Raw genomic sequence first — 453179 nt, forward strand, 5'->3', positions numbered from 1 at the left:
CCTGCGGTCCCAGCTGCCCGACCTCGCCGGCCAGTTCGCTGCCAGCACGCCCAGCGTCCGACGCAACACCGGCTTCGGCCTGTTCACCGAGACCGTCGTCGACCGCAATCGGCCGGCTCCCGTCTCCGGCCCCACCGGCGAGTTCGGCGCTGTCCACGCCATGGTCGGCAAGCTGCACGATCCGATCGCCTTCAAGGTCCGTGTCCGCAACGGCGTCCTGCTCGGCCTCAACGGCGACAGCTACGGCCAGGACACCCGCTCCATCGATTTCGCCACCGTCTCCTTCGACCAGGTCTTCACCGTCGACGAGAACGGCGCTTCTATCCCGTTCGACGACGAACCCATCAGGGCCGAAGCCCCCGCGCCGCGCTATACGCCGCGCCCTGCGCCGGCAGCGCCGTCGTCCAGGCCCGCGCTTCCATCCAGCAAGCCGGCGCCCGTCCGCTCCAGCCCGCCGCCTGCGAAAGCCGACGCGCGCCCGCCAAAGGACGACCTCGGCGCCACCGGCCCGCTGGTCGATCTGATCCGGGCCGGTCAGTCGCCCGCCGCGCGTGAGGCGGTGATCGACGTCTTCAATCCAGACGGCGCCGCGCCTCTCCCCGACATGACGGCCGACGAGAAGAAGTCCCTGATCTTCGGCCTGTGGATCGCCATGTTCGCCGCGGTCGTCATCGCTGTGCTCGCCTTCGAGGCCCCGCTGACGGTCAGCGTCATCCTCGCCGCCGTGGTCGGTCGCTGGCTCCAGCGCCCCGAGGGCCTGGCGCTCATCCGCCGCGGTCTGAAGGCCTGGAAAACCGTCCGCGCAGCCTCGGCGGGTTGACCCAATTCACCGCAGGTTGACTGCGACAACTGATCGCTGATCATCGACCCAATGCGGGTCACCGAACGCTGGTCGCGCGAGCTTGCACCCCCTAGCACCGCCTCCGTACATTTCTGGAAACCGCTTACATGCTTGAGAGCCGCCTGCACGCCCTCACCGTTGACCTCGTCGCCATGGAAGCCGTCGTCCGCGCCCTCGCCCATGCCCAGGCCCGCAAGTCGCGCACCGCGCTGACCGATCTGCTCGAGTGCATTTCCGAAGAGGGCGACCGCCTCGGCGCCGGCGCCGCGCCGAACGATCCCGACGTCGCCAACGTCCGCGCCGCGCTCGACACCTGGGTCGACGACATCCGCGCCGCCGCCGCCGTGGTCGAGCCGGTCGAGAACGCCGCCTAACTCACGTCATACCGGTTGATCCGCGCCGAGGCGCTGGTCAGCTCCTGGATCAGCTGCCGCGAGAACTCCAGGTTCCGGTTGCGGGTGATCACGCCCGTGCTCGTCCGCACGCCCCGCGCCTCCCGCGTCAGCCTCCCGGCCGACACCAGCGCATCGATCCGCCGCCGCACCGTCTCGCGCGGCAGGCCCGTCGACTGCGCCACCGCCCGTCCGCTGATCGGCTTGTGCAGGTGATCCGGCACCGGTCCCCCGTCCATCGAGGCCAGGATCGCGGGGTCCCTCAGATGACTGCCCGAACTGGCCGCCGCCACGGTCAGCAGCACCAGGATGGTCTCCAGGTCGTCGTCGGGAAAGCAGTCGACCGCCAGCCGCATGATCCGCAGCAGCACCTCCAGCGCCGCGACGGCCTTGGCCCGCTCACCGGGAAGGACCCTCTGCGCCTCAGTCGTCATCTGAGCCTCCAGTCCCCCACGCTCAGGCTGCCTTCTTTCCGGTTTGAAAACCAGAGCTTCCCGAAGCGATGCTGAACCGCGCCGCCGGCAGCATCGGAAACGTCACCAGCGACACCTCCCACAGCTCCACCTCGACCAGCACCCGCAGCGCGCCCTCGCGCCTCGCCCGCGCCGCCCGGAAGCCGATCGACAGCCCGTCCATCGCCCCGGCCCTCGCCAGCGCCTGGGCGAACCGCGCCTCGGGCGACCAGTCCAGAATCCGGCCGCGCACGAACAGCCCGCGCTCGTCCTCGACCATCTCGTCCCACACGCCCGCGACCGACCGGCCTTCGTGCTGATGCAGCATCCGCACCCCGCCCGGCCCGCTCTTCGCCAGACTGGCCGCGAACGCCCCCTTCGCCACCACGTCCCGGTTCAGATCCGCCACGCCCCACAGCGAGGCGTAGCCTTCGATGACCAGTGGGGCCGGCTCCACGATCCGCCCCGTCATCCCGCCTCCAGCCGTCGCTCGATCCGGTCCACGGCGGCCCGCGTCGCCTCGCCCTGGGCCTCCAGCCGCGCCAGCCGCTCGGCCACCAGCCGCTGCTCGCCGACCCGCTCCTCCAGCGTCCCGATCCGCGCCGCCGCCCCGCCGGCCCACACCAGGCCGCCGACCGTCTGCACCAGCAGCGCGACGATCAGCGCCACGGGCGCCTTCCGCATCGTCTCCATCGTCATTCTCCCACGCCCGCCATCCGCCGACGCTCCTCGTCGGTCAGGAAGCTCGCCGCATTCAGCCGCGCCCACAGCGCCTCGCGCTCGGGCTGCAGCGCCGGCGACGCGTCCAGATCCGCCTCCACCCGCACGCCCGGGAACCGCCCGCCCAGCCAGCCGGTCAGCGCCGCCGCCGTCTTGCGTACGAGGGGCGCCACCGTCCCCCGCCAGAAGGCCGCATTGGCCTCGCGATAGTTGGCGTAGGTCGCGTCCCCCGGAATCCCCAGCAGCTGGGGCGGCACGCCGAACGCCAGCGCGATCTCCCGCGCCGCCGCATGCTTGCCGGCGATGAAGTCCATGTCCGCCGGCGTCCAGCTCATCGGCTTCCAGTCCATCCCGCCTTCCAGCACCAGCGGCCGTCCGGCGTTGGTCGCTCCCGTGTGCGCCTCGTCGATCTGCGCCTTCAGGGCCGCGAACTGGTCTCCGGTCAGCCGCTCGCCGTCCCCGCCCGCGAACACCAGCGCCCCCGATGGACGCGCGGAGTTATCCAACAGCGCCTTGTTCCAGGCGCCCGAGGCGTTGTGCACGTCGATCGCGAACGCCGCCGCCTCCAGCGGCGAGAAGCCGTAGTGGTCGTCGGTCGGATGAAACAGTTTCAGGTGCAGCACCGGCATCCAGCCGTCGGCCGCCCGCCCGATCCGGATCGATCGTCCGTCCACCGAGTACTCGTACGCCTCCGGCCAGCCGCTCCGCCCCGGAACCACCTTCATCCGGTCCGGCCGCAGCGACCACAGCTCGTCCGGCGCATCCTCGCCCGCCGCCTCGACATAGGCGTTCCCCGCCGTCTGCAGCGCGCCGTACAGCCCCTCCAGCCACTCCGCGCCCGACTGCTCCGGATTGGGTCGCGCCAGCAATCGCGCCAGCGGATGATCGTCCGTCCGCACGCCGTCCGCGAACACCTGCAACGGCGTCGCCGCCGCCGCCTCGGCGATCATCCGCACGCAGCGATAGACCACCGCATTCTTGGCGAAGCCCTCGCTCGCCAGGCTCGCATAGTCCCGCGGCGTCCACCGCGCCCGGCCACCACTCGCAAACGCGATCAGCGGCCCGCTCCGGCTCTCCTTGATCTCGGGCGCAACAACGCGCCGCCGGGTCCCGAAGGCCCGTCGCCAATCCAGCATGATGATCTCCTGTTTCCGTCAGTCCTCCGAAGCCGTGCAGCGGCGAAGGAGGATCAAAGCACCCGCACGCTCGGCGACCGCGTCGTATTCAGCAGCAGATGGCTCACCGCCCACACCAGGGCGTCCGCCCGGTCCGGACTGCGCCGCCCAAGCCCCAGCCCCAGACCTTCCAGCTCTTCCTCCAGCGGCCCGAAGGCCCGCGTGTGGATCACCCGGTTCTGGTCGTACAGCATCGCCACCGGCTCGGCCCGCGCCCGCTTGGAGGTCTTCGCGAACACCGGCTTCACCACCGCGCCGCATTTCGCCAGCTTCAGCATCTCCACGACCATGTCGCCGCCCTGGTTGACCTCGGCCACCACCCGGTCAGCCTCGTGCCGCGCCACCACATCGGCCACATGCGCCGCCCATTTCGCCGGGCTCATCCCCGCCACGCTCTCGTCGGCCAGCACATAGGCGACGCCGTGCGCGCGCCCGACCACCACGACCCCGCAGGCGTCCCCGCCCGCGGTCGCCGGCGGATCCAGCCCGACCACCACCAGGTCGAACCGCTCCGGCGCCCGACCGCGACAGCGGTCCAGCATGTCCCGCGTCCACAGCGCCTCGCCTTCCTCAAGGATCAGCCCTTCCAGCTCCTGCGCCGCCAGTCGGGTCCCGCCGTACAGTTCGCCCAGACCGCGCAGGAAGCCGCTCGCCAGGTTGCGGGCGTTGGCCCGCGTCGGCGCATGCGTCGTCTTCGTCGTCGGCTCCTCCGCCAGCGCCTTCAGCGCCGCGATCGGCCGGGGCGTCGTCGTGATCGCCAGCCGTGGATCATCCCCCAGTCGCAACCCCATCCGAAGCATCGGCAGCACGTCGCCCGGCCGCTTCCAGGCGCAGAACTCGTCGGCCCAGGCCGCGTGAAACTGCGGTCCCCGCAGACGCTCCGGCTCGGCCGCCGAAAAGGCGAACGCCTCCGCCCCGTTCGGCCACACCAGCCGTCGCCGCGCCGGCTCGTACGCCGGTCGCCGATATTTCGGCGCGATCGCCCGCAGCCCCGACGGCCCCTCGATCATCACCTCGCGCACGTCGTGCAGCGTCGGCCCGATCAGCGCCAGGCGTGCCCCGGGGACCGCCTGATCGGTCAGCCACTCGGCCCCCGCCCGCGTCTTGCCTGCCCCGCGTCCGCCCAGGAACAGCCAGGTCGCCCAGTCGCCGTCCGGCGGCATCTGCGCCTCGTGCCCCCAGCCCCGCCAGTCGCGCTCAATCAGGCGCAGTTCGTTCTCCGGCAGCTTCTGCATCAGCCTCGCCAGCAGCGATCTCGGCTGCGAGAGCATCCAGTCGACGCAAGAGTTCATCACGCAATCTCTGCTCCCCCGCCGCATCCAGCCGCTCGTCTTCCGGGCCCTCGAACGCGTCCAGTTCCCGCTTGGCCCGCGCGGCTTTCAACATGTGCGTCGCCGCCTGCGCCCTCAGGCTCAGCTCCTTCGGGTCCTCGCCCTCCGTCATCGCCATGATGGCGCGCACTTCTCCAGCCAGCGGCGCTTCCGCCGCCGGCTCGTTCCGATCCCTTTTTCCGGTCATGGCAAGAGTATGAGGCGCCAGCGCCCTATGGTGGGAGTACGCCGATTGTTTTTTACAACCGGCTGCTTTTCCTGACTCTTTTTTCGTCTACGCAGCGAGGTATCCGGATTTGGCCACCCTATCGGCCGCGTTCCTCACGCCACTCGGGGGCCTCGAAGTCCAGCGCGTCCTCGGCGTCTTTCAGCGCCAGTTCCGACACCGTCTGCCCGCGCACCGACACGCCCGCCTCGTGCACCGTCTCGCGGCTCCCCGACACCAGATGGTGCCAGCTCGCCAACGGCCGGCCCTCGTGGATCCGGCGATAGGCGCAGGACTTCGGCATCCACTCCAGCGCCTCGATATTCCAGGGCGTCAGCTTGATGCAGTCCGGCACATGCTCCTTGCGGTTCGCGTAGTCGGAGCAGGCGCATTTGACCGGATCGAACAGCTTGCAGTGCACCCGCGTCGGGATCACCTCGCCGGTGTCCTCATCCTCGAACCGCACCAGACAGCACAGGCCGCACCCGTCGCACAGGCTCTCCCACTCATCGCGGGTCATCTGCGACAGGGTCTTGTTTTCCCAGAAGGGTTTGTCGGGGGCGGCGTTCACGCGCTTCCCATAAGGCGCCCGGGCCTGGAAAGCACCTATTCGACGGACGCCGTCTGCAGCGCCGCCCGGATTCTCGAACATTCGTTCGCCGCCGCAGCCCCCGCCTCATCGCAAGCCTGCAGCCACGCTTCGCGTCCCACGCGGATTCCGATTTCTTCGCCGAGCGCAACCGAGCGGGCCTCAACCACCGGCTGGCGGGCCGGCGCGACAGCCAGGTCGTTCTCAAGCTCGGTCTGGGTGAAAGTCATGGCGAACGCCCGCGCGAGTTCGACCCTCAGGCGCGGTCTGATCCCGTCGGTGAAGCGGTTGAACGAGGCCTTGAAGCTGTCCCGCATGTGATCGGGAAGCTCGTCCGCCTGCTTCAGCAGCGTGCTTCGCATCCCGGCCTGCATGCCCCCGATCGCCTCGTCGATGAACCTCGCATAGCGCGCGTTCACGATATCCAGTTCGGCCTGCGTCACCACGCTCGGATCGACCGCCTGGGCCGCCGACGGAGTCGCCGCCGCCAGGACGCAGACCAAAGCCGCCGTCGCCAGGCCTGAGCCCGCCATTCTCCGCATCAGTTTCATCATGGTCTCGCCCCAGGCTCCGCGCCCACGTCTATTGGCGCACTACCCCCGCCCGGTCTATAGCCCCCGCCTCATGGCCGCCCGTCCCCCTCTCGTCGCCCTCAAGGATGTCCGTCTGCAGGACGGTCCCCGCCCGCTGTTCGACGGTGTCGATCTGGCCATCGAACCGCGCACCCGCGCGGCCCTCGTCGGCCGCAACGGGGCCGGCAAGTCGACCCTGATGAAGCTGGTTATGGGCCTGATCGAGCCCGACGCCGGCGACCGCTCCGTCCAGGCCGGCACACGCTTCGCCTATGTCCCGCAGGAACCGGTCATCACCGGCGAGACCCTGCTCGACTACGCCATTTCCGGCGACGCCCAGCCGTGGACCGCCGAAGCCTGGCTGACCACCTTCGGCCTCGACCCGTCCAAGCCCGCGGTGAACCTGTCCGGCGGCGAGACCCGCCGCGCCGCCCTGGCCAAGGCCTTCGCCGAAGAGCCTGACCTGCTCCTGCTCGACGAACCGACCAACCACCTCGACATCCTCGCCATCGAACTGCTCGAGAACGAGCTGCTGTCGGCGCGCTTCTCGGTTCTCGTCGTCAGCCACGACCGCGCCTTCCTTAACCGCACCACCCAGGCGGTCCACTGGCTCGAGGGGCGTCGCGTCCGCACCCTCAACAAGGGCTTCGCGGCCTTCGACGAATGGGCCGACAAGGTCATGGAGGAAGAGGTCGAGTCCCTCCGCCGTCTGACCAAGAAGATCGAGGCCGAGACCTACACCTTCTACCGCTCCATCACGGCCCAGCGCACCCGTAACGAGGGCCGCGCCCGTGCGCTGCAGGCGATGCGCGCCGATCGCGCCGAGCGGGTCCGCGACCTGCCGCGCGAACTGAACCTGGGCGTCGATTCCGGCGCTCTCTCGGGCAAGCTTGTCGCCGAGCTGAAGGGCGTCACCAAATCCTTCGGCGACCGCACCGTCATCAAGCCCTTCACCACCCGCGTCATCCGCGGCGACTGTCTCGCCATCGTCGGCCCGAACGGGGCCGGCAAGACCACCCTGGTCAAGATCCTGCTCGGCGAACTGGCCCCCGACGCCGGCACGGTCCGCCTCGGCGCCAATCTCGAACCGGTCTACCTCGACCAGTCCCGCGAAGGCCTGAAGTCCGACATGACCCTGTGGGACGCGCTGACCCCGGGCGGCGGCGACAGCATCCTTGTGCGCGGCGTGCCCAAGCACGTCGCCGCCTACGCCAAGGACTTCCTCTTCCAGGAAGGCCAACTGCGCCAGCCGATCTCCACCCTGTCGGGCGGCGAGCGTAACCGCCTGCTGCTGGCCCGCGCCCTCGCCAAGCCGGCCAATATGCTGGTCCTCGACGAACCGACCAACGACCTCGACATGGACACGCTCGACAAGCTCGAAGAGCTTCTGGAGCAGTACGACGGCACCCTGATCCTGGTCAGCCACGACCGCGGCTTCGTCGACCGCCTCGCCACCTCGACCATCGCCATGAACGGCCTCGGCGACATCGTCGAGACGCCCGGCGGCTGGACCGACTTCATCCGCCAGAACCCCGGCTTCCTGCGACCCGGCGCCAATCCGCGCCCGCAGGACAAGGAAGCCGCCCGCCGCTCCGAGGCTGAGCCCGCTCCGGCCTCCGTAGCGCCCGCCGCCCCGAAGAAGCCGGCCAAGCTCACCTTCAAGGACCAGCACCGCCTGAAGGAACTGGAAGCGCTTCTCGAAGCCCTGCCCGACCAGATCGCCAAACAGGACGCCATCCTCGCCGACACCGGCCTCTACGCTCGCGACCCGGCCGCCTTCGACCGCGCCATGAAGGCCGCCGACAAGGCCCGCACCGAGCTTGAATCCGCCGAGCTGGAATGGCTGGAGCTGGAAGAGAAGAAGGCCGCCCTCGGCGTCTGAACGTCGCATGGCCGCGACTCGCGACACGGCCTAGCTTGATCGCATGCCTGCCGATGTGCGCCGCCTTGAACTGAGGCCATCCGAACGCCGCACCGCCGAACGGATCAACGCGGCCCTCGCCGTCATGCCTCGCCTCAAGACCGACGGCTGGCGGGTCCAGGCGGGGCAATGGGCCATGTCCACCGTGGGCGTCGCCGCCCAGACCGTCACGGCCGGCTGGCTCCGCACCCGCGGCGTCCGCGTCGAGACCCTGCGCATTCCCTCACCCGACGGCGGCGTGCCCGTCCGCATCCTCCTCCCGCCCGGACCGCCTCGCGGCGCCGTCCTCGACATGCACGGCGGCGGCTGGGTCGTCGGCAGCGCCGGGCTCAACGACCATCTCAACGCCGACCTCGCCGCCGACGCCGGTCTCGCGGTCGTTTCCGTCGACTACCGCCTGCTCAGCGAAACCCGCGGCGTCCTCCTCCCGCACGCCATCGCCGACTGCCAGGCCGCCGCCCGCTGGTTCGCCGACAACGCCCTTGAACACTTCGAAACCGACCGCCTCTTCCTCGGCGGCCAGTCGGCGGGCGCCCACCTCGCCGCCCTCTCGGCCATGACCCTGCGCGACGAAGATCGCCTGGGCCGGTTCATCGGCTGCCTCTTCGTCTACGGCGTCTTCGACCTCTCCGGCACGCCCTCGGTCCGCGCCGCCGGCCCGGACACCCTCATCCTCAACGGCCCGACCCTCGCCGCCGATCTCTGCCGCCTGACCCCCGACCTCGACGAGGCCGGCCGCCGCCTCCCCGACGTCTCCCCCCTCCACGCACCCATGCACGACCTGCCGCCCGCCCTCTTCATCGCCGGCGACCTCGACCCCTTGCGCGACGACAGCCTTCATATGGCCGACGCCTGGTCCGCCGCCGCGACGTCCAACCTCATCGAAGTCCCCCTCGCCCCGCACGGCTTCATCCATTTCGGCGGCCCCCTGGCGGCCCGCGCCATGTCCGAAATCCGCCAATGGATCGAATTCCGACTGGAATCCGCCTCCCCGGACGCGCCCGTCCACAGCCCCGCTTCAGGGCGTTAAGATCTTCATTTCCGGAAGGACTTTGCAATTTGGGGACAGCGATCCCCAAATGCAGGCAATTTTATCCACAAATCAGCCCACAGACGAGTGATTCGGAGCGCTTGCAGCCTGGGCGGTTCTGTCGGAACGTCATCAGGCCGAGGGACACGGCGGCGCGGAAAACCGGGGAGACCCGGGGCTCAAGGCGAACCGGCCCGGCTCTCTGACCCGATGCACAGGGGGGTTTTCGGACCTTACCGGCGGGGGGCAGGATCAAGGCCCAAAGGGCTCTCGAAGGCTTCGGCCGGAGAAGAACCCCGAGGGAACCGGATCGGGATCGAAGGACGGCGCGGGCCAGACCCGCGGAACGCCGGAGACCAGGAGTGCGACAGGATACAGCCGATTATCATCGGGGTTCGCCCCGCTGATGCTGAGGCCAGGGTCCGAACCTCAATGGCCAAGTCCAACCCGGACTTGGCGAGGGGACGAGGAGAACCGGCTTGCCGGGGACCTTCGTCCCCTCGCTCAATTCCGGCGTCAGGTTTCCCGGACGCCCCACCGGGGGTTCTCCCTCACTTCCCTTCCACACGCCTGAGCCGTACACCAAGGCCATGAGCCGTCGAGGGATTCGCCGCCTGTCGCCTGACCGCCGCACCCTGCTTGCAGGCGCCGGCGCCATGGCCGCCGTGACGGCGCTTTCCGCCTGCGGACGCTCCGAGGTCGAGCCCGACGCCGACGGCCGCATTCGCCTGCGTTTCGCCACCGACTGGCGCGCCCAGGCCGAGCACGGCGGCTTCTACCAGGCCCTCGCCTCCGGCGCCTACGAGAAGCGCGGCCTGAACGTGCAGATCATGCAGGGCGGGCCGAACGTCAACGTGCCCCAGCTTCTGGCCTCCGGCGCCGTCGAACTCGGCATGGGCTCCAACAGCTTCATCCCGATGAACCTGGTCGCCGAGGGCGCCCCGGTGAAGGCCGTCGCCGCCTTCTTCCAGAAGGATCCGCAGGTCCTCATCGCCCATCCGGACCCGGCCCTGCGCTCCATCGCCGACCTGCAGGGCCGCCCCTTCCTGCTCGCCGACGCCTCGATCAACGCCTTCTGGGTCTGGCTGAAGGCCAAGTACGGCTTCACCGACGACCAGGTCCGCAAATACACCTTCAACCTCGCGCCCTTCCTCGCCGACGAGCAGGCGGTGCAGCAGGGTTATCTGACCAGCGAGCCGTTCACGATCGAACGCGAAGCCGGCTTCACGCCCCGGGTCTTCCTGCTGGCCGACGAGGGCTACCCCTCCTACGCCACCATGGTTCTGGCCCCGAACGCCTTCGCCCGAGACAACGCCGAGGCCCTGCGCAACTTCATCGCCGCGTCGGCTGAAGGCTGGCGCGACTACATCCAGGGCGACGGCAAGGCCGCCGACGCCCTGATCCGCAAGGCCAATCCGGACATGACCCAGGACATCCTGGATCAGGCCCGGGCCAAGCTGAAGGAAAACGGCATGGTCGACGGGGGCGACGCCGCCCTCTACGGCCTCGGCACGATGACCGCCGACCGCTGGCGCGACTTCTTCGAGGTGACGTCCCAGGCGGGCGTCTATCCGACCAACCTCGACTGGCGTCAGGCCTTCACCACCCAGTATCTGCCCGGGCGCGGCCGTGGCTGACGCCGCTGCGGCGCTGGCCGGCGCCGTCGTCCGGTATCCCGGCCGCCCTCCCATCGGGCCGATCGACCTGACCGTCGCCCACGGCGAGATCGTCGCCCTCGTCGGCCCCTCCGGCGCCGGCAAGTCCACCATCCTGCGCCTCCTCGCCGGCCTCGAACGCCCGTCTGAAGGCGAAGTGCGGCGCGCGACGACCGGCGCCACCGGCTTCGTCTTCCAGGCCCCCACCCTGCTGCCGTGGGCAGACGCCCTCATCAACGTCGCCCTGCCGCTCGAACTCGCCGGCCTCGCCCCCGCCGCCGCCCGTGAACGTGCCGCCGCGGCGCTCGCCGCCGTCGGCCTGGGCGATCGCCTCGACGCCCGTCCGCGCCAGCTCTCCGGCGGCATGGCCATGCGGGTCTCGCTGGCGCGCGCCCTGGTCACCGAACCCGACCTTCTCCTGCTCGACGAGCCTTTCGCCGCCCTCGACAGCGTCACCCGGCGCCGCCTGATCGAGGACCTGCACCGCCTCTGGTCCGGTCGCGCGCCCCGCCCTGCCATCGTCTTCGTCACCCATGACGTCGAGGAGGCCGTTTACCTCGCCGGCCGCGCCATCGTTCTGGACGCCGCCACAGGCGCCGTGTCCGCGAGCCTCGCCTCGCCCGGAGCCCTGCCCCGCCCCCTCGACTGGCGCGCCGACGCCGCCTACCGCCACGCAGTCGAGGAACTCGCCGCCGCTCTCTCGCGCGCCATGCCGGCGGATCAGGCCGCATGAGCCGCCTCCTGCCGCCGCTCCTGCTGACCATCCTCCTCCTACTGACGTGGGAGGCCGCCTGCCGGCTAATGCACGTCCCCGCCTACTTCCTGCCGCCGCCCAGCGCCGTCGCCATCGCCCTGGTCGAGCGCGCGCCGCTACTTGCCGGATCGGCGCTCCAGACCTTCCTCATGGCGCTCCAGGCCCTGCTGGTCGCCGGTCTGATCGGCGGCGGCCTGGCCCTGGCCGTCTCGCTCAACCGCAGCGCCGAGCATGTCGTCCGCCCGCTGGCCGTGGCGCTGCAGGTCACGCCCGTCGTCGCTATCGCCCCGTTGGTGCTGATCTGGGCCGGCCTGGATCACGCCGACCGCGCAGTCATCGCCCTCGCCGCCGCCGTGGCCTTCTTCCCCCTGTTCTCTGGCATCCTCACCGGCCTCAAATCAGCCGATCCCGACCTCGAGCGCCTGTTCGACCTCTACGGCGCCAACGCCCTGCAGCGCCTCTGGCGACTCCGCCTGCCCGCCGCCCTGCCCTTCGCGCTCGAGGGTCTCCGCGTCGCCTCGGGCCTCGCCGTCATCGGCGCCGTGGTCGCCGAATTCGTTTCCGGCTCCGGCGCCACCCAGGGCCTCGCCTGGCGCCTGCTTGAGGCCGGCAATCGCCTGCGCACCGCCGACATGCTGGCGGCCCTCGTCTGCCTGATGGCCATGGGCCTGGCGCTGAACGCCCTCGTCGGACTTGTGGAAAGGCGTGCAAGAGCGCGTCTTTCCTGATCTCCGCGTTAGCAGCGGATTAAGCCCGCTGCCCTTAGCGTGAGGCTCCAACGCCCCTGCGTCCGGAGCTTTTCTTGCGCCGCGCCCCTCGTCTGAACCCCGGCCTTGCGACCGTCGCCCTTGTCGGCGCGATGACTCTCGCCGGCGCCGCCACGGCCCAGACCGCGGCGCCCGTGCCGACACAGAACCAGGGCGCGCACTATCTGTCATGGCCCGGCCGCACCGTACCGCCGGGCGCCGAAGCGACCGCCGCGTCGCCCCGCCGCTCCAACCGCGTCATCCCGCATGGCGGCGCCGCCGCGCAGCCGCCGGCGCCCGCCCCGGCCCGCCGCACCCTGACCCCGGCCAGCGCCTGGCTCCAGCCCGCCGCCCCGCAGCCTCCCGCACCCGTCGCTGCGCCGCCGCCCGCTCCGGCTCCGGTCGCCGCGCGTCCGCTCGTTCCTGAATACCTGCCCGAACAGGGTGGACGCGGTCAGCCGGCTCCGGCGGAAGCCGCCTATCCCGCAGCGCCTACCCAGCCGTCGGACGATCCGATGGCCCCGCGCCGCGACGCGCCAATCTTCCGCATGCAGCAGTCGGCCCCGCCGCCCACACCCGAGACCGTACCTCCCGCTCAGGCCCCGACGCCGGCCCCGCAGGCCGCGCCGCCGGCTCAGCGTCAGGTCGCGACGGTGACCGCCAACCTCGCGGACCGACCGCCCCAGCAGGGCGCCCGCTACTATTCGGTCCATCGCCAGAACGGCCAGACGCCCGACGCCCTGGCCATTCCCGAACCGACCTATGTCGATGCTCTCGCCGTCACCATGACCGAGACCCCGGCATCCCAGGATCTGGCCCAGCCGGACCAGGGCCCGACGCTGATCCGCGACTCGCAGGGTCGCATGCGCGCCCAGCCGGCCGCGCCTGAAGGTGACTACCAGTGAGTACAGCGACCCTCTCGCGCCTGCCCGACCTGATCGCCCTCGCGGAAGAGGGGTCGAGCGAAAAGCGCCGCGCCCTGCTTCGCGAACTGACCGAGCATTTCTTCGGCAGCCCGGCGCGCACCGAGACTGAAGACAAACTCTACGGCGCCGTCCTCGCCAAACTGGCCGACGATATGGAGACGGCGGTCCGCGCCGAACTCTCCGCCCGCTTCGCCACCACCGCCGACGCGCCGCACAGCCTGATCCGCCGCCTGGCCAACGACGAGGCCTCGGTGGCCGGCGCCGTTCTGTCCCAGTCTCCCGTCCTCACCGACGAGGACCTTCTGGGCGTCGTCCGTAGTCACGGCCAGGACCACCTGCGCGCTGTCTCGGCCCGCCCCTCGGTTTCTGAAGCCGTGTCCGAAGTCATCGTCGAGCGCGGTGACGACGAGACCCTCGGAACCCTGCTGCGCAACGACGGTGCCAGGCTGTCCCGCAAGGCCTCCGAGGCCGCGGTCGAACGCGCCAAGGTCAATCCGGCCCTGCACGAAGCCACCGTGTCGCGCGCGACGCTTCCGCCCGACCTGCTCAACGACATGTATTTCGTCGTCGAGGCCCGGCTGCGGAATCAGATCCTCGAACAGAACGCGCGCATGGACCCGGCGCTGCTGGACAGCGCGCTGGCCGCCGGCCGCGCCCGGATCGCCACCGACGACGGCGCCCTGCCCGCCGACTATTCGGAGTGCCTCGCCTACGTCGAGGAGCTGAAGGCCGCCGGTCAGCTGACGCCGCAGATGCTGGCGCGCTTCCTGCGCTCGGGCGGCCGCACGGCCTTCCTGATCGCCCTCGCCCAGCTGTCGGACATCGACTTCCACACCGCCCGACAGATCGTCGAACGGCGGGAACTCGACGCACTCGCCGTGGTCTGCAAGGCCGCTGATCTCGATCGGGCGTTGTTCCTGACCTATGCGGTCGTGCTGCTCAACGACGACGGCGACGCCATGGCCAAGGCGCACTCCTACGCCCGCATGTACGCCGACCTCAGCCGCGAGGCTGCGCTGCGCACCCTGCGCTTCTGGCGCATGCGCCGGGGCGCCCAGGCGGCCTGATCCGCACAGCAAAACGCCCGCCTCCAGATGAAGGCGGGCGTTTCGTACTCAATATTTACAGCGATTACTTCTTGGCGCGGGTCGCACGGGCCGGCTTACGGCCGCCCTGGCCCAGACCCATCTGCTTGGCCAGATCCGAACGCGCCTTGGCGTAGTTCGGGGCGACCATCGGATAGTCCTTCGGAAGACCCCACTTGGCGCGGTATTCCTCGGGGCTCATGTTGTATTTCGTGCGCAGGTGCCGCTTCAGTGACTTGAACTTGCGGCCGTCCTCCAGACAGATCAGGTAGTCCGGGGTGATCGACTTGCGAACCGGAACCGCCGGTTCCTTGGGCTCGGGCTCGGGCTCGACCGTGCCGGTCGAAACCTGCGACAGAGCGGCGTGGATGCTCGAAATCAGGCCCGGAACTTCCGAGGCCTGGACACTGTTGTTGCCGACATAGGCCGACACAATGTCCGCAGTCATTTCAAGCAGTTGGGAGTTGTCTTCCATACGTGCCGCCTCATCTCGAAAAAGCGATGTTTTTGCCTGGACGTGCTGAATAGATTTGTTTCGAATAGAAAGCAATGGCGTCATTTGCATGACCGCGCATACCAAAGACTGATTACTGGTTGTGCGTTGCAGCACATTCTCAGCGACCGAAGTTTTCCGCCAGCGCCAGCATCGCTGCTCGCTCGGGCGCCGAATAGTCGTCCAGCGCTTCTTCCTCGCCCTCGCGGATCGCTCTCAGCAGAGCGGGCGTCAGGGCCGAGGATAGCGACCAGTTCCAGTACCGCAAAACAGTCTGCGCCCGATCGACCGCCAGCATTTCATAGGTGATCTGCACCCGCTCCCAGGCAGGATCGACTGAACCGTCCTCCTGGGCTTCGGGCCGGCGCATCGATCTCCACAACAGTTGAAGGTCTCCGCGGGTCAGGCCGGTCGCCTTGCAAAGTATCGCCAGCGACTCGCCGCCCGGGTCCCCCAGTATCTTGGCGCCGGTGATCGGTTTAACGCCCGACAGATAGGCGATCTCGGTCGCGATCTCTCGCGTCATCCCGTCGCCTGCCGCCTCGACCGCCTGCTCCAGCCCGCCGTACGGGCTCTTGGCGATGGCGGCCCGGTTGCGTTGCCGGCGCTCGATGAACTGCAGCGCCTTGCGCGAGACCGGATCCTGCCAGCCTTCCTCGGCGGCCATCGGGAACACGTCCTCGGCCACTTCCTGCATCACCTCACGCGACACGGCGAAGCGCTGCAGGATCGTGCGACGGTCTTCCGGCCCGCACCACCAGAACATGACATAGGCGCCCGACGGGCGAAGCTCGGGCCGCTTCAGCAGATGCGGGCACAGGCCGCGATCGGTCCGGCTCAGGCTGACCACGCCCTCCACCGCCACCTGGCTCAGGCGCGCGGTGTTGTTGCGCAGAACCGCCTCGATGACTTCGCTCTCGCCGAAGCTCAGCAGCGTCTCGCTGACCACCTCGGACAGGCCGCGCCGGTTGGCCATCAGGAAGCGGTGCTCGGTCGACGCATCGCGCGCGCACGCGACCAGATCTGCGTCCGACAGAGAAGCGCACTGTTCGATCAGCAGCCCTGCGATATCCGGCTCGTCGCGCAGCAGCATCCGCGCCAGCGCATTGGGCAGTTCGGTCAGCGGGGCCAACCGCGCCGCCACCCGCCGCCGGTCTTCCGCCGACGCCAGGCGCAGCATCTCCACCAGCAGATCGCCGGTCACGGCGCGCTCAAAGGCGTTGATCCGGCTCGCCGGCAGCGACACCACATCCGCCAGTCGCTTCAGCAGCGCGTGGCGTGCACGGAAGCCGGCGGCGGGTGCGGCTTCCTCGGGCATGTGGGCGGGATCGGACATAGCTGGCCCAGACTACCGCCCGCGCGGTTAACCGGCTGTGACGTTCAGTCGAACTCCGCCCACGCCGCGCGACTATCTTCGACCAAATCAAAATCCGCCGTTACCTGACCAGCATCGCGGAAGGTCAGGGTCATCGAAATCTTGCCGTTGACCGCCTTCGCCGGATCATAACCGATCAGCATCAGATGCAGGTCGCTGCCCGGACGGACCTCCAGAACACCCCCGGGCGGAACCTCCCAGGATGCTTCCGAGTCCATGCTCACGTCGCCCTCACTGCGACGGATCTGATGGAACTCCACCCGCGACGCGCAGTCGCAACGCGCGCCGGTCAGTTCGTCTGCGACCGGCGAACCGTTGCGGATCAGCAGATAGCCCGCGACGGCCTCGCCCGGCTGATCCACGCCCCTGACGATCCGGCGGCTCACATCCAGCGGCCCGGCCGACGCCGGCGCCTCGCGCGCGCCCTGTGCCCGCACCGGCATCACCACCGTGGCCGAAGAATCCTCGCGATAGTCGAACCCGCCCGCCTCGACCCAGGCGCCGTTCCGCTCGACGCTGGCCCGCACCCGGTACACGCCGTCCTCTCCCATCGTTCCGCTCGACCGCAGCGCCTCAAGGTTCTCCACCCCGTGCACCGCCTCCTCGATCGCGAACACGCCCGGCGCCGAGGCGCGGATCGTTCCCGTCGTGTGGAAGCCGCCGCTGGTGAAGTAGTGGAAGATGTATTCGCCGCTGTCCTTGTCGCGGAAGATCAGCGTCTCGCCGCCATAGACGCCGCCGTTCACCGCATGGGTCACCCGGATGGCGTGGCCGCCGACGGCCCACTCCCAGCGCTGGATATCCTCGGGCCGCTCAGGCCCCGTGCCGATCCCCCGCCAGGTCTTGCCCAGCATCGGCGCGAACGGCGCATAGATTTCATCGCCCGCCGACGGCAGGTCCGCAGGCTGCGCCGCCGCCAGTCCGGGCAGCGCCAGCGTCACGACCGCGGCCAGAACCGCAAACATTCGTCGCATCATCACCGCCTCCTCAGGCCATCGCCGGCCGCTGCGCGGCGCGCGCGAGCAGCATGTCGAAATGATCCCGCAGCGCCGCCACGCCGCGATCGAAATAGGCCACGTCGCGATGGGTCCGGGCCTGCATCACCCCGCCCTCCATCGTCGTCAGCACGAACTCGGCCAGCGCCTGTTTGTCGACGTCGACCGGCAGCCGCTCGCCCGCCTCATCCAGGCACCTCCGGATCGCCCCGACCCAGCCCGTGAAGTTCACCGCCAGCAGATCGCGCACCACCGGATCCGCCTCATGCAACTCCAGCGCCAGGCTCCCGATCGGGCAGCCGTAGGTGCAATCCGTCTCGACGATCAGCCAGCGGTACCGGGCCAGCAGGGCGAATATCCGCTCCACGGGATCGTCCACCCCCTCCCACGCCGGATCGACCAGGTTCTCGTACAGCCCGTCCCGATAGGCCTCCAGCACGGCGATCAGCACGTCCTGCTTGCCCGGAAACACGTGGTACAGGCTGCCCGCGTTCAGCTGCGTACGGCTCAGGATGTCGGCGATCGAGGTCGAGTTGAAACCCTTGGTCCAGAACAGGTCCATCGCCGCCATCACGATCTTCGTCCGGGTGTCGATGGCAGGGCTCATGACCGTTCCCAGGCCTGCCGCAGCCAGCTCTCGACCTCCGCGTCGATCTCGTCGGCCGAGCCGATCCGAACCCGGTGGCTGACCATGGCGTTCCACGATCCGGCCGCCTCCAGTCGTCCCGACGGCTCCACGCCCTTCAGCGACAGACCAAGGTCCAGTCGATCCTTCGTCGACGGCTGGGCCAGACCGAACTGCTTGTTGCGGCGGAAGCTGACGTAGCCCTTCTTCGGCGCGAACTCCGCACCCTCCAGGCCCTCGACGATGGCCGCCACGCGATCGTAGGCCGGCCGCATCGCCGCCTTCGGCCCTGCGAACATGGCTTCCATCAGGTCGGCGTCCTCGCTTGAACCGGCATCGGAGCCGAACGTCTTGTGCGCCACCAGATTGGCATAGCCGTGGCCCAGCCCGTGCTCGGCCTTCAGCCAGTCGATCAGGCCCTTGTGCTTCGCCTGCCCGCTGCCCCTGGCCGCCGCGATCCACTCGTCCAGCGATTTGCCGGTCTTGTCCTTCAGATTGGCGATCATGTTCGCCAGCACGACCTGCGGATCCGCCATGGCCGTCCTCCCATCGTTCGAGCGAATTGAACGCTCGTTCAAGAACGGGAGTCAACGAATATTTGAACGATCACTCAACTGATCGTCAGTCACCCAGAATCGCCAACAGGTCCGCCTCTGGCAGGTTAGGATCAGCCAGCGGATTGGCGCTCACCTGCCCGTACCAGTCCGCCGAAACCTTCGGTCGCGGCCGCGAGAACCGCACCCAGTCGGCCTCCAGGATCATGTCGGTCCGCGCCTCGCGGTTGACCTCGCGGTTGATCACCTCGGGGTGCTCCGGCCCCGGCTGTACGTCGTCGCTGGTGGTGTAGGCGATCAGCCCGACCTGCATCACCGGATTGTTCTCCATCCGGTAGAAGCGATCGCGCACCCGCCACTCAGTCTCGCCTTCCACCCGCGCCAGGGCGATCAGCACCATCCCGACCCGCACCAGCCTCAGCTCGACCCAACCGGTCGGGAATGGCCGCAGCTTCAGCGACGAGTAGCTGTTGTAGGTCCCCTTGGTCTCCGTCATCTGCTCGCCGGCGACGTGACCGACGCCGGTGGTGATGAAGTGCCAGTTCTCGGCCCGCGGCGCCCACTGCCCGGCGCTCAGCCGGTTCGGCACGCGCGCCATCAGCCCGCCCAGCGACCAGGTCCCGCCGGGAATGTCGCTCTCGTGCCCGCGCACCCGCACCCGCGCCCGCACGTCGAAATCGCCCCGCACCTCGCGGAACAGGAAGGGCGCGTTCAGATCGCGCACCCAGGCCGAATGATAGGGCTCCAGATGCAGCGCCCCCGGCGTGCTCTCGCCGACATCCAGCGCCCGGATCTTGTCCGGCCAACCGTACGCCTCGTCGAAGCGGGTCCAGCCCGTCAGCGCCGTCCCGTCGAACTCGTCCGACAGCGCGGTCAGGTCGTCCTGGGCAAGAGCGGGCGTGGCGGCGAGCAGGCTCAGACAGGCGATAAGGGCGCGCATAACGGCTCCGTCGGTTTCGGATACCGCCAATCGGCCGCGCGCGGGCCGTCCTGTAAAGTTAAGCTTCAGTCAGGTGACGCCCGGCTTCCGCCGCAGCGCTGAAACCCGCCTGCAACAAACCTACAGACCCTCGAACAGCGCCGTCGACAGATAGCGCTCGGCGAAGCTCGGGATGATCGCCACGATCGTCTTGCCGGCGTTCTCATCCAGGCTGGCCAGCCGGAACGCCGCCGTCAGCGCCGCGCCCGAGCTGATCCCGACCGGAATGCCTTCGACCTTCGCCGCCTTGCGGGCCATGTCGAAGGCGTCCTCGTTCGACACCTGCTCGACGCCGTCGATCACCGAACGGTCGACGTTGGCCGGAATGAAGCCCGCGCCGATGCCCTGAATCTTGTGCGGACCCGGCTCGCCGCCCGACAGCACCGGCGATGCGGTCGGCTCGACCGCGATCATCCGCACCGACGGCTTGCGCGCCTTCAGCACCTGACCGACGCCGGTGATGGTGCCGCCGGTGCCCACGCCCGCGACGACAATGTCCACCTCGCCCGCGGTATCGGCCCAGATCTCCTCGGCCGTCGTCACGCGGTGGATGATCGGGTTGGCCGGGTTGTCGAACTGCGACGGGTTCACGGCGCCGGGCGTCCGCTCCAGCAGCTCATTGGCCATGGCGATGGCGCCCTTCATCCCCTTCTCGGCCGGGGTCAGCACCAGTTCGGCGCCCAGCAGCGCCAGCATCTTCCGGCGCTCCAGCGACATGCTCTCCGGCATGACGAGGATCAGCTTGTAGCCCTTGGCCGCCGCCACGAAGGCCAGGGCGATCCCGGTGTTGCCGCTGGTCGGCTCGATCAGGGTCGAACCGGGCTGGATTTTCCCGGCCTGCTCCAGCGCCTCGATCATCGCCACGCCGATGCGGTCCTTCACCGATCCGATCGGATTGAAGAACTCCAGCTTGGCCAGCACGGTCGCCTTCGGCTGATACTCCGCCGAAAGGCGCGGCAGCCCTACGATCGGCGTGTCGCCGATGGTCTCGATGATCGACTCATAGACCTTGCCGCGCCCGGCTTTGGCGTGGCGGCTGGCGTCGTAGACGGCGTCGGACATGAACGAGATCTCCGGAAATGGCGTCGGAAAACATACTGCCGATCGTGCAGAACGTGCACTTTCCAGGGAGACGGAACGAAGCCTCACCGGATCCGGTCACCGCCATTTAGGCGCGACCGGCGGCGTCGCCAACCCTCGGTCCGATCCCGGACGCAAAACTATCGTCCAGCCAGCCGGCGGCGCGCAGCCGCGCGACGCTGGCGCGCGACACCGGCGCCTCGATCCCGCCCCTCAGACGAAGCCGCAGGTTGCGGCCGTCCGTGACTGCCGACTCGACCGCATCGCGCGCGACCCACCACGACCGATGAACCTGGAGCCCGTCCAGACCGCCCAGTTCTTCGAGCGCCTGACTCAGCGGCATCAGGACAAGCGCCGACCCTTCGATCGTATGCAGGCGAACGTAATGGTCCTCCATCGACAGGCACAGCAAGTCCTGCCCGAGGCGCGGCGGCAGACGGCGCAGGATGCGCGGCCCGGCCGGATCCGCGGACGCAGCGGCTTCGACGGGCGCCCGCGCCCCTCGCCGGAAGGCGCCGTGCAGCATCAGGTGAAGCGCCACATAGACAAGGCACACCACCACCGTCTGGCCGTACCAGTCGACCAGGCTCACGGCCTGGCGGATCGCCGGCCAGATGGCGGCGGCGATCAGGCGCGTCACGAGCGTCAGCGGCAGGCCCATCGCCAGCACCATCACCGGCAGCCACGCCCATCCCGGCACGCGGGCTTTCCGCGCCCACGGCGCCAACGCCCGTATCGCCAGCCCGAGCACCAGGCCGCACACGACGAACACGGCGGACCAGTAGGCGACACGCACGATCAGGACGTCGTTGAAGAAGCTGCCGAAGGGACCGGTCACGCCCAGCAGGACGCCGATCCCCAGACAGGCCGCCAGGTCCGTCGCCCAGGCGCGGGCCGTATTGGGCGTCTCGATCATCTCTCCCCCATGGCGACGACTATAATCGCACCGGGCGCTCCGCTGAACCATCCGCCGAACGGCGAACCCGTTCGCCCATTCGCGAAGTCCCGCTGGCGGCGGAACCGGCGAGGTCCGATCAGGACCACGTTGCCCGCCACAAGGATCGTCGCATGTCCCGTCTTCGTCGCTTCGTCTCCCCCATCTTCGCCCTCGCCGTCGGCATTTCGGCGCTAACCGCTCCCGCCCTGGCGCAGGATCAGACCTTCCGCATCGCTGACCCGGAGGGCGGCGAGATCGAGGCCGGCGTCTGGTTGCCCGAAACAAGCGACGGCGCTGCCCGTCCCCTGGTCGTGATCTCGCACGGCAACGGCGGCTGGTATCGCGGCCATCACGACGCGGCCGAGGCGCTGGCCCGCGCCGGTTTCGTGGTCGCCGCCCTGACCCACCCGGGCGACAACTGGCGCGACGACAGCCGCTCGACCCAGTTGTCGGACCGGCCGCGCCACCTGAGCTTGCTGATCGACCACATGACCGGCGAATGGTCCGGCCCTGTCGCGATCGACGACGGGCGCATCGGCGCTTTCGGCTTTTCGGCGGGCGCGTTCACCGTCACCTCGATCATCGGCGGCGACAGCGATCCGGCGCTGATCGCCCGCCACTGCGAGGAAGAGCCCGAGGTCTTCGTCTGCGGCCTGCTGGCGCAACAGCCCATCGACACGGCGGCCTGGAGACCCCGCAACCACGACCCGCGCGTGAAGGCCGCCGTCATCGCCGGCCCGGCGCTGGGCATGGCGTTCACCGGCGAAAGCCTGGCGGCGGTGCGCATCCCGATCCAGCTGTGGCAGGCGGCCGACGACGAAATCCTGCCCTCGCCCTTCAACGCAGAGCCGATCCGCGACCGCCTCGGCCGCGCGCCGGAATACCACCTGGTCGCGGACGCCGGGCATTTCGACTTCCTGCCGCCCTGCGCGCCGGAAATGGCCGCGCAAATCCCGGCGCTGTGCCGCTCGAAACCCGGCTTCGACCGCGCCGCCTTCCACGAGACCTTCAATCGGGAAGTCGTCCGCTTCTTCAGCGAGACGATCTAGGGCCGACGACGCCGATCAGAACAGGCCGCTGCCCGACATCTCGGCGATGATGCCGTCGACGATCAGCTTCGCGCGGTTTTCGGCGTCTTCGTCATGGCTGGCCCAGATCGTTCGCACACCCGACGACGTCGTCCGCCAGACGGTGCGTCCCGTATCCACATCGATCAGCATCCAGTTGATCTGGTACGTCTGGGTAGTGGCCTGGGTGAAGGCGACCGGGAAGATGACGAGACGATACCTGGCGTTCAGGGCGGATTCGGCGCTCTTGTTGCTGGCGACCACGTCGCCGACCGGAAGGCGGGCCGTGGCGTCGCTCAGGATGAACTCCATCGCGGGCTCGCTCTCCTTGAAGCGCAGGAGCTCGGATTTGACGCCCTTGGCCGCGAGTTGGTCCTGAAGCATGCGGTCGAAGGTCGTCAGCATGGTCGGGCCGAAATACTGCTCCCGGACGTCCAGGAACGAGTAGATGTAAATTGGCGAGCCCCGGACGCTCTGGAAGCCGGGCGTAGTGCGGGTGTCGCTGAACTCGTTGGTCGCGCACGCAGACAGGGCGAGCGCGAAAAGCGCGGACGCGATCAGGCCGATGAGCTTCATGTATTCCCCCTGAGGCGAGGCACGACCCCGCGCGCGCCCCGGTATTGAAACCTGCGGACGATTTCAACAGTCCGGACCGCCCTTCACCTCCGGTTAACCACGATGGCGCATTCGTTAACGGCTGTCCGGGGTCCACTGTTTGCGCAATCTTGCCGCCGCTGTTGAAGCGATCGATCCGCTCGTCGTGACCGGCAAGGTCGCGGGCGTGAACGGTCTGCTGATCGAATCGCGCGGTGGTCTGTCGCGCCTCGCCGTCGGCGCGCGGGCCGAGATCGAGCGCGGTCGCGGCCAGGTCCCCCTGCCCGCCGAGGTCGTCGGCTTCCGCGACGCCAAGGCTCTGCTGATGCCGTTCGGCCCGGTCGAGGGCGTCGCCCCCGGCGCCGACATCCGCATCATCGACACCGCCGCGGCCGTGCGCCCCACCACCGCCTGGCTGGGCCGGATCATCGACGCCTTCGGCCAGCCCATCGATGGTCTCGGCCCGCTGCCCCAGGGGCCGGCCGCATACCCGCTCCGCGCCCCGCCCCCGCCCGCCCACTCGCGCGGCCGCGTCGGCGAGCGCCTCGACCTCGGCGTCCGCTCCATGGACGTCTTCACCACCACCTGCCGCGGCCAGCGCCTCGGCATCTTCGCCGGCTCGGGCGTCGGCAAGTCGGTCCTGCTGTCGATGCTGGCCCGCCAGGCCACCTGCGACGTGGTCGTCGTCGGCCTGATCGGCGAACGGGGCCGCGAAGTCCGCGAGTTCATCGAGGAAACCCTCGGCGAGGAAGGCCTGCGCCGCGCCATCGTCGTCGTCGCCACCTCAGACGAGCCGGCCCTCAAGCGCCGCCAGGCCGCCTACATGACCATGGCGATCAGCGAATATCTGCGCGACCAGGACCTCGAGGTCCTGTGCCTGATGGACTCGGTCACCCGCTTCGCCATGGCCCAGCGCGAGATCGGCCTCGCCGCGGGCGAGCCGCCGACGACCAAGGGCTATACGCCGACCGTCTTCACCGAACTGCCCAAGCTGCTGGAACGCGCGGGGCCCGGCCCGGTCCGGCCCGACGGCACTACGGCCGGCCCGATCACCGCCCTGTTCACCGTCCTTGTCGACGGCGGCGATCATGACGAACCCATCGCCGACGCCGTGCGCGGTATTCTTGACGGCCACATCGTCATGGACCGGAAAATCGCCGAGCGTGGCCGTTTCCCGGCCATCGACGTGCTGAAGTCCGTCAGCCGGACCTTGCCCGGCTGCCAGACGCCACCGGAGCGCGAGCTTAACCGCCGCGCCCGCCAGTGCCTGTCGGCCTATGCAAACATGGAAGAGTTGATCAAGATCGGCGCGTACCGTTCCGGCGCAGACCCCATTGTGGACCGCGCTATCGCCCTGAATCCCGCGTTGGAGGGGTTTCTGGGCCAGGACAAGGACGACGCCACACGTCTTTCCGATTCGTTTACCCGACTGGAAGCAATCCTCAATCAGGGGATGATCAGCTCATGACCGGAGACACTGAATGACCGCCTGGGCCCAATCGCTGATCCGTATTTCGAACTACGAGGTCGAGACGCTGCAGAAGCGCCTCGCCGAGATCACCGCCCGACGCGCGTCGGCGGAAATGCGCGTCGCCGTTCTGGAAGCCGAGGTCGAGGTCGAGCTGGAGCGCGCCCGCACCGACCGCGAGGCCGCCACCATGATGCAGGCCTACATGACGGGCTGGCTGCTGCGGAAGAAGAACGCCGACGGCGACATCGCCGCGATCGAGTCCGAAGAGGTCGGCGCTCGCGACGCCCTGACCAGCGCCTTCGAGGAGCTGAAGAAGTTCGAGCACGTCGCCGAAACGACCCGCCTGAACGCCCTCATCGCCGCCGGCAAGCGCGAAACCGCCGCCTTCGACGAAATGGGCCTGAGGCGGCGTGCGGGTTGATCCGACCCGTCTGAACCGCCGCGCCCTTCTCGCCGCACCCATTGCGCTGGTCGCCTGCGACCGGCTGGCGGTGGCCGAGCCTGCGCCCGTTCCGCTGGCGCCGCCGCTGAAGGCCATAGCGCCCTGCCCGTTCGGCGCCACGGGCATGACCTGGCAACTCGACCAGCCCGACTGGATCGCCCAGATCCTGCGCCACTGCTCCCAGCTGACGCCCGAATGGGAGCAGAAGATGGAACGGACCCTCGGGCCCGGCTTCGTCCATGACTTCTCGGCCTCCGACCGCGTCGTCGCCTTCGCCCGCGACAACGGCCTGCGCGTCCACGGCCACACCCTGATCTGGTATTCGCAAGGCGGCGATGTCTTCAATGACAGCGTCCCGCCCGCCCGCTTCGCCGCCGAATACGATCGCTACATCACCGACTTCGTCAGCCGCTATCGCGGCCAGATGGCCGGCTGGGACGTCGTCAACGAGCCGGTGGCCGAGGACGGAAACGGCCTGCGCGACAGCCACTGGAGCCGCGCCCTGGGCGCCGAGGGCTATATGGTCCGCGCCTTCCAGCAGGCGCACGCCGCCGACCCCAACGCGGTCCTCTTCCTCAACGAGTACAATCTCGAAAACATCCCGGCCAAGGGCGCGACCTTCCTCAAACTGGTCGAGCGTCTGCTGAAACTCGGCGCGCCCATCGGCGGCATCGGCACGCAATCACACCTGGATATCGAGATCCCGGCCAGCCAGATCCGCGCCTTCTTCCGCGACGCCGCCTCGCTCGGCCTGCCGATCCACGTCTCGGAACTCGACTTCCCGCTGAAGCGCGACGGCGGCCGCATGCCCGACCTGCGCCCGACCTCCGAGCGCCGCGTCCAGCAGGCCGCCCGCGTCGGCGAACTGGCCGAGGCCTTCATGGCCCTGCCCGAGCGCCAGCGATACGCCTTCACCACCTGGGGCCTGCGCGACACCGACAGCTGGCTGCTGCGCGAGGACCGCGCGAAGAGCGGCGACAGCCCGCTCTTGCTGGACGCCGAAGGCCGCCCGAACCCGGCGTATCAGGCGCTCGTCGACGCGTTCAGCCGTACCCCCTGATCCGCTCATCCCCGCGAAAGCGGGGACCCAGTGATTTCGGAGGAGCGCCGGCGCTTCAGGACTGCTGACTGACTTCCCCCGGTCGACACCGATCACCCAAAGGACTGGGTCCCCGCTTTCGCGGGGATGAGCGGCTAATGAGGGCCGCTAGACCCTCGCCGCCGTGATCCCCGCCGCGGCGAGCTCGCCCAGCAGCGCCTCGACCGCGGCCTCCACCGCCGCCTCGTCCCGCCCGCGCACTACCAGGTTCGTCCCGATCTCGCCGTCCGATCCGTGCCCGAAAGGATAGCTGCCGAAGCTGATCTCGCGGCTCGCCTGCGCCGCCGCCGTCAGGATGTCGGCGATCGCGCCCTCGCCCACGCCGCTTACCCGCACCGTCCGCGAATGCACCACCGCGCCGGTCCGCAGACGCGGAGCCACGTCCTCCAGCATCGCCGTCATGATCTTCGGCACCCCTGCCATCACGAACACATTGCCGATCTGGAAACCCGGCGCATCGGTCACTGGGTTGGAGATCAGCGAACCGCCCTCCGGTATCCGCGCCATCCGCCGCCGCGCCGCGTTGAACTCACCCGGCCCATAGCGCCGCTCGAGGATCGCCAGCGCGTCCGGATGCTCCGGCAACGCCACCCCGAACGCCGTCGCCACCGCATCGGCGGTGATGTCGTCATGCGTCGGCCCGATGCCGCCAGTGGTGAAGACATAGTCGTGGTTGCCGCGCAGGGCGTTCAGATTGTCGACGATCTGCGCCTTGCGATCCCCGACCGTCCGCGCCTCCAGCAGGTCGATCCCCAGCGCCGTCAGGAACCGCGCGATGGTGTTCAGATTGGTGTCCTGCGTCCGCCCGGACAGCACTTCGTCTCCGATGATCAGGACGGCGGCGGTGGGGGATGCGTCGGTCATGCCGACAAGCTAGAGGCTGCGCGATGCGCTTCAAGTCGCCTCTCGAACGCGGAACCCTCATCCGCCGCTACAAGCGGTTCCTCGCCGACGTCGTCCTGGCCGACGGAACGGAGACCACCGTCCACGTCCCCAACCCCGGCGCCATGCTCGGCCTGACCGCGCCCGGCCTGCCCATCTGGCTGTCCCGCTCCCCCGATCCGAAGCGCAAACTGCCTCTGACGCTGGAGATGGTCGACCTGCCCGACGCCGGCCTCGTCGGCGTCAACACCATGAACCCCAACCGCATCGCCGAGGCGGCCATTCCGCGCGGCGACGTCCCCGAACTCGCCGGCTATCCGATCCTGCGGCGCGAGGTGCGCTACGACGAGAACAGTCGCATCGACATCCTGCTGCAGTCCGACGTCGACGCCCTCCAGCGCCCGTCCTGCTGGGTCGAGATCAAGAACTGCCACTTCAGCCGCACGCCCGGCCTGGCCGAGTTTCCGGACTGCAACACCGTCCGCGGCGTGAAACACCTGAAGGCGCTGGAGCGGGTCGTCGACGCCGGCGGCCGCGCCGTCATGCTGTTCGTGATCCAGCGCATGGACTGCGACGCCTTCGCCACAGCCGACGACATCGACCGCGCCTACGGCCCCGCCCTGCGGCAGGCCGCCTCCCACGGGGTTGAGGTTCTGTGCTACAGTTGCCACCTGAGCCCGGACGCGATCCGGCTGGATCGCCCTCTCCCCTGGCGACTTTAGGCGCCGAAAGAAGACCCGATGTACGAGACCCCCGAACTGGACAGCGACACCTTTGTCCGGACCCACATGATCCGCGTCCACGAGCCCGAAGCCTTCGAAGGCATGCGCGCGGCCGGCCGCCTGGTGGCCCAGGCGCTCGACATGATCACGGAATACGTCCAGCCGGGCATCACCACCGGCGAGATCGACGACCGCATCCGCGAGTTCACCCTCGACCACGGCGCCCTGCCCGCCTGCCTCGGCTACAAGGGCTATGAGAAGACGGTCTGCACCTCGATCAACCACGTCGTCTGCCACGGCATCCCGGGCGACAAGGTTCTGAAGGACGGCGACATCGTCAACATCGACCACACCGTCATCGTCGACGGCTGGCACGGCGACTCCAGCCGCATGTACCCGGTCGGAAACATCAACGCCCGGGCGAAGAAGCTGATCGACGTCACCTACGACGGCCTCGAGGCCGGTCTGGCCGTGATCAAGCCCGGCGCGACGTTCGGCGACATCGGCTACGCCATCCAGCAGGTGGTCGAGGCCAACCGCATGTCGGTGGTCCGCGACTTCTGCGGCCACGGCATCGGCCGCCTGTTCCACGACAGCCCGAACGTCCTGCACTACGGCCGCCGCGGCGAGGGCGCGACGCTCAAGCCCGGCATGTTCTTCACCGTCGAGCCGATGGTGAACCTCGGCAAGCCGCACGTGAAGGTGCTGTCCGACGGCTGGACCGCCGTGACCCGCGACAAATCCCTGTCCTCGCAGTGCGAGCACACGGTCGGCGTCACCGAGGACGGCGTCGAGATTTTCAGCGCCAGCCCCGCCGGGCTGTTCCGTCCGAAATTCTAGGATAGGCTGCACCTTCCCGAGGGGAGGCGCATGCTCGACAAGCCGCCGGACAATCCGAAGTCGCATGGCCGCAACGCCGGTCATCGCGACCGTCTGCGCGAGCGCGCGGCCATCGGCGGCGTCGACGCCCTGCCCGACTACGAACTGCTGGAACTGCTGCTGTTCCGCAGCGTCCCCTACAAGGACACCAAGCCGCTGGCGAAGGACCTGCTGGCCCGCTTCGGCGGCTTCGAGGGCATCGGCGCCGCCAGCCATGAAGCCATCGAGGACGCGGTCGCCCGTTCGCTCGGCTACAGACCCGGCAAGGCCACCCGCGCCATCGCCCTGGACCTCCAGCTGATCTTCGATGTCACCCGCCGCGCGGCGAAGGAGCCGGCCTCGAAGCGCCCGGTCATCTCGTCCTGGACCGCCCTGCTCAACTACGTCCGCGTCGCCCTCCAGCATGAGCCGCGCGAGCAGTTCCGGGTCCTCTACCTCGACAACCGCAACCAGCTCCTTCTCGACGAGGTCCAGAACCGCGGCACCGTCGATCACGCCCCCGTCTATCCGCGCGAGGTCGTCCGCCGCGCGCTGGAGCTGTCGGCCAAGTCGATGATCATCGTCCACAATCACCCGTCCGGAGACCCGACCCCATCGCGCCCGGATATCGACATGACGCGGCAGGTGATCGAGGCGGCACGAGCCCTGGACATCAGCGTCCACGACCATCTGATCGTCGGCCGCGATGGCGTGGCCAGCTTCAAACAGTTGGGGTTGATGTAGCGCCCCTCAGTCCATGTTCATCGACCAGGCGTGGCCGAACTGGAGGTAGAAGATGAACTCCTCCGGGCCCATGGCGAAGTCCATGCCGACATCGAGGCCCAGCTTGCGGGCCAGGCGATAGCGGAAGCCGAAGCCGCCGGCCCAGATGTCGCCGGAGTCCTGGTAGGCCCGACGCTCGCCGCTCTCGGCGGTTCCGTATCCCGCAAAGGCCAACACCGACCAACGCCGGTCGAGTTGCCAGGTCGCCTCGACCTCGGAGCTGATGACGTTCACGCCCTGGTACTGGGCCGCCTGCACGCCGCGCAGGTTGATCGCCGGGGCGTAGAAGAACGGGAAGTCGCCCCGGATGCCGTCGTAGTTGACCTTCCAGCCCACCCGCACCTCCGGCGTGAGCGGTTGGAAGACGAACAGATCGGCCGTGTACTGCTCATAGTCGCGGTCGCTGCCGAAGGCCTCGCGGTTGAACTTGGCCTCGGCGAGGGCGTTGACGCCCTTCGTCGGCGTCAGCGGATTGTCCCGACTGTCGAAATGGAAGCCCGCACCCAGCGCCCCGGTCCGGAGGGTCACGCCGACGTCCCGGTCCAGATCGTCCGGCAGGAAGGCGGCGTCGATCCGGGTGCTCAGCTTGCGGAAGTCGAACAGCGGCCCGACCGAGAAGCGCTCGTCCGGCAGCCGCCAGAGCGCCGATCCGATGACGCCGTAGTCGTACTCGCTGGTGTATTCGACGCCGCCGGGCGCGAAGGCCGGAAAGGTCTCCAGCGTCACCTCGCCGTGGCCGATCCCGAACCGGTAGTTCAGGCGGCCGTCGAAGGCGTAGCCGCTCTGGAAATAGCCGACCCCCTCCGAGCCGTTTCCGGTCCGGAAGACCGCCGCGACATGGCGAGTGACCTGCCGGGGATGCTGCCAATTGGTCGACAGGAAGGCCGCCGCCACCCCGCCTCCGCCGCCGAGGGCGGGCTCGGTGATGATGATGGGCACCGGAATGAAGCCGCCCCGGGCGAGGAAGTTTGAAACGTCGAACTGTCCGTCCTCATCGTCGAAGAACCATGAGCGGATCCGGGACTCCGCCTGGGCCTCGGGCGGGGACGACGGGGGGGATTGGACTACGGGATCCTGCGCCGCGAGGTAGGGAATCGGTTCGGCGGCCGCCGCGGTCGCCGACGTACCCACCAGAGCGACCGCAGCCGCCCCAACGACGGCGAGGTTGAGCGCCAGGTCGATCTGCGGCGTCGTCGTCATGGGATACTCCGGTCACTGAAGGGCGACTGTCCCGCGACGCGATGAGGCGACCTATCGGGCCGCCAGCCCATGCGGCTCCGGGAAACACCTGACAGAGCGGCTTCCGTGGCGGATCCGTCGACGGTGCAGTATCGGTTGGCTGACGCGGTTCGGTGACCGAGGGGGCAAGCCATGAGAACAACGCGACGCGCAGTGTTGGCCGGGATGTCTGCAGCTTCTTCAGCCGCCCTCGCCTCCACCGTTACCGCCCGGCCCGCCGCCCCCGCCGTCATGGTCTCGACCTGGGACTTCGGGGCGCGGGCCAACGCCGACGGGATCGCAGCGCGCAACAACGGCGGCTTGGCGCTGGACATGGTCGAGGCCGGGGCGCGCAATGCGGAAGGGGACCCGAACAATACGTCGGTCGGCCTCGGCGGCCTGCCCGACCGCGACGGCCGCGTCACCCTCGACGCCTGCGTCATGACCTGGGCGGGCGACATCGGCGCCGTCTGCGCGCTGGAGGACGTCGTCCACGCGGTCTCGGTCGCCCGCGCGGTGATGGAGAAGACTCCCCACACCATGCTGGTCGGCCCGGGCGCCCGCGCCTTCGCCGTCGATCAGGGCTTCCCGACGCAGAACCTGCTGACCGCGAACGCCGAGGCCGCGTGGCGGGACTGGCTGAAAACCGCCGACTACGCGCCGGGCATCAACAGCGAGAACACCGACTGGCGCGGCACGCCGGGTGGCCCGGGCAATCACGACACCATCGGCCTGCTGGCGATCGGCGCCGACAACCGCATGGCCGGCGCCTGCTCGACCTCGGGCATGGCCTTCAAGATGCGCGGACGGGTCGGCGACAGCCCGATCGTCGGCGCGGGTCTCTATGTCGACGACGAGGTCGGCGGGGCGACGGCCACGGGCGTAGGCGAGGACGTAGTCCGCGTCGCCGGCTCCCATGCCGTGGTGGAGGCCATGCGGGCAGGACTCGACCCCACCGCCGCCTGCCGCCGGGTGATCGAACGGCTGGCGCGTCTGCGCGGGGCGAAGGTGGCGAACTCGCAGGTCGCCCTCCTGGCGCTGGACAAGGCGGGTCGCGCGGGTGCATTCGCCCTGCAGCCCGGCTTCACCTACGCCGTCACCGACGCGGCGGGCGTGACCCGGATCGAGCGCGCCGGAGCCCTGTTCGCATGACCACCACCCTGATCACCGAACGCCTCACCCTCGCCCCCGTCGAGCTCAAGGATTACGACGACCTCGTTGCGCTGTGGGGCGATCCCGTATTCGCCACCGCGATCTTCCCGGCGGCCCTGTCGTCCGAAGACGTCTGGTTCCGACTGCTGCGCGACATCGGCCACTGGGAGGCGCTCGGCTACGGCAACTGGGCGATCCGCGAGACGGCCACCGGCGACTATGTCGGCAGCGTCGGCGTGCTCGACTACCGCCGCATCATCGAACCCGCCATGGACGCGCCGGAACTGGGCTGGGGCGTCGCACCCCGTTTCCAGGGCAAGGGCATCGCCTACGAGGCCGTATCGGCGGCCCTCACCTGGTGCGACGACGCCCTCAACGCCTCGCGCACCGTCTGCATGATTTCGCCCGACAACGCGCCGTCTCACGCCCTTGCCAAACGGGTCGGCTACACGCCCTATGTCGAGACGATCTACAAGGGCTCGCCGGTGGTGCTGCTGGAGAGGTCGACCGCGTAAACTGTTGGCTGGCCGATGACCCAACCCGACTACGACGCCTGGTTCCGAAGCTACGCTGAAGCCTACACCCGGGCCCTCGCCGGGCCGGTGGAGATCGAGCTGATCCGCAGCTTCTACGCCGAGACCGTCCTCGCGCTCGGCGTCGACAGCGCCTTCAGCGTGGCCAACGCCACGGACACGGCCATGAACGCCGTCATGGAATACCTGTTCGGGTTCTACGCCTCCATCGGCATGCACCGCATGGACATCGACCACGTCGAGGTCTCGCCGCTCCACGAAAACCACGACCGCATCAAGGTCTTCTACGTCGGCCGCTACACCGGGCCGGACGGCAGCCCCGTGACCATCCCCAACGAGGTCGTCTACCTCGTCCAGCGCCGCGCCGCCGGCCCGCGCATCTTCGCCTTCATCGCCGGCGACGAAACCATCCTCTTCAAGCAGCACGGGCTCATCGACGAGGATGGCGAACCGATCCCGCGCGTAGCCGGACATTAAGGTTTACGAGGCATTCTGCCGCCGAATCCTGGAGTGCGTCCCGCCCATGCCCATGCCCGCCGAAACGCTGCACGCCTATCTGGCCGAGGCCTTTCCCGACGCCGAGATCGCCATCGACGATCTGGCGGGCGACGGCGACCACTATCGCGCCCGCATCGTCTCCAGCGCCTTCGCCGGTCTGTCGCGCGTGAAGCAGCACCAACTCGTCTATGCCGCCCTGAAGGGCCAGATGGGCGGCGAGTTGCACGCCCTGGCGCTCGAAACCTCCGCGCCCGAGGCCTGATCCATGCGCTACCGTCCCTTCGGCAACGGCGGCCAGGCCGTCTCGGCCCTGACGATGAGCCTCGGCGCCCGCGACATCGCCGGCGGCCCCGAGGCCGGGCGTGAACTGATCTATTCGGCGCTGGAAGCCGGCATCAACTGCTACCGCCTGCAGTCTGCTGATCCCGTCCTGGCCGAGGTGCTGGGCGAGGCCCTGCGCCACGTCGACCGCAAACTGATCCAGGTCGCCCTGACCCTCGGCGCCGGCGACGGCCGCCGCGGCTCGGACCGCGACTTCTCGGCCGACGGCATGACCTCGGCCATCGACCGCTGCCTGCAGGCCTCGGGCCTCGGCTGGTTCGACCTCGCCATCCTCGACGAGCCGCTGGATCACGAACTGCCCCAGTCGTCGCTGAACGCCCTCAAGGCCCTGCGCGCCACCCAGCGCATCCGGCTGCTGGGCATCTCGGGCGACGGCGAGGTCATGGACACCTACGTCTCCACCGGCGCCTTCGACGTGCTGCTGACGCCGTACCATGTGAACTCGCAATGGCAGATCCGTTCCCGCCTGCGTGACGCGCGCGAGCGGGACATGGCCATCTTCGTTTACGGCTACTTCCCGGAAAGCCTCGACACGGTGAAGAAGGCCACCACCGTGCACGAGGAGAAGAAGGGCTTCTTCGGCTTCGGCAAGACAGGCGGTCGCTCCAGGAACGACCCCCTCGCCGGCGCCGGCACCTTCGCCTTCCTGCACCAGACCAACGCCTGGACCGCCGAGGCCATTTGCCTGGCCTACGCCCTGACCGATCCCGCGATCACCAGCGTGCTCATCGACGCGCCCGAGCTCGAACGGCTGAACACCCTGGCCCAGGTGCCGGACCGCGACATGCCGCCGGGCCTCGCCGCCCAGATCGAAATGGCCCGCGTCGCCGGGGCCAAGGCCGCCTGATCTATTTCTGGCGGGGGCTTTCCAGCCCTTCGTACGTCTTCACCAGTTCGCCGGACCGGCGCGCGACGATAGCACGCGCCAGTTCCTGCGCCGCGATCTTCACCTCGCCCTGGATGTCCGTGTCCTTGTCCAGCGCGTCATGACTAGTGGCGTAGGGCTCCCAGTAGCCGATGTAGCGATCGATCTCGGCGTCCGGCCCCGCCGGCGTCATCTTCATGAACTTCAGCCAATCCGAGACCGAGCGCCGCACGTTTTCCGCCCCTTCGACGTCGCCGTGCACCACGACCGAGAACACCCGTCCTTCCAGGTGCCGCGGATAGGACCAGCCCTTCAGCTCTTCCGCCTTGGCCTTCTTCGCATCCTTGCCGTGGGTCAGGGTCGGGTCCGGGTTGCCGCCGTCGGCGCACACCATCCGGTCCATCATCAGCTTCATCGGCGACGACACCTGGTACCAGTTCACCGGCGTCACCAGGAACACTCCGTGGGCCTCGACCCACATGGGATAGATGTCGTTCATCCAGTCGTGCACCTGCCCCAGCGAATAGTTCGGGTAGCAACTGCACGGCCAGTGACACAGCGCCGCCGCGGTCGAGAAGCAAGCCTTGCACGGATGGATCTCCCGCCCGAACTCCGACGCCAGCCGCGACAGGTCCAGCAGGGTCGTCTCCACCCCGGCCTTCTTCAGAGTCTTCTCGGCGATCTGCGCCAGCCGGTAGCTCTTCGACATTTCCCCCGGACAGGTGTGCTCGGATCTTGAGGAGCCGTTGATGATCAGCGCCCGCGGCGGTCCGTCGGCGTCGTTGAACCGCGCCTTGGCCTCGTCGATCATCGCCTTCGCGGCGATCCAGTCGACCGATAGCTCGTAGTCGGGGTCGGCGTAGCCCCGTCCCGCCTTGCGGGTCACCGGCGACTTCCGTCCCTCGCTGTAGGCGTCCCAGGCCACCGCCGTGATCAGGTCCAGTTCGGCCTGGAGCGGCTTGAACGCCGGATCGACGAACCGGCTCAGGTAGCGCGCCGTGAAATCCTCCCGGTTCAGCTCCGGCGAGGGCATCCCCTTGCGGGGCTCTGGCGTCTTCATGGCGGTCTCCGGCGGGCTCGATACCCGTCCGGAAACGCCACGCTTCCTGGGGTGTTCCGGTCCCGGCGCGACGACGGGCGCCCTTGACCCCTGCCCCTTCGAACCCTAGCTGACGGCCTTCACTGAAAGGCCCTTCCTGTGACCGATCAAGCAGTCGCCGACCCCCTCCACGCCTTCATCGCCGACACCGTCGCGCAGCACGACGTCGTGCTGTTCATGAAGGGCACTCCGGACGCGCCGCGTTGCGGCTTCTCCTCGCTGGCGGTGCAGATTCTCGATCACATCGGCGCGTCGTTCGTCGGCGTCGACGTGCTGCAGGACGAAGCCCTGCGCGAAGGCATCAAGGCCTACACGGACTGGCCGACCATCCCGCAGCTGTATGTGAAGGGCGAGTTCGTCGGCGGCTCCGACATCGTCCGCGAGATGTTCAACGCCGGCGAACTGCAGACCCTGATGGCCGACAAGGGCGTGCCGCTCGGCGAAGTCGAGGCCTGATGGCCCGGGCGCAGCTCCAGCCGCGCGAGGACCGCGAGATCTACGAGGTGCCCCTCGAGGTCCGTCCCGAGCACATCGACGACAACGGCCACGTCAACAACGTGGTCTATGTCGGCTGGCTGCAGGACGCGGGCACCGCCCACTGGAACGCCCGCTTCGACACCGACACCCGCTCGAAATGGTCCTGGGTCGGCGTCCGGCACGAGATCGACTATTTCCGCCCCCTCATGCCCGACGCGACGGGCGTGAAGGCCCGCACCTGGGTGGGCGAGCCCCAGGGCCCGCGGTTCAACCGCTACGTCCGCATCGAGGACGCCGAGGGCCGCCTGTGCGCCCAGGGCGTGACCGAATGGGTGCTGGTCGACGCCGCGACCATGCGCCCCCATCGCATCCCCGCCACCATGCTGCCTGTGTTTGAGGCCCCTCAGGGTAATCCCTGATCCTTTCGGCGCTGCAGTAGTGCTAAGGCTACGTCTGTCGTAACGGTGAATTTCGTGTGGTCCTCAGGAGGGGTCACGTGGTTTCCAGTGACGCATGGACCGCCGTTGCAGCCTGGGTGGCTTGCATCTTTACGGCCACGGTAGCCGGTCCGGATCTGATCGACCGGATGCAGGGCTCGCGGATCGACGTCACCCACCCGCGCCAGTTCCTCGCCTACCGGGACGGCGAGGGCGAAAACTCGATCATGCTGATCGCGTTCGATCCGACCATCCTGAACCAGTCGCGGTTTCCCGACACCACCACCAGCATCCTCCTGCGCATCGGCGGTCCCCAGGCCGGTCGCGAGGCGGCCTTCCGCGCCGAGTCCGTCATCCAGCCGATCTTCTGGACCGCGGACGACGAGGCCGTGGAGTGTCCGCCCATGACCCGGTGCATCAAGAAGCGGCAAATGACCATCGGCGAGGAGCGCGCCGATGTCGTCAACGTCTCCGCCGGAACGGCGCGTTCGCTCTACATCAGCTTCCCGCTGACAGCCGACAACTGCCAGGGCCCCGACGAAGTCTGCACCAGGTTTCGCGATTTCGACGGCGCGGTGGAGGTGCTCGCAGCCAATCCGGCGATCGCCTTCACCATCGACCTGACCATGGCTGACGACGGTCTGAAATCCGTGTCCTGCGTCCTTTCGGCGGAGGCGAAACGCGGATGGTCCCAACTTCTGGACAGAGTAGGAGAAAAAGGATGGGCAATCGGAAACTGCGCGTAGGCACGAGCTACACGCTCGTCGCCGCCCTCGCAGCAATCACACTCGGATCGTTCGTCGCCTCGTGCGGCGAGCGTGGCAGGGACCTGCCGGTCTGCCCGGGCGACCCCCGGTGCGAGACCAAGAAGCGCTGACAGAACGTCAGGCGCATGATCGGGGCAGGCCGGCGCAGACGCGCGACCTGCCTCCGCCATTCTACAGTTTCAGCGGATTCATCAGCCGCGCCTGAGCGCCCGACTCCAGCCCGAGATCGGACAGGGTCCAGCTGACCTCGACGCCCTCCGCGACGATCGCCCGGCACATGTCGACGTCGGTGCGGCGCAGCGCGACCTCGGTCACGCCGTCCGAAGCCGGCGTCACATCGACCGCGAAATCCGTCACGTCGGTGCACCCGTTTGATTCCACGCGCACGACCAGGCGATCGCCCTCGATCCGGGCCGACCGCACGGTCTCCAGCGTCGGCGCGGCGGCCGTGTCGCTGACGCGGACGATGACGTCCTTCTCGCCGCCGTCATCCGCATAGATGACGCATCCGGCGAGCAGCGGCGCGGCGAGCGCCGCGACGATCAGCGCCCGGATCATTCGCCCGCCTCTGCCGGCGCCTGATGGATGACGCGCGTGGTCGGCTTGTCGGTGGCGATGATGATGCAGCCGCTCAGCAGCGGGGCGACGACGGCGATGACGATGGCGAGACGCAGCATGGGGGGACGCTCCTGGGGGGTCGAATTGCTCGCTTCGTTATTCGAAGCTTGGCCTTATCTGCCGTCTGCACGACTGAATGGCACGTGAACAATCGGACAGCCTGGCGAGGCCTCAGGTCTGCGGCATCTGGTAGGGGTTCTCGACCGAGACCCGCGCGCCGGATTCGAGACCCAGCTCCTGGAACGACCAGCGCATCTCGACCCCCTCGGGCCGCACGTCGCTGCAGCGGTCTTCCTTGATCCGGCGCAGGGTGATCACCGACGCATCGCCGGCGCGGCGCACGACCGGCGTCAGATCCGCCTTTTCCGTGCAGCCGTTCGAGCTGACCCAGAACACGGCCTGGTCCTGACCGATGGCGGCGGCGTGGATCGGCTCCAGCAGCCCGGGCATGTCGCTCGCGGCGGCGACCTCCGGTTGCGGATTGAACTGGTCCAGCATCGCGCACGCCGACACCAGCGGCGTAAGGGTCAGCACGGCGGCGACCACGACAAACGATTTCATCCCGGCCTCCCGCGCCTGGAATCCTGAACCCGAAGAGTGTGCGCCTGTTCGCTCATGAAAGGAACCGGCGTTCGCCCGCGTGGAAAGCAAAAGGGCCCCCGATTTCGCGGAGGCCCTTTCACATTCTGTATCGCGAAGGTGTCGATTACGACGAGTAGTATTCGACGACCAGGTTCGGTTCCATCTTCACCGGGAACGGCACGTCGGCCAGTTCCGGGACGCGGACGTAGCGAACCGAGAAACCGCGATCACCCAGTTCCAGGTAATCCGGCACGTCACGCTCCGACGACTGCTGGGCTTCGAGCACCAGCGCCATGTTGCGCGACTTTTCCTTGACCTCGATGACCTGGCCCGGCTTCACGCGGTACGAACCGATGTCGACCTTCTTGCCGTCGACGGTCACGTGGCCGTGGCTGACGAACTGGCGAGCGGCCCAGACGGTCGGGACGAACTTGGCGCGGTAGACGATCGCGTCCAGGCGCGATTCCAGCAGACCGATCAGGTTTTCCGAGCTGTTGCCCTTGCGACGCGAGGCTTCGTCGTAGGTGGCGGCGAATTGCTTCTCGGTGATGTTGCCGTAGTAGCCCTTCAGCTTCTGCTTGGCCTTCAGCTGCAGGCCGAAGTCCGAGACTTTCGACTTGCGGCGCTGACCGTGCTGGCCGGGGCCGTACGAACGCTTGTTCACCGGGGACTTCGAACGGCCCCACAGGTTTTCACCCATGACCCGATCGAGTTTGTACTTGGCGCTATGGCGCTTGGACATAAGTCACTCTCTATGCTGATGCGGCCCGGTCCCTCCCCAACTGGAGAGACGATCCCAACGGCGGTCCACGCATCGTCCGTCATAAATCAGGCGCCGGACCGGGGTCGGGCGCATGAAGGCGCGGCTTATGAGGGCCGAAGCCTCCTGAGTCAAGGCTGGGCGGGCGTTTCGGGAACCCAGATGAAGCCGTCGTCCCGGCGCTGGAACCGGCCGAGGCCCGGGAAGGGGAAGTGCACGCCGTAGATCAGCAGATTCCGCGACGCCCCGCGCTCCAGCAGCGCCTGTCGTGTCGCGACGGCCGCGGCGTTGTCGTCGTCCCAGACGTTTGTCCAGTCGGGCCGCTGAACCGAGATGATCGAGCTGTGCAGCGCATCGCCGATGTACAGCAGCCTGGCGTCGCCGGAGGTGATCTCATAGCCGGTGTGCCCCGGCGTGTGCCCGTCCAGCGAAACCGCCCGGATGCTGGGCGTCACCTGCGCGCCCGGGGCGAACGGCCGGACTCTCGGCGTGAGGGCGCGCACCATGTCCGCCTGCGGGGCGTAGGCCTGCATGGCGGTCCATTCCGGAATGCTGACGTGGATCACGGCGTTGGGGAAGGCCAGCGCCCCGTTCGCCATCAGCCCACCGACATGGTCGCCGTGCGCATGCGAAATCAGGATGTCCGTCACCTGCGCAGGATCGACGCCCGCGGTCCGCAGCGACGCCTGCAGCTTGTTCTGCGTCCCCATCTGCCCGCCCGCGCCGGTGTCGATCAGCACCACGCGATCGCCATCCCGCACCAGCAGGGGCTGAACCGACAGATGAATCTTGCCGTCGGCCGCGTCCACCGCTCCGGCCAAGGCCGCGACCTCTTCCGTGTTGCTCCACGGGCTGGCTTTTCCGTCGTTCGGCATAACGATGTCCCCGTCCTTCAGCGCCACGGCCTCAAGCTGGCCAATGCGGAAGGCATGGACATCCGGATTGGCCGCCACGGCGGGCGCCGGCGCAGGCGCAGACGTTTCCGCCTTCTGCGCCGGCTCGGAACAGCCGGCCAGGACGGCGGCCAGCATCAGGCCGGCGGCGGCGAGGCGGGGATACAGGGTCATACGGCGCTTCCCTCGAACGATATGGTCAAGCTCATCTGGGGCGCGCCGGGCGGCCGCGCCAGACCGCCGGACAGGAACGCCCGGCGGTCACGGTTCGGCTCAGGTGGCGGCGGCGAACAGTTCGTTGGCCTTGTTCCAGTTCACCACCGACCAGAAGGCCTTCAGATAGTCGGCCCGGCGGTTCTGGTACTTCAGATAATAGGCGTGCTCCCACACGTCGGCGCCCAGCACGACCGCGCCCTTCTCGTCCGCGACATCCATCAGCGGATTGTCCTGGTTCGGCGTCGAGGTGATCTTCAGCTTGCCGTCCTGCACGATCAGCCAGGCCCAGCCCGAGCCGAACTGCCCGGCGCCGGCGGCGTTGAAGTCATCCTTGAACTTGTCCAGCCCACCCAGGTCGCGGTCGATCGCAGCGGCCAGCCCGGCCGACGGCTCGCCCGTCTGACCGGCGGGCGCCATCAGCTCCCAGAACAGGCTGTGGTTCCAGTGACCGCCGCCGTTGTTGCGCACCGCCTTCGGCAGCTTCGACATGCCCTTGAACATCTCCTCCAGCGACTTGCCCTGCAGGCTGCTGTCGCCGTCCACGGCCTTGTTCAGGTTGTCGACGTAGGTCTGGTGATGCTTGTCGTGGTGGAAGGTCATCGTCTCCTTGTCGATGGCCGGCTCCAGCGCGTCATAGGCGTACGGGAGGGGCGGAAGCGTGAAGGCCATGGGGAGGTTCCTTTCGACGGGTTGAGACTGGTCCGCATGTAGGCGCCCGAGGGCTGCGCCCAAGCTTTCGGCGCCGGAATTCGTCAGTCAGGTTCGAACGCTTGTCCCCCGTCGAAGGCTGCATACGATCAAACCGCAAAGCTTCGCGGAGGGGCGAATGGCGGACTGGAGAAAACTCGGCGCGATCCTGTGCGCCGGCGCGACCCTGGGCGGCTGCACCAGCGACCCGGCCTTCTGGGACAACGTCGCCTACGGCATGGACGTCCTGTCGGAGGAGCTGGCCAACCAGCCGGTATGCAACTGGTACACCGACGCCTACGGCGTCGTCCGCCAGCATTGCGAGCCGGCCTACATGGCCAACCAGCCCGTCTATGTGGATCCCGGCCACCACTACCGCGACGACGACCGCCGCCGCGACCGGCGCGAAGACCGCCGTCGGGATCGTGACCGCGACCGGGACGGCCGCAAGGATCGCAAGAACTAGGGCGTCAGCCCGCTCAGCCAGTGCATGACGTTCAGGCCGAACCGGGCGTTGCCGGGCGCGGCGTTCATGCCGAAGCGGCGATCCGCCTGTCCGCTCTCCGGCGGGAAGCGGATCAACTGGGCCGACAGCATCCCCGCCTCGCCCAGCACCACCACCCGCCCCTCGCCGTATTCGAACGCCAGGCCCTGCGCCGGCAGGGCGCTCGCGGACAGCTCCGCCAACACCACATCGGCCGCCTCGCCCGCCTCCAGCCGGTCGTTGATCTGCTGCAGCACCTGAACATTCAGCGCCTCACGGGCGCCCGCAGCGATCGGCAGCAACACGGTCGCCCCCGCCGGTCCTGACAGCGACTGTCCCGTGAACGCCGTCACGGCCTCCCCCCGCTCGTCCGGCGTGCGCCCCGTCACGATCGGATGGGCCGGCATGACGCCCGCCGGGTAGGTCAGGGTGGTCGTCAGATCGACGGCGTTGGTCAGGATGAAGGCGTAGCCCTTGCCCATCCCCACGCCGAACCGCGCCGCCAGCGGCTCGGCCGCCGCCCCGAACGGCGCATGGTCCGCAATCAGCAGCAGCCGGCCGCCGTTGCGCACCCACGCCTCGACCGCCGCCGTCTCCGCCTCGGTGAAGATCGGGCCGCCGGCCTCGTCAGGATGCACCGCCCCCGCATTGGCGATGACCAGCACGTCCACGCCGTCCAGCCCGCCCGCGTCGAACTTCAGCGCTCCGCCCCGCACCTGATAGCCGTCGGCCCGCAACAGGGCTGCGAAAGGCGAATACTGGCCGTCGACGGTGTGGAAGTTGTGGTGCGCCTGATCGATGACCACCACCGGCCCATCAGCCGCGTACGCCGGTCGCTCCACGCGCGGCTGGAAGTCCGGATCGACCATCTGCTGCTGGGCGACCGCCGGAGCGGTCACGACCAGGACGAGGCTCAGGGCCAGGGCGAACAGTCTCATCGGCGGACCTCCTGCGAGGCTCCACCATACCGCCGCAGTCCGGCGGCGCCACGTCGGCGTCAGGTCGTCGGCTGGTTGGCCTTCAGGCTGTCCCGCACGGCCCGGCGGAGGTCGCCGGTGGCGGAGGCGAAATCGACGCCCTCCGCCTCAAAGGCCGCCCGCGTCGCCGCGTCCAGACCGTTCGGCAAGGCCGCGATCACCTTCGCCTCGCCTTTCGGGTGCAGGCAGAAGCCCACCTCCTTGCACAGGGCGGCGAACATCGGGGCGTAATCGGGCTGGGGGGTGCTCATGCGCTCACGCCATAGGCCTTCTCGCGCCGAAGGTCACCCGCTTCAGGCCTCAGCCCGGACAAGCCGCCGCCGCCTCGTCCGCGATCTGGTCGGCGATCGCCTCGTCCAGCGGCCCCAGCAGCGTCTCGGTCCCCAGGCTGTGTCCCCGGTCAGGATGCGAGATGAACCGCACCTGCGTCGCGGGCAGCACGCCCTCGGCCGCCGCCCGCTGGCGATCCTCGCGCACCTGCGAGTCCAGGCTGCCGTAGTGCAGGATCATCGGCGAACTCCAGCGCGCGTACCGCGCGGCCAGCGGCTCATCATCGGTCAGCCACGACTTCCACCAGCTCCAGCTGAACGCCGGCGCCGCCGCGTTCGGATAGGGGGCTTCGTCGGCCATCGTCATGGCGACGGTCTTCTGCTGCTCGAACAGCGCCGTCTGGTTGGCGCGCAGCAGCTCCAGGTCGGCCACGGTCCATGCGCCCGTCGGATGCAGGAACGGATCCAGCCGCTCGAACACCGCCGAGGGCGTCTTCGTCCAGTTGGCCCTGATCTCCTCATTGGTGATCACGCCGTCGCCGTCGGCGTCCATCATCGCCAGCGAGTCCGCGTCGCGCCCCGTGCCCTGCCAGCGCAGCACCGAGACCTTGCTCTCCAGCACCGCCCCCATGCCGATCACCAGCGCCGGCTCGGGCGCCCCGGCAGCCGCGACGCCCGCCACATGGGCCGATCCTTCCGAATGGGCGAAGAACACCACGCAGCGCGCACCGAGACCGGTCGACGACCGCGTCCAGTCATAGATCGCGCCCACGTCGCGGCTCAGGTTCTCTGCGGTCACCGTCGGGGCGGCCGCGGCGTCGATGATCTCTGCCGGCGGCACGCCATGCCGCACGCCGCGCCGGTCGAACCGCACCGCCGTCAGCCCCCGCGCATTAAGCCGCTGCGCCAGATCGGCGAACAGCTTGTCGCGCGCCGTGCCGCTGCGGCCGAAACTGGCGTCCCGGTCGAACGCGCCGGTCCCGGCGACCAGGATCACCGCGCCCCGCGACGGTCCCTCGGGAAGATCGGCCTCGCCCGTCAGGACGTAACCGTCGGCCGACGGGATCGCGAACGGCTGCGGATCCGGCGAAACAGCCAGGGCCAGAGAAGCGGCGAGTACGAGCATGGCGTGAATCCCCCTGCCCTCAACCTCGCCTTCCGGTAGCGCGGACGTCAACCCCGCGGGGCGGTCAGGCCTTCAGCCGGGCCGCGTGGAACGCCACGTGATCGTCGATGAAGCTGGCCATGAAGAAATACGAGTGATCGTACCCCGGCTGCATCCGCAGGGTGATCTTCTGCCCGCTGGTCTTCGCCGCCTCGGTCAGCAGCTCCGGCTTCAACTGCTCGATCAGGAACGGATCGGCATCGCCCTGGTCGACCAGGATGTCGTCGAAGCAGCCCGCCCCGACGCCGCCTTCCAGCAGGCGCGCCGCATCGTGCGCATCCCATTCGGCGCGATCGTCGCCGAGATAGGCGGTGAACGCCTTCTCGCCCCACGGGCAGCGCGTAGGCGAACCGATCGGCGCGAAGGCCGACACGCTGCGGAACAGGTGCGGATGCCGCAGCGCCAGCGTCAGCGCCCCGTGCCCGCCCATGGAATGACCCGAGATCGAGCGCGCGCCGGTGGTCGGGTATTCCGCGTCGATCAGGCCGATCAACTCGCCGACGACATAGCTCTCCATCCGGAAGTGCGGCGTCCACGGCGCCTGGGTCGCGTCCAGATAGAACCCCGCCCCCTGCCCCAGATCATAGGCCGGATCGTCCGCCACCCCCTCGCCGCGCGGCGAGGTGTCGGGCGCGACGATGATCACCCCGTGCTCCGCCGCCGCCCGGTAGGCGCCAGCCTTGGTGGTGAAATTGTCCTCCGTGCAGGTCAGGCCCGACAACCAGATCAGCACCGGGAACGGCCCCTCCCCCGGAGGAACGAAGACCGACAGGGTCATCGGCGTGCCGGTCGTCGCGCTGTCGTGGCGCAGGTACCGCAGCGTGCCGCCGTGAACGATGTGGGTCTTCAGGGTTTCCATCACTTCGGCCGGTGCATGGCGCAGATCTTGTTGCCCGAGGGGTCGCGCAGATAGGCGAGGTACAGCTTGCCGAACGCGCCGTTGCGCTCGCCGGGCGGGTCCTCGATCGCCGCGCCGCCGGCCTCAACGCCCGCCTTGTGGAACGCTTCCACCGCTTCAGAGTCACGCGCGCCGAAGCCGATCGTGCCGCCGTTGGCGTGGCTGGCCGGCTCGCCGTCGATGGGCTTGCCGACGGCGAAGGCGCCGCGGTCCGTTCGCCACCAGTAACGCCCTTTGGGGTCCGGCCCGCTGGCCGGCTCTACGCCCAGCGCGCCCAGCGCCGCGTCATAGAATCTGCGCGACGCCTCGACGTCGTCCGCGCCCACCGTGATGTGTGTGAACATGCTGTTCCCCCTTAGAAAACTACGACGCTACGGATGCTCTTGCCCTCGTGCATCAGATCGAAGGCCTCGTTGATGCGCTCCAGCGGCAGCGTATGCGTGATCATCGGGTCGATCTCGATCTTCCCGTCCATGTACCAGTCGACGATCTTGGGTGTGTCGGTGCGTCCGCGGGCTCCGCCGAAGGCCGAGCCGCGCCAGACCCGGCCGGTGACCAGCTGGAACGGGCGCGTCGCGATCTCCTTGCCCGCCTCTGCCACGCCGATGACGATGCTCTCGCCCCAGCCGCGGTGGCAGGCTTCCAGCGCCTGACGCATCACCACCGTGTTGCCGGTGCAGTCGAAGGTGTAGTCGGCGCCGCCGCCGGTCAGCTCGACCAGATGGGCGACCACGTCCGACACGTTCTTCGGATTGACGAAATGGGTCATGCCGAAGCGGCGGCCCCACTCCTCCTTGTCGCCGTTGATGTCGACGCCGACGATCATGTCGGCCCCGACCATCTTCAGCCCCTGGATGACGTTCAGGCCGATGCCGCCCAGGCCGAAGACGACGCAGTTGGCGCCCGGCTCGACCTTGGCCGTGTTGACCACCGCACCGACGCCCGTGGTCACGCCGCAGCCGACGTAGCAGGCCTTGTCGAACGGCGCGTCCTTGCGGATCTTCGCCAGCGCGATCTCCGGCAGCACCGTGAAGTTCGAGAAGGTCGAGCAGCCCATGTAGTGGGCGATGGCCTGGCCCTTGTACGAGAAGCGCGAGCTGCCGTCGGGCATCAGCCCCTTGCCCTGGGTCGCCCGGATGGCGGTGCACAGGTTGGTCTTGCGGCTCAGGCAGCTTTTACATTGCCGGCACTCGGGCGTGTACAGCGGGATCACATGGTCGCCGACCTCCACCGAGGTCACGCCCGGCCCGACCTCGACCACCACGCCCGCGCCCTCGTGGCCCAGGATCGACGGGAAGATGCCTTCCGAATCCAGCCCGTCCAGGGTGTAGGCGTCGGTGTGGCAGATGCCGGTGGCCTTGATCTCGACCAGCACCTCGCCGGCGCGCGGCCCTTCCAGATCGACCTCGACGATCTCCAGCGGACGTTTGGCCTCGAAGGCGACGGCGGCGCGGGTTTTCATGACGAGGGCTCCTTGATCATAGTCCCCTCTCCCCTTGCGGGAGAGGGTGTCGGACCGGCGCAGCCGGGACGACGGGTGAGGGGTCGCACCGGCGGCGACGCCTTTCAACCCCTCATCCGGCCCTTCGGGCCACCTTCTCCCGCAAGGGGAGAACGGCGCACGTGTCGCCGCTCCAGCCGCTCCACGTCGTTGACCCCCATCAGGGCCATCGTCAGCTCGAACTCGCTCCGCAACAGCGTCAGGGCCCGGTCGACCCCCGCCTCGCCGCCCGCCGCCAGGCCGTAGAGATACGGCCGCCCGATCGAGCATCCGTCCGCCCCCAGCGCCAGCGCCTTGACCACGTCCGAGCCCCGCCGCACGCCGCCGTCGCAGATGATCTCGACCGAGTCGCCCAGCGCATCACGGACGCCGGCGATCTGGTCCACCGGCGCCGGCGCGGTGTCGAGCTGTCGTCCACCATGGTTGGACAGCATCACGCCGCTCGCCCCGCTGGCCACCGCCCGGCGCGCATCCTCGGGCGTCATCACGCCCTTGATCGACAGCGGCCCGCCCCATTCGGCGGCCAGCCATTCCACGTCCTTCCAGGTCACCGACCGATCGAACTGCGCGCCGATATAGTCGAACAGGCTCATCGACTGGCCGGCCAGGACGTCGACGCGGTGGCTGACGTTGGCCAGATCGAACTTGCTGCCTGTGAGAGCCGGCAGGGACCACCCGGGATGCAGGGCGAAACTCATCAGGCTTGAGAGCGTCAGACGCGGCGGCAGCGACAGCCCGTTGCGACGGTCCCGCTCCCGGTTGCCCGCCACGGGCGTATCGACCGTCAGGGCCAGCCCATGCACGCCGGCCGCCTTGCAGCGCTGCACGAACTCGGTCGTCAGGCCGCGGTCCTTGAACACATAGATCTGGAACACCCGCGGCCCGGCGAAATTCCGCGCCCAGTCCTCGATCCGCGTCGTGCCCATGGTCGACAGCGCATAGGGCAAGCCGTGCCGCGCCGCCGCCCGCGCCACGGCCGCCTCCGCGTCCGGGTGGAACATGCGCGTCAGCCCGGTCGGCGCCAGCACCAGCGGCCATGCCGCCGGCTGCCCGAACAGCCGCGTCTCCGTCCGGATCGCAGAGACATCGACCAGGGTATCCGGCAATATCTCATAGCGGCCGAAGGCGCCGGCGTTGTTGGCCAGCGCCACCTCGTCGTCCGCGCCGCCGTCGATGTAGTCGAAGATCGGCCGCGGCAGCCGACGCCCGGCCATGCGCCTCAGATCGGCGATGTTCACGGCGCGGTCGAGACGAGGCATCGATGATCCTGTGATGTCTGTGGCCTTGCCTTTCCCGGCCGGAAGGAAGGACGATCGACGCATGTCCTATCACAGCCTCGTCATCCTCACCGGCGCCGGCATCTCGGCCGAATCCGGCGTGCCAACCTTCCGTGCCGATGACGGCCTCTGGATGGGCCATCGCATCGAGGATGTGGCCACACCCGAAGCCTTCGCGCGCAATCCGGCCCTGGTGCATGACTTCTACAACCAGCGCCGCCGCCAGTTGCCGACCGTCCACCCGAACCTCGCCCACCACGCCCTGGCCGAGCTCGCGGCCCGGTGGGAGGGCGACTTCCTGCTGGTCACCCAAAATGTCGACGACCTTCACGACCGCGCCCACGCCCTGACGCCGCCCGGCCCCGGCTTCGAACTGATCCACATGCACGGCGAACTGCTCAAGGCGCACTGCACCCGCACCGGAGAGGTTTGCGACTGGCCCGGCGACCTCGCCGTCCAAGAGCCGTCGCCGCACCACCCGCAGGGCCGCTTGCGCCCGCATATCGTCTGGTTCGGCGAGATGCCCCTGCGCATGGAGCGGATCGAGGCCGCCCTGGCCGAATGCGACCTGTTCGTCTCGATCGGCACGTCGGGAGCGGTCTATCCGGCCGCCGGCTTCGTCGAGCTGGCCAATATGGCCGGCGCGCGCACGGTGGAGATCAACGTCGAACCCAGCCTCGGCCGCCGCCTGTTCGACGAGGGGCTGTACGGCCCCGCCACGCAGCAGGTGCCGGCCTTCGTCGACAGCCTGCTGGCTACTGCGAGCGGATGATACGCCCGAACTGGCGCCGCGGATGGTCCGCCGGGATCAGGGCCCGCGTGTCGCCGACCCGAATGTCCTCCCGTACGGGAACCGGCTCCAGCCCCGCAAAGCTCCGGTAGAACAGCAGGCCCAGGGCCGTCGGCAGGGCGATCATCACGCCCAGCATCAGCAGCGCCCCGAGCGAAACCAGCGCCAGGACGACAGGCGCCAGCAGGCCGATCGCGAAATAGGCCCAATGGGCGTGGGTCTTGAGGCCCCGCGCGATGAAATGCCCGACCAGGATGCTGAGGGTCACGGGAATGACCGCGATCAGGATCATGAAGGCCGCCTGCAGGCCGACGCCCAGGCTCATCTCCGCCGTATGATCGATGACCGACGCATTGCTGCGATCCGTCAGCAGGCTGGCCTCATAGCCGAGCATCAGCACGGCCTGCACGCCGGCCGCGATCCCGGCCGACAGCGTCGCGGCCAGCAGCATCAGCGGCAGCGAGGTCCGGACCTGCAACGGCCCGGTGAAATATTCGGTCTCCCCGGCGCGAACCACGGCGGCCTCCGAAGCCCCCTCCGTCCCTTCAGGCGGGGTCTGCAGCGCCTCGACCAGGGCCTCCGGGCTGTCGTCGCCGATCTCCCACCCCGCCTTGAAGGCGTACAGGAAACCCATGCCCGCCCCGACCAGCGTCGGCAGAATGAAGAAGTAGGCGATCATGCCCTGGGCGGCGATGGCCGCGAGATCGACGGCCCGCATCTGGGTCGCATAGGCCAGGGCCAGGGCCAGTCCGCCCAGCCCGGCGTAGAGCGCGCGGTTGCCCAGCTTCGCCCGCCTCAGGAACAGATGCCCGACCACGAACGCGCCGCCGAACGCCAGCCCGCCCCGCAGGCAGGAGAACAGCAGGGCATCCATGTGCAGACGCATCCCCTCGATCGTCATCATCGCTGGCACGGTGCACAGGAAGATGAAGACCGAAGCCCCGGCCACAAGCATGCCGAATCCGGCGCGGTCGGTGCGAATGGGCGGCATCGGGGTACTCCTCTGGAGAACACACCTCACGCCTCGCCGCTTAAGGGGTGATGGACCGGCTTGGTTAAGCCCCGTCGTCAGCCTGCTCGTCGGCCTTCTTCGCCGCCGCCATCTTCGCCAGCAGTCGCCCACGCCCCTTGGCCAGGGCGTGGATCACGCCGCGGAAGGTCGCCACCTCCTGCTCGCTGAAGGCCGAGCGCCCCAGCATCACCCGCAGGTTCTGGCTCATCGAGCGCTTCTTCTCGGGCGGATAGAAGAAGCCGCCGGCTTCCAGCTCCGTCTCCAGATGCTCGTACATGCCGACCAGCAGTTCGTTCGATGCCGGCGGGTCCGACTCGCGGAAGCGCGGCGGCGGCGCGTCGAGGATCAGGGTGCGCCACTCATAGGCGTTGATCGCCACCGCCTGCGCCAGGTTCAGCGAATGGTGCTTCGGATCGATCGGGATGGTGGTGATCCCGGCCGTCAGGGCGATGTCGGTGGTTTCCAGCCCCGCGCGTTCGCCGCCGAACAGGATGCCGGTCCGCAGGCCCGAGGCGGTGTCGTCGTACAGGATCCGCGCCGACTCCCGTGGCGTCCGCACCGGCATCCGCGTCTCGCGCGGCCGGGCGGTGGTAGAGAAGACGGTGTTCAGGTCCGCGACCGCTTCGGCCACGCTGTCGAACACCTTTACCCCCTCCAGCACCCAGTCGGCGCCCGAGGCCGTGGCCCAGGCCCGGTCCTGCGGCCAGCCGTCGCGCGGGCTGACCAGACGCAGCTCCGTCAGGCCGAAATTGGCCATCACCCGCGCCACGGCGCCGATGTTCTCCGCCATTTGGGACTTGTCGAGGATGATGACGGGAGGGGTCAGGTCGGACATGCGCCGTCCCTACCCCTGCCGCCCTCCGAGCGAAAGCGCCGCGATCAGTCCTCGCCGTACATGGCCAGCCACGGATCGGCCGTCCCGGCCTCGACCTCGGCCACCTTCACCGCCGGCCAGCCGATCGAGGCGTCCGCAGAGGCGCGCCAGGCGAGGATGTACAGATCGCGCAGTTCCGACGCGCCCGCCGCCAGACGGGCGTTCACGAACGCCCCGCCGCGCGGGTCCGTGTCACGGAAGCCGCCGGCCTTCTCCAGCACGTAGAACGGGCGCACCTCGGCCAGCGTGGTCTTCAGATAGGCCGGAACCCGCGCCTTCAGGTCGAAGCCGTCCAGTTGCGGCGCGGTCATCGCCGCCTCGACCGCGTCCAGGCGTGCCACCCGCGACGTGAAGTCGCCCTCGAACGCGCCGTGCGTCTGGCGCGAGGTCGTGAAGCCGTCCGGATTGGCCACGTCGCGCGACCAGCCGTTGAAGTGGATCGTCGTGTGGTGCGGCTGCGCGCCGTCGCCCACGTAGTGGGCGAGCACGCCCATGTCGCGGCGGATCAGGGCCTCGCGGCGTTCGCGGTCGGTGCGGTACCAGGCCCGCTTGCCCGGATCCAGTTCGCGCGCCTCGGCGGCGTTCAGCACCCGCCAGGTGGCGAAGTCGCGCACCAGCTGCTGGTACCCGTCCATGATGGCGTAGGGCAGATAGCCGGCGTCGTTGACGTCCAGCCCGGCGGCGACCAGGGCAGCGTCATATTCCGACTTCAGGTTCGGCAGGGCGTCGATCGACAGGCCGTTGGCGTTGATGACATGGGCGTTGTCGTCCAGGTCGATGAAGTGCGCCGTGTCGCGCTCGCGGTCGTGCGGCTGACCGCCCCCCTTCCAGCGATCCGGCTCGCGCGCCAGTTCGCCGATGTCGGCCACCGCGCCGGGCGTGCGCAGGAAGGCGGGCATTTCCTCAGGCAGGGCCCGCGTCGCCGCCACGCCGATCAGGCGGTGGCCCGTATTGCCCCAGGCGACGGCCTGCATCGCCACGCCGCCGGCGGCGACAAGGGCGAGGGCGGCGATGATGGTGCGCTTCATGGACGGCTCCGGAAATCTGGTCCCGACCGCTTAGCCGATCCCGAAGGCGTCCTCCACCCGTCCGATCCAGCGAACCACGGCCGGATAGCGCTCCAGCTCGAAACCGCCCTCCGGCGCCAGCCGCGTGTAGGCCACCAGCGCCAGGTCCGCGAGCGTCGGCCCGTCCCCCACCAGCCAGTCGTGCTCGGTGAGCGCCCCCTCCATCCGGGCCAGGGCCGCATGACCCCGTTCCACCAGCCGCGGCTCGATCTCGTCCGCCCGCTTCCCCGCCATCGCCCGCTGGAACCGGACCACGGCGATATAGGGCTCGTGGCTGTACTGCTCCCAGAACAGCCACTCGAACATCCGCGCCCGGTCGTACGCGTCCGCGGGGATCAGGTCCGTCCCTTCGCCCAGATGCACCAGGATGGCGTTCGACTGCGCCAGCGCCCGACCGTCCTCCAGAACCACCGTCGGCGTCTGTCCGGCGGGGTTGATGGCCAGAAACTCCGGGCTGCGGGTCACGCCTGACATGACGTCGGTTTCGACCCAGCGATAATCACGCCGCAGCCGATCGAGCATCCACTTGACCTTCAAACAGTTGCCCGAACGAATATCTCCATAAACAGTAAGCATCGCGCCTCAGCAAAGTGTTCTTGATCTGCGAATACAGCTCATCATCTTGTCAGATTTCGGCAAACGCGATTCGGTTTAACCATCCGTCGGCCTGACTTATCCACCGAACTGCTGACAGGTGGTCGCACCCTGGCGCCATTGCCCGCCTTTTGACACAATTTGAAACGAAAAGCTCACCGCCGGCGAGTTCGGGGCCGGTGATTCCGTGAGTTTGTATATGCTCGGCACTGCCGCTGCGCTCGCCCTCCTGTGGGCGATGGCCTTCCCCGCCCAAACGGCGGTAACCGGTGAACCGGTCTCCTATGAATCCGTGGTCGCTGCCGACCAGCTTCAGGAGACGGGACCCGCACGCGACGGCGTCAGCAGCGACGAGAGCACGCTCTCTGCCGAACAACAGGCCCTGATGCAGGAAGACGCCGACTGGAATGCGCGCGCCAACCTGTACCATGCAGGCGGTGGCGGCGCGACGGGCAACGACAGCCTGGGCTGCCGTCCGATCGCCATGCGCACCGTGGCCACCGACCCCCGCTACATCCCGCGTCGCACCCGCCTGTTCATCCGCGAAACGGTCGGCATGCGCATGCCCGACGGCACCGTGCACGACGGCTACTGGTACGCCTCTGACACCGGCGGCGCGATCAAGGGTCAGAAGATCGACCTCTACACCGGCAACGGCCGCGGCTCGATGCAGCCGGCCATGCGCTTCAACCAGCAGCGCCTGACCATCGTCGACGCCGGCCGCTTCGAAGGCTGCCCGCCGTCGTGGGACAGCACCCCGGCTCGCGGCCCGCTGATGGCCTCGGCCTCGGAAAACATCGGCGCGTCGCAGTAACGACCGCCCTGGATCGGGAACGCGGAGCCTAGAAGCGCCGCTTCCCGCTCACCGTCTCGAAGAACATCCGCCAGTCGCCCATCAGGCTCCACAGCGGGTATTTGAACGTCGCCGGCCTGTTCTTCTCGAAGAAGAAATGCCCGACCCAGGCGAAGCCGTAGCCCACCACCGGCATGGCCAGCAGCCACAGCGGGTTCAGGGTCACCAGCGCCACCGCCAGCACGACCAGCACCAGGGCCGATCCCACAATGTGGATCCGTCGGCACGTCCGGTTGGAGTGCTCGTGGATGTAATACGGATAGAACTGGCTGAACGACTGATAACGTTCGCCGGGCGCGGGCTGGCTGCTCATGGCGCCAGCGTGCCTCCCGTTTCCCGGAACGGTCAAGCGGGCCGTTCACCATCCCTGTCAGCGTTCGGGTAAGCGCGGACGGCCACACTGCTTCCGATCCACGGGGAGCTTCCCATGCAGGCCTTCGCTATCGCCGCCGCCGGCGTATCCGCCGCCACAGACCGGTTCGCCGCCAGCGCCGCCCGCACGGCGCGTGACCCGCTGGCCGACCTCGCCGGCGAAACCGTCGAACGGATGTCGGCCGAAACCGCCGTGAAGGCCAATGTCGCGGTGCTCAAATCCGCCGACGAGATGTACGGCAGCATGCTCGACATCCTCGCCTGAGGTCAGGCTTCCGTCGCGGGCTCCGGTCCCAGCAGGCGGCGGATCATCGGCCAGATGTTGGCCAGGGCCGAGGCGAAGCCCACCACGCTCGACACCCACTGGAACGCGGTCCAGGCCCAGCCGAACAGATCGCCCTGCCCGAACGCCTGGCTCAGCGGGAACAGCACCTGCGCCACGCCGATCTGGAAGGTCGCATAGGCCTCGGAATATTCGATCGAACGGTCGGCGAAGAAGGCGATGCCGACCGCCGCCGACACCGGCGCCCACAGCAGCGGCAGGATCAGCAGCACCGACAGCCCCAGCAGCGCCAGTTTGGTGCCCAGGGTCTCGTTCGACAGCAGGCTGACCACCAGCCCCGCGCCCATGCCCAGCGTGACCGCCAGCAGCATCACCGGCAGCACCAGATCCGCCACCGCGATCAGATCGGTGAAGATCATGCCGACCAGTATGGCGGCCCCGGCCAGCAGGAATGATCCCATCCAGAGGGCCGCATACTGGCCCAGACGACGCTTCAGGTGACCCAGGCTGATCATGGCGGCGATCCCGAATGGTTAACGCGAGGATGCCGATTCACCGAACGCGAGTCTACGGAAAAACCCCGACAATTCGCGTCACAGGACGCACGCCTCTTGGGCGAAGCCCCCGGGCCCCCTCCGGGTAATCCCTGATGCTGCGCCTGACATGCCCCACGTAACGTCTCGTCCACGGACCAATGCCGCTGGAGGCGACGATGCGCATCTCATTGCCCGTTCTGATCCTGGCGGGCCTCGCAGCGACGACGGCGACGGCCCAGACGCGGACCGCCCAGTTCGCCGTTCGGGCCCAGGTCGTGGCGGACTGCCAGATCACAGCCCAGGACCTGAATTTCGGCACCTATAGTTCGACCACCGCGGCGACCGCCTCGACCCCGCTGAATCTCCGCTGCACGCCCGGGTCATCGGCCACGATCAGTCTTGACGGCGGATCATCCGGAAACCCGCAGGCCCGAACCATGCAGGGCCAGGGCGCCAGTCTCGGCTACCAGCTATACCGCGACGCGGCCCTGCAGAATCCCATCAACACGGCGGGCATGGCCTGGCAGCTGCAAGGCTCCCAGAACACCGGCCAGACCGTCGTCTACACCATCTTCGGTCAGGTGCCGGCGAACCAGCTCGTGCCGGCCGGCAACTATGTCGACACCATCCGCGTGACCGTCAACTACTGACCGGGAGGCCCGCATGCCGAAGATTGGCGCATTCGCCGCAGTGATCGCCGCCGCCGTGCTGGTCGCCTTCCCGGTCGCCGCGGGATCGCTGGAGATCGGGCCCATCCGGGTGCAGATGATCGGACCGGAACGGACCGCCACCCTCACCATCCGCAATGTCGATTCCGCCGCGACGAACGTCCAGATCCGCACCGTCGACTGGAGCCAGCCGAACGGCATCGATGATTATTCGCCCTCCGCCGTCCTCCTCGCCAGCCCGCCGCTGGTCACGCTCGGTCCCGGCGAGTCGCAGGTCATCCGGCTGGTCGTGGAGCATATGCCCGACTCGCCCCGGGAGCGGGCCTTCCGGCTGATCCTCGACGAAATCCCGCCCCAGCAGGAAGCCTCGGCCACCGGCGTCCAGACCGCGATCCGGGCGTTGGTGCCGGTCTTCGTCACCCCTTCCACCGCCTCGCGCCCCAGCCTGCGCTGGACTGCGGTGCGATCCGGCGACGGAGTGGTGCTGACCGCCATCAACGACGGCGACACGCGCGAACGGCTGATCGACCTCCAGGTCACCGTCAACGGCCAGCCCGTCGTCGATGCGCCGCTGGAAGGCTATGTGCTCAGCGGCGGCAGCCGCGCCTGGACCCTGACATCCGGGGCCGCCCAGGCGGCGTCCCTGGCGGTCAGCGCGGAAGGTGAATACGGGACGGTCCAGGCCAATGTCCCGGTTACGCCATGATCGGAGCCAAGCGCGCGTCCTTTCCTGCGCCGTGGTGGTTCTGAGCTTCCTTTCAGCTCTGCCTTCCGGGGTTCGGGCGCAGGATCCGCCCCCTCTCCCCGTGACCGGAACGACCCTGTTTCTCGACGTCAGGGTGAACGACTGGCCGCTCAAACTGGTGGCCCGCTTCCGGGATACGGACGGTCGCCTGTCCCTTCCGGCCGACCAGTTCGAAGGCCTCGGCTTCCTTCTCGACGAGGCCTTCGTCACGACAGAGGATGGCGAGCGCCGCGTCTATCTGGACCAGGTTCCCGGTCTTGAGTGGCGCATCGACCAGCGCGCCCAGACCATCGACATCACCGCGCCCTTCGACCGCCTGAAACCCAACCTGATCAGCGTCTCCCCGGGCGTACCGAGGATTCCCAGCCGCGCCGACTGGGGCGCCATGCTGTCATACGATCTGTTCGGGGAGTGGTCGGAGAAGCCTGACGATCCCGACCTGGCGCGGACGGTCTCGATCAATCTCGACGCCCGCCTGTTCTCACCGTGGTTCAGCGCCTTCAGCACCGGCTACTACACCACGACCGAAGGCGGGGAAGACGAGTTCGTCCGCCTGGAATCGTGGGTCGATTTCGACTCGACTGAAAGCGCCTGGCGTCTGCGTCTCGGCGACTCCTACACCGCGGGCCCGATCTGGGTGCGCCCGTTCCGCTTCGGCGGAATCCAGTGGATGACCGATTTCAGTCTGCGGCCTGACGTCGTGACCACCCCGATGCCTGAGCTGAACCAGGACATCGCCGTGCCCTCCTCAGTCGATCTGTTTATCAACGGCGTGCAGCGTTACTCACGTGCGGTAGAGCCCGGCGCCCTGCGCCTGACCGACCTCCCGATCGTTTCAGGCGCAAATTCGATCAGTGTCGTCGTGACGGACCAGGCCGGTCGGCGGACGCAGATGATCCTGCCGCTCTATTCCTCCACTCTCCTGCTGGCGCAGGGCATGAGCACTTTCAACGTGGAGGCGGGCCTGGCCCGCCAGAACTTTTCCCTGCAGAGCAACGACTATGAAGGAACCTTCGCCTCCGGGAATTTCCGCTACGGCGTCAACGACGACCTGACCGTGACCGGCTACGCCGCCGTCGCGAAGGACTATGTCACGGGCGCGGGCGGCGCCGCTTTCGCCGTTGGCGACCTGTTCGTCGCCGAGGCGACCGCGCTCGTCAGCGACGCGCCGACCGGCACCGGCTGGGCCTGGTTTCTGGGCGTCGAGCGCGTCGCCTCCCGGTTCAACTTCACCGGTCGCTACATCGAGAACCACGGCTACCACGACCTGGCCGACCTGTTCGGATACACGACCTACAAGAGGAAGGCGTTGGCGTCGATTGGCGTGAATATGGATCGCGCCGGCCAGCTCAACCTCACCTACGCCAGCCAGGAGGAACTGGACGGCGGGCGCAGCACGGTCGCCTCCGGAACATGGGGCATCGACCTCTTCCGCAATCAGATCCACGTTTCGACCAGCGCGTTCGCCGAACTGGAGGATGACAGTTGGGGCGTCGTCCTGGCGGCGTCCTTCCCGCTGGGCGGCGGCGTTCAGGCCTACGCCCAGGAGACCTGGCGCGACAATGATCAACGCGCGACCTTCGCCCAGGTGCGGGGCGAAGCGTTCAACCAACGCCTGACGTGGCAGATCGAGGGTACAGAAGGGGACTTCGAGCGCTTCGACGCCCAGGCCGACTGGGAAGGCCGGTTCGCCAATCTTCACCTCGCCGCCACCGAGATCGAGGGCTCCGCCGGCTATCAGGCCGGCGTCGTGCAGTCGTTCGTGTTCATGGATGGCCAGGCCTACGTCGCCGGGCGCCTGGACGACGCCTTCGCCGTGGTGGAGGTCGAGAACTCCCCCGGCGTCCGGGTGGCGCTCGAGAACCGCACCATCGGGCGGACCAACGACCGCGGCCGCCTGTTCCTTCCCGGGCTTCAGTCCTATGCGCCGAACGCCATCTCCATCGAGCCCCTGGACCTCCCGCCGGACGCAAGCATTCGGGATTCGGCGACGCTGGTTTCGCCGCGAGGAGGCGCCGGCCTCGTCACCCGCTTTGCCGTCGATCATGCCCGGTCCGCCATCGTGACCGTTCGCATGCCGGACGGCTCTGCCCCGCCCGTCGGCGCCCGCGTCAGGATCGCAGGAGTCGAGGACCCGGCCGTCAGCGGCTTCGACGGCGAGATCTACGTGCGCGGCCTGCAGAATGGCGAAAACCGCCTCGAGCTTTCATGGCGCGAAGGCGCCTGCTCGGTGACCTTCACCGCCGAGGTCGTCGAGGGCAGCCTGCCCCGCCTGGGACCCTTCACATGCGCGCCCTGATCACCCTTTCCCTGTTGTTCGCCTCGTCGGCCGCGGCGGCCCAGACTCCACCGCCTGCGGCGACCTGCAACATCCGTTCGCCGGGCCTGAACTTCGGCATCTACAGCGCGCTCGACCAGGCCCCGGGCACGGCGCTGGGCCGCATAGATCTGTCATGCCTGCCTCTCGTCGCCACGGCGGGCGTCCGGGTCAGCCTGTCGTCGGGAAGCTCGGCCCAGCCCCTGGACCGCGCCATGACCAACGGCGATGCAACCCTGCGCTACAACCTCTTCGCCGATCCCGGCCACCACCTCGTGCTGGGGGACGGCTCCAACGGCACCGTTGAGCCAGTGCAGCTTACACGGGGCCTTGGCCGGGCCAGTTTCCGGGTCTATGGCGTGATCTGGCCCAGACAGGCGGTGCCGGCCGGCGACTACTCGGACACGGTGCGCATAGACGTCGAGTTCTGAGCCTGGAGACGCCGGTGATCCTTCTTCCCTTGCTTCTGCTCACCGCCACGCCCGCCGCCGGCCAGACGTCGACGGCGGTGATGATGGTCCGGGCCCAGGTGATCCAGACCTGCGTCCTCTCGAACCGCACCGGGGCGCGCTGCCATGGCGCGCGGGATCGCCCCGTAGCGCGCCGGATCATCCGCAGCGGCGCCGTCACCATTTTCGAGTTCTAGATTTCGCGCACGAAAAAGGGCCCGGCGTCGACGCCGGGCCCTCGTGTCGTCTCGCGGGATCAGCTGTCCAGGAAGGACCGCAGCTTCCGCGACCGGCTCGGGTGCTTCAGCTTGCGCAGCGCCTTGGCCTCGATCTGACGGATCCGTTCGCGGGTGACCGAGAACTGCTGGCCGACTTCTTCCAGCGTGTGGTCCGTGTTCATGCCGATGCCGAAGCGCATCCGCAGGACCCGCTCCTCGCGCGGCGTCAGCGACGCCAGCACGCGGGTGGTGGTCTCGCGCAGGTTCGACTGGATGGCGGCGTCGATCGGCAGGACGGCGTTCTTGTCCTCGATGAAGTCGCCCAGGTGCGAGTCTTCCTCGTCGCCGATCGGGGTTTCGAGCGAGATCGGCTCCTTGGCGATCTTCAGGACCTTGCGCACCTTCTCCAGCGGCATGGCCAGCTTTTCGGCCAGCTCTTCCGGGGTCGGCTCGCGGCCGATCTCGTGCAGCATCTGGCGGCTGGTGCGGACGATCTTGTTGATCGTCTCGATCATGTGCACCGGGATGCGGATGGTCCGCGCCTGGTCGGCGATCGAGCGGGTGATCGCCTGACGGATCCACCAGGTGGCGTAGGTCGAGAACTTGTAGCCGCGGCGGTACTCGAACTTGTCGACCGCCTTCATCAGACCGATGTTGCCTTCCTGGATCAGGTCCAGGAACTGCAGACCGCGGTTGGTGTATTTCTTGGCGATGGAGATCACGAGGCGCAGGTTGGCCTCGACCATTTCCTTCTTGGCCTGACGGGCCTCGCGCTCACCCTTCTGGACGGTCTGGACGATGCGGCGATAGTCGTCGATCGGCAGGCCGGCCTCGGTGGCCACGGCGGCCACGTCGCCGCGAATCTGGGCGATCTGCGCGGCTTCGTTGTCGCTGAACTTGGTCCAGCGCACGCCCATCTGTTTGACGTTCTCGGCCCAGTTCGGATCCAGCTCCTTGCCGAAATACGACTTCAGGAACTCGGGACGCGAGATGCCGTAGCTGTCGGCCAGGCGCAGCAGCCGGCCTTCCAGACCCATCAGACGCTTGTTGATCGCGTAGAGCTGCTCAACCAGCGCCTCGATGCGGTTGTTGTTCAGCTTCATCGTCTTCAGACGGCCCGAGATGGTCGTCGTCAGGGTGTCGTAGGCCTTCTGGTCCTTGGCGTTCAGGGTCTCGCCCTTCAGGCGCGACTCGACCAGCTTGTCCTGGAGCTTGCGGAAGCCGCCGAAGTCGGCCGCGATCGCGTCCAGCACTTCCATGACGCCGTCGCGCAGCTCGGCTTCCAGCGCCGAGATCGACATGCCGCCGCCGTCGTCGAAGTCCTCGTCTTCCTCGTCGTCGGTTTCCGGCTTGGGCTCGGCGCCCTCTTCCGGCTCTTCCTCGACCACTTCACCGGCCGGGGGCTGGTTGTGCGGCAGGGACGACGGGTTCAGCACGCCGTAGGTCGCGTCCAGGTCGATGACCTCACGCAGCAGGATGCGATTGTTCGCCAGTTCGTCGCGCCACACCATGATGGCCTCGAAGGTCAGCGCGCTTTCGCACAGACCCGAGATCATGGCGTCGCGGCCGGCCTCGATGCGCTTGGCGATGGCGATTTCGCCCTCGCGGCTCAGCAGCTCGACCGAACCCATCTCGCGCAGGTACATGCGCACCGGGTCATCGGTGCGGTCATAGGCGGCCTTGGCCGGGGTCTCGGCGACCGAAGTCTCGGCGCGTTCCGCGACTTCGCCGCCCTCGCCTTCCTTCTGCTCCGCGTCTTCCTCGGCCTCGACGACGTTGACGCCCATCTCGCTCAGCATGGCCAGGGTGTCCTCGATCGCGTCGGGGGTCACCTCTTCGGACGGCAGGACCTTGTTCAGCTCCTCCATCGTCACATAGCCACGGGCTTTCGCCTGCTTGATGAACTTCTTGACGCCAGCGTCGGTAAGGTCGAGCAGCGGGCCGTCTGACTGGACTTCGGCTTCCTGCGTCTCGGTCTGGGCGCTCATTCAGTCTTCTCTCCGGGCGGGGGCTGATCAGGCCCTCCGCCGATACAACGTGTGGCGGGGTCGTTAGTTACGAGCCCGTGCTGTCTTCCCAAATCTCTCCGGTTTTGATCGCACGACGCAAAGCGTCCCGCTCGGCCTTCAGCCGGCGGAATGCCTCGTCCTGCCCCGGCACACTGCGTGCCGACGACAGGGCGTCTTCCAGCGCTGCGACACGGGTAAGCGCGTCGAACGCCTGCGACCATCGGATCCTCGTCTCGCCGAGGGGCTTGTCTGCAGCCAGGAAAGGCGCGCCGGACTTTGCCGCCGCCTTCTCGACCTCACGCATTAAGACGTCATGACCCGATTGCGCCAGATGGCGACGGAGCGCAGCAGAGTCAAGGTCCTGCCCGATGTCAATGCACCGCGCCGCTAGCGTTTTCCGACCATAGAGCTCCGCTCGCGAGGTAGCGGGCGAGAGCGTCTCGCTCTGCCTTCAGGTTGGAAAACACCGGGAAATCGAACGCGTCTTCTGTCTTCATCACATCCAACGCGCGGTTGAGGGTGAGTATCTTCACCAACATCTCCAAGGCAGAAATCAACTGATCACGCGCCGCGTCGTCGGGGTCATCACGAAGGAACGGCGCTGACGCCTTGGCTGCGGTCTTGGCCAAGAGATCAAGCGTCTGACTATGTCCCAAGGCGTTGAGCCTATTGCGCAAAAGGCCCTCGTCTGCGCCCGGAATATCGAAGCTCACTTTGATCATATCTTTAGCGAATGCCATGAGCTCGTCGTCACCGAGTCCTTGGGCGCTGAGCGTTTCCATCTTCTCTTGGACGACTTCCGGATTACGGAGAAGGCCCTCTGCTACTGCCGCAACGAGCGGCTTGGGTGCAGCCATAAGCAGGCCGTGCGCGCGCCTGCCTTCTTCGCTAGCTCCTTCGAGTCTGCGGGCTTTAGTCCATCTATGACGCGCCAAATCTCGGCCTGCGTCACTGGGCGTGTACTGAGCACCGCTCTTGGGCCACAGAGCGTCATATCTTTCGAAGAAGTGCTGACGGTACGCCGCACTCAGATCCGCGTCCGCAATGGCAGCGGCGGCCTTGCGGAGGCGAAGCTTCAAACCTGCCTTACGTTCAGGCGTATCCAAGGGGGCCGCGGCCTGTTTTTCGATCTCGAACAGCGCATCTACTAGCGGCGTGCGAACCGACATCTGCTGACGAAGGATTCCAGCCCCCTGCTCCCGCAGAATGTCGTCAGGGTCCTTTCCTCCCGACAAAGACGCAAACGCGAACGATTTGTCAGGCTTCAATAGTGGCAAGGCCCTCTCAATCGCTCGAGCAGCAGCTCGCTGACCGGCTGCGTCACCGTCAAAGCAGAGCACGGGTTCGGCCGACACACGCCATAGTCGCCCCATCTGCTCTTCCGTTAGCGCCGTCCCCATTGCAGCGACGGCCGGTATGCCTGCCCGCTGGCAGGCGATCACGTCCATGTACCCCTCGACCACTACGATCGACTGGTCGGACTTGGATTCTGCACCGAGAATGCGCCGTGCTTCTGGTAGCCCGTACAGGGTGGCACCCTTGTGAAAGAGCGGGCTCTCTGGACCGTTCAAGTATTTTGCTCGGTCGTCCGGATTCATCGCCCGGCCTCCGAAGCTGACGATCCGCCCTCGCGCATCCAGGATCGGGAACATCAGCCGGTCGCGAAACCGATCGTATGGCTGACCTCCGCTCTCCGGCGCGATCAGCAACCCGGCCTCGACCAACTCACCAGGCTTGGCTCCTCGCTGAACCAACGCCTGTTTCAGACCTTCGCGATCATTAGGCGCATAGCCCAGACCGAAGCGCTCCCATTGATCCTCGGGCAGACCGCGCTTGGCCAAGTATTCGCGCACAGCCTTTCCGGAGGTTCGGCGCAGGTTCGCCGCGAACCATTTTTGGGCCAAGTCCATCCAATCTGAGAGACCCTGCCGCCGCTGTTCTCGCTGTGCTTCCTGCGGATCATCGGCCGGCAGAGCCATGCCCGCCTCACCCGCCAGCCTTTGCACCGCCTCTACAAAGCTTAGTCGCTCGGTCTCCTGCAGGAAGCTGATGACATCGCCATGCTTTCCCGAACTGAAATCATGGAAAAATCCCTTGTCGTCATTGACGAAGAAGGAAGGAGATTTTTCCTTCGAGAACGGGCTGAGGCCGACGTACTCGCGTCCTTGCCGCTTGAGCTTGACCGTTCGTCCGATCACATCGGACGGTCGAAGCCGCGCTTTGAGCTCGTCAATGAACTGATCGGAGAATTTCACGGTTCGATAGACGGATTCGGCAGGCCTCTTTGAACCGATTTTCCGGCCATCCGATCCATCGTCCCCACTTCCAACACCTCCTGTGGGCAGATTCGGGGACTATTGCAGCGCGGCACGTCAAAAGCGGTCGTGGGTGGCAAGCCGTCGTCATTGAAAACCGCACGGCATTGTCATTTACCTTTGATTAACCAACAAGGCAAAACATCGGCATTAAGCGACTGAATTACCGCGCAATTTGTTGGAACAATCCACAGGGCTGTGGATTCAATCTGTGTCCGTTCGAGAAAAGGAACGGCGTCTGACCGGTCAAGGGCGAAGCCCGGACGACCCGGTCGAGAGTGAAAAACCGCATGTTCATCGCTATCGCCCGCCCGGCGGTCGAGCCGACGGGACCCGACGCCGTCGCCGTGCCCGGCTCCCCCGCCATCGCCGCAATGTCCCCCCGCGCGCTCCACGCCCGCCTGCTCGAGAACGCGGCGCTGCGGCGCATGCGCGGCGTCGAGCGCCGGCGCTGCAATCGTCACGAGGACGCCCGCTACTGGCTCCATGCGGCGCCCGTCGCGGTGCAGCGCGCCAGCGCCCTGCGCGAGCACACCAGCTTCGCGCCCCTGCCCTAGAGGTAGCCCAGCCACCAGTCGCGGCGGCGCTGCTTCACGCCCTCGAACCAGCGCGACAGCGGCCACAGCAGCGCCAGCGTCACCAGCCAGGCAAGATAGACCTCCGGCAGCCCGAAGCCCCAGCCCGCCGCAATCAGCCGGCTCGGGTCACCCAGCATGTTGAAGAAGGCCGACGCCGGCACGCCCATGGCCACCCCGACCGCCAGGGCCAGCAGGTGCGCGACGTAGACGTGCAGCACATAGGTGAACAGCGGCGTCCGCCCGAACGTCAGAAGCACCGTAGCCGGCGGCCCCTTCAGCCGATCCAGCAACGGCAGCAGCGCCAGCGACACGCCCAGCGTCACCAGCACATAGTCCAGCGAGGGCGGATATTTGCTGACGTCGATGAACGACAGGAAGGTCCACAGCGGCTCAGCCTGCACGGTCCAAGCCCGCGGGTCGCCGTACTGGTTCAGGGCCCGCACGACGACGAACAGCAACAGCATGCCTCCCGCCAGCAACAGGACCGCCCGCGTCCGCTCCCTGCCCGGAAGCTGGAACAGACCGCCCAGGCCATAGCCCAGCAGCATCACCCCCAGCCACGGCGCGAACGGATAGGCGACGAAGCCGCCCAGCCCCGGCCCGAACTCGAAGCTCGCGTTCCAGGCGGGGGCCATCACGCCAAGGTCCGGCGGGTCGATCGGCGCCAGCAGCTGATGCCCGGCCACCAGAGCCACGCCCAACGCCAGCAGCGCCGCCCGCGGCAGCCAGATCAGCGCCGCCATCGCCAGCATCGACGCGCCGATCGCCCAGATCACCTGGAGGAACACGCCGGTTCCGAAGTTGAATCCCCACGCGACAACGGTCAGCTCCAGCACGATCAGCCACACGCCCCGGGTCAGCAGGAACCGCGTCAGCTCGGGCCGGCTCTTGCCGTTGGCGCGCTGCAGCCAGACCGACACCCCTGCCAGAAACACGAAGGTCGGCGCGCACAGGTGGGTCACCCACCGGGTCATGAACAGCGCCGGGTCCCCTGAATCCAGCGCCAGCGGGTCGGCGGTGAAGGCGGTGCGATGGAAAAAATCCCGCACGTGATCCAGCACCATCAGCACGATCACCAGGCCGCGCAGCATGTCGATGCTGTCGATCCGCGCCGCGCCCGCCCGCGTCACGCCGCCCGCGGCGGCTGCGGGCTGGGCCATCGAGGCCTCACCTCTGAAGACGGACTGTGCAGTCATCGGCCTTCCCTCGCTCCCGTCCCCATACTGCACCGCTGCGCGACCGGACGCCACGGCGGCGCGAGCAGGGTTGTCGCCCGACGCCGACCCGTGGTTTCTTGCGGCCAAGCTTTGGGGGATCCAGTCATGAAAACCGTCGTCGCGGCCGCCGCCGCCCTGCTTCTGGCCGCCTCTCCGGCCGCCGCCCAGGACATCGCCGGGCCGATAGCCGCAGCCGTCGACCAATTCGGTCAGAGCATGGCCGAGTCCGTCGCCGGCGGACCGGGCGTCTTCGTCACCGCCCAGGGCCGCGAGCCCATGCCGGCGGTCAGCAGCGCCATGATCATCAACATCAAGGGCGAGGGCAAAACCGCCGCCGAGGCCGTCGCCCACCGCAACGCCCAGCTGGAGCGCGTCCGCTCCGTCGCCAACAATTTCGACGTCTCCATCGAGGTCGGCGCCACCAACTACGCCATCTCGGAAGAGATGGACTGGGCCATGACGGAGGCCTCCTTCAATCCGCTGGACGCCGCCGCCGCAGCCGCCATGGAAGCGGTCGCCAGCATCGAAGACGACGGTTCCACGGCCCCGTCCGTCAGCGCAGAGGCTTCCATGGCCCGCACCGTCACGGCCACGGTTCAGGTCACGATCGAGCGCCCGAACGAAACCCGCCTGCCCGCCTTCGTCGACGCCCTGGTCGAAGCCGGCGTCACCGATCTGGACGACAGCCTCAACGGCCTGAACCTCGGCCAGCTGCAGCCCTTCCTCAGCCTGATGGGCCTCGACACCACCAACGATCCGGGCGAGCGCGTCTGGAACGCCGCCACCGCGGACGGCGTCGCCCGCGCCCGCGCCCAGGCCGAGTCCATCGCCGCCGCCTCGGGCCGCCAGTTGGGACCGGTGCGCTACGTCTCCGTCCTGATGCGCTCGCACGACGGCAAGGACGCCCTCGTCAGCGTCGCGGTCCGCTTCGGATTCGCCGACTGACCGGCAGCGGCCAATCGTCCCGGCGCCTTCTGACGGCCTTCCTGTCGTCATGTCCGGGTGCGAAGGGCTCGCTCCCGCATCTGATCCGAAGGTTCGAATGACCCGGAAGGCCATCCTCGTCACCGGCGGCGCCGGCTACATCGGCAGTCACGCCTGCAAGGCGCTGTCGCTGGCCGGCTACCTGCCCGTGACCCTCGACGACCTCTCCACCGGCAACGAGGCCTTCGTCCGTTGGGGGCCGCTGGTCCTGGGCGACATCCACGACGTCGAACGCGTCCGCGCGACCCTGGTCGAGCACGACGTGGCCGCCGTGATGCATTTCGCGGCCTCGTCCATCGTCGGCGAATCCGCCACCAACCCGCTGCTCTATTTCCACAACAACCTCGGCGGCACCCTGGCCCTGCTCGAAGGCATGCGGCAGGCCGGCTGCGACAACCTGGTCTTCTCCAGCACCTGCGCGGTGTACGGCGACGCCCCCGGCGGCCGGCCGATGTCCGAGGACACGCCCCGCAACCCGGTCAACACCTACGGCCGCGCCAAGCTGATGTGCGAGGAGGTGATCGCCGAGGTCGCCTCGAAGCAGTCGCTGAACCCGGTCATGCTCCGCTATTTCAACGCCTGCGGCGCCGACCCCGACGGCGAGATCGGCGAGTTCCGGCAGACCGAGACCCATCTCATCCCGCGCGCCATGATGGCCATCCAGGGCCACATCGACGACTTCCAGGTCTTCGGCGAGGATTTCGACACCCCCGACGGCACGGCGATCCGCGACTACATCCACGTCAGCGACCTGGCCCGCGCCCACGTCCAGGCGCTCGAACGTCTGATCGGCGGCGCGAAGGGCCGCCAGGCCTTCAACCTCGGCACCGGCGACGGCTATTCGGTTCGCGAGGTCCTGCAGACCATTTCAGAGGTGTCCGGCCACAGCCTGCCCGCGCCCGCCGGCGCCCGCCGCCCCGGCGACCCGCCGCGCCTGGTCGCGGACCCGCACCACGCCCGCCAGGAGCTGGGCTTCGCGCCTGCGCATTCTGATCTGCAAACGATCGTTTCGACGGCCTGGAGCTGGCACCGTCACGCCCATCCGCGCGGCGCCCCGGCGAGCTGCCTCAGCGCAGTTCCGGCAAACGACGTCCTGTCGAAGCCGACAGCTTCGCCAGCAGCCGGTCCAGTCCTTGGGGTCCGGTCCTGACGCGATCCGGCGTCGCCGTCGCCCAGCGCTCTCTTACCGCCTGAACCAGGTTTTCGTGCCGGTCGTACTGGTGCACCACCGGACTGAACCCGCCGTCCGGATTGACGATCACGCCGTCCACGACGCCCACGCCTTCCAGGCTCAGGCCGACCGTGGCGACCCGCCTGTAGTTGTCCTGGATGTCCGCCGGGATCAGGCCGTATCCGACCGCCGCCGCCAGCGACGCCTGGTCGATGCCGAACCCGCCGCCGATCGCCGACTTGGGGATCGCGCCCAGCACCAGGATCAGCCGGCACAGCCGTGCCGCCTCATCCGCCGGCCCCACGATCGTCCCGGCGCAGATGCAGCGGTGATCCTTCAGCTGGTCCGCCAGATCCCTCCCGACACCCGCCCGCAGATGCTTCATCTGGAAGCTGTGGTCGGCCAGCACATTGCGTTCGTACTCGACGAAGACCTCCAGGCCCTTCGCCCGCGGTTCGAACGGCGCGCCCTGGAAGACGACGTCGCGCACGTCGGTCAGCAGTACGTCCCGCACGCCCGGCCGCTCAGCCAGCACCCGCGCATAGTCGGCGAACCGCGCCACCACCGGCTGCGGTGTCCATTCGTCCGACGGCATGGGGCGCAGCGCCTCGACGTCATGGTCGGCGAGGAAGGCGGCGACCGCCGGATCGTCGCTCACGAACAGCGCCGCCGGACCCGAATAAACCGCCCGCAACGAGCGCACAAAGGCCTCGATGAAGTCGACGCCATAGCCAGTCGCATAGCCCAGCACGAGGTCGGCGCCGGCGCTGTCAGAGACTGACGACGACGCCGCAGCGGGCCGCATGACCCGCCCCAGCCAGTTCAGATACGTCGAGCGGGTTATTGCGCACCCCCGCGACCGTCCATCAGATCGCTGAAGCGCTGGAACAGGTACAGGCTGTCCGTCGGCCCCGGCGAGGCTTCCGGGTGGTGCTGGACGCTGAACACCGGCTTGTCCTTCAGGGCGATGCCGCAGTTGGTGCCGTCGAACAGGCTGACGTGGGTCTCGACCACCGCGTCGGGCAGGCTGGCGCTATCCACGGTGAAGCCGTGGTTCATCGACACGATCTCGACCTTGCCGGTCGTCAGGTCCTTCACCGGATGGTTCGCGCCGTGGTGGCCCTGATCCATCTTCACGGTCTTCGCGCCGAGCGCCAGGGCCAGCATCTGGTGCCCCAGGCAGATGCCGAACAGCGGCTTGCCGCTCTCGACCAGCTTTTTGATCTCCGGCACGGCGTATTCGCCGGTCGCCGCCGGATCGCCCGGACCGTTCGACAGCACGACGCCGTCGGGATTGCGGGCCAGAATCTCCTCGGCCGTCGTCGTCGCCGGCACCACGGTGATCTTCGCGCCGGTCGAGGCCAGGGCGCGCAGGATGTTCCGCTTCACGCCATAGTCGACCACGACCACGGTCTTGCCCGTCGCGTTCACGCGCGGATGGCCTTCCGGCCAGTCCCACAGGCCTTCGTCCCAGTCGAACGACTGCAGCGTCGACGCCGGCTTGGCCAGGTCCAGACCGACCAGGCCCGTCCACGCCTTCGCTTCGGCGACCAGGGCGTCGAGATCGAAATTGCCGTCCGGATCGTGGGCGATCACCGCGTGCGGCGCGCCGCCGTCACGGATACGGGCGGTCAGGGCCCGGGTGTCGATCCCGGCCAGGCCGACGACGCCGCGGCGCTTCATCCAGCCGTCGAAATCGCTTTCTGAGCGGTAGTTGGCCGGATCGGTCGGCACGTCGCGGAAGATCGCGCCGCGCGCCGAAGTGTCCGAGCCGCCGCCGATCTGCTCCACGTCCTCGACGTTCACGCCGACATTGCCGACGTGCGGGAAGGTGAAGGCCAGGATCTGGCTCATGTACGACGGGTCGGTCAGGATTTCCTGATAGCCGGTCATGGCGGTGTTGAAGACAACCTCGCCCAACGCCGTGCCGGTCGCGCCGCAACCGATGCCCTGGAAGACGGTGCCGTCCGCCAGCGCCAGAACGCCTGTGACTCCGGGAAGAAGGGTCTGGGTCATGGCGCGCTCCGTAGTGCCGGAATCCGGCGGACAAACGGCGGGGTGGTTAGGCCCCTGCGTGGGTGGGGTCAACGCGCGATGACGACTTTCTCAGGAATGCGACCCACGCGACCGTCGTGACCACGAAGAATCCGGCCGTCGGCAGGATGTATCCGGGCGCCGCGGCGACCACCGCGGCGATGGTGAACAGCAGGCCCAGCGCGGCGATGAAGCGCGCCCGCGTCCACCGCGCCATCCGGAACAGCGAGGCCGAGCAAAGGCCGTAGACCACCAGGCTCAGCACGGAGGTCACGCCGATCAGCATCCCGAACTGGCCGCCCAGCGTCGACTGGCCCGAGATGACCGTGACCACGCTCATGATCGCCCCGCCCAGCAGCGGATTGGCGATCGGCGTGTGATTCCCCTGGCCGAAGCCCGACGGCAGATAGCCGTGACGCGCCGCCGCCCGCGCGGTCTCTCCGCCCAACATGACCCAGCCGCCCAGCGTCCCGACCGCCTTGATGATGGCGCAGACCGCCACCGCCCCGCCGATCGAGGCCCCGAACACCCGCGCCGTCAGGTCGGCATAGGGGCTGGTCGATTGCGCCAGCACATTGGCCGGGATCACGCCGAACACCGCCACGCTGGCGGCGATATAGACCGCCGACGCCAGCAGCACGCCCGCGATCGAGGCCCGACCGACGTCCCGGGCCGGGTTGCGCACTCGCGCCGACAGCACCGCCGCGCTCTCGACGCCCAGGAAGGCCCAGAAAATGATCGCCAGCGACGCCGGCACGCTCTGGTGCAGGGGCGCGCCGCTGGGGCTCCACGACGCCCTGAAGACGTCGGGATCGAACGCGATCGCGCCCGCCGCCACGGCGACGGCCAGCGGGGCCAGACCGATGGCCAGGGCGATGGCCGCAAATCCCGACGCCGCCCGCGCACCCATGATGTAGGCCCCGGTCGCCAGCCAGATGAGGCCCAGATTGCAGAATGTCGCCGCCACCGGCTCCTTCAGGATCGGGAAGAAATAGGCGAGGTATCCGGTCGCCGCGACGGCGATGGCCACGTTGCCGACCAGACAGGCCGTCCAGAACGCCAGCGAGGTCTGGAAGCCGAAGAACCGCCCCAGGCCACGCTCCGCGAAGCCCGCCAGGCCGTCCGCGTCCGGCTGCAACCGCCCCAGCGCCGCGAACACCAGCGCCAGGGTCACGGCGCCGATCCCGGCGGCGATCCAGCCGATCACGCTCGAACTGCCGACCGGGGCGAGGGTGGCGGGCAGCAGATAGACGCCCGAACCGATCATGTTCCCGGCGACCACCAGCGCGGCCAGCGCCCACCCCAGCTTGTGCTTGTCCGCCAGAATGTCTTCGGGCAGCGGCTGGTGGCTATCGGTCATGCATGCACCTTGGCGAGACGGGTCTGGAACCAGGCGAGGGCCGGTTCGTGGCGCGGGCTCAGGACCCCGCGGTCATAGGCTCCGGCGGACAGATTGGCCTGCACCGCCTCGCAGATGGCGGCGTCCTCGGCCGTCAGCCGGTCCGATGCGGCCAGCGCATCGCCCAACGCGCCCTCTCCGCCGTCGTTCAAAAACAGATAGTCCAGCCGCGTCCGGCCCGGCCCGATCGGCGTCATCCGCTCGATCATCGCTCCGTCGCGATAGACGTTGATCCCGAGATTCGGCCACAGCCAGCCCCAGACCCCCGCCTGCGGCCCGTCGTTCACGCCGACCGCCTCCTGGATCACCAGCTCGCCCTCGACCCGGACGCGGTACTCGGCCGAGCCCAGCTCGTCGGCCAGCACCGGATGCACCGCGCCGATGTGATACCCTTCGAGGTAATTCTCGACGTAGACCTTCCAGTCGCAGGCCAGCGCGTGCGCCCGCCGCAGGGCCGGCTTCGCCACCGTCAGACCGCGCTCGGACAGCAGCGCCTCCAGCGGCGCGACATGGTCATCCAGCGACGGCGCGTCCGCGGCCAGGTTGGCGAACACCAGCCCGCGCCAGATCTCCGTCCGCACCGGGAACAGCCCGTACTCCCGCGGGTCGAATCCATCCGCCGCGCCGAACCCCGTCGCCGCCCGCAGACGCCCGTCCAGCGCATAGCGCCAGCCGTGGTAGGCGCAGACCAGTTCGCCCTCGCAATGGCCGCGCTCGCCCTGCACCAGCGGCCCGGCGCGGTGGCGGCAGACGTTGTGGAACGCGCGCAGCACGCCGTCCTTGCCGCGCACCATCATCAGCCGATGCCCGGCGATGTCCGTCGCGACCCAGTCGCCGGTCTCCGCCGCCTCGGCCTCATGGCCCAGGAACAGCCAGGCGCGCCCGAACACCTCCGGCCGTTCCCGCGCCCAGGCGTCGGGACAACCGTACAGGCGGGCGGGAAGGGTTTGCTGCATGGAGCGCAACAGGCCCCCGCAACGCCCCCGGCGTCAACCGCCGATCAGACCGTGATCGTGTCCATGCCCGCGAACACCGCATGGGTCGCCCCCGCGGAATGCGCCGCCACCCCACGGTCGGGCCGCAGGTTCAGCAGCATCACCTGCGGGCACGCTCCGCGCGCCGCGCTGATCAGCTCCGCCGCCGCCTCCCATTCCCGTGCGGTCTCGTGCGCGACCCCGGCGAAATCGATCGCCAGGCACCAGGCCCGCGCGCCGGTCAGCCTTCTGGCCGCTCCGACATCCGGCGCGATATGCAGAACCACCCCCTGCGCCGAGCGCTCGAAATGGCGGACTGCGTCGGCGATCGCATCCGGCGCCGCGTGTTCCAGCCCGCCCATGACCTCGATCAGCAGCGCCCCGTTCGTGGCTTCCCGCTGCATCTCGCCCTGCAGCAGCGCGAAACGGCCCCGGCTGGACGCGATGGTCCGCCAGAACAACGGCAGCACGCCGCTGTCGTTATGACCCAGACGCAGCATGTCGATCCCCTGTCGCAGCGTCTGCAGATCGATGCGTTGCAGATCGACCGGCTCCAGCGTCCGCTTGCCCATCCCGATCAGGGCCCGTTCCCCGCCCTGACGGCGGATCGTGCGGCGGATGCGGCGGCTGACCGGTTCGGACTGCGCCAGATCGAAAACCGGCTGTGCGGCGAGCGTGATCGTCAGCTCGTGGCGAGCCCGTGTGACCATGGTGAAGGTCAGACTCTCGTAGGGCGTCGAATAGGCCCTGCGCCCCAGCGGTGTGACGACGCTGGACGACTGGGTGGACGGCGCATAGCTGCGACGTTCTTCGGGTATGCCAGGCGGGAGGTCCTTATCACCCCCAACCAACGGCCGGAGCGACGGCTGTCGCTCCCAAGGACTTCCCATGACCGACTCCTGATGGACGGCCCCCCGGGAATATTCGAACGCCCGACTGTCGCCCGACATCGCAAACAAATCCCTGACAAAAGTGGTCAAGCTGGCGTTGACCACGATTTCGGCCCGTCAGGCGGGGCTTCGCGCCTTGCGAAGCGCGACGGCCGAAGGCAAGGACCGGCCATGAGCATCACCACGGTCGGCCTCGATGCCGACGACACCCTCTGGCACAACGAGACCATCTTCCGGCTGACCCACGATCGCTTCGTGGCCCTGCTGGCCGATCACGGCGACCGCGACACCATCGAGGCCCGCCTCGCCGGCACCGAGCAGCGCAACCTCCGCCTCTACGGCTACGGGGTGAAGGGCTTCACCCTGTCGATGATCGAGACGGCCATGGAGCTGACCGGCGGCGAGGCCCCGCCGTCCGTCGTCCGTGAAATCCTCGCCGCCGGCCGTGAGATGCTGGCGCATCCGGTCGAGACCCTGCCCGGCGTCGACGAGGCGCTCGCCGCCCTGTCCGAGCGCTATCGCCTCGTGCTGGTCACCAAGGGCGACCTGCTGGACCAGGAGCGCAAGCTGGCCGCTTCGGGCCTCGGCGACCTGTTCGCCGCCATCGAGATCGTGTCCGAGAAGGAGCGCGGCACCTACGACCGCGTCTTCACCCGCCACGGCACGGGTCCGGACGAGGCCGTCATGGCCGGCAACTCGATGAAGTCCGACGTCCTGCCCGCGCTGGCGGCCGGCGCCTTCGCCGTCCACATCCCCTACGCCATCACCTGGGCGCACGAACTCGCCGACGCCCCGGAAAACCACCCGCGCTTCGGCGCGCTGGACAGTATCGCCGACCTGCCGGCCTGGATCGACGAACGCGCATAGGAAAGGGGCGGCGTCCGCAAACGCCGCCCCTGGCCTGCTCGCTTACCCCGCCCCTAGAGGGTCAGGTTCATGCCCAGATAGAAGAACCGGCCCAGCGGTCCGACCGGATAGTCGGTCAGCCCGCGATCCGGCTGCTGATCGCCGATGTTGTTGATGCCGCCGTAGACCGCGATCCGTTCGTCGTAGGTGTACCGCACCTGCATGTCGTGTGTGGAGCGGGCCGAGTAGTTCACATATTTCGGATCGATGTAGTCGGCGGGCCGCCCCTCGAAGCGGCGGGTCTCGTCGAACCAGTTGTAGCCGTAGTTGACCATCCAGTCCTTGTATTCCCAGACGATATCCAGAGTGGCCTGCCACTCCGGCACGAACGCCTCGCCGACCGTCTCGTCGACGCTGAGCGGATCGCTCGGGTCCTCGGTGAAGGTCAGGTCCTCCAGCTTGTTGGCTGACAGGGAGAAGCCGAACGTCCCGATATCCCGCTGCATCCCCCAATCGGCGGGATCCAGGAAGTAGCGGATCGTCATGTCGTAGCCCGAGGTGGTGTACGAGGCGACGTTGACGCCGAACTGCTCGAAGCCATTGATGAACTGCGTATTCGGATCACGGCTGATCAGATCGCAGAACTGGTTCGGCTGGGGCAGGTCGTAGCACTTGTCGACGATGCTCTGGGCCGTGAAGAACTGGATCGCGTCCTCCAGCTCGATGTCATAGTAGTCCAGCGTCATCGAGAAGCCGTCGAGGAAGCTGGGCCGGAACACGAAGCCGACCGTGAACGTGTCCGCCTTCTCCGTTTCGAGGTTCGGATTGCCCCCGATCAGGCCCTCCACGGACGAGGAGGTAGTGTTCTCGAAGTCGTACGGATCCGTCGGCCCGAGCCCCAGCAGCGCGCGGCAGTTGGCCTCCCGGGTCGCCGGATTGTCGCCGGCCTGGAAGTTGTCGGCGTCGCAGGGATCGTCAAGAACGGCGAAGGTCTGCGACACTGGCAGGAACAGCTCCGAGATGTTCGGCGCCCGCACGGCCCGCGCGACCGCGCCGCGAAGACCGAACGAGTCGTTGATGTCCCAGCGCACGCCCACGTTCCACGCGTCCGTCCCGCCCGCGGTCGAATAGTCCGAGTAGCGGTAGGCCGCGTTGACCGTCAGATTCTGCGCCCAGGCCATGTCCTTCAGGATGGGGATCAAGACCTCGCCGAAGATCTCCTTCACGTGGAAGTCGCCCTTCAGCGGCAGCGCCTCGCCCAGCCAGCTGATGTCCGCCCCGGCGTTGGCGCCCTGGATTTCGATGAAGGACGGCATCGAGTTCGCCGACTCTTCCCGATACTCGACGCCCAGGGCGAACGAGACCGGTCCGCCGGGCAGTTCGAACCAGGCGCCCGAGTCGCCGCTGATGAAGGCGTTGAAGACGAACTGCTCGACCGTATTGCGGGTCGTCGAATCCGTCAGCACCCAGTCCAGCGACGCCTGCGACGGCGAGCCCTCGCCGAAGATGTTCATCGGCACGCAGCCCGAGTTCGGCCCCGGCGTGAAGGTCGTGCCCCAGGTGTCCTGGTCGAACGGGTCGCTGCCGAAACCGGGGAAATTGCCCTGCGGAATGGCGTCCGGATCGAGATTGGATCGGCAGACGATGTTGCCGTTCGCGACCCCGGTCAGGAACTCACCCTCGTCCACCGAGTCGACTGCCGCAAAGAACCGCTCGTTGATGCGGTTGTTGCCTTCGGTGTTCGTCTCGTCGGTACGGCCGTAGTTCAGCGACACCTCGTACTGCAGCGTGTCGGTCAAATCCCCGCGCAGTCCCAGCACCCCGCGGAAGGTGTCGCGATTGACGTCCCGCGTAATGAAGCCGAGGTCGAAATTGTCCCGGGCCACCAGCACGCCGCCCAGCGCCGTGGCGATGCCTCCCGGACCTTCGGCCACGTCGACGACGTTTTGCGGGATGAACGGATTGTCGATCGGAACGAAGATCGAATAGTCGAACGAGGGCTGCGACAGGAATTCCGTCTGCGTGTTCACGTATTTGAACTCGCCGAAGAACGTCATCTTCGAGTTCAGTTCAGCGTTGAAGGTGGCGTTCAGCGACGCCCGCTCCAGCGCGGGGATCAGATCGGTCTGGAAGGCCGCCAGCTGGCTGCCGTCCCCGCCGATCATGACGAAGTCCTGCGAATGGACGCCGTCCACGAACGGCGTGCCGTCCCCGTTGAAGTCCACCCCTGACAGCGTCCCGCTGGGTTCGCCGAACAGCGTCCCGAAGATCAGGTCCGCATAGATCGAGCCGCCCGGCGAGGTGTCGATGTATCGGGCGTTGCGGAAGAAGGCCTGCTCGTATTCGCCCGGCTGGCCGAAGTTCGGGTTGCCGGTCAGGGTTTCCGCCGTGGCGATGGCCGAGAAATCCCGGTCCTCGCGTTCCAGCGCGTCAGTCTTGGAATATTCCCCTGCGATGGTGAAGTTGACCGTCCCGTCGAGGATGTTCTTTCCGTACAGCACGCTGAAGAAGGTGTTGTCCCCGCCTCCGCCGTCGGACCACCCGCTCTGGGCGCGAACATCCCAGCCGTCGAAGTCGTCCCGCAGGATGAAGTTGACCACGCCGGACACGCCGTCGGCGCCGTAGATGGCCGAGGTGCCGCCCGTCAGGATATCGACCCGCTCGATCAGCCCCACGGGGATCGTATTGACGTCGACCGCCTGGCTGCCCGGCTGGGCCGCCACGTGCCGGCGTCCGTTCACGAGGGTCAGCGTCCGCTGGGTGCCCAGGTTGCGCAGGTTCAGCAGGTTCAGCCCGACCGAGCCACGATCCCCGGCGTTGGCGTTGTCCTGCAGCGTCGTCGAACTGACCAGCGCCGGCTGGTCTGTCAGGAAGTCGGTGACGTTGGTCACCCCGGCGCTCAGCAGCGCCTCGCTGCTCACCGACGAGACCGGCGCGGAGCCTTCATAGTCGGGCACGCGGATGCGCGTACCGGTGACCACGACCTCGCTCAGTTCGCTGGGCTGGTCCTCCCCCTCGGCTGCTTCTCTTTCTTCAGTGGTTTGCGGCGTCGGCTCCGTGTCCTGCGCAAAGGTCGGCGCAGCAAACATGAGAGCAAGCAGGACGCCGCCAGCCAGGGTAGAAGAGTCACGCAGACGATTACGGAAGGACATGAGGTTCACCTCAAGCTTTGCCATTCCAGCAACACATCGCGGCCCGACAACCACCGCAGAAATGCCCCTGGAAGCCAATTCAGCCCCCGTTTGGCCAGTAAGATGCCGGATTCAGGCGAGACTTTGTTCAAGGAGCGCCGGTTCATTAACGTCGCTTAACCTTGGCGATTTCCTCTTTCCGACCGCGACCAATCGGCCACACCCACATGAAGGGGCCGCCAGCGTGCATTTCACCTTGTCCCGCGCCGTTCGCGTCTTTAGACGGGCCGCTTAACCGACAACCCGACCGGAACCGCGCTGGCGCCAGCCTGCGTCGGGACCGCGCGCGCAAGGAGCCCCCCGCCCGTGTCCGCCCCCGACGTCAGCCACGAAGAACGCGACGCCATGGTGCGCGCGGCCCTGGCGGCCCAGGGCGACAGCGGCGTCACGCCCCGGCACACGCTGTTCTATTTCTACGGCGAGGGCGACCACGACGACCTGAACGAGGTGGCCCGGCGCGCCGGTTTCGTCACCCGTGGTCAGGACGATTCCACCATTCTTGAAACGACCATGGCCGTCGACGCGAGTTCCTTCGCGCCGGTGTCCTCCATGATGCAATCCTGGGCCGCGGCCTTCCAGCTCGACTATGACGGCTGGGAGTGCGCGGTCGTGACGAACTGAGTAGCCGATGCCCAAGCGCACAGACATCTCGTCCATCCTGATCATCGGCGCCGGCCCGATCGTCATCGGCCAGGCGTGCGAGTTCGATTATTCGGGCGTTCAGGCGTGCAAGGCGCTGAAGGCCGAGGGTTACCGGGTCATCCTGGTCAACTCGAACCCAGCCACGATCATGACCGACCCGGAGGTGGCCGACGCCACCTACATCGAGCCGATCACGCCCGAGTTCGTCGAGAAGATCATCGCGAAAGAGAAGCCGGACGCCCTGCTGCCCACCATGGGCGGCCAGACCGCGCTGAACACCGCCCTGGCGCTCGAAGCCTCCGGCGCACTGAAGCGGCATGGGGTCGAGATGATCGGCGCCAACGCCGAGGTCATCGACAAGGCCGAGGACCGTCAGAAATTCCGCGACGCCATGGACAAGCTGGGTCTGGAAAGCCCCCGCTCCAAGGCCGTCCACCACATCGATGAGGCCGAGGACGCCCTGGCCTTCGTCGGCCTGCCGGCGATCATCCGCCCGTCCTTCACCCTCGCCGGCACCGGCGGCGGCATCGCCTACAACGTCGAGGAGTTCCGCGAGATCGTCGAGCGCGGCCTCGACCTTTCGCCCACCACCGAAGTCCTCATCGAGGAAAGCGTGCTGGGCTGGAAGGAGTACGAGATGGAGGTCGTCCGCGACAAGGCGGACAACTGCATCATCATCTGCTCCATCGAGAACATCGACCCGATGGGCGTCCACACCGGCGACTCCATCACCGTCGCCCCCGCCCTGACGCTGACCGACAAAGAGTACCAGCGCATGCGCACGGGCTCGATCAACGTCCTGCGCGAGATCGGCGTCGAGACCGGCGGCTCCAACGTCCAGTGGGCGATCAACCCGGCCGACGGCCGCATGGTCGTCATCGAGATGAACCCGCGCGTGTCGCGCTCGTCGGCCCTGGCCTCCAAGGCCACCGGCTTCCCGATCGCCAAGGTCGCCGCCCGCCTGGCCGTCGGCTACACCCTCGACGAACTGACCAACGACATCACCAAGGTCACGCCGGCCTCGTTCGAGCCGTCGATCGACTATGTCGTCACCAAGATCCCGCGCTTCGCCTTCGAGAAATACCCCGGCGCCGAAGCCAGCCTGTCGACCTCGATGAAGTCGGTCGGCGAGGTCATGGCCATCGGCCGGACCTTCCAGGAAAGCATGCAGAAGGCCCTGCGCGGCCTCGAAACCGGCCTGACCGGCTTCAACGAGATCGAGATCGACGGCGTCGCAGACGTTGAGGACGACGCCTCGGCCCGCGCCGCCGTCATCCGCGCCCTCGGCCAGCCGACCCCGGACCGCATCCGCGTCATCGCCCAGGCCTTCCGCCACGGCCTGACGGTGGAGGAGGTCAACGCCGCCTGCTCCTACGAGCCCTGGTTCCTGCGCCAGATCGCCGACATCGTCCGCACCGAAGGCCACATCCGCGTCCAGGGTCTGCCGACCACGCCCCAGGACTTCCGCAAGCTGAAGGCCAAGGGCTTCTCCGACGCCCGCATCGCCGAGCTGACCGGCTCGACCGAAGCCGCCGTCCGCGCCGCCCGGCGCGCGCAGAACGTCCGCCCGGTGTTCAAGCGCATCGACACCTGCGCCGCCGAGTTCGCCTCGGCCACCGCCTATATGTACTCGACCTATGAGACCGGCGTCCTGGGCCAGATCCCGCAGTGCGAGGCCGAACCGTCGGACCGCAAGAAGGCGATCATCCTCGGCGGCGGTCCCAACCGGATCGGGCAAGGCATCGAGTTCGATTACTGCTGCTGCCACGCGGCCTTCGCCTTCGACGACATCGGCGTCGAGAGCATCATGGTCAACTGCAACCCCGAGACCGTCTCGACCGACTACGACACCTCCGACCGCCTGTATTTCGAGCCGCTGACGGCCGAGGACGTGCTGGAGCTGATCGACGTCGAGCGCTCGAAGGGCGACCTGATCGGCGTCGTCGTCCAGTTCGGCGGCCAGACCCCGCTGAAGCTGGCCCATGCCCTGCAGGAGGACGGCGTGCCGATCCTCGGCACCAGTGTCGACTCCATCGACCTGGCCGAGGACCGCGAGCGCTTCCAGCGCATGCTCAACGACATCGGCCTGATGCAGCCGCCGAACGGCCTGGCCCGCTCGGCCGAGGAAGCCGCGCAGAAGGCGGAAGAAGTCGGCTATCCCGTCGTCCTGCGTCCGTCCTACGTGCTGGGCGGCCGCGGCATGATGATCGTCCACGACCGCGAGCAGCTGGACCGCTACGTCCACGAGGCCATGCGCGTCTCGGGCAGCGATCCGGTCCTGATCGACCACTATCTGAACCGCGCCACCGAGGTGGACGTCGACGCCCTGTGCGACGACGAGACCGTCTTCGTCGCCGGCGTGCTGGAGCATATCGAGGAAGCCGGCGTGCACTCGGGCGACAGCGCCTGTTCGATGCCCCCCTACTCGCTCTCGGCCGCCACCATCGCCGAGCTGAAGCGCCAGACCGAAGCCATGGCCCGCGCGCTGAAGGTCCGCGGCCTGATGAACGTCCAGTTCGCCATCGAGGAGCCGCACTCCGCCGAGCCGCGCATCTTCGTGCTGGAAGTGAACCCGCGCGCCTCGCGCACCGCCCCGTTCGTGGCCAAGACCATCGGCCAGCCGATCGCCGCCATCGCCGCCAAGGTCATGGCCGGCGTGCCGCTGAAGTCCTTCGGCCTTGCCGACAAGCCGTACGACCATATCGCGGTCAAGGAAGCCGTCTTCCCGTTCGCCCGCTTCGCCGGCGTCGACACCATCCTCGGCCCGGAAATGCGGTCGACCGGCGAGGTCATGGGCCTGGACTGGAAGCGCGACGGCGAGGCCGACATGGGCCCCGCCTTCGCCCGCGCCTTCGCCAAGTCGCAGATCGGCGGCGGCACCACCCTGCCGACGGGCGGCTGCGCCTTCATCTCGGTCAAGGACTCCGACAAGCCGTTCGTGCTCGAGACCGCGAAGGCCCTGCTGGCCGAGGGCTTCACCGTCATCGCCACCGGCGGCACTCACGAGTACCTCAGCGGCCAGGGCATTGAGGTCGGGCATGTGAAGAAGGTGCTGGAAGGCCGTCCGCACATCGTCGACGCGATGAAGAACGGCGAGGTCCAGCTGGTCATCAACACCACCGAGGGCAAGCAGTCGCTGCAGGACAGCTTCTCGCTGCGCCGCACGGCCCTGATGATGAAGATCCCCTACTACACGACCAGCTCCGCCGCCCTCGCCGCCGCCCAGGCCATCGCCGCCGTCAACGCCGGCGAACTGGATGTGCGGCCGGTGCAGAGCTACGCCTAGACTTTCGGGTTCGGGGGAGATCATCATGAAGACGTTCCTGGCGCCGCTGGCGCTCTGCATGGCCCTGCACGCCGGCTCGGCCGCCGCGCAGCAGGACTCAACGCCGCCGATGTCGCCGCAGGCGGTCGCGGAGATGACCCCGCTCGCTGACGCCTTCTTCCGGTCGCTGCAGTCGGGCGACTCCAGCAAGGCCTTTCGCGAGCTGTTCGCCGGGACGCTGATGGAGGGGAAGCAGGATGAACTGCAGACCCTGATCACCCAGACCAACGTTTATCTGGACGCCTACGGGACGCTGACCAGCTGGAGCATGATCCGTTCGGACTGCCTGTCGCCGACCTATTGCCGGGCGATCTTTCAGGTGGAGAACAAGAACGGGCCGATGTTCTACACCCTGACGGTGCATCGCCGCGCGGGCGTCTGGATGACGTCGTCGATCTTCCTGACCGACCGCGGGCAGGCCTTCTTCGACCTGCCCAACTGATCTGACCGGCAGATGTCCCGTCGAGCCAGGACACGGGATGACAAGCGGCCAGGCTGCGTCCAAGGTCCCTGCGTCAGGACAAGGGGATTGACCATGAAGCGCGTGATGACGATGGCGGCCGCGGCCGCTCTGCTGGCGGTGAGCGCCGCGCCGGCCTTCGCCGAGGACGCCGCCCTGCGGGCCGCGGTGCAGGCGGATTACGAAGCCAACCTGGGCGCCCTGTTCGATCATTTCCACCGCAATCCCGAACTGTCGGGCATGGAGGTGCAGACCTCCGCCCGCATGGCCGAGGAGCTGCGCGCGCTGGGCTATGACGTCACCACCGGCGTCGGCGGAACCGGCGTGGTCGCGGTCCTGCGCAACGGCGACGGCCCCACCGTGATGATCCGCGCCGATATGGACGGCCTGCCGCTGCGCGAACAGTCGGGCCTGGCCAACGCCTCTACCGTCGACCAGGTCGACGCGGACGGCGTCACCAAGCCGGTCATGCACGCCTGCGGCCACGACGTGCACATCACCGCCCTGGTCGGCACCGCCCGCCAGATGGCGGCGCGCAAGGCCAACTGGTCCGGCACCCTGGTGCTGATCGCCCAGCCGGCCGAGGAGCGCATCTTCGGCGCCCGCGCCATGGTCGAGGACGGCCTGTACGACCGCTTCCCCAAGCCGGACTACGCCCTCGCCTTCCACGTCTCGGCCGACATGCCGACCGGCCGGATCGCCGCGCCGCTGGGCATCACCTCCTCCAGCTCGGACGCCGTCGACATCACCGTGCATGGCGTCGGCACCCACGGGGCCTATCCGCACATGGGCGTCGATCCGATCTATGTCGCCTCGCAGATCGTGGTCTCGCTCCAGTCGCTGCGCAGCCGCGAGACCAATCCGCTGGAAGGAGCGGTGGTCACGGTCGGCGCCTTCCACGGCGGCATCAAGCACAACATCATCTCCGACCGCGTCGACCTGCAGCTGACCGTCCGCGCCGACAGCCCGGAAATGCGCACCCAGCTGCTGGACGGCATCGACCGCATCGTTCGCAACACGGCCCTGGCCCTGGGCGTGCCCGAGGACAAGCTGCCGACCGTCACCCGCTCGACGCTCGAGACCACCCCGCCGACCATCAATGACGAGGCGACCGCCGCCCGCGTGCGCGCCGCCCTCGTCGCCGGCCTCGGCGAAGACGTGCTGCTGGACGAACCGCGCACCGGCATGGGCGCCGAGGACTTCGCCTATTTCGTCACCCCCGAAAGCGGCGTGAAGGGCGTCTACTTCAGCGTCGGCGGCACCGCGGCCGAGGACGTCGCCGAAGCGCCGGGCCACCACTCGCCCCTGTTCAGGATCGAGCCCCGCCCGTCGGTCATCACCGGCGTCGAAGGTTCGGTCCTCGCCGCCGAGGCGCTGATGCCGCGTGGCGGCTGACCTTCCGATCGGCCTGCTGGCGGCCCTCGCGGTCGCCGGCGCAGTCGCCTTCAGCCTGTTCGCGATCGACAAGCAGCGCGCCCGCGAGGACGGCCGCCGCATCCCCGAACGCGTCCTCCTGCTCGCCGCCCTGTTCGGCGGCGCCGGCGCCTGGCTGGGCCAGCAACTGCTGCGTCACAAGACCCGCAAACAGCCGTTCCGGACCCTGCTGGGCGCGGTGCTCCTGCTGCACATCCTGGGGGTGGCGGTGCTGCTGTGGACGCTATCCCGGTAGACCGGACTATTCATCCAGACGAGACCCCGGAAAATCACTTGCGTGTCGGAGGCCGCCGCTTCGCCCTTGCAGGCACGGGAGGGTCCACCGGCAGCCGCCCGACCAGCCTGAGGAAATCCCTGTTCTCGCGCAGCCCGGACAGGTCGTCCTCATAGGCTTCGGGATCCGATATCGACCACAACAGCTCGCGGTATTCGCCATCCAGCGCCACCGCGCGCCGCGCGCAATCGAGCGCATTGTCGCGCGCCGAGTCCCGCTCCGCATCCGTTTCTGCCGCGTTCAGCTTCTGCCCGAAGGCCGCGGCGAGATAATACCAGTAGTCCGGATCGTTCACCGCGCTGGTCTGGGAAAGGCTGCCTCCCAAGCGGATCACCGCATCGGGATCTTCCTTGTAGAGAAGGTCGAACATGAGCTTCAGGGCGTCGCGGGTCGTCGGCTTCGACTTGCTACCGATATTGCGTGCGATAAAGCCGCCGGCGCCGCCCGTTCCCGTTTCCCGGTTGACCTGAGCCCGAGCCTCGGCAGGCAGGACCTCGCCCGGTTCAGACTGAAGAATGTCCTCAACCGACTTGAACAGCCGGATCAGAACCAGTCGGGTGTTGAGGTACATATAGAGAAAGCCGCAGGCGAGGCCGAAGATCAGGATGACCGGCCCGATGACCGGGATCAGTCCGGCATTGGCCACGCCGCCGACCGGGTGAAACACCGTCGCCTCGGACTGCAGGAACAGGCGGAACCGGTAGAGGGCGTCATCCACGGCATGAAGCTGAACGAGACCCGCGCCGACCAGCAGGGTCGTCAGCCAGTCGGAAATCTTCTCGAGGTTGGTATTGGACTGCAAAAGCCGCTTCTTTGTCCGCGTCGTCGTCGTCGGTGCGCCGCCGGTGGCGGACGACGATGGCACGGCGGCCTGGGCGGCCAGAATGGCGCTGACGTCTGGCGCTGGCTCCGCGGCGGTTCGGGGGACTCCGAAGATGAAGCCGAGCAGCGAACCCGAGGCGAATGAGCCCAGGAAAATCAGGACGCAGACACCGACAGCGCCCCAGGCGCCGTCGCGGGTAGCGAGCCACATGGCGCCGACAGAAATGCCGATGCCCCAGAGCAGGAAGCCCGCGAGTTCTCCCAGACCAGCCCGCGCCTGATCGTGACCGTCGCCCATCAGCCCATCCTCAACAGATGGGCGAACAATGATCTTCAAAATGCAACTGTCAATACGCCCCGGCGGACTAGTTCATCCGCACAGGTTGCGCCTAGATCCCCGACGCCGCCTCCGGGTCCGCCGTCGCGTCCCGGCCCTCGACGATCCGCACGGCCGCCAGATCGGCGGTGACGTTGCCGACGGTGCGGAAGATGTCCGGCACCACCTCCACCGCCAGCAGCAGCGGCAGCACCTCCAGCGGCAGGCCCATGGCCAGGGCGATGGGGGCGATTGAGGCGAAGAACGAAACCTGGCCCGGCAGCCCCACCGTGCCCACGCTGATGGCCAGCGCCGCCACCGCGCCGGCGAACAGTACGCCCGGCGTCAGCGCGATGCCGTACAGGTGCGCGACGTAGATGCAGACGGCCAGGTTGGCGACTGTCGAGGTGATGCGGAAGATCGCCACCGCCAGCGGCAGGACCAGGCCGGCGGTGGCCGGCGAAACGCCGAGGCGGTCGATGGCCCGCTCCACCATCACCGGCAGGCAGGCCAGCGACGACTGGGTCGAGAACGCCACCACCTGGGCCGGCGCCGCCGCGCGGGCGAAGCGGCGCAGCGTGACCCGGCCGAACACGACGGCCACCACATAGGTCAGCAGGATCAGCCCGATCAGCGCCAGGCTGACGATGGCGACGTAGTGGCCCAGCACCCCCGCCGCGCCCAGCCCGGCCCTCAGGCCCACGCCCAGCGACAGGGCGAAGACGCCCAGCGGCGCGGCCCGCAGCACCCAGTGGACGATGACGATCATCGTCTCGGACACGGCCTCGAAGAAAACGGTCAGCGGCTGGCGCAGGCGCGCGCTCAGGCGCGTGGTGGCGAAGCCGAAGACGATGGCGAAGACCACAATGCCGAGGATGGCGTCGTCCGCCGCCGCCCGGATCGGATTGGCCGGCGCCAGGCTGGTCAGGAAGGCCGCCAGACCGCCCCCGCCGACGTTCTCGCGCACCGCCGCGTCGCCCGCCGCCCCGGCCAGCAGCAGCCGCCCGCCCTCCGGATCGATCGGCCAGATGGCGTGCAGCCCCATCGAGGCGACGATGCCGTAGATCGTGGCCCCGACCAGCAGCAGGGCGAACACGATCACCGCCTTCAGCGCCAGCCGCCCGGTCGCGGCCGCGTCGGCGATCGAGGCGATGCCGGTGACCAGCAGGCTGAACACCAGCGGAATGATCGTCATGCGCAGCGCGTTCAGCCACAGCTGGCCGACGCCCTCGACCAGGGCCACGGTTCCGGCCCCGCCGGGAATGCCCCAGGCCTGGGCCGCCGCGCCGGCGGCGAGGCCCGCAATCAGCGCGGCCAGCACCTGGAGGCTCAGCGAGGACATGACGGCGGCGGTGCGTGAACGGCTCATGGCGAAATAGCTATGCTGCGCCGCGCCCGCCGTCGAGGGCGGCCTCGATCTGCGCCGCGGCCTGGTCCAGCGTCGCCGCGTCGCCCCCGGTCAGCGTCACCTCGCCGAGCACGGGCCGATCCCGCGCGGCGGTCATGCGCCGCCACGCCGGGTCGTAATGGGTCGCCATCAGCTCCGCCGCCAACTCTGCGATCTCGCCCCGCGCCGCCATCGCCCGCCACTCCGTGATCGCCGCCTTCGCGTGATGGCGCGGCAACCGGGTCAGGGCCTCGTCCAGCGCCTCGGGATCGGCGGCGATGCCGGCGTAGTCCGTCACGATCCGCGCCACCCGCACCTCCGCCGGCGCGTCGACCTCGATCACGTCAGCCTGCCCCATCGCCGCCCACAGCGCCGGGGGCAGCGCCCGGGCGCCGACCTTGCTGCTCTCGGCCTCGACCACCACCGGCCGGGCGGGGTCCAGCCGCGACAGGGCGTCGTACAGGCGCGTCTCGAACATCTTCTGGGAGGGCTGCCCGTCCGGCATGGCGCCGAACAGCGAGCCCCGATGCCCGGCCATCGCCTCCAGGTCCAGGGTCTGCACCCCGCGCCGGCTCAGCGCCGCCAGCAGCGCCGTCTTGCCCGCCCCCGTCGGCCCGTCCAGCAGCACCAGCCGCTGCGCCGGCGGCGGCCCGTACAGCACGCGCGCGACCTCCCGCCGCCAGGTCTGGTAGCCGCCGTCCAGCACCGTCACCGGCCAGCCGACCTGGTCCATCACCGTGACCATGGCCCCCGACCGCTGCCCGCCGCGCCAGCAGTAGACCAACGGCCGGAAGCTCCCGTCCCGGTCGCCCAGCGCCTCTTCCAGATGCCGGGCGATATTCCGCGCCACCAGCGCCGCGCCGGTCCGCCGGGCGAGGAATTTCGAGCCCTGCACATACTCGGTCCCGACCGCCGTCCGCTCGGCGTCATTCAGCACCGGCAGATTGATCGCGCCCGGAACGTGGTCCCCGGCGAACTCGGACGGGCTACGCACGTCGATCAGGGCGCCAAAACCGTCGCGCGCCGTGGGCGACAGATCGACTGTGCGCCGGATCAAGCGACGCTCACCCGGGCCGGCCCCTCGGCTACACGGCCGACGACCGCCGCCTGCCCGAACCCTTCATCGCGAACCAGCGCCAGCAGCGCCTCCGCCTGATCTTCGGCCACGGCCACCAGCAACCCGCCCGAGGTCTGCGGATCGGTCAGCAGGTCGCGGCGCCAGCCCGACAGTTCCGACGGCAGATCGATGTCGGTCCCGTAGCTGGCCCAATTCCGGCCCGACGCCCCGGTCCGCACTCCGGCCGATGCGAGCGCCTCCACGCCCTCCAGCAAGGGCGGCGAGGCCGTCAGCTCCACCATCAGCCCCGACCCGCGCGCCATCCCCAGCGCATGGCCCAGCAGCCCGAAGCCGGTCACGTCGGTGACCGCGTGCACGCCCTCGCGTCCCGCCAGCTTCGCGCCGACGGTGTTCAGCTTCGTCGTCGAGGCGACCATCGCCGCATAGCCCGCCGCGTCCAGCCGGCCCTGCTTGAACGCCGCGCTCAGCACGCCCACGCCCAGCGGCTTGGTCAGGATCAGGACGTCGCCCGCCTTCGCCCCGCGATTGGTCAGCACCTGGTCCGGATCGACCAGGCCCAGCGCCACCAGGCCGTAGATCGGCTCGACGCTGTCGATCGAATGGCCGCCCGCCACCGGAATGCCCGCCGCGGCGCACACCTCGGCCCCGCCCTGCAGGATGCGGCCGATGGTGCGGGGCGACAGGGTGTTGATCGGCATGCCCACGATGGCCAGGGCCAGGATCGGCGTCGCCCCCATCGCATAGATGTCCGACAGGGCGTTGGTCGCCGCGATCCGGCCGAAGTCGAACGGGTCGTCCACCACCGGCATGAAGAAGTCGGTCGTCGCCACCAGCGCCTGGCGGTCGTTCAGACGCCAGACGGCGGCGTCGTCGCTGGTCTCTGTCCCGACCATGAGGTTCGCGAACGGCCCCGCCTGCGGCATGTCCTTCAGGATGTCCTGCAGCACCGCCGGCGCGATCTTGCAGCCGCAGCCTCCGCCGTGGGCCAGCGAGGTCAGGCGGGGTTCTTCAGGCGTCGTCATGGTCCAGGTTTGGGCGAAACGGCTCGTGAACTCAACCGCGCTCCCGGCATGATAGCGTCGCCGCCATGCGCGCCCCCCACGCCCTCGCCGCCGCCCTCGCCCTGCTGGCCTTCGCCGCCCCGGCCGTTGCCCAGGATGACGCCCGCCCCCGCACCTGGGCCAATCCGGTCGACGTCGACTACAAATACAATTTCGAGCAGACCCACCGGGGGATCAGCTACCGCACCGGCGCCGATCCGGTGATCGTGCTGCACCGGGACCGCTACTTCCTGTTCCAGACCCTGGCCGACGGCTACTGGACCAGCCCGAACCTGCTGGACTGGACCTATGTCCAGCCGAACAAATGGCCGTTCGAGTCCAACGTCGCCCCGGCCGCCGTCTCGGACGGCGAGCGCCTGTATCTGATGCAGTCGGCCTTCGAGCCGCGCCCCCTGCTGGTCAGCGAGCATCCCGAGACCGGCCAGTGGGAGTGGCACACCCGCATCCTGCCCCCCGTCCCCGGCGCCGTCAGCCGCAACGAGGAGGGCAGCTACGGCGAGGGCGGCCTGCCCGAGGGCAAGCTCCCGCCCGGCCCGTGGGACCCCGGCCTGTTCATCGATGATGACGGCAAATGGTACCTCTACTGGGGCTCGTCCAACGTCTATCCGATGTACGCCTCGGAGATCGATCCGGCGCCGCCCATGCGCTTCATCGGCGAGCCGCTGAAGCTCCACACCCTGCATCCCGAGGTCCACGGCTGGGAGCGGTTCGGCCAGGACCACTCCGGCGGCCTGCCCGACGGCACGCCCATCAATCCGTATATGGAGGGGGCCTGGATGACGAAGCACGACGGCCGCTACTACCTCCAGTACGGAGCGCCCGGCACGGAGTTCAACGCCTACGCCAATGGCGTCTACGTCAGCGACCAGCCGCTCGGCCCGTTCGAATACGCCCCGTACAATCCGGTCAGCTACAAGCCCGGCGGCTTCGTCGAGGGCGCCGGCCACGGCTCGACCTTCCAGGACCGCTACGGCAACTGGTGGAACACCGGCACCCCGTGGATCGGCCACAACTGGACCTTCGAGCGGCGCATCGCGATGTTCCCGGGCGGCTTCACGCCGGACGGCCAGATGCATTTCTCCAGCCGCTTCGGCGACTACCCCCAGCGCCTGCCGACGGAGCGCGTCGCCGACCCCGACAGCCTGTTCACCGGCTGGTTCCCGCTGTCCTACAAGGTCGAGGCCTCCGCCTCCTCGACGCGCGGCGAATTCAGCCCCGACCGCGCCGTCGACGAGAACCCGCGCACCTTCTGGGTCGCCGACCGCAATGAGGCCGGCCAGACCCTGACGCTGGATCTCGGGGCCACGAAGCGCGTTCATGCCGTTCAGGTGAATTTCGCCGACTATGAGTCAGGCGTCTTCGCCGAGCGCCCCGCCATCCGCACCCGTTTCCGCATCCTCGCCTCGAAGGACGGCGCGGACTGGCAGGTCTTCGCCGACCTGTCGGATTCCGACCGCGACCGCCCCAACGCCTATGTCGAGGGCGAACGGCCCGTCGACGCCCGCTTCATCCGCTACGAGCACGACGAGGTCGCCGCCGCCAATCTGGCCATCTCGGACCTGCGCGTCTTCGGAACCGGCGACGGCTCCCCGCCCGCCGCGCCGGAGCTGCGCGTCATCCGCGGCGAGGACCAGCGCAACGCCCTGGTCCGCATCACCCCCGTCTCGAACGCCCTGGGCTACAACATCCGCTGGGGCGTCGCCCCGGACCGCCTGTACCTGACCTACCAGGTCTATTTCGACGACCTGCGCGACATGGGCGACCAGCTGGAGATCCGCGCCCTGAACACCGGCGTCGACTACTGGTTCGCGGTCGAGGCCTTCTCGCCGGACGGGGTGTCGGAGCTCAGCGAGGTGGTCCGGGTTCCGGCGCGCTGAAACCGAACTCCCACCCGCTCATCCCCGCGAAAGCGGGGACCCAGTCCTTTGGGTGATCGGTGGCGGCAGGGTGTGCTCAGCGGCCGTCCTGAAGCGCCGGCGTTCCTCCGAAAGAACTGGGTCCCCGCTTTCGCGGGGATGAGCGGAACAGTAGAACAGTCACGCTCGTCGGAGGCCGCGCCATGATCATCGTCCACCACCTGAACGACTCCCGCTCACAGCGCGTGCTGTGGCTGCTTGAGGAGCTGGGCGCGGAATACCAGGTCAAACGCTACGAGCGCGATCCGAAGACCCGGCTGGCGCCGAAGGAACTCCGCGCCATCCATCCGCTGGGCAAGTCGCCGGTGATCCAGCACGGCGACATCATCGTCGCCGAGACCGGCGCCATTCTGGAATACCTGCTCGACATTCATTCCCACTCGGGCCTGAGACCCGAGCCCGGCACGCCCGAGGCGCGGCGCTTCACCTACTGGATGCACTACGCCGAGGGATCGGCCATGACGCCGCTGCTGCTGAAGCTGATCTTCGGCGAGATTCCCAAGCGCACGCCCTTCTTCGCCCGTCCGATCGCCAGGAGCATCGCCAACAAGGTCAACGCGGCCATGATCGCCCCCCAGATCGCCAACCACACCGCGTGGTGGGAGTCCGAGCTGGCGAAGGACGGCTGGTTCGCCGGCGATCGCTTCACCGCCGCCGACGTGATGATGAGCTTCCCGCTGGAGGCCGCCGGCTCGCGCATCGGCTTCGGCAAGGACAAGCCCGCCTGCGCCGCCTTCCTGAAGCGAATTCGTGAGCGCCCGGCCTACCGTCGCGCCCTCGAACGCGGCGGACCCTACGCCTACGCCTGAAGGCCACATCGGCCAGCGAAACGGGAATCGAAGGGCAACCGGTACGTGTCGGGCCGCGTTAACGACCCCATGCGCCTGAAAACAGTACAGATCATCGCGGCTCTCGCTGCCGCCGTCGCCTTCCTGTTGGCCTTTATGGCCGCCGGCGTGCTGCTGGTGTCCACCCTGTTCATGGCCGCCGGCCTCGCGGCCGTGGCCTGGCTGGCCTGGAGCCTGATCCGGCAGGTCCATGCCCGCACCCGAAAAAAGGCGAGCGCCACCCGCCCTTGAACCTTTGGACCGGGCGCCCTACCCTCTTGGGCCGGTCGCGCGCGCCCAGCGATCTCTGTGCCGAGTCAGTCTTTCAGTCGGGCGAAGACAAGAAATTCACGACATATGGAAAAAGTGCCGATGACGGCCGAGGGCTACCGTGTCCTCGACGATCAGCTGAAGCAATTGAAGTCGGTGGAACGACCGAGCGTCATCGCGGCCATTTCAGAGGCCCGCGAGCACGGCGACCTGTCCGAAAACGCCGAGTATCACGCGGCCAAGGAACGGCAGGGCTGGATCGAAGGCTCTATCGCCGACATCGAGGACAAGCTGTCGCGCGCCCAGGTGATCGACGTATCCAAGCTGTCCGGCGACCAGGTGAAATTCGGCGCCACGGTCACCGTGGTTGACGAGGACACCGAGGAAGAGGGCCGCTACCAGATCGTCGGCGAGCACGAAGCCGACGTGAAGGCGGGCAAGATCTCCGTCGCCTCGCCGATCGCGCGCGCCATGATCTCGAAAGAGGTCGGCGACGTGGTCGAGGTCAACACCCCCGGCGGCGTGAAGGCCTACGAGATCCTCAAGGTCGAGTGGAAATAGTCCGATGACCACGCCTTCCGGAACGCGCCCGCCTCTGGTGTCGCACGTTTCGGTCGGCGTATCCGACGTCGCCCGCGCCGGCGCGTTCTTCGACGCCGTCATGGCTCCGCTCGGGGCCCGACGGATCATGGAACACGCCGTGGGCATCGGCTACGGCCGCAGCTTCCCCGAGTTCTGGGCCGCCCGTCCGCACGACGGCGGCCCTTCCGCATGTGGCAACGGGACCCACATCTGCTTCAACGCCGACGGCCCTGACGCGGTCGCCGCCTTCCATGCCGCTGGCCTGGCCGCGGGCGGGACCGACGACGGCGCGCCTGGCCCCCGGCCGGAATACGCCCCCGGCTACTACGCCGCCTTCCTGCGCGACCCCGACGGCAACAAGGTCGAGGCCATGTGCTGGATCGCGCCTTCCGCCGCTTCGTGACGCGTCCCCTCTCCATCCAGGTCGTCTCCGACGGCCGGATCGGCATGGAGAACCAGGCCCTCGGCCTGGCCGAGGCCGTCCAGCGCCTGACTCCCGCCGACATCACCGTCAAACGCATCCGCTGGAAGCCCGCCTTCGACAAGCTGCCGTCGGCGCTCAAGGCCCCGTGGATGCTGGATGCGTCCTCCGACGCCCCCTTCCCCGCGCCCGGCGAGCCCTGGCCCGACCTTTGGATCGCCACCGGCCGCGCGACCCTGCCGCTCTCGCTGATGGCCAAACGCCGCTCGGGCGGCCGGACTTTCGTCGTCCAGACCCAGGATCCGCGCTGGCGCACGGGCGACTTCGACCTGGTGGTCGCGCCCCGACATGACGGGATCGAAGGGCCGAACGTCCTGTCCATCACCGGCTCGCCGCATCGGGTGACGCCGGAGCGGGTGGCCGAGGGCGCCAAGGCTTTCGCCGAGCGGCTGGAAGCCCTCCCCCGTCCCCGGGTAGCGGTCCTGGTCGGCGGCAAGTCGCGCACGCACGACCTGCCTGCCGGACACGCTGCGAGCCTCGCTTTCAGCGTCGGAGACGCCATAGACGACGCCAAGGGCTCGATGATGGTGACCTACTCCCGCCGGACACCCGAAGTGGCGAAAGATGTCTTCACGTTCGAGATGAACGCTCCGGGACATCTACCGGGCCTCATCTGGGACGGGACCGGTCCCAACCCCTATTTCGCCTTCCTGCACTATGCCGACCACATCCTGGTCACCGAGGACAGCGCCAACATGGCCGCCGAGGCCGCCTCCACCGGCAAGCCGGTGCACATCCTGCCGATGGTCGCGACGAAGCCCGCGGACAAGTTCGCCCGCCTCCACGCCGACCTCCGCGACCGCGGCGCGGCGCGGCCATTCGACGGAACCCTGGACGGCTGGACCTACGACCCGCTCGCCGAAACCGACCGCGCGGCCCGGGAGGTGCTCAAGCGGATGGGGCGGGACTAGCCTTCTCCCTCCCCGTCCCGGGGAGGGTGGCCGCGCAGCGGCCGGGTGGGGGCGGCCGCCTCAAGCCGCGCCACGATGCCCGCCAGAACCCCGTCCAGGTTGTCCCGGACAGAAGCGTTGTCGTAACGCAGCGTCGTGAACCCTTCTCGGGCGAAGGCCGCATCGCGTCGCCGGTCATGCTCCGCGCGAAAGTCGTGGCTGGCGCCATCGACCTCGACGATCAGCTGCCGGTCCAGACAGACGAAGTCGGGAAAGTAGCCGAGCATCGGGTGTTGCCGGCGGAAATGAAACCCCCGAGCGCGCAGTCGGCGCAGGGCGACCCACATGCGGTCCTCCGGCGGGCTCATCTGCTTGCGCATGGCGCGGGCCCTGGTGACGCTTCCCATCGACGCCTCCGCAATTGCGCGGACAGGTTGCATGAGTCAGGTAGAAAGGGAAGCCGCCCCCACCCGGTCGCTGCTGCGCAGCGACCACCCTCCCCGGGACGGGGAGGGAGAATTCAGCGCCACCCACTTAGTCGCCGCCGCCACCACCACCGCCGCCGTCTCCGCCGCCTCCATCGGAACTGCCGTCGCCGCTGTCACCGTACGGGCCCCCGCCATCCTTGCCGTCCTTCTTCTTCGCCGTGGCCGCGCCCATCATCGCCACGCCGAGGCCCGAGCCGATGGCCACACCCAGGCTGATGCCGAGCGCCAGATTGTCAAGCGCCGTACCCAGGGCCACGCCGATGGCGATCCCGGCCCCGATCCCGATCGGCAAGAACGCCGCGCTATTGGTCTTCTTCATCCCCGACTCCCTTCGCGCAGGCCCACCCTGGCCATCGCGCTGGACGGAATCAGCGCCTAAATAGGCGCCATGAGCAATCCCCGTACCGTCCGCGTCGCCATCATCGGTTCCGGCCCCGCCGGCTGGACCGCCGCCATCTACGCCGCGCGCGCGCTGCTGAGCCCCGTCGTCATCGCCGGCCTGCAGCCGGGCGGCCAGCTGACCATCACCACCGACGTCGAGAACTATCCCGGCTTCGCCGACGTCATCCAGGGCCCCTGGCTGATGGAGCAGATGCAGAAGCAGGCCGAGCACGTCGGCACCGAGGTCATCCACGACATCGTGGTCAAGGCCGACCTGTCGCAGCGCCCGTTCCGCCTGACGCTGGACTCCGGGACCGAGATGCTCGCCGAGACCGTCATCATCTCCACCGGCGCCCAGGCCAAATGGCTGGGCATCGAGAGCGAGGCCAAATACCAGGGCTTCGGCGTCTCGGCCTGCGCCACCTGCGACGGCTTCTTCTACCGCGGCAAGGACGTGATCGTGGTCGGCGGCGGCAACACCGCCGTGGAAGAGGCCCTGTTCCTCACCAACTTCGCCTCCAAGGTCACGGTCGTGCACCGCCGCGACGAGTTCCGCGCCGAGCGCATCCTGCAGGACCGCCTGTTCTCGAACCCCAAGGTCGAGGTCATCTGGGACAACGCCATCGATGAGATCCTCGGCGCCTCCTACGACGGCGGCGTCAACGTCACCGGCGCGCGCCTGAAGAACGTCAAGACCGGCGAAACCCGCGAGATCGCCGCCGACGGCGTCTTCATCGCCATCGGCCACGCCCCGTCATCGGAGCTGTTCGCCGGCCAGCTGGAGACCAAGCAGGGCGGCTATCTGGTCGTGAAGCCGGGCACCTCGGCCACCGCCATCGAGGGCGTCTGGGCCGCCGGCGACGTCACCGACGACATCTACCGTCAGGCCGTCACCGCCGCCGGCATGGGCTGTATGGCGGCTCTGGAAGCGGTGCGCTTCCTCGCCGAGCAGGATCACAAGGCCGAAGGCCACCCGATCTCGCACAAGGAAGCCGAGAAGATCGGCGTCTGGTAGGCCGCCTCAGCCGAACAGCTGCAGCCCCGGCGGGGCGTATTCGATCGTACGGCCCTCGCGGCGGCGCAGGGCGTAGTCGACGGCCGTCTGCATGGAATGCTCGTCGGTGGGCTTGGACAGCACGCCCAGCGTGCCCTCGACGCCGTCACGGACCATCCCCGGGTTGGCGGTCATGTACAGCACCGTCACGCCCATATGGGTGGCCAGTTCGCGGCCCAGATCGACGCCGGTCGGGCCGTCGGACAGATGGATGTCCACCAGCGCCAGATCGACGTCGTTCTCCTTGACCAGGTCCAGCGCCGACTTCGCGTCCGCCGCCGTGCCGACCACCTCGTGCCCCAGATCTTCCAGCACGAAGCGCATCTCCATCGCCACCAGCGCTTCGTCTTCAATGATCAGGATACGGGCAGTCATAAGCAGATACGGTTTGTGGTCTCAGGTCAGTTTCAATTGCGGACGCTGCGATGAACGCCCCGGACAGTTGCAGGTTTCGCGCCAGTTCCGGATTTACGGGACATTGCGCGCCGCGAGTCTCCTGGAAAGCGCAGTCGCCGGCAGATCCGCGACCACGCACAGGCCCCCGGCGTCCCAGTTCCGCTCCAGCCGCCCGCCCAGCTGTCCCTCGACCGACAGGGTGGCGAGGGCCGAGCCGAAACCGGTGCGCTCCGGGACGCCCGCGACCGGCGGCCCGCCCTGCTCGCGCCAGGTCAGGATGAAGCGATCGCCGGCCTTGCGCGTCTCCAGATCGACGAACCCGGCCTCGGTCGACAGCGCGCCGTACTTGGCCGCATTGGTCGCCAGCTCGTGGAACAGCAGCGCCACCGACGTCGCCGCCTGATCGTCGAACACGGCGTCGTCTCCCGTCAGACGCACCCGGTCCGTCCCGTCCGCCATGGCGTAGGCCTTGAACAGATCGGACAGGAAGGCGTGCAGCGTCATCGTCCCGACGGTCGGCCGCGAAGTCTCCGTATGCGGCCGCACGAACTCATGCGCCCGGGCCAGGGCGTTGATCCGTGTCCGCACCGAGCCGGCGAACTCCTTCGCCTCCGGATGCCGCCGCGCCGACAGGGCGATCAGGGCCGAGATCACCGCGAAGATGTTCTTGATCCGGTGGCTGAGCTCCTGGCTGAGCAGTTCCTTGGACTGCTCCATCCGCTTCAGCTCGTCGATATCCGTGCAGGTGCCGAACCAGCGCACGATCTCGCCCTGCTCGTTCCGGATCGGCATCGCGCGTCCCAGCGTCCAGCGATACACGCCCGACCGGTGCCGCAGGCGGTATTCGATCTCATAGGGCTCGCCGGTCGTCAGCGAGTGCCGCCAGCGGGTCCAGGCGCGCCCCTGGTCGTCCGGATGGAACATGTCGTTCCAGCCCTCGCCGTCGGTCGACCCGTCGGGCACGCCGGTGAATTCGTACCAACGGGCGTTGTAGTAGTCGTGGAACCCGTCCGGCAGGGTCGACCACACCATCTGCGGCATGGAGTCGGCGATGGCGCGGAACTGGGCCTCGGACTGGTCCCGCATCCTCAGTGACCGGCGCAGCTCCAGCTGCATCATCACCTGGGCGGCCAGCACCCGCAGCGTCTCCATCTGGATCGGGGTCGCGCCGTCCGGGCGGGCCCGGGTGTCCAGCACGCACAGCGTCCCGATCGGCAGCCCCTCTTCCGACTTCAGCAGTTCGCCGGCGTAGAACCTCAGGCCGGACTCGCCGGTCACCAGCGGATTGCAGGCGAAGCGGTCGTCGGTCCTGGCGTCCGGCACCACCAGCCGGTCCTGCTGCAGGATCGCGTGGGCGCAGAACGAGGTCTCCAGCGGCGTCTCGCGCACGCCCAGCCCGACCTCAGCCTTGAACCACTGCCGGCCCTCGTCGATCAGGTTCACCACGGCGATGGGCGCGTCGAACACGCGGGCGATCAGCTTGACGATGTCGTCGAACGCCGCCTCCGGCTCGGTGTCCAGAATTCCATAGGCGCGCAGGGCGGATAGCCGCTGCCGTTCCCGATACGAATTCATGATCGCAGACGCGGAGTCGGGCACGCACAAACCTTCAAACGGCGCGCCGCGCCCGGGATTGGACGGACTCTAATGCGGATGCGGCCGGTGCGTTGCAACACATGTCGCGCGGCGGGCGTCAGGAGGCGGGCCGTCCGACTTCCTCCACCGCCATCGGGGTCACCCCGGGCGCTTCGACCACCGGCGCGGGCGCGGGCGTCTCATAGGCCGCCATCCGCTGGTTGATCGCCGCGATGTCTTCCGGCGTGGCCTGGCGCCGTCCGCCCAGCGACAGGACGCCGACGACGCGGGTCTGGCCGTCGATCTCCACCGTCCGCACCGCGCCCTGGCCGTTGGCGGCGGCTTCGGCCAGCGCCAGCTCGGCCTCTTCCGGCGTCACCGGCAGCTGGATCCGCGGCCGGGCGAACCGCGCCTCGTCGATCAGGGGCTCGCGGCCCGAATAGGGTTGCCGGAAGGCCGACGGCTCCCCGTACACGCCCTTCCAGCGATAGAAGATGTGCGCGCCGATCTGGGTCAGCTTGTTCAGCGTCGGCGCCCACCACGGATGCACATAGTCGGCGTGATAGTGGGTCGCCGTGCCCACCCGCGTGGCCACATAGCCGGCCAGCGCCCGCTCGGCGACGCGCTTCGCCCGCTCCCAGGCCCAGCCCACGGGAGCCTGGCCCAGCGAGCCGTCGCAGGTGAAGCTGAACTGGCAGCCGGTGATCCGTTCGGCGCCCTGGAACACCACCCCGCACACGCTGTTGGCGTAGTTCGGATCGCGCACGCGATTCAGCACCACCTGGGCCACGCCCTCCTGGCCCTCGGTCGGCTCCAGCGCCGCCTCGTAATAGATCGCCTGGGTCAGGCAGCGCAGGGCGCGACGCCGGTCCTCGGCGGTCTTCGGCCGGAAAGCAAACGGCTGCGCCGCGCGCAGCTGGCCCGACACCGTCGGAATGGTCGAATTCAGCTTGATGGCGTCCAGACCGGTCGCGCCGAAGTCCAGCGTCGGCTTGCCCGCCAGGGTCAGGCTCTCCCACCCCGGCGTCAGGCCGTACAGGGCGGCGGCGCGCAGGTTCGGATCGTTGCGCAGGGCGATCGCCCGTTCCGAGGCGCTCATCCGCCCGGCGATGGCCTCAAGCCCCTTGTTGGACAGATCGCCCTTCGTCAGCTGGCGCACGGCCTCCGCCCGGCGATCGATATCGGGGCGCGGGGTCGACGACGCAGCCATGGCGACGCCGAACACGGCCAACGCAACAGGCGCGGCGGCCGCAAGCCGTCGCGCCTCCTTGCGCACCCATGTCCAGTTCGTGACGTCCAGTGTCCTGCTCCCGGGCCCTCGCAATCCGTGCGGGGGCCAGCGTATGCCTTTCAAGCCAGGCGCTTTTCTGGCCGAAAAGCACCGTTTGGTCGTCTCACCGGCGCACTAATGGGCCATTTCCGCCCCCGAAGGAACGGTTATCGCCCGCCAAGGGTGGAGCGCAGCATCCAGGCGAACTTCTCGTGCGCCGCCAGCCGTTGGGTCATCAGATCGGCCGACGCCTCGTCCCCGGCCTCGTCCGCGGCCTCGAACGCCTTGCGGGTCGTGGCGATCAGGGTCTCGTGGTCCTTCAGCAGTTCCTTGAGCATCGGACCGGCTTCCTTTTCGGGATCGCCGTCCTTGATCGAGGTCAGATTGCCGAAACCCGAGAAGCTCTGCGGGGCCAGCACGCCCAGGGCGCGGATGCGCTCGGCGATGTCGTCCAGCGCCGCCCAGATGTCGCGGTACTGCTGCTCAAGCAGGTTGTGATAGCCGAAGAACTCCGGCCCGCGGACGTTCCAGTGATAGCCGTGCGTCTTCAGATAGACGGCGAAGCTGTCGGCCAGGACCTTGGTCAGTTCCTGCGCCACATCCGTGCGCTCCGTCTTGCTGAGGCCGGTGTCGATGGTCACGGTCATGCGGAATCCTGCGGGTCAGAGAAAATGGATGGGGTTCGACCAATCAGTTAGGTCGGACGCAGCGTGACGCAACCCCGCCGTGTTGCGGCGAAGCTGATTGTCATGCGTGGCGGAACGCAACCAAAGCCAATACGTTGCCTGTTGTTCGCGCTCGCGCGAGTGGGGGGTTATGGGCGTACATTCGGTCCTTGGAAGAATCCTGGACATCGACGCCGGCGTGACGCGCCTGGCGCGGGTGCGTCAGCGATCGTGGTGGGTCTCCGCCCTCATCGGGCTGGGCTGCGCGGTCGCGATGCTGCTGGTCCGCAAGGTCCTGTCCGCCTTCTACGGCGACCTCACCGGCTTCATGATCCTGCTCCCGGCGGTGATCGTCGCCGCCCTGGCCGCCGGGCGCGTCGCCGGCGTCACCGCCCTGTTCGCCTGCCTGTTCGGCGGCTGGCTCGTCGTCGGACACGATACGCTGGGCGTCGGGATCGGGACGCCGCTGGGTCGGGTCGCGACCGTCAATTTCGTCGTCGTCGGCCTGTTCACGGCCATGGTGGCGGCCGCCCTCCGCAAGACCCTCGGCCGTCTCGACGCCTCCATCGACGCCCTGGGCCATACGACAGCCCGCGTCAGCGATACCGAAAGCCGGCTGCATGTGATCAGCGAACAGGCCCCGGTCATGCTCTGGATGAGCGATGAACACGGGCGCTGCGTCCACCTGAACCAGGAGCTGCGCCAGTTCTGGGGCGTCACCGGGACGGAGAAAGGCTTCGACTTCGCCGCCTATCTGCATCCCGACGATCTGGAACGCGCCGCCACTGTCACCATCGACGCCAACAAGCGGACCGCGCCCTTCCAGATCGACGCCCGCTTCCGGCGCGCCGACGGCGCATGGCGCGTCCTGCATACCGAGGCGCGTCCCCGGTTCGGCCCTGGCGGCGAGTATCGCGGCATGATCGGCGTCAACACCGACGTCACCGAAGCCCGCGCCGCCGACGCCGCCCTGCGCGAGCGCGAAGCCCAGCTCCAGGCCATGGTCGACCAGGCCTCCGCCGGCATCGCCCGGGTCGGCCTCGACGGCTCGATCCTCAGCGCCAACGCCCGTTTCGCCGAAATCCTCGGCGTGCGCCCCGACGACGTCATCGGCCGGACCACCGCGATGGTCAGCCATCCCGACGACGTCGAGCCGACCCGCGCGGCCCTGCAGGAGGCCCTCAGCCAGGGCGGCGCCCAGCTCGAGAAGCGCTACGTGCGGCCGGACGGATCGACCGTCTGGACCGTCCTCAGCCTGCGCGCCCTGATCGGCGCCGGCGGAACGGTCGAGGGCTATATCGCCGTCGTCGTCGACATCTCGGGCGCCAAGGCCGCCGAGGCCGCACTGCGCGAGAGCGAGACCCGCTTCCGCCTGATGGCCGACACCGCGCCCTCCCCGGTCTGGCTGACCAACTCGGACGGCGAGGTCGAATTCGTCAACGAGGCCCTCGTCCAGTTCTACGGCCAGTCGGCGGACGAGATCCTCGGCCACGCCTGGCGTCAGGCCGTCCATCCTGACGATCTGGCCCTGGTCAGCGAGGCCCAGCAGGTCGCCCGCCCCCGCCACCTTCCCTACGGCTTCGAGGCCCGGTTCCGCCGCGTCGACGGCGCCTGGCGCTGGATGCGGATCGCGGTCAACCCGCGCTTCGACCCCGAGGGCGGCTTCATGGGCTACGTCGGCATGTCGTTCGACGTCACCGACACGCGCGAGGCCATGGACGCCGTCGCCCGGCAGGAGCGTCGCCAGTCCTTCCTGCTGCGGCTCACCGACTCCCTGCGCGACATCGGCTCTCCCGAAGAGATCATGGAAGAGGTCGAACGCGCCCTCGGGGCCGAGCTCGGCGCCGACCGCGTCGGCTATGGCGAGGTCGATCAGGAGCGCGGCCAGGTCGAGATGAGCCGCGACTGGACCGCCGGCGTCGTCAGCGCCCAGGGTCAGTTTTCGCTGGAGGACCTGGGCGCAAAACTCATCGACGACCTCGCCGCGGGCCGCACCATCCGCATTCCGGACGTCCGCGAGGACCCGCGCACGCGCGACGCGCTCGATGTGTTTGACCGGCTCCAAACCCGCGCCCTCATGCGCACGCCGCTGATCCGCGGCGGCCGCCTGCGGGCCTTCCTCTACGTCCACGCCTCCGGGGTCCGCGACTGGACCGACGCCGAGGCGGAGCTGCTTCAGGAGGTCGCCGGCCGCACCTGGACCGAGATCGAGCGCACCCGCGCCGAGGCCGAGGTCCGCGAGAGCGAGGAGCGCTTCCGCGCCATCGCCGACACCGCCCCGGTGCTGATCTGGGTGACGCAGCAGGACCGCACCCGCGCCTTCGTCAACCAGGCCTATGTCGCCTACAATGGCGGATCGTACGAAGAGGCTCGCCTCGCCGACTGGCGCGACGTCATCCACCCGGACGACCACGAACGCATCATCGAGGACTCCCTCGCCGGCGAGGCCACCGCCCAGCCTTTCTCGATGGAGGCCCGCTACAAGCGCCACGACGGCGAGTTCCGCTGGCTGAAATCCTTCTCGCGCCCCCGCTTCGGCGCCGACGGCGAGGTCATCGGCTTCGTCGGCGTGGCCTTCGACGTCACCGACATCCGCGAGTCCCAGGCCCGGCTGATGGAGTCCGAGACCCGGTTCCGCACCGTCGCCGACAGCGCGCCCGTGCAGATCTGGATGACCGACATCGACGGCGACGTCGCCTTCGCCAACCGGCGCTACAAATCCTTCTTCGGCATCGGCGACGGCGATCTGAAGACCGGCTGGCGCACGACTGTGACCTCCTTCCATCTGGAGGAGTCGCACGAGGACTTCGTCCGCGCGGTCGAACAGCGTGACCGCTACGAACGCGTCATGCAGCTGGATCACCCGACGCTGGGGCCGCGCTGGCTGCGCTGCGAAGGCATCCCCCGCTTCGACGGGGCCGGTCAGTTCCAGGGCTATGTCGGGGCCAATGTCGACGTCACCGAGGCCAAGAAGGCCGAGGAGGACCTCAAGCGCATCAACGAACTGCTGGAGGAACGCGTCGGCGACGCCCTCGCCGAAAAGGCCAAGGCCGAGGCCGACCTCATGCACGCCCAGCGCATGGAGGCCGTCGGCCGCCTCACCGGCGGCGTCGCGCACGACTTCAACAACCTTCTGACGGTCGTCATCGGCGCGTTGGACATGATGCTGCGCTCGCCCGGCGACATGGCCCGTCAGCGCAAACTGGGCGAGGCCGCCCTGGCCGCCGCCCGCCGCGGCGAGGGCCTGACCCACCAGCTGCTCGCCTTCTCGCGCCGCCAGGCCCTGCGGCCCGAGCCCACTGACCTGAACTCCCTGATCCGCGAAAGCGAACCCCTGCTGCGCCGCGCCGTCGGCGAGGCGGTCGAGTTCAAGCTGAAGCTGCGCCGTGGCGGGGCTCGTGTCAGCGTCGACCCGGCCCAGTTCGAGGCCGCCCTGCTCAATCTGGTCGTCAACGCCCGCGACGCCGTCGGCGACCACGGCCTGATCAGCATCCAGACCGCGGCCTGCACTGTGCGCACCGGCGAGGTGCCGGAGCTGGCGGCGGGCGACTACGTCTGCGTCAGCGTCACCGACGACGGCGCCGGCATGGCCCCCGAGGTCGTCGGCCGCGTCTTCGAGCCCTTCTTCACCACCAAGGCCATCGGCAAGGGCACGGGCCTGGGCCTCAGCCAGGTCTACGGCTTCGCCCGCCAGAGCGGCGGCGGCGTGCGCGTCGCCTCCACCCAGGGCAAGGGCACGGAGATCCGCCTCTACCTGCCGCCGATCGACCGCAGCGTGGATCTGGCCATCGATCCGGCGCGGATGAAGCTCGACGCCAGCGTCGCCGGCCGTCGCCTGCTGCTGGTCGAGGACGACCCCTGGGTCGCCGCCGTGGCGCTGGAGCTGCTGGAGTCGATGGGTATGGAGGTCAGCCTGGTCGACACGGCCCGCCAGGCCCTTGAGGTGCTCGCCATCGAGGCATTCGACGTGATGCTGAGCGACGTGGTCATGCCCGGCGGCATGACGGGGATCGAACTGGCGCGCGAAAGCGCCCGCCAGTGGCCCGACATGCGCATCGTGCTCACGTCAGGCTATGCGGGCGAGGATGTCGACGAGGCGCTGTCGAAGGCACCCTGGCCGTTCCTGCGCAAACCGTACTCGCGCGAGCAACTGGCCGAGGCCCTGGGCGAGACGCCGGCAGACGCCGGGGACTGACCGCCCCCGGCCCGGCGTCAGGCGATCAGCGCTGGCGCGCCTTGCGGGCGGCGTAGCGGGCGTCGCGCGCGGCCTTCTGCTCTTCCTTGGACAGAGCCTTGCGCTCCTTGCGGGCGGCGCGCTTCTCGGCGTCCACCTCGTCCTGTGCGGCCTGCTGGGCAGCCAGCTTGGCGGCTTCCTTCTCGGCCTTCTCGCGGCGCTGCTCGGCCTTGGCCAGCTCGTGCTGCTGGCGCAGGGCTTCCTTGTCAGCGGCGCGCTTGGCGGCCAGCTTTTCGAATTCCGGGTCTGGGGCGGCCGCCTTCGGCTTGAACTTGGCCAGCAGGGCCTTCTTGGCGTCCTGCTGGGCGGAAAGGCGATCGGTGAAGCCGGTTTGTTTCAGATCTCTCATGCGAGGAGTCGTCGTATCCCTGGATCGAATGTGGGTTAGATAAAGCGTAGCGGCGGAGGGCGCGATCGGCGCTCAGGCCCCGGGCGGGTCGGCTAACCCCATTTAGGCGCGAAAAGCAAGATTGCGAGGGCGCGACGGCTGCCGCGCCCTCACGAGTGTGTCACTTCAGTTCGGTTTTTCGGCGTGGCCGACAGCGGCGCCGGCGGCCCCGCCGACGGCGGCTCCGACCGGTCCGCCCACGACGGCGCCGGCGACGGCGCCCGTGGCGGCCTTCTGTTCGATGGTGTGGCCGCAGGCGGCGGCGCCCAGGGCGAGGGTGGTGACGGCGAGAGCGACGGTGAAGCTTTTCATTTTCTTACCTCCTGTAGAGGCGCTGAAACGTCACCATGGCCGACCCGGTTCCGGTCAGCGCGGCAAAGTGTCCAGTCGCCCCGCCTCCCTTGCGAAGACTACAACGCCGCACCACCTCAGTCGCACTCCGCATGAAATTGCGGCCGGTTCGGATCAGATTTCGATATCAGGACAGTACTTCCGTCATCGACTGATCCGATCCTTTCTAACCAACCCTGTGAAATCACAGACATACACGAGCGTTAACCTTTGATGCTCGAATGAGCCCGATTCTTGCGAATCGACCACATTGGCGCCATAAACCGCTGGCTTAAGGCCGCCAACGACAGCTCGGCCATATCCGCCGGGCGTTGAGACTGCCGCCGCTGGTCCGCTTCCTGCAGAGATCACGGCGTGACTACCCGGGGGCGGCATTGCGCCCTGCCGAACAGGACAGAGCCTTTGTCGAACCCCTCGCAGTCGCGTGCGACCCATTCTGCCGACCGCGGTGCGCCTTTCCGGCCCGTGACGGCGGCGGCGGTGTTCGGCGCACTGGTGGGACTGGCGGTCGGCGGCGCCTATCTGGGCGGCGCTGCGGCCAGGGCTTCGACGGTTCGCACCCAGGCTGAGCGCATCGAGGGCGCGACGGCGGCGGGATTCACTGAGGAAGCGCTGGCGGCCGCCGCGGGCGGGCTCGACGAGAGCGCCCTGGCCATCGCCCGTCGCCACGACCCCTACACCGTCGCCGGCTCGGCCCAGCGCGACCGTCAGTCCGAGATGCTGACGGCCCGCCTCGAGCAGCTGCGCGGCGCCGATATGAACCAGGGAGGTCTGCGCCAGGTCAACCTGACCACGCCGGCGGCCCAGCCCTTCCGTCTGGGCGGCGCGCTCGACGCGTCGCGCGACCTCGATTGCCTGACCCAGGCCGCCTATTACGAAGCCCGCGGCGAAGGCCGCGACGGCATGCGCGCAGTGGCCCAGGTGGTGCTGAACCGCGTCCGCCACCCGGCCTTCCCCAAGAGCGTCTGCAGCGTCGTCTTCCAGGGCGCCGGTCGCCGCACCGGTTGCCAGTTCAGCTTCACCTGCGACGGCTCCATGCGCGGCCGCGTCAATCGCGCCGCCTGGGATCGCGCCCGCGAAGTCGCCTCGGCGGCCCTGTCGGGCAATGTCTACGCCGGTGTCGGCAACGCCACCCACTTCCACACCACCGGCGTCTCGCCGCAGTGGCGTTCCTCGCTGATCCGCGTCAGCCAGGTCGGCGATCATGTGTTCTACCGCTTCGGCGGCCGTTCGGGCTCGCGCGGCGCTTTCTCCTACGCCGCCCGCCCGTCGGTCGACGCCGATGCGCCGCGCCTGATCCAGGCCAGCCTCGATCCGACCGGCCCGGTGCGCGAGGCCGGGGCCGTCGCCTACAATCTGCTGCTGGCGCAAGAAGGCCGCGCCGCGCCCGCCGACCAGCCGTCGGCGCCGCCCGCTCCGGCCATCACGCCGGCCCAGGCGGATGTCGCGCCCGCAGCCGAACCGGCCGCCGCGCCCGCCGCCTGATCGTCAGCGGTCCTGCACCTTCCAGTGGGTGGTCAGGTTCTGTCTCAGATTTCCGAACCGTCCCTGGGTGTCCAGATTGACGTCGGCGTCGCCCGGCTGCCCTGACTGGGCGCCGGTCGCCAGGTCGCGGCGATCGGTGGCCACCGCCTCGTCGATCGGCTTGCGGCCGCGGTCGGCGTAGCTGCGCTGTTCCTTCGGAATGCGGGGCGCGTGGGTCATCGGGGTCTCCTTCAGTGCCCGAAGAAAACCGATCCGCGCCGGGGTCGTTCCGTAGTTTCGTTCGCCGACCCCGCCTCAGCGGGCGTCCAGGCCGATATCCAGCGACGGCGCCGAGTGCGTCAGCGCGCCCACGGAAATCACGTCCACGCCGGTCTCCGCGATGCCGCGCACCGTCTCCAGATTGACCCCGCCCGAGGCCTCCAGCGTCACCCGCCCCGCCGTCCGGGCCACGGCCTCGCGCAGCATATCCAGTGTGAAATTATCCAGCATGATCACGTCCGGCGCCTCGGCCAGGGCCTCGTCCAGCTGATCCAGCCCGTCGACCTCGACCTCGACCTTCATCAGGTGGCCGGCCGCCGCCTTCGCGCGTCGCACGGCCTCGCCCACGCCGCCGCAGACGGCCACGTGGTTGTCCTTGATCAGGATCGCGTCATCCAGGCCGAAGCGATGGTTCATCCCGCCGCCGCACAGCACCGCGTGCTTCTCCAGCGCCCGCAGGCCCGGCGTCGTCTTGCGGGTGTCGGCGATCCGCGCCTTCGTCCCGGCCACGGCGTCCACATAGGCCCGCGTCAGCGTCGCGATCCCGCACAGCCGGCCCAGCAGGTTCAGCGCCGTCCGCTCGGCGGCCAGGAAGGCCCGCGCGTCGGCCTCCACCTCGGCCAGCACGGCCCCGGCCTCGAAGGCGTCGCCGTCTCGCAGCTTCAGCTCCACCTTCGCCGCCGGATCCATCGCCAGCACGGCCAGCCGTACGCAGTCGATCCCGGCCAGCACCCCGGCCTTACGCGCCGCGAACACCGCCCGCATCCGCGCGCCCTCGGGAATGCAGGCCTGGGCCGTCACATCGCCCGTCCGGCCCAGATCCTCGGTCAGGGCCAGGCGAACGACCGGCTCGATCAGCAGGTCGGGAAGTCGTCGGATCATTTGCATCACCAGTTCCTCCCCCGTCGGGGGAGGGGGACCACGCGCAGCGTGGTGGAGGGGGCCAGGCCCGGACAGGCTCCGGCGGATTGCACGACGTGACCGACCAAACGGCGGAGGGCTCCCCCTCCACCGCTTCGCGGTCCCCCTCCCCCGATGGGGGAGGATCGCAACGCCCGATTCATTCCGCCGCCAGGATCGCCGCCGGCAGGTCCGGACGGCGGAAGCGGGTGTGGCGGGCGCTTGCTTCGGTTTCGGGCCAGTCGGCGCGGTAGTGGCCGCCGCGGCTCTCGCGCCGCTCCAGCGCCGCCGCCGTGATCAGCCGCGCCGCGACCAGCGGAAGGGCGCCGGGCGCCTCGCGCTCCAGCCGGTCGATCGTCGCCAGCGCGCGGGTCAGGCCCACGGCGTCGCGCGTGACGCCGACATCGTCGCTCATCGTCATCCGCAGGGTGCGCAGCGCTTCGGGGGCCAGGTCTGGCGCGATACGCGGCGTGGTCACAGCGCGCTCGCCGCCCCGCTCCGCAGCCGCCGCCCGTCCCGTCCGCCGCCCGAAGGCCGCGGCCTCCAGCAGCGAATTCGAGGCCAGCCGGTTGGCGCCGTGCACGCCCGTCGCGGCGCATTCGCCGACCGCGAACAGGCCCGCCAGGCTGGTCCGCCCATCGGCGTCCGCGGCGATCCCGCCCATGTGATAGTGCGCGCCCGGCGCAACCGGGATCGGCGTCTCGCGCGGGTCCAGCCCGGCCCGCATGCAGGCGGCGAACACCGCCGGAAACTCTTCGGGGAAATGCGCCCCCACCGCCGCCCGCGCGTCCAGATAGGCGCCGCGCCCATCGGCCCGCGCCTGATGCACCGCCCGCGCCACCACGTCCCGCGCCTGAAGATCGGCGTCCTTCGCCGGGCCCAGCAGCAGGTTGCCGGCGCTGTCGATCAGCCGCGCGCCCTCGCCCCGCAGGGCTTCGGTCGCCAGCGGCATCGGATCGAGGCCGACGTCGATCGCGGTCGGATGGAACTGCACGAACTCGGGATCCAGGATCTCCGCCCCGGCCTGGTAGGCCAGCGCCATCCCTTCGCCCAGCAGGCTGGCCGGCGTCGTCGTCCGGGCGAACAGACCGCCCGCGCCGCCGGTGGCCAGCACCACGGCGGGCGCCAGCACCTCGACCATCCGCCCGTCGCGCTCGATCAGCGCGCCGCGCACCCGGCCGATCTTGTCCTGCAGCAGGCCGCGCAGCCGCGCGTCTTCCCACACCTCGATATGCGGCGCGGCCCGCACCGATGCGACCAGGGCCGACAGGATCGCCCGCCCCGCGCCGTCGCCGCCGACCCGCGCCACCCGGGCCCGCGAGTGCGCCGCTTCCAGGCTCACGGCGAAGCCGCCGTCGGCGTCGCGGTCGAACGGCGCGCCCAGCGACGCCAGCCACTCCACCGTCTCGCGCCCGTCGGCGGTCAGCGCCCGCGTGACATCGGTTTCGACCAGACCTGCGCCCGCCGCCGCCGTATCCGCGGCGTGCAGTTCGGCGCCGTCGTCGGCCGACAAGGCCGCCGCCACCCCGCCCTGCGCCCAGGCGGACGAACAGGCCTGCAGCAGCGGCGCCGGCGTCACCACCAGCGTCGGTTTCGGCGCGGCCTCCAGCGCGGCCGACAGGCCCGCCAGCCCGCCGCCGATGATCAGCGGCCCGTCATGGTGGATGCGTGTCACCGCCCGAACTCAAAGAAGCGGAGCCCGCCCGCGAGCGCGTTTTCCAGCGATCCGGCGCCGGGCATGATTCCGAGCAACAGCACGCCGGCGCAGGCGATCGCCGTCAGGACGAACAGGCCCGTCGATTTGCCGGCCTCGCCCCAGGTCAGCTGACGGCCCTCCGGACGCCACGCGCCGCGACGCAGGTGCCCGATCAGGGCGATCGTGAGGAAGCCGGCGAACAGCAGGCTGCCGTTGGAAAAGCCCCAGACGACCACCAACGCGCCGATCAGCAGCAGCGCCGCCTTCTCGACCATCGGGTGGATACGCGCCAGCACGGGGCCCAGCGCCTTCGAGCCGTCCAGCGGGGGCGCCGGCGCCAGGTTGACCAGGTTCAACAGGCCCACGGCCAGCACGCCCTGCAGCCAGCCGCGGTCCCCGTCCCACAGGAACAGGGCCAGGAACGGAATCGCCGCCAGCAGGCCGAACGCGGGCCCCGCCAGCGACACCAGCACGCCATGCCACTCGCTGGCCGGCATGCGCTGGCCCTTGGCCAGGCCGCCCAGGAACGGGATGATGTAGATGCGCGCGGGCCCCATCCCCAGACGGTTCATCGCCAGCACGTGCCCGTACTCGTGCACGAAAAGGCCGAACAGCACGGCGATCACCATCACCAGGCTGCCGGTGAACCAGTACAGCATGCCGCCCAGCAGCAGGGTCGAGATGATCGCCCACAGCGGGCTCTGCCCTTTGTCCAGCGGCGGCTCCGCGACGCGCGCGGGCTCCGCCGGCGCGGGCGCTGCGGGTTCCGCAGGCTGGATGTCCCAGGGACCGGGACGGCGGGGGGTGTCGGTTTCGCTCATGCCTTCGACGTGGCCTTTTCGGTTCGCAGCCACAAGGCCAGTACGGCGAGAAGCCGCAGGGTCTTCTTGTCTACGGTGGCGACGGCGCGGACGGGCGCGACGTAATGCATGGATCTCAGTCCAGGTTGTACGCGCGGGCCTCTGCCGGATTGGCCCGAACAAGGGCCGCGCGCGTCAGGTTCTTCGGCACGCCCTTGCGCGCCAAAGTCTCGTAGATCCGTCTCAGGTCGGTGGCGGGCTTGTAGGCCACCCACCGCGTCCGGGCGCGCCAGATCAGGATCAGATAGCCGAAGGGAACGCGCCAAACCCGAACCACTCAGATCAACTCCACATCCACATGATGGCGCGCCTTGAACAGGTCATAGCGCGCGGGGACCGCCGGGGGCGGAAGCTCCACCATACGTTGGACCGCGAGTCGGCCGCGTTCCGCCACATCTTCGGGCACAGTCACCTCGTATTGCATGTGGACCAGGCAGTCGCGGATGTTCTGCAGCGTGATCCGCTTCATGTGCGGGCACAGGTTGCACGGGCCGATGAACTGCACGCCCGGCACGTCGCCGGCCACGTTCGAGGCCATCGAGCATTCGGTGATCATCACCACCTGCTTCGGCTTGCGGGCCGTCACATGGTCGATCATCGCCGCGGTCGAACCGGCGAAGTCCGAGGCCGCCAGCACGTCTTCCGGGCATTCCGGGTGGGCCAGGATTTCCGCGCCGGGATAGGCCGCGCGCATGTCGGCGATGTCGTCGGCCGTGAAGCGTTCGTGCACCTCGCAGCGGCCCTTCCAGGCGATGATGCCGACATTGGTCTGCGCCGCCACGTTGCGCGCCAGGAACTCGTCGGGGATCAGGATGACGCGGTCGACGCCCCATTCCTTCGCCGCCCATTCCACCACCTGCACGGCGTTGGCGCTGGTGCAGCAGATGTCGGTCTCGGCCTTCACGTCGGCCGTGGTGTTCACATAGGTCACCACCGGCAGGCCGGGATAGCGCTGCTTGATCAGGCGCACGTCCGCGCCCGTGATCGACGCGGCCAGCGAGCAGCCGGCGCGCAGGTCGGGGATCAGCACCGTCTTCTCGGGGCTCAGGATCTTCGAGGTCTCGGCCATGAAGTGCACGCCCGCCTGGACGATCACCTTCGCCTTCGACCGCGCCGCTTCCTTGGCCAGGCCCAGGCTGTCGCCGACATAGTCGCCGACGCCGTGGAAGATCTCGGGCGTCATATAATTGTGGGCCAGGATCACCGCGTCGCGCTCGCGCTTCAGCTGGTTGATCTCGTGGATCAGGGCGGCCTGCGCGGGCCATTCCATCGGCGTGACGTGGTCGCGGACCTTGGCCCACACCGACGCGGTCTCCCGCTCCAGTTCCTTCGTCAACCCAAACGCGCCGTCAGCCATCTCACTCCCCTTTTGCTCGAAATGAGCAAATCAGAGACCCGAAGAACGGCGACCCGGATCACTGTCCCGCCGCCGACTTATGCTCACTTTCAGCATAAGCAGGAACAATCTAGTCCCATGGCGGAGGAATGCAAGAGGTTAGGCGACCGCGACCCCCTCATGCCGCAACAGCCAGCGCTTGCGCTCCAGCCCGCCGGCATAGCCCGTCAGCGTCCCGTTCGCCCCGATCACGCGGTGGCAGGGCACGATCACCGCGATCGGATTCTGGCCGTTGGCGAGCCCCGCCGCCCGCACCGCCTTCGGCGATCCGATGGCCGCCGCCAGCTGGCCGTAGCTGCGCGTCTCGCCCGCCGGGATGGCCCGCAGCGCGGCCCAGACCGAGCGTTGGAAATCCGTCCCGCCGGTCTTCACCGCCACGCCGTCCAGCGCCCGCACGTCGCCGCCGAAATAGGCCTCGACCGCCGTGCGCACGTCCTCCGGCGCCCGCCCCTCGACCAGCGCCGCCTTCGGGGCATGCCGGTCCAGCAACCGCGTCATCCGCGCCTCGTAGTCGACGAAATCCAGCGCCCGCACCGCGCCCGCGGCGTCGGTGACCAGCAGCACCTCGCCCACCGGCGTCGCCACCCGGTCCAGGGTCAGGGTCTCAGGCTGCGCGTTTCGCATCGTTGCTCTCCATCAGTTCGGCGCCTGTGATCCCGGCCATCGCCAGGTGCAGCGCCCCATACGCCCGCCACGGCCGCCATCCTTCGGCGCGCGCGGTCAGGCTCTCGTCCTCAAGTCTGTCGTTCGGCGCATCCGCGCCCTCGTCGATCCAGTCGCCAGGCAGCCGCAGCCCCGGCCGCGCCGTCACCAGCGGCTCCAGCACCGCATCCGCCGCCAGATCGCGCCCGATCGCCTCCGGGTCCGCCGACAGGTCGAACACCCGCCGCACCCGCGCCAGCACGCCCGGCAGCGCCCTCAGATCGTCCGCCTCGACGCACACCGACGCCCGGCCCTCGCCGATCAGCTCGACCGACACCGAGCCCTCGGCCCCGTCGATCGCCCTGGTCAGCGCCCGCGACCACTTCCCGTCGACCACCGCATCGCCCCGCGCCGCCAGCGCCGACAGCATCGCCTCGCGGTCATAGGGCGGCCGGTACGGCAGGCTCAGCACCACCCCGCCCTCGTGCGGCCGCTCGCCCCGCCGTCTGAGCGCCGAGGGCGGCCGCTCGTACAGGGCCTGAAACGTCTCATTGAAGCGCCGCACGCTGCCGAAGCCCGAGGCCAGCGCCACCTGCGCCATGCCCAGGTCCGTCTGGTGGATCAGCGCCTTGGCCAGCAGCACGCGCCGGGTCTGCGCCACGCTCACCGGCGCCGCGCTCAGATGCTGGCGGAACAGCCGCCGCAGGTGCCGCTCGCCGACGCCCAGCCGCCCGGCCAGGCCGTCGACGTCGCCCTCGTCGAGCGCGCCCGCCTCGATCAGCGCCAGCGCCCGGCTGACCGTGTTCGAGGTCCCGCGCCACGCGCCCATGTCCGGCGCCGTCTCGGGCCGGCAGCGCAGACAGGCCCGGAAGCCCGCCTCCTCCGCGGCCGCCGCCGTGGGCACGAAGAACATGTTCTCCCGCTTCGGCGTCCGCGCCGGACAGACCGGGCGGCAATAGATCCCGGTCGTCTTCACGCAGCCGAAGAACCGCCCGTCGAACCGCGCGTCGCGCGTCAGCACGGCGCGGTAGCAGGCCTCCTGATCGAGTTCCGTCGCGTTTTCCATGGCCGCAACATGAGCGTCGCGGCCATGGAAGTCTCGCGGTTTTCGGACATCCAGGCCGCGTCGGGTCGAGAAGGCGGAGCCTTCTGACCGCGGCCCACTAAAAATGACGGGCTAGGGGCGGACCAGCCGCCACGCCGCCCCGAAGATCTTGAACACCAGGCTGATCGCCGAGATCGCCAGCACCCACACCATCACCACCGACAGGGTGCTCGCCACCCCGACCAGGTCGCGCGTCCCGTCGCCCAGCGTCCGCAGGGTGTCGAAGCTCAGCATCACCCAGTCGCCGGCGATCCGAGCGCTGTCGTCGCCGACCGTCAGGGTGAACCAGTGCCCGGCCTGGAAGATCACATACGTCAGCCACAGGCCGCCGATGGCGACGCCGATCTCGGCCAGCGCCCGCAGCCGCGCGCCCTGCGGCCGGAACACGCCGTCGAGGTGGATCGACATCTGGATCAGGGCGTAGATCAGGATCGGAAAGAACAGGGTCGCCCAGATCGGCGCCGCCGTGATCACCGCATCCTCGCCGCGCAGACCGATGCGCACCAGGCCGGGGAAGTGCAGCACGCCCACCCACCACAGGGCGAAGATGCCGATCGCGATGAACGAAAACGCGTGATCCGCCCCCGGCCAGCTCTTGCGCGCCGGCTTCCAGGCGGCGGCCGGCGGCTTCGGCGCCGTGCTCGCGCTCGCCCCCATCGCCGCGCCCCAGGTCGAGGGATCCGACAGGCCGAACGCCCCCAGATCCCGCACCCGCCACTGCGTCATCCATTTCGGCCGCACGCCGTAGTGTTCGAAGATCGCCGCCGCCAGGGTCGCCGCCCCGATCAGCGTCAGGCCCGACCAGAAGAAGCCGTGGAAGGCGTGGGCGATCGACTGTCCGGCGTCCGACGGCCCGGCCACCAGATTCAGGAACAGGCCGATCGCCTGCACCACCAGCAGCACCAGCAGCCCCGCCTTCACCCCGAACAGCCAGTAGGGAAACAGCTCCGGCCCGACCAGCGAGTCCGGCCCCTTGCGATAGCGCGCGGCCACGACCAGCGGGTGGCCGATCTCGCGCAGGATCGCCTCCTGTTCGTCCTCGGTCAGGGCCCGGCCCAACTCCTCTTCCTTCGCCTCGAACCGGCTCAGGATCAGGTCGCGCAGTTCGGCGGTGATGTCCGCCCGCTCGTCCTGCGGCAACTGCGCGGCGACGGCGGCGAGATAACGATCGATCATATCCATGGGTCTGTCCCCTTCCCCCGGGTGTCAGAGAATCTTGTCGAGCGAGGCGTTGATGCCCCGCCATTCGTCGGTCAGGGCGGCCAGCATCGAGACGCCCGCGGGCGACAGCCGGTAGAAGCGCTTCTTCCGCTTCTCCTCCTCCCGCCATTCGCTATCCAGCAGCCCCTGGCTCTCCAGCCGCCGCAGCAGCGGGTAGAGGGTGGATTCCTCCATCTCCAGCCCGTCGGCCGCCAGCGCCTGACGCAGCGTGTAGCCGTAGCGCTCGGTCCTGAGGCAGGCGAGCACCGCCAGCACCAGCGACCCGCGCCGCAGCTCCAGCCGCATGCTTTCGAATAGGTCCGGATCGAAGCTCATGGCCCCACCTGTCCGCCACATAGTGTGTGACGCACAGTGTATGCCGCATACTGTGTGAGGGAGTCAAGGTGGACCCTGTTTTCGTCATTCCGGGCAAAGGCGGACGCAGCGCGCCGCAGACCCGGAACCCGGCGGCGCCGTAGCGCAGCGCAGGCGAAATCTCACCGCGAGGCGTGTGCGTGACAGGTTCGCGCTCTCGCGCGCCGCCGGGTTCCGGGTCTCCGCTGCGCTTCGCCCGGAATGACGAAAGCGGGTCTACGCCGCCTTCCCCTTCTTCGCCGCCGGCTTCTTGGCCGCGGTCTTCTTCGCCGGCTCGGCCTTCTTGGCCGCCGGCTTCCGCCGCTCGCCCGAGGCCGAGCCCTTCAAACTGTTCCGCAGCGCTTCCATCAGGTCGATGACATTGGTGTCGTCGGGCTCGGGCGCCTCGACCAGACCCTTGCCGCCCTTCTGCTTGGCCTTGATCAGCTCGCGCAGCGCCTCGTCATAGCGATCCCTGAACTCGGTCGGGTCGAACTCCGCCTCCTTCTGGGCGATGATCCGCTCGGCGATCTCGACCATGCCCGCGTCGGCCTTCACCGAGGGGATGTCGTCGAAATAGTCGTCGGCGTTCCGCACCTCGTTGTGCGGACGCAGGGTGTAGGCGACCAGCCCCTTGCCGCGCACCTCCAACGCCAGCTGCCGCTCCCGGCCGCGCAGCACCAGCTGACCGATGGCGATCTTTCCGGCCGCCTTCATCGCCTCGCGGATCACCGCGAACGCCTCGGCCCCGACGCCCTTCTCGGGCACGACATAGAAGGGGTCGTCCCAGTACAGCCGGTCGATGTCGTCCTCGTCGACGAACTCGTCGATCGAGATGGTGCGCGTGCTTTCCAGCTTCACCTTCTCGAAGTCCTCGTCGTCCATCAGGACGTATTCGTCCTTGTCGACCTCGAACCCCTTCACCAGCTCCGACCGCTCGATCGGCCCGGTGTCCGGATCGGTCGGCACCATGCGGATGCGGTTGTTGGTTTCCGGGTTGATCAGGTGAAAGCTGACGTGGCTGGCGCTCGACGTCGCCGTGTACAGCGCGACCGGACAGGTCACGAGCGAGAGCTTCAGATGCCCCTGCCAGGTGGGTCGTGCAGCCATGACGCGCCTCCTCGGTCGACGCGACTCAACGCGGAGACGGGGCGACTCGTTCAGCCGGCCCCTCTCCCGATGGGAGAGGGCTTGAGCGCACGGCGGCGATAGCCGTCGTTCTTGCGCGAAAGGGTGAGGGTCGCCTGTCGGCCAGTCGGCACGAGCCGACCCTCATCCGACCGGGCTCCGCCCGGCCACCTTCTCCCAGCGGGAGAAGGAATCAACGTCAGCTATTCCCGGATTCTTTTCGCCAACCCACTGACTTCCCACAATTAAATTTCCTCTACGCAGCGAGGTATCCGCCCGCCGCATAATCTCTCCCATCCCGTCGATGGGGAGGGCGTCGGATCCACGCTTCTCGACGACGACGGGCTGTGGTCGAGCGATGAAGCCGGGGTGGAGGACAGCCCCGGGGTCCTCGTCGGACGTCGATGGATGACGTCCGCTTGCTCGCCGCGCGCTGAAGGTGGGACCGCTGGCGAAGCCGATGTCCCACCCCCGTCGAGACCAGCAATGGTCCTGGCGGCTGAGCCGGCTAGGCCCGAACAGGGCAGCCAAGCGGCGAGCGCGTGGAAAACGACTGCGCGGGGCGTCAGGCTTCGTCGAAACGGTAAAACTATCAAAGCACCGGGCGAGGCCCGGACGCCCCGCGCCTTCCCCAACCGCTCCGTCCGGAAGCGGCGATGACGCATGCCTTCTCCCTCCCCGGCACGGGGAGGGTCGGCGACGCGAAGCGACGGCGGGGTGGGGAGGGCCCCATCCTCCATCCGCCCCCACCCCCGTCCCGGGGAGGGAGAAAGCGCACACTGGACAGACCCGCGTTCCGGGTGTGTCCTGACGAGTCCGGCGCAACAAAAACAACAGCCCGGAACCGAGTGAGGAAACATGTCGAACCGACCGAGCCACATCCGGCTCAACTCCCACCCCGGCGCGGGAACCGCCTCCCGCTTCCCCATCCACTGGGGCGCCCCGACCGCCCGCGAGCGCGGTCCCGTCATCGGCACGGTCAACGCCGGGCCCGACCGCAACGCCATCGGCGCCCACGGCGGCGCCTATTCGGTCTACCGGGCCCTGGCCGTCTCGTCGGGCGCCATGAGCGCCAACAACCGCCCCGACCTGACCAACACCTCGCCCACCACCCCCATGGGCCCGTTCCCGCAGTGGACCGACGGCGGCAAGATCGTCTCGCTGGACCCCTGGGGCGCACGCGTGGCCGAGGACTTCGCCGACGAGATCCAGGACGGCCTCGACGTCCGCCCGACCATCGCCGTCACGAAGGCCCGCCTTCAGCTGGGCGAGATCAACGAGGCCATCGCCGCGGGCCGGCTGAAGGCCGACGGCCAGATCGTCCACGACAGCGGCGACGTCGCCGTCACCAAGGCCGCCATCGATCCGGTCTGGTACCTGCCGGGCATCGCCGAGCGCTTCGGCGTCACCGAGACCCAGCTGCGCCGCACCCTGTTCGAGCAGACCGGCGGCATGTACGCCGACCTCGTCACCCGGCCGGACATCAAGGTCTTCCTGCCCCCCATCGGCGGCATCACCCTGTACATTTTCGGCGATCCGGCCGCGATCTCCGACCCGGCGCGCCGCCTGACCTGCCGCGTCCATGACGAGTGCAACGGCTCCGACGTCTTCGGCTCCGACATCTGCACCTGCCGCCCCTATCTGACCCACGGCATCGAGGAATGCGTCCGCGGAGCCCAGGAGGGCGGCGCCGGCCTGATCGTCTACAATCGCAAGGAAGGCCGGGCGCTCGGCGAGGTGACCAAATTCCTCGTCTACAACGCCCGCAAGCGTCAGCCCGGCGGCGACCAGGCGGCCACCTATTTCGAGCGCACCGAATGCGTCGCCGGGGTCCAGGACGCCCGCTTCCAGCAGCTGATGCCCGATGTCCTGCACTGGCTCGGCGTCACCCGCATCGACCGCTTCGTCTCCATGTCCAACATGAAGCACGACGCCCTGACCGGCTCGGGCATCGAGATCGGCGAGCGCGTGCCGATCCCCGACGACCTGATCCCGCCCGACGCCTCTGTGGAAATGGAAGCCAAGAAGGCCGCCGGCTACTTCACCCCCGAAGGCGCGAAATCCGCCGACGAACTGACCCGCGTGGTGGGCCGCGACCTTGAGCAGTTCTGAGACCGCGCAGGCGCACGGCCTGCTGCACGCCGCCGCCGTCCGCGACCGGGCCCACGAGATGCTGGAGATCGGGGTCGCCGGCGGCCTCGATCACTGGCGGGTCGACCTCGACCGCCTGCCGGAAACCGCGCGCTACGTGGCGTCCGTCATCCGCGACCAGTACCCGACGCTCGAAGTCCCGTTCCACGCTCGCTGGCGGCATTTCACCGTCGACGGCGTCGACCTGTGGGGCCCTCTCGCCGACAACATCGACTGGCCCGACGATGCGGCCCGGGCGCGGACGGAGTTCGATCTCGCCATCGTCTCGGTCCTGCTCGACGCCGGCTCCGGCCCCGGCTGGCGCTATCATGACGCCGGTCCGGACAAGACGCTGACCCGCTCCGAGGGGCTGGCCATCGCCTCCCTGCGCATGTTCGAGGCGGGCGCCTTCTCCTCCACGCCGGACGATCCCCTGCGCGTCGACGCCGTCGCCCTGACCCTGCTGTCGGCCGACGATCTGGCGAAGGGCTTCCAGGTCTCGGACGCCAATCCGCTGGTCGGGCTGGAGGGTCGCGCCGCCCTGCTGCGCCGCCTCGGCCGCCAGTGCCTCGCCCGGCCCGACCTGTTCGAGCTCGAGGACACGCCCCGCCCGGGCGGTCTCGCCGATGTCCTGTTCGCGCAAACGGACGCGCACCACCGTCTGCCGGCCCCCGCCATCCTGCGCCTGCTGCTCGAGGCCTTAGGACCGGTCTGGCAGGACCGCCTGACCCTCGGGGACGTCGACCTCGGCGATTGCTGGCGACACCCGGCGATGAAGCGCGACGATGCCACCGACGGCCTCGTCCCGATCCACAAACTGTCCCAGTGGCTCAGCTATTCGCTGGTCGAACCGCTGCAGACCGCGGGCGTCGACGTCGTCGATCTGGACGGCCTCACCGGCCTGGCCGAATACCGCAACGGCGGCCTGTTCATGGACCTCGGCGTCCTGTCGCTGAAGGATCCTGCCGACGCCGACAAACCCTGGCCGGTCTCCGATCCGCTGGTCGTCGGCTGGCGCGCCATGACCGTCGCCCTGCTCGACCGCATCGCCCCGCTGGTTCGCGCCGAGCTGGGCGTCACCGCCGAAGCCATGCCGCTGGCCAGCGTGCTGGAGGGCGGCACCTGGGCGGCCGGCCGCCGCGCCGCCGCCGAACGCAGACAGGGCGGCGGACCGCCCTTGACCATCCTCTCCGACGGGACCGTCTTCTGATGTCGAAGCCTTTCACCATGTCCGGCGTAACCGTCGTCGATCATCCGCTGGTCGCCCACAAGCTGTCGATCATGCGGTCGAAGGACACCTCGACCGCCCGCTTCCGCCAGCTGCTGCGCGAGATCTCGACTCTGCTCTGCTACGAGGTCACCCGCGATCTGCCGCTCGAGGACTATCCGGTCGAGACCCCGGTCGGCCCCACCACCGGCCAGAAGATCGAGGGCAAGAAACTGGTCTTCGTGCCCATCCTCCGCGCCGGCCTCGGCCTCGTCGAGGGCATGCTCGATCTCGTCCCCTCGGCCCGCGTCGGCCACGTCGGCCTGTACCGCGAGCCCGCCACCCTGGACGCCGTCGAATACTATTTCCGTGCGCCCGAGGACGTCGCCGACCGTCTGTGCATCGTCATCGACCCGATGCTCGCCACCGCCAACACCGCCGTCGCCGCCATCGAGCGGCTGAAGGAGCGCGGCGTCACCAACCTGCGCTTCGTCTGCCTCGTCGCCTCGCCCGAGGGCCTGGAGCGCCTGCGCGGCTGGCACCCGGACGTGCCCGTCTGGGTTGCCGCCGTCGACGAGCGCCTCAACGACCACGGCTACATCGTCCCCGGCCTCGGCGACGCGGGCGACCGGCTGTTCGGAACGCGCTAGAATAGGGCCATGGCCTTCGACGCGATCCGCCTCGACCGGCGCTTCCGCGGTCCGCCGACCAGCGGCAACGGCGGCTATGTCGCCGGCCTGCTGGCCACGACCCTGGGCGGCTCGGACGTGGTCGTCACCCTGCGCAAGCCGCCGCCGCTGGACGCCGACCTGCAGGTCGAAATGGGCGCCGACGCCGCCGCGCTGTATTTCGACGACGGCGTCCTCATCGCCACCGCCGTCCGCGAAGCGATCGAACTGACCGTCCCGCCGCCCCCGCCGATCGAGGCCGTGCGCGAGGCCGAAACCCGCTTCACCGGCTTCTGCAACCACATCTTCCCCGGCTGTTTCGTCTGCGGTCCTGAGCGCGAGCCCGGCGACGGCCTGCGCCTCTTCACCGGCCCCCTGAACGACGGCTCCGACCGCGTCGCGGCCTGCTTCATCCCGCACGCCAGCCTCGCCGACGACGACGGCCTGCTGCGACCCGAGTTCCTGTGGAGCGCCCTGGACTGTCCGGGCTATTTCGCCGTCTCGGCGACCGCCGGCCTGGCCGTTCTCGGCCGCCTCGGCTGCACGCTGCACAGCCGGCCGCCGGTCGGCCGCGCCCTCATCGTCACCGGCTGGCCGATCGCCTCCGACGGCCGCAAGCACACCGTCGGCACCGCCCTGCACGATACCGGCGGCGAACTGATCGCCGCCGGCCTCGCCACCTGGGTCTCACTTCAGCAGGAGGTCAGTCCAGCTTCCTGAGATTGTCGTCCGAGTTGCGGTCGATCCACTTGTTGTACGGATCGACCCCGGCAAACGCCGGCTTCCGGGTCGTGATGAAGCGAAGGGTCTGCACCCCCGACCGGATCGGCCGGCGCTCCATCAGGATCACGTCATTCTCGCCGAAACGGCCCTTGCCCGGCTCGGCGCTGAACAGACCGACATCGAAGGTCTCGTTCAGCGGCGCGACGGTCTCCTCGCCCTCGCCGTCCGCGTAAAGCTTGCGGGCGTCGACGGTGACGACCACGTCCCAGCGTCCGTCGGCGCGTTTCGTCGCCGTCGCCGCGGTGGTCTTCACGTCATAGAGGGTGATCTTCTCGAACAGGTCCGTGATCAGCGCCTGCTTGTCCGCCGGCGCCTCGGCCCTCAGGGCCGCGACCAGATCCAGCGAGCGCGGATAGGGCGCGGACTTGAAGGCGTACTGCGCCAGCAGCCGGCGCAGGGCGCGGTTCACCGCCTCCTCGCCGATCTCCTCGCGGAGCAGGTACATCACCAGTCCGCCCTTCTGGTAGTGGATGTACTGCTGGTTCTCGTTCCGCATCAGCGGCAGCTCTTCCAGCCGCTCGGTGCCGCGGGCGCGGAGGTAGCGGTCCAGTTCGAACTTCAGGAAGCGCCGGATCTGGTCGCGTCCATAGGTCTTCTCCATCACCATCAGCGCCGAGTACTGCGCCAGGGTCTCCGACAACGAGGTCATGCCCTGCTGGTTGGAGCCGATGATCTGGTGCGCCCACCACTGGTGCCCGAACTCGTGCGCCGCGACGTAAGTGACGTAGTCGACCTTGGTCGGATCGCTCAGGTCGGCGATGAAGCCGAGCCCTTCCGACCAGGCGAAGGTGTTCGGGAACGACTGGGCGTAGCTGGCGTAGTCCGGGAACTCGACGATGCGGGCCTGCCGGAACTGGTACGGGCTGAAGTTGGCCTGGAAGTAGTCGAGCGACGAGGCCAGCGCGTCCAGCATCCGCGGCACGTTCCGGGTGTGGGCCGGGTCGTGGAAGACGACCAGCTCCACGCCGTTGTGCATGCGACGGCTCTGGGCGTACCGGGCCGACTGGACCGAGAAGAAGTTCAGCACCGGCGACTCGGTGACGAACCGCGCGGTCCGCCGGCCGTCGGCCACCTGGTCCGAGACCTTCAGGCCTGGGGCCACCACGGTCTGGTCGGCGTCGGTCGTGACGGTGATGTCCGCCGTCACCCAATCCGCGCCGAGGTAGTTGGCGGATTGGGCCGAAGCATCCTCCAGCTTCGCCGGACGCAACTCGGCGGGCAGGCCATGCTTGCGGCGTTGGCCGCGGTCGGTCAGCAGCCCCTCGCGGCCCATGCCGATGGTCGGCGTGAACTCGCGGTTGGTGATGAAGGTGCCGTTGTCGACGACGCGTGTGGTGTTGCCGCTGACCTTGAAGCCCTTCTGCTCGAACACCGTGCGGAAGTTGACGGTCCGTCGCTCGCCCGGCTGCATCGGAGTGGCGAAGCGATAGATGCGGTAGTCGAATTCCTTCCACTCCCGCGCCTGGGTCGCGCCCTGGACGGTCAGCTCTTCCATCTCGATATCTTCCGGCCAGCGGAAGTGGATCTCGTTGAGCGGAGCGCCGGTCTTGTTCTCGATCACATACTGACCGCGCGTCACCAGGCGCGGGGCGTGCGGTTCGAGGTCGAGTTGCAGCTTGAGGTCCACCACCGACGGCTGGGGCTGGTCCTCATAGTGGAGCAGCGTCTTCTCGTAGTTGGCCTGGAGCAGCCTGCCTGCGTCCTGACTGCGGTAGGTGTTCCAGACGTTCGTATTGACGAAGATGAACGAGCCGAGCCCGATGAAGGCGACCAGGGCCAGGGCCGCGATCACGCCCGCCGGTCCCTTGAGCCGCCGCGGGAAGCGCTTCAGGCGCGGCATCAAGCGCGTTTCAGTTCCCCGACGCCACAGGCCGTAGGAAATGATCAGCAGAATGACCGCGAACGCCGTCCAATAGGCGTCCGTCCACGCCGCGAAGCCGGCGAAATCGCCCCGGCCGTTCATGTCCGACAGAGGCACGCCGATGCCGGAGCCGTAGCGGTACAGGATGTGGTCCAACCCGATCTGCCGCAGGACGATGTTCGAGATCATGTAGACGACCATGATCGCCCACCCGACGAACTTGTTGGGCGACAGCGACTGGACGACGATCGCCAGGACCGCCAGCAGGGCGAAGTTCACGGCCTGCGGCGCAACATACCAGGCGAGGTATTTGCCCAGCTCGTAGTCGGTCACGCCCCGGAAAGTCTGGACAATCACGCCGGCGATCACGCCGATCAGAAGCGTCGAGACCAGGACGAGCACGAGGGCCAGAATTTTCGGGAACAGGAAGGTCCAGTCCGGCGTCGAGGTCGCATCGACGATCTCGTGCATGCGCCGGTCGCGATCCCGCCAGACCAGTTCGCCCGAATAATAGATGGCGATGATGACCGAGACCAGGGCGAACCCGCTGCTCAGGGCTGCGATCGCTATGCGGGTCACGAGGACCAGCGGGGTTCCGTACAGCTCGCCGGTAAGGGCGATGACCATGATGGAGAACCCCAGTGCGAGCGTGACCAGCACCAGATAGGCCACGCTCTTGAACACCAGGCTCATCTCGAACCGGGTCAGGGAAACCAGCTGGGTCCAGGCGGCGGCGAAACCATACGTCGGTCGGGCCAGCGGTCCGATGGAGGCCACAGCGACCGGGGCTTCGACGAGGGTGCGGATTCGCTCCTTCTTGCTGGCCTTGGCGCCCCGCGAACTGCGTTCGAACAAGGCGTAGGCGAGACCGAGGAACCCGACCCCGATGGCGATCCAGAGTACGCGGCCCCACAGGAGCACCCCTTCAAGCGAAGGATTGCCCGCGTTTCGTTCGGCCGTCGTCCAGTATTTCGTCGCAAGCTGGTAGGCGCTGAGGCCGGTGGGCTCGACCCAGGCCGTGAGCGTCTCAAACTCGGGCCTCATGCCGAGGATCGTGGTTGCGACGAGGTAGAGAATGAAGACCGCGACCACGGCGACGTACGTCATCATCATGGAGCGCGTGATCGTCGCCAGGGCGAAGAACAGGGCGCTGAGGAAGAACAACCCCGGCACGCCCATCACCAAAAACGCCCAGACGTAGCTGGCGAGGTTGAAGGCGCCGACCGTTTCAGGATCGACCATCGAGGGCGGCATGAAGGTGCCGATGATGTGGCCGAACTGGGCGAAGATCAGCGTCAGGAGCATCGCCCCGAACGCACCGATGAATCGACCGAACAGATAGGACGATTTGGAGATCGGGGTGCTGAAGATCAGCGGACCGTAGCCGGTGGTGAAGTCGCGTACGATCACGTTGGCGACAATGGCCGCCGCCGCCAGCATGTAGAGCTGGTTGAGCCCGCCCTGCAGGACTGAGATCGTGAAGGGCGAGTTGACGTGGACAGCCCCTCCGCCGCCCACGCTGATGTTGCTGCTGAGCGCCACGGCGCCGAAGCTGATCAGGGTGAAGAGGATGGTGATGACCCAGAACGCCGGCTGGCGCAGCTGGTAGCGGAATTCGAAACTCGCGACCTTGCCAAGCATGTCGGACCTCAGGCTGCGGCGCGGCGCGAGGCGCCGACAGCGGCGAGGTAGACGTCCTCGAGCCCATTCCCGGCCGGTTCGAAGCCGGCGCCCGGGTTTTCGTCCGACAGAATGTGGATCAGGGTGCGACCGCCCAGCAGGCGGCTCGACAGCACATTGTACCGCTTCTGGAAGTCGGCCAGTTCGGCCTTCTCGATCGTCCGGCGCCACACGCGACCATCCAGTCGATGCATGAGTTCGGTCGGCGCGCCCTCCAGCTGGATCTTGCCGCCTGCCAGCACCGCCATCTGCGGGCAAAGGTCGGTGACGTCCTCAACGATGTGGGTCGACAGGATGACGACGACGTTCTCGCCAACTTCGGACAGGAGATTCAGGAAGCGGTTGCGCTCTTCGGGGTCCAGGCCGGCGGTCGGCTCATCGACGATGATCAGTTCAGGATTGCCGATCAGGGCCTGGGCGATGCCGAAACGCTGGCGCATCCCGCCGGAGAAGCCGGCCAGGGCCTTGCCCCGCACGGGCCACAGATTGACCTGCTGCAGCAGCGCTTCGACCGTCGCCTTACGCTCGCGGCCGTTAGCGATGCCCTTCAGCACAGCCATGTGGTTGAGCATGTCGTAGGCGGACACGCGCGGATAGACGCCGAAATCCTGCGGCAGATAGCCGAGCACGCGACGCAGCTTCTCGGGCTCGCGCACCACGTCGATATCGCCGAACTGGATCGAGCCTGACGTCGGGGTCTGCAGGGTGGCGATCGAGCGCATCAGCGTGGACTTGCCGGCGCCGTTCGGGCCCAGCAGGCCGAACATCCCTTTCGGAATGGTCAGCGTGACGCCGTCCAGGGCCCGCGTCCCGTTGCCGTAAACGTGGGTCAGGTTCTCGATCTTCAGCATGGGGCCCCCTCAGCTCAACGGCCGCACCCTGTCGTGCACAACCGATGGCGGCAAGTTAAAGATGGGTCACAGAGTGTGGCGCCGCGATTGCAGGTCAGCCTTCGTCGATGACAGCGTTCTCACACCCACTATGTGTATTTCCATCCACACGTTAGACTAGGCGCCATCGATCGCAGGAGTCCCTCGCCCCCGTGCTGAAAAACCTGCTTCCCAGCAAACCGGGGACCGAGCCCCTGGCTGAGGCGCTGAGAGCCTGCAAGTCCCACTTCCTGTGGGCGGCGATCTTCTCCGCACTCGTCAATCTGCTCTACCTCACACCCACCCTCTACATGATGCAGGTCTACGACCGCGTCGTGCCGACGGGGGGGCTGATGACCCTTGTCCTTGTCACCGTGGTGGCCGTATTCGCGCTCGGCGCCCTTGCCGGGCTCGACTGGCTGCGTGGACGACTGATGCTGCGGGCCGGCCTGCGGCTGGACCGGATGCTGGCCGGCAAGGTTCTGGCGCGCGTCGTCGATCTGCAGGCCAAGGCGCCGAGCACCCAGGCGCTGCGCGAGTTCGACAATGTGCGGGGAGCCATCGGCGGCCAGGGCATGTTGGCCCTGTTCGACGCGCCCTGGACCCCGATCTATCTCGGCTGCTGCTTCCTGCTGCACCCCATGCTGGGTCTGCTGACCCTTGTCGGCGGCGGCATTCTGTTCACCCTCGCCTGGCTGAACGAGCGCGATACCCGCCCGCGTCTGAGCAAGGCCATCAGCTCGCAGAACCAGGCCTATTCGGCCCAGGAAGGCATCGCCGGACAGGCCGAGGTCGTTCGGGCTCTGGGCATGCGCCAATCCTCGATCGCCCGTCAGGTCGAACAGCGTCGTCAGGCGACAGCAGCCCAGGCCGACGCCCAACTGGCCGGCGGCCGTTATTCGGGCGCCATCAAATTCCTGCGCCTCACGCTGCAGTCGGCCTCGCTGGGCCTTGCCGCCTATCTGGCCGTGAAGGGCGAGATCTCGCCCGGTTCGATCATCGCCGCATCGGTGCTGCTGAGCCGCGCCGTCGCGCCGATCGAGCAGCTCGTGGGCGCATGGCCCAGCCTGGTGCAGGCGATGGCCAGCTGGAAGACGCTGACCGAACTGTTCGCCGGCACCGCATCGGTCGAACGCGAACGCACCAACCTGCCCGACCCGAAGGGCCGGCTGCAGGTCGAGGGCGTGACGGTGAAATTTCCCGACACCGAAGCCCCGCAGTTGCGAGGCGTGGCCTTCGCGCTGAAGCCGGGCGAGACGCTGGGCGTCGTCGGCGCCAGCGGGTCGGGCAAGACGACCCTGGCGCGGGTGATCGCGGGCGCCCTGCGACCGCAGGCCGGCGCGGTGCGTCTGGACGGCGCCGAGTTCGAGGCCCGCGAGGGCGACGAACTGGCCCGCTGGATCGGCTACCTGCCGCAGGTGCCGAGCCTGTTCGCGGGTTCGATCAAGGACAATATCTCGCGCTTCGCCACCTCGGTCGGCGTGGATCAGGAAACCGCCGACCGCGGCGCGGTCGCGGCGGCCCAGGCGGCCGGCGCGCATGAGCTGATCCTGCGTCTGCCGAACGGCTACGACTCCATGCTGGGGCCGTTCGGACAGGGCCTGTCGGCCGGTCAGGCGCAACGCGTGGCCCTGGCGCGGGCGCTGTACAACGACCCGGTTCTGCTGGTGCTGGACGAGCCGAACTCGAACCTGGACCAGGAGGGCGAGGCCGCCCTGATGCAGGCGATCCTCGGCGCCGCCGCCCGCGGCGCGGCCGTGGTGGTGATCGCCCACCGCGCCGGCGTGCTGGCGAGGGTCGACCGCCTGCTGATGATGCGCGACGGGATGATCCAGCTTGAAGGTCCCCGCGAGGAGGTGCTTGAGAAGATGCGCGCCACCACGCCCCGCCCGGCGGGCCAACCTGGCCAGCCCGTGCATGCCGCCCCGGCGGGAGGGCACGCCCCGGCTGCGCAGCCGGGCATGGCGCCGATGGCCGGCGCGACCCAACCTCCGCGGCGGGCCCAATGACCGACGTCGCCACGCCGCCCCCCGAGACCACGATCAAGCCGGAAGACGAGCTGGTCATTCCGCCGTCGGGTCCGACCGAGCCTCCGCCGCCTCCGCCGCTGGTGCCGGATAATCCGCGTCACGAGCTGATGGTCGGCGGCGCGATCATCGTCGCCTTCTTCGTCATCTTCCTCGGCTGGGCGGCGATCGCGCCGCTGGACGCCGGGGCCTACGGTCAGGGCCAGATCGCCATTTCGGGCAACCGCCAGTCGGTGCAGCACCGCGAGGGCGGCGTCGTCAGCGAGCTGCACGTGGCCGAGGGCGACACCGTCCAGCGCGGCCAGATCCTGATGCGGCTGGCCAGCGGCGAGCTGCGGGCGACCGAGCGCGGCGTGTCCAGCCAGGTGTTCGCCCTGATCGCCCAACGCGCCCGCCTGGTGGCGGAACGCGACGGCCTGCGCGCCATTCCGACACCGCCGGAGTTCGCCAACCTTCCGGCCGACGACGCCGAGCTGGCCAATGAATCGCTGCACATCCAGCGCCTGCAATTCGGGGCCCGGCGGACGGGCCGGTCGACCGAGACGGGCGTGCTGAGCCAGCGGGTGGCGCAGCTGAACGAGCAGATTTCCGGCTACGAGCGCCAGATCGCCGCCAATGTGGAGCAGCAGCGGCTGATCCAGGAGGAGCTGGTCGGCATGCGCAGCCTGGCGGAGCAGGGCTACGCACCGCTGACGCGGGTGCGGGCGCTGGAGCGCAACGCGGCCCAGCTGGAGGGCGAACTCGGCTCGCTGCGGGCGCAGATCGCACGGTCGCGGGAAGCGGTCGGCGAGACCCGGCTGCAGATGTCCGGCGTGCGCACCAAGCTGGGCGAGGACGTGGCCGACCAGCTGCGCCTGATCGATGTGCAGCTGAACGAGCTGCGCCCCCGGATGATCGAGCTGCGGGCGCAGATCGCGCGCAACGAGGTCCGGTCGCCGGCGTCCGGCCAGGTCGTCGGCCTGACCATCTTCACCCAGGGCGGGGTGATCCAGCCCGGCCAGACCCTGATGGACGTCGTCCCGCGCGACGCCTCCCAGGTGATCGTGGCCCAGATCAGCCCGACCGACGTCGACAACCTGCGCATCGGCCAGACGACCGAGGTGCGGTTCCCCGGCCTGCGGGAACGCAATCCGCCGACGATTCACGGCCAGGTGCGACGCATCTCGGCGGACAGCTTTACGGTCGAGGCGACCGGCGCGACCTATTTCCGCGTCGAGATCGTGGTGCCCGCGGCCGAGATGGCGAAGCTGGGCCGGTCGGCCGCGAGCCTGCGTCCGGGCGCGCCGGTCGAGGTCATTATCCTGCTGCGCAAGCGGACGGCGCTGGCCTATCTGACCGAGCCGCTGGTCAACAATCTGTGGCGGTCGGGCAGCGAGCAGTGAGGGTCGAGGGGTGAGGGTCGAGGGTCGAGGGTCACGCCACGATCCGCCCTCAGCCCTTCCCTCGCCCCTGGACCCTCGTCCCTAACCCCTGGCTTTCGCCTCCTTCCTGAAACGGTGGAGCAGCGGCTCGGTGTAGCCGTTGGGCTGGTCGACGCCTTCGAAGACGAGGGCGCGGGCGGCCTGGAAGGCGAGGCTGTTCGCCGGGGCGGGGGCCATGGGCCGGTAGAGGGGATCGCCGGCGTTCTGGGCGTCGACCTTCGCGGCCATTCGCAACAGGGCGGCCTCGACCTGGTCGGCGGTGCAGACGCCGTGGAGCAGCCAGTTGGCCATGTGCTGGGAGGAGATGCGCAGGGTGGCGCGGTCCTCCATCAGGCCGACGTCATGGATGTCGGGCACCTTGGAACAGCCGACGCCCTGGTCGATCCAGCGCACGACGTAGCCGAGCAGGCCCTGGGCGTTGTTGTCGAGCTCTTCGGCGACCTCTTCGGCCGACCAGTTGCGGCCGGCGGCAAGCGGAGCGGTCAGCAGGGCGTCGAGCCCCGGGACCGGCCGGGCGGCGATGGCGTCGCGCAGGGCGAAGACGTCGGTGCGGTGATAGTGCAGCGCGTGCAGGGTCGCGGCGGTGGGCGACGGCACCCAGGCGGTGTTGGCGCCGGTGAGCGGATGGGCGCCCTTCTGGGCCAGCATGTCGGCCATGCGATCGGGCGCCGCCCACATGCCCTTGCCGATCTGGGCCCGGCCGTTGAGACCGCATTTCAGACCGATGGCGACGTTGCGCGCCTCATAGGCGGCGATCCAGGCGGATGACTTCATGTCCGCCTTGCGGACCACGGGACCCGCCCGCATGGCGGTGTGTATCTCGTCGCCGGTGCGGTCGAGGAAGCCGGTGTTGATGAACACCAGCCGGTGGGCGACCCGGTCGATGCAGGCGGCGAGATTGGCCGAGGTGCGGCGCTCTTCGTCCATGACGCCGACCTTGAGGGTGAAGCGGTCCAGCCCGAGGATATCCTCGACGCGTTCGAACAGGTCGTTGGTGAAGGCGACCTCGTCCGGTCCGTGCATCTTGGGTTTGACGATGTAGATCGAGCCCTGGCCCGAGGCCGGGCGGCTGTTGCGGAAGCGACCGAGCCCCCGGAGGTCGTGGGCTCCGATGGCGGCGGTGACGAGGGCGTCGAGCACGCCCTCGAAGACCTCGGAGCCGTCGGCGAGACGTATCGCCGGGGTGGTCATCAGGTGACCGACGTTGCGGACGAACAGCAGCGACCGGCCCGACAGGGTCAGGGTCGAGCCGTCGGGCGCGGCGTAGTTGCGGTCCGGCGCGAGGGTGCGGGTCAGGCTGCGCCCGTCCTTGACGAAGGTCTCGCTGAGGTCGCCGCGCATGAGGCCCAGCCAGTTGCGGTAGGCCACGAGCTTGTCGGCGGCGTCGACGGCGGCGATCGAGTCCTCCAGATCGACGATGGTCGACAGGGCGGCCTCGAGGACGACGTCCGAAAGTCCCGCCGGATCAACGGCGCCGATGGCGCCGGCGCGGTCGATGACCAGTTCGAGGTGCAGGCCGTTGTTGCGCAGGAGAATGGCCGAGGGCGCGGACGCCTCGCCGCGCCAGCCGGCGAATTGGGACGGGTCGTTCAGGGCCGGCGACAGGCGGCCGTCGACGACGGCCCAGGCGGCGACGTCGGCGTGCGAGCCCGCGGCCAGGGGCGCGGTTTCGTCGAGGAAGGCCTTCGCGCGGGCGACGACGCGGGCGCCCCGTGCGGCGTCGTAGGGACCGGGGGGCGGCAGGTCGCCGAGGGCGTCGGTTCCGTAGAGCGCGTCGTAGAGACTGCCCCAGCGGGCGTTGGCGGCATTGAGGACGAAGCGGGCGTTGAGCGCCGGGACGACCAGCTGCGGCCCGGCCATGACCGCGACCTCGGGGTCGACGTTGTCGGTCCAGATGCGGACGCCGTCCGGTTCCGGAACCAGGTAGCCGATGCTGCGCAGGAAGGCGGCGGTGTCGACCGGGTCCTGCGGCCGGGCGTCCCGGAAGCGATACCAGGCGTCGATGCGGGCCTGGAGCTCGTCGCGGACATCCAGCAGACCGCGGCAGCGGACGGCGGCGTCCTCGAACAGGCGGGCGGTTTCAGCCCAGAAGCGATCGAGGTCCAGGCCGAGGCCGGGCAGCACCTCGGTCTCGATGAAGGCGGCCAGTTCCGTATCGACCTGAAGACCGGCGCGCGGCGTCATCGGCATGGGCGGCTCCGTGGGATGAGGCTGAAACATTCCGTGATGACGCCGGGTAAGTCGAGCGGGTTTTTTGCGCCGCAGCATTCCGGTTGGGCCGCGGTCGTCGGCCCTTCGGGACTTCCCGACCCGACGGGCCTGGCGCTTTGCGCGGATGACAGCCGAAGGCCGGAAGTGTGCGGCCTTCCCCCATTTCGGGGGAAGGTGGCCCGGAGGGCCGGATGGGGGCTGTCGAAGGAGTTTGCCAGGTCGGCGGTCTTTGCGTGGACAGAGCCCCCATCCGAGCTGCTCCGCAGCCCACCTTCCCCCGAAATGGGGGAAGGACGTGTTTGATCATCCTCCGGCGGGAGCCGCCGGAAGGGAGGGGAAGGCGCGGGGCGTCCGGGCCTCGCCCGGTGCTTTGATAGTTTTACCGTTTCGACGAGACAGGCCGCCCCGCGCAGTCGTTTTCCACGCGCTCGCCGCTTGGCTGCCCTGTTCGGGCCTAGCCGGCTCAGCCGCCAGGGCCATTGCTGGCCTCGACGGGGGTGGGACATCGGCTTCGCCAGCGGTCCCACCTTCAGCGCGCGGCGAGCAAGCGGACGTCATCCATCGACGTCCGACGAGGACCCCGGGGCTGTCCTCCACCCCGGCTTCATCGCTCGACCACAGCCCGCCGTCGTCGAGGCGTTGGATCCGACGCCTTCCCCATCGACGGGATGCCGGCATTATCGCCGCGGCGGATACCTCGCTGCGTAGAGGAAAATTAGGTGGGGGATGTCAGTGGGTTGGAGAAAAGAATCCGGGAATAGCCAGCAGATTCACCTCCCCATCGCCCCCGAGGCGATGGGGAGGACAGACCGCGTAAGCGGTCAGGAGGGGGCGACGCCGGCGGGTGTTGTTGGAGCTCTGATCACATGCGCCGGCGACGCCCCCTCCACCATTCCGGCTAAGTCGCCGGAATGGTCCCCCTCCCCATCTGCGATGGGGAGGTGAGTGGGAGCGTCGTCCTGCCCACCTTGGGATTGCGTACGGCGGAGGAAGGGTCCCTCATGCCCCCATGAAATGGCTTCGCCTGCACTGGCCGCTGGTGGCCCTGTTGTTGATTGCGGCGTCGAGCGTGGCGTGGCCGGTCGGGGGCGGGTGGCTGACGCGGATGGCGCTGGCGTGGGCGGTGGGCGTGGCGTTGTTCCTGGTCGAATGCGCCGTGAAGGTGGCGCGCGCCCGGTCGGTCGACGACATCCGGAAGCGGTCGGCGGCGCTGGACGAGGCCGGACCGGCGGTGCTGCCGCTGGCGCTGCTGGCGGCCCTGGCCAGCGTGGGCGTGGTGATCGGCGAGGCGGCGCAAGGGTCAGGCGAGCTGGCGATCCTGGCGATGGTCACCGTCGTGCTGTCGTGGCTGTTCGTGCACGTGATGTTCGCCTTTCACTACGCCCACGAGTTCTATTCGCGGGGAGCGAAGGGGAAGGACAAGGGCGGGCTGATGTTTCCGGGCGGCGAGGACCCGGACTACTGGGACTTCCTGCATTTCGCGCTGATCATCGGCGTGGCGGCGCAGACAGCCGACATCCAGATCACGGACAAGAGGCTGCGCCGGATCTCGACCCTGCACAGCCTGACCGCCTTCGTCTTCAACACGATCGTGCTGGCCCTGACCGTCAATATGGCCGTGAGCCTGCTGGCGCAGTGAGGCTCAGGCGCGGGCGAGGACCCATTCGCCGGTGCGCCGCCAGAGGTCGGCGGGGATGTCCCGTTCGAGGGAGTCGCGCAGGTCGGAGAGGCGGACCGAGCGGAGACTGTCGCGCCAGGCCTTGTCGGCCTGCCACATGACCCGGGCGATGGCGCACGGGCCGCGGTCGCAGTCGTCGATGTCCGCGCGGGTGGCGCACGGATTGTTGTCGCGAATGCCGGTGCAGACGAAGGTCGAGGCCGATCCCTCGACCGCCTCGACCACGTCCAGGAAGGTGATGTCCGACGTCGGCCGCGCCAGGCGATAGCCGCCTGACGGACCGAGCGTGCCGGTGATCAGGCCCGCGTTGGAGAGGGCCTGGAGGGCCTTGGACAGATACTCCTTGGGCACGCCATGAAGCTCGGCCAGGGCCCGGGTCGCCAGGTAGCCTTCCGGCGGGAGGCCGGCGAGGATCGAGCAGCAGTGAAGCGCCCATTCGACCTGGCTTTTGAGTTGCATCAGCTGAGGCCTGACTTCGTCAATCCGTAGGCCGCGTCCTTCGAGCCCGGCACGCTTCCAAAGCCGATACTGATGCGATTCCAGGCGTTGATGGCCATGATCTCGAAGGTCAGGTCGGCCAGGTCGACATCGGACAGATGCTCGCGCACGCGGTCGCGGAGTTCATCGGAGACGCCGTGGCCGGTCAGGGCGGTCAGGGCCTCGGTCCATTCCAGGGCGGCGCGTTCGCGGGCGTCGAACAGGGTGGATTCACGCCAGATGGCGATGTGGTGGAGGCGCAAGGGGCGCTCGCCGTGAATGGTCGCCTCCTTGATGTGCATGTCCACGCAGAAGGCGCAGCCGTTCATCTGGGAGGCGCGGATGTGGACGATGTCGCGCAGGCCGCGCTCGAGCGGGCCCTTGGACAGGCCGAGGCTGAAGCCGAGGAAGGCCTTGAAGGCGTCGGGGGCGAGGGTTTCGTAGGCGGGGAGGTCGGTCATGGGGGAGGCTCCTTTGCTCTAATACGGATATCCACTATCCTTATGGATGCCTAATGTCCATAATAAAGTTTGCGCTTCCGTACCAAGGGGCGCCATCGGCCCGATTCCTGACTTTCAGGGAGGCGGACCGCGGACCGATCCCGCCGGAGCCCTGACGGCTACGCCTTGACGGCGCCGCAATCGGGCGTCATTGGGTGTTGCATCGCAGCAATTGCGATTTCCGGCGTCTCCAGCGCGTGTGGGTCTTCCTCCCCGAAGATCTGTCTGTAGAAGCCGCCGGCCCATCAAGATTTCATTCGCTGCCCGGACACGCGGGGCGGCGCCCGATCCACCCCGACGGTCTCACCTCGAGACTTTATCGGGACTGGCGGCGCCAGCCTTTACGGCCTTGAGCCATGCTGTGCGTCGCCGCATGCGAAAGAAAAACGCTCCGTGAGCAACAAGACTTTTGACTCCTTCGGCCTGAACCCGGCCCTCCTGCAGGCGCTCGCGTCTGAAGGCTACACCACCCCGACCCCGATCCAGGCGCAGGCGATCCCTGACGTCATGGCGGGCAAGGATCTGCTGGGCATCGCCCAGACCGGCACCGGCAAGACCGCGGCCTTCGCGCTGCCGATCCTGCACCGTCTGGCCGCCAACCGCGTGGCTCCCCTGCCCCGCACCACGCGCTGCCTCGTGCTGTCGCCGACCCGCGAACTGGCGACCCAGATCGCCGAAAGCTTCAAGACCTACGGCAAGCACCTGGGCTTCCGCGTCGCCGTGATCTTCGGCGGCGTGAAGTACGGCGGGCAGGAACGCTCGCTGAACCAGGGCCTCGACATCCTGGTGGCCGCGCCCGGCCGTCTGCTGGATCACCTGCAGCAGAAGAACCTCGACCTGTCGTCGACCGAGATCTTCGTCCTCGACGAGGCCGACCAGATGCTGGACCTCGGCTTCATCAAGCCGATCCGCCAGATCGTGTCGCGCATCCCGGCCAAGCGCCAGAACCTGTTCTTCTCGGCCACCATGCCGTCGGAGATCGGCAAGCTGGCCGGCGAGCTGCTGAAGGACCCGGTCAAGGTTCAGGTGACGCCGCAGTCGACGACGGTGCAGCGCATCAACCAGTCGGTCATCCACGTCGAACAGGGCCGCAAGCGCGCCCTGCTGACCGAGATGTTCAGCGATCCCGAGTACACGCGCTGCCTGGTCTTCACCAAGACCAAGCACGGCGCCGACAAGGTCGCGGCCTATCTGGAAGCGGGCGGCGTCGAAGCCGGCGCCATCCACGGCAACAAGAGCCAGCCGCAGCGTGAACGCACCCTGGCCGCCTTCAAGGCCGGCAAGCTGCGCGTGTTGGTCGCCACCGACATCGCCGCGCGCGGCATCGATGTGGACGGCGTCTCGCACGTCGTGAATTTCGAACTGCCCTTCGTGCCGGAAGCCTATGTGCACCGCATCGGCCGTACGGCCCGCGCGGGCGCCGACGGCTCGGCCATCAGCTTCGTCGCCGGCGACGAGATGAAGCTGCTGAAGGACATCGAGAAGGTCACGCGCCAGAAGATCCCCTCGATCGACCGCCGCAACGACAAGCAGCTGGGCATGCTGGACGCCTCGATCATGGCGTCGGGCGTGAAGAACAAGGCCTCGATGCCGGACGACGGCCGCGGCGACCGCCAGCAGCAGCAGCGCGGTCCGCGCAACCCGCGCCGCGACGGCGTCAAGCTGGAGGGCGGCGGTCAGCCGCACCGCGTCCGCAAGGCGGGTCCGGGCCGCGAGGCTCGTCCGACCCCGGAACGCGCCTTCGATCCGCTGGCCCGCGAGCGGCCGCGCAACAACAGCCACAACGACCCGCGCCACTCCAGCGCGCCGGCCGTGGTGGCCAAGGAAGGCGAGATCAAGCGCCGTCCGCGTCGCCGTCGTCCGTCGAACGGCGGCCAGGGCTACGCCGCCAAGGGCTGAGCCCCGGCGACAGGCTGAATTGAAGACGGCGGGCCCCGCGAGGGACCCGCCGTTTTTCTTGCGCGCTGCGTGGGGGTCAGAAGGCCCAGCGCACGGCGGCAGAGGCCACCACGCCATAACCGCTGACATCGCCGCGCAGGTGGGTGGTCGTGGCGGCGGGGGTGCCGGAATAGAAGGTCCGGTCGCTGTGGATGTCGGCGTCCTGGAAGGCGACGTAGGTCAGGCCGGTGTCGATGGTCATCCGCTCGGACGCCTTGACCGAGGCGCCGGCCGAGAACAGCCAGCGGTCGGCGTCGGGGATGCGGGCGGTGCGCTCGTCATCGCGGGTCGGGGTCGGATCGTAGCCGATGCCGCCGCGCACGGTGAGGATGTCATCGACCTGATAATCGAAGCCGATCGCGCCGGTGGTGACGTCCTTGTAGTCCTGGACGATGGTGTCGCCGCCGCCGGGGTAGCTGACGCGGATGGCGTCGAACTCGGACCAGCCGATGCGGTTGACCTGGGCGTTGAGGGTCAGACGGTCGTTGACGGCGTAGCGAACCGAGGCCGTGGCGAACCACGGCGTGCTGAAGCTGGCCGTGCCGTCAGTGTCGACATTAGCCGGAGCGAGCGGGCCGAGCAGGCCGGTGATGGCGATGTCGCCGTCCAGCTCATGCTCGATCGACGAGCGGTAGCTGAGGCCGATGTCGAACTTGCCGGCATGAACCTGGGCGCCGGCGTTCCAGCCGAAGTCCCAGCCGTCGCCTTCCAGCGAGGAATGGCCGTCCGGCAGGGCGGGCGACAGGTTGGGCAGGGCCGAGGTGAGCTTGGCGTCGACGTGCTGGGCGTCGACGCCGACGCCGATGTCGAGCCAGTCGGTGACCTGCATGGCGCCGGTGAGGCCGGCGTCGACGGTGCGCAGCTCGGACGTCAGGGCGTCATAGCGGGCGAAGGAGGCGCGGCTGTATTTGGTCGTGAAATTGTAGGGCGCGGCGACGCTGAGGCCGACGGCGAAGCGGTCGCCGAGCGGGGTGGCGACGGCGAAGTTGGGGGCCAGGCCGCTCTCGATCGGATTGCTGGCGCTGTTCTGGCCGACGATCGGCAGGGTGGCGCCGCCGGGGTAGGTGATGCTGGAGCCGGCGTTCTGGACGTCGGAGCGCAGCAGCAGGCCGTGCAGGCCGAAGGACGCCTCGCGCCCGCTGCGGGCGATGGCGGCGGGGTTCCACCACAGGGAGGCGACGCCGCGGTCGGCGCCCTCGCCCGAGTAGGCGCGGCCGGCGGCGCGGGCCGACTGTTCCTGGAGATAGAAGGAGCCGGCCTGCGAAGGCGTGGCGACGGCGGCGGCGAGCAGCAGGGCCGCGGCGGCGCCGCAGCCGCCCGCGAGGGAGGTCCTGGAAATGATCATCAATCTGCTTTCGAACGCCATCGGGGGGAGTGCGTCGGTGGGGGGATCAGGCCGAAAGCGCGGCCTGGCGGGCCTGATGCGCGCCGCAGGACGGCCGCGCAATCGGGTCAAACCCCCCGTCGCGGCAATGTGATCAACGATAACCTGGTCGATGAACGCGGTGCGGCGGGCGTTTCAGCGCTTCACGCGGTGTCCCGTATTTCGCGTAACACTGGATTTCGATCCGCGCCGGACCCATGGTGGCAGCCTCACGACAGGGGAGGACGGCATGGCCCATGGCCTCGACCGACGGGCGCTGGTGGCGGGCGGAGCCGGCCTGATCACGCTGGGATCGCCGCTGATCGCGCGGGCGCAGTCGGTGCTGACGCCGCCGCAGATCGAGGGGCCGTTCTATCCGTACGCCCTGCCGCCCGAGTACGACACCGACCTGGTCAAGCTGGGCGCCGGCGACGCGCGCGCGATGGGCGAGGTCACCCACCTGCTCGGCACGGTCTGGTATCCGGACGGGACGCCGATGGCCGACGCCCTGGTGGAGATCTGGCAGTGCGACGTGAACGGTCGCTATCGCCATCCGGACGACCATGAGAGCCGCACGCCCGACCTGCAGTTCCAGGGCTATGGCCGGACCACGACGGGCCGGGACGGGACCTTCCACTTCAGGACCATCAAGCCGGTGTCCTACACGGTGACGGCGATGAGCCCTCCCCTCACCCGGGCGCCGCACGTCCATGTGGCGGTTTCGACGCACGGCGTGCGCCGCCTGACCTCGCAACTGTACGTGGCGGGAGAGCCGCTGAACGACGGCGACATGGCGCTGGCGATGGTGGCCGACCCGGTGCAGCGCGCCGGCCTGATCCGGCCTTACGAGGACGGCGCGGCGTTCGAACCGGGCGCCCTGACAGTGCGCTACGACCTGGTGGTGATGGTCTGATCAAGGGCAACGCCCGTCGGAGGGAATTCGGCGGGCGTTGTCGTGTTCAGGGAGGAGGGGGAGGGTCTGATTCCGACCCTTGGCGGACTCGCCGATAGACGGGACCGAGAGCCGCGCCTGGCTCAAAGCGGACATTTGCAACGACCGCTATAGGGCCAGCACTGGAACCTTATCTGGTGCTACTGGGCATCCAGCTACGGTGCCGCTTAGCCAGACTCCCAGCAGCGCACGTGCCTTTCCCCTCTTTGGAGGTGCTCGATCCCTGAATGCCGGAGGAGGCGGAGCGGGCACAGGAAGGCCTGTTAGCGGTCGCGAGAAAGTTAGGTGGACTCGCCGCACAGCGCGCGTGGAAGAAGTACGGTGCACGGGACGGCATCCTTTCGACAGAGATGCTGGTGATGCCTGCGGCGATTGATGAAAATAATCACCGCAAATGATGCGGTGATTATTGTTGCTATTTGCGGTGAAAGTCACCCATAATCACCGCAAATGATGCGGTGATTATGGCGTTGTACCTATATGAATTAGAAGGATGGCCGACGTTCCGATGGGATGCGGAACGCTTGGCCGAACCGCTTGCCGCAGTTGCTCGTAGGCAAGGCCGGTTCGCCGGTCGAATGGCGGCTTTGGGTTTCCAACTCCGGGCAGAGGCGGTTCTTGAAACCCTCACCGAGGACGTCCTCAAATCCAGCGAGATTGAAGGCGAAGTCCTCGATAAGGACCAGGTTCGCTCCTCCATCGCCCGTCGCTTGGGGATGGACATTGGCGGTCTCGTTCCGGCAGACCGGGACGTCGAAGGCGTCGTCGAGATGATGCTCGACGCCACTCAGCGCTACGACCAGCCGCTCACCGACGACCGGCTCTTTGGTTGGCACGCCGCCCTCTTCCCCACCGGTCGTAGCGGCATGCACAAGATCACCGTGGGCGCATGGCGGCCCGCAGAGGCCGGGCCGATGCAAGTCGTCTCCGGTCCGATGGGCCGCGAGAAGGTTCACTACGAAGCACCGGAAGCGCCGCGCCTCAACGAGGAGATGCAGACCTTCCTTGAATGGTTCGAAGGCGACCAAGGCCTCGACCTCGTCCTCAAGGCAGGCATCGCGCATCTGTGGTTCGTCACCATTCACCCGTTTGAGGATGGCAACGGCCGCATCGCGCGCGCCATCGCCGACATGAGCCTTGCTCGCTCGGAACAGAGCCCACAGCGCTTCTATTCGATGTCGTCGCAGATCCGCTTGGAGCGGAAGGTCTATTACGAACTCCTGGAACGGACCCAGAAGGGCGACCTCGACATCACCAAATGGCTCGCTTGGTTTCTCGCGTGTCTGGACCGCGCCTTCGACGGCGCGGAGGTCATCCTATCGACGGTATTGCGCAAGGCCCGCTTCTGGGAGACCTATGCAAGCGAGCCTTTTACCGATCGTCAGCGCAAAGTGCTGAACCGGTTGCTGGACGGGTTTGAGGGCAAGCTGACCAACTCGAAATGGGCGGCGTTGGCGAAGACCTCGCCCGACACCGCCCTGCGAGATATCACCGACCTTCTGAAACGCGGCATCCTCGTCAAGGATGAAGGAGGCGGACGCAGCACAAGTTACTCGTTGGCAGAGGTGCAGCCATGAGCAGCGTTAGCATGATCGACATGCTCCTTATCGACGACGTGTTCGATATGAGCGGCGGCTATGTTCTGAACTTCACAGACCGAACTTTTCGGGAGTTCTTCGCCCGGGAACTACGGATCAATATCGACGATCCGAAATTCGCGACGAACGGTGCCTCAAAAGGAAAACGTCTCCGCTACTTCCTGCAAACCGCGGACCAACCAACGGCGCTTCGCACCTTGCAAGCGCTGTGGGAGTATCGGGAAGCGCTCCGCATGCATGCCGGTTCTGTGGAGCGCGTAGAGAATGCGGAGCAGCGCATGAATGCGCTGATCGCACGGCTAGGAGGCGGCCCAACGGTTCGCCCGAAGCCGGAGCCGGAAGTCCCCGCCAAGACCGACGCCGGACGTATTAGGCAGCTAAGCGGGGAACTGACGGCTCTCGCAAAACTCGCCCCCCAACCGCGAGGCTATGCGTTTGAGAAGTTCCTGAAGTCGCTGTTCGACGCCTATGGGCTGCAAGGTCGAGATCCGTTCCGCATCCGGGGTGAGCAGATCGACGGGAGCTTCGAACTCAGTCACGAGACCTACCTCCTAGAGGCTAAATGGCAGAACGCATTTGTCGGCGCAGCCGACCTCTATGCGTTCAATGGCAAGGTCGAAGAGAAAGCCGCTTGGGCACGCGGCCTCTTCATCAGCTATTGTGGTTTCTCGGAAGATGGGCTGCACGCTTTCGGGCGCGGGAAACGACTGATTTGCATGGACGGCCTGGACCTGTCCGAAACGCTCATGGGCGGTCTGTCTTTGACGGATGTACTTAGGCGAAAAGTTCGCCGCGCCGCAGAGACAGGCCAACCTTTCGTGCGTGTCCGGGACCTATAGCATGGAGCACTTGGGCGACATCGGCGAAGATGGCGATACCGACAACCGGGTATGCCACGCCTGCATCGGGGATTCTCAGCTGAACAGCGAGATCAGACGGTACGGTCGTCCAGCGCCCTGCGCATACTGCGGTAACACGCGGCTACGCACCGTCTCCATTCCGCAATTGGCCCGGCGGATCGATCCGGTTTATCGAATGATGGTTGGCTTTGGCGAGCAGGAGCCGGATTTTGATCCGGACAGCGACAACGTCCATTGGATTATTCGTGGCGACACCCCGAGCCAATTGATCGGCGACATGATCGAGTGCGCCGACACCACGATCGCCGAAGATATCGTTGAACAGCTTGGCTCCGATCACTCCTATTCGATCGGCATGGGGGAGGATCAGGATTGGTATGACGAAAGCTCGGATGTGTTCGTCGTGGAGACGCCCGACGACCCCGAATTTCGGATGGCGTGGGAGTCTTTCTGCCATTCAGTGAAACACGAGCGACGCTTTTTCGGCGATGGGGCTATCGCTCTTCTGGACAAGATTCTCGGGCCGATCCTGGAAGGGCGGCAGAGGCTCTTCCGTGGCGTTGTTCGATCCATCGGCCCAGAGGACGAAGAACGTTTCATATACCGGGGTCGCCTCGCCAACGATGAAGCCGCCCGCAAACGCATCTATGCAGCGCCTATCGCCGAACTGTCCGCCCCCCCCGCTGCCTACGCAACGGCAGGGCGGATGAATTCCGCCGGCATCAGCGTCTTCTACGGCAGCGCGGATGTGGAGACAGCCGTAGCCGAGCTTCGCGTGCCGGTCGGCGGCATCGCCGTGGTCGGTCGATTTGAAATCACCCGCCCCCTTCGCCTGCTTGATCTGACCAAGCTGGAGGTCATCAATAACGACCTCAGCTTCTTCCACCCCGACTATTTCACGATGCACAGCTATGCGTCGTTCCTTCGTGGCTTCCATCAGGAAATCCGAAAGCCAATCATTCCCGGCCGTGAAACACTCGAATATCTGCCAACCCAGGTGGTTGCCGAGTATCTCTGGACCAGAGGAGAACGCTCAGTCGATGGCCTGATCTTCGGCTCGTCCCAAGTCAGCGGCGATCGCACCAACATAGTGTTGTTTCCTCAGGCTAGCGGCGTCGAGAATGCCGATGCTGAGGTTCGCAGAGAGGTCGCGGGCATCTACCATTTCGGCGGCAGTGACGACGAACCCCCGGATGTCGCGGAGACCGTCTATCTCCATCCCGCACCCGCTCCTCAAGCACCGGCCAAGGAAGACCTGACCGGCTTAGGCGATGCATGGTTCGAGCCGGTTGAAGCCATACCGCAGCCAGTGGCGCAACACAGCCTCCGCCTTGACATCTCCAGTCTGACGAAGGCGGCGGTCCAAGCTATTCGGTATTCTGTCACCGAAGTTCCGGTTGAGCTTCAGGATGAGCGTGAGATGCCCTTCTAGGCTATCCGCGAGGCCGTTCGCGGCTTCTGCAGGGTGAGCGTTCTGGCTCCGGCCCGCCGCCGTTCAACCCGACTCACTTCCTACGCTTCGGTTCCGTGCAGCTGCCTGCGGGCGCGCTGGCGTGTGACCGCTTTCCTTCCGCGGACCAATGTCCGCTCCCGGCGCTCTGACGACCTCAGGCGCCGTCGACCCGATGTCAGCGAACCACCCTTGGCGGACCTGGCTGACGACTGTTCAGGACCCGCGAGCCCATGAAAAACGCCCGCCGGATGTCTCCGGCGGGCGCTTCCGTATTCAGATTGTCGAGGCGATCAGGCCGCGGCGCTGACGGCGCCTTCGGCCGGGTCGCGCAGGACGTAGCCGCGGCCCCAGACGGTCTCGATGTAGTGCTTGCCGCCGGCGGCGGTCGCCAGCTTCTTGCGGAGCTTGCAGATGAAGACGTCGATGATCTTCAGCTCGGGCTCGTCCATGCCGCCGTACAGGTGGTTGAGGAACATCTCCTTGGTCAGGGTCGTGCCCTTACGCAGGGAGAGGAGCTCCAGCATCTGGTATTCCTTGCCCGTCAGATGGACGCGGTGACCGTTCACCTCGACCGTCTTGGCGTCCAGATTCACGGCGATCTCGCCGGTGTGGATGATCGCCTGGGCGTGACCCTTGGAACGACGGACCACGGCGTGGGTGCGCGCGATCAGCTCGTCCTTGTGGAAGGGCTTGGTCATGTAGTCGTCGGCGCCGCCGCCGAAGGTCTTGACCTTGGTCTCGATCTCCGAGGTGCCCGAGAGGATCATGACCGGCGTATTGACCTTGCCGACGCGCAGCTGACGCAGCACTTCGAGGCCGTTCATGTCGGGCAGGTTCAGGTCGAGCAGGATCAGATCGTAATCGTAGATCTTGCCCAGATCGATGCCCTCTTCGCCGAGGTCGGTCGTGTAGACGTTGAAGCCTTCCGACTTCAGCATCAATTCGATGCTCTGCGCGGTCGCATGATCATCTTCGATTAGCAGGACGCGCATTGATGCCCCTCCAGGCAAAGCTTGGCCGCAAAACTGGCACACCGTTATCGGGTAACCTTGTTCGCAAGTTAACGCATGAAACCTTAAGAAGGGTTAACGCGCTCTCATTAACGAATCGTAGGCTGATTTGCGAATCGGCGTCGAGTGTCCCGAGTCAAGACAACGGTGTTTTTTGCAGCCCTTCCCGGCCTGCGTCCGATAACGACGTAGCGTAGGATTATATTCCTCATCCATACGCCGGCGACCAATGACCGGCGGTCATGTGGATGATGGAGAAGGGATGATGGAGGACGAGTATCAGGGGCCGACCACGGGCGAGGATCGCATCCGCGCCGGCCTGACCCTGCAGATGGTGGCGGCCTCGACCGGGGTGCCGGTCGATCAGATGACGCACAGGAACCGGCTGGAGGGACGCGCGTGCCGGGCGCGCTGGCTGGCCATGTATCTGGCGCATGTGACGTTCGGCTGGCCGACCGAGCGGGTGGGCCACGCCTTCGGTCTGAACCGGTCGACGGCGGCCCAGGCCTGTCGCCGGATCGAGGACGAGCGCGACCACCGGATGCTGGACGAGTTCCTGGATCATATGGAGCGCTGCGTGCGGCAGGTTCTGGACGCGCCGTCCTGCGAGCTGCCGGTATGAGCGCGCGGGTGCTGGGACGGGCGCGGCGGCTGCTGGCGATGCCGGACGCCTGGCTGGACGCGACGCCGGGCGGCTACGCGCTGCGGGTGGGCAAGAGCCGGCGGACCCGGCCGATGCTGTCCATCGACGAGACGGCGTTCGAGCAGCTGATCGCCGATCCGGGCCTGCGGGCGCGAAAGGGCGGCGGCTGGGTGGCGCGGGAGGCGGTCATCGCCGCCCCTGCCCTGCCCCCGGGACGGCCGGGCGTGATCGAGGGCGTGCGGATAGTGGCGGAGCCCGACGGACGCCTGCGGCCGCGGCGCGCCAACCTGGCCCGGTCGCCGATCGCCTGGCTGGCGGGGCGGACGGACGCCGAGGGGCGAAGCTGGCTGGAGCCGGTGGAGGTGGCCGCGGCCGAGCGGCTGGGTCTGGAGGCGGAGGCGGCGATGAAGGGCCCGTCGCTGACGATGCGCTGGGACGCCCTGCCCCGCAGCGGATCGGGCGGCTCAGCCTTTCGCGCGGGTCCGACCGGCCGGGTGCTGGCGGCGGGGGCCCGGGTCGAGGCGGCGCTGGCCGCCTGCGGCCCGGCGCGACGGATGGTGGAGCATGTCTGCATCCGGGCCACCGCGCTGCAGGCGGCCGAACAGGACCTGGGCCTGCGGCGGCGGACCGGCAAGGCGTTGCTGAAACAGGGCCTGCAGGCGCTGGCCGGGCACTACGGCCTGGCCGGAGGTCAGGGAACGGCGTCCTGACCGGCGAGGACCAGGGCGGCCTCGTCGCGGATGCGGCCGACCATGGCGTTCAGACCGTTGGCGCGCTGACGGGTGAGCGCCGAGGGCAGGCCGAGACGGTCGAGGGCGGCGCGGGCGTCGAAGCCGAGGATCTCGGTCGGGGTGCGGCTGGAATAGAGACGCAGCAGCAGGGCGATATTGCCCTTGGACAGGGCGCTGTCGCTGTCGGCGAGAAAGACCATGCGGTCGCCGTCGCGGCGGACGGCGAGCCAGACCTGGGCGGCGCAGCCCGAAACCTTGTTGGCGTCGATGCGATCGGCGTCCGGCAGGGGCGCGAGGTCCTTGCCCAGTTCGATGACGTATTCGATCCGTCCCTCCCAGTCGCCGAGGAGGTCGAACTCCTCGGCCAGTTCGGCGAGGACGGCGTCGATGGAAGCAGTGGAAGTCATCGCCGTCGAGATAGGCCGCGGCGGCGTTAACGACAACCGGCGCGATGGTCCCCGGAAATCGACCGCGATCCCCTTGCTTGCAGTCGCCTGAGACGGGTGGAGGCTTTGGGCGACTCAGGGCGACGGCTAGGCTCGCGCGAGGTCACCTCCGACCCGCCGCCCGCCAAATCCAGCCGATTGACCACCGCCCGTCCCACAGACCCAGCTGAAAGCGCGGCCCGCGCGGGCGCCGGCGATCGCCCGGCGCTGGCGGCGTGGCATGCGGCATGGGCGGTTTCGGCGGCGCTGCTGGCGCTGGGCGGGCGCTGGATCGGCGGCGTGGACGGCCCCGTCTTCTACAGCGTGCTGGCGATGATCGTGCCGGGTCTGGCGGGCCTGGGCCTGCTGCAGCGCGACGGCGCGGGCGAGCGGATGACCCTGCTGGGGATCTGGGGCCTGTCGGCCCTGACCTGCGCGGCGCTGTCCAGCGGCCTGACCGGACCGCTGGCGGGCTTCGTCTTCCTGCCGCTGGCGGCGGGGATCGCCATGGGCGGCGCGCGGCCGGTGCAGGTGGGCGCCCTGGCCGTGGGCGTGGCGGCGCTGGCCGGACTGTTTTCGGCGTGGATCGGCGGACCGGGCCCGAACCTGCCCGCGCTGGCGGCGATCTCGGCCGTGCTGGCGGCGGGCGCCGCGGCTCTGGCGGTGCGGCTGTCGTGGCGGCAGCGGGACGAGCGGCTGGAACTGGCCGAGGCCGAGGTGCGCCGCGTCGAGTCCCTGATGGCCGCGCAGCCGGGCCTGACCCTTATTCTTGAACCGTCGGGACGGGTGCTGGCGGCGTATGGCACGCCGCCGCCGTCGCTGCCGGTCGACCCGCTGTTCGAACAGGGGCTGGTGGCCGCGGTGCACGCGCCGGACCGGCCGCGCCTGCTGGCCGCGCTGGAACGGGCGATGCAGGGGCATGAGGGTTCAGCCGTGCTGGCGCCGCGCCTGGCGCTGGACCGGCGGGTGCAGGTGGTGCTGCGCCGCCTGGACGATCCGGCCGGGCCGCGGATCATGGGCCAGGCGTTCGACGCCACCGCCCAGTACGCGCGCGAGCTGGGCCTGGAGATCGCCCGCACCGAGGCCGAGACGCGCGAGGCCGGCAAGACGCGCTTCCTGGCCAATATGAGCCACGAGTTGCGCACGCCGCTGAACGCGGTGCTGGGCTTCTCGGACATCATGCGGCAGCGGCTGTTCGGGCCGATCCCGGATCGCTACGCCGACTACGCCGAGAACATTCACCAGGCCGGCGGCCACCTGCTGGACCTGATCAACGACCTGCTGGACGTCTCGAAGATCGAGGCCGAGCGCTACACCCTGACGACCGAGAAGTTCGACGCCCGCGAGGTGGTGTCGGCGGCGATGGCGCTGGTGCGGGTCAACGCCGAGGACAAGGGCGTGAGCCTGTCCGGCGTGCTGCCGCCCGATCCGGTCGAGGTGTCGGCGGACCGGCGCGCGATCAAGCAGATGGCGCTGAACCTGCTGTCGAACGCGGTGAAATTCACGCACGCGGGCGGGTCGGTGACCGTCGCGGTCGAGGCCATGGGTCCGTACCTGGAGATCACCGTCGCCGACACCGGCGTGGGCATCGCGCCGGAGGACGTGCAGCGTCTGGGCCGCCCGTTCGAACAGGCGGGCGGGCTGGAGCAACGCCGCCAGGGCACGGGCCTGGGCCTGTCGCTGGTGCGCGCCTTCGCCGAACTGCACGGCGGCCGGATGAGCATCGACAGCACCCTGGGCGAGGGCACGGCGGTGACCGTGCGGATGCCCGTGGCGCTGGTCGCCCGCGCGCCCGCTCCGGAAGGCGGGGCGGAGATCATCCCCCTGCCGTTGGCCGGCGGCGGCGTGAGCTGAGCCTCAGGCCACCTGTTTCTGCGTCTGCGAGAACGGGCTGAGGCCCAGCCAGCGCTGCATGTTGGACGCAAGGGCTTCGTCGCCGGTGACCATCATGCGGCCGCTGCCGCGCGCGACCCGGACCGTATCCAGCCCCATCCAGATGGCGGTCATCGTGCGCAGGTCGACGCTGACATAGAGGTCGACGTCGAAGCCGGGGTCGACCGAGCACAGGTCGACGCGGGCGTCGCCCGGCTCGACCAGCAGCCACCAGGTGCGATCCCGGGGCGCCTGCTCCGGAAACTGGACGTGGATGACGCTGCGCCGTTCCGGCAGGGGACTGACATCCAGGTTGCGGCGCATGTCCCACATCAGCAGCTGGGCATCGAGCTGCTGGAGCGAGAGGTCGGAGGTGATCCAGCGCTGGCCCCAGACGCCGAAGGCCTCGATCAGGGGCTCGAGCTCGCGCCCGGCCTCGGTGAGGCGATATTCGGAGACGGCCGGGTCCTGGGGTGACGGATGGCGGCTGAGGATGCCCGCGGACTCCAGCTCCTTGAGGCGCTGGGACAGCAGGGCGGGCGACATGCGCGGCACGCCGCGGCGCAGGTCGTTGAAGCGGGTCGAGCCGGCCACCAGTTCGCGCAGCAGCACGACGGTCCAGCGCTGGCACAGCACCTCGGCGGCCATGGCGACGGGACAGAACTGGCGATAGCTGCGGGGTATGGTCATCGGATTCTCCCAGCCTCAGAATAGCTTGGCGGACAGAAACCGGGCCAGTTCAGTTTCTGTACCGGGGTAGTTCAGTTGCTGAACTGGCCGGGGAAACCGGCGCCGGTCATCGTGGCGTCGAAGGAGAGCTTACGATGACCAAAAATACCATACTCTGGGTCGCCCGGGCCGACCGCGTCGCCGAGGCGATCACCGCCCAGGCCGCCGCCCACGACGCCGACGACAGCTTCGTCGCCGACGCCTATGCGCAATTGAAGGCCGAGGGCCTGTTCAAGGCGCTGGTGCCGGTCGAGTTCGGCGGCGGCGGGGCGGACGTGGAGACGATGTGCCGGGTGATCCGCCGGCTGGGCGCGGCGTGCGGGTCGACCGCCCTCGCCTTCGCCATGCACAGCCACCTGGTGGCGGTGGCGGCCTGGCGGCACAAAAATCAGGGCGCGCCGACCGAGGGTCTGCTGAAGCGGGTGGCGGCCGAGGATCTGGTGCTGGTGTCCAGCGGCGGGTCCGACTGGCTGGCCAGCGGCGGCGTCGCCACGAAGGTCGAGGGCGGCTTCCGGATCACGGCGCGCAAGCCGTTCTCGAGCGGCTGTCCGGCCGGAGACCTGCTGATGACCAGCGCGGTCTGGGACGATCCCGAAGGCGGGCCGACGGTGCTGCATTTCGCCGTGCCGCTGAAGGCGGAGGGGGTGAAGATCCTCGACACCTGGCGGACCATGGGGATGCGGGGCACCGGTTCGAACGACATCGAGCTGACCGAGGTGTTCGTGCCGGAGGCGGCGATCTCCGGACGTCGGCCGCAGGGGCCGTGGCACATGCTGTTCCACATCATCAGCATGATCGCCTTCCCGCTGATCTACTCTGCCTATGTCGGCGTGGCCGAGGGCGCGCGGGCGCAGGCGCTGGCGATCGCCCGCAAGCGGCCCGAGGACGCCACCCTGCCCTTCGTCGTCGGCGAGATGGAGAACGCCTTCGCCGCCGCCGAGATGGCGTGGGAGCGGATGGTGGCCACGGCGATGACCGGCACACCCGGGCCCGAGACGACCGGCCGGGCGATGATCGGACGCACCCTCGTCGCCGACGGCGCCATCAGGACGGTGGAGCGGGCGATGGAGACGGCCGGCGGCCAGGCCTTCTATCGCAAGGCCGGGCTGGAGCGGGCGTTTCGCGACGTGCAGGCCGCGCGCTTCCATCCGCTGCAGGAGAAGCCACAGCTGCGCTACAGCGGCCGGCTGGCCCTCGGCTGGGACATCGACGGCTAGAGCACGCCCATGGCGAGGAAGGCCCGGCCGGCGGTGAAGTCGCCGGCTTCGAAGGGCACGGTCGCGACGCTGCCGTCGCGGAAGTGGAATTCGATGGCGAAGCTTTCGCGCGGGTCCAGCTTTTCGAGCGCGGCGGCGGCGGAGGCGGGGAACCGCCAGGCGTCGCCGTCGCGTTTGCCGTCGGACAGCAGGGTGGCGTCGGCGGTCGAGACGCCGGTGGCCCACAGGCTGGCGCGGGCGGACTCGGGCGCGAGGTTGTCGCCGGCCAGCCAGGGACGCGGCAGCTTCGACGGATCGCGCAGGACGATGCGGGCGGCGTAGGGGCGCGGCCGGCCGTACCAGCTGACCACCGCGGTCAGGTCCGAGGCGGCCTGGTCCTTGCCCGCGAGGCCGAAGGCGACCGGCGAGGCGCCGATGGCCGAAGTCTGGTGCAGACGCCAGGTCGGGCGGGCGTAGCCGGTGCGGTTGGCGACCCAGTGGGCGCGATCGCCCGGGAAGGTCATGCGCGAGGTGCGGGCCCAGCCGGCGAAGGCGCCGTCGACGCGGTCGCGCACGGTGGCCAGCTGCGGATCCGCGCACGACACGGCGCCGGCGCGGGCGCGGGCCCGGGCGGCGACGGCGGCGAGATCGGCCGGAGAGGTTCCCGAACGGAGGGCGGCGCCGCGCGCCTGGGCGGTGGCGGCGTCGAGCGCCCGGCCGACCTGCGGCTGGAACAGATCACAGCGCGCGTCGGCGGCGACCACGAAGGCGCGCTCGTAATAGGTGTCGGACGCGCCCGCGAAGGCGCTCGCCGGCGCCAGCAGCGCGGCGGCCGCGACAAGCGCGGCTTGGGTCCTGGAGGCGTTCTGCCCTATCTTCATAAGCCGCACCCTACGCATCAGGCGTTCCGGTCCGGTTTCCGAGCAGGGTTATCAGTTTGCTACTTTCGAGCGATGTGTGGGTGGCCGCCCTGATCCGCCGTGCCGAGATCGGCGGGGCCTTCGCCACCGTCGCGCGCAGGGGCGATGCGCGGGCCGGGACGGTGATCGTCAAGGTGTTCGACACGTCCAACCGCCGCGCCAGACTCTATAGTGAGGCCTTCGGCACCGACGGCGAGCGGCTGTGGATGCAGCCCATCGAAAGCGAGTTCGAGAGCGAGCTGGACGAATATCTGCAGCGGCAAGTGAAGTACGATCCCGATCTCTGGATTGTTGAAATCGAAGACCGCGAGGCGCGGCATTTCATCACGGAAAAAGTGGCCTGAGCAGCGACAGCCTGACGGTTGGATATTGTCCAACCGCCGCCTGATATGCGAACCCTCCCCGCCTTGGGGGGAGTAAATCCATGAATAGAGACTTGTTGGCCCGCGGTGCGGGCGTGGGCCTTGTCGCGCTCGGCGGCCTGATCACGTACTGGGCCGTCGTCCAGCCGCTGCAACTGGCGCAATCGGGCGCGGCCGAGATCAGCTTCGAGCTGCGCGGTCTGTTCCTTGTGCCGTGGGGCTTCATCTTCGGCCTGCTGTACATCTTCGGCGGCGAGAAGGCCGACACCCTGGTGCGCCAGGAAGGTCAGCCGCGCTTCACCAAATGGGGCTGGGTCATCTCGATCGGCTCGGCCGCGATCGGCGCCCTGGTCTACTGGTGGTTCACCACCCAGATCGCGGCGATGGGCTACGTCCAGGCCTGATCCGGGCAAGATGGAAACCGGCGGGTTAACGCCCGCCGGGATCGTCGCAAATCCTTAACCGCGTTCGGGAACGGAACCGCAAGCCAGCCTGGCTATGGTCACATCCAACGGGCCGCAATGAGCCCGGTGATGGTGGGTGTTCCCGATGCTGTTTCTGCTGAACGACGTCGTGTTCGATCTGGACGAGACCTGCCCGGTCACGCCCAACGACGCGCGCCGCTTCGACAACCTCAGCCTCGACTATGTGCTGGAGCTGGGTTGCGAGCTGTTCGCCGAAGACCCGCTTCTGCACAAGAACGACCCGCAACGCGCCCGCCGTCTGGCGTGGCTGATCCACGACCGCAGCCCGGAAGTGAACGCGGCGCTGTTCGCGGCGCCGGAAGCCGGCTGCAACCCGGATCTGGTGGAGCCGCAGTTCTGCGCCCTGCCGGAAGCCATCATGGTGCAGCTGAAGAACCGCGCCTCGAAGGGCAAGCTGGACGCCGTGGCCGCCGACAAGGCCGTGTGGATGCGCCTCGCCGCCTGATACGGCTCTGCTGGCCCTGAGGTTGTTGATCCGCTACCTGCAGTCTTCAGAGACCCGGGGCGCGAAAATGAACCTTACGACGATCGTGAAAGCGGTCGCCATGTCCATCATGGCGGCGACGATGCTGGCCGCCGGACCAGCGCGGGCCGAGTGGCTGAAGGCCGAAAGCCGCAACTTCGTCATCTATTCGCAGGGCACCGAGAGCTCGCTTCGCCGGTACGCGCGGACGCTGGAGCTTTACGACTACATCCTTCGCGCCGGCATGGGCATGCCGCTGGATGCGCCGCCCGCGCGCCAGCTGCCGATCTTCCTGGTGCATGGCCGGAACGGCTTGCTCGAGATTCATCCGGGCTCGCCCCCGCACGCCGCCGGAACCTATTTCCCCGCCTCGGAAGGCATCTTCGCCGCCGCGTTCAGCGACCGCGAAATGGACTTCCTGCTGCACGAGTATTTCCACCACTTCAGCTTCCAGAACGGGACGGCGGCGCAGCTGCCGGGCTGGCTGGTGGAAGGCCTGGCCGAATATTTCATGACCGCGGAAGTGCGCGGCAACACCGTCCGCATCGGCAACTACAACGCCAACCGGGCCGACTGGCTGTTGAACGCCAACTGGCTGCCGCTGGAGGAATTGCTGTCGAAACGGCCGCGCGAGATCACGCGAACCGGCCACCGCGACACCTACTATCCGGTGGCCTGGCTGATGACCCACTGGTTCATGAGCGACGACACCCGCCGGGGGCAGCTGGGCGCCTACGAACAGGCTGTCTCGGGCGGCGCCGATCCGGTCGACGCGATGGAGAGCGCGACGGGGATGACCCTGGCCGAAATCCGGTCGGCGCTGCGGTCGTACATGCGCGGGTCGCTGCAGATCCGGATCTATGAGATCAACCGGCCGGAGCCGGAGATCACCGTCACCCGCCTGCCGGAGTCGGCGGATGACCTGCTGCTGCTGGGACAGAGGCTGAAGGTCGGGGTCCCCGAGGATCAACGTGCCGCCACGGCGGCGCTGGTTCGCCAGCGGGCGGCGCGGCATCCCGACGACCCGTTCGCCATGCTGCAGCTGGGCCATGCGGAGTTGCATTTCGGCGAACCGGAGGCGGGCGAGGCGGTGCTGCTGCGACTGCTGGAGATCGAACCGACGAACGTCGAGGCACTGCAACTGCTGGCCAGCCGGCACATGCGCCTTGCGGCGGGGGATCCGGAGAACGGGGAGACCCACATGCGGCGCGCGCGCGGCTATCTGGGCCGGGCCTATTCGGCGAACAACGAGCAGTACTACACGCTCTACATGCTGGCGCAGACGCGCGAGGGCGGGCCCGGCTATCCGAACGAGAACGATCTGCTGACCTGGCACCTGGCCTATGAACGGGCGCCGCAACTGACCGGCATTCGCCTGGGGTATGCGTCGGCGCTGATGGAGGCGGAGGAGTACGGGACCGCCATCGCCCTGCTGGAGCCGCTGGCCAACGCCCCGCACGGGGGCGGGTCGTCCGACGCCGCACAGGAGCTGCTGGAGCGCGCCAGAGCAGGCGCAGCGCCGTTCACCCGGGACGAACGCGATGCGGTCGAGGAAGCGGCCTCGACCTCCCCCACCCAGCCGGATCAGGATGCGTCACAGCCCGCCGAACCGGAGCCCGCTGAGGGAACCTAAAGCACCGCGTTGAAGACGACGTGCACCACGATCGCGCACAGGACGATCAGGCCGAAGCCGGCTGCGAGGCAGAGCGCGGGGTGAGGTTGGTTCGGCGCCGGTGGGGGCGTTTCGGGCAGGTCGAGAGCCATGGCCGTTCCTTCGTTTCCAGAGGCGGCGCCCGATTGCGTGACCGGGTCGTCTCGCGTGACAGGACGATGACTCCAAAAACCTGACGTGGCGAGGGGTTATTGCATCGCTCCGGGCGAGGCTGGCCGTCGCCTCGCTTCGTGCTACCCTGGAGGCGTGTCCGGGGGGAAACCATGAAGGCTCTGCAACTACTGGTGGCGTGCGTCGCCATGCTCGTGCTGTCGGCGGCGGGAAGCGCCTCGGCGGCGGACTGGCATCGCGCCGAGACGCCCCGGTTCATCGTCTACAGCAACGGCGATCCCACGAGCCTGCGGGAAGCGGCGCTTGAGCTGGAGCTGTACGACAGCGCGCTTCGCTTCATGCACGGCCTCGACGTCAACGCCGCGCCGGCGCGCAAGCTGTCGATCTATCTGGTCCGCGATACGGCCGGACTGCGCCAGGTCTCGCCGGATGCGCCGGAGATGATGCGCGGCTTCTACCGGGCCTCGAACGACGAGATTTTCGCCATCGCCATCCGCGAGCGGCGCAACATGCGCACGCTGCTGCACGAATACGCGCACCACTTCATGCTGGCGAATTTCGCCTCCGGCTATCCGTCGTGGCTGGTCGAGGGCTACGCCGAGTATTTCGGCACGGCCGACATCGACGCGCACCAGATCACCATCGGCCTGCCTGACCCCGACCGGCAGTCGTGGCTGAGCTATGCGGACTGGCTTCCGCTGCGCTCGGTGCTGGAAGGCCGGCCGTCGGACTTCAATACGAACATCCAGGTGACCCAGTTCTACGGCCAGTCGTGGATGCTGACGCACTGGTTCATGTCCGACGCCGCGCGGCTGCGCCAGCTGGTCGCCTACGCCCAGAACCTGCAGGCGGGGATGGACCCGGTCGAGGCGATCGAGGACGCGACCGGCATGAGCGTGGCCGACCTCGAGCGGACCCTGAAGGCCTACGCCGGCCAGCGGGTGGCGCTGAAGCGCTTCTCGGCCGACCAGTTCGCGCGGCCCAACGTCGAGATCACGACGCTGTCGCCCGGAGCGGGCGACCTGCTGCTGGCGAGCCTGCGGCTAAACAACCCGCTGGGCGAGGAAGGCGGCGCCCAGGCGCTGGGACTGATCCGGGCCAAGGCCGCGCGCTATCCCGGCGATCCGTTCGTCGAAACCGTGCTGGCGCGCGCCGAGATCGACTACGGCGACCCGCAGACGGCGGAGGCCGTGCTGCAGCGTCGTCTGGCGGCCAATGCGGACGATATCGACGCCCTTATGCTGCTGGCCAGAATCCGGCTGAAGGCGATGGAAACCGCGGGCGACAACGAGCTGGCGATGGGCCGCGAGGCGCGCAACTTCCTGGCCCGCGCCTACCAGTTGGACCCCAACCGCTATCAAATCCTGTACCAGCTGGGTCAGGTGCGGCAGCTGTCGTCCAACTATCCGACCGACAACGACATGGCCTCGATCCTGACCGCCTATGACCTGGCGCCGCAGGTGGGCTCCATCCGCTTCGCCGCGGCCCGGGCGCACCTGATGCGGCGCGAGTACGACGAAGGGATCACCCTGCTGGAGCCGCTGGCGAACGATCCCCACTCGGACGGAACGGCGGCGGCGGCCAAGGCGATGATCGCCCGCGCCGTCTCGATGCGCGACGGGACGACCACCACCGACGTCATCGAGGTGGTGGTCGAAGCCCCGGCGGAGTGACTTTCGGGCCGGGCCGCGCCCGTTCGCGCGGCCCCCTAGCGAGGGCCTTCGCCCTCGCATCGGGTGACTTTCCCGCCGGGCCGCGCTAGTTCGCGCGGCCCAAGGACCGAACATGTCGAAACTGACCCTCCAGGATGAGGCCCTGCGCCGCAGGACCTTCGCCATCATCGCGCACCCCGATGCGGGCAAGACCACGCTGACCGAGCACATCCTGCTGGCGGGCGGCGCCATCCGCGCGGCCGGCGCCGTGCGGGCGCGGGGCGAGAACCGCCGCACGCGTTCGGACTGGATGAAGATCGAGAAGGAGCGCGGCATCTCGGTCAGCGCCTCGGTCATGACGTTCGAGCACGACGGCAAGATGTTCAACCTGCTGGACACGCCGGGCCACGAGGACTTCTCGGAAGACACCTACCGGACGCTGACCGCCGCCGACTGCGCCATCATGGTGCTGGACGCCGCCAAGGGCATCGAGCCGCAGACGCTGAAGCTGTTCGAGGTCTGCCGTCTGCGCGACATCCCGATCATCACCTTCATCAACAAGCTGGACCGCGAGGCCCAGGACCCGATGGCGCTGCTGGACGATATCGCCAGCCGCCTGCAGCTGGACCCGGCGCCGATCTGGTGGCCGGCGGAGAGCGGCAACCGCCTGCGCGGGATGGTCGAGCTGGGGACCGGGACGTTCCAGCCCTATGCGAAGAAAATCGCCGGGGCCGCCGAGGACCCCGGCCACCCCGAGGCGCTGCCGCTGGCCGACGCCGCGGAGTATTTCGAGGAAGGCGAACAGCAGGCGCTGACCGATGCGCTGGAGCTGGTCGAGGGCGGCTATCCGGCGTTCGATCGCCAATCGTTCCTGGAAGGCCATCTGACGCCGGTGCTGTGGGGCTCGGCCCTGCGCCACTTCGGCATCGACGAACTGCTGAAGGCGATCGGCGAATGGGCCCCGGCGCCCAAGGTGATGAAGGCGCAGAAGGCCGCGCCGCCGGAAACGCGCAACGCCCCTGCCCCGGTCGACACGACGGTGGAGCCCGGCTCGACCGAGGTGACCGGTTTCGTGTTCAAGGTGCAGGCGAACATGGACCCGAACCACCGGGACCGGATCGCGATGTTCCGGATGGCGTCGGGCAGCTTCAAGCGCGGCATGAAGCTGAAGGTGCAGAACACGGGCAAGTCGCTGAGCGTGAATGCGCCGATCATGTTCTTCGCCTCGGACCGCGAACTGGCCGAGGACGCCTATGCGGGCGACGTGATCGGGATCCCGAACCACGGCGTGCTGCGGGTCGGCGACAGCCTGTCGGAGAGCGGCATGATCCGCTTCGCCGGCCTGCCGAATTTCGCGCCGGAAATCCTGCAGCGCGTGCGGGTCAAGGATCCGCTGAAGGCCAAGCACCTGAAGAAGGCGCTGGAGGGCCTGGCCGAAGAAGGCGTCACCCAGCTGTTCCGGCCGGAACTGGGTTCGGACTTCATCGTCGGCGCCGTGGGCCAGCTGCAGTTCGAGGTCATGGCCGACCGGCTGGGCGAGGAATACGGGCTGGAGGTGATCTTCGAGCCGAGCCCCTACGCCGAGGCGCGCTGGATCGGCGGCGCGAAGGCCGACCTTGAGGATTTCGCGGGCAAGTACCGCGGCCAGATGGCGAGCGACATCGACAACGACCCGGTGTTCCTGGCCAAGTCGAGCTGGGAGACTGGCTATGTCGGCGAGCGCTTCCCGAAGGTGGCGTTCACGAAGACCAAGGAACGCGGCTAGGCTGTTCGCGTATCGGCGATATTGCTACTTGAAATAGGCAAACCTCGCGCCTAGCGTGCCGGTCCTCGCATGAACGCAAGGACCTCCGTGGATGTCGACGCCGAGTGTGCTGGCCATCGTCGATGCGGCGACGGCCGAGTGGGCCCATTGGGGCAAGGCGACCTGGAACTGCATCACGGGCGCGAAGTCGTCCGGCTTCCACGTCGACGATGAAACCGCCTATGCGCGGTATGTCATCGACACCTATCTGCCGCTGCATTTCCGGCCGCCGATCCGGTGGCCGAGCCCGGCGGATATCAGCAACGACGACTACTACTGGTCCGCCGTCTGCGTCTCCTACATCATGCGCAAGGCGGGCTTCGCGCCGGCGGACTTCCCGATCGGGCAGGCGCATTCGACCTACGTCACCTGGGCGATCAAGAACCGGAAATCCGGGACGCCGGCGGCCTACTGGGGCTATCGCGTCGACGATGCGCTGGCGACGCCGGAGGTGGGCGACATCATCGCCTATGCGCGCGGGCGCAACATGACCCGGGCCAAGGCCCTTACCTATTACGACCGGACCGGCGGCTATGAGAGCCATGCGGACATCGTGGTGGCGAAGCGGCCGGGCGAGATCGATGTGATCGGCGGCAATGTCCGGGACTCCGTGACGAAGAAGACGCTTCGCATCGACGCCTCCGGCCGTATCGCCGACCCCCATCATCACTGGTTCGCGGTCATGCGGCGACGCGACCTCGCGGCCGGGGCCACGGCCCTGATTTCGCCGACGGACTGGCGTCAGGCGGCGGTGAAGATCACCTGCGGGTTCGAGGTCAACGGCGATCCCTATGAGGGGGTGTCCGGCGATTTCGACGGCATGGGGGTGTCGTGCGGCGCCCTGCAATGGAACATCGGTTCGAACTCGCTGCAGCCGATGGTGAAGGCGGTGGGCAAGCCCGCCGTGCTCGCCGCCATGCCGACGCTGGGCGCGGCGTTCTGGACGGCCTGCAACGGATCGGTGAGCGCGGGGCTGACCACTGTCCGCGGCTGGCAGAGCGGGTCGAAGCTGAACGCCACGGCGAAGGCCGAGCTGAAGGCGCTGATGGGGTCCGCCGGCATGCGCGCCGAGCAGGACAAGCGCATCGACGAGGTGGCGGACCGGGCGCAGGCGGCGATGGACCGATGGGTCGCCGACGGCGGGACGTCGAGCAAGCGGCTGTTCTGCTGGTTCTTCGACCTGGTGACCCAGAACGGGGGAATGAAGACGCTCACCCGGGCCAAGGTCCTGGCCTTCATCGCAGCCGCCGGACCGGCCAACGCGGACGACGTGGTCTGCGATTTCCTGGCCGGTCAGGCCGGAACCGGTCATGCGAAGGATGCGAGGGCCAATGGCGCCCTGTGGCGGGGCGTGACCGGTGAGAAGCTGGAACTGCTGGTGATGTCCTATCTGCGCTCGGACCTGTCCGCGTCGGCGTGGCGGCTTCCGGTCATGAACCGCAAGGGCGCCATTGCGATCGGCAAGGGCCACGTCAACGGCGGCCTGTGGGACTTCTCCGCCCTCGGGCTTTGAGCGACACGGCGGCGCGGAGATCGCCGTACCGGGTGAAACCCGGACTTCCCCCCGTCTCCCGACCGTGGTTCTCTGTCAGGACCAGCGGCCCGGGCGTGCCGTGGAGGACCCCATGCTCGCGATGGCCATCACGGCCGTGCTTTCCTTCAGCGCCCCCCAGGCGGCGCAGGGCGACCTCCTGCCCTATGAGGAAATCGTGCGCTGCGCCGGCCTGACCCAGGCGGCGTCGGAGCTGGAAGGCGGCGAGAGCAGCGAGGGCCGGTCCCTGTACGACGCCGCCCTGTACTGGTCGCTGACGGCGATTCAGGCCGCCCACACCGCCGGGCGCGCCCCCAGCGTCGCCGAAACCGACCAGACGCGGGCCCGCATCCGGGCCGTGCGGGAGCTGAGCGCCAACGACGCCGCAGCGCGGACGGAGTTGCAACGATGCCGCGCCCGGGCGCCGACGCTGGGCTGACCGCTTTCACCCGCTGGCGCCCCGCCCGCACCGGTTGTAGCTTGACGGTTCGGACTTCGGGGGAAGCATTTCCATGCGTAAATCATCCGTGGCGGCGATCTGCGCCGCCCTCGCCATCGGCCTGCCTGTGGCGGCGACGACCACGCCGGCCGCAGCGCAGGAAGCGCGCGTCGGCCAGGCCCAGATCTATCGCAGCCTGCTGCAATCCGACCTGGCCTCCCTGCTGAACGACATGGGCTTCGCGACGGTGAAGAAGGCCCAGGGCGGACGGTTCGACATCGAGACGACCGACGGCTTCAAATACTCGGTCGAACTGATGATCTGCGATCTCGAGGACCAGCCGCCGGGCTGCCTGGGCGTCAGCATCTTCGCGACCTGGGGCGTGAACGCAGGCGACGAGACCAAGCTGCGCGGCGCGATCGACAACTTCAACAACGAGTACCGGATCGGCAAGGCGCTGATGCTGGAGAACAGCATCTACGCCGAGCGCTACGTCACGACCGACGGCGGCGTGACGCTTCAGCACATCCGCGAAGAGATCGGCGAGTTCGAGGCCGCGATGTTCCAGTTCAACGAAATGATGAACCAGTCGCTGGGCGCCTAGGCCGTTCGTACAGCAGAACCGTTCCCGCGGCGCTGCGTTTGCTCCTGAGACCCCGGTGACGCGTCATCCGTCCCGATGCGGGACGAGGGAGCAAGCGGGAATGTTTGAATTCGGCCGGGATCTCAGGAAGCTGTTCGAGAAGGCGCGCGAGAGCGACGACCTCGGCTGGCTGGAGTTGATCAGCGCCGATCTGGTGTCCCTGGAGGCTCGTCGCGAGTCGGTGGACGCGGGACGCGTGTCCTGCGCCCGCCCCTTCGACGGCTGGATGCGGGCGTCGGCGCTGTGGCGGGAGCACGCCCGGCGGACGGGAGCCCGTGTCAGCCTGGACCATGCGGCGGCGGCGGCCTCGGACGCGGCCCGGCATACGACCAATCCGGATCAGACCGCGGCGGCGGCGATCGAGTCCGGCGAGATTCACCTGCTGCGCTTCGACCTGTTCGGCGGCCCCGCCGCGCTGACGGCGGCGCTGTCCGATGTCCAAAGCCTGACCGCCGAGCGGCCGGCGACGCGGTCGGCCGCGGCCGCGCTTCACGCCCGGTTGAGCGCGCGGCGCGCGCGGCTGAAGGGCGAGGCGTCCGGACTACTGGATGCGGCGGCCCTGCTGGACGCGGCCCTGCACGACTCGCGCGCCCTTCCGGCCACGGTCGCGGACGACCTGCGGCTGGACCGCGCGGCCCTGGCCCTGGAGGCAGGCGTGGCGAAGCGCGATGCGCGGATGCTGGACCAGGCCGGGCGCGACCTGCGCACCCTGGTCGAGGCCGCGTCGCCGGATCAGCGGCCGCTGACCCGGGCCCGGGCCCTGGCGCTGGCGGGCGGCGGCCTGATCGCCCTGGCCAGACTGGCCGGGGATGAGGCGGCGGCGGCGCAGGGCCGGATGCTGTTCGAGGCGGCCGTGGATCAGTTCACGCCGGATCACAGCCCGCTGGACTGGGTGGGCGTGCTGCTGACCCGGAGCGAGTCCGATGCCCCGCTGCTGGCGCTGGCGCAGGCGGAGGCGCTAACGCGCGAACCGGGCCTGATCCTGGGCGCGCTGGCGCGGGAGCGAAGACTGGGCGCCGAGGCGCTGCTGGCCGAGGCCATGGGCGACGTCGAGGCGCTGAACGGGATGGAATCGATCGTCCGGCGCCGACTGACAGAAACCGGATCGAGGCAGCCCCTGGACTGGAGCGCGGACCAGATCGGCATGGCGCACCTGGCCTGCGCGAGGGGGCGTCTGACCGGGACCGAGCCGCGCGCCGTGGGCCTGATGCTGGCGGAAGCGATGGAGACCGCCCGCGAACTGGGCGTGCCGGCGCTGGCGCACCGGGCCGTGCTGGCGATGCCGGAAGCGGCGGTGGCCTAGCCGCCCAGGGCGACGAAGCCGCCGTTGGCGTAGCAGGACTTGCCATAGCGCAGCGGGGAGCCGTCCTCGGCCATGACGCGGCCGCCGGCGGCCTCAAGCACCGCCTGACCGGCGGCGGTGTCCCATTCGGACGTCGGGCCGGTGCGCGGATAGGCGTCGAAGCGGCCCTCGGCGATCAGGCAGAATTTCAGCGACGAGTCCGTGCCCTGCCACTGGACGCAGCCGTGGCGCGAGGCGAGGCGCTGCGCCTCCTCGTCGGTCATGCTGTGGCTGAGCAGGGCCATGGGCGAGGCCGGACGGTTGCGCACGCGGATGGCCTGCCAGACCTCGCCGAAGCGGCGGCGGAAGGCGCCGGCGCCGGGGGCGGCGCTGCGCCAGGTGATCTGGGTCGCCGGGGCGGTGACCACGCCGGCGACGGGTGCGCCCTTGTGGATCAGGGCGATGTTGACGGTGAAGCTTTCACGGCCCTCAACGAAGCCGCGCGTACCGTCCAGCGGATCGATGAGCCAGAACCAGTCGCCCGGAACCTCGGCCGCGCCGTTGGCGGCGTGGTCTTCCTCGGCCACGGCCGGGACGTCGGGATACAGCTCGGCCAGACGGGCGAGGATCAGGGCCTCGGCCTCGCGGTCGGCCTGGGTGACGGGGCTTTCGTCGGCCTTGAACTCGGCGACCACGCCCGAGCGCCAGTAGGGCAGGATCACGCGCGCCGCGTCCTCGGCGATATCGGCCAGCGCCTCGGCGAGTGCGCCGGAGGCGAGGTCAGCGGTCAGTCGTTCGGTCATGGGCGCTCCGATAGAGCATCCGGACGGTTTGAAACACCGGCAAATCAGGTCAGCGTCTGACAGCCCTCCTGCTGTGACCCGCAAAGCCCGATGACCGACGCCATGAACGACAACGTCCTGCCCGATGGACAGGCCCTCGCGACCCTGGTTGCAGGCAAGCTGTGCCACGACTTCATCAGCCCGGCCGGGGCGATCAGCTCTGGCCTGGACCTGCTGAAGGATCCGTCCGCACAGGACATGCGCGACGACGCGATGGGGCTGATCGAAGCCAGCGCGAAGAAGATGGTGGCGCTGGTCAGCTTCGCCCGGGTGGCGTTCGGCGCCTCGACGTCGGCGGAGCGATTCTCGGGCGTCGAACTGGGCGAACTGGTCGCGGGCCTGACCGACGGCGGTCGGGCGACGCTGGACTGGCAGGCCGGCGAAGGCAGCTATTCCAAGCCGCAGGCGCGCGCGATGGTGAACCTGGCCTATCTGACCATGGCGGCGCTGCCGTCGGGCGGGGCGGCGACGGTGGCCGCGCGCAAGGACGGCGACGCGCTGGTGATCGAGGGCGTGGCCGACGGCCCGCGGGCGCGTCTGAAGGCGGAAGCGGTGGCCGGTCTGGCCGGGCGTCCGCTGGAGGAAGGCCTGCCGGGGCAATGGATTCAGCCCTACTGGCTGTGGCTGACGGCCAATGACGCGGGCGGATCGCTGGACGTCCAGGTCGATGAGGGCCGGGTCGCCCTTGTCGCGCGTATGCCTAACTGACGCTTAAGCCGGTTTCCCAAGGACTCGTTAACCGGCTCGCGGCGATCATGGGGTCGGTGCACAAGCGGGCGTTGCGCGCCGTTTCGCTCATCAGGATTTACCCGTGACCCCCAGGACCTGCCTGATCGTCGACGACAGCCGGATCATCCGGAAGGTCGCGCGTCGCATCGTCGAGGGCCTCGGTTTCGAGGTCGATGAAGCGGCCGACGGCTCGGAGGCGCTGGCCTTCTGCGCCAGCCTGATGCCCGAGGTGATCCTGCTGGACTGGTCGATGCCCGTTATGGACGGCCTGACCTTCCTTCGCCGCCTGCGCACCCTGCCGGGCGGCGCCGGGCCCAAGGTCCTGTTCTGCACCATCGAGACGCGCGCCGAGCGCATCGCCGAGGCTCTTTCGGCGGGCGCCGACGACTATGTGATGAAGCCGTTCGACGGCGAAATCCTGACCTCCAAATTCGCCGAGGTGGGGGCCGTCTGAACCCATGTCGCCGGAAGACTTCGATCGTCTGCAGTCGTTGATGGCCTCGCGTGCGGGGTTCCGGCTGACCCGCGACCGGATGAAGCTGGCCGAGCATCGCCTGGGGCCGGTGGCCCGTCGCGAGGGGTTCGAGACCGTCGACGCCATGCTGGCCTCGCTGTGGGCCAAGCCGGTGGCGGGCCTGGGCTGGTCCGTGATCGAGGCGCTGCTGAATCCGGAAAGCTGGTTCCGCCGCGACCGGCCGACCTTCGAGACCTTCGGCCAGGAGCTGCTGCCGGCGCTGTGCCGGGCGCGCGAGGGCCAGCCGGTGCGCATCTGGTCGGCCGGTTGTTCGACGGGACAGGAAGTCTGGTCGGTGGCCATCGCCGCGCTTGAGACCGGCGCCGCCGTCGAGATCGTGGCGACCGACCTGTCGCAGCGCGCGCTGGAGAAGGCCCGCACGGGCGCCTACACCGGCTTCGAGATCCAGCGCGGCCTCAAGGCCGAGACCATGCTGCGCTGGTTCGACCAGACCGAGGACGCCTGGATCGCGCGCGCCGAGCTGCGCGCGACCGTGCATTTCGCCCGCGCCAACCTGCTGGACCCGCCCGCGGACGATACGCGGTTCGACGTCATCTTCTGCCGCAATGTGCTGAACGACATGGACCCCGTGCGGCGCGGCCAGGTGCTGGAGAACCTCGAGCGCCGGCTGGTCGACGACGGCTGCCTGTTCCTGGGTCCCGACGAACAGATCGAGGGCGACAGCATCGCCTTCCGTGCGGTGGCGGGTCGCCGCGGCCTGTTCGTGAAGTCGCCGTCGGCGTTGCGCCGGGCGGCGTAATCAAAAAGCACCGTGGGGTAGCAGGTGACGGCCGCCCCCTGACCCGATAGCGTCCTTCTCGCTTCGTCGGGGAGGATGAACATGCGGCTTCTGTGGCTGGTTGGATCGCTGGTGCTGGCGCTGGCGATCGGGGTGATGACCTTGCAGGGGCCGCGACCGGCGCCGGCGGACGCCCCGGCCACGGATTTCGCGGCGGCGCGGGCGATGGCCGATGTGCGCGAGATCGCGCAACGGCCGCACCCGGTGGGGTCGGCGGACCATGCGCGGGTGCAGGCCTATCTGCTGCAGCGGATGAATGCGCTGGGGCTGCAGACCTCGATCCAGACCGGCCCGCTGTCGCCGGGATCGATCCGGCGGCTGGAGAAGTGGGGCGGCGATCCGAAGGCCGCGAACTACAGCGTGACCAATCTGATCGGCGTGCTGCCGGGCCGGAACCCGGCCCTGCCGGCGGTGGCGCTGATGGCCCACTACGACACCACCTACACCTCGCCCGGCGCGGCGGACGACACCGCCGGCGTGGCCGCGGTGCTGGAGGCCGTGCGCGCCATCCGGGCCCGCGGTCCGGCGGACCGGACGCTGGTCGTTCTGCTGACGGACGGCGAGGAGCTGGATCTGGACGGCGCCCGGGTGTTCTGGGGCGGCCATCCGCTGCGGGACCGCATCGGCGCGGTGGTCAATCTGGAAGCGCGCGGCGGCGGCGGCCGGGCGATGATGTTCGAGACCGGCCGCGGCAATGCGCAGACCATCGACCTGTTCGGCGAGGCGGCGACGAAGGCGAGCGGGGGCGTGACCTCCAACTCGCTGGCCGTGTTCGTCTATGAGCAGATGCCCAACGGGACCGACTTCACCGTGTCGAAGGACCGGGGCGTGCAGGGCGTGAATTTCGCCTTCATCGGCCGGCCCGAGCAATATCACGCGCCGGTCGCGACGGCCGAGGCCCTGGACCAGGGCAGCGTGCAGCACATCGGCTCGCAGGCGCTGGAGACGGCGGACGCGATGCTGAGGACCCCCGCCCTGCCCGCCGCCACGGCCAATGCGGTCTACGCCGACCTGTTCGGGCGCGTGATCGTCAGCCATCCGCCGGCGTTCGGCTGGGTGCTGCTGGCCCTGGCGATCGGTCTGCTGGCGCTGGCGGCGTGGCGGGCGAAGACGCGGGCCGGGCTGACCTTCCGCGACGTCGGCCGCGGCGTGGTCGACGGACTGTGGTTCCTGACGACGGGCCTGGTGCTGGCCCAGGGCGTGCGTCAGCTGGGCGGGCCGGTGTCGTCGCGCATCGACAGCGCCGAGGCCTATTACACCCTGCTGGCCCGGTTGCCGTGGATGGAGGCCGGCGTCGCCCTGACCATGCTGGCGCTGGTGCTGACCGTGCTGGGCGGGCGGGCGAAGCTGGACCGGCGGATCGTCGCCGGGGTGATCGCCGTCGTGGCGATCGCCGCGACCGTGACGGGCGGGGTCAATGCGGTGGTGCTGGGCGCCGCCGTCGTCTCGATCGGCCTGTCCCTGTTCCCGAGCCTGTCGGCGCGGTCGACCTGGGGCGGCTGGACCGGGCTGATCGCCCTGGTCGTCATCCTGGCGTCGGGCGCGCAGGCGGCGGCGCCGGAGGCGGCCTTCCTGTTCCTGTGGCCCGCCCTGCTGGCTGCGCTGGTCGCGGTCGCAGCCGCGTTCGCCGATCCGGGCCTGACGCGGGCGCCGTCGCTGGCGCCGATCGCGCTGGGCGTGGTCGTGGGCGTGGGCTGGATCGTCGGCCTGTCGCATCCGGTCTTCCTGGGGATCGGCATGGACCTGCCGGGCGCGCTGGCGCTGACGGCGCTGCTGGCCTTGATGCTGATGCGGCCGCTGGAGCCGGGCTCGGGCGTGCGCCGCCCGCTGCTGCTGGCTGCGGTGGCGATCCTGGTCGTGGGCGCGGGCCTGTCGACGGCGGCGCGGATCGCCGAACCGGCGCCGGCGGTCGGCGGGAGAAGCTGACGCCCCTCCCCTGTTGCACCTTGAGCGTTCGCGCTTAAGGTGCACGAAGACACGGGGGAGTTTCACACTATGAGGCGACTTCTGATCGTCGCCGCCTGCCTGATGGCGGCGGCGTGCGCGAGCGCGACGGAGTCCCGGACGGCCACGCTATCCGCGCCGCCGGCCGCGGCGGCGACCGTCGTGCTGATCAAACCGGACGTCGATCTGGCCGTTCTGACGGCCGTGGGTTTGAGCGAAACCCGCGCCGACTGGAGCGAACTGGGCGCGAGCAATCTGCAGACCGCGCTTCAGAACAGGCTGGGCCAGTCGTCGCAAGCCGTCCGCGTCGTCGATCCGGACATGGCGATGGAGGGGCGCGCCAGTCAGCTGATGCGACTGCACCAGGCGGTCGGGGCCTCGATCCTGGTGTTCGACTACGGACCGCGAAGGCTGCCGACCAAAACGGGCTTCGACTGGACGCTGGGAGACGGCGCCGGCGCGCTCGACCCCGATGCGGACTATGCGTTGTTCACCTCCGCGCGCGGGACCTACGCCTCGGGCGGTCGGATGGCGACGATGGTGGTGATGGCCGCGTTCGGCATGGGCGTGCCGCTGGGCGAGCAACAGATACTCGCGTCCCTCGTCGAGCTGAAAACCGGGCGGGTGATCTGGTTCAACCATGCGATCGCCGGTCCGCACGCCGACATCCGCTCGCCCGAGGGCGCGACCGCCCTGGTCAGCGAGATGATGAAGGACGCGCCGCTGTGACGACGGCCCGCAAGGAAGGCCTGCGCTCCGCCCTGCTGACCGGCGCCCTCGCCGGCGTCCTGACTGCCCAGCCGGCGTTCGCGCGCCAGTCGACGCCGGAGGCTCTGTGGACGGCGGCGGAGGCGGCGGAGCGGGACGCGCGCCGGTCGTCGGAGCTGAACGCCGACCCGGCGCTGAACGCATATGTGCGGGACGTCGCCTGTCGGGTGGCGCCCGAGTACTGCGTCGACCTGCGGGTCCAGGTAATGGACCGTCCGGGGTTCCACGCCGGGATGGCGCCGAACGGATATCTGGAGGTGTGGTCCGGCCTGCTGCTGCGTGTCGGCAGCGAAGCCGAATTGGCCTTCGTGCTGGGTCACGAGATCGGCCACGTCGATGCGAACCACCCGGTCGAGCAGCGGAACGCCCTGAAGACGCGGCTGGGCGCGGCGATGGCGGTCGGGGCGGTCGCCAGCGCGGCCGGGGCCTATTACGCCGTCGATCTGTCGGCGGTGGGCGACATGGCCCGCCACGGCGCGGTGGCGGCGAGCGACGATTATTCCCTCGCGCAGGAGATCGAGGCGGACCGGATCGGCTTCGAACGCCTGGTGAAGGCGGGTTACGATCCGGGCGCGGCCGCCGATCTGTGGCGCAGCCGGCAGGACGACGGGATCGCGGCCGACCGGGTTACGGCGCTGGAGACCCTGGGGGCGGCGAGTCCGGAGGGCTGGCGCAGGGAGCGGGACGCGTGGCGCGCCGCGATCCGGCCGCATCTGGCGGGGTGGCTGGCGGACGACCTGCGGCGCCGGGATTTCGAAGGCGCGCTGGCCCTGACCGCGCGCCTGGAACGCGACGGCATGGACGCGGGCGTGCTCGGCTTCCATCGCGGCGAGATCTATCGGCTGCGGCGCGAGGAGGGCGACGCCGAGCGGGCGCGCGACGCCTATCTGGCCGCATCCGGATACACCGATGCGCCGGTCGCCGTCTGGCGCGAGCTGGGCGACGTGCAGGCGCGGCTGGGCCGCAACGCGGAGGCGCGCGCGGCCTGGCGGACCTACCTCGAGCGGGCGCCGACGGCGGAGGACCGCTGGATCGTCGAGGACAGTCTCGCCGCCCTGGGAGGCTCGTGAGAATGCGCCGGACGTTCCTGATCGCGGCGGCTGCGATCGTCCTGTCGGCCTGCACGCCCATGGTCGCGCTGGCGCCCGCGGGCGCGTATGCGGTCGGGGACGCCCGCGTCACCCTGGCCCGCGACTGGAGCGATGTCTCGACGGACAAGGGCGGCAAGGTGCGGCTGCTGACGATCGACGGGCCGCTGTTGAACCGGCTGTACCTGAGCGGAGGCCTGGTCGACGGGGAGCGTCTGTTCACGTCGAAATCCGCGACCAGCCCGATCTACAGCGCGACCATGTCGGTCAGGGAACAGGTGGAGTTCGTCGTCGACAGCCTCGCGGCGACGGGGCTGGAGCGGGTGACGACCCCGGCGCTCCGGCCGGTCGTGATCAACGGCGAGCGGGGCGTGCGCTTCGACGTCGAGGGCTTCGACGCGGACGGGCTGATGATCCGGGGTCGCGGCCAGGCGGTGAAGGCGAACGGCAGGCTGTACGTGGCGGTCTATCTGGCCCCGGCCGAGCACTATTATCAGGCTGATCTGGCGTCGGCCGAAGCGACGATGGACAGCGTGCAGTTCTGAAAGAACCGGCAGAGGGTACGTCAAAATCGGACGTAGTCCCGTTTCGTTCCGAAAGAACATATTGGCAACCGGAACAAACCGTGCACATAGTCCGCCTCAACAGGGAGCGGGTCCATTGGCGGGTCTCTCCCGGAACCAGACGGGAATCATGGCAAGGGAGAGCGGCAAGGTGGCAGCGCAGGCGGCATTGAAATTGGTGGGCAAGGAAGACGGCGACAAGCAGCGCGCTCTGGAGGCGGCGATCGCACAGATCGATCGCGCCTTCGGCAAGGGCTCGGTGATGAAGCTCGGCAAGGCCGGGGTCGTGGCCGAGATCGAAAGCGTCTCGACCGGCTCGCTGGGTCTGGACATGGCGCTGGGCATCGGCGGCCTGCCGGTCGGCCGCGTCATCGAGGTGTTCGGCCCGGAATCGTCGGGCAAGACGACGCTGGCGCTGCACACCGTGGCTGAAATCCAGAAGAAGGGCGGCGTCGCCGCCTTCGTCGACGCCGAGCACGCGCTGGACCCGGTCTATGCCCAGAAGCTGGGCGTGAACCTGGACGACCTGCTGGTGTCGCAGCCCGACACGGGCGAACAGGCGCTGGAGATCGTCGACACCCTGGTGCGTTCGGGCGCCGTGGACATCGTGGTCATCGACTCCGTCGCGGCGCTGACGCCGCGGGCGGAAATCGAGGGCGAGATGGGCGACAGCCTGCCGGGCCTGCAGGCCCGCCTGATGAGCCAGGCGCTGCGCAAGCTGACGGCGTCGATCTCGAAGTCCAAATGCATCGTGCTGTTCATCAACCAGATCCGTCACAAGATCGGCGTCATGTACGGCTCGCCCGAGACGACGACGGGCGGCAATGCGCTGAAATTCTACGCCTCGGTCCGTCTGGACATCCGCCGCACCGGCGCGATCAAGGACCGCGACGAAGTGGTCGGCAACACGACCCGCGTGAAGGTGGTCAAGAACAAGGTCGCCCCGCCGTTCCGCGAGGTCATCTTCGACATCATGTACGGCGAGGGCATCTCCAAGCTGGGCGAGATCATCGACCTGGGCGTGAAGGCCGGCGTCGTCGAGAAGTCCGGCAGCTGGTTCTCCTACGACAGCCAGCGCATCGGCCAGGGCCGCGAGAACGTCCGGGCCTTCCTCAAGGCCAACCCGGACATCGCCGACCGGATCGAGAAGGCCGTGCGCGCCTCGACGACCAAGATCGCCGACGAACTTCTGGGCACGCCCGAGCCGGACGAAGGCCAGGACCTGGAGGGCTGATCGCCCGCCCCGTCGACTGAGACTTCTCCGATCGGGTCCGGCGACCCGCCAACCGACCCCGCCGGGCCGGACCGGACGGAGCGGCCGCCTGACCTCGTGTCGGGCGGCCTTTTTTCGTGTCGACATGTGCGCGTCGACCGGCTGCCCAATCCGTTTTCCGACAGGCGACCCGGCGAGAACCCGCCATCGACGGGGACCGGCCGCTGCCCTCGCAGACAACCCGCCCCAGAGCCCGCAGCGCCCGTGCGGCCTGTCGCCCATGTCCCGGCCCACAAGAAAAGGGCGGTCCTTCCGGACCGCCCTTCCTGTCGACAGACTGGCGTGTCAGCCCCAGTCGGGCGGCAGATACGGGCCCATGCCCGAGCAGACGTACATCGGCGTCCGGTCGTAGTACGCCGTCGGAATGTAGGGGCTGCTCACATAGACGCTGCTGCCGCTGGCGACGCACTGGTCCTCGGCGTAGCCGAGCTCGATCGTCTTGGCCGCATCGGCGTAATAGACGTACGAATAGGCCACCATGCTCGGGTCCCACGACTGGCGCACCAGCGCCTCGGCCGGGCCCACGGCGGCCGTCGTCAGCGCGGCCGCGGCGACCGCAAGGCAGATCTTACGCACATTGATCATGCTGTTTCTCCCCGGGGAACAATCTCCCGCGCTACAACTGGGAGGCGAGTTTTGGGCGGCCGTCAACCCCTTTCAGGCGAATTTCGGGTGTCGGACGCCCGCTGGCCGCGCATGGCTTGCGTCCGGCGCGGTGAAGCGTAACGGTCGGCTCCGGGAGGACTTCACATGCTGAAATCGGGTTTCGGCGCCCAGGCGCGCGCCGCGGTTCTGGCCGGTCTGGCCGGCGGCGCGGCGGATATCCTGACCGCCTTCGTCATCTATCGCCCGGCGTCCCCGGTGCAGATCCTGCAGGCGGTGGCCAGCGGCCTGCTGGGCCCGGCGTCGTTCCGGGGCGGCATGACCAGCGCGGCGATCGGGGGGGTCGCCCACTTCGCCATCTCGATCATCTTCGGCGCGATGTTCGTCATCGCCGCCGGGCAGGCGCCCGTGCTGTTGCGCCGGCCGGTGCTGTCGGGCCTGAGCTTCGGCGTCTTCGTCTATGGCGTGATGAACGCGATCGTCGTGCCGCTGTCGATGGCCCCGGATCGTCCGGTTCCACCCGCCCACATGATCGGCCTGGGCCTGATGGCGCACGCCTTCTTCGGCATCGCCCTGGCCCTGACCGCCGCCCGCCTGTTGCGTCCGCTCCGCTAGCCCCGCAGCTCGACGCCGTTGCCGTCGGGATCGGTGACCGACATCGAATAGCCGTCGCCCGACGAGCCGTAGCGCACGCCTTCGGACTCCACCTCGACCCCATGCCGGGCGAGGTGGTTGCGCACCCGTTCCGGCTCGAAGCCGGCGATGCGCAGGCAGACGTGATCCACATTGTGCGCGTCGACGCCCGCCGCCGGACCTCCACGCTTGCCGATGACGCCGTCGACGGGAACGAGATCGATCAGCGAACCACCGGCGCGCAGCTGGATCAGCCCCAGGTCGTCGCGACGGCGTTCGACCGGGCAGCCCAGCACGTCGGCGTAGAACCGGATCGAGGCCGGGAGGTCCTTCACGCGCAGGACGATGTGGTCGATGCCGCTGACGGTCAGGCCGGTGGTCGGTTGCAGATACGTGTCCATCCCGATCTCTCCTTGCTCCGGGGTCGGCCCCCATTTATCTTGGCATCAAGATAATACCAACTATCTCGACGTCAAGACATCTTGAGGCGCCATGTCCGAACCCGACCCCATCGACGAGCGCCGCGCCCAGTGGGCGAAGGAGCTGCCGGACGTCGACACCGGCGGCATGGACGTGCTGGGGCGGGCCCGGCGCGCGGTTCTGGCCAGCCGACCGGCGATCGAGGGCGTATTCGCCCGCCACGGCCTGGACACGGGGGAGTTCGACGTCGTCTCGACCCTGCTGCGGTCCGGACCGCCCTATGCGCTGCGCCCGACCGAACTGTTCCGGTCGCTGATGATCTCGTCGGGCGGCCTGACCGACCGGCTGAACCGGTTGCAGAAGGCGGGCCTGATCTCGCGCCCGCCGTCGCCGGAGGATCGGCGCAGCCTGCTGGTGCAGCTGACCGACGAGGGTCGCGCGCGGGCCGAGGCGGCCTTCCGCGAGGACATGGCGGTGGAGACGAGGCTGCTGGAGGCGCTGTCGGAGGACGACGAGGCGGCGCTGGCCGCCCTGTTGCGGAAGCTGTCAGCGTCGATCGCGGCGGGGACGGAGAACGCAGACACGGAGGGGTGATGCGTTCGAGGCGAAAGACCTATATGCACGCTGCCTCCCCTGCCCTCTCCTGACCGACGTCCGCGACACCCATGGCCAGCCTTAAACAGATCCGCTCGACCTTCCTCGACTACTTCGCGGCCGACGGCCACGAGAAGGTCCACTCGGCTCCGCTGGTGCCGCAGAACGACCCGACCCTGCTGTTCGTCAACGCGGGCATGGTGCCGTTCAAGGACTACTTCACGGGCGCCTCCACCCCGCCCTACCCGCGCGCCACCAGCTCGCAGAAATGCGTGCGCGCGGGCGGCAAGCACAACGACCTGGACAACGTCGGCTACACGGCCCGGCACCTGACCTTCTTCGAGATGCTGGGGAATTTCTCCTTCGGCGACTACTTCAAGGAACACGCGATCGACCGCGCGTGGAACCTGGTCACCAAGGACTTCGGGCTGGATCCGAACCGTCTGCTGGTCACCGTCTACATCGACGACGACGAGGCCTTCGACATCTGGAAGAAGGTCACCGGCTTCCCGGACAGCAAGATCATCCGCATCGCCGGCTCGGACAATTTCTGGGCCATGGGCGACAGCGGCCCGTGCGGTCCCTGCACCGAAATCTTCTGGGACTACGGCGATCACATCCCGGGCGGCCCTCCGGGTTCGCCGGACGAGGACGGCGACCGGTTCGTGGAGATCTGGAACAACGTCTTCATGCAGTTCGAGAAGGAGAACGACGAGATCGTTCGCAGCCTTCCCAAGCCCTCGGTCGACACCGGCATGGGCCTGGAGCGCATGACCTCGGTGCTGCAGGGCAAGAACTCGGTGTTCGACACCGACCTGTTCCGCACCCTGATCGCCGCCTCGGAAGACGCCACCTCGACCAGGGCCGATGGTGAGAAGGCGCCGAGCCACCGGGTCATCGCCGACCACCTGCGCTCGTCGTCCTTCCTGATCGCCGACGGCGTGACGCCGTCGAATGAAGGCCGCGGCTATGTGCTGCGCCGGATCATGCGCCGCGCCATGCGCCACGCCCACCTGCTGGGCGCGACCGACCCCCTGATGCACCGTCTGGTGCCGACGCTGGTGAACGAGATGGGCGAGGCCTATCCGGAGCTGAAGCGCGCCCAGCCGTTCATCGAGGACACGCTGAAGCAGGAAGAGATCCGCTTCCGCACCACCCTAGGCCGGGGCATGACCCTGTTCGACCAGGCGACCGTCGGCTTCGAGCCGGGCGCCATGCTGGACGGCCAGACCGCCTTCACCCTGTACGACACCTACGGCTTCCCGCTGGACCTGACGCAGGACGAGGCGCGTCGCCGCGGCTTCGGCGTCAACGTCGACGGCTTCGAGGCCGCGATGGAAGAGCAGCGCGGCCGCTCGCGCGAGCACTGGAAGGGTTCGGGCCAGACCGCCAACGCCGGCGAATGGCTGGCGCTGCGCGACCGCCTGGGGCCGACGGAATTCACCGGCTACGACGCCGTCGAGGGCGTCGGCGAGGTGCTGGCCATCGTTCACGGCGGCCAGTCTGTCGACGCCGTCGAGACCGGCCAGACGGCCGAGGTCGTGTTCGACCGCACCCCCTTCTACGGCGAGGGCGGCGGCCAGGCCGGCGACAAGGGCGAGATCGAGTGGACGGACGCCACGGGCCAGACCGGCTCGGGCACGGTGCTGGATGTTCAGAAGAACGCCGGCGACCTGTTCGCGCACAAGGTCGAGGTCACCTCGGGCACGTTGGCGATCAGCGCCCGGGTCCAGCTGCGCGTCGACGCGCAGGCGCGCCTGACGACCCGCTCCAACCACTCGGCCGCGCACTTGCTGCACGCCGCGCTGAAGAACGTGCTGGGCCCGCACGTGGCCCAGAAGGGCCAGCTGGTCGACGCCGAGCGCATGCGCTTCGACTTCAGCCACAACGCCCCCGTGACCGAGGACGAACTGGCGCGGATGGAGGATGAGGTGAACGCCGTCATCCGCCAGAACATCCCGGCCGAGACGAAGATGATGGCGCCGCAGGAGGCCATCGAGGCCGGCGCGGTCGCCCTGTTCGGCGAGAAATACGGCGACGAGGTCCGCGTGCTGACCCTGGGCTCGGCCCTGGGCGGCGACGGCGCCTATTCGATCGAACTGTGCGGCGGCACCCACGTGGCCCGCACCGGCGACATCGCCCTGTTCAAGATCGTGTCCGAGAGCGGCATCGCCGCCGGCGTGCGCCGGATCGAGGCGTTCACGGGCGAGGCTGCGCGTCAGTACCTGCTGACCCAGGCCAATATCGCCAAGAAGCTCGCCCAGGGCTTCAAGGTTCAGCCGGGCGACGTGCCGGCCCGCGTCGACGCCCTGTCGGGCTCGGTCAAGGCGCTGGAGAAGCAGGTCGCCGACCTGAAGAAGCAGCTGGCGCTGGGCGGCGGCTCGGGCGGCAATGCGGCGCCGGAAGAGATCGGCGGCGTGAAGCTGATCGCCCGCGTGCTGGACGGCGTCGACGGCAAGGGCCTGCGCGGCGTGGCCGAGGACTTCCGCAAACAGGTCGGTTCGGGCGTCGTCGCCCTGATCGGCGTGACCGAGGGCAAGGCCGCGGTGACCGTGGCCGTGACCTCGGACATCGTCGGCAAGGTCAATGCGGCCGATCTGGCCCGCGCGGCGGTGCTGGCGATGGGCGGTCAGGGCGCGGGCGGCAAGCCCGACTTCGCCCAGGGCGGCGCGCCGGACGGCGGCAAGGCCGAGGACGGTCTGGCGGCGGTGCGGGCGGCTCTGGCGGGTTAAGCCTCAGCTGAAGGCAGTTCCCGGATGAAAGCTTCCGAGAAGCTTTCGCCGGGAGCATGCGGCTCGTACCAGATGTCGGTCCGGCCATCGAAATAGCGGCTAACTTCCACGCGATCGTCAAACACCTCCATCTGGAGGTTGCTGGCCTCTGGCTCATCCCAGGTGATCACGAACGTCGGCAAGTAGCCGGGCTCAATGCTCGGAGCGGGACGACCGCTGCGGCGGAGCAGCATCATCAGGTCGGTCAGAACGGAACGCGTTGCTTCGACATAGTCATCCGGTCGTTCGGCGATGCATTGGGCGGTAGCGAGTTCAGCGCGATCCCAGCCCGCGCTCACGGCGCGTCGTTCTGCAGGTCCACGGCCGCCAGCTTCCAGCTGAACAGGCCGCGGCGTTCCATGATCAGCGCCAGATGCTGATCGGGGTGGTCGCGGTCGGTCAGGGTGACGGCGAAATGGTTCAGGTCGCGGTAGCCCCACGACTGGTGGATGTCGTCGCCGCTCGCCTTGTCGTTCGGCTCGGGCGCATCGCGGCGGACCGGATCGGGCGCCTCGGCTGTGGTGACCATCGAGGCGACCACCTCGGGCGTGACGGCGGCGTCGATCGCGCCTGACAGGATCATCGGGGCCAGCATGGCGCCGAGACCGCCGAGGCCGCTGTCGGCCAGGTCCGGATCGCGGCGCATGCGGGCGGTGATCTCGTCGTTCAGCTCCTGCTTCAGGCTGTCGCGCAGCGCCGGGAAATCGACCAGGGCCTCGATCTTCTGTTCGTCGCCGGCCTTGGCGGCGCGGATCAGCGACTGCGCGGCCAGCACTGGCGCGGCGGTCCAGACCAGCAGGCCGACAGCCACGGCGGCGATGCCTACGCCGGTGAGCAGTTTGGTGTTCATTGCACTCTCAGGCGACCCACTGGCGTCGTAAACGCCTCCCCACGGTCACGGTTGCCGCGAGTCGAGCCATGCGACCAGAGGCGGCGGTGGATCAGCCGCCGGTCTTGCCGCTCTTCATGACGCGCGGAACCGGCGGAACGGCCGGAGCGACGGCGGGCGCGGCGCCGTCGGGCAGGCCGATGTGGACCAGTCGCCAGTCGAACGGTCCGGTGCGTTCGAAGGTGAATATGGTCTCGGAACCGCCCTCGTCGCGGACCTGCATGCGGGCGCGGTTGATGCTCCAGAAGACCGGCGTCGGGATGGGGTTGTGGGCGTCGACCGCCGCGGCGGTGCGCTGGGAGGCGTAGCGCCCCTCGCCCCGCGTCAGGGCCCCGATGGCGGCGGGGGTCAGATAGACGTTGGGATCCGGCCCCAGCATCGGGCCCTGCTCGAACTGCCGGCGCACGGCGCCGATGGGATCCTCGAGGAAGGAGGGCGGCGGGCTTTGCGAGGCCGGGTTGCCGGTCAGCTGCGGCCGCAGGGATTGCCGGACGGCCGGATAGTCGACCAGCCGCGCCAGGGCCGCCGCGTCATTGGCGTCGGCCGCGGAACGGATGGCGAAGAAGGCGACGCCGGGCGCCAGGAAGAAGCTGATCGCCGCCAGGACGATCGCCGCCAGCAACAGTTTTCCGATGATCTTCACGGCCGCCTCCCGTTAACCGTCGTTATCAATGCACGGAACCGGCGAGCGGAAAAGACAGGGCCCGCCCGACGCGAGTCGGACGGGCCCTCATTTTTGTTTGGCTGCGGTCGTCGACCCTGCAGCCTGGCTAGGCCATGATCAGGCAGCCATGGCCTTGTTCAGGTTCTCGGCGACCTTGTCGAGGAAGCCCTCGGTGGTCAGCCAGCCCTGCTGGTCGCCGACCAGGAGCGCGAGGTCCTTGGTCATGTAGCCGGCCTCGACGGTGTCGACGACGACCTTCTCCAGCGTGGCGGCGAAAGTGGCCAGCTCGGCGTTGCCGTCCAGCTTGGCGCGGTGCGAGAAGCCGCGCGTCCAGGCGAAGATCGAGGCGATCGAGTTGGTCGAGGTGGCCTCGCCCTTCTGATGCTGGCGGTAGTGGCGCGTCACGGTGCCGTGGGCGGCTTCCGATTCCAGCACCTTGCCGTCCGGGGTCATCAGGACCGAGGTCATCAGGCCCAGCGAGCCGAAGCCCTGGGCGACGACGTCCGACTGCACGTCGCCGTCGTAGTTCTTGCACGCCCAGACGAAGCCGCCCGACCACTTGATGGCCGCGGCCACCATGTCGTCGATCAGGCGGTGCTCGTAGGTCAGGCCCTTGGCCTTGAACTCGGCCGCGAATTCCTTGTCGAAGACGTCCTGGAAGATGTCCTTGAACCGGCCGTCGTAGGCCTTGAGGATGGTGTTCTTGGTCGACAGATAGACCGGGAAGTTGCGCTGCAGGCCGAAGGCGAACGAGGCGCGGGCGAACTCGGTGATCGAGTCATCGAGGTTGTACATGCCCATGGCCACACCGGCCGAGGGGAAGTCGAAGACCTCGTGCTCGATGACTTCGCCGTCGGCGCCCTGGAATTTGATCGTCAGCTTGCCCGGACCGGGGACCTTGAAGTCCGTGGCCTTGTACTGGTCGCCGAAGGCGTGACGGCCGACGACGATCGGCTGGGTCCAGCCGGGCACCAGGCGCGGCACGTTCGAGCAGATGATCGGCTCGCGGAAGACGACGCCGCCGAGGATGTTGCGGATGGTGCCGTTCGGCGACTTCCACATCTTCTTGAGGCCGAACTCCTCAACGCGGGCTTCGTCCGGCGTGATGGTGGCGCATTTCACGCCGACGCCGTGCTTCTGGATGGCGTGGGCGGCGTCGACGGTGACCTTGTCCTCGGTCGCGTCGCGGTTCTCGATCGACAGGTCGTAGTAGTCGAGTTCCAAGTCCAGGTACGGGAAGACCAGCTTGTCCTTGATCATCTGCCAGATGATCCGGGTCATCTCGTCGCCGTCGATGTCCACGATGGGGTTGGCGACCTTGATCCTGGCCATGCGCTCTCTCTGTGTGTGTCTGAGTGGGAAGGAGTGTGGCCGGGGGTATAGCGAGCGTGGGTCGCACACGCAAAGGGCGGGAACCGATCGACGGCCCGAGCCGCTGTCACCGGGCGAAAAAGGCGCCAGGATCGGGAAACGGGACTTTGGGGGGACGAACAATGCGCTTGCTCGGTGTACTGGCGGTCGCAGCGACCATGGCGGCGTGCGGCGACGGCGCGGCGACGGAAAAGGCGACCGGAGCGGCGGCTCCGGCGAGCGCGGCGAGCGCTACCGCAGCGGCCGTGGCTGCGGCGGGGGTGCAGCCTGAGGTGCGGGAATTCAGGGACTGGCGCGCCGTCTGCGACAACGGAAACGCCTGCGTGGCTTACACGGGATCGGACGAAGGCGGCTGGCTTCGCGTCGGCATGGAGGCCGGACCCAACGCCCGCCCCACGGTTGTCGCCAGCGAAGGTTTCCAGGGATCCGATCCGGCGAAAATGCGCCTGAAGATCGACGGACGGGACTTCGCCCTGACCGGCGGTCCGCAGGACGCCGCCAACGCCGATGCGTCCGAGGCGCGGGCCCGGGGGCTGCTGGCGGCCCTGGCGGGGGCGCGCTCGGTCTCGCTGGAGCTGGACGACCGGAGCATCGCCCTGCCCGCCTCCGGCGCCTCGGCGGCCCTGTTGTGGATCGACGAGCGGCAGGGGCGGCTGGGCACGACCACCGCCCTGCTGCGTCGCGGCGACCGGCCCGCGAGCGCCGTGCCGGCGGCCCCGGCCGTGCCGGTGGTGCGGCCCGCGCCGGCGATCGCCCAGACCGGCTTCGAAGGCGCTTCCAATCCGATGGAGGACGAGCCGCGCGGACTGGTCGTGCCCGTCGATATCGAGGCGCGGGTCGAGGTGAAGGCGTGCCGGGCGGAGAACAACGAGTATCTCGACAAGGCGGTGCTGGCGGCGCGCCTGGACGCCGCCACGGTGCTGTGGGGCGTCCCCTGCGGCAGCGGCGCCTATAACGCCACCTATGTCCTGTATCTGGCGCGGCCGGACGGCACGGGGGTGCGACCGGCCGACCTGCCGACCTGGCGGCCGCAGGGCCGGCCGGGCGAGACCGACCTGTGGCTGGTCAATCCGGTCTATTACCCGCAGACCCGGACCCTGATCATCTTCCCCCGCGGCCGCGGCCTCGGCGATTGCGGCACGATCACCGTCTGGACGTGGACCGCGAACGGCTTCGCCCTGACCGAGGAGCGCACCATGGGCGACTGCCAGGGGATGCCGCCCGATCAGTGGCCGACGACGTGGCGCACGCGTGGCTGATCCCGAAGTCCTGATCATCGGCGCGGGGCCCGCCGGGCTGACGGCGGCGACCTATCTGGCGCGGTTCCGGCGGAGCGTGCTGGTGGCTGACGGGGGGGCGCCGCGGGCGTGCTGGATCCCGCTCAGCCACAACATGCCGGGGTTTCCGCAAGGGATCACCGGCGACGCCATCCTGCGGCGGATGACCGAGCAGGCGGAGGAATATGGCGCGGTGATCGAGGGCGGGCTGGTCGAGGGGCTGGCCCGGGATGGCGACGGTTTCGTCGCGACGCTGAACGGGCGCGAGGTGCGGGCGCGGGCGGTGCTGCTGGCGACCGGGGTAACGGACCACCATCCGGACCTGCCGGGGGTGGAGCGGGCGATCGAGCGGGCGCTGGTGCGCATCTGTCCGATCTGCGACGGCTACGAGGCCATCGACAAGGCCGTGGCGGTGATCGGCGACGACGACAAGGGGGTGCGTGAGGCCGCCTTCCTGCGAACCTATTCGGAACGGGTGACGCTGATCCATATCGGGCCGCCCGGGGTGCTGGAGGGTCGGGAGGAGCTGCGCCGGCTGGGCATCGAACTGATCTGCGCGCCGATCGATAATGTCGAACTGGAGGGCGACCGGGTCACGGCGCTGAGCTGGGCCGGAAGCTTCCGCACCTTCGACCTGGTCTATTCCGCGCTGGGGACCTCACCCAACGCCAACCTCGCGGAGGGGCTGGGCGCGCGGACGGGCGAGGACGGGCGGCTGTTCGTGGACGCCCGGCAGGAAACCAGCGTGAAACGCCTCTACGCCGCCGGAGACGTGGTGCGCGGCCTGAACCAGATCGCGGTGGCGGGCGCCGAGGCCGCGGTGGCGGCGACGGCGATCCACAACTGCCTGCGCGAGGCGGATGGGCAGACGGCGGAGATCCAGGCCTAGGCCAGGCGCGCCGCGGTCCACTGATCGACCACGCGGCCCAGCACCTCCAGCGGCATGGCGCCGCCGTCGAGAATGGCCGAGTGGAAGCTCTTGATATCGAAGCGGTCGCCGGTGCGCTCCTTCGCGACGGTGCGCAGGCGGTCGATCTCGGTGTGGCCGATCTTGTAGCCGCAGGCCTGGCCCGGCCAGACGCAATAGCGTTCGATCTCGCTCTCGGCGGCGCCGGGGGCCAGGCCGACGGTGTCGACCATGTACCGGATGGCCTGTTCGCGGCTCCAGCCCATCGAGTGGATGCCGGTGTCGATGACGATGCGGGCGGCGCGGTACAGGAACGACTGGTGATAGCCGAGACGGCCTTCGGTGAAGTCGTCGTACATGCCGACCTCCTCGGCGAGCTGTTCGGCGTAGAGGCCCCAGCCTTCGCCATAGGCGTTGAAGCCCAGCGACTTGAGCAGCAAGGGGGTGTCCGTCGCCTCCAGCGCCAGGGCGCCCTGCAGGTGATGGCCCGGCAGGCTCTCGTGATAGGTCAGGGTCGGCAGGGCCCATTTGGGCCAGATCGCCGTGTCGACCAGGTTGATGTAGTAGGCGCCCGGCCGCGAGCCATCCAGCGACGGGCTTTGCGCATAGCCGCGCGGGGCGCCCAGCTCGATCGACACCGGCACGCGACGAACCTCGACGCGGGCGCGCGGCAGGCGTTCGAAGACGTCGGGAAGGCGCGCCTCGATGGCGGCGACCTGGTGGTTGAGGTCGGCCAGAAGGGCGTTCCGACCATCGTCCGTGTTCGGATAGAGGTACTGCGGATCCTTGCCGAAGGCGGTGAGACGCGCGCCGACCGATCCCTCGGTGTAGCCGCGCTGGCGCAGCAGCGGATCGGCCAGGGCCTCGATCTGCGCCACCTGGTCGAGGCCGACCTGGTGGGCCTGCTGCGGCGACAGGCCGGTCGAGGTCTGGAAGCGCAGGCAGAGGTCGTAATAGGCCACGCCGTTCGGGCGCGTGCCGATGCCGGCGTCGTGCGAGGCCAGCGGGCGCAGGCGCTCCATTTGCGCGATCTGGGCGTCCAGGGCGGCGGCGACCGGACCATCGACGAGGGCGGCGGCGCGCTTGCCCCAGTCACCCTGGACCCCGGCTTCAGCCGTCTTCTTGACCAGCGACTGGACCAGGCCGGCGCTTTCGCCCGACTGGGCGCGCAGGGCGCGGAGCTGGACCAGGGTCTTGTCGATGATGAAGTCGGGCGGGACGAGGCCGTGCTCGTCGGCGTCCTTCGCCACCCGCGCGGTCTCGTGGTTCATGCCTTCCGCGAAGCTTTCGAGGCGCGAGAGGTAGGCCTCGGCGTCGGCCACGTTGGCGACGGTGTGCTGGCTGTCGAGGAAGTCGGGCACCGACTGGTAGAGACCGGTCAGCTGGCTGACGACGTAGGGACAGGGGTAGCCGTAACTGTCGACGCCGCCGAACGGGAAGGCGTCGATCTCGGCTGCGCGATCCGCCATCCAGACCACGGTGTCGTAGTCCGAGCGATCGCGGCCGGCGAGGCCGGAGGCGTCGACGGCGGCCAGGGCCGGGCGGGCCGCGGCCATCGGCTTGAACATGTTCAGACGGTCGGCGTAGGCGCGGCTGTCGATGCGGGACTTCAGGTCCGCGTGCGCGCCGACGTCGAGGCCGAGGCCGGTGGCGTTGACGGGCGACGCCTGCAGGGTGGCTTCGAAGATCGTGTCGTAGAGCGCGCGGGCCTGGATGCGGGCGGCGCTGTTCTGCACGGGAACGCGGGCGAAGGCGGGAAGAGCGACAAGGCTCAGCCCGCCTGCGGCGGACGCCAGCAGGCGACGACGATCGATCATTTAACTTACCCCGGAACCAAGGCGCGCACCTTTGCGCGCGCGCCGTCCCCTGACAAGCGGACGGCAGGCGTTCGATACGGGATAAAAATCGGCCCGAACGCCGGGAGCAGGAGGCTCCGGCGTTCGGGCCACGACCCCGGTGGCGGGTCGACGGTCACTGCGGGGGAAGGGACGTTCGCCTGCGGAGGACCGGATCGGGGAGGATCAGGCGGACCAGCCGTTGGGCGAATGCGTGCTCCACGGTGTCACCACCGTGCGGGTGCGACGAACGCGTTGGCGCGTGCGACTCTTGCGCCAGTCGTCGAGCAGGGCCGCCCAACCCCATGTGAGTTCCTTATGGGTACGATGCATCTCTTCCATCTGGGCCTCCTCTGGCCTGCGTTACCGTTGTTGCGAATATCGGCTTGACAGGGCGGAGGAACAAACCAGATTGCGGACCCTCAACATAAGGTTCGCTTATGGCTGATCCCCTTGCAGGCATTCCCCTCGCCTCCATCCGCGTGTTCGAGGCGGCCGCGCGGCTGAAAAGCTTCACGCGCGCGGCCGAGGAACTGGGCATGACCCAGGCCGCGGTCAGCTGGCAGATCAAGGCGCTGGAGGGCCGGCTGGGCCAGAGCCTGTTCCGCCGCCTGCCCCGCGAGGTGCAGCCGACCGAGGCCGGCGAGCGGCTGTCGCGCGCGGCGACCGAGGCCATGACCCTGCTGCGTCGCGCGGTCAGCGACCTGACCGAGGCGGACGAGCACATCCTGTCGATCACCACCCTGGCGACCCTGGCGACGCAGTGGATGGCGCCGCGGCTGGGCGCCTTCCAGGTGGCGAACCCCGGCCTGGCCGTGCGGCTGGACACCAATCCCAACCTGCTGGACCTGTCGCGCGAGGGCTTCGACGTCGGCATCCGCTCGGGCCACGGCGACTGGCCGGGGATGGAGAGCCAGTTGTTGATGCCGAGCGTGTTCACGCCTCTGTGCAGCCCGGCGATGGCGCAGCGGCTGAACCTGAAGGAGCCCCGCGACCTGCTGCAGGCGCCGCGCATCGGCATGGAGAAGGAGTGGGCCGCATGGTTCGCCGCGGCCGGCCTGACCGGCGGCGGACACCCGGCGACGAAGCTGACCGCCGACTACCAGGTGCTGGAGGTGGCGGCGGCGCTGGGCGACCAGGGCGTGGCCCTCGCCTCCCCCATCCTGTTCGCGCGCGAGATCGCGGCGGGCATGCTGGTGCGCCCGTTCCGGCAAACGGTGTCGTTCCACACCGGCTACTATCTGGTCTGGCCGGAGGGCCGGCGGCGCTCGCCCAAGATCAAGCGCTTCCGCGACTGGCTGGTGGCGCAGACCGACGCGGACCCGGCGATCGTGGAGGCGCGGGCGGAGACCTGATCTCCGCTCATCCCCGCGAAAGCGGGGACCCAGTTCTTTCACAGGAATGCCGGCGCTTCAGGACAGCGGCTGGCGCGCGCCCGGCCTGCACCGATCATCCAAAGCACTGGGTCCCCGCTTTCGCGGGGATGAGCGGTTGATGGGGCGGGATCACCCTTCGCGGATCAGTTGCTCCAGCACCGCCAGCGGCACCGAGCCGTTGACCAGCACCTTGTCGTGGAAGGCGCGGAGGTCGAAGCCGGGTTTGGCGTTCTGTTCGGCGCGCAGGCGGGCGATGACGGTGTGGCCGACCTTGTAGGCGCAGGCCTGGCCCGGCATCGAGGCGTAGCGGTTGATCTCGCTGTTGGCGGCGCCGACCGGCTTGGCGCCCGAGGCGACCATGTAGGCGACCGCCTGTTCGCGGCTCCAGCCCTTCGCGTGCATGCCGGTGTCGACCACCAGGCGGACGGCGCGGAACAGGTAGGACAGCAGGAAGCCGACGCGGCCCAGCGGGTCGTTCTCATAGACGTGCAGGTCGTCGGCGGCGACGGCCTCGGCATAGAGGGCCCAGCCTTCGTTGTAGGCCGAGAAGCCGTTGGCGCGGCGGTACTGCGGCAGGGTCGCGGTCTCGCGCTGCAGGGCGACCTGCAGGTGATGGCCCGGCGTGGCCTCGTGATAGGTCAGGGTCGGCAGCGAGAATTTCGGCCAGTTCGCCGTCTCACGCAGGTTGATGTAGTAGGCGCCCGGCCGCGAGCCATCCAGCGGCGGGCCCTGATAGTAGCCACCCGGCGCGCCGGCCTCGATGGCGGGCGGGACGCGGCGGACCTCGACGGGGGCGGTCGGCAGACGACCGAAGACCTGCGGCAGGCGCGGCTGCAGGGCGGCGACCTGGCGGTTCAGCGAGGCGATCAACTCAGCCTTGCCCTCCTCGGTCTCGGGCCAGAGCTGCGCCGGGTCCTTGTTGAGGGCGTCGACGCGTTCGCCGACCGTGCCCTGGGTCATGCCCTGGGCCTTCAGGATCGTATCGATCTCGGCGCTGATGGCGGCGACCTGCTCCAGACCGATGGCGTGGATCTCCTCGGCCGTCAGGGTGGTGGTGGTCCAGTTCTTCAGGGCGTGAGCGTAGAAGGCCTCGCCGTCCGGCAGGCGGCGGGTGACCCCGGCGTCGTGGACGGCCTTCGGGCGCAACGTCTCGAAGGCGGCGATCTGGCGGGCCAGGGCGGGTTTGACGTCAGCCTCGACGATGCGGGCGGCGCGGTCGCCGTAGCCGGACAGGCCGAGCGCCGCGGCCTTACGCTCGAGCGTGCGGACCATGGCCATGTCGGCGGGCGTCTGACGCGCGAGGGCGTTGAGCTGGCCGGTGGTCAGGTCGAGGACGAAGTCGGGCGGGATGACGCCCTTGCCGGCGTCGGCCTGGATGCGCTGCGTCTCGGCGTCCAGCGACGGGGCGAAGGCGGACAGGCGGGCGAGGAAGGCCTCGGCACCATCGCGGTCCTCGACCCGGTGCTGGGTGTCGAGGAAGTCCGGCACGGTGAAATAGGCGCCGTTCAGCTGACTGACGAGATACGGCCCCATGCGGCCGCCGCCGAGGGTCGAGCCGTAGTCGAACTGCGCGCCTGTGGCGGCGGTTTCGGTGCGGAAGGCGGCGACGGCGTGGTTGACCTTGCCGGCCTCCGACAGGCCATCCGTGCCGCCGAAGGCCTGGAAGACGCGCCAGCGCTCGGCGGCGCGGGCGCGCTCGTCACGCCAGGCGGACTCGCTGCGGTCGCTGAGCTGCGACGACAGACCGGCGCGGGCGCCGCGGTCGAGGCCGAGGTTGGTGGCCTGTTCGGGAGACCGGTCGACGTCCTGGTCGAACCAGGCCTGGAGCATGGCGTCCAGTTCGGCGTCCGCGTTGCGCGGCGCGGCGAAGGCGGCTCCGGAGGCGGCGAGACCGGCCCCCGCGGCGGCGGTGACAAGCAGGCGGCGACGGTCGATCATTCACGCAACTCCGGAACCAGGGACTTCAGATTTGGGAGGTCAGGCCTTTTGGGTCTGGACCCATTCGACGACCACTGACTTGAGGGCTTCCAGCGGCATGTCGCCCGACGCCAGGGCGGTGTCGTGGAAGGCCTTGATGTCGAAGCGGTCGCCCAGCGCGGCCTGGGCTTCCTCGCGCAGGCGCACCCATTCGGTATGGCCGATCTTGTAGCTGGAGGCCTGACCCGGCCAGACGCAGTAGCGCTCGACCTCGGTGGTGACGCTGCTCTCCTGGTCGCCGAGGGTGTCGACCATGTAGCGGATCGCCTGTTCGCGGCTCCAGCCCTTGTGGTGGAGGCCCGAGTCGACGACCAGGCGCACGGCGCGGAACAGCAGCGACTGCAGGTAGCCGAGGCGGCCCCACGGATCGCCGTCATAGACGCCCATCTCGTCGGCCAGCTGTTCCGAATACAGGGCCCAGCCTTCCGAGAAAGCCGAGAAACCGATGACCTTGCGGATCATGGGAATGCCTTCGGCCTCGATCTGAAGCGAGCCCTGGAAATGGTGGCCCGGAATGGCCTCGTGATAGGTCAGGGTCGGCAGCGACCACTTGGGCCATTCGGCCGTGTCGCGAAGGTTGATGTAGTAGGCGCCCGGCCGCGAGCCATCCAGCGACGGCCCCTGATAGTAGCCGCCCGGCGCGCCCGCCTGGATGGCTTCCGGCACGGCGCGGATTTCGACGGTGGAGCGGGGCAGCTTGCCGAACTTCTCCGGCAGGCGGGCCTGCATGGCGCGGACCTGGGCGTTGAGGCTTTCCAGCAGGTCGCGTTTGCCCTCGGGCGTATTCGGCCAGACGAACTGCGGCTCCTTGCCGATCGCGCCGATACGGGCGCCCACCGAACCCTCGGTCCGACCCTCGGCCTTCAGTATCTCGTCGGCGCGCGCGCTGATCTCGGCGACCTGGCGCAGACCCAGCTCGTGGACCTCGTCGCCGGTCAGGTTGGTGGTGGTGTAGTTGCGAATGCCCCAGGCGTAGTAGGCCGCGCCGTTCGGCAGACGGGCCACGCCGGCGTCATGCACGGCGCCCGGCTGGGCGGCCTCGAACACCGCGGCCTGACGGCGCAGGGCCGGATAGACCTTGTCGGTGGTGATGGCGGTGGCGCGGGCGGCCCAGTCGCCGGCGATGTTCTTCTCGGCGGTGCGACGGGCGACCGAGGTGCTGAGGCCGGATTCCGCGGGCGGCACGGCCAGGACGGCGTTCATCTGCACCAGAGCGCGCTCGATGATGAAGTCGGGCGGCACGATGCCCTTGGCGAAGTCGGCCTGAACGAGCGCGGTTTCCTGATCCAGCAGGGTGGCGAAGGCCTCCAGACGCGACAGATAGGCCTCGGCGTCCTCGGCGGTGTCGATGGAATGCATCGTGTCGAGGAAGTCGGGGATGGACTGGTACGAGCCGGTCAGCTGGCTGACGCGATAGGGGTTCGGCTGGCCGTCGTCGCCGTAGTCGAAGGTGTCGATGCCCATGACGCTGGTGTCGAGGGTGAACAGGACGGCGTCGAGGTTGACGCGGTCCATGCCGTGCAGGGCGTTGCGGTCGATCCCCTTCAGCCGGGTCTGGAACCCGCGGTACATGGCCTCGTTGCGGGCGCGGTCCTCATCGGACTGCATGTCCAGCTTGCTCTTGGCGGCGGCGTTCTCGCCCTTGTCGACGCCGAGGTAGGTGGCGAGCATGGCCGACTCCGCCAGCGCCGCCGCGAACATGGCCTCCAGCACGGCGTTCAGCTTCGCAGCCTCGCCGGTCGCCTGCGAACGGGCCAGGGCCCGGCCCGGTCCCGCGAGGGCCCCGGCGACGGCGGCGGTGACGAGGAAACTGCGACGATCCAGCATGGGGCGCTCCCGAAGTTAAGGAGCGGTACAGGAGGGCGCCGCGCGCCCGCTGGCAAGAGAGGGTGTGGACAGCCTCGGCCCCGTCCGGGTCAGGCCTGTTTGAGGCCCGCGGCCCAGTCGTCGACCAGCTTCTCCAGCACCGCCAGCGGGATGGCGCCCGCCTCCAGAGCCGTGTCGTGGAAGCCGCGGATGTCGAAGCGGTCGCCGAGCGTGGCTTTCGCCTTCGTGCGGGTGCGGTCCCAGACGGTGTGGCCCAGCTTGTAGCTGCAGGCCTGGCCCGGCCAGACGCAGTAGCGCTCGACCTCGGTGGTCAAGGTCGACTCCGCGTCGCCGAGGGTGTCGACCATGTAGCGAACGGCCTGTTCGCGGGTCCAACGCTTGTGGTGCAGGCCGGAGTCGGCGACCAGGCGGGTGGCGCGGAACATGAAGGACTGCAGGTAGCCCAGCTGGCCCAGCGGATCGTCGGCGTAGACGTCCATCTCGTCGGCCAGCTGTTCGGCGTACAGCGCCCAGCCCTCGGTGTAGCCCGAGAACAGAGGCATCTTGCGCAGCAGGGGGATGCCTTCGGCCTCCAGCGCGCGGGCGATCTGGAAGTGATGGCCCGGGCTGGCCTCGTGATAGGTCAGGGTCGGCAGGGTGAAGCGCGGCGTCTCGGCCGTGTCGCGCAGGTTGATGTAGTAGGCGCCGGGGCGCGAGCCATCCAGCGAAGGCAGCTGGTAGCTGCCGCCCGGGGCGCCGGCCTCGATCTCGACCGGCACGCGGCGGATTTCGACGGTCGCGCGCGGCAGGGTGCCGAAGACCTCGGGCAGACGCTGCTGCATGCGGGCCATCTGGCCGTTGAGGTCGGCGATCAGCTGCGCCTTGCCCTCGTCGGTGTTGGGATAGATCTGATCGGGGCGGCGGGCGACGGCGGCGATGCGCTCGCCGACCGTGCCCTGGGTCAGCCCCTGGGCCTTCAGGATGGCGTCGGCGCGGGCGCTGAGCTCGGCGACCTGGGCCAGGCCGACCTCGTGGATCTCGTCGCCGCTCATGTCGGTGGTCGTGTAGGTCAGCACGCCGTAGCGATAGTAGGCCTCGCCGTCCGGCAGGCGCCAGCAGCCGGCGTCCGAGGTCGCGCCCGGAAGCGCGCCGGCGATGACATCGGCCTGGCGCTGCATGGCCGGATAGACGGCATCGCGGACGATGGCCTCGGCGCGGGCGGCCCAGTCGCCGGGCAGGTTGGCTTCGGCGGCGCGGCGGGACAGCGACTGCGTCATGCCCGAGCGGGCCGGATCGACGCCCAGGGCGGCGGCGAACTGCTCGCCGGTGCGCTTGAGGATGAAGTCGGGCGGCGTGGCGCCGGCGGCGAAGTCGTGGCGGACGCGGTCGGTCTCGACGTCCAGCACCTCGGCGAAGGCCGTCAGGCGATCCAGATAGGTCTCCGCGTCATCGGCCGAGCGGATCTGGTGTTGGGTGTCGAGGAACTGCGGGATGCCGCTGTAGCTGCCGTTCAGCTGGCTGACGACATAGGGATTGGCGCCGCCGACCGGGGCCTGAACGCCGTAGTCGAAGGTGTCGGCCAGGGCCGCCGCCTCGACGACGAAACGGGTGGTGTCGTAGTTGACCGCGTCCATGCCTGTCAGGGCGTTGCGGTCGATGGCGTCCAGTTCCTGTCCATAGCCGCGGAAGGCGGCGAAGGTGCGGTCCGTGAAGGCCTGGGAGCGGTCGTCCAGCTTCGAGCGGACTGCGGCGTTCGGGCCGGTGTCGAGGCCGAGCGTGGTCATGAACTCGGGCGACTGGGCCAGGAACTCCTGCATCATCTTGTCGAGCAGGGCGGTGACCTTCGCGCCGCCCTCGGACTGGACGGCGGCGCCGGCGAACGCCGGTGCTGCGACGGCGGCCCCTGCGGCGGCTGCGGTGGTCAGCAGGAAGCGGCGGCGATCGAGCATGGGAGTCTCCGGATAGGGAAGCGTCAGTGGAGCGCGCCGGACCCGGACTGACAAGTTACCGATGCGTCAGGCTGCGTGAAGCTCCTGCTTCACCCGTTCGGCGAGGGTCTTGATGTCCAGCGGCTTGGGCAGGAAGGAGACGCCGACCTCGTCCTGCAGCAGGTCGGAGAAGTCGCTCTCGGCATAGCCCGAGATGAACATCACCGGCGCGTCGCCGAGGAACGGACGGGCCTTCTTGAGCAGGGACGGGCCGTCGAGGCCCGGCATGATGACGTCGGAGATCATCATGTCGATGGTCCCGGCGTGCAGCTCGGCCAGCTCCAGCGCCTCCTCGCCGTCGGCGGCCTCGATCACTTCGTAGCCGCGCTGGCGCAGCAGGCGGGCGGCGATGCCGCGCACGGCGGCCTCGTCCTCGACGAACAGGATACGGCCGGCGCCCGACAGGTCGCGCGGCGCCTTGACCACCTTCTCGATGACCGGGGTCTCGGCCAGGTCGGCCTCGGCGGCCTCGGGCAGGAAGATGCGGAAGGCGGCGCCGGCGCCGTCCAGGTTGGCGACGTTGATGTGGCCGCCGGCCTGTTCGACGATGCCGTAAACGGTGGCCAGGCCCATGCCCGTGCCCTCGTTGACCGCCTTGGTGGTGAAGAAGGGTTCAAAGATCTTGTCGAGGATTTCGGGCGGCACGCCGGGGCCGGTGTCCGAGACCTCGATCAGGGCGACGGCGTCGCTGGAGGGGGTGGTCCAGCCCATCTGGCGAGCCTGGTCGGCGGTCAGGCGGCGGGTCTTGATGGTGACCACGCCGGCGCCGGGCTCGACCACGCCGCGCATGGCGTCGCGGGCGTTGACGGCCAGGTTCATGACGGCGGTCTCGAGCTGGCTCTTGTCGGCCAGCACCACCGGCAGGTCCCGGCCGTAGTCGGTCTCCAGCCGGACGTCCTCGCGCAGCAGACGGCGCAGCAGGACGGCGAACTCGCCGACCAGTTCACCGAGGTCGAGGCGTTCGCGGCGGACCGTCGATTTGCGCGAGAAAGCCAGCAGCTTGCGCACCAGGTCGGCGGCGCGGATGGCGGTCTGGCGGATTTCGTTGAGGCCCTCATAGGAGGGATCGCCGACCGGGTGACGCTCCAGCAGGCCCGAGAGCTGCAGCTGGATGGCGGTCAGCAGGTTGTTGAAGTCGTGCGCCACGCCGCCGGCCAGCTGGCCCACGGCCTGCATCTTCTGGGCCTGCGAAAGCTGCAGCTCCATCGACTTCTGGGCCGAGACGTCGAACAGCCAGATGCGGCATTTGCCGGCTTCCGGGGCGACGTAGAGGTGCAGCATGCGGTCCGGGTAGGCGCGGGCGACCAGTTCGATCGGACCGGACGAACCGGCCATCAGTTTGGCGCGCGCTTCCTGCACGCCGCCGGGCTCGAACAGATGGCCGAAGGCGGCGTCGCGGGCGGCGGCGGGACCGGTCAGCAGGGCGAGGGCGGCGTTGGCCTCCTCGACCTTGCCGGCGAACAGATCGTCGGCCTGCAGGACGGCTGAGCCGAACGGGGCGCCGGCGGCCATGGCCCGGCTTTCGGGGCCGTTGGACATGGCGGGCGGGCGGTCCGCGGCGGCGGCGGCGACCGGCAGGACAGCCTCGGGCGCGGCGCGGATGAGGAAACGTCCCTCCCCGGCCCGGCCGAGCAGGACTTCCAGCTCGCGGTCGCCGATCAGGACGATGGCGCGACCCTGCTCGCCGGCGCGGGCCTGGGCGAAGGCCATGTAGAGGGCCGAGCCGCTCTTGCCGCCGGAGCGGGCGGGCGGAAGGGCGGTGGTGGCGCCGCCGGCCTCGGTCCAGGCGGCGTTGAAGGCCAGCACCTGGCCCGTGGCCCAGACCAGGGCCGCGGGCTCGGACATGGCGTCCAGCAGGTCGATGGCGTCGTCGGCCGCCGGCTTGCGGCTTTCGCCGCGGGCGAAGGCGAACAGGCCGATCAGGGCCACGGCGCCGACGGTGAAGATCAGGATCAGGCCGGGCGCGCTCATGGGATCGGCGCGGAAGGCCGGATAGGCCAGCGCCCCCACCGCCACGACGAAGCCCACCGCCATCACGAGCAGCAGCGGATCGAAGGTGCGGCGTTTGGGTGCGGTCATGGCGCCTCGGCCCGAATCAAACAGGGCAGCGGTGATGATGGTCCGGAAGCGGCCCGGGGGCGAATCCGGCGCCGGACAGGACAAGGGGCGCACCGGAAACCGGCGCGCCCCTCATTCGTACGGAGCCTCGCCCGCCGGAAGCGGGCGCGGGCGATCAGGCCGCCTTGCGGTGATCCGGCTTGTGGCCGCGGGCCGCGTTGATGCGGGCCTCGGCGATGGCGTCGGCGATCTCGTGGGTCGGGCGCTTTTCGGCGGCCGAGCGGTCGAGGACCTCTTCCAGGGTTTCCATCAGGCGCGACAGCTTGCCTTCGACCCACTGCGGATCGTAGGCGCCGCCGGTCTGACGGGCCTTCATTTCCGAGGCGACGTTGATGATGCCGCCGCCGTTGACGACGTAGTCGGGGGCGTACAGCACGCCGCGCTCGAACAGCTTGTGGCCGATGTCCGGGGTGGCCAGCTGGTTGTTGGCGGCGCCGACCACGGCCTTGACCGTCAGGCGGTCCAGCGTCTGCGGGTTCAGCGTCGCGCCGAGGGCGCACGGGGCGTAGATGTCGGCCTTGACGTCATAGATGGCGTCCGGGGCGACGATCTCGGCGCCGGTGCGGGCGGCGACTTCCGACAGCAGGGCGGTGTTGACGTCGGTCATGACCAGCTTGGCGCCGGCGGCGTGCAGCTTGTCGGCGAGGTAGCCGCCGACGTGGCCGATGCCCTGAAGCGCGATGGTCAGGCCGGTCAGGTCGTCCTGCTTCCACAGGCGGCGGGCGACGGTCAGGGTCGAGCGGAAGACGCCCTCGGCGGTGACCGGCGACGGATCGCCCGAGGCTTCCGGACCGTCCGACAGGCCCAGCACGTACGGGGTGACTTTGCGGGCTTCAGCGATGTCGGCGACCGACACGCCGACGTCTTCGGCCGCGTAATAGATGCCGCCCAGGGTGTCGACGGCCTTGCCGAAGGCGTGGAACAGCTCAGGGGTCTTCTGGGTGCGGCTGTCGCCGATGATGACCGACTTGCCGCCGCCCATTTCGAGGTCGGCGACCGCATTCTTGTAGCTCATGCCCTTCGACAGACGCAGGACATCTTCCAGCGCCTCGGCCGACGAGCCGTAGTTCCACATCCGCGTTCCACCCACCGCCGGACCGCGGGCGGTCGAGTGAACAGCGATAATCGCACGCAGACCGGTCTTTTCATCAAAGACCGCGTGGACGCCTTCGTGGTTCGCGAAGGACGGGGAATCAAACAGCGTCATGCCCATAGTTCGGGCCTCCCGGGGAAATTTTTTGTTGGCGGGCTACTACGCTCCGACGTCTAACACCGCAAGCATGGCGGTTTCACGTCAGCGTCAGCGTGCGCCAGCCTTCAGGGCCGGGAGAACCGGTCCCGCCCCGGACGGCAGAGGCGCGTCGGCATTGCGCAGCCAGGCCTCGACGTCGCGGTAGACGACCTCGGCCTGCAGGTCGCGATTGAGGATGTGCCAGCCGTCCGGATACCAGGCCGTGCGGAAGCCGGGACGGTCGCCCGCCCGTTCCAGCGCCAGCCGCATCGGCCCCTTCTGGATGACATTGTCGTTGGCCCCGTAGAGCAGCAGGGTCGGCGCGCGCATGTCGCCCAGATGCAGGGACGCGCTCTCCATCAGATCGACCAGGCCGTAGAGGGCGTCGAAGCGGGTGGTGATCAGGCTGTTGGGGTCGCGGCCATTGCGGAACAGCTCCAGCCGGTTGCTCGAGGCCGGGTGGGCGCGGATGGCCCATTCGGGCGTATCGACCGCCCGCGCGCCCATCGTCCGCGCCGTCAGCCACAGGCCGGCGCTGTTCACCGGCCCCTGCGCGGTCCAGCCCCAGACCGCGGGCGCCAGCAGGATGACGCGGTCGGCGTCGGGCGGCCGGTCAGAGCCGAAGGCGGCGACGGTCACAGCCCCGCCCATGCTCTCGCCCGCGACGGCGATAAGAGCGCGCGGATAGCGGGCGCGGGCCAGGGCGACGGCGGTGCGCAGGTCGTCGGTCATGCGCGCCTCGCCGGCCCAGACGCCGCGGCCGGGCGCCGCGCCGAAGCCGCGCTGGTCGATCGCCCAGGTCTCGATGCCGTGCTCGGCCCACCAGGGACCGGCGAGGCGGAAGGAGGCGCGGCTGTCGTTCATGCCGTGCAGGGCGACGATGACGGCCCATGGCTCGCCGCTGTCCGGGCCCCAGCGGGCCAGCGGCAGGCGGGCGCCGTCGTCCATCAGGAGAGTCGCCGTCTCCAGCGCGGGGCCGGGGAACCCGGACGGGGGATGCATCGGCGGCTGAACCGCAGGCGTGGCGCAGGCGGCGAGCGCCAGAGTCAGGGCAAGAGCGGCGAGCGCGCGGATCATGTGGAAAGGATGCCACGCACCCTTTGGCGAAGCGAGGGCAGCACCTCCGCTTCGAACCAGGGGTTCCTTCGCAGCCAGGCGGTGTTGCGCCAGGAGGGGTGCGGCAGCGGCAGGATCGACGGGCCGTACTCGCGCCAGGCCCGGACGGTCTCGGTCATATTGGCCTTCGCGCGGTCGCCCAGCGCCCAGGTCTGGGCGTAGCCGCCGACCAGCAGGGTCAGTTCGACGTCGGGCAGCTCGGCCAGCAGTTGCGGGCGCCACAGCTCGGCGCAGCGTTTCGGCGGCGGATAGTCGCCGCCCTTGGGCGCGGTGCCCGGATAGCAGAAGGCCTGGGCGGCCACGCCGATGCGGCGGTCGGCGTAGAAGGTCTCGTAGTCGACGCCCAGCCAGTCGCGCAGGCGGTCGCCGGACGGATCGGTGAACGGCAGGCCGCTCTCGTGCACGCGGCGGCCCGGCGCCTGGCCGCAGATCAGCAGTCGGGTCTCGGGGAAGACCCGGACCACCGGACGCGGCGTATGCGGCAGCTGTCCGAGGCAGACCCGACAGGCGCGGATGTCGGCGAGGACCTCGTCGAGGCCCGAGGCGTCAGGCGAAGTCGTCATCGTCCTCGACGACGGGCGGCAGGGCCGCCAGCGCCGCGGCGGTCTCGGCCTCGGTCGGCAGCCGCAGGCGGATGACGCCCTTGAAGCTGTTCGGATCGACCGCCTTGCCCTTCTTGGTGATGGTCAGCTTGCCCTGGCGCATCAGGCCGAGGGCGACCGCCTTCACCTTGGGCAGCATGCGCTGCCACTGCTCGGGCTGCAGCTCCTTGGCCACGTCGGAGGGTTCGATGCTCTTGCCGCCGACACTCTTTGGGTCGGCCTTGGCCAGTTTTTCGAAGATGGCTGTTTCGATGGGGTCGCTCATCGCGCCTATATGCTGCATTGCGGGAGCAAGAAGAAGGGGGACCTATATACAAGGTTGACCCAAATGTTCTTCGCAAGCGCACAATTGCGCGACCTCGCCGGGGCTAGCGGCAGATGCTAACCCTCGGTCGGCGCAACCGCCCAAGCTTCGCTTTCGAGCCACCGATTATGCGACTTACCGAGGATGCCCGCCGCAGCGTCGTGTTTCTGGGCCACCTCGCCGACCCGACCGACAGCGCAAGCTTTAGAGCTGAGGCGACCGGCTTCTTCGTTCGTTATGGGGTCCTGACTTATCTGGTCACGGCGGCGCACGTCGCGGTCGGCTTTGCGGACGACCCATTCCAAATGAGGCTGAACAAGCTGGATGGCGGGGCTGGGATAATCCACTTCGACCCCACCGTGGACGGAATGGACAAATGGTTCCTGCACCCGGACCCCAGCGTTGATGTTGCCGTTCTCTGCTTCCCCTACCGCTTTCGCGAAGGTGGGTGGGATCACCTGAGCGTCGCGGAGTCGCTGCTGCTCTCTGATGCCGACCTTGCGCGGCACGACGTTGGCCCCGGCGATACCTGCTACGCCGTAGGGCTATTCCGGCTGCTCCAGGGTCAGCAACGGAGCCTCCCCATTGTTCATCGGGGTTCAATCGCAGCGATGCCGAGCGATGAGCTGATCCCACTGAGAAACTGGCGCGGTGCAGGTAATGCCCAGACTCGCGCATACTTGGTCGAGGCGACCAACCTCAGGGGGCTCAGCGGTTCGCCGGTGCTAATCAGGCCCACCATAAACATCATCGCCGACAGGCTTGTGGTCGAGGGCAAGGGACCGGAAGCGGGGTTCTCTCGGGGCAACGTGGCGGGGCTAAGCGCGCCAAGTTGCGACGTGTCACTGCTGGGCATCTGGAGCGGATCGTGGGACGCCCAAACGGATGAGGTGCTGTCCGTAGATCAAGGCCGGGAGGTCCGCGTTCCGCTTGGATTAGGCGTGGTCGTGCCGACCTCCCGCCTGCTCGAATTGCTCGAAACAGAGCCCGTCAAGGCGCAGCGCCAAATGCTCCTCGACGCTATCCAGAAGGCCGCCGTGCCGGACGCTACGCCCGAGTAGCTCCGTCTTCCGTTCGAGCAGGCGTTGGACGGGCGCGCTTCTTTGTCTGTCCGGGGGCCGGCTCTACTTCTTCAGGCTTCGTTTGGGCAAAGCGGGCCAACGCCTCTCCGAAATCAATGTCCAGCGCGAGGGGGGCTTCAGGTTTCGGATTGTCGTTCATGCGACAAGCGCCTTGTAGGGCATGGGGCCTTCGATCTGAGCCAGAAGGGCGTTCACGCGCGCACCCTTGTCCAGCGCGCGGCGGTTCAGGCGGTACGTCATCTCGTTAAGATAGGCGTCCATGTGCTTCGGCGAAATCCAATGGTGGGTGCCGATGTACTGACGCTTGAACAGCGCCCAGATGCTCTCGACGGCATTCGTGGTCACATCGCCCCGGACGTACTCACCCTTGCGGTGGGAAACGCGCTGGTGGTCGTAGTCGTGGCGGAGGTCGTTATAGCCGCCCCACTCGTCGGTATAGACCTTGGAGCCCTTGGCAACGTTCTGGCCGACGATGTGGCGCAGGGTGCCCGAGCGGGCGTTGTCGATCACCCCGGCGCGGACTTCACCGCCGCGCTCAACAAGGCCCATGACAATGGTCTTGCGCTCGATGCCGTGACCCTTCTGGGTGCTGTCCTTTTTGGCGGCGTGCTTGTTCGACTCCTTGCCGCCGACGAACGTCTCATCGACCTCGACCTCACCCGAGAGCGGCGCGTTGAAGCTGTCGGTACGGGCGGCGTGACGGAGGCGGTGCAGGACGAACCACGCGGTCTTCTGGGTGATGCCCAGATCGCTTGCGAGCGTCGTCGAGGCGATGCCCTTGGGGTGGTTCGTGATCATCCAGATCGCGGCGAACCAAGTGCGGAGCGGAAGCTTCGTGTCCTGAAAGATCGTGCCGACCTTGATCGAGAAACGCTTGCGGCAGGAGTAGCACTTGTGGGTGTTCGTCCCGGTCAACGTGCCGATCTTCTTCTCGTCCGCGTTGCCGCAGAGCGGGCAGAACTTGCCACTCGCCCAACGGATGGCCGTCAGGTGATCGATCGCAGATTGCTCGGTCGGGAAGGCTGCGAACATCTGGGGAAGGGTGGCGAAGGTCTTGAACACGGGGCGGCTCCTGTTAGAGCCACCATAGCCTAAACCGCGCTTGGGTCAAGCACGTATATAGGTCCCGAAGAAGGCGGAGTATTTCGATGGTCGCGAAGGTGACGGTTACCGAGGGCGAATTCGCGGGCTGGCAGATGTACGACCTGCACGGCACCTTCGACCAGGTGGTGGGCCCGTTCTATTTCCGCCCCGACCCCGACGGCCGCATGCGCTGCGCCTTCCGCGCCGAGCAGAAGCATATGAACGCCGGCGACCGGATGCACGGCGGCTGCCTGATGACCTTCGCCGACATCTCGCTGTTCCAGACCGCCTACCAGGAGATGGAGGGCGCCTCGGGCGTGACCGTGTCGCTGGATTCGACCTTCATCGACGGCGCCTATGTGGGCGAGCTGGTCGAGGCCACCGGCGAGGTGGTCCGCGCCGGCAAGAGCCTGATCTTCGTGCGCGGGCAGATCACCGCCGGAGAGAGGATCCTGATGACCTTCTCCGGCGTGATCCGCAAGTTCCAGAAGCGCGGCTGATCCGCCCCTAGAACCAGTCGCCCAACGAGTGCGGCCGGAAGTCGAGGCCGATGTCATCGAGCGTAGGCGTCGGACGCGGCTCGTGCAGACCGCTCAGCCAGGCCGGTTCCTCCGGCAGGACCAGGGGCGCCACATCCTTGGCGTCCAGGAGCGTAGCCGGCGGCGCCATCAGACCGAGGGCGACCGTCGCGCCGTTGCCGAAGCGCACGTTGGTGATGTCGTACAGCAGGTCGACGCCGTCGCGACCGGCGACCGTGTCGGTGACCCGCCAGACCCCGGCGCCGAGCGACTGGAACTGATACTCGGCCTGTAGACCCGTCAGCAGGGCGACGTTGGTTCCGCCGCCCCCGAACAGGGTGTCGTTGCCCGCCCCGCCCTTGAAGGTGTCGTTGCCCAGGCCGCCGCGGATGACGTTGTCCAGCGCATTGCCCGTGCCGGCGAAATTGCCGGTCCCGGTGTAGAGCAGGTTCTCGACATTGGCGCCGAGGGTGTAGGCGGCCAGCGTGGTCTCGATGGTGTCGTTACCCTCCCCGGCCAGTTCGACGACCGTGTCGGCGATGGTCAGGACATAGGTGTCGTCGCCGGTCCCGCCCTGAAGCTGGTTGGCGACGCCCGAACCGCCGATCAGGCGGTCGTTGCCGCCCATGCCCAGCAGGGTGTCGCGGCCCAGGCCGCCGGTCAGCACATTGGCGCCGTTGTCGCCGACCAGCAGGTCGTCGAAGGCCGAACCGACGAGGTTCTCGATGCCGTTCAGGGTGTCGGTGGCGCCGTCGCCGTCGTTGATCGCGGCGCCCGCGTTCAGGCGTACGTCGACCCGCGCGGCGGCGTTGGCGTAGCTGGCGGTGTCCGAGCCCGCGCCGCCGATCAGCTGATCGATCCCGCCGCGGCCGATGAGGATGTCCGACCCGTCGCCGCCGGTGATGACGTTGGCGCCGGCGTTGCCCGTGCCGGTGAAGTCGCCGGTTCCGGTGTAGACCAGAGCCTCGACCTCGTTGCGCAGGGTGTAGGCGGCCAGGGTCGTGCGCACCGTGTCGAAGCCTTCGCCGGCCACCTCGACGATCGTGTCGCCCGCGACCTGCACGATGTAGGTGTCGTCGCCGATGCCGCCGTACAGTTCGTTGGCCGCGCCGGTTCCGCCCGACAGGACGTCATTGCCGCCGTAGCCGAGCAGCAGGTCACGACCGACGCCGCCGGTGATGACGTTGCCGGTGGCGCTGCCCATGCCGGTGAAGTCGCCGGTCCCGGTGTAGGTCAGGTTCTCGATCTCGGCCGCGAGGCGGAAGCTGGTCAGGGTGGTCTGGACGGAGTCGTTGCCCTCGCCCGCCAGCTCGATGATCGAGTCGCCCACCGCCGTGATGATGTAGCGATCGTCGCCGCGTCCGCCCTGCAGCTGGTTGGCGACGCCGTCGCCGCCGATCAGGGTGTCGTTGCCGTCCATGCCCAACAGGGTGTCGCGACCCAGTCCGCCCGACAGCACATTGCCGAGCGCATCGCCGATCAGGATGTCGTTGAAGGCCGAGCCGGTGACGTTCTCGATGCCCGTCAGGATGTCGTTCGAGCCGTCGCCGTCGTTGCGGGCGACCGACGCGGCGCCGAGACGGACATCCACCGCGCCTGCGGCGGCGGCGTAGCTGGCCGTATCCGAACCGGGACCGCCGGACAGGCGGTCGACGCCGCCGCGTCCGGACAGGACATCGTCGCCCAGGCCGCCGTTGATGATGTTGTCGCCCGCATTGCCGACGCCGGTGAAGTCGCCCGTGCCGGTGTAGGTCAGGTTCTCGACATTGGGCGCCAGCGTCCAAGCGGCGAGCGCAGCCTGGACCGTGTCGACGCCCTCGCCCGCGACCTCGACGATGACGTCGCCTGCGGCTGCGATCAGATAGGTGTCGTCGCCCGCCCCGCCGTACAGCTCGTTGGCCGCACCGGCGCCGCCGCGCAGCAGGTCGTTGCCGCCGAGGCCGATCAGGATGTCGGCTCCGAAGCCGCCGGTGATGGTGTTGGCCAGGCCGTTGCCGCTGCCGATGAAGGCGCCCGTGCCGGTGTAGGTCAGGTTCTCGACATTGGCCGCCAGCGTATGGTTGGCCAGGGTCGTCAGGACGATGTCCGTGCCCTCGCCCGCGTTCTCCACGATCGTGTCGCCGACGGTCAGGATGTAGGTGTCGTTGCCGAGGCCGCCGTACAGTTCGTTGGCGGCGCCGGCGCCGCCGGACAGACGGTCGTTGCCGCCGTTGCCGATCAGGACGTCATAGCCGTCGCCGCCGGTGATCTCGTCGGCGAAACCGCTGCCGATGAGGGTGCCGGACCCGCTGAGGACGATGCCGTCCAGACCGTTGATGGTGATCGTCAACGAGGCCGTGGAGCTGACGCCGGCCGTGTTGGTGATCGTGTAGGTGAAGGTGTCGGTGACGACCTGGCCCTGTTGAAGCATGCGGGCGCCGGGGAAGGGCGTAAACACATACGAGCCGTTGGCCTGAACGACGAGCGAGCCCCAGGTGCCGGACACCGGCTGGCCGACGTTGGTCCCCACGCCGTTGATGGCGCTTACGGAGAAGGAGCCGCCCGCCGGGGGCGAATAGTCGTTGGCCAGAAGGCCCGCGGCCGCGCTGACCGAGAGCGGCGTGTTCTCGTTGGTGCCGCCGTCGTCGGCGGCGGCGCCCATGCCGGCCTCGACCTGGAAGCTGACCGTGCGCGGCGCGCTGGCGGCCCGGCCGTCGCTGACGACATAGCTGAACGAAACCGTGCCGGTGAAGCCGGGCGTCGGGTTGAAAGTGAAGTCGCCGGTCGCCGGGTTGATCGTGACCGTGCCGTTCTGCGTCGAGCCGTTGACCACGACATAGCTGAAGGCGTCGCCGTCCGGATCAGCCGCGTCGGCCAGCGAGCCGGAGACCGGGCGGCCCGGCGCGACCTGATCGATAACCACGTCGGCGCCCGAGGTCTGGGGCGCGTCATTGACCGGCGAGGCCTCGCCCGGATCCCAGGCGGCGATCGCGGCGTTCAGCGCGATGATCTGGGCCGGGGTCAGTCCGAGGGCCGCCTCGTTCTGGTTGAAGGTGATCAGGTCGTCGAATTGCTGATGGTGCGGCGGCGGGTTCAGCTTCTGCGCCACGCCCAGCCAGAAATAGGCGTCCTCGGCCGAATGGCCGACGCCCTCGCCGTCCAGATAGCGCCGGCCCAGGGCGAAGGCGGCCTCGCCGTGGCCCATGAGCGCGGCCTTGAGGTAGCCCTGCACGGCCCTGGCGTCGTTCACCGGAGCGCCGAGACCGAGGTGGTCGAGGATGGCCAGGCGGTAGATGGCTTCCTTGTCGTTGGGCAGGGTCGCCAGCAGTTCGCGGGCGTGGACGTAGTCGCGGGCGCCGCCCTCGCCGGAGGTGTAGAGACGCGACAGGATCAGTCGGGCGTCCGGAACCGTGCCGGCGGCGTCTTCCAGGAACTGGCGCGCCAGCGCCTTGTCCATGGTGACGCCGTTGATGCCGGAGTTCAGCCAGGTGGCGTAGTGATAGGAGGCGTTGGGGTCGCCCTTATAGGCGAGCAGGGTCGTGTAATAGACCCAGTTGTTCATGTCCCCGGCCAGCAGATAGGTGTTCACCACCGTCTCGAAGGTGGGCAGGGCCGGGGTCGATGCGGCGGCGTTGACGGTCAGGGTGACGGTCTTCTCGGCCGTGTCGACGTGGCCGTCGGTCATCCGGTAGCGGAACGAGGCGGCGCCGGTGAAGCCCGCGGTCGGCGTGAAGGTGTAGTGGCCGCTGTTCACATCCAGCACCAGCGTGCCGCCCGTGACCGAGCCGTCGACCAGTTCGAACTTCAGGATGTCGCCGTCGATGTCCGTGCCCTTGAACAGGGTGAACTCGAACGGCTGATCGGCCGTGATGTTGACGTTCTCGGGCCGCGTCGAGATCAGCGGCGCGTCGTTGATGCCGCCGATGTAGACGATGACGGTGATCGGCGGCGAGGTCGTGACGCCGTCGGTGACCGTGTAGCGGAAGGTCGCCGCGCCGACCGCGTCCGTCGGGCCGAAATAGTTGGCGGGCGGGGTGAAGGTGTAGGCGCCGGTCGCCGGATCGATGGTGACCGTGCCGTTGCGGGCCGAGCCGCCGACGAGGCTGAAGGTCGCGTTGTTCAGATCGATGCCGTCGATGGCGTTCAGCGTGCCGGTCGCGACCTGGTCCTCGAGCCCGTAATGGATTTCGGGGTTCAGGCCGCTGACGCCGATGGGCGTCGCCGGAGTCTGGGTGCGGACGGTGATGTTGGCGAGGTCGAGGAAGCCGCTCGGCGCGTTGTCGGCGTCGGGGTTCAGGACGACCAGGTGAAGGGTCGCGTCGACGCGGGACAGGGTCTGGGCGAGGTCGAACGGCTGATAGCGGTCGGCCCAGTCGCCCTCGAAGGTTTCGTAGTTGCCGGCATAGGTCCAGTCGGCGGGATCGCTGCTGATGCGCAGGGTGATGGTCGACCAGTCGTCGGTGACCTGACCCGCCATGTCGCCGCCGGTGTTGGCCCAGTTGGTGACCTGCAGACCGACGTAGAAATTCTCCATCAGGCCCGTTTCGGGCACGTAGCGGCACAGCCAGATGGCCAGCTTGCCGCCGTTGGCGAGGAAGTCCGTGCCGCGCACGGTCATCTCGAACTCGGCGTCGGTGAGGTTCAGCACGCCCGGCGAACCGGCCGTGGGCGTCGACAGGTGGGCGACCAGCCAGATGGCGCCGACGCCGTCGATGTGGTTGGCGTCCAGACCGCCCGGAGCCTGCAGGCGGGTGAACTGCTCGAACGTCCCGCCCGGCTCGGTTACGACCGCAGGCGGCAGCCAGGTCGTCCACGGCCCGAGGCCGTAGGTGAAGTCCCAGCTGTAGACGTTCGGGGGCGGGAAGACCGAGACGGCTTCGGGATCCGTCAGATCCACGGGTGCGTCCACCGGCTCGACGTTTGAGGCGTCCATAAGCTTCCTCCCCGACACTACTACTGCGCGATTGGTTACTCGCGCACGCCCTCGCCGCCAACCTCAACGGCGAAATTCTTGGCTAACAGGCGTTAACGGTGAAGCTTGGGGCGGGTTCCCCGGGAAATGTCAGGCGTCGATCACATCCTGGAGAATGACGGCCATGCGGCGCTCCATCTCCTCGCATTCACGGGGCGACAGGCCGAAGCCGCCGGTGATCTCGCGGCTGACGGTCATGCCCATGATGAAGGCTGCGGCCAGACGCGCCCGGACTGCGCCGTCCGGCCCCCCGACCCATGCGGCGAAGGGGTTGAAGAAGCGCTCGTTGCCGGTGCGCTGGACCAGCTCCATGGCCTTGGTCGAGCCGATCGAGCGCAGCAGGATCAGCAGGCCCTTCAGCTTGCTCTCGCTCTTGCCCTCGTAAATCACCTCGTGGGCGATGCGGCGGCCGAAATCCCCGCGGTCGCCCGCCATCAGCTCGCCGCCGTTGTCGCAGCTGTCCAGCACCGAAACGAACAGGTCTTCCTTCGAGCCGAAATAACGCGACACCAGCGCGGCATCGACGCCGACATCGCCGGCGATGTCGCGCATGCCGACGTCGTCGTAGCTCTCGCGCGCGAAACGTTCACGCGCGGCTGTCAGAATGGCGGCGCGGGTCGCCTCGGCATTTCTGGGCCGTGGCGCAACATGACAGAACAAGGGAGTCAGGCCTCCGGAATAGCCCCAGACGCAATATGGCTTTGTCATCGCCCGTTGACAAGCGAGGGTCGGATCACCATTAAGTCACCGGGCGTTGACTAGCGGCCTCCCCCCGTTCGCCGAGGTCAACAGAGACAGGGATTTGGTCCCTCACGGAGACTAGCGTTCATGCGCACGGTGAAGATCGTGACCGCGTCCGTCGTAATGGCGGCCGCGCTCTATGGCTGTTCCCAGCAGAGCGAGGCCCAGGCCCCGCCCGCTCCGGCCGTCACCGTGGCGACGCCGCTGGTGCGCACCGTGCAGGACTGGGATGAGTTCACGGGCCGCTTCGAGGCGACCCAGGCGGTGGACGTGCGAGCGCGCGTCGGCGGCTACATCCAGGCGGTTCACTTCCGCGACGGCGACTATGTCCGCCGCGGCCAGTTGCTGTTCACCCTGGACCCGCGTCCGGCCCAGGCCGGTCTGGCCGCGGCCCGCGCCCAGCTGGCCCAGGCCCAGGCCCAGCTGAACCTCGCCCGCACCGAGCTGAGCCGCGCTGAAACCCTGCTCTCCTCGCAGGCCGTCTCCCAGGCCGAGGTCGACACCCGCCGCGGCGCCGTCCAGCAGGGCGAGGCCTCGGTCGCGGCCGCCAACGCCGCTGTCCGCGCCCGCCAGCTGGATCTGGAGTTCACCCGCGTCACCGCCCCGATTTCGGGCCGCGTGTCCGACCGTCGCGTCGATCCGGGCAATCTGATCGGCGGCGGCTCGTCGGCCGGCGACGTGCTGACGACCGTCCTCGCCAGCGCCCCGATCCACTTCGTCTTCGACGCCTCCGAAGCCCTGCTGCTGAAGTACCAGCGTCAGATCCGTCAGGGCGCCGCCCCTGTGGAGCTGCGTCTGCAGGACGAAGGCACCTTCACCCGCACGGGCACCCTGGACTTCACCGACAACGCCATCGACACGGCCTCGGGCGTCATCCGCCTGCGCGCCATCGTTCCGAACGGCGACGGCTTCCTGAAGCCTGGCATGTTCGGTCAGGCCCGTCTGGCCGGCGCCGGAACCTATCAGGCGATGCTGGTGCCCGACGCCGCCATCGCCACCGATCAGGCCCGCCGCATCGTCTATGTGGTCGCCGCCGACGGCAGCGTCGCGCCGCGTCCGGTCCAGCTGGGTCCGTTGGCCGAAGGCCTGCGCGTCATCCGTTCGGGCCTGCGTCCGACCGACCGCGTCATCATCAACGGCGTCCAGCGCATCCAGCAGCCCGGCATGAAGGTGAAGGCCACGAACGGCCGCATCCAGCCGGTCGCGCAGCAGCAGCAGGCCCCGGTCACCACGGCCGCCCCGGCTTCGACCGCGACCTTCGCCCTGTCAGGCGATTGAGCCCGCCATGAACATCTCCCGCTTCTTCATCGACCGGCCGATCTTCGCGGCCGTGATCTCGGTGTTCATCACCCTGGTCGGCCTGTTCGCCTACCCGCTGCTGCCGCTGTCGCAGTATCCGGAGATCGCGCCGCCCACGATCACCATCAACACCGCCTATCCGGGCGCGTCCGCCGAGACCGTGGCCGAGACCGTGGCCGCGCCCATCGAGCAGGAAGTGAACGGCGTCGAGGGCATGCTGTACCTGTCGTCCTCGTCCACCTCGGACGGGACGGTCGGCGTGACCGTGACCTTCCAGCCGGGCACCGACCTGGACGCAGCCCAGGTGCTGGTCCAGAACCGCGTCGCCCTGGCGGAGCCCCGCCTGCCTGAACAGGTCCGCCAGATCGGCGTGACCGTGAACAAGCAGGAGAGCGGCTTCCTGATGATCCTGGGGCTGACGTCCCCGGACAAGTCGCTGGATAACGACTACGTCGGCAACTACGCGCAATCGACGCTCCGCGACCGGCTGCTGCGCATCGAAGGCGTGGGCAACGTCCAGGTCTTCGGCGGCGGCAACTATTCGATGCGGGTGTGGATCAACCCCGCCAAGGCCGCCGAGCGCGGCCTGACCGGCCAGGACATCGTCGCCGCCCTGCGTGCGCAGAACGTCCAGGCCGCCGCCGGCGCCATCGGCCAGCCGCCCTTCGCCACCAGCGCCGCAGCCTTCCAGCTGCCGGTGCAGGTGCAGGGCCGCCTGAGCGATCCCGAGCAGTTCGGCGACATCGTCATCCGCACCGACGCCGAAGGCCGCGTGACCCGCGTCCGCGACGTTGCGCGCGTCGAACTCGGCGCCCAGGACTACGGCATCAACGGCTTCTTCGACGGCGAACGCGGCGTCGGCATCGCCATCATCCAGCAGCCCGGCGCCAACGCCCTGGGCACCGCCGAGCGCGTGCTGGCCGAGGTCGAAGCCTTCAAGGCCGAGCTGCCCCAGGGCATGGCGGTGCAGATCGCCTACAACCCGACGGAGTTCGTCGCCGCCTCGGTCGAGTCGGTGCAGCACACCCTGTTCGAGGCCGTCATCCTCGTCGTCCTGGTGGTCATCGTCTTCCTGCAGACCTGGCGGGCGGCGATCATCCCGATCGTAGCCATCCCGGTGGCCCTGGTCGCGACCTTCGCCGTGCAGCTGATGCTCGGCTATTCGATCAACTCGCTGTCGCTGTTCGCGCTCGTGCTCGCCGTCGGCATCGTCGTCGACGACGCCATCGTCGTGGTCGAGAACGTCGAGCGATACATACGGGCCGGGCTGACGCCCAAGGAGGCCGCCTATCGCTCCATGCAGGAGGTCTCCGGCGCCCTGATCTCGATCGGCCTGGTGCTGGTCTCGGTGTTCGTGCCGACCATGTTCGTGCCGGGCATCCCGGGCATCTTCTATCGCGAGTTCGCCATCGTCATCACGACGGCGTCGGTGGTCTCGCTGCTGGTCTCGCTGACCCTGTCCCCGGCCATGGCGGCCCTGCTGCTGAAGCCGCACAAGGAGCATGACGAGAACGCGCGCAAGCCGGGCCTGTGGGGCACGGTGACCTACTACGGCGGCTGGGCCGGGCGTCGTTTCAACGACGGCTTCGACTGGCTGGCCGACAAGTACGGCCGCCTGACCGCCCGCCTGGTGCGGACCGTCGGCATCGTGCTGGTCATCTATGTCGGCCTGCTGGCCCTGACCGGCTGGCGTCTGATGGACACCCCGTCCGGCTTCATTCCGGAGCAGGACCAGGGCTTCCTGATCGGCGTCGTCCAGCTGCCGCCGGGCGCCTCGCTCGAGCGCACGGAAGCGGTGATGACCCGCGCGTCGGAGATCATCAAGAAGACCGAGGGCGTCGAGGGCATGGTCGCCTTCGCCGGCCTGGACGGCTCCAGCTTCTCGTTCGGCTCCAACTCCGCGACCATCTTCGTGCGCCTCGACGCCTTCGAGGAGCGCAAGTCCGCAGAGCAGGCCGCGGCCGCCCTGGCCGGCGCCATCACCGGCGCCACCATGGGCATCGAGGACGCCAACATCTTCGTCATCGCCCCGCCCGCGGTTCAGGGTCTGGGCAACGGCAACGGCTTCCAGCTGATGGTGCAGGACACCTCGGGCGCGGGTTATCGCGCGCTCGAAGGGGCCACCTTCGCCATGATGGGCGCCGCGGCCCAGGCGCCGGACCAGGTGCAGCAGGTCTTCTCGACCTACAACACCGGCTCGCCGCGCATCGCCGCCGACGTCGATCGCGACAAGGCGCTGATGATGGGCGTCCAGCCCGCCGACGTGTTCAACACGCTGGGGGTCTATCTGGGCTCGTCCTACGTCAATGACTTCAACTTCCTGGGCCGCACCTTCCGGGTGACGGCGCAGGCGGAGCCGACGTCGCGGGACGACGTCGCCGACATCGCCAACCTGAAGACCCGCTCGGCCTCGGGCGCCATGGTGCCGATCGGTTCGGTGGCCACGCTGCGCGAGGACTCCGGCCCGTCGCGCGTCGTTCGCTACAACCTGTTCCCGGCCTCCGAGCTGCAGGGACAGGCCGCGGCCAACGTCTCGTCCGGTCAGGCGATCGCGAAGATGGAAGAACTGGCCCAGGCCACCCTTCCGCCGGGCTTCTCGTACGAGTGGACCGGCCTGGCCCTGCAGGAGAAGCAGTCGGCCGGGGGCGCCACCGTGGTCTTCGCCCTGGCCGTGGTGTTCGTCTTCCTGGTGCTGGCCGCCCAGTACGAGGCATTCACCCTGCCGCTGGCGGTCGTGCTGATCGTGCCGATGTGCATTCTCGCGGCCATGATCGGGGTCAACATCCGCGGTCTGGACAACAACATCCTGGTCCAGATCGGCCTGGTGGTGCTGATCGCGCTGGCGGCCAAGAACGCCATCCTGATCGTCGAGTTCGCCAAACAGGCCGAGGACGAGGGGCTGAACCGCTTCGACGCCGCGGTCCGCGCCGCCAAGACCCGTCTGCGCCCGATCCTGATGACCTCCTTCGCCTTCATCTTCGGCGTCGTGCCGCTGATGCTGGCGACCGGCCCGGGCGCCGAAATGCGCCAGTCGCTGGGGACAGCCGTGTTTTCGGGCATGCTGGGGGTGACCCTGTTCGGCCTGATCTTCACGCCGGTCTTCTACGTCGTCTGCCGCTGGCTGGCGTCGAAGATGCCGAAGCCGCCCGAGAAGCAGGCGACCATCCCGACCACCCAGGGACTGCCGCCTCACGACCAACCAGAACCCGCCGCCCCGCGGCTGGGAGATTCCTGATGACGACCCGACCCCCTCTCCGGTTCCTGACCGCAACCGCCGGCGCCGCCCTCCTCCTGGCGTCGTGCGCGGTCGGGCCGAAGGCGCCTGACGCGACCCTTCCCCCCTCCGCGTCAGGCGCCTTCATAGGCGCCGCCACCCCCGCCGTTTCCGCGGAAGCGGCGCGGGACGACTGGTGGCGTCTGTACGACGATCCCGTCCTCGACGGTCTCGTCGGCGAGGCGCTGACCAACAACAACGAGCTGGAGGCCGCCGCAGCCAACCTGCGTCGCGTCCGTGCGGTTCTGGGCGAGACCCGCACCCAGCGACTGCCGGCGACCAACACGACCGCGTCCTACAACTACGGCCGACCGTCCGCCGCCACCGTCCCCGGGGCGGTGATCGGCGAGGCGCTGGACGAGACCGAAACCTTCGACGTCGGCCTGGACGTCTCCTACGAGATCGACCTGTTCGGCCGCGTCGGATCCAGCATCCGGGCGGCGACGGCGGACGCCGACGCGGCCGCGGCCGCACTGGACGTCGTGCGCGTTTCGGTCGCCGCCGAGACCGCCCGCGCCTATGCCGATGCCTGCTCCGCCAACGCCTCGATCGCAGTGGCCGAACGCAACATCCAGCTGCAGACCGACACCGTCGAACTGACCCAGCGCCTGCTCGACGCGGGCCAGGGCAACGGCCTCGACGTCGCCCGCGCGCGATCGACCCTGGCCAGCACCCAGGGGGCGATGGCGCCCCTGCGGGCCCAGCGCGAAGCGGCCCTGTTCCGCCTGTCGACCCTGACCGGCCGCACCCCGGCCGAGGCCAGCGAAGCGGCGCGCGCCTGCCAGCGTCCGCCGCAACTCAAGCAGCCGATCCCGGTCGGCGACGGCGCCGCCATGCTGGCGCGTCGTCCGGACGTGCGTCGGGCGGAGCGCGATCTCGCGGCCGCCGCGGCGCGGGTCAATGTCGCCACCGCCGACCTGTATCCGCGCGTCATCCTGGGCGCCTCGGTCGGCTCGACCTCGCTGGACGGCGGCGACATCGGATCGGAGTCCGCGCTTCGCTTCGGCATCGGTCCGTTGATCAGCTGGTCGTTCCCGAACGTGTTCGCCGCACGGGCCCGGATCGAGCAGGCCAGCGCCGGCTCGGACATCGCCCTGGCCAATTTCGACCAGGCGGTTCTGGTGGCCCTGCAGGAGACCGAAACGGCGCTGGCGAACTACGCCAACGAGCTGGATCGGCGCACCGCCCTGCTGGAGGCCCGTGACCAGGCCGGCGCCGCCGCGCGCCTGTCCCGCCTGCGTTTCGACGCCGGCGCCGACAGCTTCCTGTCGGTCATCGACGCCGAGCGAACCCTGGCCCAGGCCGAGGGTCAGCTGGCCAATTCCGAGGCCCTCGTGACCACCTACCAGATCGCCCTGTTCAAGGCGCTGGCGGGGGGCTGGGGCGCCTCTCCGGCCTGATTTTTCCGGCGGGGGTTGACGCCGCCGGTCGCCTTCTGCACCGTAAGGGCACTCATCAAGACCGGCTGAGGGATAGGCCCTTTGACGCCGGGGCAACCTTCCAGGATCCACCCGATCCTGGAGATGGTGCCAACTCCTGCGGGGCGTCTTCGGAAGCCGCGAGAGATGAGTGAAGGAATCGGCTCCGCATGCGGGGTCCGCGTAACTTCACGGGTCTGTCACCACAGGAATTGGCTGCCCCTCCAGTCTCGTTGAGCGAGCTCTGGAGCAGGACATTGGCGTCCGCGGACTGGCCCATCGACGAAGCGCCCGGCAGGGATGTCGTCGCCCTCATCCCCGAAGATTTCCGCCTGGAGTCCGGCGAGCGCCTGGCCGCGACCACGCTGGCCGGCCGTCTGCACGGTCCGGAACACGGCCCGCTGGTCGTGGTCGCCGGCGGCATCTCCAGCGGACGGTTCGCGACGCGCTGGTGGTCGTGGGCGGTGCGCAGCGGCGGCCCCGTCGACCTGAACCGCGTCCGCGTTCTGGCCTTCGATCTTCTGCCCGGCCGCGATGGGCCGGGCGTCACCATCACGACGGCCGACCAGGCCAGGCTGCTGGCGATCCTGCTCGACGCGCTGGACGAACCGGCGATCGACGCCTTCGTCGGCGCCTCCTACGGCGGCTGCATCGGCCTGGCGTTCGCGACGACCTTCCCCGAGCGCATCCGCTCGCTGGTCGCCATCTCGGCCCCTCACCTGGCGCACCCGGCGGCCACGGCCTGGCGCGGCGTGCAGCGTCGCCTGCTGGCCTTCGCCCGTGACTGCGGCCGCGAGTCCGAGGGCGTGGCCCTGGCCCGCGAACTGGCCATGACGACCTACCGCACCCCGGACGAGTTCGGCCTGCGCTTCGCCCCGACCCCGCCGGCCCGGGCGGGCGAGGCCTATCCGGTCTGCGACTATCTGATCGCCCGCGGCGCCGCCTATGACGAGGTCACCAGCGCCGCCCGCTGGATCGCCCTGTCGGACTCGCTGGACCGCCACGCCGTCCGGCCGGAGCAGATCCGCTGCCCGCTGACGGTTCTCGGTTTCACCTCCGACCGCCTCGTCCCGATCGACGACCTGCGCGAGCTGGCCGCGCTCGCTCCGGCGGGCCGCCTCATCGAGGCCCCCTCGATCTTCGGCCACGACGCCTTCCTGAAGGAGCGCGAGGTCGTCGGCCGCGCGCTCCACGACGCCCTCCTCCCCCTCAATGCCCTGCCCCGCGAGATCGCCGCATGACCTGTTCGACCGAAGCCCACCCCTGTACGACCGCCGCCCGTCACGGCGTGAACAGCGATCCGGCGCACGGGGCGGTGATGCCGCCGCTGTACCTGTCCTCGAACTACAGCTTCGACGGACTCGATGGGAAACGGCGCTACGACTACACGCGCTCGGGCAATCCGACCCGCGACGTGCTGGGCGAGACACTGGCCAAGCTTGAAGGCGGCTGCGGCGCCGTGGTCACGGCCACCGGCATGGCGGCGGTCGATCTGGCGCTTTGCTCGCTGGAGCCGGGCGACCTGCTGATCGCCCCGCATGATCTGTACGGCGGAACGCATCGGCTGCTGTCGGCCCGCGCCCGGCGCGGCCATTTCGAGGTGGCCTTCGTAGACCAGAACGATCGCGCCGCGCTGGACGCCGCCTTCGCCCTGAAGCCGAAACTGATCCTGATCGAGACCCCGTCCAATCCGCTGATGCGGGTGGTCGACGTGGCCGACATTTGCGCCCGCGCGAAGGCCGTCGGCTGCAAGGCGGCGGTGGACAACACCTTCCTGTCGCCGGCGCTGCAGCAGCCCATCGCCCTGGGCGCCGACCTGGTGATCCACTCGACCACCAAATACATCAACGGCCACTCCGACGTGGTCGGCGGTTGCGTGGTGGCGAAGGACCCGGCCGACCTGGAGCAGTTGACCTGGTGGGCCAACTGCCTGGGCGTCACCGGCTCGCCGTTCGACGCCTATCTGACCCTGCGCGGCGTGCGCACCCTGTTCGCCCGCATCGAGCGCCAGCAGGCGACGGCCGGCCGGATCGCCGAATGGCTGGCCGCCCATCCGGCGGTGAAGGCGGTCCACTATCCCGGCCTGAAGAGCCACCCGGGCCACGCCGTCGCGGCGCGCCAGCAGGCCGGTTTCGGCGCCATGCTGAGCTTCGAACTGGCCGACATCGACTCCGTGCGTACGCTGGTCGACGGGCTGGAGGTCTTCACCCTGGCGGAGTCGCTGGGCGGCGTCGAAAGCCTGATCGCCCACCCGACGCTGATGACCCACGCCGCCATGACGCCCGAAGCGCGCGCGACCGCCGGCATCTCCGACGGCCTGCTGCGTCTGTCGATCGGGCTGGAGCATCCCGAAGACCTGCTGGCCGACCTGTCCACGGCGCTGGCCGCCGTGCCGCTGCCACAGGCGGCGCCGCTCGCCGCCGAAGCCGCCTGAGGGAACGACGCCATGACCGCCCTCCCCCTGCCCCGTTCTTTCCCGGCTCTCCCCGAGACCGCCGCCCACGCCGACGAGCCTGTAGCCCTCCTGCAGCTCGATGCGACTGACGCGATCGAGGCCGCTTCCGCGGTCTATCGCGAGGTCCGGCGCGGGCGGCGTGTCGTGGCGGTCGCCTCCGGCGGCGGCGATGCGCCGGCGCGCCTGATCGAAGCCCTGGACGCCATCGGCGTCGCCGCCGTCCAGCCCGCTCCGGGCGAGGCCCTTCTGCCCTCCGGTGTGGCTGTCGTCGCCGGACCGGACATCGGCGCCCGTCGCACCGTTGCGCCGTCGCGGGTGCTGCGGGTCGCCCTGGCCGGGTGCGGCGTCGTCGGCGGCGGCGTGCTGACGCGGCTGCAAGCCGATCCGCGGTTCGAGGTCGTCGGCGTGCTCGTCCGCGATCCCGGCAAGGCGCGCGACGTCGTCCTGCCTCCGGAACTGACGCTGTCCGATCCGGCGGCGCTGCTGGCGCGCGAGCCGGACGTGCTGGTCGAAGCCATCTCCGACGCCTCGACCGGCCTGGCCCTGATCCGGGCGGCGCTGGCGCGCGGGATCGATGTGGTCAGCGCCAACAAACAGGCGGTCGGCGGCGATCTGGCCGCCTTGACCTCGCTGGCGGAAACGTCCGGCGCGCGGCTGCTCTATTCGGCCAGCGTCGGCGGCGGCGCGCCGCTGATCGAGACCGTGCGACGGGCCCGGGCGCACGCGCCCGTGGTGCGGATCGAGGCGGTGCTGAACGGCACCTGCAACTACATCCTCAACCGCCTGGCCGACGGCCGCGACTTCGACGAGGCGCTGATCGGGGCCCGGGAAGCGGGCTTCGCCGAGGAGGATCCGTCCGCGGACCTGACCGGCCTGGACGCGGCGGCCAAGCTGGCCATCCTGGCGCATGAAGCCCTGGACGGCGGCCTGTCGCCCGACCGGATCGCCCGCGAGACCCTGGCGGCGGAGGCGGTGCTGCCGACCGGCCGGGTGCGGCAGCTGGCGCGGCTGGACGTTCGAAAGAATCTCGCCGGCGTCGCCTTCCGGGCCGTCGACGGCGATCCGCTGTTCGCTGATCTGCCGGACGAGTGGAACGCGCTGCGGGTGACGACGGGCGACGGACGGGTGTTCACCGCTCGCGGCCGTGGCGCCGGACGCGTCCCGACCACCGAAAGCGTCTGGGCCGACCTGTCCGAGCTCGCAGGCTAAAAAAACGCCGCCGGCCCTGGAGGGGACCGGCGGCGAAGGAAGCGCTTCGGTTCAGGACGATCAGAAGCGGTAGCGTGCGCCGACGTAATATTGACGGCCGGTGTGGTGGTAGACCGAGGTGCTCTGACGGTCGTCAGTGCCCACCCACTGGTGGTTTTCCTCGTCGGTCAGGTTCAGGGCTTCGAAGGTCAGCTCGACCTGGTCGGTGACCTGGTACGAGGCCGAGGCGTCGAGGTTGAACGTCTCCGCCTTGCCTTCGAGGTCGTTGCCGTTACGGCCCGGAACGTTCTGCAGGTACTGGTCGCGGTACGCAGCCGAGACGCGGGCCGAGAACTTGTCGTCCTCGTAGTACAGCGTGGCGTTCCACGATTCCGGCGACAGGTTGATCAGGTCATTGCTGACCGTGACGGTGCAGAAGTTGTTCACCCGGGTGTCGCAGTAGTCGATCTCCGACTCGACGTGGGTGTAGTTCAGCTGCACGCCCGTGTTCGAAAGCAGGCCCGGCAGGAACCGGAAGGGCTGCTGATAGCTGATTTCGAAGCCCTTCAGCGGACCGCCCTTGGTGTTCACCGCCGAGGTCAGCTGGAAGATGGTCGTGGCGTCGCAGTTGCCCGCCCCGCCGGGGCAGAAGGCCGGCGCGAAGGCCGACGGATTCAGGGCCGTCAGGGCCGCATACGGCAGGTCCTGGCGAAGGATCTGAATGTAGGTGTCGATGTCCTTGTAGAACCAGGCGAAGGACAGCAGGCTTTCCTTGGCGAAATACCACTCGACGCTGAAGTCCAGGGTGTCGGCGCGGAACGGCTCAAGACCCACATTGCCGATCGTCGCGGTGAAGTTCGGGCCGGTCGACAGCGAGGTGGTCGGGACCAGGTAGTTGGTGCCGGCCAGGGTGTTGCCGATCTGCGGACGGGCCATGACCTTGGCCGCACCGAAGCGCAGGTACAGGTCTTCGGTCGGCTGCAGGACCAGGTTCAGCGACGGCAGGGTGTCGTCGTATTCGTGGAAGCCGGTGACCTTGGTGCCGCCGCCGGTCGAGCTGTAGCCGGTGGCTTCCAGGCTGGTCCGGACGTGGCGGACGCCGAAGTTACCACGCAGCGGCATGGCGAACAGTTCGGTGTTGAAGTCGGCCTGGGCGTAGACCGCCAGGTCTTCCTCGTAGATCCGGCGGTTGCCGTTGCGGGCGTTGCCGTTGGTGATGCTGGTCAGGCGGTAGTCGCCGCCCGGCACGCCGGTGTCGCAGTTGCAGTAGATGTTGAACAGGTCGGCGATGGCGTCCAGGTCCGGACGCAGCCAGCTGGTGTCGACTCCGTTCGGGGCCAGGCCGCTGCCGAAGCCGGTCAGCATCGTGGAGATGTCGGCGACCGTTGTGCCGGCCGGCAGGGCCGGAACGTCGGTTTCCACGGCGCGACGGGCTTCGAACGAATCCGAATCGTAGGTCTTGAAGTTGACCCCGCCCTTGATGGTCACGAACTCGGAGAAATCATACTCAAGGTCGCCCTGCCACGAGGTGAACAGGGTATCGACGCTGTTCGGGCGCAGACGGATTTCCGAGCGCGGCAGGGCGGCGACGGTGTTGCCGAGATTGACGCCGCGCCAGGCCCAGGCGGCCGGATCGGTGACGTCGAAGCCGTAGTCGATCACCGGGGCGTTCATGTTGCCGCGGAAGTCGTACGAATAGCCCTGGGTGTTCTGGCGATCGAGCGTGACCGTCGTCTGGATCGGGTTGTCGAAATTCGACTCGGCCTGGCCGTAGTAGAAGCGGCCCCGGAAGTTGTCGGCGAAGTCATGCTCGGCCGAGAGGCTGATCTGCGTGTACTCGGTCGACAGGACGTCGAAGCGGCTTTCCGACCGGATGTCGACGTTGTCGAACACGCCGTAGACCAGCATGTTGTTCTCGACCACGGCCTCGCGCACGCCGATTTGCGGCTGGCCGCCGGCGCCCGCGTTGCGGCTGAACGACAGGGCTTCCAGGAAGTCTTCCTGACGCGTCGCGTCCAGCTTCGAATACAGGATGTCCAGCGACACCAGGGTCGCCGTGGTCGGGCGGTACTGGAACGAACCGGTGATGCCCAGGCGCTCTTGCTCGTGGGTCAGACGGCCATAGCGCGGCAAGCGCGGGATGAAGACGTTGGCCTGGTTGGCGGTGTTGTAGGCCGCGACATTCGCGGGCGTATTAGCCGGCCGCGTGACACCGCTGCACGAGCCGGAGCCGGGGGCGCAGAAGCCGCCGCTGTTGGTGGAGCCCGGAGGGGCCGCCGGAGCCCAACGGACCGAGCTGAAGCCTTCTTCAAGCAGGCTGCGCTCGCTGTAGGCCAGAGAGACCAGGGCGCCGAACTCGTCGTTCGAGCCGAACTGGTCGCTCAGCAGGAAGGCGACGCGCGGATTGTATTTCTCCGACAGGTCGTTGTAGCCGACCTGGGCCGAGGCGGCGGCGGTGAAGCCGTCATAGTCGAACGGGCGAACGGCCTGCAGGTCGACGGTGGCGCCCAGCGAACCTTCTTCAGTCTCGGCCGCGGCGGTCTTGCGCACGGTGATCGAGTTGAAGAGCTCGGAAGCGAAGACGTTGAAGTCGAAGCCGCGGCCGCGGTTGGCGCCGCCCGACGAGTCGGTCGCGCCGGTGGTGGCCTGGGCCTCCATGCCGTTGATGCGGGTGCGGGTGAAGTCGGCGCCCAGGCCGCGGACGGTGATCGAACGGCCTTCGCCGGCGTCGCGGTCGATGGCGACGCCCGGAATGCGCTGGATCGATTCAGCCAGGTTCAGGTCGGGGAAGTCGGCGATGTCCTCGGCGACGATGACGTCGACCACGCCGGTCTCGCGGCGCTTGGCGTCGAGGCCCGCGCTCAGGCTGGCGCGGAAGCCGGTGACGACGATTTCGTCGATCTCGGTCGCGTCTTCCTGCGGCTGGGCGTCCTGTGCGGCGGCGGCGCCGATGCCCAGCGACAGGGCCACGGCCAGACCGGACGCTCCCACGAACAGGCTACGACGAAGGGCGCGGGTCATCCCCGGCTGAATGGCTTGCATCATATGCTCCCTCCCATGGGCATATACGAACGCCGGGGTAGCCCCGGTCTATATGTTTTTGCGGTTCGACGTCGTTGGCCGCCCCGGTTTGACACCGGTGTCATGATCGTGCGCAATGCGCTCTGACACCGGTATCAATCGAGAGCCTAAACTGATGACGAACGGTTTCGCAAGGCTGGTTCGACACAAAGCCGTCACAACCGCCGCCATAACGACGCTCGCCGTGTCGCTTGGAGCACACCCGGCCGTTGCGGAGCCCGCAACAGGGGAAATTGTCGCCTTTCCGGGCGCCGAGGGCGCCGGCCGATTCGCGATCGGCGGCCGCGGCGGACAGGTGCTGCGGGTCACGAATCTGGACGACAGTGGTCCCGGCAGCCTGCGCGCCGCCGTCGAAGCGGACGGACCGCGGACGATCGTCTTCGACATCGGCGGCACGATCCGGCTGGCCTCGCCGCTGCGCATCCGCCGCGGCCGCGTCACCATCGCCGGCCAGACGGCGCCCGGCGGCGGCATCACCCTGCGCGACCAGCCACTGATCATCGCCACCGACGACGTAGTGGTCCGCCACATCCGCTCGCGCCTGGGCGACGAGAGCGGGATCGAGGCCGACGCCGTGTCTATCGAGCGCGGACGCCGCATCATTCTGGACCACATCTCGGCCTCATGGTCGGTGGACGAGACCCTGTCGGTCGGCAGCCGCTACGATCCGCCGGAGCGGGGCATCTATGACGTCACCGTGCAGTGGTCGCTGATCGCCGAGTCGCTGAACGCCTCGGGTCACGCCAAGGGCGACCACGGCTACGGCTCGCTGGTTCGCGGCGGCCACGGCGCGCGCATGACCTTCCACCACAATCTGTGGGCCTCGCACCGGGCGCGCATGCCGCGGCCGGGCAACTACAATCCGCCCTCGATCGATCCGGAAGGACCGCGCTTCGAGTTCCGTTCGAACGTCTTCTACAACTGGGGCGGCGGGCATTCGGGCTACAACGCCGACACCGACAGCGTGTCGGCCTACGCCTTCATCGGCAACAGCTACATTCCGGGGCCCGACTCGGAAGGACGCTGGGCGTTCGAGGAATCCGATCCGCTGGCGCGGGCCTGGTTCGAGGGCAACGCCATGGACGGCGTGGTTCCGGGCGACCCGTGGAGTCTGGTGAAGGACAGCGACCGCCCGGACTACCGACTGACCGCGCGACCGGACTGGGCGGAGTCGGCGAGAGAACCCGCGACCGGATCCTTGCCGCTCGTTCTGGACAGGGCCGGCGCGGGGCCGGTGCGCGACGCGGCCGACCAGCGGATCGTGGACGGCGTGCGATCCCGCGAGGACCGCATCATCGACAGCCAGGCCCAGGTGGGCGGCTGGCCGCAACTGGACGCGGGCACGCCGTGGACGGACTCCGACGGCGACGGCATGCCGGATGCGTGGGAACGCGAGCACGGCCTGAACCCGGCGGACGCGGCGGATGGTCCCGCTGACACGAACGGCGACGGCTGGACCAACCTCGAAGACTGGCTGAACAGCCTGGCGGGCTAGCGCGCCAGCCAGCCTCCGTCGACGGCCAGAACCGTGCCGTGGACATAGGCGGCCGCGTCGGACGCCAGGAACACCGCAGCGCCGCTGAGGTCCGACGGATCGCCCCAACGCCCGGCCGGGATGCGGGCGAGGATGTCGCGGTTGCGGCTTTCGTCGGCGCGCAGGGCCTCGGTGTTGTTGGTCGAGAAATAGCCCGGCGCGATGCCGTTGACGTTGATGCCCTTCGCCGCCCACTCGCACGCCAGCAGACGGGTCAGCCCGGCCAGGCCGCTCTTGGACGCGGTGTAGGACGGCACGCGGATGCCGCCCTGGAAGCTGAGCATCGAACAGATGTTGATGATCTTGCCGCCGCGGTTCGCGCCGACCCAGGTCCGCGCCACCGCCTGCGAGAGGAAGAAGGCCGACTTCAGATTGGTGTCCATCACCGCGTCCCAGTCCTCTTCCGTGAAGTCGAGGCTGTCGTTGCGGCGGATGATGCCCGCGTTGTTGACGAGGATGTCGATGGCGCTGGCGGCCTCCACGGCCTGGGCGACCACGCCGGCGATCGGCGCGGTCGAGGACAGGTCCGCGGAAATCGCGTGCAGCTTGCGCCCGGCGGCCTCGACCATCGTGGCGGTCTCGGTCGGAGCCGAGCGGCCGACGGCGACGATGTCGGCCCCGGCTTCGGCCAGGCCGACGGCGATGGCCTGGCCCAGACCGGTGTTGGCGCCGGTGACGAGCGCGGTGCGGCCGCTGAGGTCGAACGGGCTCATTTCAGCTGGCAGATGTCGAGGACGTTCATGTCCGTGTAGTCGAGGTTCTCGCCGCCCATCGCCCAGATGAAGGTGTAGTTCGACGTGCCCGAGCCCATGTGGATCGACCACGGCGGCGACACCACGGCCTCGCCGTCGGCGACGACGATGTGACGCTGAGCATCCGGCTCGCCCATGAAGTGGAAGACCCGGTCGTTGGCCGACAGGCCGAAGTAGAAATAGACCTCCGAGCGACGGTCATGCAGGTGCGGCGGCATGGTGTTCCAGACGCTGCCCGTCTTCAGGATCGTCAGGCCCAGCAGCAGCTGGCAGGACTTGCAGGTCGCCGGCACGATGTACTGGTAGATGGTCCGCTCGTTCGACGTCTCCAGCGAACCGCGCTCCAGCGGCACGGCCTGGCTGAGCGAGATGTGTTTGGTCTCGTAACGGACGTGGGCCGGGGTCGAGGCCAGGTAGTAGCGGGTGTCGCCGGCGAAACTCACATCCTTGGAGCCCATGGCGATGTAGAGGCCGTCGTTCGGCTCAAGCGTATAGGCCTCGCCGTCCACGGTGACCGTCCCGGTCACGCCGCCGACGTTGACCACGCCCAGCTCGCGCCGCTCCAGGAACGGATGACCGGCGGCCGAGGCCGGCTCGGTCTGGTCGGGCAGACGCACCGTCTTGCCGCCCGGCTCCACGCCGCCGACCACGAAGCGTTCGTAGTGGGTGTAGTTCAGGCGGATGTCGCCCGAAGCGAACAGACCGTCGATCAGATAGCGCTCGCGCAACTGGTCGTTGGTGACCCCGTCCATCATGTCCGGATGGGTTGCGTGATAGGTCTTGCAGTACATTGAACTCACCTCATTCCGGACCGGAAACCGTCGCCTTGGTAACCGGTGTCATAGATCCTAGCAAGGCGCTGCGAAGGTCAACTTGTTCTTCTACCACGCCTGGCGAAGGCGGCCCGCAGCCCAAGCCCCAGAGCCGCCCCAACCGATCCTGCGACAAACCACGAGCAGCTCAGCAAACCGACCACCATTAGCAACCCCGCCCAGAACACGAACCTGAATTCCGAGGATGCGGGCCCGCCTGACATCAATGCCGAAACGACCAGACCAGCCCAAATAAGAAGGGCGAGAGGCACGCCTGCCATCAGGCTTACGAGAGCGCCCCTGACCGACCAGCGCGCCGAAGTCCCAATGCAAGTCACGACCGCGAGCAGCGCCCACCAGGCCAGCGGATCCCCGGATGCCAGCACATCGCCCACTTGCCCCTATCCCTTTGGCGCGGCCGTCGAATCGCGCACGACCAGCGACGGATCGACCTCGGGCTGAACCAGGGTCGCCGGGTCCAGTCCGCGGCTGCGGGCGGTCAGTTTCTCGGCCGCCATCCGGCCCATGTCGCGGATCGGCAGGCGGACCGTGGTCAGGTTCGGCCAGACGCGCGAGGCCATCGGCAGGTCGTCGAAGCCGACGATGGACAGGTCGCCCGGCACGTCCAGGCCGGCGTCGCGCGCGGCCTTCATGACGCCGATCGCCATTTCGTCGTTGCCGGCGAAGATGGCCGTCGGCGGCTCCTTCATCGCCAGCAGACTCTGCGCCGCCTCGACACCGGACTCGAAGGTGTAGGCCCCCTGCCGGATGTAGGCGTCGTCCAGCGACAGGCCGTGCTCGGCCAGGCCTTCACGGAAGCCCCTGCCCCGCTCGTGCGACGACCGGAAATAGTCGGGGCCTGAGATGAAGGCGACGCGACGGTGGCCCAACTCGGCCAGGTGCCGCGCCGCTTGGGCCGCCCCACGGCTGTCGTGGGTGACCACCATGCATTCCGGGCCGTCCAGCGAGACGGAGGCGATCCGCACATAGGGGCAGTCGGCTTCCTTCAGGATGGCGATGACGCGGTCGTCTTCGGACACCGAGGGCGGCATGACCACGCCGAACAGCTTCTGGCGCACGACGAAGCCGCGCACCTGATCGAGGAAGGTCTCGGACGCGCGGTTGCAGGGATGGACGACCAGCTCGAGGCCGGATCCGCGCACGCCGTCCAGCACGCCCTGCTGCATGTTCACGACGTAGTTCGGGCTGGGGTTGTCGTAGATCATCCCGACCAGGAACGAGCGCCGAAAGGCCAGACCGCGCGCCTGCGGGTCAGGGGTGAAACCATGCTCGGCGATCACCGCCTCGACCCGCTTGCGCGTCTCCTCCTTCACGAAGGGGGAGTTGTTGATGACCCGCGACACGGTCTTCTTCGACACCTCCGCCAGACGGGCGATGTCGTTGATGGTGGCGGGCTTGCCGCCGGGCCGTCGGGTCTCGTTCACGCGAAGATTCTCTCTGGTCGAACACTGTCCTTAGGACAAAAACTCCAGCTTGTGCATACCTTTGCGCTCGCCTTATCGATGATCAGGTACCCCGGCGATGCGCCGGGCGGTCCAGAACCTCGTCCCGCAGCGGCGTCATGAAGCGCAGGTCCCAGTCGTCGGGATTGAAGGCCTTGCGCGTCGGCTCGCCGACGGCCGGATAGCCGCCGACCTCGCGCTCGTTGTCGATGATCTCGCCACGGCCTTCCGCGACCTCGGCGATCAGCAGGACATCGCGCATGTCGCGATCCCACGGACGGGCGCCGGCCTGCGACAGCACCGAGACCTGGACCTGCTCCGCCGGGATCGGCGTCAGGCCTTCCCACCAGACCGGCGGGCTCCGGGTCTCGATGATCCGGGCCGGCGCGGTGGTGTAGCGACCGAACATGCGGATCGGATCGCCGACCTGGTCCACGGCGATATTGTCGCGGCCGTAGAACTGCAGATCGCCGGCGCCGCCGATCATCAGGAAGGCCAGATGGTCGCTCGGGGTCGACGGACCGGCGCGCAGGACGTTGCCGATCGCGGTCATCTTGCCGACTTCGTAGGGGTGGTTCAGCCACTCCTCGGGCGCGAGGTTGTAGTGGATGGCGCGCGGGCCCGGATTGTAGATCAGGTTGTTGACGATCACGCCGTGGACGCCGCCCTTGAACAGCGGGCTGCGCTCGTAGTTGTGGGCGTACAGATTGCCGACGATCAGCAGGCCGCTGACGTTGTCGTGGATCAGCGACCCTTTCGAATGCTCGCCCTTCGAGTGGCTGGAATAGGCCAGGCTCTCGGCGATGACGTTGTTCGAGAAGGTGATGTTGTGGCTGGTGCCGGCGCGCCATTCCTCGGGCGTCGAACCGGTGAAGCGCGGGCCCGAGGCGGACAGGTTCTCGTCGGTGCCCCATTCCAGGCTGCAGTGGTCGACGATGACGTTGTAGGCGGACTGGGTGGAGATGCTGTCCTCGTCCCAGCCGCTCATCCACTCCTGCCCGGCCGAGCCGGGGCGGATGCGGATGTGCTGCACCACGACGTCGTGGCCGCCGATGTCCATGCCGCCGCGGATCAGGGTGATGCCCGGCGACGGCGCCGTCTGGCCGGCGATGGTGATGTAGGGGTTGGTGAGCTTCAGTGTCTTGCGGTTCAGATCGATCACGCCGCCGACCTCGAACACCACGATGCGCGGGCCCTCGGCCTCGATCGCCTCGCGCAGGGAGCCCGGCCCCTCGCTGTCCAGATTGGTCACGCGGATGATGCGTCCGCCGCGGCCGCCCGGTGTCTGCGAGGCCCAGCCCAGGGCGCCCGGGAAGGCGGCCAGGGGGGCCTCCGCCTGGGCCGCCGCGGGCTCAGGCTTCGAACGCAGCCAGTCGAACATCTGCGCCGAGGCGACGCCGGGCAGACCGGTGGTGAGGGCGAGGGCGAGAACGCCGGCGAGAAGGCGCGCAGGGGTCATGTTTCCATCCTATCCGTCGTCGCTGTTCGCCGCGACGTTGTCGAAGGAGCGCAGAACGGCTCTCTCGGGATTCAAATTGACACCGGTTTCCGTCCCGCGCAATGTCCGATCAATAACGGGAGGCGGCGTGAGCCACGCACAAGACAATTCAAACGGTTCGCCGATCGCGCGCGCCTTTACGGAGGCTCGCCGGGCCGGTCGCGCGACGCCGACCTATCCGGGCCAGGAGCCGAAAACCCTGGCGGCCGCCTATGAGATTCAGGACGACGCCATCGCCCTGTGGCCGGACCGCGTGGCGGGCTGGAAACTGGGCCGCATCAACGCCCCGCACGACGCCAATTTCGGCGCCGGACGCCTGGCGGGACCGATCTTCTCGCGCAACGTCTGGCTGGCCGGCGAGGCCCCGGTTCGTTTCGGCGTCATCCCTGGCGGATTCGCCGCGGTCGAGGCCGAATACGTACTCGAGTTGGGCGAGACTGCACCGGATCGCGACGGCTGGACGGCCGAAACCGTGGCCCCGCTGGTCGAGCGCGTCTTCATCGGCGTCGAGATCGCCGGCAGCCCCTTCGCCGGCATCAATAACCACGGCCCGGCGGTCACCGCCTCGGACTTCGGCAACAACGCCGGACTGATTCTCGGCCGCGAGGTCGCCAGCTGGCGTGAGCGCCTGTCGGGCCTGACGTGCTCGATGACCATCGACGGGGCCGTAATCGGCCGCGGCGGCGCCGCGCTGATTCCGGGCGGTCCGCTGGACTCGCTGGCCTTCCTGCTGAACCTGCTGCACCAGCGGGGGCGGCGGCTGGAAGCGGGTCAATTGATCTCGACGGGCGCCGCCACCGGCGTGCACGATATCGTCGCGGGCCAGTCGGCCATCGCCGACTTCGGTCCCGACGGCTCCATCGCCTGCGTGGCCGTGCCCGCCAACGGAGCGAACGGATGAGCCTGACCCGACGCACCCTGGCGCTGGCCGGCGTGGCCGGACTGGGTCTCGCGGGCTGCACGCCGCGGCCCGCCGCCAACGGCCAGACGGTGCTGAGCGCCGTCGACGTCCATCCCGCCGACTATCCGACCGTCACCGCCGTCAAGTGGATGGGCGAGGAGCTGGGTCGCCTGACCAACGGCCGCATCGGCATCCGCCAGTTCCCGGCGGGACAGCTGGGCACCGAGGACGACTCGATCGGCCTGACCCGCTTCCAGGCGGTGGACATCTGCCGCGTCGCCGTGGCCGCGCTGAACAACGCCTTCCCGGAAACCCGCCTGCTGGCCCTGCCCTATGTCTATCGCGATGTGGCGCACGTTCGCGCCGTGGTCGACGGCAAGATCGGCACCGAACTGCTGAACGTGTTCGAGGGGCGCGGCCTGATCGGTCTGGCCTATTACGACGCCGCGCCGCGCTCCTTCTACAATGTGCGTCATCCGGTCACCGAGCCGGGCCAGATGCGTGGGCTGAAGATGCGGTCGCCGCAGTCGGACATCTTCCTCGACTCGATCCGGGCCATGGGCGCCAATCCGACGCCGTTGACCTTCGGGGCGGTGTTCTCGTCGCTGCAGACGCACCTGATCGACGGGGCCGAGAACAACTGGCCCAGTTACCAATCGAGCCGCCAGTTCGAGGTCGCCCGATACTGGAGCGAGACCCAACACTCGTTCTCGCCGGACGCCCTGCTGATGTCGAAGGCCGCCTTCGATCGCATGACCCCGGCGGACCAGGAGATGATCCGCGACGTCGCCCGCCGGTCGGTGCAGGTCATGCGCGCCGAGTGGGACAAGCGCGAGGCCAGGGCCCGAGAGACCGTCATCGCCGCCGGCGTGCAGGTGTCGGAGGTCGACAAGGCCGCCTTCGCCGCCACCGTCCGCCCGGTGCTGGACAAGTATCTGGCCGAGCCGCGCCTGCGCGCGCTCCACGAACGTATCGCAGCAGTCGCCTGAACGACCGCGCAAACCCAACGACGCTCAGGGAGGGCGTTGAATGTCTGAATCACGACGCGGCTTGACCCGCGCGCTTGACGGTCTGGCCGCCCTCGTCATGGGCCTGGCCGGCCTGGCGCTTGTCTCGATGGCTCTCATCCAGGCCTGGCAGGTGTTCGCCCGGTATGTGCTGAACGACAGCCCTGGCTGGACCGAGCCGCTGGCGCTGCTGCTGATGAGCTTCGCCGTCATGTTCGGGGCCTCGGTGGCCGTGCGGCGGGAAACGCATTTCTCGTTCCAGACCCTGCTGCACGCCCTGCCAAATGGTCTTCAGTGGCTGCTGAAGTCGGTGTCGCGCCTGATCGCGGCTGCGGCCGGCGGGTGTCTGATGACGTACGGCGGCACCCTGATGATCGACGACTGGTCGGTGAACATGGCGGGCGCACCCCTGCCGTCTGGCCTGAAGTTCGCCGGCCTGTGCGTCGGCGGCGGGCTGATCCTGCTGTTCGCGATCGAACGACTGCTGACCGGCGACTATCACGCGCCTGAAACGACCGAAGCCGGGGACTGAGGCCATGGAGTACATCATTCTCTTCGGCGTGCTGGCCGTCCTGCTCGCCATCGGCGTACCTGTCGCCTTCTCGCTGCTGGCCGCCACCCTGGCGACTGTGATCTATCTCGCGCTGCCGCCCATCGTCGTGTTCCAGCAAATGGGGTCGGACATCACCTCGGTGGCCCTGCTGGCCATTCCGCTGTTCATCTTCACCGGCGAGTTGATGATGAAGGGCGGCCTGTCCGACCGCATGATCGCCCTCGCCGGATCGATGGTCGGCCATATCCGAGGCGGCCTGGGCCAGGTGACTGTCGTCGGCTCGACGCTGTTCGGCGGCGTCTCGGGCAGCGCCATCGCGGACGTCTCCGCCATCGGCGGCACCATGATCCCGCAGATGCAGAAGCGCGGCTACGACAGCGACTACGCCGTCAACGTGACCATCTCGGCGGCCCTGGTCGCCCTGCTGGTTCCGCCGTCGCACAACATGATCCTGTACTCGGCCTCGGCCGGGGGCGGGGTTTCGATCTCGGACCTGTTCGCCGCGGGCATCCTTCCGGCGGGGCTGCTTGCCGTCTCGCTGATGATCGTCTCGTACGTCATGGCGCGCCGTCGCGGCTATGCGGCCGAACCCTTCCCCGGCTTCGGCCAGGTCCTGACCCGTCTGGTCGCGGCCATTCCCGGCCTGCTGCTGGTCGGCATCATCTTCGGCGGCATCCGGGCCGGCATCTTCACGGCCGTGGAAAGCGCCTCGATCGCCGTTGTCTACGCCACCGTGGTCACCGGCATCGTCTATCGCCACATGAGCTGGACCGCCTTCAAGGCCGCCTGCACAGGCGCGGCCCGCACCTCGGGCGCGGTGCTGTTCATCATCGGCTGCGCCGGCGCGTTCGGCTGGCTGATGGCCTATATGCAGGTCCCGTCGATGATGGTCAGCCTGCTGCAGACCCTGACTGACAACCCGATCCTGATCCTGCTGCTGATCAACGTCATCCTGCTGGTGCTCGGCACCTTCATGGACATGGCGCCCCTGATCATCATCTGCACCCCGATCTTCCTGCCTGTGGCCAAGGCCTACGGCGTGGACCCGGTCCAGTTCGGCGTGATCCTGCTGCTCAACTGCGGCATCGGTCTGATCACCCCGCCGGTGGGCTCGGTCCTGTTCGTGGGCAGCGCCATCGCCAAGGTGCCGATGACCCACAGCCTGCGCTCGATCTGGCCCTTCTACCTGGCTTGCACCGCCGTGCTGATGCTGGTCACCTTCGTTCCGGCGCTTTCGCTGTGGCTGCCCTCGCTGCTGAAATGACCGATCTGAAGGGCCTCCGACCGGCCCGGGACTGCCGCTGGGATTGCGTCGCCCTGGGCGAGGTCATGCTGCGCCTCGATCCCGGCGAAGGCCGCATCCGCACCGCCCGTTCGTTCGCGGTCTGGGAGGGCGGCGGCGAGTACAATGTCGCCCGCGGCCTGCGGAAGACCTTCGGCCTGCGCAGCACGGTGGTCACCGCCCTGCCCCGCACCGAGACCGGCGCCCTGGTCGAGGACCTGATCTCGCAAGGCGGCGTGGACACGTCCCACATCCTGTGGCGCGAGGCCGACGGCGTCGGCCGCAACACCCGCGTCGGCCTGAACTTCACCGAGCGCGGCTTCGGCGTACGCGGCGCGCTGGGCTGTTCCGACCGGGCCAATTCCGCGGCGTCGCAGATGAAGCCGGACGAGATCGACTGGGACCATCTGTTCGGCGCCGAGGGCGTCCGCTGGCTGCACACCGGCGGCATCTTCGCCGCCCTGTCGGCGGACACGGCCGAGACCACCCTGGCCGCCATCCACGCCGCCAAACGCCACGGCGTCATCGTCAGCTACGACCTGAACTATCGCGCCAGCCTGTGGTCCAGCCATCCCGATCCGGATGCCGCCCGCCGCGTGAACCGCGAGATCGCCGGTCTGGTCGATGTGCTGGTGGGCGACGAGTACGCCTATGCGTCGTGCCTCGGCATCGAGACCGCTGACAAGCGCAGCGACCCCGCCGACAGCCGCCCGTTCGACACCCTGGTCGACCGGCTGGCGAAGGAGCTGCCGAACGTCCAGGTCTTCGCCGCCACCCTGCGCGATCCGGTGTCCGCCTCGATCAACCGCTGGGGCGGGGTGCTGTGGAGCGGCGGAGAACGCTACGCCACGGCGATCAACGAGGTCGCCGTACTGGACCGCGTCGGCGGCGGCGACGGCTTCGTCTCGGGTCTGGCGTACGCGTATCTGGAGGGCCTCGGCCCGCAGGCGGCGGTGGACTACGGCACGGCGCACGGGGCCATCGCCATGACCACGCCGGGCGACAACGCGATGACCTCGCTGGCCGAGGTGAAGGGGCTGGTCGAGGGCCGGGGTGCGGCGGCGGTCCGCTGAGCCTTCCTTCTCCCGATGGGAGAAGGTGGCCGGGCGGAGCCCGGTCGGATGAGGGTCGACCCTCACCCTTTCGCGCAAGGACGATCGCTTCGCTCTCGTGCGCTCAAGCCCTCTCCCATCGGGAGAGGGATAGGGTAGGCTCCGTTGCGAACGCCCCGGGGAGGGACCATGACCGACGCCGCAGCCGCCGAAGCCCACACCGTCGACCGCAAGGACCGGCTGGTCATCCTTGCCTCGTCCGTCGGGACGGTGATCGAGTGGTACGACTTCTATCTGTACGGCTCGCTGGCGGCGATCATCACGGCGCAGTTCTTCTCGGGCGTGAACGAGACCACTGGCTTCATCTTCGCGCTGATGGCGTTCGCAGCCGGGTTCGCGGTGCGGCCGTTCGGGGCGATCTTCTTCGGCCGGATGGGGGACCTGTGGGGGCGCAAGAACACCTTCCTGGTGACCATGCTGCTGATGGGCCTGTCGACCTTCGTGGTCGGCCTGCTGCCGTCCTATGCAGCCATCGGCGTGGCGGCCCCGGTGGTCCTGGTGCTGATGCGGCTGGTTCAGGGTCTGGCGCTGGGCGGCGAGTACGGCGGCGCGGCCACCTATGTCGCCGAGCATGCCCCGCCGGGTAAGCGCGGCTTCTACACCAGCTTCATCCAGATCACCGCGACGGCCGGCCTGATGCTGAGCCTGCTGGTGATCCTGGGCGTGCGGCTTCTGGTCGGCGAGGAGGCGTTCAAGGAGTGGGGCTGGCGCATCCCCTTCCTGGTCTCGATCCTGTTGCTGGGCGTGTCGCTGTGGATCCGGCTGAAGCTGTCCGAGAGCCCGGCCTTCCAGCGCATGAAGGCCGAGGGAAAGGGCTCGACCACGCCGCTGAAGGACAGCTTCGGCAAATGGCCCAATCTGAAGCTGGTGCTGCTGGCCCTGTTCGGCCTCGCCGCCGGCCAGGCGGTGGTCTGGTACACGGGCCAGTTCTACGCCCTGTTCTTCATCGAGAAGACGCTGCGGGTCGATCCGGCGCTGGCCAATGTGCTGGTCGCCATCGCCCTGTTCCTGGCCACGCCCTTCTTCGTCTTCTGGGGCTGGCTGTCGGACAAGATCGGACGCAAGCCGATCATCCTGGCCGGCTGCCTGCTGGCGGCCATGACCTATTTCCCGCTGTTCCACGCCCTGACCGGCGCGGCCAATCCGCAGCTGGCGCGCGCCAACGCCACCGCGCCGGTGATCGTCATCGCCGACCCGGCCGACTGCTCGTTCCAGTTCGATCCGATCGGCAAGACCGTCTTCGACAGCTCGTGCGATCTGGCCAAGTCGCACCTGGCGAAGGCCGGCGTCAGCTACAAGACCGGCGAGGCCCCGGCCGGTTCGGTGGCCTCGGTCCGCATCGGCGACATGATCGTGCCCGGCTTCGTCGGCGACGCCGCCGGTCGTGCGGCCTGGGAGAAGACGCTGGGTGAGGCGCTGACCGCGGCGGGCTATCCGGCGAAGGCGGACAGCGCCCTGGTCGACAAGCCGCGGGTGGTCGGCATCCTGTTCCTGCTCGTGCTGTACGTGACCATGGTCTACGGGCCGATCGCGGCGGCCCTGGTGGAGATGTTCCCGACCAACATCCGCTACACCTCGATGTCCCTGCCCTATCACATCGGCAACGGCTGGTTCGGCGGCTTCCTGCCGACCACGGCCTTCGCCATCGTGGCCGCCACCGGCAACATCTACTACGGCCTGTGGTACCCGGTCGCGATCGCGGTGCTGACAGTGATCGTCGGCGGCCTGTTCATCCGCGACCGCAAGGACGTCGACCTCCATGCCTGAGGCGGTTCCCCTGGCCATAAGCGGCCCGGCGTCGGCGCTGCTGCTGCCGCTGTTCCTGCATTTCGGCCTGGTCGTCGGCCTTTACGCCGTGCTGACCTGGGCCCGGATGGTGACGGTCCGGCGCGGCGAAGCGAGCAAGAACGACTTCGCCCGCGCGGACGGCGACAAGCCGCTGTCGGCGCGCATCCAGCGCAACCTGGCCAACCAGTTCGAGGCGCCGCCGTTCGCCTGGATCGCGGCCCTGCTGCTGATCATGGCGGACCGGGTCACGACGCTGGATGTCGCCGCCGCCTGGGTGTTCCTGATCGGCCGTCTGATCCACTCCCTGGTCCAGTGCACCGGCGACAACGTCGCCTTGCGCGGCCAGGTGTTCACGATCAATTTCCTGGGCCTTCTCTGGCTCATGGGCCACGCCTTCCTGGCGGTCGTCGGCCTGGTCTGAGATCGTCCGTTCAAAGGAAGCGCCATGTCCGATCCCGAGCTCTATCCCGTCCCGTCCGAATGGGCCCAGCGCGCCCGGATGACGAAGGCGGGGTACGAGGCGGCGCGGGTCGCGGCGCATGAGCGGCCGGACGCCTTCTGGAGCGAACAGGCGCGCCGGCTGGACTGGTTCTCGCCCCCGACGGACATCAAGGACGTCTCGTTCGACAAGGCCGATTTCCACATCCGCTGGTTCGCGAACGGCGAGTTGAACGTCGCCTGGAACTGCCTCGACCGGCATCTGGAGACGCGCGGCGACGAGACGGCGATCATCTGGGAGGGCGACGAGCCGACCCAGTCGGGCAAGCTGACCTATCGCGAGCTGCACGCCGAAGTCTGCCGCATGGCCAACGTCCTGAAGGGCCTGGGCGTGGCGAAGGGCGACCGGGTGACGATCTATCTGCCGATGATCCCGGCGGCGGCGGTGGCCATGCTGGCCTGCGCGCGTATCGGCGCGATCCATTCGGTGGTGTTCGGCGGCTTCTCGCCCGACAGCCTGGCGGGCCGGATCGAGGACTGCGGCTCGAAGGTGGTCATCACCGCCGACGAGGGTCTGCGCGGCGGCAAGCGCGTGCCGCTGAAGGCCAATGTCGATGCGGCGCTGGAGAAGGTGAGCGTCGACAAGGTGCTGATCGTCTCGCACACCAATGCGCACATCCCGATCGTCGAGGGTCGCGACGTCCGCTACGGCGAGGCCAAGCACGGGGTCGACGACGACTGCCCGTGCGAGCCGATGAATGCGGAGGACCCGCTGTTCATCCTCTACACCTCGGGCTCGACGGGAAAGCCGAAGGGCGTGCTGCACACCACCGGCGGCTACCTGTTCTGGGCCGCGTGGACGCATGAGCTGGTGTTCGACTACCGGCCCGGCGAGGTGTTCTGGTGCACCGCCGACGTGGGCTGGGTCACTGGCCACAGCTATTGCGTCTATGGCCCGCTGGCCAACGGGGCGACGACCCTGATGTTCGAGGGCGTGCCCAACTATCCGGACTCCAGCCGCTTCTGGCAGGTCGTCGACAAGCACCGGGTCGAGATCTTCTACACCGCGCCGACCGCGCTGCGGGCCCTGATGCGCGAGGGCGACGGGCCGGTGAAGGCGACGTCGCGGGAGTCGCTGCGCCTGCTCGGCACCGTCGGTGAGCCGATCAATCCGGAAGCCTGGCGCTGGTATCACGAGGTGGTCGGCGAGGGGCGCTGCCCCATCGTCGACACCTGGTGGCAGACCGAGACCGGCGGCGTGCTGGTCTCGCCCCTGCCCGGCGCGACTGACCTGAAGCCGGGCTCGGCGACGAAGCCCCTGCCGGGGGTGGAGCTGGAGCTGGTCGATGCGGACGGGACGGTGCTGGAGGGCGCGGCGTCGGGCAATCTGGTGATCACCGACAGCTGGCCCGGCCAGATGCGCACCGTCTGGGGCGATCACCAGCGCTTCTTCGACACCTATTTCAGCGCCTATCCGGGCAAGTATTTCACCGGCGACGGCTGCCGTCGCGACGAGGACGGCTATTACTGGATCACCGGCCGGGTGGACGACGTGATCAACGTCTCGGGCCACCGCATGGGCACGGCCGAGGTCGAGAGCGCGCTGGTGCTGCACGACGTCGTGGCCGAGGCGGCGGTGGTCGGCTTCCCGCACGACATCAAGGGCCAGGGCATCTACGCCTACGTCACCCTCAACGTCGGGATCGAGCCGTCCGAAGAACTGCGCCGCGACCTGGTCGCCCACGTCCGCAAGGAGATCGGGCCGATCGCCGCGCCGGACGTGATCCAGTGGGCCCCGGGTCTGCCCAAGACCCGCTCCGGCAAGATCATGCGCCGCATCCTGCGGAAGATCGCCGAAAACGACGTCGGGGCGCTGGGGGACACGTCGACCCTGGCCGATCCGGCGGTGGTGGACGACCTGGTGCGGAACCGGGCGGGGGCGTAACTCCACATTATCCGCTCATCCCCGCGAAAGCGGGGACCCAGAGCTTTGGGTGATCGGTATCGGCCGATCACGCTCTGGCCGCTGTCCTGAAACTCCGGAGTTCTTCCAAAAGAACTGGGTCCCCGCTTTCGCGGGGATGAGCGGGTTGTTGCTGCGTGTCAGATCGCGTCCAGGGCCTGGACCAGGTCCGCGTACAGATCGTCGACGTTCTCGATGCCGACCGACAGGCGGACCAGGTTGTCGCCGATGCCGCAGCGGGTCTTGGCCTCGGGGCTGTAGTCCGAGTGAGTGGTGCTGGACGGGTGCGAGACGAGGCTCTCGGTGCCGCCCAGGCTGACCGCCAGCTTGAACAGCTTCAGCGCATTGAGCATGCGGAAGGCCTCGGCCTCGCCGCCCTTGAGGCGCAGCGAGAAGGTCGAGCCGGTCCCCGTGCACTGGCGCGCGAAGATGGCCTGCTGGGCGGGGGTGGTCTCGACGCCGCCGGCGTCGAGCACGCCCTCGACCTTCGGGTGGCCGCGCAGGCGTTTGACCAGCTCCATGGCGTTGACCTGCGAGCGCTCCATGCGGATGTGCAGGGTCTCCAGGCTGCGCATCAGCAGCCAGGCGGTGTGCGGGTCGGTGATCGTGCCGCAGATGGTGCGCATCTCGGCGACGCGGCCCATCAGGTCGGCGCGGCCGAGGCAGGCGCCGGCGATCAGGTCCGAGTGGCCGCCGACGTATTTGGTCAGCGAGTACAGGATCAGGTCCGCGCCGTGGGCCAGCGGCTTCTGCCACAGCGGGCCGAGGAAGGTGTTGTCGACCACCAGCGGCGGCGGCTCGGCCTGGCCCAGCGCCTTGATGGCGGCGGCGGCGGCTTCGAGGTCGATCAGCTGGTTGGTGGGGTTGGCGGGCGTCTCGACATAGACGGCGGCGACACGGCCGCCGCGGGCCTTGGCCTGTTCGGCAGCGGCGTTGATGGCGCGGGTCAGGGCCGCGCCGCAGTCGTCGTCGGCGACGCTGACGGTGGCCACGCCCATGCGCGGCAGGATGCGGTCGAACAGATACTCGGTGCCGCCGTAGGCCGGGGCCGTATAGACGACCACGTCATTGGGCCGGCTCAGCGCCAGGATGGTGGTCGAGATGGCCGCCATGCCGCTGGAGAAGACCAGGGCCTTGTCGGCCCCGTCCCACACCGCCAGCCGGTCCTCGAGGATCTCGAGGTTGGGGTTGTTGATTCGGGAATAGATCAGGCCCAGGGCCTCTTCCGGGTCCTTCTCGCGCAGGCCGTAGGCGACCTCGAAGAAGCGCTTGCCGTCTTCGGCCGAGCGGAACACGAAGGTCGAGGTCTGGAAGATCGGGGCCTTGATCGAGCCCTCCGACAGGGTCGGATCGTAGCCGTAGCCCATCATCAGGGTTTCCGGCGCCAGCGGGCGGTCGCCAAATACGCGGCTCTTGTGACTCATACGGTTACTCCTCGGGGGAGGCCTCTAGACGACTCGGGGAACGCCGTCACGCGGCGCCGCAAGGTGTGGCCCAAGCGTCACCATTGCTGGCCATCCTCAAAATTCGCGCCTAGACAGGCCATGCCGATGGATCGTCGTCGCGGGCGACGCGTTCATGCGCGGCAAACGCCCGACACGGGGGGAACCCGGGCAGCGCTTTCGTGCGCCCGTACGCCCTCCGGTCACGTCCTGTCTGGAAGGCCTGATGACGAAAAAGACCGCGCTGATCACCGGCATCACGGGCCAGGACGGCTCCTATCTCGCTGAATTCCTGCTTGAAAAAGGCTACATCGTTCACGGCATCAAGCGCCGATCGTCGATGTTCAACACCGACCGCGTCGACCACATCTACCAGGACCTGCACGACGCCGACGTGCGCTTCCAGATGCATTTCGGCGATCTGACCGACACCTCCAACCTGGTGCGCATCATCCAGGAAGTGCAGCCGGACGAGATCTACAATCTCGGCGCCCAGAGCCATGTGGCGGTCAGCTTCGAGACGCCGGAATACACCGCCGACGTGGACGCCCTGGGCACCCTGCGGCTGCTGGAGGCGATCCGCCTGCTGGGGCTGGAGAAGAAGACCAAATTCTACCAGGCCTCGACGTCGGAGCTGTACGGCCTGGTGCAGGAGCCGATCCAGTCCGAGACGACGCCCTTCTATCCGCGCAGCCCCTACGCGGTCTCCAAGATGTTCGCCTACTGGATGTGCGTGAACTACCGCGAGGCCTACGGAATCTTCGCCTGCAACGGCATCCTGTTCAATCACGAGAGCGAGCGGCGCGGCGAGACCTTCGTCACCCGCAAGATCACGCGCGGCCTCGGCGAGATCGCCCAAGGCCTGAGCGACTGCCTGTACCTCGGCAACATGGACGCCCTGCGCGACTGGGGTCACGCCAGGGACTACGTCCGCATGCAGTGGATGATGCTGCAGCAGGACACGCCGGACGACTACGTGATCGCCACCGGCAAGCAGTACAGCGTGCGCCAGTTCGTCGAGGTCTCGGCCGCCCGCATCGGCGTGACCCTGCGCTGGGAAGGCAAGGGCGTGGAGGAGGTCGGCATCGTCGAGGCGATCGACCAGGCCCACGCCGTGACCCGCTGCCCGGCGATCTCGGAAGGCCAGGTCATCGTCCGCGTCGATCCGCGCTACTTCCGTCCGACCGAGGTCGAGACCCTGCTGGGCGATCCGTCCAAGGCCAAGGCCAAGCTGGGCTGGGTGCCGGAGATCACCTTCGAGGAGATGGTCGACGAGATGATGGAGGCCGACCTGCTGGCCGCCCGCAAGGCGCTGCTGCTCAAGAACGCGGACTGGGGCTGACCGTCTTGGATCCCTTCGTCCGCCTGGACCAGACCACCGTCCGCCGCGAGGACAACCGCGGCTGGCTGGAAGTGCTCTACGAGAGCGACGCCATGGTGCTGAAACGCTCCTTCTCGAAGGCTGGCGTGTTCCGCGGCCTGCACGTGCAGCGCGCGCCCTCGGCCCAGACCAAGGTCATTCGCGTGGTCGAGGGCTCGATCGTCGACGTGCTGGTCTCGATCGAAGACCCGTCGCGTGAACTGAAGACCGCGACCCTGACCCCCGCCGACGGCTGGGTGCGCATCGACTCGCAGTACGCCCACGGCTTCTACGCCCTGCAAGACACTGTCTTTGAATATGTTTGCGACGGCGGCTACGATGAGGCCTCGGAGGAGGCGTATTCGATTGCGGATCGCCTGCCGGCGCTGCTGGGGGTCGAGACCGTGATCCTGTCGGACAAGGACCGTGCGGCCCCGCCGCTGACGGCGGCCGGAGCAGAGTGATGACCAAGCTTTCCCTGATCACCGCCAGCTACAACAGCGCGCGCACCATCGCCGACACCCTGCGATCGGTGAACGCCCAGACGTATCCGGACCTCGAATATCTGGTCGTCGACGGCGGCTCGAAGGACGAGACGATGGAGATCGTGGCGCGCGAGGGCGAGCGCGTGACCTCGGCCGTGTCGGAGCCCGACAAGGGCATCTACGACGCCTATAACAAGGGCCTGTCGCGGGCGACCGGCGACGTCATCGGCTTCATCAACTCGGACGACTACTACTGCACGCCGGACGCCCTGGCCGAGGTCATGGCGGCCTTCGACGCGGACCCCGAGCTGGAGGCCGTGCACGGCGATCTGGTCTATGTCGACCCGGTCGACACCTCGAAGATCGAGCGCCACTGGAAGGGGCGGCCGTCGACGGTCGAGAACCTGCGTCGCGGCTTCATCCCGGCCCACCCGACCCTGTTCCTGCGCCGCAGCGCCTACGACAGGATCGGCCAGTTCGACACCACCTACCGGCTCGCGGCAGACTACGACTTCATGCTGCGGGCCTTCTACGTGCACCGGATCAAGTCGCTGTACATCCCCAGCATCTGGGTGCGCATGCGCTCGGGCGGCGCGACCGGCGGCACCACCGCCAGCATCATCAAACAGAACGACGAGATCCGCGCCTCCCAGGCGGCGCACGGCCTGAACTATCCGAAGGCCCTGTTCTTCGCCCACAAGGTGCTGGACCGCTCGGTGCAGCGCGCCCGCGCGCCGTTCGTGAAGGCGCCCGATATCGCCGGAAACGGCAAATGATCGACGGCAAGCGCGTCCTGGCGATCGTTCCGGCGCGGAAGGGCTCCAAGGGCCTGCCGCTGAAGAACATCCGGCCGCTGGCGGGCAAGCCCCTGCTGGCCTGGCCGATCGCGGCCGCGCGCGCTTCGGCCCACGTCGACCGGGTGATCATCTCGACCGACGACCAGGGCTTCGCCGATCTGGCGGTGGAGCACGGCGCCGACGCCCCCTTCCTGCGTCCGGCCGAACTGGCCAGCGACACCGCCCCGTCCATCGGCTTCATCCTGCATGCGGTCGAGACCCTGGCCGAGGCGGGCGACGTCTATGACTACGTCGTCCTGCTGGAACCGACGTCGCCCCTGACCGAGGGCTCGGACGTCGACGCGGCGCTGGAGCAGCTGGTCGCCGGCGACGCGGACGCCATCGTCGGCGTATCGAAGCTTGAGGCCACCCACCCCGCCTTCGCCGTGCGCAAGGCGGACGACGGCGGCATCACCCCCTACGCCGCCGCCAGCTTCGGCGAGATGCCGCGCCGGCAGGACATCGAGCCGCTGTTCGTGCTGGACGGCACCCTCTACGCCTCCACCGTCGCGGCGCTGAAGCGCGAGCGCGGCTTCTGCCACGCGCGGACGCTCGGCTACGAAACGGCGCGCCACAAGGCGCACGAGGTCGACGATCTGGTCGACTTCATCTGCATCGAGGCGATAGCCTCGAACCTTGACACCATCCTGAGTGAAGACCGGGCCTCCCCGACCGGTACGGAATGACCATGCGCAAATGCACCCGATGCCTGACCCCCGAGACGGTCGACACCATCACCTACGATGCTGAGGGCGTCTGCTCGGTCTGCCGGCAGGTCGAGTTCAAGCAGGACAAGATCGACTGGGCCGACCGCCAGCGCCAGCTCGACGCCATCGTGGCCGAGCACAAGGGCAAGGGCCTGTACGACTGCATCGTCCCCTATTCGGGCGGCAAGGACTCGGTCTTCCAGCTCTACTACATCATCAAGGTGCTGAAGCTTAAGCCGCTGGTGGTCCGCTATAACCACTGGGGCTACCGGCCCAAGGTCGACGAGCTGAACACCTCGGTGTTCAAGCAGCTGGGCTGCGACGTGGTCGAGTTCACGCCCAATTTCCACGTCGTGCGCGAGCTGATGCTGGAGAGCTTCAAGCGCCGCGGCGACTTCTGCTGGCACTGCCACACCGGCATCTATTCCGGCGTCATGCACATGGCAGTGCGCTTCGAGGTGCCGCTGCTGTTCTGGGGCGAGAGCACGGCCGAGTACCACAGCTGGTACACCTTCGAGGAGATGGAGGAGGTCGACGAGAAGCGCTTCAACCGGCTGATGAACCAGGGGATCACCGCCGACGACATGTTCGAATTCCTGCAGGGGCGCGTGGAGCGCCGCGACCTGTGGATGTTCGACTATCCGAAGCGCAAGGACCTGATCAAACTGAAGGTCCAGTCGATCTGCCTCGGCAACTACATCGAGTGGGACACCAAGGCGAACGTGGCCCTGATCGAGAAGGAACTGGGCTGGAAAGGCCAGGAGGTCGAGGGCGTGCCGCCCGAGTACGACTACGAGAAGATCGAGTGCACCTTCCAGGGCATGCGCGACTATTCGAAATACGTGAAGCGCGGCTACGGCCGGGCCAACCACCTGCTGTCGATCGACATCCGCAACGGCCGCAAGACGCGTGAAGAGGCGCTGGAGATCGAAGCCCAGTACGACGGCAAGCGCCCGGCCTCGATGGACTGGTTCCTGGAGCAGATCCAGATGACCGAGGACGAGTTCTACAAATACCTGGAGCCGCACCAGGTCCATCCGTGGAAGTTCGACCGCAAGAACCTGGAGACGGGGCCGGTCCTGCCTGACTTCGACAAATGGGACCGCACCGACCTGAGCCACATTCCCGTGGGCCCGCCGAAGACGCCGGCGGAATAGGGGAGCGCGCCCGATGACCATCGCCATCATCGACTACGGCATGGGCAACGTCCGTTCACTGATGAACGCGTTCGAGTACATCGGCGAGGACGCGACCGTGACCGCCGATTTCGACGAGCTTGAGGAGGCGGATCGCCTCGTCCTGCCGGGCGTCGGCGCCTTCGGCGACGCCATGATCGCCATCGACGACAAGGGCCTGCGCCCGGTGCTGAACCGACTGGCGCTGGAGGTGAAGAAGCCGGTGCTGGGCGTCTGCCTGGGCATGCAGCTGTTCGCGAAGAAGAGCTTCGAACACGGCGAGCACGAGGGCCTCGGCTGGATCGACGCCGAGATCCGTCCGATGCAGGTGCAGCGCCCGGCCAAGGTGCCGCACGTCGGCTGGAACGCGGTCGAGTTCGCCCCCGACGAATGGCTGTTCAAGGGCCTGCCGTCGGGCGAGAGCGACTACTATTTCGTCCACTCCTTCCACATGGCCTGCAAGGACGCGGCGGACGTCGCCGGGACCTGCGACCACGGCGGTCCGTTCACGGCGGCGGTGCGGCGCGGCAACCTGGTCGCGACCCAGTTCCATCCGGAGAAGAGCCAGGACAACGGACTGCAGCTGCTGCAGAACTGGCTGGCGCACGACTTCTGATGCTCAAGAAACGGATCATCCCGAAATTCCTGATCCGCGGCGGCCGTCTGGTGAAGATGCGCCGGTTCGTCGACGACCAGCGCGAGGCGGGCAACCCCGTCTCGACGGCCAAGGTCTATGACTCCTACGGCGTGGACGAGCTGATCTTCGTCGATATCGACGCCTCGGCCGAGGGCCGGACGGTGACCGGCAATATCATCGAGCGGGTGGCCGAGGAGGTCTTCGTGCCCCTGACCGCCGGCGGCGGCGTGCGCACGCTGGGCCAGATCGAGGCCCTGCTGAAGAGCGGCGCCGACAAGGTCAGCATCAACTCCGCCGCCATCGACGACCCCGACTTCATCACCCAGGCGGCCAACCGTTTCGGCGACCAGTGCATCGTCGTCTCCGTCGACTACAAGGCCGACGAGTTCGGGCGGAAGAAGGTGTTCGGCCACGGCGGCTCGCGCCAGACCGCCCACGATCCCGTAGAGTTCGCCCAGCGCATGCAGGACCTGCACGCCGGCGAAATCCTGATGACCTCGATCGACCGGGATGGGACGATGAGCGGCTATGATCTGGAGCTGATCTCGGAGCTGTCGAACAAGCTGTCGATCCCGCTGATCGCCTCCTCGGGCGCGGGCTCGCTGGCCGATTGCAAGGCGGCGCTGGACGCGGGCGCCTCGGCCATCACCATCTCGTCGATGTTCATCTTCACCGACCACAGCCCGATCAAGGTGCGCACCTATCTGGCCACCAACGGGGTCAACGTCCGCAACCAGAAGGGCAGCCGGTCATGAGCGGCCTGCTGTCGCTGCGTCCTTCGGACGTGTTCGCCGATCCGGCGGGCAGCGCCATGGTCGTGGTCGACAGCATCGTGCGCAACGTCACTGCCGAGGGCTGGTTCTACGGCCAGTTCGCGGCCGCCCTGGCGCTGGGCCTGGCCATCGACCTGATCCGCCGCCGCGAGCTGGGCCCGCGCTATCTGAGCAAGGGCGTGCGGCTGGACCTGGTGTACAGCCTGATGGAGCTCACCCATGTGGTGACCTACACCATCATGCTGCCGGCCGGCCTGGCGCTGACGCATGCGCTGCAGACCTGGGCGCCGTGGCTTGAGATCCGCGTCCTGTCCAGCCTGCCGCAGTGGAGCCAGCTGCTGATCCTGTTCGTGGTCACCGACCTGTGGGTCTACTGGTGGCACCGGTTGCAGCACGAGAGCCGCATCGTCTGGCAGTTCCACAAGACGCACCATTCGCAGCTGCATCTGAACGTCATGACGACCTTCCGGGCGACGGTGCTGGACCGCCTGCTGGCCATGGTCTCGCTGGCGATCCCGGCGGCGATCATGGACGTCCACATCGCCATGCCCGTGGCCATCGCCGCCCTGCTGCAGTTCCACCAGCTGGTCATCCATTCGGACAGCGGCTGGTCGTGGGGGCCGCTGGACCGGATCTTCGTCTCGCCCTCGTTCCACGAGGTGCACCACTCCTCGCTGGAGCCGCACCTGGACAAGAACTACGGCGGCGTCCTGTCGATCTGGGACCACATGTTCGGGACCTACGTCGCCCGCGGCGACCGCGAACTGGTCTACGGCCTGGTTGGCGAGCGCCTGCCCGAGGCGTGGTTCAAGCAACAGTTCGTGCCGCTGGTCGGCCTGTGGCGCCTGTTCCGCCCGGCCATCGCCGCGCCGCCGGTCGCCGACGCCGTGCCAGGGGAGACCCCCGCATGAGCCGCATCCGCTCCAGCCTCGACGCCCGTGGCCTGGCCGCCTACGCCGCCAACCAGTGCAACCACATGTTCCCGGACCGCGAACCGGTGGCCCACGACGACCTGGCCCCGGTCGTCCACGTCGCGCTGGAGCGGCTGGAGCACTGCTTCAGCCACGTCGACAACAAGTATTTCTTCGACGGCGAGCACGTCGTGTTCAACCACCTGCACGGCGACCAGTACGCCATGTGGCTGTACCTGCTGTCGAACGAGCTGTTCCGCCAGGGCGGGTCGGCCTCGACCTGTTCCAAGCTGTTCCTGCTGAACAAGGCGCTGCACGGCGTCGACGCCTTCTACGAGGTCGAACTGCCGTCCGTGTTCCTGCTCGTGCACCCGTTGGGGACGGTGCTGGGGCGGGGGAACTACAGCGACTTCTTCGTCGCCTACCAGCGCTGCGGCGTGGGCTCGAACAACGACGTCTACCCGACGTTCGGTAAGCACGTGACGCTGCGGCCCGGCAGCGCCGTGCTGGGCGCCTGCACCATCGGCGAGGTCTGCCAGATCGCGACGGAGTCGCTGGTGCTGGACCGCGATCTGCCGGACCACACGCTCTACATCGGCGCCCCCAAGACCGCGACGCTGAAGCGCCAGGACAAGCCCTACCCGCTCTGGCGGGTTTGAGGACCCTCCCCCCATGACCAGCCAACCCATCATCCCGACCAACGAGGAAGCCGACTTCGCGGAACTGCGCGCGCGTCTGCACCGGGCCATCCCGGGCGGGGCGCACACCTATTCGCGCGGCGACGACCAGTTCCCCTCGATCGCCCCGCCCGTGCTCAGCAAGGGCAAGGGCGCCTATGTCTGGGACACCCACGGCAACCGCTATCTCGACTACGGCATGGCCCTGCGCGCGGTGACCATCGGCTATGCCGACGAGCGCGTGAACGCCGCCGCCATCCGCCAGATCGAGAATGGCGTGAACCTGACCCGCGCCACCGAGATCGAGCTGGAGGCCGCCGAGCTGATCTGCGACCTGCTGCCCTGCGCCGAGATGGTCAAGTTCGGCAAGAACGGCTCGAACGTCACCACCGCGGCGGTGAAGATCGCCCGGGCGTACACCGGCCGCCGCTACGTCTGCGTGCCGCGCCAGCATCCCTTCTTCTCGTTCGACGACTGGTTCATCGGCGTCACCGCCATCAAGCGCGGCACGCTGGAGGATCACGCGGCGACCACCCTGGTGTTCGACTACAACGACATCGGCTCGCTGAAGGCGCTGTTCGACGCCCACCCGGGCGAGATCGCTGCGGTGATGCTGGAGCCCTCGACCCACATCTGGCCGAACGACGCCGACGGCCGCCCCGGTCAGCCGCCGGAGCCGGGCACGGACCCGGCGCACCACATCGGCGGCTTCCTGCATCAGGTGCGCGACTTGGCGCACGCCAACGGCGCCCTGTTCATCCTCGATGAGATGATCACCGGCTTCCGCTGGAACCTGCGCGGGGCGCAGGCGACGTTCGGGATCGAGGCGGACCTGGCCACCTACGGCAAGGCCATGGCCAACGGCTTCTCGCTGGCGGCCGTGGTCGGCAAGCGCGAGTACATGCAGGTCGGCTCGATCGACACGCCGGGGATGGAGCGGACCTTCCTGCTGTCCTCGACCCACGGCGCGGAAATGCCCGCCCTGGGCGCCTTCGTCGAGGCGACGCGGATCAACGCCGCCGAGGACGTGCCGGGCCACCTGTGGGCCTATGGCGCGGCGCTGAAGTCTGCCTTCGCCGAGATCGCCACGCGGCACGGGCTTCAGGACCACGTCTTCATGGAAGGCCCGGCCATCGCCCTGAACTACGTCACCCGTGACGCCTCGGGGGCGCCGTCGCTGCCAATGCGCACCTTGTTCGCCCAGGAGATGCTGAAGCGCGGGGTGATGATGCCCTGGCTGGCGATCTCGCAGGCCCACCGGGAGACCGAACTGGCGATAACGATGGACGCCTTCGACGGCGCGCTGGGCGTCTACAAACAGGCGCTGGAGAACGGCGTCGACAGCCAACTGAACGGGCCGGCGATCAAGCCGGTCTTCCGGACGCACAACTGATGACCTTCGGTACCACCCGACTGGACGGACAGGTGGCCCTGGTCACCGGCGGCGCGGGCATCCTCGGCCGCGTCTTCTGCCGCGCCCTGGTCGAGGCGGGCGCGAAGGTCGCCGTGGTCGATCTGCTGGAGGACGCCGCCAGGGACGCCGCTTCCGAACACGGCGAGGCGGCCGCAGGCTTCGGCTGCGACGTGTCCGATCCGGCCTCGGTGAAGGCCGCCGTCGCCGCCGTCATGGCGCGCTTCGGGCGGATCGACGTGCTGGTCAACAACGCCGCCACCAAGACCGCCGACGTGCGCGCCTTCTTCGAACCGTTCGAAACCTACAAGCTCGACACCTGGCGCGAGGTCATGGGCGTCAACGTCGACGGCATGTTCCTGATGGCCCAGGCCGTCGGCGCCGAGATGCTGAAGGCCGGTTCGGGCCGCATCGTCCAGACCGCCTCCATCTACGGCCTGGTCGGGCCGGACGACCGCATCTACGAAGGCTCGGAATACCTCGGCGGGCCGATCAATACGCCGGCGGTCTATTCCGCCTCCAAGGCGGCGGTGGTCGGGCTGACGAAGTGGCTGGCGACGCACTGGGCCGACAAGGGCATCCGGGTGAACTGCCTCGTCCCCGGCGGCGTCTCCAGCGGCCAGAACGGCGTGTTCGAACAGAACTACTCCTCGCGCACGCCGATGGGCCGCATGGCCCAGGCGGAGGAGATGGCGCCGCCGCTGCTGTTCCTCGCCAGCGAGGCCTCGTCCTATGTCACCGGCCAGGTGCTGGCCGTCGACGGCGGATGGACCGCCTGGTGAGCGAGGCCAGCCAGACGGGCCAGGGGGTTCGCGACCTCTATCTGGTCGTCGTCAAGCTGGTCGACGTGGCCACGCGCGCCGGCTTCGTCCTGACCGCGACCTTCGGCCTGGCCATCGGTCAGGCGGGCCAGTTCGGCCTGATCGCCACCCTGGTCGGCCTGTTCGCCTTCGCCTTCAATTTCGAGCGCCACATCGACATCCAGCGCCGCTCGGCCGGCGAGGACCATGCGGTGTTCGACCGCTACGTCGTCCAGGCGCTGAAATTCTTCGCCTTCAACTGGACCTTCATGGTCCCGCTGTTCGTCGTCGCCGTCGCCCTGTGGGCCCAGCCGGGCTGGATGATCCTGGGCCTCGCAGTGATCGTCGTGGTCGCCGAACACCTGTCGAACCAGGCCTATCAGTACGCCCTGATCAACCACCGCTACTATCCGATGCTGGTTGTGGTGGCGGCCAAGAACAGCCTGCTGGCGGCGGTGGTCCTGTACCGCGCCCTGTTCGCCCGCGACGGCTTCGACCTGACCTTCGTCATGCAGCTTTGGGCCGTCGGCGCGGTGCTGTGCACCATCGGCCTGGCCATCATGTTCGCGCGGCTGAACGCATCGGCCGCGAGGACCGAGCCGTTCCGCTTCGGCGTCGACATCATCGGCCAGCACAAGGCCTCGCTGACCCATTTCCTGATCGGCCTGATCGCCATCCTGATCCTGCAGTTCGACCGGCTGGCGGTCGGCGGGCTGATGACCTTCGAAGAGACCGGCCTCTATTTCCGCCATACCCTGCTCGTCGCCTTCGCCTACCAGGCCTTCAACATCGCCTCGTTCAACCGCATCACCCCGGCCATCTTCACCGAGGCGAAGACGCAGGACATTCCGCACCTGCGCCGCCGTGTGCTGCGCGAATATCTGAAGACCGTCGTCGGCGTGCCCCTGCTCCTGTTCGCCGCCTGGGGCGTCGACGCGCTGACGCACGGCGTGTGGTCCGAGCGGTTCCATCTCAGCCTGGTGCTGATGGGCCTGCTGCTGCTCGGCTTTGTGGTCCGGGCCGCCGCAGACTTCCACGCCCTGATCCTGAACGCGCGCCATGACGAGCGGCACATCCTGACCGCCCAGGGCGCCGCCTTCGTCGTCGGCGCCGCCTTGCTGGTTCTCCTGACATGGCGGTTCGGGGTATACGGCGCCGCTTGCGCCACCATCGCCACCTCCGCCCTGTACCTGGTGCTGGTCAGCCGGGCGGTCCGAAGACTCGAACCATGACCTCAGCCCTCATCTACGCCATCCACCGCACCCAGGACTGGTGGCGCCACGTCGGCCGGAACCTGGGCTTCGACCAGGTGACAGTGCTGACGGACCGGCGCGGCGACGGCGACGTCTGGATCACGGACGAGTTCTACCGCGGCTTCCGCGCCCACCTGAAGGCCGGGGACCGGTCGTCGGCCCTGCTCACCGCGGAAGAGGTCGTCGACGTGGTCGCCCGCTGCCGCGTGCTGCGCTGGCAGTCGCAGCGCCGGGCCGCCGCCATGGTGCTGGCCATGGCCGACGCCCTGGACGCGCGGCTGGAGGCGATCAAGCCGGATACGGTGATCAGCTTCCCGATCGACAACTACAACCAGGACGTCCTCGCCCGCCTCGCCCGCAAGCGCGGCCTGCCGTATTTCGAGGTCACGGCCAGCGCCCTGCCCGACATGTGCATGCTGATGCACCGGGGCCGACTGATCACCTCCGACACCCCGGCCCCGCCACTGGTGGTCGAGGCCAAGATCCACGAGATCGCCGATCCCCTGTTCACCCCGGCCTACGTCCAGGGTCAGGCCGCCTATACGCGCGGCCGCTTCCTGCGCACGCTCGGCTATTTCCGCATCCGCGCCCTGTTCTTCCAGCTGTACGCCTGGTGGCGGCGCGACCCGCTGAACACCCACTACCTCGACGCCCAGCCCAGCCTCGGACACAAGGCGCGGTGGCGCGACGCGCGCATCACCGACATGGTCGAGGCGGACTGGGAGGCCAGGGTCGACGCCTTCCCGAAGGAGCGCCGGGTGCTCTACGGCCTGCAGCTCTTTCCCGAGGCGGCCATCGACTACTGGGTCGAGGACCTCGATCTGGTCCGTCATGAGGACATGCTGGTCGAGGCCGCGCGGCATCTGACCGCCGCCGGCTACCAGATCGTGGTCAAGGATCACCCGCTGCAGTTCGGCTTCCGCCAGACCGCTCTGCTGGACCGGCTGAAGGCGTTCCCGAACGTCGTCATCGTGCCCTATGAGGTCAGCGGCAACGCCCTGCTGGCGCGCTGCGGCGTGAACCTGACGGCGACCGGCACCCTGGGTCTGCAGGCGGGCCTGCTGGGCAATGTCTCGGTCACCTGCGGCGCCTATTACGTCACCGCCGACGATTTCGTCGTGCTGGAGAACCAGGCCGACGTCGAACGTCTGCCGGCGGCGCTGGCGACGCTGACGCGGCCGTTCTCGCTGCACGACCGGCAGGCGCGGATCATCGCCAATCTGTTGCGCGGCAGTTTCGACGCCGACTTCTTCTCGTTCCGCGACTTCGATCCGAAGGCGCCCAACCCCGCCGCGGCCGAGCTGGGCCGCCGCCTGGGCGAACGCATCCGGGCCCTGGGGCCGCAGGGCGAGAACTGGCACGCGCGCCACATGCCGCCCGGCGCCGGCCGCCACCCCGGTTCGCCGCTGAACTGACGGAGCCCCGATGACCCGCCGGACCTTCACCGCCGCCGACCAGCTCGACTTCGCCGCCCTGTCCGGCGACTTCAATCCGCTGCACGTCGACCCGGTGCACGCCCGGCGGCTGATGTTCGGCGCCCCGGCGGTGCACGGGGTGCACACCCTGCTGTGGTGCCTGGACCAGTGGGCCGCGCAGACCGAAGGCCCCTTCAGCCTGCGTTCGTTGAAAGCTACGTTCGCCCGCCCCCTGCGCGTCGACCAGGCCGTCGAGATGACGGTCCGCAAGGACGACGGCGGCAAGGTCCGGCTGCTGGCGACTTCGGGCGCCGACACCATCGCCCGCATCGACTTCCAGTGGGAGGCGTCCGCTCCCGCGACTACCGCCGTCAAGGCCGCGTCGTTCGCCGCCGCCGCGCCGGTGGAGCACCACGCCTACGACGGGCTGGAAGGGACGCTGCCGTTGGCTCTCGACCCGCCCCTCGCCGCCCGTTTGCTGCCCCGTCTGGCTGCGCGACTGGCGCCGGAACAGGTCGCCGCCGTCCTGGCCACGACCCGCCTGGTCGGCATGGAAAGCCCGGGCCTGCACTCGGTGTTCTCGGAGCTGGACCTCACCTTCACCGGCGCAGGCGCAGATCCCATCGCGTGGAGCGTCACCCAGGCGGACACCCGCTTCGGCCTGGTGGTGATGGAGCTCCGCTCGCCATCGCTGGAGGGCGAGGTCCGCGCCTTCATCCGGCCCGCGCCGCGCAAACAGCTGTCGTTCGCCGCAGCCCGCGGCCTGGTCCCGGTCGACGCCTTCGCCGGACAGCGGGCCGTGGTCGTCGGCGGTTCGCGCGGTCTCGGCGAGGTGGCGGTCAAACTGCTGGCCGCCGGCGGGGCCGAGGTGATGGCCACCTACCATCAGGGCGCGGCGGACGCGCAGTCTCTGGTGAACGAGATTTCGGCGGGCGGCGGTGCGGCCGCCAGCGCCTCCCTGAACGTGCTGGACCCCGGCGCGGCCGGCGATGATCTGGCGGGCTGGGCGCCGACCCACCTCTACTATTTCGCCACACCCTTCATCGCGACCGGCCCGCGCGGCGGCTTCCTGCAGTCGCTGTTCGAGACCTTCAGCGCCTATTACGTCTCGGGCTTCACGGGGACGGTGAACCGGTTCGACGGCCCGCAGCTGAAAGGCGTCTTCTCGCCCTCCAGCGTCTTCGTCGAGGACGCGCCCGACACCCTGATCGAATACGCCACCGCCAAGGCCGCGGGCGAATACGTCGCCGACCTGCTGCAGAAGCGCCGCCCCGAACTGCGCGTCAGCCGGCCCCGTCTGCCGAAGATGGACACCGACCAGACCGCCACCCTGGGCGAGGGCCAGGACGCCGATCCGGCGCCGGTCATCCTGCGGGAACTGCTGGATTTCGCGCGTCCATGAGCCCGCGCCCGAAGCCCCGTTTGCTTGACCTCTCCGTGGCGCCCCCGCTACTGATCAGGGGATTTCGTCACGCGGGCCGGGGCCGTCCGGAACGAGCTTCCGGGCTCGTCGTTGCGGATCGGACCACGGCTTGAGGATCCGAAGCATGGCCGCCTCCGGCTATCTGACCGTCGAACCGGAACAGGGCGTTCAGCCCGTATCGGCGCTCGGCTGGACGCCGGCCCTCGTCGATTACGAAGGCCACGCCGCCTATGGCGACCTGATCGCCCGCGCGCCGCTGAAGGCCCGGCTGGAAGCGGTGTCGATCTTCAGCGTCAGCATGGCCAAGCTGCTGTTCAAGCGGCTGATCAAATACGAGTTCATCCCCTACGACACCCGCACCGATAAATCGGCCGGGGGTCGCGTCCGCTTCGCCGGCGCCGCCCTGCGCAACGTGTTCCGCGGCGACGCCCGCGCGCGCAGCCTGTCGCCCGAGACCGAAGCCGGTCGGATGGCCGACCACGGCATCCACGTGGTGACCATGCCGGTGGACCGGTTCGCGGCGCTGGATGACGCCGCCCGCCCCGAGTTCGACCGTCTGGCCGCCCGTCGCGGCAAGTCCAACGGCCAGCGCCAGTTCGAGGAATCCCGCGGTCAGGCCAGCCGCGCCGAACAACGCGACCTGTTCGACGCCATCGAAACCACCCTGCGCGAAGCGGGCGTGTTCGCCGTCGCCTCGGCCTACCTCGGCCGGACGGCCGCGCTGATCGACGTCAATCCGCAGATCAACGACACCACCGACACCTTCTGGCGCGACATCTTCCCCGACGCCGAGCTGAAGACCCTGCCGCCGACCGCCTACTGCCATCGCGACGCCTCGGGCGGCGATCTGAAGGCGATCATCTACATGACCGACGTCGGCGATCGCACCGGCCCGTTCAGCTATGTGGTCGGGTCCAACCGGATGAAGATCAACCGCCTCGACGACCTGATCTGCGAGGCCAACGACTCCAACGGCCTGGCCGGCACCGACGCGCAGTCGCGCGCGCGCTTCGCCGCCCTGCCGAAGAAACTTCGCCAGAAGGGCGCCTTCGGCAACGACCTGCGCCCGGACTCGCCCCTGGGCCGCGAGATCGGCCAGGGTCTGTGGGCGGTGAAGGCCGGCAAGGGCTCCATCGTCCTGTTCGACACCAAGGGCATCCATCGCGGCGGCATGGTCGAGGACGGCGAACGTCGGGTAATCACCTGCGTGATCGGATGAGGGCGCCCCCGCGCCTGATCCGGCGCCCGGGACGGAAGACAGCATGAAGTTTCACCCCGCCGTTCTGATGCTGCTGACCTGGGCCAGCGCCTATGTGCTGTTCTTCGTCCTGCCCTTCACGCTCGAGGGCCGGTACATGTCGCTGTACGGCTCGCTGATCCAGGCGGTGTTCCTCGGCACCTTCTGCGCCGGCGCCCTGGTCGCCTCGCGGCCGTCGCACCAGTATCCGCGCAATCCGGCGGCGACGACCGACTTCCGCATGTCGGACCGGCTGCTGATGGTCGGCTGCTCCATCGCCATCGGCGTTCTGGCCATCGACATGTTCGAAAGCGGCAACCTGCTCGACCTCGCGGCCTCCTACGCCCAGCGTTCGGACCGCGCGACCGACCTGCTGCGCGGCGCGGCGTCGGACAGCTCGATCTGGTTCCAGATCGGCTTCCTCTTCTATCCCGCCGGCTACGTCTACACGGTGCGCGAGATCGCCTTCCGGCCCCGCCCGGCGCCGTGGCGCATCGCCCTGTTCGGCATGGCTCCGTCGGTCATGGCGGCCCTGGCCATGGGCGGCCGCGGCCCCCTGTTCTTCCTGATCGTCTTCGCCGTCTACGCCTACGCCCTGCGCCGTCAGGTGTTCCCCAAGGCGCAGAAGCCCGTCCGCCGCGTCGGCGTGCGCCATGGCCACGCCCCCGCACGCGCCGCCGGCCCGCCGATGCGCAAGGGCCGCAGTCCGTTCCGCTTCGGCCCCGGCTTCAAGATCGCCATGGGCATCGTCGGCACGATCTTCATGATCTACTTCGTGCAGGTCTTCATCACCCGCGCCGACGGCATCGGCGGCGTGGAGATGATGTTCGGCGCGGTCGGCCAGCGCTGGGGCGTCAGCTTCAACGGCCACTTCTCGAACGTCTTCTATTCGCTCCTCGGGGTCGAGGGGACGTACATGGTCTTCGTGTTCGCCTGGTACTGGCTCCAGGGCATCGTCATGTCGAACCAGATCTTCACCGACTACAACGGCCCGATGCTGCTCGGCACCTACGGCATCGACCTGGTGTCGGCGGCCATGCGTCGGATCAACGGCGAGTTCGTCGCCGACGGCTTCGACCGGCTGCTGCGGATGAACGTATACGGCTTCGTGCCCTCGGCCTTCGGTTCGCTGTACGTCGACTTCAAATTCTTCGGTTTGCTGCCCTGCTTCGCCTGGGGCTGGCTGACCGGCGTGGTCTATCGCAACGTCAAGCACGGCGTGGATCCGCGCTGGCTGCTGCTGGTGCCCTTCGTCAGCGTCGGCATCGTCATGAGCCTGAACAACACGCCGATCGGCCTGTCGAACGGCCTGATGCTGCACATCTGGCTGCTGGGCGCCTTCTTCCTGTCGCGACCGGCCCTGCGTCGCCAGGCGGCCCATGGCATGGCTCCGGTCCGCCCGACCGGCGAACCGGCCGGCGTTCTGGCCCGACGCGCCTAGCGCGGCGCGGTCAGCACGCCGCTGGCGGCGAGATCATCCGCCAGCCGCCGGCTGAGCACCGGCCACAGGCGCGGCTCGGTGTGGGCGGAGTCGAAGAAGTTTTCGTCCTCATCGAAGGCCTTCAGCGACACGAAGGCCACCGACGGATCGCCCCGGTGCTGCGCCAGCACCGCCGCGACGCCCTGCTGATAGGACGCCTCCGACACCGGCACGCCTGACCGGTGCCACTCGGGCAGCGGCAGGTCGAGGATCACCACCGCGTCGCCGTGCGAACGGATCAGGGCGATCAGGTCGGCGAGCTGGCGGAAGCCGGCTTCGGGCAGCGCCTTGTCGCCGCCGGCGCCGGTCAGCCGCTGGGCCAGCAGGGCCTGCTGCACCTCGTCCGGCACGGTCACCGTGTCCAGGTCCGGCTGTTCGCCGATGAACTCGGTCCAGCGCGACAGCGGGTCGGCGCCGCGGAAGCGGTCGACGAAATCCTTCACATGCGGCAGGTCCGTATTGACGAAGACGGCGCTGAAAGTCCGGCGCGGCAGGCTGGCGGCCACGGCCTGGGGCCGGAACACAGCCTCCATGACGCCCTGCACCTCCGGCGGATAGCGGGCCTCCAGACGGCCGTCGCGGCGCTCATGCAGGCCGCCGCGCAGCGCCTCGGTCGCCAGCGGATTCTCCCCGGCGCGGGGCGCCAGGAACTGCAGATAGTTCAGCGACACCACGAAGACCGTCCGCCCCTCGGCGTCCGACGGCCGGGCCAGATAGACCAGGTCCACGGCGTCGGCGAGCTCGCCGATCGAGGCGCCGCTCAGGCTGGCGTTGGCGACGCGCCAGCCGGGCAGCTGCGGCTCCATCAGGGCGGGGCGGAACGGGTCGCGGGCGTTCGAGGCGCCGAGGATGACGATGCGGTCGCCCGGCTGCGCCAGGGTCTCGCGGTTGAGCACGAAGTAGCGCGCCTCGTTGACCCAGCCGCGCTCGGTCGTGTTGACGACATGGGTGTCGAAGTGGGCGGGCCGCCACGGCAGGGCCAGCGTCGACAGGGCGATCAGCGCGCCATAGCCCAGCGCCGCGGCGGCGACGGAGAGGCCCAGCCATTTCCAGAAATGGATCATGTCAGAAGGCCTGATAGACGAAGTCGGAGGACGAGTTCAGCAACGGCACGGCGAAGGCCAGCAGCACGATCAGACCGGCCAGGATCGCGATCCGCGCCCCCCTCCCGTGAATCGCGCCGCCTGACACCTGATCCAGTTTCGCGAGCCGCATCGACCGCACGATGATCAGGATCGGGATGGCGAAGGCCGCCGACATCAGGACCAGCGCCAGCACGAAGCCGCCGACGCCCGCATGCGCCAGCAACGCGCCGATGCCGGGCACCGGGATCCAGAACGGTGTCAGCGCCAGCGACACCCAGGCCAGGGTCAGGCCGCGTGACGCCCAGATGTAGGCCGGGCGCTTCGTCAGCGCCTGATACGGCTTCTTGCCCATCCGCTTCGTAAGCTCGACCTGGTAAAGCTTGTTGATCGAGATGCCGACGCCCAGCAGCGCCCCGGTCAGCAGGTATTCCCACGACGACCCGTGCCAGAAGCCCAGCACTACGAAGGTGATGAACAGGGCGAAGACGCCGAGATAGGGCACGGCCGCCGCCGAGTCGAAGCGGCCCATCAGCAGCTTCAGCAGCGGGTTGAAGAAGTAGATCTTGAACCACTCGGACAGGGTGATGTGCCACCGCGACCAGAAGTCCTGGAAGTTGGTCGCCATGAACGGACGGTTGAAGTTCTCGGGCAGGACCACGCCGAACAGCCGCCCGACGGCGATGGCCATATCGGTGTAGCCGGAGAAGTTGGCGTACAGGAACAGCAGGTACAGCCCCGCCCCAAAGGCATACAGCCCCGCCAGCATCGGGAAGCTGGCGCCGCCGTCCAGCGCCCCCTGCAGCCGCCCGGCGAACAGCTCCTGCACCATCAGCAGGCACTCGCCCACCACCGCCACCTTGGCGAAGCCGACGAGGAAGCGAAGCAGGGTCGCGAACGCCGCGTTCGAATCCATCCCCGCCGGCGCGTCCAGGTCGCGGTCGAACGGCTCATAGCGATGGATCGGGCCCGACAGGAAGGCTGGGAAGAAGAACAGATACGCCATGTAGCGCGGGAAGGACGGCCGCTTCAGCGCCCCGTCTCCGACCTCGAGGACGAGGTGCAGCAGGCGGAACAGAATGTAAGACAGGCCAACCAGGGCGTAGGGGAACGGCAACTCCGGCACGGCGGCGACGAACGGATAGCGCTTCAGCCAGATGAAGACGGCCACCAGCACCAGGACGCTGAGCGCCACCGCATGCCCCGCCTTGCGCCGCTCGACCAGCACCAGGGCGGCGTAGCCCGCCAGCACGAAGGCGAGCAGCGGAACCGCCGCCAACGGCGAGGCGATGAAGCTGGCCGCGAATGCGATGTTGAGGGCGATCAGGAAGCCCGTGCGCCATGCCCCGCGCAGCGGCTGCGCCAGCAGCGCCGCGAGGAGCACGAAGCCCAGGAAGGCCATCGAAGTGAACTGCATCCGTCGTCGTCCCCCGAACGCCCGCTTCGCCGTCGCGCCTAGGCGCCCACGGCCGCCGGTCGCACGATCTGCATGGGCAGGGTCCTGTCCGCGACGCCCTCCAGCGCCAGCCGCCAGACCGTCTCACCCTCGTCCGTTTCGGCGATCTTCTCGAAGCCCAGCTTCTCGTAGTGTTTCGCCACCATCATGTTCTTGTCGCTGGGAATGAAGCGGCCGACCAGCGCCTTCGCCCCCGCCGCCTTCGCCGCGCGCACCAGCTCGGCCAGCACGGCCTCCTCCATGCGGCGGCCCAGCACCCGGCAGCTCATCAGCCAGGTGTCGATCTCCCAGGCGTCGGCGCCCCTGTCGGCGACGACCACCGAGATCATGCCGTTGTCGCCGAACACATCGGCCAGGCGCGCCTGCAGGGTGAAGCGGCCGGCGTCGGCCTCCATCTCCCCCACCTGCGCCTCGGTGTATCGGCGGGTGGTCAGGTTGAACTGGTTCGACTTGTTGATCAGCTGCGAGATGCGCGCGCGTCCGACGGCGTCGAACGGCTGGAAGGTCGCCACCATCTCCAGCGAGGCGTGGTAGGCGTCCAGCGAACCGGCGCTGCCCTGCAGTTGCAGCCGGCGCGCGTTCTCCTTGTAGAAGCCCGAGCGATTGCGGTCGTCGTCGGAGAAGGCCACGGCCTCGAAATAGCCGCCCGCGTTCAGCGCCCGCGCATAGAAGGCGGCGTCCGCCGGCAGTTCCGGCACGGCGATCTCGGGATGCTCGCTGCGCACCTGCATCCGCTCGGCGGGATTGTCGTCGAGGAAGACCAGGGCGTCGCGGCCCAGCGTCAGGGCGTCGGCGATGGTCGCCAGATTGGTCGCCTTGTCGATCCAGTTGGCCTGGAAGACCGCGATGTGATCCTCCTTCAGCAGCATGTCGGCATGCTGGCGGAAGGGCGTGCGCGCGGTCTCGTCCTCGTTCTTGGACGACACGGCCAGGACGACGCCGCGGCCGTGCAGGTCGAGGGCGCCCTGCTGCACCGACAGGTGCGCCTCGCCCAGCGCCGAGCCCTGGCCGATGACGATGCCTTCCAGCCCGTCGTCGCCGATGATCCCGCCCCAGACGGTGTTGTCGAGATCCAGCACCAGGGCCTTGCGGCTCTTGCCGCGCAGGGCGCCGATCACCCGCGCCACATGCTCGGCGTAGACCGGCGCGAACTCCTGGGCGAAGGGCAGTTTGCCGATGTTGCGCAGCACCGGATCGTGCCAGCGGTCCAGGCCCAGCGTCTCGGCCAGGCCGGCGATGTCCACCAGCAGCTCATCTCCCGGCAGGCTGTCGGCGAGACGGCGGTTCAGCTGATCCACCAGCCAGCGCGAGGTCCCCGGCAGGCGGAAGTCGTAGCTGCCGAACAGGGTCTCGGGCAGGCGCGGCAGGGTCTGCCAGATCAGCGTCGCCCTGGTATTGGCGCGCAGGCCGTCGCGGACCAGATCGAACTGGCCCAGCGCGCCGGCCAGGGTCGCCTCGGCCGCATCGGCGTCGCCCGGCGTTTCGCGCAGGGGCGCGCCATAGACGTCGACCGCGATCAGAACCGCATCTAGTTCCGACGTCGCCAGCAGGCCTTCCGGATCCAGCGCCTCCTGCACGATCTGGCCGAACGGCGCCTCGACCACCTCCAGCGCCAGCCCGTAGCGGAGCGCCGTCGCCTCCAGCGCGGGGGCGATCAGGGCCGTCGTAGAATTGCTCAGCACGCCCAGGCGGAACGGCGTCAGCGGCCGTAGAGAACGCCCCTCGCCCCGCGCCTTGCGCAGCGCCTTCGCCAGCCGGTTCAGGCCGTTGATGTCCAGCGCATGGTTCGCCAGCGCCTTCAGCGCGGGCGCCAGCGGCCCGTCGCTCGCCTGCGCCGCCGTCAGCCGGGCGGCGAAGTCAGCGGGTTTCGGAGGAAGCCAGAACAGGATTCCGCGGTCGGTCATCGCTTGTCCGTTCGAAGAAACGCCGCCGGGGCGATCAGCCCGCGCCGTTCAGCTTGCTCTCGACCAGGCCGGCCAGGTCGCCGACGGACTTCAGTCCGCCCAGTTCGACGGTGGAGAAGCGCACGCCGAAGGCCTTCTCGACCGACAGCATCAGCCGGATGTGGCTCAGGCTGTCCCACTCCTCGACGTCGTCCGCCGTCATTTCCGCGGTCGGCGTCAGGTCCTCGTCGTCGAAGACGTCGCGGAACACGTCGGTCAGCTTTTCGTAGATTTCAGTCTGGGACATTCGTCACGCCATCGATGCAGGAAGCAGCAGGAATTCAGTAGCCGACCCACCCGGGCCGGTCGAGCCGCGAGGCCCGTCAGGCCTTGGTCGCGATCAGCACGCACGAGATGCTGGCGTTGTATTTCACCGCCCGCTCCAGCGTATAACCGGTGACCGGGAAGTCGTGGGACACGTCGATGCGGAAGCCCTGGTCCTCGACAAATTTCGAGAACTCTCCGGACGACCGCCACAGGTAGATGTGGTCCGGCGCGGGGCTGTTGATCGGCACATGGATGAAGATGCGGCCGCCCGGCTTCAGCGCCGCGTGCAGGCTGCGCAGGGCCAGGTCGGGGCGTTCCAGATGCTCCAGCACCTCGGAGATGACGGCGGCCTCGAACTCCTCGATGCGGCTCGGGGCCTCCATCACGTCCTGCTGGACGAGGGCGATCTCGCGCGTGACGCCCAGCGTCTTCAGCGCCTCTCGCGTCTCCAGAATGCTGGCAGTGCTGACGTCCCACGCCTCCAGCCGGGCGATGTTCGGCGCCCGCGAGGCGAAATACAGGAAGAAGCCGTGGCCGGGTCCGACCTCGAGGTAGGAGGCGCCGTCCGGCAGGGCCGGCAGGAACTCGCGGCGGAAGGTGTCGAAGGCGCGGGCGTGCGGATCCCAGATGACCTGCGAGATCAGCAGACCCCGCATGTATTTTCCCATGTACTCGTGGTCGCTGTAGACCTCGTCATAGGCTTCCTGGAACGTCGACAGGCGATAGCGGCCCTCGCGCTGGAAGAACATTTCCTCTTCCAGAAAGCGCTCGGACATCCAGCGATAGTCTTCGACGTAGCGGCTCAGGGAGTCGCCGACATTGGCGAGGGCCAGGGCCGCGAACTCCTCGGTCCGCTGAAGAAAAGCGTCGTCGTCGTTACGGAACCGCGTCTCGCAATAACGGCGATGTTCCGGCCAGACCCGCAGAACTTCATCGACGGTCGTGCGCAGGCTGGGATAGGGCGCGAGTTTCTCGGCGATATCTTGCACCGTCATTCCTGTCTGGTTACCGGGAAGGGACCCTTTTCGAATGCCCCGTTTTGGCGGACAGGCCAAGCCTGAACGACAGAACCGGAGCGGGATTTCGAGCAGGAGCCCCCATCAAGCTTTGCCGCAACGCGGAAAGCGGCGAGGAGATGCATGCCGGTGAAAAAAATCCTCGTCACAGGCGCGACCGGTTTCCTCGGCCGGGCCGTCGTCGACCACCTGCTCGACCGGGGGCGGACGCTGCGGGCCGCCGTGCGTCGGGAGCTGGGACTGTGCCCCAGGGGCGTTGAGGTCGTGGCCGTCGGCGACCTGTCGGAAGCGACCGACTGGACCGCCGCCCTCGTCGATGTCGACGCCGTGGTCCACTGCGCCGGGCGGGCGCACGTGCTGCGGGAAACCGCCGACGATCCGCTGGTCGAGTTCCGGGCCGTGAACACCGCCGCCACCCTGGCCCTGGCCCGACAGGCGGCGCAGGCCGGCGTGCGCCGCCTGATCTTCATTTCCAGCATCGGCGTCAACGGGGCCGAAACAAGCGGCCGGGGCTTCCGCCACGACGATCCGCCGAACCCGCATTCGCCCTACGCCGTCTCCAAGGCCGAGGCAGAGGAAGGCCTGACCGCCATCGCCGACGAGACGGGGCTGGAGGTGGTGATCATTCGCCCGCCGCTGATCACCGGCCGCGATCCGAAGGGCAATCTGGCGACGCTGAACAGCATCCTCGCCAAGGGCCTGCCCCTGCCCTTCGGCCTCGCCACGAAAAACCGCCGCGACCTGGTTTCGCGCGAGGTGCTCAGCGACCTGATCGACGTGGTGATCGACCACCCGGAGGCCGCGGGCCAGACCTTCCTCGTCAGCGACGGCGCGCCGGTCTCGACGCGGGCCCTGCTGGAGCAGATGGCGGCCGCCGAGGGACGATCGCTCACGCTTCTGCCGGTCCCCACCGCCCTGATGTCCATGCCTCTGAAGATGGCAGGCAAGGGCGCGATGGCGTCCCAGCTGTTCGGCGACCTCGAGGTCGATATCGAACACACGAAAGCGACGCTGAACTGGTCGCCGCCGGGTCGCGGATAGGCTAGAAAACGGAACAAGCGTGCGTCGGAGGGTCGGTTTGAGCGTCTTCATCATCGCCGAGGCGGGCGTGAACCATAACGGCGACGCCGACCGGGCCTTGGGCATGGTCGACGCGGCGAAGGCGGCGGGCGCCGACGCGGTGAAGTTCCAGACCTTCTCGGCCGACAAGCTGGCGGCGCCCGGCGCGGAAAAGGCCGACTACCAGAAGCGCGAGACCGGCGAGGGCAACCAGCACGAAATGCTGAAGGCGCTGGAGATGTCGGAAGACCTCCACCACCGCCTGATCGCCCGCTGCCGCGAGGTCGGCATCGAGTTCATGTCGACGCCCTTCGACGAGGAGGCCGCCGACTTCCTGGTCGACGCCGGCATGGCGCGGATCAAGGTCCCGTCCGGCGAGATCGTGAACCACCCCTTCCTGCGCCATCTGGCGGCGAAGAACCGGCCGATGATCGTCTCGACCGGCATGGCCACGATGGACGAGATCGTCGAGGCCGTGGCCGTCATCGCGGAGACGCGGGCGAAGCACGGCTTCGACGCCTCGCTGGGCGACACGGTCACCATCCTGCACTGCACCTCCAACTATCCGGCCGCGCCGTCGGATGTGAACCTGCGCGCCATGCGCACCATCGGCGAGGTCACCGGCCTGCCGGTCGGCTATTCGGACCACACCCTGGGCCTGGCCGTCTCGACCGCCGCCGTCGGCCTCGGCGCGACGGTGATCGAGAAGCATTTCACCCTCGACCCGACCCTGCCCGGCCCCGACCACCGCGCCTCCCTGACCGTCAAGCAGCTGACTGATCTCGTCGGCCAGATCCGCGACGTCGAGGCGGCGCTGGGCTCGTCGGTCAAGGCGCCGACGGCGGCCGAGCTGCCGGTGCGCGCGGTCGCCCGCCGCTCGGTCATGGCCCGCACCGCCCTGCCCGCCGGCCACGTGCTGACCGAGGCCGATCTGATCCTGCTGCGTCCCGCCTCCGGCATCGCGCCGAAACATTTCGACGAACTCCCCGGCCGGTCGCTGAAAAGCGCCGTGACCGCCGGCGAGCCCCTGACCTGGGAGCACCTGGCCTGAGCATGCGGCGCATCTGCTACATCAGCGGCACCCGCGCCGACTTCGGCCTGATGCGGTCCACGCTGCAGATTCTGCGCGACCATGTGGAGGTGGACCTGGCGGTCATCGCCACCGGCATGCACCTGTCGCCCTGGTACGGAAACACGGTCGAGGAGATCGAGGCCGCCGGTCTGCGCATCGCCGCCCGCGTGCCCGTGCCGCTGGAGCCCGCGACCGGGGCGACCATGGCGCGGAATATCGGGACCATGGTCTCCGCCTTCGTCGACACCCTGGAAAGCGAGCGGCCCGACGCCGTCCTGTTGCTGGGCGACCGCGGCGAGATGCTGGCCGGCGCGCTGGCGGGCATCCACCTGAACATCCCCGTCGCCCACATCCACGGCGGCGAGCGCTCCGGCACCGTCGACGAACCGGTGCGGCACGCCATCTCCAAACTCAGCCACCTGCATTTCGCGGCGACCGACGAAGCACGCGAGCGGCTGGTGCGCATGGGCGAGGATCCGGACCGCATCCACGTCACCGGCGCGCCGGGCCTGGACGGCCTGATGGACGGCGAGCTGCCGGACCGCGACGAGGTGCTGCGCCTGCACGGCCTCGACCCGGCGCGGCCGTTCGCCCTGATGGTCTATCACCCCGTGCTGCAGGAGGCGGAGACCGCCGCAGACGACACGCGCCGCATCCTGAAATCGCTCGCCGACGCCGGCCTGCAGACCCTGGCCCTGATGCCCAACGCCGACGCGGGCAGCGAGGGCGTGCGCGAGGCTCTCGGCGAGGCGAAGGGCCAGCCCGGCCTGACCGTGCGCACCCACCTGGCCCGCCCCGCCTTCATCGCCGCCATGGCCCACGCCGACCTGATGATCGGCAACTCGAGCGCCGGCATCATCGAGGCCGCCAGCTTCGGCACGCCGGTGCTGAACGTCGGCCCGCGCCAGAACCTGCGTGAGCGCAACGCCAATGTGCTGGACGTCCCGGCGACGGAGGCCGCGCTGGCCGACGGCGTCGCCCGCCTGCTGGCGCAGGGACGGCTGGCGCCGCACAACGTCTATGGCGACGGTCGCGCCGGCGAACGCATCGCCCGCCTGCTGGCCACCACGCCGCTGGACGGAACCCTGATGATGAAGGTCAACGGATACTGAGATGATCCACCTGATCGGCGCCGGGGGGCACGCCCGGGTAGTCATCGACGCCCTGCTGGAAAGCGGAGCCGACCGGTCCGACATCGTCGTCCGCGACGGCCGCTCGGGCCTGACCGGCGCCGACCTTCTGGGCGCCCCGGTCGAAACGCCGGAGATCGATCCCTCGCTCGCCGGCAGGCGCTTCCACATCGCCATCGGATCGGCTGATGCGCGCGAGCGGCTGGCCGCGGCCGCCGTCGCCGCCGGGGCCGAGCCCGCGTCCATCGTCCATCCCGCGGCCGTCATATCCCGCTTCGCCACCGTCGAGCCCGGCAGCTTCATCGCCGCCCTCAGCGTCATCGGCCCGGTCGCCCGCATCGGGCGGCACGTCATCGTCAATCACGGCGCGGTGGTCGATCACGACTGCCTCGTCGGCGACTTCAGCCACATCGCCCCCAACGCCAGCCTCGGCGGCGGCGTCGCCATCGGCGCGCGCTGCCTGATCGGCGCGGGCGCCGTCGTCCTGCCCGGCGTCACCATCGGCGACGACGTCACCGTCGGCGCGGGCGCCGTCGTCACCCGCGACATCGGCCCCGACCAGACCTGGACCGGCGTCCCCGCCGCCCCGAAAGCCCCCTGAATGACCGAAGTCGACTCCTTCAGCGCCCCCCGGACCGCCACCATCCGCGACGCCATGGCGACCATCAACGCCTCGGGCATGCAGATGCTGCTGCTGGTCGACGAGGGCGGACGTTTCCAGCGCACCGTCACCGACGGCGACCTGCGCCGCCTGCTGCTGGCGGGCTCCGAAATGGGCGACAGCCTGGAGCGGCTGCCGGATCTGAAGTCGGTCACCGCCCCCGAAGAGGTCACCCGCAAGGCCGCCCTGGCCCTGATGGACGCCAACGAGATCAACCACCTGCCGCTGATCGACGGCGAGGGCCGCGTGGTCCGCGTGCTGAACCGCCGCGACATAGGCGCGCCGATCCTGCTGTCGACGCCGCACATGGGCGAGGCGGAGCTGTATTTCGTCGAGGAGGCGTTCCGCACCAACTGGATCGCCCCGCTGGGCCCCAACGTCGACGCCTTCGAAAACGAGATCGCGGCCCTGGTCGGCTCAAAGCACGCCGCCGCCGTCTCGTCCGGCACCGCCGCCATCCACCTGGCGGTGCGCATGCTCGGGGTGAAGCCGGGCGATAGGGTCTTCTGCTCGACCCTGACCTTCGCGGCCTCGGCCAATCCGATCGTCTACGAGGGCGGCGAGCCGGTCTTCATCGACAGCGAGCCCGACAGCTGGAACATGTCGCCCCGCGCGCTGGAACAGGCCTTCGACGCCGCGAAGGCCGAGGGCTGGCTGCCCAAGGCGGTCATCGTCGTGAACCTGTACGGCCAGTCGGCCGACATGGATCCGATCCTGGAGATCTGTAACCGCCACGGCGTGCCGGTCATCGAGGACGCCGCCGAGAGCCTGGGCGCGCGCTACAAGGGCAAGGCGTCCGGCGTGTTCGGCCTGATGGGCGTCTATTCGTTCAACGGCAACAAGATCATCACCACCTCGGGCGGCGGCATGCTGGTGTCCGACGACGAGGCGCTGATCCAGCAGGCCCGCTTCCTCGCCACCCAGGCCCGCGATCCGGCGCCGCACTACCAGCACAGCCAGATCGGCTTCAACTACCGCATGTCGAACATCCTGGCCGGCGTCGGACGCGGCCAGCTGCAGGTGCTGGAGCAACGGGTCGAGGCCCGCCGCGCCGTCTATGACGCCTATCGCGAAGGCCTCGCCGACATCCCCGGCCTCGCCTTCCAGCCCGAGCCGGAGTGGAGCTATTCCAACCGCTGGCTCTCGGCCCTGACCCTCGATCCGGAGGTCGCCGGCAGCACCGCCTCCGAAGTCATCCGCCGCCTCGCCGACGAGATGATCGAGTGCCGCCCGGTGTGGAAGCCGATGCACCTGCAGCCGGTGTTCAGCCACTGCCGCCACTTCGCCCACGGCAACGAGCCGGTGTCGGACCGCATCTTCGATCAGGGCCTGTGCATGCCCTCCGGCTCGAACATGAGCCCCGAGGAGATCGCCCGCATCATCGACGCCATGCGCGGCGCGCTGAAGGCCCGTTGATCCGGTGAAGCGCGCCTTCGACTTCGTGATGGCGGCCGGGGCGCTGGTGGTCCTCTCGCCGGTCATGCTGGCCGCCGCGGTCGCCGTGAAGGCGACGTCGAAGGGCCCGGCGATCTACTGGTCCGACCGGGTGGGCCGCGAAAACCGCCTGTTCAAAATGCCCAAATTCCGCTCGATGCGGATCGAGACCCCGGCCGTCGCCACCCATCTGCTGACCGACACCACCGTCTGGCTGACGCCGATCGGCGGCTTCCTGCGCAAGAGCAGCCTGGACGAACTGCCCCAGCTGTGGAGCATCCTGATCGGCGACATGTCGATCGTCGGGCCGCGCCCGGCCCTGTTCAACCAGGACGACCTGATCGCCCTGCGCACCGAGGCCGGAGTCCACACCCTGCGCCCCGGCCTGACCGGCTGGGCCCAGGTCAACGGCCGCGACGAACTGCCCATCCCCGACAAGGTCAGGCTGGACGTCGAATACCTTCAGAACCGCACCTTCGGCATGGACCTGAAGACCATCTGGATGACCATCGGCAAGGTCCTCCGCGCCCGGGACATTTCGCACTAGGCGGAGACGTCAGGCCCGCTTGATCGAGACCACGTCGGCGCCCGGCCGGTCGCCGTCCGGCATGACCGTCCGCACGCTGGCCAGCACCTCGAAGATCAGCGACCGGGTGGCGAGATTGTCGCCGGCGCGGGCGACCCGCTCCAGCTTCTGCACCGTCTGCTCGGTCATCCGCGCGCCCTGGATGCGGTCGGTGACGCACATCAGGCTCTGGCCGCACATCTCGGCGACCTCGCTGGAATCGACCAGTTCCTCGAACAGCTTCTCGCCGGGGCGAAGGCCGGTGACCTCGATCTCGACGTCCTTGCCGGGGACCTTGCCGTAGAGGCCGATCAGCTGGCGGGCCAGGTCGAGGATCTTCACCGGCTTGCCCATGTCCAGCACGAACACGCCCAGCGGACCGTCCGGCTGCTCCGCCGAATGGGCCGTGGCGTGCAGCACCAGCTGCACCGCCTCGGGAATGGTCATGAAGTAGCGCTCGATGTCCGGGTGGGTCAGCGTCACCGGCCCGCCCCGCTCGATCTGTGCACGGAAGGTCGGAACCACCGAACCGGCCGAACCCAGCACATTGCCGAAGCGCACGACGCTGAAGCGCGTATGACCGCCGTCGCCCGTCTGCTGCGCGCGCACCACCGCCTCGGCCAGACGCTTGGTCGCGCCCATGACGTTCGGCGGATCGACGGCCTTGTCGGTCGAGATGAAGACCATGTGCTTCACGCCCGCCGCATTGGCCGCCTCGGCCACGTTCCAGGTGCCGACGACATTGGTCAGCACGCTTTCGCACGGGTGCTTTTCCATCATCGGCACGTGCTTCAGGGCGGCGGCGTGGAAGACCACGTCCGGACGCTCGCCCCCGAAGGCCTCGTACAGCAGCGCCTTGTTGCGGACGTCGTACAGATATTCGCGGCGCGACAGGGTCGGCCAGCGGGTCTCGATCTCCTGGTCGATCTTGAACAGACCGAATTCCGAGTTGTCGATCAGCACCAGATGGCCGCAGCCGAGACTGGCAACCTGACGGCAGATTTCAGAGCCGATCGAGCCGCCGGCGCCTGTCACCAGCACCCGCTTGCCCGCGACCAGGGCGCGCAGCGGACCGTCGGCCAGACGCACCGGCGGGCGCGCCAGAAGCTCCTCCAGCTCGAACCGGCGCATCACCGGCTCGTCGGTGCCGCCGCCCACCTCGACCAGGCTCGGCACGCGCAGCAGGTGCACGCCGCGGGTGCGCAGCTGGCCCAGCCGCTCGACGCCGAAATCGGCCGGGGCCAGGGAATCGTCCAGGAAGACGATGGCGGCCTCAATGTCGTGGTCGGTCAGGTCGTCGAGGATGTCGGCGGCCGCCTTCACGCCCGACAGCACCTTCACGCCGCGCAGCTCGCGCATGGCCGCGCCGGCGGTGTCGGTAACGATCCCGGCGGGACGGTATTTCTCGCCGCTGCGGGCCAGTTCGCGCAGGAAGGTTTCGACCCGGTCCATACCGCCGACGATGATCAGCGGCATGCTGTCGTCACGCGCGCCGACGAACGGCGCTATGGCGCGCAGCGCCTCCTTGTCGTGGACGATGCGGCGCAGCAGCACCAGCGCCAGGGTCATGCCGATGTCCAGCACCGGCACGATCAGCAGGGTCGAACGCGGCAGCGAGGCGCCGCGCTCGAGGAAGAAGTTGAAGGCCAGGAAGATGCCCGCCGACAGCACCGAGGTGCGCACGATCGGACCCACGTCGACGATCGAGACATAGCGCCACAGCGCCCGGTCGGTGCGGAAGAACAGGTCCAGGCCGAAGCCCAGCACGGCGAAGGCGACGGCGTGCGGCCAGGCGGCCTCGGTGGAGTTCAGCAGGGCGCTGAAGGTGACCGCGTGGCCCGAAGCGACCAGATATCCTCCGATCACCGCCGCCATGCGAATGCCCGCACGGGCGGCGACCTTCAGGGTCCGGACGAAAAACGCGCTCGCGATACTCAATTCAGACCTGCCCGATCAGGGTTGTCCCTCCGAGAATGCCGCCAGAGTATTAGCGACATGCCCTAAAGCGAGTGACGAAGCCTGATCGCCCTTTCAAGTTTGCCCACCGACCGTCCCGGGCACGTCGCAGCTTCACCGCGAAATGACCCGAATGCGGCCAATGGGCCGAAGCCGAAAAAGTTCCGGCGCGAAACCGCGTGACCCGGAATGTGTCGCCCCTATGCCACGCAGTTGACGTATGGTGAAGCTAGGAACCCGTTCATCCGCCGCGACTTCCTGTCCCTGGGCGGCTTGCTCGACGGCCGCATTCCCGCTGCATCGGCACTGACACCGGGGGACAGAAAAACGGGCGAAGACGTTTTCGCCGCAACGCTCTAGAAGTGGTCCCCGATCGGGGCGTCCGCGGGGAAACGATGAAGGTCTATCCGGTGATCATGTGCGGCGGCGCGGGTTCGCGTCTGTGGCCCGCCTCGCGTCCCGGACGTCCCAAGCAGTTCCTGCCCCTGACCGGCGCGCGCTCCCTGTTCCAGGAGACGGTGCTGCGGGTCGCCCCGCTGGCCGGAGAGGGCGACGTCGTCGTCGTCGCCGGCCTGGGCCACGCCGACGCCATCGCGTCGGAACTCGCCGCCATCGGCGTCGACGCCACCATCCTGCTGGAGCCCGAGGCCCGGGACTCCGGTCCCGCCATGGCCGCCGCCGCCGCCTTCATCCAGCGCCGCGATCCCGACGGCGTCGCCGCCATCATCGCCTCGGACCATCACATTCCCGACGCGGACGCCTTCCGCGCCGCGGTCCGCACCGCCGCGGAAGAGGCCGCCCGCGGCCGCATCGTCACCCTCGGCGTCACCCCCACCTGGCCCTCGTCGGCCTACGGCTACATCTGTCCCGAGAGCCCGGGCCTGTCGCCGGTGAAGCGCTTCGTCGAAAAGCCCGACGCCGCCACCGCCGCCCGCTACCTCGACGACGGCTTCCTGTGGAACAGCGGCAATTTCATCGTCTCGGCCGCCGCCCTGCTGGACGAGCTGGCCCGCCACGCCCCCGGCATCGCCGAAGCCGCCCGCGCCGCCCTGCCCGCCGACCTGAGCGGTGGGCTGGTGCGCCTGACCGACGCCTTCCGCTCGGCCCCGCGCATCTCCATCGACTATGCGGTGATGGAGAAGAGCGACCGCACCTCGGTCCTGCCGGTCGATTTCGAATGGTCAGACGTCGGCGCCTGGGACTCGGTGCTGGCCACCGGCGCGGGCCACATGGGTCTGCACATCGGCGTCGACAGCATCAACACCCTGGTCCGCGCCGCCGACGGCATGGTCGTGGCCACCCTGGGCGTCTCCAACATCGCCGTCATCGCCGAGTCCGACGCCGTGCTGGTCTGCGACCTGTCGCGGGCCCAGGACGTCAAGGTCATCGTCGACCGGGTCAAGGCCGAGGCCCCGCGCCACGCCGACGTCCCGGCCGCCTCGGAGATCGCCCCGTTCCAGCGCTTCGGCGACTGGATGCGCACCGCCGCCCTGCCGCTGTGGGCGACCCTGGGAACCCACGCCGACGGCGCCTTCGTCGAGACCCTGACGCTGGAGGGCCGGGCCGCCGAGACCCGCCGCCGCGCCCGGGTCCAGTCGCGCCAGATCTACGTCTTCGCCCGCGCCGGCGCCCAGGGCTGGGCCGGGCCGTGGCGCGAACGGGTCGAGCGCGGGCTGAACCGCTTCCTCGACGGCTATGTCCGGGCCGACGGCGCGGTGCGCAACGCCCTGAATACCGACGGTTCGGTGCTGGATGACGCCGCCCTGCTGTACGAACAGGCCTTCGCCCTGCTGGCCCTGTCCGCCGTCCACGCCGCCGGCATCGAGACCGCGCGCTGCGAGGCCCAGGCCGCGGTCATGCTGGAGCGCCTGCTGGCCGAACGCCTGCCCAACGGCGGCTGGCGCGAGGGTGGTGACCATCCCTTCCAGGCCAACGCCAACATGCATCTGTTCGAGGCCGCCCAGGCCTGGGCCGCGCGCGGCGTCGATCCGCGCTGGGACGATATCGCCGACGCCGTCGCCGAACTGGCCATGACCCGCTTCATCGATGCGGACGGCGGCTTCCTGCGCGAGTTCTTCGACGCCGACTGGCGTCCCGCCCCGGGCGAGGATGGCCGTCTGGTCGAGCCCGGCCACCAGTTCGAATGGAGCTGGCTGCTGTCCCGCCACGCCCTGGCGCGTGGTGACGATCGCATCATGGCGGCGGCGAAGCGGCTCTATGTTCACGGCCTGCGCGGGGTCGATCCGCGCCGCGGCGTCGCCGTGGACGAGCTGGACGACAGCCTGTCGATCCGCAGCGGCCGCGCCCGCCTGTGGCCCCAGACCGAGTGGCTGCGCGCGGCCCTGGCCATGGCCGACCTGGCCGAGGGCTCCGAGCGCGAACAGCGGCTGGCCGAGGCGCGCAAGGCGGCGACGGCGCTGGCCCTGTATCTGCAGCCGAACGGGACGTGGCGCGACAAGCTGGAGGCCTCGGGCGCGTTCGTCGACGAACCGGCCCCGGCAAGTTCGCTGTATCATATCGTCGGGGCCTTCGATCAGGTCTGCCGGGCGGCGTCGGACGGCCTGGTTCCAGCCGCGCCGACGGGATTGAACTAAATTCGGTCCACTGCGTTTGAGGCGAGCCGCGGGGGCGGTCCTGTCATCCCCTGTCCAGGTAAGACCGCCTCTCCCCAGGGGCGTTTTCGTGATGCGAGACTGACTTGATCGATCTGCACTGCCACATGCTTCCGGGCATCGACGACGGGGCTCCTGATCTGGAGACCTCGCTGGCGATGGCGCGCATGGCCGTTGCCGACGGGATCACCGTCACCGCCTGCACGCCCCACATGATGCCCGGCTATTACGAGAACACGTCCGAGGGCGTGCGCGCCGCGGTCGTCGCCCTGCAGGCCGAACTCGACAAGGCCGACATCCCACTGCGTCTGGTGACCGGCGCCGACGTCCATCTGGTGCCCGGCCTGGCCTCGGGCCTGCGCGAAGGGACCAAGCTGACCCTCGCCGACACCCGCTATTTCCTGTTCGAGCCGCCGCACAACACCGCCCCGCCGCGCATGGCCGACGCCGTGTTCGACTGCATGGCGGCCGGCTTCCACCCGCTGATCACCCATCCCGAGCGCCTGCGCTGGATCGAGGATCACTACGACTTGATGGTCCAGCTGGCCCAGGCCGGCGCCTGGATGCAGATCACCGCCGGCTCGGTCACCGGCCGCTTCGGCAAACGCACCCAGTACTGGGCCGAGCGCATGGTCGACGAGGGCATCGTCCACATCCTGGCCACCGACGCCCACAACCTGCGCAGCCGTTCCCCGATCCTGTCGGAGGCCGTCGAAGCGGTTTCGAAACGACTCGGCGACCAGGCTGCGAAGGACATGGTGTTGACCCGACCCCTCGCCGTGCTCGAAAATGTTACGCCTGCTTCGGTCATACCCGCGGTCGGCTCCCCTCGTCCGGTCAACCGACCGGGCTTTTTCAAGCGGCTGTTCAAGGCCGCATGATCTGCAAGGTACCGTCACCCATGATGCGCACCCTTCCGCTGGTACTGATCGCAACGCCCGCCCTTCTTCTCGCGGGCTGCGGCGGCGGTCGGAACATGGACATCACGCAGGTCACCGCCGCTCGCCCGGTCGACATGCAGACGACGCAGGTCTCGACCGCCCGCCCGGCCGAGTACCGCATCGGCGTCAGCGACAAGCTCAGCGTCCGCGTCTTCCAGGTGCCGGACCTGTCGTTCGATGAACTGACCGTCGACACCTCGGGCAATATCCAGATGCCGCTGATCGGCGCGGTCCAGGCCTCGGGCATGACCTCGGGCGAACTGTCGGTGCAGATCGCCGAGAAGCTCAGCGCCCAGTACCTGCGCAATCCGCAGGTGACCGTCACGGTCACCGAGGCCGCCAGCCAGAAGATCACCGTCGACGGCGCCGTCATCAAGCCGGGCGTCTACGAGATGCGCGGCACGACCTCGCTGCTCCAGGCCGTCGCCATGGCCGAGGGTCCGACCAATGTCGCCGACCTGACCACGGTCGCCGTCTTCCGCACCATCGACGGCCAGCGCTCGGTCGCCCTGTTCGATCTCGCCGCCATCCGTCAGGGCCGCGCCAGCGACCCCACCGTGCTCGGCGACGACGTCATCGTGGTCGACATCTCCAAGCTGAACCGCGCGTTCCGCGAAGTCATCGGCGCCCTGCCGGCCTTCGCCATGTTCGCCGCCTTCTAGAGCCATGCCCATCCGGGCGCGCACCCTCGCCGCCGTCGTGGTCCTGGGCCTCGCGCCCGGGCTCGCCTGCTGCGGCCACCCGGCGCCGAAGGCGGGCGTGGTCGAGGCCGGGCCTGAAGCGCGCCTCGACGCCCTGAACGCCCTCGACATCCGCGTCGCCAACGTCTCCTGGCGTCTCGCCGTCGCCAACGCCGAGCTCTGCCCGGTCGTGCGCACCCGCGCCGGCTGGACGCTGCAGTCCGCCAGCCAGTACGGCGCCGAGCTGCGCCCCCTGGCCGTGGCCCGCTACGGGCTGGACGGCGACCTGCCGGGCGTCCTCGCCGCCCCTCCGGGCAGCCCCGCCGACCAGGCCGGCCTGTCCCGCGGCGACCTGATCCTGGCGGTCGACGGCCGTCCGCTCGAACGCGGACAGGACGGAGCCGAGTCCTACGAGGGCCTGCAGGCCAACATCGCCGTCCTCGACGCCGCCGCCGCCCGCGGCCGGGTCGAGCTCAAGGTCCGCCGCGACGGCGTCGAGCGCGTGGTCACGATCCGCCCGCAGGCGGCCTGCGCCTATCCGACCGAGGTCGAGGTCACCGGCGCCCTGCGCAGCCGCGCCGACGGCCGCTACATCTTCATTTCCGACGGCATGGCCGGCCTCGCGGCCGACGACGACCAGCTGGCCTTCATCCTCGGCCACGAACTGGCCCACGCCGTGCTCGAGCACCGCACCCAGCCCGACGTCACCGGTGTCCGCGGGGCCTCGAACTGGGCGATCTCGATGACCAAGGGGCTGTCGATCCGCTCCGAGGCCGACGCCGATCGCATGGGCCTGTTCCTCGTCGCCCGCGCCGGCTTCGATCCGTACAAGGCGGTCGAATTCCTGACCCGCTACGAACAGGCCGACGGCCGCGCCAGCTATGCCCAGATCAACGCCGGCGGCGTCTATGAGAACGCCTCGGGCCGCCGCCGCGCGCTGCAGCCGGTGCTGGCCAATATCGCCGACCTGAAGGCCGCGGACCGGGCGCTTATTCCCTGAGGCCCAACCTCCGGCGCAACCGACCGCCGGTCAGCGCCAGCCAGCCCAGCGCGAAACCGGTCATGTCGGCGACCACGTCGAACACGTCCGCATCCCGTCCGATCGTCGGCAAGCCCTGGATCAACTCGATCGCCACCCCCGCCGCCAGCATGATCGCGGCCATCCGCAGCGCGGACGTCCGCGGCCAGCCGCAACCAGCCAGGATCGTCAGCGTGAGAAAGGCCGCGGCGTGGTTCAGCTTGTCCCACTGACCGCCCATGTCGACGTCGGGCGTCGGGCGGAACGCCAGCCATGCGACGATGATCGCGCATATCATCGTTCCGGCGCGGAACGTCTTCGCCCACGATGAGTTGGGCATCGGGGACGTGCGCTCTCTTCCGGTCATGGGGGCGTAGGGGTTCCGTTGGAGGGTTCCGACATGGCGACACGCATCACCGACACGCGCGATCGCTTCCGTTCGTCGCATCGGGGCATCGAGCCTGCTCCATACGCCGGACGAGGCGCCGGACTCTACAGCGAAGTAAGCTGGGCGCCGGTTGCGCCGCGCGGCGAGCGCGCCGACCGTTCTCTCTCGGATGACGATCAAATGGGGCCGCGCAGCTGACGCGACTCTCGACGCTTGACCGCCCTCTCCACCCTCGCAACAACCTCAGGGCGCTTCGCGCGATCCCGAATTCGTGTGCGTGGAGTCAGGCTTTGCGGTATCAGCGAATGGCTAGTTTTCGATGGGCGGCTTCGGCCGCGACGGTTTGAGCGGAAAGCATGATGCTGGGCGACAATCACTTCGCTGACGAACGCAATCCGCGGCCGGGCCGCGCGCCTGGCGGCTTCGGCGAGGCGGCATTCGACAACGTCCACCCCGAAACCGGGGCCTGGAGCGACGAGGTCGAGGACGCCCCCGCGTTCGACCTGGCGTCCTACTGGCGTCTGGCGCTCAAGCACCGCGTCCTGATCCTGGGTTGCTTCCTGGCCGCCCTGGCCATCGGCGCCGCCCTGACCCTGCTGATGACGCCGATCTATACGGCGCAGGCGACCCTGCAGATCGACCGCGAGGCCTCCCGCGTGTTCGACGCCGAGGACGTCACGCCGCGTGAATCCATGTCGCAGGGCGAAGAGTTCTTCCAGACCCAGTACGGCCTGCTGCGCAGCCGCTCGCTCGCCGAGCGCGTGGTCGAAAGCCTCGGCCTCGCCAGCTCCGACCAGGCCCTGGCCAACCTCGGCGTCGAGCCGCCGGCCCGCGTCGGGTCCGCCGCCGCCCAGGCCGAGCGCCGCCGCAACGCCGCCCTCGCCGCCGTCCAGGCCAATCTGAGCGTCACCCCGGTGCGCGGTTCGCGCCTCGTCGCCGTCGGCTACGACAACCCGGACCCGGTGGTCGCCGCCCGCGTCGCCAACGGCTTCGCCGAGAACTTCATCCAGGCCAACCTCGACCGGAAATTCCAGTCGTCGGCCTATGCCCGCGAGTTCCTCGAAGAGCGCATCGCCCAGACCAAGGGCCGCCTCGAGGAGGCCGAGCGCCAGCTCGTCGCCTACGCCGCGAACCAGCAGATCATCAACGTCGGCGAGCCCAGCGAAGGCGGAGCCGACAGCTCGGGCAGCTCGCAGTCGCTGGCCTCGAACAACCTCGTCGCCCTGAACGCCTCGCTGGCCGAGGCCCGTGCGGCCCGCGTCGCCGCCGAGGAGCGTTGGCGCTCGGCCCGCTCGTCGCAGATCATGACCCTGCCGGAAGTCCTGCAGAACCCCTCGATCCAGCGCCTCGGCGAACAACGCGCCCAGCTGGAAGCCGAGTATCAGCAGAAGTCGAGCGTCTATCAGGCCGACTATCCGGAGATGGTCCGCCTGCGCGGCCAGATCACCGAGATCGACGGCCAGATCCAGGCCCTGGCGTCCAACATCCGCGCCTCGATCCAGAGCCAGTATGTCGTCGCCGCCAACCAGGAGCGTTCGCTGCTGGGCCAGGTCAACGCGCTCAAGGGCGACGTCCTCGACCTGCGCGACCGCTCGATCCAGTACAACATCCTGCAGCGCGAGCTGGACACCACCCGCACGCTCTATGAAGCGCTGCTGCAGCGCTACAAGGAGGTCGGCGTCACCGGCAACGTGACCGCCAACAACATCTCCATCGTCGACACCGCGCGTCCGCCGGAGTCGCCGTCCAAGCCGAACATGCTGATCAACCTCGCGCTGGCCGCCATCTTCGGCCTCGGCCTCGGCATCGTCGCCGCCCTGGTGCTGGAAGCGCTGGACGAGACCATCGCCACCCCGGACGACGTCGAGAAGAAGCTCGGCGTCCCGGTCCTCGGCGTCGTGCCGCTGCTGGACAAGGGTCAGACCACGGCCGCGGCCCTGGCCGACATCCGATCCGGATTCTCCGAAGCCTATTATTCGCTCCGAACGGCCTTGCAGTTCTCCACGCCCGACGGCGCGCCGGCCAGCATGCTGGTCTCCTCCGCCCGCCCGGCCGAGGGCAAGTCGACGACCGCCTACGCCGTGGCGCTCAACCTCGCCCGCGTCGGCAAGCGCGTGCTGCTGATCGACGGCGACCTGCGTAATCCGTCGATGCACCGCGTGGTCGGCGTCGACAACGAACGCGGCATGAGCAACCTGCTCTCGGGCTCGTCGGATCTGGCCACGGTCGTCCAGCGCACCCGCCAGGACAATCTGTTCTTCATCCCCTGCGGCCCGCTGCCGCCGAACCCGGCCGAACTGTGGGGCAGCGATCGTCTGCGTCACTTCCTCGCCGAGGCGCGCAAGGACTTCGACCACGTCATCGTGGATGGTCCGCCGGTTCTGGGCTTCGCGGATTCGCCCCTGCTGGCGGCCACCGTCGGCGGCGTCCTGTTCGTGCTCGAGGCCCGCGGCACCCGTCGCGGCCAGGCCCGCGGCGCCCTGCGTCGTCTGAAGGTGGGCCGCGCCCGCCTGCTCGGCGCGGTGCTGACCAAGTTCAACGCCAAGACCACCTCGTACGGCGGCTACGACTACGCCTACGACTACAACTACGGCGCTGAGGGCGGCGAGAAGAAGGGCGTCAAGAAGGGCAAGAAGGCTTGAGGGACCAGGCGGACCCTTCCGCACTTCCGGCGCAACAGCGGGGCCTCCTCGCGGGCGTCGCGCCCTATGCCCTGATTGTCGGCGGCATCCTGCTGGCCTGGCAGGTCGCCATCCAGCCGATCATGCAGCGCGCGCCGCCTGCGATCGCCGTGCGCGTCGCTCCAGGCTCGCCCTCGGTCCTGCGCCGCGCCGCCGAGGGGGAGCTGGCGGAGAACCGCAACGACAACGCCGCCTCCCTGGCGCGCGAGGCCCTGGCCCGCTCGCCGTTCGACGTCCGCGCCCTGCGCGTGGTCGGCCTGACCGAGGCCCGCGCCGGGCGTGAGGCCCAGGCCGACGACATCCTGACTCTCGCCGGCAACTGGAGCCTGCGCGACGACCCGGCCCACGCCTGGCTGGTCGAGTATCGCCTGCGCCGCGGCGACTACGCCTCGTCCTTCGCCCACGCCGACACCCTGGTGCGGCGTCGCGACGACATCCGGCCGCGCGTCTTCACCCTGTTCACCGCCGCGGCGACCCATGACCCGCAGCGGGCCATGCCGGAAGTCGCGCGCCTGCTGGCGGCCAAGCCGCCGTGGCGTCAGGCCTATCTGGAAAGCCTGTACGCCAGCACCGAGGGGCTCCAGCTGGCCGCCAACCTGGCGCTGATGCTGCAGAAGAGCCGCGCCCCGCTGAGCAATGACGAACTGCACCAGCTCTACATCCAGCTGCTCGAGAAGGGGCAGCTGGACGCCGTCCGCACCGTACGCGCCCGCCTGAACCGTCCCGTGGTGTCCAACGTCACCAACGGCGGCTTCGGCGATACCGAGGCTCCGCAGCCCTTCCAGTGGCGCCTGGCCCAGGACGCCGGCGTGGTCGCCGAGATCGTCTCCGACGACATTCGCCCGGCCGACCCCGCCCTGCGCGTCGACTACGACGGCTATTCGTCGTCCCGCATCGCCGAACAGCTGATGTTCCTGCCCCCGGGCCGGTACCGCCTTACCGCCGAGTCCCGCGCCGAGGCGGGCGATCCGGCCTCGCGCCTGGCCATGACGGTCACCTGCGCGCCCGGCGATCTGAAGGTCCTGTCCACGCCGGCGGCCGCCGCCGGGGCCACGGTCTGGACCCCGTTCGCCGCGAGCTTCACCATACCCTCAGGTTGCCCGGCCCAATGGCTCAGACTCGAGACCCGGGCGGGCGACAAACGCGAGCAAACCGCCTTGTGGCTTGACCGGGTGGCCATCACAGCCATCGATTAGAAGCTTTGCTGTAGGCCACATGCGTGGCGCATTTGCACCACTTCCGGCCTTAATCGTATTGCTTTTGAAACCTTCGCCGCCTATACCGGTTCTCGATACGTCGCGGGCCAGCCCGTACCAAAGACCTGATTAGAAGGGGATTAGCATGCGTAAGACCATCGCCGCTGTCACGGCGGGCCTGCTGCTCGTGGCTGGCCAAGCCGCTGCTGCCAACAACACGGCTGCTGCCCGTGTTGGCGACCGTGTCGGCGCCCGCGCTGACGCTTCGTCCGAGTTCTCGGGCATTCCGCTGCCGGTCGTTCTGATCGGCGCCGCCGTCCTCATCGCAGTCATCGTGGTTGCGACTGACGACGACTCGGAAAGCGACTAAGCCGATCCGGTTCGCGCTGCGCCTGATGCAGTCGTAACGCGTGCCGAATAAGGTTCTGAAGGGCCAGTGGGACGCTGCCGCAATCGCGGCGGCCATCCTGCTGGCCCTTTCGTTTGTCTTCGGCGGAGCCAGCCGTGAACACGCGCTCCGCCTCGCCGCCGTCGAGTTGGCGTCCCTGCCCCTTCTGATCATCGGCGCCGGCCGTCTGCTCAAGTCCGGCCTGTGGCGCGAACACCGGTTCGCCCTCGGCCTCCTCGGCGCTCTCGCCGCCCTTCCCCTGATCCAGCTGATCCCGCTGCCGCCCGCCGTCTGGACGGCCCTGCCCGGCCGCTCCGAGATGGTGCTGGCGCTCGAGCTGGCCGGCCTCCAGCCGGGCTGGGCCCCGCTCAGCGTCACGCCCGACCTGACGTGGCAGGCCTTCCTGGCCCTGCTGCCGCCCGCCGCCATCTTCCTGGCCGTCCTGACCGCGCCCCAGAGCCTGACCGCCCGCATGGTCGCCTTCTGGCTGGGCGCCGCGGTCATCGGCATCCTGTTCGGCACAGCCCAGCTGGCCAGCGGCGGCGAGCGCCTCTACCCGTGGGCCACCACCAGCGCGGGCTCGGTCACCGGCTTCTTCGCCAACCGCAACCACCTGGCCACCCTGCTGCTGGCCACCCTGCCCTTCGCCGCCGTCTTCGGCGCGGCCGTCCTGCGCCGCCGCAGCGACAAGCGCATGCCCCTGTGGTTCGGCGCCCTGTTCATGGGTCTGGTCGTGGTCGGCCTCGCCGCCATCCGGTCGCGCGCCGGCGTCATCCTGTTCGGCCCGGTCGCCATCGCCAGCCTGCTGGCCGCCTGGGTCGCCGCCGGTCGCGGCCGCCCCAACCCCGCCCTGCTGGCCCTCGCCGGCGGCGTGGCCGCGGCGGTCGGCGCGGTGGCCATCCTGGCCCTGCCGCCCATCCTCGCCCGCTTCGACGTCCAGTCGGCGCCGGAAGGCCGGTTCGAGGGTTGGCCCGTCGTCGCCGAGGCCGCCAACACCTACCTGCCGCTGGGCTCAGGCATCGGCAGCTTCGACGCCGTCTTCCGCTCGGTCGAGCCGCTGGAGCGGCTGGACCCGACCTTCTTCAACCACGCCCACAACGAATACCTGGAGACCTGGCTGGAAGCCGGCTGGCTTGGCGCCGCCCTGATCATCGCCTTCCTGGTCTGGTACGGCCGTCGCCTGTGGGCGGCGTGGAAGGCCGGGCCCTCGCGTGAGCGCGACCTGCAACGCGCCGCGAGCATCGCGCTTCTGGCCATGCTGGCCCACTCGGGCGTCGACTATCCCCTGCGCACGGCGACCCTGGCGGTCCTGTTCGCCCTCTGCGCCGCCATCCTGGAGAAGGCGGGGCGGCCCACCGACCGCGAACTGGCGACCTAGGCTCCCGGCGCTCCATCCGTCACCACGACCGGCGCCGCCTCGACCGCCTGCGCCGGCTGCTCGCGCCACGCCGCGGCCGGGTTCAGCGCCGCGGTCGCCTCAAGGAAGGTGCCCGGCTTCATCGAGGGCTCCGCGGCCGTCTGCAGCCCCGCCGTCCGCGCCAGATCGGCGATGAAGCTGATGCAGTTGCGTCGCCGCAGGTCGTAGACCGACCCCTCCGGCCCGTTCCACCAGTCGGCCCGCGCCCGCACCGCCCGATAGGCCTCGTCGCTGACGACCAGCTGCAGATAGGGCCGCCCCTCGTCGACGTAGCGGGGATCGGGATTTCGCACCTCGCCCGTATCACGCGCGAACAGCAGCTGCGGCCCCGGGTTCTTCGCCGTGAACCCCGCCGACCAGTCCACCGCCTCGCCCGTCGCGTCCAGGGTGCCCGTGGCGTGCACATAGGCGTGGGGGAACAGCAGCTCGCCGTTGCGCACCCGCGATCCCGGATGGGCGTAGAAGGTCAGCGTCACCGCCGCCCAGGCCGGCCCTGCGAACAACGCCAGCAGCACAGCCGGAAGGACGGCGCGGGCAAGGCGACGGAGCATGCGGATCCCCGATCAGGCGCGCCGTTGCGCGACGCACCTGTCCAGAATGCGCAAAGGCCGCCGGGGTCTCCCCCGACGGCCTCTTTTTCCGTGCGCTGTGTCGGATCAGTGCGAGGCGGGCGCCGCCACCACGTCCGAAGCCACCGCCTTGCTGCGCACCGCGGCGATCGCGAAGATCGTCAGGATGACGTAGCCCAGCGCCGGGATGATGAAGGCGGCGTTCAGGCTGCCCGCATCCGCCACCCGGCCGCCGACCAGCGGCAGGATCGCGCCGCCGATGATCGCCATACACAGCAGGCCCGACGTGGCCGAGGCCGGCGCCGACGACCGCTCCAGGGTCAGGGTGAAGATGGCCGGGAACATGATCGAGTTGAACAGGCCCACCGACAGCGCGGCGAAGGCTGCGCTGACGCCGCCCGTCTGGGTCACGACCAGGCACAGCACGGCGGCGCAGGTGGTGCAGATCGCCAGCAGGATGCTGGCCGGAACCCGCGTCAGGAAGGCGCTGCCCGCGAAACGGCCCATCAGGGCGCCGGCCCAGTACAGGGCGACCAGACGGCCCGCATCGTGGATCGGCAGGCCCAGGGTGCCTTCCGAGTGCAGCAGGTTGGTCATCAGGCTGCCGATGGTCACTTCCGAGCCGACGTAGACGAAGATGGCGATGGCGCCGAAGATCGCCCATTTCGAGCCCAGCGCCTTGAGCGGCGATCCGGGGGTCTCGGCGTTGGCGTTGGCGCTGGCGGCGGTCAGCTTGCCGCGCACGCTCCAGATGAAGGCGCCCAGCACGGCGAAGAACACCGCCAGACCGATGAAGATCGTGTCGATGTTGCGCAGGGTCGCTTCGCGCGCCGTGGCATCGGGAGCGGCCGCCGCGGCTTCCGCCACCGCCGTCGCGCCCGTGCCCGCGCCCATGGCGCCGAGGTAGTTCTGCAGGAACACCACCCAGCCGACGACCAGGCCCGCGGCCAGGCCGATGACCAGCCAGCCCTTCAGGTCACGACGCAGCGCGCCGATCAGCAGGCCGGCGACGGCGCCGATGCCGACGCCCAGAAGGATCAGCAGCAGGGCCGTGGGCGAGGCCAGGGCGCTGACGCCGCCGACGGCGAAGATGCCGCCCGACAGCATGACCGTCGCGCCCAGCAGCGGCCCGACGACCGTGCCCAGCGAGTTGAAGGCCTGCGAGAACACCAGACGGAAGTGCGAGCCCTCCGGCTTGCCCAGCGAGGCCGCCAGCGGGTTGGCCGCGACCTGCAGCAGGGTCACGCCCGCCGCGATCACGAACAGGGCCACCAGGACGCCCGGATAGAAGTCGAAGATGGTCGACAGCGGCACGATCAGCGCGCCCAGCACCATCACGCCCAGGGCGCCGACGATGGACTTCGCATAGCCCAGCTTCGACAGCACGGCGGCGGCCGGCAGCGACACGATCCCGTAGGCCGTGAACCAGGCGAACTGGGTCAGCAGGGCCTCGGTGTAGTTCAGCTCGAACACGCCCTTCACCGCCGCGATCAGCGGATCGATCAGCGAGGTGGCGAAGCCCCAGGCGAAGAACAGGGTGGTCACATAGGCGAATGCCGCGCCAGTTCGCTGAGCGGCGGTCTGTTGATCGGTCATTTCACTCCCCGTGGCCTTCGCGTCTCATGCGCGCGGCCGTTGATGTCCTTGGTTCCACCCGCCGTCCCTCGCGTCCAGCGGTTTAAGGAAACCCGTAACCAAATGTGGCCCGGCTTCCCGTTCCGAACGACGAAGGGCCGCCCCGGTTTCCCGAAGCGGCCCTCGTGCAACCGGCCTGTACGGCCGATCAGTAGCGGTAGTTCAGACCGACCAGGAAGGTCCGGCCGTACTGCTGGTAATCGATGACCCGGCGAGCGTCGTTGTTCTCGAAGGTCTTGAACTGCTCGTCCGTCAGGTTGCCGACCTGGAACAGGGCCGACAGGCCTTCCAGCGGGCCCGACTGGAACTCGTAGCCGATCTGGGCGTCGACCACGGATTCCGCGTCGACCATCCGCTGGATGCGGTCGGTGCCGACACCCGACAGTTCGCCGAGGAACTCCGAACGGTAGCGGTTCGAGATCCGCGCCTGGAAGCCGTTGGCTTCATAGTAGACGGTGATGTTGCTGACGTTCTCGGACAGGCCCGGCATCGGCTGGGCGGGGTTGCCCGGGTTCGAGACGATTTCGCTGTCCGTCCACGAGGCGCTGTAGGTCATGCCGAAGCCTTCCAGCGGCTGCCACAGCAGGTCGAACGGCACCGACAGGGCGAACTCGATGCCCTGGATGACACCGCCCTCGCCGTTCTGCGGCGTGGAGATGTAGCCTTCGCGGATCAGCGGGGCGTTCGGACCGGTGTAGGCGTAGCCCGTGAAGTCCGTGCGCTGCTGCTGGTCGTAGATGTAGCTGTCCAGATCCTTGTAGAAGCCGGCCAGCGCGACGTAGCCGCGGCGTCCGAAATACTTCTCGACCGAGATGTCCAGCGCGTTGGCGATCCACGGACGCAGGTTCGGGTTGCCGCCGCTGCCGCCCCAGGGCGACTGGTTCGGGTTGGTGCTGTTCCAGAGACCTTCGTTGAAGTCGATGTTGATGGAGGCGCGCATCTGGTCCATCCGCGGACGGGCCATCTGACGCGACATGCCGAGGCGGACGTAGAGGTCGTCGGCAGCCTCGAACACCAGGTTCGCGCTGGGCAGGAAGTAGCTGTACGAGTCGCCGCCCGAGCGGGCGATCGGCACCGCCGGATTGCCGGTGGCGACCATGCCGTCCGAGCTCTGGTCGGTCTGCACGACCTGGAAGCCCATGTTACCGGTCAGCGGCACGCCGAACAGCGTGGTGTCCAGATCGGCCTTGAAGTAGCCGGTCACGATCTCTTCCGAGACCGCCCAGCCGAAGGCCAGCAGGTTGTCGTCCTGCGGCGCGATCAGGGTGTAGATGCCGCTGTTCACCAGGGCGAACGGGTCGTAGCTGATGACCGGACCGATGCCCAGGAAGTCCAGGTTGGTCGGGGCCAGCAGGTACTGCGTCGGCACCGGCACGCTGGTCGTGTGGGTCGGGTCGTTCAGGTTGGCGGTCAGCGCCAGGTAGTAGCGCTCGAGATCCAGTTCCTTGTCGCGGCTCGTGATGTTGAAGCCGAAGGCGACGCGGCTGAACGGACCTTCGTCGATGTCGCGGAAGATGTCGCCGCGGACCGAGGTCAGCTCGTCCATGGTCGTCGGGCTGTTGATGAAGCCGTCCTGTCCGCCCGGGATGCCCGACGGCAGCGTGCCGCCGCCCCAGCCCTGGGCGCTGGTCAGCAGGATCAGCGACGGATCCGCATAGTTCAGCGTCGAGGTGAAGGTCGTGCCTTCCGGCGTGGTCACGAAGCCGAGGGTGTCCAGGGCGCCGAGGACGTTACGGCCGGTGCCGGCGTTGGTCTCCAGCACCGTGTCGGTGCGGTCGGCCTTCGAGTAGCTGATGTCGAGCGTGCCGTACCAGTTGTCGCTGATCTGGAACTCGTTGTTCCAGCCCAGCGAAAGCAGTTCGGCGGTGCGGCGGTTGCCGTCGTTGCGGACGACGCCCTTCACGTTGTCGAAGGTGCCGGACACGACCATGCCGTCCTCGACGACGGCGCCGGGGCGCAGCGACGGGCCGGGACGGCAGGTTGCCGTCTGGGTGTTGCCGCTGGCGGCGCAGGCGCCGGCCACGGACTCGGCCGAACCGCCCCAGGCCAGCGGGAACTCGACGCCACGCAGGATCTGGGTGTTGTCGAACTCGGAATAGAAGGCGTCGAAGGTCGAGTGCCAACGGTCGTTCGGACGGAACTCGACGGTGGCCAGATAGCCGTCACGGACCAGTTCGCTGGACTGCACGTACGGCTTGGCGCCGCCGATCAGCAGCGAGCCGCCCGGACCCGAGTTCGGATAGCCCCAGGCGTTGAAGCGCTCGGCCTGGTACGGCGTCGACATGTGCGAATAGCCGAGCACGACGCCCAGCTTTCCGTCCATGAACTGGTCGATGTAGCTGACGCTGTAGCGTTCGCCGCTGTCGGCGGTGCCCGAGTTCAGCGCGCCGTAGTCGTTCCACTCGTAGCGGGCGTTCACGGCGATCGCCTGACGGCCGAACTCCAGCGGACGGATGGTGCGCAGGTCGGCGGTGCCGGCCAGGCCCTGGCCGATCAGAGCGGCGTCCGGGGTCTTGTAGACCAGAACGCTGCCCAGCAGTTCCGACGGATACTGGTCGAACTCGACGCCGCGGTTGTCGCCGGTCGAGGTCTGTTCGCGGCCGTTCAGCAGCGCGGTGGTGAAGTCGGGCGACAGGCCGCGGATCGAGATGACCTGGCCGCGACCGTCCAGGCGCTGGGCGGTCACGCCCGGCAGACGGGCCAGCGATTCGGCGATCGAGACGTCCGGCAGCTTGCCGATGTCCTCGGCGGTCACGACCTCGACGATCGAGCTGTTTTCACGCTTCGAGGCGATCGAGCTTTCGATCGACGAGCGGATGCCGGTGACGACGATTTCGTCGATCTGGGTGGGCTCTTCGGCCTCCTGCGCGACGGCCGCGCCGGCGAAGGACATAAGGGCGACAGCGCCGAAGGCGGCTCCGCCAAGAAGGCGCGCACGCCGGGTGACCTGGGTTCTCATCTCATTCCTCCCTGGGGCCGGCGCATTTCTGTCGAAGCGTCCAGCGTCATCGCAAAGTTATGCAAACTTATCGCAAGCCTGCAACCCGTCATTCGCGTTGCCCGGTTTCGACGTGGCGGAAATGTGACGCCAAACCACCCCTTATTGCGCCGCAGCACGCCGGATTCTCTTGTTCTGCCGCATTTCCGGCGCTGCAATTGACTGGATTGACAGGAGGCTGCTCCGCTGCAAAATCTTGCAAACTGATCCAGCAGGCCACGTCGTCTGCGGACGCTGGGAGGGAACGTCGATATGAGAGGAAGGGTGAAGCGGCCTCGCGCCGCCCGCATGCTCCTGCTGTCGGCCGCCGTCTCGGCGATCGCCGGCGCGGCCCTGGCGCAGACGCCGGACGCCACGCTGCAGGCGCTCCGCGAGCGCCCGCCCGAAGACGAAGTCATCTATTTCCTGCTGCCCGACCGTTTCGCGAACGGGGAAGAAGCCAACGATCGTGGCGGTCTTGTGGGCGACCGGCTCATTACGGGTCACGATCCGACCGATCCCGGCTTCTATCACGGCGGCGACCTGCGCGGCCTGACGCAGCGGCTGGACTACCTGCAGGGCCTGGGCGTCACCGCCCTGTGGATCGCCCCCGTGTTCCAGAACAAGCCCGTCCAGGGATCTCCGGGTCACGAGAGCGCGGCCTACCACGGCTACTGGATCACCGACTTCACCCGCGTCGATCCGCACCTCGGGACCAACGACGAATTCCGCGCCCTGGTCGACGCCGCCCATGCGCGGGGGATGAAGGTCTATCTGGACATCGTCATCAACCACACGGCCGACGTGATCCGCTACCGCGAGTGCCCGCAGAACGACTGCGGCTACCGCTGGAAGGGCGACTATCCCTACAGCCGCCGCGGCGGTCTTCAGGGCGAGGCGATCAACGAGGGCTTCACCGGCGCGCCGGGCGGCGACTTCTCCACCCTGACCAGTCCCGACTACGCGTACACGCCGTACGTCCCCGCGGGCGAGGAGTCGGCCAAGGCGCCCGCCTGGCTCAACGACCCGGCCTTCTACCACAACCGGGGCAACAGCGCCTGGTACAGCGAAGCCCGCATGGACGGCGACTTCGCCGGCCTCGACGACCTGTTCACCGAGCATCCGCGCGTCGTCCAGGGCTTCATCGACATCTACGGCGGCTGGATCGACGACTACGGCATCGACGGCTATCGCATCGACACCGCCCGCCACGTGAACCCCGAGTTCTGGCAGGCCTTCGTCCCCGCCATCCTCGAGCGCGCCCGCGCCAAAGGCATTCCGAACTTCCACATTTTCGGCGAGACCTACGACTTCCAGTCCGGCACGGCCGCCATGCACACCGTCGTCGACGGCCTGCCCACCGTGCTCGACTTCGCCTACCAGCGCGTCGTCCAGAACATGGTCACCGGCGCCGGCAATCCGGACGCCATGGGCTACCTCCTGATGGAGGACGGCATCTACGCCGGCGGCGTCCAGACCGCGCGTCGCCTGCCGACCTTCACCGGCAACCACGACCTCGCCCGCATCGGCCACCTGATCCTCAAGGAGAAGCCCGACATCTCCGATGCGGAGCTGCTGGATCGCGCCACGCTCGCCCACGCCCTGGTCATCCTCGGCCGCGGCGTGCCGGTCATCTACTACGGCGACGAACAGGGCTTCACCGGCGACGGCGACGACCGCCGGGCGCGCCAGGACATGTTCGAGACCCGCACCACCTCCTACGCCGACGACCGGCGCATCGGCGCGGCGTCCGGCCCGTACGACACCAACGCCGACATGTACCGCCGCCTCGCCGAAATGACCCGCGTCCGCGCCGCCGACGCCCGTCTCCGCCACGGCCGCGTGGTGGTGCGCACCGCCGACCAGACGCCGGGCGTCCTCGCAATCTCCCGACTTGATGATGACGGCGAGACGCTGGTGGTGTTCAACACCTCTACCGAAGCGCGCGACGTCAACGTCGCCGTCGAGATCGGGTCCGCCCAATGGCGCGCCCTGCTCGGCCAGTGCCCCGTCCGCAGCGCCGCGCCGGGCTCAGTATCCGTTTCCGTGCCCGCTATGGGCTACCTCGTTTGCGTTTCCGAAAGCCCCCCCGAGTGACCGCCCAGATTCTTGAACTCCCGACCGCCGCCGCCCACGCCGCCGAATGGTGGCGCGGCGCCGTCGTCTATCAGGTCTATCCGCGCAGCTTCGCCGACACGAACGGCGACGGCGTGGGCGATCTGAAGGGCATCACCGACCACCTCGAACACATCGCCTCGCTGGGCGTCGACGCCATCTGGCTGTCGCCCTTCTTCACCTCGCCGATGAAGGATTTCGGCTACGACGTCGCCGACTACTGCGACGTCGATCCCATCTTCGGGACCCTGGCCGACTTCGACGCCCTGATCGAAAAGGCCCATCGCCTGGGTCTGAAGATCATCACCGATCTGGTCTTCTCCCACACCTCGGACGAACACGCCTGGTTCCGCGAAAGCCGCCAGTCGCGCACCAATCCGAAGGCCGACTGGTACGTCTGGGCCGACGCCAAGGCCGACGGTTCGCCGCCGTCCAACTGGCAGTCCGTCTTCGGCGGTCCGGCCTGGACCTGGGATGCGCGCCGCGGCCAGTACTACATGCACAATTTCCTGCCCGAGCAGCCGCAGCTGAACGTGCACAGCCCCGTCGTGCAAAACGCCCTGCTGGACGCCGCCCGCTTCTGGCTGGATCGCGGCGTTGACGGCTTCCGCTTCGACGCCATCAACTTCTCGATGCACGACCCGAAGCTGACGGATAACCCGCCCCTCCCGGCCGGCGGCAAGCGCACGCGTCCGTTCGACTTCCAGGACAAGATCCACAACCAGTCGCAGCCGGAAATCGCCGACTTCCTCGCCCGCATCCGCGCCCTGACCGACAGCTACGGCGGCCGTTTCAGCGTCGCCGAGGTCGGCGGCGACCATGCCGAGCGCGAGATGCAGGCCTTCACCGCCGGCGACGACCACCTGAACAGTGCTTACGGCTTCCTCTACCTCTACGCCCCCGCCCTGAAGGCGGCGCTGGTGCGCGAAGGCGCCGAGGTCTGGCACGGCCGCGACGGCCAGGGCTGGCCCTCCTGGACCTTCTCCAACCACGACGCCCCGCGCGCCGTGTCCCGCTGGGTCGAGGGCCGCGATCCGCGCGCCTTCGCCGAGATGGCGATGCTGCTGCTGATGTGCCTGCGCGGAAACGTCTTCGTCTACCAGGGCGAGGAGCTGGGCCTGCCGCAGTCAGAGGTGCCGTTCGATCGCCTCGTCGACCCCGAGGCCATCGCCAACTGGCCCCAGACCCTCGGCCGCGACGGCGCCCGCACGCCCATGCCCTGGACCGCCGACAAGCCCCAGGCCGGCTTCTCGACGGTCGAGCCCTGGCTGCCGGTCGATGCGCGCCACGTCGCCCTGTCGGTCGATCGCCAGGAAGCCGACCCGACCTCCATGCTGAACGCCACGCGTCGCCTCATCGCCCTGCGCAAGAGCCATCCGGCCCTGATGCGCGGCGATATGCAGATGCAGAACGCCCCGGCGGACGTGGTCTGCTTCGAACGCACCCTCGGCGCCGAGCGTCTGATGTGCGTCTTCAACCTCGGCCATCAGCCGGCGGCGTGGACCGCGCCCTCCGGCTGGCGCGTGCTCGAGGCGGTCAATGTCGAAGCCGGTTCGGCGGGCGTCCTTCCGGCCATGGCCGGTCTGGTGCTGGCGGCCGACGCGGGATGATCCTAGCCGCCGCAGCTCTCGCGAACGATCAGATCGGTGGGAATACGTTCCGACCGGCCGACCGAGTCGCCGGGGTTGTCGATCAGCTTGGACACCAGCAGCCGACCCGCCTTCATCGTGTCCTGGGCGATGGTGCTCAGGGCCGGCCGCGCGTAGCGGCTGAAGGGCACGTTGTCGAAGCCGATCACCGACACGTCGTCGGGCACCCGCAGGCCGGCGTTCAGCAGCGCGCGCACGGCGCCCAGGGCGATCTGGTCCGAGGCGCAGACGACGCCGTCGAACTGCACGCCGCGGCGGATCAGGCCGTCGACCGAGGCCTCGGCCGATTCGACCTCGAAATGGGCTTCCATGATCAGGTCGGGATCAACGCCCAGACCGGTCTGCTCCAGCGCCTCCAGGTAGCCGCGGTGCCGCTGCATCGATTCGGGCGGATCCAGATCGCCGAGGAAGACGATGCGCTTGCGTCCCAGCCGGGCCAGATGCCGCGTCGCCCGCTTGCCGCCCGCCAGGTTCTCCGAGCCGACCGAGCAATAGGCCTGGTCCGGCATCTGCGCGCCCCACACCACGAAGCGCCCGTCGGTCTCCGCCAGCCGGTTCAGGCTCTGGTGCAGGAAGCTCTGCCCAAGGAAGATCACGCCGTCGGCGCGGGTGTTCATCGCCGCCGACAGGTCGTCGTAACTGGTCGGCGAGAAATGGCTCATGATCACGTCGCAGCCGCGCTCGCGCGCCGCCTCGCCGACGCCGGCCAGCAGCTCAAGGAAGAACGGATCGCTCAGCCGGCCCTCGCGCCCCTGCGGACGCGGGGTCACCAGGGCGATGACGCCCTCGGCGCCGACCGGGCCGGACGGCATGTAGCGGCGGAACGGATAGTCGTGCTCGCGCGCCAGCTTCCAGATCAGCTGTTTGGTCCGCGCATTGACCGCCGGGCTGTCGTTCAGCGCCCGCGACGCCGTCGAGATCGAGACGCCCGCCATCTTCGCAAGGTCTTCAAGGCGGGTGTTGCGGCTCACGTTTCGTTTCCTGCGAATGGTCGCGCTGCAAAATTTGCTGCAAACCTTGCTTGTTTTGCGCCGCTCCCGTGGCGCTTGGCAAGTCCTGTAATCCGGAGTTCCCCCGCATGCTGACCCGCCGCTTCCTCGTCTCCTCCGCGGCCCTTCTGGCGGCCCTGCCGGGATCGGCGCTGGCCCAGGACGTCGCCCAGGCGCCTGTCGGAAACGTCGGTCAGGCCCGCGCCTCGTCGCCCGAAGGCGTGCTGACGGTCGAGGTCGGCGTCACCGGCGAGGGCCGGCCTGAGTACACGGTCACCCGCCTCGGTCGCCCGGTCATCACCGCCTCACGCCTCGGCTTCATCCTCACCGACGGCCCCAAGCTGGAGCGCAACCTCACGGTCACCGCCGAAGCCCCGACCCAGCACGACGACACCTGGGAGCAGCCGTGGGGCGAGCGGCGCTTCATCCGCAACCGCTACACCCAGCTGCGCGTCCACCTGACCGAAAGGGGCGGCCTGCAGCGCCGCGTCGACGTCGTCTTCCGCCTCTACGACGACGGCCTCGGCTTCCGCTACGAGTTCCCGGAACAGCCCAACCTGACCTCGGTGAAGATCGGCGAGGAGCTGACCGAGTTCGCCGTCGCCGACAGCGGCACGGCCTGGTGGATCCCCGCCTTCGAGTGGAACCGCGAGGAGTATCTCTACAACCGCACCGCCATCGACTCAGTCGGCGTCGCCCAGACCCCGCTGACCGTCCGCACCGACGACGGCCTGCACGTCTCGATCCACGAGGCGGCCCTGATCGACTACGCCGGCATGAACCTGCGTCGGGTCGAGGGCGGCCGCTTCAAGGCGGCGCTGACGCCCGGCCTGTCCAACGCCGCCGTCGAACTGACCGCCCCCTTCGCCACCCCCTGGCGCACCCTGCAGATCTCGGACAGCGCCGCCGGCCTGGTCGAGTCCAGCCTGATCCTGAACCTCAACGAGACCAACGCCCTCGGCGACGTCAGCTGGTTCAGGCCGATGAAATACGTCGGCATCTGGTGGGAGATGCACCTCGACAAGAAGACCTGGCACGCGGGTCCGAAGCACGGCGCCACCACCGAAAACGCCATCAAACACATCGACTTCGCCGCCAAGAACGGCTTCGGCGGCGTGCTGATCGAGGGCTGGAACGTCGGCTGGGACGGCGACTGGTTCGGCACCGGCTGGGACTACAGCTTCACCCAGGCCTACCCCGATTTCGACATCGAGCGCGTCGCCGCCTACGCCCGCTCCAAGGGCGTCGAGATCATCGGCCACCACGAGACCGGCGGGAACGCCTTCCACTACGAACAGCAGCTCGACGCCGCCTTCGCCCAGATGCAGCGCTTCGGCTGGCACTCGGTGAAGACCGGCTATGTCGCCGACGCCGGCGGCGCCCGGGTGAAAGGCCCCGACGGCCAGCCCCGCCTCGCCTGGCACGAAAGCCAGCCGATGGCCCAGCACCACCTGAACGTCGTGAAGACCGCCGCCAGATACCAGGTCGCGGTCAACGCTCACGAGCCGTTCAAGGACACCGGCCTGCGCCGCACCTACCCGAACATGATCTCGCGCGAAGGCGCCCGCGGCATGGAGTTCAGCGCCTGGGGCCAGCCGGGCAACCCGCCCGAGCACGAGGCCAACCTGGTCTTCACCCGCCTGCTCGCCGGGCCGATGGACTACACGCCGGGCGTCTTCGGCATGCAGACCCGCAGCCCCGACGGCATCGCCACCACCTGGGCCAAGCAGCTGGCGCTGTACGTCGTCATCTACAGCCCGATCCAGATGGCCGCCGACCTGCTCGAGAATTACGAGGCCAACCCGGCCCCGTTCCAGTTCATCAAGGACGTCGCCGTCGACTGGGACGACACCCGCGTCATCAACGGCGAGATCGGCGACTTCGTCACCATCGCCCGCAAGGCCCGCGGCTCCGACGAATGGTTCCTCGGCTCCGTCTCCGACGAGCAGCCGCGCGTGCTGACCGCCCCGCTCGGCTTCCTCGACGCCGGCCGCCGCTACCGCGCCGAAATCTACCGCGACGGTCCCCAGGCCGACTGGAAGGGCAAGCGCGAGGACATCGTCATCGAGACCGCCGAGGTCACCTCGGCCGACACCCTCACCCTGCGCCTCGCGCCGGGCGGCGGCCAGGCCATCCGCTTCGTGCCCGTCGGCCGTAGCCGTCGCTGAACTGAACATCTGCGGGGAGGCAGACGCGCATGACCACCACCACGACTGACGCGGCCACGCCCGTCGCCTCCCGCCCGCGCCTCAGCGGGTGGGCCATCTGGAACATGTGCGTCGGCTTCTTCGGCATCCAGATCGGCTTCGGCCTGCAGAACGCCAACACCAGCCGCATCTTCCAGACACTCGGCGCGGACGTGGATTCGCTGGCCATCCTGTGGATCGCGGCGCCGCTCACCGGCCTGTTGATCCAGCCGATCGTCGGCCATTTCAGCGACCGCACCTGGGGCCCGCTGGGCCGCCGCCGGCCCTATTTCCTGGTCGGCGCGATCCTGACCACCGTGGCCCTGCTGTTCATGCCGCACTCGCGCGAGCTCTGGATCGCCGCGTCGATGCTCTGGATCATGGACGCCTCCATCAACATCACCATGGAGCCGTTCCGCGCCTTCGTCGGCGACAACCTGCCCCAGGAGCAGCGCACCACCGGCTATGCGATGCAGAGCTTCTTCATCGGCGCCGGGGCGGTGTTCGCTTCCTGCCTGCCGTGGATGCTGTCCAACTGGTTCGACGTCGCCTCCACCGCGCCCGAGGGCGTGGTCCCGCTCAGCGTCCGCATCTCCTTCTACGTCGGCGGCGCCGCCCTGCTGGCGGCGGTCCTCTGGACCGTCTTCACCACCCGCGAATACAGCCCCGAACAGATCGAGGCCTTCGAACAGGCCCGCCCTGAAACCGCCCCGGCGCCCGCGCGCGGCCTCTCCGCATGGATGACCGGCGGCCTGATCTGGATCGTCGTCGGCGCGCTCGGCTTCTGGGCGGTCCAGGCCTCGGGCCTCGCCAAGGAGCTGCTGATCCTCGCCGGCTTCATCGCCGGCTTCGGCCTGCTTCAGGTCCTCACCGGCCTGATGCGCAAGGGCGGCGGCTCCAACGGCCTGACCGAGATCATGGGCGACATCTTCGCCATGCCGAAGACCATGCAGGGCCTGGCCGTCGTCCAGTTCTTCAGCTGGTTCGCCCTGTTCTCGATGTGGATCTACATGACCCCGGCGGTCACCGCCGTGCACTTCGCCTCGCCCGACGCCGCCTCGGCCGGTTACGCCGAAGGCGCCGACTGGGTCGGGGTGCTGATGGGCATCTACAACGGCGTCGCGGCCCTCGCCGCCTTCCTCATCCCGGTCATCGCGCACCGCACCGGCCTGCGCGGCGCCCATGCGATCAACCTGCTGCTCGGCGCCGCCGGCTTCTTCGGCGTCTTCCTGATCCGCGATCCGGCCCTGTTGTGGCTGCCGATGATCGGCGTCGGCTTCGCCTGGGCGTCCATCGTCTCGATGCCCTACGCCATCCTGTCGAACGCCGTGCCGGGCCGGAAAATGGGCGTCTACATGGGCATCTTCAACATCTTCATCGTCGTGCCCCAGCTGGTCGCCGCCACCATCCTCGGCGTCATCCTCAAGACCTTCTTCGCCGAACAGGCCGTCTTCGCCCTGGTCATCGGCGGCGTCAGCTTCGTCCTCGCGGCGGGCGCCAGCCTGCTGGTCCCGAAGGAGGCGGCATGAGCAACAATCCTCCCCCCTCGGGGGAGGGGGACCATCCGAAGGATGGTGGAGGGGGCCAGGCCCACGCTCCCTCATCCAGCCCCCTCCACCGCTTCGCGGTCCCCCTCCCCCTGCGGGGGAGGATCGCGCGCCGCTCATTCCTTGCCGGTCTCGCCGCCGTCCCGTTCGCAGTTGATGCGTCCCGCGCCCGCGCCGACGTCCCGACAGAAGGCCGCCTCGTCGAGCACGCGCAGATGGCCTCGGCCTTCGCCCAGCCCCGCGACGTCACCGTCTGGCTGCCGCCCGGCTACGACGACGCGCCCGACCGCCGCTACCCCGTCCTCTACATGCACGACGGCCAGAACCTGTTCGACGGTTCGCGCGCCGCCTACGGCAAGGAGTGGGGCGTCGACGAGCATGTCGCCCGCCTGTCCGCCACCGGCCAGATCCGCACCCCCATCGTGGTCGGAATCCACAACACGCCGCTGCGCCTGCGCGAATACATCCCGGCCAATCTCATCGCCGCCCTGCCCGACGACATGCGCGCCGACGTCCAGGCCATCTACGGCGGCGAGCCCCTGTCCGACGGCTACCTGCGCTTCATCGTCCGCGAGCTGAAGCCCTTCATCGACCGCACCTACCGCACCAGCCCAGGTCGCGTGGACACCTCGATCATGGGCAGCAGCATGGGCGGCCTGATCTCGCTTTATGCGCTGATGCGCTACCCGCTCACCTTCGGCGGCGCGGCCTGCGTCTCGACCCACTGGCCCATCCGCATCGAGCAGCTGAGCGACCCGGACGCTCTCGCCGCCTGGCGCGATCGCCTGACCGCCGCCTGGACGGGCGTCGTCCGCGCCGACCTGCCGCCCAGGGGCGGCCACTATCTGTACTTCGACCGCGGCGACGAAACCCTCGACGCCTTCTACGCCGAGTTCCAGAGCCGCATCGACGCCACGATCCGCGGCGAAGGCTGGACGCCCGACCGCTTCCGCTCGCTCGTCTTCCCCGGCGCCGAGCACAACGAGGCGTCCTGGAACCAACGCCTCGACGTACCCCTCACCTTCCTGCTTTCCCCCCGATGAGCCGCCCCATGCGCCTGTTCCCGACCCTCCTCTCCGGCGCCGCCCTGATGGCCGCCGCCGGCTGTTCGACGCTGCAGGGCTGGATGCCTGCCGACGGGTCGGCGCCCGCCGCGCCCACCGTCACAGCCGTCGCTCCGGGCGCCCCCGGCGCGACCCCGACCTGGGTCAACGCCGCCAAGACCGGCGCGGGCGCGTCCTACGAGGCCTATGTCGACGGCCAGTACCGCGACGGCGGCCGCACCGGCGAGGTTAGCCGCGTCTGGTTCTCGCTCGCCGACGGCGTCCTGACCGAGACCATGTACGGCCTGATCCACGAGGCCCAGATCAAGCAGATGCGCTTCGCGGTCATGAGCGCGGACGGACTCTCCGTCGAGGGCCGGGACACGACGTCGCGGACGGAATACCTGCACGTCGACGCCCAGGGTCGTCCGCTGTCGCCCGCCTATCGCATCGTCACCACCGATGAGGCCCGTCACTGGGAGATCGTGAAGGAGGTCTTCACCGATCCCGACCGAAACGCCCTGATCATGAGGGTCAAGGTCAGCGCCTGGCGCAGCGACGTGTCGCCCTACCTGCTGCTTGAGCCGCACATCGCCAACACCGGCGTCGGCGACCGCGGCGACGCGGTGGCCGGAGCGGACGGCCGGGGCGCCCTCTACGCCTACGAAGGCGACACCCACCTCGTGCTGCAAGCCGACCGCCCCTTCGCGGAGGCCAGCGTCGGATTCGTCGGGACTTCGGACGGCCTCACCGACCTGGAGGCCAATGGCCGTCTCGCCCACATCTACCGCTCGACCGGCGACGACGCCGGCAACATCATGCTGACCGGCGCGCTGCCGGTTGTCCGCCGCGGCGAAACCTTCAGCCAGGACTTCGTCATCGGTTTCGGCGAGACCCGGCAGGACGCGCGTAACGCCGCCAACGGCGCCTTCTCCACCGGCCTTGATGCCGTTCTCGCCAACTTCAACGGCGAGGGTGACGCCATCGGCTGGGAGGACTACATCGCCTCCCTCACTGAACTCCCCCGTATCGCCGAACAGTCCACCGACGGCGGCAAGCTGGCCTACGCCTCGGCCCTGATGCTGAAGATCCAGGAGGATCGCACCCACGCCGGCGCCCTGATCGCCTCGCTGTCCAACCCGTGGGGCGACACCGTCGACGCCACCAACAGCTCGACCGGCTACAAGGCCGTCTGGCCGCGCGACTTCTACCAGGTCGCCATGGCCCTGCTGGCGCTGGGCGACACGGAAACCCCGATGGCCGCCTTCCGCTACCTGCCGCAGGTGCAGGTCCGCGCCGACACGCCCGGCAACAGCGGCGCCACCGGCTGGTTCCTGCAGAAGACCCACGTCGACGGCGAAATCGAATGGGTCGGCGTCCAGCTCGACCAGACCGCCATGCCCATCATGCTGGGCTGGAAGCTGTGGAAGCAGGGGCTGCTCTCCGACGCCGAACTGGCGACCATGTACGGCCGCATGATCAAGCCGGCCGCCGACTTCCTCGTCGACGGCGGCAAGGCCGGCCTGCTCTGGAACGACCGCCAGATCGCCCCGCCCTGGACCCAGCAGGAGCGCTGGGAAGAGCAGGAGGGCTACTCCCCCTCCACCACCGCCGCCGTCATCACCGGCCTGACCGTCGCCGCCGACATCGCCCGCGCCTCGGGCGACGCCGCATCGGCCGACCGCTATCTCGCCGCCGCCGACGACTACGCGTCGAAGGTCGAGGCCCGCATGTTCACCACCTCGGGCGAGTTCGGCGACGGCCGGTACTTCCTGCGCCTCAGCCGCAACGAGGATCCGAACGACAAGGGCCTGCTGGGCGAGAACAACGGCCAGCCCGCCATGCCCGAGGACCGCATCATCGACGGCGGCTTCCTCGAACTGGTCCGCTACGGCGTCCGCTCCCCCCTGGCCCCGTCGATCACCGACACCCTGCCGGAATACGACGACCAGACGCGCGAGGACCGCTTCCGCGTCCGCTACGACGTCAACGGCGTCCCGGCCTACCGGCGTTACGGCAACGACGGCTACGGCGAGCAGACCGACACCGGCGGCAACTACGGCGTCGGCGGGATGAGCCCCGGCCAGCGCGGCCGCCTGTGGCCCTTCTTCACCGGCGAGCGCGGCCACTACGAACTGGCCGCGCTGCTGGCCGCCCCGTCGCAGTCCGCCGACTGGCAGACGACCCAGCTCAACGGCATCCGCCAGACCTACGTCCGCGGCATGGAAAGCTTCGCCAACGGCGGCCTGCTGCTGCCGGAACAGGCCTGGGACGGCGTCGGCGACGACACCGCCCACAACTACCGGCCGGGTGAAGGCACCAACTCCGCCACCCCGCTGGCCTGGACCCACGCCGAGTACATCAAGCTGCTGCGTTCGCTGGCCGATCGCGCCGTCTGGGACCGCTATGCGCCGGTCGAGGAACGCTACGCCCGCTAAGCTGTTCTTCGGTCAGCGTAGCTGTTCCGGATGATCGACATGCGTCTTGCCGCTGGCCTGGTTCTCGGGGCCGTCTCGCTTCTGGGCGCCTGCGCCTCGCTGCCCGGCCAGAGGCCGCCGCCCGCGTCCTCGACGGCCCTGACCCTCTGGACCCAGGCCGGCGAGTGCGACTTCACGGCCCCGGACCGGGCCCGGCTGCGCGCGGCCAGCACCAGTCAGGACGTCCTCCCGCCGGCGAGCGAGGGGGCCGACAGCACCTTCGTCGTCCGCGGCGCCGAGGCCCACGGCCGCCTGCTGCGCGGAACCTACTGCCTCAGTGTCGCCCGCGGTCCGGCGTCGGGTGAACCGGTCTCGACCTATGGCTTCACCGTCACCGTCGGCCGCCGGCCCGAGGCGCTTCAGGTCCGGCCCGTCTTCGCCTCGGTGCGCACGCCCGACGGCACGCCCCTGCGCGTCCAGCTCGCCCTCGGCGCCGCGCCGGTGGATCGCGGCGAGGCGGGAGCCGAGACCATCGCCGCCTTCGACCTCGGCCCCATCCCCGGCGACGGCGTCGCCCTCGAACCCGAGGCGCCGTCCCGGAACCTCCGCTGGCCCCGGGCCGGGGGCGACGCGCTCCGCCTGGTCGCAGTCGTGCGCGAGTCGACCGACCTCGCCACCGCCGATCCGATCCCGCCCGACCTCGTCCGCGCCGCCCTGTCCGGGGACGCGGATTGACGGGATGACGAAAGGCCGCAGGGCGCGTAACGAAGCCCTATGACCACGCGCGGCCCCGTCCTCGTCACCGGCTCGGCCGGCTTCATCGGCTTCCACACCGCCCAGCGCCTGCTGGCCCGCGGCGAGACCGTGATCGGCGTCGACAACCTCAACACCTATTACGACCCGGCCCTGAAGCACGCCCGGCTGGAGCGGCTGCAGGCCCACCCGAACTACATCCACCACACCCTCGACCTCGCCGACCGGCCGGGCATGACCGCCCAGTTCGCCGAGCATTCGCCGCGCCGCATCGTCCACCTCGGGGCCCAGGCCGGCGTGCGCTACAGCCTCGAACAGCCCGAGAGCTACGTCGACTCCAACGTCGTCGGCTTCCTGACCATCCTCGAGGGCGCCCGCGCGGTGCAGGCGACCAGCCTGGTCTTCGCCTCCACCAGCTCGGCCTTCGGCGCCAACGGCGCCCTGCCCTTCTCGGTCCGCCAGGGCGTGGCTCATCCGATGACGGTCTACGCCGCCACCAAGATCGCCAACGAGGCGATGGCCCACTCCTACGCCCACCTGTTCGGCATCCCCTCGACGGGTCTGCGCTTCTTCACCGTCTACGGACCGTGGGGCCGGCCCGACATGGCGCTGTTCAAATTCACCAAGGCCATCCTCGAAGGCCGTCCCATCGACGTCTACGGCCACGGCCAGATGGAGCGCGACTTCACCTATGTCGACGACATCGTCGACGGCGTGATCGAGGCCCTCGACAAGCCCGCCGCCGTCGATCCCGCCTGGGACGCGACCCAGCCGAACCCCTCCACCTCCGGCGTCGCCCCATGGCGCATCCTCAACCTCGGCGCCGGCCGTCGTGAGCAATTGATGCGCTACATCGAGGTGCTGGAAGACGCCCTCGGCCAAAAGGCCGAGCTCAACATGATGCCCGTCCAGGAAGGCGACGTCGCCCGCACCGAAGCCGACGTCACCGAGACCCGCGCCGCCCTCGGCTACGCCCCCTCGACCCCCATCGACATCGGCGTGAAGCGGTTCGTCGACTGGTACCGCGACTTCTACCAGGTCTGATCTCGCGCCTGCGAACAGCACCGGCACGACCATGCCCGCGCAAACCCTGACGCAGCGTCATCCTGCAGCGTCACAGGAATTTATTGCGCCGCACACGAAATGAATTGCCTGTTGCGGCGCAATGCGATCCTGTCTCGTTCCGCGGGTCGAACGCGGGTTCGGGCCGAGTCTTCCGCTCCAGACCCGGACACCCGATGCTTCGCAAGCCGCTCCTCGCCCTCGCGACCCTTCCGCTCATCCTGACCGCCTCGCCCGCCCTGGCCGCGCCGCTGCTGGCCCACCAGGCGCCGCTGCAGCTCAACGAAGCCTCGACCGCCTGGATCCTGACCTCGACGGCCCTGGTCCTGCTCATGACCCTGCCCGGTCTGGCCCTGTTCTACGGCGGCATGGTGCGGCGCAAGAACGTCATCTCCACCATCGCCCATTCGACGGCGGCCCTGGCGATCGTCACCGTCCTCTGGTTCATCGCCGGCTACAGCCTGTCCTTCGGCTCCAGCGGCGAGGCGACCAACGGCTTCGTCGGCGGCCTCCAGGCCCTGTTCCTCAACGGCGTCACCCCGACCACGGCGCACGGCCTGGCCCCCGGCCTGCCCGAGTTCCTGTGGATCGCCTACCAGCTGACCTTCGCCATCATCACCCCGGCCCTGATCGCCGGCGCCTTCGCCGAGCGGATGAAGTTTTCGGCCTCCATCCTGTTCTTCACCCTGTGGCACCTGATCGTCTACGCGCCGATCTGCCATCAGGTCTGGGGCGGCGGCTGGATGGGCTCGCTGGGCGTGCTCGACTTCGCGGGCGGCGCCGTGGTGCACGTCAACGCGGGCGTCGCCGGCCTCGTCTGCGCCCTGGTGCTCGGACCCCGCCACGGCTTCGGCCGGGACAATATGGCCCCGCACAACCTCGCCTTCACCGCCATCGGCACGGGCCTGCTGCTGGTCGGCTGGCTGGGCTTCAACGCCGGTTCGGCCTGGGCCGCCGACGGCATCGCCGCGGTCGCCGCCTTCAACACCATCCTCGCCGCCGCCGCCGCCGCCATCGGCTGGACCGTTGTCGAGTGGATCGACCACAAGCGCCCGACCCTGCTGGGCCTGCTGTCCGGCGTCGTCGCCGGCCTCGTCGGCGTGACCCCGGCCGCCGGCCTCGTCGACCCCAAGGGCGCCTTCCTCATCGGCCTGCTCAGCGGCCCCGCCTGCTACGCCGGCGCGGTCTGGCTCAAGCGCGCCTTCAAATACGACGACAGCCTCGACGCCTTCGGCGTGCACGGCATCGGCGGCATCGTCGGCGCCCTGCTGACCGGCGTCTTCGCCACCGCCGCCATCAACCCGGCGGCGGCCTCCGCCAACGTCCTCAACCAGCTGATCGGCCTCGTCGCCGTCATGGCCTGGTCCGGCGTCGGCACCTTCCTCATCCTGATGATCTGCAAATTCACCACCGGCCTGCGCGTCGCGAAGGAGGAGGAGATCGAGGGCCTCGACTACACCCAGCACGGCGAGACGATTCACCAGTAGCGCGGGACGCAGTGGTTAGTGGTTAGTGATTAGTGGTTGCTGCATCGACCGCCAGTACATGATCTGGATCGTTCATAGCCCGGCCTCGGAAGGCACCGCCGCAACCACTAATCACTAACCACTAACCACTCCAGCAACGCTAGCCCCCAACCCGCGTTCACCCCCCATGGCTGCCCGCGGCGAACTCGACACCTACAAGGCGAAGCGGAACTTCGCCGCCACGCCCGAGCCGTCGGGCAAGAAGGGCAAGGCCCGCAAGGCCGGCCTGACCTTCCTGATCCAGCGCCACGCCGCGACCCGCCTGCACTACGATTTCCGCATCGAGATCGACGGCGTGCTCAAGTCCTGGGCCGTCACCAAGGCGCCGTCGCGCGACACCGCCGTCAAACGCCTGGCGGTCGAGGTCGAGGATCACCCCCTCGACTACGGCGACTTCGAGGGGACCATCCCCGCGGGCAACTACGGCGCCGGCACCGTGCAGATGTGGGACCGCGGCGCCTGGGAGCCGCAGCAGGACGACCTCGACGCCGCCTTCGCCAAGGGCGACGTGAAGATGATCCTCCACGGCGAGCGGCTGAAGGGAAAATGGGCCCTGATCCGTCTGCGCTCCGACCGCGGCAAACCCTCAAAGCGCGCCAACTGGCTCCTCATCAAGGAGCGCGACGCATACGCCGTCCCGGGTGAGGGCGACGCCAATATGGAGATCGACGCCTCGGTCACCACCGGCCGCAGCCTCGCCGAGATCGCCGCGGGCGGACAGGAATGGACCTCCTCGAAAAAGACCGGCCGCGCCGCCCCTGCCGCCCCGAAACCCCGCGCCGCCGTCGCCGGCAAGGCGAAGAAACCGCACGGCTTCGTCCCCATCCAGCTGTGCAAGAACACCGACTATCCGCCCCACGGCGCCGGCTGGGCGCATGAGATCAAGTTCGACGGCTACCGCATCCAGATCGCCTCGGGCGGCGGCCATGCGACGCTCCGCACCCGCAAGGGCCTCGACTGGTCCGACAAGTTCCAGGAGCTCGCCGCAGACGCCGAAAAATGGCCCGACGCCGTGGTCGACGGCGAGCTCTGCGCCCTGGCCGAGAACCACATGCCGGACTTCTCGGCGCTGCAGGCCGCCATCGCCGACGGCCACACCGACGACCTGATCTATTTCGCCTTCGACCTGCTGTTCGAGGGGCCGGAGGACCTGCGCAAACTCCCCCTCGCCCACCGCAAGGCCCGCCTCCAGGCCTGGCTGGACCGCATCCCGAAGGCCGCCCGCCATCGCATCCGCTACGTCGATCACTTCGCCACCACCGGCAAGGCGATCCTCGAAAGCGCCTGCCGCATGGACCTCGAGGGCGTCATCTCCAAGAAGCTGGACGCGCCCTATCACGCGGGCCGCTCCTCCACCTGGCTCAAGTCCAAATGCCGCGGCCGCGACGAGGTCGTCATCGGCGGCTGGACCTCCGAGGGCGGCACGCGCTTCCGCTCCCTCATTGTCGGGGTCAAGGACAAGGCCGGCCTGCGCCACCTCGGCCGCGTCGGCACCGGCTACGCCGCCCCCCTGCTCAAGACCCTGCTCCCCGCGCTGAAGGCCAACGCCTCCGACGACAACCCCTTCAAGGGCAAGGACGCGCCGAAGGGCGGCCGCGACATCCACTGGGTCAAGCCGGTGCTGGTCGCCGAGATCGAGCACGGCGGCTACACCGACACCGGCTCCCTGCGCCAGGCCTCGTTCAAGGGCCTGCGCGACGACAAGGCCGCCTCCGAGGTCCGCGACAAGCCCTGGGCCCCGTCCGACCCGGCCAAGGAGAAGGGCGCGCCCCTCCCGGCGGAGGCGCTGGCCATCCCGGGGGAGAAGCCGAAGAAGCCCGGCAAGCTGGTCGTCGCGGGCGTCACCATCTCCAACCCGGACAAGATTCTGTGGCCGGCGACGGACGATCATCCCGCGATCACCAAGGGCGAGTTGATCCGCTACTACGAGCTCGCCGCCGAACGCATCCTGCCCCACGTCGCCGACCGCCCGGTCTCCATCATCCGCGCGCCGGAGGGCATCACCGGCGAGACATTCTTCCAGCGCCACGCCATGCCCGGCTCCAACCCGCGGCTGAAGCTGATCGATGTGAAGGAGCGCAAACCCTATGTCGGGATCAGCGACGCGGGCGGCCTCATCGCCATCGGCCAGGCCGGCGGGCTGGAGCTCCACCCCTGGGGCTGCGCGCCCGACGATCCCGAGACCCCCGAACAGGTCACCTTCGACCTCGACCCCGACGAGGGCCTCGACTTCAACGACGTCATCGCCGCCGCAAAAATGGTGAAGGTCCAGATCGAGAAGCTCGGCCTCCACCCGTTCGTGAAGACCACCGGCGGCAAGGGCCTGCACGTCGTCGTCCCCATCCGCGCCGACAAGGCCGCCCGCGTCGAATGGGACCAGTGCAAGGCCTTCGCGAAGGAGGTATCCGAGATCATGCGCCGCGCCGATCCGGACCGTTTCACCACCACTCTCGCCAAGAAGGCGCGCGGCGGAAAGATCTTCCTCGACTATCTCCGCAACGGCCGCATGGCCACCGCCGTCGCCCCCTGGTCCCCCCGCGCCCGCCCCGCCGCCGGCGTCGCCTTCCCCCTGTCCTGGCCCCAGGTCAAACCCGGCCTCGACCCCAAGGCCTTCACCCTCCTGACCGCCCCCGCCCTCCTCAAAAAGCCCGACCCCTGGAAGGATTTCCGCGCGGGCGAGGAGAACCTGCGGCCGGTGCTGAAGACGCTGGGGCTGTGACCGTTCACCTCCCCACTAAGTGGGGAGGTGGCGCGGCGCGAATACGCGCCGTGACGGAGGGGGCGGCGCCGGCCCAAGCCGCTCGCGCGCTCCCTCATCCGCCGGCGACGCCCCCTCCACCGCCGTTCCGGCGGTCCCCCTCCCCATCTGCGATGGGGAGGTGAGCAGCTCCTGTTTCACTTCCTTTCGTCATCCCGGGACGCGCAGCGACCCCGGGACCCAGCGGCGCCGTAGCGCAGCGGAGGCGAAATCCACGCACCGGCGCCCGCGACAGCTTCGCGCTCCCGCGCGCCGCTGGGTCCCGGCCTTCGCCGGGATGACGAAAGTAGGGATGGTCGATTTCCTATTCTTTTCGCCAACCCCCTGACATCCCCCATCTAAATTTCTTCTACGCAGCGAGGTATCCGCCTCCCGCATAATCTCCGCATCCCGTCGATGGGGAAGGCGTCGGATCCAGCGCCTCGACGACGACGGGCTGTGGTCGAGCGATGAAGCCCGGGCGAAGGGTAGTCCGGGGGTCCTCGTCGGACAGCGATGGATGCTGTCCGCTTGCTCGCCGCGCATCGAAGGTGCGGACCGCTGGCTCAGCCGATGTCCCACCCACGTCGCTTCCAGCAATGGCGGCGGCGGAGATCCGTCAAGGCTCTAACAGGGCCGCCAGCCGGAGGGCGCGCGAAACCAACGACCACGCGGGGCGTCCACCTCGTCGAAACGGTAAAACACAAAGCATTCCGGGCGAGGCCCGGACGCCCCGCGCCTTCCCCACCCTTCCGGCGGCTCCCGCCGGAGGACGATCAAACACGTCCTTCCCCCATTTCGGGGGAAGGTGGCCCGGAGGGCCGGATGGGGGCTCTGTCCGCACAACGACGGACGGACGGCTGAGCGCCGCAGCCAGCCCCCATCCGTCAGGCTCCGCCTGCCACCTTCCCCCGAAATGGGGGAAGGACTTCTTCCACCCGCCCCCTCTTCCCCGCTAGAACCTTCACCATGAGCTCCGCCCCCCTGCCCGACGCCGGTTCGAACTGGGTGGACCGCCATGCGCCGGAGCGGCTCAAGCCCTGGCTCAAGCTCGGCCGCTTCGACCGCCCTATCGGCATCTGGCTGCTGCTCCTGCCCGGCTGGCAGGGCATCGCCCTGGCGCTCAGCCAGTATCGCAAGACGCCTGACCTCTACGACCTGTGGCTGGTCATCGCCTTCGCCCTCGGCGCCTGCCTGATGCGCGCCGCCGGCTGCGCCTTCAACGACATCGTCGACCGCGACATCGACCGCCAGGTCGCCCGCACCGCCGCCCGCCCGGTCGCCTCGGGCCGCATCAGCGTGAAGAAGGCCTGGGCCTTCATCCTCGCCTGTAGCCTGACCAGCCTGCTGATCCTGCTGACGCTGAACCTGACCGCAATTCTGCTCGGCGTCGGCTCGCTGGCCCTGGTCGCCGCCTATCCCTTCATGAAGCGCATCACCTGGTGGCCGCAGGCCTGGCTCGGCCTGACCTTCAACTGGGGCGCCCTGATGGGCTTCGCCGCAGCGGCGACAGTGCTGATGTACTGGGGGCCAGAGCCGGCGATCCCCCTCGTCGATCACCCGCCTCTGCCCTTCGGCCGGCTCACCCTACCCGCCCTCTTCCTCTACCTCGGCGGCGTGTTCTGGACGCTCGGCTACGACACCATCTACGCCCTGCAGGACATCGAGGATGACGCCATGGTCGGGGTCAAATCCTCGGCCCGCCGCCTCGGCGCCAACGTCCGGCGCGGGGTCGGCGTCTTCTACTTCCTGGCCATCGCCTGCGCCGCCCTGGCCGGCCTGACCGCCGGCCTCGGGCCGCTGTTCTACCTCGGCCTCACCGCCTACGCCGTCCATCTGCTGTGGCAGACCCGGCGGGTGAAGGCCGACGACGGCGCCCTGGCGCTGCGCCTGTTCAAGTCCAACCGCGAGGCCGGCTTCATCCTGCTGCTCGCCATCGCCCTCGGTTCCGTGCAGCTTGTCGGATGAAGGAGATGCGCATGACCTCGATCCGCGCCCTGCTCATCGTCGTCCTGACCGCGGCCGCGACCGCCTGCGCCCCCACGCCTCCTGCCTCCCTGACCGATCCGGTCCAGCTGCAGACCCCGCCCGCCGACTGGACCGCGGCTGACCAGCCGGTGATCTGGAACAGTTTCGACGAGGCCGCCCAGCTCGAGCTGTCGATGCCCGACGCGGTGAAGACCCAGCCGAAGCTCTACTCCCTCTTGCGCCGCGAAGGCGTGGCCGAGCTGCGCGCCTTCGGCCGGGATGCGCGCCAGGCCCTGAACGAAATGGGCGCGGACGCCCGAACGCCCTACACCCAGACTATCGGCTACCTCGAACCGTTCGAGACCGCCGGTCTGTTCAGCCTGCAGGGCGGCTCCTGGTCTTACACCGGCGGTGCCCACGGTAATCCGTCCGACATCGCCGTTCTGTGGGACAAGGCGAGGCAACGCCGCATCGCCCCCGCCGATCTGTTCGCCGCCGGGGCCGACCTGACCATCCTCGACCGCGCCCTGTGCGACGCCGTCAACGCCGCCAAGCTCGAACGCGCCCGCGGCGAGAACGCCAGCGGCCCGTGGGACCCCGTGTCCCTCACCCCCGCCCAGGGCGAAATGTGGTCCTGCCCGCGCGCCGTCAACATGGCCGTCTCCCTCGCGCCCGGCACGGTCCCGGGCAAGGCCGGCGGCCTGATCGTCGGCATCGGGCCCTATGTCGTCGGCCCCTACGTCGAGGCCGGCTACAGCATCCTCATCCCGCTCGACGCCTTCGCCGCCCTGCTTTCGCCCGTCTGGGCGGATCAGTTCGCCGGCGCGCCCGACCCCGCCCTTGTCCAAAGTCACCGCGCCGGGTGAGGATCGTCCCCTTCGCCCGCGCCAGCCACCGGAGTTCGACTTGAACGCTCACGCCCTTCCCCGCCTCGGCCTGCTGCTCGCCGGCGTCGCGCTCGTCGCCCTGGCCGCCTGCAATCGCGACCGCGAGCCCGCCGCAGCGCCCGCGGCGCCCGGCTCGCCCGCGGCGGCGGTGACCCCGGCGGACGCCGCCTCGCCGATGGCGTTCAACTCCAAGACCCCCTACGCCAACGTCAGCCTGACCCTGCCGGAGTCGATCAAGGGCCAGGGCGACCTGCACGCCCGCGTCTACGCCGACGAAGTCCGCAAGCTGCGTCAGTTCGTCGAGGGCGCCCAGGGCGAGCGCACCGAGGACGGCTTCGACACCAGCACCCCGCCTTACGAAAAGCAGATCACCGTCACCACCGCCCTGCAGACCGGCAAGCTGCTCAGCCTCAAGCGCGTCGACTACGACAACTCGGGCGGCGCCCACCCCAACACGCTGGCCGGCGGCATCCTGTGGGACAAGGCGCTGAACCGGCGCATCGGCTTCACCGACCTGTTCCGCAAGGGCGCGGACCTCAGCATCCTCGACCAGGCCCTGTGCTCGGCCATCAACTCGGCCAAGCGGGCCCGCGTGCCGGACGGCGCCTCGGTCACCCTCGGCGGCCCTCCCGGCGCGGCCTGCCCGCGCGCCTCGGCCACCGAGTTCGTGCTGACCCCCGGCTCGGCCCCGGGCAAGGCCGGCGGCATCACCTTCCTGATCGGTCCCTACCAGGTCGGCCCCTACGCCGAAGGCCCGTACGAGATCGCCATCCCGGCGACCTCGTTCCGGTCCCTGCTGGCCATCGCCTACGCCGACGAGTTCGGCGGCCAGCTGACCAAGACGGGCGACGTCACGCCCGACATGTGACGCCTCACTCCGCCGCCAGAAACCGGTCCATCAGATCGGCGAAGGCGGCGGGCTGGTCGGCCATGATGAAATGCCGGCTGCCGTCGACGCGGATCAGCTTCACCCCCGGCAGAACGGCGTACTCCCGGGCCCACATGCCGTCGGCCAGCTCCGCCGGCGCGCCGCCGTCGGCGTCCGAGGCGTAGGGCGCCCAGACCGGCGTCGTCATCGCCGCCAAGCCGGGACGCAGGTCGGTGGTCATCACCTCGCGGATCGCCGTCGCCATCGCCCGGCGGTCGCCCGCCGCGGTCCACTCGACCATCCGCTCGCGGGCAGCCGGGTCCCGCGCCAGGCCGATCGCCTGCCGCGCCTGCCCGGCCCGGAACGAGGCCGGATCTGCGGCCAGAATGCCCGCCGCCGCCTGATCCGCGAACGGCCGGGCGCTCTCGGGCGTCGCCGTCGGCCCGTACAGGGCGCTGAAGAAGGGCAGGCTGTCGACCGTCATCACCTTCCCGACCAGCTCCGGCCGCTGCTGCGCCAGCATCAGGGCGCTCATCCCGCCCATCGAATGCCCGACCACCGCCGCGCCCTGCAGACCGCCGTCACGAATGTACCGCGCCAGCTCATCCACCACCGGCTGCACGAACGGCCCGTCTCCATGCGTCCACGGCTCCCCCGCAAACCCGGCCAGCTGCACCAGATGCACCCGGTGCGTCGCCTTCAGCCGCTCGGCCTCCGCCCGCCACACCTCCCGCGAACAGCCGAAGCCGGGGATCAGGATCACGTCGGGACCGCTCCCCACCACCTCGACCGACAGACGGTCGGACACGAACGGCGCCGGAGCAGTCGCCCCGACGGGAGCGGCCTCGGCGGGCAGGGCCAGAAAGGCGCCGCCTACGACCGCGATTGACGCAGCGGCCAGCAATACTGCGCGCAGGGTCGGACGACCGCGGAGAGTGCGGATGTGCAGCATGACGATTTTCCTTGGATGTGCGCCTGACCGCGTCAGGCGTGAGGGTTCTCGAAGATGTCCTCAACCGGCCGGGCGAACAGCACCGCGATGCGGTAGGCCAGATCCAGCGAGGGATCGTGTTTTTCCGTCTCCAGCGCATTCACGGCCTGGCGCGAGACGCCCAGCGCCTGCCCCAGCTGTTCCTGCGTCCAGCCGCGCTCGACACGCAGCAGCTTCAGCCGGTTTCTCATCGGCTGGTCCGGATGAAGGGCGCGACCGCGCCGAAGCAGGCCCAGAACAGCGGATAGATCAGCCAGGCCGGAATATGCGGCGCGGCGGCGTAGCTTTCGCCGAAGCCCCAGACGCTGGCGATCGCCATGGCCAGGCCGGACGCGATGATGAACTGTTTGGCGATCAGCGCCCGCACGAACTCGTCCGACTCGTTCATGAACGACAGCGTCGCCCAGATCTGTCCGACCACCGGCGCCGAAACCGCCAGGGCCAGACCCCATGCCGCCACCGGCGAGCCGATGTCGTCGAACGCGCCGAAGATGGCCAGGACGTTGATCGCCACATAGCCGCTCATGAAACCCATGGTGCGGATGACGTAGCGCTTCCCCGCCGCGGTTCCGTTCTTTCCGACTGCCAGCATGACAGGTGTTCCTTACGTGATGTAAGGCTTACCTTACTCACACAGAATGTCATGTCAACCTGACTTTTTGTAAGGATCGCATGACGCGAGCGGGTTCGCTTTGCGCACGCACTTCCCGGACGTATCCTGCCGCCATGCCCGCCGCGCCCCGCGCCCGCCCTGCCGATCTGTTCACGCCCGACCAGTGGGCGCCCTTCCAGTCGCGCTCGCACTGGATCGGCCCGCTGCTGGTCGCCCACGCCTGGGGCGTCATCCTGCTGGCCGCCGTGGCCGGCGTGATCTGGCCGTGGCTGATCCCGCTTTGCGTCGCGATCATCGGCACCCGCCAGCTGGGCCTCGCCATCCTGATGCACGAGGCGGCGCACGGCGGCCTGTCGCCGAATGCAAAGCTCAACGACTTCCTCGGCCATTGGCTCTGCGCCGTCCCCGTCGGGGCCTCGCTCGGCCTCTACCGGCCCTACCACCTGTCGCACCACAAATACGCCCAGCAGGCCGAGGACCCGGACCTGGTCCTGTCCGCCCCCTTCCCGGTCACCCGCGCCTCGCTGCGCCGCAAGATCATCCGCGACCTGACGGGACAGACCTTCTTCAAGCAGCGCGTGCTGTTCCTGTTCAAAGCCTTCGCCAACCAGCGCGACGAGGACATCGCCGAGGGCGCCGTGGTCACCGGCCGCTCCGTCGCCCCCTTCCTGCTGGTCAACGCGGCGCTGCTTGCGGCCGCCATCGTGGCCGGCGTCTGGTGGGCGTATTTCGCTCTCTGGCTACTGCCGCTGGCGACCTGGTTCCCCATGGTCACCCGCCTGCGCAACATCGCCGAACACGCCTGCGTAGAGGGCTCGGCCGACGACGCCTTCCGCGCCGCCCGCACCACCCGCGCCTCCTGGCTGGAACGCGCTCTGATCGCCCCCTACTGGGTCAATTTCCACGCCGAGCACCACCTGTTCATGCACGTGCCCTGCTGGAAGCTTCCCGCCCTGCACAAGGCGGTTCACACCACACCGCAGGGCGAGCGGATGGAGGTGGCCGGGGGCTACGTCGAGGTTCTGAAAGCCGCCAGCGGCAAGGCAGTCCTGCCCTGACCCGCATCGCCGACCCCACCGCCTTCATCCTCGCCAACACCCGCCTCCAGCCCGTCCCGCACGCGCCGGAGATTTCGCTGTGGCTGGCCGACGAGGTCACGCCGATCTGGCGGCTGACCGAGGAGGAACTGGGCGAGATGGGCCTGCCGCCGCCGTTCTGGGCCTTCGCCTGGGCCGGCGGTCAGGGCCTGGCGCGCTGGCTGCTGGATCACCCGGAAGAAGTCGCGGGCAAGCGGGTGCTCGACTTCGCCGCCGGCTCCGGCCTGGTCGGCGTCGCGGCGATCAAGGCGGGCGCGGCCTCCGTCCTGTGCGCCGACATCGACCCGTTCTGCGGCGCCGCCGTGGCCCTGAACGCCCAGGCCAATAACACGCCCCTGGCCTTCACCGCCGCCGACCTGCTGGACGCCCCGCCGCCTGAGGTCGACGTCATCTGCGCCGGCGACGTCTTCTACGAACGGCCGATGGCGGAACGGGTGCTGGCCTGGCTGAACCTGGCGGCCGGGCGCGGCACGCGCATTCTGGTCGGCGATCCGCTCCGGACCTACTTCCCCAAATCCGGCTTCGACCTGCTGGCCGAATACGCCGTGCCGACCACGCGCGAACTCGAGGATTCCGCCGTGAAGCGGACCCGCGTCTGGACCGTGTCCGGCGCCGCAACCTGATCCGGCTACGCTTGGTTCAAGGCTCCGGCGGGTCCATCTTGTAGCCATGACCTTCGCCCGCGCGCTCATCCTGGCCTGCGTCGTGATCGCCGCCCCGACGGCGGCGCTCGCCCAGGCGACCAACCCGGTCCCCCAGTATCGGCCGGGATTCGCCGTGAACTCGCACCGCTACCAGGGTGATCGGCAACGCTACGAGATGGACCGGCTCCGGGTTCAGGCGGCCGAGCGGCAGATGTTCGCCCGTCAGCTCGAGGTCGAGACACAGCTCAGCATCATAGACGTCCAGACACGGCGTCAGCCCGCCCTCGTCGATCCGGCGTCGACCCGCATCCTCCGCTCGCCCGAAGAAGAGGGCGCCCGTCGCCAATCGGCCACCGAGCGGCGGGAAGCGACCGTCTCCGCCGTCACCGGCATCGACGAATGGCTGGATCGCCCGCAGCCCTGAAATCGCCGCCCTGGCGCATCCCTTCCGCGCCCCCGGCGTTCCGGCCTCGCTTGATGCGACGGTGACAGGAGAACGACGATGCGTTGGGAAGGCGGACGGCGCGGCGGCAATATCGACGATCGTCGCGGCATGGGCCCCGTCGGCATAGCCGGCGGCGGCATCGGCGCCCTGGTCCTGGCGGCCATCGGCTATTTCGTCTTCGGCGTCTCGCCGGAGACCACCAGCCAGGTGACCAGCCAGCTGGGCGGCGCCGGCTCGGCCCAGGAGGGTCAGCAGGGCAGTCCGGAAGACCAGGCCGGTCGCTTCGTCGACGTCATCGGCACGAACATCGACGACGTCTGGGCCAGCAAGCTGCAGGGCTACCGGCCACCGACCGTGACCCTCTACGAGCAGGGCACCAACACCGGCTGCGGCTTCGGCCAGGCGGCAATGGGCCCGTTCTACTGCCCCTCCGACCAGCACGTGTACATCGACCTGTCGTTCTGGAACGAGATGGAGACCAAGCTGGGCGCATCCGGCGCCGACTTCGCCCGCGCCTATGTCATCGCCCACGAATACGGCCACCACATCCAGACCCTGACCGGCGTCTCCGAACAGGTGCAACGCGCCCAGCAGCGCGCCTCAGGCCAGGCCGAAGCCAACCAGTATTCCGTCGCGCTGGAGCTCCAGGCCGACTGCTACGCCGGCGTCTGGGCCGCCAACGCGGCCGCGGCCTCGAACGGCGCGGTCGCCCTGGCGCCCGGGGATATCGAGGAAGGCCTGCGCACCGCCTCGGCCATCGGTGACGACACCCTGCAGCGCCGCTCGGGCGGTCGGGTCGCACCCGACAGCTTCACCCACGGCTCTTCGGCCCAGCGGGTCGAGTGGCTGCAGCGCGGCTACCAGTCCGGCGATCCGGCCGTCTGCGACACCTTCGGAAGCGCGGTCTGAGTCAGCGCCGCCGCTGCGGCCCGACGGTCAGATCCAGCGGGCGGGAGACGTGCAGCGTCCCCGCCCCGAGGTCCAGCGCCGCCCGGCGTCCGGCGAACGCCTCCATCCCCACCAGGCCGCCCGGGAAGTTCGGCAGCGGCGGCTGTTCGAACACCCCGACCGGCACCTGTCGGTACAGGTGATCGGCGAAGGTCACCGTCCGCGCCTCGACGATCATGGACCGCAAGGCCCCGCCCAGCACCAGGCTCATGCCCTCCCGGGCCGGCCTGCCGTCCAGCAGGCCGGCGATCCGCGCCGCCTCCTCGCTCAGCCCCAGCATCGAGGAAGCTCCGGTGTCGACCACCGCCTCCACCACGGCGCCTTCGACGGTCAGTTCCGTGATCAGCGCCGTCCCCGATCGCCGCACCGGCGCGGCCGTCAGATCGGCGGGCCGCACGAAGGCGTCGCGGCGCACCAGACGGACATGTCGTCGTGCCGGATCCAGCGCCAGCACCGCCTGGGACAGCACGTCCTGACCCAGGATCAACGGCGTCCGCAGACCCTCGTCCGACGCCAGCGGCCCGAGGTTCAGGATCGCCGCGCGCAGGCCGCTGATCGTCAGGCCGGGCAGACCGACCTCGATCGTGGTCCCGCGCCCCATCTGGGCCCCGCCGCCGACGCCGTACGCCACCAGCGGCATTTCGAAGATGGATCGCTCGCCGGGCGGCATGGCCTCGAACAGCGCCCGATCGATCACCGAATACTGGGCGCCCGAGTCCACCAGGGCCAGCACCCGCCGCCCGCCGATGGTCGCCGCGATGGTCGGGGCCTCGGATCGCCGGCTGTACGGCATCCACGGCGTCGCGCCGTCCGGGCCGAACGCCAGTCGCGGGTCGGGCCACAGCAGATGCTCGCGCGCCCACAGCGCGCCGCCGGCGAGCGCCGCCAGACCGGCGGTCCGGATCAGAAAGTTGCGGCGGTTCATCCCCGCCAAGATGGCGCGCCGACGGGCCGCGCGCCAGCGGCACGGCGTCGCGCAGGGATGACGATGGGCTGAATTAATCAGCGGCCGGCCGACGCCCCCCGACGTCAACCGGCCGCCTGCGAGTGCTGGTCCCCCGAGCTCCCGCGAGCCCGTGGTCGATGACCAGCGGGCGTCCGGCGCCTATGTGCCGCAGAATTGACACCGCTGTCCATCCGGTTCTCCCGTTTTGGGAAACGGAAATTTCACCGTGGTCCGAAAGGCACCACCTTATTCTCGCGATCATGGCCGATATCGGCCGCCCCGAGGTAGGAAATACCCGAACGCTGGCACCAGTAGCGGACGATCTCCTCGGCGGTCAGACCGAACTCCGGATCGTTCTCGACGATCTCTGAAACCCGCCCCAGACGCATGCCCGCGATCCGCCGCATCGACGGCTGGGCGGTCAGGTGGAACATCATCCGGTCGATCCGGTACAGCGGCTCCGACACGTCCTCGATCATCACCACGTGGTCCGTCAGGTCCGGCTCCAGATAGGTCCCCACCAGCGCATCCAGAATGCTGAGATTGAACGCCACCGCCGGGCGCGGATCGGTCGCCAGCGAAGGCTCCCACGACGAGGCGTCGCCGGTCTTCAGCCAGTTCAGCGCCCGCCACGCGGTGGCGTCGTTGCGCACGGCGTCCGACGCCATCGGCCCATGGGCTACGTGTTCGAATCCGGCCTTGTAGAGCATCGCCAGGATGCTGCCGGCGTCGGAATACCCGAGGTAGCGCTTGCTGCGCGCCACATCGTTCAGCCGGGGCAGGATCGCCTCCGCCACCCGGCACGAGCCGTAGCCGCCCCGCGCGAACCACACCGCGTCCAGCCGCGGGTCGTTGGCGAACTCGACGAAGGCGTTGGCCCGCGTCGCGTCGTCGCCGCCGAAATGGCCGTGTTTCTGGAAGGTCGCCGGGTGGAAGACGACCTTGATGCCGCCGTCCGGGACATTGGCCGCAAACCACGCCTCGATGGCCTCGCCGCGTTCCTTGCTGAACCGCGAGCTGGCGTTGACGATGCCGATCTTCATATGCGCCGCTGGCCTCCCGCCCTGACCATGCTAGTCAGGCCGCCGGACATTCCCCGGTTTCGCCCTCCAAGATCAAGCGCATGCGTTCGGACGACTACTTCTTCTGCGGCATCGGCGGCTCCGGCATGCTGCCCCTGGCGATGATCGTTCAGGCGCGCGGCGGCCGGCTCGAGGGCTCTGACCGCTCCCGCGACCAGGGCCGCACGCCCGAGAAATTCGCGTGGCTTGAGGCCCACGGCGTCACCCTGCACCCGCAGGACGGATCGGGCGTCACCCGCGCCGACCAGATCGTCGTCGCCACCGGCGCGGTCGAGGACACCGTGCCCGACATCGGCGCCGCCAAAGCTGTCGGCGCCCGCATCGTCACGCGCCCCGAACTGCTGTCGCAGCTGTTCAACGCCGCCCCGACCTCGATCGGCGTCGCCGGCACCAGCGGCAAGTCGACCATCACCGGCATGATCGCCTGGATCCTTCACCGCGCCGGCCGCGAACCGACCGTCATGAACGGTGCGGTGATGAAGAATTTCGCCGACGCCGATCACCCCTTCGCCAGCGCCCTCGTCGGCGGCCCCGACCTGTTCGTGTCCGAGGTCGACGAGTCCGACGGCTCCATCGCCCGCTACGATCCGACGGTCGCCGTGGTCTCCAACATCTCGCTGGACCACAAGTCGATGGAGGAGCTGCGCGAGCTGTTCGGCGGCTTCACCGGCCGGGCGACAACCGCCGTGCTCAACCTCGACAACCTCGAGACCCAGGTCCTGGCCCAGACCCTGCCTACGGACAAGGTCGTCACCTTCGCCCTCGGCGAGGAGAGCGCGACGCTCAACGCCCACGACCTCACACCCCAGCCCACCGGCATGCGCTTCACCCTGACCGAGCTAGGCGGCGCGAAACACGCGGTCACGCTCAACGTCCCCGGCGCCCACAATGTCGCCAATGCGCTGGCCGCCCTCGGCGCCGTCCGCGCCCTCGGCGTGCCGCTGGACGAGGCCGTCGCCTCACTCGAAACCTTCTCCGGCATCCGCCGCCGCATGGAGGTGGTCGGGACCGCGAACGGCGTCACCGTCATCGACGACTTCGCCCACAACCCGGACAAGATCGCCGCCACCCTCAAGACGCTGCACGCCTTCGACGGCCGCCTGCTCATCCTGTTCCAGCCGCACGGCTTCGGCCCGCTGAAGCTGATGAAGCACGAGTTCATCGAAGGCTTCGCCGGCCTGATGCGCGAGGACGACGTCCTGCTGATGCCCGAGCCCGTCTACTACGGCGGCACCACCGACCGCTCGGTCGGGTCGGAGGACATCGCCTCGGGCGTCCGCGCCGCCGGCCGCAACGCCGAGGCCCTGGCCACCCGCGACGCCTGCGGCGACCGCCTGGTCGAACTGGCGCAACCCGGCGACCGCATCATCATCATGGGCGCCCGCGACGATACCCTGTCGGTTTTCGCGGCCGATCTTCTGGCCCGCCTCTGATCCGCTTACGGATTGTTTTTCAAGACAATCTCGCAAATAATTCACGTACGGCAAAGCTGTCGTTAAGTCGCCGCCGCTACCCCGCTTCCATCGGGAGAGGGCGGGCATGGCACGGATCGGAGACTTCGCGAGCGCCCCGGCGCCCGTCGCGCCGGACACGCCCGGCGATCACGTCTTCGAACGGTTCCAGAACGAACCCGACACCCTCGCCATCGCCGTGGTCGATGCCGACGGCCGCCCGGTCGGCCTGATCGAGCGCAACGCCTTCACCCTTCGCATGGCCGCCGAATTCGGCCGCGCCCTCTACGCCCGCCGCCCGACCTCCAGCTTCATGGACGCGGCCCCACGCATCCTCGACGCCGACGCGGACGCCGAGACCCTGTTCGAGAGCGTCGACGCCGCCAACCTCGGCGCCCTGCTGAACGGCTTCGTGGTCACCTCGAAGGGCCGCTACGCCGGGGTCGGCGCGGGCGTCCACCTGCTGCAGGCCGGCACGGCCATCCACCGCCGCCGCGCCGAGGCGATGAGCACCCTGGCCCGCGACCTCGCCCGCGCCGAACAGGAGGCGCGCTCCTCCAGCCGCGCCAAGTCCGAGTTCCTCGCCGTCATGAGCCACGAGATCCGCACGCCGCTGAACGGCGTATTGGGCGTCGCCGCCCTGATGGAGCGCGAGCTGACCCAGGACGCCATGCGCCCGTACATCCGCACCATCCTCGACTCCGGCCAGAGCCTGCTCCGCCTGCTCACCGACGCCCTCGACATGTCTCGGGCCGAAGCCGGCCTGATGTCCTTCGAGACCGCGCCCGTGAGCCTTCCGGGACTCGCCGCCGACCTCCGCGCGCTCTGGAGCCCGCGCGCCGCAGAGAAATCCCTGAACCTCACGGTCGACTGCGATTCCGACGACGCCGACGGCGTTCTGGCCGACGAAATGCGGCTCAAGCAGTTGCTCAACAACCTGATCGGCAACGCCATCAAATTCACCCCGTCGGGCGACATCGCCGTGCGCATCGACAGCCGCCGGATCGACGATGCGGTCGCCATCTCGGTCACCGTCGATGACAGCGGTCCCGGGGTCGGGGAGGAAGCCGCCCGCACCATCTTCGAACCGTTCAACACCGGCAGGGCCGGACGCGAGGGCGCCGGCGCTGGCCTCGGCCTCGCCATCTGCCGCCAGATCGTCGAGCGGACGCAGGGGCGGATAACGGTCGACCGCTCCGATCTGGGCGGCGCGCGCTTCGCCTTCTCCCTGACCCTGCCCCGCGCCGACGCCATGGACCCGCAAGCCACGGACACCCTCGCCCCGCCCACACCGCACGAGACGCTGCATGTGCTGGTCGTAGACGACAATCCGACCAACCGTTTCGTCGCCGGCAAGGTGCTGGAGCTGTTCGGCTGCACCTCCGACACCGCCGAGAACGGTCTCGAGGCGGTCGAGCGCGTCCGGCGCGACCCGTTCGACCTGGTTTTGATGGACGTGAAGATGCCGGTCATGGACGGTGTCGAGGCGACCCGCGCCATTCGCGCCCTGTCCGGTCCCGAGGCGCGCATCCCGATCCTCGCCCTGACCGCCAACGCCGATCCGCGCGATGAGGATCTCTACCTCGCCGCAGGCATGGACGGCGTGGCCCAGAAGCCGATACAGCCTGACGCCCTGCTCGACGCCATCCGCCGCGTCCTGTCCTCCGATCCGGCGGAGGCCGAGGCCGCATAGGCAACCCGAATCCGGATCGGTGTATTGTAGCGCTTCATGCTTCAGGTTCCCCCGCCGCCCGCCCAACTTCCCGAAGTCGTCGTCACCGCCGCACGCCTGCCGCCGGCCGCGGGCGAGGCCGCGTTTTCGGTCATCCGCATCGATGCGGCCGAACTGACGACGCAGCAGCGGCTGGACGAAGCCCTGGCCACGGTCCCGGCCGTCTCCCTGTTCCGCCGCACCTCCAGCCTGTCGGCCAATCCGACGACCCAGGGCATTTCGCTGCGCGCCATCGCCCCGTCCGGCGCCGGACGCACCCTGGTCACACTCGACGGCGTGCCGCTGAACGACCCGTTCGGCGGCTGGGTGATCTGGTCCCAGGTCCCGACCGAGAGCCTGTCCAGCCTCGACATCGTGCGCGGCTCCGGCGCGGGTCCCTATGGCGCGGGCGCCCTGACGGGCGTCATCACCCTGCGCGAGCGCGACGACGGCTGGACGGTCGACGGCGCGCTGGCCGAGCGCGGCGGCCTGCGCCTCGCCGGCTCGGGCGCGGCCGGCGTCGGCCCCGTCCGCATCGTCGGCTCCGTCCTGCATGAAGCCAGCGACGGCTACGTCCCGGTGCGTGGGCCCGATGCCGGCGCCGCCGACACGCCGCTGGATCTCGACGTCCTCAGCAGCGCCTTGCGCGCCGACATCCCGGTCGCCGCCGCCACCGTCTCATTGCGCGCCTCGGCCTTCGAGGAGGATCGCGGGTCCGGCCTCGCCGGCGCCCGCGCCACCGCCAGCGGAAACGCCGTGTCCGCCACCGCCGCGGTCCAACCCGACGCCGACAGCCCGGGTTGGCGGCTCCAGGTCTGGCGGCGCGAGAGCGATCTGGCCAACACCTCGGTCGCGGTCGCCGCCGACCGGTCCTCGACCACGCCCGCCAACGACCAGTACGCCACCCCGGCGACCGGCTGGGGCCTGAACGCCGCCCTGCGTCGCGTCGTGGTCAGCGGCATCGCCCGCGTCGAGTGGGAAGTCGGCGTCGACGCCCGCTTCAACGAGGGCCAGACCAACGAACTGTTCCGCTACATGGGCGGCGCCTTCACCCGCGACCGCGCCGCGGGCGGCGAAACCTCCGTCGCCGGCGTCTATGCCGAGGGCGCCTGGGACGACAGCGGCCCGTGGCTGGTCGCCGGCGGTCTGCGCTGGGACGCCTGGACCAATACCGACGGCTTCCGCCTTGAGCGCGACCTCGCCACCGGCGCGCCGACCCTGAACGAGACCGACCCCGACCGCTCCGGCGACGTCGTCAGCGCCCGCCTCGGCGTCCGCCGGGCGCTGGGCGAGGACCAGGCCCTGCGCATCTCCGCCTACACCGGCTTCCGCCCCGCGACGCTCAACGAACTCCACCGCCCGTTCCGCGTCGGCAACGACCTGACCGAGGCCAACGCCGCGCTGGAGCCCGAACGCCTCACCGGCGTCGAGGCCGGCTGGAGCTGGACCGGCGACCGCGCCTCGCTCGGCGCCACCCTGTTCAGGACGCAGATCGAGGACGCCATCGTCAATGTCACCATCGGCGAAGGCCCCGCCACCTTCCCTCGCGCCGGCTTCGTCCCCCTCGGCGGCGTCCTGCGCCAGCGCCAGAACGCCGGAACCATCGAAGCGACGGGGCTCGAGATAGAGGCTGAGGCCGACGTCACCGACGCGCTGTCGGTCCGCGCCGCCCTGTCCGCCACCGACGCCCGCGTCGACGGCGGCGCCATGGCCCCGCAACTCACCGGCCTTCGTCCGGCCCAGGCGCCGGTCTGGAGCGCCGTCGCGGGGGTGGACTGGCAAGCGACCGATCGCCTCACCCTGTCGGCCGATCTCCGGTGGGAGAGCAAGCGCTACGAGGACGACCTGAACAGCCGCGTGCTGGCGGCCGCCGGGACCATCGACCTCCGCGCCGACTGGGCGCTGAACGCCGCCACCACCCTGTGGGTCGCCGCCGACAATCTCCTCGACGAGTACGTCGAGGTCTCGGAGACGGGCACTGGCGTCGCCGGTTTCGGCCCGCCCAGGACCGTCGGCATCGGCGTCACACTGTCTCGCTGATCGTTAAACCTGGCATTGCAAATCGTTCGCAACTTGGGCAAAAGCCGAGCGTGACCGAAGCCGCCATCCCCGCAGCAAAGCCCCTCAAGGCGAAGAAGGCCCTGAACGCCACCCGGTCGTTCTGGCTGAAACAGCTGCACCAGTGGCACTGGATCTCGGCGGCGCTCAGCCTGATCGGCCTGATGCTGTTCGCGGTGACCGGCATCACCCTGAACCACGCGGCCCAGATTCCGGCCGAGCCCGTCACCACCGAGGCGACCGGAACCCTGCCGGCCCCGCTGCTGGAGCGGCTGGCCGACTTCCCCGCCGAAACCACCGACCCCGCGCCCGCCGCCGTCGCCCGCTGGGCGGCCGAGACCTTCAAGGTCCAGATCGCCGGCCGGCCCACCGAGACCACCGCCGACGAAATCTATGTCTCCCTGCCCGAGCCCGGCGGCGACGGCTGGCTGACCATCGACCGCGCCACGGGCGATGCCCTGCGCGAACGCACAAAGCGCGGCTGGGTCGCCTACCTCAACGACCTGCACAAGGGCCGCAACACCGGCCCCGTCTGGTACTGGTTCATCGACATCTTCGCCGCCGCCTGCGTGATCTTCGCCGTCACCGGCTTCGGCCTGGCCTGGATGCACGCCCGTCAGCGTCCGTCGACCTGGCCTCTGCTGGGCTTCGGCCTCCTCGTTCCCGTCCTCATCGCCCTTCTGTTCATTCACTGATCCGCCCCCCGGACCCCCTATGCGCAAGCTGCCTGTAGCCCTTTCCGCCGCCGCCCTCGCGACCATCGCGACGCCTGTGCTGGCCGCCGATCTGAACGTCTCGATCGAGGTTCCGCGCCTGACCGTGGCCGCCTACCACCGCCCCTATGTCGCGGTGTGGATCGAGCGTCCGGACAACACCGCCGTGCGCACCCTCGCCGTCTGGTACGAGGTCTCCAACACCGCCGAGGGCAAGGACTGGCTCAAGGACATGCGCACCTGGTGGCGTCGCGGCGGCCGTAGCCTGTCGCTGCCCGCCGACGGCGTCTCCAGCGCCACCAAGGCCCCGGGCCGCCACGCCGTCTCCATCCCGGGCGCCCGCCTGCGCGACCTGCCCGCTGGCGACTACGTCCTCGTCGTCGAGGCCGCCCGTGAACTGGGCGGCCGCGAAGCCGTCCGCGTCCCCTTCACCTGGGGCCGCGCCAACACCGCCCGCGCCGCCGGAACCACCGAACTCGGCGCCGTCAGCGTCGCCGTCACCCGCTAGAGGAAGTCCGCCATGAAGAAGTCGCTTGCTCTCATCGCCGCGCTCGCCGTTCTCGCGGTCCCCATGTCCGCCCAGGCCCACCGCCAATGGCTGGCCCCGACCTCGACCGTGCTGTCGGGAACCGACGCCTGGGTCGGCTTCGACGGCGGCTCGTCCAACGGCGTCTTCATCGCCGACCACAATGCGATGAACCTCGACGGCCTGGTGATCACCGCGCCGGACGGCACGACCGTCGACGCCGAGAACAAGATGCGCGCCCGCTACCGCTCGACCTTCGATCTGCACCTGACCCAGCAGGGCACCTACCGCATCGCCAACGTCTCGGGCGGCGTCATGGTCAGCTACAAGCAGAACGGCGAACAGAAGCGCTGGCGCGGCGCTGAGGCCGACATGGCCGCGAACATCCCGGCTGACGCCACCGAAGTGGTCGCCACCCGCTCCAACAACCGTACCGAAACCTTCGTCACCCTGGGGGCGCCCAACGCCACGGCGCTGGCCCCGACCGGTCAGGGCATCGAACTGGTCCCGGTGACCCATCCCAACGACCTCGCCGCCGGCGAGGCCGCGACCTTCAAATTCCTCCGCGACGGCCAGCCCGCCGCCGACCTCGAGGTGACCATCGCCCGCGGCGGCACCCGCTATCGCGACAATCCGGAGGAGATCACGGTCAGGACCGGCGCCGACGGCTCCTTCACCGTCACCTGGCCGGAGCCCGGCATGTACTGGGTCAACGCCGCCGTCCGCACCGCGGCCTCTGGCGACCAGCTGGCCTCGAACGCCCAGTACAACGGCGCCGTGGAAGTCCTGCCCTGACCGACGGCCTGCCAAGTTCGTCGAAAGCTGCGCCGCCCCCGCTGGTCGTGGGCGGCGACGCCGCGCCGCGCCCGGAAAACCGCGTCCTCATTCCCACCCACGGCCGCCAGCCCGAACGCCCGCCGTCGTCCCTCATCTGGGACTTCGCCGGCGAGACCATGGGCACGACCTGGTCCGCGCGCCTTGTGCCGCCGCCGGGGCAGGACCGCGAAGCCTTCCAGGACGCGATCCAGGCCGAACTCGACCGCATCATCAGCCTTTTCAGCCACTGGGACCCCCGCTCGGAACTGGCGCGCTTCAACGCCGCCCCGACCGGCTTCTGGGCGGTTTCAGAACCCTTCTGGAACCTCCTGAACGACGCCCTCGACCTCGCCGACCAGACCAATGGCGCGGTCGATCCGACGCTCGGCGCGACCGTCGACCTGTGGGGCTTCGGACCGCCCGGACCGCGCCCGATGAACAGTTTCGGCACCGGCCCCAACCTGCCGTTCGAGGAAGAAATCGAGGCGACGCGCGACCTCACCGGCTGGCTCAACCTGCGCCTCAACCGCGACGCCCGCGCCGTGCAGCAGCCGGGCGGCATGAAGCTGGATCTGTCCGGCATCGCCAAGGGCCACGCCGTCGACCGCGTCTCGGATCGCCTGACCGCCATGGGCGCGACCCATCATCTGGTCGAGATCGGCGGCGAGCTGCGCGGCCGGGGCGTCAAGCCCGACGCCCATCCCTGGTGGGTCGAGCTGCAGCAGGCGCCCGGCGCGCCGGCGCCCCGCACCGTCGCCGCCCTGTTCGACCTCGCCGTCGCCACCTCGGGCGACTGGGTGCGCAACTACGAGGTCTACGGCCAGACCTACAGCCATACGATCAGCGGACGAACCGGCCGCCCGATCGACAACGGCGTCGCCTCGGTCACGGTCCTGGCCGACACCGCCATGTACGCCGACGCCATGGCCACCGCCCTGACCGTCATGGGCCCGCAGAACGGCCCCGCCTTCGCCGAACAGGTCAAACTGGCCGCCGCCTTCGTCATCCGCGGCGAGGACGGCATGACCGAAGTCCTGAGCACCGCCTTCCGCGCCATGATGGACGAGGGCGCGTGACCCACGATCCCGTCCGGCTGCTCTGGGCCGCGATCGCGGTCGGCCTCTGGCTGCTCAGCGTCCTCGCCGTCGTCGCCCTGCGGGCCCGCGCCCGTCGGGCCGCCGCCGCCAAGGCCGAGGCGCTCGCGCCGCCCGCCGGCGCCGACGCCGTCCTCGTCGCCTTCGCCAGCCAGACCGGCCTGGCGGAAGAACTGGCCTGGATGACCGCGAAAAGCCTGTCGGACGCCGGCACGCCTGCCCGCGTCGCCCTGCTCGGCGACCTCGAACCCGCCGAACTGAAGGCCGCCGAACGCGTCCTGATCATCGCCTCCACCACCGGCGAGGGCGATCCGCCCGACAGCATGTCGTGGTTCGTCCGCCAGGCCATGAAGGCCCCCGCTGACCTGACCGGCCTGTCCTACGGCCTGCTGGCGCTCGGCGACCATTCCTACGCCGACTTCTGCGGCTTCGGCCGGGCGCTGGACGGGTGGCTGTTGCGTTCGGGCGCCGAGCCCCTGTTCGACCGGGTCGAGGTCGACAACGGCGACGCCGGCGCCGTCCGTCATTGGCAGCACCAGCTGGGCCTCATCACCGGCTCCACCGTCCAGGCCGACTGGACCCCGCCCGCCTATGACCGCTGGCGTCTGGTCGAGCGCGCCCACCTGAATCCGGACAGCCCCGGCGGTGCGGCTTACCTCCTGGCCTTCGAGGGCGTCGATCACCGGCCGCACTGGGTCGCCGGCGACATCGCCGAGATCGGCCTGCCCGCCCGCGACGGCGAGGCGGCGCCCGGCGCCCGCGAATATTCGGTCGCCTCCCTGCCCGCTTCGGGCCGCGCCGAGTTCATCGTTCGCCGGATGACCCGCCCCGACGGCTCGCCCGGCCTCGCCTCGGGCTGGCTCACGGGCGAACTGCCCATCGGCGGGTCTGTCGACATGCGCGTCCGCACCAACCGCAGCTTCCACGGTCCGGACGCTGCGACGCCCCTGATCCTGATCGGCAACGGCACCGGTCTCGCGGGCCTGATCGCCCACCTCCGGGCCCGCGCCGGCCAGCCGCACGGCGGCGCCTGGCTCATGTTCGGCGAGCGCACCCGCGCCCATGACGCCTTCCTCGATGATGAGTTGCAGGCGGCCCAGGCGTCCGGCCTGCTGACCCGCCTCGACCGCGTCTTCTCACGCGACGCCGGCGACGGCCGTTACGTCCAGACCCTGATCGGAGAGCACGCCGACGCCCTGCGCGTCTGGCTGGACCGGGGCGCCGCGATCATGGTCTGCGGCAGCCTGGAAGGCATGTCGAAGGGCGTGCACGAGGCGCTGGAAGCCGTGCTGGGCGCCGACCGTCTGATCGAACTGACCGAGACCGGCCGCTACCGCCGCGACGTCTACTAAACCAGCGATTTGAACATCACATAGGCGTCGACATAGTCGCCGTTCGGCCGCTGGAACGCGCCCGGCAGCGTCCCGGCGATGTGGAAGCCCTCGCCTTGCCAGGCCTTCACGGCCCGCGTGTTGGTCGAGATCACGATGTTGAACTGCAGCGCCCGGAACCCCCGCTCGCGCCCCCGCTCCTGCGTATGCCGGCACAGCGCCCGGGCGATGCCCCGCCCCGCCGCTTTCGGCGAAACGACATAGCCGCAGTTGCCGACGTGACTGCCCGGCCCCGGCTGGTTCGGCCGCAGGAAGCTGGAACCGACGACCTCGCCGTCGATCACCGCCACGCTCACCTCGTGCGCGGGCGCCATCCAGTAGGCTTTCGCCTGATCAGACGTCGTCGCCCGATCCAGCGTCAGCGTCTCGCCCTCGCGGATCGCTGGCTCCATCGCCGCCCAGATGGCGGGCCAGTCGGCGTCGGTCGCGGGGCGGATATCCATGCCAGGCCCTGTCTCACAGGCGGCCAGGCGGCACAACTCAGACCTCGGCCCAGCGCCTCAGCAGGTTGTGATAGACGGCGGTCAGCTCCAGCACCGCGGCGTCCTTCGGGCCCTTGTCGGCATTGACCCGCTGGATGGCCACGTCCAGCCGGAACAGGGTTTCGCGATCGGCGTCGTCGCGCACCAGCGACTGCAGCCAGAAGAAGCTTCCGACCCGCGCGCCGCGCGTCACGGGCGTCACCCGGTGCAGGCTCTTGGACGGATACAGCACCAGATCCCCGGCCGGCAGCTTCACCGACTGCGGCCCGTACATCTCCTCGATGATCAGTTCGCCGCCGTCGTACTCGTCGGGCTCGGACAGGAAGAGCGTCGCCGACAGGTCGCTGCGGATGCGGGTCTGGCCTCGCTGACGAATGGCGTTGTCGACATGGACGTCGAAATGCTCGCCGCCCTCATAGCGATTGAACAGCGGCGGAAAGATCGTGTGCGGCAGGGCCGCCGACACAAACATCGGATTGGCGTTCAACGCCTGATGCACCAGCGCCCCGATCTCGCGCGCCTCGACCGAGTCCTCGGGCAGCTGCCGGTTGACCTTGGCGGTGGCCGACTGGTGGCCCGAGGTCATGTTGCCATCGGCCCAGGGGCCCGCATCCAATCGCGCCCTAAGGGTCGCGACCTCGTCCTTGGTGAAGACGCCCGGGATGTGCAGCAGCATGTCGTTCCTCCGGCAGGCCGGACCGCGCGAACGCGGCCCGGCCCTGGAGCCTGGTCGGTTGAGGTGGAATCGCTTCGCGATTCCACCGATGCCGTGAATCAGGCTCCCACTGATCTGGAGCGAAATCTGGGTCTTGCCAGGCTGCACCCGGCAAGACCGATTTCGCTTCGGGGATTCAGTAGCGCAGATTCAGCGACAGGATAGCCTGGCGGCCCGGCGCGACATCGGCGTGGTGCACGCCGTTGGTCCGGATGATGTACTGCTCGTCGGCGACGTTCTGGACGTTCAGCTGCAGGCTCGCGGTCTCGTTGATGTCGTACGAGGCGAACAGATCGACCCGCGTCCACGACGGCGCATAGATCCGGTTGGCGCCGCCACCGGCCCCGCCCTGGTTCCCGCCGAAGCTCTTCGACTGGTAGTAGACGCCGCCGCCCAGGCTCAGTTGCGGCATCACCCGGTAGGTCGAGAAGATGCTGAGCGAGTGCTCGGGCGTATTGGCCAGCGGGTCGCCGACGTTGATGTTGTTGTAGGCGCCCTCGACCAGCTCGGAATGCATCCAGGTGTAGCCGCCGAACACCTGCCACTGGCGGGTGATGTTGCCGGACACGCCCAGTTCGACGCCATTGACCTCGGCCTTGCCGGCCTGCTCGAACACGCCCGCCGACACCTGGATGGCCGCGTTTTCACGCACCAGCCAGAAGGCCGCGCCCGACAGCGCCAGACGGTCGCCGAACAGATTGGCCTTGGCCCCGACTTCCCAACTGGTGGTTTCTTCCGGTTCCAGCACGGTGTCGATCAGGTTGCCGGTGCCCGTGCCGCCGCTGGTGTTCTGGTCGCCGGCCGAGATGGTCGGGGGCGTCGAGGAGGTGGCGTAGGAGGCGTAGAGGCTCGAATCCTCGGTCGGTTTGAACACCAGACCGACCTGGTAGTTGACGAAGTCCCATTCGCGGCGCGGCACTTCCGCGAAGCCCGGGACCGGCGCGGTCTGCGGATTGATCGTCCAGATGCCGTTCGCCTGGGTCGCGGTCGCGGTCATCCCGTCGACGGCGTAGTCATCCCAACGCAGACCCAGGTTCAGTATCCACTGGTCGGACAGGGTGATGCTGTCCAGCGCGTACAGGCCGATGCTCTCGGTCGTGTTGCGGCTGGTCGGACCACGGTTGATCACGCCGGTCCACGGATCGTTCGGGGTTGGCGCATAGACGCGTGTGCAATCACCGGCGCCCAGGGTCGCGATCGTCGCCGCCGGGATGGTGAAGCCCGCAGGGCAAGCCGCGCCGGAGGTGGTGTAGGTCGAATAGGTGGCGTTGAGGTTCTTCTCGCGGCTCAGTTCCATGCCCGCATTGAAGTCGTGGCGGATCGAACCGGTCCGGAAATGGCCCACCAGGTCGGTGACGTTGGCGATGGTCGTAACGGGGTTCCAGCGCGTCTTGGTCCCGCGCTTCATCCACCACTCGCCGGCCACGAACTGGGCGTTACCGCCGTCGCCGGGGTTGGTGACGATGTAGTCGTTCAGCGTCTCGGACCAGCGCGAGACGTTGCGGATCGTCAGGTTCTCGTTGAAGTCATGCGAGAAGTCGAAGGTGAAGGCGTCGACCGTATTCGTCAGGTAGTCGCGCGCCGACAGACCGTAGAAGCTGTCGCGCGGCACATCCAGGATGCCGCTGGAGTTACGGGGCGCGGTCGCTCCGCCCAGCTTGGTGTACAGGGGGATCCCGTAGTCGGGCATCTGGTTGGACTCCAGATGGTAGTAGCTGAACTTGCCGGACGTCGGCGTGTCGAGACCGGCCGCGACCGACAGCCCCAGACCCCAGCGGTCGAAATCGACCGCGTCCCGGCCCGGGATGTCGCCCGTTCCGCCCATCAGGTTCAGGCGCAGGCCGGCGTTCTCGCCGAGGCTCCAGTTCTGGTCGATCGTGCCGCGCAGGTACGAGTCCGTGCCGGCGCCCAGGCTGAAGCGGGTGAAGTCGGTCAGCACCGGCGTCTTGGAGGCCAGGTTGATGCTGCCGCCGCCCGAGCCGCGACCCGAATAGACGGCGTCCGGCCCCTTAACGACCTCGACCTGCTCGAGGTTGAATACCTCGCGCTGCTGGCCGCCGGTGTCGCGGATGCCGTCGACGAAGATGTTGTTGCCCGAGGCCTGGCCGCGGATGAAGGGCCGGTCGGCCAGCGGCTGGCCGCCCTCGCCTGCGCCGAAGGTGATGCCCGGCGAGGTGCGCAGGATGTCCTGCAGCGAGGTGGCCGCCGTCTGCTCGATGATCTGCTGCGGGATGATGGTGACCGAGCGCGGCGTGTCGACCAGCGGCGCGACGAAGCTCGGCGACTGCGGCTCGCGCTCGGTCGGCTGTCCCGTCACCGTGATGGTGCCCAGCGTTGTGGCGTCCTGCGGGCCGGTCTCCGGTCCGTTGTCACCCGCCAGCGCGGGCGAAGCCATCAGCATGCCGGCGGCGCTGGAGGCGAACAGGAGGGTGCGAAGCGTGTCGGCTTTGCTGGTCATGGGGGGACAGTCCAGGCAAGTGGGTGAGAATGCGATCCGTTCGCAATATCACCTTTGCCATTGGCCGCAAGCGCTTTTGCGACACATTCTCACGGCTTTTCGCCCAGGTGTGGCCTTCAGGCCGCCGCCACTTCCTTCATCGACACCGCCCGGTCGGCCAACTTTTCAGCGTCCACAGGCGTATTCCGCGTGATCATCATGCGGCCGGCCATGAACTCGGCGGGCGCGTTCACCGCCTCGACGCAGACGATCCGGTCTCCCGCCAGATGGAAGACCGCGAAGGTCCCCGCGGCCACATCGCCCCTCACCACCTGCCGGTCGGCATCGTCGGGCAGTCCCGCGATCTGAAGCTTCAGGTCGTACTGATCGGACCAGAACCAGGGCGCCTCGGCCGCCGGCGCCGGACGGCCCACGATCGCCGCCGCAACCTGCTTGGCCTGTTCCAGGGCGTTCGGCACGCTCTCCAGCCGGTGCATCGTCCCGCCGTGCACCGGCACCGGCCGGAAGGTCATGTCGCCGATCGCATAGATCGCCGGATCGGAGGTGCGCCCGCTCGCATCGACCACCACGCCGTTCGCGCACTCCAGCCCCGCCGCCCGCGCCAGCCCGTCGGTCGCCGTGGCCCCGACGCCGACCAGCACCGCATCCGCCTCGACCAGCCGGCCATCGGCCAGCCGCACGCCGGCGTCCTCGAACGCGGTCACCTCGGCCGAGGTCAGGATCTCCACGCCCTGCTCGCGGTGCCAGGCGGTGAAGAACTCGGACAGCACCGGCGACGCCACGCGCGCCAGCACCCGGTCCATCCGCTCGACGACCACCGCCTCCGCCCCCAGCGCCCGCGCCGACGCCGCCGCCTCCAGTCCGACATAGCCGCCGCCGACCACCGCCAGCTTGCGGCCCGGCCCCAGCGCGGCCTTCAGCTTCTCGGCGTCCGCCAGCGTCCGCAGCTCCAGCAGGTCGGGACGATCCGCGCCCGGTAAGGCCAGCTTGCGTGCGCTCGACCCGGTCGCCAACACCAGCACGTCCCAGCTCTCAACCGTTCCGTCGGCGAAGGTCGCCGTTCGCGCCGCCGGGTCGATCGCCGTCGCCGTCACGCCCGTACGCAGCTCGATGTCATGCTCGACGTAGAAGCTCTCGGGGCGCAGCAGCAGCGCCTCCAGATCCGCCTCGCCCTTCAGCCAGGCCTTGGACAGCGGCGGCCGCTGGTACGGGGCGGCAGGCTCCGCGCCGGCCAGCACGATCGGCCCTTCATGGCCGTACTGGCGCAGCAACGCCGCCGCCGTTCCGCCCGCGTGTCCCGCGCCGATGATCAGAACCTTCGTCATGTTTCGCAAGTAGGGCCAAGCCGCCCTTTCCGCCAAGACCCGTATGGAGCAACCAGCGTGACCATTGCTCAATCCAGGGTGTCATGCGAACCTGTTAATCGGGGAATACGGGGACCGGGACTATGAAGATCAAAGTCATTTTCGCCGCCGTCTGCGCGATGCTGACCGCCACGACCGCGGCGCACGCCCAGGACACGACGGCCACCGCCACCTACGGCGAAATCACCCTGAACGCAGGCTTCACGCCCGACCCCTACACCGTCGAGGTGACCGCGGGCGGCACCATCGACGCCGCCAACATCGGCGCGCCCTGCACCGGCTCCATCGCCCGGGCTCCCGACTTCCAGGTCACCTACAACGCCGGCTCGCTCCCCTTCTACATCTTCGTCAACTCGTCCTCGGACACCACCCTGGTGGTCAACGGCCCCGACGGTCTCTGGTACTGCGACGACGACTCCAACGGCGGCTCCAACCCGCAGGTCACCTTCAACAACCCGCGCTCCGGGACCTACGACATCTGGGTCGGCACCTATGGCGGCGGCACCAGCCAGTCCGTGCTGCACATCTCGGAACTGTCGACCGAGAACCGTGTCCCCGCCTCCAACTCGGCCATGCCCGACACCAATCTGCGCGCCACCTACGGCGAAGTCTCGTTGCGCGCCGGCTTCACCCCGGATCCGCACCGGGTCTCGCTGATGGCGGGCGGCAATATCCCGGCCGGCAACGTCGCCTCGGGCTGCACCGGCTCGATCGCCCGCGCCCCGGACTACCAGATCGAATATTCCGCCGGCGCCCTGCCGCTCTCGATCCGCACCCAGTCGTCCAGCGACACCACCCTGGTGGTCAACGGTCCTGACGGCCTCTGGTACTGCGACGACGACAGCGCCGGCGCCTCCAACGCCCAGGTCTATTTCTCCAAGCCCTCGCCTGGCGTCTATGACATCTGGGTCGGCACCTACAGCGGCGGCACCACGGCCGCGGCCCTGCTGATCACCGAGACCGAGTAAGGCCCGACCGCGGCCCGTTTCGCCGCCGGGAACCCGCGCGGTGCGGCGGGGATTTTGACCTGCATCCGCCGCCGCCTCCTGCCTGAGCCGTAACTTGGTGTTTCAGGCCGGGGTCGATGTGTTGGCTATGCGGGCGGAAGCGGCCAAAGACCCTTCATCAAGACGGGTTCAACGAGCGAAGGAGCGCGAATGGCGGCCCTGGTGCTGTTCGGCGGCGGCGGCGATCTCGCCATGCGGATGCTTCTGCCTTCGCTCTATTTTCTCGAGCACGACGGCCTCCTGCCGGACGGCCTGAAGATCATCGGCGCCGCGCGCTCCGATGAGACCCGCGACGAATACGTCGCCAAGGTCCGCGCCTCGGTCGAGGGCAAGGCGAAGGCCGACGACGCCTGGTCCGAAGAGGCCTGGGCCCGCATGGACGCCCGCCTCGACTACCTGCCCGTCGACGCCACCAGCGCCGATAGCCTCAAGCCGCTCAAGGACAAGGTCGGCGACGGCGGCGTGACCTCGTTCCTCGCCGTCTCGCCCTCGCTGTACGGCCGCATCGTCACCGCCCTGAAGGACGCAGGCATGGCCGGGCCGAAGGACCGCGTGGTGCTGGAGAAGCCCGTCGGCCGCGACCTGAAGACCTTCCTTGAGATCGACGACGCCGTCGCCCACGCCTTCCGCGAGAACCAGGTCTTCCGCATCGACCACTACCTCGGCAAGGAGACGGTCCAGAACCTGATCGCCCTGCGCTTCGGCAACACCATCTTCGAGCCGCTCTGGAACAACCTGTCGATCGACCACGTCCAGATCACCGTCGGCGAGACCGTCGGCGTCGGCGACCGCTGGCCCTACTACGACGAGTACGGCGCGCTGCGGGACATGCTGCAGAACCACATGCTGCAGCTCCTCTGCCTCGTGGCCATGGAGCCGCCGTCCGACCTCGATCCGGACTCGGTCCGCAACGAGAAGGTCAAGGTGCTCCGCTCGCTCCGCCCCATCACCCATGAGGAGGCCGAGCGCGTCACCGTCCGCGGCCAGTACGTCGCCGGGACCAGCGAAGGAAAGCCGGCGAAAGGCTACGAGGAAGAGCGCGGCCAGCCGTCGGACACCGAAACCTTCGTCGCCATCCGCGCCGACATCGACAACTGGCGCTGGGCCGGCGTGCCCTTCTTCATGCGCACCGGCAAACGCCTGCCCGAGAAGCGCACCGAGATCGTCATCCAGTTCAAGCCGGTACCGCACTCGATCTTCGACCGCGACGACACGGGCGAGGTCCAGGCCAACCGCCTCGTCATCGAGCTGCAGCCCGAGGAAGACATCTCACTGTCGGTGATGAACAAGCGCCCGGGCCTCGACCAGCGCATGCAGTTGCAGCCGATCAAGATGAGCCTGTCCTGGGGCCAGAACGACCGCCGCGCCAAGCCGCCACGCCGCCGCATCGCCTATGAGCGCCTTCTGCTGGACGCCCTGCACGGCGACTCCACCCTGTTCGTCCGCCGCGACGAGGCCGAACAGGCCTGGAAATGGGTCGACGAGGTCTCCGAGGCCTGGGCCGACGGCGAGATCAAGCCGCAGGAATACGTCGCCGGGACCTGGGGCCCCGACGCCGCCGACATGCTGATGGCCCGCACCGGCCGCGAATGGAATTCGGGCGATGCCTGAGATCGACATCCTCCCCGACGGCGACGCCTGGGCCGAGGCCTGCGCCGCGCGTCTGATCGCCGCCCTGTCGGATGCCGTCGCCGAAACCGGCAAGGCGATCTTCGCCGGCTCGGGCGGCTCGACCCCGTCGCCGATCTACGCCCGCATGGCCGCCGCCGACCTCGACTGGCCGAAAGTCGCCGTCACCCTGATCGACGAGCGCTATGTGGACGAGTCCTCCCCGGACTCGAACGGCGCCCTCATCAAGCGCACCCTCATGAAGGGTCCGGCGTCTGCCGCCCGCTTCGTGCCGCTGTTCCATCCGTCGGTCACCGTCGACCGCGCCGCCGCCGTCGCCGCCCATGCCCTGGCCGCTGAGGGCCCGCGACTGGACGCCGTCCTTCTCGGCATGGGGGAGGATGGCCATATCTGCTCCATGTTCCCCGAAAGCCCGACGCTGAAGACCCTGCTCTCCCCGACCCTGCCGCCGACCGTCCTCGGCGTCCCCGCCGGTCGCGACGACATGGCCCCCTCGATGGAGCGCATCTCCATCAACCTGCCCTACCTGATGGGCGCCGGCCGCGTGGTCCTGGCCCTGACCGGCAAGCAGAAGCGGGCCGTGTTCGAGCGCGAGGCTGCGGGCGACCCGGCGATCCAACCCATCGCCGCCCTGATCGCGAGCAACGTCCCGCTGGAAGTCGTGTGGACGGAGAAGGCCTGATGACGAAGCTGAACCCCATCGTCGCCGAGGTCACCGCCCGCATCGTCGAGCGCTCGAAGGCGACCCGCGCCGACTACCTGCGCCGCATGGACGCCGCCCGCGACAGCGGCGTCGGTCGCGCCAAGCTCAGCTGCGCCAACTGGGCCCACGCCTTCGCCGGCGCCCCGGTGAAGGACAAGCTGACCGCCATGGGCGGCCAACAGCCCAACGTCGGCGTGGTCACCGCCTACAACGACATGCTCTCGGCCCACCAGCCGTTCGAGCGCTTCCCGGACATCGTCCGCGCCGCCGTGCGTGAGGTCGACGCGACCGCCCAGGTCGCCGGGGCCACGCCCGCCATGTGCGACGGCGTCACCCAGGGTCGTCCGGGCATGGAGCTGTCGCTGTTCAGCCGCGATCTCATCGCCATGTCGACCGGCATCGCCCTGACCCACGACGCCTTCGACGCGGCCCTGTGCCTCGGCGTCTGCGACAAGATCGTGCCCGGCCTGTTCATGGGCTCGCTGGCCTTCGGCCACCTGCCGGTCGTCTTCGCCCCGGCCGGCCCCATGCCCTCGGGCATCCCGAACGCCGAAAAGGCCCGCGTCCGCGCCCTCTACGCCCAGGGCCAGGTCGACCGCCAGACGCTGCTGGAAAGCGAGATCGGAAGCTACCACTCGCCCGGCACCTGCACCTTCTACGGCACCGCCAACTCCAACCAGATGATGATGGAGATCGTCGGCCTGCACCTGCCGTCGACCGCCTTCGTCCATCCGGAGACCGGCCTGCGCGACGCCCTCACCGCCGCGGCGGCGAAGCGGGCCGTCGAACTGGCCCGCACCGGCCAGGGCCGCATGGCCGACGTCATCGACGAGAAGTCGGTGGTCAACATGATCGTCGCCCTGCTGGCCACCGGCGGTTCGACCAACCACGCCATCCACCTGGTCGCCATGGCCCGCTCGGCCGGCGTCCTGATCGACTGGACCGACATGGACCAGCTCAGCTCGGCGACCCCGCTGCTGGCCCGCGTCTATCCCAACGGCTCGGCCGACGTGAACGCCTTCCAGGCCGCCGGCGGCGTCGCCTTCGTCACCCGTGAGCTGGCTGAGGCCGGCCACATCCACACCGACGTCCAGACCGTCATGGGCCGCGGCATCCACCACTACTTCCAGGAGCCCGCCCTCATCGACGGCGAGCTGGTCTGGCAGGACGGCGTCCGCGAAAGCCTCGACCTCGACATCCTCCGCCCCGCCTCGGATCCCTTCCAGAAGGACGGCGGCCTGCGCCTCGTCCAGGGCGACCTCGGCCGGGCCGTCATCAAGGTCTCGGCGGTCAAACCCGAGAACCGCATCGTCGAGGCCCCCGCCGCGGTCTTCGAATCCCAGGAAGACGCCCTCCAGGCCTTCAAGGACGGCCTGTTGAACCGCGACGTCGTCGTGGTCCTCCGCTTCCAGGGCCCCAGGGCCAACGGCATGCCCGAGCTTCACAGCCTGTCGCCCGCCCTCAGCGTGCTCCAGGACAAGGGCTACAAGGTCGCCTTCGTCACCGACGGCCGCATGTCGGGCGCCTCGGGCAAGACGCCCGCCGCCATCCACGTCAGCCCCGAGGCCCTCGCCGGCGGTCCGCTGGCCCATGTCCGGGACGGCGACATCATCCGCCTGGACGCCGAAGCCGGCGTGCTGACCACCATCGGCGTGGAGGACCTGTGGGAGCGCCCCGCCGCGCACCGCTCCGACGCCCACGCCAGCGGCTCGGCCTGGGGCTATGGCCGCGAACTGTTCGGCGCCTTCCGCCATGCGGTGTCGACCGCCGAGGAAGGCGCCTCCGTCTGCTTCGAGGCCCGCACCCATCGTCAGTCCAGCATCGACACGCCGCCGGACCCGAACTTCGTCGACCGCACGGTGGACGCCTGATGCCGCCTCTCCGGGAGATCACCCAATGACCGACAAGACCTTGCTGGTCGGCGACGTCGGCGGCACCAACGCCCGCTTCGCCATCGCCCGCATGATCCAGGGCCGGCCGGTGCTGGAGCATCACGAGAGCTTCAAGGGCGCGGACTATCCGACCTTCCTCGAGGGCGTGAAGGCCTTCATCGACGGCTGCGAGGTCAAACCCTCCGGCGGTGTCATCGCCGTGGCCGGACCGGTCACGGACGGGGCCATCGACCTGACCAACTCGCCCTGGCGCGTGTCCGAGAGCGAACTTCAGACCCTGGGCCTCAACCCCGTCCGCCTGATCAACGATTTCGAGGCCCTTGCCTGGGGCGCGCCCGTCGTTCCGGCCAACGAGCTGGCTTCGCTGGGCGGCCCGGAAGAGGGCGAGCCCGCCAGCGCCATCGCCGTGCTCGGCCCGGGCACCGGCTTCGGCGTCTCGGCCCTCGCCCGCGACATCCACGGCAACGAGATCGCCATGCCGTCCGAGGGCGGTCACGCCTGTTTCGCCCCCGGCGACGCGGTCGAGGACGAGATTCTGCGCATCCTCCGCCGCCGTTACGACCGCGTCTCCATCGAGCGCCTGATCTGCGGCCCCGGCCTGCTGAACATGCACCGCGCCCTCGCCGAGATCGAAGGCCGTGAAACTCACATCGATGACCCGGCCGAGATCACGAAGGAAGCGCTCGAGAACCCGCGCAGCCACTGCGGCCACACCCTGGCCCGTTTCTGCGCCATCCTCGGCGCCGTGGCCGGCGACATCGCCCTGACCACCGGCGCGCGCGGCGGCGTCTATATCGCGGGGGGCATCGCCCCCCGCATCCTGCCCTTCCTGCAGGCCAGCCCCTTCCGCGAGCGGTTCGAGCGCAAGGGGCGCTTCATGGACTACATGAAGGCCATTCCGACGCATGTGATCCTGCACAAACACGCCGCCCTGCTCGGCGCCGCCCGCGTCGCCTTCGCGGAAGCCGGTTGATAGACAAGAGAATTCACGCCGCGCTCACAGCGGCGTGAACCTTCCGGCATCGGCGGCGTTCATCAGTCCCCAATCACGCAGAAGGGACTGTTCCATGCGTAAACTGATCATCGCCTCCGCCGCCATCTTCGCCGTCGCCGGCCTCGCCGCCTGCGGTGAAAGCGCCGCCGACAAGTCGGCCGAACAACAAGCCGACGCCCTGGAAGCCCAGGCCGCCGCCACGCCGAACGAAGCCGAAGAAAAGGCCCTCAACGAGAAGGCCGACATGATCGAACAACAAGCCGGCAACGCTGACGGCGGCATGACCACCGCCAACACGCCGAACACCTCGCCGTCGAGCGAAGCCGCTCCGGCCCACTAAGCCACGACCGCACCTTCAGAAGTGCAGAGGCCCCCGCCGCATCGCGACGGGGGCCTCGTCATGTCCGGCGTCCGGCTAGATCAGTCGACGCAGATGGTCGCCTCGGCCTTGCCGTCCTCGACCGTCGTGTAGCAACCGAACCGGCTGCTGTCGGCGTGGCACTGGCCGACCGCGGTCGTCCCCGCCGCCGGCGCGCCGGCGACATCGCCGATCCGGCAATCGCCCAGGCAGTCGTCGCCGTCCGTGCAGCGCTTGCCCGCGTCGGCATAGGCGATCACGCAGCGCTCGGTCTGCATCCGTCCCTGCGGCAGCATCTTGCCGCCCTGGGCCGCGCACGCCGTCGCGTCCGTGCCGCCCGCCGCGCTGGCCGAGGATTGCTGCGGCGCGGGCGCCGGAACCTGGGCGTCGCTCGCCGGCATCGGCTGACAGGCCGCCAGAGCGGTCGCGACAAGAAGAAGCATCAGTGAGCGCATGGCGGTGATCCCGTATGTTCAGTCATCTGTAAGGACGCCGTCGCCGGCGTCCCGCCTTACTCCACGCGTCCCTTTTCGAACCCGGTCCAGACGTCGTCGTAGTCCAGCTGCATCGTCGGACTGGTTTGCGCCCATTCCGTGGTCCGGATCGGCATCCGCGTCTCGAACATGAAGGCCAGGGTGTTTTCGATCTTCACCGGCTTCAGATCGGCCGCGACGGCCTTGTCATAGGACGCCTGATCCGGCCCGTGCCCGCTCATGCAGTTGTGCAGCGACGCGCCGCCCGGCGCGAAACCGCCCTCCTTGGCGTCATACTCGCCGGTCACCAGCCCCATGAACTCGCTCATGACGTTCCGGTGGAACCACGGCGGGCGGAAGGTGTCCTCGGCCACCATCCAGCGCGGCGGGAAGATCACGAAGTCGGCGTTGGCCGTCCCCGGCGTGTCCGACGGGCTGGTCAGCACCGTGAAGATCGACGGGTCCGGATGGTCGAAACTGACGGTCCCGATCGTATTGAACTTCGCCGTATCGTATTTGTACGGCGCGTTGTTGCCGTGCCAGGCGACCACGTCCAGCGGGCTGTGATCGAAGGTCGTGGTGTACAGCCGCCCGCCGAATTTCTGCACGCACTCGGTCGGCCGATCCACGTCCTCGAACGCCGCCACGGGCGTTTCGAAATCGCGGGGATTGGCCAGGCCGTTCGAGCCGATCGGGCCCAGGTCCGGCAGCCGGAACGCCGCGCCGTAGTTCTCGCAGACATAGCCGCGCACCGGCCCGGACACCTCGACCCGGAACCGCACCCCACGCGGGATCACCACGATCTCGCCGGGCCGCGCATCGATCCGTCCCATCTCCGTGACGAACGCCTGCTCACCCTGCTGCGGCACGATCAGCAGCTCGCCGTCGGCGCAGTAGAAGACCCGGTCCGTCATCGACCGGTTGGCCGCATACAGGTGGATACCGGTGCCGAGACCGGCCTCCGGATCGCCGTTGCCGCCATAGGTCACCAGCCCCTCGACCCAGTCGGTCGGCGCGGTCGGCATGGGCAGCGGGTCCCAGCGCATCCGGTTCGGGCTCGGCGGCGCCTCATGGAACGGTCCCGACCGCACCAGACCCTGCGAAAACGGGCGATAGGCCGGGTGCTGCGCCGAAGGCCTCAGCCGGTACAGCCACGAGCGACGGTTCTCGCTCCGCGGCGCGGTGAAGGCCGTCCCGGACAGCTGCTCGGCGTACAGCCCCATCGGCGTCCGCTGCGGCGAATTCCGCCCTTCGGGCAGCGCCCCCGCGACCGCCTCGGTCGCGAAGTGATTGCCGAAGCCCGGCATGTACTGGGGCGCGTTGGCTCGCGTCATATGTGTATCTCCCGTGCGGGAGGTTTAGGGCGCCCGCGCGCTCAGGTCACCCCGGCTGACCCGCGCTCAGGGCCGCACCAACCGGAAATCACCCGCCCGTTCGCCGGCCTCCAGCCGCCAGCCGGGATTCAACGTCAGCGTCCAGCCCGGACCGTCGCGTGCCTCCGCGCCCGAAGGCGCCGCCACCGCCACGGCGCCGTAGTTGGGATCGATCAGCGCCCCGTCGCTGACCTCCAGCACCCCCCAGGCGTCCACCACCCGCAGGGTCGGATAGACCGTTCCTGCGCCGGGCAGCGGCGTCACCCCGCCCGGATTGAACGCCATCTGCATGCTGACCAGCGGCAGGACCAGCCGCGGCCCGTCCACCAGCTTCGACCGCCACGCCGACTCGATCGCCCGACGCGCCGCCGCCGTCGCCGATTCCTCCGTCCGGATCGTCGCCGCGTCGTACCGGGCCTCCGCCGCCGCGATGTCGCCCGTGGGCTCGACCTGCAGCGCCTCGCCGAGCATCCGGCCCAGATCGGAGTCTACATTCAGTTCGCCGCGCCACGCCGGCCGGGCATCGTCCAGCAACAGGCCGTACGCCGGGCCTGACGCATAGGCGAAGCTGCGCGCGAACGACGTCCCCCCGTCCGCCCGGGTGAGGGCCGCGATCACGCTCGCCCGCGGATCCCGGCGGCCCAGTCTGACGCCCGTGTACTCCGCCAGGCCCTCGTTCAGCTCCAGCTGACGCTCTTCGTCATCGGCGCCCCGCCGCTTGCTGCGAAATGCGAGCGCATCGGCCACGGCCCGCTGCCGGTCCTCCGGCGCGTCGGCGGCCAGGGCCGCCGCCAGCGCCCGCCACTCCAGCCGCATCAGCACCCGGCCCTCCTCGGTCGCCAGATGCGCCGGCGCGGGCGAAGCGGCGGACAGCCCCAGCCGCGCCTGAACCCCGTGCCAGCTCTCATGCGCGATCAGCGCATCCCTATCCTCGGCATCCCCGGGCAGCGGCGTCATCAGCATCGCCCACCGCACCCCGTCCCAGTCCAGGGCCGTGTTGGCGATATTGATCTCCGTCGGCAGGACGCCGGTAAACACATCGCCGTCCGGCTTCAGCGCGTCGCTCGCGCCTGCACGAGTGGCGTACAGCGTCCGCGTCGCGGGATCGACCAGCAGGATGGGCCCGCACAGATCGACGCCCCACAGGGCGCCGCCGTCGGCCTCGCAGACCATCCGCGCCCGGGCGAACGTCTCCGCCGGCGTCTGGGCCTGGGCCGCCCCCGCAACGGCGAGCAGTCCGGCGATCAGCAGGGTCATGCGCATGCGGTATCCTCCCGCCGCCATATCCCGATCTTGTTGTGACGCTTTGTGGGCGCGGTCAGAACCCCTGGCTTCGCGCCATCCGCTCCTGGTGGAAGCCGGCGTCGCCCAGCAGTTCGTTCAGCACCCGCACGCGCTTCATGAACAGGCCGACGTCGAACTCGTCGGTCATGCCGACGCCGCCGTGCATCTGCACCGCCTCCTGCACCGCCAGTTCGGCGACGCGCCCGGCCTTGGCCTTGGCCACCGACACGGCCAGCCCGGCGTCCTCGCGGCCCGCGTCGATGGCGTTCAGCGCGCCCATGGTCGCCGCCCGCGCGATCTCGATCTCGCTGAACAGGTGCGCCGCGCGATGCTGCAGGGCCTGGAACTCGCCGATCAGCTTGCCGAACTGCTTGCGCGTCCGCAGGTACTCCAGCGTGATCTGGAACGCCTGATCGCCGGCCCCGGTCAGCGACGCCGCCGCACAGGCCCGGCCGAGGTTCAGCGCCCCCTCCAGCAGCCCTTCGCCGCCGTCGACCGCGCCGATCACCGCGTCCGCATCAACCATGACGTCGGTCAGGGTCACCCGCGCCGCATTGTGCGCGTCGACCATCACCGTCCGCTCGATCTCGACCCCGGCCGCCTTCGGATCGACCAGGAACAGCGTCAGCCCGTTCTCCGTCAGCGCCGCCACGATCAGGGCGTCGGCGACATGGCCGTCCAGCACGAAGCCCTTGGCCCCGTTCAGCTTGAAGCCGTTGCCCGAGCGCTCGGCCACCGTGGCGATCCGCTCCGGGGCATGTTTCGCGCCCTCGTCCACGGCCAGCGACACGATGGCCTCGCCCGCCGCGATCCGCGGCAGCCAGGCCGCCTGCTGCTCGGCCGAACCGCCCTTCAGCACCGTCGCCGACAGCACGCCCGAGCCCATGAACGGCGACGGCGTCAGCGTCCGCCCCAGCGCCTCGGCCACCACCCCGGCCTCCACCGCGCCGAGGCCCGAGCCGCCGTGCTCCTCGGGGATCACCACGCCGGCGAACCCCATCTCGCCGAACGCCTTCCACAGCTCACGCGACACCCCGTCGGCGTCCTTCGAGTCCCGCAGTTTCCGCAGGTGCGCGATCGGCGCGTTCTCCGCCAGGAAGCCGTCCGCGGCCTCCTTCAGCATGGTCTGTTCTTCGGTCAGGATCAGGGACATGGGATTACGCGCCCGGCAGCTGGAGCAGGTGTTTGGCGATGATGTTCAGCTGGATCTCGCTCGTCCCGCCCTCGATCGAGTTGGCCTTGGTGCGCAGCCAGTCGCGCGCCGCGCCGCCGTGGTTCGAGCGCTCGCTCTCCCACTCCAGCGCGTCCGCCCCGCCCGCCGCCATCAGCAGCTCATGCCGCCGCTTGTTCAGCTCCGAGCCGTAGTATTTCAGCATCGAGGCGATGGCCGGATGCGCCTGCCCCGCCTTCACCTGGTCGCCGACCCGCTCCAGCGCCAGCCGGAAGGCCGCGCCGTCGACTTCCAGCTCGGCGATCCGTGCACGGAGCATCGCATCGTCCAGCCGCCCCTCCTCATCGGCTCCGATCGAATCCGTCGCCACCTGGCCCAGCGGCCGCGCCGAGCGCACCTCGCCCATGGCTCCGATCATGGTCCGCTCGTGGGCCAACAGATATTTGGCCACGTCCCATCCGCGGTTCAGCGTCCCGACCAGGTTCTCCTTCTCGACCCGCACGTCGTCGAAGAAGGTCTCGCAGAACGGGCTCTTGCCGCTGATCAGGGTGATCGGCTTCGTCGACACGCCCCTGGTCGCCATATCGAACAGCACGAACGAAATGCCCAGATGCTTGGGCGCCTCCGCATCCGTGCGCACCAGGCAGAAGATCCAGTCGGCCTTATCGGCGTAGCTGGTCCACACCTTCTGGCCGTTGACGATCCAGTGGTCGCCCTTGTCCTCCGCGCGGGTCTGCAACCCGGCCAGGTCCGACCCGGCGCCCGGCTCGGAATAGCCCTGGCACCAGCGTATCTCGCCGCGCACGATCTCGGGCAGGAAGCGCTTCTTCTGTTCCTCGCTGCCGAACTGCAGCAGCGCCGGCCCCAGCATCCAGATGCCGAAGCTGTTCAGCGCCGGCTGCGCCTTGATGCGTCGCAGCTCCGACGCCAGCACCTTGGCCTCCTCGCGCGTCAGCCCGCCGCCGCCGTACTCGACCGGCCACTCCGGCGCGGTCCAGCCCTTCGCACCCATCCGCTCCATCCAGAGCTTGTGGCCGGGCGTCCGGAACACGGCGTTGCGCCCGCCCCAGATGGCGTCTTCCTCGCTGCCGCCGGGGCCCCGGCATTCGGCCGGGCAGTTCGCCTCCAGCCACGCGCGCGTCTCCGCGCGGAACGTCTCAAGGTCAGTCATGTCGCGTATTCCCGCGTTTCCTCTGCGGGAAGGTTTAGCAGCGAACGCGCCCTGACGCTGCGTCAGCCTCGCCTCCCCATCGCAGATGGGGAGGGGGACCATTCCGGCGACTCAGCCGGAATGGTGGAGGGGGCGACTCCGACGGATGAGAGTTGGCGTTTCACAGGCAAACGCCGGCGACGCCCCCTCCGTCACGGCGCGAAGCCGCGCCATGCCACCTCCCCATGGAATGGGGAGGTGAGGTTCTCGTCACACACCACCCGGCAGGAACGGCGAAAACGTAATCACCGTGAAGGTGTCGCGGATATGCGGACGGGTCTGAACCGACTTCGTCACGAACGTCCCGATGTCCATTTCCTTCGGCAGCTGGAATTTGGCCAGCAGGTCGTACTGGCCCGAGGTCGAATAGACCTCCGACACGTGCTCGACGTTGTCGACCATGTCCGCCGCCACGTCATTGGCGTGGCCCAGCTCGCATTTGATGAAGACGAAGATGGCGGTCATCATGGCGGAGTCGCTCCGGTGTTCGGAGGCTCTCTAGCGGATGGCAGCGTGACGGGTAAGGGCAAGGCTCCGGCGATCGACCTCGAGGCCGAGTACAACAACCGCGCCCGCGTGCCGGATCACCAGACCGTCATGGGCCGCTGGCGCGAGACCGCCGAGGCCGCCCGCGCCGCGACGCCCCCGGTCGAGATCGCCTACGGCCCCGGAGAGCGCGAGGTCATGGACCTGTTCGAGGCCGCTCCCGGCGCGCCCGTCGCCGTCTTCCTGCACGGCGGCTACTGGCAGGCGCTGGACCGCAAATGGTTCTCCGGTCTCGCCCCGGCGCTGAACGCCCACGGCGTCAGCCTGGCGATACCCTCCTACGACCTCGCCCCCTCGGTCCGGCTGGGCCGCATCCTCAAACAGGCGCGCGACGCGGTCGAAGCGGTCCGCGCCCGCACAGGAACCCGCCCCGTCGTCTTCGGCCACTCCGCCGGCGGCCACATGGCCGCCTGCATGCTGTCCGAAGCCCGCGCCTCCGCCGCCGTCGCCATCTCGGGCGTCTTCGACCTCGCCCCCCTGATCCCGACCTCGCTGAACATCGCGCTCCGCCTCGACGAGACCGAGGCTTCTGCCCTGTCGCCGATCCACTGGCCCGTCCCCAACGGCTCCACGCCGGGCGGCACCATCCTCGACTGCCTCGTCGGCGGCGACGAAAGCCCGGAGTTCCTGCGCCAGTCCCGCAAGATGGCCGACCTCTGGGACGGCCAGGGCGTCGAGACCCGCTACGAAGCTCTCCCCGGCCTCAACCATTTCACCGTTCTGGACCCGCTGTTCGATCCGGACAGCGCCATGGTGAAGCGGATCGTGGACCTGGCGAAACAATAAGTTCCGCTCATCCCCGCGAAAGCGGGGACCCAGTCCTTTTGCGGTTCCGGCGCCATGGGATAAGCAGGGTCTCGTCACCGGAGACACCGGTCATCCAAAGCACTGGGTCCCCGCTTTCGCGGGGATGAGCGGAGTTAAAATGCGCCACGACCGCCTCTCTGTCCTCACCGCCCTCGAGACCCAGGGCGTGGCCCCCGTCTTCTATCATCCGGATCCCGAGGTCTGCCTGAACGTCATCCGCGCCTGCGCCCGGGGCGGGGCGAAGGCCATCGAGTTCACCAACCGCGGCGACTTCGCCATCGACCTGTTCGGCGACCTGGCCCGCGAGCTGCAGACGACCGATCCGGACGTCATCCTCGGCATCGGCTCGGTCGTCGACGCCGGCACCGCCGCAATGTTCCTGAACCGCGGCGCCCGCTTCATCGTCAGTCCCTGCCTCGTCCCCGACGTGGCGAAGGTCTGCAACCGCCGCATGACCGCCTACTTCCCCGGCTGCGGCTCGGTCACCGAGATCGGCCAGGCCCACGAGCTGGGCTGCGAGATCGTCAAACTGTTCCCCGGCGCCTCGGTCGGCGGCGCCGACTTCGTCAAGGCGGTCATGGGCCCCATGCCGTGGACCAAGATCATGCCCACCGGCGGCGTCGACCCGGACGAGGCCTCGATCGCCAAATGGTTCGGAAGCGGCATCGTCGCCGCCGGCATGGGTTCGAAACTGATCACCGACGCCGCCGTGAAGTCCGGCGACTGGGCCGGCATCGAGGCCCAGGTCAAACAGACCGTCGCCGCCATCGCCGCCTTCCGCGCCAAGGCCTGAGCCTCACCTCTCCACACAGTGGGGAGGTGGCGCGGCGCAGATATGCGCCGTGACGGAGGGGGCGACGCCGCCCTCCCCCGTCAGTGCGCCTTCAAGATCGCGTCGACTTCCTTACGCGTCGGCATCGACGGCTGAGCTCCCGGCCGCGTCGCCGCGATCGCCCCGGCGGCGCAGGCGAAGGTCAAGGCAGCCTGCGGCTCCATCCCCTCCAGCAGCGCCACGGTGATCGCGCCGACGAAGCAGTCGCCCGCGCCCGTCGCATCGACCGCCCGCACCTTAGGCGGCGTCGCCCAGGCCATCTCGACCCCGCGGTGGTACATCACCGCGCCCTTCGCCCCCTTCGTCACCACCACCCGGCCGCCGCCGTGATGCAGCAGGTCGCCGTAGAAGGCCGCCTCGGTCTCGTTCACGACGATCAGATCGGCCCGGCGCAGCAGCTGGTCCGACACCGGAGCCGCCGGGGCCAGGTTCACGCAGACGAACTCCGTCGCCCGCCCCACCGCCGCCTCGACCGTGTCGATCGGCAGCTCCAGCTGCACGATCAGCGGACAGTCGATCCGCGCCGGCAGTTGCTCGGGCGAGGCCAGATGGTTCGCCCCCGCCGCCACCACGATCTGGTTCTCGCCCTCGGGATCGACCGCGATCAGGGCCACGCCCGTCGGCGCCTCGGCGTCGGCGATGACGTGGCCGATGTCGACGTCGTCGGCCAGCAGCAGCGCCATCGCCTCCTCGGCCATGGAGTCGCGCCCGACCCGGCCGATCATCAGCACCTCGTCGTCGCCCGGCGCGCCCCGCATCAGCCGCTGCGCCGCCAACGCCTGGTTGGCGCCCTTGCCGCCCGGATGCCGCGCCAGCGTCGCGCCCGTCACCGTCTCGCCCGCCCGCGGCAGCTTCGGCGCCGTGGCGACGAAGTCCAGGTTGATCGATCCGACGACGGTGATCTGCAAGGCGCCTTCTCCCTCCGCCCCGCGCGGGGCTGATCCACCCTCTCCATAGCCCCCGGGCGTCGCCCTTGGCCACCATCACGATCAGGTGCGCAGGGGCCATTCGGGGCGGCGAGTCAGGGTTTTCCCCCATCCCCCCGCGCGCCCTCACCCGGCAGTTTGACCGCCCTTCCAGTCCTTTCAGCGGAGCAGACCCGTGCCCGACAAGAAACCCAATATCCTCGTCATCTGGGGAGACGATATCGGCATGTGGAATGTCGGCGCCTACACCCACGGCATGATGGGCAAGACGCCCAACATCGACAGCATCGCCAAGGAAGGCTGTCTCTTCACCGACCACTACGGCCAGCCCAGCTGCACCGCCGGCCGCGCGGCCTTCATCACCGGCCAGATGCCGGTGCGCACCGGCATGACCACCATCGGCATCCCCGGTTCGGCCCGCGGCATCCAGAAGGAAGACCCGACCCTGGCCGAGGTGCTCAAGGACCAGGGCTACGCCACCGCCCAGTTCGGCAAGAACCACCTCGGCGACCGCAATGAGTTCCTGCCCACATCGCATGGCTTCGACGAGTGGTTCGGCAACCTCTACCACCTCAACGCCGAGGAGGAGCCGGAGGAGCTCGACTATCCGGGCCAGAAGAACCCCGACTACCTCAAGAAATTCGGCCCGCGCGGCGTGCTGCACGCCTGGGCCACCGACAAGGACGACCCCACCGACGACGGCATCTTCGGCAAGCGCGGCAAACAGAAGATCGAGAACACCGGCCTGCTGACCCGCAAGCGGATGGAGACCTTCGACAAGGAGGTGCTCGACCATACGCTCAACTGGCTCGACCGCGTCGGCAAGGACGACAAGCCCTGGTTCTGCTGGTTCAACACCACCGCCATCCACATCTTCTCGCACCCCGGACCGGGCTATGTGCAGAAGGCGGTCGATGAGGGCCGGGCCGAGGAAGACGTCGTCCGCGCCAAGATGCTGGAGCATGACGAGCACGTCGGCGCCCTGCTGGCCAAGCTCAAGGAGCTCGGCGTCGAGGACGACACCATCATCATGTACTCGACCGACAACGGTAACGAGATGATGCTGTGGCCGGATGGCGGCTATGCCCCGTTCCGCGGCGAGAAAGGCACCACCTGGGAAGGCGGCGTCCGCGTGCCCTGCCTGATCAAGTGGCCGGGCAAGATCCCCGCCGGCTCAACCTGCAACGGCCTGCAGAACCACGAGGACGTCTACCTGACCCTGGCCGAGGCCGCCGGCGCCAAGGGCGTCAAGGAGAAGCTCCTCGACGGCCACAAGATGAATGGCGTCACCTACAAGTGCCACCTCGACGGTTTCAACCAGATCGACATGTGGACCGGCAAGACGGAGGAATCCGCCCGCGTCGCCCACTACTACTACGATGAAACCGATCTGATGGCGGTCCGGGTCAAGAACTGGAAGATGCACATCGGCGTCAAGAAGAACGGCAGCTGGTTCACCGAGAAGGCCTACCCGTCCATCCCCTATCTGTTCCACCTGCGTATGGACCCGATGGAGAAGATGGATCCCGAGAGCGAGGAGTGGGGCTATATCGGGCGGAAATTCTTCGCCTCGAAGCTCTGGGCTCCGAACGCCGGCGCCCCCTTCATCGCCGAGCATCTCGAGAGTCTGAAGGCCTATCCGCCTCGCCAGGCCGCCGACACCCTGTCGATGCACGTGGCCCTCGAAAAGGCCATGGCGGCGCTCGCCGACCCCCGCGGAGGCTGATCGTCGAAAGCTCCGGGCCGTCCGCGAGGGCGGCCCGGAATTCGAGCGGCCTGCTTCATGCCACCTTCTCCGCGATCAGGTCGAATACGCCCTCCGCGTCGGCGCTTACTGCCCAGCGATGCGGCAGCGATCCCGCCACGCCCGCCCGGAACTCCACCGCCGTATGCCCGCGCGTCAGGTCGCTGCCCGTCTCCACCTGGATGCGGCAGCGCTTCAGCTCGAACAGCTCCGGCTTCAGCAGCCAGGCCACCGGGCAGGGATCGTGCACCGGCGGCGCCTCGCCCTCCACGACCTCCCGCTCGATCCGCTGCGAATAGCGCATCATCGCCGCCGCCGCCGCGGCCTTCGGCGACTTCAGCTTCTCGATCCGCCTGATCCGCGCCTCGGTCGCCCGCACCTCATGCGTGGCGTCCAGGCCGAACATCACCACGTCGCAGCCCGCCGCCAGCACCTCCGCCGCCGCGTCGGGATCGGCCCAGATGTTGAACTCGGCCGAGGCGGTGATGTTGCCGGCCTCCCGGCGCGCGCCGCCCATGACGGCCACGGGCCCCAGCCGTCCGGCCAGCCCCGGCGTCCGCCGCAGCGCCAGCGCCAGATTGGTCATCGGACCGACCACGACCATGGCCACCGACTTCTCCGGCCGGGCCATGACCAGCCGCACGATCGCCTCGGCCGCATGCCCGTCGGCGGCGGGCGCCGTCGGCTCGAACGGATCCAGATCGCCCAGCCCCTCGTCGCCGTGGAACACGCCCGCGCCCGACGGCTTGCGCCGGATCGGGCGGTGCGCGCCCATCCACACCGGCACGTCCTCGCGGCCCGCGATCTGGCGCAGCATCCGCGCGTTCCGGGCCGTCTTCTCCACCGGCACGTTGCCGCCCACGGTGGTGATGGCCAGCAGGTCCAGTTCGTCCGCCCCGAAGGCGAGCATCAGCGCCACGGCGTCATCCACGCCGGGGTCGCAGTCGATAATGAGAGATTGTCTGTTCACGGGCTCTCAGTGCCGCGCCCGGCCCCGCGCCGCAAGCGATCCCGTCAGTTTGAAGCCAGCGGCGAATGGACCGTCAGCTGGATTTCCACGATCCCGGTCCCGCCCAGCAGGCCGCTCGTGCCCACCGCCGTCCACGCCGGACGGGGTCCATCCGCGAACTCGCGCCACACCCGGGCGATGACCTCGATCTGCTGATCCTTCGTGCCGGTGAAGTCCGGGCCCTCCCAGACGTGGAAGCTGTTGATCAGGGCGACGTCGTTCATCGTCACCCCGGCCGCCTTCACGGTCCGGTCCAGCTGCGTCAGCGCCCGCCGCACCTGACCCTCGAACGCCGCCGCATCGGTTCCCTCGCCCTCGGCCCGGAACACGATCGCGCCCGAGACATACAGGGTGTCCCCCGCCCGCCGCGCCGGGGCGTAGCCGATCTCGTCGTACGCCCGCTGGAATCCCGCCGACGGAATGATCACCTCGCCGCCGGAACTGGGCAGGCGCACCGGAAACGTCGGCGCGGTCTGGGCGAAGGCGGTCGCGGGCAGCAAGGCTGCGGCGATCACGGCGGCGGCGAGAAGGCGCATCGGTCAGTCTCCGGTTCAGCCCTCTTCCGTGCCGCCCCCGACCGCCGTTCTCAACTTAAGCTTTCGTCACGCGCAGGCGCGCACGCTCGCCTCCGCCAGCACCTCCGCCGAGTCCACCAGCGTCACGCTCACCTCGCCCGCCTCCAGCAATAGCGGCACCTCGGTGCATCCGGCGATCACCGCCTCCGCGCCGTCGGCGACCAGCGCCGCCGCCAGCCGGCGCATCTCGGCCCGCGGCGCGTCGCCCAGGTCGCCGGCCTTGAAGTCGAACACGGCCTTCATGAAGGCCTCGCGGTCCGCACCCTCCAGGCGCGCCGTCTCCAGCCCCGCCCCGGCCAGCGCCGCCGCATACAGCTTCTCGCCGCCGGGCGTGGCCAGCACGCCGATCCGGTGCGCGCCGGTCGCCTTCGCCGCCGTCACGGTCGCCTCGACCATGTCGATGAAGGGCAGCCCCGCCGCGCGGATCGCCTCCACATGCGCGTGCGCCGTATTGCACGGCATCGCCAGCAGCTCGGCCCCGGCGTCGCGCAGCCGCACCGCCATTTCGCCCAGCGCCTTCGCCGCGCCCTCGGGGTCCGTATGCCGGTTCGGCACATGCGGGTTCAGGTCGACCAGCATGCGGATGTGATCCTCGTCCCGCGTCGCCGGCGTCAGCGCCTGCACCCGCGCCATGAAGGCCGTCGTCGCCACCGGCCCCATGCCGCCCAGCACGCCCAGGATTTTGCCCATCACTCTCACGCCTCCGCTTGTCGCCGGTCCTTATGCGCGCGGCCGGCGCCCGGTCTCAACCGGCTTGCGCCAGTTCCCGCGTCAGCGTCGCCATCAACTCGCCCGCCGGCAGCGCCCGGGCCAGGGGCGCGCCCTGCCCGGCCCACTGCGCCCCGAACCCCGCCTCGCCCGCCGCCTTCGCCGCGGCGTTCAGCGCCTTCCCGGCGTCATAGGCGATCGGATAGTCGGGAACCGGCGCCGCAACGCCTTCGCCCCATGCCGTGAACCGGTTGCGCAGACACCGCGCGGGCCGGCCCGACACGGCCCGCGTCATCGTCGTATGGTTCGCCGCCTCGCTGTTCAGCGCCGCGCGATAGCCGGCGTCCGCACTGCTCTCCGGACAGGCGATGAAGGCCGTGCCCAGCTGCGCCGCGACCGCGCCCAGGTCCAGCGCCGCCCGCACGCCCCGCCCGTCCATAATCCCGCCCGCCGCGATCACCGGCAGACCCGCCTTCGCCGCCAGCAGCCGGGTCAGGGCCAGCACGCCCAGTTGGTCGTCGATCGCGTCCGGATCGAACACCCCCCGGTGCCCGCCGGCCTCATAACCCTGGGCCACGACCGCATCCATCCCGGCGGCTTCCGCCGCCAGCGCCTCGTCCAGGCTGGTCGCGCTGGCGATCAGCACGCAGCCCGCCCCTTTCAATGCCGCGACGCACCGCGCGCCCGGCAGACCGAAGTGGAAGCTCACCACCGGCGGCGCGGCCTCGACCAGCGCCTCCAGCATGTCGTCGTCGTCGGCAAAGCTCTTGTAGATCGTCCGCAACGACGCCGGCGGCGTCGCGCCATACGCGACGAACAGGGGCCTCATGGCTTCCAGCCACGCCGCCTCGCGCGCCGCATCCGGCTTCGGCGTCGCATGCACGAACAGGTTCACATTGAACGCCCGCCCGGTCAGCGCCCGGACCGCTGCGATCATCGCCCGCGCCGCGTCCGCATCCGTCGCCCCGACCGCGACCGAACCCAGCCCGCCCCCCTCCGACACCGCCGCCGCCATCTCCGGCGTCGACACCCCGGCCATGGGCGCCTGGATGACCGGAACAGTCAGTCCCAGGCGGTCGAGCAGGGACGTCGGGGAGGTGGGCATCGGACGGACCTGCTGCGCCGGGGAGGCTTCCGAGTTGGGGACCAATCCGGACCGTTCAAGGATCGACCGCCGCGACCTCCGCCTGCCGTTCGTTGCGCAAGGCGTCCAGCGCCCGCGCCACATTCTCCAGCGTGTACGGCTTCTGCAGCACCGCCCGGTCCGTATGCGCCTCGGGCAGGGTCGTCTGCTCGCCATAGCCCGACGCGAAGATATACGGGATGCCCAGCGCCTTCAGCCGGTCCGCCACCGCATAGCTGGTCCGATCCCCCAGGTTGATGTCGAGCATCGCCAACGACGGCGCCGCCTGGGATATGACCTCCAGCGCCGCCTCCACGGTCGACGCCGTAATCACCTCTGACGCCCCCAGCCGGGTCAGCACGTCCTCGGCGTCCAGGGCGATGATCAGACTGTCCTCCACCAGCAGCATCCGTTCGCCGGTCAGCACGCCGGTCGGCGGCGGCGTCGGATGGCCCACGGCCGGCCGCGGGAAGCGCACGCGCGGCGCATGGTCTCCGCCGATGGCCGACACGTGGCGGGCCGGAATGCGCAGCCGCGCCGTCACGCCCGAGGCCGCATAGTCGATCCTCGCCTCGCCGCCCAGGTCATAGGGCACCGAGCGGTCGATGATGGTCGTGCCGAACCCCTTGCGCGTCGGCGCCTTCACCGGCGGTCCGCCCTGCTCGCGCCACTCGACGATCAGGTCGCCGGCGGCGTCCTGGGTCCAGCTGATGTCCACCGTCCCGCTGTCGGAAAGGCTGCCGTACTTGGCCGAGTTGGTCACCAGCTCGTGCATCACCAGGGCCATGGTCGAATAGGCCTGCGGGTTCAGCAGCACATGCCCGCCCAGCGAGCGGATGCGATCCGGCCGGTCCGCCAGGAAGGCCGCCGCCTCGGCGTCGATCAGGGTCTGCAGCGGCGCCGGTCCCCAGTGATCGTCGGTGATCTGGTTGTGCGCCCGCGCCAGGGCGTGAATCCGCCCGTCGACCAGTTTGACGAAGCTTTCGATGGAGTCGTCGTGCGGCTTGGATTGACGGATCAGGCCCCGGATCACGCCCAGAATGTTGCGCACCCGGTGGTTCAGCTCGGCGATCAGCAGCTCCTGCCGCTCGCTGGCCTGCTGCCGCTGCAGCGTGGCCGCATCCGCCATCCGCAACACAACCTCGACCAGGGTCGCCCGCAGCGTTTCCGCCACCCGCAGCTCGGACGCGGTGAACGGCCTCGCCCGCCCCTTCACCGTCTCCTTCCACTCCGCAAAGCTTTCGCGCGGCGTCAGCCTCGGCCCGTTCGGCCCGTAGGTGACCGGCTTGTGCGGATCGCCGCCCCAGCTGACGGATCGCTCCAGCTCGCGCCGGAACAGGATCACGAAATTCGGCGCCGCGCGCGAGATCGGGATGGCCAGCAGGCCCGCCGCCGTCGCCGCCAGCGACGGCGCGTCCGGAACCAGCTCGGCGATATGGTCCGTCGCATAGACCCGGTCGGGGCTGATCTCGGTCAGGCGCGCGACGATGCGCCGGATGTCGCCCGCGTCCGGCGTCGCGCCGGACGACGCCTGGCTGCCGTTGATCCACACCCCGACCCCGTCCGCCGGAATGGCCGAGGTCAGGATCTCGCTCAGCCAGTCCGGGTCGTTCAACAGGGTGTCGTCCGACGCCACCGCCCCCAGCAGCTGGTCGGAGATGTCCCGCGCCCGCCGCTCGAACTCGACCAGCTCCTTCCGCTCCCGGCTCTCCAGCCGCATCGAGAACATCTGGGCCAGCAGTTCGCAGACCGAGCGCCGCTCGAACGTCGGCGACATCGGGCTGTAGTGGTGGCAGGCGAACAGGCCCCACAGCTTGTCGTCGACGATGATCGAGATCGACATCGACGCCCGCACGCCCATGTTGCGCAGATACTCGATATGGATCGGCGACACGCTGCGCAGCACCGACAGCGACAGGTCCAGCAGACGCCCCTCGCTGTCCCGCGCAGGCGTCACCGGCACCGGCTCCGCCTCGATGTCGCTGATGATCCGCAGCAGGTTGCGCTTGTAGAGCTCCCGCGCCTGCTTCGGGATGTCCGTCGCCGGATAGTGCAGGCCCTTGAAGCTGCCGATCCCCGACCGGCACGCCTCGGCCACCACCTCGCCCGACCCGTCCTCGGCGAAGCGGTAGATCATCACCCGGTCGAAATCGGTCAGGGCCCGCACCAGGCGCGCGCCCTCGTTGAAGAACCGCGGAAAGTCCGGCGTCCGGTCCAGCCGCGCCACCATCGAGCGCACCGTGTTGGTGGCGTCGCCGCTCGGCTCGTTCGACGGCTGCGCCTCGATCACCGTGCGGCCGCCCGTCATGTGCACGGCGACGTCGAACGGAGGCCGCCCCGGGATCAGGCTGCAGTGGAACAGCCGCTCGACCGCGTCGTCGCCCAGCAGCATGGCGGCCCGGTTGCGCAGATTGTGCAGCGCCTCGCGATCGACCAGGTCGCCGAACGGCCGCCCCAGCAGGTCGGCCGCCTTCACGCCGGTGAAGACCTCCAGGTTCTCTGAGGCCCGATCGACCGTCCAGTCGTCCGCAAGACTGACCAGGAAGCCGATCGGCTGGATCGCGCCCAGCAGGTGGATCGGCTCGCGGTCGCAGTTGGTCAGGTCGACCGTTCCCCCGGTGATCTGGGTCATGCAGCCAGCCTCGTTCGCGCGGCGATCCGGAAACAGTCGAACACCGACCGCGCCGCGGCGATCGCCGAATCCAGGTCAGGTCCGGAGGCCAGCCGCTCATCCAGCATCCCGGTCAGCGCGCGCCAGCGCGGACCGTTGTCCTCGCCCCCCAGAAACCGCACGGGCGCCCCGCGCGGAACCGCCCGCCGCAGCATCGCGCCGCCCAGCCTCGATCCCTCCAGCACATAGACCGCGCCCAGCACCGCCGCGGCGCCCGAAAACTCGACCGGCGGCAGCTCGTCCACCCGGCCGATCCCCAGCCCGGCTAGGTCCGCGCGCAGCAGTTCCGCCCGGCGCCGCGTGGCCCAGTCGTCGATCAGCAATCCCGCCCCGCCGCGCTCGACCGCCGCCTCCAGCGGAAGGAAGGCCCGCGCCTGCGCGGCCAGGAAATCGCCGTAGCCGCGCACCGACGACAGATCGAACGCCGCATACGCCGCATCCACCTGCTCATGCTCGCGCCGCGTCTCTTCGCGAAGCCTCAGACGTGCACTCAAAATTCGTTACCCGACTGATTTATCTGAATAAAGGAAGACGCCCATCTATCAGAACGCGCCAGACGACACAAAGCTCCACCGTTCCGAACACGCCGCGCCGGGCCTGGCCTCGTCTCCGCCCGGCTTCACGCGCACGCTTCTGAATGGCTAAGTGTCCCGGCGCCCATCGTCAGGTCCGAACCGAGATGACCGAACACCGAATCTACTCCGTCAGCTTCGCCAGCGTTTACCCGCACTACGTCGCCAAGGCGGAGAAGAAGGGGCGGACGAAGGCCGAGCTCGACCGGATCATTCTCTGGCTGACCGGCTACACGCCGGAGGAGTTCGAGGCCCACCTGGCGAACAAAACCGACTTCAGAACCTTCTACGGCCAGGCCCGCCTCAACCCGGCCCGAAGCGAGATCAGGGGCGTCGTCTGCGGCGTCCGCGTCGAGGACATCGAGGACCCGCTGATGCGCGAGCTCCGTTACCTCGACAAGCTCGTCGACGAACTGGCCAAAGGGAAGGCGATGGAGAAGATCCTCAGGGAGCCGAAAGCATGAGCAAGAGCCGGCTGCTGCGCATGGACAACGTCGGCATCGTGGTCGAGTCCCTCGACGACGCCGTCGCCTTCTTCACCGAGCTCGGCCTGACGCTGGAGGGCCGCGGCATGGTCGAGGGCGAATGGGCCGGCCGCGTCACCGGCCTCGGCGACCAGCGCGTCGAGATCGCCATGATGGTCACCCCCGACGGCCACTGCCGTCTCGAGCTCTGCCGCTACCTGGCCCCGGCCGTCGTCGCCGACCACCGCGCCGCCCCGGTCAACGCCCTCGGCTACCTGCGCGCCATGTTCGCGGTCAGCGACATCGACGACGTCGTCACCCGCCTCCGCGCCCACGGCGGAGAACTCGTCGGCGAGGTGGTCCAGTACGAAAACGCCTACCGCCTCTGCTACCTTCGCGGCCCGGAGGGCATCCTCATCGGCCTCGCCGAACCGCTGGCGGACGGGCGGTAGAAGCCCCGACAGTCGCCGCGCCCGGCGTCGCCTACAACCCCGCCCCGATTTCGCTCTCGTAACCGAACAGCCCCTGGGCCCCGCCGGTGTGCAGGAACACCACCGTCTCGTCCTTGAAGCGGCCGAGCTTCGCCAGGGCGATCAGGCCCTTCATCGCCTTGCCGGTGTAGACCGGGTCCAGCAGGATCCCGTCCGTCCGCGCCGCGAGCTTCAGCGCCTCGATCACCGCGTCGTCGACCAGGCCGTAGCCCTCGCCGACATAGTCGCAGTCAGCGACCACCATCTCCGGCTTCACCGCGTCCGGGCGGCCCAGCAGGATCACCGTCTCGCGCGCCAGCTTCAGCACGTTCTCTTCCTGCTTGGCCTTCGGCGCCCGCACCCCGATGCCCAGCACCGGAATGTCCGCCCCCATCACCGCCAGGCCCGCGACCAGGCCCGCATGCGTGCCGGCGCTGCCTGTCGCCGTCACGATGCGGTCGACCGGCAGGTCCAGCTCATCGGCCTGCACCACGATCTCCCGCGCGCAGTCGACATAGCCCAGCGCCCCGATGGCGTTCGAACCGCCGCCCGGGATCACGTAGGGTTTGCCGCCCCGCGCCCTCACCTCGACCGCCGTCTTCTCCAGCTCGGCGACCATGTCGGTCCCGCCCGGCACGGTGCGGAAGGTCGCGCCCAGCAGCCGGTCCAGCAGGACGTTGCCGTTGCCGACATAGTCGGGCGCCTTCGACCCCGTCCGCTCCTCCAGAATGATCTCGCAGGCCAGCCCATGGCTCGCCGCCGCCGCCGCCGTCTGGCGCACGTGGTTCGACTGCACCGCGCCTTGCGTCACCAGGGTGTCGGCGCCCTGTTCGAAGGCGTCGCCGAGCAGGAACTCCAGCTTGCGGGTCTTGTTGCCGCCCCCGGCCAGGCCGGTGCAGTCGTCGCGCTTGATCCAGAGGTCGATCCCCAGCGCCTCGCCCAGTCGCGGCAGCGGCTCCAGCGGCGTCGGCAGGTGCGCCAGGCGGACGCGGGGAAAGCGGGCGAGATGCATGGCGAAGCCTCCGTGGTCGCCCCTCCCTACCGCCATTCCGTGGTGCCGCGAAGGGCGTCGGCGTGGAACCCCAAACCGTCCCCTTTTTCGCGCCCGGCCGCGCGGTCGAAAAAGTGCGAAAAGTCCGGAACCGATCGTACGTGACGCGGTTATGCGATCGGACCTTGCGGCGATGCGCGCTCGACAGAGTCCTCCAGCGGCCCGGTCTCTGCCACGCCCCCCGACGCAGACCGGGCCGCACCTTTATCTGCTCCCCCTCACTTGTCCGACTCAGCCGACCGGCGCGATGTTGGACCTATGGTCGAATCGACGTCTCGCATGCGTGACCGCAGCGCCACCGAAGCCGCTATCGTCGAGGCGGGCGAGCGCATCCTGCTGCGCGACGGCTTTCCGGGCCTGAACGTCCAGACCCTGGCCGCCGAGGCGGGCTGCGACCGCAAGCTGGTCTATCGCTATTTCGAGGGCGCCGACGGCGTGGTGCAGAAGCTGGCCGGGCGCTCGCTCGCCGGCCTCGTCCGCACGCTCGACTCGGTCCCGCCGGCCGAGACCGAGTCCATGCGCGCCTTCGCCCGCGAGAGCCTGACCGCCTGGGTCGCCGCGCTCCGCGCCAGTCCACTGACCCTGCGCCTGATGGCCTGGGCCCTGGTCGAGTCCTCGCCCCTGCTGAACCGCATCGAGTCCGACCGCGCCGCCCTGCTCCAGGCCTGGATGCGCGAGCGCCGCCCGCGCCTGCGCACCCCGCCGCAAGGCGACCCCGCCGCCCTCAACGCCGTCCTCCTCGCCGCCGTCCAGCACCTGGCCCTCTCGGCCGGCGCGCGCCCCGGCGTCGGCGGCGTGGCCCTGGACGACGCGGGCTGGGCCCGCATCGAGGGCGCGCTGGACCAGCTGCTGGTCGTCTTCCCGGACTAAAGTTCGAGGCGCATCTCGCAGCGGTCCTTGCCGGGCGCATAGCCGTTCGGGATCACCGACTGCACCACGAAGCCGTACCGCTCGTAGAAGCCGGTCGTCAGCTGGCTGGTGTCCAGGCGGATGGCCTTCGCCCCGGCCGCCCTGGCCGCCACGATCCGGGCCCGGGTTAGGGCGTCGCCGACGCCCTGCCGGTGCAGGCTCCCGTCGACCATGCCCCAGCACAGCGAGGCGCTGCCGTCCGGCTCGATCGCATGGCCGCCGCAGGCCACCACCCGCCCGTCGCGTTCGATCACCTGGTAGGGCCAGCCGTCATCGAGGAAGGCCTCATAGTCGGGCCGCTCGGTCTGGTCGAAATACGTCGGGCTGTTGGAGTCGAACAGCCGCAGACAGTCTTCGCGGTCGGTGTCGCGATAGGGGCGGGCGAGGTCGGTCATGCCGCCGCCGTCCGGATCGTAGCCATCACCCGCTCCGGGTCGGCCAGCCCGCGCAGGCGCGGCAGCCGCTCCATCCGGTCCAGCCCGCCGTCCAGGTCCCCGCGCCCCGCCGCGACCACCTCGTCCAGCCCGCCCAGCCAAAGGGTCCGGCCCTGCACCCTGAAGTCCGGCGCCGCCTCCAGTCCGACCGCGTGCCGCACCGTCCCGTCGTCCGCCAGGATCAGCACCCGCCGGCTGGTCACCGCATACACCTCGCGCGCCCGCTTCCGCCGCGACCAGGCCGCCAGCGCCAGCCAGCCGGCGAACGCCCACAGCGGGATCGTCATGACCGCCACCAGCCCCGGCCGCTCGCTCAGCAGCCCGGTCCGGTCGCGCAAGTTCCACAGCAGGCTGCCGCCGACCACCACCAGCAGCCCGAGCGGGTGCGCCAGCTCCCAGCTCAGCCACACGGCCGCGCCCGGTCGCCCGGCCCACAGCACCTGTTCGCCCGTCGCCGTCGCCTGCCGCGCCACCCTCAGGGCCTCCGGATCATATCGACTGTCCATGCCGCCTCCCGCCCTCAATCTGGGCCCGCACCGGCTCGACAGCCAGCCCCCCCGAGCGTATGGCTGCCCCGTTCTCCGGGGGGTCGCACCTGAAGCGGCTGAGATTGGCGTGATCGCCTGACCCGTCGAACCTGATCCGGGTCATGCCGGCGAAGGGATGGGAAACGCTCGGTCCACGCTACAGGACCACCACGCCCGACGTCGGCGGACCTCCACAACGAGGCCGCCATGAACATCGCCGTCACCCCCCCGACGACTCCCGCCGAACCGAACGTGGACCTGGCCCTGGCCGACGCCCGCACCGAGGTGATGAAGGAGACCGGGACCATCCCGACCGGCGAGCGCGCCGGGTCCAAGAAGGTCTATGTCGCCGGCGAGCTCTTCCCCGACATCCGCGTCCCCTTCCGCGAAGTCGCCGTTCACCCCAGCGCCAACGAGCCGCCGGTGACCATCTATGACTCGTCCGGCCCCTACACCGACCCGACGGTGACCATCGACATCAAGCGCGGCCTGCCGCTGGTGAAGCCGTCGTGGCAGCTGGACCGCGGCGACATCGCCCGCGTCGAGACCCCGCGTGAGGTCAAACCCGAGGACAACGGCCACGCGTCGGGCAAACACCTCGCCCCGCGCTTCGACACCTCGAACCACCAGGTCTTCAAGGGCGTCGCCGGCCGCCCGGTGACGCAATACGAATACGCCAAGGCGGGCATCATCACGCCCGAGATGGAATACGTCGCCATCCGCGAGAACCTGCGGAGAGAAGAGGCGAGGGTCGAGGGTCGAGGGTCGGGTGAAGGCAAGATCACCCTGCACGACGGCTCCTCTATCGCCTTCCCTTCCTCGACCCTCGACCCTCGCCCCTCGACCCGGGACGGAGAGTCGTTCGGCGCCAGCATCCCCGACTATGTGACCCCGGAATTCGTCCGGAGCGAGATCGCCCGCGGCCGCGCCATCATCCCGCACAATATCAACCACCCCGAGGTCGAGCCGATGATCATCGGCCGCAACTTCCTGGTGAAGATCAACGCCAACATCGGCAACTCGGCGGTCCTCTCGTCGGTGGACGACGAGGTCGACAAACTGGTCTGGGCCACCCGCTGGGGCGCCGACAACGTCATGGACCTGTCGACCGGCCGCAACATCCACAACATCCGCGACTGGATCATCCGCAACAGCTCGGTGCCCATCGGCACCGTGCCGATCTACCAGGCGCTGGAGAAGGTGAACGGCGTCGCCGAGGACCTGACCTGGGAGGTCTATCGCGACACCCTGATCGAACAGGCCGAGCAGGGCGTCGACTATTTCACCATCCACGCCGGCGTCCGCCTGCCCTTCGTGCCGCTGACGGCCAACCGCGTCACCGGCATCGTCTCCCGCGGCGGCTCGATCATGGCCAAGTGGTGCCTGGCCCACCACAAGGAGTCGTTCCTCTACGAACACTTCGAAGACATCTGCGAGATCATGCGCGCCTACGACGTGTCGTTCAGCCTCGGCGACGGCCTGCGTCCCGGCTCGATCGCCGACGCCAATGACGCGGCCCAGTTCGCCGAGCTGCGCACCCTCGGCGAGCTGACGAAGGTCGCCTGGGACCACGGCTGCCAGGTCATGATCGAGGGCCCCGGCCACGTGCCGATGCACAAGATCAAGGCCAACATGGATGAGCAGCTGAAGCACTGCCACGAGGCGCCCTTCTACACCCTCGGGCCGCTGACCACCGACATCGCCCCCGGCTACGACCACATCACATCGGCCATCGGCGCGGCCATGATCGGCTGGTTCGGCACCGCCATGCTCTGCTACGTCACGCCCAAGGAGCACCTGGGCCTGCCCGACCGCCAGGACGTCAAGGACGGCGTCATCACCTACAAGATCGCCGCCCACGCCGCCGATCTGGCCAAGGGCCACCCCGCCGCCCGCGCCCACGACGACGCCCTGTCACGCGCCCGGTTCGAGTTCCGCTGGGAAGACCAGTTCAACCTCGGCCTCGACCCCGAGACGGCCCGCAAATACCACGACGCCACCCTGCCCAAGGAAGCCCACAAGACGGCCCACTTCTGCAGCATGTGCGGACCCAAGTTCTGCTCGATGAAGATCAGCCAGGACATCCGGGACGCCGCGCGCGGTCAGAACGACGCCGGCGCCAGCCTGGCAGAGGCGGAAGCCGGGATGGCGGAGATGTCCGCCAAATTCCGCGCCGGCGGCGCGGCCATCGAAGTGAAGGTCTAACCCTCTCCTCCCCCTCCTGGGGGAGGTGTCACGGCGCGCCTCCGCGCCGTGACGGAGGGGGCGACGCGCCCCTTCGATTCCGCTCATCCCGGCGAAAGCCGGGACCCAGTCCTTTGGGTGCTGCAGCGGGTCCCGTGGCCCGCTTCCCCTCGCCCTGAAGCGCCGGGCGTTTCACTGAACAGAACTGGGTCCCGGCTTTCGCCGGGATGAGCGGATCACTGGCTCAGTCCGCCGCCTCCACCACCACGTCCCAGTGCTCCTCCACCAGAGAGAAGCGCCGCGCCTCCTCGGCCGTGTGCCCGGCCACGTCCGTGTACAGGCGGTCCATCTCGGCCTCCGCCGCGGCGCCGTACTCAGGCCCCAGCGCCGCATCCGCGTCGCGATAGGTGATGGTCACCCTCAGGTCCCAGCGCTGGTCGCCGGCCATATGGGTGAAGGGCTGCTCGATCTCGATCCCGGTGATGAAGCCCCGCGCCTGCATGGCTTCCAGCACCGGCGCGTGGTTGCGCCGGTACAGCTCCATGAACTCGCCCATGCCGCCCCATCGGATGCGATAGTAGGACTCCACCACCACCGGCTCCGCGCGCGGTTCCGGCGCCGCCGTCTGCGCCCCCGCCGCCAGCGGCCAGGCCATCAGCGCCGCCACGATCACCCGCTTCCGCATCGGCCCTCTCCGGTCCAGACGCGAACAGTGTTTCCCCAAAGGCTCGCCGCCACAAGTCGCGTCCCGTTCAGCCGGAGGAGCCGTTCAACCTGCCTTCGCCCCCGGGACGATCCGCAAGCACCACGACGCCCCCTGCCAAGGGAGGCCCACAAGACCGCCCACTTCTGCAGCATGTGAGGCCCGAAATTCTGCTCGATGAAGATCAGCCAGGATATCCGCGATGCCGCGCGCGGTCCGAACGACGCGGAAGCGAGCCTCGCGGAGGCGGAGGCCGGGATGGCGGGGATCTCGGCGAAGTTCCGGGCGGGGGGCGCGGTGGTGGAGGTGAAGGTCTAGCCTCGACGGACTCGTGCGCCCGTGTTCACGACCTGCCAGCGAGCATCCGCGAGCAAGCTAAGCAGGTGCACAGACGCTCTGGTAATTCTCGCTGAACGCTCCGGTTCCGCTAGACGCTTGCTGGAACCAAAATCTCCGCCGGTTGTCGCATCAATCAACTCAGCCATTCCCTGAACGCCTTTCGACTCGGGAGACGAATAAAGGCTCGGCGCACCCGCATCTGAAGCCAGCCGCATCAACTTGCCAATGTCGCCAAGCAGGAACTTGATTGTTTCTTCTACGGCGGCAGATTTTCCGTCGTGCTTCTTGAACCAGTAGGCGGCCGCAATCGGCTGCAAGGCTTCGAGCTGTTGCCGCAGCGTATCTACTGTCTTGTAGAAATGCTCGCGCCGACCCTTGGATTTATCCAGCGCCCTCGGAATTGCCCAACTTACAGCAACAGCCAACAATGCCGGAGGCAGAAGCTTGTCCAGCAACCACTTCGTGCTAGTTGCCAGAATAGACGGGTCGCTTACTTGCTCCCTGCACACGGCCACTACCGCAGTGCTTCGATCGATTATCTCGACCAGGGCGCTCAATGACGGTTCGCAGCTTCCGACATGAATTGGTCTGCAAGCTTCACGTAGGGCCAAAGATCCGGGTCGCTCGCCTTTAACTTAAGAACTGCGCGCACTTGTTGGATCGACCATCGGGTATTCCGGAGAAGGCCGCCAAACGCCTCTTCTAGGAAGGAACTAGGAACACCCGCCACCCCATCGAGATCGAGCACCAATAGCTGATGCTCGCGGATGGCATCCGTCATCCAAGGCACCAGGAAGTCCTCTCGGAATTCCTGCCCGCTCCAAGGACCGTCCTCGCGGTAGCGTCCACCTAGATAGGGTGAGAATGTGCTGGCAAGACGAACTTCGGTCACGTCAGAAGTCCTTCGGGCTGCTCGCTCGGCAGCGACAACGTCCAGTGGATAAGGGTGCCATAAAAGGGGTTAGCATTTACTTTCTTTATGGGCTTGCCACGACCAAAGTATGTCACTTCGCCCCTGCCGCTGACAATCCGCACCGAAGAGTTGGGAACGTCACGCACCAACTTGCAGATTTTCCAAAGGCCGTTGCCTCTTTCCGCACGACCGGTTGATGTGCGGCCATACTTGATACCCCCAACGATAACATCACCGTCGTCGAACTCCGGCGGGCAAACACGGCTTATCACTTCCCAAAGCGCTTTCTTGGGAAGTGTTTCGGCAATCCCAACACCTTGATCAAGCACGGCATATTCCAAAGTGTGGGTTTCAGGGAAGTAGGCGCCGGCCGCCCACCACCGATGCCGCACTATCGGCTCGACCCTGCGAGGCATATCGTCGGGATAGGCATGCCCCTTCGCATTTGCGACCGCCTCCATCAGCGCCCCATAGATCGCCACGCGCTTCGGTGTCCGACCTGCGATCTCCTTCATGCGCTCGATAATGGGGTCTAGTTTGCGCCCATCAACGGTGTCATCGCTCACAAACGGCAGGAACTTGGCCGTTAGAGGAGTGAAGTCCGTGTTGTCTGCAGTTGTCGCCGTGGCCTCAACAAGTTCATAAAAACCAAGCATATCCAGAGATTTACGGACTCCACTTGGCCAAGTCGCATCATCGATCACCGGCCTAAAATCGGGCTGGGACAGGTTGCTGCGATGGTACTCAGCAACAAGAACCAGCGCAGCGTCGAGATACATCTGCCGCACACGCGACAGATCTAGAACGAGCATTCTCGGGCGCCCGCGCCCCGTTTCGTTGTGAACAAAACGCCGCCATCGGTAGTCGTACAGGAAGCCAAGACACTCATCGTAGTTCCCTTCGAAAGAAAGGACATCCGGTGCCATCAGCAAATTGGCACGCCGGGGCGGGCCGTCTGGGCTGTGAAATAACCCAGGAACGGATTCCGGAAGCGGCAACCCCTGTCGTGCAAACGCCAATCGTGTTTGCGCTCCTCGTTGCTCAGCCAACTCCCGAGCGCGCTCGTCAAAGACAGATGGGCGAGCGAGAGCTGGCAACGTCTCAGCGGCACCCCGCCTCCACGCCCGACGCATTCGCTCTCTGCGCCATACGCGAAGATTTCGGCGCGCGCGGCGCATTCGCGAGGCAGTGCTAACGTATTTCACAAAGGGCTTTTGGCGGACTGGAGGTTGTCGATTCGGACACTCACAGTAGCAACTCATCGGGACAAATACGAAACTCTGCGCCCCACCCCCACGTCCGCTTTTGACGCACCCCTCCCCTATCCTGCCCGCTGACCCATTGCGGCAGGGAGGCAAACAGGCATGGCGGACGGCGCTCACCACACATTCGACGACACGAACACCAGGACCCCCACCCACCGGCTCGCGCATCCACCCGAGGTGTGGGCGGCGGCGAAGGCGGACTATCTGGCCGGGCTGTCGGGGGCCGAGGTGTGCGCCAAGCACGGGCTGGGGCTGAGCAGCCTGCGCCGCCACGCCGCCTCCGAGGGCTGGCGGCGGCTGGACCAGACGGCCGGGCGCGAGTTCGACGAGGGCGACGAGCTGTCCGCCCGGGTCGACGGAAATCTGGAGCGGATCGAGTTTCACGACCTGGCCTACGTCGCCCAACGCCGGATGATGCGCGCCGTGCTGCGCGGCTCCGCCGCCGAGGCCCTGCGCTGGAAGCGGGTCGCCGACCTGATGGACGCCGAACAGGACGACCTCGACCGCTGGCTCGAGCAGGACGCCGCCTGGCGGATGGTCCGGGCCGACGCCGACGCGCAGGACCCGTGAGACCGTGAGACTCGTGAGACCGGTTTTTTTTGTGCAGGGGAGTCTCACGCCTCCCCTGACGACCGGGAAGGTGCCGAACCCGCCCCCTTCCCCCGCCCGCCGTTCTCCCTAAACTGGCCCGTCCCCCTGTCCGCGTACCCGACCCACGTCTCCGTCCCGACAGGACCCGCCATGATGGACCGCCGCCAGTTCGCCGCCGCCCTCGCCGGCCTGCCGCTGACGGCCGCGCTCGCCCGGCCCGCCGCCGCACAGCCCGCCGACATCTCCACCCTGGTCGAGGCCGAACGCGCGCAGGCCGGCGTGCCGGCCCTGGGCGCCGCCGTCGTCGGGCTCCAGGGCGCCGAACGGCTCGGCGTCGCCGGCGTCCGCGCCTGGCCCGACGGGCCGCCGGTCCAGCCGTCCGACCGCTGGCACATCGGCTCCTGCACCAAGGCCTTCACCGCCGCCCTGGCCGCCCGGTTGATCGAGCGCGGCCTGATCGGCTGGGATACGACCGTCGCCGGGGTGCTGGGCGGGGCGGGCGACCCCGCCTGGAACGACGTCTCCCTGCTGTGGCTGCTCAGCCATCGCTCCGGCGCCGAGGGCAATTTCGACCAGGCCCTGTGGGAACAGATGGTCGCCCGCGGCGGCCCCCTGCGCGACCAGCGCGCCTGGCTGGTCATGGAGGGGCTGAAGACCCCGCCCGCCGCGCCGCCCAACACCCGCACCGCCTACGCCAACGCCGGCTATATGATCGCCGGCGTCATGCTGGAGACCGTCGCCGACCTGGACTGGGAGGCCCTGATCCGACGCGAGGTGTTCGCACCCCTCGGCCTCACCGAAGCGGGCTTCGGCGCCCCCGGAACCCCCGGCCGGCTGGACCAGCCGCTGGGCCATGTCCGCGGCGAGGACGGCGCGTGGCGGCGCATCGACCTCGGCCCCGGCGACGACAACCCCGCCGCCGCCGGCCCCGCCGGCACCATTCACCTCAGCCTCGCCGACTGGTCCCGCTTCATCGCCGCCCATCTGCGCGCCGACGAAAGCTATCTGTCTGCCGACAGCTGGCGCCGCCTGCACACGCCGGGCGAACCCGGCTGGGACTACGCCCCGGGCTGGAAGGTCGAGGCCGGCGACGACGGCCAGACGGTGCTCAGCCACCTCGGCAGCAACGGCTTCTTCGTCGCCCAGGCGACCCTGTGGCCCGCGCGCGGCCGGGCGGTCCTGCTGACCGTCAACCTCGCCGACGACGCCGCCGGCCCCGCCTTCGGCCGCCTGCTGGAAACCCTCAAATGACCCCGCCCGTGAAGACCTCCTCCGCCGCCGTCGGCAGCGCCGCCACGGGCGCCCTGGCCCTCGGCGCGCTCGCCACCGGCGCCTTCGCCATCGGGGCCCTGGCCATCGGAGCCCTCGCCATCGGCGCCCTCCGCGTCGGCCGCGCCCGCGTCCGCCGCCTGCACGTCGACGAACTCACCGTCGGTCGTCTTCGCCTCGGCTCGATCGAACGCATTCGCTGATTCACGGACAAGGAGCCCGCCATGACGCCTGCCGCCCTCGCCTTCGCCCTGGCGCTCGCCGCCCCGCCGTCCGACCCGGCCGCCATCACCATCCGCCGCGCGAGCGATGGTCCGGCCTCCATCGGCGTCGGCCAGGTGGCGTATCTGTCGCCGGACGGCGAGCAGGCCATGGGCCAGATCGTGCTGGTCGAGGCGCCCGGCTATCGCACCCCGGTGCATGTGCATCACCGCACCGACGAGAGCTTCTACGTCCTGTCCGGCCAGCTGACCCTGCACGTCGGCGGCGGGGCCCTGGTGCTGGGGCCCGGCGACTACGTCTTCATCCCGCGCGGCACGCCGCACGCCCAGGGCAATACGGGCGAGGAGCCGACCCGCCTGCTGCTCAGCGTGTCGTCGGGCGACTTCATCGGCTTCTTCCACGCCCGCGAGGAACTGGTGAAGACCTCGCCGCCCGGACACCCCGACTACGGCCCGCGCATGCGCGCGCTCAGCGACGTCTATGACGTCGAGAACCTGGCCGCCCCGCCGTTCTAGGCGGCGGGGGCCTCGGCCGCGATCTTGCGCAACGCTTCCTCGAACACCTCGGCCGGCTGGCCGCCGGAGATCAGATATTTGCCGTCCACCACCACCGCAGGAACGGAGTTGATGCCCCGCGACAGCCACAGCTGCTCCTCGGCCCGCACGGCCCCGGTGTAGCGCTCCGAGGCCAGCACGTCGGCCGCCTCGGCCCGGTCCAGGCCGGCGGCCTCGGCGGCCTCGGTCAGGGTCCCGGCGTCGGTCAGGTTGCGGCCCTCGGTGAAGTGGACCTTGAACAGCGCCTTCTTCAGCGCCGCCTGTTTGTCCGGCGCCGTCTCGCCCGCCCAGTGCAGCAGGCGGTGGGCGTCGAAGGTGTTCCAGATGCGGCTGTCCGACCCCATGCGCATGTCGAAGCCGACGCTCGCGGCGCGTTCGCGGATCATCTCGCGGTTCTGCGCCGACTGCTCCGGGGTGGAGCCGTATTTGCGACCGATGTGCTCGACGATGTTCTCGCCCTCGGGGGCCATCTGCGGGTTCAGCTCAAAGGGATGGAAGCTGACCTCGGCCTCGACGCCCTCGGCCTTCAGTTTCTCCAGCGCCGTCTCCAGCCCGCCCAGCCCGACCACGCACCAGGGGCAGACCACGTCCGAGACGAAGTCGATCTTCAGGGGTCGGGTCATGGCGCGCTCCGCAACAGTGTTGATGCCCGATATGGGATGCCGTCGCCGCCATTTCACCTCCCCATTCACGAGCGCCTATATCCGTCTCATGCCCACCACCTTCTCCGGCTTCGCCCCCTCCGACCTGGCCTTCCTCTCCGGCCTCGCCGCCAACAACGACCGCGACTGGTTCACCGCCCACCGCGCGACTTATGACGACGGCCTGAAGCCCGCGCTCGAGGCCCTGATCGCCGCGACCACCGCGGCCTGCGCCGCCCGCAAACTGCCGCTGGGCGGCGAGGCCCGGCGCAGCCTGTTCCGCATCCACCGCGACATCCGCTTCTCGAAGGACAAGCGGCCCTACAAGTCCCACGTCTCGGCCACCCTGACCCGTGACGGCGGCAAGCTGTCGCCCGGCCTGGTCTACATCCACATCGAACCCGAGGGCGGATCGCGCGCCGCCGCCGACGCCTTCGATCCCGACAGCATCGACCCGCTGGATCCCTCGACCCACCCGTCGAACCGCCCCGCCGCCGCCGTGGTCGCCACGACCTCCATCGCCGACGTGGAAGACGCCTACGGCCACGGCCCCTTCGTCTCGGCCGGCTTCTATCTGCACGAGCGCCCGAACATCGAGGCCTTCCGCCGCGCCGTCGTCGCCGACCCCGCCGCCTGGGCCGCCGTCGAGAAGGCGCTGAAGAAGGCCGGCCTGACGCTCGCCCCCGGCGCCGCCGCCAAACGCATGCCCAAGGGCTTCGAGGCCCACGCCGGAACGCCGCTGGAGCCGGTGCTGAAACGCACCCAGTGGTTCGTCCGCCGCCCCCTGACCGGCGCGCAGATCACCTCGCCCGACCTGCCGGACGTCATCGCCGGCTTCGCGACCGAGACCCTGCCCCTGCTCCGCTTCGGCTGGTCGGCGCTGGACGGCCGCTGAGCGCCTGCGTCCGCTTTTGACGCCGCCGCGTGCTTCAGTGCGCGCTCGACGGTCTTTGACATCGGAAGCGGCGGGCAGCGGCGGGTGAGAGGACCCTCTCAAACCCTCTCAAATCCTCCATTCGACCCTCTCATCTCCGGACGGCCGAATCCCGCCCCGCCTGCACCCAGGCCCGGAAGATGAGAGGACTTGAGAGGACTTGAGAGGGTTTCGCGCTTTTTTCCGCGACAGTACGGATCAGTCCCGCTCGACACACATGGCGACGCCCATGCCGCCGCCGATGCACAGGGTCGCCAGGCCCTTCTTCGCATCGCGCCGCTTCATTTCGAACAGCAGCGTCGTCAGGATGCGAGCGCCCGAGGCGCCGATCGGGTGGCCGATGGCGATGGCGCCGCCGTTGACGTTGACCTTATCGGGGTCGAGGCCCAGCTCCTTCAGCACGCACAGCGACTGGGCCGCGAAGGCCTCGTTGGACTCCACCAGGTCCAGATCAGCGACGGTCCAGCCGGCCTTCTCCAGCGCCTTGCGCGACGCCGGGATCGGGCCGGTGCCCATGATCGAGGGGTCCACGCCCGCCGTCGCCGACGACACGATCCGGGCCAGCGGCTCCAGCCCCCGCGCCTTCGCCTCGTCCGCGCTCATCAGCACCAGGGCCGCCGCGCCGTCATTCAGGCCCGAGGCGTTGGCCGCAGTCACCGAGCCCGCCTTGTTGAACGCCGGCTTCAGGCCCTGCATGGCCTCCACGGTCGCGCCGTGACGGATGTACTCGTCCTTGTCTACCGTCACCTCGCCCTTGCGGCTGACGATCTTCAGCGGCGCGATCTCGGCGTCGAACCGGCCCGCCTTCTGCGCCGCCTCGGCCTTGTTCTGGCTGGCCGTGGCGAAGGCGTCCTGCTCCTCGCGGGTGATCTGGAACTGCTCGGCGATGTTCTCGGCGGTCTGGCCCATGTGGTAGCCGTTGAAGGCGTCCCACAGGCCGTCCTTGACCATGGTATCGACCAGGTTGACGTCGCCCATCTTGACCCCGCCGCGCAGTTGCTGGGCGTGCGGCGCCTGGCTCATGCTCTCCTGGCCGCCGGCGACCACGACCTTCGCGTCGCCCAGGGCGATCTGCTGGGCGCCGATGGCCACCGCGCGCAGGCCCGAGCCGCAGATCTGGTTGACGCTCCAGGCCGCGGTCTCTTTCGGAATCCCCGCGCCCATCGACGCCTGACGCGCCGGCCCCTGCCCCGCCGCCGCCTGCAGCACGTGACCGAGGACGACCTCGTCGACCTCCTCCGGCTTCACGGCCGCCCGCTCCAGCGCCGCCACGATCGCCGCCGATCCCAGCTGCGCCGCGCTGAGGCTCGACAGCGAACCCATGAACGAGCCCACAGGCGTGCGGGCGGCGGAAACGATGACGACGTCGGACATAAGCTTGACCCTTGGGAAGGAAAATCGTGCCGTTTCTGCCGCATCCGGCCGGCTTCGTCACGCCGTACGCCCCGTTCATCGCCCGGTCACTGGCGCAGGCGCATTTTTCCGGAACGAAGTAGGTCCTGACCGCTTTTCAAGAGGCCATGCTCATGCGTCTGAAACGACTGGCGAAACGGGTCTGCACCCCCGACGAGCTCGACATGATCGAGCACTATCAGACACCCGCCGAAAAGACGGCCGATCTGGTGGTTCACGTCATCGGCCTGACCCTCGCGGCCATCGGCGGCATCGTCCTCGCCGTCCTGGCCGCGATCTACTCCGGCATCGGGGCGGTGATGGCTACGGCGACCTACGCCGCCTGTCTGATCGCCATGCTGACGGCCTCGACGGTCTACAACCTGACCCGCCCCTGCGCCGCCCGGCCGGTGCTCAGACGGCTCGACGAGGCGGCGATCTTCCTGATGATCGCCGGCAGCTACACCCCCTTCACCACCCAGCGGTTCGAGGGGGGCTGGGTGATCGGCTTCACCCTGCTGGTGTGGGCGGTCGGCCTGTCCGGCGCCTTCGCCAAGATGCTGCTGCCGCGCCTGTCCGACGCCTTCTGGAGCGCGGTCTATGTCGCCTTCGGCTGGCTGGCCGTGATCGCCCTGAAGCCGATGATCGACACCGTCCATCCGGTCGCCCTGACCCTGCTGGTCATCGGGGGTCTGATCTACACCGCCGGGGTCTTCGTCTTCATCAGCCCGAGGGTTCGCTTCCGCCGCGCCATCTGGCACGGCTTCGTCGTCACGGGCGCAACGGTCCACTGGGCGGCGGTCCTCGTCGGCGTCGTTCTTGCCCCTGCGGCAGTCGGCTAGACTTTCGCACGCGCAGCGCGGAAAGTGCGGCGTTGCAACAGGATCGGGGACCCCGCGTGGCTGACAGGAAGTCCGGAGCCGGCGACACCGTCGTCATCAAGAAGTACGCCAACCGCCGCCTCTACAACACGGCGACCTCCGCCTACGTCACGCTTGAGGACCTGGCCCGCATGGTGCGCGAAGGGACCGAGTTCGTGGTCTACGACGCCAAGACCAACGAGGACCTGACGCGCCAGATCCTGACCCAGATCATCTTCGAGGAAGAGAGCCGCGGCGAAGCCCTGCTGCCCGTCCAGTTCCTGCGTCAGCTGATCGGCTTCTACGGCGGCCAGATGCAGGGCGTGCTGCCCAGCTACCTCGAAATGTCGCTCGACAATTTCTCGCGTCAGCAGGAGCAGATCCGCGGCCAGTTCACCAAAGCCTTCGGCGCGGCGCCGGGCGCGGGGATCATGGACGAGGCGGTCAAGCGCAACATGGCCATGTTCGCCGAGGCCATGAAGATGTGGCCGGGCTTCGGAGCCATGAGCGCCGCCGCCCGGCCGACCCCTTCTCCGGAAGCCGCGCCCGCTGCCGATCCGCTGGAAGAGATGCGTCGCCAGATGGACGAGATGCGCGCGCAGCTGGACAAGATGTCCAAATGGCCCAGCAACACCTGATGTCGGACGAGGTCCGCCCCGTTGGCCCTGTCGAGCGCCGCGATCGCCGAGCGGCCGAGCGGCGTGAGGCGGAGCGCCGGGCCGGATCGGCCTCGCGCGACCTGGTGCCTGTCGACTTCGCGGCAGAACCCGCCGACGGCCCGGCAAGACCTGCCCCCACGCCGACGGCGGATGCCGGTGCGACAGCCTTCGCCGCGCATCTGATGGGGCAGACCGGCCAGCGTCGCGGCCTGAAGGGCGGCCCGCCCGTGCTGGACGCGGCCCGCTCCGCCTACCTCGGAACCCGGTATTCCGGCGCAGCCGAGCGTCGTCCGAAGCCGGGACAGACCGAAGACACCGACATCTGAGCGAACGGCACGGTCCTTGCTGAACCGGGGTGATCGAACCCGTTTCCGGACCCTGCCATGCTGTCTCTCATCGCCCGCGCCTTTGACGTCACGGTCGTCGCCCTGATCTTCGTGGCCTTCTCCTAGGCGTAGCCTAGGCCGTCGCGCCGAAGTCGAGGTCCTTGCGGGCCGAGATGATGGTGACGATGAACCCGGCCAGGACGTCCAACATGACCATGGTCACAATCAGGAAGAAGGTCGACGTCGCGAACCCGCGGATCAGCAGGAACTCGACCAGGCAGATCACGAACAGGATCATCGACAGGGCGTGATTGACGATCGCGACCTTCTGGCTGGACGTGGATTTCAGCAGTTCGAAGAACAGCAGGACCAGCGACAGCATCAGAATCAGGTCGCCCGGACCGACGTTCCAGCTGGTGCCGGACGCCATCGGGATCGAGAACATCGGGTCGCGCAGAATGGCGTCCGCGCCGCCCGCCGCCGCAGCGGTCGCGCCGCCGCCCAGCAGGCTGGTCAGCACGACGAGATTGTAGAGCACCACAGGAATCACGAGCAGCGGCAGGGCGATCAGCATGGCCAGGCTCCAGAGCCGTCGGCCACCAATGGCCGCGCTTGTTAACGATAAATAACCCGGTTCGATCCATCCGGCCATGCCGGCTCGCCCGAGGGGCGAAACGACCTAGAATTCGCTGATGGCGCCGGGGCGGCGGGACCGCGACTTCAGCCACATCACGCCCAGCAGGTCCGAGAACGACGCCATCAGGCGCCCCCAGTTCGTATATTTGGACTGGCCGGTCTCGCGGTGACGGTGATCGACGTCGAGGTAGCGATTCTCATACCCCTCGCGGATCATCAGCGCGGGCAGGTAGCGATGGATGTGGTCGAAGTACGGGAGCCGCAGGAAGACATCGCGTCGGAAGGCCTTCAGTCCGCAGCCGGTGTCGTCGGCATCGTCCGAGAGCAGCTTCTTGCGAATCCGGTTGGCCCAGCGGGAGGCCCAGCGCTTGGCTTCGCTGTCCTGGCGTTTCGCGCGGACACCGCCCACCAGGGCGACAGTGGAAGGCGAGGCGGCGAGCAGGTCGGTCAGCCGCGGCGCATCCGCCGGCGGGTTCTGGCCGTCGCCATCGAGGGTGACCACGATCGGCGCCCGCGCCGCCAGCACGCCGGTGCGGACTGCGCGACTCTGACCGGCGTTCGAGCCATGGCTGAGGATGCGCAGCATCGGCAGTTCGGCTTGCAGCGCCCGCAACTCGTCCAGCGTTCCGTCCTTCGACGCGTCGTTGACGAAGACCATCTCGAAGGAGCGCCCGGCGAAAGCGGTTGCGATCTCGCGGGCGAGCGGCGCCGCGGCCCCCTCCTCGTTGTGGACAGGGACGACGACGGAGATGTCGGGAACGGCTTCGGTCATGGCCGTTGTCTAGCCGGTTTCGCAGGCGTGCGGGAGGGCGGCGTGCGCACGGCCCATGACGCAACCGAAAGCGTCGTGTTAGGAACATGAACATGATGCGCCCCGACCTCGACCGCTACATCGCCGGATGGCGGGGACCCGTACTGGCGGCCCTGGTCGCCCTGTTCGCCGGCCTGCCGGTGCTGATGCTGCTGCCGCCGCTGGATCGCGACGAAAGCCGTTACGCCCAGGCGACGTCGCAGATGCTGGAGAGCGGCGACTACGTCGACATTCGTTTCCAGCAGGATCCGCGCTGGAAGAAGCCTGTCGGCATCTACTGGATGCAGGCGGCGGCCGTGGCGGCGACGTCGAACGTCGAGAACCGGGACATCCAGCCCTACCGGATTCCGTCGATCCTCGGCGCCATGCTGGCCGCCGCGGCGTGCGCCTGGGCCGGCGCCGCGATGTTCGGACAGAGGGCCGGCTTCCTGGGCGGGGCCATGCTGGGCGCGACCTTCCTGCTGTCGACGGAAGCGGGGATCGCCAAGACCGACGCGATGCTTTGCGCGTCCGTCACCCTGTCCATGGCGGCCCTGGCGCGAATCTATCTGTCGACACGGGCGGGGGAGATTCCCCGACGACCGCACAAGCTGCTGTTCTGGCTGGGCCTGGGGCTGTCGATTCTGATCAAGGGGCCGATCGGCCTGATCGTCATCGCCCCGGCGATGCTGATGCTCTCGGTTTGGGATCGCGACATCAAATGGATGCGACGGCTCGGCTGGGGTTGGGGTCTGCCGCTGGTGGCCCTGATCGTCGGCCCCTGGGCGATCGCCATCACCATCGCCACGGACGGCGGATTCTGGCGCGAAGCCATCGCCGGCGACCTGGCGCCCAAGCTTGCAGGCGGACACGAGAGCCACGGAGCGCCTCCCGGCTACTACCTGCTGGGCGCGCTGGTCCTGTTCTTCCCGGCAACCCTGCTGCTGCCCGCCGCCCTGTCGACGGGCTGGCACCGGCGCGCCGAGCCGGCGGTGCGGTTCCTGGTCTGCTGGCTCGTGCCCGCATGGCTGATCTTCGAACTGACGCCGACCAAGCTGGCGCACTACACCCTGCCGGCCTACGGAGCCCTGGCGCTTCTGGCCGCAGCCGCCCTGACCCGGCCCATCGGACGCGTCTCGCGCTACATGGGCGCGGCGCTGACGGTCGTGGTGGGGGCCGCCCTGGCCGTGGGGACGGTCTATCTGCTCACCGAGTACGGCAAGTCGACGGCCCAGACCTGGGCGACCATCACCATCGTCTTCGCCGTCCTGGCCGCCCTGATCGGCGCCTTCCTGATGATGCATCGGGCGGCGGTGACGGCGCTGATCGCCTCCCTGACGTTGGGCGTCATCGCTCACGGCGCGCTGGCCGGAACCCTGCGCCAGCTGCGGCCCCTCGCGGTCTCGCCCCAGCTTCAGAAGGTTCTGGAAGAGGGTGACCTGCATCCGCGCATGGGCCGGCCCGGGCCGGTGGCCATCGCGGGGTATCACGAGCCCAGCTTCGTCTTCCTGACCGGCAAGGACACCGAACTGACGGACGCCGCCGGCGCCGCGAAGGCCCTGGCCGAAGGGCGTCCCGCCATCGTCGAGGAGCGCGAGGCCGAGGCGTTCCGACAGGCGGCCGCCAATCTCGGCGTGACCGGTCGCTCGGTCGGCGTCGTGCAGGGCTACAACTATTCGCAGGGCGATGACGTCCGCCTGACCGTATACGCCCCGCCGGGCGCAACGCCCGCCAGTCCGGAGCGCGCGCGATGAGCCGTCGCATCACCATCGTCGAGGTCGGTCCCCGTGACGGCCTGCAGAACGAAACGGCGATCCTTGAGCCGATCATGCGGGCCAATCTGGTTCGTCGCCTGGAAGGCGCCGGCGCGCGGCGCATCGAGGCCGTCAGCTTCGTCCATCCGAAATACGTGCCGCAGATGGCCGGAGCCGAAGAGGTGATGGCCGACCTGCCCCACGAGGCCGGGCGCAGCCGCATCGGCCTGGTGTTGAACGGCAAGGGCTATGACCGGGCGCTGGGTACGGCCGTGGATGAGGTCAACGTCGCGATGTCCGCGACCGATGGGTTCGGGCTCAAGAACCAGGGACTGTCGGTCGAACAGCAGGTGCAGATGCTGGCCGACATCATGGCCGGTCGGGCCAACGCAGAAGGCGCGCCGGGCGCCACGCCCTCCCTGTCCGCCACCCTGTCCTGCGTCTGGGGCTGTCCCTTCGACGGCGAGGTATCCATCGATCAGGTGGCCGATCTGGTCGGGCGGATCGCTGAACTCGGGGTCGAGGAGATCGCCCTGGCCGACACCATCGGCGTCGGCGACCCGTGGGCCGTGACGCGTAAGGTCGAGGCGGCTCGCAAGGCCGCGCCAGACGCAGTCCTGCGGCTGCATTTCCACGACACGCGCAACACCGGCCTGGCCAACGCCTATGCCGGTGTGGAGGCGGGCGTGGACGTGCTGGACGCCTCCGTCGGCGGCATCGGCGGCTGTCCGTTCGCGCCCGGCGCTACCGGCAACATCGCCACCGAGGATCTGGTCTACATGCTGGAGCGGGCCGGGTTTGAAACCGGCTACGACCTCGATGCGCTGATCACCACCGCCCGCTGGATCGGGGAGAAGATCGGCCGTCCCGCGCCCAGCGCGCTCAGCCGCGCAGGAGGCTGGCCTCGAAGCTGACCTGCCGGCGCCCCTCGGCGCAGGACAGGATTCAGTCCTCATCGATGTCTGCCCCGTCTGCCGACGGCGAAACGGGGTGCAGATCGTGCAGATAGTGCAGATCCCCGGTTACGGCGTCCGCAGCTTCCCGCATGCGCGCCTTGACGTCGCCGATGGGCTTCGTGAGGTCGCAGAACTCGGCCATGGCGGCCCGCTGTTTCGCGCCGCGTAGACGCTCGGCTGCGCGGGCGCGTTCCTGTTCCACCAGCACGATATGGCGGGCGGCCATGGCGTGCAGCCGGCCCCAACGCAGCGCCTCGTAGACCCGCCCCCGCTCAACCGCCAGCGCCATCCGACCGGCGGCGACACGGATGGTCCGGCCGGGGTCGAAGTCGGGGAGTTCGTCGTCGGGGACGTCGGGCTCAAGCTCGGTGTCCGGCTGGTCCGATCGGCGCCAACCCTCCTCGCGGGCGCGCCGGCGAAAGGCGGACAGGCCGATATCGAACCGCTCGCACACGACCGGAGCGGGTTCGCCGGCGAGATAGGCCTCACGCGCCTGATCCCAGGTTTCGGGGCTGCGAATGCGGTAACCGTCTGTCATGGGGCCCAGCATGAACCGCGGCTGCGTCGAAATCGGTCGTACCATCCGGCCCGGCTCACCGATGCGATTTCAGCAAAGCCTCAGCTTTCGCTCATGCGGCTCACCGGCCGTCCGACCCAGACTGAAAGCCTCACCAACGGAGGCCATCGGATGTCGGGGAATATTGAAGGCGGCGCACGCCACAGGGGCTGGTGGAGGATCATCGTCTGGGGCGGCCCCGCGGTGCTGCTGCTGATACCCGCGGTCGCCATGCAGTTCTCCGACGAGGTGCAGTGGACCGCTTTCGACTTCATTGTCGCCGCCGTCATTCTGGCGGTGCCGGCGGCGCTGATTGAACTGACCATGCGGGCGTCGCGCAGCGTCGCCTATCGCGCGGGGGTGGTCGTGGCGCTGGGGACCGCCTTCCTGATCACCTGGTCGAACCTGGCCGTCGGGATCATCGGCAACGAGGACAACCCCATCAACCAGATCTTCTTCGGCGTGATCCTCATCGCCATCGTCAGCGCCTTCATCGCCAATTTCAGGGCCCGGGGCATGGCTCTGGCCATGGCGGCGACCGCCGTCGCCATGGCGGCGACCGCGATCCCGGCCTTCATGGACGGATCCGTGGTCGTGCGCCTGATCGCGATCTTCACCGCGCTCTGGCTTCTCTCCGCCTGGCTGTTCCACAAGGCGGCCACGGGCCAGGCCACAGTAGCGGCGGAGTCCTGACAGGCGGACGGACGTCCTTACGCAGGAACCGGCTCGGCCTTGTCCCGCGTCCGTTCGGTCTCCTGCAGAGGCTCGCATTTACGAAACCGGGCGGCGTCCCAGCCGCAGTCGCCGCAGCGACACGGGCCGCCGAGGTGGCAGGTGGGGTGAAGCTCCAGCAGGCGGACGCTCCAGCCGTCGCCGACCTGGCGCGTGCGGGTGACGGTGTAGCGCTCGCCGAGGCGGGGCATGACCCGGGTCTCGGGATGGACGGGCACGTCGTCGATGCATTCGACGACGTCAGCGGACTGGAATCTGGACATGGACCTTGGTGCGCCCCCGCGCGGATGACGGGTCCATGAAATCCGGCATTCGCGCCTGAACGCCAATCACATGAGCGGCGCCGTGACCCGGGGTGGGGCGGAACAGTATTTTCCGCTCATCCCCGCGAAAGCGGGGACCCGGACCTTTCGTGGGAACGCCGGGCGTTTCAGGACATCGGCCTGAGCGCGCACAGGCGAGACCGATCACCCACAGAACTGGGTCCCCGCTTTCGCGGGGATGAGCGGAATGAAGGAAGTCCGGAGCCTACAGGTTCAGCAGGGCCGGATCGCCGCCCTGGGCGGAGATGTTGTTCGAGATCGCCTTCTCGGCGGCGTAGCGGATCAGGCTGTTGGGGCCGCCCGCCTTGGGGCCGGTGCCGGACAGGCCTTCGCCGCCGAAGGGCTGGACGCCCACGACCGCGCCGGTGATCGAGCGGTTGATGTAGACGTTGCCGGCCGGGACCAGGCGGATGACCTCTTCGGCGAAGGCCTCGATGCGGCTGTGCACGCCCAGCGTCAGGCCATAGCCGCGCGCGGCCAGCTTGCCGGCGACGGTCTTCAGATCGGCCGGGTCGTAGCGGTAGACGTGCAGGATCGGGCCGAACACCTCGCGCTCGAGGAAGTCGGGCGTCGGGATCTCGGCGATGGTCGGGGCGAACAGGTCGCCCTTGTCGGCGCCTTCCGGCATGGCGGCGCGGGCGACGATCTTCGCTTCCTTCTTGAGGCGCTCGATGTGGGCCTCGAGGTTGGCGCGGCTCTCGGCGTCAATGACCGGGCCGATGTCGGTGGCCGGGTCGGTCGGGTCGGCGAGGACCTGGGCGGCGAGCGCGCCTTTCAGGCCTTCGATCAGGGCGTCGGCGGAATCCTTCGGCGCATAGAGGATGCGCAGGGCCGAGCAGCGCTGACCGGCGCTCCCGAACGCCGACAGGATGACGTCGTCGATGACCTGTTCCTTCAGCGCCGTGGTGTCGACGAACATGCCGTTGAGGCCGCCGGTCTCGGCGATGAAGGGGATGATCTGGCCCGGGCGGGCGGCGATCGAGCGGTTGATGGCGGCGGCGGTATCGGTGCCGCCGGTGAAGGCGACGCCGTCGATGCCCGGATGCGAAACCAGCTTGGCGCCGACGGTCTCGCCGCGGCCCGGGACCAGAGCCAACAGGTCGGCGTTGAGGCCGGCCTTGTGATAGAGGCGCACGGCCTCGGCGGCGATCAGCGGGGTCTGTTCGGCGGGCTTGGCCAGGACGGCGTTACCGGCGGCCAGGGCGGCGGCGATCTGGCCGGTGAAGATGGCCAGCGGGAAGTTCCACGGGCTGATACAGGCGAAGACGCCGCGGCCGTGCAGGACCAGCTGGTTGATCTCACCGACCGGGCCCTTCAGCTCCTCGCGGCCGCCGAAGTCGCGCTCGGCCAGCATGGCGTAGTAGCGGCAGAAGTCGGCGGCCTCGCGCACCTCGGCGACGCCGTCGTTGAGGGTTTTGCCGGCTTCGCGCGACAGCAGGGCGACCAAGCGGTCGATGTCGTGCTCCAGCGCGTCGGCCATGGCGCGCAGAACCGGGGCGCGGCCGGAGCCACCCTTGCGGTCCCAGGCGAGCTGGGCGTTGCCGGCGGCGTTCACGGCGGCGTCGATGTCGGCCTCGGTCGCTTCCGAGACGTGGCCCAGCACCTGCGAGCGGTCGAACGGATTGGTCACATCCTGCGGGTTGGTCCCGGCCTTGAGCTTGCCGCCGATCAGCGGGCCCGAGGTCAGCTTTTCACTGTCGACCTTCTCGAGGGCGAGCACATGGCGTTCGCGGTCGGCGGCCTGGGAGTAGTCGCGGCCGAGCGAGTTCTGGCGGTCCATGTACATGTCCTTCGGGGTCGGGATCTTGGCGTGGCGGTCGGGGTGGGCCTCGACGGCGGAAATGGGATCGGCGGCGACCATGGCGGCCGGCACGCGCTCGTCCAGCAGGGCGTGGACGAAGGAGGAGTTGGCGCCGTTCTCGAGCAGGCGGCGGACCAGATAGGGCAGCAGGTCCTCATGGCCGCCGACGGGGGCGTAGGCGCGCACGGTCACCGGACCGAAGGCTGCCTTGGCGGAGTCGTACAGGGCCTCGCCCATGCCGTGCAGGCGCTGGAACTCGATCTTCACGCCGCGATCGGTGGCCATCTTGTAGACGGCGGCCAGCGAGTGGGCGTTGTGGGTCGCGAACTGCGAATAGATGTGCGGCGCGGCCTCGATCATCAGGCGGGCGCAGACGAGGTAGTTGAGGTCGGTGGCGGCCTTGGTGGTGAAGACCGGATAATCGGTGCGGCCGAAGATCTGGGCGCGCTTGATCTCGGTGTCCCAGTAGGCGCCCTTGACCAGGCGGACCATCAACCGGCGGCCGGAGTCCTTCGCCAGGTCGGCGACGCGGCGGATCACCTCGGGGCAGCGCTTCTGGTAGGCCTGGACGGCGAGGCCGAGGCCTTTCCATTCGCCCAGGTCGGGCTCGCGGGCGAGGCGGTCCAGCAGCTTCAGCGACAGGGCGAGGCGGTCGGCCTCCTCCGCGTCCATGGTGAAGTTGATGTCGTATTTCGCGGCGATCTTCGCGAGGCGCAGGACGCGGGGATAGAGCTCGTCCCAGACGCGGTGCTCGTGGGTCGCTTCATAGCGCGGCGACAGGGCCGACAGCTTGACCGAGACGCCGTGGCCGACCTCGGGGCCCTGGCCCTTTGCGGTCTTGCCGACGGCCTCGATGGCGTCGGCGTAGATCTTTTCGTAGCGCTCGGCGTCATGGGCGGTGCGGGCGCCCTCGCCCAGCATGTCGAACGAGCAGAGCCAGCCTTCCTTGTTCGAGCGCTTCAGGGCCGCCTCGATGGTGCGGCCGACGACGAACTGCTCGCCCATGATGCGGACGGCGGCGGCGACGGCCTCGCGGATGACCGGCTCGCCCAGACGGCCGACGATGCGCTTCAGGAAGCCGGGCAGGTCTGTGCGGGCCTCTTCATCCACGTCGACCAGCTTGCCGGTCAGCATCAGGCCCCAGGTCGAGGCGTTGACGAACAGGCTGTCCGACTGGCCGAGGTGTGAGGCCCAGTCCGCCGAGCCGATCTTCTCGGCGATCAGACGGTCGCGGGTTTCTTCGTCGGGCGTGCGCAGCAGGGCCTCGGCGAGGCACATGAGAGCCAGGCCCTCGCGGGTGCCGAGCGAGAACTCCTGCAGGAAGCTTTCGACCACGCCCTGTTTCTTGACGCTGGCGCGGGCGCGTTCGACGAGGTCGGTGGCGCTGGCGAGAACCTCGCCACGCTCGTCGCCGTCGAGGGGGATGCGGCCCAGCAGGCCCCGAACCGTGGCCGTTTCGTCTGCGAACTTGCCTTCGTCCAGCGTGTCCCAGTGGGCGACGCTTGAAGGGGAGAAGGCGGTCGTCATGGGCGTTCGGTCCTGAGTGTGCCGGGCATATATGGCGGACCTCGCCGAATGTGTATCGTATGATCCCCTGTAGCGCCGAAGATCGTTCGGTGAAGTTGAGGTTTCGCCGATGGAAACTCTGGACGCCGTCGATCGCCGCCTGCTGCGCGCCCTGCAGGAGGACGGCCGGCTGTCGAATGCGGAGCTGGCGCGGCGCTGCAACCTGTCGGCCGCCGCGTGTTTCGAGCGCATCCGACGCCTGAAGGAACGGCGGGTGATCACCGGTTACGCCGCCCTGATCGATCCGGCCAAGGTCGGGCGCGGGCTGCTGATCTTCGTCGAGGTGCACCTCGACCGCACCACCGGCGACGTGTTCGAGGCCTTCGCCGAGGCGGTGCGCCGCCAGCCCGAGGTGCTGGAGTGCCATATGGTGGCCGGCGGCTTCGACTATCTGATCAAGGCCCGCGTCGGAGACATGGACGCCTATCGCGCCTTCCTCGGCGACGTGCTGGTGCGGATGCCGGGCGTGCGGGAGACGCGAACCTATGCCGTTCTCGAAGAGGTGAAGGCGACCACAGCCCTGCCGCTGTAAGGCCGTCTCGCCAAGTTCATCGTAAACGGCTAGATCGGTTCCCCGATCAACGGCGGAGCCTTCCGGCCCACATGCGCATCGTTCTGGCAACCGACGCCTGGGAGCCCCAGGTCAACGGAGTCGTCCGCACCCTGACCCGGACCATCGCGGAATGCCGCGCCATGGGCCATGAGGTCGAGGTCATCGAGCCGAGCCAGTTCAAGACCATCGCCGCGCCGACCTATCCGGAGATCCGGCTGGCGCTGGGCGCCGAGGAAGAGATCCGCGAGCGGCTGCGCGCGCTGGAGCCCGAGGCGGTGCACATCGCCACCGAGGGCCCGATCGGCATCGCCACACGGCGCATCTGCGTGGAATGGAAGCTGCCGTTCACGACCAGCTACCACACCAAATTCCCCGAGTACGTCTCGGCCCGGTTCCCGATCCCGGTGCAGGTCGGCTACGCCTATATGAAGTGGTTCCACAAGCCGTCGGGACGGCTGATGGTCGCCACCCCGACGCTGCGCGACGAGCTGCTGGAGCGCGGATTCCGCAACGTCTCGCCGTGGTCGCGGGGCGTGGACACCGAGCAGTTCAACCCGGACCTGCCGCGCATCTACGACGAGTTGGGCGGCAAGGACTGGCCGCGGCCGTTCTTCCTCAACGTCGGCCGCGTGGCCGTCGAGAAGAACATCGAGGCCTTCCTCGAAACCGACCTGCCGGGCACCAAGATCGTGGTCGGAGACGGACCGGCGCGGGCCGAGCTGGAAGTGAAATATCCCGACGCCAAATTCCTCGGCGCCCGCTTCGGCGAGGAGCTGGCGCGCTGCTTCCGCGACGCCGACGTGTTCGTCTTCCCGAGCTGGACCGACACCTTCGGCCTGGTGATCCTGGAGGCCATGGCCACGGGCACGCCGGTGGCCGCCTATCCGGCGCATGGCCCGATCGACATCATCCCCGGCTCGAACGCCGGAGCGATCGACAAGGACCTGCGGACGGCCTGTCTGGAGGCGCTGAAGTGCGACCGGGCCGCGGTGCGGGCCTATGCCGAGAAGTTCAGCTGGCGGGCCTCGGCGGAGCAGTTCGTCGAGAACCTGCAGCCCTACCCGGAGCCCGAGCGCGGCCGGTTCTGGCGGCGGCTGCGGCGGATCGCCCGGCTGCGGCGCAAGGCGGCGGCGTAACGAAAAAGGCCCCGGAGCGATCCGGGGCCTTTCTGTTTCGGGGAGGAACCCGTCCTTACTTGGTCGGGGCCGACATCACCGTCAGGCCCTGGGCCACGGCGCGCTGGGCGGTCAGCTGGTCGGCGGGCAGCGGCACCAGGCCGCGGTCCTGGAGGTAGCCGCCGCGGCCGGCGGAGGCCTCGGACATGAACTCCGTCACGAACTGCTCGAGGCCCGGCGTCACGCCGACGTGCTGCTTCTTGACGTAGATGTAGAGGCTGCGGGCCAGCGGGTAGGAGCCGTCGGCGATGGTGTCGGCCGAGGGCGCGACGCCGTCGATGGTCTCGGCCTTCACCGTGTCCATGTTCTGCTCGAGGAAGGAGAAGCCGAACACGCCCAGCGAGCCCGGGGTGCGGGTCAGGGTCTGGACGATGGCGTTGTCGTTCTCGCCCGAGTCGATCCAGGCGTTGTCCTCACGCAGGGTGTGGGCCAGCGTTTCGAAGCGGTCCTTGTCGGCCGCGGCCAGGGCGGCGAGCGACGGGATCTCCTTGGCGCCCGGGGCCATGCCCAGTTCCAGGAAGGCGTCGCGGGTGCCCGAGGTGGGCGGCGGGCCATAAACCTGGATGCGCTGGTTCGGCAGGGCCGGGTTGACCTGGTTCCAGGTCGTGGCCGGGTTGGCGACGAAGGTGTTGTTGGGACCCGGGACTTCCTTGGCCAGGCCGGAATAGATGTCCTGCAGGCGGAAGTTGAAGCTGTTGCCCGAGCGGGCCGTGGCGATGACGATGCCGTCGTAGCCGATCTTGATCTCGACGATCTCGGTCACGCCGTTCTTCTGGCATTCCTCGAACTCCGACTTCTTCATCGGACGCGAGGCGTTGGCGATGTCCGGGGTCGACGGGCCGACGCCGGTGCAGAAGGCCTTGATGCCGCCGCCGGTGCCCAGCGATTCGACGCGCGGAGCGGCGCCGCCGGCCGTGCGCGAGAAGTTCTCGGCCACGCGGGTGGCGAAGGGGAAGACGGTCGAGGAGCCGGCGGCCCAGATGCCCGCACGCGGGGCCTGGGAGCCGGGTGCGCCGGCGTTGTCGCCACAGGCGCCGAGGCCCAGCAGGGCGGCGGCGGAAGCGGCGGCGAGAAGGATGCGGGTCATCATCAGTTTCCGGACAAATGCCAAGGTGTGGCGCTTAGACCAGAGGTTTGTGACGGTCCGCCGGGTCGGTTGATGACGGTTCGGCGACGGGAACCAGCGCGGCCACTTCTTTCGTCATCCCGGCGAAGGCCGGGACCTAGCGGCGCGCGAGAGCGCGAAACTGTCACGCACGCCGCTCGCTCAATCGCCTTCGCTAGCGCTTCGGCGCCGCTGGGTCCCGGGGTCGCTGTGCGCCCCGGGATGACGAAAGAATGGATGCGCTCAAGCAGCGAGCGACCGCGTCGCGAGCGATAGCGGCCTAGATATGAATGGCGTGTCCCAGGGCGCGGAGCGACGCCTCGTGGAAGGCCTCGCCGAGCGTCGGGTGGACGTGGATGACGCCGGCGACGTCTTCCAGCACCGCGCCCATCTCCAGCATCTGGGCGAAGCTGTTGGACATCTCGGAAACATGCTGGCCGACGGCCTGGACGCCGAGCAGGCGGTGGTCGGTCTTCGAGGCGATGACGCGCACGAAGCCGCCGTCCTCGCCGGCCTCGATGGCCAGGGCGCGGCCGATAGCCATCAACGGGAAGACCGCCTGGATGACGTCGTCGCGGCCTTCGACGTCCTGCGGGCCGAGGCCGGCGGAGACGATCTCGGGCTCGGTGAAGCAGACGGCGGCGATGGTGACGGGATCGAAGCGGCGGTCATGGCCGGCGATGATCTCGGCGACGACCTCGCCCTGGGCAGAGCCCTTGTGGGCCAGCATGGGTTCGCCGGTCAGGTCGCCGACGGCCCAGACGTTACGCATGCTGGTGGCGCAGCGGTCGTCGATCTTCACGAACGGACCGGCCATGGCCACGCCCATGTTCTCCAGGCCCCAGCCCTGGGTGCGCGGCTTGCGGCCGACGGTGACGAGGACCTTGTCGGCCTTGAGCTTGATGGCCTCGCCGGACTTCGTCGTGACGTTCAGCTGGCCGTTCTCGAACGAACCGGCCCTGGCGCCGAGGTGCAGTTCGACGCCGCGCTTCTCCAGCCATTTCTGGACCGGATCGGTCAGGGCCTTGTCGTAGAGCGGCAGCAGGCGGTCGGCCATTTCGACGATGGCGACTTCGGCGCCCAGCTTGCGGAAGGCGATGCCGAGCTCGAGGCCGATGTAGCCGCCGCCGACGACGACCAGCTTGCCCGGGACCTTGTCCAGCGACAGGGCCTCGGTCGAGGAGATGACGTCGCCGCCGAACTTCAGGAAGGGCAGTTCGACCGGGTCCGAACCGGTGGCGAGGATGACGTGTTCGGCCGAGATGGTGATGTCGCCCTCGGCGGTCTTCACCGTGCAGGTCTTGGCATCGGAGAAGGTGGCCCAGCCCTTGATGACCTTGACCTTCGCCTTCTTGAGCAGGGCGGCGACGCCGTTGTTCAGCTTCTTCACGATGCCGTCCTTCCACGCGACCGTCTGCGACAGGTCGATGGCCGGCTTGGCGGCGGTGATGCCCAGGGTGCCGCCGTCAGCGGCCTTGGAGACGGTCTCGAACTTGCCGGCGGCGTGGATGATCGCCTTGGACGGAATGCAGCCGACATTCAGGCAGGTCCCGCCCAGGCCGTCGCCGCCGTCCACCAGCACGGTGTCGAGGCCCAGCTGGCCGCAACGGATGCCGGCGACATAGCCGCCGGTGCCGGCGCCGATGATCAGGACTTTGGTGGTGAGGGATTGCATGGCTTGGCTTTGCAGAAGTCAGTTGGAGATCGCGACGGCGGGCTCAGATGAGAACAGGGGGTCGTTGGCGAGGGCGAAATTTATGTCGACCAGCCTTGTTGTCCGCAGGACCCCATTTATGCGGTCCATGTAGACCGCGTAGGTCTTGCCTGGCTGAGGCGTTTCAATCCCGTCCCAGCAGCTGCTCCAGGTGATAACGTCCTCTCCCGGAACGAGGGCCACGTCCGGTGCTACCTGAATCACCGCTGGCGAGTTTCCCTTCAGTACCCAAGTCGTCCGCAGGATCGCCGTCCATTCGCGCGCGTGACCCAACTCGTACGGCTGCCCCGTCATCCGATCGAACGGAACGCCGGTGTCATAGGTGAATCGTCCCCAGTCCGTCCGGCTAACCACTGTGGCTACTGCTACGACATCATGCGCTTCGTTAGCGGGAACGAACCGCCAAGGAATCCGGCAGGCCAAGGCAGTCGTCGGCGCGGCAAGGGAAACCGCAGCCGCGAGAGCAACCGCACGTGCCAGGCCTATCGCCATCACCCCATCCACAGCGTCGCGGGGTTCTCCAGCAGGCCCTTGATGCGCTGGACGAAGACGGCGGCGTCGTGGCCGTCGACGATGCGGTGATCGAAGGACGAGGACAGGTTCATCATCTTGCGGACGACCATCTGGCCGTCCTTCACCACGACCCGCTCCTGGATCTTGTTGGGGCCGACGATGGCGACCTCGGGGTGGTTGATGATCGGCGTGTGGACGAGGCCGCCCAGCGTGCCCAGCGAGGTGATGGTGATGGTCGAGCCCGAGAGCTCCTCACGCGACGCCTTGCCGGACTTGGCGGCGCCGGAGACGCGGGTGATCTCGTTGGCCGTGTCGTAGGGATCGCGCGCCTCGGCGTGGCGGACGACCGGGACCATCAGGCCGTTCGGCGTCTGGGCGGCAATGCCCAGGTGGACCGGGGCGTGCTGGGTCAGGACGCCGGCCTCGTCGTCGTACCAGGCGTTGATCTGCGGCTGGTCGCGCAGGGCCACCACGATGGCGCGGGCGATGAACGGCAGGACGTTGAGCTTGGGCTTGTCCGAGCCCTTGTTCTGGCTGTTCAGGTGGGCGCGCAGCTCTTCCAGAGCGGTGACGTCGATCTCCTCGACGTAGGTGATGTGCGGGATGCGGCGGACGCTCTCGGCCATCTTCTCCGCGATCTTGCGGCGCAGGCCGATGATGCGGACCTCGGTGGTTCCTTCGGCCTTCGCATAGGTCGAGGAGCCCGAGGCTCCGCCCACGGATGAGCCGCGGCCGCCGGAGGCGACATAGGCGTCCAGATCGGCGTGCTCGATGCGGCCGGCCGGGCCCGAGCCGGGCACGAACTGCAGCTCGATCCCGAGGTCGCGGGCGCGGTTGCGTACGGCCGGGGAGGCGAGCGGGCGTTGGTTGCGGTCGGAGAGGGTGCGCGGCTTGGAGCCCCCCTCCCCCGCTGCGCGGGTACTCCCCCCAGCGGGGGGAGAACTGGGAGCGGCGGCCGGCGGCTTAGTTCCTCCCCCATCGGGGGAGGGGGACCGCGAAGCGGTGGAGGGGGCGGGGGCGGCTGCCGCCGCCACATTGCCCTTGCCCTCGACCGAGAAGCTGACCAGCGGACCGCCGACAGGGACCTGCTGGCCCGCTTCGCCGTGCAGGGCGACGACGGTTCCGGACACCGGCGAGGTGATCTCGACAGTGGCCTTGTCGGTCATGATGTCGGCGAGGATCTGGTCCTCGGAGACGGCGTCGCCGACCTTGACGTGCCAGCCGACCAGCTCGGCCTCGGCCGTGCCTTCGCCGACGTCGGGGAGCTTGAAGACGTAGTTGGCGCCGGCGGCGGCTGGAGCCGCAGCAGCGGCGGGCGCCGGGGCGGCCTTCGGGGCCGGGGCCGGGACCGGAGCGGCCTCGACCTTGGGCGCGGGGGCGGGCGCGTCAGCGGCGTTGCCGGCGCCCTCGACCTCGAACTCGACCAACGGGCCGCGGACCGGAATCATCTGGCCGGGTTCGCCGTGGATGGCGGTGACCTTGCCCGAGACGGGGGCGGTGATCTCGACGGTGGCCTTGTCGGTCATGACGTCGGCGACGATCTGGTCCTCGGCGACGACGTCGCCGACCTTCACGTGCCAGCCGACCAGTTCGGCCTCGGCGGTGCCTTCGCCCACGTCGGGCAGCTTGAAGACGAAACGACCCATATCAGCGCCCCCCGCTCATGACGGCCTTGAGGGCCGTGGCGACCCGTTCCGGTCCCGGGAAATATTCCCATTCGAACGCGTGCGGATAGGGGGTGTCCCAACCCGTGACGCGACCGATCGGGGCTTCCAGGTGGTAGAAGCAGCGCTCCTGCACCAGGGCCGAAAGCTCGGCGCCGAAGCCCGAGGTTTTCGGGGCCTCGTGGACGATGACGCAGCGGCCGGTCTTCTTCACCGAGGCCTCGATGGTCTCGATGTCCAGCGGCACGAGGGTGCGCAGGTCGATGACCTCGGCGTCGACGCCGGCGTGCTCTGCGCCCGCCAGGCTGACCCAGACCATGGTGCCGTAGGCCAGGATGGTGACGTCCGAGCCTTCCTTCATGACACGCGCCTTGCCGATCGGCTCGACGTATTTGCCGGTCGGGACCTGGGCCAGCTCCTGGGCCTTCCAGGGCGACACCGGCTTCTCGTGCCAGCCGTCGAACGGGCCGTTGTAGAGGCGCTTGGGCTCGAAGAAGACGACCGGATCGTCATCCTCGATGGCCGCGATCAGCAGACCCTTGGCGTCATAGGGGTTGGACGGGATGACGACCTTGAGGCCGGCGATGTGGGTGAACAGGCTTTCCGGCGACTGGCTGTGCGTCTGACCGCCGAAGATGCCGCCGCCGTAGGGGCTGCGGATGGTGATCGGCGAGGTGAACATGCCGGCCGAACGGTAGCGCAGCTTGGCCGCCTCGGAGACGATCTGGTCGTAGGCCGGATAGATGTAGTCGGCGAACTGGATCTCGACGACCGGGCGCAGGCCGTAGGCGCCCATGCCGATGGCGGCGGCGACGATGCCGCATTCGCTGATCGGGGCGTCGAAGCTGCGGGTCAGGCCGTGCTTCTGCTGCAGCTGGTCGGTGACGCGGAAGACGCCGCCGAAATAGCCGGCGTCCTCGCCGAACGACAGCACGTTCGGATCCTCGGCCATCTTGACGTCGATGGCGGAGTTGAGCGCCTGGATCATGTTCATCGCCATGATCTGGGGCTGCACGCCGTTGGCGGCGGCGGTCGATTTCGGCGGGTGCTGGCCGTCCACGGCGTCGGGTTCGATGCCGTCGACGCGGTCGGATTCGGTGAAGGTGTGCTGCTCGCTCATGGTCAGACTCCCACCTCGCGCCGTTGCTCCGTAATGCGCCAGTCCTCGGTGGCGTAGACTTCCTCGAACATGGTCTTCACCGACGGGCGCGACTGGCCCAGCGTGCCGATGGCCTCGGACTCCTTGCCGGCGGCGCGGACCTGTTCGACGGCGTCGGCCTCGGCGGCCGCCTGCTGCTCGTCGGACCATTCGCCGAGGCCGATGAGGTGCTGCTTCAGGCGCTCGACCGGATCGCCCAGCGGCCATTTCTCGTGCTCGTCGCCGGGGCGGTAGCGGCTGGGGTCGTCGGAGGTGGAGTGCGGGGCGCCGCGGTAGGTGAACAGCTCGATGACCGTCGCGCCCTGGTTGGTGCGGGCACGCTCCTCGGCCCACTGGGTCGCGGCCCAGACGGCGAGAAAGTCGTTGCCGTCGACGCGCAGGGCCGGGAGGCCGTAGCCGATGGCCTTGGAGGCGAAGGTGGTCTCGAGCCCGCCGGCGATGCCCATGAAGGACGAGATGGCCCACTGGTTGTTGACGACGTTCAGGATGACCGGCGCGCGGTAGACGGCGGCGAAGGTCAGGGCGTTGTGGAAGTCGCCTTCGGCGGTGGCGCCGTCGCCGATCCAACTGATGGCGATCTTGTCGTCGCCCTTGTAGGCGCTGGCCATGGCCCAGCCGACGGCCTGCGGCACCTGGGTGCCGAGGTTCCCGGAGATCGTGAAGAAGCCGTACTCCTTCGAGGAGTACATGATCGGCAGCTGACGGCCTTTGATCGGGTCCGAAGCGTTCGAATAGATCTGGTTCATCATATCGACCAGCGGATAGCCGCGGGCGATCAGCAGGCCCTGCTGGCGATAGGTCGGGAAGCCCATGTCCTCGCGGTTGAGGATCATGCCCTGGGCGACGGCGATGGCCTCCTCGCCGGTGCACTTCATGTAGAAGCTGGTTTTGCCCTGACGGTGGGCGCGATGCATCCGGTCGTCGAAGGCGCGCGTCAGGATCATGGCCTTGAGGCCGCGACGCAGCGTTTCAGGATCCAGCTTCGGATTCCACGGGCCGACGGCCTTGCCCTCGTCGTCCAGCACGCGGACGAGGCTGAAGGCGTGGTCGCGCATCTCGAACGGCGCGGTCGAGACCGGCGGCCGGTCCACGGCGCCGGCGGCGTCGAGCTTCAGATGGCTGAAGTCGGGCTTGTCTCCGGGACGGCCCGAAGGCTCCGGCACGCGCAGCGACAATGCTTGGGTATTGGGCTTCTTCATTCCGTCCTGCCGTCCGGTTGATCCGACCGCGTTTCCTCAGGTCGGCGTTTAGCACGAGGCGTTTGCGAAGGCTCGCTCGATTTCGACCTTGCCTTAGGCGGTTTGCCGGTATTTTATTGCGCAAATGCCAGAACCGGAGAAACGCCTTGGCTGACGATCTGGATCCCGTCGACGCCCGCATCCTGGACATCCTGCAACAGGACGCCGGACTGTCGGTCGCCGAGGTCGCCGACCGGGTCGGACTGTCGGCCTCGCCGTGCTGGCGCCGGATCAAAAGGCTGGAGGACACGGGCTTCATCCGCAAGCGGGTGACCCTGCTGGACGCCGTGCGGCTGGGCCTGGACTTCGAGGTCTACGCCATCGTCAAGCTGAGCCTGCCGTCGTCGGACAATCTGACCGCCTTCGAGACGGCGGTCAGCGACTGGCCCGAGGTGGTGCAGTGCGCCACCATCACCGGCCGCGAGGACTATGTGCTGCGGATCATCACGTCGGACATGCACGCCTTCGACAAATTCCTGCGCGAGAAGCTGCTCAGCCTGAACATCGTGTCGGACTGCGAAAGCCACATCGTCACGCGCGGCGTGAAGAATGTGACGACCCTGCCCCTTGGCATTGTGACCCCACACGTCGGATAGTGCCGCTCTCCAACAGGAGAGGGCATGCGTCGATTCGGTGGAGCTGTGGTCGGACTGACGCTGGCGTTCTGCGCCGGTGACGCGTCCGCGCAGGCGCTGGAGACCGTCGCATCCAGCCCCGCAGAGCCCTGGCTGATCGAATCCACGGGCCGGGTCGCGTCCGGCATCCTGGTCGTCTCGTCCGTGCATCGCGCGGGTCTGTTCACGGTCGGCGAAGACGGCGCGCTCACTCCGTTCGGGCCGACCGACCGGCAGGCCATGTTCGGGCTGATCTCCGAGATGGGGCGCGGCTCGATCTGGGTGGCGTCCTCGCCCTCGCCCCATGATGAGCGCGAAGACCGGCCGGCGGAGCTGCTGCAGCTGGAGATCAACAGCGGCGACGTGGTCGGAACCTTCGGGGCTGACGGCGAAGGGCACGCCTTCGGCGACATCGCCCTGGGCGCCGATGGCGAGATTTTCGTCGCCGATACCGGAACACGACAAATCCTGGTCCTGAGGCCGGGAGAGGCAAGGCTGCAGCCCCTCGTCCAGCTGCCGGAGCGCGGCTCGCCGCAGGGCATGGTGGTGTCGCCGGACGGCCGGTGGCTGGTGTTCTCCGACTACGGCACCGGGCTGCACCGGATCGACCTGTCGGAGGGGTTCGGCCTGCGCGACTTCACCACCGCGGAATTCACACCCCTGTCCGGCCCCGAGGGAGTCGAACTGCGCGGCATCGACGGTTTGATCGGTTGGGAGACCGACGGCCTGATCGCCATCCAGAACGGCACCCGGACCCCGCGCGTATTGCGCCTGCGGCTGTCGCCCGACTTCAGCACTGTGACCCGACGCGAGGCCCTGCTTGAGGGCGGCGCCCTCAGCGAACCGACCACCGGCTATGTGGAGGGCGGCAACCAGCTGATCTTCGTCTCGCGCAGCCAGTGGACCGATTTCGATCGCGAAGGCCGCCCGACCACCGACGCACCGGCCCCCGCCGTCGTCAGCCGCTTCCTGATTCCCCTGGAGCCCCAGCCATGATCGAGATGGTCATCGACGCCCGCCGCAAGGACCTTGGAGGTTTCGAGGTCGGGCGCGTTCTGCCGTTCCACGCCCGCCGCATGGTCGGGCCCTTCATCTTCCTGGACCAGATGGGCCCGGCCGAGTTCGCGCCGGGGTCGGAGGCGATCAACGTGCGGCCGCACCCGCACATCGGCCTGTCGACCCTGACCTATCTGTTCGAGGGCGAGATCATGCACCGGGACAACACCGGCGCAGTTCAGGCCATCCGGCCGGGCGAGGTCAACTGGATGACCGCCGGGCGCGGTATCGTACACTCCGAACGCACCGATCCGTTGAAGAAGAGCACGGGCGGACCGATGCACGGCATGCAGGCGTGGATCGCCCTGCCGACCGAACACGAGGACGGCGATCCGTCCTTCCATCACCTGGGTGAGGACGGCCAACCGGTCTATGAGAACGGCGGCCTGTTCGCGCGCCTGGTCGCCGGCGAGGCCTATGGCGCCAAGGCCGCCGCGCCGGCGTCGTCGCCGCTGTTCTATGTCCACTGGGAGCTGGCCGAGGGCGTGCGCACCGCGCCGCCGCCGGGCAAGGGCGCGGGCGGCTATTCCGAACGGGCTCTGTACATCGCCAAGGGCGAGATCGAGGTCGGCGACCGTGCTTTCCATGAGGGCCAGATGGTCGTGCTGGAGCCGACGGCGGAGCCGACGATCAAAGCGCTGAAACCATCGACGGTCATGGTCATGGGCGGCGAGCCGGTGGGGCAACGTCTGATCTGGTGGAATTTCGTCTCGTCTTCGCAGGACAAGATCGACGCCGCCAAGGCGGACTGGAAGGCGGGCCGCATGGCCCTGCCGACGGAGGACGACGTCGAGTTCATCCCCCTGCCCGACGTTCCGTCCACGCCCGAACCGGCGCCCGATACGGTCAAGCCCGAGCCGACGCACCCCGTTTAGGCGGCGGCGTCCTTGAACCACGGCGGCGGCCCCCGATCTTGGGGGCATGACAGCTTTCTCGGTTCTCGATCTCTCGCCCATCGTCGAAGGCGGCGATGCGCGGCGCGCCCTGCTGGAATCCGCCGAACTGGCCAGGAAGGCGGAGGCGCACGGCTTCACCCGCTTCTGGCTGGCCGAGCATCACAACATGCCGGGCATCGCCAGCGCCGCGACGGCGGTGGCGCTGGCCCATGTGGCGGGAGCGACGGAGAAGATCCGCGTCGGCTCGGGCGGGATCATGCTGCCCAACCATGCGCCGCTGGTGGTGGCCGAACAGTTCGGCACCCTGGAGGCGCTGTTCCCCGGCCGCATCGACCTGGGCCTGGGCCGTGCGCCCGGCACCGACGGCGAGACGGCGCGGGCCCTGCGCCGGTATTTCGAGGCCGCGGACCAGTTCCCACGCGACGTGATGGAGTTGCAGGCCTTCCTCGGCGATCCGGTCGAGGGACAGCGGGTGACGGCCTGGCCTGGCGCGGGTTCGAAGGTGCCGATCTGGCTGCTGGGCTCCAGCCTGTTCAGCGCGGAACTGGCCGCCCACCTGGGCCTGCCGTTCGCCTTCGCTAGTCATTTCGCGCCGGAACTTCTGCTGCAGGCGCTGCAGACCTATCGCGCCGGGTTCCGCCCGTCGAAACAGCTGGCGCAGCCCTACGCCATGGCGGCCATCAACGTGTTCGCGGCCGATACGGACGCCGAGGCGCAGCGCCTCTCGACCTCCATGCAGCAGGCGTTCGCGGCGGTGGTGACGGGCAAGCCGGGGCGGCTGAAGCCGCCCGTCGACGACATCACGACCGTGCTGGACACGCGCCAGCTGGCGGCGGTCGAAAGCCGCCTGACCTATGCCGCCATCGGCGGGCGCGAGACGGTGCGGACGAAGCTGGAAGAGTTCATCGCCCTGACAGGCGTGGACGAGGTGATGGTCACCGGCATGATCCACGATCTGGAGCCGCGTCTGCACAGTCTGGAAGTGACGGCGGACGCGATCGACGGCCTGGCCTGACCGTCAGCTGATCGACGCCATTTCGTACAGGAAGTCGACGAAGCCGAGAGTTGCCCCGTCCAGTCCGGCCACCTTGGGATTGGTCGAGTCGATGACGAAATACTCGTTCGGCGCATGCGCCCCGCTGCCGTGGCCGAGACCGAACTGTCCAGCCGGCAGACCGACCGGGGCGTCGGTGAACACGCAGCCGGGCCAGGATCCCGCCGAGCGCGGATACAGGGTGCTGGGCGCGCCGGCGCGATCGTAAACCGCCTTCTGCGCCCGGATGATGCGCGAGTCCTCGGCCGTCGCGGTCGGATTGTAGCCGCCGGTGAACCGGACCTCGACGTCGGGGAAGCCCTTCGCGTCCAGATGCGCGCGCAGTTTGGCCAGACAATCGTCGACGGTCTGGTTCGGGACCAGGCGCATATCCAGCTTGGCGGTCCCGGAGCCCGGCAGGACCGTCTTGCCGCCTGGGCCGGTATAGCCCGCCACCAGGCCCTCGATATTGACCGTCGGCTGCGACGCCAGCCGCTCAAGCGACTGCCGCCACGGCAGGTCGTCGATCCAGGTCTGGACCCCGAGCGCCCGCTTGGCGTCCGCCTCGGAGTTCGCCTCCGCCGACGCCGCGATCAACTCGCGCTCGCGCGGAGTCAGGTCGCGAACATGTTCGAACCAGCCCTCGATCGCCGGTGTGTTGCCGTCGGGACTGACCAGGGACGACAGCGCCGCGACAAGTCGCCAGGCCGGGGAATCGACGTTGGCCTTCTGGCTGGAGTGAATATCGCGCGCCGGGCCCCGCCCCCAGGCGGCGCCCGAGGCGGTCAGCTCGCATTCGATGATGCCCTTGGCGCCGAGGTTGATGGTCACAGCGCCGGTCGACGGCGACTGCCAGCCGGTCGGGATGAACACGCCCTCGCACTTCTTCAGCGCGGCGAGCACGTTCGGCCGGGTCGTCACCTGGCGGAAGTGAGGGGAGCCGATCTCCTCCTCCCCCTCGCACACCAGAACGAGGTTGACCGGCGGCGACTTGCCCGCGGCCCGCAGGGCGTGCAGCGCGGCGAGGAAGGCGCCTTCCGGCCCCTTCTGGTTCACCGCCCCCCGTCCGACGATCACCCGGCCGAAGCCCTCCTTGTCCACCAGCGCCGCCTCCAGCGGCGGCGAGGACCATTCCGCCGGGTCGAACTGCTTGACGTCGTACATGAAGTAGACGGCCAGCCAGCGGGGAGCGCCCACGTCCATCACCCCGAAGACGCCGGGGTGACCGTCGGTCGGGATGATCTCCACGTCGCTGAAGCCCGCGTCGCGGGCCAGCCGGGCCATGTATTCGGCCCCCTCGGGCATGTTCAGGTTCTCGGCGGCGATCGAGGGGTTGCGAATCCAGTCCTGGATGCGCGCCGTCGACGCGTCCTTGCCGGCCGCGACCGCCGCCTGGATGGCCGGCAGGTCGCCGGATTGAGCCAGGGCCGGTCCGGGTCTGAATCCAAAGACGCTTCCGGCAGCGAGGGCGGCCGCCCCGGTCAGGAGGGCGCGGCGATCGGCGGTAACGGTCATGGCGGGTTCCCCGTGTTCGAAGCGACTAGACCCCGGCTGCCATCGCGCGTCCAGCCTCAGAGACCCGCGAGGAAATGCAGGAGGAGGCGGTTCACCTCGTCCGCCCGTTCCTGCTGGATCCAGTGACCGGCGCCGGGGAGGACGGTCTGGATGCGCAGGTCGGGGATCCAGTCGCGCAGACCCCCTTCATGACCGCCGGCGTAGTGGCGGACGGGATCACGCTCACCGACGATGAAGGCGCCGGGCACGCGGATGAGGGCGTCCTGCAGATGGGCGGTGAGGGACCAGTTGCGGTCGAGGTTGCGGTACCAGTCCAGCGGCGCGCGGAAGCCGCCGGCGGTGAAGGCCTCGACGTACTCCGCGAAATGCTCAGGGCCCAGCCACGGCGGCAGGGTGGCGTCGTCGGCGATCGAGGCGGTCAGGCTGACGCCGTCGGGCATGAAGCCGGTCGACTGGCGGCCGTCGGGCGTGGCGCCGTCATAGGCGTAGAACATCTTGCGAAGCGCCGTGGCCGGGTCGCGGTCGAACTCCAGATGGGCGTCGTCCGCCTGGAAGCGGCTGATGTAGAGGTCGCCGAGGCCGCCGCGTTTCGACAGGGCCGCCATGGCCGGCGTGGGCGGGCCCTTCGGGCGGCGCGGCTGGAACGGCACCGACAGGCCGGCGACGGCGCGGAACAGGTCGGGGCGGGTCAGGGCGCAATGCCAGGCGACCGGGGCGCCCCAGTCGTGGCCGACGACGACGCAGGACGTCTCGCCCAGGGCCCGGACCAGATCGACCATGTCGCCGACGAGGTTGAGGATCGAATAGCTGTCGCGGCTCTCCGGCTTGTCCGTGCCGCCGTAGCCGCGCATGTCCGGCGCGACGGCATGGAAGCCCGCGTCGGCGAGCGCCTGCACCTGCGCCCGCCAGCTGACGCCGAGTTCGGGGAAGCCGTGGATCAGCAGGACCAACGGGCCGGAGCCGGCCTCGAGGATTTGCTGACGAAGGCCGTCGGTCTGGATGAGGCGCTGCTGCATCAGTAATTCCGCTCATCCCGGCGAAAGCCGGGACCCAGTTCTTTCACCGAAACTCAGGCGTTCGAGGACATCGGACAGTGCACAGCTAGCACCGTTCCGTCACCCAAAGCACTGGGTCCCGGCTTTCGCCGGGATGAGCGGAACTAAAGAGCCACGCCTGTCGTGCGCATGATCTCGGCGCGAAGCTCGGGCATGCCGTCGCCCTTTTCGGCCGAGGTGACGATGACCGCCGGGAAGGCGGCGGGGCGCTTGGCGATGGCCTTGAGGGTCTCGGCCTGAACTTTCTCAGCCTCGCCCTTCTTCAGCTTGTCGGCCTTGGTCAGGATGATCTGGTAGCTGACGGCCGCGAGGTCCAGGGCGTCGAGGGCCTCGGTGTCCACGCTCTTCAGGCCGTGGCGGGCGTCGATCAGCAGATAGACCCGCTTCAGGGTCACGCGGCCGCGCAGATAGTCGCGGCCGAGATCCTGGAATTTCTTCACCGTCGACTTGGACGCCTTGGCCCAGCCGTAGCCGGGCAGGTCGACCAGACGCATCTTGCCGTCGAGGTCGAAGAAATTGACCTCGCGCGTCCGGCCCGGCTCGTTCGAGGCGCGGGCCAGTTTGTGCATGCCCACCAGGCCGTTGATCAGGCTGGACTTGCCGACGTTGGAACGGCCGGCGAAGGCGATCTCGGGCAGGTCAGGATCGGGCAGCTGCTCGATCTTGGCGCACCCCATGACGAAGGTCGCAGGGCGCGCGAACAGGATGCGCGCCTGCTCCAGATCCTCGGGGGTGAAGTCGTCCAACTCAGGCTTTCTTGAAGCGGGCGATGAAGGTGTCGATCGGGTTCTCGGCCTTGAAGCGGTGCATGATGATGTACTGCTGGAAGATGGTGAGAACGTTCGACCACGCCCAGTAGATCAACAGACCGGCCGGGAAGTTCGCCATGATGAAGGTGAACACCACCGGCATGAACTGGAAGATGCGGCGCTGCATCGGATCCGGCGCGGGCGGGCTCATCGCCATCTGCAGCCACATGGTCAGGCCGTAGAGGATGGCCAGGACGCTGAGGCCGAGGCTGAAGCCGCCGCCGGGGTGGCTGACCAGCAGGTTGCCGATCAGCGGAGCCGTCGACGGATCCCACGGGATCAGGCCGAACAGGTTCCAGATGGTGGTCGGATCGGGCGCCGACAGGTCGCGCAGCCAGCCGAAGAAGGGCGCGTGGCGCATTTCGATGGTGACCGACAGCATCTTGTAAACGGCGTAGAAGACCGGGATCTGCAGCAGCAGCGGCAGACAGCCCGCCAGCGGATTGATCTTCTCCTTCTGGTACAGCGCCATCAGCTCCTGCTGCTGTTTGGCGGCGTCGTCGGGATGCTTCTTCTTGATCTCCTCCATCTTGGGCTGGAGGTTCCGCATCTTCGACATGCTCTCGTAGCTCTTGTTGGCGAGCGGGAACATGATCAGGCGGACGGTCAGGGTCAGGGCCAGGATGGCCAGACCGAAGTTGCCGAGCACGCCGTAGAAGAACTCGATGACGAGGAAGATCGGGCGCGTCAGGAAGAAGAACATGCCCCAGTCGATCGCGTAGATGAAGCGCGGCAGGCCGAGCGACTTCTCGTAGCCCGCGAGGATCTCGTTGCGCTTGGCGCCGGCGAACAGATGGGTCGTCTCGGTGATCTGGCGGTTCGGCTGGATGGTGCGGGCGGCGCCCAGCATCGAGGCCGAATGGATATCGAAGGTCGCGGCGTCCTCGACGCGGAACTCGGCGTTGATCTGCTCGCCCTGTGGCGGGATCAGGGCCGCCATCCAGTACTTGTCCGTGATGCCGAGCCAGCCGCCGGTCGACTCGTGTTCCTGCACCGGCTTCTTCGCCCAGGCCTTGTACTTGAGCTGGGTGGTCGAGAAGCGCTCGCCGTCGCCGAAGGTGCCGATGGCGCCTTCGTGCAGGATCTGGTTGCGGCCCAGGTCATCCGGCACGCCCTGGCGCTGGACCTTGGCCCCCGGGGCGAGAGTCACGGCCTGGGCGCTGAAGTTGGCGACCGTGTCGGTCACCGTGAACATGTACTGCTCGTCGACGCTGACGACGCGGGTGAAGCGCAGGCCCGCTCCATTGTCCCAGGTCAGGGTCACCGGCGTCGTCGGCGTCAGAACCGAGCCGTGCGTCAGGCGCCAGGGGGTGTCGGCCCGGGGCACGCCGCCGGGGATATTCGGGCCGCTCCAGCCGAACTGGGCGAAGTAGGCGTGACGCATGCCGTCCGGGCGGAAGAGTTCGACCGGTGGCGAGTCCTTGGCGATCGTCTCGCGGTAGTTGGTCAGGAACAGGTCGTCGATACGGGCGCCGGTCAGCGACAGCGAACCGATCAGCTTCGGCGTCTCGATGCGGACGCGGGCGGACGTGCCCAGGGCGACGGTGCGATCCTCGGTGAACCGGGGCGCGGCGTCGGCGCCGGCGGCCGGCGCCGAAGCGGCCTGCTCAGCCGCCACGCGCTGGGCGGCGCGCCGCTTCTCGGTCTGCGGCTGCATCACGAAGACGCTGTAGAGAACCAGCATGATGCCCGCGATCACCATGAAGACGATCGTGTTGCGGCTGTCGTTTTGAGGAGGCATGGAGATCAGGAGTCCTGGCCGGCGGGCGCGGGCGTCGAGGGCGCGGGAACTGGCGCCGACCGCGGGGTCGCGAGCCTTGTAAGCGCCGATTTCACGTCGTCAAGCAGCCGGTCCCAGGACCGGTCCGCCGTGCCCATGCGGGCGATGAACACATAGTCGCTTCCGGCCGCCGCAAACTGCGGCGCAAGCGCGCGGGCGGCCTCGCGCAGACGGCGTTTCGCGCGGTTGCGCACGACCGAGCCGCCGACCTTGCGGGTGGCGGTGAAGCCGAGGCGGATGACGGCGTCGCCGTCCCGGCGATCCAGTCGCTGGACGACGACGGCGCCGCGGGCTTCGGAAACGCCTTTCGCGGCCGCCAGAAACTGGGGCCGCGATTTAAGGCGTTCGATTTTCACGAGGTCGCTCATGCGCCCGTCCGGGCGCCGGACGACTTAGGCCGTCAGGCGCTTACGGCCCTTGGCGCGGCGGCGCTGAACGATCTTCTGACCGTTCTTGGTGGCCATCCGCGAACGGAAACCGTGACGGCGCTTGCGCACGAGTCGCGACGGCTGATAGGTCCGCTTCACGGTCGGCTCCTTGGAAAAACTGACAGGTAGGCGACGGAAGGCGTCCGCCGCAGGAAGGGCGGGCGTATAAGGGGATGGTCCCGAGGAGTCAACGCCGTCGAAGCCTGAACGGCGCGCGGCGCGGAGAGAGAATGGACCGGCTGAAACGCTTCCTGCCCTTGTTCGTCCTGGCGGCCATGATCGCCCTGATCTTCGGCATGGGCTGGAATCGCTATCTGTCGCTGGACACCATTCGCGATCACGGCGCGGATTTTCGCGCCTTCACCGCCGAGAACTATTTCCTCAGCCTGCTGATTCTTATGGCGGTTTTCGCCATTCTGACGGCCAGCGTGGTGCCCGGCGTATTCTTCGTGACCATCACCGCGGGCTACCTGTTCGGGCCGTGGGTGGGCGGGGTGGCGACCTCCATCGCCGCGACGATCGGGGCCCTGATCGTCTACGGCGTGGCCCGGACGGCGCTGGGGCAGTCGCTGAGAGAAAAGGCGGAACGCGACAAAGGTATGATGCAGAAAGTCTGCACCGCCATCGACAAGGACACGTTCTGGTACGTGCTGGCGTCCCGCCTGGCGGTGGTCGTGCCGTTCCACATGATCAATATCGCGGCGGGCGTCATGGCGGTGCGGCTGCTGCCCTACACCGTGGCCACTGTCATCGGTCTGCTGCCGGCGCACATCATCTATTGCTGGATCGGGGCGCGGTTGAACACGCTGCTGATCACTGATCCGGATCCGGACTTCCAGGCCCTGTTCGGGCAGTTCTGGGCGCCGATGACCGGCGTCTTCATTCTGGCGGTCGTTCTGCCCTTCGCCCTGAAGGGCGTGCAGGCGGCCCTGGCGCGGCGGAGGGCTGTGTGAACAGCGCAGCATTTGGCTCCAGCTTTGCGTTATATGGGCCATGAGCCGACTGCGCGCCCTGTTGAGCGACGTCCGCAAGGGACTGCACGTTCCCGCCGACTGGCGCGAGCGGCTGCGGTTCCACGCGCCTGACGCCCTGGCCTGGCGGCTGCTGCTGCTGACCTTCGCCTTCGCCGCCATCGTCGAGGTCCTGATCGTGGCGCCCAGCGCCGCCAGCTTCCACGAGCGCTGGCTGCTGGACCGGCTGCAGTCGGCCGAGCTGGCGTCTGTCGGGGTCGAGGCCCTGCCCTATTCCGCCGTCGAGGACGATACCGCGGAACAGCTGCTGGCCATCGGCGGCGTGCAGGCGGTCGTGGTCGGGGACCAGGGCGTGCGCCGCCTGCTGCTGCAGGCCCCGAACCTGCCGCGCACGCCCGATCTGATCGACCTGCGCCAGCACCGCCCCATGGCGCGCCTGACGGACCCGTGGCGGACCCTGTTCGGGCACCCGGACCGGTCCATCCGCGTCCAGGCGCGGCCGCGCTACCGCTCCGGCGACTTCATCGAGGTTCTGGCCCCCGCCCAGCCGCTGAAGACGGAGCTCCGGGCCTTCCTCCTGAACAGCCTGCTGACCTCGCTGTTCATCTCGCTCGTGGCCGGGGGGCTGCTCTACGCCGGTCTGGCCTTCCTGGTGCTGCAGCCGCTGCGCCGCGTGACCCGATCCATCGAGCATTTCGCCGAGAACCCGGAGAGCGAGGGCGACACGCCCAGCGATCGCAACGACGAGATCGGCCGGGTCGAGCGCGAACTGGCGCGCATGCAGGAGGAAGTCCGGCATTCGCTGCGGTCCCGCGCCCGTCTGGTGGCGTTGGGCGAGGCGGTGGCCAAGATCAATCACGACCTGCGTAACATGCTGACCTCGGCCCAGATGGCGTCGGAGCGACTGGCGACCTCGCCCGACCCGCAGGTGGCCAAGGCCCTGCCGCGTCTGGAGCGGGCGCTGGGCCGGGCTACAGCCCTGTCCCGCAACGTGCTGGAGTACGGCCGCAGCGAGGAGCCGCCGCCGCAGAAGGTGCGGCTGCCGCTGGCCGCCGCCATCACGAGCGCGGCGGAGGATGCGGGGCTGTCGGCTGAAGGCGTCCGACTGGTGAAGGCGATCCCGGCCCGGTTCAACGTCCACGCAGATCCGGACCAGTTGCACCGCATCCTGGTGAACCTGATGCGCAACGCCCGTCAGGCGATCGAGGGCGACACCGCGCGCCCGGATCATCGCGGCGTCGTTCGCGTGACGGCCAGCGGCGAGGACGGAGATTGCGTGATCCATATCGCCGACGACGGGCCCGGCATCCCGCCCCGCCTGTCCGACCGGCTGTTCGAAGCCTTCGTGAGCGGCCGGGGTTCGGACGGCACCGGCCTGGGCCTGACCATTTCGCGGGAACTGGCGGCGATCAACGGCGGCTCCCTGACGCTGGTGAACACCAGCCCGACCGGGACGACCTTCGAACTGCGCCTGCCGAACTGACGGCGCCAATTTGCTCGAACGGCGTTTCGCATTCCCGAAGGCCGCGAAACGGCCCAGCTTGTAAAACATCGTCCTCGCCAAAGGAGTTCGCCGATGATCCGCACCACCCTCGCCTGCCTTGCCGTCCTGTCGCTGGCCGCAGCGCCCGCCATGGCCCAGTCGACCAAGCCTGTCGCCACGCCGGCGCAAACGACGGCCGCCGTCGCCGCCGAGCCGGCCCCGGGGTCGGCGGAGTGGCTGCGGATGCGGAGCGAGAGCTATGAAGCGGACCAGGCGACGGACGCGGAACAGGACCCGGCTGAGCTCGCCGCCACCATCAAGCTGAACTCCAGCATCGTCGCCGGCAATGCAGCGGCCGAGCGATCGGAAGTCGAGGCCCAGGCCGCGTTCGAGGCCCAGAACGAGCGCTGGCGCGCCGAGAACGCCCGCTCGAACACCGCCCGCGCGGAATGGGAGGCGAACGTCGCCGCAGCCGACTCGGCCCGGGCCCGCTGGGAACGCGAGCGCGCCGCGTGGGAAGCCGAGGTCGCCGCCTGCCGGGCCAGCGGCCGGGTCTGCATCACGCCCGACGCGCCGAAGTAGTCCGCGAGGCCGCGTTGCGCGCGGCGCCCGCCCGTGAGACCGTCGATCCACCCGCCCGACGGGAAGATCGATGACAGATGTACCAGCGGACCCGAAGGACGCAGCACGCGCTGACCGCGTGCGGGCGGACGGCCGCATAGACACCTGGCGTCACCCGGGCTGGGTGCGGATCACCCACTGGATCAATGTCATCGCGGTCGTCGTCCTGCTGATGAGCGGGCTGAACATCCTGATGGCGCACCCGGCGCTGTACTGGGGCGTCCGCTCGACCTTCGCCGATCCGTGGCTGCAGATTCCGACCCTGCCGGGCTGGATGATGCTGCCGCAGGTGCGCGACCTGGCGCAGGCGCGGCACTGGCATTTCCTGTTCGCCTGGATCTTCGTCGCCAACGGATTGGCCTATCTGACCCTGGGCGTGCTGTTGCGGTGGCTGGCGCAACGCCTGTGGCCGACGCCGTCGGACCTGCGCGGCTTCGGCACGACGGTCGCCGAGCATGTGCGCCTGCATTTTCCGAATGATGAGCGGGCGCGGACGTACAATGTCCTGCAGAAGCTGACCTACCTGGCCATGATCCTGGTGGTGCTGCCGATGATGCTGCTCACCGGCCTGTCGATGTCGCCGGGGTTCAACGCCATCGGGGGGCTGCTGCTGGAGCTGTTGGGCGGGCGGCAGTCCGCGCGCACGCTGCATTTCATTTCCGCCGGCCTGATCGTCGGCTTCGTCGTCGTCCACGTCGGACTGGTGATCTGGACGGGGCCGGCGAACAACATGCGGTCCATGATCACCGGCTGGTACGCGATCCGGTCGGGTCGTGCGCCGGACCAGGGAGGTCCCCGATGAACCGCCGCCGTTGGCTGATCGGAGCGGTGGGCGTCGCGACGACGATGCTGACCGCGTGCGGCCGGGTCGGGGCGGACCTTTCGGAACAGGCGCGGCGGATGTCGGAAGGCCTGACGCGCCGGATGCAGCGCCTGATCGTGCCGCGCGACGCCCTGGCGCCGACCTATAGCCGCGCCGAAATCTCACCGGACTTCCGGCCGAACGGATCCGTCGATCCGGCGGCGTCGGACTATCTGGCCCTGAAGGCCGACGGTTTCGCCGGCTATCGGTTGGTGGTGGACGGCCTGGTGGATCGGCCGCTGTCGTTGAGCCTCGCCGACCTGCGGGCCCGTCCGGCGCAGACGCAGATCACCAAGCACGACTGCGTCGAGGGCTGGACCTCCATCGCCGAATGGACGGGCGTGCGGCTGGAGGCGTTGCTGGACGAGGCGGGGCTGAAGCCCGACGCGAAGTACGTCGTGTTCCATTGCTTCGACGCCCTGGACCAGCAGGAGGATGGCGAGCGGTATTACGAGAGCATCGATATGATCGATGCGCGGCACCCGCAGACCATCCTGGCCTATGCGATGAACGGGGAGACGCTGCCGGTTCCGCACGGGGCGCCGCTGAGGCTGCGGGTCGAACGGCAACTGGGCTACAAACACGCCAAATACATACGGCGCATCGAGGCCGTGGACAGCTTCGCCGACATCGGCGGCGGCAAGGGCGGTTACTGGGAAGATCGGGGCTACGAGTGGTACGCGGGAATCTGACCCGGCGGGGGCTGGGCCAAGGGCTGGGATGGGCGGCGGGGGCCGCGTTGATGACGGGGGCGAGCGGAGCGGGGGCGAAGAACCGCCAGCTGGTCGTGGCGCAGACGCGATCGGGCGCCGTCCGCCTGGCGCTGGATGGCCTCGTCCTGTCAGGCAAGGGCATTCCCTATGGTCAGGCCGGGCGGTTCGAGACGCCCCGGCCGGTCGCGCCCTGGACCGGACAGTTGCGTGCAGAGGCGTTCGGACCGGCCTCGCCCCAGCGCGGAAATGAGCCGAACCAGTCCGAGGACTGCCTGCGTCTGAACGTGTGGACGTCCGCAGTGCATTCCGGGCGAAGGCCCGTGATCGTCTACATCCATGGCGGGGCCTATTCGACCGGATCGGGATCCAGCCCGTTGACCAACGGCGCACGGCTGGCGGCGCGGGGCGATGTGGTGGTGGTCACCGTCAACCACCGGCTGGGGCCGCTGGGCTATGCGTCGCTGGCGCGGCTGGCGCCGGGGTTCGAGGACTCGGGCAATCTGGGCCAGCTGGACCTTGTGCTGGCCCTGCAGTGGGTGCGGGACAACATTTATGCGTTCGGAGGCGACGCCGGCTGCGTCACGGTCGTCGGTCAATCCGGCGGCGGGGCCAAGATCGCGACGCTGATGGCCATGCCGGCGGCGGCCGGCCTGTTCCATCGCGCCGTGACCATGAGCGGGCAGCAGGTCACGGCGTCGGGACCGCTGAACGCCACACGGCGGGCCGAGGTCTGGCTGGCGGCGCTGGAGCTGACGCCGGACCGGATCGACGAGGTGCGGACGATGCCGGTCGAACGCCTGATCGAGGCGGCGGGCGCGACCGATCCGATCCTGGGCGGTTCGCTGTACTTCGGGCCGGTGCTGGACGGACGCAGCCTGACGCGGCATCCGTTCTGGCCCGACGCCGCGCCGCAATCGGCGGCCATACCGATGATGATCGGCAATACCCGCGAGGAGACGCTGGCCTTCCTCGGCGGCGACCCGGCCAACGCCGGGCTGACCTGGGACAGCCTGCCCGCAAAGCTGACGCCGTCGCAGATGCGCATCGACGTGGCGCCGGAGGAGGTCGTGGCCTGGTACCGGCGCGAGCATCCTGAGATGTCGCCCGACCAGGTGCTGATCCGGGCCACCACCGCCGCCCGCAGCTGGCGCGCCGCGGTGATCGAGGCGGAGGCCCGGGCGGCACAGGGGTCGCCCGCCTTCGTCTATCAACTGGACTGGGCCAGCCGGCTGCCCAACGGGCGGACGGGGGCCTTCCACACCTCGGACATACCGCTGATGCTGGACAATGTCGGCGCCGAGGGTTCGGGGGCGGTCGGGCCGGCGGCGCAGGCTATGGCCGACCGGATGAGCGATGCGCTGATCGCCTTCGCCCGCACCGGCGATCCGAACCACCCGGGCTTGCCGACCTGGACGCGCTATTCGCTGGAGCGGCGCGAGACGATGGTCATGGACGTGGCGCCCCGGATGGAGAACGACCCGCGCGGCGACGAGCGGCGTTTCTTCGGGCGCATCCCCTACATCCAGCCCGGGACCTGACGGCTAGAGCAGGACCTCGGCCCGGCGGTGATCGCTCTCGATGCCCGCCTCCAGCACTTCCATGACCGACAGGGCCTCGGCGGCCGGGACGGGATTGGGGCCTTCGCCCACGAGGGCCCGGGCGATGCCGTCGTAGTAGGCGCGGTAGTCGCCGGGAGGACCGGGCGCGACCTCGCGGCGACCTGAGGCGCCGTCGACGCGTACGGCGGGCAGTGGGTCGACGCCCCAGCCCTCGCGGCCGACCGGGAGACCGGCCTTGAGCTGGTCCTCCTGCACGTCGAGGCCGGACTTCAGCCAGCTGGCGCGGGCGCCGTGGACGGCGAAGCGGACGTCGGGCGCGGGGGTGGTCATGTCGGCATGGAGAACGACGCGCTTGTCGGCATAGCGGAGGACGGCGTCAGCCCAGTCGATCGCCTCGCCGCCGTCGCGGAGCACCGCGAGGTCGCAGGTGATCCCGAGGGGGCGTCCGAACAGCACCAGCGCCTGATCGATCAGGTGGGGGCCGAGGTCGTGCCAGATGCCGCCGCCGGGCTGGGCCTTCTCGCGCCAGCGGTCGCGGACCTCGGGCCGGAAGCGGTCGAAGCGGCTTTCGAAGGTGCGGACGGGGCCGAGGCGGTTTGCGTGCAGTTCGGCCTTCAGGGCGAGGAAGTCGGCGTCCCAGCGGCGGTTATGAAAGACCGACAGCAGCAGGCCGCGAGCATCGGCGACGGCGGCGACCTCGCGGGCCTCCTCAAGGGAGACGGCGAACGGCTTGTCGATGACGACCGCCTTGCCCGCCTCCAGCGCCGCGATGGCCTGGGGCGCGTGCAGGTCGTTGGGCGTGGCGATGACCACCAGATCAATGGCGGCGTCAGCGAGGGCGGCGTCGAGCGTCGCGACGGCCCGGACACCCGGCCAGGCCTCCGCCAGGGCGTCCGGCCGGCCGGTGACCACCGTATGCAGGTTCAGTCCCGGGCAGGCGTCGATGAGCGGCGCGTGAAAGGTCCGGCCGGCATAGCCGAACCCGACGAGGGCGACGTTGGCGGGCGCGGTCAGATCAGACCTCGGCGCCCTCGGCGCGCTTCTTCATCATGGCGTCGAAGCTGCCCCAGACGCCTTCGGCGCCGTGCCACGAGCCCTTGGTCGCAGCCTTGGAGTATTCCGTGGCGCGCGCTTCGAAGAAGTTGGCGTGCTCGACGCCCGACAGCAGCGACTGAAGCCACGGCAGCGGGTTTTCCTTCACGCCATAGGCTTCCGGCAGCTGCAGCTGGCGCAGGCGCCAGTCGGCGATGAAGCGGATGTATTGCTTGATGTCGTCGGGAACCATGCCGTTCACCGGACCCATTTCGAAGGCCAGGTCGATGAACTTGTCCTCCATCTCGACCACCGTCTTGCAGCATTCGACGATGTCGGCGGCGACCTGCGGGGTGACCGCGCCGGTCTCCTTGTTGAAGGCGTGGTACAGCTTGATGATGCCCTCGCAGTGCAGGCTCTCGTCCCGCACCGACCACGACACGATCTGGCCCATGCCCTTCATTTTGTTCTGGCGCGGGAAGTTCATCAGCATCGCGAACGAGGCGAACAGCTGAAGCCCCTCGGCGAAGCCGCCGAACATGGCCAGGGTACGGGCGATGTCGGCGTCGGTTTCGACCCCGAACCGGCCCATATAGTCGTGCTTGTCCCGCATGGCCTCGTATTCCATGAAGGCGCCGAACTCGCTCTCGGGCATGCCGATGGTCTCGAGCAGCAGGGCGTAGGCCGCGATGTGGATGGTCTCCATGTTGGCGAAGCTCGCCAGCATCATCTTGACCTCGGTCGGTTTGAACACCCGACCGTAGCGCTCCATGTAGTTGTCCTGGACCTCGATGTCGGCCTGGGTGAAGAAGCGGAAAATCTGGGTCAGCAGGTTGCGCTCGCCGTCGTTCAGATTGACGGCCCAGTCCTTCATGTCCTCGCCCAGCGGCACCTCTTCGGGCATCCAGTGGACCTGCTGCTGCTTCTTCCACATGTCGAAGGCCCACGGGTACCGGAACGGCTTGTAGGCGGCCGACGGCGTCAGCAGGCCGGGGGTCGAAAGCTTCATCGGGGCGTGCGCGTTCATCGGGAGCTCGGTCGGCGAATCCGGAATGGAATGACTTTCACCATGCGGGCGCGGAGGCGCGGCGCCAAGTCGAAATGCGGCTATATTGCGATCACTTTTTCCGAAGCCGCTACATGTAGTAGCTGCGCCATACAGGACCGGGGATGAAACCGGGGATGGTCCCAAGGCCGCCTTATGGGCCAGGGCGGAGGACTTGAGTGCGGGCGGGCGCGGCCCGGCGCAGGCTGGCGGCGCAAAAGGGAGAGGATCATGACCTACACCGTCTATGGCGCGGCGGGTTCGGGCTCGGTTCCGGTCGAGGCGGCGCTGACCCTGATCGGTGCGCCGTTCGAGGTGACCGAGGCTGTGACCTGGGAGGGAGACCACGAGCGGGACAAGGTCGCGACGGTCAATCCGATGCGGCAGATTCCGGCGCTGATCACCCCCGACGGCGAGACCATCACGGAGAGCGCGGCGATCCTGATCTGGCTGGCCGAGCAGCATCCCGAGGCGGCCCTGGCGCCCGAGGCGTGCGATCCGCGGCGGGGGCAGTTCCTGCGCTGGATGACCTTCGTGCCGGCGTCGATCTATTCGATGTTCTGGGTGCGGGACGTGCCGTCGCGGCTGGGCGGGGACGATCCGGCGGCGCAGGAGACGATCAGGGTCCGCACCGCCGAACGCATCGCCGACTGCTGGGCGAAGATGGACAGCCAGATCGAACCGGGGCGCTGGTTGCTGGGCGACGAGCTGACCGTGCTGGACCTGTATGTCGCGACGGCGAGCCGCTGGACGCCCCGGCGCGAGAGGTTCGCCGAGGTCGCGCCACGGATGAACAAGGTGGTGAAGCGGGTGGATGATCTGCCGGAACTGCAGGCGTTCTGGGCGGAGCGGTTTCCGTCCAGCGAGTAGCTACGCCGCCTCGAAGACCCGGCCGACAGGCAGGGCGCCGGAGAGGGCGCGGGAGACGGCGTCGAACAGGCCGGCCTGGTTCACGGGCTTGGCGAGGTGGGCGTTCATGCCGGCGCCGAGACAGCGGACCACATCCTCGGGCATGGCGTCGGCGGTCATGGCGACGACGGCGATGCGGCCGACAGCGCCCGGCAGCTCGCGAATGCGGCGGGTAGCTTCCAGGCCGTCCATGCGGGGCATGCGTACGTCCATGAGGACGACGTCGAAGGGGTGGGCCTGGACCGCCTCAAGGGCCTCGCAACCGTCGCAGGCCTCGACCACCTCGCAGCCGAAGGCCTGCAGCATGATGCGGGCGACCTCGCGGTTCACCGGATGGTCGTCGACGACGAGGACGCGGGGCGCGCGCTCGGCTTCGGGCTCGGCCGTGGACGCCTCAAGCGCGGCCGGTTCGACCGGTTGGTGCTGTTCGACCGGCGCATCGCCGACGCGGCGCAGGGGCAGGTGCAGGGTGAAGGTCGAGCCCTCGCCCGGGACGCTGTCGACCTCGATACGGCCACCGAGGCGGCGGACGTGACGAGAGGCCAGGGCCAGGCCGAGGCCGGCGCCGGAATGGCTGCGGCGGATGGAGGCGTCGCCCTGGGCGAAGGCCTCGAACAGGTCGGGCAGGACTTCGGGAAGGATGCCGCAGCCGGTGTCGGTGACGCGGATGGCCACGCCGTCGGCGGCGCGATCCAGGCGCACGGAGATCTGGCCCTTCTCGGTGAACTTCACGGCGTTGGCGATCAGCGGGTGCAGGGCCTGACGCAGGGCGCGGCGGTCGGCGGCGAAGCGGGCGCGCGGCGGCAGACGATCGTCGATGGTCAGGGCCAGGCCTCGGGCGTCGGCGGCGGCGCGGCTGGCGATGGCGGCCTCGCGCGCCACGGCGGCGAGGTCGAGCGGTTCCAGCGAGACGGTGTCGGCGCCGCGGGCGAAATCGAGGATGTCCTCGACCAGCATCAGCAGACCGTCGCTGGATTCGCGGATCTGACGGGCCTGACGGACGGCCTCGGCGTCGAGGCCGGGGCGGCCGGCCAGAAGGTCGGCGAACCCCGCGACGCCGTTCAGCGGCGTGCGCATCTCATGGCTCATCATGGCGAGGAAGCGCGAGCGGGCGGCGGCGGCGTCCTCGGCCCGGCGGCGGGCCTCGTGGGCGGCTTCGGTACGGCTGCGCAGACGGGCCTCAAGGGCGCGGCGCTCGCTCATGACCGTGCTGAGCGGCAGAACGGTCGCGACCATCGCCAGCATGTAGAGATTATAGACGCCCAAACGGCGCAGCATCGGCGGGACGGCTTCCAGACCCGGCAGGTCGAGCAGACGGGCCAACTGAACCGGCCCGTGGCCCGTCAGGGTGAGGACGCCGCTGATGCCGGCCAGCAGGATCAGCGCAAGGGACGCCAGGGTCGGCGACAGGCGCAGGCCGATCAGCAGCATCGGCAGGAAGGTCAAGAACAGGATCGGCGAGTCCGACTGCCAGAACACTGTGGCGGTGACGACGACCATCATGGCCATCAGACCGATGGCCTCCGGACGGCTGGCGCGCGCCATGCCCTGGAAGCGGTGGCGACGGGCCAGCAGCAGCAGGACGGGGGTGACCAGCAACAGGCCGACCAGTTCGACGATGACGAAGGACTGCAGATTGAACAGCCAGACCGTCAGCGGCGGCTGACGGAGCGAGACCAGCACGGCGAAGCCCAGCGCGGCGATGATGGCCACGGCCGGCGCGGCGGCGAAGACGGCGAAGTTGAACAGCCGGCGCGGGCGACGCATGTCCAGCGCGGCGCCACAGATGCGTCGCGCCAGCACGGCGGCGATGGTCGCCTGGCCGATATTCATCAGGGCGTTGAGCCAGAGCAGAATGCCGGGATCGCCGCGCAGCAGATTGCTGAAAAGATTGATGGTGAAGCAGGCGGTGAGGACCATCACCGCGGGGCGGCGATGCAGCTGCAGGAGCGCCGCCGCCATGATGCCGTTGGATAGCCAGACGGTGACCGCGCCGTAGGTCGCCACACTCCAGTGACCCGTCAGCTGGGACACTGCGAAGAGCAGAACATAGGCCCATGCGGGCGGACCGGCCACGCGACCCGCTTCATGCCTGAACAGACGCCAACGACCCCTCAACCGGAGATCCTCCCGGTCACCACGACCCTATGACCGGTAAGGGGAATCCGTAAACAAATCGGCGTCATCCCGGATCAGGACATTCCCCTATTCGACGGAACCCTGCTCTACCGGAGCCGTTTTTCCGCCCGCGCCGCTCCTGCCGCGTCGCGGAGCCCGCAGTACATGTCAGACACCGTCGCCGACCCCAGTTTCCATCCGCCCCCCGAGGCGGTCGAGTTCTATGAGGAATCGCTCCGCCTGCTGAAGGAGAGCGGGATTCCGTTCCTGCTGTCGGGCACCTATGCGGTCACCGCCTACACCGGCATCCGGCGGCCGACGAAGGACCTGGACGTCTTCTGCAAGCCGGGGGACTACCCCCGCATCCTCGCCTTCTTCCAGGCGCGCGGCTACCGCACCGACGTCGAGGACGAGCGCTGGATCGCCAAGGTCTGGAAGGATGAGAAGCATTTCTTCGACGTGATCTTCGCCATGTCGAACGGCACCATCGCCGTGAACGACAGCTGGTTCGGCAAGGACACGATCGAGGTCTACGGACACAAGGTGTCGATCACGCCGCCGACGGCCCTGATCCTGTCGAAGGTCTTTATCCAGGACCGCTACCGGTTCGACGGCGCGGACGTGAACCACGTGATCCTGAAGCAGGCCGAGGCCATCGACTGGAAATTCCTGCTCGACCAGATGGACCTGTACTGGGAGGTGCTGCTGTCGCATCTGTTGAACTACCGATTCGCCTATCCGACCGAGCGCGACAAGGTGCCGGTCTGGCTGATGACCGAGCTGACCGGCCGGCTGGAGGCGCAGGTCAATCTGCCGGCGCCGCGGGTGAAGGTGTGCCGCGGCCGTCTGTTCAGTCCGCGCGACTATATCGCCGACATCACAGAGTGGGGCTTCGGCGACATCGTGGGCAAGGGTCTGGAGGAACGACATGAGCCCATCAACTGAGGCCCCGCCCACCCACGGCGGCGATCACGCCGATCCCCAGACGCCCCAGCCGGGCCTGGAGCCCGGGCCGAAGAAGAAACTGCGCGTAGCGGCGGTGGGCGACCTGCATGTCGCCGAAGCCCACGTCCGGCCGCACCGGGACCTTTTCCAGCGGGTGCATGAGGACGCAGACGTGCTGTGCCTGTGCGGCGACCTGACCAACCACGGCACGCGCCGCGAGGTCGAGATCCTGCTGGAGGACATCAACGACTGCCGCATTCCGATCGTCGCCGTGCTGGGCAACCACGAGCACGAGTGCGGGCGCCCCGACGAGGTGACGCAGTCCCTGTGCGACGCCGGCGTCAGGATGCTGGGCGGCGAGGCGTATGAGATCGACGGCGTCGGCTTCGCCGGCGGCAAGGGCTTCGTCGGCGGCTTCGGCCGCTACATGCTGAGCCCGTTCGGCGAGGCCTCGATCAAGGCCTTCGTGCAGGAGGCGGTCGAGGACGCCAACGCCATCGAGAACTCGATCCGCACCCTGCGCACCGAGCGCAGCGTGGTGGTGCTGCACTATTCCCCGGTGGTCGACACGGTGATGGGCGAGCCGCCGGAGATTCACGCCTTCCTCGGCTCGTCGCGGCTGGGCGAGACCATCGACCGCTACGACAACGTCAGCCTGGTGGTGCACGGCCACGCCCACCGCGGCGCGCCGGAGGGCCGGACCCACAAGGGGGTGCCGGTCTACAATGTCGCGCTGCCGGTGCTGCGGACGCTGGGGGACACGCCGTACCGGGTGTTCGAGGTCTAGGCCGTCCTAAGCGGGTCGCCAGAAGCGGATAACGATGCCGCGCACGACGTCGCCCGGCGCCGGCGCATCTGGCCCGGGGGCGAAACGGGCCCGGCGCATAGCCGACACCGCGCTGTTTCCGAAGCCGGCGACGGACGGGGTCTCGGAGACGACCCGGCAGTTCGCGAATCCGCCGTTGCGCGCGGCCTCGCAATCCAGCGTGACTACGCCTTCCCGTACTCCACTGGATATCGCCCGCGCCGGAAACTCCGGCACCGGGCGTCGCGTGAGGACGACATCGGCTGCGGCCCACTCGCGGACGGGTGGCATGGGCGAACCGGGCACGGCCGTCTGCAGCGTGAAGATCGAAAGGATGAGGGCCAGCATCGAACGACTTCTACCACGCCCTCACCCCGCCAGCAGCACCCACAGCCCGGTCGCTGCGAAGCCGGCCGCGGCCGCCATGCGGATCCAGTTGAGCGGGAGGCGCTTCGCCGCAGCCTCGCCCAGCAGGACGGCGGGGATGTTGACCAGCATCATGCCGAGGGTCGAGCCGGCGACGACGAGGAACAGGTTCTGGAACTGGGCCGCCAGCATGGCGGTCGCGACCTGGGTCTTGTCACCCATCTCGATGACGAAGAAGGCGGCGGTGGTGGTCCAGAAGATTCCCTTGAAGGTCTTCACGGTGATGTCGGGCTTCTCGTCGAAGCGATCGGGGATCAGGGCCCAGACGGCGAAGCCGAGGAAGGCGACGCCGACGACCCAGCGCACCCACGGGCCATGCATGAAATGACCGAGCACGGCTCCGGCCCCGGCGGCGAAGGCGTGATTGGCGAGGGTCGCTGCGAGGATGCCGAGGATGATCGGCAGGGGTCGGCGCCAGGCGGCGGCCAGGACGATGGCCAGCAGCATGGTCTTGTCCCCGATCTCCGCGATGGAGACGAGGCCGATGGAAATCAGAAAGGCTTCCAAAGCCGGTCACATATGCGCGGGAGCCTCGGCGGACAGACCATTGGCATTCGCAGCCGGGCCCCCGCGTGGAAGCAACCCTGCGAAGCCAGCGGTCTTGCCAGGACGTCGACCCCTCAAGGGTCGGGTCCGATCGCGCCATTCCCTCCGGGCGAGGGAAAGTATGTTGACGCGAACCCCGCTGAGACGCGCGGGCGGCTACTCCCCGATGACGGCCGGGTCTGTATCGGGCGACGCCGCATCGTGCAAGCCACCGGTGTGAACGGCCTGCCGCCGCTGGACGGCGTAGGCGACCAGCCACAGGGCCATGGCCCAGGCCGCGCCGGCGCACCAGCCGGCGATGACGTCCGACGCCCAGTGCGCGCCGAGGTAAACGCGCGTCAGACCGATCAGCAGGGCGATGAGCATGGCGCAGCCCAGCACGAAAGCCTTGAGCCGCCGCTTCGGGAAGGCGCGCGTCAGCATGACGCCGAGCGTCAGATAGAAGACCGTCGACAGCAGGGTGTGGCCGGAGGGGAAGCTGGCGTTCAGCGTCTCGACGGCCTGATAGGCGGCGGGAGGGCGTTCCCGCTCGAAGAACGCCTTCAGCCCCTCGCTCAACGCCACCCCGCCGGCCAGGCCGACCACCAGCAGGAGGGCGGACAACTGCTTGCGCTGGATCAACAGGAAGGCGACGGCGATCAGGGCGAACAGGGTCAGCACCGATATGCCGCCCAGCGAGGTCAGGTCGGCCGCCGCTTCCTGAAGCCACCAGGGGCCGCGCGGCTGGCCGGGAACCGGCTGGAGCCAGTGCAGCACCATCTGGTCGAAGGCCTGCCCGTCGGCCTCGGTCATGTCGTCGGCGACCTCGACGAAGGTCATGACGCCGAGGGCGATGATCAGCAACGCGCTGAGCGCAGCGATTTCGGTGCGTGCGATCCGCAGCGCACGGCGAAGAAAAGTTATGGTCTGTTCCCCGGTCATCCGTTCGCTAACGGTCCCGCTTATGGGACGTTCCCCTCACGCGTTCGTGATCAAAGATCGGCGGTCTGTGTCACGCCCGCGTCGCGGCCTGTCCACAGGCTCATCCCCCGCCATGACGCCGATTCGCCCAGAAAGTGATCGTCAAGCCCGTTGACGGTTGGTTAGCCATCTGCGCCCCATATGTGGGCTTGGGGAGCGCTTCCGCCACTAGGTCTTGTGGTTTGAGGCGCGGGGATCAGGTTTCGATTTTAGTTCAGGGCGGCGACAATATGGCTGGCGGCGAAGCATTGAAGACGGTGGAATTCCAGTCGGTTGCCGATGCCGAAACGGCGGCCCGGCCCCATCTGTCGGTCGTGCCCTCGATCCATATCGACCGCTCGCGCGACGCCCTGCTGACCGACTTCGGCAAGAAGACGCTGGAAGACCGCTACCTGCTGGCGGGCGAGAGCTACCAGGACATGTTCGCCCGGGTCGCCACAGCCTATTCGGACGACGCCGACCACGCCCAGCGCGTCTACGACTACATGTCGAAGCTGTGGTTCATGCCGGCGACGCCGGTGCTTTCGAACGGCGGCGCCGATCGCGGCCTGCCGATCAGCTGCTTCCTGAACTCGGTCGGCGACTCGCTGGACGGCATCCAGTCGGTCTGGAACGAGAACGTCGCCCTGGCCTCGAACGGCGGCGGCATCGGCACCTACTGGGGCGGCGTCCGCTCGATCGGCGAGAAGGTGAAGGGCGCGGGCCAGACCTCGGGCATCATCCCCTTCATCCGCGTGATGGACTCGCTGACCCTGGCGATTTCGCAGGGCTCGCTGCGCCGGGGTTCGGCCGCGGTGTACCTGGACGTCCACCACCCCGAGATCGAGGAGTTCCTCGAAATCCGGAAGCCGTCGGGCGACTTCAACCGCAAGTCCCTGAACCTGCACCACGGCATCAACATCTCGGACGCCTTCATGGAGGCGGTCCGCGACGGCAAGACCTTCGACCTGCTGTCCCCGAAGGACAACGCGGTCATGAAGACCGTGGATGCGCGCGCCCTGTGGCAGAAGATCCTCGAGATCCGCCTGCAGACCGGAGAGCCCTATCTGATCTTCTCCGACACGGTGAACCGGCAGATGCCGCAGCACCAGAAGGACCTGGGCCTGTCGGTCAAGCAGTCCAACCTGTGCTCGGAAATCACCCTGCACACCGGCCGCGACCACCTGGGCGTCGACCGCACCGCGGTCTGCTGCCTGTCGTCGGTCAACGCGGAGACCTTCCTGGAGTGGCGCGAGGAGCCGAAATTCATCGAGGACGTGATGCGCTTCCTCGACAACGTGCTGGAAGACTTCATCCGCCGCGCCCCGCCGGCCATGGCCGCCGCCGTCTATTCGGCCAAGCGTGAGCGTTCGGTGGGCCTGGGCCTGATGGGTTTCCACTCGTTCCTGCAGGCGCAGGGCGTGGCCTTCGAAAGCGCCATGGCCAAGTCGTGGAACATGCGCCTGTTCAAGCACCTGCGCCGCGAGGCCGACAAGGCCAGCCGCCTGCTGGCCGAAGAGAAGGGCGCCTGTGAGGACGCCGCCGAGCGTGGCGTGATGGAGCGCTTCTCGCACAAGCTGGCCATCGCCCCGACCGCCTCGATCTCGATCATCTGCGGCGGCACCTCGGCCGGCATCGAGCCGATCCCGGCCAACATCTATACGCACAAGACCCTGTCGGGCTCGTTCGCGGTCAAGAATCCCTATCTGGAACGCCTGCTGGGCGAGAAGGGCATCGACACGAGCGAGGTCTGGTCCTCGATCCTCGAGCACGAAGGTTCGGTCCAGCACCTCGATCAGCTGAGCGACGACGAAAAGGCGATCTTCAAGACCGCCTTCGAACTGGACCAGCGCTGGGTCGTCGAACTGGGCGCCGATCGCGCCGCCGAAATCTGCCAGGCGCAGTCGATCAACCTGTTCATCCCGGGCGACGTCGACAAATGGGACCTGCACATGCTGCACTGGCGCGCATGGGAGACCGGCGTTAAGTCGCTGTATTACCTGCGTTCCAAGTCGGTTCAGCGCGCCGCGTTCGCCGGCGCCGAGGACAAGGCAGAGGCCGAGGTCGATCCGAACCAGCCCGACCTCTTCTCGGTCGCACGCACCGATTACGACGAGTGCCTGGCCTGCCAGTAGCGCTTTAGATCCGAAGGGGTCTCCCCACCCCTTCTCCGGGGTTCGCCCGATGGCGGAACCTGGCCAGATGGCTGACGTTCGGTCGTCAGTACTGTGGCGTTAAAATGTCTGTTGGCGGGACGGCCCTAATCATGCAGGGTCGGTTCCATTGGCGGACTGAGGGGACCGTTGATGCGTTTTACGGCGATTACTGCCGGCATTTTTAGCGTCGCCGCTGCGTCGATTGCGGGCGCCAGCGAAGCTATGCCCAGACAGGTCGCCATCACCGATCCCTGGACGGTGACCCGCGAGCGCCCAGCCAACGCCTCTGACGTCAGCACCCGCCTGAACAGCGAATCCGCCGTCGTGGACGCCGATGCGCGCGACTACAGCCCCCGCCAGGGCTGGACCGGGTATGCGCCCTCGCGCAGCGCCTCGTCACCGTGGGCCGCCTCCAGCCGGGACGTCTGGTTCGAGGGCGGCGAATACAGCGATCGGGTCAGGCTGCGCACCGAAGGCAGCATCCGCCGCGCCGACGGCGCGCCCCTGCCTCCCGGACCGCTGGATCCGGCCTATTACGAGGCCGAACATTACGACCTGACCTATACGCGCGGCTGGACCGAAAGCCTGGGCCGCACCGGTTCGGGCCTCGACGTCACCCTGACGCCCCACATCGGCGTGGGTGTGGGCAGCCGCGGCGGCACCACCGAGGCTGGCGCCACTCTGCGCATCGGGCCCGATCTGGATAATCTCGTGCCCGAAGGCTCCGAGGCGTTCGGCGAACGCCCTCGCTGGTACCTGTACGCGGCGGGATCAGGCCGCGCGGTCGGCTACAATTTCGCCCGGACGCGGGACGGCGACTACGCGCGGTCCGGCGTCAGCCACGACTCCGGCAACTTCATGGGTGACGCCTCGATCGGCGTGGCCATGCGGAGAGGCGCGATCCAGGGCTCGTTCGGCCTCGTCTATCGCGAGATCGAGGCCGAAGGCGTGCACGCGGGCCATGGCGTCGACACCGACGTCTCCGAAGGCCTGATCGCCTTCCAGTTGAGCATCAAGCCGGAATAGGGTCGAGACCCGAGGGTCCAAGTCGGGATATCCGATCACTCAGCGGCGGCAGTTTCGGGCTCTCGAATTCGACCCTTTGCCCTCGCCCCTCGACCCTGCCTACTGCGTCCGGACCACGCCCTCGCGGCGGTCATCGGCGCCCCCGTCCCAACCCCAGCCATTCGGCCCCTGACGCCAGACACCGCCGTGCAGGCCGGAAATCTCGCTCGAGTTGGGGCGCAGCAGGATGCCGCGCGCCGCCAGGGCTTCGCGCATCTCCGGCGGGAAGCGTTCGGTGTCCGCCCCGAAGCCGTCGCCCTTGGCCACGAGATTGGGCAGGGCGAAGGCCTCCTGCACGGGCAGGCCCCAGTCCAGCACGGCGATCAGGGCGCGGGTGTTGTAGGCCAGGATGGCGGGGCCGCCCGGCGACCCGACGGCGCCCAGCAGATGGCCGTCGCGATCGAGGATGATGACCGGCGACATCGACGAGCGGGGGCGCTTGCCCGCAGCGACGGCGTTGGCGGCGGGAGCCCCGTCCTCGCGCGTCGGCGAGAACGAAAAATCGGTGAGCTGGTTGTTGAGGAAGAAACCCGCCGCCATCCGGCCCGAGCCGAACACGCTCTCGACCGTGGTGGTCATGCTGACGGCGTCGCCTGCGGCGTCGACGATGACGAAATGGGAAGTGCCGGCCGGTTCGGTGGTGGCGTCTCGCGCTGTGAACATGCCGCCGGGCGGCGTGCCGGCCTCGGCCGCGCCGGTCAGGCCGGGCGCCAGGGCCGCGCGGGCGGCGACATAGTCGTCGTCCAGCAGACCCTGGACCGGCACCCGAGCGAAGGCCGGATCGCCGACGAACCGATCGCGGTCGGCATACATCAGCCGCTGCAGCTGGCCGAAGGCGGCCCAGGCGTCGGCGCTGTCAGGCCCTTCATTGATGGCGGGGGTCAGTTCGGCCATAGCCAGCAGCTGGAGGACCGCCACGCCGCTGGACGGCGGCGGGGGCACACAGATGATGTAGACCCGGTACGGACGGCACAGGGCGCCGCGCTCGCGCGCCTCATAGGCGGCGATGTCCTCGACCGTCAGCAGACCCGGGCGCGGGCCTTCGGCGACGACGGCGGCGATCTCGCGGGCGATGCGCCCCTTGTAGAAGGCGTCCGCGCCTCCGGCGGCGAGTTCCGCGACGGTGTCGGCGTAGGCCGGGTTGCGCAGGGTGTCGCCGGCGACATAGCGGGTCCCGTCCGCCTTGGTGAAATAGGCGTCGGCCCAGCGGGTGCGCGCCTGTCCGCGGGTGGCGGCGATGAAGCCGGCGAGGCGAGGGCTGACGACGAAGCCGTCGCGCGCCAGCCGTTCGGCGTCGGAGAACAGGGCGTTCCACGGCAGCTTGCCGTAACGGGCCTGGACCATGGCCAACATGGCCACCGCGCCCGGGGCGCCGGTGGACCGGCCGCTGAGGATGGCGTCGCCGACCGGAAGGGGCTGGCCGTTCTCATAGAAGAGTTCGGGCGTGGCCGCCGCCGGGGCCGTCTCTCGGCCGTCGAAGCTGGTCACGTCGCCGGTCGAGGCGTCGTACAGCATCATGAAGGCGCCGCCGCCCAGGCCCGAGGATTGCGGCTCGACCAGACCCAGCACCGCCTGCACGGCGACGGCGGCGTCGACCGCCGACCCACCCTCGAGCAGCACCCGCATGCCGGCCTCGACCGCATAGGGATTGGCCGCCGCGACGAACGGCCCGCGCGCCTGGGGCATGGCCGGCGCGACCGGAGCCGCCGACGCGACAGGCGTCGTAACGACCGGTCCGCTCGCGCATCCGGCCAACGCCACCCCGGCTGCGACAGCCATGGCCGTCAGCGCGCGGAGGGGGCGGCCAGGAAGATGGATCATGTTGGACTCGACGGCGGCGGATCGGGGAGAGAGCGGGCACCCTGGCGTGTCATCCGGCAAAGCGAAACCCCCGCCGGACCGAAGCCGGCGGCCTGCCGCGAAATCAACACGGAAAACAGTCCGAACGGCTCTTGCCCCCCGCTCCCCTCTCCGCTAGATACCCGCCCTCGCCGTTAGCGGCCGTGCGCACCCGTAGCTCAGCTGGATAGAGCACCAGACTACGAATCTGGGGGTCAGGAGTTCGAATCTCTTCGGGTGCGCCACTTTCTTTCAGTTGAGACGCAAGCAGGGCGGCCTCGCCGGGCTTGAGTTGCGCCCGGTTCGAACAAAATCTTCGCCAGACGAAAAGGCCCCGGCGGATCGCCGGGGCCTTTCGTTCATTCGGAGCGCCGCTCCAGCGGTCAGACGATCCAGCCGTCGTGGGCGTGGCCGTCCATGTGCGTTCCGAAAACGCCGCCGATGAACAGGGGTGCGTCGCCGAAGCCGTGGAAGCCGTGGAAGCCGGTCTCCATGCCGCTCGCGCCGCCGGAGCCCGCGCCCTCGAAGGCCAGCTCGTCCTGAACGGGCAGCACCTGCGGCCCCGCCTTGTCGTCCAGCGCCGGTAGCACGAAGGCGTCGTCGGCCAGCATCGGCGAGACCAGCGGGCCGACGTCCTTGGCCGACAGCTCCGGCGCGGCGGCGTGGGTGTAGGTCAGCACGGTCTTGGTGTTGCCGCTCAGGAACCGCACCGCCTCGATGCTCTCGACGTAGATCGTGCCGTCGCGGCCGGCGACGGTGTCGACGATGCGCCAGCCCGAGCCTTCGGTGGTGACCGTGTACTGGGCCTGGGTCCCGCGGACGTGGACCTCGTCGTAGCCGGCGCCGCCGAACAGCCGGTCGGAGCCGCCCATTCCCTTGAGGATGTCGTCGCCGATACCGCTGGTGATGGTGTTGTTCCCGGCGTTGCCGGTGCCGTAGAATTTGTTGAAGCCGACGTAGAACATGTCCTCGACGTTGGCGGCCATGACGTGGGCCCCGACGTGGGCCTCGATGGTGTCATGGCCCTGACCGGCGATCTCGACGATCGTGTCGTAGGCGTCGAGCACATACAGATCGTCGCCGAGCCCGCCCTGCAGCTGGTTGGCCAGACCCTGACCGCCGGCGAGAATGTCGTTGCCGGCGAAGCCCAGCAGGGTGTCGGAGCCGAGACCGCCCGACAGCCGGTCGCCGAGGGCGCCGCCGACGAGGGTGTCGTTGAAGGCGGAGCCGAGGATGGCCTCGATCGAGGTGAAGGTGTCGGTGCTTCCGTCCCCGTCGTTGACCGCCCGCATGTTGTCGAGACGGGCGTGCACGCCCGCCGCGGCCTGCGAATAGTCCGCCGTGTCGATGCCGCCGCCGCCGACGAGGGTGTCGACGCCGCCGCGACCGCGAAGCAGGTCATCGCCCGCCCCGCCGGTCATGACGTTGTTCAGCGCGTTGCCGGTGCCGGAGAAGTTTCCGGCGCCGGTGTAGATCAGGTTCTCGACGTTGTTGGCGAGGTTGTAGGCGTTGATCCTTGCCTCGACCGTATCCGTGCCCTGGCCGTCGACCTCGACGACCGAGTCCAGCGCCTCCAGCACATAGCGGTCGTCGCCGAGGCCGCCCTGCAGGGTGTTGCCGGCGCCCGCGCCGCCCCACAGGACGTCGTTGCCGCCCTGGCCGAGCAGGGTGTCGGCGCCGAGGCCGCCCTTCAGCGTGTCGCCGAGCGCTCCGCCGACGAGCAGGTCGTTGAAGGCGGAGCCGGTGATGGCCTCAATGGAGGTGAAGGTGTCCGTGCCGCCGTCACCGTCATTGGTCGAGCGCATGGTGTCGAGACGGGCGGTGACCCCGGCCGCGGCCGAGGTGTAGTCCGCCGTGTCGAAGCCGTTCCCACCGTTGAGCACATCGACGCCTGCGCCGCCGGACAGCAGGTCGTCGCCGTCCGCGCCGTTGAGGGTGTCGGCGCCGCCCAGGCCTTCGATCTCGTCGCCGAGGCTCGTGCCGGTGAGGCTCTCGCCGCTCGCCGTGCCGGCGAAATACTGCCCGCCGCCGACGATCAGGGTGGCGTCGTCGAAACGCAGCCGCTCGACGTTGGTCAGGGCGTCGACGCCGTCGGGCCCGGTCACGGTCGTGACGCCGTTCACCGTCGAGACGACGTAGGCCGACAGGGCGCCGGCGAAGACCGCCGTGTCCCGCCCTGCCCCGCCGTCGATGACGTCGTCGCCGAGCCGGCCGTCGATGACGTCGTCGCCGCCGCCCGCCGAGATGGCATTGGCGCCCGGGGTGCCGACGATCGTGTCGTTGGCGGCCGTTCCGTTGATGGTGGTCGGCAGGGGCAGGCCGGCGAGGCTGTAGGGGCCGTCGCTGAACAGAAGCCGTTCGACATTGGTCAGGAGATCGACGCCATCCGGCCCCGTGACACTGGTCGTCGCGCCCGTGGTGGAGATGACGTAGGCCGCCCGGGGTCCGGAGAAGACCGCGACGTCCGTCCCGGCGCCGCCGTCGATCACGTCGTCCCCGCCCGCGCCGGTCAGGGTGTCGTCGCCGCCGAGACCGAACAGGCCTTCACCCGCCGCCGTTCCATTGAGGCTGTCGCCCGCAGCGGAACCGATGCTGTTCGTGGCGAGCATGGTGGCGACATCCAGGTCGACGTCGCCGAAGCGCAGGCGTTCGACGCCTGCAAGCGTGTCGACGCCATCGACGCCGGTGACGGTGATCACGCCGCCGTTGACGGCGACGGATGCGGCGCCCGACGAGAAGACCGCCGTGTCGGTTCCGTCGCCGCCGTCGATGCTGTCGTCGCCGGCGCCGCCGGCGATGACGTCGTCGCCCGCCGCACCCTCGAAGACGTCCGCTGCGGCCGTGCCGACCAGGGTGTCGCCGTCGGCGGTCCCGCGAATGGTCGAGTCGATCAGGGCGCCGGTGATGTCGTACAGGCCGTCCGAGAATCGGAGTTGCTCGACACCCACGAGGTAGTCGGGACCGTCCGCCCCCTGGATCGTTACCCAGCCGGGTCCCTGCGTGATGGTGTAGGCGGATCGGGGACCGGCGAAGACCGCCGTGTCCAGTCCTGCGCCGCCGTCGAGATTGTCCTCGCCGGCGCCGCCGGTCATCACGTCGTCACCGTCGCCGCCATAGAGCAGGTCGCTGCCCGCCAGGCCGGACAGGGTGTCTGCGCCGGCGCCGCCGACGATTTCATCGCCCTCGTTCGTCCCGACGAGGACATCCGCGAGCGCGCCGCCTTCGACGTAGTGGCCGGTGCGGAAGCCCGCGAGAACCGTGACATCCGCAAACTGCAGGCGTTCGACAGACGTCAACCGGTCGACGCCGTCCGGCCCCTGGACTGTCCAGACGCCGCTGACCTGGCTGATCTGATAGTTGGCGCGCGCCTGGCCGAAGACCGCCGTATCGACCCCGTCGCCGCCATCGATCTGATCGTCGCCGGCTCCGCCGGTGATGATGTCTCGCGCGGAGGTGCCCGTCAGGCTGTCCGCACGGGAGGTTCCATCGAAGACGTTGGGACCGGCGAGCGCCGCACCGGTCAGATCGAACAGGCCGTCCGAGAACTGGATGCGCTCGATGCCGACCAGCGTGTCCGACCCGCCCATGCCGCTGATGTGCGTGATCCCACCCACGGTGGAGAAGGTGTAGTGCGAGCGTTCGCCGTAATAGACGGCGGTGTCGTAGCCGGCGCCGCCGTCGATGACGTCGTCGCCCTGGTCGCCCAGGATGCGGTCGTCGCCGTCGCCGCCAGACAGGGTGTCGGCTCCGAGCCCCCCGGTCAGCCAGTCCCGGCCATCGCCGCCGTTCATGGTCGCGCCCGCGATGTAGGTGGGCACGGCCGGGGCCGACGGCGACGAGACGTGCAGGGTGTAGTTCAGTCCGGCGGTGATCGGACCCGATGTGAATCCGGAGCCGGTGTTCGCCGTCCACGAGGCGACCTGGATGTAGAAGGTGCCGCCTGTCTGGGAGGTGTACCAGAGCGCCGAGTCGGTCGATGGGCCGCCGTCGGATGCATTGTCGTCGTTGGAGGCTAGCTCCACGCCGCTGGCAGAGAACAGCCTCAGGGTGCTGTCGAAACCGGCGTCGTCGATGTCGAACGAGATCGTCTCGCCCGCCGCGAAGGTGACCGCGTAATACTCGACCCCGCCATGGCTCGTGGCCACGACGGTGGCGTGCGGAATGCTGGTGCTGTCGGTCACGCCGGTGCGCGAGTCGAGGTCGAAGGCGCCTGTCAGCGAAACGGCCGTCGCGATGGTGGCGTTGGCGGTCGCGCGCGCCTTGACGACATCCGGACCGCCGCCCGCCTTTCCGGGAGCCCCGCCGATCAGCAGATCGTCTCCGGCCCCGCCGTCGATGAGATCGACGCCGCCACCGCCGCGAATGACGTTGTCGCCGGCGTCACCCGTCAGGGTGTCGACGTACTGCGAGCCGGAAATATTCTCGACGCCCGTCAAGGTGTCGGAACCGGCTCCGCCTGTGGCCAGTCCGGCAGCCAGGCTGACCGACACGCCGGCGGACGCGCCGGTGTAGTCGGCCGTATCCAAGCCGGCGCCGCCGACAAGCGCGTCATCACCGGAGCCGCCGATCAGCGAGTCGTCGCCGTCGCCTCCTGACAGGGTGTCCGTCCCCGCACCGCCGTCGAGCCGGTCGTCGCCCGCCAGCCCGTTGAGGATGTCATTGCCGGCCAGCCCCATGACGGTGTCGGCGAAGGTCGTGCCGGCGATCGTTTCGTTGGTGAGATCGCCGGCGACCTCGATGCCCCCGGTCGGCGCCGCGGCGACCAACTGATCCGCAAACTGAAGGAACTCGACGTTACGCACCCGGACGGCGGAGCCCATGCCGGTGACCACGCCCTCCGCGCCGTTCCACACGATGGTGTAGTTCGAGAGGGCGCCGCTGAAGACGGCCGTGTCCACGCCCAGACCGCCGTCGATCAGGTCCGCCCCACCGCCGCCGGTGAGGCGGTTGTCGCCCGAGTTGCCCAGCAGCCAGTCAGCGCCCGTCCCGCCGATGGCGTTCTCGACGACCGCGCCGATCGCGATCGAGACGTTGCCCAGCAGCCCGCCGACGTTCGAGAAGGCGCCCTGGCGCAGGTCGATCCGGGCTGCGGCGCTGTAGCCGGAGAAGTCGAGGGTATCCGTGCCGCCGGCGTCCCAGACGCAGAAGATCACCGAGCTGGAAGCGCCCGTGGCGGTGAACCACGGCTGGCCGGCATTGGAATTGAAGCCATAGACCGTGTCGCCGGTCCGGGTCGCCATATTGGCCCCGTACAGACGTTGCGCGGCTGCGATATCGTCCATCAGAGGCGCCGACGCATACTGGTTCGTCCCGCCGACGCCCCGGAAGTCGCCGCCCGTGGAGCGCTCGGTGAAGTAGCTCATCACCGTGTACTGGCGGGAATCCTCGAAATAGGTCGCGTGGGTTTCGTATTCGACGTTGCCGGTCGCGCCGGCGTTGTACGCCGCCGGGTGACTGAGACCGATGGCGTGGCCGATCTCGTGCAGGAGCGTCTGATGGCCGTAACCGAGCAGGGTCGGGAAGTTGTTGTACTCGAGCGAGCGGTTGACCCAGACGTCCCCGGCGACTGCGCCGTCACCCGTCGATCCGGGCTGTCGGGACGGCAAGTAGGCGAAAGCGGCGGCTCCGCTCTCGCCCGTCGCATAGTTGCCGAACAGGATGGTGGCGCTGTTGGAATACTGGCTGCCCACGTCGCTTATGCGCGTGAAGGTGATCCCCGAGACATCGGACCAGGCGGCCATCGACATTTCCGCGGCGATGATCTGCTCGGCGTTGAAGCGGGAGAATCCGGCCGTGTCTTCCGGCATCGTGCCGGGAGCCGAAGTCCGGAAGGCGTAGGTTACGTTCGCAGCCTGGCCGAGTCCTGCGGCCCAGCTGAGATCGGTGCGTGTGATCCGTCCCGCAGCGTCTCCGGTCGTCAGCGAAGGCTTGCCGCTGAAGTCCCCGAACCCACGATCGTCGGCGTTCAGCGTGGGGCCGACAGCAGCCGGATCGCCGGTCGAGGTCGCCCCGTGGAAGCGCGCGCAGCAACCACACACCGGATAGGCGGCTATGGATCCGAACGCGCCTTCGGAACCTCCCGTTTCGCCTGCGGCGTCGGACAGCCCAGGGACGGTGATAGCCGAGCCGAAGCTCCGGTGGTTGAGCACGCCAACTGACATCTGGATTTTCCCTCGAACGGCCCGGCGGCCGCGCCTCCCCCGGCGCCCGATCCGCCGGTTGCGTCACAATCGACGATTGCGCAGCGGAGCGCAAACGGAAGGCGTAATCTCCCGCGACGGACCGCGCCCTGGCGCGTTACGCCTGGGTGACCAGAAGCGATCAGACCGGGACCGCAGATCCTCTCGCCCCGCTTCGGGCGCGGTTCCGGGAGCGGTCGCGTAACGACGCCCGGGCGCTGAAGGCCGCGCTTGAGGGGCAGGACTACGCCGCGATCGAGAGCATCGCCCATGGGCTGGCGGGGATGGCCGGCATGTTCGGGCATGCGGAATTGGCCGAGGCGTCCGCCGCCATCGACGGCGTCTTCGCCCGCGGAGGCCGGCCGTCAGGGGATGCGGTGCAGGCGCTGATCGGGATCATCGACCGTACGGTCGAGGCGCCTCACTCGTAAACGATGCTGAGCGGGAAGCTGGCGGCTTCGTCCGTGACGGACAAGAGGCCGTCGAGGCCGGTGATCTCAAGACGGTCCCGACCCTCGCTGTCGAGACGCGACACGCCCGAGGTCGAGATGTCTCCGCCGTTGTCGCTGACGATGCGGAAGGCGTGGGCCTGACCGACGGCGCCGCCGTTAGGGATCCGGACGCGGTAGACGCGGTTCGGATCGCCGCCGACCATGATGATCGCGGGCGCGTCCGCCTGCACGGAGACCACGGCCTCGAATCCCGGCTCGGAGCTGACCTTCAGCCGCACGGGAGCGGTGGTCGCGACCTGCAGCGAGTTCTCGATCGTCAGGCTCGAGGTCGAGCGCGCCGACTGGGCGGCGGCGGCGGTAGGCAGCAGAAGTGCTGCGACGATGAGGAGGGGGATACGCATCAGAGGACCTGCGCCACGACATAGTAGTCGAATGTGTCCGGACCAGGCGTCGCGCCTGCGACGATGCGCACGTCCATGCCGAGGTTGAAGGTCGCGGTCTTCGTGCCGAGCGGATTGATGTCGAACGCCAGGATGCTGCCTTCAGCCGGGGGCGAGCCCGTGTCGAAGCTGCCGTTGGTGATCGAACTGACCCGGAAACGGGTGATCGAGGCCGGACCGGAGTTGGACGTCGCGACGATGTAGATCCGGATGTGGCTGTTGCGGCAGTCGTCGGTGTTCGGCTTGGCGCCGCAGCTGACGCTGATGGTCGGGGCCCGGACAGAGCCGGTGGTCAGCCGGATCGCGTCGCCCGAGGTGCGGGTGACGGCGCCTGAGGTCGAGACGCTGAAGGTCGTAGCCGAGGCGCCGCGGATGGTCACGCCCAGGACGGGCGCAAGGCCCGCCGTCCGGCTGACGGCGATCTGGGCATGGGCGACGGCGGGCGCGAGCGTCGCCAGCACGAGGGCGAACAGGGTGGGTATCCACGCTCTCATCATCGGGCTTCTTTCTCGATACGAACCAGGACGGCGCCGCCCCTGACAAACCCGCCAGCGGGCGGAACGATCACCGTCACCGGCTCGACCAGCGACATCCCCAGGGCCCGGGCCTGGTCGGGCTGCAGCCGGACGGCATAGGTCCCGGGCCGGGCCGACTCGATGAACACGACGCCGGCGTGATCGCTCCGCGCCTGCAGGACCTCGCCGCTGTTCTCGGGGACCAGTTCGACGTTCACGGCGGCCAGCGGCCGGGTGGCTCCATCGGCGCCCTGCAGTTGCACGCGCAGTTCGACCTCGGCCGTGCGCTGCATGGGATAGTTGATGACGGCCGTGCGCCCCGGGCGAGGCTCGATCTCGAAGACCGCGGCGCCGCCGGCGAGGAAGGGATCATCGACGCCTTCCGCGTTCAGCCGGACGCGCGCCGTGGGCGGGTCGCCCAGGCCCGAGATGAAGACCCGACCGTTTTCGTCGGTCGGCGCGGCGGCGGCCGGGGCGTCGACCACGACATTGGCCACGCCCGGCTCGTCCGTCTGGCGCAGGCCGTCGGCGTTCTCATCGACCCAGGCGTTGACCTGCACCGAGCCGCCCGAGGCGACGCCCGGCCGGACCATTCGGTAGCGCCGGGCGCCCGGGTCGTATCCGAAGCCGAAGCTCAGCTGCATGCCGGCGCGCCAGTCGCCGGTCTCGGCCTCGAAGCTGGCGTTGAGCGCCAGGTCGAAGGCGCGGGCGCGCCACAGGTGGGACGCCTGCAGGCTGGTCTGTTTCTCCGGCCCGAGCGTGCGGACGACGCCGAGGCGCAGGGCCTGGCTGTCAGAAATCTGCCAGTCCGCGGTGGCGTAGGCGCTCTCTATCCGCGGGTCCGGCGAGATGTCGTAGGCGACGCCGCCGCGCAGCTGGAGTTTGGAGAACACCAGGGTCGCCACGTCCGTGGCGCCGGCCCAGCGCTTCAGGCCGCTGCCGTCGGCGCGCTTCTCGTCCTCATAGATGATGCTGCTGGAGGCGTAGAACCGACCCACGGGCGCCGAGGCCCGAAGTTCGCCGTCGACCAGCGTACCGCCGTCCTCGCGCTCCACCCGGCGGACATTGAACGAGACAGGCACGATGACCTTCCACGGCCCCTCGAACTGGCCGTCAGCCCGGAAATCGCTGGCGCGGCGCAAGGGGGACAGGTCTGTGACACCGGCCTGCCGTGTCTCATCTATGAACCCACCACGGTATTCGGAGTGACGTCCCACCAAAGAGACACCAAAGGGGCGTGTCGCAATCCCGAGACTGAGACCCTGCCCGCCCTGATCGTCGAAGGCGACGTCGCCCTGGAGCGCGGATGCGAACAGCGAACCGCGCAGGCCGAGGGTCGCCATGGAGCGGGCGTCCTCGTTACCAGGCGTGTAGTGGGCCAGACCGGCGCTGACGGTCAGGCCGGGCGACAGGCCGTAATCCAGGGCGGCGACAAGCCTCGGCGCCTCGACCTCGAAGATCGTCGGATCGTCGTCGCCGACCTCGAAAACATTGCGCCCCTGCTCGACGGCGCCGAAGCGGAAGACGAGACGACCGGCCTCGACCTGGCCGCTGCCGAAATTGATGCGGCGAACGACTTCGCGGGTCTGGCCGTGCGAGCCGTAGAAGACGAGGCGGATGGTGTTCAGGCCGTAGGCAAGCGGTACGTCGAGGAATTCGAACCGGCCCTGCACCGGAGTGACGGCGGAACCCTGGAGCACCTCGTTGACGTAGAGCTCGACCTCCTCGCCGATGGCCAGTTCGCCGCGCAGATCCAGGGGCGTGCCGATATCGAGGTTTTCGAGCGGCGCGGAACTGTAGAAGACACCACGACCGTCGAAGCTGGCGGCGCCGATCGGCAGGGCCGGGGTGAAGACGTCGCCGAGGGCGGCGCGGGTGCCGCCCAGCGGCCCGAGGCTATGGCCGTCCGGATCCTTGCGCGACAGCAGCACGCGGACGTCGCTGATCTCGCCATCGTCGTCCGAACCGACGAAGCCTTCGAAACCGGCGTAGAGCAGGTCGCCCGCGGCACGCACGTCGTACCGGCCCGCCTGATCGACGCCGTCGCGGGTCAACAGACCGCCGATGTTGACGTCGAAAGCGGGGGGCGTGAACAGCTCGTAGGGCGTCTCGAGACGGATGACCTCTTCCTCGATTGGCGCGACGCCCAGTCCGGTGCGTCGCTGCTCGCGCTCAAGGCGCTGCTGGAACGGCAGCGGCTCGGTGGCTGTCAGGGTCAGGATTTGCGCGCTGGTGTCAGGGACCAGACGCACCGGCAGCAGTTGCTCCACCAGGTCCGTACGCAGGTAGAGATCGTCGCCGTAGATGACCGCCTGTTCGGCGCTGAATTGGATCGTCCGTCCACTGATGGTCGCCTGGCCGGCGGCCAGATCGATCGACACTTCACGGTCGGGAGAGATGACCCAGCCTTCGGCGCGACGCTCGGCCGGAAAGACGCCGATCGCCAGATCGAGAATGCGCGAGAACTCGCCCATCGGCACGAAGACGCCGGCGCGGGACGCATAGACGTTCATCGACTCGGCCAACTGGAACTCGCCGGAGCGGACTTCCATCCACAGCAGGTCGTCAGCGGTAAAGGGCCCCGGATTGGCGGCGATCACCAGATTGTCGACGACCCGATCCTGGGCGGTCGCAGGGGCGACGCCGAAGGCGAGGCAAAGCGCCGCCACAGCTCCGGCGACGACCCCGGGTTTCACGGGACGACGAGTCGCGCCGTCGCAAGAACCTCGCCGGGGCGGGCGTCATCATCGCGATAGGTGATGTTCAGCACGGTCCCCGGCTGCAGCGGCGCCGGCAGGGCCGCGAGGACGCGGCGGCGGTCGACCTCGGGATAGACGGCCACGCCGCGGACGGCGGTCAGCAGCGGCGCGGAGGGGTCTTCGCCGACCCGCACCTCGATGTCGCCGTAGACGGAGCTGGGGCCGAGGCGTTCGATGTCGAGGCCGATGAGGTCGACGCCTTCGACACGCTCGACCGACAGGGCCGAAAGCGCGGCGCGGGCGTCAGGAGCGGCGTCGCGGACGATGACGGGAATGCTGACACTGAACAGGGCCACGACCTGCAGGGCCAGTTCGTCCGTGCCCGCGGAAGCGGCCTGTTCGGCCGTGAAGCCGGTGGTTTCTGGCGGCAGGGCGGTGACGGTCAGGTGGCTGCGGTACTCGCCGGCGGCGTCGGCGCCCGGGCGGGCGCGCACGCGGATCGCCTGGCTTTCGCGGGGCTGCAGGGTGATGCGGCGGGGGGTGTACTGGACCAATTCCAGGGCCGAGCTGACCGCGACATCCGGGCGGTCCGTCGCCGGCAGGATCTGACCGTCGGGAAGCATGACCCGATCGACGAGCTCGACCGTATAGGTCGCCGGCTGATCGCCCTGATTGAAGATGTAGACGGTGGCGCTGCGTTCACCCGGGCCGAACACGACCCGTTTGGGCGAGATGTTCAGGTCGGCGCCGACCTGCGCGTGGGCCGCGCCGGCCATCGTCGAGAGCGCCAGGACCAGAAGTGCGAAACGTTTGAACATGGCGATCCTCACCCGGAACTGGACAGCGCAAAGCCGCCCCCTCCGTCGCCAGGCGGCGATCGGAAGGGGCGGCGTCGCAGTTGGACCTAGTTGTAGGCCGCCGAGACCGTGAAGGTTCCCGAGTAGACGCCGGTCGGGGTCGTCGAGGCGACCGGGACGCTGCCGCCGACGCGGAAGCTGAGCGAGCCGGCCGAACCGATGGCGTTGCTCAGGGTCTGGGCGGAGGCGGCGCCCGACAGGTTGTTCGAGGTGGTGACCGTCAGGGTGTCGGTGCCGCTGGCCATCGAGAAGGTGGCCGGAATGGTGACCGAAACGGCCTGGCCGCCTTCACCGTCGACGGTGAACTGCGCGGCTTGCGGGGTGTCGCCCGTGCTCAGGCCGACGACGCCACCGGTGACGTTGCGGACGCCGGCGGCGGTCACGACGACAGTGCCCGCGCCCGTCGACGGGCGAACCACGGTGCCCAGCTTCAGGTCTGCGTTCTTGGTGACCGTCAGCGGACGGATGATGGTGATCGAGCCCTGACCGGTGGTCGAGGCGGATTGGGCCATGGCCGGGGCGGCGAAGGCGACGGCGGCGAGGGCGGCGGTAGCGGCGGCGATCCGGATGTTCATTCGAGTTCTCACTTGAAGGGTTGCGGCGTTGAGGGCGAGGAACACCGTCAGTCCGGGTGAGGTCCACCATCCGGCCCGCCGGACGGGGCCAAATCGAACTAAAGTTATACGGTTGGGACGACATTCGGCTCCCGGTCCGGAATGGAACCCCTTCCCCGCTCAAGCCTTGCACCTCCAACGAACGGGGCGAATCCGCACCCGTGCGGAGTAGCGACTTGCGTTGGAAGATACTCATCGTCGATGACCATCCGCTGGTGGGCGAGATGCTGGAGACGGCCATCCGCGACAGCTATGTGCATCTCGACGTCGGCCGGGTGACCTCGGCGACGGACGCCGAGGCGTACGCCCGCAAGCACGCCGCCGAGATCAAGCTGGTGGTGCTGGATCTGATGCTGCCGGACACCGAGGGATTCACCGCCCTGCTGCGGCTTCAGCAGCTGCTGCCGAACGCCACGATCGCCATCCTGTCGGCCCGCACCGACAGCCACGCCGTCACGATGGCGAAGGCCTTTGGGGTGAAGGGCTATCTGAGCAAGGCGATGCCAGTGGAGAACCTGGTGAACGCCGTCGGGGCCCTGCTTCGGGGCGAGGCGCTGTTTCCGGATCAGACGCCGGTCGACCCCCGGGCCGAGGAGTTGCACCGGAAGGCGGCCAATCTGTCGCCGGCCCAGATCCGGGTCTTGCGCGCCCTCGCCGACGGCAAGCTGAACAAGCAGATCGCCGCCGAGATGGAGCTGACCGAGGGCACGGTGAAGCAGCACATGTCGGCCATCTTCCGGAAGCTGGGCGTCAATAACCGCAGTCAGGCGATCGTCGCCGCCGCACCCCTGCTGGGGAAGAAGGCGTCCTAGATGAAGGGCGAGGCGTCCGGCCTGTGGCCCGCCGTCTTCGGCGGCGCCCGTTCCGTCAGCCCCTCCACGAGCATCCAGGCTTCGTGAAAGGTGAGCCCGCGCCACCGCGTCGTCGACTGTCGCTCGTCCCGGTAGCGAAGATTTACAAGCAGCGATTTCGGATCGCGGCTCAGCACGAGACCCGCTCGTGCGGCACATTTCTGAAGCTGCCCAAAGGTGATGCAGTTCACGTCGCGCCCTCCTGTTCCCACAGCGCCTATTGTTAAGCTGCCATGCGACAATTGGTTGCAGTTAACCATGTATCGTCAGTCTGACGGACCTCGGCCGGAACCGCGATCTAACTGCAGCGTTTGATGGATGTGCGCCCGCGACAGCGCCCGTGATTACCAAGGCCCCGCCATTCCCCTTCGGCGGGGCCTTTTTCATGCCCTGAATGCAATGACCCCCGCCGCCTTAAGGCGACGGGGGGCAAAGGATACGTCGCAGGTCGGAGCGGTGGCGTTTCGCCACCGCCCAACTGGCGCCGACACCACAATCCGCCTCTACAGCTTAGGTTCCGAGTGTCCCCAGATTTAGCTGTTATGTGGCGAAATCACCCCTCAGCCCGTAGGCGAGCCTCGTCCTCCACGTCCTTGCGCGACAGCACGTGGCGGATCCGGCGGGCCAGGTCGGCCCGTTCATAGGGCTTGTCGATCACCGGGAATTCGTGCGGTCCCTGCTGGGCCGCCTCACCGAGGTAACCCGACGTCAGAAGCACGCGCAGGTCGGGCCGCAGCGCCTGCGCCCGCCGCGCCAGCTGTATGCCGTTCATGCCGCCCGGCATGATCACGTCCGAGAACAGCAGGTCATAGCGTTGATCGCCGCTGAGCCGGTGCAGGGCGCCGTCGCCGTCGGCGGCGACCTCGCATCGATAGCCGAGCCCGCTCAGCATCTCGAGGCACAGGCTCAGGACCGCCGGATCGTCCTCGACGATCAGGACCCGCTCCGAGCCCCGCTCCGCATCGCCGCGGGACGCCGGCAGGGCGGTCGCGTCAGGCAGCTCATCCGTCGCCGGAAGGACCAGTTCGAAAGTCGCCCCCTCCCCCGGCGTGCTGGTCACCGTGACCTGCCCGCCCGACTGGTTCACGAAGCCATAGACCTGCGACAGGCCCAGGCCCGATCCGAGTCCGACGTCCTTGGTCGTGTAGAAGGGCTCGAAAATGCGCTCGGCCACCTCGGCGGACATGCCCGAACCGGTGTCGCTGACGCGGATCAGGACCGACCGGGCGCCGTCGGCTCCATTCTCGACCTCGGTCGTCAGCACCAGCCGGCCGCGATTGTCCATCGCATCGCGGGCGTTCACCGCAAGGTTCAGAAGCGCGGTTTCGAGATGGGTCGGGTCGACCGAGGCGTGCAGAGGTTCATCCCACAGCGCCAGATCGATCGTGACCGCTTCGCCGACCGCCTGTCTCAGCAACGGCAGGAAGCCCAGGATCAACGCGTTCAGGTCGACGACCTGCGGGTTGAGCTGCTGGCGCCTGGAGAAGGCGAGCAACTGGCGCGTCAGGGTCTGGCCACGCTCGGCCGCCGCGCGGATCGCGCCCAGATGTTTGACCACGCGCGGATCATCCTCGACCCGGCGCAGCAGGATGTCGGCGTTGCCCAGAACCACCGTCAGGAGGTTGTTGAAGTCGTGGGCGACGCCGCCGGTCAGCTGCCCCACGGCCTCCATCTTGCGAGCCTGGGTCAGCTGCTCCTCAAGGTGCCGGCGCTCGGTGACATCCAGAAGGGTGCCCAGGATCTGCCCGCCATCCTCGTCCGGGACCCAGACGCCCTGGTCGAGGAAGGTCCGGTACTGGCCGTCGGCGCATTGCCAGCGATACTCGCAGGCATAGGCGCCCGTTTCCGAGGCCTGCATCAGGCAATCCAGGACCCCCGGCACATCGTCGGGGTGGATGCGACCCAGGCCGATTTCCGGCTCCTCGACGAACCGGTTGGGCTCGAACCCGGTCAGGGGCGTGATGCTGTCGCTGACGAACAGGGCGGCGTAGGGGTGCACGCTGGCGCGCGAGGTGAAGACCACCGGCAACGACTTCAGGATGGCATCCTGACGCTCGCGCGCGCTTCTGAGCGCCAGTTCGGCGGCCAGCTTCTCCTCGCTAATGCGGGCGTTCTCCTCCAGCAGGGAGTGACGCTCCTCCGCCTGCCGTCGGACCTCCAGGGTCTTGAGATGCAGATCGGCGAGGATCGCCACCTTGGAGCGCAGGATGAACGGGTCGACCGGCTTGAACACCACGTCGACGGCCCCGACCGAATAGGCCTGGAAGATGTGCGCCTCGTCGCGGAAGACGGCGGTGACGAAGACGATGGGCGTGTCGCGCGTGCGGGGATGCTCGCGGATCAGGCGGGCTGTCTCGTAGCCGTCCATGCCGGGCATGTGCAGGTCCAGCAGGATGACTGCGAACTCCTGCGTCAGCAGAAGGCGCAGCGCCTCCTCTCCCGATCGGGCGACGACCAGTTCGTGGCCCAGCACCTCCAGCGCCTCCGAGGCGGCGAAGGCGTTGCGCTCGTCGTCGTCGACAATCAGCACCCGGGCCGTGAGGGGGGGCGGAGCCGCCCTTGCGCGCCGGGCCATCAGACGACCACCGCCCCGGGGGCGACGAGCCGGTGCGCGTCCGCGCGCTGGATCGACACCCGCATCACCGAGATCAGGTAATCGATGTCGACCGGCTTGGAGACGTAGTCCGAGGCGCCGGCCTGGATGCATTTCAGCCGGTCGCCCTTCATCGCCTTGGCGGTCACGGCGATGATGGGCAGGTCGGCGAAGCGCGGGATCGATCGGATCTCACGCATCGTCTCGTAGCCGTCCATGTCCGGCATCATGATGTCGACCAGGACGATGTCGACGTCCGGATTCTGGCGCAGCAGATCGAGACCTGCGCGGCCACTTTCGGCGTAGTGCAGACCCACGCCGAACTCCTCCAGGGCGCTGGCCATGGAGAAGATGTTTCGGATGTCGTCGTCGATGACGAGCGCCGTTCGACCCGTCAGGATGGCGTCTTCCTTGCGCGTCTGGGCGAGCGTCATGCGCGCGGACTCCGACAGCCTTTCCGTCGGCTCGTGCAGCAGCAGGGTCGCCTGTTCGAGCAGTTGTTCGGGCGTGCGAGCCAGACGGGCCTGGCCGGCGAAGACCGACAGCCTCAGCCGACGCTCGTCGTCAGCTCCCAGGGCCTCAGCCGCATAGACGACGGCCGGGCGGTCGGCGACCTTGAGCCAGTCGACCAGGGCCGGCACCGGCGCCGCGGCGGTGTCCATGATCAGGCTGTCGGCGGGTTTCACCTTCGCCTTCGCCAGACCCTTCAGGTTGTCGACGCGGGTCACCGAGCCGAACGCGGACTTCAGCGCGCCGACCGCCTCGCCCGTCGGCCCGACGAAGATCAGGCGGCGGTCCGGCGCGGTCACGAATTTGCGGACCTCGTCGAGGCTGGCGGCCACGTCCTCGCGAGCGACCGGCTTGGGGGTGAAGCCGAAGGCGCCGATGGCGAGGCCCAGGCCGGCCTGATCGTCCGCCGAGATGACATGCACCGGGATATGGCGCGTCTCCGGCGTCCGCTTCAGCAGGTCGAGCAGGGCAAGGCCGTCCATGTCCGGCAGGCCGACGTCCAGCATGATCGCCTGCGGCGCATAGCGGCGAGCGAGTGAAGCCGCGGTCACGCCCTGGCGGGTGATGACGCCCTTGAAGCCGCTGTCATGCACCAGCGCCAGCAGGATGGATCCGAAGCGCGGATCGTCCTCGACGATCAGGATGACCTGGTCGCCCGGCGCGATGGCGTCGCGGTCGTCGCTGATCGCCTCGACGACCTCGGTCTCCTCCTCGACCGGCTGGGTGCGTACGGTGATCAGGTTGGCGCCGTCACGCCCGGCCGCGCCCGCGGGCACTGCGGTGGGGCTGAAGCTGAGCGGCAGGTAGAGGGTGAAGGTCGAGCCCTGGTCCGGCTCGCTCTCGACCTTCAGTTCGCCGCCGAGGGTGCGGGTGATTTCGCGGCTGATCGACAGGCCAAGCCCGGTGCCTCCGTATTTGCGGCTGGTGGTGCCGTCGGCCTGCTGGAAAGCCTCGAAGATGATCCGCTGCTTGTCTTCCGGAATGCCGATGCCGCTGTCCTGAACCGAAATGGCCAGGACCTGACCGGCCGTGTTCAGGTGTTCGTTGCCGCGGTTCCAGCCGCCGTCGGCGCGTTCGATCCGCAGGCGGACCCCGCCCGCCGCCGTGAACTTGAAGGCGTTCGACAGCAGGTTCTTGATGATCTGCTGGAGGCGTTTGTCGTCGGTGTACATCGACGGCGGAAGCGCAGAGTCGATCTCGATCCGGAAGTCGAGTTTCTTGTCCTGGGCGATCTGCGAGAAGGTCCGCTCCATCTGGTCGCGCAGGGAGTCGAAGCTGGTCTCGCCGATGTCGAGGGTGACCGTGCCGGACTCGATCTTCGACAGGTCGAGGATGTCGTTGATCAGACCCAGCAGGTCCGAGCCGGCGGCGTGGATGTTCCTCGCGAACTCCACCTGTTTGCCGGTCAGATTGCCCTGGGTGTTCTCGCTGAGCATCTTCGAGAGGATCAGCAGGCTGTTCAGCGGCGTGCGCAGTTCGTGGCTCATATTGGCCAGGAATTCTGACTTGTATTTGGAGGTCAGGGCCAGCTGTTCGGCCTTTTCCTCCAGCGCGAAGCGCGCCTGCTCGACCTCGATGTTCTTGGCTTCCACCTGCTTGTTCTGCGCCGACAGCAGGACCGCCTTGTCCTCCAGTTCGGCGTTCGACTGCTGCAGCTCCTCCTGCTTGGCGCGCAGCAACTCCTCGGACTGACGCAGCGACGCGGCCTGCTGTTCCAGCCGGTCGTTGGTGGTCTTAAGCTCTTCCTGCTGGGCCTGGAGTTCGGCGGTCAGCAGCTGCGACTGGGTCAGCAGGCCTTCCGTCCGCATGTTGGCGCCGATGGTGCTCAACACGATGCCGATCGATTCCATCAGCTGGCTGAGGAACGACTGGTGGGTCTCGGAGAACTCACCGAACGTGGCCAGTTCGATCACCGCCTTCACCTCACCCTCGAACAGGGCCGGCAGGACGATGATGTTCAGCGGCGCGGCGGCGCCTAAGCCGGAGCCGATCTGGACGTAGTCCTTCGGGACGTTGGTCAGAAGGATGCGTTCCTTCTCCTTGGCGCACTGGCCGATCAGGCTCTGGCCGAAGCGGAAGGTCGGCGACAGTTGCTCACGCTCGGTCGAGGCGTAAGCGGCGGCCAGAACGAGGATCGGCTCTTCGGCGGCATCCTTGTCGGCGACATAGAAAACCGCGTGCTGGGCGTTGATCAGGGGAGCCAGCTCGGACAGCACCATGTTCGACACCGTGGCCAGATCGCGCTCGCCCTGCAGCATGCGGGTGAAGCGGGCCAGGTTGGTCTTCAGCCAGTCCTGTTCCGTGTTCTTGAGGGTCTGATCCTTCAGGTTCCGGATCATCTCGTTGATGTTGTCCTTCAGCGCCGCCACCTCGCCCGAGGCCTCGACGGTGATGGATCGGGTCAGCTCGCCCTTGGTCACCGCGGTCGACACCTCGGCGATGGCGCGGACCTGGGTCGTCAGATTGCCGGCCAGCTGGTTCACGTTGTCGGTCAGGTCGCGCCACAGACCGGCGGCGCCCGGCACGCGCGCCTGGCCGCCCAGCTTGCCTTCGATGCCCACCTCGCGGGCCACGTTGGTCACCTGGTCGGCGAAGATGGCGAGCGTCTCGATCATGCCGTTGATGGTGTCGGCCAGCGAGGCGATCTCGCCCTTGGCGTCCAGCGTCAGCTTGCGCTTCAGGTCGCCGTTGGCCACCGCGGTCACGACGTCGGCGATGCCGCGCACCTGACCGGTCAGGTTGGCGGCCATGGAGTTCACGTTGTCGGTCAGATCCTTCCAGGTGCCGCCGACGCCTTCCACGCGCGCCTGGCCGCCCAGCTTGCCCTCGGTGCCGACTTCCTTGGCCACCCGGGTCACTTCCGAGGCGAAGGCGTTCAGCTGGTCCACCATGGTGTTGATGGTCGATTTCAGCTCGAGGATTTCGCCCTTCACGTCGACGGTGATCTTCTTCGACAGATCGCCCTTGGCCACGGCGGTCGTCACTTCGGCGATGTTCCGCACCTGGCCGGTCAGGTTGCCGGCCATGAAGTTCACGTTGTCGGTCAGATCCTTCCAGGTGCCGGCCACGCCTTTCACGTTGGCCTGACCACCCAGCTTGCCCTCGGTGCCCACTTCACGCGCCACGCGGGTCACTTCGGACGCGAAGGCGTTCAGCTGGTCCACCATGGTGTTGATGGTCGACTTCAGTTCGAGGATCTCGCCCTTCACGTCGACGGTGATCTTCTTGGACAGGTCGCCGTTGGCGACGGCCGTGGTCACCTCGGCGATGTTCCGCACCTGGCCGGTCAGGTTGTCGGCCATCAGGTTCACGTTGTCGGTGAGGTCCTTCCAGGTGCCGGTCACGCCGGTCACCTGGGCCTGACCGCCGAGATTGCCTTCGGTACCCACCTCACGCGCCACGCGGGTCACTTCCGACGCGAAGGCGTTCAGCTGGTCCACCATGACGTTGATGGTCGACTTCAGCTCGAGGATCTCGCCCTTCACGTCGACGGTGATCTTCTTGGACAGGTCGCCGTTGGCCACGGCGGTCGTCACTTCGGCGATGTTCCGCACCTGGCCCGTCAGGTTGGCGGCCATGAAATTCACGTTGTCGGTCAGATCCTTCCAGGCGCCGCCGACGCCTTTGACGTTCGCCTGGCCGCCCAGCTTGCCCTCGGTGCCGACCTCGCGCGCCACGCGCGACACTTCGGAGGCGAACGAGTTCAGCTGGTCCACCATGACGTTGATGGTGGACTTCAGCTCGAGGATTTCGCCCTTCACGTCGACGGTGATCTTCTTGGACAGGTCGCCGTTGGCCACGGCCGTGGTCACTTCAGCGATGTTCCGCACCTGGCCGGTGAGGTTGTCGGCCATCAGGTTCACGTTGTCGGTGAGGTCCTTCCAGGCGCCGGTGACGCCCTCCACCTGGGCCTGACCACCCAGCTTGCCGTCGGTGCCGACCTCCTTGGCCACCCGGGTCACTTCGGATGCGAAGGCGTTCAGCTGGTCCACCATGGTGTTGATGGTGTTCTTCAGCGCCAGCACCTCGCCGCGAACGTCTACGGTGATCTTCTTCGACAGGTCGCCCTTGGCGACGGCGGTGGTCACCTCGGCGATGTTCCGCACCTGGCCGGTGAGGTTGTCGGCCATCAGGTTCACGTTGTCGGTCAGGTCCTTCCAGGTGCCGCCGACGCCTTCCACGCGCGCCTGGCCGCCCAGCTTGCCCTCGGTGCCCACTTCACGGGCCACGCGCGTCACTTCGGAGGCGAAGGCGTTCAGCTGGTCCACCATGGTGTTGATGGTGATCTTCAGCTCGAGGATCTCGCCCTTCACGTCGACGGTGATCTTCTTGGACAGGTCGCCCTTGGCCACGGCGGTGGTGACTTCGGCGATGTTCCGCACCTGGCTGGTCAGGTTGGCGGCCATGAAGTTCACGTTATCGGTCAGGTCCTTCCAGGTGCCGGTGACGCCCTTCACCTGGGCCTGCCCCCCCAGCTTGCCCTCGGTACCCACTTCGCGGGCCATACGCGTCACTTCCGAGGCGAAGGCGTTAAGCTGGTCCACCATGGTGTTGATGGTGTTCTTGAGCTCGAGCACCTCGCCCTTCACGTCCACGGTGATCTTGCGGCTGAGGTCACCGTTGGCGACGGCGGTGGTCACTTCAGCGATGTTCCGCACCTGACCGGTCAGGTTGGCGGCCATGAAGTTCACGTTGTCGGTCAGATCCTTCCAGGCGCCGGCGACGCCCTTCACGTTGGCCTGGCCGCCGAGTTTCCCTTCCGTGCCGACTTCACGGGCCACGCGGGTCACTTCCGAGGCGAATGAGCCCAGCTGCCCCACCATGGTGTTCACGACCTTGCCGATGCGCAGGAACTCGCCGCGCAGGGGCTGGTCCTCGTTCTCCAGATCCATGGTCTGGGAAAGGTCGCCTTTGGCCACGGCGCCGATCACGCGCGCCATTTCGGCGGTCGGGTGCACCATGTCGGCGATCAGGGTGTTGACCGCCTCGACGCTGTCCGCCCAGGCGCCGGTCGCCGCGGGCACACGCGCCCGGTTGTTGATCTTGCCCTGACGTCCGACAGCCTCGCCGAGCCGGCGGAATTCGCGGCTCATCCGGTCGTTGAGTTCGACGACGTCGTTGAAGGCTTCGGCGAGCTCCCCGTCCATGCCGGTGAGATCGTTGGGCAGCCGCACCGAGAAATCGCCCCGCCGGAACGCCCGCAGGGCGGCCAGCAACTGGCGGTTGTCGAGTGCGGTATCGGAAGCAAGAGCAGCAAGCGACATTCTTCACCTACGGAGCGGGTTCAAACCCATTCAGCCGGAGGCGCAGATTTGACCTGGCGAAGGCGGCGAGGCGGATCGACCGGCGTCGGTCGACTGCCTGGCTCGCCTCACCTCATCGCCGCTGCTTCCCCCGAAACCAACTGCCACAAATCGCAAAGGCAGCGCTTGGTTCCATGTTCAACAAGAAATCTCTTGCGGTTGCCATCGGGCGATCTGGCGTTAGGGTCCGCCGCCATGTCGACCTGGTCGTATCGAGCGCCGGCCGCGTGAGCGCGCCACCGCCGTCGCCCCTGAGCGCGGAACTCACGGCCTTCATTGAAGGCGCGGTGCCTTCGGTGTGGGCGCTGGAAACGTTGCTGCTGCTACGCGGCGCGCCGGATGCCGCCTGGACGGCGGACCGCGTGGTGGCCGAGCTTCGGGCCAGCCCCAGGCTCGTGCACGACTGCCTCGACGGCCTGCAGCGCGCCGGATTGGTGGTCGGCGAGGATGGCGTTTTCCGCTACGCCCCCGCCTCCCGCACCCTGGGCGACCTTTCCGACGCGCTTGAAGCAGCATACCGTGAGCGGCCGGTCGCCGTGGTCAATACGATCGCGACGCGACGGCCGGATCCATTGAAGGGGTTTGCGGACTCGTTCCGTTTCGGGGGTTGGAAGTCTTGAGACTGCTGGGGCCGGAGGTCGTCTACGGGCTGTGCCTGCTGACCAGCGCGCTGTGCGCCGGCCTGTTGACCCGCTCTTGGGCGCGATCGCGGCAACCCCTGCTGCTCTGGAGCGCGGCCTGTTTCTCGCTGCTGGCGCTCAACAATCTGCTGGTGGTTCTCGATCGGGTCGTGATGCTCGACACCGACCTTACGGCCGGCCGCCAGGCGACGGCCCTGCTGGCGGTGGGCGTGCTGATCTACGGCTTCATCTGGGAGGTCGACCGATGAGCTTCATGGCTGTCGTCAGCGGCGCGATCATCATGGGCTACGCCGTGGCGGCCCTGTTCTTTCTGAAGTTCTGGCGACGGACAGGGGACAGGCTGTTCCTGGCCTTTGCAGCGGCCTTCCTGCTCATGGCGGCGACCCCGCTTTTGACCAATCTGCTGCATGTGCCGCGGGAGGAGCAGAGCCCCTTTTACCTGCTGCGGCTGCTCGCCTTCCTGATCATCATCGTCGCGATCATCGGTAAGAGTCGACGGGCGGCGCCGAGGGGCTGACCGGGGCGTCCGGTGCTGCATCGAAGCCACGCGATGGAAACATCGCGTTTTTCAGGGACAGTGCACGCAACCTTTGCCGGACTGAGCAGTTGTCCGCGGACGGAGAAACCGTCGCGAACGGGGCCGCCGTAAGGGGGGATTCATGTCATTTGTCGCGGGACTTGCGGCGCTCGCCGTTGTTGGCCCTGCCGTAAACGACGCTGCGCCGGTCGTGACCCAGGCCGCAGCGGCTGCCCGGCCGCAGGATCTGTCGGGCCTTTCGCTGGAGGAGCTGGCGGCGATCGAGGTGACCTCGGTGTCCCGTCGCCCGGAGCAGCTGTCGCAAGCCGCCGCGGCCGTGTTCGTCATCACCCGCGACGACATCCGGCGGTCGGGAGCTGCGAGCCTGCCCGAGGTTCTGCGGCTCGCGCCCAACCTTCAGGTCCAGCGCGTCAACGCCGGCGACTATGCGATCAGCGCACGCGGCTTCAATTCGTTCGAAACGGCCAACAAGCTGCTCGTGCTGATCGACGGCCGCAGCATCTACACGACCCTCTTCTCCGGCGTGCTGTGGGACGCCCAGGGCGTCGTGCTGGAGGACATCGAACAGATCGAGGTGATCAGCGGCCCCGGCGGCGCGCTTTACGGATCCAACGCCGTCAACGGGGTGATCAACATCACCACCCGGTCGGCGCGCAACACCGCCGGACCGGCGCTATCGGCCGGACTCGGGAACGACGACCGGACACTGACCCTGCGACAGGGCGGACAACTCGGCGACAGCGGCGCCTGGCGCCTGTTCGCGACGGGCTTCGACCGCAGCGCCAGCGAGTTCGAAACAGGCGGCAAGGCGGACGACGCCACCGCCGGCGTTCGGATCGGCGGCCGTGCGGACTGGGACACAAGTCTGGGCTCCTGGAGCGTTCAGGGCGACCTTTACGACCACCAGGTGCTGGGCGACGTCGTGCTTCAGGGCGGACACCTGCAGGGACGGTGGACGCGCGACCTCGGCGAGAACGGCCAGCTGATGGCCCAGACCTACTACGACCACACCGACCGGGTTTCGGCCGCCTCGAATGAGCGCGTCAGCACAATCGACCTCGCCGTTCAGCATGCCTTCGACAGCGGCTCGCACGCAGTGGTCTGGGGCGGCGGATATCGTTGGGTGGAGAACAGCCTGGTCAGCGCGCCGGGCAGCGGCGCCTTCCTGTCACCGGAGGAGCGGCGGATCACGCTCGGCAATCTGTTTATTCAGGATCAGATCTCCCTTTCCGCAGCGGTCACGCTCACGGTCGGCGTGAAGCTCGAGGACAGCAGCTTCACCGGCTTTGAAGTGCTGCCGAACGTCCGCCTGGCGTGGTCGCGCGAAGATGGCTCACTGGTCTGGGGCGCGATCTCCCGGGCCGCGCGGACGGCCAACCGCATCGACCGCGACCTGACCCTTCCCGGGCTGCTGGTCGGCGGCGACTTCCAGTCGGAGCAGCTGACCGCCTACGAACTGGGCTATCGCTCACAGCCGACGCCGAACCTGTCGTTCTCGATCTCGGCCTTCTACAACGACTACGACGATCTCAGGACCCTGCAGCCGGACGCCGCAACCTTCATTCCGCTCAGTTTCGGCAACGGCGGCGAGGGCCATACGTCCGGCGTCGAGGCTTGGGGCAGCTACCAGATCACGCCTCGCTGGCGGCTGGATTTCGGCGCGGCGACGCTGGACAAGGACTTCCGCGTAAAGGCCGACGCACTGGACCTCTCGAACCTCGCCTCGATCGGCGACGATCCGGGCTGGCAGGTTCTTCTGGGATCCAAATCCCAGCTGACGGACAACCTGGAACTGGACGTCCGCCTGCGCGCCGTCGACGAACTGGATGTGTCACACCTCGACGGTTACGTCGAAGCCGACGTCCGGCTGGGCTGGCGTTTCGCTAACGGTTCGGAAATCGCGCTGACCGGCTCCAACCTGCTGGACGACTCCCGGCTGGAGACGGCCGATCCGACCCGCCGACGCGTACTGGGACGCAGCGTCTACGCCACCTACAGAGCAGGCTTCTAGACGTGTTCAGGCGGCTCGCCCTCACGCTTGCCGCACTCGCGCTGACGCTGATGGCGCCGGCGGGGCGAAGCCATGCCCAAAGCCTGGAGTATGCCGTCAAGGCCAACTACCTGGTCCGGTTCGCCGCCTTCGTCGAATGGCCGCCCACGGCCTTCGAGGCGAACAGCGCCCCATTGATCATTTGCGTGTCCGGCCGCGATCCGTTCGGCGAGACCCTCGATCAGGCGGCCGGGGGCCAGAGCGCACATGGCCGTCGCATCGGCGTGCGGCGACTGCCCGCCGGCGCCGCGATGACGGGATGCCACATCCTCTATGTCGGCGCGGGATCAGCGGCGGCGGCGAACAACCGGGCTGCGGTGTTGATCGTCACGGACTCCGCCGTCACGCAGCAGCGCGGCATGATCCACTTCGTGGTCGTCAGCAATCGGGTGCGGTTCCATATCGACAAGGCGGCGGCTACAAGCTCGGGACTTGGCATGAGTTCGCGCCTCTTGAACCTCGCCATCAGCGTCCGGGAGGGCGGCTGACATGGGCTGGCTGTCCACCGTCCGAGCGCGGGGCGTTCCGCTGGTGGCGATGATCTGCCTGGCGATCCTGCTGGTCGCCGGACTGCTCATCTCGATCTCCAACGAACGCGCCATGAAGGAAGAACTGGCGCGCGAGGCCGGCGCCCAGGCCGACCTTCTGGCTTCCGCCGTCAGCGGGGCCCTCGCCTTTGACGACCGGCAGGCCGCCCAGGACTACGTCAACGCCGTGCAGGTGAACCCCAGCGTTCTGGCGGCCGCCATCTATGACGAGAACAACCGGCTGGTCGCCGGCTACGCCCGTCCGGGCGAGGTGATCCGTCCGGTCGTCGAGCCGCGCGGGACGACCACCCTGTTCCAGGACGGCAAGCTGTACGTCGACCGCCCCGTCGTGGAGGGCGGCCAGCGCCTCGGTACGGCTCGTCTGCGACTGATGGATACGCCGGCCAGCCAGCGCCTGTCGCGTTACGCCGGGATGATGCTGGTGCTCGCGCTCGCGGCCCTGCTGATCGCGGTGCTGACCCTGACGCAGAGCGCGCTCAGGGTCGCCAACCGTGCGCTGACGGCGCGGGCCGCCGAACTCGCCAGCGCCAACGATCGTCTGCAGGAGCAGATGGTGGAGCGCGAGAGGGCCGAAGAGGCGCTGCGGCAAAGCCAGAAGATGGAGGCGATCGGGCGACTGACAGGTGGCGTGGCGCACGACTTCAACAATCTGCTGATGGTCGTCTCCAGCGCCATCGACCTGCTCCAGCGCAGCGCCGATCCTGCGCGCCGGCAGGCGCTGATGGACGGGATGCGTCAGGCGGTCGACCGCGGCTCGGGCCTGACCCGTCAGTTGCTCGCCTTCTCGCGTCAGACTCCGCTGCGGACCGCCGTCATCGACGTCGGCGACCAGGTCGAGGGCATGCGGATCCTGCTGGAGCGATCCCTGCGCGAGGACATCGCCGTCGATATCGAGGTGCGCCGACCGCTCCGGCCGATCGAGGTCGACGTGGGCGAGCTCGAACTCGCGATCCTGAACCTGGCCGTCAACGCGCGGGACGCCATGCCCGAGGGCGGGCGCCTGGTCATCACCGTGGAGATGCAGGGCGAGGGCCCGACGGAAGCGGTGCGGATTTCGGTCGCGGATACCGGCTCGGGCATTCCGGAAGCCTTGCTGCCCCGCGTCTTCGAACCCTTCTTCACGACCAAGGAAGTCGGCAAGGGCACCGGCCTGGGCCTGAGCCAGGTCTACGGCTTCGCGCGCTCGTCAGGCGGCGAGGTGCATGTCGGATCGACGCACGGCGAGGGTGCGACCTTCATCCTGTCCCTGCCCGTCACCGACAAGACCGTCAGCGGCGCACCCGTCCGGGCCACGTATTCGCAGCCGGCCGGCGAAGGCCGCGTGCTGCTGGTCGAGGACGACGAGAGCGTGGCCGAAGGCGTCGGTCATATGCTGTCCGAGCTGGGCTATACCCACGTGCGGGCGAGCACCGGCGAGGAGGCGCTACGGGTCTTCCACGCCGATCCGGCGTTCGATCTGGTGCTGTCCGACATGGTCATGCCGGGGACGATGAACGGTCTGGCCCTGGCGACCGAGCTTCGCGCGATAGCGCCCGACCTGCCCGTGATCCTGTCGACGGGATTCAGCGACGCCGCGGCGACCGCGAGCCGGGCGGGTTTCACCCTGCTGAGCAAGCCCTATGGTCTGTCCGACCTTGCGGCGACGCTTGCGGCTGCCCTGCCCGGTGACGATCACCGGAACGTGACGGAACCTCCGGGCTCGCCGGGCGGTCCACAAGCTTAGCTGGGGAGTCCTTCATGACCGGAAGAGTGTTTGTATTCGCCGCGGCCTTCGCCGTAGCCAGTCTGGTGAACGTCACCGCCCACAACGGCGCGACGCCGGTCACGGCGATGACCCGGGTCGCCGCCAACCCGACCTGCGTGGCCGCCTGCCAGGCCGCTTTCAACGCCGAGGACCAGCGTTGTCGGCAAATGGACCTGCAGGGCGGATGGCGGGGCGCGGTCTATACGCCGTGCATCAGCTACGCTCGCTACGTCTTCAACAACTGCGTCGCAGCCTGCCCGGCCTGAGGCGGCTCAGGCGTCCTGCACCTTCGCCCGCGCCTGCTTGAGCCGGGCGGTAAGACGGTCGCGTTCGCGGTCGTGGGCTTTCGTCATCGCGTTGAGTTCAGCGGCGATGCGCTGCGCTTCGGCCTCAAGGTCGGCGCGGGCCTCGGCCTGCGTTTGATCGAGGTCGTGCAGTTCAGCTTCGAGGGCGCGGACCTTTTCGCGAGCGGCGTGCGACGGGCCGGCCTTCTTCTTTGGCGACGGTCGGCGTGAGACCTTGTCGATGTCGATCGCGACGCCGCGCTCGATGACCTGTCCGGGATCGGCCAGGGCGGCGTCGTAGTCGGGGCCTTCTTCGAGTTCGTGCGCCAGGCCGTCGGTGAAGATGTCTCGCTTGATCCCCCAGGCCGCCAGCGCCTTCGGGCGCGAGCCGGCGGCGACTGTGAAGGCGTGAAAGCCGTCCGACCAGGTGAAGACCTTCAAGCGGGGAGCCATGGCGGGCAAGCGGACGACGCGCCGATCCGTTCCGCCATGCATGGACTTGGACGGCGCCAGGCCTCAGCCTTCGACCATGGTCGAATCGCAGCCCGCAAGCCTCCGGACGCTCCATGCCTGAGGCCTATGAGTTCTTCGCCGGGGGCGGAATGGTGCGCGCCGGGCTGGGCGAAAACTGGCGCTGCCGGTTCGCGAACGACATCGATCGCAAGAAGGCCGCGGCATACCGTGAGAACTGGGGCGACGAGGAGCTGTTCGTCGGCGACATCGCCGCGCTGACACCCGGAGATCTGCCGGGCGAGGCGGACCTGATGTGGGGCTCGTTCCCGTGTCAGGACCTGTCGCTGGCCGGCGCCGGAGCGGGCCTCGGCGGGACGCGCTCGGGGACGTTCCACGCCTTCTGGGATCTGGCGCGGGGACTGGCGGAAGTGCGTCGGGCGCCGCGGATCGTGGCCATCGAGAACGTCTGCGGCGCGCTGACGTCGAGGGGCGGACGCGACTTCGAGATCCTGTGCCGGACCTGGGCCGACGCCGGCTACGCGTTCGGCGCGCTGGTCATCAACGCCGACCGGTTCGTGCCGCAGTCGCGACCGCGGCTGTTCGTGATCGGGGTGCGGGGAGATGTTCCGATCGATCCCGACCTGATCGCGCCGGGGCCGGAGGAGCCGTTCCACCCGATCGCCTTGCGTCGGGCCGCTGAGCGGCTGCCGGAGGATCTCAGGGCGAAGATGGTCTGGTGGCGGGTGCCGACGCCCGTCGCAGCGGTGACGGAACTGGCTGCCCTGACCGAGCGCGATTCGACGGGAATCCGCTGGCATAGCGCGGCGCAGACGGCGCGGGTGCTGGGGCTGATGTCGCCGGTCAACCGGGCCAAGGTCGAGGCGGCGCGCCGGGCGGGCGGACGGCAGGTCGGGGCGCTGTTCCGGCGGACTCGCCAGGACGGCGAAGGCCGCAAGGTGCAGCGGGCCGAGGTGCGTTTCGACATGGCGGGCTGCCTGCGGACCCCCGGCGGCGGGTCCAGCCGGCAGGCGCTGCTGGTGATCGAGAACGGCGCCGTCCGCTCCCGGTTGATGACCGCGCGGGAGACCGCGCGGCTGATGGGATTGCCGGACAGCTATCGCCTGCCGGCGTCCTACAGCGCGGCCTGCCATCTGACCGGAGACGGCGTGGCGGTGCCCGTGGTGCGGCATCTGGCGAGGTGGTTGTTCGAGCCGCTGCTGGCGGGTGGCGAGAGCGCCAGACGGGCCGCCTGAGCGACTGTCCCTGATATCGGACTTGCCAAGAGCGCAGAGGCGCGCATCATGGTGAATTGATGATCTGGGGAGGTCTTCAATGAGAACAATCCTGCTTGCTCTTGCCGCCCTCGGAGCGGCGGCGTCGTCGGTTCACGCCGAGGACTGGAACTCGTTTTCGCGCAGCACGAACAACGTCTTCATGGCGGACGTCGACGCGATCGGGTCGGTCGACGGCATGACGACGATCATAGTCGCCACGGTTCCGCTGCGGGGGGACGCCGACGACTTCAGTCACTCGATCGAGACGTACGAACTGGACTGCGGCGCCCGCAAATGGCGGACGACCGGGATCGTCGAGTACGGCCCCGACGGCGCCGAACTGGACCGGTTCCCGGAGGCCAATCCGGGCTGGGAGCCGGTACGCAGCGGCACCGTGCCCGAGCACCTGAAGGCGATCGCCTGCGACGGCGCGCGCGCCGAGCCGCCGACGTTCACCTCGATCAAGGCCTGGGTCGAAGCTGGTCGACCCTGACCTGAGCCTCAGCCGAACTGGGCGTACGGGTTGGCGTGCAGGGCGTTGACGATGTCAATGATCGCCCGCTGTCCGCGCACGCTGTTGCCCGCTTCGTCCAGCGGCGGCGCGAAGGTGCCGATGCCGAACTTGCCCGGGGCCACGGCCATAAGGCCGCCGCCGACGCCGCTCTTGGCCGGCAGGCCAGTCTTGAACAGCCATTTGCCGCTGTCGTCGTAGAGACCGGCGGTGGCCATGACCGCGAGAATGCCCGGCACCAGTGAGGAGTCGATCACCTGCTTCCCGGTCACCGGGTTGCGGCCGCCGAAGGCAAGGGTCGCGCCCATGACCGCCAGGTCCCGGGCCGTGACATTGATCGAACAGCCCCGGGTGTAGAGCTCGGTCGCCACCGCCGGATCCATCGCGAAGCGATCATAGGCCGACATCAGCGAACCGATGGCGCGGTTGCGCTGATTGGTGGCGGCTTCGGACTGGTAGACGGGCTGGTTGACCTCCAACTGGCGGCCGGCGAAGTCGCTGTGGATGCCGATGATCTTGGCCCAGATCTGGTCCGGATCGGTGCCCTGGATGTTGCCGACCGTGGCGATGGCTCCTGGATTGACGAGGGGGTTCATCTCCTTGCCGCGGTACTGCTCGACCGCCTCGATGGAGTTGAAGACCTGGCCGGTGGCGTCGACGCCGACGCTGTCGATGATCCGTTGCTGGCCGGATTCCTTCATCACCAGGGCCATGTTGAAGACTTTGGAGATCGACTGGATGGAGAACGGTTGTTCGACGTCGCCGGCCGAGTGGATCTGGCCGTCGGCGCCGACCAGGGCGATGCCGAAGTAGGTTGAGGGCACCTCGGCCAGGGCCGGGATGTAGTCGGCGTTCTTGCCCTCGGTGAGGGGCAGGTACTGGTGGTAAGCCGCGTTGATGGCGGCATCGACGTTCGACTGGGGAAGCGCTCGGGCGGCGGCCGGGACCGCGGCGCCGAGGCCTGCGGTCAGGGCTCCGGCGCTCATCAGTCCCAGGGCGGAGCGGCGGTTGGCGTTGATCTCTCTCATCGTAGTTGTCCCATTTTCAGCCCCGGTCGGGGCTAGTCGACCAGGAAGTCGTTGCTGGTGAAGCTGACCTTGAAGCTGAACTGGATGCGGACATCGTCCCCGGTTGCGCCGCCGTTGTCGGTGCGCTTGCCCCACAGAAGCTCCGCGCCGGTCATCACGCGGGGGGTGGGTGTCCATAGAATGTTGGCCGAGGCGTACTGCCCGCGGTGGAAGGCCGAAGCCTCCTGGAAGTTGGTGTTGTCGACCTCGGTGAAGCTGTAGCCGATGGCCGAGGTCCAGTGCTCGTTCCAGGCCCAGTCGAGGTAGGCGGTCATGCCGAACAGCGGCACGGCCTCGCCTTCGCCGGTGATGTCGATCGGCCCCGGAGGCGTGCCGACGATCGTGACCTGGGGCGCCAGGTCCATGCCGCCGTCATTCATGTAGCTGGCGATGCCTTCGCCGAAGACAGCGCCGAGCCGGATCGTCCCCTGCCCCATCGTGTAGGCCGTGCCGAGGTTGATGCCCCAGCCGAGGTCGTCGCCGTCGGGTTCGTTGTCGGGAGCGCCGATCGTTTCGAAGCCGATCTGGCGCAGGATGCCGGACACCTGGGCGTGGTAGCCGTCACCCTGCCAGCGCACCTGACCGGTCGCGTCGGGCAGGCTCTCGGTGTTGGTCAGGCCGGAGCCAAGGTCGGGATCGATCTGGCGGATAAGACCGGCGTCGATGTCATTGCCGGGCTTCTCGACCGCGACGGCGGCGTAGAAGTCCGGGCGGTCCGTGATGATCCAGCGGATCTGCGGGTTACGCAGGAAGACCATCCCCGACGGACCCCAATAGTCGATGGTGTTGGGGAACAGGTCGCCGTCCATGAACAGGCTATTGGTCTGCCCGGCGAGGATAGGGCCCCAACGTCCGTAGGCGTGGCGGAGCCGGAACGTGGTCTGGCCGGCGTCGACACCGGTGCCGAACAGGTCGAATTCGAACCGCCCCTCATAGGGTCGACCGCCGGCCTCGCCGCTGGCGCGGACGCCGAGGCGGGACTGTTTGACGGAGATCGAGGTCTGGCCGTCCGAGCCGAAGGCGTCGTTCTCCGTTGGAATTTTCGACGGGCGGAAGGCGTCCTCCCAGGCCGGGTCGACGCGGTTGAAGTCGTAGATGAAGTCGACCTGGCCGAAGCCGTAGATTTCGAACTTGTCGTCGTCGACGCCACCGCCTGAGCCCTGCCGTGTCAGGAAGGCCGGCCACAGCCGGGGCGCCGGTTCTGCGCTGGCGGGAATTTGTCGAACGGGGATCATGCTGGCTTCGACCGGGGTGGAAGCCTGTTCGGTCTCCATGGCTTCGACGCGGGAGGCCAGTTCGGCGATCTGGGCGCGCAGGGCGCGGATCTCTTCCTCCCGCGGGTCCGCGCTTTGCGGCGCAGGAGGGGCCGTCTGGGTCGCGGCGGTCTGGAGGATTTCCGGTTCCGCCTCATCGGCGAGGACCGGGGATGCGATGGCTGCGCCAAGACACCCAAGAGCGAGAAGATGACGCATTACTGGAGCCTCCTGAAGCGATGGCCCCCAACAGCGGGGTCAGTGGAAGTGGTGCTCAGAACGCGAGCACGGCATCGGTTGTGAGCACCCAGCCGTTGCCGCCGACGGCGTAGGGGTATGCGAGTCCGCCGACCGGCGAATGGTTGAGGTAAAGCAGCTGACCGTTGAGGCGCAGGTTGCGGCGGTGCAGGGGGAACCAGTTGAGGCCCACCCCGACGTCACCCGGATTGCCGAACTCGCCCCAGATCTTGGACGCCGAGATGTAGGCCTGCAGCGTGTCGCGCACGGGCATGAACGAGGTCTGCAACTGGAACCCGTGATCGAACAGGTCATCGACCGGCAGCGGGCCGTTCGCCTCGAAGTCGTCGATCCACCGGGCGTAATACTCACCTTCGAACGACCAGCCGCGGTATTTCACACCGGCGTTGAGCGAGGCCATCTGATAGGTGGCCCGGTCGACCTGAACGCCGGGGGCGAAGGCGTTCGGCGAGAAGATGTTGGTGCCGTCCGACAGCCGGAGCTGGACGTTGTCGAAGCCGTTGTCTTCGGTCGGCTGGCTTTGCGCGTCCTCGGGGCTGCGGGTGTAGCTGACGCCGAACAGGGTCGCGACCTCTTCGTGCCAGTCGAAGTCGCCGAACCCTTTCGCGTAGCCGAACTCGCCGGTGGTCGGCATCCACCACAGGGCGCCGGACACGGTGTTGAACTCGTCGTTGAGCTGACCGGCGTCGATCCCCAGGGTGCTCAGATTGTTGGCGATCACAGCGCGGTAGTAGAGCCGGTCGACGATCTCGCCTTCCGCCCAGAAGCCGGAGGTGTAGGACCCGCGGAAGTACTCGTCGGCGGAGGTGCGGTTATCGACCCGCAGCCAGTGCGGGTAGGTGTACATGGTCGAGCGCGTGGTCGGCAGGGCGATGATGCCGCCGCCGACAGTCAGCGCGTCGTTGAACTTGTAGGTCAGATTGCCGGCCCACACCGTCTGGGCGCCCAACCCCTGGCTGGTGTTGGCGGTCCAGGCGAAGATCAGCCAGCGGAATTTGGGATCGAACAACCACCCCTTGAAGGTGAAGGTGACCTTCTGGAGTTGCGCCTCCTGGCGGCGGTCGATGTCGAAGGTACGGCCGAAGCTGTCGGTGTAGCTGTCGTCGAGACCCATCTGGTTCAGGTATCGGACGTAGGTGGCGAGCGTCACATCGAGCTCGCCCCATTCGCCGGCCGCGAGGACGATGCCGCGATTGGGGTCGTAGATCTCGTCGAAAGCGTCGACGATAGCGCCGCTGCCTGGAGAGGTCTTGGTGTCGGTCGTCAGGATGGGCGCCTCGCCGGGGATCTGCGGCTGCGGCTCCGCCGAGACGGTTTGCTGCACCTCCGGCGGCGGGATGGTGATGCCTGGAACCGTGGCCTGCAGCTCGGTCTCCAGGGCGTTGATGCGGGCGTCCAGCTGGCCCATCTGGTCGGCCATGCTCTCCTTCATGGCGCGAATCTCGTCGATCTGGCGCTGGATGCTGGCGGGGTCGGGCGCCGGCGCAGCCGGCTGGGTCTGGGCGACGGCCGCGAACGGCCAGGCCGCCACGGCCAGAGGTGCGAGAGCCAGGAGCAGGATGGATCTAGCGCTGGACATTCGCTGCCTCCCAGGCACGGACGCGGGTGCGGGCGTTGTCGAAGAGGCGGACGTAGTTGCCGCGGCGGATGGCGTAGCTGGTCTCGGGCGTCAGTTGGGCGAAGACCGGATCCCAGAGGTGGTAGACCCGCAGCTGCGCCGCCTGATCGCGCGGCGCGACGTTGTCGGTGCCGAACAGGAAGCGGTCGGGGAAGCGGTTGAAGAGCGCGGCCGTGCTGCGGATCGAGTCGGGATTGTCGACGGCGTATTTGGCGACCTCGTCCCACGAGATGTCGAAATAGACGTGGGAGAGGGTCGGGTCGGCGAGCATCTCGGCCAGGAGGGCGCTGTGGGCCTCGCTGCGTTCGACGACGTGATAGGCGCTGCCGCTGGCCTGGGTCGGGCGGACGATGCGGCCGAGGCCCGTGTGGGCCCAGATGATGGTCGTGTTCGGGTGCCGGCGCAGGACGTCCTTGGCCTGACGGAGGTAGAGCGGCTCCTGATCCAGCGGGCCGAAGGGGATGTTGATGTCGTTGTGCAGGATGACGAGCAGGCCGGCCTCGCCCGCCAGATCGAGGATGCGGTCCAGCGCCGGATTGGTCAGGCTGGCGGTCTCGCCGGCGACCTTGGAGGAGACGAACTCCTTGTGGATCGAGAACTCGCCGATGCCGCTGAAGACGCCGGGGTAGGTCTGGAGCACCCGCCGGATGTGGTCGGCCGCGTACATGTCGGCCGGGTTGAAGCCGGTGATCATCGGGTCCAGCCTGGCGCGCTGTTCGGGCGGCAGGGACAGGTATTCGTGGGCGATCCAGGCGTCGGTGAACGAGTAGTAGTAGAGGGGCGCGTCGCTCTGCAGATAGTAGGTCGGGGCGTAGTCGCCGGAGTTGCCGTAGGACCAGGTCTGCTGCAGCGGGATGCCGAAGAGGGTCGAGCGTTCGACCTTGTCGCCCATGATGTCGAGGTAGTCGGAGATGTCTGTGCCGACCTGGACGTAGTTGGTCAGGTGGAAGTGGGAGTCGTTGAAGAGGTAGCCGTCATCGGGCGGCGCGGACTGGGCGTCGGCCGGGGCGACCGCCAGAACGGCGAGCGCGGCGCCGAGCAGCGCCACGCGCGGTAGCCGCGCAGGAATGAGCCCGCTCCCTCGAGCGGAAGCCCCGATCGCCATTCTTCAACCCTCTACCGGCGGGCGAACCCGCCGATCTCCCTTCCCTGTCGCCGGACAAGGTTGTCCCGCAACGACCCGCGGAGGCTGGACTCCGCGAGGCGGCCTCTCCATCGGGTAATCCCCTGGGGTCACCCTGAGGAACGCTCCATGTGTTCATGATTTGTTCCAGTCGCCACCAGATTTGAGTACGCAACCGTAAGCTGGTGCGAACACCAGCCTACGGTGTAGCTTTTTAACCTTGTGGATCAGGCGTCGACGGCGGCGTCCAGGGCGTTTTCCTGGATGAACTCGCGGCGCGGCTCGACCACGTCGCCCATCAGTTTGGCGAAGAGGTCGGAGGCGTCCTCCTCGTGCTCGACGGTGACCTGCAGCAGGGTGCGGGCGTTGACGTCGAGCGTCGTCTCCCACAGCTGCTCCGGGTTCATCTCGCCCAGACCCTTGTAGCGCTGGATGGCGATGCCCTTCTTGCCGGCCTCAAGCACCGCCTCGAGCAGGTCGAGCGGACCGCGGATGGTCGTCGACTTCTCCTTGCGGCGATAGACGGCGGGCTTCTCGAACAGGCCCTCGAAGGCGTGGGCGCGTTCGGCCAGACGGCGGGCGTCCAGCGAGCGGATCAGGGCCTCTTCCAGCACGATGCGCTCGGTGACGGCGCGGCGGACGCGTTCGAACACGACAGCGCCCTGGGCGCCCGGCGCGCCGGTCCAGTCGCCGTCGCCTTCCTCGGCGTAGAGGTTGAGGCGGGCGGCTGCCGTGGCGGGGTCCGTCGGCTCCTCGTTGAACAGGCCGGCCAGGGCCGCCTGCTCGACGGCGAAGGCGGGGGCGCGCTGCGACAGGCGATCGACGCCGGCCTTGAAGGCCTTGGCCTCGCGCACCAGGGCCTGGAGGTCGAGGCCGGTGCGGCGCTCGCCGGTCGGCAGGTCCAGCTCGGCTTCCGAGGAGCCTTCCTCGATCAGGTAGGAGTCCATCTCCGACTGATCCTTGAGGTAGCGCGACTGCTTGCCCTTGGAGACTTTGTAGAGCGGCGGCTGGGCGATGTAGACGTGGCCGCGCTCGATCAGCTCGGGCATCTGACGGTAGAAGAAGGTCAGCAGCAGGGTCCGGATGTGGGCGCCGTCGACGTCGGCGTCGGCCATCAGGATGATCTTGTGATAGCGCAGCTTGTCGGCGTTGAAGTCGTCGCGGCCGATGCCGGTGCCGAGCGCCAGGATCAGGGTGCCGATCAGCTCCGACGACAGCATGCGGTCGAAGCGGGCGCGCTCGACGTTCAGAATCTTGCCGCGCAGGGGCAGGACGGCCTGGTTCTCGCGGTTGCGGGCCTGTTTGGCCGAGCCGCCGGCGGAATCGCCCTCGACGATGAACAGCTCGGACTTGGCCGGATCGCGTTCCTGACAGTCGGCGAGCTTGCCGGGCAGGGAGCTGATCTCCATCGCCGTCTTGCGGCGGGTCAGGTCGCGCGCCTTGCGGGCGGCCTCACGGGCGGCGGCGGCCTCGATGATCTTGGCGACGACCTGTTTGGCCTCGACCGGATGCTCCTCGAACCAGGTGGCGAGGCCTTCCTGGCAAAGGCCCTCGACGGCCGGGCGGACTTCGGACGAGACCAGCTTGTCCTTGGTCTGGGAGCTGAATTTGGGGTCCGGAACCTTGACCGAGAGGACGCAGGTCAGGCCTTCGCGGGCGTCCTCGCCCGAGACGGAGACCTTCTCCTTCTTGGCGGCGCCGGCGCTTTCGATATAGCCGCCCATGACGCGGGTCAGGGCCGCGCGGAAGGCCGACAGGTGGGTGCCTCCATCCCGCTGGGGGATGTTGTTGGTGAAGCACAGCATGGTCTCGTGGTAGCTGTCGTTCCACCAGAGGGCGAGATCGAGCTCGATCCCCTCCTTCTTGCCGCGGATGACGATGACGTCCTTGAGGATGGGCGTCTTGGACTTGTCGAGGTGGCGCACGAAGGCCTCGACGCCGCCCTCGTAGTGCAGGATCTCCTCGAACGGCTCGGCGTGGCGGTGGTCGGCCAGCTTGATGACCACGCCCGAGTTCAGGAATGCCAGCTCGCGCAGGCGGTGCTCGAGCGTCTTCAGGTCGAAGTCGATGTGCGAGAAGGTGGTGACCGACGGGTAGAAGGTGACCTCGGTGCCCGACAGGGGCTGGCCGGCCTTGTCGCCCGTGGTGCGGATCGGGGCGTCGCCGGTGATCTCGAGCGATTTGGCGGTATCGCCGCGCTCGAACCGCATCTCGTGCATCTTGCCGTTGCGGTAGATCTTGAGCTGCAGCCAGTCGCTGAGGGCGTTGACGACCGAGACGCCGACGCCGTGCAGGCCGCCGGAGACCTTGTAGGAGTTCTGGTCGAACTTACCGCCGGCGTGCAGCTGGGTCATGATGACCTCGGCCGCCGAGACGCCTTCGCCCTCGTGGATATCGGTGGGGATGCCGCGGCCATTGTCGGTGACGGTGACCGAGCCGTCGGCGTTGAGGATCACCTGCACCAGGTCGGCGTGACCGGCCAGGGCCTCGTCGATCGCGTTGTCGACGACCTCATAGACCATGTGGTGCAGACCCGAACCGTCGTCGGTGTCGCCGATGTACATGCCGGGGCGTTTGCGGACGGCGTCCAGGCCCTTCAGGACCTTGATGGAGTCGGCGCCGTAGGCGGCCTCTTCGGCGGTGTCTTCGTTGCGCGCGATATCGGTCTGGTCGGTCATTCAATCGGTCGGTGAAACGCCCTGTCGCAGGGCCTCTGGAGGCGGCGGATGGGCCGCCTTGAACGGACTGTTTTCAGGGCGCGAATCTGACCCGCGCCGATGCCGTCAACATATAGGGAATCCGGGCGGAATTGCGAGGGAAAGCGGTGTCGTCGGACGGGCTTTCAGGCAGCCGGAATCGCCGCTTCCGGGAGGAGCGGTGAGGGGAAGGCGCGGGGCGTCCGGGCCTCGCCCGGAATGCGTTGTGTTTTACCGTTTCGACGAAGCCTGACGCCCCGCGTGGTCGTTGGTCGCGAGCCCTCCGGTTGGCACCCGTTGTCAGAGTTAGCCGGATCTCCGCCACCACCGTTGCCGGCAATGACGCGGATGGAACATGTGAAGCGGTTCCACCACAGCCCGCGGCGAGCAAGCAGGCAGCATCCATCGCTGCCTGACGAGGCCCCCCGGACTACCCTACGCCCGGGCTTCATCGCTCAACCACAGCCCGTCGTCGTCGAGGCGTTGGATCCGACGCCTTCCCCATCGACGGGATGAGGGGATTATGGGGCGGGCGGATACCTCGCTGCGTAGAGGGAATTTAGGTGGGGGAAATCAGCGGGTTGGCGAAAAGAATCCGGAAATAGCCGACGCCGGGTTCTCCGAAATCCCGGCGCCCCTCTGCTTTCGTCATCCTCCGGCGAGGCGGAGCCGAGACCGGGGGACCCAGCGGCGCCGTAGCGAAGCGAAGGCGAAACGGTTCAGCGAGCCGTGCGCGCGACAGCTTCGCGCTCTCGCGCGCCGCTGGGTCCTCCGGTCGCCCTGTGGGCGCCGGAGGATGACGATAGCAAAAGAGCTCGGACGATGGAGAGGTGGGCGTCTCAGCCGAACCTGCCGTCCGCGACCTGGACGAACTGCGCCCTCCCCCGGAGCGGGGCGAACAGGTCGGCCTCGGTGCCGGTCATGAAGGCCTGCAGGCCCAGGGCCTCGATCTCGTCGAAGAGGGCGGCTCTACGGGCGGTGTCGAGGTGGGCGGGGGCCTCGTCGAGGAGGAGGATCGGCGCGGCCTTCTGATCGGCGAGGCGCGCGATCTGGGCGAGGATGAGGTTGAGGACCAGGGCCTTCTGCTCGCCGGAGGAGCCTTCCGCCGCGGGGCGGTTCTTCTCCCGGTGCAGGGCGGTGAGGTCGGAGCGGTGCGGGCCGTAGAGGGAGCGGCCGGCGGCGGCGTCGCGGGGGCGGGAGCGGGCCATGCCGTCGCGGATGACGGCGGCGATGGCGGCCTCGTCCGAACCGGCGGCGGCCAGGGCCTCGGCCTCGCCGGTCAGGCCGAGGTCGGCCTGGGGGAAGGGCCGGTCGTTGCGCGTGTCGATGGCGGCCTGGAGGGTGGTCAGGGCGGCGGCGCGGGCGGCGGCGGCGGCGGCCCCGGCCTCGCCGAGACGGATCTCCAGGGCGTCGAGCCAGAGGGGGTCGGCCTCCCTGCCCTCGGCGCCGTCGACCAGCAGACGCAGGCGTTCGCGCAGGGCCTTTTCATAGGCGGAGACGGCCGCCGCGTGGGACGGGTCGGCGGCGAAGACCAGGCGGTCGAAGAATTTCAGCCGCTCCGCGCGGGCGTCGGAGAACAGACGGTCCTGCTCGGGCGTGGCCCAGACGGGGCGCAGGTGGTCGAGCAGGCGGCCGGGCTGGGCCGTCTCGCCGTCGATGCGGACGATGCGGCGGGCGGCGCCGGGGGTCTGGACCCCGGTGCCGAGCCGGACCTCGTCGTCCTCGCCGGTCAGGATCGCGGCGACGGCCCAGGCCCGGCCGGTCGCCTCGCCGGGCTCGCGCCGGCCCATCTCGGGCGCGGTCGCGCCGCGCAGGCCCTTGCCGGGGGTGAAGAGGCTGAGCGCCTCCAGCAGATTGGTCTTCCCCGCCCCGTTCGGCCCATGCAGCACCACCGACCCCGCCTCGATCGGCAGGGTCGCGGACGCGTAGGAGCGGAAGTCGGTGAGGGTGAGGGCGGTGATCAAGAGCGGTCGGACACGCAGGAATGACGGATGCGCCAATCCTCTAGCACCTTGACGAGATCGCGGGAGGACATCGACCAGCCCGGACGGAGATAGCCCGCGTTGAACAGCCATCGGATCAGGGGCAGGAGCAGCGCGGTCCTCCTCCACCGCGACCGGGGGATGATCAGGCGCGGTCCGAACTCGCTCATCTCGCGACAGACAGACTTGCGCGGTGGCGCTGGGCCAAAAGCTCAAGGACGTCGGTCAAGTCCTGCCCCGCCCGGGTCATGAGCCAACGATCATACTTTCCGAAACTCAGAAGCTTGTGCCAGCCACCGGGGTGTTTCGGGCGGCCGGCCTCCGTGAGCCGACAGCCCAGGTGGGTCACCGCCCCCTGACGCAGGACGACGAAGTCCGAGATGTCTTTCCAAGGCAGCAGCGGCCGGGACCACTGCCCGTGAAGCGCGATTCCCGCGTCACTGATGACCAAGGTTGTCGGGCGCCAAAGCTCCAGACCGCCGAGTACGGACGCGAAACCGAACATCGCCACACAGGCCCAGCCGAGGGCGACACCTAGGTCGCCGTAGCGCCTGAACATCCCTCCCCCGTCCGCGAGTTCGCACGCGAGGACGATAACAAAAGCGAGGGCCAGCAGGAGCAGGGGAACGCTGGTTTCGGTCGACCGGAGCCGGACGACCGACAACGGCTCCGTCACACCCTCAGCGGCATCAGCACGTACTGGACACCCGGGTCGGCCGGATCGAGTACGAGCGTGGGCGAGGCCGGGTCGGCGAATTTGAAGTTGGCGGTCTCGCCGGTGATCTGGCCGGCGACGTCCAGCAGATAGCGGGCGTTGAAGCCGATCTCGAAGGGTTCGTCGGAGTAGCCGATCTCGACCTCCTCGACGCCCTGGCCGGCCTCCATGTTGCGGACGGTCAGGGTGACGCGGTCCAGCTCGAAGGCCAGTTTCACCGAGCGGCTCTTCTCGGCCGAGATGGTGGCGACGCGGTCGACGGCCTTGGAGAACATCTCGTTGTCGATGTCGGCCTGCTTGTCGTTCCCCTTGGGGATGACGCGCATGTAGTCGGGGAAGGCGCCGTCGATGACCTTGGAGGTCAGGCTGGCCTGGCCGAACTCGAAGCGGATCTTCTGCGGGCTGACCATGACCTCGACCATGCCCGAGCCGTCGTCGAGCAGGCGGCGGACCTGATCCACCGTCTTGCGCGGGACGATGACGCCCGGGCCGCCGGCGGCGCCATCGGGGGCCGGGGTCTCGGCGAGGGCCAGGCGGTGGCCGTCGGTGGCGACCGCGCGCAGCAGCGGAATGCCGGCCTCGGCCACGGTGTGGAGGTAGAGGCCGTTCAGATAGTAGCGGGTCTCTTCGGTCGAGACGGCGAAGCGGGTCTTGTCGATCAGACGGGCCAGGTCGTCCTTGGCCAGGGCGAAGCGGGCGCCCGAGGTGTCGGTCGACATGACCGGGAAGTCGCCGGCCGGCAGGACCGGCAGGTTGAACTTCGACCGGCCGGCCTGGACCACCAGGCGGGGGTCGTCGCCCGAATAGGACAGCGAGACCTCGGCGCCGTCCGGCAGCTTGCGGACGATTTCGTACAGGGTGTGGGCCGGGGCGGTGATCTGGCCCTCGACGTTCACCTGGGCCTCGGCCTCGTCGACCATCTCCATGTCGAGGTCGGTGGCGGCGAACGACAGACGGTCGCGGCCCGCCGACAGCAGGACGTTGGACAGGATCGGAATGGTGTTGCGCCGCTCGACGACGCTCTGGACGTGCCCGAGGGCCTTCAGGAGCGCGGATCGTTCGATAGTCAGCTGCATGTCGTCTCGCCCGGCTGCGGCGACTCAAGCGTCACCGCGTATAGAGGGCCTTGGACACTAGCGGATTGGCGGCGCGGGGCAACGGTCTGGACGGCAGGTCCACAGACTTCTCCCGCCCCTTCGCGACGGAGAGGCGAGCCGGACATGACAAGGGCGGCCTGCGTGACCGCGGCCGCCCCCACCCTGTCGCCGTTGACACGACGACATCCCTCCCCGGACGGGGAGGGAGAATTACAGCCTAGCTCCGCAGCTTGCGGGTCAGGGCCTCGACGTCGCGGGCGATCTGTTCGTCCTGGGCGATCAGCTCCTCGATCTTGCGGACGCCGTGCAGGACCGTGGTGTGGTCGCGCCCGCCGAAGCGGCGGCCGATGTCCGGATAGGAGCGGGTCGTGTGCTGCTTGCACAGCCACATGGCGATCTGGCGCGGGCGGGCGACCGATCGGGTGCGGCGCTCCGACAGCAGGTCGGCCTGCTTGAGGGTGAAGTGGTCGGCGACGGTCTTCTGGATCTCGTCGACGGTGATGCGACGCTCCGGACCGCCGCGCAGTGCGGAGCCGAGCAACCCTTGCGCCTCGTCCACCGTCAGCGACGACAGACGGGTGGCGGCGACGGCGGCGAGGGTGTTCACTGCGCCTTCCAGCTCGCGCATCGAGCCGGGGGTGCGATCGACCAGATGTTCGAGCACGTCGGGGCGGACCTCGCCCGAGACGACGCCGAGCTTGGCCAGGGCCTCGATGCGGTTGCGGGCCACGGCCAGCTTGAGCGCGCGGTCGGCGGGCTCGACCGGGCAGGTCAGGCCCGAGGCGAGGTGGCTGCGCAGGCGCGGCTCGACCTCGGTCAGGGCCATCGGCGGCTTGTCGGCCGACAGGATGATGCGCTTGCCGTCCTCGATCAGGGCGGTGAGCGTGGACAGCAGCTCCTCCTGGGTCGAGGCCTTGCCGCCGACGAACTGGACGTCGTCGATCAGCAGCATGTCGGCCGAGCGCAGGCTGTCCTTGAAGGCCGCGGTCGAGCGGTCCTGCATGGCGCGCACGAAGGTCGACAGGAAGCGCTCGGCGGTCAGATAGACCACCTTGGCGTCCGGACGCAGGCGCTGGGCCTCCCAGGCGATGGCGTTCAGCAGGTGCGTCTTGCCGTAGCCGTAGGGGCCGCAGAAGAAGATCGGGTTGAAGTGGCCGTCGGCCCAGGCGGCGGCCTGGCGGGCGATGGCCAGGGCGAAGGCGTTGCCCTGCCCTTCCACGAAGCTGTCGAAGGTCAGGCGGTCCTGCAGACCGGCGGCGCGCACGGCGCGGGCGCCGTCGGCGACCGGGGCGACCGTGGCCATCGGCATCGGCACGACATTGCCGTTGAGGGCGTGTTCCGGGGCGCGGCCGGCGGCGACCTGCGAGGCGGGAGCGACCGAGCCCATCTCGGCGCGGCAGCGGACGTCGAGACGGCGCGACAGGCCGTCGAGGCCCAGCCACAGCTCGTTCATGCGACGCAGGGCGTTCTTGCGCACCCAGTCACGCGCATAGGCGGTGGGGGTGACCAGGATCAGCTGGCCGGCGCCGTCCACCCGGACGGCCGAAGGTGCGATGTAGGAGCTGAACGCCCCCTCGCCGATTTCTCCACGCAGGCGGCCAGCCGCCTCGGTCCAGATACGATCCGGATCCGTCATCCCCGCCATTCGTGCGCCCCCCACCATGATCAAAGCCACCCGCCGAAGTTTCATCACCAGACGCGCTTCAGAGATGGGCTGATCCAGGGACGACTTCTCCTGTCCGGTGCGGCTACAGGGCCGTCCCGGTGGGGTCGTTCTCACAATCAGACATCTCACGCCGTCGCGGAACCAGGTCCCGCGCCGTCTTCATCCGTGTTGGGACGGAAGTGCGTCAGGCCTCAAACTTACGCCCGGCGAGGTGAGCGTCAACGCTGATTCGCGAGTCGATTTGCAGTTAAAATTGTTGACTCCGGCAAGTGTCGCCGCGGCCTTGGAAAAACGCCTTTTCGCCACAGACGCGAGCGCAAATTTTGTTCGCGGCACTTACCGACGCACGTGCAAACGGCGAGGGAGCCTTCGCGCCCTCGCCGTTGAAATCACTCGTATTTACCGTGACAAGCCCGCAAAAGGCCGTCCGACGTCAGGCCTATATCAGGCGGCCGACATCTTCTTCAGCTGGGCGGCCAGACGGCTCACCTTGCGCGAGCCGGTGTTCTTGTGAACCACGCCCTTGGAGACGGCGCGCATCAGCTCCGATTGAGCCTCGACGAACGCGCCCTTGGCGGCGGTGGCGTCGCCACCGACGACAGCTTCCTGGAACTTGCGGAGGAAGGTCCGGACGCGCGTGCGGCGAGCCTTGTTCACTTCGGTGCGGGCAGCGATCTTGCGGATCGCTTTCTTGGCGCCGGCATTGTTGGCCATCAGTCAAACCTTCGAACGGAAAACGCCGCGGAGCTACACGTCCACGGCGCGGAAATCTCAAGAGCGCGCGGCTATAGCGGAAAGGCGGGAGGGGTTCAAGCGGAGTCTGGGATCGAGGAGGGTCGAGGGTCGAGGGGCGAGGGTCGAGGCCAGAAACCTCAACCTGGATCGCCCGGTCGCGACACGCTCAGACACTCTTCCCCTCGACCCTCGACCCTACTTGCCCGTGAACACCGGCTTCCGCTTCTCCACGAAGGCGGACATGCCTTCCTTCTGGTCCTCGAACGCGAAGAGGCTGTGGAACAGGCGGCGTTCGAACTGGACGCCTTGCGTCAGCGTGGTCTCGAGGGCGGCGTTGACCATTTCCTTGTTGGCCATGACGGCGAGCGGGGATTGCGAGGCGATCTTCGCGGCGATGGCGCGGGTTTCGTCCAGCAGGGTCTCGTGCGGGAAGACGCGGGAGGCGAGGCCGGCGCGTTCGGCTTCGGCGGCGTCCATCATGCGGGCGGTCAGGACCATGTCCATGGCCTTGGCCTTGCCGACCAGGCGGGTCAGGCGCTGGGAGCCGCCGATGCCGGGGGCGACGCCGAGGTTGATCTCGGGCTGGCCGAACTTGGCTTTCTCCGAGGCGACGATGAAGTCGCACAGCATGGCCAGCTCGCAGCCGCCGCCGAGGGCGAAGCCGTTGACCGCGGCGATGATCGGCTTGCGGAAGCGGGTGATGCGGTCGTGGCCGAGGGCGAAGAAGTTCACCTTGTACATGTCGGCGTAGGACTGGTCCGACATCTCCTTGATGTCGGCGCCGGCGGCGAAGGCCTTCTCGCCCGAGCCGGTCAGGATCAGGCAGCGGATGCTGTCGTCGTGCTCGACGCTGTCGAGGAAGTCGGACAGATCCTTGAAGAGGGCCGAGTTGAGGGCGTTCAGCGCCTCGGGCCGGTTCAGGGTGACCACCGCATAGCCGTCGGCGTGGCGCTCGATGAGCAGGGTGGAATAGCTGTCGGCCATGGGATCAAGCTCCGGTGTTCGGGTGTCCAATAACTGTCCGCTCATCCCCGCGAAAGCGGGGACCCAGTTCTTTTGGAAGGGCCCGGACGGGGATCACGAGCGAGCGAAGCCGCGGATACCGGTCACCCAAAGCACTGGGTCCCCGCTTTCGCGGGGATGAGCGGATTGGGGGGAACGGTCACCGCCGCGGCAACAGGGCGAGGGTGAAGGCGGCGCGGGAGAGTTCGGCGACGACGACGGCGCCGAGCAGCAGGTTGGCGAGCAGGACCTGGGTGCGGGACGAGGCGAGGTTGAAGCTCCAGCCGAACAGGCCGGCGAAGGCGAGGCCGGCGGCGAGCAGCAGGATCAGGGAGATGAGGATCATCAGGGCGACGTGGCTGGCCTGGAGCGCAGCATAAAGCGTGGGGCCCTCCTCCAGGGTGCGGCCGCGGCGGCGGAACAGCCAGGCGATGAAGCCGGTGGCCACCGTCTCGGACAGGACGGTGACGGCCAGGGCGGCGAGGAACCACCAGGCCAGGCCGCCCTGCTCGCCCCGCCACATCATTTGCGCGAAGTGGAGGAAGTAGGCGCCCCAGACGAGGACGCCGACGATCAGGCTGACCCAGAGGTGCGTCTTGCGCAGGTTCATGGGCATCTCCTCAGGTCTTCAGACCGACCATGTCGGCAAGCTTCAGGACGGTGTTCCAGTTCCGTCCGGTGCCGAGGCCGATGAGGCGCGGCAGCGCCTTCTCCGCCATCTTCGAACGGCCGATGCCGTCGGGGTGCCAGAAGAAGAGGTCGCCGCCGGCGGCCTCGACCTGCTCCTCGCCGGCCGCGAGGGCGCGCAGGGACTCGAGCGCGCCGGGCTTGATCGCGTCCTTCATGATCATGACCAGCAGCTTCGAGCCGTTCTCCGCGGCCTGCTCGGGGAAGGGGTTGGCGGCGATCAGTCCGGCCCATTGTTCGGGGGTGCGGACGACGACCTCGATGCGGCGGCCGAAATGCGCCTCGATGCCGGCCTCCAGCTTTTCGGCGGCGACGTCGGGGGCGGCGTCGCCTTCAACGACGAGGTTGCCGCTGGCCAGCAGGGTGCGGGGGTCGGCGAAGCCGGCTTCAGCGGCGATGGCCTTGAGCTCGGCCATGGGAACCTTGACCCCGCCGACGTTGACGCCGCGCAGCAGGCAGATGCGATGGGTCATGGGGCGGCCTCCCTGGGGTCGAACCTCGCGGCGGGAACCTCCCGCCGGATCATGCTCTCCAAGCCGAAGCACACCCCGCGCATCCTGAGAAGTCGAGGCCGCGATGCTCCTTCCCTTCTTTGACAACCCCGATCTGGACTTCGTCGCCCGCACGGCGGTCGGTCACGCCGCCATGGGCACCTCGGACATCGGGCCGGTGCTGGAGACCCTGTCGCGCTGCGCCGACGGCGACCCGACGCGCTGGCATGACAGCTGGAGCGCGGAGGCCGACCGGTTCCAGGCCGCCGCCGTCGAGGCCCGCGCCGCGGGGCGGATGGCGACCGCGGCCGCGCACTTCCTGTCCGCCAGCGAGTTCTATGATCAGGCGCTGGCGCAGGTCGACGGCATGCCGGATGCGGACGCCGTACTGCTCCCGACGTTCCGGCTGCACCGGGCGGCATGGGATGAGTTCGTCGCCGCCTCGGAAGGGCGCCACCTCCCGGTCGACGTTCCGTTCGAAGGTGGTTCGATGCCCGGCTATCTGTTCCGTCCGGATGCGGGCGGCGGCGCGCGGCCGACGCTGGTGGTCGTCAACGGCAGCGACGGCGCGCTGAGCGGGCTGTGGGCCACGGCGATCCGCCCGGCCCTCGATCGCGGCTGGAACGCCTTCGTCTTCGACGGCCCCGGCCAGCAATCGCTGCTGTTCGAGCGCGGTGTGCCGTTCCGCCCCGACTGGGAGGCGGTGCTGACGCCGGTGCTGGACACCCTGGTCGCGCGCGCGGACGTGGATGCCGGCGCCCTGCTCGGCTACGGGATCAGCCAGGGCGGCTACTGGCTGCCGCGTGCGCTGGCGTTCGAGCATCGGCTGGCGGCGGCGGTGGTCGACGGGGGCGTGGTCGATGTCGCACGACCGTGGAACGCCATCCTGCCGCCGGAGCTGACGGCGATGCTGAAGCCCGGCGAGCGGGACGCGTTCAACGCCGCCATGGCCGCCGGTCCCTCCGACCCCGAGCGCGAGCGCACCTTCGCCTTCCGCGCCAGGCCGTATGGCGGGGAGACGCCCTATGACGTGTTCGCCGCGGTGCAGGGCTATGCGCTGGGTGACCTGATCGGGAAGATCGCCACGCCGCTGCTGATCACCGAGGCGGAGGGCGAGCAGTTCTTTCCGGGACAGTCCCAGGAGCTGTTCGACCAGCTGCCAGGCGAGAAGGAGATCGTGCGGTTCACCCGCGACCAGGGCGCCGATTTCCACTGCCAGCCGATGGCCCGCGCGCTGACCGGCCGGGTGGTGACGGACTTCCTGGCCGCCCGCATCGGGTGACGGGTCAGCGCTTCTGGCAGACGGAGCAGAAGAAGGTCGAGCGGCCGCCCTGGACGATGCGTTTGACGACGCCGCAGCAGCCGTCGCGGTGGCAGGGCTTTCCTTCGCGGCCGTAGACGTCGAAGCGGTGCTGGAAATAGCCCTGCCCGCCCTCGGCGTTGGCGAAGTCGCGCAGGGTCGAGCCGCCGGCGGCGATGGCGTCGTCGAGCACGTTGCGGACCTCGGCGGCGAGGACTTCGAGGCGGGGTTTCGAGACCTTGCCGGCGGCGAGGAGCGGCGAGATGCGGGCGCGGAACAGGGCCTCGCAGACATAGATGTTGCCGAGGCCGGCGACGACACGCTGGTCCAGCAGCGACACCTTGATGTTCTGCTTCTTGCCCGCGAAGGCCTCGGCCAGGTGGGCGCCGGAGAAGCGGTTGCCGAGCGGCTCGGGACCGAGGCCGGCGAACCACGGATGGGCGTCGATCTGGTCGGTGGGGATCAGGCCCATGAAACCGAAGCGCCGGGCGTCGGCGAAGCCGATGCGGGTGGTGGTTCCGTTCTTCAGGGCGCCGAGGCTGACATGCTCGTGCTTGCCGACGGCGGGGGCGTTCTCCTCGAACTCGCCGACCTGCTCGCCGTCGAGGGTGAAGCGGCCGGTCATGCCGAGGTGGGTCACCCAGGTCTCGCCGGTCGACAGGGGCATGAGCAGGTATTTGGCGCGGCGGTCGATGCGCTCGACGGTCGCGCCCTCCAGCCGGTCCGGGAAGCGGTCAGGGAAGGGGAAGCGCAGGTCTGGGCGGTTCTGGCGCACGCGGGTCAGGCGCGCGCCCTCCAGCACCGGCTGGAGACCGCGCCGGACGGTTTCGACCTCGGGAAGCTCGGGCATGGGTAGGCGGCTACTCGCGATAGACGTCGTGGCAGGACTGGCAGGTGGCGCGGACCTCGGTCCATTGCGCGGCGAAGGCGGCGGCGTCCTCGCCCTGCGACAGCTCCGACAGGCGGTCGGCGGCGGCGGCGTAGGCGGCGGCCTTCTCCTCGAAGCCGGCGCGGTCGGTCCAGACGCCGGACAGGGCCTTGGTCGGCACGCCGGCTTCGGGGCCGGAGCCGACGGGGAACATGCCGGACAGGGCGTGGGCCCAGCGGGACAGGGCGCGGGTGTTGAAGCGCTGGTTCTGGAGCGGCTGGTTGGCGTCGATACCGGCCTTGATCGCGCCCATGGTGACGCCGGACATCATCAGCGCCGCCTGACGGGCGCGCACGATGTCGGCCGAGCCCTCGCCCTGGGCGTTGGCGGCGCCGCCGATGCAGAGCAGGCCGATCACGGCCCCGATCATGATCCGTCGCATGTCGATCCCTCTCC

General features: G+C 68.8%; 417 protein-coding genes, 1 tRNA gene, 1 pseudogene and 3 riboswitches (1 of these 422 running past the window's edge). Of the genes and pseudogenes, 220 read left to right on the forward strand and 199 right to left on the reverse strand.

The window, feature by feature from the left end:
- Both GGR12_RS13770 and GGR12_RS13775 read left to right on the forward strand, forming a co-directional pair.
- Positions 1–820 carry the 3' portion of a hypothetical protein gene (locus GGR12_RS13770; RefSeq protein WP_183205031.1) on the forward strand. 53 nt of this gene lie to the left of the window's left edge, so 820 of the gene's 873 nt are visible here — the last part of the coding sequence; its start codon lies beyond the left edge, outside the window; its stop codon occupies positions 818–820.
- Positions 821–948: 128 nt separating this feature from the next.
- The gene (locus GGR12_RS13775) at positions 949–1215 is read left to right on the forward strand and encodes a hypothetical protein (protein ID WP_183205032.1); all 267 of its coding nucleotides are present in this window, start codon (positions 949–951) and stop codon (positions 1213–1215) included.
- Here the strand turns inward: GGR12_RS13775 and GGR12_RS13780 are convergent.
- From GGR12_RS13780 to GGR12_RS13810, 8 genes are all read right to left on the reverse strand, one after another.
- The gene (locus tag GGR12_RS13780) at positions 1212–1667 is read right to left on the reverse strand and encodes a hypothetical protein (RefSeq protein ID WP_183205033.1); all 456 of its coding nucleotides are present in this window, start codon (positions 1665–1667) and stop codon (positions 1212–1214) included. The genes GGR12_RS13775 and GGR12_RS13780 overlap by 4 nt on opposite strands.
- A 22-nt stretch (positions 1668–1689) precedes the next feature.
- Positions 1690–2157: an HK97 family phage prohead protease gene (locus GGR12_RS13785; RefSeq protein WP_183205034.1), complete on the reverse strand. Its 468-nt coding sequence runs from the start codon at positions 2155–2157 to the stop codon at positions 1690–1692.
- Positions 2154–2378, reverse strand: a complete 225-nt coding sequence (locus tag GGR12_RS13790; protein WP_183205035.1) for a hypothetical protein — start codon at positions 2376–2378, stop codon at positions 2154–2156. Before GGR12_RS13790 ends, GGR12_RS13785 begins: the two co-directional genes overlap by 4 nt.
- A 2-nt stretch (positions 2379–2380) precedes the next feature.
- A complete protein-coding gene (locus GGR12_RS13795; protein ID WP_183205036.1) occupies positions 2381–3541 on the reverse strand; it encodes a phage portal protein in 1161 nt (386 codons plus the stop codon).
- Between the two features lie 53 nt (positions 3542–3594).
- Positions 3595–4815 (reverse strand): DNA-packaging protein, encoded by a 1221-nt coding sequence (locus GGR12_RS13800; protein ID WP_246328932.1) that lies wholly within the window; start codon positions 4813–4815, stop codon positions 3595–3597.
- The gene (locus GGR12_RS16660) at positions 4778–5041 is read right to left on the reverse strand and encodes a hypothetical protein (protein ID WP_246328933.1); all 264 of its coding nucleotides are present in this window, start codon (positions 5039–5041) and stop codon (positions 4778–4780) included. Before GGR12_RS16660 ends, GGR12_RS13800 begins: the two co-directional genes overlap by 38 nt.
- Before the next feature lie 175 nt (positions 5042–5216).
- Complete coding sequence (locus GGR12_RS13805) at positions 5217–5687, reverse strand: YcgN family cysteine cluster protein (protein ID WP_343053266.1); 471 nt, start codon at positions 5685–5687, stop codon at positions 5217–5219.
- 35 nt (positions 5688–5722) lie between these two features.
- Positions 5723–6151: a hypothetical protein gene (locus GGR12_RS13810; RefSeq protein ID WP_183205039.1), complete on the reverse strand. Its 429-nt coding sequence runs from the start codon at positions 6149–6151 to the stop codon at positions 5723–5725.
- 178 nt (positions 6152–6329) lie between these two features.
- Here GGR12_RS13810 and GGR12_RS13815 point away from each other — a divergent pair, with 178 nt between their 5' ends.
- From GGR12_RS13815 to GGR12_RS13845, 7 genes are all read left to right on the forward strand, one after another.
- Positions 6330–8159 (forward strand): ABC-F family ATP-binding cassette domain-containing protein, encoded by a 1830-nt coding sequence (locus GGR12_RS13815; protein WP_183205040.1) that lies wholly within the window; start codon positions 6330–6332, stop codon positions 8157–8159.
- Between the two features lie 43 nt (positions 8160–8202).
- Positions 8203–9228 (forward strand): alpha/beta hydrolase, encoded by a 1026-nt coding sequence (locus GGR12_RS13820; RefSeq protein ID WP_183205041.1) that lies wholly within the window; start codon positions 8203–8205, stop codon positions 9226–9228.
- Between the two features lie 590 nt (positions 9229–9818).
- A complete protein-coding gene (locus GGR12_RS13825) occupies positions 9819–10865 on the forward strand; it encodes an ABC transporter substrate-binding protein (protein WP_183205042.1) in 1047 nt (348 codons plus the stop codon).
- On the forward strand, positions 10858–11616 hold the full coding sequence (locus GGR12_RS13830) for an ATP-binding cassette domain-containing protein (RefSeq protein ID WP_183205043.1): 759 nt from the start codon (positions 10858–10860) through the stop codon (positions 11614–11616). The genes GGR12_RS13825 and GGR12_RS13830 overlap by 8 nt, the downstream gene beginning before the upstream one ends.
- The gene (locus tag GGR12_RS13835) at positions 11613–12365 is read left to right on the forward strand and encodes an ABC transporter permease (protein ID WP_183205044.1); all 753 of its coding nucleotides are present in this window, start codon (positions 11613–11615) and stop codon (positions 12363–12365) included. The genes GGR12_RS13830 and GGR12_RS13835 overlap by 4 nt, the downstream gene beginning before the upstream one ends.
- Before the next feature lie 74 nt (positions 12366–12439).
- Positions 12440–13288 carry a hypothetical protein gene (locus GGR12_RS13840; protein ID WP_183205045.1) on the forward strand — a complete coding sequence of 283 codons (849 nt, stop codon included), beginning with the start codon at positions 12440–12442 and terminating at the stop codon, positions 13286–13288.
- Positions 13285–14376, forward strand: coding sequence for a DUF2336 domain-containing protein (locus GGR12_RS13845; protein ID WP_183205046.1), 1092 nt, complete (start codon positions 13285–13287; stop codon positions 14374–14376). Before GGR12_RS13840 ends, GGR12_RS13845 begins: the two co-directional genes overlap by 4 nt.
- Positions 14377–14440: 64 nt before the next feature.
- Here GGR12_RS13845 and GGR12_RS13850 read toward each other — a convergent pair whose 3' ends face one another.
- From GGR12_RS13850 to GGR12_RS13885, 8 genes are all read right to left on the reverse strand, one after another.
- Positions 14441–14869: a Ros/MucR family transcriptional regulator gene (locus tag GGR12_RS13850; protein WP_183205047.1), complete on the reverse strand. Its 429-nt coding sequence runs from the start codon at positions 14867–14869 to the stop codon at positions 14441–14443.
- Between the two features lie 139 nt (positions 14870–15008).
- Positions 15009–16223: a DUF2336 domain-containing protein gene (locus GGR12_RS13855; protein WP_183205048.1), complete on the reverse strand. Its 1215-nt coding sequence runs from the start codon at positions 16221–16223 to the stop codon at positions 15009–15011.
- A 44-nt stretch (positions 16224–16267) separates the two neighbouring features.
- Positions 16268–17239, reverse strand: coding sequence for a copper chaperone PCu(A)C (locus tag GGR12_RS13860; protein ID WP_183205049.1), 972 nt, complete (start codon positions 17237–17239; stop codon positions 16268–16270).
- A gap of 10 nt (positions 17240–17249) precedes the next feature.
- Entirely contained in the window at positions 17250–17864 is a 615-nt protein-coding gene (locus GGR12_RS13865) for a TetR/AcrR family transcriptional regulator (RefSeq protein ID WP_183205050.1), read from the reverse strand.
- A complete protein-coding gene (locus GGR12_RS13870; protein ID WP_183205051.1) occupies positions 17861–18418 on the reverse strand; it encodes a DUF4287 domain-containing protein in 558 nt (185 codons plus the stop codon). Before GGR12_RS13870 ends, GGR12_RS13865 begins: the two co-directional genes overlap by 4 nt.
- Positions 18419–18503: 85 nt before the next feature.
- Positions 18504–19376, reverse strand: a complete 873-nt coding sequence (locus tag GGR12_RS13875) for a DUF1349 domain-containing protein (protein WP_183205052.1) — start codon at positions 19374–19376, stop codon at positions 18504–18506.
- Positions 19377–19496: 120 nt separating this feature from the next.
- Positions 19497–20477, reverse strand: coding sequence for a cysteine synthase A (gene cysK, locus GGR12_RS13880; protein WP_183205053.1), 981 nt, complete (start codon positions 20475–20477; stop codon positions 19497–19499).
- Positions 20478–20583: 106 nt separating this feature from the next.
- The gene (locus GGR12_RS13885) at positions 20584–21411 is read right to left on the reverse strand and encodes a LytTR family DNA-binding domain-containing protein (protein ID WP_183205054.1); all 828 of its coding nucleotides are present in this window, start codon (positions 21409–21411) and stop codon (positions 20584–20586) included.
- A gap of 152 nt (positions 21412–21563) precedes the next feature.
- Here GGR12_RS13885 and GGR12_RS13890 point away from each other — a divergent pair, with 152 nt between their 5' ends.
- Positions 21564–22481: an alpha/beta hydrolase family protein gene (locus GGR12_RS13890; RefSeq protein ID WP_183205055.1), complete on the forward strand. Its 918-nt coding sequence runs from the start codon at positions 21564–21566 to the stop codon at positions 22479–22481.
- A 15-nt stretch (positions 22482–22496) separates the two neighbouring features.
- On the opposite strand, the gene GGR12_RS13895 is transcribed toward GGR12_RS13890, so the two are convergent.
- Positions 22497–23075 carry a hypothetical protein gene (locus tag GGR12_RS13895; RefSeq protein WP_183205056.1) on the reverse strand — a complete coding sequence of 193 codons (579 nt, stop codon included), beginning with the start codon at positions 23073–23075 and terminating at the stop codon, positions 22497–22499.
- 139 nt (positions 23076–23214) lie between these two features.
- On the opposite strand from GGR12_RS13895, the gene fliI reads away from it, so the two are divergent.
- The 3 genes from fliI to GGR12_RS13910 are packed head-to-tail and all read left to right on the forward strand — an operon-like array spanning position 23215 to position 26066.
- The gene (fliI, locus tag GGR12_RS13900) at positions 23215–24561 is read left to right on the forward strand and encodes a flagellar protein export ATPase FliI (RefSeq protein ID WP_183205057.1); all 1347 of its coding nucleotides are present in this window, start codon (positions 23215–23217) and stop codon (positions 24559–24561) included.
- A gap of 13 nt (positions 24562–24574) precedes the next feature.
- Entirely contained in the window at positions 24575–24985 is a 411-nt protein-coding gene (locus tag GGR12_RS13905; protein WP_183205058.1) for a flagellar export protein FliJ, read from the forward strand.
- Complete coding sequence (locus tag GGR12_RS13910) at positions 24975–26066, forward strand: endo-1,4-beta-xylanase (protein WP_343053269.1); 1092 nt, start codon at positions 24975–24977, stop codon at positions 26064–26066. The genes GGR12_RS13905 and GGR12_RS13910 overlap by 11 nt, the downstream gene beginning before the upstream one ends.
- 147 nt (positions 26067–26213) lie before the next feature.
- Here the strand turns inward: GGR12_RS13910 and GGR12_RS13915 are convergent, their stop codons facing one another.
- A complete protein-coding gene (locus GGR12_RS13915) occupies positions 26214–26969 on the reverse strand; it encodes a competence/damage-inducible protein A (protein WP_183205059.1) in 756 nt (251 codons plus the stop codon).
- A 23-nt stretch (positions 26970–26992) separates the two neighbouring features.
- On the opposite strand from GGR12_RS13915, the gene sfsA reads away from it, so the two are divergent.
- Genes sfsA through radC form a run of 3 tightly spaced genes read left to right on the forward strand, consistent with a single transcriptional unit; the run spans position 26993 to position 29311 of the window.
- The gene (gene sfsA / locus GGR12_RS13920) at positions 26993–27709 is read left to right on the forward strand and encodes a DNA/RNA nuclease SfsA (protein WP_183205060.1); all 717 of its coding nucleotides are present in this window, start codon (positions 26993–26995) and stop codon (positions 27707–27709) included.
- A gap of 18 nt (positions 27710–27727) precedes the next feature.
- Complete coding sequence (gene map / locus GGR12_RS13925) at positions 27728–28549, forward strand: type I methionyl aminopeptidase (protein WP_183205061.1); 822 nt, start codon at positions 27728–27730, stop codon at positions 28547–28549.
- Between the two features lie 30 nt (positions 28550–28579).
- Positions 28580–29311 carry a RadC family protein gene (gene radC / locus GGR12_RS13930; protein WP_183205062.1) on the forward strand — a complete coding sequence of 244 codons (732 nt, stop codon included), beginning with the start codon at positions 28580–28582 and terminating at the stop codon, positions 29309–29311.
- Positions 29312–29317: 6 nt separating this feature from the next.
- Here radC and GGR12_RS13935 read toward each other — a convergent pair whose 3' ends face one another.
- A complete protein-coding gene (locus GGR12_RS13935; protein ID WP_183205063.1) occupies positions 29318–30550 on the reverse strand; it encodes a BamA/TamA family outer membrane protein in 1233 nt (410 codons plus the stop codon).
- A gap of 204 nt (positions 30551–30754) precedes the next feature.
- On the opposite strand from GGR12_RS13935, the gene GGR12_RS13940 reads away from it, so the two are divergent.
- Genes GGR12_RS13940 through GGR12_RS13960 form a run of 5 tightly spaced genes read left to right on the forward strand, consistent with a single transcriptional unit; the run spans position 30755 to position 33940 of the window.
- The gene (locus GGR12_RS13940) at positions 30755–31720 is read left to right on the forward strand and encodes a glycosylasparaginase (protein ID WP_246328934.1); all 966 of its coding nucleotides are present in this window, start codon (positions 30755–30757) and stop codon (positions 31718–31720) included.
- Positions 31717–32235 carry a GNAT family N-acetyltransferase gene (locus tag GGR12_RS13945; protein WP_183205065.1) on the forward strand — a complete coding sequence of 173 codons (519 nt, stop codon included), beginning with the start codon at positions 31717–31719 and terminating at the stop codon, positions 32233–32235. Before GGR12_RS13940 ends, GGR12_RS13945 begins: the two co-directional genes overlap by 4 nt.
- A gap of 15 nt (positions 32236–32250) precedes the next feature.
- Entirely contained in the window at positions 32251–32730 is a 480-nt protein-coding gene (locus tag GGR12_RS13950; protein ID WP_183205066.1) for a hypothetical protein, read from the forward strand.
- Positions 32731–32776: 46 nt separating this feature from the next.
- Entirely contained in the window at positions 32777–33013 is a 237-nt protein-coding gene (locus GGR12_RS13955) for a BolA family protein (protein ID WP_183205067.1), read from the forward strand.
- Positions 33014–33016: 3 nt separating this feature from the next.
- Entirely contained in the window at positions 33017–33940 is a 924-nt protein-coding gene (locus tag GGR12_RS13960) for an aldo-keto reductase family protein (protein ID WP_183205068.1), read from the forward strand.
- Between the two features lies 1 nt (position 33941).
- Here GGR12_RS13960 and GGR12_RS13965 read toward each other — a convergent pair whose 3' ends face one another.
- A complete protein-coding gene (locus tag GGR12_RS13965) occupies positions 33942–35018 on the reverse strand; it encodes a flavodoxin family protein (RefSeq protein ID WP_246328935.1) in 1077 nt (358 codons plus the stop codon).
- A 138-nt stretch (positions 35019–35156) separates the two neighbouring features.
- Here GGR12_RS13965 and grxD point away from each other — a divergent pair, with 138 nt between their 5' ends.
- The 3 genes from grxD (at position 35157) to GGR12_RS13980 (ending at position 36717) form a co-directional block, all read left to right on the forward strand.
- The gene (gene grxD / locus GGR12_RS13970) at positions 35157–35513 is read left to right on the forward strand and encodes a Grx4 family monothiol glutaredoxin (RefSeq protein ID WP_183205069.1); all 357 of its coding nucleotides are present in this window, start codon (positions 35157–35159) and stop codon (positions 35511–35513) included.
- A complete protein-coding gene (locus GGR12_RS13975; protein WP_183205070.1) occupies positions 35513–35953 on the forward strand; it encodes an acyl-CoA thioesterase in 441 nt (146 codons plus the stop codon). The genes grxD and GGR12_RS13975 overlap by 1 nt, the downstream gene beginning before the upstream one ends.
- A 77-nt stretch (positions 35954–36030) precedes the next feature.
- Positions 36031–36717: a hypothetical protein gene (locus GGR12_RS13980; protein WP_183205071.1), complete on the forward strand. Its 687-nt coding sequence runs from the start codon at positions 36031–36033 to the stop codon at positions 36715–36717.
- Positions 36718–36909: 192 nt separating this feature from the next.
- Here the strand turns inward: GGR12_RS13980 and GGR12_RS13985 are convergent, their stop codons facing one another.
- From GGR12_RS13985 to GGR12_RS14005, 6 genes are all read right to left on the reverse strand, one after another.
- The gene (locus GGR12_RS13985; protein ID WP_183205072.1) at positions 36910–37296 is read right to left on the reverse strand and encodes a hypothetical protein; all 387 of its coding nucleotides are present in this window, start codon (positions 37294–37296) and stop codon (positions 36910–36912) included.
- Positions 37293–37415, reverse strand: coding sequence for a hypothetical protein (locus GGR12_RS16765; protein WP_281378599.1), 123 nt, complete (start codon positions 37413–37415; stop codon positions 37293–37295). Before GGR12_RS16765 ends, GGR12_RS13985 begins: the two co-directional genes overlap by 4 nt.
- A 112-nt stretch (positions 37416–37527) precedes the next feature.
- Positions 37528–37917 carry a hypothetical protein gene (locus GGR12_RS13990; protein WP_183205073.1) on the reverse strand — a complete coding sequence of 130 codons (390 nt, stop codon included), beginning with the start codon at positions 37915–37917 and terminating at the stop codon, positions 37528–37530.
- A gap of 145 nt (positions 37918–38062) precedes the next feature.
- Entirely contained in the window at positions 38063–38680 is a 618-nt protein-coding gene (rpsD, locus tag GGR12_RS13995) for a 30S ribosomal protein S4 (protein WP_183205074.1), read from the reverse strand.
- Between the two features lie 149 nt (positions 38681–38829).
- Positions 38830–39765 carry an MBL fold metallo-hydrolase gene (locus GGR12_RS14000; RefSeq protein WP_183205075.1) on the reverse strand — a complete coding sequence of 312 codons (936 nt, stop codon included), beginning with the start codon at positions 39763–39765 and terminating at the stop codon, positions 38830–38832.
- Between the two features lie 99 nt (positions 39766–39864).
- Entirely contained in the window at positions 39865–40476 is a 612-nt protein-coding gene (locus GGR12_RS14005; RefSeq protein ID WP_183205076.1) for a superoxide dismutase, read from the reverse strand.
- Between the two features lie 157 nt (positions 40477–40633).
- Here GGR12_RS14005 and GGR12_RS14010 point away from each other — a divergent pair, with 157 nt between their 5' ends.
- Entirely contained in the window at positions 40634–40960 is a 327-nt protein-coding gene (locus tag GGR12_RS14010; protein WP_183205077.1) for a hypothetical protein, read from the forward strand.
- On the opposite strand, the gene GGR12_RS14015 is transcribed toward GGR12_RS14010, so the two are convergent.
- The 7 genes from GGR12_RS14015 to GGR12_RS14045 form a co-directional block, all read right to left on the reverse strand.
- Complete coding sequence (locus GGR12_RS14015) at positions 40957–41916, reverse strand: motility-associated ABC transporter substrate-binding family protein (RefSeq protein ID WP_183205078.1); 960 nt, start codon at positions 41914–41916, stop codon at positions 40957–40959. The two genes, GGR12_RS14010 and GGR12_RS14015, sit on opposite strands and share 4 nt — an antisense overlap.
- 59 nt (positions 41917–41975) lie before the next feature.
- Complete coding sequence (locus tag GGR12_RS14020; RefSeq protein WP_183205079.1) at positions 41976–42206, reverse strand: hypothetical protein; 231 nt, start codon at positions 42204–42206, stop codon at positions 41976–41978.
- Between the two features lie 49 nt (positions 42207–42255).
- A complete protein-coding gene (locus GGR12_RS14025) occupies positions 42256–43350 on the reverse strand; it encodes an alpha/beta hydrolase (RefSeq protein ID WP_183205080.1) in 1095 nt (364 codons plus the stop codon).
- Positions 43351–43414: 64 nt separating this feature from the next.
- The gene (gene fghA, locus GGR12_RS14030; protein ID WP_183205081.1) at positions 43415–44248 is read right to left on the reverse strand and encodes an S-formylglutathione hydrolase; all 834 of its coding nucleotides are present in this window, start codon (positions 44246–44248) and stop codon (positions 43415–43417) included.
- Positions 44248–44631: a VOC family protein gene (locus GGR12_RS14035; RefSeq protein ID WP_183205082.1), complete on the reverse strand. Its 384-nt coding sequence runs from the start codon at positions 44629–44631 to the stop codon at positions 44248–44250. Before GGR12_RS14035 ends, fghA begins: the two co-directional genes overlap by 1 nt.
- Positions 44632–44642: 11 nt before the next feature.
- Positions 44643–45749, reverse strand: a complete 1107-nt coding sequence (locus GGR12_RS14040) for an S-(hydroxymethyl)glutathione dehydrogenase/class III alcohol dehydrogenase (protein WP_183205083.1) — start codon at positions 45747–45749, stop codon at positions 44643–44645.
- A 104-nt stretch (positions 45750–45853) separates the two neighbouring features.
- A complete protein-coding gene (locus GGR12_RS14045) occupies positions 45854–47047 on the reverse strand; it encodes an alpha-hydroxy acid oxidase (RefSeq protein WP_183205084.1) in 1194 nt (397 codons plus the stop codon).
- 61 nt (positions 47048–47108) lie between these two features.
- Here GGR12_RS14045 and GGR12_RS14050 point away from each other — a divergent pair, with 61 nt between their 5' ends.
- A complete protein-coding gene (locus tag GGR12_RS14050) occupies positions 47109–47837 on the forward strand; it encodes an NAD-dependent deacylase (RefSeq protein WP_183205085.1) in 729 nt (242 codons plus the stop codon).
- Here GGR12_RS14050 and GGR12_RS14055 read toward each other — a convergent pair.
- The 4 genes from GGR12_RS14055 to GGR12_RS14070 all read right to left on the reverse strand — a co-directional run bounded on the left by GGR12_RS14055 (position 47821) and on the right by GGR12_RS14070 (position 51384).
- On the reverse strand, positions 47821–48846 hold the full coding sequence (locus GGR12_RS14055; RefSeq protein ID WP_183205086.1) for a hypothetical protein: 1026 nt from the start codon (positions 48844–48846) through the stop codon (positions 47821–47823). The two genes, GGR12_RS14050 and GGR12_RS14055, sit on opposite strands and share 17 nt — an antisense overlap.
- 64 nt (positions 48847–48910) lie before the next feature.
- Entirely contained in the window at positions 48911–49702 is a 792-nt protein-coding gene (locus tag GGR12_RS14060) for an RNA methyltransferase (protein WP_183205087.1), read from the reverse strand.
- A 44-nt stretch (positions 49703–49746) separates the two neighbouring features.
- The gene (locus GGR12_RS14065) at positions 49747–50769 is read right to left on the reverse strand and encodes a phospholipase C/P1 nuclease family protein (protein ID WP_183205088.1); all 1023 of its coding nucleotides are present in this window, start codon (positions 50767–50769) and stop codon (positions 49747–49749) included.
- Between the two features lie 30 nt (positions 50770–50799).
- Positions 50800–51384 (reverse strand): glutathione S-transferase family protein, encoded by a 585-nt coding sequence (locus GGR12_RS14070; protein ID WP_183205089.1) that lies wholly within the window; start codon positions 51382–51384, stop codon positions 50800–50802.
- A gap of 217 nt (positions 51385–51601) precedes the next feature.
- Here GGR12_RS14070 and GGR12_RS14075 point away from each other — a divergent pair, with 217 nt between their 5' ends.
- Positions 51602–52216, forward strand: a complete 615-nt coding sequence (locus GGR12_RS14075) for a 3D domain-containing protein (protein ID WP_183205090.1) — start codon at positions 51602–51604, stop codon at positions 52214–52216.
- Positions 52217–52244: 28 nt separating this feature from the next.
- Here GGR12_RS14075 and GGR12_RS14080 read toward each other — a convergent pair whose 3' ends face one another.
- Positions 52245–52568 (reverse strand): Mpo1-like protein, encoded by a 324-nt coding sequence (locus GGR12_RS14080; protein WP_183205091.1) that lies wholly within the window; start codon positions 52566–52568, stop codon positions 52245–52247.
- A gap of 114 nt (positions 52569–52682) precedes the next feature.
- Between GGR12_RS14080 and GGR12_RS14085 the strand changes: the two genes are divergently transcribed.
- Positions 52683–52892 (forward strand): flagellar hook protein FlgE, encoded by a 210-nt coding sequence (locus tag GGR12_RS14085; RefSeq protein ID WP_183205092.1) that lies wholly within the window; start codon positions 52683–52685, stop codon positions 52890–52892.
- Between the two features lie 2 nt (positions 52893–52894).
- On the opposite strand, the gene GGR12_RS14090 is transcribed toward GGR12_RS14085, so the two are convergent.
- Positions 52895–53425 carry a hypothetical protein gene (locus GGR12_RS14090; protein WP_183205093.1) on the reverse strand — a complete coding sequence of 177 codons (531 nt, stop codon included), beginning with the start codon at positions 53423–53425 and terminating at the stop codon, positions 52895–52897.
- Positions 53426–53622: 197 nt separating this feature from the next.
- On the opposite strand from GGR12_RS14090, the gene GGR12_RS14095 reads away from it, so the two are divergent.
- From GGR12_RS14095 to GGR12_RS14115, 5 genes are all read left to right on the forward strand, one after another.
- Positions 53623–54096, forward strand: coding sequence for a Csu type fimbrial protein (locus GGR12_RS14095; protein ID WP_183205094.1), 474 nt, complete (start codon positions 53623–53625; stop codon positions 54094–54096).
- A gap of 13 nt (positions 54097–54109) precedes the next feature.
- On the forward strand, positions 54110–54820 hold the full coding sequence (locus GGR12_RS14100) for a fimbrial biogenesis chaperone (RefSeq protein WP_183205095.1): 711 nt from the start codon (positions 54110–54112) through the stop codon (positions 54818–54820).
- Between the two features lie 100 nt (positions 54821–54920).
- Complete coding sequence (locus tag GGR12_RS14105; RefSeq protein ID WP_183205096.1) at positions 54921–57158, forward strand: fimbria/pilus outer membrane usher protein; 2238 nt, start codon at positions 54921–54923, stop codon at positions 57156–57158.
- A complete protein-coding gene (locus tag GGR12_RS14110) occupies positions 57146–57607 on the forward strand; it encodes a Csu type fimbrial protein (protein ID WP_183205097.1) in 462 nt (153 codons plus the stop codon). The genes GGR12_RS14105 and GGR12_RS14110 overlap by 13 nt, the downstream gene beginning before the upstream one ends.
- 14 nt (positions 57608–57621) lie before the next feature.
- Positions 57622–57822 carry a hypothetical protein gene (locus GGR12_RS14115; RefSeq protein ID WP_183205098.1) on the forward strand — a complete coding sequence of 67 codons (201 nt, stop codon included), beginning with the start codon at positions 57622–57624 and terminating at the stop codon, positions 57820–57822.
- 59 nt (positions 57823–57881) lie between these two features.
- On the opposite strand, the gene rpoD is transcribed toward GGR12_RS14115, so the two are convergent.
- The 3 genes from rpoD to dnaG form a co-directional block, all read right to left on the reverse strand.
- Complete coding sequence (rpoD, locus tag GGR12_RS14120) at positions 57882–59831, reverse strand: RNA polymerase sigma factor RpoD (protein WP_183205099.1); 1950 nt, start codon at positions 59829–59831, stop codon at positions 57882–57884.
- A gap of 67 nt (positions 59832–59898) precedes the next feature.
- Positions 59899–60156, reverse strand: coding sequence for a hypothetical protein (locus GGR12_RS14125; RefSeq protein ID WP_246328937.1), 258 nt, complete (start codon positions 60154–60156; stop codon positions 59899–59901).
- A gap of 67 nt (positions 60157–60223) precedes the next feature.
- Entirely contained in the window at positions 60224–62107 is a 1884-nt protein-coding gene (dnaG, locus tag GGR12_RS14130; protein ID WP_183205100.1) for a DNA primase, read from the reverse strand.
- A gap of 350 nt (positions 62108–62457) precedes the next feature.
- Between dnaG and GGR12_RS14135 the strand changes: the two genes are divergently transcribed.
- Positions 62458–62724: a hypothetical protein gene (locus tag GGR12_RS14135; protein WP_183205101.1), complete on the forward strand. Its 267-nt coding sequence runs from the start codon at positions 62458–62460 to the stop codon at positions 62722–62724.
- On the opposite strand, the gene GGR12_RS14140 is transcribed toward GGR12_RS14135, so the two are convergent.
- On the reverse strand, positions 62721–63905 hold the full coding sequence (locus GGR12_RS14140) for an acetyltransferase domain-containing protein (RefSeq protein WP_221212399.1): 1185 nt from the start codon (positions 63903–63905) through the stop codon (positions 62721–62723). The genes GGR12_RS14135 and GGR12_RS14140 overlap by 4 nt on opposite strands.
- A 162-nt stretch (positions 63906–64067) precedes the next feature.
- Here GGR12_RS14140 and GGR12_RS14145 point away from each other — a divergent pair, with 162 nt between their 5' ends.
- Both GGR12_RS14145 and galE read left to right on the forward strand, forming a co-directional pair.
- Positions 64068–64907 (forward strand): SIMPL domain-containing protein, encoded by an 840-nt coding sequence (locus GGR12_RS14145; protein WP_183205103.1) that lies wholly within the window; start codon positions 64068–64070, stop codon positions 64905–64907.
- 97 nt (positions 64908–65004) lie between these two features.
- Complete coding sequence (galE, locus tag GGR12_RS14150; RefSeq protein WP_183205104.1) at positions 65005–66096, forward strand: UDP-glucose 4-epimerase GalE; 1092 nt, start codon at positions 65005–65007, stop codon at positions 66094–66096.
- Here the strand turns inward: galE and GGR12_RS14155 are convergent.
- The 5 genes from GGR12_RS14155 to GGR12_RS14175 are packed head-to-tail and all read right to left on the reverse strand — an operon-like array spanning position 66014 to position 71234.
- Positions 66014–66922, reverse strand: a complete 909-nt coding sequence (locus GGR12_RS14155; RefSeq protein ID WP_183205105.1) for a hypothetical protein — start codon at positions 66920–66922, stop codon at positions 66014–66016. The two genes, galE and GGR12_RS14155, sit on opposite strands and share 83 nt — an antisense overlap.
- A 35-nt stretch (positions 66923–66957) precedes the next feature.
- Entirely contained in the window at positions 66958–68133 is a 1176-nt protein-coding gene (gene carA, locus GGR12_RS14160; protein WP_183205106.1) for a glutamine-hydrolyzing carbamoyl-phosphate synthase small subunit, read from the reverse strand.
- A gap of 46 nt (positions 68134–68179) precedes the next feature.
- Positions 68180–69511, reverse strand: a complete 1332-nt coding sequence (locus GGR12_RS14165; protein ID WP_183205107.1) for an amino acid permease — start codon at positions 69509–69511, stop codon at positions 68180–68182.
- Positions 69508–70506, reverse strand: coding sequence for an aromatic ring-hydroxylating oxygenase subunit alpha (locus GGR12_RS14170; RefSeq protein WP_183205108.1), 999 nt, complete (start codon positions 70504–70506; stop codon positions 69508–69510). The genes GGR12_RS14165 and GGR12_RS14170 overlap by 4 nt, the downstream gene beginning before the upstream one ends.
- Positions 70507–70550: 44 nt before the next feature.
- Positions 70551–71234: a hypothetical protein gene (locus GGR12_RS14175; RefSeq protein ID WP_183205109.1), complete on the reverse strand. Its 684-nt coding sequence runs from the start codon at positions 71232–71234 to the stop codon at positions 70551–70553.
- Between the two features lie 351 nt (positions 71235–71585).
- On the opposite strand from GGR12_RS14175, the gene GGR12_RS14180 reads away from it, so the two are divergent.
- The gene (locus GGR12_RS14180) at positions 71586–72281 is read left to right on the forward strand and encodes an HAD family hydrolase (RefSeq protein ID WP_183205110.1); all 696 of its coding nucleotides are present in this window, start codon (positions 71586–71588) and stop codon (positions 72279–72281) included.
- 53 nt (positions 72282–72334) lie between these two features.
- On the opposite strand, the gene GGR12_RS14185 is transcribed toward GGR12_RS14180, so the two are convergent.
- A complete protein-coding gene (locus GGR12_RS14185) occupies positions 72335–75241 on the reverse strand; it encodes a TonB-dependent receptor domain-containing protein (protein ID WP_183205111.1) in 2907 nt (968 codons plus the stop codon).
- Positions 75242–75757: 516 nt separating this feature from the next.
- Here GGR12_RS14185 and GGR12_RS14190 point away from each other — a divergent pair.
- From GGR12_RS14190 to GGR12_RS14210, 5 genes are all read left to right on the forward strand, one after another.
- Positions 75758–76072 carry a ribonuclease E inhibitor RraB gene (locus GGR12_RS14190; RefSeq protein WP_343053271.1) on the forward strand — a complete coding sequence of 105 codons (315 nt, stop codon included), beginning with the start codon at positions 75758–75760 and terminating at the stop codon, positions 76070–76072.
- A 7-nt stretch (positions 76073–76079) separates the two neighbouring features.
- Positions 76080–79379, forward strand: a complete 3300-nt coding sequence (carB, locus tag GGR12_RS14195) for a carbamoyl-phosphate synthase large subunit (protein WP_183205112.1) — start codon at positions 76080–76082, stop codon at positions 79377–79379.
- Positions 79380–79404: 25 nt separating this feature from the next.
- Complete coding sequence (locus tag GGR12_RS14200) at positions 79405–79860, forward strand: hypothetical protein (RefSeq protein ID WP_183205113.1); 456 nt, start codon at positions 79405–79407, stop codon at positions 79858–79860.
- A 93-nt stretch (positions 79861–79953) separates the two neighbouring features.
- Positions 79954–81273: an amidohydrolase gene (locus GGR12_RS14205; RefSeq protein ID WP_183205114.1), complete on the forward strand. Its 1320-nt coding sequence runs from the start codon at positions 79954–79956 to the stop codon at positions 81271–81273.
- Positions 81263–81547: a DUF1294 domain-containing protein gene (locus GGR12_RS14210; protein WP_183205115.1), complete on the forward strand. Its 285-nt coding sequence runs from the start codon at positions 81263–81265 to the stop codon at positions 81545–81547. Before GGR12_RS14205 ends, GGR12_RS14210 begins: the two co-directional genes overlap by 11 nt.
- 34 nt (positions 81548–81581) lie before the next feature.
- On the opposite strand, the gene GGR12_RS14215 is transcribed toward GGR12_RS14210, so the two are convergent.
- The 4 genes from GGR12_RS14215 to selD all read right to left on the reverse strand — a co-directional run bounded on the left by GGR12_RS14215 (position 81582) and on the right by selD (position 86211).
- Positions 81582–82706, reverse strand: coding sequence for a hypothetical protein (locus tag GGR12_RS14215; RefSeq protein WP_183205116.1), 1125 nt, complete (start codon positions 82704–82706; stop codon positions 81582–81584).
- A 91-nt stretch (positions 82707–82797) separates the two neighbouring features.
- A complete protein-coding gene (locus tag GGR12_RS14220) occupies positions 82798–84093 on the reverse strand; it encodes a dicarboxylate/amino acid:cation symporter (RefSeq protein WP_183205117.1) in 1296 nt (431 codons plus the stop codon).
- Positions 84094–84103: 10 nt separating this feature from the next.
- A complete protein-coding gene (mnmH, locus tag GGR12_RS14225; RefSeq protein ID WP_183205118.1) occupies positions 84104–85168 on the reverse strand; it encodes a tRNA 2-selenouridine(34) synthase MnmH in 1065 nt (354 codons plus the stop codon).
- On the reverse strand, positions 85165–86211 hold the full coding sequence (gene selD / locus GGR12_RS14230) for a selenide, water dikinase SelD (RefSeq protein ID WP_183205119.1): 1047 nt from the start codon (positions 86209–86211) through the stop codon (positions 85165–85167). Before selD ends, mnmH begins: the two co-directional genes overlap by 4 nt.
- A 65-nt stretch (positions 86212–86276) precedes the next feature.
- On the opposite strand from selD, the gene GGR12_RS14235 reads away from it, so the two are divergent.
- The 6 genes from GGR12_RS14235 to GGR12_RS14260 all read left to right on the forward strand — a co-directional run bounded on the left by GGR12_RS14235 (position 86277) and on the right by GGR12_RS14260 (position 91237).
- Complete coding sequence (locus tag GGR12_RS14235) at positions 86277–88127, forward strand: family 43 glycosylhydrolase (protein ID WP_183205120.1); 1851 nt, start codon at positions 86277–86279, stop codon at positions 88125–88127.
- 182 nt (positions 88128–88309) lie between these two features.
- Positions 88310–88975: a glutathione S-transferase gene (locus tag GGR12_RS14240; protein ID WP_183205121.1), complete on the forward strand. Its 666-nt coding sequence runs from the start codon at positions 88310–88312 to the stop codon at positions 88973–88975.
- 69 nt (positions 88976–89044) lie between these two features.
- On the forward strand, positions 89045–89245 hold the full coding sequence (locus GGR12_RS14245) for a hypothetical protein (RefSeq protein ID WP_183205122.1): 201 nt from the start codon (positions 89045–89047) through the stop codon (positions 89243–89245).
- A 105-nt stretch (positions 89246–89350) separates the two neighbouring features.
- Positions 89351–89824 carry a transcription elongation factor GreA gene (gene greA / locus GGR12_RS14250; protein ID WP_183205123.1) on the forward strand — a complete coding sequence of 158 codons (474 nt, stop codon included), beginning with the start codon at positions 89351–89353 and terminating at the stop codon, positions 89822–89824.
- A 4-nt stretch (positions 89825–89828) separates the two neighbouring features.
- Positions 89829–90248, forward strand: coding sequence for a VOC family protein (locus GGR12_RS14255; RefSeq protein WP_183205124.1), 420 nt, complete (start codon positions 89829–89831; stop codon positions 90246–90248).
- Positions 90218–91237: a mitochondrial fission ELM1 family protein gene (locus GGR12_RS14260; protein WP_343053272.1), complete on the forward strand. Its 1020-nt coding sequence runs from the start codon at positions 90218–90220 to the stop codon at positions 91235–91237. The genes GGR12_RS14255 and GGR12_RS14260 overlap by 31 nt, the downstream gene beginning before the upstream one ends.
- On the opposite strand, the gene GGR12_RS14265 is transcribed toward GGR12_RS14260, so the two are convergent.
- Both GGR12_RS14265 and GGR12_RS14270 read right to left on the reverse strand, forming a co-directional pair.
- Positions 91234–91656, reverse strand: coding sequence for an endonuclease domain-containing protein (locus tag GGR12_RS14265; RefSeq protein ID WP_343053274.1), 423 nt, complete (start codon positions 91654–91656; stop codon positions 91234–91236). The genes GGR12_RS14260 and GGR12_RS14265 overlap by 4 nt on opposite strands.
- A gap of 94 nt (positions 91657–91750) precedes the next feature.
- On the reverse strand, positions 91751–92023 hold the full coding sequence (locus GGR12_RS14270) for a glycine zipper domain-containing protein (RefSeq protein ID WP_183205126.1): 273 nt from the start codon (positions 92021–92023) through the stop codon (positions 91751–91753).
- Positions 92024–92092: 69 nt separating this feature from the next.
- Here GGR12_RS14270 and trxB point away from each other — a divergent pair, with 69 nt between their 5' ends.
- Positions 92093–93100 (forward strand): thioredoxin-disulfide reductase, encoded by a 1008-nt coding sequence (gene trxB, locus GGR12_RS14275; protein WP_183205127.1) that lies wholly within the window; start codon positions 92093–92095, stop codon positions 93098–93100.
- A gap of 6 nt (positions 93101–93106) precedes the next feature.
- On the opposite strand, the gene GGR12_RS14280 is transcribed toward trxB, so the two are convergent.
- The 4 genes from GGR12_RS14280 to GGR12_RS14295 all read right to left on the reverse strand — a co-directional run bounded on the left by GGR12_RS14280 (position 93107) and on the right by GGR12_RS14295 (position 97027).
- Positions 93107–93514, reverse strand: coding sequence for a response regulator (locus tag GGR12_RS14280; protein WP_183205128.1), 408 nt, complete (start codon positions 93512–93514; stop codon positions 93107–93109).
- A gap of 93 nt (positions 93515–93607) precedes the next feature.
- On the reverse strand, positions 93608–95110 hold the full coding sequence (locus tag GGR12_RS14285; protein WP_183205129.1) for a sensor histidine kinase: 1503 nt from the start codon (positions 95108–95110) through the stop codon (positions 93608–93610).
- Between the two features lie 118 nt (positions 95111–95228).
- Positions 95229–96320: a cell wall hydrolase gene (locus GGR12_RS14290; protein WP_183205130.1), complete on the reverse strand. Its 1092-nt coding sequence runs from the start codon at positions 96318–96320 to the stop codon at positions 95229–95231.
- 227 nt (positions 96321–96547) lie between these two features.
- Positions 96548–97027, reverse strand: coding sequence for a Dps family protein (locus tag GGR12_RS14295; RefSeq protein WP_183205131.1), 480 nt, complete (start codon positions 97025–97027; stop codon positions 96548–96550).
- Positions 97028–97196: 169 nt separating this feature from the next.
- Between GGR12_RS14295 and GGR12_RS14300 the strand changes: the two genes are divergently transcribed.
- Entirely contained in the window at positions 97197–101240 is a 4044-nt protein-coding gene (locus tag GGR12_RS14300; protein ID WP_246328939.1) for a PAS domain S-box protein, read from the forward strand.
- A gap of 25 nt (positions 101241–101265) precedes the next feature.
- Here the strand turns inward: GGR12_RS14300 and GGR12_RS14305 are convergent, their stop codons facing one another.
- Together GGR12_RS14305 and GGR12_RS14310 are read right to left on the reverse strand one after the other, a co-directional pair.
- Positions 101266–101628, reverse strand: a complete 363-nt coding sequence (locus GGR12_RS14305) for a DUF6481 family protein (protein ID WP_183205132.1) — start codon at positions 101626–101628, stop codon at positions 101266–101268.
- Positions 101629–101793: 165 nt separating this feature from the next.
- Complete coding sequence (locus GGR12_RS14310; RefSeq protein ID WP_183205133.1) at positions 101794–101979, reverse strand: hypothetical protein; 186 nt, start codon at positions 101977–101979, stop codon at positions 101794–101796.
- Between the two features lie 519 nt (positions 101980–102498).
- Here GGR12_RS14310 and GGR12_RS14315 point away from each other — a divergent pair.
- A complete protein-coding gene (locus tag GGR12_RS14315) occupies positions 102499–103503 on the forward strand; it encodes a cell wall hydrolase (protein WP_343053276.1) in 1005 nt (334 codons plus the stop codon).
- Positions 103504–103506: 3 nt separating this feature from the next.
- On the opposite strand, the gene GGR12_RS14320 is transcribed toward GGR12_RS14315, so the two are convergent.
- From GGR12_RS14320 to ku, 11 genes are all read right to left on the reverse strand, one after another.
- Complete coding sequence (locus GGR12_RS14320) at positions 103507–103722, reverse strand: hypothetical protein (RefSeq protein ID WP_183205134.1); 216 nt, start codon at positions 103720–103722, stop codon at positions 103507–103509.
- A 75-nt stretch (positions 103723–103797) separates the two neighbouring features.
- Positions 103798–104643 carry a carboxylating nicotinate-nucleotide diphosphorylase gene (gene nadC / locus GGR12_RS14325; protein ID WP_183205135.1) on the reverse strand — a complete coding sequence of 282 codons (846 nt, stop codon included), beginning with the start codon at positions 104641–104643 and terminating at the stop codon, positions 103798–103800.
- Positions 104644–104821: 178 nt separating this feature from the next.
- On the reverse strand, positions 104822–106336 hold the full coding sequence (locus GGR12_RS14330; RefSeq protein ID WP_183205136.1) for an L-aspartate oxidase: 1515 nt from the start codon (positions 106334–106336) through the stop codon (positions 104822–104824).
- Positions 106333–107178, reverse strand: a complete 846-nt coding sequence (locus tag GGR12_RS14335; RefSeq protein ID WP_183205137.1) for a metalloprotease — start codon at positions 107176–107178, stop codon at positions 106333–106335. Before GGR12_RS14335 ends, GGR12_RS14330 begins: the two co-directional genes overlap by 4 nt.
- A gap of 115 nt (positions 107179–107293) precedes the next feature.
- Entirely contained in the window at positions 107294–107494 is a 201-nt protein-coding gene (locus GGR12_RS14340; RefSeq protein WP_183205138.1) for a hypothetical protein, read from the reverse strand.
- Entirely contained in the window at positions 107495–108574 is a 1080-nt protein-coding gene (gene nadA, locus GGR12_RS14345; RefSeq protein WP_183205139.1) for a quinolinate synthase NadA, read from the reverse strand.
- Positions 108575–108712: 138 nt separating this feature from the next.
- The gene (locus tag GGR12_RS14350; protein ID WP_246328940.1) at positions 108713–109237 is read right to left on the reverse strand and encodes a methylated-DNA--[protein]-cysteine S-methyltransferase; all 525 of its coding nucleotides are present in this window, start codon (positions 109235–109237) and stop codon (positions 108713–108715) included.
- Complete coding sequence (locus GGR12_RS14355; RefSeq protein ID WP_183205140.1) at positions 109218–110321, reverse strand: bifunctional transcriptional activator/DNA repair enzyme AdaA; 1104 nt, start codon at positions 110319–110321, stop codon at positions 109218–109220. The genes GGR12_RS14350 and GGR12_RS14355 overlap by 20 nt, the downstream gene beginning before the upstream one ends.
- Positions 110322–110432: 111 nt before the next feature.
- Positions 110433–111542, reverse strand: coding sequence for a hypothetical protein (locus GGR12_RS14360; protein ID WP_183205141.1), 1110 nt, complete (start codon positions 111540–111542; stop codon positions 110433–110435).
- Positions 111543–111566: 24 nt separating this feature from the next.
- The gene (locus tag GGR12_RS14365) at positions 111567–111896 is read right to left on the reverse strand and encodes a PadR family transcriptional regulator (protein WP_183205142.1); all 330 of its coding nucleotides are present in this window, start codon (positions 111894–111896) and stop codon (positions 111567–111569) included.
- A gap of 255 nt (positions 111897–112151) precedes the next feature.
- Positions 112152–113024 carry a non-homologous end joining protein Ku gene (ku, locus tag GGR12_RS14370; protein WP_183205143.1) on the reverse strand — a complete coding sequence of 291 codons (873 nt, stop codon included), beginning with the start codon at positions 113022–113024 and terminating at the stop codon, positions 112152–112154.
- An 876-nt stretch (positions 113025–113900) separates the two neighbouring features.
- On the opposite strand from ku, the gene GGR12_RS14375 reads away from it, so the two are divergent.
- The 4 genes from GGR12_RS14375 to GGR12_RS14390 are packed head-to-tail and all read left to right on the forward strand — an operon-like array spanning position 113901 to position 117767.
- Positions 113901–115154 (forward strand): GTP cyclohydrolase II, encoded by a 1254-nt coding sequence (locus GGR12_RS14375; protein WP_183205144.1) that lies wholly within the window; start codon positions 113901–113903, stop codon positions 115152–115154.
- The gene (locus GGR12_RS14380) at positions 115141–116382 is read left to right on the forward strand and encodes a DUF1688 family protein (protein WP_221212401.1); all 1242 of its coding nucleotides are present in this window, start codon (positions 115141–115143) and stop codon (positions 116380–116382) included. The genes GGR12_RS14375 and GGR12_RS14380 overlap by 14 nt, the downstream gene beginning before the upstream one ends.
- A 17-nt stretch (positions 116383–116399) precedes the next feature.
- Positions 116400–117029, forward strand: a complete 630-nt coding sequence (gene upp, locus GGR12_RS14385; protein WP_183205791.1) for a uracil phosphoribosyltransferase — start codon at positions 116400–116402, stop codon at positions 117027–117029.
- Positions 117030–117038: 9 nt separating this feature from the next.
- Positions 117039–117767 (forward strand): hypothetical protein, encoded by a 729-nt coding sequence (locus GGR12_RS14390; RefSeq protein ID WP_183205145.1) that lies wholly within the window; start codon positions 117039–117041, stop codon positions 117765–117767.
- On the opposite strand, the gene GGR12_RS14395 is transcribed toward GGR12_RS14390, so the two are convergent.
- Both GGR12_RS14395 and GGR12_RS14400 read right to left on the reverse strand, forming a co-directional pair.
- A complete protein-coding gene (locus GGR12_RS14395; RefSeq protein ID WP_183205146.1) occupies positions 117751–121332 on the reverse strand; it encodes an ABC transporter permease/M1 family aminopeptidase in 3582 nt (1193 codons plus the stop codon). The genes GGR12_RS14390 and GGR12_RS14395 overlap by 17 nt on opposite strands.
- Positions 121333–121340: 8 nt before the next feature.
- Complete coding sequence (locus GGR12_RS14400) at positions 121341–122222, reverse strand: ABC transporter ATP-binding protein (protein WP_183205147.1); 882 nt, start codon at positions 122220–122222, stop codon at positions 121341–121343.
- A gap of 191 nt (positions 122223–122413) precedes the next feature.
- On the opposite strand from GGR12_RS14400, the gene GGR12_RS14405 reads away from it, so the two are divergent.
- Together GGR12_RS14405 and GGR12_RS14410 are read left to right on the forward strand one after the other, a co-directional pair.
- Complete coding sequence (locus GGR12_RS14405; protein ID WP_183205148.1) at positions 122414–124249, forward strand: type I secretion system permease/ATPase; 1836 nt, start codon at positions 122414–122416, stop codon at positions 124247–124249.
- Positions 124246–125649, forward strand: coding sequence for an HlyD family type I secretion periplasmic adaptor subunit (locus GGR12_RS14410; protein WP_183205149.1), 1404 nt, complete (start codon positions 124246–124248; stop codon positions 125647–125649). Before GGR12_RS14405 ends, GGR12_RS14410 begins: the two co-directional genes overlap by 4 nt.
- A gap of 81 nt (positions 125650–125730) precedes the next feature.
- Here GGR12_RS14410 and GGR12_RS14415 read toward each other — a convergent pair whose 3' ends face one another.
- On the reverse strand, positions 125731–127878 hold the full coding sequence (locus GGR12_RS14415; protein ID WP_425486224.1) for a malate synthase G: 2148 nt from the start codon (positions 127876–127878) through the stop codon (positions 125731–125733).
- A 1030-nt stretch (positions 127879–128908) separates the two neighbouring features.
- Here GGR12_RS14415 and GGR12_RS14420 point away from each other — a divergent pair.
- Positions 128909–129538, forward strand: coding sequence for a DUF1345 domain-containing protein (locus tag GGR12_RS14420; protein ID WP_183205150.1), 630 nt, complete (start codon positions 128909–128911; stop codon positions 129536–129538).
- Positions 129539–129541: 3 nt separating this feature from the next.
- Here the strand turns inward: GGR12_RS14420 and GGR12_RS14425 are convergent, their stop codons facing one another.
- Both GGR12_RS14425 and GGR12_RS14430 read right to left on the reverse strand, forming a co-directional pair.
- Positions 129542–130036: an RrF2 family transcriptional regulator gene (locus GGR12_RS14425; protein WP_183205151.1), complete on the reverse strand. Its 495-nt coding sequence runs from the start codon at positions 130034–130036 to the stop codon at positions 129542–129544.
- Positions 130036–130515: a carboxymuconolactone decarboxylase family protein gene (locus GGR12_RS14430; RefSeq protein WP_183205152.1), complete on the reverse strand. Its 480-nt coding sequence runs from the start codon at positions 130513–130515 to the stop codon at positions 130036–130038. Before GGR12_RS14430 ends, GGR12_RS14425 begins: the two co-directional genes overlap by 1 nt.
- Positions 130516–130947: 432 nt before the next feature.
- On the opposite strand from GGR12_RS14430, the gene GGR12_RS14435 reads away from it, so the two are divergent.
- Positions 130948–132453: a DEAD/DEAH box helicase gene (locus GGR12_RS14435; RefSeq protein ID WP_183205153.1), complete on the forward strand. Its 1506-nt coding sequence runs from the start codon at positions 130948–130950 to the stop codon at positions 132451–132453.
- Positions 132454–132529: 76 nt separating this feature from the next.
- On the opposite strand, the gene GGR12_RS14440 is transcribed toward GGR12_RS14435, so the two are convergent.
- Complete coding sequence (locus tag GGR12_RS14440) at positions 132530–133837, reverse strand: OmpP1/FadL family transporter (RefSeq protein ID WP_183205154.1); 1308 nt, start codon at positions 133835–133837, stop codon at positions 132530–132532.
- A gap of 268 nt (positions 133838–134105) precedes the next feature.
- On the opposite strand from GGR12_RS14440, the gene GGR12_RS14445 reads away from it, so the two are divergent.
- From GGR12_RS14445 to GGR12_RS14465, 5 genes are all read left to right on the forward strand, one after another.
- Positions 134106–134768: a dioxygenase family protein gene (locus GGR12_RS14445; protein ID WP_183205155.1), complete on the forward strand. Its 663-nt coding sequence runs from the start codon at positions 134106–134108 to the stop codon at positions 134766–134768.
- Positions 134769–135034: 266 nt separating this feature from the next.
- Complete coding sequence (locus tag GGR12_RS14450; protein WP_183205156.1) at positions 135035–135205, forward strand: hypothetical protein; 171 nt, start codon at positions 135035–135037, stop codon at positions 135203–135205.
- A gap of 66 nt (positions 135206–135271) precedes the next feature.
- A complete protein-coding gene (locus GGR12_RS14455; RefSeq protein ID WP_183205157.1) occupies positions 135272–136384 on the forward strand; it encodes a Fic family protein in 1113 nt (370 codons plus the stop codon).
- A gap of 11 nt (positions 136385–136395) precedes the next feature.
- Positions 136396–137244 carry a restriction endonuclease gene (locus tag GGR12_RS14460; RefSeq protein WP_246328942.1) on the forward strand — a complete coding sequence of 283 codons (849 nt, stop codon included), beginning with the start codon at positions 136396–136398 and terminating at the stop codon, positions 137242–137244.
- Positions 137245–137254: 10 nt separating this feature from the next.
- A complete protein-coding gene (locus GGR12_RS14465; RefSeq protein ID WP_183205159.1) occupies positions 137255–138697 on the forward strand; it encodes an RES family NAD+ phosphorylase in 1443 nt (480 codons plus the stop codon).
- A 311-nt stretch (positions 138698–139008) separates the two neighbouring features.
- On the opposite strand, the gene ctrA is transcribed toward GGR12_RS14465, so the two are convergent.
- Positions 139009–139710, reverse strand: coding sequence for a response regulator transcription factor CtrA (gene ctrA / locus GGR12_RS14470; protein ID WP_092311341.1), 702 nt, complete (start codon positions 139708–139710; stop codon positions 139009–139011).
- 280 nt (positions 139711–139990) lie between these two features.
- Between ctrA and GGR12_RS14475 the strand changes: the two genes are divergently transcribed.
- Together GGR12_RS14475 and GGR12_RS14480 are read left to right on the forward strand one after the other, a co-directional pair.
- On the forward strand, positions 139991–140350 hold the full coding sequence (locus GGR12_RS14475; RefSeq protein ID WP_246328943.1) for a helix-turn-helix domain-containing protein: 360 nt from the start codon (positions 139991–139993) through the stop codon (positions 140348–140350).
- A complete protein-coding gene (locus GGR12_RS14480) occupies positions 140347–141081 on the forward strand; it encodes a DUF6456 domain-containing protein (protein ID WP_183205160.1) in 735 nt (244 codons plus the stop codon). Before GGR12_RS14475 ends, GGR12_RS14480 begins: the two co-directional genes overlap by 4 nt.
- Here GGR12_RS14480 and GGR12_RS14485 read toward each other — a convergent pair.
- Positions 141063–141509, reverse strand: coding sequence for a SufE family protein (locus tag GGR12_RS14485; protein WP_183205161.1), 447 nt, complete (start codon positions 141507–141509; stop codon positions 141063–141065). The genes GGR12_RS14480 and GGR12_RS14485 overlap by 19 nt on opposite strands.
- Before the next feature lie 177 nt (positions 141510–141686).
- Here GGR12_RS14485 and GGR12_RS14490 point away from each other — a divergent pair, with 177 nt between their 5' ends.
- A complete protein-coding gene (locus tag GGR12_RS14490; RefSeq protein ID WP_246328944.1) occupies positions 141687–143381 on the forward strand; it encodes a sensor histidine kinase in 1695 nt (564 codons plus the stop codon).
- 3 nt (positions 143382–143384) lie between these two features.
- Here GGR12_RS14490 and GGR12_RS14495 read toward each other — a convergent pair whose 3' ends face one another.
- Positions 143385–144089, reverse strand: a complete 705-nt coding sequence (locus tag GGR12_RS14495) for a winged helix-turn-helix transcriptional regulator (RefSeq protein WP_183205162.1) — start codon at positions 144087–144089, stop codon at positions 143385–143387.
- 134 nt (positions 144090–144223) lie between these two features.
- Here GGR12_RS14495 and GGR12_RS14500 point away from each other — a divergent pair, with 134 nt between their 5' ends.
- The gene (locus GGR12_RS14500; protein ID WP_183205163.1) at positions 144224–145345 is read left to right on the forward strand and encodes an acyl-CoA dehydrogenase family protein; all 1122 of its coding nucleotides are present in this window, start codon (positions 144224–144226) and stop codon (positions 145343–145345) included.
- Here the strand turns inward: GGR12_RS14500 and GGR12_RS14505 are convergent.
- The gene (locus GGR12_RS14505; protein ID WP_221212402.1) at positions 145342–146205 is read right to left on the reverse strand and encodes a hypothetical protein; all 864 of its coding nucleotides are present in this window, start codon (positions 146203–146205) and stop codon (positions 145342–145344) included. The two genes, GGR12_RS14500 and GGR12_RS14505, sit on opposite strands and share 4 nt — an antisense overlap.
- A 56-nt stretch (positions 146206–146261) precedes the next feature.
- On the opposite strand from GGR12_RS14505, the gene GGR12_RS14510 reads away from it, so the two are divergent.
- The 4 genes from GGR12_RS14510 (at position 146262) to GGR12_RS14525 (ending at position 149187) form a co-directional block, all read left to right on the forward strand.
- Positions 146262–146588 (forward strand): DUF1491 family protein, encoded by a 327-nt coding sequence (locus tag GGR12_RS14510; protein WP_183205164.1) that lies wholly within the window; start codon positions 146262–146264, stop codon positions 146586–146588.
- 80 nt (positions 146589–146668) lie between these two features.
- Positions 146669–147010 (forward strand): hypothetical protein, encoded by a 342-nt coding sequence (locus GGR12_RS14515; protein ID WP_183205165.1) that lies wholly within the window; start codon positions 146669–146671, stop codon positions 147008–147010.
- Positions 147011–147155: 145 nt separating this feature from the next.
- Entirely contained in the window at positions 147156–147536 is a 381-nt protein-coding gene (locus GGR12_RS14520) for a hypothetical protein (RefSeq protein WP_183205166.1), read from the forward strand.
- 67 nt (positions 147537–147603) lie between these two features.
- Positions 147604–149187, forward strand: coding sequence for a tetratricopeptide repeat protein (locus GGR12_RS14525; RefSeq protein ID WP_183205167.1), 1584 nt, complete (start codon positions 147604–147606; stop codon positions 149185–149187).
- On the opposite strand, the gene GGR12_RS16770 is transcribed toward GGR12_RS14525, so the two are convergent.
- Positions 149184–149318, reverse strand: coding sequence for a hypothetical protein (locus GGR12_RS16770; RefSeq protein ID WP_281378600.1), 135 nt, complete (start codon positions 149316–149318; stop codon positions 149184–149186). The genes GGR12_RS14525 and GGR12_RS16770 overlap by 4 nt on opposite strands.
- A 171-nt stretch (positions 149319–149489) precedes the next feature.
- On the opposite strand from GGR12_RS16770, the gene GGR12_RS14530 reads away from it, so the two are divergent.
- From GGR12_RS14530 to GGR12_RS14555, 6 genes are all read left to right on the forward strand, one after another.
- The gene (locus tag GGR12_RS14530; RefSeq protein ID WP_183205168.1) at positions 149490–151010 is read left to right on the forward strand and encodes a hypothetical protein; all 1521 of its coding nucleotides are present in this window, start codon (positions 149490–149492) and stop codon (positions 151008–151010) included.
- 112 nt (positions 151011–151122) lie between these two features.
- A complete protein-coding gene (locus GGR12_RS14535) occupies positions 151123–152754 on the forward strand; it encodes a peptide chain release factor 3 (RefSeq protein ID WP_183205169.1) in 1632 nt (543 codons plus the stop codon).
- A gap of 91 nt (positions 152755–152845) precedes the next feature.
- Positions 152846–154306, forward strand: a complete 1461-nt coding sequence (locus tag GGR12_RS14540) for a DUF2272 domain-containing protein (protein ID WP_183205170.1) — start codon at positions 152846–152848, stop codon at positions 154304–154306.
- A 112-nt stretch (positions 154307–154418) separates the two neighbouring features.
- The gene (locus GGR12_RS14545; protein ID WP_183205171.1) at positions 154419–154763 is read left to right on the forward strand and encodes a hypothetical protein; all 345 of its coding nucleotides are present in this window, start codon (positions 154419–154421) and stop codon (positions 154761–154763) included.
- 73 nt (positions 154764–154836) lie between these two features.
- Positions 154837–155367 carry a type III secretion system chaperone family protein gene (locus GGR12_RS14550; protein WP_183205177.1) on the forward strand — a complete coding sequence of 177 codons (531 nt, stop codon included), beginning with the start codon at positions 154837–154839 and terminating at the stop codon, positions 155365–155367.
- Positions 155368–155467: 100 nt separating this feature from the next.
- A complete protein-coding gene (locus tag GGR12_RS14555; protein WP_183205179.1) occupies positions 155468–156709 on the forward strand; it encodes a hypothetical protein in 1242 nt (413 codons plus the stop codon).
- On the opposite strand, the gene cysQ is transcribed toward GGR12_RS14555, so the two are convergent.
- The gene (cysQ, locus tag GGR12_RS14560) at positions 156706–157491 is read right to left on the reverse strand and encodes a 3'(2'),5'-bisphosphate nucleotidase CysQ (RefSeq protein WP_183205181.1); all 786 of its coding nucleotides are present in this window, start codon (positions 157489–157491) and stop codon (positions 156706–156708) included. The two genes, GGR12_RS14555 and cysQ, sit on opposite strands and share 4 nt — an antisense overlap.
- Before the next feature lie 90 nt (positions 157492–157581).
- On the opposite strand from cysQ, the gene chpT reads away from it, so the two are divergent.
- The 8 genes from chpT to recA all read left to right on the forward strand — a co-directional run bounded on the left by chpT (position 157582) and on the right by recA (position 165169).
- The gene (gene chpT, locus GGR12_RS14565; RefSeq protein ID WP_183205183.1) at positions 157582–158238 is read left to right on the forward strand and encodes a histidine phosphotransferase ChpT; all 657 of its coding nucleotides are present in this window, start codon (positions 157582–157584) and stop codon (positions 158236–158238) included.
- Between the two features lie 103 nt (positions 158239–158341).
- The gene (locus GGR12_RS14570) at positions 158342–158713 is read left to right on the forward strand and encodes a response regulator (RefSeq protein ID WP_183205185.1); all 372 of its coding nucleotides are present in this window, start codon (positions 158342–158344) and stop codon (positions 158711–158713) included.
- A 4-nt stretch (positions 158714–158717) separates the two neighbouring features.
- A complete protein-coding gene (locus GGR12_RS14575) occupies positions 158718–159533 on the forward strand; it encodes a CheR family methyltransferase (protein WP_183205187.1) in 816 nt (271 codons plus the stop codon).
- An 81-nt stretch (positions 159534–159614) separates the two neighbouring features.
- Complete coding sequence (locus tag GGR12_RS14580) at positions 159615–161498, forward strand: M20/M25/M40 family metallo-hydrolase (protein ID WP_183205189.1); 1884 nt, start codon at positions 159615–159617, stop codon at positions 161496–161498.
- A 69-nt stretch (positions 161499–161567) separates the two neighbouring features.
- Positions 161568–162245: a hypothetical protein gene (locus tag GGR12_RS14585; RefSeq protein ID WP_183205191.1), complete on the forward strand. Its 678-nt coding sequence runs from the start codon at positions 161568–161570 to the stop codon at positions 162243–162245.
- Entirely contained in the window at positions 162242–163354 is a 1113-nt protein-coding gene (locus GGR12_RS14590) for a M48 family metalloprotease (protein ID WP_183205199.1), read from the forward strand. Before GGR12_RS14585 ends, GGR12_RS14590 begins: the two co-directional genes overlap by 4 nt.
- Positions 163355–163356: 2 nt before the next feature.
- Positions 163357–163917 carry a hypothetical protein gene (locus GGR12_RS14595; RefSeq protein ID WP_183205201.1) on the forward strand — a complete coding sequence of 187 codons (561 nt, stop codon included), beginning with the start codon at positions 163357–163359 and terminating at the stop codon, positions 163915–163917.
- A gap of 169 nt (positions 163918–164086) precedes the next feature.
- A complete protein-coding gene (gene recA, locus GGR12_RS14600) occupies positions 164087–165169 on the forward strand; it encodes a recombinase RecA (RefSeq protein ID WP_183205801.1) in 1083 nt (360 codons plus the stop codon).
- 324 nt (positions 165170–165493) lie between these two features.
- On the opposite strand, the gene GGR12_RS14605 is transcribed toward recA, so the two are convergent.
- Complete coding sequence (locus tag GGR12_RS14605; protein ID WP_183205203.1) at positions 165494–165793, reverse strand: hypothetical protein; 300 nt, start codon at positions 165791–165793, stop codon at positions 165494–165496.
- 165 nt (positions 165794–165958) lie between these two features.
- On the opposite strand from GGR12_RS14605, the gene GGR12_RS14610 reads away from it, so the two are divergent.
- Positions 165959–166426, forward strand: a complete 468-nt coding sequence (locus GGR12_RS14610) for a hypothetical protein (RefSeq protein WP_183205205.1) — start codon at positions 165959–165961, stop codon at positions 166424–166426.
- On the opposite strand, the gene GGR12_RS14615 is transcribed toward GGR12_RS14610, so the two are convergent.
- Positions 166423–166845 (reverse strand): VOC family protein, encoded by a 423-nt coding sequence (locus GGR12_RS14615; protein WP_183205207.1) that lies wholly within the window; start codon positions 166843–166845, stop codon positions 166423–166425. The genes GGR12_RS14610 and GGR12_RS14615 overlap by 4 nt on opposite strands.
- 91 nt (positions 166846–166936) lie before the next feature.
- Between GGR12_RS14615 and GGR12_RS14620 the strand changes: the two genes are divergently transcribed.
- Together GGR12_RS14620 and alaS are read left to right on the forward strand one after the other, a co-directional pair.
- Positions 166937–167458, forward strand: coding sequence for a MarR family winged helix-turn-helix transcriptional regulator (locus GGR12_RS14620; protein ID WP_183205209.1), 522 nt, complete (start codon positions 166937–166939; stop codon positions 167456–167458).
- A gap of 71 nt (positions 167459–167529) precedes the next feature.
- Positions 167530–170190: an alanine--tRNA ligase gene (gene alaS, locus GGR12_RS14625; protein WP_183205211.1), complete on the forward strand. Its 2661-nt coding sequence runs from the start codon at positions 167530–167532 to the stop codon at positions 170188–170190.
- Here the strand turns inward: alaS and GGR12_RS14630 are convergent.
- The 4 genes from GGR12_RS14630 to GGR12_RS14645 form a co-directional block, all read right to left on the reverse strand.
- On the reverse strand, positions 170187–170528 hold the full coding sequence (locus GGR12_RS14630; RefSeq protein WP_183205213.1) for a hypothetical protein: 342 nt from the start codon (positions 170526–170528) through the stop codon (positions 170187–170189). The two genes, alaS and GGR12_RS14630, sit on opposite strands and share 4 nt — an antisense overlap.
- Positions 170525–171079: a DUF2939 domain-containing protein gene (locus tag GGR12_RS14635; RefSeq protein WP_183205215.1), complete on the reverse strand. Its 555-nt coding sequence runs from the start codon at positions 171077–171079 to the stop codon at positions 170525–170527. The genes GGR12_RS14630 and GGR12_RS14635 overlap by 4 nt, the downstream gene beginning before the upstream one ends.
- 91 nt (positions 171080–171170) lie before the next feature.
- Positions 171171–171761 (reverse strand): DUF2939 domain-containing protein, encoded by a 591-nt coding sequence (locus GGR12_RS14640; protein WP_183205217.1) that lies wholly within the window; start codon positions 171759–171761, stop codon positions 171171–171173.
- A gap of 138 nt (positions 171762–171899) precedes the next feature.
- Complete coding sequence (locus GGR12_RS14645; RefSeq protein WP_183205219.1) at positions 171900–173114, reverse strand: NADP-dependent isocitrate dehydrogenase; 1215 nt, start codon at positions 173112–173114, stop codon at positions 171900–171902.
- A gap of 161 nt (positions 173115–173275) precedes the next feature.
- Between GGR12_RS14645 and GGR12_RS14650 the strand changes: the two genes are divergently transcribed.
- Both GGR12_RS14650 and GGR12_RS14655 read left to right on the forward strand, forming a co-directional pair.
- Entirely contained in the window at positions 173276–174412 is a 1137-nt protein-coding gene (locus GGR12_RS14650) for a DUF1176 domain-containing protein (RefSeq protein WP_183205221.1), read from the forward strand.
- Positions 174405–175319, forward strand: coding sequence for an FAD-dependent oxidoreductase (locus GGR12_RS14655; protein WP_183205223.1), 915 nt, complete (start codon positions 174405–174407; stop codon positions 175317–175319). Before GGR12_RS14650 ends, GGR12_RS14655 begins: the two co-directional genes overlap by 8 nt.
- Here the strand turns inward: GGR12_RS14655 and GGR12_RS14660 are convergent.
- Entirely contained in the window at positions 175316–177154 is a 1839-nt protein-coding gene (locus GGR12_RS14660) for a DUF885 domain-containing protein (RefSeq protein ID WP_183205225.1), read from the reverse strand. The two genes, GGR12_RS14655 and GGR12_RS14660, sit on opposite strands and share 4 nt — an antisense overlap.
- Before the next feature lie 458 nt (positions 177155–177612).
- On the opposite strand from GGR12_RS14660, the gene GGR12_RS14665 reads away from it, so the two are divergent.
- Complete coding sequence (locus GGR12_RS14665; protein ID WP_183205226.1) at positions 177613–178527, forward strand: LysR substrate-binding domain-containing protein; 915 nt, start codon at positions 177613–177615, stop codon at positions 178525–178527.
- Positions 178528–178677: 150 nt separating this feature from the next.
- Here GGR12_RS14665 and GGR12_RS14670 read toward each other — a convergent pair whose 3' ends face one another.
- From GGR12_RS14670 to GGR12_RS14705, 8 genes are all read right to left on the reverse strand, one after another.
- On the reverse strand, positions 178678–180486 hold the full coding sequence (locus GGR12_RS14670; protein ID WP_183205228.1) for a DUF885 domain-containing protein: 1809 nt from the start codon (positions 180484–180486) through the stop codon (positions 178678–178680).
- Positions 180487–180525: 39 nt separating this feature from the next.
- Complete coding sequence (locus tag GGR12_RS14675; RefSeq protein WP_183205230.1) at positions 180526–182352, reverse strand: DUF885 domain-containing protein; 1827 nt, start codon at positions 182350–182352, stop codon at positions 180526–180528.
- A gap of 89 nt (positions 182353–182441) precedes the next feature.
- Entirely contained in the window at positions 182442–184280 is a 1839-nt protein-coding gene (locus GGR12_RS14680) for a DUF885 domain-containing protein (protein WP_183205232.1), read from the reverse strand.
- Positions 184281–184346: 66 nt separating this feature from the next.
- Complete coding sequence (gene cckA / locus GGR12_RS14685; RefSeq protein WP_183205234.1) at positions 184347–186398, reverse strand: cell cycle histidine kinase CckA; 2052 nt, start codon at positions 186396–186398, stop codon at positions 184347–184349.
- Positions 186399–186552: 154 nt separating this feature from the next.
- On the reverse strand, positions 186553–187644 hold the full coding sequence (locus GGR12_RS14690) for a Glu/Leu/Phe/Val family dehydrogenase (protein ID WP_183205236.1): 1092 nt from the start codon (positions 187642–187644) through the stop codon (positions 186553–186555).
- Between the two features lie 93 nt (positions 187645–187737).
- Positions 187738–188745 (reverse strand): alpha/beta fold hydrolase, encoded by a 1008-nt coding sequence (locus GGR12_RS14695; RefSeq protein WP_183205238.1) that lies wholly within the window; start codon positions 188743–188745, stop codon positions 187738–187740.
- Positions 188742–189347: a uracil-DNA glycosylase family protein gene (locus GGR12_RS14700; protein WP_183205240.1), complete on the reverse strand. Its 606-nt coding sequence runs from the start codon at positions 189345–189347 to the stop codon at positions 188742–188744. The genes GGR12_RS14695 and GGR12_RS14700 overlap by 4 nt, the downstream gene beginning before the upstream one ends.
- Positions 189331–189651, reverse strand: coding sequence for a DUF3253 domain-containing protein (locus GGR12_RS14705; protein ID WP_183205242.1), 321 nt, complete (start codon positions 189649–189651; stop codon positions 189331–189333). Before GGR12_RS14705 ends, GGR12_RS14700 begins: the two co-directional genes overlap by 17 nt.
- 167 nt (positions 189652–189818) lie before the next feature.
- Here GGR12_RS14705 and GGR12_RS14710 point away from each other — a divergent pair, with 167 nt between their 5' ends.
- Positions 189819–190751, forward strand: coding sequence for a S1 family serine peptidase (locus tag GGR12_RS14710; protein WP_183205244.1), 933 nt, complete (start codon positions 189819–189821; stop codon positions 190749–190751).
- 156 nt (positions 190752–190907) lie between these two features.
- Here the strand turns inward: GGR12_RS14710 and GGR12_RS14715 are convergent, their stop codons facing one another.
- Positions 190908–191834, reverse strand: coding sequence for an IS1595 family transposase (locus tag GGR12_RS14715; protein WP_221212404.1), 927 nt, complete (start codon positions 191832–191834; stop codon positions 190908–190910).
- A gap of 86 nt (positions 191835–191920) precedes the next feature.
- Here GGR12_RS14715 and GGR12_RS14720 point away from each other — a divergent pair, with 86 nt between their 5' ends.
- Positions 191921–192355 (forward strand): PaaI family thioesterase, encoded by a 435-nt coding sequence (locus GGR12_RS14720; protein ID WP_183205246.1) that lies wholly within the window; start codon positions 191921–191923, stop codon positions 192353–192355.
- Positions 192356–192362: 7 nt separating this feature from the next.
- On the opposite strand, the gene GGR12_RS14725 is transcribed toward GGR12_RS14720, so the two are convergent.
- Together GGR12_RS14725 and GGR12_RS14730 are read right to left on the reverse strand one after the other, a co-directional pair.
- Positions 192363–197285 carry an Ig-like domain-containing protein gene (locus GGR12_RS14725; RefSeq protein WP_183205248.1) on the reverse strand — a complete coding sequence of 1641 codons (4923 nt, stop codon included), beginning with the start codon at positions 197283–197285 and terminating at the stop codon, positions 192363–192365.
- A 129-nt stretch (positions 197286–197414) separates the two neighbouring features.
- Complete coding sequence (locus GGR12_RS14730; RefSeq protein ID WP_246328945.1) at positions 197415–197984, reverse strand: TetR/AcrR family transcriptional regulator; 570 nt, start codon at positions 197982–197984, stop codon at positions 197415–197417.
- A 168-nt stretch (positions 197985–198152) separates the two neighbouring features.
- Between GGR12_RS14730 and GGR12_RS14735 the strand changes: the two genes are divergently transcribed.
- The 6 genes from GGR12_RS14735 (at position 198153) to GGR12_RS14760 (ending at position 207720) form a co-directional block, all read left to right on the forward strand.
- Positions 198153–199343, forward strand: a complete 1191-nt coding sequence (locus GGR12_RS14735; protein WP_183205252.1) for an efflux RND transporter periplasmic adaptor subunit — start codon at positions 198153–198155, stop codon at positions 199341–199343.
- A 7-nt stretch (positions 199344–199350) separates the two neighbouring features.
- Positions 199351–202599 carry an efflux RND transporter permease subunit gene (locus GGR12_RS14740; protein ID WP_183205254.1) on the forward strand — a complete coding sequence of 1083 codons (3249 nt, stop codon included), beginning with the start codon at positions 199351–199353 and terminating at the stop codon, positions 202597–202599.
- Positions 202599–204038, forward strand: coding sequence for a TolC family protein (locus GGR12_RS14745; RefSeq protein ID WP_183205256.1), 1440 nt, complete (start codon positions 202599–202601; stop codon positions 204036–204038). Before GGR12_RS14740 ends, GGR12_RS14745 begins: the two co-directional genes overlap by 1 nt.
- Positions 204039–204087: 49 nt before the next feature.
- A riboswitch (SAM riboswitch) is annotated at positions 204088–204210 on the forward strand.
- A gap of 103 nt (positions 204211–204313) precedes the next feature.
- A complete protein-coding gene (metX, locus tag GGR12_RS14750) occupies positions 204314–205297 on the forward strand; it encodes a homoserine O-succinyltransferase MetX (RefSeq protein ID WP_246328946.1) in 984 nt (327 codons plus the stop codon).
- On the forward strand, positions 205294–206490 hold the full coding sequence (gene metB, locus GGR12_RS14755) for a cystathionine gamma-synthase (protein WP_183205260.1): 1197 nt from the start codon (positions 205294–205296) through the stop codon (positions 206488–206490). Before metX ends, metB begins: the two co-directional genes overlap by 4 nt.
- Before the next feature lie 12 nt (positions 206491–206502).
- A complete protein-coding gene (locus GGR12_RS14760; RefSeq protein WP_183205262.1) occupies positions 206503–207720 on the forward strand; it encodes a homoserine dehydrogenase in 1218 nt (405 codons plus the stop codon).
- A gap of 60 nt (positions 207721–207780) precedes the next feature.
- On the opposite strand, the gene GGR12_RS14765 is transcribed toward GGR12_RS14760, so the two are convergent.
- Positions 207781–210744, reverse strand: coding sequence for a TonB-dependent receptor (locus GGR12_RS14765; protein WP_221212405.1), 2964 nt, complete (start codon positions 210742–210744; stop codon positions 207781–207783).
- Positions 210745–211075: 331 nt separating this feature from the next.
- On the opposite strand from GGR12_RS14765, the gene GGR12_RS14770 reads away from it, so the two are divergent.
- The gene (locus GGR12_RS14770; protein ID WP_221212406.1) at positions 211076–212275 is read left to right on the forward strand and encodes a pectate lyase; all 1200 of its coding nucleotides are present in this window, start codon (positions 211076–211078) and stop codon (positions 212273–212275) included.
- Here the strand turns inward: GGR12_RS14770 and kduD are convergent.
- The 4 genes from kduD to GGR12_RS14790 form a co-directional block, all read right to left on the reverse strand.
- On the reverse strand, positions 212272–213027 hold the full coding sequence (gene kduD / locus GGR12_RS14775) for a 2-dehydro-3-deoxy-D-gluconate 5-dehydrogenase KduD (protein WP_183205266.1): 756 nt from the start codon (positions 213025–213027) through the stop codon (positions 212272–212274). The two genes, GGR12_RS14770 and kduD, sit on opposite strands and share 4 nt — an antisense overlap.
- Entirely contained in the window at positions 213024–213857 is an 834-nt protein-coding gene (gene kduI / locus GGR12_RS14780) for a 5-dehydro-4-deoxy-D-glucuronate isomerase (RefSeq protein ID WP_183205268.1), read from the reverse strand. The genes kduD and kduI overlap by 4 nt, the downstream gene beginning before the upstream one ends.
- Before the next feature lie 422 nt (positions 213858–214279).
- Complete coding sequence (locus GGR12_RS14785) at positions 214280–215323, reverse strand: substrate-binding domain-containing protein (protein ID WP_183205269.1); 1044 nt, start codon at positions 215321–215323, stop codon at positions 214280–214282.
- An 82-nt stretch (positions 215324–215405) separates the two neighbouring features.
- A complete protein-coding gene (locus tag GGR12_RS14790) occupies positions 215406–216800 on the reverse strand; it encodes a pectate lyase family protein (RefSeq protein WP_183205271.1) in 1395 nt (464 codons plus the stop codon).
- A gap of 127 nt (positions 216801–216927) precedes the next feature.
- Here GGR12_RS14790 and GGR12_RS14795 point away from each other — a divergent pair, with 127 nt between their 5' ends.
- From GGR12_RS14795 to acs, 8 genes are all read left to right on the forward strand, one after another.
- The gene (locus tag GGR12_RS14795) at positions 216928–217740 is read left to right on the forward strand and encodes a 2-keto-4-pentenoate hydratase (RefSeq protein ID WP_221212407.1); all 813 of its coding nucleotides are present in this window, start codon (positions 216928–216930) and stop codon (positions 217738–217740) included.
- A complete protein-coding gene (locus GGR12_RS14800; RefSeq protein ID WP_221212408.1) occupies positions 217737–218729 on the forward strand; it encodes a TRAP transporter substrate-binding protein in 993 nt (330 codons plus the stop codon). Before GGR12_RS14795 ends, GGR12_RS14800 begins: the two co-directional genes overlap by 4 nt.
- Positions 218730–218790: 61 nt before the next feature.
- Positions 218791–219279, forward strand: coding sequence for a TRAP transporter small permease (locus tag GGR12_RS14805; protein WP_221212409.1), 489 nt, complete (start codon positions 218791–218793; stop codon positions 219277–219279).
- Positions 219280–219283: 4 nt separating this feature from the next.
- Positions 219284–220564 carry a TRAP transporter large permease gene (locus GGR12_RS14810; RefSeq protein ID WP_183205273.1) on the forward strand — a complete coding sequence of 427 codons (1281 nt, stop codon included), beginning with the start codon at positions 219284–219286 and terminating at the stop codon, positions 220562–220564.
- Positions 220561–221655 carry a sugar kinase gene (locus GGR12_RS14815; protein WP_183205275.1) on the forward strand — a complete coding sequence of 365 codons (1095 nt, stop codon included), beginning with the start codon at positions 220561–220563 and terminating at the stop codon, positions 221653–221655. Before GGR12_RS14810 ends, GGR12_RS14815 begins: the two co-directional genes overlap by 4 nt.
- Before the next feature lie 168 nt (positions 221656–221823).
- Positions 221824–223461, forward strand: coding sequence for an MFS transporter (locus GGR12_RS14820; protein WP_183205277.1), 1638 nt, complete (start codon positions 221824–221826; stop codon positions 223459–223461).
- Complete coding sequence (locus GGR12_RS14825; RefSeq protein WP_183205279.1) at positions 223454–223903, forward strand: MAPEG family protein; 450 nt, start codon at positions 223454–223456, stop codon at positions 223901–223903. The genes GGR12_RS14820 and GGR12_RS14825 overlap by 8 nt, the downstream gene beginning before the upstream one ends.
- Positions 223904–223927: 24 nt before the next feature.
- Positions 223928–225865, forward strand: a complete 1938-nt coding sequence (acs, locus tag GGR12_RS14830) for an acetate--CoA ligase (RefSeq protein WP_183205281.1) — start codon at positions 223928–223930, stop codon at positions 225863–225865.
- A gap of 158 nt (positions 225866–226023) precedes the next feature.
- Here acs and GGR12_RS14835 read toward each other — a convergent pair whose 3' ends face one another.
- Positions 226024–227307 (reverse strand): cystathionine gamma-synthase family protein, encoded by a 1284-nt coding sequence (locus tag GGR12_RS14835; protein ID WP_183205283.1) that lies wholly within the window; start codon positions 227305–227307, stop codon positions 226024–226026.
- Between the two features lie 244 nt (positions 227308–227551).
- On the opposite strand from GGR12_RS14835, the gene gmd reads away from it, so the two are divergent.
- The 16 genes from gmd to GGR12_RS14915 all read left to right on the forward strand — a co-directional run bounded on the left by gmd (position 227552) and on the right by GGR12_RS14915 (position 243866).
- Complete coding sequence (gmd, locus tag GGR12_RS14840) at positions 227552–228667, forward strand: GDP-mannose 4,6-dehydratase (RefSeq protein ID WP_183205284.1); 1116 nt, start codon at positions 227552–227554, stop codon at positions 228665–228667.
- 5 nt (positions 228668–228672) lie between these two features.
- The gene (locus GGR12_RS14845) at positions 228673–229149 is read left to right on the forward strand and encodes a dTDP-4-dehydrorhamnose 3,5-epimerase family protein (protein ID WP_183205285.1); all 477 of its coding nucleotides are present in this window, start codon (positions 228673–228675) and stop codon (positions 229147–229149) included.
- Positions 229149–229946, forward strand: a complete 798-nt coding sequence (locus GGR12_RS14850; RefSeq protein ID WP_183205287.1) for a glycosyltransferase family 2 protein — start codon at positions 229149–229151, stop codon at positions 229944–229946. Before GGR12_RS14845 ends, GGR12_RS14850 begins: the two co-directional genes overlap by 1 nt.
- Positions 229943–230692: an acylneuraminate cytidylyltransferase family protein gene (locus GGR12_RS14855; protein WP_183205289.1), complete on the forward strand. Its 750-nt coding sequence runs from the start codon at positions 229943–229945 to the stop codon at positions 230690–230692. Before GGR12_RS14850 ends, GGR12_RS14855 begins: the two co-directional genes overlap by 4 nt.
- 2 nt (positions 230693–230694) lie before the next feature.
- Positions 230695–231870, forward strand: a complete 1176-nt coding sequence (locus GGR12_RS14860) for an N-acetyl sugar amidotransferase (RefSeq protein WP_183205298.1) — start codon at positions 230695–230697, stop codon at positions 231868–231870.
- Positions 231871–231883: 13 nt separating this feature from the next.
- Entirely contained in the window at positions 231884–232504 is a 621-nt protein-coding gene (hisH, locus tag GGR12_RS14865) for an imidazole glycerol phosphate synthase subunit HisH (protein ID WP_183205300.1), read from the forward strand.
- Positions 232504–233280, forward strand: coding sequence for an imidazole glycerol phosphate synthase subunit HisF (hisF, locus tag GGR12_RS14870; protein ID WP_183205302.1), 777 nt, complete (start codon positions 232504–232506; stop codon positions 233278–233280). The genes hisH and hisF overlap by 1 nt, the downstream gene beginning before the upstream one ends.
- Positions 233277–234209, forward strand: a complete 933-nt coding sequence (locus tag GGR12_RS14875; protein WP_183205303.1) for a sterol desaturase family protein — start codon at positions 233277–233279, stop codon at positions 234207–234209. The genes hisF and GGR12_RS14875 overlap by 4 nt, the downstream gene beginning before the upstream one ends.
- Positions 234206–234868, forward strand: a complete 663-nt coding sequence (locus GGR12_RS14880; protein WP_183205305.1) for an LbetaH domain-containing protein — start codon at positions 234206–234208, stop codon at positions 234866–234868. Before GGR12_RS14875 ends, GGR12_RS14880 begins: the two co-directional genes overlap by 4 nt.
- A gap of 13 nt (positions 234869–234881) precedes the next feature.
- Positions 234882–236279: a glutamate-1-semialdehyde 2,1-aminomutase gene (locus tag GGR12_RS14885; RefSeq protein WP_183205308.1), complete on the forward strand. Its 1398-nt coding sequence runs from the start codon at positions 234882–234884 to the stop codon at positions 236277–236279.
- Positions 236279–237079 (forward strand): SDR family oxidoreductase, encoded by an 801-nt coding sequence (locus GGR12_RS14890; protein WP_183205309.1) that lies wholly within the window; start codon positions 236279–236281, stop codon positions 237077–237079. The genes GGR12_RS14885 and GGR12_RS14890 overlap by 1 nt, the downstream gene beginning before the upstream one ends.
- Entirely contained in the window at positions 237076–238329 is a 1254-nt protein-coding gene (locus GGR12_RS14895; RefSeq protein WP_183205310.1) for a lipopolysaccharide biosynthesis protein, read from the forward strand. Before GGR12_RS14890 ends, GGR12_RS14895 begins: the two co-directional genes overlap by 4 nt.
- A complete protein-coding gene (locus GGR12_RS14900; RefSeq protein WP_183205311.1) occupies positions 238326–239765 on the forward strand; it encodes a capsular polysaccharide export protein, LipB/KpsS family in 1440 nt (479 codons plus the stop codon). Before GGR12_RS14895 ends, GGR12_RS14900 begins: the two co-directional genes overlap by 4 nt.
- Positions 239766–239775: 10 nt before the next feature.
- Positions 239776–241167, forward strand: a complete 1392-nt coding sequence (locus tag GGR12_RS14905; RefSeq protein ID WP_183205312.1) for a MaoC/PaaZ C-terminal domain-containing protein — start codon at positions 239776–239778, stop codon at positions 241165–241167.
- Positions 241168–241312: 145 nt separating this feature from the next.
- The gene (locus GGR12_RS14910; protein ID WP_183205313.1) at positions 241313–242407 is read left to right on the forward strand and encodes a hypothetical protein; all 1095 of its coding nucleotides are present in this window, start codon (positions 241313–241315) and stop codon (positions 242405–242407) included.
- 43 nt (positions 242408–242450) lie between these two features.
- Positions 242451–243866, forward strand: coding sequence for an O-antigen polymerase (locus tag GGR12_RS14915; protein WP_183205314.1), 1416 nt, complete (start codon positions 242451–242453; stop codon positions 243864–243866).
- Here GGR12_RS14915 and GGR12_RS14920 read toward each other — a convergent pair.
- The 5 genes from GGR12_RS14920 to GGR12_RS16870 form a co-directional block, all read right to left on the reverse strand.
- Positions 243863–244969: a hypothetical protein gene (locus GGR12_RS14920; protein ID WP_183205315.1), complete on the reverse strand. Its 1107-nt coding sequence runs from the start codon at positions 244967–244969 to the stop codon at positions 243863–243865. The genes GGR12_RS14915 and GGR12_RS14920 overlap by 4 nt on opposite strands.
- A gap of 1 nt (position 244970) precedes the next feature.
- Positions 244971–246404 (reverse strand): MBOAT family O-acyltransferase, encoded by a 1434-nt coding sequence (locus GGR12_RS14925; RefSeq protein ID WP_183205318.1) that lies wholly within the window; start codon positions 246402–246404, stop codon positions 244971–244973.
- Positions 246405–246442: 38 nt separating this feature from the next.
- Positions 246443–248347, reverse strand: a complete 1905-nt coding sequence (locus GGR12_RS14930) for an HAD-IIIC family phosphatase (RefSeq protein ID WP_183205320.1) — start codon at positions 248345–248347, stop codon at positions 246443–246445.
- 34 nt (positions 248348–248381) lie between these two features.
- Positions 248382–248633, reverse strand: a complete 252-nt coding sequence (locus GGR12_RS14935; protein WP_183205322.1) for an acyl carrier protein — start codon at positions 248631–248633, stop codon at positions 248382–248384.
- Between the two features lie 76 nt (positions 248634–248709).
- Positions 248710–249642 (reverse strand): methyltransferase domain-containing protein, encoded by a 933-nt coding sequence (locus GGR12_RS16870; protein ID WP_183205324.1) that lies wholly within the window; start codon positions 249640–249642, stop codon positions 248710–248712.
- Between the two features lie 150 nt (positions 249643–249792).
- Between GGR12_RS16870 and GGR12_RS14945 the strand changes: the two genes are divergently transcribed.
- Genes GGR12_RS14945 through GGR12_RS14970 form a run of 6 tightly spaced genes read left to right on the forward strand, consistent with a single transcriptional unit; the run spans position 249793 to position 255572 of the window.
- Entirely contained in the window at positions 249793–250710 is a 918-nt protein-coding gene (locus GGR12_RS14945; RefSeq protein WP_183205326.1) for an NAD-dependent epimerase/dehydratase family protein, read from the forward strand.
- Positions 250711–250747: 37 nt separating this feature from the next.
- A complete protein-coding gene (neuB, locus tag GGR12_RS14950; RefSeq protein WP_183205328.1) occupies positions 250748–251779 on the forward strand; it encodes an N-acetylneuraminate synthase in 1032 nt (343 codons plus the stop codon).
- Between the two features lie 2 nt (positions 251780–251781).
- On the forward strand, positions 251782–252912 hold the full coding sequence (gene neuC / locus GGR12_RS14955; protein ID WP_183205330.1) for a UDP-N-acetylglucosamine 2-epimerase: 1131 nt from the start codon (positions 251782–251784) through the stop codon (positions 252910–252912).
- Between the two features lies 1 nt (position 252913).
- On the forward strand, positions 252914–253531 hold the full coding sequence (locus GGR12_RS14960) for a NeuD/PglB/VioB family sugar acetyltransferase (protein ID WP_183205338.1): 618 nt from the start codon (positions 252914–252916) through the stop codon (positions 253529–253531).
- The gene (locus GGR12_RS14965) at positions 253532–255007 is read left to right on the forward strand and encodes an aminotransferase class I/II-fold pyridoxal phosphate-dependent enzyme (protein ID WP_183205340.1); all 1476 of its coding nucleotides are present in this window, start codon (positions 253532–253534) and stop codon (positions 255005–255007) included.
- Positions 255008–255011: 4 nt separating this feature from the next.
- Positions 255012–255572, forward strand: coding sequence for a sugar transferase (locus tag GGR12_RS14970; protein ID WP_183205342.1), 561 nt, complete (start codon positions 255012–255014; stop codon positions 255570–255572).
- 9 nt (positions 255573–255581) lie between these two features.
- On the opposite strand, the gene GGR12_RS14975 is transcribed toward GGR12_RS14970, so the two are convergent.
- On the reverse strand, positions 255582–257528 hold the full coding sequence (locus GGR12_RS14975) for a polysaccharide biosynthesis protein (RefSeq protein ID WP_183205344.1): 1947 nt from the start codon (positions 257526–257528) through the stop codon (positions 255582–255584).
- Positions 257529–257941: 413 nt separating this feature from the next.
- Between GGR12_RS14975 and GGR12_RS14980 the strand changes: the two genes are divergently transcribed.
- The 4 genes from GGR12_RS14980 (at position 257942) to GGR12_RS14995 (ending at position 262779) form a co-directional block, all read left to right on the forward strand.
- Positions 257942–260140: an AGE family epimerase/isomerase gene (locus GGR12_RS14980; protein ID WP_183205345.1), complete on the forward strand. Its 2199-nt coding sequence runs from the start codon at positions 257942–257944 to the stop codon at positions 260138–260140.
- A 104-nt stretch (positions 260141–260244) separates the two neighbouring features.
- Positions 260245–261039: a tyrosine-protein phosphatase gene (locus GGR12_RS14985; protein ID WP_183205347.1), complete on the forward strand. Its 795-nt coding sequence runs from the start codon at positions 260245–260247 to the stop codon at positions 261037–261039.
- Positions 261040–261134: 95 nt separating this feature from the next.
- The gene (locus GGR12_RS14990) at positions 261135–261761 is read left to right on the forward strand and encodes a polysaccharide biosynthesis/export family protein (protein WP_183205349.1); all 627 of its coding nucleotides are present in this window, start codon (positions 261135–261137) and stop codon (positions 261759–261761) included.
- Between the two features lie 4 nt (positions 261762–261765).
- Positions 261766–262779, forward strand: a complete 1014-nt coding sequence (locus tag GGR12_RS14995) for a M48 family metallopeptidase (RefSeq protein WP_183205352.1) — start codon at positions 261766–261768, stop codon at positions 262777–262779.
- Here the strand turns inward: GGR12_RS14995 and GGR12_RS15000 are convergent.
- Complete coding sequence (locus tag GGR12_RS15000; protein WP_183205354.1) at positions 262769–263137, reverse strand: VanZ family protein; 369 nt, start codon at positions 263135–263137, stop codon at positions 262769–262771. The genes GGR12_RS14995 and GGR12_RS15000 overlap by 11 nt on opposite strands.
- Before the next feature lie 60 nt (positions 263138–263197).
- Here GGR12_RS15000 and GGR12_RS15005 point away from each other — a divergent pair, with 60 nt between their 5' ends.
- The 5 genes from GGR12_RS15005 to GGR12_RS15025 all read left to right on the forward strand — a co-directional run bounded on the left by GGR12_RS15005 (position 263198) and on the right by GGR12_RS15025 (position 268828).
- The gene (locus GGR12_RS15005; RefSeq protein ID WP_183205356.1) at positions 263198–263383 is read left to right on the forward strand and encodes a hypothetical protein; all 186 of its coding nucleotides are present in this window, start codon (positions 263198–263200) and stop codon (positions 263381–263383) included.
- Positions 263384–263544: 161 nt separating this feature from the next.
- Positions 263545–265827, forward strand: a complete 2283-nt coding sequence (locus tag GGR12_RS15010) for a GumC family protein (RefSeq protein ID WP_183205358.1) — start codon at positions 263545–263547, stop codon at positions 265825–265827.
- Entirely contained in the window at positions 265824–267062 is a 1239-nt protein-coding gene (locus GGR12_RS15015; protein WP_183205359.1) for a tetratricopeptide repeat protein, read from the forward strand. Before GGR12_RS15010 ends, GGR12_RS15015 begins: the two co-directional genes overlap by 4 nt.
- A gap of 145 nt (positions 267063–267207) precedes the next feature.
- A complete protein-coding gene (locus GGR12_RS15020) occupies positions 267208–267432 on the forward strand; it encodes a hypothetical protein (protein WP_183205361.1) in 225 nt (74 codons plus the stop codon).
- A gap of 40 nt (positions 267433–267472) precedes the next feature.
- Positions 267473–268828, forward strand: coding sequence for an O-antigen ligase family protein (locus tag GGR12_RS15025; protein ID WP_183205363.1), 1356 nt, complete (start codon positions 267473–267475; stop codon positions 268826–268828).
- Here the strand turns inward: GGR12_RS15025 and GGR12_RS15030 are convergent.
- From GGR12_RS15030 to GGR12_RS15040, 3 genes are all read right to left on the reverse strand, one after another.
- Entirely contained in the window at positions 268825–269418 is a 594-nt protein-coding gene (locus tag GGR12_RS15030; RefSeq protein ID WP_183205366.1) for a hypothetical protein, read from the reverse strand. The two genes, GGR12_RS15025 and GGR12_RS15030, sit on opposite strands and share 4 nt — an antisense overlap.
- A 105-nt stretch (positions 269419–269523) precedes the next feature.
- A complete protein-coding gene (locus GGR12_RS16675) occupies positions 269524–271032 on the reverse strand; it encodes an MFS transporter (RefSeq protein WP_246328947.1) in 1509 nt (502 codons plus the stop codon).
- Between the two features lie 187 nt (positions 271033–271219).
- Complete coding sequence (locus GGR12_RS15040; protein WP_183205368.1) at positions 271220–274030, reverse strand: TonB-dependent receptor; 2811 nt, start codon at positions 274028–274030, stop codon at positions 271220–271222.
- Between the two features lie 303 nt (positions 274031–274333).
- Between GGR12_RS15040 and GGR12_RS15045 the strand changes: the two genes are divergently transcribed.
- Positions 274334–276145: an alpha-amylase family glycosyl hydrolase gene (locus GGR12_RS15045; protein ID WP_343053282.1), complete on the forward strand. Its 1812-nt coding sequence runs from the start codon at positions 274334–274336 to the stop codon at positions 276143–276145.
- Complete coding sequence (locus tag GGR12_RS15050) at positions 276142–277773, forward strand: alpha-amylase family glycosyl hydrolase (protein WP_343053283.1); 1632 nt, start codon at positions 276142–276144, stop codon at positions 277771–277773. The genes GGR12_RS15045 and GGR12_RS15050 overlap by 4 nt, the downstream gene beginning before the upstream one ends.
- A 2-nt stretch (positions 277774–277775) precedes the next feature.
- Here GGR12_RS15050 and GGR12_RS15055 read toward each other — a convergent pair whose 3' ends face one another.
- Positions 277776–278801 carry a LacI family DNA-binding transcriptional regulator gene (locus tag GGR12_RS15055; RefSeq protein WP_343053302.1) on the reverse strand — a complete coding sequence of 342 codons (1026 nt, stop codon included), beginning with the start codon at positions 278799–278801 and terminating at the stop codon, positions 277776–277778.
- Between the two features lie 89 nt (positions 278802–278890).
- On the opposite strand from GGR12_RS15055, the gene GGR12_RS15060 reads away from it, so the two are divergent.
- The 11 genes from GGR12_RS15060 to GGR12_RS15105 all read left to right on the forward strand — a co-directional run bounded on the left by GGR12_RS15060 (position 278891) and on the right by GGR12_RS15105 (position 295795).
- Entirely contained in the window at positions 278891–280969 is a 2079-nt protein-coding gene (locus GGR12_RS15060) for a glycoside hydrolase family 97 protein (RefSeq protein ID WP_183205373.1), read from the forward strand.
- Between the two features lie 29 nt (positions 280970–280998).
- Complete coding sequence (locus GGR12_RS15065) at positions 280999–282516, forward strand: MFS transporter (RefSeq protein WP_183205375.1); 1518 nt, start codon at positions 280999–281001, stop codon at positions 282514–282516.
- A 233-nt stretch (positions 282517–282749) separates the two neighbouring features.
- Complete coding sequence (locus GGR12_RS15070) at positions 282750–283577, forward strand: alpha/beta hydrolase (RefSeq protein WP_183205377.1); 828 nt, start codon at positions 282750–282752, stop codon at positions 283575–283577.
- An 8-nt stretch (positions 283578–283585) separates the two neighbouring features.
- A complete protein-coding gene (locus GGR12_RS15075; RefSeq protein WP_183205379.1) occupies positions 283586–286015 on the forward strand; it encodes a glucan 1,4-alpha-glucosidase in 2430 nt (809 codons plus the stop codon).
- A gap of 39 nt (positions 286016–286054) precedes the next feature.
- Positions 286055–286729 carry a hypothetical protein gene (locus GGR12_RS15080; RefSeq protein ID WP_183205381.1) on the forward strand — a complete coding sequence of 225 codons (675 nt, stop codon included), beginning with the start codon at positions 286055–286057 and terminating at the stop codon, positions 286727–286729.
- 39 nt (positions 286730–286768) lie between these two features.
- On the forward strand, positions 286769–287791 hold the full coding sequence (locus GGR12_RS15085; RefSeq protein ID WP_183205383.1) for an NAD-dependent epimerase/dehydratase family protein: 1023 nt from the start codon (positions 286769–286771) through the stop codon (positions 287789–287791).
- A 194-nt stretch (positions 287792–287985) separates the two neighbouring features.
- The gene (locus GGR12_RS15090; protein WP_183205385.1) at positions 287986–289296 is read left to right on the forward strand and encodes an ammonium transporter; all 1311 of its coding nucleotides are present in this window, start codon (positions 287986–287988) and stop codon (positions 289294–289296) included.
- Positions 289297–289462: 166 nt separating this feature from the next.
- A complete protein-coding gene (ligD, locus tag GGR12_RS15095; protein ID WP_183205387.1) occupies positions 289463–292054 on the forward strand; it encodes a DNA ligase D in 2592 nt (863 codons plus the stop codon).
- Between the two features lie 987 nt (positions 292055–293041).
- The gene (locus tag GGR12_RS15100; protein ID WP_183205389.1) at positions 293042–294040 is read left to right on the forward strand and encodes a UbiA family prenyltransferase; all 999 of its coding nucleotides are present in this window, start codon (positions 293042–293044) and stop codon (positions 294038–294040) included.
- A gap of 11 nt (positions 294041–294051) precedes the next feature.
- On the forward strand, positions 294052–294906 hold the full coding sequence (locus GGR12_RS16680; protein ID WP_246328949.1) for a DUF3298 domain-containing protein: 855 nt from the start codon (positions 294052–294054) through the stop codon (positions 294904–294906).
- Positions 294907–294946: 40 nt separating this feature from the next.
- Complete coding sequence (locus tag GGR12_RS15105; protein WP_246328950.1) at positions 294947–295795, forward strand: DUF3298 and DUF4163 domain-containing protein; 849 nt, start codon at positions 294947–294949, stop codon at positions 295793–295795.
- Between the two features lie 4 nt (positions 295796–295799).
- On the opposite strand, the gene GGR12_RS15110 is transcribed toward GGR12_RS15105, so the two are convergent.
- From GGR12_RS15110 to GGR12_RS15120, 3 genes are read right to left on the reverse strand one after another with little or no spacing between them, the layout of a single operon-like run.
- A complete protein-coding gene (locus GGR12_RS15110; RefSeq protein WP_183205393.1) occupies positions 295800–296747 on the reverse strand; it encodes an alpha/beta fold hydrolase in 948 nt (315 codons plus the stop codon).
- A 32-nt stretch (positions 296748–296779) separates the two neighbouring features.
- Positions 296780–296977 carry a helix-turn-helix transcriptional regulator gene (locus tag GGR12_RS15115; RefSeq protein WP_183205395.1) on the reverse strand — a complete coding sequence of 66 codons (198 nt, stop codon included), beginning with the start codon at positions 296975–296977 and terminating at the stop codon, positions 296780–296782.
- Positions 296974–297378 (reverse strand): hypothetical protein, encoded by a 405-nt coding sequence (locus GGR12_RS15120; protein WP_183205397.1) that lies wholly within the window; start codon positions 297376–297378, stop codon positions 296974–296976. The genes GGR12_RS15115 and GGR12_RS15120 overlap by 4 nt, the downstream gene beginning before the upstream one ends.
- Positions 297379–297512: 134 nt before the next feature.
- On the opposite strand from GGR12_RS15120, the gene GGR12_RS15125 reads away from it, so the two are divergent.
- The 4 genes from GGR12_RS15125 (at position 297513) to ypfJ (ending at position 300494) form a co-directional block, all read left to right on the forward strand.
- On the forward strand, positions 297513–298457 hold the full coding sequence (locus GGR12_RS15125) for a fatty acid desaturase family protein (protein ID WP_183205399.1): 945 nt from the start codon (positions 297513–297515) through the stop codon (positions 298455–298457).
- Complete coding sequence (locus GGR12_RS15130; protein WP_183205816.1) at positions 298454–299119, forward strand: class I SAM-dependent methyltransferase; 666 nt, start codon at positions 298454–298456, stop codon at positions 299117–299119. The genes GGR12_RS15125 and GGR12_RS15130 overlap by 4 nt, the downstream gene beginning before the upstream one ends.
- Positions 299120–299165: 46 nt before the next feature.
- Positions 299166–299564 (forward strand): hypothetical protein, encoded by a 399-nt coding sequence (locus GGR12_RS15135; RefSeq protein WP_183205401.1) that lies wholly within the window; start codon positions 299166–299168, stop codon positions 299562–299564.
- Positions 299565–299642: 78 nt separating this feature from the next.
- Complete coding sequence (gene ypfJ, locus GGR12_RS15140) at positions 299643–300494, forward strand: KPN_02809 family neutral zinc metallopeptidase (RefSeq protein ID WP_183205403.1); 852 nt, start codon at positions 299643–299645, stop codon at positions 300492–300494.
- Between the two features lies 1 nt (position 300495).
- Here the strand turns inward: ypfJ and GGR12_RS15145 are convergent, their stop codons facing one another.
- On the reverse strand, positions 300496–301458 hold the full coding sequence (locus GGR12_RS15145; protein WP_183205405.1) for an aspartyl protease family protein: 963 nt from the start codon (positions 301456–301458) through the stop codon (positions 300496–300498).
- A 242-nt stretch (positions 301459–301700) separates the two neighbouring features.
- Positions 301701–302522, reverse strand: a complete 822-nt coding sequence (locus tag GGR12_RS15150; RefSeq protein ID WP_183205407.1) for an LD-carboxypeptidase — start codon at positions 302520–302522, stop codon at positions 301701–301703.
- A gap of 80 nt (positions 302523–302602) precedes the next feature.
- On the opposite strand from GGR12_RS15150, the gene GGR12_RS15155 reads away from it, so the two are divergent.
- The 8 genes from GGR12_RS15155 (at position 302603) to GGR12_RS15190 (ending at position 312282) form a co-directional block, all read left to right on the forward strand.
- Positions 302603–303994, forward strand: a complete 1392-nt coding sequence (locus GGR12_RS15155; RefSeq protein WP_183205409.1) for a UDP-N-acetylmuramate--L-alanine ligase — start codon at positions 302603–302605, stop codon at positions 303992–303994.
- A gap of 106 nt (positions 303995–304100) precedes the next feature.
- The gene (locus GGR12_RS15160; RefSeq protein ID WP_183205411.1) at positions 304101–305705 is read left to right on the forward strand and encodes an ATP-binding protein; all 1605 of its coding nucleotides are present in this window, start codon (positions 304101–304103) and stop codon (positions 305703–305705) included.
- Between the two features lie 36 nt (positions 305706–305741).
- Positions 305742–307763, forward strand: a complete 2022-nt coding sequence (locus tag GGR12_RS15165; protein WP_183205413.1) for a TonB-dependent receptor — start codon at positions 305742–305744, stop codon at positions 307761–307763.
- Positions 307764–307813: 50 nt separating this feature from the next.
- Entirely contained in the window at positions 307814–308476 is a 663-nt protein-coding gene (locus GGR12_RS15170; protein ID WP_343053284.1) for a PepSY-associated TM helix domain-containing protein, read from the forward strand.
- Between the two features lie 19 nt (positions 308477–308495).
- Positions 308496–309002: a DUF2271 domain-containing protein gene (locus tag GGR12_RS15175; RefSeq protein WP_183205415.1), complete on the forward strand. Its 507-nt coding sequence runs from the start codon at positions 308496–308498 to the stop codon at positions 309000–309002.
- 12 nt (positions 309003–309014) lie between these two features.
- Positions 309015–309815, forward strand: a complete 801-nt coding sequence (locus tag GGR12_RS15180) for a DUF4198 domain-containing protein (protein ID WP_183205417.1) — start codon at positions 309015–309017, stop codon at positions 309813–309815.
- A gap of 47 nt (positions 309816–309862) precedes the next feature.
- Positions 309863–310912, forward strand: a complete 1050-nt coding sequence (locus GGR12_RS15185) for an FAD:protein FMN transferase (protein ID WP_343053286.1) — start codon at positions 309863–309865, stop codon at positions 310910–310912.
- Positions 310909–312282 carry a flavodoxin domain-containing protein gene (locus GGR12_RS15190; protein ID WP_183205419.1) on the forward strand — a complete coding sequence of 458 codons (1374 nt, stop codon included), beginning with the start codon at positions 310909–310911 and terminating at the stop codon, positions 312280–312282. Before GGR12_RS15185 ends, GGR12_RS15190 begins: the two co-directional genes overlap by 4 nt.
- Here the strand turns inward: GGR12_RS15190 and GGR12_RS15195 are convergent.
- The 4 genes from GGR12_RS15195 to GGR12_RS15210 form a co-directional block, all read right to left on the reverse strand.
- On the reverse strand, positions 312279–312764 hold the full coding sequence (locus GGR12_RS15195; protein WP_183205421.1) for a GNAT family N-acetyltransferase: 486 nt from the start codon (positions 312762–312764) through the stop codon (positions 312279–312281). The two genes, GGR12_RS15190 and GGR12_RS15195, sit on opposite strands and share 4 nt — an antisense overlap.
- 37 nt (positions 312765–312801) lie before the next feature.
- Positions 312802–313479 carry a Fe2+-dependent dioxygenase gene (locus GGR12_RS15200; RefSeq protein WP_183205423.1) on the reverse strand — a complete coding sequence of 226 codons (678 nt, stop codon included), beginning with the start codon at positions 313477–313479 and terminating at the stop codon, positions 312802–312804.
- 175 nt (positions 313480–313654) lie between these two features.
- Positions 313655–315976: a TonB-dependent receptor gene (locus GGR12_RS15205; RefSeq protein WP_183205425.1), complete on the reverse strand. Its 2322-nt coding sequence runs from the start codon at positions 315974–315976 to the stop codon at positions 313655–313657.
- 116 nt (positions 315977–316092) lie between these two features.
- Positions 316093–317301 carry an NAD(P)/FAD-dependent oxidoreductase gene (locus GGR12_RS15210; RefSeq protein ID WP_183205427.1) on the reverse strand — a complete coding sequence of 403 codons (1209 nt, stop codon included), beginning with the start codon at positions 317299–317301 and terminating at the stop codon, positions 316093–316095.
- Positions 317302–317423: 122 nt separating this feature from the next.
- Between GGR12_RS15210 and GGR12_RS16465 the strand changes: the two genes are divergently transcribed.
- From GGR12_RS16465 to GGR12_RS15240, 6 genes are all read left to right on the forward strand, one after another.
- The gene (locus tag GGR12_RS16465) at positions 317424–318308 is read left to right on the forward strand and encodes a peptidase (protein WP_221212410.1); all 885 of its coding nucleotides are present in this window, start codon (positions 317424–317426) and stop codon (positions 318306–318308) included.
- Between the two features lie 189 nt (positions 318309–318497).
- Complete coding sequence (gene zwf / locus GGR12_RS15220; protein WP_183205429.1) at positions 318498–319958, forward strand: glucose-6-phosphate dehydrogenase; 1461 nt, start codon at positions 318498–318500, stop codon at positions 319956–319958.
- Positions 319951–320658, forward strand: coding sequence for a 6-phosphogluconolactonase (gene pgl, locus GGR12_RS15225; RefSeq protein WP_183205431.1), 708 nt, complete (start codon positions 319951–319953; stop codon positions 320656–320658). Before zwf ends, pgl begins: the two co-directional genes overlap by 8 nt.
- Complete coding sequence (gene edd, locus GGR12_RS15230; protein ID WP_183205433.1) at positions 320658–322550, forward strand: phosphogluconate dehydratase; 1893 nt, start codon at positions 320658–320660, stop codon at positions 322548–322550. The genes pgl and edd overlap by 1 nt, the downstream gene beginning before the upstream one ends.
- A gap of 25 nt (positions 322551–322575) precedes the next feature.
- A complete protein-coding gene (gene glk, locus GGR12_RS15235) occupies positions 322576–323544 on the forward strand; it encodes a glucokinase (protein ID WP_183205435.1) in 969 nt (322 codons plus the stop codon).
- 94 nt (positions 323545–323638) lie between these two features.
- On the forward strand, positions 323639–323905 hold the full coding sequence (locus GGR12_RS15240) for a hypothetical protein (protein WP_183205437.1): 267 nt from the start codon (positions 323639–323641) through the stop codon (positions 323903–323905).
- 80 nt (positions 323906–323985) lie between these two features.
- On the opposite strand, the gene GGR12_RS15245 is transcribed toward GGR12_RS15240, so the two are convergent.
- From GGR12_RS15245 to GGR12_RS15270, 6 genes are all read right to left on the reverse strand, one after another.
- A complete protein-coding gene (locus GGR12_RS15245) occupies positions 323986–324366 on the reverse strand; it encodes a hypothetical protein (RefSeq protein ID WP_246328951.1) in 381 nt (126 codons plus the stop codon).
- A gap of 68 nt (positions 324367–324434) precedes the next feature.
- Positions 324435–325730, reverse strand: coding sequence for a homogentisate 1,2-dioxygenase (gene hmgA / locus GGR12_RS15250; protein ID WP_183205439.1), 1296 nt, complete (start codon positions 325728–325730; stop codon positions 324435–324437).
- A gap of 66 nt (positions 325731–325796) precedes the next feature.
- The gene (locus GGR12_RS15255; protein WP_221212412.1) at positions 325797–327032 is read right to left on the reverse strand and encodes a hypothetical protein; all 1236 of its coding nucleotides are present in this window, start codon (positions 327030–327032) and stop codon (positions 325797–325799) included.
- 55 nt (positions 327033–327087) lie between these two features.
- Complete coding sequence (locus tag GGR12_RS15260) at positions 327088–328206, reverse strand: acyl-CoA dehydrogenase family protein (protein ID WP_183205441.1); 1119 nt, start codon at positions 328204–328206, stop codon at positions 327088–327090.
- 4 nt (positions 328207–328210) lie between these two features.
- Positions 328211–329395, reverse strand: coding sequence for an acyl-CoA dehydrogenase family protein (locus GGR12_RS15265; RefSeq protein WP_183205443.1), 1185 nt, complete (start codon positions 329393–329395; stop codon positions 328211–328213).
- A 249-nt stretch (positions 329396–329644) separates the two neighbouring features.
- On the reverse strand, positions 329645–329902 hold the full coding sequence (locus GGR12_RS15270) for an Lrp/AsnC family transcriptional regulator (protein WP_183205445.1): 258 nt from the start codon (positions 329900–329902) through the stop codon (positions 329645–329647).
- A gap of 45 nt (positions 329903–329947) precedes the next feature.
- Between GGR12_RS15270 and GGR12_RS15275 the strand changes: the two genes are divergently transcribed.
- A complete protein-coding gene (locus GGR12_RS15275) occupies positions 329948–330766 on the forward strand; it encodes an alpha/beta fold hydrolase (protein WP_183205447.1) in 819 nt (272 codons plus the stop codon).
- Positions 330767–330905: 139 nt separating this feature from the next.
- Positions 330906–331580, forward strand: coding sequence for a bifunctional 4-hydroxy-2-oxoglutarate aldolase/2-dehydro-3-deoxy-phosphogluconate aldolase (locus GGR12_RS15280; RefSeq protein WP_183205449.1), 675 nt, complete (start codon positions 330906–330908; stop codon positions 331578–331580).
- Between the two features lie 80 nt (positions 331581–331660).
- Here the strand turns inward: GGR12_RS15280 and GGR12_RS15285 are convergent, their stop codons facing one another.
- Positions 331661–332527: a ribokinase gene (locus GGR12_RS15285; RefSeq protein WP_183205451.1), complete on the reverse strand. Its 867-nt coding sequence runs from the start codon at positions 332525–332527 to the stop codon at positions 331661–331663.
- A 193-nt stretch (positions 332528–332720) separates the two neighbouring features.
- Between GGR12_RS15285 and GGR12_RS15290 the strand changes: the two genes are divergently transcribed.
- Positions 332721–334271 (forward strand): sulfatase-like hydrolase/transferase, encoded by a 1551-nt coding sequence (locus GGR12_RS15290; RefSeq protein WP_183205452.1) that lies wholly within the window; start codon positions 332721–332723, stop codon positions 334269–334271.
- A 55-nt stretch (positions 334272–334326) separates the two neighbouring features.
- On the opposite strand, the gene GGR12_RS15295 is transcribed toward GGR12_RS15290, so the two are convergent.
- The 6 genes from GGR12_RS15295 to GGR12_RS15320 form a co-directional block, all read right to left on the reverse strand.
- Positions 334327–335259 carry a nucleoside hydrolase gene (locus tag GGR12_RS15295; RefSeq protein WP_183205454.1) on the reverse strand — a complete coding sequence of 311 codons (933 nt, stop codon included), beginning with the start codon at positions 335257–335259 and terminating at the stop codon, positions 334327–334329.
- A 44-nt stretch (positions 335260–335303) separates the two neighbouring features.
- Positions 335304–335834, reverse strand: a complete 531-nt coding sequence (locus GGR12_RS15300) for a Rid family hydrolase (protein WP_183205456.1) — start codon at positions 335832–335834, stop codon at positions 335304–335306.
- Positions 335835–335900: 66 nt separating this feature from the next.
- Entirely contained in the window at positions 335901–336563 is a 663-nt protein-coding gene (gene cuyB / locus GGR12_RS15305) for a cysteate racemase (protein ID WP_183205828.1), read from the reverse strand.
- A 55-nt stretch (positions 336564–336618) separates the two neighbouring features.
- On the reverse strand, positions 336619–337686 hold the full coding sequence (locus GGR12_RS15310; RefSeq protein ID WP_183205459.1) for an NAD(P)H-dependent flavin oxidoreductase: 1068 nt from the start codon (positions 337684–337686) through the stop codon (positions 336619–336621).
- A 55-nt stretch (positions 337687–337741) separates the two neighbouring features.
- Complete coding sequence (locus GGR12_RS15315; RefSeq protein ID WP_183205465.1) at positions 337742–340336, reverse strand: HWE histidine kinase domain-containing protein; 2595 nt, start codon at positions 340334–340336, stop codon at positions 337742–337744.
- Positions 340333–340869 (reverse strand): biliverdin-producing heme oxygenase, encoded by a 537-nt coding sequence (locus GGR12_RS15320; RefSeq protein WP_183205466.1) that lies wholly within the window; start codon positions 340867–340869, stop codon positions 340333–340335. Before GGR12_RS15320 ends, GGR12_RS15315 begins: the two co-directional genes overlap by 4 nt.
- 185 nt (positions 340870–341054) lie before the next feature.
- Here GGR12_RS15320 and GGR12_RS15325 point away from each other — a divergent pair, with 185 nt between their 5' ends.
- Both GGR12_RS15325 and GGR12_RS15330 read left to right on the forward strand, forming a co-directional pair.
- Entirely contained in the window at positions 341055–341411 is a 357-nt protein-coding gene (locus tag GGR12_RS15325; protein WP_183205467.1) for a DUF2200 domain-containing protein, read from the forward strand.
- Entirely contained in the window at positions 341408–341863 is a 456-nt protein-coding gene (locus tag GGR12_RS15330; protein ID WP_183205468.1) for a VOC family protein, read from the forward strand. Before GGR12_RS15325 ends, GGR12_RS15330 begins: the two co-directional genes overlap by 4 nt.
- A 31-nt stretch (positions 341864–341894) precedes the next feature.
- Here GGR12_RS15330 and cuyA read toward each other — a convergent pair whose 3' ends face one another.
- On the reverse strand, positions 341895–342893 hold the full coding sequence (cuyA, locus tag GGR12_RS15335) for a D-cysteate sulfo-lyase (RefSeq protein ID WP_183205470.1): 999 nt from the start codon (positions 342891–342893) through the stop codon (positions 341895–341897).
- A gap of 318 nt (positions 342894–343211) precedes the next feature.
- Between cuyA and GGR12_RS15340 the strand changes: the two genes are divergently transcribed.
- Entirely contained in the window at positions 343212–343802 is a 591-nt protein-coding gene (locus tag GGR12_RS15340; protein ID WP_183205472.1) for a TetR/AcrR family transcriptional regulator, read from the forward strand.
- On the opposite strand, the gene GGR12_RS15345 is transcribed toward GGR12_RS15340, so the two are convergent.
- Both GGR12_RS15345 and GGR12_RS15350 read right to left on the reverse strand, forming a co-directional pair.
- Positions 343799–344236, reverse strand: coding sequence for a GNAT family N-acetyltransferase (locus GGR12_RS15345; RefSeq protein ID WP_183205473.1), 438 nt, complete (start codon positions 344234–344236; stop codon positions 343799–343801). The two genes, GGR12_RS15340 and GGR12_RS15345, sit on opposite strands and share 4 nt — an antisense overlap.
- Positions 344233–344781: a hypothetical protein gene (locus GGR12_RS15350; protein ID WP_183205475.1), complete on the reverse strand. Its 549-nt coding sequence runs from the start codon at positions 344779–344781 to the stop codon at positions 344233–344235. The genes GGR12_RS15345 and GGR12_RS15350 overlap by 4 nt, the downstream gene beginning before the upstream one ends.
- A 66-nt stretch (positions 344782–344847) precedes the next feature.
- Positions 344848–344957: riboswitch (TPP riboswitch) on the forward strand.
- Between the two features lie 133 nt (positions 344958–345090).
- Here GGR12_RS15350 and thiC point away from each other — a divergent pair.
- Positions 345091–347007 (forward strand): phosphomethylpyrimidine synthase ThiC, encoded by a 1917-nt coding sequence (thiC, locus tag GGR12_RS15355; RefSeq protein ID WP_183205830.1) that lies wholly within the window; start codon positions 345091–345093, stop codon positions 347005–347007.
- Between the two features lie 223 nt (positions 347008–347230).
- Here thiC and GGR12_RS15360 read toward each other — a convergent pair whose 3' ends face one another.
- Positions 347231–347671: a hypothetical protein gene (locus GGR12_RS15360; protein ID WP_183205477.1), complete on the reverse strand. Its 441-nt coding sequence runs from the start codon at positions 347669–347671 to the stop codon at positions 347231–347233.
- Between the two features lie 100 nt (positions 347672–347771).
- Between GGR12_RS15360 and GGR12_RS15365 the strand changes: the two are divergent.
- Positions 347772–348007, forward strand: a pseudogene (locus GGR12_RS15365) (phosphomethylpyrimidine synthase ThiC); the annotation flags it as partial.
- Here GGR12_RS15365 and GGR12_RS15370 read toward each other — a convergent pair.
- The 3 genes from GGR12_RS15370 to GGR12_RS15380 all read right to left on the reverse strand — a co-directional run bounded on the left by GGR12_RS15370 (position 348004) and on the right by GGR12_RS15380 (position 349873).
- Positions 348004–348483 (reverse strand): hypothetical protein, encoded by a 480-nt coding sequence (locus GGR12_RS15370; protein ID WP_183205479.1) that lies wholly within the window; start codon positions 348481–348483, stop codon positions 348004–348006. The pseudogene GGR12_RS15365 and the gene GGR12_RS15370 overlap by 4 nt on opposite strands.
- A gap of 98 nt (positions 348484–348581) precedes the next feature.
- The gene (locus GGR12_RS16775) at positions 348582–348920 is read right to left on the reverse strand and encodes an STAS-like domain-containing protein (protein WP_183205481.1); all 339 of its coding nucleotides are present in this window, start codon (positions 348918–348920) and stop codon (positions 348582–348584) included.
- On the reverse strand, positions 348917–349873 hold the full coding sequence (locus GGR12_RS15380) for a hypothetical protein (RefSeq protein WP_183205483.1): 957 nt from the start codon (positions 349871–349873) through the stop codon (positions 348917–348919). The genes GGR12_RS16775 and GGR12_RS15380 overlap by 4 nt, the downstream gene beginning before the upstream one ends.
- Before the next feature lie 432 nt (positions 349874–350305).
- Here GGR12_RS15380 and GGR12_RS15385 point away from each other — a divergent pair, with 432 nt between their 5' ends.
- From GGR12_RS15385 to GGR12_RS15400, 4 genes are all read left to right on the forward strand, one after another.
- Positions 350306–350776 (forward strand): hypothetical protein, encoded by a 471-nt coding sequence (locus GGR12_RS15385; protein ID WP_183205485.1) that lies wholly within the window; start codon positions 350306–350308, stop codon positions 350774–350776.
- A 171-nt stretch (positions 350777–350947) separates the two neighbouring features.
- On the forward strand, positions 350948–352048 hold the full coding sequence (locus GGR12_RS15390) for a serine hydrolase domain-containing protein (RefSeq protein WP_183205487.1): 1101 nt from the start codon (positions 350948–350950) through the stop codon (positions 352046–352048).
- On the forward strand, positions 352045–352269 hold the full coding sequence (locus GGR12_RS15395) for a hypothetical protein (protein ID WP_183205488.1): 225 nt from the start codon (positions 352045–352047) through the stop codon (positions 352267–352269). Before GGR12_RS15390 ends, GGR12_RS15395 begins: the two co-directional genes overlap by 4 nt.
- Positions 352270–352290: 21 nt before the next feature.
- Complete coding sequence (locus GGR12_RS15400; protein WP_183205490.1) at positions 352291–352803, forward strand: cupin domain-containing protein; 513 nt, start codon at positions 352291–352293, stop codon at positions 352801–352803.
- Here the strand turns inward: GGR12_RS15400 and GGR12_RS15405 are convergent.
- Positions 352800–353465, reverse strand: a complete 666-nt coding sequence (locus GGR12_RS15405) for a DsbA family oxidoreductase (RefSeq protein WP_183205492.1) — start codon at positions 353463–353465, stop codon at positions 352800–352802. The genes GGR12_RS15400 and GGR12_RS15405 overlap by 4 nt on opposite strands.
- An 88-nt stretch (positions 353466–353553) precedes the next feature.
- On the opposite strand from GGR12_RS15405, the gene GGR12_RS15410 reads away from it, so the two are divergent.
- Positions 353554–354378 carry a DUF2461 domain-containing protein gene (locus GGR12_RS15410; RefSeq protein ID WP_183205494.1) on the forward strand — a complete coding sequence of 275 codons (825 nt, stop codon included), beginning with the start codon at positions 353554–353556 and terminating at the stop codon, positions 354376–354378.
- 237 nt (positions 354379–354615) lie between these two features.
- Here GGR12_RS15410 and GGR12_RS15415 read toward each other — a convergent pair whose 3' ends face one another.
- Complete coding sequence (locus tag GGR12_RS15415; RefSeq protein WP_183205496.1) at positions 354616–355791, reverse strand: acetyl-CoA C-acetyltransferase; 1176 nt, start codon at positions 355789–355791, stop codon at positions 354616–354618.
- Positions 355792–355937: 146 nt separating this feature from the next.
- Here GGR12_RS15415 and trhA point away from each other — a divergent pair, with 146 nt between their 5' ends.
- From trhA to GGR12_RS15430, 3 genes are read left to right on the forward strand one after another with little or no spacing between them, the layout of a single operon-like run.
- Positions 355938–356651 (forward strand): PAQR family membrane homeostasis protein TrhA, encoded by a 714-nt coding sequence (trhA, locus tag GGR12_RS15420; RefSeq protein WP_183205505.1) that lies wholly within the window; start codon positions 355938–355940, stop codon positions 356649–356651.
- A gap of 56 nt (positions 356652–356707) precedes the next feature.
- The gene (phaR, locus tag GGR12_RS15425; RefSeq protein ID WP_183205506.1) at positions 356708–357307 is read left to right on the forward strand and encodes a polyhydroxyalkanoate synthesis repressor PhaR; all 600 of its coding nucleotides are present in this window, start codon (positions 356708–356710) and stop codon (positions 357305–357307) included.
- A complete protein-coding gene (locus tag GGR12_RS15430; RefSeq protein WP_246328952.1) occupies positions 357289–357654 on the forward strand; it encodes a hypothetical protein in 366 nt (121 codons plus the stop codon). Before phaR ends, GGR12_RS15430 begins: the two co-directional genes overlap by 19 nt.
- Positions 357655–357787: 133 nt before the next feature.
- Here the strand turns inward: GGR12_RS15430 and GGR12_RS15435 are convergent, their stop codons facing one another.
- Positions 357788–358228 (reverse strand): hypothetical protein, encoded by a 441-nt coding sequence (locus GGR12_RS15435; RefSeq protein ID WP_183205507.1) that lies wholly within the window; start codon positions 358226–358228, stop codon positions 357788–357790.
- A 105-nt stretch (positions 358229–358333) separates the two neighbouring features.
- Positions 358334–359062: a glycosyltransferase family 2 protein gene (locus tag GGR12_RS15440; RefSeq protein WP_183205508.1), complete on the reverse strand. Its 729-nt coding sequence runs from the start codon at positions 359060–359062 to the stop codon at positions 358334–358336.
- Between the two features lie 92 nt (positions 359063–359154).
- Here GGR12_RS15440 and GGR12_RS15445 point away from each other — a divergent pair, with 92 nt between their 5' ends.
- The gene (locus GGR12_RS15445; protein ID WP_183205509.1) at positions 359155–360834 is read left to right on the forward strand and encodes an ArnT family glycosyltransferase; all 1680 of its coding nucleotides are present in this window, start codon (positions 359155–359157) and stop codon (positions 360832–360834) included.
- Positions 360831–361748, forward strand: a complete 918-nt coding sequence (locus GGR12_RS15450) for a hydroxymethylglutaryl-CoA lyase (protein WP_183205510.1) — start codon at positions 360831–360833, stop codon at positions 361746–361748. Before GGR12_RS15445 ends, GGR12_RS15450 begins: the two co-directional genes overlap by 4 nt.
- Positions 361749–361779: 31 nt before the next feature.
- On the opposite strand, the gene GGR12_RS15455 is transcribed toward GGR12_RS15450, so the two are convergent.
- Positions 361780–362340, reverse strand: a complete 561-nt coding sequence (locus tag GGR12_RS15455) for a hypothetical protein (RefSeq protein ID WP_183205511.1) — start codon at positions 362338–362340, stop codon at positions 361780–361782.
- 138 nt (positions 362341–362478) lie between these two features.
- Between GGR12_RS15455 and GGR12_RS15460 the strand changes: the two genes are divergently transcribed.
- Positions 362479–363039, forward strand: coding sequence for a hypothetical protein (locus GGR12_RS15460; RefSeq protein ID WP_183205512.1), 561 nt, complete (start codon positions 362479–362481; stop codon positions 363037–363039).
- A gap of 17 nt (positions 363040–363056) precedes the next feature.
- Here the strand turns inward: GGR12_RS15460 and GGR12_RS15465 are convergent, their stop codons facing one another.
- Positions 363057–363341: a hypothetical protein gene (locus GGR12_RS15465; RefSeq protein WP_183205514.1), complete on the reverse strand. Its 285-nt coding sequence runs from the start codon at positions 363339–363341 to the stop codon at positions 363057–363059.
- A 265-nt stretch (positions 363342–363606) separates the two neighbouring features.
- Positions 363607–366729 carry a bifunctional proline dehydrogenase/L-glutamate gamma-semialdehyde dehydrogenase PutA gene (gene putA, locus GGR12_RS15470; protein WP_183205516.1) on the reverse strand — a complete coding sequence of 1041 codons (3123 nt, stop codon included), beginning with the start codon at positions 366727–366729 and terminating at the stop codon, positions 363607–363609.
- Positions 366730–366838: 109 nt separating this feature from the next.
- Between putA and GGR12_RS15475 the strand changes: the two genes are divergently transcribed.
- Both GGR12_RS15475 and GGR12_RS15480 read left to right on the forward strand, forming a co-directional pair.
- Positions 366839–367300, forward strand: a complete 462-nt coding sequence (locus GGR12_RS15475) for an Lrp/AsnC ligand binding domain-containing protein (protein ID WP_183205518.1) — start codon at positions 366839–366841, stop codon at positions 367298–367300.
- Between the two features lie 71 nt (positions 367301–367371).
- Positions 367372–368457 (forward strand): glycosyltransferase family 4 protein, encoded by a 1086-nt coding sequence (locus GGR12_RS15480; protein ID WP_183205520.1) that lies wholly within the window; start codon positions 367372–367374, stop codon positions 368455–368457.
- 55 nt (positions 368458–368512) lie between these two features.
- On the opposite strand, the gene GGR12_RS15485 is transcribed toward GGR12_RS15480, so the two are convergent.
- The 6 genes from GGR12_RS15485 to GGR12_RS15510 all read right to left on the reverse strand — a co-directional run bounded on the left by GGR12_RS15485 (position 368513) and on the right by GGR12_RS15510 (position 375850).
- On the reverse strand, positions 368513–369583 hold the full coding sequence (locus GGR12_RS15485) for a substrate-binding domain-containing protein (protein WP_183205521.1): 1071 nt from the start codon (positions 369581–369583) through the stop codon (positions 368513–368515).
- Between the two features lie 298 nt (positions 369584–369881).
- Complete coding sequence (gene lpdA / locus GGR12_RS15490) at positions 369882–371276, reverse strand: dihydrolipoyl dehydrogenase (protein ID WP_183205523.1); 1395 nt, start codon at positions 371274–371276, stop codon at positions 369882–369884.
- An 18-nt stretch (positions 371277–371294) separates the two neighbouring features.
- The gene (locus GGR12_RS15495) at positions 371295–371807 is read right to left on the reverse strand and encodes a hypothetical protein (RefSeq protein ID WP_183205525.1); all 513 of its coding nucleotides are present in this window, start codon (positions 371805–371807) and stop codon (positions 371295–371297) included.
- Positions 371807–373474: a 2-oxo acid dehydrogenase subunit E2 gene (locus tag GGR12_RS15500; RefSeq protein ID WP_183205527.1), complete on the reverse strand. Its 1668-nt coding sequence runs from the start codon at positions 373472–373474 to the stop codon at positions 371807–371809. Before GGR12_RS15500 ends, GGR12_RS15495 begins: the two co-directional genes overlap by 1 nt.
- A gap of 1 nt (position 373475) precedes the next feature.
- Entirely contained in the window at positions 373476–374612 is a 1137-nt protein-coding gene (locus GGR12_RS15505) for an alpha-ketoacid dehydrogenase subunit beta (protein ID WP_183205529.1), read from the reverse strand.
- 2 nt (positions 374613–374614) lie between these two features.
- Positions 374615–375850: a 3-methyl-2-oxobutanoate dehydrogenase (2-methylpropanoyl-transferring) subunit alpha gene (locus GGR12_RS15510; protein ID WP_183205531.1), complete on the reverse strand. Its 1236-nt coding sequence runs from the start codon at positions 375848–375850 to the stop codon at positions 374615–374617.
- A 146-nt stretch (positions 375851–375996) separates the two neighbouring features.
- On the opposite strand from GGR12_RS15510, the gene GGR12_RS15515 reads away from it, so the two are divergent.
- From GGR12_RS15515 to GGR12_RS15530, 4 genes are read left to right on the forward strand one after another with little or no spacing between them, the layout of a single operon-like run.
- Positions 375997–376485, forward strand: a complete 489-nt coding sequence (locus tag GGR12_RS15515; protein WP_183205533.1) for an Lrp/AsnC family transcriptional regulator — start codon at positions 375997–375999, stop codon at positions 376483–376485.
- Positions 376486–376509: 24 nt separating this feature from the next.
- Positions 376510–377499, forward strand: coding sequence for a YncE family protein (locus GGR12_RS15520; protein ID WP_183205535.1), 990 nt, complete (start codon positions 376510–376512; stop codon positions 377497–377499).
- Positions 377496–378434, forward strand: a complete 939-nt coding sequence (locus GGR12_RS15525) for a pirin family protein (protein WP_183205537.1) — start codon at positions 377496–377498, stop codon at positions 378432–378434. Before GGR12_RS15520 ends, GGR12_RS15525 begins: the two co-directional genes overlap by 4 nt.
- A gap of 46 nt (positions 378435–378480) precedes the next feature.
- Entirely contained in the window at positions 378481–379470 is a 990-nt protein-coding gene (locus GGR12_RS15530) for an LLM class flavin-dependent oxidoreductase (RefSeq protein ID WP_183205539.1), read from the forward strand.
- Positions 379471–379473: 3 nt separating this feature from the next.
- On the opposite strand, the gene GGR12_RS15535 is transcribed toward GGR12_RS15530, so the two are convergent.
- From GGR12_RS15535 to rpmH, 6 genes are all read right to left on the reverse strand, one after another.
- Positions 379474–381003, reverse strand: coding sequence for a M20/M25/M40 family metallo-hydrolase (locus GGR12_RS15535; protein ID WP_183205541.1), 1530 nt, complete (start codon positions 381001–381003; stop codon positions 379474–379476).
- A 56-nt stretch (positions 381004–381059) separates the two neighbouring features.
- Entirely contained in the window at positions 381060–382019 is a 960-nt protein-coding gene (locus GGR12_RS15540) for an alpha/beta fold hydrolase (RefSeq protein ID WP_183205543.1), read from the reverse strand.
- A gap of 143 nt (positions 382020–382162) precedes the next feature.
- Positions 382163–382804: a ribosome biogenesis GTP-binding protein YihA/YsxC gene (yihA, locus tag GGR12_RS15545; protein ID WP_183205545.1), complete on the reverse strand. Its 642-nt coding sequence runs from the start codon at positions 382802–382804 to the stop codon at positions 382163–382165.
- A gap of 1 nt (position 382805) precedes the next feature.
- Entirely contained in the window at positions 382806–384608 is a 1803-nt protein-coding gene (gene yidC / locus GGR12_RS15550) for a membrane protein insertase YidC (RefSeq protein ID WP_183205546.1), read from the reverse strand.
- Between the two features lie 5 nt (positions 384609–384613).
- Positions 384614–385015, reverse strand: a complete 402-nt coding sequence (rnpA, locus tag GGR12_RS15555; protein ID WP_183205548.1) for a ribonuclease P protein component — start codon at positions 385013–385015, stop codon at positions 384614–384616.
- Between the two features lie 24 nt (positions 385016–385039).
- Positions 385040–385174: a 50S ribosomal protein L34 gene (gene rpmH / locus GGR12_RS15560; RefSeq protein WP_123288089.1), complete on the reverse strand. Its 135-nt coding sequence runs from the start codon at positions 385172–385174 to the stop codon at positions 385040–385042.
- 131 nt (positions 385175–385305) lie between these two features.
- Between rpmH and GGR12_RS15565 the strand changes: the two genes are divergently transcribed.
- The 6 genes from GGR12_RS15565 (at position 385306) to GGR12_RS15590 (ending at position 391263) form a co-directional block, all read left to right on the forward strand.
- Entirely contained in the window at positions 385306–386028 is a 723-nt protein-coding gene (locus tag GGR12_RS15565) for a TVP38/TMEM64 family protein (RefSeq protein ID WP_183205551.1), read from the forward strand.
- 40 nt (positions 386029–386068) lie between these two features.
- On the forward strand, positions 386069–387529 hold the full coding sequence (locus tag GGR12_RS15570; RefSeq protein WP_183205552.1) for a sensor histidine kinase: 1461 nt from the start codon (positions 386069–386071) through the stop codon (positions 387527–387529).
- A gap of 93 nt (positions 387530–387622) precedes the next feature.
- A complete protein-coding gene (locus tag GGR12_RS15575; RefSeq protein WP_183205554.1) occupies positions 387623–388111 on the forward strand; it encodes a cell wall hydrolase in 489 nt (162 codons plus the stop codon).
- 70 nt (positions 388112–388181) lie between these two features.
- On the forward strand, positions 388182–388952 hold the full coding sequence (locus GGR12_RS15580) for a cytochrome b/b6 domain-containing protein (RefSeq protein WP_183205556.1): 771 nt from the start codon (positions 388182–388184) through the stop codon (positions 388950–388952).
- A complete protein-coding gene (locus GGR12_RS15585) occupies positions 388949–389704 on the forward strand; it encodes a molybdopterin-binding protein (RefSeq protein WP_183205558.1) in 756 nt (251 codons plus the stop codon). The genes GGR12_RS15580 and GGR12_RS15585 overlap by 4 nt, the downstream gene beginning before the upstream one ends.
- Positions 389705–389754: 50 nt before the next feature.
- A complete protein-coding gene (locus GGR12_RS15590; RefSeq protein WP_183205560.1) occupies positions 389755–391263 on the forward strand; it encodes a carboxylesterase/lipase family protein in 1509 nt (502 codons plus the stop codon).
- Between the two features lie 3 nt (positions 391264–391266).
- Here GGR12_RS15590 and GGR12_RS15595 read toward each other — a convergent pair whose 3' ends face one another.
- Complete coding sequence (locus GGR12_RS15595; RefSeq protein ID WP_183205834.1) at positions 391267–392298, reverse strand: oxidoreductase; 1032 nt, start codon at positions 392296–392298, stop codon at positions 391267–391269.
- A 1-nt stretch (position 392299) separates the two neighbouring features.
- On the reverse strand, positions 392300–393343 hold the full coding sequence (locus tag GGR12_RS15600; RefSeq protein WP_425486225.1) for a ribonucleotide-diphosphate reductase subunit beta: 1044 nt from the start codon (positions 393341–393343) through the stop codon (positions 392300–392302).
- Between the two features lie 249 nt (positions 393344–393592).
- On the opposite strand from GGR12_RS15600, the gene GGR12_RS15605 reads away from it, so the two are divergent.
- The gene (locus GGR12_RS15605; protein ID WP_183205562.1) at positions 393593–394231 is read left to right on the forward strand and encodes a glutathione S-transferase family protein; all 639 of its coding nucleotides are present in this window, start codon (positions 393593–393595) and stop codon (positions 394229–394231) included.
- On the opposite strand, the gene GGR12_RS15610 is transcribed toward GGR12_RS15605, so the two are convergent.
- Entirely contained in the window at positions 394232–396346 is a 2115-nt protein-coding gene (locus tag GGR12_RS15610) for a response regulator (RefSeq protein ID WP_221212415.1), read from the reverse strand. It abuts the gene before it with no gap.
- A 207-nt stretch (positions 396347–396553) separates the two neighbouring features.
- Here GGR12_RS15610 and GGR12_RS15615 point away from each other — a divergent pair, with 207 nt between their 5' ends.
- Together GGR12_RS15615 and GGR12_RS15620 are read left to right on the forward strand one after the other, a co-directional pair.
- Positions 396554–397333, forward strand: coding sequence for a nucleotidyltransferase family protein (locus tag GGR12_RS15615; RefSeq protein ID WP_183205566.1), 780 nt, complete (start codon positions 396554–396556; stop codon positions 397331–397333).
- Positions 397317–398120, forward strand: coding sequence for a metallophosphoesterase family protein (locus GGR12_RS15620; RefSeq protein ID WP_183205568.1), 804 nt, complete (start codon positions 397317–397319; stop codon positions 398118–398120). Before GGR12_RS15615 ends, GGR12_RS15620 begins: the two co-directional genes overlap by 17 nt.
- A 6-nt stretch (positions 398121–398126) precedes the next feature.
- Here the strand turns inward: GGR12_RS15620 and GGR12_RS15625 are convergent, their stop codons facing one another.
- From GGR12_RS15625 to GGR12_RS15635, 3 genes are all read right to left on the reverse strand, one after another.
- The gene (locus tag GGR12_RS15625) at positions 398127–398486 is read right to left on the reverse strand and encodes a TonB family protein (RefSeq protein WP_183205570.1); all 360 of its coding nucleotides are present in this window, start codon (positions 398484–398486) and stop codon (positions 398127–398129) included.
- 21 nt (positions 398487–398507) lie between these two features.
- A complete protein-coding gene (locus tag GGR12_RS15630) occupies positions 398508–399071 on the reverse strand; it encodes a TMEM165/GDT1 family protein (protein WP_183205572.1) in 564 nt (187 codons plus the stop codon).
- Positions 399072–399144: 73 nt separating this feature from the next.
- A riboswitch (yybP-ykoY riboswitch) is annotated at positions 399145–399287 on the reverse strand.
- Positions 399267–400031 (reverse strand): phosphatase PAP2 family protein, encoded by a 765-nt coding sequence (locus tag GGR12_RS15635; protein ID WP_183205574.1) that lies wholly within the window; start codon positions 400029–400031, stop codon positions 399267–399269. It overlaps the preceding riboswitch by 21 nt.
- Before the next feature lie 269 nt (positions 400032–400300).
- Between GGR12_RS15635 and GGR12_RS15640 the strand changes: the two genes are divergently transcribed.
- Both GGR12_RS15640 and GGR12_RS15645 read left to right on the forward strand, forming a co-directional pair.
- Positions 400301–402184 (forward strand): ribonucleoside-diphosphate reductase subunit alpha, encoded by a 1884-nt coding sequence (locus GGR12_RS15640; protein ID WP_183205575.1) that lies wholly within the window; start codon positions 400301–400303, stop codon positions 402182–402184.
- A 243-nt stretch (positions 402185–402427) separates the two neighbouring features.
- The gene (locus tag GGR12_RS15645) at positions 402428–403231 is read left to right on the forward strand and encodes a lipid A-modifier LpxR family protein (RefSeq protein ID WP_183205577.1); all 804 of its coding nucleotides are present in this window, start codon (positions 402428–402430) and stop codon (positions 403229–403231) included.
- A 99-nt stretch (positions 403232–403330) separates the two neighbouring features.
- Here GGR12_RS15645 and GGR12_RS15650 read toward each other — a convergent pair whose 3' ends face one another.
- Positions 403331–405091: a gamma-glutamyltransferase family protein gene (locus GGR12_RS15650; protein ID WP_183205579.1), complete on the reverse strand. Its 1761-nt coding sequence runs from the start codon at positions 405089–405091 to the stop codon at positions 403331–403333.
- A gap of 186 nt (positions 405092–405277) precedes the next feature.
- On the opposite strand from GGR12_RS15650, the gene GGR12_RS15655 reads away from it, so the two are divergent.
- Positions 405278–405354 (forward strand) — tRNA-Arg (locus tag GGR12_RS15655).
- A 138-nt stretch (positions 405355–405492) separates the two neighbouring features.
- Here the strand turns inward: GGR12_RS15655 and GGR12_RS15660 are convergent.
- Positions 405493–411270 carry a M10 family metallopeptidase C-terminal domain-containing protein gene (locus GGR12_RS15660; RefSeq protein WP_183205581.1) on the reverse strand — a complete coding sequence of 1926 codons (5778 nt, stop codon included), beginning with the start codon at positions 411268–411270 and terminating at the stop codon, positions 405493–405495.
- 146 nt (positions 411271–411416) lie between these two features.
- Here GGR12_RS15660 and GGR12_RS15665 point away from each other — a divergent pair, with 146 nt between their 5' ends.
- Entirely contained in the window at positions 411417–411719 is a 303-nt protein-coding gene (locus GGR12_RS15665; protein ID WP_183205583.1) for an Hpt domain-containing protein, read from the forward strand.
- Here the strand turns inward: GGR12_RS15665 and GGR12_RS15670 are convergent.
- The 5 genes from GGR12_RS15670 to GGR12_RS15690 form a co-directional block, all read right to left on the reverse strand.
- A complete protein-coding gene (locus tag GGR12_RS15670; RefSeq protein WP_183205585.1) occupies positions 411710–412141 on the reverse strand; it encodes a hypothetical protein in 432 nt (143 codons plus the stop codon). The two genes, GGR12_RS15665 and GGR12_RS15670, sit on opposite strands and share 10 nt — an antisense overlap.
- Positions 412141–412674, reverse strand: a complete 534-nt coding sequence (locus GGR12_RS15675) for a hypothetical protein (RefSeq protein ID WP_183205586.1) — start codon at positions 412672–412674, stop codon at positions 412141–412143. The genes GGR12_RS15670 and GGR12_RS15675 overlap by 1 nt, the downstream gene beginning before the upstream one ends.
- Entirely contained in the window at positions 412674–415364 is a 2691-nt protein-coding gene (locus GGR12_RS15680; protein WP_183205589.1) for a hypothetical protein, read from the reverse strand. The genes GGR12_RS15675 and GGR12_RS15680 overlap by 1 nt, the downstream gene beginning before the upstream one ends.
- A 23-nt stretch (positions 415365–415387) precedes the next feature.
- Positions 415388–416212, reverse strand: coding sequence for a fimbrial biogenesis chaperone (locus tag GGR12_RS15685; RefSeq protein ID WP_183205590.1), 825 nt, complete (start codon positions 416210–416212; stop codon positions 415388–415390).
- Between the two features lie 86 nt (positions 416213–416298).
- On the reverse strand, positions 416299–416826 hold the full coding sequence (locus GGR12_RS15690) for a DUF4402 domain-containing protein (protein WP_183205592.1): 528 nt from the start codon (positions 416824–416826) through the stop codon (positions 416299–416301).
- Between the two features lie 215 nt (positions 416827–417041).
- Here GGR12_RS15690 and GGR12_RS15695 point away from each other — a divergent pair, with 215 nt between their 5' ends.
- Positions 417042–417677, forward strand: coding sequence for a response regulator transcription factor (locus GGR12_RS15695; RefSeq protein ID WP_183205594.1), 636 nt, complete (start codon positions 417042–417044; stop codon positions 417675–417677).
- Here the strand turns inward: GGR12_RS15695 and GGR12_RS15700 are convergent.
- The 3 genes from GGR12_RS15700 to GGR12_RS15710 form a co-directional block, all read right to left on the reverse strand.
- Positions 417674–417907, reverse strand: a complete 234-nt coding sequence (locus GGR12_RS15700; protein WP_183205596.1) for a hypothetical protein — start codon at positions 417905–417907, stop codon at positions 417674–417676. The genes GGR12_RS15695 and GGR12_RS15700 overlap by 4 nt on opposite strands.
- 362 nt (positions 417908–418269) lie before the next feature.
- Positions 418270–420291: a response regulator gene (locus GGR12_RS15705; protein WP_183205598.1), complete on the reverse strand. Its 2022-nt coding sequence runs from the start codon at positions 420289–420291 to the stop codon at positions 418270–418272.
- Positions 420291–426083, reverse strand: coding sequence for a HAMP domain-containing protein (locus GGR12_RS15710; protein ID WP_183205599.1), 5793 nt, complete (start codon positions 426081–426083; stop codon positions 420291–420293). The genes GGR12_RS15705 and GGR12_RS15710 overlap by 1 nt, the downstream gene beginning before the upstream one ends.
- Before the next feature lie 173 nt (positions 426084–426256).
- Here GGR12_RS15710 and GGR12_RS15715 point away from each other — a divergent pair, with 173 nt between their 5' ends.
- From GGR12_RS15715 to GGR12_RS15745, 7 genes are all read left to right on the forward strand, one after another.
- Positions 426257–426742: a hypothetical protein gene (locus GGR12_RS15715; protein WP_183205601.1), complete on the forward strand. Its 486-nt coding sequence runs from the start codon at positions 426257–426259 to the stop codon at positions 426740–426742.
- Complete coding sequence (locus tag GGR12_RS15720) at positions 426739–427011, forward strand: DUF5985 family protein (RefSeq protein WP_246328953.1); 273 nt, start codon at positions 426739–426741, stop codon at positions 427009–427011. Before GGR12_RS15715 ends, GGR12_RS15720 begins: the two co-directional genes overlap by 4 nt.
- A complete protein-coding gene (locus GGR12_RS15725; RefSeq protein WP_221212416.1) occupies positions 427008–427280 on the forward strand; it encodes a DUF5985 family protein in 273 nt (90 codons plus the stop codon). Before GGR12_RS15720 ends, GGR12_RS15725 begins: the two co-directional genes overlap by 4 nt.
- Positions 427281–427491: 211 nt before the next feature.
- The gene (locus tag GGR12_RS15730; protein WP_183205603.1) at positions 427492–429312 is read left to right on the forward strand and encodes a TOL_0244 family TonB-dependent receptor; all 1821 of its coding nucleotides are present in this window, start codon (positions 427492–427494) and stop codon (positions 429310–429312) included.
- Positions 429313–429314: 2 nt separating this feature from the next.
- Positions 429315–429839, forward strand: a complete 525-nt coding sequence (locus tag GGR12_RS15735) for a TOL_0243 family YfiR-like periplasmic protein (RefSeq protein WP_183205604.1) — start codon at positions 429315–429317, stop codon at positions 429837–429839.
- A gap of 1 nt (position 429840) precedes the next feature.
- Positions 429841–431622, forward strand: coding sequence for an ATP-binding protein (locus GGR12_RS15740; RefSeq protein ID WP_183205606.1), 1782 nt, complete (start codon positions 429841–429843; stop codon positions 431620–431622).
- 14 nt (positions 431623–431636) lie between these two features.
- On the forward strand, positions 431637–431909 hold the full coding sequence (locus tag GGR12_RS15745) for a hypothetical protein (protein WP_183205608.1): 273 nt from the start codon (positions 431637–431639) through the stop codon (positions 431907–431909).
- 6 nt (positions 431910–431915) lie between these two features.
- On the opposite strand, the gene GGR12_RS15750 is transcribed toward GGR12_RS15745, so the two are convergent.
- On the reverse strand, positions 431916–432380 hold the full coding sequence (locus GGR12_RS15750; RefSeq protein ID WP_183205610.1) for a hypothetical protein: 465 nt from the start codon (positions 432378–432380) through the stop codon (positions 431916–431918).
- Positions 432381–432493: 113 nt separating this feature from the next.
- Between GGR12_RS15750 and GGR12_RS15755 the strand changes: the two genes are divergently transcribed.
- Both GGR12_RS15755 and GGR12_RS15760 read left to right on the forward strand, forming a co-directional pair.
- Positions 432494–433633, forward strand: coding sequence for a DNA cytosine methyltransferase (locus GGR12_RS15755; RefSeq protein WP_183205611.1), 1140 nt, complete (start codon positions 432494–432496; stop codon positions 433631–433633).
- A gap of 79 nt (positions 433634–433712) precedes the next feature.
- The gene (locus GGR12_RS15760) at positions 433713–434147 is read left to right on the forward strand and encodes a surface-adhesin E family protein (RefSeq protein ID WP_183205612.1); all 435 of its coding nucleotides are present in this window, start codon (positions 433713–433715) and stop codon (positions 434145–434147) included.
- Positions 434148–434155: 8 nt separating this feature from the next.
- Here GGR12_RS15760 and glsA read toward each other — a convergent pair whose 3' ends face one another.
- From glsA to GGR12_RS15825, 13 genes are all read right to left on the reverse strand, one after another.
- Positions 434156–435193: a glutaminase A gene (gene glsA, locus GGR12_RS15765; protein ID WP_221212417.1), complete on the reverse strand. Its 1038-nt coding sequence runs from the start codon at positions 435191–435193 to the stop codon at positions 434156–434158.
- A gap of 32 nt (positions 435194–435225) precedes the next feature.
- Positions 435226–436704 (reverse strand): DcaP family trimeric outer membrane transporter, encoded by a 1479-nt coding sequence (locus GGR12_RS15770; protein ID WP_221212418.1) that lies wholly within the window; start codon positions 436702–436704, stop codon positions 435226–435228.
- A gap of 55 nt (positions 436705–436759) precedes the next feature.
- Positions 436760–438322 carry a prefoldin domain-containing protein gene (locus GGR12_RS15775; protein WP_221212419.1) on the reverse strand — a complete coding sequence of 521 codons (1563 nt, stop codon included), beginning with the start codon at positions 438320–438322 and terminating at the stop codon, positions 436760–436762.
- Positions 438309–439409 carry an amidohydrolase family protein gene (locus tag GGR12_RS15780; protein ID WP_221212420.1) on the reverse strand — a complete coding sequence of 367 codons (1101 nt, stop codon included), beginning with the start codon at positions 439407–439409 and terminating at the stop codon, positions 438309–438311. Before GGR12_RS15780 ends, GGR12_RS15775 begins: the two co-directional genes overlap by 14 nt.
- 302 nt (positions 439410–439711) lie before the next feature.
- A complete protein-coding gene (gene gyrB / locus GGR12_RS15785) occupies positions 439712–442162 on the reverse strand; it encodes a DNA topoisomerase (ATP-hydrolyzing) subunit B (RefSeq protein WP_183205614.1) in 2451 nt (816 codons plus the stop codon).
- Between the two features lie 857 nt (positions 442163–443019).
- Positions 443020–444144 (reverse strand): DNA replication/repair protein RecF, encoded by a 1125-nt coding sequence (gene recF / locus GGR12_RS15790; protein ID WP_183205615.1) that lies wholly within the window; start codon positions 444142–444144, stop codon positions 443020–443022.
- Between the two features lie 184 nt (positions 444145–444328).
- Positions 444329–444826, reverse strand: coding sequence for a hypothetical protein (locus tag GGR12_RS15795; protein WP_183205616.1), 498 nt, complete (start codon positions 444824–444826; stop codon positions 444329–444331).
- 8 nt (positions 444827–444834) lie between these two features.
- A complete protein-coding gene (gene dnaN, locus GGR12_RS15800; RefSeq protein ID WP_183205618.1) occupies positions 444835–445953 on the reverse strand; it encodes a DNA polymerase III subunit beta in 1119 nt (372 codons plus the stop codon).
- Between the two features lie 238 nt (positions 445954–446191).
- Positions 446192–447643: a chromosomal replication initiator protein DnaA gene (dnaA, locus tag GGR12_RS15805; protein WP_425486226.1), complete on the reverse strand. Its 1452-nt coding sequence runs from the start codon at positions 447641–447643 to the stop codon at positions 446192–446194.
- 441 nt (positions 447644–448084) lie between these two features.
- The gene (gene rpsT / locus GGR12_RS15810; RefSeq protein WP_183205620.1) at positions 448085–448354 is read right to left on the reverse strand and encodes a 30S ribosomal protein S20; all 270 of its coding nucleotides are present in this window, start codon (positions 448352–448354) and stop codon (positions 448085–448087) included.
- 216 nt (positions 448355–448570) lie between these two features.
- On the reverse strand, positions 448571–449359 hold the full coding sequence (locus tag GGR12_RS15815; RefSeq protein ID WP_183205621.1) for an enoyl-CoA hydratase-related protein: 789 nt from the start codon (positions 449357–449359) through the stop codon (positions 448571–448573).
- A gap of 178 nt (positions 449360–449537) precedes the next feature.
- Positions 449538–449987 (reverse strand): hypothetical protein, encoded by a 450-nt coding sequence (locus GGR12_RS15820; RefSeq protein ID WP_246328956.1) that lies wholly within the window; start codon positions 449985–449987, stop codon positions 449538–449540.
- A gap of 10 nt (positions 449988–449997) precedes the next feature.
- On the reverse strand, positions 449998–450537 hold the full coding sequence (locus tag GGR12_RS15825; RefSeq protein WP_183205622.1) for a DUF1697 domain-containing protein: 540 nt from the start codon (positions 450535–450537) through the stop codon (positions 449998–450000).
- Between the two features lie 103 nt (positions 450538–450640).
- Here GGR12_RS15825 and GGR12_RS15830 point away from each other — a divergent pair, with 103 nt between their 5' ends.
- Positions 450641–451837 (forward strand): alpha/beta hydrolase family protein, encoded by a 1197-nt coding sequence (locus GGR12_RS15830; protein WP_183205623.1) that lies wholly within the window; start codon positions 450641–450643, stop codon positions 451835–451837.
- A gap of 4 nt (positions 451838–451841) precedes the next feature.
- Here the strand turns inward: GGR12_RS15830 and mutM are convergent, their stop codons facing one another.
- Together mutM and GGR12_RS15840 are read right to left on the reverse strand one after the other, a co-directional pair.
- Positions 451842–452705, reverse strand: a complete 864-nt coding sequence (gene mutM, locus GGR12_RS15835; protein WP_183205624.1) for a bifunctional DNA-formamidopyrimidine glycosylase/DNA-(apurinic or apyrimidinic site) lyase — start codon at positions 452703–452705, stop codon at positions 451842–451844.
- 10 nt (positions 452706–452715) lie between these two features.
- The gene (locus tag GGR12_RS15840) at positions 452716–453165 is read right to left on the reverse strand and encodes a c-type cytochrome (RefSeq protein WP_183205625.1); all 450 of its coding nucleotides are present in this window, start codon (positions 453163–453165) and stop codon (positions 452716–452718) included.
- Positions 453166–453179: the final 14 nt, after the last annotated feature.

This window comes from Brevundimonas lenta, from assembly GCF_014196335.1.
Taxonomy (GTDB): Bacteria; Pseudomonadota; Alphaproteobacteria; order Caulobacterales; family Caulobacteraceae; genus Brevundimonas; species Brevundimonas lenta.

What these genes read in the sequence shown, in the direction of transcription:
- GGR12_RS13775 (WP_183205032.1), top strand. Translation starts at nt 949, where the DNA reads ATGCTTGAGAGCCGCCTGCACGCCCTCACCGTTGACCTCGTCGCCATG.
- GGR12_RS13780 (WP_183205033.1), bottom strand. Translation starts at nt 1,667, where the DNA reads ATGACGACTGAGGCGCAGAGGGTCCTTCCCGGTGAGCGGGCCAAGGCC.
- GGR12_RS13785 (WP_183205034.1), bottom strand. Translation starts at nt 2,157, where the DNA reads ATGACGGGGCGGATCGTGGAGCCGGCCCCACTGGTCATCGAAGGCTAC.
- GGR12_RS13790 (WP_183205035.1), bottom strand. Translation starts at nt 2,378, where the DNA reads ATGGAGACGATGCGGAAGGCGCCCGTGGCGCTGATCGTCGCGCTGCTG.
- GGR12_RS13795 (WP_183205036.1), bottom strand. Translation starts at nt 3,541, where the DNA reads ATGCTGGATTGGCGACGGGCCTTCGGGACCCGGCGGCGCGTTGTTGCG.
- GGR12_RS13800 (WP_246328932.1), bottom strand. Translation starts at nt 4,815, where the DNA reads ATGCAGAAGCTGCCGGAGAACGAACTGCGCCTGATTGAGCGCGACTGG.
- GGR12_RS13815 (WP_183205040.1), top strand. Translation starts at nt 6,330, where the DNA reads ATGGCCGCCCGTCCCCCTCTCGTCGCCCTCAAGGATGTCCGTCTGCAG.
- GGR12_RS13820 (WP_183205041.1), top strand. Translation starts at nt 8,203, where the DNA reads ATGCCTGCCGATGTGCGCCGCCTTGAACTGAGGCCATCCGAACGCCGC.
- GGR12_RS13825 (WP_183205042.1), top strand. Translation starts at nt 9,819, where the DNA reads ATGAGCCGTCGAGGGATTCGCCGCCTGTCGCCTGACCGCCGCACCCTG.
- GGR12_RS13835 (WP_183205044.1), top strand. Translation starts at nt 11,613, where the DNA reads ATGAGCCGCCTCCTGCCGCCGCTCCTGCTGACCATCCTCCTCCTACTG.
- GGR12_RS13850 (WP_183205047.1), bottom strand. Translation starts at nt 14,869, where the DNA reads ATGGAAGACAACTCCCAACTGCTTGAAATGACTGCGGACATTGTGTCG.
- GGR12_RS13855 (WP_183205048.1), bottom strand. Translation starts at nt 16,223, where the DNA reads ATGTCCGATCCCGCCCACATGCCCGAGGAAGCCGCACCCGCCGCCGGC.
- GGR12_RS13860 (WP_183205049.1), bottom strand. Translation starts at nt 17,239, where the DNA reads ATGATGCGACGAATGTTTGCGGTTCTGGCCGCGGTCGTGACGCTGGCG.
- GGR12_RS13865 (WP_183205050.1), bottom strand. Translation starts at nt 17,864, where the DNA reads ATGAGCCCTGCCATCGACACCCGGACGAAGATCGTGATGGCGGCGATG.
- GGR12_RS13870 (WP_183205051.1), bottom strand. Translation starts at nt 18,418, where the DNA reads ATGGCGGATCCGCAGGTCGTGCTGGCGAACATGATCGCCAATCTGAAG.
- GGR12_RS13875 (WP_183205052.1), bottom strand. Translation starts at nt 19,376, where the DNA reads ATGCGCGCCCTTATCGCCTGTCTGAGCCTGCTCGCCGCCACGCCCGCT.
- cysK (WP_183205053.1), bottom strand. Translation starts at nt 20,477, where the DNA reads ATGTCCGACGCCGTCTACGACGCCAGCCGCCACGCCAAAGCCGGGCGC.
- GGR12_RS13885 (WP_183205054.1), bottom strand. Translation starts at nt 21,411, where the DNA reads ATGATCGAGACGCCCAATACGGCCCGCGCCTGGGCGACGGACCTGGCG.
- GGR12_RS13890 (WP_183205055.1), top strand. Translation starts at nt 21,564, where the DNA reads ATGTCCCGTCTTCGTCGCTTCGTCTCCCCCATCTTCGCCCTCGCCGTC.
- GGR12_RS13895 (WP_183205056.1), bottom strand. Translation starts at nt 23,075, where the DNA reads ATGAAGCTCATCGGCCTGATCGCGTCCGCGCTTTTCGCGCTCGCCCTG.
- GGR12_RS13905 (WP_183205058.1), top strand. Translation starts at nt 24,575, where the DNA reads ATGACCGCCTGGGCCCAATCGCTGATCCGTATTTCGAACTACGAGGTC.
- GGR12_RS13915 (WP_183205059.1), bottom strand. Translation starts at nt 26,969, where the DNA reads ATGACCGACGCATCCCCCACCGCCGCCGTCCTGATCATCGGAGACGAA.
- sfsA (WP_183205060.1), top strand. Translation starts at nt 26,993, where the DNA reads ATGCGCTTCAAGTCGCCTCTCGAACGCGGAACCCTCATCCGCCGCTAC.
- map (WP_183205061.1), top strand. Translation starts at nt 27,728, where the DNA reads ATGTACGAGACCCCCGAACTGGACAGCGACACCTTTGTCCGGACCCAC.
- radC (WP_183205062.1), top strand. Translation starts at nt 28,580, where the DNA reads ATGCTCGACAAGCCGCCGGACAATCCGAAGTCGCATGGCCGCAACGCC.
- GGR12_RS13935 (WP_183205063.1), bottom strand. Translation starts at nt 30,550, where the DNA reads ATGACGACGACGCCGCAGATCGACCTGGCGCTCAACCTCGCCGTCGTT.
- GGR12_RS13940 (WP_246328934.1), top strand. Translation starts at nt 30,755, where the DNA reads ATGTCTGCAGCTTCTTCAGCCGCCCTCGCCTCCACCGTTACCGCCCGG.
- GGR12_RS13945 (WP_183205065.1), top strand. Translation starts at nt 31,717, where the DNA reads ATGACCACCACCCTGATCACCGAACGCCTCACCCTCGCCCCCGTCGAG.
- GGR12_RS13950 (WP_183205066.1), top strand. Translation starts at nt 32,251, where the DNA reads ATGACCCAACCCGACTACGACGCCTGGTTCCGAAGCTACGCTGAAGCC.
- GGR12_RS13955 (WP_183205067.1), top strand. Translation starts at nt 32,777, where the DNA reads ATGCCCATGCCCGCCGAAACGCTGCACGCCTATCTGGCCGAGGCCTTT.
- GGR12_RS13960 (WP_183205068.1), top strand. Translation starts at nt 33,017, where the DNA reads ATGCGCTACCGTCCCTTCGGCAACGGCGGCCAGGCCGTCTCGGCCCTG.
- GGR12_RS13965 (WP_246328935.1), bottom strand. Translation starts at nt 35,018, where the DNA reads ATGAAGACGCCAGAGCCCCGCAAGGGGATGCCCTCGCCGGAGCTGAAC.
- GGR12_RS13975 (WP_183205070.1), top strand. Translation starts at nt 35,513, where the DNA reads ATGGCCCGGGCGCAGCTCCAGCCGCGCGAGGACCGCGAGATCTACGAG.
- GGR12_RS13985 (WP_183205072.1), bottom strand. Translation starts at nt 37,296, where the DNA reads ATGATCCGGGCGCTGATCGTCGCGGCGCTCGCCGCGCCGCTGCTCGCC.
- GGR12_RS16765 (WP_281378599.1), bottom strand. Translation starts at nt 37,415, where the DNA reads ATGCTGCGTCTCGCCATCGTCATCGCCGTCGTCGCCCCGCTGCTGAGC.
- GGR12_RS13990 (WP_183205073.1), bottom strand. Translation starts at nt 37,917, where the DNA reads ATGAAATCGTTTGTCGTGGTCGCCGCCGTGCTGACCCTTACGCCGCTG.
- rpsD (WP_183205074.1), bottom strand. Translation starts at nt 38,680, where the DNA reads ATGTCCAAGCGCCATAGCGCCAAGTACAAACTCGATCGGGTCATGGGT.
- GGR12_RS14000 (WP_183205075.1), bottom strand. Translation starts at nt 39,765, where the DNA reads ATGACCCTGTATCCCCGCCTCGCCGCCGCCGGCCTGATGCTGGCCGCC.
- GGR12_RS14005 (WP_183205076.1), bottom strand. Translation starts at nt 40,476, where the DNA reads ATGGCCTTCACGCTTCCGCCCCTCCCGTACGCCTATGACGCGCTGGAG.
- GGR12_RS14010 (WP_183205077.1), top strand. Translation starts at nt 40,634, where the DNA reads ATGGCGGACTGGAGAAAACTCGGCGCGATCCTGTGCGCCGGCGCGACC.
- GGR12_RS14015 (WP_183205078.1), bottom strand. Translation starts at nt 41,916, where the DNA reads ATGAGACTGTTCGCCCTGGCCCTGAGCCTCGTCCTGGTCGTGACCGCT.
- GGR12_RS14020 (WP_183205079.1), bottom strand. Translation starts at nt 42,206, where the DNA reads ATGAGCACCCCCCAGCCCGATTACGCCCCGATGTTCGCCGCCCTGTGC.
- GGR12_RS14025 (WP_183205080.1), bottom strand. Translation starts at nt 43,350, where the DNA reads ATGCTCGTACTCGCCGCTTCTCTGGCCCTGGCTGTTTCGCCGGATCCG.
- fghA (WP_183205081.1), bottom strand. Translation starts at nt 44,248, where the DNA reads ATGGAAACCCTGAAGACCCACATCGTTCACGGCGGCACGCTGCGGTAC.
- GGR12_RS14035 (WP_183205082.1), bottom strand. Translation starts at nt 44,631, where the DNA reads ATGTTCACACACATCACGGTGGGCGCGGACGACGTCGAGGCGTCGCGC.
- GGR12_RS14040 (WP_183205083.1), bottom strand. Translation starts at nt 45,749, where the DNA reads ATGAAAACCCGCGCCGCCGTCGCCTTCGAGGCCAAACGTCCGCTGGAG.
- GGR12_RS14045 (WP_183205084.1), bottom strand. Translation starts at nt 47,047, where the DNA reads ATGCCTCGTCTCGACCGCGCCGTGAACATCGCCGATCTGAGGCGCATG.
- GGR12_RS14050 (WP_183205085.1), top strand. Translation starts at nt 47,109, where the DNA reads ATGTCCTATCACAGCCTCGTCATCCTCACCGGCGCCGGCATCTCGGCC.
- GGR12_RS14055 (WP_183205086.1), bottom strand. Translation starts at nt 48,846, where the DNA reads ATGCCGCCCATTCGCACCGACCGCGCCGGATTCGGCATGCTTGTGGCC.
- GGR12_RS14060 (WP_183205087.1), bottom strand. Translation starts at nt 49,702, where the DNA reads ATGTCCGACCTGACCCCTCCCGTCATCATCCTCGACAAGTCCCAAATG.
- GGR12_RS14065 (WP_183205088.1), bottom strand. Translation starts at nt 50,769, where the DNA reads ATGAAGCGCACCATCATCGCCGCCCTCGCCCTTGTCGCCGCCGGCGGC.
- GGR12_RS14070 (WP_183205089.1), bottom strand. Translation starts at nt 51,384, where the DNA reads ATGCTTACTGTTTATGGAGATATTCGTTCGGGCAACTGTTTGAAGGTC.
- GGR12_RS14075 (WP_183205090.1), top strand. Translation starts at nt 51,602, where the DNA reads ATGCTCGGCACTGCCGCTGCGCTCGCCCTCCTGTGGGCGATGGCCTTC.
- GGR12_RS14080 (WP_183205091.1), bottom strand. Translation starts at nt 52,568, where the DNA reads ATGAGCAGCCAGCCCGCGCCCGGCGAACGTTATCAGTCGTTCAGCCAG.
- GGR12_RS14085 (WP_183205092.1), top strand. Translation starts at nt 52,683, where the DNA reads ATGCAGGCCTTCGCTATCGCCGCCGCCGGCGTATCCGCCGCCACAGAC.
- GGR12_RS14090 (WP_183205093.1), bottom strand. Translation starts at nt 53,425, where the DNA reads ATGATCAGCCTGGGTCACCTGAAGCGTCGTCTGGGCCAGTATGCGGCC.
- GGR12_RS14095 (WP_183205094.1), top strand. Translation starts at nt 53,623, where the DNA reads ATGCGCATCTCATTGCCCGTTCTGATCCTGGCGGGCCTCGCAGCGACG.
- GGR12_RS14100 (WP_183205095.1), top strand. Translation starts at nt 54,110, where the DNA reads ATGCCGAAGATTGGCGCATTCGCCGCAGTGATCGCCGCCGCCGTGCTG.
- GGR12_RS14110 (WP_183205097.1), top strand. Translation starts at nt 57,146, where the DNA reads ATGCGCGCCCTGATCACCCTTTCCCTGTTGTTCGCCTCGTCGGCCGCG.
- rpoD (WP_183205099.1), bottom strand. Translation starts at nt 59,831, where the DNA reads ATGAGCGCCCAGACCGAGACGCAGGAAGCCGAAGTCCAGTCAGACGGC.
- GGR12_RS14125 (WP_246328937.1), bottom strand. Translation starts at nt 60,156, where the DNA reads ATGCGTGAGGTCGAGAAGGCGGCGGCAAAGTCCGGCGCGCCTTTCCTG.
- GGR12_RS14135 (WP_183205101.1), top strand. Translation starts at nt 62,458, where the DNA reads ATGTTCATCGCTATCGCCCGCCCGGCGGTCGAGCCGACGGGACCCGAC.
- GGR12_RS14140 (WP_221212399.1), bottom strand. Translation starts at nt 63,905, where the DNA reads ATGGCCCAGCCCGCAGCCGCCGCGGGCGGCGTGACGCGGGCGGGCGCG.
- GGR12_RS14145 (WP_183205103.1), top strand. Translation starts at nt 64,068, where the DNA reads ATGAAAACCGTCGTCGCGGCCGCCGCCGCCCTGCTTCTGGCCGCCTCT.
- galE (WP_183205104.1), top strand. Translation starts at nt 65,005, where the DNA reads ATGACCCGGAAGGCCATCCTCGTCACCGGCGGCGCCGGCTACATCGGC.
- GGR12_RS14155 (WP_183205105.1), bottom strand. Translation starts at nt 66,922, where the DNA reads ATGCGGCCCGCTGCGGCGTCGTCGTCAGTCTCTGACAGCGCCGGCGCC.
- carA (WP_183205106.1), bottom strand. Translation starts at nt 68,133, where the DNA reads ATGACCCAGACCCTTCTTCCCGGAGTCACAGGCGTTCTGGCGCTGGCG.
- GGR12_RS14165 (WP_183205107.1), bottom strand. Translation starts at nt 69,511, where the DNA reads ATGACCGATAGCCACCAGCCGCTGCCCGAAGACATTCTGGCGGACAAG.
- GGR12_RS14170 (WP_183205108.1), bottom strand. Translation starts at nt 70,506, where the DNA reads ATGCAGCAAACCCTTCCCGCCCGCCTGTACGGTTGTCCCGACGCCTGG.
- GGR12_RS14175 (WP_183205109.1), bottom strand. Translation starts at nt 71,234, where the DNA reads ATGGTCACACGGGCTCGCCACGAGCTGACGATCACGCTCGCCGCACAG.
- GGR12_RS14180 (WP_183205110.1), top strand. Translation starts at nt 71,586, where the DNA reads ATGAGCATCACCACGGTCGGCCTCGATGCCGACGACACCCTCTGGCAC.
- carB (WP_183205112.1), top strand. Translation starts at nt 76,080, where the DNA reads ATGCCCAAGCGCACAGACATCTCGTCCATCCTGATCATCGGCGCCGGC.
- GGR12_RS14200 (WP_183205113.1), top strand. Translation starts at nt 79,405, where the DNA reads ATGAAGACGTTCCTGGCGCCGCTGGCGCTCTGCATGGCCCTGCACGCC.
- GGR12_RS14205 (WP_183205114.1), top strand. Translation starts at nt 79,954, where the DNA reads ATGAAGCGCGTGATGACGATGGCGGCCGCGGCCGCTCTGCTGGCGGTG.
- GGR12_RS14215 (WP_183205116.1), bottom strand. Translation starts at nt 82,706, where the DNA reads ATGGGCGACGGTCACGATCAGGCGCGGGCTGGTCTGGGAGAACTCGCG.
- GGR12_RS14220 (WP_183205117.1), bottom strand. Translation starts at nt 84,093, where the DNA reads ATGAGCCGTTCACGCACCGCCGCCGTCATGTCCTCGCTGAGCCTCCAG.
- selD (WP_183205119.1), bottom strand. Translation starts at nt 86,211, where the DNA reads ATGACGACGCCTGAAGAACCCCGCCTGACCTCGCTGGCCCACGGCGGA.
- GGR12_RS14235 (WP_183205120.1), top strand. Translation starts at nt 86,277, where the DNA reads ATGCGCGCCCCCCACGCCCTCGCCGCCGCCCTCGCCCTGCTGGCCTTC.
- GGR12_RS14240 (WP_183205121.1), top strand. Translation starts at nt 88,310, where the DNA reads ATGATCATCGTCCACCACCTGAACGACTCCCGCTCACAGCGCGTGCTG.
- GGR12_RS14245 (WP_183205122.1), top strand. Translation starts at nt 89,045, where the DNA reads ATGCGCCTGAAAACAGTACAGATCATCGCGGCTCTCGCTGCCGCCGTC.
- greA (WP_183205123.1), top strand. Translation starts at nt 89,351, where the DNA reads ATGGAAAAAGTGCCGATGACGGCCGAGGGCTACCGTGTCCTCGACGAT.
- GGR12_RS14255 (WP_183205124.1), top strand. Translation starts at nt 89,829, where the DNA reads ATGACCACGCCTTCCGGAACGCGCCCGCCTCTGGTGTCGCACGTTTCG.
- GGR12_RS14265 (WP_343053274.1), bottom strand. Translation starts at nt 91,656, where the DNA reads ATGCAACCTGTCCGCGCAATTGCGGAGGCGTCGATGGGAAGCGTCACC.
- GGR12_RS14270 (WP_183205126.1), bottom strand. Translation starts at nt 92,023, where the DNA reads ATGAAGAAGACCAATAGCGCGGCGTTCTTGCCGATCGGGATCGGGGCC.
- trxB (WP_183205127.1), top strand. Translation starts at nt 92,093, where the DNA reads ATGAGCAATCCCCGTACCGTCCGCGTCGCCATCATCGGTTCCGGCCCC.
- GGR12_RS14280 (WP_183205128.1), bottom strand. Translation starts at nt 93,514, where the DNA reads ATGACTGCCCGTATCCTGATCATTGAAGACGAAGCGCTGGTGGCGATG.
- GGR12_RS14285 (WP_183205129.1), bottom strand. Translation starts at nt 95,110, where the DNA reads ATGAATTCGTATCGGGAACGGCAGCGGCTATCCGCCCTGCGCGCCTAT.
- GGR12_RS14290 (WP_183205130.1), bottom strand. Translation starts at nt 96,320, where the DNA reads ATGGCTGCGTCGTCGACCCCGCGCCCCGATATCGATCGCCGGGCGGAG.
- GGR12_RS14295 (WP_183205131.1), bottom strand. Translation starts at nt 97,027, where the DNA reads ATGACCGTGACCATCGACACCGGCCTCAGCAAGACGGAGCGCACGGAT.
- GGR12_RS14300 (WP_246328939.1), top strand. Translation starts at nt 97,197, where the DNA reads ATGGGCGTACATTCGGTCCTTGGAAGAATCCTGGACATCGACGCCGGC.
- GGR12_RS14305 (WP_183205132.1), bottom strand. Translation starts at nt 101,628, where the DNA reads ATGAGAGATCTGAAACAAACCGGCTTCACCGATCGCCTTTCCGCCCAG.
- GGR12_RS14310 (WP_183205133.1), bottom strand. Translation starts at nt 101,979, where the DNA reads ATGAAAAGCTTCACCGTCGCTCTCGCCGTCACCACCCTCGCCCTGGGC.
- GGR12_RS14320 (WP_183205134.1), bottom strand. Translation starts at nt 103,722, where the DNA reads ATGACCCACGCGCCCCGCATTCCGAAGGAACAGCGCAGCTACGCCGAC.
- nadC (WP_183205135.1), bottom strand. Translation starts at nt 104,643, where the DNA reads ATGATCCGACGACTTCCCGACCTGCTGATCGAGCCGGTCGTTCGCCTG.
- GGR12_RS14335 (WP_183205137.1), bottom strand. Translation starts at nt 107,178, where the DNA reads ATGAGCGAAACCGACACCCCCCGCCGTCCCGGTCCCTGGGACATCCAG.
- nadA (WP_183205139.1), bottom strand. Translation starts at nt 108,574, where the DNA reads ATGGCTGACGGCGCGTTTGGGTTGACGAAGGAACTGGAGCGGGAGACC.
- GGR12_RS14350 (WP_246328940.1), bottom strand. Translation starts at nt 109,237, where the DNA reads ATGCGAAACGCGCAGCCTGAGACCCTGACCCTGGACCGGGTGGCGACG.
- GGR12_RS14355 (WP_183205140.1), bottom strand. Translation starts at nt 110,321, where the DNA reads ATGGAAAACGCGACGGAACTCGATCAGGAGGCCTGCTACCGCGCCGTG.
- GGR12_RS14360 (WP_183205141.1), bottom strand. Translation starts at nt 111,542, where the DNA reads ATGGATATGATCGATCGTTATCTCGCCGCCGTCGCCGCGCAGTTGCCG.
- GGR12_RS14365 (WP_183205142.1), bottom strand. Translation starts at nt 111,896, where the DNA reads ATGAGCTTCGATCCGGACCTATTCGAAAGCATGCGGCTGGAGCTGCGG.
- ku (WP_183205143.1), bottom strand. Translation starts at nt 113,024, where the DNA reads ATGGCTGCACGACCCACCTGGCAGGGGCATCTGAAGCTCTCGCTCGTG.
- GGR12_RS14375 (WP_183205144.1), top strand. Translation starts at nt 113,901, where the DNA reads ATGTCGAACCGACCGAGCCACATCCGGCTCAACTCCCACCCCGGCGCG.
- upp (WP_183205791.1), top strand. Translation starts at nt 116,400, where the DNA reads ATGTCCGGCGTAACCGTCGTCGATCATCCGCTGGTCGCCCACAAGCTG.
- GGR12_RS14390 (WP_183205145.1), top strand. Translation starts at nt 117,039, where the DNA reads ATGGCCTTCGACGCGATCCGCCTCGACCGGCGCTTCCGCGGTCCGCCG.
- GGR12_RS14395 (WP_183205146.1), bottom strand. Translation starts at nt 121,332, where the DNA reads ATGCTTGGCAAGGTCGCGAGTTTCGAATTCCGCTACCAGCTGCGCCAG.
- GGR12_RS14400 (WP_183205147.1), bottom strand. Translation starts at nt 122,222, where the DNA reads ATGCTGAAGATCGAGAACCTGACCCACGTTTACGGCAACGGGACGCGG.
- GGR12_RS14410 (WP_183205149.1), top strand. Translation starts at nt 124,246, where the DNA reads ATGACCGACGTCGCCACGCCGCCCCCCGAGACCACGATCAAGCCGGAA.
- GGR12_RS14415 (WP_425486224.1), bottom strand. Translation starts at nt 127,878, where the DNA reads ATGCCGATGACGCCGCGCGCCGGTCTTCAGGTCGATACGGAACTGGCC.
- GGR12_RS14420 (WP_183205150.1), top strand. Translation starts at nt 128,909, where the DNA reads ATGAAATGGCTTCGCCTGCACTGGCCGCTGGTGGCCCTGTTGTTGATT.
- GGR12_RS14425 (WP_183205151.1), bottom strand. Translation starts at nt 130,036, where the DNA reads ATGCAACTCAAAAGCCAGGTCGAATGGGCGCTTCACTGCTGCTCGATC.
- GGR12_RS14430 (WP_183205152.1), bottom strand. Translation starts at nt 130,515, where the DNA reads ATGACCGACCTCCCCGCCTACGAAACCCTCGCCCCCGACGCCTTCAAG.
- GGR12_RS14440 (WP_183205154.1), bottom strand. Translation starts at nt 133,837, where the DNA reads ATGATCATTTCCAGGACCTCCCTCGCGGGCGGCTGCGGCGCCGCCGCG.
- GGR12_RS14445 (WP_183205155.1), top strand. Translation starts at nt 134,106, where the DNA reads ATGGCCCATGGCCTCGACCGACGGGCGCTGGTGGCGGGCGGAGCCGGC.
- GGR12_RS14450 (WP_183205156.1), top strand. Translation starts at nt 135,035, where the DNA reads ATGCCGGAGGAGGCGGAGCGGGCACAGGAAGGCCTGTTAGCGGTCGCG.
- GGR12_RS14455 (WP_183205157.1), top strand. Translation starts at nt 135,272, where the DNA reads ATGGCGTTGTACCTATATGAATTAGAAGGATGGCCGACGTTCCGATGG.
- GGR12_RS14460 (WP_246328942.1), top strand. Translation starts at nt 136,396, where the DNA reads ATGATCGACATGCTCCTTATCGACGACGTGTTCGATATGAGCGGCGGC.
- ctrA (WP_092311341.1), bottom strand. Translation starts at nt 139,710, where the DNA reads ATGCGCGTCCTGCTAATCGAAGATGATCATGCGACCGCGCAGAGCATC.
- GGR12_RS14475 (WP_246328943.1), top strand. Translation starts at nt 139,991, where the DNA reads ATGATGGAGGACGAGTATCAGGGGCCGACCACGGGCGAGGATCGCATC.
- GGR12_RS14480 (WP_183205160.1), top strand. Translation starts at nt 140,347, where the DNA reads ATGAGCGCGCGGGTGCTGGGACGGGCGCGGCGGCTGCTGGCGATGCCG.
- GGR12_RS14485 (WP_183205161.1), bottom strand. Translation starts at nt 141,509, where the DNA reads ATGACTTCCACTGCTTCCATCGACGCCGTCCTCGCCGAACTGGCCGAG.
- GGR12_RS14495 (WP_183205162.1), bottom strand. Translation starts at nt 144,089, where the DNA reads ATGACCATACCCCGCAGCTATCGCCAGTTCTGTCCCGTCGCCATGGCC.
- GGR12_RS14500 (WP_183205163.1), top strand. Translation starts at nt 144,224, where the DNA reads ATGACCAAAAATACCATACTCTGGGTCGCCCGGGCCGACCGCGTCGCC.
- GGR12_RS14505 (WP_221212402.1), bottom strand. Translation starts at nt 146,205, where the DNA reads ATGAAGATAGGGCAGAACGCCTCCAGGACCCAAGCCGCGCTTGTCGCG.
- GGR12_RS14515 (WP_183205165.1), top strand. Translation starts at nt 146,669, where the DNA reads ATGAATAGAGACTTGTTGGCCCGCGGTGCGGGCGTGGGCCTTGTCGCG.
- GGR12_RS14520 (WP_183205166.1), top strand. Translation starts at nt 147,156, where the DNA reads ATGCTGTTTCTGCTGAACGACGTCGTGTTCGATCTGGACGAGACCTGC.
- GGR12_RS14525 (WP_183205167.1), top strand. Translation starts at nt 147,604, where the DNA reads ATGAACCTTACGACGATCGTGAAAGCGGTCGCCATGTCCATCATGGCG.
- GGR12_RS16770 (WP_281378600.1), bottom strand. Translation starts at nt 149,318, where the DNA reads ATGGCTCTCGACCTGCCCGAAACGCCCCCACCGGCGCCGAACCAACCT.
- GGR12_RS14530 (WP_183205168.1), top strand. Translation starts at nt 149,490, where the DNA reads ATGAAGGCTCTGCAACTACTGGTGGCGTGCGTCGCCATGCTCGTGCTG.
- GGR12_RS14535 (WP_183205169.1), top strand. Translation starts at nt 151,123, where the DNA reads ATGTCGAAACTGACCCTCCAGGATGAGGCCCTGCGCCGCAGGACCTTC.
- GGR12_RS14540 (WP_183205170.1), top strand. Translation starts at nt 152,846, where the DNA reads ATGTCGACGCCGAGTGTGCTGGCCATCGTCGATGCGGCGACGGCCGAG.
- GGR12_RS14545 (WP_183205171.1), top strand. Translation starts at nt 154,419, where the DNA reads ATGCTCGCGATGGCCATCACGGCCGTGCTTTCCTTCAGCGCCCCCCAG.
- GGR12_RS14550 (WP_183205177.1), top strand. Translation starts at nt 154,837, where the DNA reads ATGCGTAAATCATCCGTGGCGGCGATCTGCGCCGCCCTCGCCATCGGC.
- GGR12_RS14555 (WP_183205179.1), top strand. Translation starts at nt 155,468, where the DNA reads ATGTTTGAATTCGGCCGGGATCTCAGGAAGCTGTTCGAGAAGGCGCGC.
- cysQ (WP_183205181.1), bottom strand. Translation starts at nt 157,491, where the DNA reads ATGACCGAACGACTGACCGCTGACCTCGCCTCCGGCGCACTCGCCGAG.
- chpT (WP_183205183.1), top strand. Translation starts at nt 157,582, where the DNA reads ATGACCGACGCCATGAACGACAACGTCCTGCCCGATGGACAGGCCCTC.
- GGR12_RS14575 (WP_183205187.1), top strand. Translation starts at nt 158,718, where the DNA reads ATGTCGCCGGAAGACTTCGATCGTCTGCAGTCGTTGATGGCCTCGCGT.
- GGR12_RS14580 (WP_183205189.1), top strand. Translation starts at nt 159,615, where the DNA reads ATGCGGCTTCTGTGGCTGGTTGGATCGCTGGTGCTGGCGCTGGCGATC.
- GGR12_RS14585 (WP_183205191.1), top strand. Translation starts at nt 161,568, where the DNA reads ATGAGGCGACTTCTGATCGTCGCCGCCTGCCTGATGGCGGCGGCGTGC.
- GGR12_RS14595 (WP_183205201.1), top strand. Translation starts at nt 163,357, where the DNA reads ATGCGCCGGACGTTCCTGATCGCGGCGGCTGCGATCGTCCTGTCGGCC.
- GGR12_RS14605 (WP_183205203.1), bottom strand. Translation starts at nt 165,793, where the DNA reads ATGATCAATGTGCGTAAGATCTGCCTTGCGGTCGCCGCGGCCGCGCTG.
- GGR12_RS14610 (WP_183205205.1), top strand. Translation starts at nt 165,959, where the DNA reads ATGCTGAAATCGGGTTTCGGCGCCCAGGCGCGCGCCGCGGTTCTGGCC.
- GGR12_RS14615 (WP_183205207.1), bottom strand. Translation starts at nt 166,845, where the DNA reads ATGGACACGTATCTGCAACCGACCACCGGCCTGACCGTCAGCGGCATC.
- GGR12_RS14620 (WP_183205209.1), top strand. Translation starts at nt 166,937, where the DNA reads ATGTCCGAACCCGACCCCATCGACGAGCGCCGCGCCCAGTGGGCGAAG.
- alaS (WP_183205211.1), top strand. Translation starts at nt 167,530, where the DNA reads ATGGCCAGCCTTAAACAGATCCGCTCGACCTTCCTCGACTACTTCGCG.
- GGR12_RS14635 (WP_183205215.1), bottom strand. Translation starts at nt 171,079, where the DNA reads ATGAACACCAAACTGCTCACCGGCGTAGGCATCGCCGCCGTGGCTGTC.
- GGR12_RS14645 (WP_183205219.1), bottom strand. Translation starts at nt 173,114, where the DNA reads ATGGCCAGGATCAAGGTCGCCAACCCCATCGTGGACATCGACGGCGAC.
- GGR12_RS14650 (WP_183205221.1), top strand. Translation starts at nt 173,276, where the DNA reads ATGCGCTTGCTCGGTGTACTGGCGGTCGCAGCGACCATGGCGGCGTGC.
- GGR12_RS14660 (WP_183205225.1), bottom strand. Translation starts at nt 177,154, where the DNA reads ATGATCGATCGTCGTCGCCTGCTGGCGTCCGCCGCAGGCGGGCTGAGC.
- GGR12_RS14665 (WP_183205226.1), top strand. Translation starts at nt 177,613, where the DNA reads ATGGCTGATCCCCTTGCAGGCATTCCCCTCGCCTCCATCCGCGTGTTC.
- GGR12_RS14670 (WP_183205228.1), bottom strand. Translation starts at nt 180,486, where the DNA reads ATGATCGACCGTCGCCGCCTGCTTGTCACCGCCGCCGCGGGGGCCGGT.
- GGR12_RS14675 (WP_183205230.1), bottom strand. Translation starts at nt 182,352, where the DNA reads ATGCTGGATCGTCGCAGTTTCCTCGTCACCGCCGCCGTCGCCGGGGCC.
- GGR12_RS14680 (WP_183205232.1), bottom strand. Translation starts at nt 184,280, where the DNA reads ATGCTCGATCGCCGCCGCTTCCTGCTGACCACCGCAGCCGCCGCAGGG.
- cckA (WP_183205234.1), bottom strand. Translation starts at nt 186,398, where the DNA reads ATGACCGCACCCAAACGCCGCACCTTCGATCCGCTGCTGCTCGTGATG.
- GGR12_RS14690 (WP_183205236.1), bottom strand. Translation starts at nt 187,644, where the DNA reads ATGACGCTGTTTGATTCCCCGTCCTTCGCGAACCACGAAGGCGTCCAC.
- GGR12_RS14695 (WP_183205238.1), bottom strand. Translation starts at nt 188,745, where the DNA reads ATGATCCGCGCGCTCGCCGCTCTTGCCCTGACTCTGGCGCTCGCCGCC.
- GGR12_RS14700 (WP_183205240.1), bottom strand. Translation starts at nt 189,347, where the DNA reads ATGACGACTTCGCCTGACGCCTCGGGCCTCGACGAGGTCCTCGCCGAC.
- GGR12_RS14705 (WP_183205242.1), bottom strand. Translation starts at nt 189,651, where the DNA reads ATGAGCGACCCCATCGAAACAGCCATCTTCGAAAAACTGGCCAAGGCC.
- GGR12_RS14710 (WP_183205244.1), top strand. Translation starts at nt 189,819, where the DNA reads ATGCGACTTACCGAGGATGCCCGCCGCAGCGTCGTGTTTCTGGGCCAC.
- GGR12_RS14720 (WP_183205246.1), top strand. Translation starts at nt 191,921, where the DNA reads ATGGTCGCGAAGGTGACGGTTACCGAGGGCGAATTCGCGGGCTGGCAG.
- GGR12_RS14725 (WP_183205248.1), bottom strand. Translation starts at nt 197,285, where the DNA reads ATGGACGCCTCAAACGTCGAGCCGGTGGACGCACCCGTGGATCTGACG.
- GGR12_RS14735 (WP_183205252.1), top strand. Translation starts at nt 198,153, where the DNA reads ATGCGCACGGTGAAGATCGTGACCGCGTCCGTCGTAATGGCGGCCGCG.
- GGR12_RS14740 (WP_183205254.1), top strand. Translation starts at nt 199,351, where the DNA reads ATGAACATCTCCCGCTTCTTCATCGACCGGCCGATCTTCGCGGCCGTG.
- GGR12_RS14745 (WP_183205256.1), top strand. Translation starts at nt 202,599, where the DNA reads ATGACGACCCGACCCCCTCTCCGGTTCCTGACCGCAACCGCCGGCGCC.
- metB (WP_183205260.1), top strand. Translation starts at nt 205,294, where the DNA reads ATGACCTGTTCGACCGAAGCCCACCCCTGTACGACCGCCGCCCGTCAC.
- GGR12_RS14760 (WP_183205262.1), top strand. Translation starts at nt 206,503, where the DNA reads ATGACCGCCCTCCCCCTGCCCCGTTCTTTCCCGGCTCTCCCCGAGACC.
- GGR12_RS14765 (WP_221212405.1), bottom strand. Translation starts at nt 210,744, where the DNA reads ATGATGCAAGCCATTCAGCCGGGGATGACCCGCGCCCTTCGTCGTAGC.
- kduD (WP_183205266.1), bottom strand. Translation starts at nt 213,027, where the DNA reads ATGAGCCCGTTCGACCTCAGCGGCCGCACCGCGCTCGTCACCGGCGCC.
- kduI (WP_183205268.1), bottom strand. Translation starts at nt 213,857, where the DNA reads ATGTACTGCAAGACCTATCACGCAACCCATCCGGACATGATGGACGGG.
- GGR12_RS14790 (WP_183205271.1), bottom strand. Translation starts at nt 216,800, where the DNA reads ATGACCCCTGCGCGCCTTCTCGCCGGCGTTCTCGCCCTCGCCCTCACC.
- GGR12_RS14800 (WP_221212408.1), top strand. Translation starts at nt 217,737, where the DNA reads ATGAGCCTGACCCGACGCACCCTGGCGCTGGCCGGCGTGGCCGGACTG.
- GGR12_RS14810 (WP_183205273.1), top strand. Translation starts at nt 219,284, where the DNA reads ATGGAGTACATCATTCTCTTCGGCGTGCTGGCCGTCCTGCTCGCCATC.
- GGR12_RS14815 (WP_183205275.1), top strand. Translation starts at nt 220,561, where the DNA reads ATGACCGATCTGAAGGGCCTCCGACCGGCCCGGGACTGCCGCTGGGAT.
- GGR12_RS14820 (WP_183205277.1), top strand. Translation starts at nt 221,824, where the DNA reads ATGACCGACGCCGCAGCCGCCGAAGCCCACACCGTCGACCGCAAGGAC.
- GGR12_RS14825 (WP_183205279.1), top strand. Translation starts at nt 223,454, where the DNA reads ATGCCTGAGGCGGTTCCCCTGGCCATAAGCGGCCCGGCGTCGGCGCTG.
- acs (WP_183205281.1), top strand. Translation starts at nt 223,928, where the DNA reads ATGTCCGATCCCGAGCTCTATCCCGTCCCGTCCGAATGGGCCCAGCGC.
- GGR12_RS14835 (WP_183205283.1), bottom strand. Translation starts at nt 227,307, where the DNA reads ATGAGTCACAAGAGCCGCGTATTTGGCGACCGCCCGCTGGCGCCGGAA.
- gmd (WP_183205284.1), top strand. Translation starts at nt 227,552, where the DNA reads ATGACGAAAAAGACCGCGCTGATCACCGGCATCACGGGCCAGGACGGC.
- GGR12_RS14850 (WP_183205287.1), top strand. Translation starts at nt 229,149, where the DNA reads ATGACCAAGCTTTCCCTGATCACCGCCAGCTACAACAGCGCGCGCACC.
- GGR12_RS14855 (WP_183205289.1), top strand. Translation starts at nt 229,943, where the DNA reads ATGATCGACGGCAAGCGCGTCCTGGCGATCGTTCCGGCGCGGAAGGGC.
- GGR12_RS14860 (WP_183205298.1), top strand. Translation starts at nt 230,695, where the DNA reads ATGCGCAAATGCACCCGATGCCTGACCCCCGAGACGGTCGACACCATC.
- hisH (WP_183205300.1), top strand. Translation starts at nt 231,884, where the DNA reads ATGACCATCGCCATCATCGACTACGGCATGGGCAACGTCCGTTCACTG.
- hisF (WP_183205302.1), top strand. Translation starts at nt 232,504, where the DNA reads ATGCTCAAGAAACGGATCATCCCGAAATTCCTGATCCGCGGCGGCCGT.
- GGR12_RS14875 (WP_183205303.1), top strand. Translation starts at nt 233,277, where the DNA reads ATGAGCGGCCTGCTGTCGCTGCGTCCTTCGGACGTGTTCGCCGATCCG.
- GGR12_RS14880 (WP_183205305.1), top strand. Translation starts at nt 234,206, where the DNA reads ATGAGCCGCATCCGCTCCAGCCTCGACGCCCGTGGCCTGGCCGCCTAC.
- GGR12_RS14885 (WP_183205308.1), top strand. Translation starts at nt 234,882, where the DNA reads ATGACCAGCCAACCCATCATCCCGACCAACGAGGAAGCCGACTTCGCG.
- GGR12_RS14890 (WP_183205309.1), top strand. Translation starts at nt 236,279, where the DNA reads ATGACCTTCGGTACCACCCGACTGGACGGACAGGTGGCCCTGGTCACC.
- GGR12_RS14900 (WP_183205311.1), top strand. Translation starts at nt 238,326, where the DNA reads ATGACCTCAGCCCTCATCTACGCCATCCACCGCACCCAGGACTGGTGG.
- GGR12_RS14905 (WP_183205312.1), top strand. Translation starts at nt 239,776, where the DNA reads ATGACCCGCCGGACCTTCACCGCCGCCGACCAGCTCGACTTCGCCGCC.
- GGR12_RS14910 (WP_183205313.1), top strand. Translation starts at nt 241,313, where the DNA reads ATGGCCGCCTCCGGCTATCTGACCGTCGAACCGGAACAGGGCGTTCAG.
- GGR12_RS14915 (WP_183205314.1), top strand. Translation starts at nt 242,451, where the DNA reads ATGAAGTTTCACCCCGCCGTTCTGATGCTGCTGACCTGGGCCAGCGCC.
- GGR12_RS14920 (WP_183205315.1), bottom strand. Translation starts at nt 244,969, where the DNA reads ATGATCCATTTCTGGAAATGGCTGGGCCTCTCCGTCGCCGCCGCGGCG.
- GGR12_RS14925 (WP_183205318.1), bottom strand. Translation starts at nt 246,404, where the DNA reads ATGCAGTTCACTTCGATGGCCTTCCTGGGCTTCGTGCTCCTCGCGGCG.
- GGR12_RS14930 (WP_183205320.1), bottom strand. Translation starts at nt 248,347, where the DNA reads ATGACCGACCGCGGAATCCTGTTCTGGCTTCCTCCGAAACCCGCTGAC.
- GGR12_RS14935 (WP_183205322.1), bottom strand. Translation starts at nt 248,633, where the DNA reads ATGTCCCAGACTGAAATCTACGAAAAGCTGACCGACGTGTTCCGCGAC.
- GGR12_RS14945 (WP_183205326.1), top strand. Translation starts at nt 249,793, where the DNA reads ATGCCGGTGAAAAAAATCCTCGTCACAGGCGCGACCGGTTTCCTCGGC.
- neuC (WP_183205330.1), top strand. Translation starts at nt 251,782, where the DNA reads ATGCGGCGCATCTGCTACATCAGCGGCACCCGCGCCGACTTCGGCCTG.
- GGR12_RS14960 (WP_183205338.1), top strand. Translation starts at nt 252,914, where the DNA reads ATGATCCACCTGATCGGCGCCGGGGGGCACGCCCGGGTAGTCATCGAC.
- GGR12_RS14965 (WP_183205340.1), top strand. Translation starts at nt 253,532, where the DNA reads ATGACCGAAGTCGACTCCTTCAGCGCCCCCCGGACCGCCACCATCCGC.
- GGR12_RS14980 (WP_183205345.1), top strand. Translation starts at nt 257,942, where the DNA reads ATGAAGGTCTATCCGGTGATCATGTGCGGCGGCGCGGGTTCGCGTCTG.
- GGR12_RS14990 (WP_183205349.1), top strand. Translation starts at nt 261,135, where the DNA reads ATGGACATCACGCAGGTCACCGCCGCTCGCCCGGTCGACATGCAGACG.
- GGR12_RS14995 (WP_183205352.1), top strand. Translation starts at nt 261,766, where the DNA reads ATGCCCATCCGGGCGCGCACCCTCGCCGCCGTCGTGGTCCTGGGCCTC.
- GGR12_RS15000 (WP_183205354.1), bottom strand. Translation starts at nt 263,137, where the DNA reads ATGCCCAACTCATCGTGGGCGAAGACGTTCCGCGCCGGAACGATGATA.
- GGR12_RS15005 (WP_183205356.1), top strand. Translation starts at nt 263,198, where the DNA reads ATGGCGACACGCATCACCGACACGCGCGATCGCTTCCGTTCGTCGCAT.
- GGR12_RS15010 (WP_183205358.1), top strand. Translation starts at nt 263,545, where the DNA reads ATGCTGGGCGACAATCACTTCGCTGACGAACGCAATCCGCGGCCGGGC.
- GGR12_RS15020 (WP_183205361.1), top strand. Translation starts at nt 267,208, where the DNA reads ATGCGTAAGACCATCGCCGCTGTCACGGCGGGCCTGCTGCTCGTGGCT.
- GGR12_RS15030 (WP_183205366.1), bottom strand. Translation starts at nt 269,418, where the DNA reads ATGCTCCGTCGCCTTGCCCGCGCCGTCCTTCCGGCTGTGCTGCTGGCG.
- GGR12_RS16675 (WP_246328947.1), bottom strand. Translation starts at nt 271,032, where the DNA reads ATGACCGATCAACAGACCGCCGCTCAGCGAACTGGCGCGGCATTCGCC.
- GGR12_RS15040 (WP_183205368.1), bottom strand. Translation starts at nt 274,030, where the DNA reads ATGAGAACCCAGGTCACCCGGCGTGCGCGCCTTCTTGGCGGAGCCGCC.
- GGR12_RS15060 (WP_183205373.1), top strand. Translation starts at nt 278,891, where the DNA reads ATGCTGACCCGCCGCTTCCTCGTCTCCTCCGCGGCCCTTCTGGCGGCC.
- GGR12_RS15065 (WP_183205375.1), top strand. Translation starts at nt 280,999, where the DNA reads ATGACCACCACCACGACTGACGCGGCCACGCCCGTCGCCTCCCGCCCG.
- GGR12_RS15070 (WP_183205377.1), top strand. Translation starts at nt 282,750, where the DNA reads ATGGCCTCGGCCTTCGCCCAGCCCCGCGACGTCACCGTCTGGCTGCCG.
- GGR12_RS15075 (WP_183205379.1), top strand. Translation starts at nt 283,586, where the DNA reads ATGCGCCTGTTCCCGACCCTCCTCTCCGGCGCCGCCCTGATGGCCGCC.
- GGR12_RS15080 (WP_183205381.1), top strand. Translation starts at nt 286,055, where the DNA reads ATGCGTCTTGCCGCTGGCCTGGTTCTCGGGGCCGTCTCGCTTCTGGGC.
- GGR12_RS15085 (WP_183205383.1), top strand. Translation starts at nt 286,769, where the DNA reads ATGACCACGCGCGGCCCCGTCCTCGTCACCGGCTCGGCCGGCTTCATC.
- GGR12_RS15090 (WP_183205385.1), top strand. Translation starts at nt 287,986, where the DNA reads ATGCTTCGCAAGCCGCTCCTCGCCCTCGCGACCCTTCCGCTCATCCTG.
- ligD (WP_183205387.1), top strand. Translation starts at nt 289,463, where the DNA reads ATGGCTGCCCGCGGCGAACTCGACACCTACAAGGCGAAGCGGAACTTC.
- GGR12_RS15100 (WP_183205389.1), top strand. Translation starts at nt 293,042, where the DNA reads ATGAGCTCCGCCCCCCTGCCCGACGCCGGTTCGAACTGGGTGGACCGC.
- GGR12_RS16680 (WP_246328949.1), top strand. Translation starts at nt 294,052, where the DNA reads ATGACCTCGATCCGCGCCCTGCTCATCGTCGTCCTGACCGCGGCCGCG.
- GGR12_RS15110 (WP_183205393.1), bottom strand. Translation starts at nt 296,747, where the DNA reads ATGCTGCACATCCGCACTCTCCGCGGTCGTCCGACCCTGCGCGCAGTA.
- GGR12_RS15115 (WP_183205395.1), bottom strand. Translation starts at nt 296,977, where the DNA reads ATGAGAAACCGGCTGAAGCTGCTGCGTGTCGAGCGCGGCTGGACGCAG.
- GGR12_RS15120 (WP_183205397.1), bottom strand. Translation starts at nt 297,378, where the DNA reads ATGCTGGCAGTCGGAAAGAACGGAACCGCGGCGGGGAAGCGCTACGTC.
- GGR12_RS15125 (WP_183205399.1), top strand. Translation starts at nt 297,513, where the DNA reads ATGCCCGCCGCGCCCCGCGCCCGCCCTGCCGATCTGTTCACGCCCGAC.
- GGR12_RS15135 (WP_183205401.1), top strand. Translation starts at nt 299,166, where the DNA reads ATGACCTTCGCCCGCGCGCTCATCCTGGCCTGCGTCGTGATCGCCGCC.
- ypfJ (WP_183205403.1), top strand. Translation starts at nt 299,643, where the DNA reads ATGCGTTGGGAAGGCGGACGGCGCGGCGGCAATATCGACGATCGTCGC.
- GGR12_RS15145 (WP_183205405.1), bottom strand. Translation starts at nt 301,458, where the DNA reads ATGAACCGCCGCAACTTTCTGATCCGGACCGCCGGTCTGGCGGCGCTC.
- GGR12_RS15150 (WP_183205407.1), bottom strand. Translation starts at nt 302,522, where the DNA reads ATGAAGATCGGCATCGTCAACGCCAGCTCGCGGTTCAGCAAGGAACGC.
- GGR12_RS15155 (WP_183205409.1), top strand. Translation starts at nt 302,603, where the DNA reads ATGCGTTCGGACGACTACTTCTTCTGCGGCATCGGCGGCTCCGGCATG.
- GGR12_RS15160 (WP_183205411.1), top strand. Translation starts at nt 304,101, where the DNA reads ATGGCACGGATCGGAGACTTCGCGAGCGCCCCGGCGCCCGTCGCGCCG.
- GGR12_RS15165 (WP_183205413.1), top strand. Translation starts at nt 305,742, where the DNA reads ATGCTTCAGGTTCCCCCGCCGCCCGCCCAACTTCCCGAAGTCGTCGTC.
- GGR12_RS15175 (WP_183205415.1), top strand. Translation starts at nt 308,496, where the DNA reads ATGCGCAAGCTGCCTGTAGCCCTTTCCGCCGCCGCCCTCGCGACCATC.
- GGR12_RS15180 (WP_183205417.1), top strand. Translation starts at nt 309,015, where the DNA reads ATGAAGAAGTCGCTTGCTCTCATCGCCGCGCTCGCCGTTCTCGCGGTC.
- GGR12_RS15195 (WP_183205421.1), bottom strand. Translation starts at nt 312,764, where the DNA reads ATGGATATCCGCCCCGCGACCGACGCCGACTGGCCCGCCATCTGGGCG.
- GGR12_RS15200 (WP_183205423.1), bottom strand. Translation starts at nt 313,479, where the DNA reads ATGCTGCTGCACATCCCGGGCGTCTTCACCAAGGACGAGGTCGCGACC.
- GGR12_RS15205 (WP_183205425.1), bottom strand. Translation starts at nt 315,976, where the DNA reads ATGACCAGCAAAGCCGACACGCTTCGCACCCTCCTGTTCGCCTCCAGC.
- GGR12_RS15210 (WP_183205427.1), bottom strand. Translation starts at nt 317,301, where the DNA reads ATGACGAAGGTTCTGATCATCGGCGCGGGACACGCGGGCGGAACGGCG.
- GGR12_RS16465 (WP_221212410.1), top strand. Translation starts at nt 317,424, where the DNA reads ATGAAGATCAAAGTCATTTTCGCCGCCGTCTGCGCGATGCTGACCGCC.
- zwf (WP_183205429.1), top strand. Translation starts at nt 318,498, where the DNA reads ATGGCGGCCCTGGTGCTGTTCGGCGGCGGCGGCGATCTCGCCATGCGG.
- pgl (WP_183205431.1), top strand. Translation starts at nt 319,951, where the DNA reads ATGCCTGAGATCGACATCCTCCCCGACGGCGACGCCTGGGCCGAGGCC.
- edd (WP_183205433.1), top strand. Translation starts at nt 320,658, where the DNA reads ATGACGAAGCTGAACCCCATCGTCGCCGAGGTCACCGCCCGCATCGTC.
- glk (WP_183205435.1), top strand. Translation starts at nt 322,576, where the DNA reads ATGACCGACAAGACCTTGCTGGTCGGCGACGTCGGCGGCACCAACGCC.
- GGR12_RS15240 (WP_183205437.1), top strand. Translation starts at nt 323,639, where the DNA reads ATGCGTAAACTGATCATCGCCTCCGCCGCCATCTTCGCCGTCGCCGGC.
- GGR12_RS15245 (WP_246328951.1), bottom strand. Translation starts at nt 324,366, where the DNA reads ATGCTTCTTCTTGTCGCGACCGCTCTGGCGGCCTGTCAGCCGATGCCG.
- hmgA (WP_183205439.1), bottom strand. Translation starts at nt 325,730, where the DNA reads ATGACGCGAGCCAACGCGCCCCAGTACATGCCGGGCTTCGGCAATCAC.
- GGR12_RS15255 (WP_221212412.1), bottom strand. Translation starts at nt 327,032, where the DNA reads ATGCGCATGACCCTGCTGATCGCCGGACTGCTCGCCGTTGCGGGGGCG.
- GGR12_RS15260 (WP_183205441.1), bottom strand. Translation starts at nt 328,206, where the DNA reads ATGTCCCTGATCCTGACCGAAGAACAGACCATGCTGAAGGAGGCCGCG.
- GGR12_RS15265 (WP_183205443.1), bottom strand. Translation starts at nt 329,395, where the DNA reads ATGACTGACCTTGAGACGTTCCGCGCGGAGACGCGCGCGTGGCTGGAG.
- GGR12_RS15270 (WP_183205445.1), bottom strand. Translation starts at nt 329,902, where the DNA reads ATGATGACCGCCATCTTCGTCTTCATCAAATGCGAGCTGGGCCACGCC.
- GGR12_RS15280 (WP_183205449.1), top strand. Translation starts at nt 330,906, where the DNA reads ATGCGCCACGACCGCCTCTCTGTCCTCACCGCCCTCGAGACCCAGGGC.
- GGR12_RS15300 (WP_183205456.1), bottom strand. Translation starts at nt 335,834, where the DNA reads ATGCGCCTTCTCGCCGCCGCCGTGATCGCCGCAGCCTTGCTGCCCGCG.
- cuyB (WP_183205828.1), bottom strand. Translation starts at nt 336,563, where the DNA reads ATGGGCAAAATCCTGGGCGTGCTGGGCGGCATGGGGCCGGTGGCGACG.
- GGR12_RS15310 (WP_183205459.1), bottom strand. Translation starts at nt 337,686, where the DNA reads ATGCCCACCTCCCCGACGTCCCTGCTCGACCGCCTGGGACTGACTGTT.
- GGR12_RS15315 (WP_183205465.1), bottom strand. Translation starts at nt 340,336, where the DNA reads ATGACCCAGATCACCGGGGGAACGGTCGACCTGACCAACTGCGACCGC.
- GGR12_RS15325 (WP_183205467.1), top strand. Translation starts at nt 341,055, where the DNA reads ATGACCGAACACCGAATCTACTCCGTCAGCTTCGCCAGCGTTTACCCG.
- GGR12_RS15330 (WP_183205468.1), top strand. Translation starts at nt 341,408, where the DNA reads ATGAGCAAGAGCCGGCTGCTGCGCATGGACAACGTCGGCATCGTGGTC.
- cuyA (WP_183205470.1), bottom strand. Translation starts at nt 342,893, where the DNA reads ATGCATCTCGCCCGCTTTCCCCGCGTCCGCCTGGCGCACCTGCCGACG.
- GGR12_RS15340 (WP_183205472.1), top strand. Translation starts at nt 343,212, where the DNA reads ATGCGTGACCGCAGCGCCACCGAAGCCGCTATCGTCGAGGCGGGCGAG.
- GGR12_RS15345 (WP_183205473.1), bottom strand. Translation starts at nt 344,236, where the DNA reads ATGACCGACCTCGCCCGCCCCTATCGCGACACCGACCGCGAAGACTGT.
- GGR12_RS15350 (WP_183205475.1), bottom strand. Translation starts at nt 344,781, where the DNA reads ATGGACAGTCGATATGATCCGGAGGCCCTGAGGGTGGCGCGGCAGGCG.
- thiC (WP_183205830.1), top strand. Translation starts at nt 345,091, where the DNA reads ATGAAGGAGACCGGGACCATCCCGACCGGCGAGCGCGCCGGGTCCAAG.
- GGR12_RS15360 (WP_183205477.1), bottom strand. Translation starts at nt 347,671, where the DNA reads ATGCGGAAGCGGGTGATCGTGGCGGCGCTGATGGCCTGGCCGCTGGCG.
- GGR12_RS15385 (WP_183205485.1), top strand. Translation starts at nt 350,306, where the DNA reads ATGGCGGACGGCGCTCACCACACATTCGACGACACGAACACCAGGACC.
- GGR12_RS15390 (WP_183205487.1), top strand. Translation starts at nt 350,948, where the DNA reads ATGATGGACCGCCGCCAGTTCGCCGCCGCCCTCGCCGGCCTGCCGCTG.
- GGR12_RS15395 (WP_183205488.1), top strand. Translation starts at nt 352,045, where the DNA reads ATGACCCCGCCCGTGAAGACCTCCTCCGCCGCCGTCGGCAGCGCCGCC.
- GGR12_RS15400 (WP_183205490.1), top strand. Translation starts at nt 352,291, where the DNA reads ATGACGCCTGCCGCCCTCGCCTTCGCCCTGGCGCTCGCCGCCCCGCCG.
- GGR12_RS15405 (WP_183205492.1), bottom strand. Translation starts at nt 353,465, where the DNA reads ATGACCCGACCCCTGAAGATCGACTTCGTCTCGGACGTGGTCTGCCCC.
- GGR12_RS15410 (WP_183205494.1), top strand. Translation starts at nt 353,554, where the DNA reads ATGCCCACCACCTTCTCCGGCTTCGCCCCCTCCGACCTGGCCTTCCTC.
- GGR12_RS15415 (WP_183205496.1), bottom strand. Translation starts at nt 355,791, where the DNA reads ATGTCCGACGTCGTCATCGTTTCCGCCGCCCGCACGCCTGTGGGCTCG.
- trhA (WP_183205505.1), top strand. Translation starts at nt 355,938, where the DNA reads ATGCTCATGCGTCTGAAACGACTGGCGAAACGGGTCTGCACCCCCGAC.
- GGR12_RS15430 (WP_246328952.1), top strand. Translation starts at nt 357,289, where the DNA reads ATGGCCCAGCAACACCTGATGTCGGACGAGGTCCGCCCCGTTGGCCCT.
- GGR12_RS15435 (WP_183205507.1), bottom strand. Translation starts at nt 358,228, where the DNA reads ATGCTGATCGCCCTGCCGCTGCTCGTGATTCCTGTGGTGCTCTACAAT.
- GGR12_RS15440 (WP_183205508.1), bottom strand. Translation starts at nt 359,062, where the DNA reads ATGACCGAAGCCGTTCCCGACATCTCCGTCGTCGTCCCTGTCCACAAC.
- GGR12_RS15445 (WP_183205509.1), top strand. Translation starts at nt 359,155, where the DNA reads ATGATGCGCCCCGACCTCGACCGCTACATCGCCGGATGGCGGGGACCC.
- GGR12_RS15450 (WP_183205510.1), top strand. Translation starts at nt 360,831, where the DNA reads ATGAGCCGTCGCATCACCATCGTCGAGGTCGGTCCCCGTGACGGCCTG.
- GGR12_RS15455 (WP_183205511.1), bottom strand. Translation starts at nt 362,340, where the DNA reads ATGCTGGGCCCCATGACAGACGGTTACCGCATTCGCAGCCCCGAAACC.
- GGR12_RS15460 (WP_183205512.1), top strand. Translation starts at nt 362,479, where the DNA reads ATGTCGGGGAATATTGAAGGCGGCGCACGCCACAGGGGCTGGTGGAGG.
- GGR12_RS15465 (WP_183205514.1), bottom strand. Translation starts at nt 363,341, where the DNA reads ATGTCCAGATTCCAGTCCGCTGACGTCGTCGAATGCATCGACGACGTG.
- putA (WP_183205516.1), bottom strand. Translation starts at nt 366,729, where the DNA reads ATGACGACCGCCTTCTCCCCTTCAAGCGTCGCCCACTGGGACACGCTG.
- GGR12_RS15475 (WP_183205518.1), top strand. Translation starts at nt 366,839, where the DNA reads ATGGAAACTCTGGACGCCGTCGATCGCCGCCTGCTGCGCGCCCTGCAG.
- GGR12_RS15480 (WP_183205520.1), top strand. Translation starts at nt 367,372, where the DNA reads ATGCGCATCGTTCTGGCAACCGACGCCTGGGAGCCCCAGGTCAACGGA.
- GGR12_RS15485 (WP_183205521.1), bottom strand. Translation starts at nt 369,583, where the DNA reads ATGACCCGCATCCTTCTCGCCGCCGCTTCCGCCGCCGCCCTGCTGGGC.
- lpdA (WP_183205523.1), bottom strand. Translation starts at nt 371,276, where the DNA reads ATGCAATCCCTCACCACCAAAGTCCTGATCATCGGCGCCGGCACCGGC.
- GGR12_RS15495 (WP_183205525.1), bottom strand. Translation starts at nt 371,807, where the DNA reads ATGGCGATAGGCCTGGCACGTGCGGTTGCTCTCGCGGCTGCGGTTTCC.
- GGR12_RS15500 (WP_183205527.1), bottom strand. Translation starts at nt 373,474, where the DNA reads ATGGGTCGTTTCGTCTTCAAGCTGCCCGACGTGGGCGAAGGCACCGCC.
- GGR12_RS15505 (WP_183205529.1), bottom strand. Translation starts at nt 374,612, where the DNA reads ATGAGCGAGCAGCACACCTTCACCGAATCCGACCGCGTCGACGGCATC.
- GGR12_RS15510 (WP_183205531.1), bottom strand. Translation starts at nt 375,850, where the DNA reads ATGAAGAAGCCCAATACCCAAGCATTGTCGCTGCGCGTGCCGGAGCCT.
- GGR12_RS15520 (WP_183205535.1), top strand. Translation starts at nt 376,510, where the DNA reads ATGCGTCGATTCGGTGGAGCTGTGGTCGGACTGACGCTGGCGTTCTGC.
- GGR12_RS15525 (WP_183205537.1), top strand. Translation starts at nt 377,496, where the DNA reads ATGATCGAGATGGTCATCGACGCCCGCCGCAAGGACCTTGGAGGTTTC.
- GGR12_RS15530 (WP_183205539.1), top strand. Translation starts at nt 378,481, where the DNA reads ATGACAGCTTTCTCGGTTCTCGATCTCTCGCCCATCGTCGAAGGCGGC.
- GGR12_RS15535 (WP_183205541.1), bottom strand. Translation starts at nt 381,003, where the DNA reads ATGACCGTTACCGCCGATCGCCGCGCCCTCCTGACCGGGGCGGCCGCC.
- GGR12_RS15540 (WP_183205543.1), bottom strand. Translation starts at nt 382,019, where the DNA reads ATGCAGCAGCGCCTCATCCAGACCGACGGCCTTCGTCAGCAAATCCTC.
- yidC (WP_183205546.1), bottom strand. Translation starts at nt 384,608, where the DNA reads ATGCCTCCTCAAAACGACAGCCGCAACACGATCGTCTTCATGGTGATC.
- rnpA (WP_183205548.1), bottom strand. Translation starts at nt 385,015, where the DNA reads ATGAGCGACCTCGTGAAAATCGAACGCCTTAAATCGCGGCCCCAGTTT.
- GGR12_RS15565 (WP_183205551.1), top strand. Translation starts at nt 385,306, where the DNA reads ATGGACCGGCTGAAACGCTTCCTGCCCTTGTTCGTCCTGGCGGCCATG.
- GGR12_RS15570 (WP_183205552.1), top strand. Translation starts at nt 386,069, where the DNA reads ATGAGCCGACTGCGCGCCCTGTTGAGCGACGTCCGCAAGGGACTGCAC.
- GGR12_RS15575 (WP_183205554.1), top strand. Translation starts at nt 387,623, where the DNA reads ATGATCCGCACCACCCTCGCCTGCCTTGCCGTCCTGTCGCTGGCCGCA.
- GGR12_RS15580 (WP_183205556.1), top strand. Translation starts at nt 388,182, where the DNA reads ATGACAGATGTACCAGCGGACCCGAAGGACGCAGCACGCGCTGACCGC.
- GGR12_RS15585 (WP_183205558.1), top strand. Translation starts at nt 388,949, where the DNA reads ATGAACCGCCGCCGTTGGCTGATCGGAGCGGTGGGCGTCGCGACGACG.
- GGR12_RS15590 (WP_183205560.1), top strand. Translation starts at nt 389,755, where the DNA reads ATGACGGGGGCGAGCGGAGCGGGGGCGAAGAACCGCCAGCTGGTCGTG.
- GGR12_RS15600 (WP_425486225.1), bottom strand. Translation starts at nt 393,343, where the DNA reads ATGAACGCGCACGCCCCGATGAAGCTTTCGACCCCCGGCCTGCTGACG.
- GGR12_RS15605 (WP_183205562.1), top strand. Translation starts at nt 393,593, where the DNA reads ATGACCTACACCGTCTATGGCGCGGCGGGTTCGGGCTCGGTTCCGGTC.
- GGR12_RS15615 (WP_183205566.1), top strand. Translation starts at nt 396,554, where the DNA reads ATGTCAGACACCGTCGCCGACCCCAGTTTCCATCCGCCCCCCGAGGCG.
- GGR12_RS15620 (WP_183205568.1), top strand. Translation starts at nt 397,317, where the DNA reads ATGAGCCCATCAACTGAGGCCCCGCCCACCCACGGCGGCGATCACGCC.
- GGR12_RS15625 (WP_183205570.1), bottom strand. Translation starts at nt 398,486, where the DNA reads ATGCTGGCCCTCATCCTTTCGATCTTCACGCTGCAGACGGCCGTGCCC.
- GGR12_RS15635 (WP_183205574.1), bottom strand. Translation starts at nt 400,031, where the DNA reads ATGACCGGGGAACAGACCATAACTTTTCTTCGCCGTGCGCTGCGGATC.
- GGR12_RS15640 (WP_183205575.1), top strand. Translation starts at nt 400,301, where the DNA reads ATGGCTGGCGGCGAAGCATTGAAGACGGTGGAATTCCAGTCGGTTGCC.
- GGR12_RS15645 (WP_183205577.1), top strand. Translation starts at nt 402,428, where the DNA reads ATGCCCAGACAGGTCGCCATCACCGATCCCTGGACGGTGACCCGCGAG.
- GGR12_RS15650 (WP_183205579.1), bottom strand. Translation starts at nt 405,091, where the DNA reads ATGATCCATCTTCCTGGCCGCCCCCTCCGCGCGCTGACGGCCATGGCT.
- GGR12_RS15660 (WP_183205581.1), bottom strand. Translation starts at nt 411,270, where the DNA reads ATGTCAGTTGGCGTGCTCAACCACCGGAGCTTCGGCTCGGCTATCACC.
- GGR12_RS15670 (WP_183205585.1), bottom strand. Translation starts at nt 412,141, where the DNA reads ATGCGTATCCCCCTCCTCATCGTCGCAGCACTTCTGCTGCCTACCGCC.
- GGR12_RS15675 (WP_183205586.1), bottom strand. Translation starts at nt 412,674, where the DNA reads ATGAGAGCGTGGATACCCACCCTGTTCGCCCTCGTGCTGGCGACGCTC.
- GGR12_RS15685 (WP_183205590.1), bottom strand. Translation starts at nt 416,212, where the DNA reads ATGTTCAAACGTTTCGCACTTCTGGTCCTGGCGCTCTCGACGATGGCC.
- GGR12_RS15690 (WP_183205592.1), bottom strand. Translation starts at nt 416,826, where the DNA reads ATGAACATCCGGATCGCCGCCGCTACCGCCGCCCTCGCCGCCGTCGCC.
- GGR12_RS15705 (WP_183205598.1), bottom strand. Translation starts at nt 420,291, where the DNA reads ATGGCCCGGCGCGCAAGGGCGGCTCCGCCCCCCCTCACGGCCCGGGTG.
- GGR12_RS15710 (WP_183205599.1), bottom strand. Translation starts at nt 426,083, where the DNA reads ATGTCGCTTGCTGCTCTTGCTTCCGATACCGCACTCGACAACCGCCAG.
- GGR12_RS15715 (WP_183205601.1), top strand. Translation starts at nt 426,257, where the DNA reads ATGTTCAACAAGAAATCTCTTGCGGTTGCCATCGGGCGATCTGGCGTT.
- GGR12_RS15725 (WP_221212416.1), top strand. Translation starts at nt 427,008, where the DNA reads ATGAGCTTCATGGCTGTCGTCAGCGGCGCGATCATCATGGGCTACGCC.
- GGR12_RS15740 (WP_183205606.1), top strand. Translation starts at nt 429,841, where the DNA reads ATGGGCTGGCTGTCCACCGTCCGAGCGCGGGGCGTTCCGCTGGTGGCG.
- GGR12_RS15745 (WP_183205608.1), top strand. Translation starts at nt 431,637, where the DNA reads ATGACCGGAAGAGTGTTTGTATTCGCCGCGGCCTTCGCCGTAGCCAGT.
- GGR12_RS15750 (WP_183205610.1), bottom strand. Translation starts at nt 432,380, where the DNA reads ATGGCTCCCCGCTTGAAGGTCTTCACCTGGTCGGACGGCTTTCACGCC.
- GGR12_RS15755 (WP_183205611.1), top strand. Translation starts at nt 432,494, where the DNA reads ATGCCTGAGGCCTATGAGTTCTTCGCCGGGGGCGGAATGGTGCGCGCC.
- GGR12_RS15760 (WP_183205612.1), top strand. Translation starts at nt 433,713, where the DNA reads ATGAGAACAATCCTGCTTGCTCTTGCCGCCCTCGGAGCGGCGGCGTCG.
- glsA (WP_221212417.1), bottom strand. Translation starts at nt 435,193, where the DNA reads ATGAGAGAGATCAACGCCAACCGCCGCTCCGCCCTGGGACTGATGAGC.
- GGR12_RS15770 (WP_221212418.1), bottom strand. Translation starts at nt 436,704, where the DNA reads ATGCGTCATCTTCTCGCTCTTGGGTGTCTTGGCGCAGCCATCGCATCC.
- GGR12_RS15775 (WP_221212419.1), bottom strand. Translation starts at nt 438,322, where the DNA reads ATGTCCAGCGCTAGATCCATCCTGCTCCTGGCTCTCGCACCTCTGGCC.
- gyrB (WP_183205614.1), bottom strand. Translation starts at nt 442,162, where the DNA reads ATGACCGACCAGACCGATATCGCGCGCAACGAAGACACCGCCGAAGAG.
- dnaN (WP_183205618.1), bottom strand. Translation starts at nt 445,953, where the DNA reads ATGCAGCTGACTATCGAACGATCCGCGCTCCTGAAGGCCCTCGGGCAC.
- rpsT (WP_183205620.1), bottom strand. Translation starts at nt 448,354, where the DNA reads ATGGCCAACAATGCCGGCGCCAAGAAAGCGATCCGCAAGATCGCTGCC.
- GGR12_RS15815 (WP_183205621.1), bottom strand. Translation starts at nt 449,359, where the DNA reads ATGGCCGACAGCTATTCCACCCTGCTCATCGAGCGCCACGCCGACGGC.
- GGR12_RS15820 (WP_246328956.1), bottom strand. Translation starts at nt 449,987, where the DNA reads ATGAACCTGCGCAAGACGCACCTCTGGGTCAGCCTGATCGTCGGCGTC.
- GGR12_RS15825 (WP_183205622.1), bottom strand. Translation starts at nt 450,537, where the DNA reads ATGACCCATCGCATCTGCCTGCTGCGCGGCGTCAACGTCGGCGGGGTC.
- GGR12_RS15830 (WP_183205623.1), top strand. Translation starts at nt 450,641, where the DNA reads ATGCTCCTTCCCTTCTTTGACAACCCCGATCTGGACTTCGTCGCCCGC.
- mutM (WP_183205624.1), bottom strand. Translation starts at nt 452,705, where the DNA reads ATGCCCGAGCTTCCCGAGGTCGAAACCGTCCGGCGCGGTCTCCAGCCG.
- GGR12_RS15840 (WP_183205625.1), bottom strand. Translation starts at nt 453,165, where the DNA reads ATGCGACGGATCATGATCGGGGCCGTGATCGGCCTGCTCTGCATCGGC.